This is a genomic window from Bradyrhizobium ontarionense (genome assembly GCF_021088345.1).
Lineage (GTDB): Bacteria > Pseudomonadota > Alphaproteobacteria > Rhizobiales > Xanthobacteraceae > Bradyrhizobium > Bradyrhizobium ontarionense.
In genome coordinates this window covers 1489564-1949494 of sequence record NZ_CP088156.1, presented here as the reverse complement: position 1 = coordinate 1949494, position 459931 = coordinate 1489564, and the positions used below count along the sequence as shown (strand labels likewise).

The following is a 459931-nucleotide window of genomic DNA, read 5'->3' as shown; positions in this document are numbered from 1 at the left end:
GACCGTCTGCAGCTCGCCGCGGCGCTGCATTTCCTTGGCGAAGGCGCTCAGCGCCATCTCGACCGAGACGCCGCCCTTCGAAAGCCGGTAGAGCATGCGGCGGCGATAGAACCCGCTCAACGAGGTGACGCGCGAGTTGTCGGCCTGGCAGTCGAGATTGCCCCACTCGGTCAGCTTGTCGAGGATCGCATCCAGTTCGGACGCGGTCGGCGGCTCGCCCGGCCACTTTGCTTGCGTGAGAATCTCGGAAGGCCGGACGTAAAGCAGCAGTTGACGTTCAGCTGCCGCGCACACATCCAGGACGCACCGGTACAGCGCCGCATTATCGGCGGTGACGTGGCGGAAAAGGTCCTGATGCGTGGCGATCTCGAATTGACCGCTCATGCGTGCCCCATAACCACTTGAAATAACCTCGCAATGGTGGCCCGATGAGCGGCGTCCGTCAAAGCAAATCAGCCGTAGACGACCGCTAAACACAGGAGGGCCGATATCGGTGATGCCATGGTTTGGCACGGAGGTTCTTCAGGCGACGGCTACCCATGGTTGTTTGCGCCGATCCCAGAAAGTCATTTAAGCCGCACCCTTCAGTGGCATTTGGCCACCGCAATCGCGGCCGCTGTTCTTGACCAAAGACGACCAATGCGTATAATGTTCTTGTTTTGTTCTGTCATCACGGAAAGTGGATGTTTCTGCCCACGGTAGACCAACCACGCTCTCTCCAGGGATAGGACCAGAACGCTTAACCAGTCATCGGTAGACTGGTGATCAGGCTCAAACCGTGCCGAAGTCGCCGAATCCTGTGAAATCAGGGCTAGGTCGAATAGATGTGAGCCCTTTTGTCCGATACAGCCCAACGCTTGATCGTTAGTGTCGGTCCCTGGGGAACTTCAGGCTGGGACCGGAAGTAGGGAAGCATGACGACCGCTCGTCACATCGTCGCGTTACTGCGCAGCCATATCGACGGGGATGAGGACCGCTTCTTCTCCGTGGCGACACAGCTTGCTGCGCACGAGGCGAGGCAAGGACACGGCAAACTCGCCCAAGAACTGCGCGCGCTGATCGACGCGGCCAAGGGCAAGACCGCGCACGTCGGCCGGCGCGGCGCCGGTCCCGTTCCTCTAGCGCAGCCAAAAGGCGAACTGAGCAGCCTACTTTCGGCGCGATATTCAGATATTCGCCTCAACAGCATGGTGTTGGGGCCGGCTCTGAAAGAGCGCCTGGCACGCGTTTTGACCGAACAGCGCCAGCAGCAGCGCCTACGCGCTCGAGGCCTGATGCCTCGTCGGAAGCTGTTGCTAATTGGGCCTCCGGGGTCAGGCAAGACAATGACGGCGTCCGCTCTTGCCGGCGAGTTGAAGCTGCCGCTGTTCACAGTTCTCTATGAAGGCTTGATCGGCAAGCTCATGGGCGAAACGGCGACGCGGCTTCGCCTGGTGTTCGATGCTGTCGCGGTTCAGCGCGGCGTATACTTCTTCGACGAATTCGATGCGATCGGTTCACAACGATCATACACAAACGATGTCGGCGAGATCCGGCGCGTGCTCAATTCATTCCTCCAGTTTTTGGAAAATGATGATGGCCAGAGCCTGATCGTTGCCGCGACCAACCACCCGGAGCTGCTGGACAAGGCAGTTTTCCGACGGTTCGACGACGTCATTGTCTATGGATTGCCGGACCCGGAGATCGCTCGCGGCATATTGGAATCGCACCTGACGGGATTTGATGTCTCGGATATCAATTGGTCATCGATTTTAGAAGCCACTGCGGGATTGAGCCAGGCGGAAGTATCGCGGGCTGCCGATGAGGCGGCGAAGATCGCCGTACTCGAGGATAGAAGCGAGATCAGGACGCCAACGCTGCTCTCGACATTGGCGGAACGCAGAGCCGCCACCGGCTGAGGCGCAGACGATAGATGGCACGACCGCCGCGCAATCGGCCGCATTTTCATGTTGAGGGTGGCGGTGAAGCAGAGCCGTACACATCGCCTCGCATTGTCATCACGGGACTGCCTCCCGCCCGGGTAAGAGCGCAGCACGCAGAGAAACTCGGCCACGCGATCGGTGCCGCCGTCCTTCAGGCTCGGCAGAAACTTGGAACCCGCGACCAAACGGTCGCTGAAGGCGAGAAGGGGTTCTATCTCGAATTCGAGATCCCGGCGGCGGAGCGGGACGCTGTCGAAGGTCTTGAAAATAAGCCCGCCGAAATTGAGCTCGTCGCCGTTAGGCCTGCCGCCGACAATCAGGAGATGGTTTCGGCCACCGTGTTCGTGCCTGAACGCTCAGCCGAATTCTTCGCCAAAAAGGTCGAGACGTATCGCGACAAAGACAACAAGAAGTCGGGAAGGCCCAGGAACGAAGCTTTAGTGGCTCGTATCGAGGATGTCCGCCTTGCAGCTGTTCGTTCGCTCTTCACGGACGACATGGTGCTTTTTCCGACGGCAGGTCGTCAGGCGTGGTGGGAGGTATGGGTTCGCGACGGTCGCCTAGAGACACTTCGGCACGTCGCACAACGCCTCAATGTGACCCTGAAAGAGCATGCCATCAGCTTCCCCGAGCGCGACGTGATTCTGGCGCTCGCCAACGAAGAAGCGATGGCGAGGCTCGTCGACAATAGTGACGCCGTAGCCGAACTGCGCATTGCCAAGGACACGCCCACGCTTTTTCTCGAAATGAGACCAGTCGAACAGGCTGACTGGGCGGGTGATCTCGTCGATCGAGTTAACGCACCTGACGCGGTGGCGCCGGCCATCTGTCTGCTCGACAGCGGAGCGACGCGAGCGCACCCCTTGATCGAGCCGGGCTTGAACGCAGTCGACCAGCATGCCTATGACAAAGACTGGGGCGTAGGCGATAGCTCTTATTGGAATGGCCACGGTACGTCGATGTCTGGTGTCGCGCTCTATGGCGATCTCGAGGCGGCGCTTAGTCATGGTGGTCAGGTCGACCTGCGCCATCGATTGGAGACGGTCAAGATCTTGCCGCCCGCTGGCCAGAACGATCCTGAGCTTTATGGTGCAATCACCGAAGCGGGCATCGGCAAGGCTGAGGCACAGGCTCCCCGTCGTCGCCGCGTGTTCTGCATGGCAGTGACGAGCGAAGTCGGTCTCGGTCGCGGTCGCCCATCTTCGTGGTCGGCGGCTATCGACCAGCTTTGCTATGGAGGTGGCGACCGTCGGCGTCTCATGGTGCTCGCCGCAGGGAATTTGCGAGGTGACATTGCCGCTCCGGACTATCCAGATCGTAACGACCTTGAAGAGGTCGAGAGCCCTGCCCAGGCGTGGAATCCGCTAGTTGTTGGTGCGTACACCGACAAGATCGGCATATTTCATCGCGACTTCGACGGCTGGCTGCCTGTGGCGCCAGCTGGCGACTATCGCCGGCGAGCCGAACGTCCGGCATCTGGGATCGCCAGTGGCCGATCCGACCGGACGTCGTGTTCGAAGGTGGCAACTTCGCCCATGACGGTGTCAATCCAGCGTCAGCGATCGATGACCTTCAACTAATAACAACACACTATCGTCCGCAAATGCGTCTCTTCGAGACCTTCGGCGACACCAGCGCAGCCGCGGCACTGGGATCGCATCTTTGCGCCAGCGTTTTGGTTGCTCGGCCCCAGCTTTGGCCAGAAACCGTGCGAGCTCTCGCAGTGCACTCGGCGGAATGGACGTCTGCGATGCGTGCGCGGATCGAAGGGGCTGCTCAGGCACAAAAGGCTGCAATGCTTCACAGGTACGGATGGGGCGTACCTGATATCGGTCGCGCGGTGATGAGCGCGACGGATGATGCGACATTGATGGTCGAAGATGCGCTTCTTCCGTTCCGGAAAGATGGCTCGACGATCAAGACTCGCAGCATGAACCTCCACCGCTTGCCGTGGCCCCGGGACGAGCTGCTCGCGCTGGCGGAGCAGGATGTTGAGCTACGTGTGACCTTGTCCTATTTCGTCGAGCCTAATCCCGGCGAGCGGGGATGGACGAGACGACACCGCTATTCGTCTCATTCGCTGCGTTTTGCGGTGAAGCGGTCATTGGAGAGCCTCCAGCAATTTCGCCAACGTATCAACAAGGCTGCGGAGGCGGAAGAGGAGGGGCAGGCTGGAGCTGCGGCAGGTGGCGACAATTGGGTGCTCGGTACGATTCGCGATAAAGGATCGATCCACTCGGATATTTGGCGCGGAAGTGCGGCAGAACTAGCTGAGCGCGATGCGATTGGGGTGTTTCCCATCAGTGGCTGGTGGAAAGAAAAACCTGCGCTTCAGCGCTGGGATCGCTCGGCGCGGTATGCCCTAGTCGTTTCCGTGAGAGCACCGGGAGCCAACATCGATATCTATACGCCAATCGCAAATCTGCTGGAAATTCCAATACCTGCTTCATGAGCAGTGGCAGCGTGGGATGGCGAGTCCGCCTTCAACGGGTAAGGGCGATCATTTCTTTTCTCGCCGCTTCAACACGGGCACCGAGATATTTTGCGAGATCAACGAGAGCGATTCCCTTTGCGCATTTTTGGCTCGCTTCGATCCTGACCAATGGAATCGCGATTGCTCCGGTCGATATCTTCTGCACCAATTTAAGGGGCTTGAGGTGTGGGAAGTAGTCTCGGCACACATCCTCGATCGGTATAATCGCCTTACTTCCGTATTGGGCTATCAAGAGAAAATGGGTATTCATTGACTGCGCTTGACGCGGTTTCTGTTATTTTTTGCGGTCGGACTTGTTCATGTGCTTCAAAGTTTGAAGAAATCGATAACACAACTCGCGCGTATGACTCATTAGATCGACACACAATCTCTCTTGGCGTTGCTTGACTACGGTCCGCTTGAGGCGCTGAGCCGACGTTTCGGGAGGCGAGTAGTCTCGTTCGGCGAGTCGCGAGATTGTGCCGACCATGTTGCCGAGGGTCTCACTTCGCAGAATGACCGGCTAACCCCGGCGAGCGGGGATAGACAAAGACGACATCGCTATTCGCCTCACGCGCTGCGTTTTGCGGTGAAACGCCGTGTCGGCGATCAGGCGAAGGGCTACAAGGTGCGAGGCACGCGCGATCTGTTTTCTGACCCAGCGGTTACGTCGAACAAATCCACATAAGTCTCGCGCGGATATCTGACGCGGCAGGCGTTGACCTGCCACCGAAGTTTCATCCAGCAGCATTTAGAGTCCGAGTGGGTTGTACGCCAATTGGCGCGGGTGGAGCAACGGGCGATTGGCGGAGCTGGTCGGGGTTGCGCAGCCGATCGCCCGTTGCGGTGAATGTGGCAGCGTAGGCCGCCGGGGTCTGGTATTTCAGCGAGGAGTGCGGCCGCTCGTCGTTGTAGTCGGCAACCCATGCAGCAATCTTGCTTCGTGCCGCGGCGATGCCAAAGAACAGCGTCTCGTTCAGCAACTCGTCGCGCATCCTGCCATTGAAGCTTTCGATGAAGGCGTTCTGGATCGGCTTGCCCTGTGCTATGAAGTGCCAGTCGATGCTGTTGTCCTTGCACCAGGCCAGCATCGCGTTGCAGGTGCACTCGGTGCCGTTGTCGGACACGATCGAGCCCGGGTTGCCGCGCCAGGCGATGATGGTCGATAGCTCTCGTGCCACCCGCGGGCCCGAGATCGAGGTGTCCGGGATCGCGCCCAGACACTCCTTGGTGACATCACCGACGATGTTGAGGATGCGGAAGCGCCGGCCGTTGGCGAGTTGGTCAGAGACGAAGTCCAGCGACCAGCGCGCATTCGGTTTCGCTTCCACCGGGATCGGAGCCCGCATCCCGATGGCCTTACGACGGGCGCGTCGCTTGCGCACCGTAAGTCCTTCTTCCCGGTACAGCCGATGAATCCGGTTGATGCCGGATCGCTCGCCCTCCCGTCGCAGCAGGATGAACAGCCGACGATAGCCGAACCGCCGCCGCTCGTTGGCAAGCTCCCGCAGCCTGACCCGAAGCCCGGCGTCAGAGGGCCGCCGAGACCGGTAACGGACCATCGTCCGATCCGCCCCCACGATCGAGCAGGCCCGCCGTTCCGACAGGCCGAGCCGGGCCTGCAGGTGCGCCGCTGCGGCGCGCTTGGCGGCGGGCCCTACCATTTTTTTGAGAGCAGCTCCCGCAGTGCTGCCGCATCGAGCATCTGCTCGGCCAGCAGCTTCTTCAGCTTGGCATTCTCGTCCTCGAGTGCCTTGAGCCGCTTGGCCTCGGAGACGTCCATACCGCCGAATTTGGCCTTCCAATTGTAGAGCGTCGCCTCCGAGATCCCGTGCTTGCGAGCCAGATCGGCCGTCTTCGCGCCGGCCTCGTGCTCTTTCAAAACCGCGATGATCTGCTCTTCCGTGAACCGCTTCCGCTTCATCCGTCCGTCCTTCGTCAGGGCGGACTCTAAATCCTTCTGGAGGAAATTCTTAGGGGCAGGTCAGCGTCTGCTTCAGATAGTCCTCCCATTCCCATTTCAAATTCGACGAACTGGTGTGGTTGGGCGTGGCCAAAAGCCTTTGGCGTGTAGCGGTACTCCACTGGCATTTTGGTAATACCGTGTAGTACCGGGCATGGTCGAAATAAGCGAAAATAGTTGGGTGATAAGATTAAGCCATTGAAAAGAAAGGAAAATGCTTTAGCTCTAACTGTTCAGATCGTCCCGTCGGAGTAGCTTCCTTCGAGATACTGTTCCACCTGGACGCGACGCAATAGCAATCTGGCATTTCGATCTCCCACAGCGAAAGCGAAACTAGATAGCAGGTCGCACTTTGCGTCCTTCAATGGCACATGGAGCAGCCGTATCTTCGAAGGCTATGCACGGTTGTATTTGGCTGGTGGGGGCGACGAAGGACCGAGATGCGGTTGATCGATCGGGAGCATGGCCCTCAGCTTTCTTTCCCACTTTCCTCACGACTTCTATCCAATCCCTCCTTCGCATTTTGGGCAGCGATACATGGGCTTGCCGCACCTGGGACAATGGGGTGTTGGCATGTTTTCCTCCGAAGTTTCACGGAGTGTTGCTGCGAATGGCAGTGTGTCCTCAGACAATGCAGACCGTGCCGCGGAGCAAGAGGGTATACCAATCTGAACCGATTTTTGTGCGCGCCTGCGCCGCAAAAAACGTACGCGCGGCGCAGGAAATATTACCCGGATCTCTTGCATGGAACGACAGTTTAATGACACCGTTCGAGTATGGCCGCTGACCTGAAAACTGTCGCTGGGCTTGGCTGTTGGACTCTTGCATGCTGTATTTGATTGCCCGGCGTCTCGCACTCGGCCTCTTGGTCGCGTTCACCGTGATGACGCTAGCATTTTTGCTGACGCGGCTGTCAGGCGACCTTGCGATTTCCGTCGCTGGCCCGCAGGCGAGCCAGGCAGACGTCGAGATCATACGCAAGGCGTACGGCCTCGATCGTCCGCTCTACGTCCAGTTCTTCATCTGGGTCGGGCGCGCAATGATCGGCGATTTCGGCCAGAGCTATTTCTTCAAGGACAGCGTGGCCAACCTGATCGGGCGGCGCCTGCCGATAACTCTCACGCTCGGCTTGGTTGGCCTGAGCCTCGCCCTGATCGTCTCGATTCCGCTCGGCATCATGGCGGCGCTCCGCGAGAACAGCTGGATCGACCGCGGCGTTACCATGTTCGCGATGGTGGGGCAGGCGATCCCGAGCTTCTGGCTCGCGCTGATCCTGATGATTGTGCTCGGTCTCAATCTCGGCATTCTGCCGATATCTGGTACCGGCACTTGGCAGCACTTTGTGATGCCGGGCATCGTGCTCGCCTTTACCGCGGTCCCGGCGCTGACACGGCTGACGCGCTCGGGCATGATCGAGGCGATGGCGTCCGACTATATCCGCACCGCGCGCGCCAAGGGCCTGTCGCGCGCTCGTATCGTCCTGAAGCACGCGCTGCGCAACGCCGCGGTCCCGGTGGTTTCGATCGCCGCAGTCCAGCTCGGCTTCATGCTGGGCGGCTCCATCGTCATCGAGACAGTGTTCGCGCTGCACGGCGTCGGTTATCTCGGCTGGGAGAGCATCGCGAAGAACGATTTCCCGGTGGTGCAGGCGGTGGTGCTGCTACTGGCCGCGATCTATATCGGCCTCACGCTGCTGGCCGATATCCTCAACGCGCTGCTCGATCCGAGGCTTCGGACCAGATGAGCGGGCCGATTGCCATTCGTGCGTCGCTGACGTCCCGCGTAGGCGGCGTTGGCTTTGCGATCGGGATCGCGATCGTCGGCCTCATCGTCGTGGTTGCGCTGGTCGGTAATCACTTGGTGCCGCAGGACCCGTTCACCCAGGATCTCGGTAACCGTCTCAAGCCGCCATTCTGGATGGAGGGCAGCCAGCCCGAACACCCGCTCGGCACCGATCAACTCGGCCGCGACTATCTCGCCCGGCTCGTCTATGGCGCGCGCATTTCGCTGCTGATCGGCCTTATGACGGTGATCACGTCGGGCATGATCGGCATCACCCTCGGCGTGCTCGGCGGCTTCTTCGGCGGGTTCGTCGATGATTTCGTGCTGTTCGCCATCACGACACGGCTGTCGATCCCGGTGGTGCTGGTTGCGCTCGCGGTGGTCGGACTGATGGGGGCGGGCCTTGGGCTCGTCGTCGCGACGCTTGGTCTGTTGTTATGGGACCGCTTCGCCGTCGTGGCGCGCGCCACCACCATGCAGATCCGGCATCTCGACTACGTCGACGCCGCCCGCTGCGCCGGCGCCTCGACGTCGCATCTGCTGATCAAGGAGATCCTTCCGAACATCGCCAGCCATCTGGCCGTGGTGGCGACGCTGGAAATGGCGCTGGCGATCCTGCTCGAGGCGGCGTTGTCGTTTCTCGGTCTCGGCGTGCCGCCACCGTTGCCGTCATGGGGCCTGATGATCGCCGAGGGCAAGGACTATATGTTCTTCTCGCCCTGGGTGATCATGATCCCCGGCGTCGCCTTGTTCGTTCTGGTGCTCGGCATCAATCTGGTCGGCGACGGACTGCGCAATTGGCTCGGCGCGGAGCGGTCGCGATGAGCGCGCTGCTGGAGATCGATGGTCTGGAGGTGACGTTCGAGAACCGGATCGCAGCGGTGCGCGGCGCCTCGTTCGAGGTCGCGAAGGGAGAGATCCATTGCCTGGTCGGCGAATCTGGCTGCGGCAAGTCGGTGACTGTCCTGGCGGTCATGAACCTGCTCGCGCGCGGCGGCCGCTTTTCGGCAAAGCGCATGCGCTTTGCCGACGCCGATCTGCTGTCGCTATCGGAGCGCGAGATGGCCCGCCTCCGCGGCAACCGCATGTCGATGATCTTCCAGGAACCGATGACCAGCCTCAACCCGGCCTTTACGGTTGGCTCGCAAATGGCGGAGGTGCTGACGCGTCACAAGGGCGTCTCCCGTGCCGTGGCACTCGACCGGGCGGTCGAACTGATGGACCGCGTCGCCATCACCGCGCCGGGGATGCGGGTCGGCCAGTTTCCGCACCAGCTCTCGGGCGGATTGCGTCAGCGGGTCATGATCGCGATGGCGTTGATGTGCGAGCCCGAATTGCTGATCGCCGACGAACCGACCACCGCGCTGGATGTTACCGTCCAGGCGCAGATCCTGCGGCTGTTGGCCACACTCAAACGCGAACTCGGGCTATCAATCCTGTTGATCACTCACGATCTCGGCATCGTCGCACGTGTCGCCGACCGGGTGTCGGTGATGTATGCCGGCGAGGTGGTCGAGCGTGCTCCGACGGCGGAGTTGTTCGGCGCGCCGCAACACCCCTATACGCGTGGCTTGTTGTCCTGCGTGCCGGTGCCGGGCCGGGTACGGCGCGATCAACCGCTCGGCTCGATCCCGGGCTCGGTATCGGCGATCGTGCCCGGATTTTCCGGTTGTGCGTTTCGTTCGCGCTGCTCCGATGCGGACGATAGCTGCGTGCGCGAGGTGCCGCGCCACCTAGCCGGCAGCGCGCACGACTATCTGTGCCGGCTGGCGCCGGGACTTCGGGAGCGGCAACCGGAATGAGCGCCACGATCGAAGTCCGGAATCTGCGATGCGAATTCCCCTCGCGCTCAGGCCTGCTGTGGGCGACGAAGGGGGTGATCGCGGTTGACGATGTCACCTTCAGTGTACCGGCGGGTAGCGTGCTCGGCGTTGTTGGCGAATCCGGTTGCGGGAAATCGACGCTCGCGCGTCTGATCCTCGGACTGCTCAAGCCGACAGCGGGCACCGCGCTGGTCGACGGCAAGTACCTGTTCGACCTCGACCGCAAGGCGCGTGCCCGGCTGATCCAGCCGGTATTCCAGGATCCGTTCGCTTCGCTCAATCCGCGCCAGCGCATCAAGGATATTGTCGCCCTGCCGCTGACGGCGCAGGGCACCTTCTCGCGCGCCGAGATCGAGCGCCGGGTTGCCGGGATTCTCGAGCGCGTCGGGCTCTCGGCGGCGATGGGCGAGCAGATGCCGTCGCAATTGTCTGGCGGGCAACGCCAACGGGCGGCGATTGCGCGCGCGCTAGTGCTGGAGCCGCGGATCGTGATCTGCGATGAGCCGACCAGCGCGCTCGACGTTTCGGTACAGGCGCAAATCCTCAATCTGCTGGCCGAACTTCGCCGCAATCTCGGTTTGACCTACCTCATCATCAGTCACAATCTGGCGGTGGTCGAGCACGTGTCGAGCGAAGTCGCGGTGATGTATCTCGGCCGCATCGTCGAGCGCAACGAGACCGAGGCGTTGTTTCGCGCGCCCCGGCATCCCTATACGCAGGCCTTGATGCAAAGCGTACTGACGCCGGAGCCGGGCCGCGGCGTGCCGGACATTGGCCTCGGCGATGTCATGCCCGATCCCGCCAACATTCCCGCGGGCTGCCGGTTCAATCCGCGCTGCCGCATGGCGGTCGAACGCTGCCGCACTGCGGCGCCGGTGCCTATGGCCGGGGCTGCGGGGACGATGGTAGAGTGCCATCTGGCATAAGGCATGCCTCATAGGGCCTGGGTCAGGCCGGTCAGCAAGTGAGATGGATGGAACGTGCCATGCGCCTGCATCTGAGGCTCGGTGCCGCGATCCTCGCGGCGATGGTTGTTGGCGCTGTGCCGGCAGCCGGGCAGAAATCCGCCGATACATTGCGGATCGTGATGCGCGACGCACTGCCGAACATCGATCCCTATTACAACAATCTGCGCACCGGCGTGGTGATGCATCACCAAGGCTGGGACACGCTGGTCTACCGCGACCCGATCACCTTCAAGATCGAACCGTTGCTCGCAACCGAATGGAAGCGGCCGGACCCGACCACGATCGAGTTTGCGCTGCGGCCGGGGGTCAAGTTCCACGACGGTAGCCCGTTCACGGCCGACGACGTGGTTTATACGATCAACCTCGTGTCCGATCCGGCGAGCCGGGTGTCGACCCCGTCCAATTACGTCTGGATCGAAAAGGCGGAGAAGACCGGTGAGCTTTCCGTGCGTGTCAAGCTCAAGCGGGCGACCCCCGCTGCGCTTGAATATTTCGCGCTGGTGCTTCCGATCTATCCCAAAGCATATCGCGAGAAGGTCGGTGCGGAAGGTTACGCCAAGGCACCGATCGGCACCGGTCCCTACAAGATCGTCAAGGTCGAACCCGGCATCTCGATCGACTTCGAACGGTTCGAGGATTACTGGGCCGGCAGCCCCAAGGGCCGGCCGGCGATCGCGAAGCTGAGCGTGCGCTTCGTGCCGGATGCTGCGACCGAGATGACGGAATTGCTGGCCGGCCGCGCCGACTGGATCTGGAACCTGAATCCGGACCAGTTCGAGCCCGTGAACCGGATGCCGCATCTCGAGGCGATGCGTAAGGAGTCGATGCGGATCGGCTATCTCTCGCTCGATGCCGGTGGCCGCACCGGTGCCGACAATCCCATGACCAAGCTCAAGGTGCGCCAGGCGATCTTTTACGCCATCGACCGCAAAGCGATTGCCGACAAGCTGGTTACCGGGGGGAGCCGCGTTCCGCTCGCGCCATGTGTCCCGTCGCAGTTTGGCTGCGATGGCGAACTCACGGTCTACGATTACAATCCGGCGAAGGCGAGGGAACTGCTTGCCGAGGCTGGCTACGCCAGCGGCTTTGACGTCGAGCTCGCCAGCTACGTGCTGCCGCAGTGGGGTGCCGCCGTGCAGAACTACCTTCTCGCGGTCGGCATTCGCGCCAAGCTCAACCAGCTCCAGGTCGCAGCCCTGATCCAGCGCGCGAAGGCCGGCGAATTGCGCATGCATCTCGGAAGCTGGGGCAGCTATTCGATCAACGACGTCGCCGCCATTCTTCCCAATTTCTTCGACGGCGGCGCGGACGATTATGCGCGCGACACCGACGTCCAGAAATGGCTGATCGAGGGCGGATCATCGAACGATCCGGAGGTGCGCAAGAAAGCTTATTCGATGGCGCTGCAGCGCATCACCGAACAGGCCTACTGGGTGCCACTGCACACCTATGTGACGACCTATGGTGTCTCCCGGCAGCTCGACTTCACGCCGTATTCCGACGAGCTGCCACGTTTCTACCTCGCGAAGTGGAAATAAGCCTGACTTGCCCGGTCCGCGGTTACTCCGCGGCGTTGGCTGGCGAGAGCGGCTCCGATCTTGGCTTTGCGATCGACTTCGCGAATGCAAGCGCGTCGTCGATGTCCATGTCGGGGTTAGCGCCCAACTGGTTCAGCAACTCAAACGCCGGTGCGTGGTCCGGTGCCTGACCGAGTGCAATGGCGTTGCCGATCGCGGCATGAACCACGCTCTTGGTCGAGATCGCGTTCCACAGGAACTTGCGGCCGAGGCGGCCGCTATCGGCGGCGCATACATGCTTGGCGATCAGCATGGCAGTGATCCACGAGGAGAGGTTGTCGCTCGGATAGTGCACGCCGGCAAAGACCCGTCGGTCGCCGAAATCCACGCAGAGCCGGGTCAGGGCGTCGAACACCCGCGGTTCGCACCCCAGCGCGGTGGCGTGATAGACAGCAGCCATGCCCAGCGTGCACCCCTTGAAGCAGTGACCGCTGATCATGGACGGCGAGACCGACTGCAGCGCCTGGTGATAGGTGAACCAGCTCTTGCCCATCGAATCCGACATCTGATAGGCGCGGGGCCGCTGCAGGAACTGCTTGAGCTGAACCGGAAGCCCTCCGGCCTTGCGGAGCATTCCGGATTCGACCCAGTTTGCGAGGGTATCGGTGGTCAGCTTGTCGGCATGACCTTCGAGATAATATCGCAACGTCAGATCCACGCCGCGATCGACGCCGGCGTCATGGTCGAGCTTGTCCTCGGCGTGATCTTCCATCTGGAACAGCTCGAAATGCTGACGCGGCTTGGCAAGGCCTGGAACATCCTGCCTGTTGTAGGGCCGCAACCCCGTAAAGAGCTCGAAATCCGCCTCGGTCAAACCGAGCATCCGCGTGGTGGCGGGGCCCTGCCAGCTCAGGGTCGAGAAATCGTAGACCGGCCACAACAGCGTCGTGATGATTTCCAACATCTTGTCGCGCCACAACGGCCAGTTGTCGTCGGCGTTCCAGTCGGTTGGCGGCTCGCCCTGTCCGACGCGCTCTTCGAACTCGGCGACCATGCGTCCGTAGGGTGGAAACGTCAGAGACTTGTTCATGTGAGTACTCCCCATTGCAACAGAATCCTGGATCGGAAACCCGTTCGGTCGCTACCGCCGATCATCCATCATACGTCGCGCTCGAACGGTGGCGTGCGACCGGCGCGCCGCAGCCCGTTACCGGGAAGCGCCACCACGTTCGAGGTCTCTCCGGCAGGAACGGCATCGGCATCGTCGATCAGGCCGGCGCGGGCAATCGCAATGGCAAGTTCCAACCGGTCCTGCTCCCGACCGAACGGATATCCGGCGATGAAGCGGCGCCAGGAAAAGTCCGGCTCCTTCAGCACGACGTCGCGGTTGTGCTGTCGCGCCTCCGCAAAGCGGCCGACCTGGCATAGTGCGGCGACCCACAGCTTGTACATGTTGTTGACCCGCACGCCGCGCGCCGAAAACTGTTCGCCAAGCGCGATCGTCCTGGACCAGTCGCGGCTGCAATAGAATATCGGCATGTCGAAGGAATCGAGAAACTGGCCGAACGAGTCCCAGACCATCAGGTCGCGCGCCCGGGCCAGACGGCGCATTGCCTCTTCGGTGTGTCCGAGATATCCGTGGGCGAGTGCGGAGTAGCCCCACGCGAATCCGCAGCTCGGGTTTAGCTGGAGCGCACGCTCGTAGATAGGCATTGCATAGCCGAAGTCCCGCTTCACGCGCAGCCTGGTGTGGGCGCTGACTGCCAGTGCCATCGAGTCGCGGGGATCGCAGGCGATCGCGCGGGTCGCATAGGCATCCAGCGTTTCGATCTCGGCTTCGGTCGGAGCGATCCAGCCCTGCGACAGCGCTGTGCTGCGTGCCACGGCGCTGACCGCATAGGCGCGGCCGAACTGCGGGTCCTTCGCGATCGCCTGTTCGAGCAAGGTACGGGCGAGCTTCCAGTTATCCCGCTCAAAGGAGTAGACGAGATGGATTGCGCGCAGCAGGCACTCGTATGCCGCGCAGTCGATCGACGCCTTGACTCGCGCGCGTTTGAGTTCGATCGACAGGATCTCGGGGTCGACATGCTCGACGACGCGTTCGGCGACATTGCCAAGGAAATCCTGCAGGGTCGTCCGGTCGAGATCGCATTCGTGCACCCAGACCGGCTGCTCGGCGGTCCGGCAGTCGACCAGGCGAAACGCAACCCGGTAGCCCTTCGCGGAAGCCGACACCGAACCATCCAGCCGATAGTCGGCTTGCTTCGCTTCCTCGATGCTTCCGACGCGAACGATGAACCATCGGAAACGTGCGAGCGCGGTGACGATTTCCCGCGTGAACGCCATCGACAGATGCGTGGCACTCGAATCTCTGTCGACGTTGATGAAGGGCGTCACGGCGACCGTCAGCCGCCGGTCCTCTAGCGGGTTCAGGGCGACCGGATCTTCCTCGCAGTCCGGGTCGATGGCGCCGGTGGTCGCCGGCAGGACGGCGAGCAGCGCGGACGGCTCGTCCGGTCGGGACGCGGCGGGCGCATCGTCCTGATGGAACAGGTTGGACGATCGCGCCTCGATCCATTGGTCGAATGCCGGGTCCAGTCCGCGCAACGATTCAAGAAATCTGTCAGCCCGCTGAGAGGCCGGCGGCACCGCGGTCTGACGCGCAGACCGGGCGTCGATCCCGTCGATCCAGACCTTGTCGTTCTGCAGGGAGACGCGATCCTTCTCGATCAGCAGCAGCTTCGGATCGATGGCGCTGACATAGCGCCTCAATTCCATCAGGCTTTGACGTAGGCTAGCCCGCGCCTGCTCGTGCCAGCGCTTGCTCCAGAGCAATTTGATGAGGCGTTGGCGCGGGACGGCGGCATCGTCGGAAAATGCCAGGTAGGCAAGGATCGCCTGCGCCTTGCGCCCGCGTGGCAAAACGCTCTCGCCGGACCAACTCCACGCCTCCATCGCGCCGAATACTCGCAGGCGCAGAAGCGGCCCAACATCCTCGAAACCCTTATCGGGCGGCACCAGACGATCTCCCAACAACTACAGTAAGGCCTTATCAGTATGCCTTATTGTTACCATAAACTGCACGGGATCGAAGGTGCAATCTGGGCTGTTGATCGAATTTCACGCGCATTTCACGGCACACCCTGCCGTCATTCCGCGACAATGTCGCAGGCCTCGGGCATGCAAAGATCCGGGCCCTTGGGCGGTCCGGCCGGTCGATATCCGCGCAATCGCGGGGCGCTGCTGCTCGTTTGTGCGGAGGATAGACGACCCACATGCCCGGGATTCTCCCCGTCCACATGACCGCGATTGGGTCAGCTCGTTCGGCTCGGGAATTGCAGCCGTATCTCCAGGCCGCCCTTGAGCTCAAACTCATCGTCATCCCGCCATACCTGACGGCGTTGTTCTCGCTCTGCGACGGGAAGAACGAGGAGATTCGCGAGATCTTGCGCAGCGCCATTGTTGCCGAGATGCAGCATGTGGCTCTGATCGCCAACATTCAAAATGCGATTGGTTTCTCGCCAATTCTCTCCGCGCAAAACCTTGCGCGCGGTTATCCGGCGCGGCTGCCGCTCTGTGCAAGGAACGACGAGCTGGGATTGAAGAAGTTCTCGCCTGATCTCTTCTCTGATGCCGTCTTAGCTCTTGATGACACCGCCGATCCGGCGCGCCGTCCACCGAACCCGGCCGCGGGCGACAGGCCACACGCGAGGCTGGGAGAGTTTTATCGAGCGATCATTGGAAAATTCGGAGAGCTTGGCGATTCCGCGATCATCGGCGATCCGACGTTGCAGTTCGTCGATGCGGTGTCCTACTCCGAGCGCGAGCTGTTTCGGGTGTACGACGCGCGGTCGGCCATTCGGGCGCTGCAACTGATTTCAGGCGAGGGTGACGTCACGGGCGAGATGCCGATCAACGCCGACGGCTCCGCGCGCCCAGACCGGCTGCTGCAACTCGTGCGGGCACGCGGGACGCACGCGATCCCGTTTGATGCAGCAAGCATTGTCAACATCGTCGAGAACAGCAGGACCTACATGTACGCTTCGGGCTCTTCGGTGCGAGCAGCCGTCGATGCATTTAATGTAGCATACAAGAGCATACTGACTGCGTTGAACGAGACGTTCAACGGAAGGCCCGAGCGATACGAGTTTGCCGTCTCCAGGATGTATCGATTGACGAGCCTCGCACGCCCGATCGTCGCAACTGATCGCGGCGATGGCACGTTCGCTGCGCCATCTTTCGAGTGGAGTGAATAGGCCGAGCGCAAACACACGCTTGTGCCGGCCTCTCGATGCAGAGCGGCGCGGTGGCTTTTTACGACAGTTTCACGCCCACAATTTCCGCGCGTCTGTATCGTGAACGCACGTCGAGGAGAATGACGGAGATCGAATGCAAGTTGTTTGGGGATGGGTTCATGGGAGCTGATCGGCAACTCTTGCAACGCAAGAATGCGGCGGTGAACCGGGTCGGCGTCCCCGCAAACAGGTTTGCCGTTGCTGTGCTGCTGGTCTGTTTTTCGGGGCTAATGCTTTCGTTCGCAACAGCCGCGGATCTTCAGCTGAACCGGGCCACGAGGCACTTGCCGGCCACGAGCACTCGCAATCCGGCCTCCGATCCATGCCAGGTCCCTGTCTGTATCCGCGACTGCCGGAGAAATGGGGGGCCGCTGGTGAGCGTTTGCGAGTCGCTTTGTGTCGAGACTTGCCGGAGCAGATGAATGGCGTGGTCGATGTGTCGTTTCGCAGCAATTGGCGAGGGGTAAGGTGGCTGGCTGGGACGCTGCGACATTCCTGGGGAAGGTTCCGCTGTATCTCGGACGAGGCGATCCGGAGGTAATGATCGCTGTTCTGGACGGCCCGGTGGACCTTACCCATGACTGCTTCCAGGGAACGCGCGTGCGCCGGCTCGAAACGGTCGCAAGCGCAAAGGCCGCGGACGGTGGGGCCACAGCGCACGGCACGCATGTTGCCAGCCTGATTTTCGGTCAGCCGGGCAGCTCGGTTGAGGGCCTGGCGCCGCTGTGCCGTGGCCTGATCATTCCGATTTTCGGTGACGATAGCCTGAGGTGTTCCCAGCTCGACGTGGCGCGCGCCATTCTGCTGGCGGTCGAGAATGGCGCTCACATCATTAATATCAGCGGCGGACAACTAGCCCATTCCAGCGAACCGCATCCGGTGCTGGCGCAGGCTATTGATAGCTGTATCAGACAAAACGTCCTGATCGTGGCGGCGGCCGGCAATGACGGTTGCGATTGTCTACATATTCCCGCGGCCGTCTCCTCGGTGCTGGCGGTCGGCGCGATGGACGAACAAGGTCAGCCGTTGCCCTCGAGCAATTGGGGCTCGGCCTATCGCGAGCAGGGCATACTTGCGCCCGGATCAAATATTCCGGGTGCTGCGCTACAGGGAGGCGTCGCACGAAAGAGCGGGACCAGCTTCGCCGCGCCGTTGGTGTCGGGGGTCGCCGCTCTCCTCCTCAGCGTCCAGATCAAAAGCGGGTCGCAGCCGAACCCGCGAGCCGTCCGTGAGGCGCTGCTGAAAACCGCAACACCCTGCATTCCGTCCGGCGCCGAGGAATGTTCGAGAGTTCTGGCCGGCCGCATCAATATTCAACAGGCAATCAATCAAATCCAGAGGGGAGCCACGAGCATGAGCGAAGCTGAAACTCTTTCATTGAACGAAGCGGGCTTGGATGCATCCGGGATCCGCTGCGACGATGGCGCAGCAATCCGCCGGCAGGACGATTTTGCGCCCGCCGCCGGTATCGCGATGTCCGAAATCGCGATGTCCGACATCGCGCCGTCGGATTGCGGCTGCGGTTGCGGGGGAGCGGAGAAGAAATCGAGCTGCGGTTGCGGAGGAACTGCCGCTCAGAAGGCTCCGTTCGTCTATGCGCTCGGAAAACTCGGATATGATTTTGGATCCGAGGCGCGTCGCGATTCGTTCATTCAGTCGATGCCGGTCGGTGCCAACAATCCGCAGCTCCCCGAGCAACTGCTGGCGTATCTCGCCGACAATATCTATGAAGCCGGATCGGTGATCTGGACCCTGAATGTCGATGTCACGCCGATCTATGCCATTCAGCCGGCCGGCCCGTTTGCTGCAGCAGGCTACGCTCGCATGCTGGACTTGTTGCGCGGGCAACTGAACGACGGCGTCGAACTGGTTTCGATCCCCGCCGTGATCGGCGGCAACATTCGGCTGCAATCGGGACAGGTGGTCCCGGTGATTATACCTTCGATGCGGGGCATGTTCAGTTGGGCGACCCCGGCGCTGGTAAGCCATGTGCTGGGGCCGCGACCAAAGGCGGCAGAAGCCCAGAAGACTTTCGATTCGCTCGCCGGCGGGCTCGGCAATTTCCTGAACCGGATTTACTACGACTTGCGAAATCTCGGCATTACCGGCGAGGACCGGGCGCTGAATTATTCGGCGACCAACGCCGTTCAGATCGCCGACGTCATTCGAGTCTCCACGCAGCAGCAACTGGAACTGGACGATATCCAGGTCAAAAAGAGTCCGATCTGCCGGCTCGACTCCGAATGCTACGACGTCGAATTGTCGTTCTTCAATCCGCACAACACCAACACAGCGAACCGGGTGTTCCGCTTCACGGTCGACGTCAGCGACGTCATTCCGGTTACGGTCGGAACCGTCCGGACCTGGACCAAGCGCGTGTGAGCCGGACTGGGTTTGAGGCCAAGAACTGCATGCCGCTGCGGGGTCGGAAAATAAGTGCAGACATGTAACCGCTGCGCGTCCCGGGCCAGCCGATCAAAGAGGACTTACAGATGAAAATGCCCACTCAAGCCAAAGCCGTACAACGGACGGTGACGCCGACCAAGATTGCCGCCGATGTCGCTCCGTCAGGGGTCTGTGAGGCAATCTGCAACGCAATTGGAGATCCCGTCGCTCGCGCCGCCTGCCTGGCGTTGTGTTGATCGACACGGTCGGTCCGTTGCGTTGACGAACGACCAACCGAGGGCGGATCGGTCTGCGGTCCGCCCTCGGACATGTTTGCTTCGACGACCCTTGGACAAGCCGTTCGAGCAGCGCGTGGGCCGCATCAGTCATCAGCTGGAAATCGTGTTTCGGATCGGTATGTGCGCGCTTTCCTCATGCCGTCGGTTGTAACGACGTCTGGTTGATCGACCAAGCGCTATTCACGCTTATCTCACGCGACGCAGGCTGACGCGTTGATATTGTCGTCTCGAAATACAATCGTAACGGGAGCGGCATCGATGCGCAGGTTTACAATCATCGCTGTATTGTTGTTCGCGTTGCCGTTCACGCCGGCTTTGGGCGAGCAGTGCGAGGATGGCCCGGCGGGCGCCGGCAATGGCCGCGGGTGCGTCTGATGGACTGGAATACGCGAGGGGTGAGCCGAAGACCGTCGAGGTCGAGGACAATGGGCAGATCAAGGTGCTGCCCTATATCAAGTCCGGGACCTACGCCATCGTTGAAGGCGACATCGTAATCGGGGATGCGAGTCAGATCGCGTTCGCGGCGCAGAGCGGGCCGATCAGGCTGACCTACAAGAATGCCGCTGGTGCGTCCGAAATAACGCCGTTCGGTTACGTCGCGCGATCGGTCCTGTCCGGTCAGCAGAAATGGCCGAACAGTGTCGTGCCCTACGTCATTGATCCAAAACTCGCTAGCGGTGCCACGGTGCTGAAGGCAATGGCGGCCTGGTCTGCCGTGACTGCGCTCAAGTTCCAGGAAAGGACTGCCGCAAACGCCGGTCAGTATCCGAACTATGTGTATTTCACCGTCGGTTCGAATCCCCTGGCCTGTCTCTCCATGGGGGTGGGGATGATGGGGGGCGAGCAGAACGTGGAACTGGTGGACGGCTGTGCCTTTGGCCAGATCGTGCACGAGATCGGTCATGTCATCGGCCTGCATCACGAGCAGAACCGGACCGACCGCGCCAGCCATGTCCGCGTGCAGTTTACCAATATCATTCGCGGATATGGCGGCCAGTTCAGGCAATATCCGGCAGACTTCGCCGACGCCGGATCTTATGACCTCGACTCGATCATGCACTACGGGGCGTATGCGTTTTCCTGCAACAACCAGCCGACGATTGTCGCGACGCAGCCGCTTCCGCCGGGGACGCAGATCGGGCAGCGCGACCACATCAGCAAGGGCGACGCGGCCGTCGTCAACTCCATCTACAAGTAGGGGAGGCGATGATGCGGGGCAAGCTTGTTCTCCTCGTTGCCGCATGGCTGCTGGGTATCCCAGGCTTCACGGCACGGGCGACGGAGCCGACCTCGAGCGTGGTCTTCATTGAAGTTGGATACATGGAGAACGGGGTATTCCAGAGCGTCGGGGAAGGCACCGGCTTCATCGTTCATCCGGCGGGTTGGGTGGTGACCGCAAAACACGTATCTGATGCGGAGATACCCGCGGGCAAGATCCGGTTTATCCGTGGTGCGGTGAAATCGCGAACCGCTGCGCCCAACCAGCTGTTCGACGTAGCCACGCCTAGCGTGTCGGCGGACATCGCGCTTCTGAGGTTTTCGCCTAATTTGAAATCGGACTGGCCGTTCCTGAAGGTTAGGGCCAATCACGTCTTCAAGCTGCTCGACGATGTGACCGCCTATGGATTCCCGGAAAAAAAGGACATCGAGGTTCGTCCTGGCGTGGTGTCCAATCTCGCGGGACCGAGGGGTTCGATGGGCGTGAACGTCGGACTAGCGCCGGGCATGAGCGGAGGTCCTGTGCTGCTGGGCTCGGGACGCTGCGTCATCGGCGTCGTTGCAGGCGGTAGCGGTTATCCGAATTTCGACTATTTCATGCCGCTGCAGTTTGCCAAGCCGCTGCTGGAGGTGCCGCCGGCCGAATTCGTCACCGTGGTCACGGCGTCTACGGACGGGGGCGGCGCGGTACAGGCCCCGATCTTCGAACGGCCCTATGCGGTCGACGAGACCTTTGACGAGCACCGGGAAGGCAAGAGCTCAAAGACCTACAGCATCGATTTTCAAGCAGACCCCGGCTCGAAGATTACGGCGGCGCGGCTCGCCGAGGCGTCGGCTGCGGCGGTCTTCGACAAGGTGCTGAACATCCAGGGCGACCGGAGCAAGGTCACGTTCAAGTTTCGGCTGGAGAGCGGTCCGTTCTATGACAGGTGGCGTGGCTGGTGGCATGGACAGGTGGTCCTCACGCAGCAGCGGGATACGCCGCAAGCAAGTACTGCGACATGCGAGTAGTGCGGCGCCGCCGTTCCTCGAATTGCCGCGACGAAACTGCGCGGACGGTTTCGTGCGGCTCGTGCTCGCCGCCTGCGACAGATCAGGTACATCGCAATTCACGCTTATCTCACGCGACACGCCCCGAACCGCCCCATAACTTCGCAGTCGAGGTCAGTCGCTGTGGGTGACCTCCGGGAAGCGTTGCTGTGATGGAGAGAAATGGCGCGATACCCGGGTTGGCATTTTCAGAAATCTCGTTGCGCAAGTTCGGTTCGGCCACTTGCAATTGGATCTTAAAATGACTTCGAAACATCAATTCGTCGAAAACGTATCTCGCCGAGACTTCCTCAAGATTGGCCTTACCACAGCCGGGGGGCTTGCGCTGCAAGGCGGCCTCCTTGGTCCGGGCTTCGCGATGGAACGACTGCCGACGCTCGCGTATCGATTGCTGCGCGACACAGATTTTCTCAATGTCGAGGTGCGCTTTATCAACTTTGAGCGCAAGGACGGCAATCTCCTGCCTCTCGGCCTTGGCCAATCGTCGGTCGCGGTAATTTTCCCGCCGCAGAACCTCGCTGAGGCGATCTTCGACGAGCGTCATGCTCCCAATAGCGGTTTTGAGAACGATCCGCTGAAGGAAGCCGAAAATCACGGCAACAGTCCTGTTCCGCCCGTCTCAAGTTTCATCTCGGGACCGAGTTGGGTGGTCTTCGATGTCCCCGATCACATGGAGCCATTCAAGCTGGATGAGCCGGAAAGCTGGTGGCCGGCGCTGGAGCGGCTGTCCTTGCGCGTTCCGCGGGGCGCGATCCCGCCGACGGTTTCGCAGGCGCCGACAGGGATCCAGCGTTACGTTCCGCAGATGCCGACGTCGACCGAGACCGCGCTGGAAATTCCGTTCCGGCTCTATATCTCGCCTGGGCCGAACACGCGCTTTTCTGCATCCGCCCTGTCCCGCAAGGACAGCACTTCAGCCCGGCGGACGGGCGCCGACAGCTACAACCAGCTCCTCGCCAAGAACCAGAACACCGCCAAATACGGCAAGAAGCCATCGAAGGCCGGCATTCTTCCCCCGAAGGATGCGGGTCCGAAAGTCGGCGCCGGGGCTCCCCCACCGGAGTCCGCGCCGCGGATCGACGAGCCGGTCGAACTCTGGAATGCCTCACTCACCAGCCGTGATCCGGTGAAGCCGGCGGGATTGCCGCCCGGCACGACGAATATTCCGGAGGAACTGGCGCCACCGAAGCGCGTCGTGCTGCAGGCGCGCGCCGTGTACTCGCCCGACTACCAGCGCAAGAGCGAGCCTCGATTTTCGCTCTATTATCCGGCTGAACGGCCGTTGTCGCTGCACGCCCTCACTCGACATCGCCTGGTCAGGCAGATGTCGGAGGGTGACGGCCAGATCGATATCGAACATCTGGTCCTCACCGCTATGGGGGCAGATGCCAACTTCTATTATGCGAGCCAGAAAACCGTCGACGAGATCATCCGCGAACAGATCGCGGAAAAGGGAGATCCCGGCACCGAGCTCAGGATGTGGAAGCACCGCATCGTCATCGGGCGCGACGTGTTCTTCGTGGAAGCGTTTTTCGGATTCCTTTTCCCGTTCTGCCACCCGTCCATTTATGTCGAACTGACACAGCGGAAGTTTGTGAGTTACGCCGAAGGTACGGACGCGGCCGCCCTGTCGGCGCCCGGCGCTTATCTGCTGAAGCGGCGATTCATCCTGGTTCAGGATCCGCTCAAAAACTACGCCGGATCGGACAACCCGGTCGGGCGGATGATGCCGGCCAAGCGCGTGACGCTGCGGACGGTACGCTCACCAGATCTCGCCGATCCCGCCATTGAAACCGACGCGGACGGCGGCAAGGGTTTGTACTTCTGGCCGCGGCTGGAAACGACCGAAGATATCGTCAAGTGGGAAACCGAAGTGGAGGACGAAAGCGGCCAGAAGTCGATCACGCCTGATGCCAGGCTCTGGTTCGCGTCGAATATCGTCAAGGGCCACCGCCAGTATGGCAAGAAGGTCGCTGCCGAGCGCACGATTCCGTTTCCCAGCAGCAAGATCGCCTTCGCACCCGAAAAGGGGCCGTCGACGCAGATCGCGCTCGCCGTCCCGAAGCGGATCCAGGATCTGCGCAAAAATCCTCCGATCTCGCTCGATCAGGCGAAACAGAAGATCAACCAAGCGGCAAAAGATGCGCTGGGCGATCTCGACCTGCAAACCAAGAAGATTGCCGACGTCGGCAAGGATCTCCTCGACAAGCTGGGCAAGGAGCTCGACACGGTCACCGTCGGCGTCGTCGATGACGTGCTCCACGTCGCCGACGGCTACGTCGCAAAACTGAAGAAGCTCAACGAACTCGGCGCGACGCTCGAGACCAAGGCGATCACGTTCACCAGCAACTTCGTCCAGCACGAGGTCGAGATCGTCGATCGCCTGATCTCCGAGTTGGCGAAGATCACAAAGATCGAAGGCGTCGACCAGCTCATCAAGAATCTGCATGACGGGCTGGATGTCTTTGCCGACAAGATCGACGAGGCGGCACGCCACCGCATTGCTGATGCCCTCGGCGCGCTGATCGAAACCAGCAAGGCAATCGAGAAGGACGCCGACAAGGCGCTTGCGGACTTTCGGGCCAAGTCGAAGGAGTATCTCGCCCAGTATCAGAAATTCAGGGACGAGGCCGCCAAATTCGGTTCCGGAATTTTCCACACCGGCATCGAGGCCGCCTCGGTCGTTATTCCCGCTGTCAAGGGCATGCTTCCCGATGTTCCCGAACGCGAGATCAAGCTGGTCGAGGATTACATCACCGGCGGTTTCAGGTCGGCGCAGAACGGCGTCTATGCGAAATTGACCGAGGCGATCGGCAAGGCCGAGGATATCGGTGGCCAGATCAAAAACGGCCTCGCCAAGCCGAGCACAGTGATCAGCGGCATCTCCCGCGAGCTTGGTGCGGTCGCATCGCAGACGGCGGACAAAGTCAAGGAGATCGCCCGAACCGATTTCAACAAATTCACGAACGACCTTTCGGACGCGGTGCCGGACGCGAAAGTCTTCGGCGTCATCCCGCTGCGCAAGATCATTGCAGCGGTCGGACGCGGCCAGATGCCGGATATCAACGTCATCGAGCTTCCCGAAAAGATCGAGCGCAACTGGAGCTGGGCTGTTCCGGTCAAACGGCAGAATTTCGGCATTCTGACCTTCGCTCCGGTGTCGGACATTACCGCCGGCCTCATCATCACATCGAAGACGACGGTCAATATCCCGAAGCCGAAAGACCTCGTCGGTGGCGCAAAGCCGCAGGCGGTTGTGACTCTGGACGCCTTCCTCGGCAAGATTCAGGGCAGCCCAAAACCGACCCAGATAGACCCGGGTCCCGGCCGGCAAAAGACACCGGTCATCGCGATCAACCTGCTCGACCTGCTGGAAGTCCAGGTCGCCGAACTCCGGATTCAAGCGAGCTACACTTCGGGTCAACCAATCCCGACGCCCACTGTCAAACCGATACTGGCGAGCAAGCCGGTCAAATTCCTCGGCCCGCTGGCATTCCTCGGAGCGCTGCAAAACGGCTTGTCGTTCGGAGGTCTCGACCTCGGCATCGACACCGATTTCATCCACGTCAAGAGCAGCACGACGATACCTCCGATCGCATTCGGGGCATTCAGTTGCCGCAACCTGGCGCTGAAGTCAGGGCTGGCCCTGCCGCTTGGCGATCGCACGCTCCGCTATGAATTTGCGTTTTCGAGCTTCGAGAAGCCGTTTGAGCTCAGCGTCATGGGATTCGCCGGCCGCGGCTATTTCAGCGCGGCCTTCGAGAGCAACGGCAACCGCGAGCTGATCGGCGCGCTCGAGTTCGGCGGTGCGCTGTCCTTCGACATCGGGATCGCCAGCGGCGGCCTGTATGTGATGGCGGGCGGATACCTGAAGATCACCAACTCATCGACGGAGCTGGCCGGCTATCTTCGTGCCGGCGGTCAACTCGATGTGCTCGGTCTTGTCCATGTCTGCGTCGAGTTCTTCCTGGCGCTGGCTTATCGCCGCAGCGGCAGCGACTCGCTGCTCTACGGCTATTGCGAAATTACGGTCTCGATCGACGTCACGGTGTACAGCTACGACGTCCATCTGGGAATGGAAAAGACCATCGCTGGTTCGAAGGGCCAATCGGAAAGCAATGGTCAGGACCAGCCACAAGGATTGGTGCTGCTCGACGCGCCAGTCGGTGCGGAAACGCTGAAGTTCGTGCGCGCTTCCAGGGCGACCTTTGTACCTGCGAATGCGCCGGATCCGGATCAGGTTCGCAGCTACTTCCCGACCGCAAAAGACAAAGCCGAGAGGAAGAAGCGCGGCTGGCGCTTCGAGCCCGCGAATTGGGAATCGGACTACTGGGCGAAATTCGATTATTCGAGGACGTAATATGGCTGACGCAAAGATTTCCCTGAGGCCGATCGTCGTTCCCCGTGCTTTCGACGGACAGCGAATTCATTTCGCGGTGGTGTTCAATTTCGATCTGTCCGGCAACGCGCAGGATCAGGAAATTACCTTTCCTGAGATTTTTCGCGAGTGGCCGAAAACGCTGCATAACCTGAAGTGGCGGAACGCGAACTTTGCTGCTGGTAATCCAACGGTCGCGGAGATCGAAGGCGGCGTGTTCGTGGACGTTAAGATCGCAGAGACGCGCAAGTCCAGGCCAGCTTCGCGTACCGATGCCGTCCATCTTGATGCATCGAAAGCGCTGAAAGCGTGGAGCAAGATATTTTCCTTCGAGAACCCGAATGTCGACAGGTCGAAGCACGGGCGAAGCGTAGGACAACTGGCCAGCTTGTTCAGGCAGCCGCAGGCCCCGGCCGACCCGGCCGTGGGCGCCGGACCGGACCAGAGGGTGGTCACCAATCCGAGCGGCGGATCGGATCTCCGGCCAACCCGGCGAATCGAGTCTCTTGAAACGCGGAGCACGCGTGCGTGGCTGGACCAGTCGGCAGCGCACATCCAGACGGTATTGCAGGCAGATCCCCGCCAGTTGGCGATGGTAAAGGCGCACGTTGCGGCGCGGCGCCCCGATTTCGTCCGCGCCGCCAACAAGGTGGGGCCGGGTCAAGCCTTGGAACTGATGGCGGTCAGCAACGCTCTATCGCTCCCGGCTGCCCCCGGCGCGCTCAATCTCGATCCCAATAACGCGCAGGATACCGCGATGCTCAAGCTCGCGGCCGCCGTGTCACTGTCCAACATTGCCGCCGGCGGTGAGGCCGCCCGCGTTCAGCGTAGTGTCAATCTGGCCCGAAACCGGCCTCGGCAAGCTATGGACCCCAAGCATGCGGAACATCCCGGCGTTGCCGAGATATTGGCGCGCTTGAAGCACCATCCTGGCGTAATGGAGCAACTCGGTTTGGTGGTGCATTGCTCCGCTCCGATCGACGCAGTGGGCGATGCGCTGGTTAGCGGTACGATCTCACTGCGAATTCCGGAATTCGGTTCGACCGTCTTGGCGCCGCCGGCCGAGGTAGTGACGCATTTTGAGCTCAACCCGGATACCAAGAACGGATTTTTCCGCGCGCAGGAGAAAGTCGAGAACGAGCTCGATGGCCACTCCACACACTGGAAGCGCTTCAATCTCCTGCCCCGCGACTATTTTTCGCTGCAGCAGGAGGATCACACCCGTACGTTGATGCGTTCGCTGTTGACCGCGGGAAGTCCGTCGACGTCCCCACAAGCCGGGCCAACGGACGAGGCGTTGACGGATGCCATCATCATTCAGTCTGAACGGCCCGACGACCAAAGGGTTGCAGAGGTCATTCTCAACCGGCTCTCGCGTGGGCAGGAGCTGATCGGCGCGCCGACGATTGAGCTGTACGCTGAAGACCTGATGAGCGGATACGCATTCGATGTCGCCTTCGACGAAAACGGCGGCGCGGGGAAGTGGCATTCGCTGTGCCGCAGGAGGGTTCGGGTCTATGGCGATGGCGAGAGCGATCCTCTGATCGACTGCGAGGAGGAGGGCTACGTCTCGACTTCGGTGGGGACATCTGCCGCCCCGATCGTCGGGCCGATCCAGGCAATCGATACGGTCACCGGAGCGGATGACAAGACCACCCTCCAGAAGTTCGTCCTGCGGGTCGACCAACGGGGAGCCTACAATTCGTCGGTCCCCGATCACAGCAATGGCTATTTGGTCACGGCGCAAAAAGCCGCCGGCAGCATCGAGACTTCAAACAGTGATGTCGAGCCGTCGACCCAATTGCGCTCCGTGCTCCGCGACGTCACGGATATTTCCGACCTTCTGGCCAACCAGGGTTCGTTACCTGCCGGTGCGGAGATGGACCGCGTCCAGGTGACGATCGGACCTATGCCGAGTGGGGCACCCGAACTCGATCCTACGCTGGTTCAGGAACTTTTCCTTTCGCCGGTGTTCGCGACCGACGCCTTGAAAGACAGTGAGTTGCCGCAATCGCGCGTGCAGTTCTTCCAGGCGAGAAGCAAATTGCGGAAGGAAGATTTCAATTTCGCCTTCTCCGGCGGAATCAGCTCGTTTCTCAATGCCGATGGTACCGTCCTCGCACACGAAACCTGGCCGCCCAAATTTGAAGCCTTTGAAGCCGAGGGGGAACGAAGAGCCTATCTTCGTTCAGCAACGGATCTGGTGGCGCAGCGGCGGTTGAGCCGCTCGATCGACCCGGGGAAGGGGACCGCGGTCATCAGCGACAGCCTTCCGCAGGCGGTGCTGACGGCAGAGCACGCGGCAAGATCGGGTGGGGACCTGACCTTGCTGACCCTTCCGTTCGTCGCGTCCAAAGACGTGACGCGCGGCGGGCAGAAGTTGCAGATGCCCGCGATCGCTGTTTTTCCCTTGCGCTTGCGTTTCAGCGGTCAGGTGGATGACATTTCGGCAGTCGACACCGGCGACGGTCGCAAATCGTTCAATTTCCGTCTCACCGGCATAGCCGCGGACGTGCCGTTCACGTGCGCGGCGGAAGTAATTGCCGACCGCGCTGGGCATGCCGTCGAGCTTGCCAAAGGAGACGCGGTGTCCGGAGACGGCATTCTGCAAAGCCTCAATGCCCCGCTCAAGATCCTTCAATTGAATTTCCTCGGCACCAAGGACTCGCAATCGCCCGGCGCCAAAGCGGCCATTGCCGCGCCCGTCGTGGCGTGGCTGCCGCGCATCGCGCGGATCGAGACCGAGTTGCAGCGTGTACGCGGGCCTGCCAAGGGGCAAGTGGCATTCGAGATGCGAGGACAGATCACCCCGAGCACCACGTCCTACAAATTTCCAGGGGAAACGAGCGCGCGGAACGGGACGTTGATTAGCTGGCAACCGGCTGGCCAGACGCTGATCAAGACGAAGTTGATTGTTCCGTCCGACGTCGCGACGCCAGCCAAGGACGAGATTGTCGCTGCGAGCGGTAAGGTCGTCACCGTCACCGTGGGCGCCGAATCGGAACAGCAGGTGTTCCTCATCGAGAGGTGGGCAGTGCTCGCTCCGGCTGACAAGGCGAATATCGACGCGGCCATCAGCGACGAGGCGCGAGCCGCGAAGTCCTCGTCGCATCTCGACTGGATCGTGACGATCTCGACAGACCAGGGCGATCAGCCGGTGCGGTTCGACGTTTTGGCGGGTCCGCAAGATACCACCAACAAGCCGTTGCACCAGCCGAGCGACATCAGCACGGCGCTCAACAAGGGCGATCAAATCTGGCTCGAGGCGATCTGCGTCAACGAGATCGGCAAGCTGCGCGGCGTCGGCTGGCCGGGATGGATCGCGGGTTTCATCGCGGCAAAGTCGACTACGCTGACCACATTGGACCTGCGTACGATACAGGTTCCGTCAGCCGATCCGAACGATCGCGCCGGTTACTTCAAACTTGTCAGTTCACTGGGCAAGGTCACACTTGCCGCCGTCGACATGCTGAGCCCGAGAACGTTGCGCATGATGGGCGAGCTGGTTTCGACCGAAATCGTCTCCACTCCGAATCAGCCCGATACGTTGGTGCTGCATCTGGCTTCCCTGACAGGAAAGTCGCAGTGGCAAATGCAATGCAGAAAAGACGCACGGTTCTCCGATGTCGAGTCCGGATTGCCGAATCGCCGCGTCGCCGATCTTTTGCCGGGTGATTGCATCGTCGCAAGTGCGTGGCCGAACGGAGGCGGCCAGTTGCAGATCGATTTGACCGACGGCAGTGATGGGCTGGGCGGCAAGTTGGTCGCCCTCGAGGCGGGGCTGTTCGGGAAATGGACGCCGGCGTCGCAGGCCGACACTTCGGCGAACATCAAAAGACTATCCAGTATTGCGCTTTCGGAAGGATCGATCGACTTCCTGCCTGGCGTGCTGAGGACCCCGCGAGGAATTTCGCGCACGGTCTGGGGTCCGCGGCGATACCAGGATCAGAGCCGCGCCGTTGCGGCGGAGAATGCGCTTGCAAGCCACGATCCGATCGAGGGAGCCGCGCTCAGATATCTGCCGGTGGCGTTCGCGCGGACAATCATCGAGCATGCCGCGCAACCGGCGGCGGCTGCCGCCGCCGGCGTTGCGCCGATCCACGCGGTTGCGAGCGACTGCATCGCGCGCTGGCGGGGCTGGTGGCTTACGGTGCCGCAGCCGGGAAACACCGATCTTCCGGAGGGCAAGAAATCGGACGGCGCTTGGCCGATCACGATCAAATGCACGCCGCCGGCGGCAGGCATGCTGCCGCTGCGCACCAAGCGAGGCTATTGGGTCCGCGGATGGCGGGTCGATCTCGCAGGCAACATGTCGCAACATCTGGATACAGAAACCAGGAAGCATCTGGCCAGCCTGACGCCTGCCTCATACGCGCAAAAGCTTTCTCAGTTCACTCGACCGGATGCGCCGCTCGCGCCGGTCATGGCGCAGCCCGGCAAGACGCTGAACCTGCCGCAATTCTCCTTCGTCGGCTATCATCAGGAAGAGGCTGCGGACCAGGCTCCCGGCACCTCGATGCAAAGCCTGCGGCTGGTGCTTGTCACCGAAAGGAACGGCAAGCCGGTTCCGCCACGCAGCAATGGCAAGGGAGCTCTCTACAATTCGTCCTGCCACTTGTTGCCGCCACCGGTCGACGTCGAAACCGTCATCGGTACGGGATTCCTCGATCCCGATCCGAAAAGGAACGCCGCGGCGCTTCTGGCGCATGGCAAGCAGGTCACCGAGATCATCCGCAAGCACGAGCAGTTCTTTGACGACGGCATACTTGCCCAACGGCCATCGGGGCTGAATTATTTCCCCGATCCGTTTGCGACCCATGCCGTCGCCAGCGTTACCGAAACGCTCAGGGGCGTCGTTCCGGCTTCCGCGGTTTCATCGGGCGCGGGCTGGCCGGGTCAATGGTCAAATCCTGTACAGTTGCAACTCGTGCAGCAGGATAAGTGGCTTGACAAGGTTACGCCGTGGTTCATTCCGCAGGACAAATGGCGGAACGCGGCTGCGCCGCAGCTCGAACTTGCGACAGGACCGGTAGGTGCCAGCGCGTCCAGTCAGAAGCTGGCGTTGCGTGTCCCGCCGGCCCGCACGGCTCAATGTCGCATCGCTGCCATGCATGTTCTGGATTTAGTGCCCGACGCGTTGCGAAAGAATCCGGATGTGATCGCGGCCGTGGAGGCGAACGCGGGCCTGACGATCGATCTGACCCACGCCGTCACCGGGCCGCTGCGCCAGCCGGAATGGATTCAGCTCGTCGACGACCCGAGCCGGGTCCAGAACGACACGGCGCAGAACTTCAAGTCGCTCCTGAACGTCGACGTCCCGAGTTCGGGGGCGATGGCGTTCTCGATGTACTGGAACGATCTCTGGGACGAGACGGTGCCGGCGTTGTTTGGTCCTGCGACCGTGGTGGCCTACGCTCCCACGGGCAAGATCACCAAGGTGGAAATCAAAAATCCCGGTTTCGGATATGGCAGTGTGGCAGTTGTCGGCAAGATCCACGTCGGCGGCGACGGCGCTATCCTGCAGCCAGTCGTCAAGGACGGTAAACTGACGGCGGTTACGATCGAAGACGGCGGCAATAACTATCCTAAGGATCGTGCTTTCGCTATTACCGTCAATCGCCGGCCACCGTTGCACACGCCGGCCGTAGCCGAGGCCAAGGTTGTCGGCGGCAAGGTTGTCGAGGTGCGTCTCAAGCAAGGCGCCGAGGCGAACGGATTCTATGCCAGGCCGCCGTTGGTCGTCTTGCACGACATGAAGGGGACGGGGCGCAAGGCCAACTACAAGGCCGTCATCGATCGCGAGGGGCGGGTGACCGGGTTCCAACCGGTCAAGACACGGTCAGCTTTGGGACAAGAAGATTCGGGACTCGGCGAAGACTATTCAGCCGCCGTCATCGTCGGGATCTACACCGACCAGGCCCAGATCGCCGATCAGCCCATCGCCGACCGCGACAATCTCGACCAGCCGGCTTGGGAAAGCCGACCTTTCGAGTTCTCGCATTCGTTCGGCGATACGCGGGCGCGTCGCCTGTATGTCATCGGTGACGCGAGCACGCGGTTCCCGGATATGGTCGCAGAAATCGATCGACAACCGATGACCACCGAGCCGCGAATTCTGGAGTTGGTCAGTTCGGCCCGGCCGCCCAAGCCCGAGATCGCCTACCTGCTTCCGGCGTATGCCAACCGGCCGCTGCTCAAGGAGCCCGACCGCCTGATCGAACAGCGCGATTCCGTGATTCGCTGTTATATGCACCGGCCATGGAACGCGACCGGTGACGAACGGCTCGGGGTCGTTGTGTACAGCGCGCAGATCAACACCTCCCGTATCGTCGAAGACGTGGCCAACGAGGGACTGATCCCGCAGGGTTTGCGGAAGTACGTCTCGCGGTGGGGGTTCGATCCGGTCTGGGACGAAGCCAAATATTCACCCTTGACCATCGACGATTTTACAAGGGCCGTCGATGTGGCCCGCTACGACGATGTCGTTGAACTGGACGGCACGGAATTGCCGCCGGTGAGCGTTGCGCTGCACGAGGTCAAGTACAGCGCCAAAAAGGACATGTGGTACGCCGACATCGCCGTGCGTGCTCCGGAAGAGGGGATGCCATTCGTCCAGCTCGCGCTGGTTCGCTATCAGCCACACAGCGTTCCTCGGTTGTCGATGTCGGAGGTTGCCCTGGCCGATCCCATCGTTCATCCCGGCCTGCGTCGCCTGACCGTGCGTCGATCGAGCGCCAACGCCGTCAAGGTCGCGCTCGGCGGCAACTTCGACGGGTTGCGTCAGCCGGGCACCAGGTCCTCCAACCTGCCCAAACGGAAGGTTGTCGTCGAACTGCGGCAGCGAATGGAAGGCCTCTCGCTCGCGTTCGAAGGTCCGCTCGCCCACCGGGACGAACAGATCGACCAGCGGTCGGTCGACCGATGGGAACTGGATCGTGCGGCCGACTGGAAGACCTTCGCGGGCAAGGTCACGCTCAGTGCAGCCGTGCTGCGGGCGCCACAAGACTACTATCTTGCCGTGAAGGAGTTCGAGGTCTTTCCGGCGGGAGCGTCGTATCGAGATATGACCGGAAGCGCCGGCAGTGCCTTCAACTCCGGCCCGTCATCCAGCCCGGTGCCGGCCTACGACCGGCTGGTGTTCTATCGCGCGCTTGGCCTGCAGGAGCTGCCAGCCGGGTAGTTCCTTTCCTGGCTAGTCGCTCATCGACGGCACGAAATTTGAGAGGAGGATCGACCATGTATCCACGCCTTGCGGCCTGCGCGGCTTTCGCGCTGATGCTTTTTGTCACGCAGCAACGAGCCAGCGGTCAGGACTGCGCGTGCGGCCCCGACTTCTGCCAGGGCGATCCTCGATACGCGCCCCGGCTGGCAAAGGCCAAGGCGGCAATGCGCAATGAGGGCTATCCGGAGGACCTCATTGCCCTCATGGACAAGGGCGGCGCCTGTTTCGCCCGGATCGATCGCGCGCCCGTCAATTTTCATATTCGTGTCTACACCGCCAACGCGTCGGAGGACGTAGAGTGGAACGAAGATAATGACCGCATTGCGCGGACGAATTTGTTGAACGGCAAGATCAATGGCTACTTCAAGTTCAACACTCTGAGAGCGTTCAAATGTTGCGGAGAGAAAGAATACAACGAGCGCGCGGATTACGATTCAGATCATGACGTCAATCGGAGTATCGCTATCCAGTGTTTGAAATCCGGCGGCAGCGTCGCTTGTCAGTGAGAGGCCTCCGGCCAGGCAACTGCCTGTCGGCCGATCGGGAATGGCAACAGGGTGAGAGGTATATTTCGATGAGATGTTTCGTTGTTATGGTCTTTCTACTCTGGTTCGCGCCGGCGGTTGCGCAACCCGTTCCGTGCAAGGGAAGTGATCTCGCAAGCGCAAAGGCTGCGCAGGTCGACGCGCAAAACACGCTGAAGGCGGCCCTGAACTTCCTCCACGGCAACGACAGCAAGACAAAACAGCTCGTGAAACGGTGGTTTGGAAGGAACGACCAAGCGACTATTGACCAGGTCGTTTCGGTTCTCGCGCGGACCTCGGATTGGGTCGGCAAGGTATCGCTCTATTGCCTGTATGCAAATGACGGTTCTTTGGTTGAGTCCACCACAGCGCCCGATGGCTCCATCGTTCTGCGGGATACGGCAGGAAACACCTTCGCATATGTTGATCCCGGTGATCTTACCAAGATCAATCTCGGCCTTGCGTTCTTCAACGCACCTGCGACGGGGACAGATGGCAAGCTCGGTGCAATCATCCACGAGGTAACTCATTTCTTCCTGACCGGAAATACGGACGACATCCGTTATGGACGCGACGATTGCCTCAGGCTGGCGGGACAGGATCCCGACTCGGCTTTGAAGAATGCCGATAGCTACGAATACTTTATCGAGGATTGGCTTGCCTGAGCAACTGTCGCGTTGAGTTGAGGCGATGTCCGGAGGCGGGATGACGGTCGTGTTCCGTACCTGAAGTCTCGGGGCTGCCTAGTCGCCTGTGAGATACCGCCGTGTCTGCTAGACAATCTGATTTTCACACGCATGCACCAAGGAGCTTCTCGTGCGGCATCTGTCATTTACCGTCTGAAACACCAATTAGTTTAGCACGGCGTCGACGTCCCCGTCCTGAAAATCGATACCGCGGAGGACGCCCGCCATGAAGGCTCGCGCGGTCTCGGCCATGTTGTTGAACACGGTCATCAGATCGTTGCGGCAGAATTAGCAGAGCGTGATGCGATAGGAGTGTTTCCCATCAGTGGCTGGTGGAAAGAAAAACCCTGCGCTTCAGCGCTGGGATCGCTCGGCGCGGTATGCCCTAATCGTTTCCGTGAGAGCACCGGGAACCAACATCGACATCTACACGCCGATCGCTAATCTGCTGGAAATTCCAATACCCGCTTCATGAGCAGTGGCAGCACGGAATAGCGAGTCCCGCCTTCAACGGGTAAGGGCGATCATTCAACGCGGGCATCGAGATACTTTGCGAGATCAACGAGAGCAATTCCCTTTGCGCATTTTGACCCGCTTCGATCCTGACCAATGGAATCGCGATTGCTCCAGTCGATATCTTCTGCACAAATTTAAAAGGTTTGAGGTGTGGGAAGTGGTCTCGGCACACATCCTCGATCGGTATAATCGCTTTGCCTCCGTATTGGGCCATCAAGAGAAAATGGGTATTCATTGACTACGCTTGACGCCGTTCTTGTTTGTTTTTTTGCGGTGGGATTTGTTCATGTGCTTGGACAGTCTGGCGACGTTGCGGATGGAGATCTTCCACTGCGACCGTAGGAGTAATCGTGCCGACGCTGTCGGTGGCAGTTTCGCCTGTTTCGGCGTTGAGGATCCAGATTTTCCGAGTTGGATCGGCGATGGCGACGTGGCGTTCGTCTCCCATATCAAACGGACACATAGGTTTTCCGCACAACTCTGTATAGACCGTGCGGTGCCAACTTGCCAAATGTTGCCCGGTTAGGAGATTAAAGTCGGCGAGCGCAAAAGTTCCATCGGCGAAGTTGTGATTGATCACACGTAGCCTAGCGCCAACCCTGCTGTAAGAAGTCATGCCGTAAAACCCCGGCTCAGGCACCGCTACAGGGTAGGATGCGAGCTCGCGCCAAGATAGTACATCGATGACAGAAGCAATCTTGTCCTCAACGAGGACTATTTTGCTGTCGCCTCCCAAAACTAGTATCGCCCGACGTCCAACCGGATTGCGAATTTCGTCGAATCGCTTGGTTCGTAAGACTTGGCCGGTTGTTATGTCGATCGATCTAACCCCATCTTGATCGATCGCGGAAAGCGCTCGCCGGGTTTGGGCAGGGGATAGTAGTCGAGCCCGGTCGGCATCTCCGGGCGCAATTGCGGCGTCAGCCGCTCCATATCGGCGGCCGCGAAATGGGCCAGCAATGCTTCACCGCCAGAAATGCTATCGAAGTGGGGTAATGACCTCCGCCAAACCTTCCGTACGATTGCGACAGCAGCCGGTGTCTCTGAGGTCGACTCCAAGCTTCTGATGAACCATGCCATTCCCGGCGTAAACGCAGGCTACATAATCTGGAGCATGGGAAACCGCTTTTTCAGTTCCTTAGCACCCGACTTTGCGCCGTCTGGCGAACAAATGGTTCTTGCGACCGAGGGCGACAGGACGGATTGCGCGTTCGACCGGATTGGTGTCGAGCTCGACGCGCCCGTCGTTCAGGAAGCGAGTCAGCCCATGCCAGCGCGAGAGTGCATAGCGGATTGCCTCGGCAAGCGTGCTGCGGCCGGAGACCAGGCGGAGCTGTGCATCGAGCCAGACGTTCAGCGCGCCGACGATTGGCTTGGAGAACATCCTGCGCTCGGCAAGTCGGTAGTCAGGCGATTGGCCGCGGATGCGCGCCTCGATCGCATAGAGCTCGCCGATCCGGCGCAGGGCTTCTGCTGCCACGGGGGACGTCGTGGCTTCGGCCACGTCGTAGAACTTGCGTCGCGAGTGGCTCCAACACGCTGCGAGCGTGATGCCCTCCTTGTCGGCCAGCTGCTCGAAGCCAGCATATCCGTCGACATGCAGGATGCCCTTGAAGGCAGCAAGATGTGCGACCGGTCGCTCCGCCTTGCGATCTGGAGCGAACAGGTAGATGGCCGCCGGAGGTTCAGGTCCGCTCCAGGGCCGTTGCTCGCGGGCGTACACCCAGAGCCGTCCTGTCTTGGTTCGTCCGCGGCCAGGATCGAGCACTGGAATCGGTGTGCCATCGGCAAAAAGATGGTTGGAGGCGAACACACTCTTGCACAGCCGTTCGTGCAAGGCCTCAAGCCACCAGCATGCGCCACCAACCCAGCCCGCGAGCGTCGAGCGGCAGAGATCGACGCCGTGACGGTCGAAGATCTGCGACTGCCGATAGAGCGGAAGATGATCGCAATACTTGCTGATCAACACGTGCGCGAGCAGCGCAGGCGTCGCCAGGCCGCCAGCGATCAATCGCTCTGGCGCTCCGGCTTGCACCACCGTGCTGCAGGCGCGGCAGGCGTATTTCGGACGGGTCGTACGCAGGACGCGAAGCTGCGCCGGGACCCAATCCAGCATCTCGCTGACGCTCTCACCAATCAGATGGAGAGCGCCGCCACAGCAGCTGCAGACTCGATCCTGCACGTCGAGCAGAACGTCTTCGCGTGGCAGATGATCGGGCAGCGGGCGGCGTCGCGGCGAAGAGTTGGCTTCCGGTGTGATCTTCGGTTGCGCTTCCTCGACGCGCCCGATGTCGCTGTCGAGATCCTCCAAACCGAGTGCAAGCTGGTCGGGATCGATGCGCTCGGAACTACGGCCGAACTGCATTCGCTGCAGCTGTTTGATGATGGACTTGAGACGCTGGATCTCAGTATCGCGGTGATCGATGGCGGCCGCGATGTCGCGCACCAGGCGCTGCAGAAGCTCAGGATCGGATGGGAGATTGGTGAGATCGAGCTGCATGTCCGATGGTACTCGAACACACTGATTCGTAGAAGAATCGCAACTCAGTTCAGCACTACATTTTGCAGATCATCCTGCAATGGCAGGCTTCCAGACACGCTCTGGCGCGCGCCAGTCGATGCCTTCGATCAGCATCGCGAGCTGCGCAGGAGAGAGCGTGATCGAGCCATCATAGCCCGCCATCACCGGCCACACGAAGCCGCCCTGGTCGATGCGTTTGGTGAACAGACAAAGGCCGCTTCCGTCCCAGAACAGGACCTTCAGGATCGATGCCTTCTTGCCGCGGAAGGCAAACAGATGACCCGAGAACGGATCCTTCTTGAGCGTGTCCTGCACCAGCATTGCGAGCCCATCCATGCCTTTGCGCATGTCGGTGTAGCCGAGCGCCAGGTGCACCTTCACGCCTGCAGGAACGAACATCATGATGCTGTCTCTCCGCTTTCGATCTGCGCTCGCACCGCATCCGGATCGCTGCCGGCGGGAGCGAAGACGCGCCGTCCATCACGGAGATCGACGACCATCATGCCCTCCGGTGGACGCACGAGATCGCGCAGGGCGCGTGCTGCGGGCAGGTCGTTGGGCAGCACGACACGGGCGAGCTTGGAGCGCTTCTTTTGCGCGATGCCGAACTGCGCGCGCCAGCGGAACAGCAGCCCGGTGACGATCCCATGCTTGCGGGCGACGGCAGAGACCTTGGCGCCTGGTAGCTCGGTTTCCTTGGCGATCGCGAGCTTTTCCTCGTCGCTGAAGAAGCGGCGGGCTGGCATTTTGGGCGCGGTCGGATCGCCGATCTCGGCGGCTGTCAAGCGGCGTTCGGGCTGTGAGTTCCTAGCACTAGTGCTAACGGCGGGACGGGCGGAGGGATGAAGATGGGCACGCCAGTCGATCGTGACCTCGCCGGCGGCCAGTCGGTCGCGCCATTTGCGCAGCGAATGCGGCGACAGCTGCATCGCCGAGGCGTAGGCGCGGAGCTCCATTCCGCTCCAGTTCAGTGCCTCGACATGCATCGCCCAGAATGCCTGGGACGCCCGATTGCGCACATCCGAGGTGACCGTGAACCTGCGCTGCTTCTGCTTTCGGAGCGCCTTTTCTCGCTCTTCCCGGGCGCGCTCGCGGCGCAATTCCGTCTGATATTTCTCGAGTTTGAGCGCAGTCTCGTTGCCGGCCAGCCGCTTCAGCCAACGCCGCAGAGTGTTCTCGGTCAGACGTTGTTGCTGGCAGTATTTGCGGATCCCGAGACCGCTGCGACGCCACGCTTCGATGTGCAGCGACCACCATTCGCGGCGCGCTCTGTTCTCGAAATGTTTGGATCCCACCGGAGATTCTCCACAGCAGCAGAGAACTCGAAATGGAACGACAACACACGAGGGGGAAGGCGTGCAGAGACCGGACGCTTACAAGTCGACGTTCTAGGGCAAGATAAAAGCGGCTCGCCGGTTGAACTGCAAGCCATTGACATGGCTTGCGTTCAGCCGTGCCGGTCGGTCGGTGGGCGTGCCGCTATTAAGATTTTTGCGAACAAAGTCAAAGATCATTTCGGCACTGATCGTGCTGTAGCGAACTCTGGCAAAGACTCGGATCATCCCCGACAAGCCGAGTATTCGCTACTCGGTCTGCGCCGGCAGATGGAGTCTTGGAGACTAGGCTGACGCATTCCGCCCGAGCTGAGGGGAAGGCCGTATTAGCCGATGCCTCGGATTGCGCGTCAGGTGGTGTCGCCGTTGCCGCCTTCGGCCTGCTATGTGGTCGCATCGACCTCCGATCCTCGCCGCTCCAGCCAGAAGCCGGGTGCCTGATACCAGACCCGTTCGGACTCGGCGGATGATGGAATGCCACGGTGGAGTGCTTGGATCGGAGCATTCATGATCGGCGAGTTCTCGAGGGCGCTCTTCAGCCGGCGGCTGGCGTCCTCATCCCGGCCGTTTGTGCAGGGGTAGATGCTGACGCCGCCGATCGATGATGCCTCGAACGAAGCGCCGCGGCGGACCACGCGCAGCAGGAAGCCAGACCAATCCTCTATGGTCAGCGGGAGCAGCAGCCGCCCGTTGTCGGCGAGGCCATCGAGCCATCTCGCTGCGGGATGCGTGCAGCCTGCGAACACGATCGTGACGTCATGGTCGCTCGCGCCGGCATGGAAATCTCGGCCGTCGCCCGAGATCACCTTGACCTGGGGCCAGCTCCTCAGGTTGGTCTCGGCTCGAGCGGCCAGATCTGGGTCGACTTCGATCGCGGTCACCTGCCCGGAGGGCCCGACAATTTCGGCGAGCACGGCTGAATAGTAGCCGCTGCCCGCTCCGATCTGCAGCACCCGTTCACCTCGGGCGATATCGAGGTGCTCGAAATTGCGCGCCCAAAAGCTCGGCATCCCATTGTTGAGCTTCCGGGTCGGGTCGATCGAGACCAGGACGTCGTGATAGAGCCAACTCGGATCGTCGTCCGGGGTGATGAACGGCTCCCGGTAGGGGTATGGTATGATCCACCAAGGACCTGCGCCGACGAACGCCTCTCGCGGGACGGCGCCGAAGGCTTCGATGATGTGTGGGTTGCGCAGGACTGGCGTCTTGCAGCGTAGGTCTTCGGCATACCAGCGGCGTGCATTTGCGATCTGATTCACGGTTTTCTCCTCTCAGCATGGAGAGGATGCGGATCTCGGAACGGTAGTGCGGACACGGCCGAAAATTTTTCCCGAGGCTGTCCGCAACGTATCTGCTCGGCCGCATAATAGGGGTCATGGAACGATCGATTGGCACCCCTGGAGTTGGCTCGAACGCCGGTCGCACCGTCGCCGATGCGGCGGCCGCGATCGAGGCCCTGTCTGAGACCGATCTGGTGCGCCTGAAGGCCCTGGCGCAATTGTGGGGCCGCGGGCTACCCGGAGGGATCGGCTGGGCCGACGTGCTGCATGAGGCCATCCTCCGCGTTCTCGACGGATCGCGGGTCTAGCCGCTGGGTGTGCCGATCCTGGCTTTCCTGTCCGGCGTCATGCGCAGCCTCTGCGACGATTATTGGCGGCGCGTTCGGAGCGAGCAACGGCTACTGGTCAGCCGCGATGATCCCGGCCAGCACGGCGTCCCGAGCGATCCCGTTGACGAATTGGCCGATCCCGAACGCGTGGCTGTGGCGGTCGCAGGGCTCGCCGAGGTGTTCCGGCTGTTTGCAGGAGATCCGGTCGTGTTGCAGATCATCGACGGGCTGGCCAACGGCCTCGCGGCCAGGGACATCTGCCGGGCGTATGGCATCTCGGCTATCGATTACGATACTGCGCGGCGGCGAATGCGGCGCGCGCTGCTCCGCCACCAACGGAATTGGAGCTCGCCATGACACGCTGGCACCCCCGTCTCGAACTCGCGCGCCTGCTCCAGGCGCTCAGCGATGATATCATTGCGGCGACTGACGAGGAGTTCCGGGAGATCCAGGGACGTGCCTTGGCCGGCACGGCGAGGCAGGTCAGGCGTCTCGTCAAAGCGGCGCAAGCTGCCGAGGGCGGCGAGCCCCGCATTGTCAGCTCTAGTGATACAGAACGCGGCCTGGAGTCTGTCCTATCACATCACAATCGGCACTGATTGGGTGGGAGAAGGCCTGGAAGAGTAGGGGAGCCGGTTTCTCTGAGGGACAGTCGGCTGAGCAGGGCGGCCGGTTTGGGGGACAGCATGCGGTCCACGGCAAGGCTCGCACTGGCGACGTTCATCATGGTTGACGCCTCTCGCGTGGCCTAGACCTTCGCGACCTGTCGATCGCATGGCGGCGTAGCACAGCGAAGACTCGGCGATATGCGAGTCCAGAGTTGCTGTGGCACAATCGACATATGTCGCCGTGCGGCCATTGCCCGAGTGAGCTGCGCGCTCCGACCAATGCGAGGTCCTGCAAGCTCCTGAACGGGACGTATCCTCTCGTGAGCTTCGCACTCCGTTTCGGCGGGGTAGGGTGCCGTCGGCCGGCTGAAGTTCGCGCCGATCTGCATGGGCTCACCTGGATGGTCACCCGCCGGTGACCATTGTCCGTCGGGAGCACAAGGCGCAGTTCACCATCGTCCCGAACGCGGTCTTCGCGGATTCCCGCCTCTCGGTCGAGGCCAAGGGCGTCCTCGGCTATCTCTTGTCGCGTCCCCATAAATGGCACGTCCGCCTCGATCATATCGGGCGAACCCTCCTGGTCGGCCGCAAGAAGCTCCAGCGCATCTTCCGAGAGTTGATCGCCGCCGGCTACGTCACCCGCGAAGCGCAACGAATTGTCGACGGACATCGGTTCGGCGAGATCGATTACGTCGTCCGTGACGTGCCGGCGCCTGTGGATAAGTCGGCGCGTCCGCGGGGTCGAAAGGGACCTGCGGCTCCGCGGGTCCAAAAGGGACCTGCGTATAAAGATTCGCCGCAGGGCCCTGAGGGACCTGCCTATAAAGGACTATATAAAAACAAATCTGCATTGCCGGCGGGCCTCCCTCTTGATGGTCGGCCGGAAACCATCGACGTGACGCTCCGTCGGCTCGCCGAACAGCAGGATGACGCTCGCTTTGATCCAGGGATTGTCGCGCTCTTCGACGACGTTGCTGAAGGTTGGGAATTGATCGCCGCGATCCCGGACCCAGCACGGGACGAGTTGCGTCAACGCTACCGGCGGGGTGAGCTCGACCGGTTTGCGATCATGGAGCTTCGGACCCGATACCGACATTTGCTGGGTGGCGGCCGGCCGAAGGGTAGGTAAGCGATCGGGCTGTCGCGGGGCGCCCAGATTGTGCTGGGTGCAGTGACGTGACGAAGCTCCAAACCGCTGGAGGGAGCCGGCGGGGCGGTCCAGGGGGCCGAACCGGAAGCTATGCCGTGTATCATCCGGATCTCTGCCTCCTCGTGAATATGCGCTGCAAGACCCGGAGCGGGCGCAGGAGACTGAAGCGAAAGGATCGGCTATTCCTGGCGCCGATCTCCTTTGGGGCACTCCAAGGACGTCCGGAAGGATTTGGAGAGCCATGGAGCCAAGGGCGCAGCAAAGGGGGCAACAGTCGCCACACTATGTTAACACTGCGGCTGGCCTCTTGACTGGTCTCAGCATCCGCGGAGTGGCTTCGCTGCCAGTCGGTTCAGTCAGGATTCTCAACTATCCCAATTGCACGAAATAGCGTCCGAAACTCCGCCTGGGGACTTCGGGTGTTGCTAAGCATTCGCCTAGCCTCCATCCGTCGCATCTGCGTGCCTTCGATTTCGTCGCGGCGATCAATTCGCGGCGGCAAAGGAAAGATATCGCGGGCGACAAATGAGGCGAGACCACCCCTAGATGCCAAAGCGCGAACCGATGCTTCGAAACGCTGCGGAAAAGCTCGGCCTCACCGTTCCTGAGGCTGCGGTACTGTCTTCGCTGGGCCAAACGTCCCTTTACAAGGCCATCAAAGAAGGGCGGCTGCGAACCCGAAAGTATGGCACGCGGACGATCATCACGCGCGCAGATCTGGCATCCTTCTTGGAAAACCTGCCCGATGGGATCAAGCAGCCTGAGCGGTGACATCCTCGGCGGGGCAGGAGGATACTTGAACTTTCAGGCGACCTTTATCGGAGTCACATTGCTCTTTGGTCGTTGTGTTGCGAAGTCCGCGAATGTCTGCATCACATGCAGTCGCTTCTTCAGGGCCTCGCCGCGCTTATAGGCCTTTTCGGCATCATCGCCCGTGATGTGGTGCAGGCAATGCTCGACGATTTCTTCCTCGAAGTGGGTTTGCTCCTGCGCCCAGGTTCGAAACGTCGTGCGGAAGCCGTGCACAGTCAGGGATTCGTCTCCGGTGAGCTCCTTGAGATACTTGAGCATGGTCATGTTGCTCATCGGTGTCTTTAGACTGCGACCGGGAAACACGAATTCGTCACTCACGCAGCTGTCGTAAGCCTCGCGCAAATAGGTCAGGGTCTGCCGGGGCAACGGCGTGCGCTTCAACCGCTCGTTTTTGGTGCCGAGAAAGCCAAGATCCCAGATTCCGTTATCGAGATCGACTTGCGCCCAGCGCATGTTCTGCACTTCGGCGGTTCGTCCCAAGGTCAGAATAATGACCTCGAGCGCCCGCGCGCTTTGCGTCGAGATGGCGCTGAGCTTGTGCATGAACGCCGGTAGGTCTTGGTAGTCCATCGCCTTGTGGCCGCCCCGTATCGTGCCACGCCGCCGTTGCCTGGGCATGATCGGTTGCAGTCGGCTGGCCCAATCAGCCGGGTTATCTTTCGGTCGCAGGTTTTGAGCGATCGCTGCGTCAAGAATCTTTTTGATGATCTGGCGAGCGGAGCGGGAGGTCTCAGGCTGGGGCCAGATCGGCATGAGCACATTGACGACATGTGCGGTTTCGATCTCGTGGACCCAGTGCTTGCGGAGCGGATGGCAGATGACCTGCACGATGCGCTTCAGCTTTGCTCTTGCGGCCTTGTGCCTCATGCCGGTCTCGTAGGTTCGCCGCCATTCCTCGGCGAATTCGCCGAACTGGCGCGATCCCTGGGTGCGGCGTTTCTCTACGTCACGGTGCTCTCGCGGATCGGTCCCCTTCGCCAGCAGCCGCAGAGCGTCAATCGCCTTATCCCTGGCCTCGGAGAGCTTCAGGCCGCTTTCCTTGGCCGAACCGAAGCCCATCTTCTTGATGATGCCGTTGCGCTGGTATCGGAACGCCCAGCGGCGGCCGCCACTTGGGGTGACGATCAGGTAGAGGTTGTTGCCGCACGGGTATTCGCCGGGCCCGACGGAGAGATAGTTCTTGGCGGTGATCTCGGGCTTTTGAGTTAGAAGCTGCACGGGAGATTCGAACTCCTGTCCCTCGCTGAAAAATGCAGCGTTTCAGGTGAGGGTGATTCTAACTCAGGTCGAGGGATGGCCAAAGGGACGGTCTGGCGGAGCTTGCCGACGATCGCCGATGGTACGCTGCAGTCACCGAAGGCGCGAAAAACCACGATCTCACAAGGTGTTATCGTGCGCTTCGGTGATGATCGGCGATGGCGGGTGAAGGGGGGCGAAGACGGGCCTGGCGCGCTCGGAGAGATTCGAACTCCCGACCCTCGGAATCGAAATCCGATGCTCTATCCAGCTGAGCTACGAGCGCGCGCTGCGGGACCACCCCGCGAAACTCCGGATATCAGACTTGGCCGAGCAAGGCCAGCCTTCAGGGCGGTCGGACGTGACATGCAGCGAACACTCATGCCGCTTTAACGGCGCCGTCCGTGCCGCGTCGTCAGAAGCAGGGATGCCGGTGGCGATCCTGGCCGATATAGGCCGCGGAGCTCTGGTAGCAGTGGTTGGTCGAGGGGCCGTCATAGAACGCGAAAGTGCCGGGCGCCGGCCCGGGGCCATAATTGTGCAGGTAGCTGATCGCGTAGGGTAGCCCGTTGAAGGCGTGGTGGCGGTGGTGCCGATGATGGCCGCGGGCCTCCGACGAGGTCGGAACCAGGGCTGCCGCAGCCACGATCAAGGCGGCAGCGACCATTGCAAGCTTGCTCATGTGTTTTCTCCGGAAATCGCCCTAAGGCCGGACATTTGGCCGGCAATCTAACTCGAAAGGGCCGGAAAGGGTGCGGGAAAGGTGACCGGCTCGCCAAATTTTTGTCCTTTTCCGCATGCTTAACGAATTCATGACAGGGTCCGGCAATTGCGTCGCGCGCACGGTCCTTGTCCCTGCCGCGACTTCGCCGAGACGAGACCGGGTTTTCGTCCATCCATGAACCGCCTGCTTCCATTCGTCGTGCTCGCGCTGGTCGCCGCCGCACCGGCGCGCGCGGACCTGCACATCACGCGCGATCACGGCGGCTACATCGAAGAGTACAAGGCAAAGTACAAGCACATCCGGGACACGCGTCAGCGGGTCATTATCGACGGCATCTGCAACTCCGCCTGTACGCTCGTGTTCGGCATCGTGCCGCTCAACAAGGTTTGCGTCACGCCGAAGGCAAGTCTCGGCTTCCACCAGGCCTACTACGACAAGGCCTTCACCTTCGGCATCAAGGTCACGAGCATCGAGGGGACATCCGAGCTGATGTCCTATTATCCCGACACGGTGAAGGACTGGATCCGGCGCAACGGTGGTCTCACCACCGAGATGAAGCGGATCAAGAACGGCGTCGAGCTCTGGAAGATCGTCGATCCCTGTCCTGACGCCTGGTGACGGTCGCGCCTTTGCCCGCCACAGATTGGACCGTGCGGCCCCCGGGTGTGATGCCGCCACAATCGCCCGATCGGCCCTGACTCCATCAGTATCTCGCAGCATCTCGGCCTCGCCTCTCCCGCAATGCGGCGAGGAGCCAAAGGCCCAGTCAACGTCATGTTCCAGCGAGCTGTCCGAAAACAGCTGCTATCCGCAGTCGGCCGAACAACGACGAACGAAACAATCCAGCGCCAGATTGTCCCCGTGACCGGGCACTGGATTGCTTCGCCGAGACGATCGGTGAAGGCGATTGCTTGCCTTCAGCCAGACCAGGCAGCTCAGCGCTTGGCCTTCTTCGTCTTCTTGGCTGCTTTCTTCGTGGCCTTCTTGGCTGCTTTCTTGGCGGTCTTTTTCGCAGCCTTCTTTGCCGCCTTCTTCACGGTCTTCTTGGCCGACTTCTTGGTCGCAACCTTCTTGGCCTTGGCAGCGGCCCGCTTGGGTGCGGCCTTCTTGGAGGTCTTCTTCGGCGCCCGCTTGGCCTTGGGCGCCGGGGTGGTCACGGGATCCTTCGCGGCCTCGGGCGGCGTGCTCGGTGCTGCGATGGTCGGGTCGGTGAGTGTGGTGTCGTCCATATCGGTCCCCCGATCTGTTGGAAACCTTGCGACGATAGCTGGATTCTCTCTGCTGTCAAAGCGAGCCCAACTAATCACTTGTGCGCAGCGTCGCATAAGCGGCAAGCGCGCGCTCGCGGCCCTGCTTGTGATCGACGATCGGCGCCGGGTAGGACCGGCCGAGCGCGATGCCGGCCTCGGCGAGTTCGAGCGGCTTGGCGGCCCAGGGTTGATGGATCAGAGCGGCCGGCAGGCGCGCCAGTTCGGGAACCCAGCGCCGTACATAGCTCCCCTGGGAATCGAACTTCTCGCCCTGCAGCATAGGATTGAAGACACGGAAGTAGGGTGCGGCATCGGCGCCAGAACCTGCGACCCATTGCCAGCTGGCCGGGTTGCTGCCGGGATCGGCGTCGACCAGCGTGTCCCAGAACCACTGCTCGCCCAGCCGCCAGTCGATCAGCAGATGCTTCACCAGCACCGACGCAGCCACCATGCGGACGCGGTTGTGCATGCTGCCGGTGTGCCAGAGCTCGCGCATACCGGCGTCGACGATCGGATAGCCGGTCCGTCCGCGCTGCCACGCCGCCAGCGCCGCACCATCCTGCGTCCACGGAAACGCGTTGAAGGAGGGCTGCAGGTTGCGCGTGGCGAGGTCCGGATTGTCGTAGAGCAGGTGGCGGCTGAACTCGCGCCAGCCGAGCTCGCTCAGGAACTTGTCGATGCCGGGCGCGAAGGCGGGACGCTCGGCTGCGGCGAAGCGCGCCGCGTGCCAGACCTGACGCGGGCTGATTTCGCCGAATCGCAGATGCGCCGACAGGCGGGAGGTCGACTCGACGTCGGGCCGGTCGCGGTTGGCGGCGTAGGTCCGCACGGGGGCATCGAGGAACCTGGCCAGGCGCCCCTGGGCTGCGCGCTCGCCGACTTGCCAGGTCGCGCGCAGGCCGCCGGCCCAGTCCGGCCTGGTGGGCTCCAGCGCAAGCTCATCGATGGCAAGGCTTGCGACCACCGACACGGAAGACAGCCTTGCCGGCCGCGGCAGTGGCTTCGGCGGATCGCCCAAGGCGAGCACGCGCTTCCAGAACGGCGTGAACACGCGCGGGCCGCGTCCATCCTTGCCGCGCAGCTTGCTTGGATCGATCAGCAGGTCGTCGGGAAACACGCGTGATGCAACGTCAATCTCGCCGAGCGCCGATTCGACGTTCGCCGCCACGGCGCGTGGTCCGCTCTGCGCGACATCGTTCCAGAACACCGCACGGGCCTTCGTCTCGCGCGCCAGCTGGCCGAGCACTTTTGCTGCGGGCCCGCGGCGGACGACGAGGTCGGCGCCGAGCGCCTGCAGATCGGCACCGAGTGCACGCAGCGATTGCGCCAGCCACCAGCGCGTTGCACCGCCGAGGCGCCGCAACTCGGGGCTCTCCTGATCGTAGACGTAACTACAAACGACGGGGGCTACCGACGCTGCTGCTGCATACAACGCGGGGTGGTCAGATAGTCGCAAGCTCTCGCGAAACCATACGATGATAGGGGGCGATGACATTAGCAGGTATCTTATTGCCGCTTCCGAAATGACTTCCGGTATTCTACTCCCCGGAAAATAACTCGTTCGAAACGAAGTACGGGCACTTTGAGAACCAGTTGCACTTCCTGGAAGGTTTATGTCGTTGTCCGTCAAATTGAAGCTCGGCACCAAGGCGCTGATCTGTGCCGCCGTTGTCATCGCGCTGAATACGGCGCTCGTCGTCGGTGCGGCGTATTGGTCGCTCACGTCGGATTTCGCCGATCGCGCCAAACGCGACATCGAAGGCAACCTGCGCACCTTTGCGCTGACGTTCACCGAAACCTTCAAGGACGCGAAAGTCAGCGTGCAGAACGGCGTCGTTACGCGCATCGAGATTCCCGCGATCCCCGAGATCAAGGATCACGCGATCGTCGACCGCGCGGTGTCCTATGTCGGCGGCAGCGCCACGCTGTTCGTCGTCGACGGCAACGGTCAGTTCGTGCGCCGCTCGACCAATGTGAAAAAGGAGAATGGCGACCGCGCGGTGGGCACTCAGCTCGCCGCCGATCATCCGGCGCAGGCGCTGCTGCGTCGCGGCGAGGCCTATAAGGGACCGGCGACGCTGTTCGGCAAGCCGTTCATGACGGCGTATTTCCCGGTCACCGATGCTGCGGGCAAGGTGATCGGCATCCTCTATGTCGGCGTTCCCATGGCCGAGCTCGACGCCATGCTGTCGCAGGCGATGCAGACCATGATCGTTGCAGCCGCAATTGCCGCGCTGCTCGTGCTCGGCCTCACCATGCTGGTCGTCCGGCGCGTCACCAAGCCTTTGACGTCCGTGACGCAGGCGCTGACCGCGATCGCCGAGGGCCGCGAGGACGTCCAGATCAAGTCCGACGATCGTGGCGACGAGATCGGTGAGATTGCCCGCAGCCTGGTTGTGTTCCGCAGCGCCGCGAGCGAGCGGCGTCGGATGCGCGAACAGCAGACCGCCTCCGCGACGGCGGCCGTGGAGGAGCGCAAGGCCGAGTTGCAGCGTTTCGTCGATTCGTTCCAGGCCAGCATCGGCGGCATCATCGAGAACGTGCTGAGCTCGTCGAGCGAATTCGAGCGCGAGGCGCGTCAGCTCACCCAGACGGCGCGCACCACGGCCGACCTGTCCGGGCAGTCGGCGGGCGCCTCGGAAACCGCCTCCGAGCATGTTCGTACGGCGGCTGCGGCGTCCGACGAGTTGTCCGGCTCGATCGCGGAGATCATCCGCCGCGTGCAGGAATCCAACGCCATCGCCGCCGAGGCGGTCAAGCAGGCCACGGCGACCGACCAGCGCATCAAGGAACTCTCCGACGCCGGCAACCGCATCGGCGACGTCGTCAAGCTGATCACCTCGATCGCCGAGCAGACCAACCTCTTGGCCCTGAACGCCACGATCGAGGCCGCCCGTGCCGGCGATGCCGGCCGCGGCTTTGCGGTGGTCGCCCAGGAGGTCAAGACGCTGGCCGGGCAGACCGCCAAGGCGACCGAGGAGATCTCCAGCCAGATCGCCAACATGCAGACCGTGACCCAGGAATCGGTCGACGCCATCAAGGCGATCGGCTCCACCATCGAGCGCATCAACGGCATTGCCGCGTCGATCTCGGCCGCCGTCGAGCAGCAGCGCGCGGCGACCCAGAACATCACCCATAGCGTCCGCTCGGCCGCGACCGGCACCGCCGACGTCGTCAACAACATCCGCAGCGCGGCGCGCGGGGCCGGCGAGACCGGCGAAAGCTCCAACCGGATGTTCGCCTCGGCCCAGGCGCTGTCCGGCGAAAGCCTGCGGCTCAAGGCCGAGGTCGAGAAGTTCCTCGACAACATGCGGGCGGCCTGACACGGCTGCTTATCCGTAGAGCAGCCGGGGCAGGATCGTCACGATGCCCGGGAACAGCGTGAGCAGCAGCACGAACGCGACCATGATGATGAGGTAGGGGGCGGTCACGCGGGCGATGTAGCCCAGGCCGTCCTCCGTCAGGCCCTGGATCACGAACAGGTTGAAGCCGACCGGCGGGGTGATCTGGGCCATCTCGACGGCCAGCACCAGGAAGATCCCGAACCAGACCTCGTCGAAACCCGCCGCCTTCACGATCGGCAGCACGATCGGGAGCGTCATCACGATCATCGAGAAGCCGTCGAGGAAACAGCCGAGGATCAGGTAGAACACGATCAGCACGGCGATCAGCATGAACGGCGACAGGCCGAGCCCCTTCACGAAGGCGGCGACCGCCTGGGGAATGCCGAGGAACGCTGCGGCATTGCCGAGGATCGACGCGCCGAGCACGATCAGCGCGATCATCGAGCAGGTGATCACCGAGCCGATCATCACGTCGCGCACCACCTGCAGCGACATCGATCCCTGAAAATAGGCCACCAGCGCCGCGCCGAGCACGCCGACGGCCGCCGCCTCGGACGGCGTGGCGAGGCCGCCATACATCGAGCCGAGCACGCAGGCGATCAGGAACAGGGCCGGGGCCAGATCCTTCAGCGCGGCGAAGCGCTCCGCCCACGGCACCTGCGACAGCTGCGCTTCCGCCTTTGGCACCATCGCGGGCTTCAGGGTCGTGTGCAGCATCACCCAGCCCATGAAGGTGCCGGCCAGCAGCAGCCCCGGCAGCACGCCGGCAGTGAAGAGCTTTAGAATAGAAACGTCGCCGAGCACGCCATAGATGATCATGATGTTCGACGGCGGGATCAGGAAGCCGAGCGTGCCGGCGCCGGCGAGCGAGCCGATCGCGATGTCGCGCGAATAGCCGCGGCGCAGCAGCTCGTTCAGCGACATCCGGCCGATCACCTGCGTGGTCGCGGCGGATGAGCCGGAGATCGCGGCGAAGATGGTGCAGCCGATGACGTTGACGTGGAGCAGACGGCCCGGCAGCAGGCCGGCCCATGGCGCCAGGCCCTGGAACAGCGAGCGCGACAGCCGGGTGCGGAACAGCAGCTCGCCCATCAGGATGAACAGCGGCAGCGCCAGCAGCTCCTGGGTGGTCAGGATGTTCCAGGCATATTGCGGAAGCAGCTTGTCGAGCGGGATCGAGCGGAACATCGCCAGCAGCAGGGTCGCGGTGAAGGCGAGCGTGAGCCCGATCCACAGGCCGCCGGCCAGCAGCGCGAACAGGATGGCGAACAGGGCGATGACTTCGATGGTCATGGGGAGGTGGAGTCCGCGGTGAGTGGGGCGGTCGGGAAGGGATGGGCGGAGGGCAGGCTTGGTCCGCCCACTCCGTCATTCCGGGGCATTTGCGCGCGAAATGGCGAAGCCATTTCGGAGCAGCGCGAATGAGCCCGGAATCCATAACCACAGGCAGACGTTGTGAGTTGACCTGGTATCCGCGAGCGTGCCTCGCACCGTATCCTGTGGCTATGGGTTCCGGGCTCGCGCTCCGACTTGAGGCCGACATGCGTCGGCCTCAAGCTCCGCGCGCCCCGGAACGACGCGTGGAGAGGGCGGGCGTCCCAGTGAGCATTCGGTCCGCTGGCTCGCCTGCCGGCGCACCAGTGACAGCTGCCGATGCTGGCAGTCGCCTGCAGCGGCCACACGATTGTTTTGAGTCGTCCGCGCCCCCTCATTCGACCGGCGAGGCCTTCATGCGGTGGTCCTCCAGGGGCAGTCCCAGCGCCGCCTGAATCGCGCGGGCCAGGAACTGCAAGGTGAGCAGCAGCATGCCGAAGGTGACGACGGCTTGCGGAAACCACAGCGGCGTGTCGCTCGAGGTCGAGACCTGGCCGCGCATGAACGCGCCGAAGGCGAACTTCGTCATCGACCAGGTCAGGAAGGCCATGAAGGCGAAGCCGGTGGCCGCCGCCAGCACCTCCAGGGCCCGCTGCACCGGCGCGGGAACGTTCTTCAAGAGCAGCACGACGCGGATGTGGCCGCCGACCCGCAACGTCATGGCGGCGCCGAAGGTGAACGAGGCCGCCATCAGATAGGACGAGTATTCCCAGGCGATCGAGATGGTCGGCGGGAAGAACGGCAGCACGTTCGACAGCGCCCGCGTCGTCACCTCCGCGAGCATCAGTAGCGTCAGGGTCAGCAGGCAGCCGCCGCCGATCCAGCCGTCGAGGCGCCCGAGCCGGTCGATGCCGTCGAGCAGCAGCCGCAATGGCGCCGGCGCCGACGCGTTCAGGCTCGCCGGCGTTGCGGGTGAGAGGTTCAGGAGACCCTCAGCCACGTTTCATCTCGGCAAGATAGGCCTTCACCGGCTGTTCGGCCGCGGGCACCCGCTTGACGAAAGCGTCCATCAACGGGGCTGTCTTGGTGCGGATCTCCGTCATCATCGCCTCGGACACCGGCACCACCTCCATGCCGCCGTCCTTGAGCCGGCTGAGGCTGTCGGCGTCGGCCTTGAGCGAATTGGTCCAGAAGGTGGGCTCCATCTTCGCAGCGACGTCAGCAACCGTCTTCTGCTGCTCCGGCGTCAGCGCCTTCCACGAATCCAGGTTCACGTTGAGCATCTGCGACGACCACACATGGTTGGTCGGGTAGATGTATTTGAGGAACTCCCAGAACTTGCCGTCGACGCCTGATACCGCCGAGGTGGATACGCCCGCCACCGCGCCGGAGGCGAGCGCCGGGATGGTCTCGCCCCAGGGGATCATCACGGCGGCCATGCCGACCGCGTTGAGCATGTCGACCGCGTTCTTGTCGGGCACGCGGATCTTGATGTTCTTCAGCCCGGCCACATCAGCAACCTTGGCCTTGAGATGCAGGTACTGCGTCGGCCACGGCACGATGTAGAGGATCTTCTGGTTGTTGCGCGCGGCGATCTTCTCATATTCGGGCCGCACATATTTGTGCAGCACCTTGAGCTCGTCCATCGAGCCGGCGAGGAACGGGATGCTCTCGACGCCCATGAACGGCTCGTCGCCGACCTGCTGGATGTTGAGCACGTCGGCCAGCGGCACCAGGCCATCGCGCACGGCGCGCAGATGTTCGGGCCCCTTGAAGCCGAGCTGACCGCCGGCCTTGACGGTGATGTTGACCGCGCCGCCGGTCTGCTTCTTGACTTCCTCGGCGAACGCCATCGCGTTCTGGGTGTGGAAGTTGCCGTCGGGCCAGACCGTCGACATGTCCCAGTTGGTCGTGGCGGCGCGGGCGCGGGTCGAAATCTGCGTTGCGGCGAGCAGGGAGGCTGCGCCAGCGGTGAATGTGCGTCGTGTAATCATCAGTCTCTCCGGTGATGTGCGTTTGACATGGTCACTGCTGTTTCAGCGAAGACAGTGCACCCTCTCCCCTTGTGGGAGAGGGTGGCTTCGCGTAGCGAAGCCGGGCGAGGGGTCTCTCTCCGCGCGCGCATTTGCCGAGAGAACCCCTCACCCGGCGCCGAGCTGACGCTCGTCGCCACCCTCTCCCACAAGGGGAGAGGGTGCACCGCGCGTGCCGCGAGAGGGGTGCCCCGCGCTGGGCGACGGCTGAGCAGCCGGCTCACACGATCGTCCATCATCGCGCCTGACCGTAGACCGCCGCGGCATTGTCCGCCGACACCAGCCCCGCCTCGACATCGCCTTGCACCAGCTGTGCCGCACGCTCCCGGGGATCACCGATGCCCGCCCCACCTGGCGTCAGCACCACCAGGCGGTCGTCCGGCGGCACGGTCTGAAAACCCTTGCCGCGCAGTTTCTGGCCCGACTTCAACCCGACATAGCCGGCCTGGCCATTGTGGCCGCCGTCGCGGCCGCGCGGCGGGTGATCGATGCGGTCGAAGGCGGCGAGGATGTCGAAGGGAGCGTCGACGCCGCTGCCGACCTCGATGATCTGGCCGAGGCCGCCGCGGGTGCGGCCGGCGCCGCCGGAGTCGGGGCGCAGCTCCTTGCGCCAGAAGATCAGCGGCGTCTGTGTCTCCGCGATCTCGACCGGGGTGCCGCGCACGCCGGAGGGATAGGCGGTCGCCGACAGCCCGTCCTTGTCGAAACGGGCGCCGGTGCCGCCGTTCGACGTGACCGCCATGGAGAACCCGTAATTGCCGCCGGCACCGCTACGGGTCTGGCCGCGGACGTTGAGATTCCACAGGCAGGAGGTGCCTTCTGCAGGCACCCGCTCCGGGATGATCTGCCTGAGACAGCCGAACACGACGTCGGGCAGCATCTGGCCGATGACATGCCGCGAGGCGACCGGGGCGGGCTTCGGCGCATTGAGGATCGCGCCCGAGGGCGCCGAGACCGTGAGCGGCGACAGCGAGCCGGCATTGTTGGGGATATCAGAGGCCACCACGCAGCCGAGCCCGAACACGGTGTAGGCGGTGGTGTAGGACAGCGGCACGTTGATGCCGAACTTCGAGGCGGGCGAGGTGCCGTCGAAGTGGACGTGGATGCCGTCGTCCGAGATCGTCAGCGCGGCCTTCAGCGTCACCGGTGCATCATAGCCGTCGACCACCATCTCGTTGCGCCAGGTGCCCTTCGGCAGCTTGGCGATCTCGGCCAGCACGGCCTCGCGCGAGCGGTCGCAGACGTAGTCGCCGAGCTCATCGAGCGAGGCGATGCCGAACTCGGTCATCATCTCGACCAGGCGCTGGCAGCCGACATCGTTGCAGGCGGCGAGCGAATAGGTGTCGCCCTCGGTGTCGACCGGCAGCCGCGTGTTGGCGCGGATCATCGCCATCAGCGTCTCGTTGACGACGCCCTGGTCGATCAGCTTCAGCATCGGGATGTAGAGGCCCTCCATGAACACGTCGGTGCCGTCAGGGCCGAAGCCGATGCCGCCGATATCCATCAAATGGCTGGTGCAGGAGAACAGCGCTACCGGCTGGCCGTCCTTGAAGCAGGGCGTGGTGACGACGAAATCGTTGAGATGGCCGGTGCCCATCCAGGGATCGTTGGTGATGTAGGCATCGCCCGGCTTCATGGTGGCAATCGGGAAGCGCGCGATGAAGTGCTTCACCGATTCCGCCATCGAGTTGACATGGCCGGGCGTGCCGGTGACCGCCTGCGCCAGCATGCGCCCTTTGAGATCGAACACGCCCGCGGAGAGGTCGCCGCATTCGCGCACGATCGGGCTGAAGGCGGTGCGCAGCAATACCTGTGCCTGTTCCTCGACCACGGCGATCAGCCGGTGCCACATGATCTGCAGATCGATCAGGCTCGTTGCTTGTGATTGGCTCATCTCAGGCCGCCTTCCGTTCCATGACGATGCTGCCGGCACCGTCGATATGCGCATCGAAGCTGTTGGAGATGAAGGTCGAGGTCTCGTCCTCGGCGATAACAGCTGGGCCGGCGATGGTGGCCCCAGGCGCCATCTCCTCGCGGCGATAGAGTGGGATCTCGAGGATGCGCCCAGCGCGGCCGTCGAAGAACTTGCGATGTCCGGCGGCTTTGCCCGCGGGTTTGCGCGTCACCTCGGTGACGATGGGAGGCTGGAGCGGGTCCGTCGTCGCGAGCACCGACCAGCTCAGCACTTCGATCGCCGCCCCCGGAATCGGCCGCTCGAACAAAGCGGCGTAGCCGGCCTCGAAGGACGATCGCAGCGCGGCGAGGTCGTCCGCGGTCAGGGGACGGTTCGGCAGTTCGACCGCGATCTCGTGCCCCTGGCCGACATAGCGCATGAAAGCGGCACGGCGCTCGCGAACGTCAGCGCCGGCCGCACCCGGCTCGACCAGCGCGCGCGCCTCGTCGGCCATCTCCTGCAGCAGGCCGGAGACGAGGGCCGTGTCGAAATCGTCGAGCCGCGCATGGCGGCTGCGCACCAGCTCATAGGAGATCGGCGCAGCAAGGAAGCCGACCGCCGAGCCGACCCCGGCATTGGAGGGAACGACCACGCGCGACACGCCGATCTTTTCCGCGACGCGCGCGGCATGCAGCGGCGCTGCGCCGCCGAATGCGATCAGCGTGTGCTGGCCGATCACGGCGCCGCGCTCGACGGCATGGACGCGCGCCGCGCTCGCCATGTTCTCACAGACCACTTCATGCACCGCATAGGCGGCCATTTCGGCGGTCAGGCCGAGCGGCGCGCCGATGTCGCGGAGCAGGGCCTGTTTCGACAGCTCGGGGTCGAGCTTGATGGTGCCGCCGGCGAACGCGTCGGGATCGATCATGCCGAGCGCGACGTCGGAATCCGTCACCGCGGGACGCTGGCCGCCACGGCCGTAGCAGGCAGGTCCCGGCTCGGAGGAGGCGCTCTCGGGGCCGACGGTGACGCGCTTCATCGCATCGATCCGCGCGATCGAGCCGCCGCCGGCGCCGATCTCAACCATCTCGATGACGGGAATGCGCACGGGCAAGCCGGAGCCTTTCAGGAAGCGCGCGGCGCGATCGACCTCGAACACGCGCGAGCTCTCAGGCTCGAAATCCTCGATCAGGCAGATCTTGGCGGTGGTGCCGCCCATGTCGAACGACAGCACCTTGCGCTCGCCGAGCCGTGCGGCGATCTGGCCGGCGAAGATTGCGCCGCCGGCCGGGCCGGATTCGACCAGCCGCACCGGGAAGCGCCGCGCCGTCGCGATCGAGGTGACGCCGCCGCCTGATGTCACGAGATAGATCGCGCCGCGGAACTGCTCGATCCTGAGCGCCTGCTCCATGCGCGCGAGATAGCTGTCCATCAGCGGCTGCACATAGGCGTTGGCCACCGCAGTCGAGGTCCGCTCATATTCCCGGATTTCGGGACAGACCGCCGACGACAGCGTGATCGACACGCCCGGCATCTCCTCGCCCAGGATCTCCGCCGCGCGGCGCTCGTGCTCCGGATTGGCGTAGGCATGCAGGAAGGCGATGGCGATGCTGGCAACGTTCAGGGCGCACAGCTGCGGCCCCAGCGCACGCACCGCCGCTTCGTCGAGCGGCAGTCTGACTTGTCCATGAGCATCGACGCGCTCGGGCACGGTGAAGCGAAGGCTGCGCGGCACCAGCGGTTTCGGCTTGTCGATCGAGAGATCGTACTGGTCGTAGCGGCTCTCAGTTCCAATATCCAGAACATCGCGGAAGCCGTCAGTGGCGATCAGCGCCGTCTTGGCGCCGCGGCGCTCGATGATGGCGTTGGTCGCGAGCGTGGTGCCGTGGATGAAGACGTCGATGTCGGAGATTCGCGCCTTTGCATCGGCGAGGATGAGGCGCGTGCCGTCGAGCACGGCCTGCTCCGGCTGCGTCGGCGTGGTCAGCAGCTTGCGCGTTCGACGCTGCGCGCCGATGTCGAGAACGATATCGGTGAACGTGCCGCCGATATCGACGGCCAGCCGGACTTCGGCTCCTTCAAGCATTCCAGGTCTCCGCAAGCGACGAATTGATGTGCGAGTTGAGCAAGTCCTATGCCATCGCGCCAGCGCGTTGATGGATTGCAGCTCCGCGTTCCTGCGTTGCGCACTTGAGATCGCGGCGTGGTGGGCGCTCAACCTTGCTGATCGTCCTCCGATTGTTCGCTCGCGATCGTCTCTTCCCGCTCGTGCGTGACTGGTCGTCAATGGTGGGCGCGCGTGAATGCCAGTGCGATCTCGGCACACTCCGCTGTCGTCCCGGCCTGGTGCGCAATTGCGCACGCGGCGCCGGGACCCATAACCCCAGGCCGCGGTTTGAGGCACGGTGTTAGCAGCACTTCGCCCGCCACGTCCGCCGCGGAGTATGGATCCCGGGTCGGCGCCGTGGCGCGCGGTCGCGCGTCACGGCTTGCCCGGGACGACAGCGGTGGATGGATCGGATTCACGGGTCAAACAGCGGTCGGCATGAGAACGTATTCTCGCGGCGTTTCGCGCCCGAGGTCTGCGATCAGTTCGTCCCTCCCTTAAACGAGAGGGCGCAGGGAATGCCGGGTGAAGGCCTCACCCATGGCCCGCCTGCGAAAAGAATGCAGGCGGCAGGTACCACAGGATCAGCCGAACATCCGGCATTCCCTGCGCGATGTCTTCACGCTTATACGCAGTCTCCCTGGTGCGCCGGGCTTGTTGGCCACCATGTCGCGCATGATGCTTGCGCATCAGCGCGAGGACACCAGCATCGGGGTGTCAGGACGCTGCGACTTCACGTCCGCAATCACGCCGGTCGTCTGCGCAAAAGCGCGTCCGACATGGCTGCGGCCACCGCATCCCGCACCCGACGTTCGTGACGACGCGTACGTCCCTCTGCATGAGGCGGGACGACGCGGATCATACACGATTTCCGAAAAAGCGAAAGTAAATTCTTTCGACGCAGGACAGTTTCGACGGGACCGGCGCAATAAGAGTTCCGTTGATCTTGCTCAAGCGCCGCATCCGGTCCGCGCTTAGTTTGCGCAAACTCGTCGATGCCACGTCAAGAGAGTTCCGCCATGCGAGTTGATCCACGCGCGCTGATATTGGCCGCCGCAGTCGTGACGGCCACCGCTGCACCTTCCTTCGCCCAGCCGGGAGCAGGCGGACCGCCGGGGTGGGGCCCCGGCATGATGATGGGGCCGGGGATGATGGGCGGACGGGGGTTCGGCTTCCTCTGCAATCCCCGCATGGGCGGATTTGCCGAATGGCGCCTGTCGCAGATCGAGACCGCCATCAAGCCGAACGAGGCGCAGCGGGCGCGGCTCGGCGATCTCAAGGCGGCATCGGCCAAGGCGGCGGAGCTGATCACCAAGGACTGTCCGGCTACGCCGCCGGTCAAAGCCACCGACCGTCTTGCACTCGTCGAACAACGCCTCGACGCCATGCAGCAGGCGATCAAGACCGTGCGGCCGGCGTTTCAGGCGCTCTATGATTCACTCGATGACAAGCAGAAGGCGGCGCTGGATGCCAGCGGGCCGCGCAATTGGGGGTGGCGTCACTGGCACTGGCCGTGGAGCGACGAATAGCGGCCGAAAACGGCGCGACCTGAGACCGGGAGACGTTCGGGCAAGGTGGCTGATCTTGACGGCAGCGAGTTGTCAGCCCCGCCCCATCGTGTGGATCGGCTTGAAGCAGCCGAGGACCAGGCGCTTGGGATCGAAGGGAATGTCGCCGGGGAGCTCGAAGCGCTTGTCGTTCTGCATGTGGGCTTCGGCGGCCTCGAGCGTTTCCTTGTCGGGCCACACCTGCCAGGCGAAGACGATCTTCTCACCGGCTTTCGCGGCGACGGCGCGCCGAAAATCGGTGGCCGTGCCGTCGGGAACGTTGTCCTCCCAGGACTCGACGATCTCGAGGCAGCCATATTCCCTGAACAGCGCCGCGCCGCGTTCGGCCCACCGGCGGTAGGCCTCCATCTTCTCTTCCGGTACCGGGATCACGAATCCTGCGACATACATGGCTCAGGGCTCCCTGGGATTGTCCCTGCGAGACTAGCACGGGCCGGATCGAGCCGCGCTTCGGGGGCAGGGAAGGGCGCGGAGCAATGCAGCATATTCACGATCGTTCCCCTCGTGTTCCGGCGCGGCATGGCGTAAAGCAGCCCGAATCAAACGAGGTTTTCCGTCAATTGTCATTCCCCGCGACCAATCCCCCGCTCGCCCGCGCTCTCGCCGAGCGCAATTATGAGCAGCCGACGCCCGTTCAGCTTGCCGTGCTCGCCGACGAGGCCGTCGATCGCGACCTCCTCGTGTCCGCCCAGACCGGCTCGGGCAAGACCGTTGCCTATGGGCTGGCGATCGCGAAGAACCTGCTGGGCGAGGGCGACAGGTTCGACCGGGCCGCCGCGCCGCTGGCCCTGATCGTGGCGCCGACGCGCGAGCTCGCCCTGCAGGTCCATCGTGAGCTCGCCTGGCTGTATCAGCACGCGGGCGCGCGCGTCGTCTCCTGCGTCGGCGGCATGGATCCGCGCCGCGAGCAGCGCGAGCTGGAGGCGGGCGCCCACATCGTCGTCGGCACGCCCGGCCGGCTCTGCGATCATCTGCGGCGCGGGCGTCTCGACATCTCGGAATTGAAGGCCGTCGTGCTCGACGAGGCCGACGAGATGCTCAATCTCGGCTTTCGCGAGGACATGGAGTTCATCCTCGAGACCACGCCGGAGACGCGGCGCACCCTGCTGTTCTCGGCGACCTTCCCGCGTGGCATCGTGGCGCTGGCCAAGGAATATCAGGACGACGCGTTCCGGATCGAGGTCGAAGGCGACGAAGGCGGGCACGCCGACATCGAGTACCGCGCCATCCGCATTGCGTCTGGAGATGTCGAGCACGCGGTGGTCAACGTGCTGCGCTTCTACGAGTCGCCGAGCGCGATCGTGTTCTGCAACACGCGCGAGGCCGTCAGGCATCTGCAGGCGGCGCTGCTGGAGCGCGGCTTCTCGGTGGTCGCGCTGTCGGGTGAATTGACGCAGAACGAGCGGACGCAGGCCCTGCAGTCGCTGCGCGATGGCCGGTCGCGCGTCTGCGTGGCCACCGACGTGGCGGCGCGCGGCATCGACCTCGCGAAGCTCGACCTCGTCATTCATGCGGAGCTGCCGAATGATCCCGAGGTCATGCAGCATCGCTCGGGCCGCACCGGCCGCGCGGGGCGCAAGGGTGTCAGCGTCCTCCTGGTGCCGCCGGCCCGGCGGCGACGCGCGGAAGTGCTGTTGAATATGGCCGGCATCGATGCCGTCTGGGGCGCGACGCCGCAGGCCGATGACATCCGCAAGCTCGATCACGAGCGCATGCTGCAGGACGCCATCTTCACCGAGGAGACGACTGCGGACGATGTGGAGATGGCCCGCGCATTGCTCGCCGAGCGATCGGCCGAGGACATCGCCGCAACGCTGGTCCGGCTCTATCGCGCCCGGCTGCCGTCGCCCGAGGACATTCTCGATCCCGGCCAGGACAACGGCCGATCGCGCCAGGATCGCGGTCGCGACACCGCCAGGCCATCGCGGAGCGAGGATCGTGCACCAGCGGCCCCCCGAACGAAAACGGGAAAGCCGTCGGCACGCCACGGCATGGGCGAGCCCAGCGTCTGGTTCCGGGCGGCGATCGGGCGCAAGAAGAATGCGGAGGCGCGCTGGCTGCTGCCGATGATCTGCCGCCGTGGCGGCATCGACAAGCACGACATCGGCGCCATCAAGATCCAGGACACCACGACCGAGTTCGAGATCGCCGAGCGCGTCGCGGACGCCTTCGCCGCCAACATCCGCCGTCCGGACAAGGAAGACAATATCCGGATCGAGCCGCTGTCGGGCGCCCCTTCAGGGCAGGCGTCATCGGAAAGGCCGCGGCAGGACAAGCGGCCGCCGCGGCGCGAGGACGACGAGACCGCCTACCATCCGCTGCGACGTGATGAGCCGCGCGGGGGGAGGGACGCCAAGCCGCGCAGCAAGCCGCACCGTGACGGTCCGTCGAAATCCGGCCACGAACCGGCTTCCGCAAAGAAAAAGCAGCATGGCGGCAAGTCCAGCCACGCCGGACAGACGTTTTCAGAGAGACCCTCGCGGGCAAAGGCGCCGGACGGCAAGAAGGCCAAGAACAAGCGTCGCGGCTGATCTGCGCCTGGTCCGTGCGAGGCAACCCGGGTCGGCCTGAACAAGCGCCGGCCCGCGAACCAGGTCAGCGGAGCAGTGCATGAGTCGAACTGTCGTTCTTTATCTGGCGACCATCGCCGTGCTGCTCGGGTTCGACATCCCCTTTCTCGCCATCGTCGCCAAGGGCTTCTTCCAGTCGCAGGTCGGCGAGATGCTGGGCGAGATCCGGCCCGCGCCGGCGGTGCTGTTCTATCTGGTCTACGTCGCGGGCGTGCTGATCTTCGTCAGCGGCCAGAGTGAGGCGACGTGGCGCTCGACCTTGCTCTATGGCGCGCTGTTCGGGCTGTTCTGCTATGCGACCTTCGAACTGACGTCGCTCACCATGCTCAAGCAGTGGACCTGGGCCGTGGTGCTGGTCGACATCAGCTGGGGCATGTTCGTCACCGCGGTGTCGGCCACCGTGGGCCTGCTGATCGCGGACTGGGCCACGCCGCGCACGTGATGATCGTCGCGCAGGAATTGCCTTGAGGCGCATGGCAACGCCGCGAGATTCGCGGCGCTGACCTCTGACATCGGCAGGCGGATCACCGCTAGGCGGCTCGAACGGTCTGCAGGAACCGGCCGACCTCGGAGCGCAGCCTGTTGCCGTCGTTCGACAGCGCCTTGGCTGCCGACAGCACCTGGGAGGAGGCGGAGCCGGTCTCGCTTGCGCCCTGCTGGACGTCGGCGACGTTGGAGGAGACCAGCTGCGTGCCCAGCGCCGCCTGCTGCACGTTGCGGGAGATTTCCTGGGTGGCCGCGCCTTGCTCCTCGACGGCCGCCGCAATGGCCGAGGCGATCTCCGACAATCGCTCGATGGTCCCGGAGATCTCCCTGATGGCCGCGACGGATTCGTGGGTCGCTCCCTGGATGCTGGAGATCTGCTGCCCGATCTCGCCGGTCGCCTTCGCGGTCTGCTCGGCCAGGGCCTTCACCTCAGAGGCGACGACCGCGAAGCCGCGACCGGCCTCACCGGCGCGTGCCGCCTCGATGGTGGCGTTGAGCGCCAGCAGGTTGGTTTGGCCGGCGATCGTATTGATCAGCTCGACGACGTCGCCGATCCGCGCCGCCGCCTTCGACAATTCGCCGACCCGTTCGTTGGTGCGGTGCGCCTGTCCCACTGCGTCCCTGGCCATGCGTGCGGATTCCTGCACCTGACGGCTGATCTCGTTGACCGAGGAGGAGAGCTCTTCGGTGGCCGATGCCACCGACTGGACATTGGTCGAGGCCTCCTCCGAGGCGGCGGCCACGGTGGTCGCGAGCTGCTGCGAGCGCGAGGCGGTGGAGGTCAGCGAGCCCGCGGATGCTTCGAGCTCGGTCGAAGCGGAGGAGACCGTCCTGATGATCTCGCCGACGGCAGTCTCGAAATTGTCGGCCAGCGTGCGCATGTCGGCCTTGCGTTGCTCGATGGCGCGCCGCTCCATCTCCTTCTGCTCCGCCTCCATGCGGATCTTGGCAAAACCGTTGGCCTTGAAGACTTCGGCGGCCCGGGCGACGTCACCGACCTCGTCCTTGCGGTCCGTCGCATGGACGGCGGCATCATAGTTGCCGCCGGCGAGCTGCTGCAGCAGGGCAACGATGGCGCGGATCGGCTTCGCGATGCCGAACTGGCCGATCAGAAAACCGAGCACGCCGCTGAACACGATGCCGACCGACGCTACGATGACGAGCAGGCGCGACGTCGCCTGGTATTGATCGTGCGCCTCCTTCGCCTTCTCCTCGACCCGGGCATTGAGGCGGTCGGCCACCGCGCGGACCTTGCCCTGCAGGTTTTCGGCGGCGGCGCGGCTCTTCATCGCCGCATCGCGCAGGCGCACGACGCTCTCGCCGATGTTGCTGGACTTCTCCGCGTCGACGACGGCGAGCGTCTTGTCGAGCTGGCTCTTGTAGGCGGTGAAGGCGTCCTTCACCTCGGGCAGCATGGCCTTCGCCTTCTCGTCCACGGTCTCGCTGACCTGGGCGAAGCGTTCGTCATATTGCTTGAGCTGGGTCTGGATCACCTCGCGCGCGGCGAGCCTGTTCTCGTCGCTGGGGTCGAGCGCGCTGCGGAACTCGGCGCGGTTCAAGGCGATCACGTTCTGATTGGCGCGCGCAGCGAAGAGGGCGCGTTTCGCTGCCGCCGACATCACGTCGGCCTTCTCGCTGAGGTCGCCGAGCGCGGAAATGCCGAGCCAGGCCATGGTCGCTGCGACGCCGCTGAGCAGCACGACGATCGAGAGGACCTTGGCGAGGATGCTGAACCGACCCATGAATGACATTATTCGCTCCAGACGAATTTGCGCCCGCGGCGCGCGAGGTACAGCTGCGAGTTGAGAAGCGATAAAGTTCGCCCATCGAAGTTAATTTTCGCGCAACTTCCAACCATCGCCCGTAGGACTACGGCCGCCATGACGGCGCACGAAGACGCTCGACGGCTCCGCGTGCCAGCTACGCGACATCGGTGCTTGTCCCGCGCAGGCACGCTTCCGCGCACTGGATCGCGGCGGGTTCAAGAGGGGTCGTCAGCATGGATGAGCTGCAGGCTGATCCGGGTGGCTTGCCCGAACAGCTCATCGGGCGCGCAGACGATTGACCGCGGCGGATTGCTGCGCCCAGAGCTCGTGAAGACATCATGCCGGGCGTGCACACGCTCCATGTCGCAAGACACGGTCGACCCGGGCGGGCACTTGTCGCTTTATCGTGTCGGCGGTCGGCAGATCATCGAGATCAGTCGCATGCTGCACGACCGGATGGATTTGCACCGGCATTCGCCCTCCTCCGAGAAGAAGGGCGAATGAAGGCGCCAGGCGCGAACCTTTACTTCGGCTGCGGCACGACCCGCAGATACGGCTTCGGCGCCTTCCAGCCGTCCGGATAGATCGTCTTGGCCTCGTCGTCGGACACCGAGCCGGCGATGATCACGTCCTCGCCCTGCTTCCAGTCGGCGGGGGTGGCGACGCGGTGCTTGGCGGTCAGCTGCAGCGAGTCGATGACGCGTAGAATTTCCTGGAAGTTGCGGCCCGTTGTCATCGGGTAGACCAGGATCAGCTTGATCTTCTTGTCCGGGCCGATGATGAAGACGTTGCGGACGGTCAGGTTGTCCGCGGCGGTGCGCTTCGCCGGATCGCCGGAGATCGCCGCCGGCAGCATGTCGTAGAGCTTGGAGACGTTGTAGTCGGTGTCGCCGATCATCGGGTAGTTCGGCGCCGCTCCCTGGGTCTCCTTGATGTCCTCAGACCATTTGGTGTGATTGTCCACGGCGTCGACCGAGAGCCCCATCAGCTTGACGCCGCGCTTGTCGAATTCCGGCTTCAGCCGGGCGAGGGCACCGAGCTCGGTGGTGCAGACCGGGGTGAAATCCTTCGGGTGCGAGAACAAGAGCGCCCAGCTGTCGCCGATCCAGTCGTGGAATTTGATCTTGCCTTCGGTGGTTTGCGCCTCGAAGTCCGGGGCAGTGGAGCCGATTTGGAGAGCCATGGAAGTCCTCAATTCATTGCAGACAGGCGGATAAATTCTTCTAGCCACTATAGGAAATACCGCTCCACAAGGGAACTGGCTGACAAAAAATAGAAAATAATTTCACCGGAACTCACGCGCGCAACAACTTCTTTTGAGTTCCGCAGGTGCGACGAAACATCCATGAGACGACCCGCTGCCCAGATTTCGCCATGTCTCGGTCGCAACACGCCGCCCCCGCCAGCCGTGGCATTGAACCGTGATCGAGGTCACTGCGGCAAATCGGCAACCGATACAAAAACCCACAACGCCGTTTTGAACCGTTAACCACTCGTTCAGACGCGGACCGACAAGGTGGGTCAACACAGCAACTGAGAAGAGAACATGTCTGCCTCTGCCCCAAAAACCATCGGTTCCATCGATGGGCTCGAACCGTCCTCCTGTGAGACCGCTGCCTCAGCGCTTGCCATCGTGCGCGACGGCGTGATCACCGGCGAGGGCCCGACCACCGCGGGACGCGTCCATTTCTCCCGCGTGCTCGATGCCGACGACGTGGCCTGGTGTGCGGCCATCCTGACTGCGGCTGCGATCAATGACGCGCCGGTCAGCCGCGCCGAAGCCGAGGCCCTGTTCGCAATCGACCAGGCCGCGACCGAGCGCAACGATGACGGGCGGTTCGAGGACCTGCTCGCCAAGGCGATTGCGCATCACACCGCCTCCGCATCCGGCCTGCCGGTGCCGCCGCGCAGCGTCGCGCTGGCCGCCGAGACCGACATCGCGAGCTGGGCGCCGGCCAATGCACGCGGCGTCCGCACCGATGTGCTGGAATGGGTCGCCAAGCAGATGCGCGGCAAGCGCCAGGGCAATCGTGCCCTGAGGGCCATGGTCGCGACGCTTGTCGGCGTCACCGTGCTGCCGCTGGCGCAGCTGCCCTCGATGATCGACATCGGGATGTGAGTGCATCGCGCTACGCACGAAGAGCAGAATTCGAAGAGCGCGACGTCCCCGTCGCGCTCTTTTGTTTTGTCGCACCACGTCGTGCGTGACAGGTCGCCATCACAGATTCCCGCTTGACGCAGCGCGCCCTGCGCCTTGAACATTCGTGGCACCGGCGCGCTGGTGCTCATTCAGGTCAGGGTATGTCGTGGATAGTGTGATCCAAAGTCTCGAAGCCGTGCTCGTCGGCTTCGTCTGCGCGCTCCCCTACATCTGGAACGAGCGCTACATTCCGCGCGTGCTTCTCAGCGCGTTCGCGCCGGTCCTGTTTCAATTGCTTTTGTCATGGTCCCTTAGGGGGGCCTGGTTCGCGGTGTTCCGGGATTTCGAGTTTAACGGCGATCTGTTGTTGGCAATCCTAGGCGGACTTTGCGCAGCGCAGGTGAGGCTCGTGTTGGCGCGCTGGGGAGTGCGGACCGAGCGCGATCGAGGCCTCATCGATCGCTTGAGCAGCCTGCCATCGGGGTTGCTCGTGCTGCTGTCCCTGGCGGCGGCTGTGCTTGCGACGTATCTCGCCATCGAGGCGACGTCAGGATTGGAATGGGGATCTTACGCCGCGATCGTGATCGTCATCATGTGCGCAGTCATCTGTCTGGCTTCGCTGTATCGACTCAAAACGATCGCATTTGTCTGGACTGCCGCCGCGGGTGGCTATCTCGGCAGTTTTGCCGCGGCCGTTCATCGCGACTGGGACATCATCACGGCGACCGCCAGCCATCATCACTATGACTATGCGACCGAGATGCTCATGCTTCCGGAATACTTCTATTTCGCATGTGTCGGCGCGCTCGCCGCGGGCCTGATGATCGGCTTCTCGCTGATTACCCTGAAGCTCTGGGATAGACAGGCCGTGGAACCTGCCGCTCCGTCGTGTTGAAGTCGCTGCGAAGTTGGCAGGTTAAATAGATCGACGACGAGATCGCGTCCAAAAGAATGCCCCGCTTGTGCGGGGCATTCTGAGTCGACCAGACCGGCGTCGCTGGGAGGCTACTTCGCCGCCGCCTTCTGCTTCTTCGTTTCCTCGTCGAGCCCCACGGTGCGGCCGGGGAAGCCGGCGACATCGAAATAGCGCTGGGTGCCGACGCGTTGCAGCTTCAGGATCGTGCGCAGGCCGCCGGCGGCCGGGTCGGACCTGACGACATCGGACGAGGCCTTCGGCGTCGCGCCGTTGGGCATCGCCTCCGTCATCACGCGGCCGATCAGCTTGCCCTTCGGCGCGACCTTGAGGTCGAGCAGCTTGGCAGCGGTGGTGCCGACATCGGCGTTGCTGACGGGCAGGGGATCGACGAAGCCCGCCTTGAAGTCCGGACCGATGGCGGCCATGAAGTTGTAGGTGTCGCCGCGGCTGAACGAGCCATGCATGCCCTGGCCCTGGCGCAGCACCGTATCGGAGACCTCGACCGAGCAGTTGGTCGGCGCGTCGCAGCCCGGCGCGACATAGGAGCGGAAGTTGACGACGATCGCGGGATGCGGCGTCACGGCCTTGCCCTGCAGGTTGATCTCCGACAGCGGCAGCGTGCCCGCGATCTCGCCGAGCGTATCATCGACGAAGATGCCGGAGACGTAGTCCTGCGCCAGCAGCGCCTTGACGGTGCGCTGGGCGAGCTTCTTGTCGCGGTTCGGCAGATAGATCAGGTCGGAGCCGCCATTGGTCGCGACGACGAGCTCGGGCTTGGTCGGGTCCTTGCCGAGCACGCCATTGCCGGCCTTGGGATGCTTGCCCTCGGGCACGGCTACGTTCTTGTCGTTGGGATCGAACAGCGGCAGGTCGAGCGCCTTGGCGAGGTCGAGCGCCAGGAAGCCCATCGGCAGGAAGTCCTTCGGCGTGTCGTCATAGCTGACCTTGGCCGAGGGGCTGGTCTTGCTCTCCTTGGAGATGGTCGAGAAGCCATGGTCGGCCTGGACCATGATGTTGGTCGTGGCGGCCAGGCCGAGTTCGTCGAGCGCCTTGCGCAGCTGCGCCAGATTGTCGTCGGCGTTCTTGATGCCGGCCATCGAGGTCGGGCCGTTGATGCCCGGCGTGATGGTGTTGAGGCTGTCGCCGTGATTGTGCTGGCTGCCGTCGGGATCGCGCGACCAGAACACCAGGACGAACGGCTTGTTGCGGGCCTTGAACATCGGCAGCACCGCCTTGGTGGCGACGTCGACCATGTAGGCCTGCTGCGCGACGTTGGCGGTCGTCGTTCCCGGCGTCTTGGCGTCGCCGGCCTTGCCATTGTCGCCGCGCGACGGCGTTGCCAGCGGCAGCCCGGCCTTGGTGATCGCGTCCTTGATCTCGTCGGTGATCGGTACGCCGGCCTTAGCCCCCGTGGAATCGTCGATCACGATCGAGGAGGTCGCGCCGGGCTTGCAGGGGCAGCCGGTATGATCGAACAGGTAGGTCGGGCCGAGCTTGCCGATCGCGGCCGTGGAATAGCCGGCCTTGCGGGCGAGCTTCAGGATCGTGTCCTCGTTGAGATAGTCGCCGTTGAAGTGCTCATCGATGTCGCCGAGCACCGCGTCGTTCTCGATGAAGGGCACGACGGTGTCGCCGGCGGGCGCCGAGGTATAGCCGGTGAAGATCGTGTTCGAGAACGTGCCGGTGTCGCCGAGATAATGGCCGGTCGCCATGGCCGAGCCGTTGGCCATGGTGAAGGTCGGAAACAGCGAATGCGAGTTCTTGAAGTTGACGCCCTTGTCGCGAACGGCGGCCATGGCTGGCGCCGTCTCCGGCGTCACCTTCAGCGCGCGCAGGCCATCAGGAATGAACAGGATGAGGTTATGGGGGGTGGCGTTCTGCGCGAATGCAGCCCCGGACGACAAGAAGGTCAGTCCGGCGCACAGCAGCACGAGCGGGCGGCGCATCAAAAACTCCTGAAAGCCATAAACGGAATCGCGGCGTGGCGCCGCAGGGAGAGGTTTAGTTTTGCCGGGTGACAGTTTTGTTACAAGAGGCGCGCGCGCGAATGCTGCGCGGCGGAATGAATTTTGCCGATGCGGCAGCCCGCGGCAGGAACAAGCGCCCAGCTCCCCGGTTGTCGGCGCGCAGCAACCAGGGAGCACACCATGCCTGCCGACAAGGATCTCAACGAACTCTTCCTCGATACCCTCAAGGACATCTACTACGCCGAGAAGCAGATCCTGAAGACCCTGCCGAAGATGGCCAAGGCCGCGCAGTCCGAAAAGCTGCAGGCCGCCTTCCTCAAGCACCAGGACGAGACCGAGGGCCAGATCGAGCGCCTCGAGCAGATCTTCGAGATGCTCGGCAAGCCCGCCCGCGGCAAGAAGTGCGATGCGATCGAGGGCATCATCGACGAGGGCAAGGAGATCATGGACGAGTACAAGGGCACGCAGGCGCTGGACGCCGGGCTGTTGGCCGCAGCCCAAGCGGTGGAGCACTACGAGATGTCGCGCTATGGCACCCTGAAGGCCTGGGCGCTCAAGCTCAACATCCCGAAGGCCGCCAAACTGCTCGACCAGACGCTGAATGAAGAGCGCAAGACCGACGAGACGCTGACCAAGATCGCTGAGACCGCGGTCAACTACGAAGCCGCGGCCTGATCGTCGGGCTGACCGTGACTACAACGCCGCCGCCAGTGCTGCCACCAGCGCTGGCGGCGTCGTCACGAGTCTCACCGTCAGGCCTGCCAAGGTCCTGATTTCGATATTCTCCCGCCGGTTGCGCATCTCTGCGTTCGGACCAGGGCAGGGGTTGCAAGTCGGTTGCGGCCTATCGGATGGTCCCGATACCGGCCAGGATGAGGTCGATGCCGGCTAGAAACTGCTCGCGGTCGTCGTGCTCGCGCAGTTCCGTCGCCACCCGATGCACGAACGGGTACTCCGCGGGATCGAGCTGCGTCCACCGTGCGGCGACCGATCCGAGGAACGCCGCGCGGTCCGTCTCGCGTGGCAGGAGGCGGGCGTTCGCGGCGTTCTGCCCGGCCACGCCGAGGATGTAGTTCAAGAGCGTAGACGCGGAATCGAACAGGGCACTGTCGGGGACACCGAGCGTCTGGAGCCGTCCGCCGACGCTTTCGACGATCTGCAGCATCGCGGACCGCCACGGTTCACGGAAGAGCTGGGCGCCCACCCAGGGGTGGGCGTCGATTGCGTCGAACACCCCGAGGGCAACGGCACGGATCGCCTCCGGCGGCTGTGCATCGCCGACGACGCCGGTCATGACACGGGTAATGACGTCATCGGTGGCCGCTGCGAGCAGATCGCTCTTGTTGGCGACGTGCCAGTAGATCGCCCCGCTTCCGGTTGCCAGGCGAGCCGCGAGCGCGCGGAAGGTCAGAGCGCTCTCGCCGTCGGCGTCGAGGATCTCGATCGCTGCCTTGACGATTCTCTCCTTCGAGAGCGCGTCCGCGCGCCGCTCGGTCCGCTGAATCCTGGTCGCCATGAATACACCTTGACATGCCTGGAACATTGTTCCAATTGATTTTCATGGAACAACGTTCCAGTCAAATTGAAAGGCAGATGATGACGACTCCGGTCACGATCGTCGGCGCGGGCCTCGGTGGCCTCACGCTCGCACGCGTCCTCCATGTCCACGGTATCCCGGCTACGATCTATGAGGCGGATCCCTCCGCCGAGACCCGGACGCAAGGCGGCCAGCTCGATATTCACGAGCACGACGGGCAACGCGCTCTCGAAGACGCCGGCCTTATCGATGCGTTCCGTGCGATCATCCATGAGGGCGGCGCGGCTTCGCGCGTGCTCGACCAGCATGGCACGGTGCTGCTCGCACAGCCCGATGACGGCCGACGCCCCGAGGTGCTGCGCGGCGACCTGCGGCGGATTCTTCTCGATTCCCTGCCAGCGGAGACGATCCGGTGGAGCAAGAAGCTGACCGGCGTCGTGCCCCTCGGCGATCACAGGCACGAGCTGAGGTTCGCGGACGGCTCGACCCTGATCACGAGCCTCCTGGTCGGCGCCGACGGCGCCTGGTCGAAGGTCCGGCCGCTGCTGTCGGCCGCCAAGCCGGACTATGTCGGCACGACGTTCATTGAGACCTACCTGCATGACGCCGACGAGCGGCACACCGCCGCGGCCGAGGCGGTCGGCGGCGGCGCATTGTTCGCGCTCGCTCCGGGACAGGGGATCTTCGCGCACCGTGAGGCGGGACGCGTTCTTCACGCCTATGTCGCGCTGAACCGCTCCGCCGAGTGGATCGCCGGCATCGACTTCATGGACGCCGCCGTCGCGACTGCCCGAATCGCGGCCGAGTTCAACGGATGGGCGCCTGCGCTCACCGCGCTGATCACTGACGGCGAAATCCCGCCGGTCCCGCGCATGATCCACACGCTTCCGAACGACCATCGATGGGACCGTGTGCCTGGGGTGACGCTTCTCGGTGATGCCGCGCACCTGGCGCCGCCGGCCGGCGAGGGCGCGAACCTGGCGATGTTCGACGGCGCCGAGCTCGGCAAGGCGATCGCCGCCCACCCCGGCGACATCGAAGCGGCACTCACCGTCTACGAAGCGGCGTTATTCCCGCGCAGCGCGTCGGCGGCCGCGGGCGCGCATCTGATCCTCAAACTCTGCCTTGGCGACAGCGCACCATTCGGGCTCGTCGACTTCTTCAACGGTGCCCTGGAGGGGTAGCGCGGGCTCCCACATTCGTCAGCGTTCCCACCGCAAAATCACGCACCAATGTCAGATCGCCGCCGCCAGCGCCGCGATCAGCGCCGGCGGCGTTGCGACGAGTCCGATCTTGAGAAACTGCCAGGCGGACACCTCGATCTTTTCGCGCCGCAAGGCAGTCAGCCACAGGATCGTGGCGAGCGAGCCGGTCACGGAGATGTTGGGGCCGAGATCGACGCCGATCAAAATTGCACGGATGACCTCATGCGGCAGGTGATCGCTGGCGGCGACCGAGCCGGCGACCAGTCCCACGGGAAGATTATTGGCAATGTTGTCGGCCACCGCCGTGATCAGCCCGGCCGCCCAGGCCGTACCGACGGGCGAGCCAGCCACGCCCTGATGCAGCCAGGCGCTGAGCTGGCCGATCGCGCCGGCGCGGTTCAGACCCTCGACCATCACGAACAGGCCGCCGACCAGCGGCAGCACGCCCCAGGACACACCTTTGACCGTTGGCCATGGCGACTGCCGGCTGACGAGCAGGATCGCGGCCGCCGTGACCACGCCACAGACGAAGGTCGGCAGGCCCAGTTGCACGTCGAGCGCCGAGGCGGTCAGCAGCACGGCGGCAATCACCATGATTCCGACTGCGGCGAGCCGGCCCTCGCGGCTCAGATGCGGCTTGTCGACATCGGTGCGCAGCGTCTCCTCGCGTAGCGCACGGCGCTGGGTCAGCCACAGCGCCACAAAGGTGAGGGCGATCGCGGCGATCGACGGCAGGGTGAACTGGCGCAGCCATTCCGTCAGATGCGGCATGCGCCCGCCGAACACGACGAGGTTGGCCGGGTTCGAGATCGGCAGCACGAAGCTCGCGGCATTGGCGATGAAGGCGCAGACGTAGAGATAGGGCAGCGGCGAAGCGCCGGCCGCGCGGGTCGCGGCGAAGACGGCCGGCGTCAGCACGATCGCGGTGGCGTCGTTGGAGAGCAGCACGGTCACCAGCGTTCCGACCGCATAGACCAGCAGGAACAGCATCTGCGGCGAGCCGCGCGCATGCTCGACCGCATAGGCCGCGAGATAGTCGAACAGGCCTTCGCGGCGGCCGAGCTCGGCGATCAGCATCATACCGATCAGGAACAGGTAGACGTCGACGCCTTTGCGGATGCCGGTGAGGGCGTCGGTGACAGGCAACAGGCCGAGCGCGACCAGCAGGATCGCGCCGGCCACCGCCCACACGGCTTCCGGCAACAGGAAGGGGCGGATGATGACGCCGGCGGTGGCGGGGATGATGATGGCGAGAGCGAGCCAGGTATCGTGCGGGGACATGATCAGGGACCGATAGAGGAAATCATTCCGCGGCGATAGCGGGTGAGGGCGCGGCGTTCGAATGCGGCGCTTCGCTTCCGCGGGTCTCGGGCAGCAGCAGCCAGCATACGATCACGGCGAGCGCCGCGATCGCGCCGAGCGCGAGGAATGCGGCGCTGTAACCGCCATGGACCACGATGAAGCCGGCCAACGCCGTCGAGAGCGCGGCACCGATGCTCTGTGCGGTGATGACGGCGCCCTGCGCGACATTGAAGCGGCCGGTGTTGCGCATGAGGTCAGCCACGATCACCGGCATGATGGCGCCGAAGATGCCGGCGCCGACGCCGTCGAGCAGTTGGACGCCGACCAGCCACGCCTTGTCGTCGGACAGTGTGTAGAGCACCGCGCGCAGCGGCAGGATCAGGAGCGCCGCCAGGAAGAAGCGCTTGTGGCCCCAGCGGTCGGCGCGGGCGCCGACCAGCAGCGCCATCGGCACCATCACGAGCTGCGCCGCGGCGATGCAGGCCGACATCAGGCTGGTGCCGAGATTCTTGTCCTGCAGCGCCAGCTTCTGGCCGACCAGCGGCAGCATCGCGGCGTTGGCCAAATGGAACAGCGCGACGCAGATCGCGAAGATCATGAGCGGACGGCAGGTGAGGAGAATGCCGAGGCCCGACGGCTGCTCGCCTCGCTCCGGCGCACCGCCGTCGGCCTGATGCGACAGGCCGCGCGCGACATCATGATCGATGGCGCGCTCCGGGATCGCGAGCACGCTGACGAGGCTGCCCGCCGACATCACCGCCATCAGGTAGAACACTGCCGACGGGCCGAGCGCATAGGCGGCGGCGCCGGCGATGACGGCGCCGATGGCGTTGCCGGCATGGTTGAAGGTTTCGTTGCGGCCGACCCGCGCCGTGAACGCTCTGGCCCCGAAGATCCCAAGCGATACCGCCGCGATGGCCGGCGCGAAGATCACGCCGGCGGCGTTGGCGATGCTTTGCGAGATCGCGACCGGCCAGAAGCTCGTCATCACTGGCAGCAGGAGAGAAGACGCCGTGACGATGATCGCGGCGACGATCATGATCATGCGTTTCGCCCTGGTCGCATCGACCAGGGCGCCGGCCGGGGTCTGCGCGACGATGCCTGCCATCGTCGCCAGCGACATGACGAGGCCGATCGAGGCCTCGTCCCATTTCTGCTCGGTCAGCAGATAGATCGCGAGATAGGGGCCGAGGCCGTCGCGCACGTCAGCCAGGAAGAAGTTGGCAGCGTCGAGCGCATGGCCCGCGCGTGTCGCGTCTGCGCTGTGTCTGGAATCAACCATGCTGCCCCGTTGCGAGCCGACGCTACGCAACTGCGAACAACAGCATCTGGTTCCGGCACATCGCAAGCGCGAGATCGATGGCGGAGATGGGTGGTCAGGTCAGATGATGTCGGCCGGCACTGCGGCAGGGTAGGGGGCTTTGCCTGTCGCCGTACGCGTCACCTACGTCAGCAGCGACTTCTCCGCCATCGCCTTGCGCAGGATGCGCGACAGCGACTCGACCGAATAGGGCTTCTTGATCAGCTCGAAGCCGTGATGGGCATTCTCCGCGAGCACGTGGCTGTAGCCGGAGGTGAGCACCACCGGCAGGCCGGGATAGCGCTCGCGTATGATGCCGGCCAGCTCCAGGCCGTTGATGCCGGGCATGATGACGTCGGAGAACACGAGGTCGACGGCGAACTCATCGTTCGCCAGGATCGCCAGCGCTTCGGCACCGTTGGCGGCGCGGCGCGTGACGTAGCCGAGGTCTTCGAGCAGCTCGGTCGAAAACTGACCGACCTCGTCATTGTCCTCGACCACCAGCACGCGATAGCCGCGGCCGATCGTGGCGGGCTCGATTCGCGTCAGGGCTGCGTCGACGCTCGATTGCGGCGGCGCGGCCTGCGGCAGGTAGATCGTGAAGGTCGCGCCATGGCCGAGCCGGCTTGCGACCGCGATGTCGCCCTCGGACTGTTTGGCGAAACCGAAGGCCTGGCTCAGGCCGAGACCGGTGCCTTTGCCGACTTCCTTGGTCGTGAAGAACGGCTCGAAGATCGCGTTGAGATGCTCGGGCGCAATTCCGGCGCCGGTGTCGGCGACCGAGATCGCGATGAAGGCGCCGGGGCGCGCGGCTTGGCCGCGCAGCGCCGGGATCAGCTCGGTCCTGCGCACGCCGATCGAAAGCCGGCCCTCGCCATTCATCGCGTCCCGCGCATTCACGGCGAGGTTGATCACCGCGGTCTGGAATTGTGCGATGTCGGCGAGCGTGAACAGCCCGGCGTCGGTGCCCGCCAGCTCGATCTGGATGCGGCTGCCGACCAGGGGACGGATGAGCTGCACGACGCTCTCGACCTGCTCGCCGACATTGAACACTTGCGGCATCAGTGGTTGCCGCCGCGCAAAGGCCAAGAGCTGCCCGGTCAGCTTCGAGGCGCGCTCGACGGTCTCGGAGATCGCATCGACATAGCGCCTGCGGCGTTCTTCGGGCAGATCGCGACGGCGCAGGAAGTCGGTGGCCGAGCGGATGATCGTGAGCAGATTGTTGAAGTCGTGCGCGACGCCGCCGGTGAGCTGGCCCACGGCTTCCATCTTCTGCGACTGACGCAGCAGCTCTTCGCCCTGGATGCGCTCGGTGACGTCGACGGCCTCGGCGACCGCGCCGGTGATCGCCTCGTGCTGGTTGAACAAGGGGCGCATCGACAGCTCGAAATGACGCTCACCGCTGGCGAAATCGAGTCGCATCTCGGTGCGAAAGCTTTCCCCGGCGAGCACGCGCGCAAATGCCTGGCGGAGCATCTCGGTCGCGCCGGGCGTGTGCGCGAACCACGGCGCATCCCACAGCGGCTGGCCGATGACGTCGATCTCGCCGGCGCGCATGCCGGCGAGCGCGATGCGGTTGGCATGGGTGACGCGGCCATCGATGTCCAGGATGCCCTGATACTGATTGCTGGTCTCGAAGATCGCGCGCATGCGCGCCTCGTTGGCCTCGAGCTGTGCGGTGCGCTCCTTGATCCGTTCTTCCAGCGTCTCGTTGATCCGGCGCAGCTCGATCTCGGCCTGCTTGGCGGCCGTGACGTCGTGAGCAACGCCGATGAAGCCGACATGTTCGCCGTTCGCATCCCAGCGCGGCTGCGATTCCGAGCGCAGCCAGCGCCATTGCCCGTCGGCGCGGCGATAGCGGGCTTCGAGGAAGAACGGCTTCAGCGAGCACTCTCCGGACTGTTGCTCCCCGAGGATGCGCGCGAGGTCCTCGGGGTGCAGCGCCTTGCGCCAGTCGAAGGCGAGCGCCTCCTCGTGGGGCACGCCGAGAAAATCGACATAGGCGCGATTGATGAACGAGCGGGTGCGGTCGAGCTTGGTCACCCAGATCGGCACCGGCGCGCTGTCGGCGATCAGCCGGAAGCGCTCCTCGCTCTCGCGCAACTTCGCCTGCGCAAGCATCTGGTCGGTGACGTCGATGTGGGCGCCGACCAGCCGGATCGCGCGGCCGCTCCAATCGCGCTCGATACGGGCGATGACGCGGACCCATCGGATCTCGCCGTCATTGGGCCGGATGATGCGGTATTCGGTGGTGTAGTCCTCTTCCTTGCTCTTGACCGCGGCGATGAAGTCCTGCTCGGCCTTGGCCCGATCGTCGGGGTGCACACGCTTGACCCAGTCTTCGTGGGTCTCATGGACGGCCTCGGGCGGCAGGCCGTGAATGATCAGATATTCGGGGGAGCGCCGGTTGCGATAACCTTCGCGCAGGTCAACCTCGACACCGCCGACTCGCGCAATACGCTGAATTCGCGCCAGCTCCGCTTCGCGCTCCTGCAGCGCCAGATAGGCCTGATCGCGATCGCGCGCGATCTCCTCGATGTGCTGCCGCAATTCGGCCGCGGCGGCTGCCTCTGGGAGCACAGCGTCTCGGGGTGCATCCGGGCTGTTCATGCTGACCTGCGCTTGTGGAACGAGCGGTCGCCCGACAATTCCACTGCGGGTGTTCGGAAACGTGGCGGCATTGGGTTCAAGGAAAGCAAACTGGCCAGAGATTGAGGCAGGCAAACGCCTCCACAACGTAAACGTCGGGGCAGATAAAAAGTTCCGTGCCCCCCGGAACGGACTGTTACTGTCGCGCGTCGTCAGGCCCTGAACACCGCAACGCTTAAGGTCACACCGTGAAGCTCTTCGTCTGCCAGGCCTGCAAGAACATTCTGTATTTCGAGAATCGCAGCTGCGGGCGCTGCGGCCATCAGCTTGCCTTCATGCCGGAGCGTCAGACGTTGTCGGCGATCGAGCCGGCTGATGAGGGTGTCCGCACGCTCGCCGACGACCGGACAGGGCGTTTTTTCTGCGCCAATGCCGACCATGACGCCTGCAATTGGTTGCTCGAGATCGGGGAAACCACGGGGTTCTGCCGCGCCTGCCGCCACAACGGCACGATCCCGAACCTCTCGGACCCGGCGCAACTCGCCGGATGGCGCGAGCTTGAGGTGGCCAAGCACCGGCTGTTCTACTCGCTGATTCGGTGGAAGCTCCCGGTGAAAACACGGATCGAGGATCCCGAGCACGGGCTGATCTTCAACTTCCTCGCCGACGATCCTGCCGGCCAGCAGAAGGTCCTGACCGGCCACGACAACGGCCTGGTCACGATCGCGCTGGCCGAGGCCGACGACTTCGAGCGCGAGCGGCGCCGGCTCGAGATGGACGAGCCGTACCGGACCCTGCTCGGCCATTTCCGTCACGAGGTCGGACACTATTTCTGGGACGTGCTGGTGCGCGATGCCGATAAGCTCGAGGCTTGCCGGGCCGTGTTCGGCGACGACGGGCAGGATTATGGCGAGGCGCTGAAGCGGCACTACGATCAGGGTGCCCCTGCGAACTGGCAGGACAACTACGTCTCGGCCTATGCGACCACGCATCCCTGGGAGGATTTTGCGGAGACCTGGGCGCACTACCTCCACATCGTGGATACGTTGGAGATGGCCTCCGAATTCGGCATCGAGGTCAACCCGCCCGCCGACCAGATCGGCGGGCTGACGGCGCGCGTCACCTTCGATCCCTATGTGGCGGATGATTTCGACGTCATCGTCAACGCCTGGCTGCCGTTCACCTTCGCCATGAACAGCGTCGCACGGGCGATGGGCGGGCGCGATCTCTACCCGTTCATCCTGACGCCGCCGGTCATCGGCAAGCTCGACTTCATCCACCGGCTCGTGCGCCACGGCCGGCAGTCGAAGTCCGCAACGGTTGCCGTTGAAAGTGTCGACAGCCGGCAGGCGCGGCAGGAAGAGGTTGGGGCGGCCTGATCCGCCTTGACTCGTTAGAACATAAAGTGAACATGACGGCGTGACCGGAGCGAGGGAGCGCCATCACGCCATGCCGCCCGAACCGCAAGCCAAGACGCCGCAAGCCAGGACACTTGAAGCCAACCCGGATGATCTCGCGCTGGAAGCCGCCGTGGACCAGGCCGTTGCCGCCTGTGGCGGCGATCTGCGTGCGACCATTCGCGCCCTGATCGTTGCGAATGATTATCTGGAGACCGAGGTGGGCGAGCTGATGAAGGCGGTCTCCCACGCCTATGCCCGCGGACGTTTCCACAGCTATTCCGGGTGAAGCGAGCAGCGGGCGCTGGCATGCCTGAGGCACGTGCCCGATTGGACGAGAGGCGGGTTGCGCGCGGGCGATTTTGCTATAGACGAACCGGTCAAGCTCGCGGTCCTTTTGCCTGTGCCGTGAGCGGGGAGCCCGCCCAAAGGTATCAAGAAAAAACATGTTCAAGACCATTCTGATCGCGAACCGCGGCGAGATCGCCTGCCGGGTCATCAAGACCGCTCGCCGCATGGGAATCAGGACCGTTGCGGTCTATTCGGAAGCCGATCGCGATGCGCTGCATGTCGAAATGGCAGACGATGCCGTGCTGATCGGGCCGCCGGCTGCCGCGGAGAGCTATCTCCTGATCGACCGCATCGTAGAGGCCTGCCGTAAGACTGGCGCCGAGGCGGTGCATCCGGGATATGGCTTCCTCTCCGAGCGCGAGGCGTTTCCGCGGGCGCTGCAGGAGGCGGGCGTCGTCTTCATCGGTCCCAATCCGGGCGCGATCGCCGCGATGGGCGACAAGATCGAGTCGAAGAAGGCGGCCGCGAAGGCCAACGTCTCCACCGTGCCCGGCTTCCTCGGCGTCATCGAGGACGACAAGCACGCGGTGCGCATCGCCGACGAGATCGGCTATCCCGTCATGATCAAGGCCTCCGCGGGCGGCGGCGGCAAGGGCATGCGCATCGCGCATTCGACCAGCGAAGTGGCCGAAGGCTTCAATCTGGCGAAGGCCGAGGCCAAGGCCTCGTTCGGCGACGACCGCGTCTTCATCGAGAAGTTCATCACAGATCCCCGCCACATCGAGATCCAGGTGCTCGGCGACAAGCATGGCAACGTGATCTATCTCGGCGAGCGCGAATGCTCGATCCAGCGCCGCAACCAGAAGGTCATCGAGGAAGCGCCGTCGCCGCTGCTCGACGAGGAGACCCGGCGCAAGATGGGCGAGCAGGCCGTGGCGCTCGCCAAGGCCGTGAACTACGACTCCGCCGGCACCGTGGAGTTCGTCGCCGGCCAGGACAAGAGCTTCTACTTCCTGGAGATGAACACCCGCCTGCAGGTCGAGCACCCCGTGACCGAACTCGTCACCGGCGTCGACCTGGTCGAGCAGATGATCCGCGTCGCTGCCGGCGAGAAGCTCGCGCTGACGCAGAAGGACGTCGCGCTGACCGGCTGGGCGGTGGAATCTCGCGTCTATGCCGAGGATCCGTTCCGCAGCTTCCTGCCCTCGATCGGGCGCCTCGTGAAGTACCGCCCGCCGGCGGAGAGCAAGGCGGACGGCATCACCGTGCGCAACGACACCGGCGTGCAGGAGGGCGGCGAGATCTCGATCTACTACGATCCGATGATCGCCAAGCTGGTCACCCATGCGCCGTCCCGGGCAGCTGCGATCGAGGCGCAGTCGACCGCGCTCGACGCCTTCTACGTCGATGGCATCCGCCACAACATCCCGTTCCTGTCGGCACTGATGAATCATCCGCGCTGGCGCGAGGGCCGGCTGTCGACCGGCTTCATCGCCGAGGAGTTTCCGAAGGGCTTTTCCGCCCGCGCGCCGGAAGGCGAGATCGCGCGTCGGCTCGCGGCCGTCGGAGCGGCGATCGATCACGTGCTCGGCGCGCGCAAGCGGCAGATCTCGCAGCAGATGATCGGCCGTCCCGTGACACGGCAGGGCCGCCGCGCCGTGTGGCTCGGCCGTGACGAGATCCTGCTCGACATCGCCAGGGAGGATGGTGCGATCACGGTCCGCTTCGTCGGCGCCGACGGCAAGGTCGGCCCGGCGCATCGGCTGGTGTCGGATTGGAAGCCGGGCGATGCGGTCTGGCACGGCACCATCGATGGCGCTGCGCTCGCGGTGCAGACGCGCGCGATTCCGAACGGCGTGCGGCTCGCGCATCAGGGCGTGGAAGCGCCGGTCTATGTCTATACCGAAGCCGAGGCGACCGCGGCACGGTTGATGCCCGTGGTCACCGCCGGCGACAGCGGCAAGAAGCTGCTCTGCCCGATGCCGGGCCTCGTGGTCTCGATCGCCGTGACCGAAGGGCAGGAGGTCAAGGCCGGCGAAACGCTGGCCGTGGTCGAGGCCATGAAGATGCAGAACGTGCTGCGCGCCGAGCAGGACGGCACCGTGAAGAAGGTCCACGCCGCTGCGGGGGCGACGCTCGCGGTGGACGCGCTGATTCTGGAGTTTGCGTAGATAACGCAGTCATTCCGGGGCGGTCGCGCCAGCGACCGAACCCGGAATCTCGAGGTTCCGGGTTCGATGCTCCGCATCGCCCCGGAACGACATGGGAGACCATCATGACCTTCCGTGCACGCAGAGACAAGCTCCGCGCGATTCTCAGCGGCGATCGCTGCATTCACCCGGGCTCGGTCTACGACGCGATCTCGATCCGTATCGCCGAAGATCTCGGCTTCGAGCTCGGCATGTTCGGCGGCTCGGCCGCTTCGCTCGCCGTGCTCGGCGATCCCGACATCGCGCTGATCACCTTGACCGAGCTTGCCGAGCAGATGCGGCGGATGTCGCGCGCGGCCGCATTGCCGGTGCTGGTCGATGCCGATCATGGCTATGGCAACGCGATGAACGTGCGCCGCACCGTGCGGGAGCTCGAAGCCGCGGGCGCTTCTGGCCTGACCATCGAGGATACGCTGCTGCCGCAGGCCTTTGGTGAAGCCAAGCCGCAGTTGATCCCGCTGGCTGAGGGAGCAGGCAAGGTGAGGGCCGCGTGCGAGGCCCGCGGCGATTCCTCGCTGGTCATCCTGGGGCGGACCGGCGCGGTCTCGATCACCTCGCTCGACGACGCGATTGCGCGCGCGAAGGCCTACGAGGACTGCGGCATCGACGGGCTGTTCTTCACCGGCATCACTGCGCGCGAGCAGCTCGATGCGATCGCCGCGGCGACGCAGTTGCCGATCGTGCTCGGCGGCGCGCCTGAATCGATGTGCGATCTCGGCTATCTCGCGTCGCGCCGCGTTCGTGTCGCACTGCAGGGCCATGCGCCGATCGCAGCGGCGACGCAGGCCGTGTACGAGACGCTGAAAGCGCTGCGCGATGGCGTCTCGCCGAAGCAGCTGAAGGGGCTGCCGTCGTCCGAGCTCACGGCGCGCGTCATGCGCGAGGCCGATGTCAAGAAGCGCCTGCGCGATTATCTCGGGCTCGGATCATGACCGATCGTAGCATCGTTCACGTCACGGTCCGCGGCCGCGTCCAGGGCGTCGGCTATCGCGCCTGGGTCGAGGATCAGGCCATCCTGAACGGCCTCGAAGGCTGGGTCCGCAACCGCACCGACGGCCGCGTCGAAGCGGTGTTCGCTGGTCCGGCTGATGATGTTGCAGCCATGGTTACTGCCTGCCGCAAGGGGGCGCCGGCTGCGCGGGTCGATGACGTGATCGCCGCGCCTGCGACGGCCGATCAGATCGCGCTGTGCCGCCGCGGCGAGGTGTTCTCTGTGTTGCCGACGGTGTAGTTGGCTTCTCCAGATCTCCACGCAATTTGATCAGCGTCAGAGACGGAAACTTCAAGAGTTTGCGATCATTGAACGTCGATCGATCGTGGGCGACGAACGCATATGACGGATCTTCTCCTGGCGGTACTTCGCTTCGTTCTCGAATTCGTCCTTTACGCGCTGCTCTATGCCACCGGGCGGCTGATCCTGCCCTTGATCTCCTTCGGCTGCATCAAGGTCGCGCCGTTGCGCGAACCGATCGGCCGTGTCCGGCTGGTCCCGACCCGCACGACCGGTGACATCGTTGCGGGCGAGGGATGGTGCACATTTGTTGGATTCGTGTTCTGGGCCGCCTTCATCCTGCTTCTGGTTCATTTGACCCGCGGACCATAGCCGCTCGTTGCGCTTTCGCTCACCCCGCTGAGATCACCAACGCCTGAATGCGGCCCTCGATCGGTCCGCTACCGAACCGTCGTTCGAGCGCACCCGCAACCGCCTGCGTCACCGCCGTGAGCCCCGGCGTGCCGCGTGCCTCGATCTCGCTGCGCATCGGGGTGCCCTGGCAGAACGCCATCGCCGGCTCATGCGGCGACGCCGCGCGACTGCAATGTGTGACCGTCTCGATGACGATGTCGGTGAATCCAGCTTCGGTCAGGTCGGCCTTGATCCGCCCGGTGTCGTAGTAGCCGTGCGGAGTCCGCGTGAAGAACCGCGGTGGGTTCTCGGGGAAGATCTCCTGCAGCGTCTCGTGCACCACATGGGGAAACTCGTTGTCCTCGATCCGGTCCCAGACGTTGAAGACGAAACGTCCGCCTCGTCTCAGCACGCGTCGCGCTTCGGCATAGCCCTTGACGCGATCGGGGAAGAACATCACGCCGAACTGACACGCGACAGCGTCGAAGCTCGCATCGGCAAAGGGCAGGGCCAGCGCATCGGCTTGCCGCCACGTCATCCGGCTCTCATCGGCGACATGCGTCTTCGCCTGCATCAGCATCGGCTCGTTGAGGTCGGTCGCCGTAACCCGAACCTGCGGCGGCAGCTGTGCATGCAGTGCCCTCGTGACCACGCCGGTGCCCGCCGCCGTCTCCAGCACGTCGCGCGGCTGCCGAGCCCTGATACGCTGCGCAAGATCCTGCGCATAGGGCTCGAAAATCAGCGGAACCATGAGCTGATCGTAGATCTGCGGGATCGATCCGGTGAAGGCCTTGTCGGATGCCGTCATGGCTTGCTCCTGTTCCAAAGGGGCAGGGGGCGATCAGGCGGTCCGCGCCCGCGGGCGAGGTGTGCGCCTTCACGTCCGTCTTGCCAGTCGGCCGCCCGGTTCACACCCACGGCTCTTGACATTCACTCTCGGCGGTCAGATATTTCTGTTATGACAGAAATAACCGGCAAGAAGAAACTTCCTCCCGCCGTCGAGCGCTTCATCCTCAACTGGGGCGACATGGGCGACCAGTGGGGCGTGAACCGTTCGGTGAGCCAGATCCACGGCTTGTTGTATCTGGCGGAGAAGCCGATGACGGCGGAGGACGTCGCCGACACGCTCGGCATGGCGCGCTCCAACGTGTCCAACTCGCTCAAGGAGCTGCTCGCCTGGGACCTGATCCGGCGCGTGCCGATCCTCGGCGACCGCCGCGATCATTTCGAGGCGGAGACTGACATCTGGGAGGTGGCGCAGCGCATCGCTGCCGGCCGCAAGGAGCGCGAGATCGATCCCGCCATCGCGGCGCTGCGCGCCTGCGTCGCGGAAGCAACCGGTGATCCCGCGATCAGCGCAGTCGCGGCCAAGCGGCTGAAGGACATGCTGGCGTTCACCGAGCTGGTCGACCGCTGGTACGCGCAGATGCTGAAAGTGCCGCGGCCGCGTCTGGTGGCGCTGATCAGGCTCGGCGAGAAGATTGCAAATCTGCTGCCGTCGGGACGGTCCAGGTCGGGCAGCGATTAGGTGAGAGGAGGGCGTCATGGTGAGCCTGCGACATCTCGGACTATCAACGCCCTCCAGCGCCAGACTCCACGACGATCACCGGTTTCGCGCGCTGCTGTCGCCCGAGGACTGGGGACGGCTGCCGGTGTCGATCTGGCGCCGCTTCTCCAAGCGTCTCGCCGATGGCGCGACCGTGGTCTATGTCGGCGAGGTCGATCAGTCCGAGATGAGCCGCGCCGGGTTCTGGTTCGCACAAGCCGCGCGGCTGATCGGCGGGCCGCTGCCGATGAGCGCAAACACCGGCGTGCCGATGATCGTCGCGGTGACGGAAGATGCCGCGAGCGGCGGCCAGATCTGGACCCGCATCTGCGGTCGCCCTCACGGCTTCCCGCAGGTGATCCATTCGGCGAAGCGCTTCGCCGGTCCCACCGGGCTCGAGGAGTATCTCGGCTGGGGGCTGAGCATGAGTCTGCGCGTCTGCGTGGCCGACGGCGCGCTTGCCTTCCACAGCGCCGGCTACACCTTCGCGTTCGCCCGGCGGCGCTGGACGCTGCCATCATGGCTCGCGCCTGGCGAACTCACCGTCACCCATTCGGATCTCGGCGGCAGTGCCTTTCGATTCTCGCTCGAGATCGTCCATCCGCGCTTCGGGCGCATCATCCGCCAGAGCGCCGTGTTCCGGGAGTCCGCACCATGACGCCGCTGCTCTGGTCCCTGATCGCCCTCCAGATCGTGATGGGCGTGTTCGACACCTTCTATCATCACGAGTTCACCGAGCGCCTGGCGTGGCGGCCGTCGCAGCAGCGCGAGCTGAATCTGCACGGTGTCCGCAATCTGCTCTATGCGCTGCTGTTCGCCGTTCTCGGCTGGTGCGAGGTGCACGGGCTGTTTGCAGTTCTCGTGCTCGCAGTGCTGGTCGCCGAGATCGCGATCACCTTGACCGATTTCGTCGAGGAGGACCTGACGCGCAAGCTGCCGCCGAGCGAGCGCATCAATCACACGCTGCTCGCGATCAATTACGGCGCCATCCTGATGCTGTTGGTGCCGCTCCTGATCGGCTGGGCGATGCAGCCCGCCGCGATCGTGCCGGCCTATGTCGGTCTTTTGAGCTGGATTGCCGCGGCGGCCGCGGTCGGCGCTGGTCTGTGCGGCCTGCGCGATTTCACCGCGGCGGCACGCCTTGCGCGCATGGCGGAGCCCGATGCGGCGGAACTGGCGGCGGCGCTGCCGCCGGCGCAGACCGTGCTGGTCACGGGTGCGACCGGCTTCATCGGCGTGCGACTCATTGCGAGCCTCGCTGCTTCAGGCCATCACGTCATCGCCCTGGTCCGTGATCCGGCCAAGGCCGCTGCCTTGCCGCCGCCGCTGACCTTGATCACCGGTCTCGACCAGCTCACGGCCGACACCCGCATCGACGCGATCGTCAATCTCGCCGGCGAGCCGATCGGCAATGCGCCGTGGACCGCAGCGAAGCGTCAGACGATCCTGCAGTCGCGGCTCGCCACGACCGAGGCCGTCGTGGCCCTGATCGCGCGGCTCGACCGCAAGCCGAAGGTGCTGGTCAACGGCTCGGCGATCGGCTGGTACGGCCTGTGGCAGGACCAGCCGCTGACGGAATCCGCCAAGTCGCATGCCTGCTTCAGCCACGATCTCTGCGAGGCCTGGGAGCAGGCGGCGCGCGCCGCCGAGGCGCATGGCGTGCGCGTGGCGCTGTTGCGGATCGGGCTCGTCGTCGGCCGCGACGGCGGTGTCCTGTCGCGCATGCTGACGCCGTTCGAGTTCGGGCTCGGCGGCCCGTTCGGCTCTGGCCTGCAGTGGATGTCCTGGATCGAGCGCGACGATCTCGTCCGGCTCATCGCGCATGTGATCGCAACCGACGCCATCACCGGGCCGGTCAATGCGACGGCACCGCTGCCGGTGCGCAATCTGGCCTTCACGGCCGAGCTCGCGCGCTGCCTGCGACGTCCGGCGCTGCTGCGCGTCCCCGCCGGCCTGCTGCGCCGGATCGGCGGCGACTTTGCCGAGGAGCTCCTGCTCGGCGGCCAGCGGGTGGTGCCGAACAAGGCGCTGTCGAGCGGCTTCGTGTTCCGTCACCAGAGCCTGCGCAGTGCGCTCGAGGCGATTCTGTGATCCCCGGCGGCGAGAGGCGTCACAACCGCTCCGCGCGGGCCATGGTCACCGACGGCAGCTCGCCGAACGTGGCGCGATAGTAGCGCGCGAAGTGTCCCGCATTGCCGAAGTTGCAGGCCGCGGCTGCCGCTGCCACGGTGACCGCCGGATCGCCCGAGCGCAGCATCTCATGGGCCCGGCGCAGACGGACGGATTTTGCGAATGCGATCGGCGAGTAGCCGCGCACGCGCTCGAACACGCGGAAGATCGAGCGGGCGCTGACGCCGCCTTCGCGTGCCAGCCGCTCGATCGTCATCGGCTCGCGCCAATTGGCCTCGATATAGTCTTCGAGCCGCTTGACCAGCCCGAAATCCGGCATCGGCGCGGGGTCGAGCAGCATGTCGCGGAAGCGATGACGGCTGGCGCAGAGAAAAGCGACGTGCACCGCATCCTCGAGTTCGCGGTAGACCGCGGCGGGGAAGGCGGCGTCCTGCTCGTTGAGCTGGGTCGTGAGGAAATCGAGCAGCCGTATCAGGCTGCGGGCCTGCGGATCGTCGGCCGGAATGACGGGATCGATCGCGTAATCGGCGCGTGGCTGCACGCCGACCAGCGCCGCCAGCCGCTGGCGCAGCACCTTTGGATCGAGGCGCAGGGTAAGCCGCCGATGACCGCCCTGGCAGGCCATCTGCCAAGGCACGCCGGCTGGCGCGACCGCGAACTGATGCTCATTGACGTCGGTCGCGTCGCCGCGGGCGCAACTGACCGCGCGTCCTTTCAGGGCGATCTGCACCCTGATGAAATCGGCTGCGCGGTGGTCGGAGACCATGTCGCAGCTGGTGGTGCCGAAGGCGAGGCCGATGGTCTCGAGCTCGATCAGGTTGACGACGGCCTCGAACCGTTCGGCGTGCCTGAAGTCGACGCGCTCGGCGCCGAGCCGGCGCTCGGCGAGGTCGCGCAGCACTTCCGCATTGGAGGTTCGGATCAGCGCGTGTCGGTGCAACGGTTCGAGGCCGATCGTGCCCGTCATCACCGGGCTCGGCTTTGGTGAAGCGCTGACGAGGTCAGCTGCGGCCAAGAGACGGTTCAAGCCGCTGCTCCTGAGCTTCGATCATTAACGTATGCTACATCACGCTCAGTCGCCGTCAATTATTTCGACAGCAACGCGCTTCGGAATGCCGCGGCCAGCGTGCGCAACGCAGTCCGTTTGGCAGCGTCGCTGACCTTGGCATGGAGGATGACCTTCGATCGCCCGAGCTTCGGCAGGCCGAGGCCCGGCCCGATGTCGATCAGGCCGCCTGGTGCAATTCGTCGTGCCAAGGGGGCGATCGCGAGGCCGGCCTGCGCGGCAGCAGCGACAGCCGCGACACCACCGCCGACGAATGCCTCGACGAACGGCAATTTCGATTTGTCGAGGGCGCGGACAGCGATGGCACGCACGCCGCAGGGCGGCGCCAGCGTCGCGAGCGGCAGCGGGCCGCCTGCAGGGATGCGAAACTTCGGGGCCGCGAACCAGGCGAATTCGTCGTCGATCAGGGTTTCGCCACCGCGACGGGACGCCTCCTGCCGCACGATCACCGCATCGAGCTTGCCCGCATCATAGAGGTCGAGCAGGTCGCGCGAGAACCCGATGCCGACCGACAGGACCAGCTCCGTCGCCATTGCCTGAAATTGTTGCAGCATCGGCACCAGTTCGGGGCCGGCGGCATGGTCGCTGATGCCGAGCGACAGTCGGGGACGGGGGCGGGTCGTCCCGGTCAGCGCGAGGTCGTGAGCGGCCACGAGTGCGCGGGCGTTCTCCAGGAAAGCTGCGCCGTCCGCAGTCAACTGCACGGCCCGCGGGGAGCGCTCCAGGAGACGCTTTCCGAGCGCAGCCTCCAGCCGCTGCAGCTTCAGGCTGACGGCCGCCTGCGTCGTGCCCAGCGCTTCGGCTGATCGCGTGAAGCTGTGCATGTCAGCGACGAGAAGGAAGACGCGGACGGCGGAGATGTCGAGCGTGGTCTTCATTACAAATGCTTATCATTGATATCCACAACAATAGCATACAGAAATGATGCCGGCATGGCTAAATCCTGAGGCGTACGCGGCGTCGCCGCCATTCACGGGAATAAATCACCATGCCCCTGATCACCGTCACCTATGCCAGCCAGCGCCGCTCGCCGTCGCTGAAGAAGGACATTGCGGAAACCGTCACCGCGCTGACGGCGCGCATCCTGCGCAAGGATCCCAAGGTCACCGCCGTCATCGTCAGGCAAGCCGATGCGGCGGACTGGTTCGCGGGCGGCGCCTCGCTCGCGGAGCAGGGGCTCGCCAGCTACTGGATCGATGTTCACGTCAGCGAAGGCACCAACACCAAGGACGAGAAGGCCGCCTATCTCGCGGCCGTGTTCGACCGCATGGCCGAGCTGATCGGCCCGCTGCACCACGAAACCTATCTGCATGTCGACGAGGTCAGGGGAGATGCCTACGGCTTCGGCGGATTGACCCAGGAGCACCGTTATGTCGCGGCCAAGCTCGACGTGCCGCCGCAGCGGGGCGCGGTCTGAGCTCATGCCGTCTCCGGCGGCGCCGGAACAGTGGCGCCGAACACGCTCTCGAACGCCTCCCGGAGTGCAATGTCGACGTCGGCCAGCGTCACGGGCAGGCCGAGGTCGACCAGGCTGGTGACGCCGTAGCGCGGGTCGGTCACCCCGCAGGGCACGATCGCCTGGAAGTGCGACAGGTCCGGCTCGACGTTGATGGCGATGCCGTGAAAGGTCACCCAGCGCTTCAGCCGGACGCCGATCGCGGCGATCTTGTCCTCATGGCCATCGCCCTTGTCCGGCCGTTTGACCCAGACGCCGACGCGGTCCTCGCGGCGTTCGCCACGGATGTTGAAGGCGGCGAGCGTGCGGATGATCGTCTCCTCGAGCGCCGCGACATAGGCGCGGACATCCGGCCGACGGCGCTTGAGGTCGAGCATCACGTAAGCGACCCGCTGGCCGGGGCCGTGATAGGTGACCTGGCCGCCGCGGCCGGTCGGCACCAGCGGAAAGCGCGGGTCGCGCAGGTCCTCAGGCTTGCCCGAGGTGCCGGAGGTGTAGACCGGGGGGTGCTCGAGCAGCCAGACCAGCTCCGCGGCCTCATGGGCGGCGATTGCGGCCGCACGGGCCTCCATGAAGGCCGTCGCCGCGGCATAGTCGACGAGCGAATCGGAGATGAGCCAATCCACGGCGGTGCCGGGCGGGCCGGCGAAGGTGGTCAGGTCGAGCGTTTCGCGGCTGTTAACCATTGGCTAACCACAACATGATGATGTCTCGGGTAACGGAATCCAGTCGTGACTTCGGTGGTCCTGCAGTGTCAACCTTCGATAAAGTGACAGTCGACCTGATGGTCGTGCTCGGCACCTGTTCAATGCCCATCCACCAGGTTCTGCGCCTGTCCCGCGGCGCCATCATCGAGCTGGACGCCACCGAGGCCGACGACGTCAAGGTCCTGGCCAACAACATGCCCATCGCCAATGGGGTGGTGCTGGTCGACCGCAACCGGATCGCGGTCGAGGTCAAGGACATGCTGCCTCGATCTCCGACGCCGACCACGCGATAGCGGCACGCCGGTCCAAAAACCTTCCACAAAACCTGGAGATGGGGCAGGGCGGGCCTTGTCCGCCCGACATCGATTTGATACACGGGCGCCATTGATCCGGTGCCTTTCTTCTCCTGGTTCCGGCTTCTCCTTTGCGCTCGTGGCGGAATTGGTAGACGCGCTGCCTTGAGGTGGCAGTGGCGAAAGTCGTGGGGGTTCGAGTCCCTCCGAGCGCACCAAACCTCTCCTTTCATTCCATTCCTGTTTCTGGTTTGTTCGCTGTGGCGTGAAGCTGCGGCCTTGTGATCCCGGTGGCGCCTGCCCATGGCCAGTCGTGCCATCGAGCATCCCTGGAAATGCCCCCGCGCGGTGGTCTTGAACGGCTCCCGCTCACGCCTGCCACGCCAGGCCATTCGATTTTCTCCGACGCCTCGCAGTGATGATCACGAGCCGCTCGTCGGGAGAAGGCCGTTGCGGCGATGCAGCACTGACACCCCGTTTGGTGCAAACCTCCGCTGGTAATGTTAGACGACCGGAGCCTCGGCCTGCCGCCGGTGATGATGGTCGGAGCCTGCTCGCCGCGCTCGCGCGCGTGCATCGCAAGATGGCCGACCATGCGGCGCGTGGCTGACCAGCCGGGACGCGAAGGATCGAGCGAAGTCGGAGACCTGCCATGAACGCGAACGTGAAACTGCCCGCTGCCAAGGGCGTCTTCATCGACAACAAGTGGCAGCCGGCGCAATCGGGCCGCACCATCGCGATGCTGGCGCCGGCGACCGGCCAGGTGATCGCCTCGATCGCGGCGGGTGACGCGCCCGACATCGATCTCGCGGTGGAAGCGGCGCGCCGCGCGCTCGAAGGTCCGTGGGGGCGGCTGACGGCGACCGAGCGCGGCCGCCTGCTGTCCAGGCTGGGCCGCCTTATCGAGGACAATGCGGAGGAGCTGGTGCGGCTCGAAGCGGCCGACACCGGCAAGCCGATGAAGCAGGCCAGGGCCGATGTCGTCGCCGTCGCGCGCTATTTCGAATATTACGGCGGCGCCGCCGACAAGGTGCATGGCGACACCATTCCCTTCCTCGACGGCTTCTTCGTCACGACCGTCTACGAGCCGCTCGGCGTCACCGGCCACATCATTCCCTGGAACTATCCCGGGCAGATGTTCGGACGCACGGTGGCGCCGGCGCTGGCGATGGGCAACGCGACCGTGATCAAGCCGGCCGAGGAGGCCTGCCTGGTGCCGTTGCGGCTGGCCGAGCTCGCCGCCGAAGCCGGTTTCCCGGCGGGCGCGATCAACGTCGTGCCGGGGCTCGGCGAGGAGGCTGGTGCTGCGCTGTCGGCGCATGCCGGCATCGACTTCCTCTCCTTCACCGGCAGCCCGGAGGTCGGCACCCTGGTGCAGACGGCGGCGGCGAAGAACCATATCGGCTGCACGCTCGAGCTCGGCGGCAAGTCGCCGCAGATCGTGTTTGCCGACGCCGATCTCGATGCGGCGCTGACCTCGGTGGCGGCGGCGATCGTGCAGAACGCCGGACAGACCTGCTCGGCCGGCTCGCGCGTGCTGGTCGAGCGCGCGATCTGGGACCGCTTCCTGGCCGAGCTGACGCTGCGCTTCGCGAAGCTCACCGCCGGCACGCCGGAGATGGATCTCGATCTCGGTCCCGTCATCAGCGCCGTGCAGAAGAAGCGCATCGAGGGCATGCTGGCGCGCGCCGAGGCCGGCGGCGCCAGGCGCGTCGCGTCGGGCAGGATCGCCGAGGGCGTGCCCGGCGAAGGTTTCTACGTCGCGCCGGCGCTCTATCAGCACGTCGCGCGCGACTCCGAACTGGCGCGCGACGAGGTGTTCGGTCCGGTTCTGGCGGCAATGCCGTTCGACGACGAGGCCGATGCGATCAGGCTCGCCAACGGCACGGAGTTCGGCCTAGTCGCCGGCGTGTGGTCGGGCGACGGCTCGCGCGCGATGCGCGTCGCGCGCAAGGTCCGGGTCGGCCAGATGTTCGTCAACGGCTACGGCGCCGGCGGCGGCATCGAGCTGCCGTTCGGCGGCATGAAGAAGTCTGGCCACGGCCGCGAGAAGGGCTTTGAGGCGCTCTATGATCTCGCGGCGATGAAGACCCTGATCGTGAAGCACGGCTGAGATGGAACGCAGCGGGCGTTTGCAACGAGGAGTGAGCGGATGAGCGACGAGTTGTTCGAACAGGGCCTGAAGGTGCGGCGCGAGGTGCTGGGCGCGGACTATGTCGACGGCAGCCTGGCCAAGGCCGACGATTTCATGATGGCGTTCCAGCACATCACCACCGAGATGTGCTGGGGCTATGCCTGGACCCGGCCGGGGCTCGACCGCCGCACGCGCAGCATCATCAACCTCGCGATGCTGACGGCGCTGAGCAAGCCGAGCGAGCTCAAGCTGCACGTCAAGGGCGCGCTGACCAACGGCCTGACCGTCGAGGAGATCAAGGAGATCCTGCTGCACGCGACGGTCTATTGCGGCATTCCGGCCGGCCTGGAGGCGTTCAAGGCGGCGCATGAGGTGCTGGTGGCGGAGGGCGCGATCGCGAAGAAGGACGGCGCATGAGCACGCCGCGCAAGGTCCTGTTCGTCGGCATCGGCAACATGGGCTGGCCGATGGCCGCGCGCCTCATCGGGGCCGGCTTCGAGGTCTCGGTCAATGATGCCGTCGCGGGCCGGGCGGCGGATTTCGTCCGCCAGGCCGGCGGCGTCGAGGCGGTGGATCTCGCGGCGGCGGCCGCTGCGGCCGAGGTCGTCATCACGATGCTGCCGACCAGCAGGCATGTCGGCGACGCCGTCGCCGCCCTGCGCGCAGGGCTGCAGCGCGACCACATCGTGATCGACATGAGTTCCGGCGCGCCGGCGGCGACCCAGGCCATCGCCGCCGATCTCGCCCCGCTCGGCGTGGTCGTGCTCGACGCGCCGGTCAGCGGTGGCGTGCCGCGCGCGGTGACCGGCGAGCTCGCGATCATGGCCGGTGGTGAAGCGGCCGCGCTCGACCGTGTCGAGCCGCTGCTGCGCGCGATGGGCACCACCATCCATCGCATCGGTGGCCTCGGCTCCGGCCAGGCGATGAAGGCGCTCAACAACCTCGTCTCCGCCGGCGGCTTCCTGATCGGCATCGAGGCGCTTCTGATCGGCCAGCAGTTCGGCATCGATCCCGGCCTGATGACCGACGTGCTCAACGCCTCGACCGGCATGAACAATTCGACGCAGAAGAAGTTCAGGCAGTTCGTGCTGTCGCGCAAGTTCGACAGCGGCTTCGGGCTCGACCTGATGGTGAAGGACCTGACGATCGCGCTCGACGTCGCCCGCGCCAATGGCGTCGCCGCGCCGTTCGCCAATCTCTGCCGCGAGCTGAGCGCGAGCGCGCAAGGGCTGCTCGGACCGGGCCAGGATCACACCGCGCTGGCGAAGCTGAGCGAGGCTCTGGCCGGCGTCGAACTCGGCGAATGATGGTTGCGGCGACGCCGGGCTCGATCGGCATCGCGCTGGGGTCCACGGATGAACGTTTCAAACAGCTGAATGAGGGTGTGACATCGCGTTCTCGCGGCGCGTAACGCCCGAGTTGTGCCGGTGGTTTCGCCCCCGTCGAGACGAGGGCGCAGGGAATGCCGGGCGCTGGCCGCACCCATGGCCCGCCAGCTGAAAAAAATGCTGGCGGCAGGAACCACAGGTTCAGCCGAGACATCCCGGCATTCCCCGCGCGATGGTTGGGCGGCTTATACGTCCTCTCCCCGGGGACCGGCTTGTTTGCCCCCGTCACCCGCGCAACGCGAACGCGTTGTCGCGAGCTTGGCCTCAGCATCGGGAGGCCAGGACCCTACGATTTCGCCGGCGCAACGGCTCGTTCGTCCGCATGACCAGGTCACGCTGCGAACCGCTACGCCCACCGCATCCCGCACCCGACGTTCCGTGACGACCGCGAAGCGCCCCTCGTGGCGAGGCAGGACGGGGATAGACAACCACAAATTCTGAAAAAAAGAAAGAGAATAATTTTTATCAGGAGAGCAGATTGGGCCTTGATCAGCGGGAAGCTCGTTCCAAACCCAGCGCGCCGGGTGGTTGGCGGCCTACCGGGTTGGCTCGGTCGCCAACGGAAGATCGGGGAAACCTTCGCGCAAATCGTTGAAGTTCCGTCGATAAATCCGCTAGTTGACCTAACGAAGTCGACTCAGCCAAGAGCCGCGGCTGGCGAGCCCGAAAGCCTTGTGGGCATTCCGTCCGCCCGGTGCTCTAAGTGTTGAGTGTGCGCGATTCCCGGCAGGTCGAACGTCACTATGGCAATCAAGAAATCCGATCTCTACTCCTCCCTTTGGGCCTCTTGCGATGCGCTTCGCGGCGGCATGGATGCCAGCCAGTACAAGGACTACGTCCTGTTCATGCTGTTCATCAAATATGTCTCCGACAAATACGGCGACTCCGATGACTTTGCCCCGCCGGTCACGATTCCCAAGGGCGCCAGCTTCAAGGACATGATCGCCCTCAAGGGTAAGAGCGATGTCGGCGACAAGATCAACACCCAGGTGATCCAGCCGCTGGTCGACGCCAATTCACGCCTGGCCCGCACCGACTTTCCGGATTTCAACGATCCGAACAAGCTTGGCGAGGGAAAGGACATGGTGGACACCCTCACCAATCTCATCGGCATCTTCGAGAAGCCGGAGCTGGATTTTTCCAAGAACCGCGCCGATCACGACGACATCCTCGGCGACGCCTACGAATATCTGATGCGGCACTTCGCGACCGAGAGCGGCAAGAGCAAGGGGCAATTCTACACCCCGTCCGAGGTGAGCCGGGTCATCGCCAAGATCATCGGCATCTCGCCCCAGAATACGATTGCTGCGACGACAGCCTACGACCCCACCTGCGGTTCTGGCTCGCTGCTGCTGAAGGTCGCCGCCGAAGCCGGCAAGCACATTACGTTGGAAGGCCAGGAAAAGGACGTGACCACCGCCGGTCTCGCCCGCATGAACATGATCCTGCACGACTTTCCGACCGCCACCGTGCTGTCGGGCAACACGCTGGCCTCGCCGAAATTCAAGGATGGCGAGCAGCTGCGCACCTATGACTATGTCGTCGCCAATCCGCCGTTCTCCGACAAGACCTGGAGCACGGGGCTTACGCCGTCTGCGGACCTCTATCAGCGCTTTCAATGGGGTGAGCCGCCAGCCAAGCAGGGCGACTACGCCTATCTGCTGCACATCATCCGCTCGCTGAAGAGCACCGGGAAGGGCGCCTGCATTCTGCCCCACGGCGTGCTGTTTCGCGGCGGCGCCGAGGCTGTGATCCGCACCCAGCTTGTGAAGTCCGGCTATCTCAAGGGCATCATCGGCCTGCCGGCCAATCTGTTTTACGGCACCGGCATTCCCGCCTGCATTGTCGTGCTCGATAAGAACAACGCCACCGCCCGCAAGGGCGTCTTCATGATCGATGCCAGCAAGGGCTTTATCAAGGACGGCCCCAAGAATCGGCTGCGCGAGCGCGACCTGCACCGGATCGTCGATGTCTTTACCCACGCGGAAACCCGTCCGGGCTATTCCCGCCTGGTGCCGCATGACGAGATAGCGAAGAACGACTTCAATCTCAATCTGCCGCGCTACATCGACACCCAGGACGCTGAGGACATCCAGGACATCGGCGGCCACCTGCATGGCGGCATCCCGGCCCGCGATATCGATGCGCTCAACGACTACTGGACAATCTGCCCGGAGCTGCGCGCTGCGTTGTTCGAACCCAACCGCCCCGGTTATTGCGACCTCCTCGTCGAGGCCGCCGAGATCAAGGCCACCATCCATGGCCATCCGCAATTCGCCGCCTTCATCGCCGGCCTTCAGGCGCATTTTGCAAAATGGCGCGCGGTCGCTGCCGTCAACCTGCGCACGCTCAAGCGCGACTGCCTACCGAAGGAGGTGATCCACGCGCAATCCGAGCAACTGCTCGCGCATGCCGAAGGCCAGCCGCTGATCGACCCTTATGCGGTCTACCAGCACTTGATGGACTACTGGGCCGAGACCATGCAGGACGATTGCTACATCATCGCCGCCGATGGCTGGGTGGCTAAGACCCTGCGCGTCCTGGAGACCGACAAGAAGGGCAAGACCAGGGACAAGGGCTGGGTGTGCGATCTCGTGCCCAAGCCGCTGATCGTCGCGCGCTATTTCGCGAAAGAGCAAGCCGCCATCGAAGCGCAGCAGGCCGCGCTGGAGGCCACCACATCAGCCCTTACCGAGTTGGAGGAGGAACACGGCGGCGAAGACGGTGTCCTCGGCGCCCTGGACAAGATCGCCAAGGCCGAGGTCGGCGCCCGTCTCAAGGAGATCAAGGGAGACAAGGATGCCAAGGAAGAGGCTGCCGTCCTACAGCAATGGCTGAACTTGAACAGCGAGGAAGCCGAGCTGAAGCGCGCCATTCGCGAAGCCGAGGCCGCGCTTGATAAGCTGGCCTATAACAAATACCCGGAACTGACCGAGGTCGAAATTCAGACATTGGTCGTGGACGACAAATGGCTGACGACGATCACCGCCGCCGTGCAGGGCGAGTTGGATCGCGTGTCGCTGACGCTCACCAGTCGCATCCAGCTTCTTGCAGGCCGCTACGCCGCCCCATTGCCGACGATTATCGAAGAAGTTGCCGCTCTGGCTGCCCGCGTGGACGGGCACTTAAAAAAGATAGAGAATAAGCCGCCGCATTCTCCAGCACTCTTGAAGGTTGCCGCCCGATGAAAGCCGGCTTCAAGCAATCTGAAGTGGGCATTATTCCAGAGGATTGGGAAGTGTGTCCAGTCGGGCGAAAAGGCGAAGTTGTTACTGGTAAGGCACTGGCTGTTAACGGCCCCGGACGGCAGCGACCATATTTACGGACAAAGAATGTCTTTGATGGCCGGATTGCCATTGATGATGTGCTAACGATGCCGATGACCGACGAGCAGTTCTCACACTTTAGGGTTCGAAACGGAGATGTGCTGCTCAACGAAGGTCAAAGTTTGGAGCTAGTCGGGCGGTGCGCGATGTATCAGGAGGAATATCCTGAGCCGTGCGCAATTCAGAATCAGCTGATACGTTTTAGAGCAAGAGCCGGCGTCTCAGGTACTTTCGCATCGTACCTTTTCAGGCACTGTCAACAGACGGGTGTGTTCGCGCGAATTGCTTTGCAAACGACATCGATCGCGCATCTTGGTGGTTCGCGTTTCGAGCGGCTTCTTTTAGCTTGGCCCAAGAGTGAAGCTGAACAACGCTCCATCGCGGAGGCGCTGAGCGATGTGGATGCGCTGCTGGGCGCGCTGGATCGGCTCATCGCCAAGAAGCGCGACCTCAAACAGGCCGCCATGCAGCAGCTGCTCACCGGCCAAAAGCGTCTCGCCGGATTCCGAGGCGAGTGGGAAATGAAGCGGCTTGGAGACGTGGTCGAAGCCGATCCAGAAAATCTCGGTGGCGAAACTAAGCCAGACTATGCCTTCAGATATATTTCACTAGAAGACGTTGATCGTGGGACACTCCGAGGCTTCACCGACCAAGTCTTTGCCACAGCTCCATCTCGTGCCCGTCGAAAATTGAGGCCGGGAGATGTGCTAGTTTCAACTGTTCGTCCTAACCTCAAGTCGCACCTGTCTTTTCAAAGAGATGAGCCGAATTGGGTGTGCTCCACCGGTTTTTGCGTTCTGCGTTGCCGCGATGGCGTCACTAACGCCGGATATGTTTTCCAGCATTTGTTTGCATTCGGTGTGAATCAGCAGATTGAAGCATTGCTTACCGGTTCCAATTACCCAGCGGTAAATAGTCGTGACGTTCGAGCATTGGAAATTCCTTATCCGGCGTTTCTCGAGCAAACCGCTATCGCACAGGTATTGAGTGAGATGGACGCCGAACTGACGGCCCTGGAGCAGCGACGCGACAAGACCCGCGCCCTCAAACAGGGCATGATGCAGGAGCTGCTCACCGGCAGGACGCGGCTCGTTGCACCGGAGGCAGCCCATGCCTGAACGCCCCCGCTCCGAACGCCGCACCCAGAACCGCGTCGTCGCATTGTTCACCGACACGGCCCGGCCGAATTGCCTCGGCTATCGATACCTCGGGGACTGGCACAAGCGGGACAACAACCGGCCGATCGAGACCGCGCTGCTGCGCGCGAACCTGACGGCACGCGGCTATGGCGACGCACATATTCGCGCCGCCTTGCAGAGGCTGGAGACGGCCGCCGACGCCACCGGCATCAGCCTCTACCAGGCCAATCTGCGCACCTACCAATTGCTGCGCTATGGCGTGCCGGTACAGATCGCGGTCGGGCAGGCGCATGAGACCGTGCATCTGGTGGACTGGGAGCATCCCGACGCCAACGATTTCGCGCTCGCCGAAGAGGTGACCCTGCGCGGCGGGCACGAGCGGCGGCCCGATATCGTGCTCTATCTCAATGGCATCGCGATCGGGGTCATCGAGCTGAAGCGCAGCTCGGTCGAGGTGGCAGACGGCGTGCGCCAGCTCGTCACCAACCAGGAAGAGATTTTCAACAAGGGCTTCTTCAGCACGGTGCAGCTGGTATTTGCTGGCAGCGATTCCCAGGGACTGCGCTACGGGACCACCGACACACCGGAGCAGTTCTTCGTCGCATGGAAGGTGCAGGATGGCGGCGCGATCTCCGAGCCTGATGACGGTCTCGGCGAGGGACCTCAGACGGGCTTCGTGTATGGCGCGGAGCCCTTCTTGCAGGCATTGCCGGGTTCACCTCGAGATCGGTCGAGGTCCGTGTCGACGGCAGGGCAAGGGCCGCAATCCGGCGCGCTGCTCGACCGGCCTCTGGCGCAGATGTGCGAGAAGGCGCGGCTGCTCGACCTGATCCGCAACTTCGTCATCTTCGACGCCGGCCGCAAGAAGGTGCCGCGCCCGCATCAATTTGCGGGCGTGAAAGCGGCGCAGGAGCGCATCGAGAGGAACGAGGGGGGTGTGATCTGGCACACCCAGGGCAGCGGCAAGAGCATCCTGATGGTGCTGATCGCCAAATGGCTGCTGGAGCACGATCCCGAAGCCCGCATCCTGATCATCACCGATCGCGATGAGCTGGACAAGCAGATCGAGGGCGTGATGCGCAACGCCAATGTCATCGGCGCGGACTCACCGTCGCCCCGCATTACATCGCGGCGAGAATTTGCCGAAAAGCTTGCGGCGCCGACGCCTCGGCTGCTCTGCGCGCTGCTGCATAAATTCCAGCCGGATCTCAAGGCCGCGCCCCCGCCGACGCACGGGCGCTTCTATGTTTTCGTCGATGAGTGTCACCGCACCCAGGGCGGCGACATGAACAAGCAGATGAAGCGCTGGCTGGAGAACGCCATCTTCATTGGCTTCACCGGGACGCCGCTGCTGCGCAAGGACAAGCAGACCACGCGCGATGTCTTCGGCACCTACATCCACACCTATAAATTCCAGGAAGCCGTTGCCGACAAGGTGGTGCTCGACCTCAAATATGAGGCCCGCGATGTCCCGCAGCGGCTCACCTCGCGCAAGGCGATCGACGATTGGTTCGAGCAAAAGACAAAGGCTCTGAACAATTTCCAACGCGCTGCCCTGCGTAAGCGCTGGGCGACGATGGAAGAGTTGATGAGTGCGGGCGAACGCAAGCAGCGCATCATCGCCAGTATCATCCACGATTTCGGTGTCAAGCCGCGGCTCGACAACGACCGCGGCACCGCCATCCTGGTGGCGGCCTCGATCTATGACGCCTGCCATTATTACCGGCTGTTCCAGAATACGCCGTTTGGACAGTATTGCGGCATCATCACGTCGTTCGAGCCGAACCACAACGCGATCTCGCGCGAGCCCAAGGATAGCGACGAGCGCTACAAGTTCGACACCTATACGAAGCATGTGCTCGGGAGCGGCCAGACGACCAAAGGGTATGAGGACGAGACCAAGCGCCGCTTCATCGAGGAGCCGGCGAACTGCAAGCTGCTGATCGTAGTCAGCAAGCTGCTGACCGGATTCGATGCGCCGAGCTGTACCTACATCTATCTCGACAACGAACTGCACGACCACAATCTGTTCCAGGCAATCTGCCGCACCAACCGGCTCGACGGCGACGACAAGGATTTCGGCTATATCGTCGACTTCAAGGAGCTGTTCCAGCACGTCCAGAATTCCATTGCCGTGTACAGCTCGGATGAGCTCGACATTGACGCTGACGGCAAGGATGGCAATGTCATCGTCAAGGATTGGCTGGTGGAGGGCAGGGCGCAGCTCGATGCTGCGCGTGAAGCACTCCGCTATCTGTGCGAGCCGGTCGCTCATCCGCGTGAGATGGAGCAGTATCTGTATTATTTCTGCGGCGACGCCAGCAATGCGAGCGCGCTCGCCGAGACCGAACCGCTTCGCGTGTCCTTCTACAAGGCCACCGCCGCCTTTCTGCGCGCCTATGCGGACATCGCCCAGAATCTCGCTGAGGCCGGCTATTCGGCCGCCGAGGTGACGGCCCTGACGCGAGAGACGGAGTTCTACAGCGACGTCCGGGCGGCCATCAAACGGCATTCCGGTGAGGAACTGGACATCAAGCCGTTCGAGGCGGATATGCGCCACCTCATCAACAGCTATATCCAGGCCGACCCGGCGGATGATCTCGGCAATCTGAACTCCCTGTCGCTTACCGAATTGATCATCGAGACCGGTATTCACGATGCCATCGCGCGCAAGCTGAACGAGAAGGGCAAGCTCTCGAAGAATGCGATTGCCGAGGGCATCATCAACAACGTCCGCAAAACCATCATCCGCGATCAGCTCACCGACCCTAAATTCTATGCGGAGATGTCGCAGTTGCTCGACGACCTGATCCAGCAGAGCCGGGCGGACAGCGCGGCCTACGAGGCGTTCCTCAAAAAGGCCGAGGAGCTGGTGCGGCATTTAGCAAGGAAAGGTCCGACAGGCGCTGTCCCGGCGGTGCTTTATGGCAAGCCCGGCGCGATCGTGCTCTTCAACAATCTGGCCAGTTTGAAGGCGACGACCTTCCAGTGCCCGGCTGACGATGACGGCAAGGCGAAGCTGGCTCTCGAGCTCGACTTGGCGATGCGCGAGCGTGCGCCGGCGGGCTGGAAGGGTGACGACACCAGGGAGAAGCAGGTGCTGAACGCGCTCTATCCGATCATGAGGCGGGACCGCCTCGCGACGGAGAGCATTTTCGAGATCATCAAGAACCAGCCTGGCTACTGATGACGGAAAGCATCGAACTCGGCGATATCTCCATCGCGGTGACCCGGAAGGGCATCAAGAACGTCCATTTGTCCGTGCACCCGCCGCATGGCCGGGTGACGCTGGTCGCCCCGACCGCGACACGGCTGGAGGTGGCGCGGGCCTACGCCATCTCCAAGCTCGGCTGGATCCGCGAGCAGCAACGGAAATTGACCAGTCAGGCGCGGGAGACGCCGCGAAAGTTCGTCAACCGGGAGAGCCACTATCTGTGGGGTCGGCGCCATCTCCTGACGATCGTGCAGAAGGAGGGCAAGCCTTTCGTCGCGCTCGACCACAAACGGATCACGCTGACCGTGCGACCGGGAAGTGACGCTGCCAAGCGCGGCAAGGTTATTCATGAGTGGCACAAGGGGCTGCTCCATGACCAGGTGCAGCTGCTCATTCAGAAGTGGGAGCCGAAGCTCAAGGTTCGGGTTCGCGGGTATTTCCTGCAGCGGATGAAGACCAAGTGGGGCAGCTGCAATCACCGCGCGGGTCACATTCGCCTCAATACGGAGCTGGTGAAGAAGCCGAAGGACCTTCTCGAATACGTGATCGTTCACGAGATGGCTCACTTGATCGAGCCGACGCATTCCGACCGGTTCATCGCGATTCTGGATAAGCACTATCCGAGTTGGCAGGAAGCGCGCGCGGAACTCAACGAGCTGCCGTTGGCGGCAGAGGTATGGGGCGAGTGATCGCTTTCTTCACGCAGTGAGGCGCTCGCCCCCCTCACTCCACCGCATCCTTCTTCGCGATCCGATGCAACTGCTCGAACAGATCCGCCTGCTCGCTCGTGCACAGGCAGACGCCTTGCGCGGACTCCGCGTCGCCGGCGTTGAGGTAGGCGTGGCCCATGGTGCTGTCGAGATAGATGCCGTCGCCCTCGTTGAGGATCTCCGGCGCGTAGAACTCGGTGTGCACGGCGATCGTGCCGCGGGTCACCAGGAAGTATTCTTCGCCGCTGTGGCGGAGCAGGGGGCCGAACTCATCGAGGGTGCGCGCGCGCACCTCGGTGATCATCGGCACCATGCGTTTCCCGATCAGATCGGTGCATTGATAGGTGTAGGTGTAGAAGCGGGTCGCGACCACCTGGCCCTGGCCGGCGCGGCTGATGCTGCGCCTGGCCGTCACCGGCCGGCCCGGCTCGGGCTGCGGCGTGGCGGGGCTGAACAGCTCGGCAATGTCCATCTGCAGCCCCGAGGTGAGCTGCAAGAGCTTGTCGTAGGTCAGTGACATCAGGCCGTTCTCGACCTTGGACAGGGTCGACAGCGCCATCCCGGTCTTCTCTGCCACCTGCTTCAGGGTCAGCCCGCGCGCCTGCCGGGCCGCCTTCAGGCAGTGGCCGAGCTGGGAGTGGGGGCCTTCGGAGGCGGGCGCGCTGACGGTGCTGTCGGTCACGAGGGTCTCCGGAAAATCCGTTAGCGGATCAGGTTTGTCGGCTTGCGTCGCAGTCCCGGGCAATCTCGCCCGAAATGCCAGCGATATCAATCAAGGCGCCAGACACCTGATCCTCATGCATGAAGCGCGGCGGAACAATGCGTTTTCGGACCGTGCATTTCATTTCCTATATGCTAAATAGTTTTCCGAAACGGAAAAGAGAAGTGCCCGTGGAATCGATTTGCGACAACACTGCCGTCGAGCTGGTCAAGCTCTTGAAAACCAAGGCGATCTCGCCGGTCGCGCTGCTCGACGCCTTGATGGCGCGGATCGCGTCGGTCAATCCGGCCGTCAATGCGGTGGTGACCGTGGATGAGGCAGGGGCCCGGACTGCGGCGAGGGCTGCCGAGGCCGAGATCGTCGCGGGCGAGGACAAAGGGCCGCTGCACGGCCTGCCGGTCCTGATCAAGGACACCCAGGATACCGCCGGCCTGCGCTCGACCTATGGCAGCCCGATCCTGGCCGACAACGTTCCCAAGGTTGACCAGGCCTCGGTGGCGCGGCTGCGCGCCGCCGGCGCGATCATCTTCGGCAAGACCAACACGCCGGAATGGGCGGCGGGCGGCAACACCCGTAACCCGGTGTTCGGCGCCACCGGCAACCCGTTCGACCCGATGCGCTCGGCCGCCGGCTCCTCCGGCGGCTCGGCGGTCGCGCTCGCTTGCGGCATGGCGCCGCTTGCTTCCGGCTCCGACACCGGCGGGTCGTTGCGCAATCCGGCCGGGTTCTCCGGCATCGTCGGCATGCGGCCGTCCTACGGCCTCGTCGCCAGCGAGAAGCGCGCCCATGGCTGGTCGTGCCTGTCGACCGACGGGCCGATGGCGCGCAACGTCGCCGACACCGCGCTGATGCTGTCGGTGATGGCGAGCGACGATTCGCGCGATCCGCTCGCCTACACCTTGCCCGGCGAGGCCGTGCGCGGTGCGCCCTCGCGCTGGGCTGTGCCGTCCCGCGTCGAGCTCGGCAAGCTCAAGCTCGCCTTCACTGAGGACTTTGGTTTTGCGCCGACGGAAGCCTTGATCCGCCGTGCCTTCCGCGCCCGCGTGGCGCGCATCGCGCCGCTGTTTGCCGACAGCAAAGAGGCCGCGCCGGATTGCAGCGGCGCCGACGAGACCTTTGCGGTGCTGCGCGCCTCGCTGTTCCTCACGCAGCATGGCAAGAATTTTCGCGAGCGGCCGGAGATGCTGGGCCCGAACGTGCGCGCCAATGTCGAGGAGGGCCTGGGCTACAGCCTCGACGACTTCTCGCGCGCTTCCGCCAACCAGACCCGGATCTATCGCGCCTATCAGAGCTTCTTCGCCAAGCACGACGTGCTGATCAGCCCGACCATCACCTTGAGCCCGCGGCCGTGGTCGGAGCTGTATCCGGCCGAGATCGACGGCGTGCCGACGCGCTCCTATTTCCATTGGCTGGCGCTGGCCTATGCGGTGACGCTCGCCGGCCATCCCGCGCTCAGCCTGCCGCTCGGCGTCGACGAAGCCGGCCTGCCGTTCGGCCTGCAGATCGTCGGGCCGCGCGGTGGCGATGCGCTGGTGCTGGGCGTCGCTGCGGCGCTGGAACAGGCTTTCGCTGATGATGCCGAGCTGCGCCGTCCGCGGCCTGATCTGGCCAAGCTCGCCGCCTTGCCGCCGCTGGCGCAGACGCCCGGCTTCATGGCGTGGGATTGAGGCGCGCCGCCGTGCCCAACAGATTCTGGAGATAGCTATGTCCGATTCATCCTCATGGCCGTTCTCGCTGGTGCGCCGCGCCGGCGGCCTCGTGTTCCTGTCGGGCGAGGTGCCGGTCGCCGATGACGGCACGATCCCGGAAGGGATCGCGGCGCAGACCGACCTGACCTTCAAGCTGATCGCGGAGACGCTGGCGGACGAGGGCCTGTCGCTGGCCGACGTCGTGTCCTGCATGGTCCATCTCGCCGATAAGGCCGACTTCGCCGCCTACAACGAGGCCTATCGCAAGCATTTCAAGGATCCGCTGCCGGTGCGCACCACGGTGCAGGCGCAGATGATCGCGGATGTGAAAATCGAGATCACGGTCGTTGCGGCGGCGCGGACCTGAAGCAGGAGTGATGACGATGCGAAGCGCAATCGTTCTCGGCGGCGGCATGGTGGGCGTCGGCACCGCTCTGCATCTGCAGAGCAGGGGCTGGTCGGTGGCACTCGTGGATCGCAAGGAGCCCGGACGCGAGACCAGCTACGGCAATGCCGGCATCATCCAGAGCGAGGCTGTCAGGCCCTATGCGATGCCCCACGACCTCGGTGGCATCCTCGACATCGCGCTGGCGCGCACCAACGACGTGCACTATCGGCTGGCGGCGCTGCCCTATCATATGCGGCCGCTGCTGCAATATTGGTGGAATTCATTCCCCGAGCGCCATGAGGTCCTCACCAAGACCTATGCGCAGCTGATCGCGCGCGCCGCGCCCGAGCATGAGCCGCTGATCACCGCGGCCGGCGCTGGCAATCTGGTGCGCCGCGATGGCTTTCGCGTGCTGCACCGGAATCAGGCGCAGTTCGACAAGGAGGCCAAGGACGCCGAAGCTGTCGGTCAGGCGTTCGGCGTCAAGTTCAAGGTGCTCAGCGGAGCTGAACTGGCCAAGGCCGAGCCCGGCCTGACCGAGAGCGGCATCGGCGGCCTGCATTGGCAGGAGCCGTGGACGGTGTCGGACCCCGGCAGCCTGGTGACATCCTATGCCGATCTATTCGTGCGCCGGGGCGGCAAGCTCATGCGCGGCGATGCGACCACGCTCGCGCAAGCGGGCAGCGGCTGGGCCGTCACCACCGAGGAGGGGCGCATCGAGGCCGAGGCCGTGGTGGTGTCGCTCGGGCCGTGGTCGCCGACGTTCCTGAAGCGGTTCGGCTACGACATTCCGATGGTGCGCAAGCGCGGCTATCACCGCCATTACACCGGCGGCGCGCCGCTCGACCTGCCGCTGCGCGACGCCGCGTTCGGCTACCTGATGAACCCGATGGCCAAGGGCGTGCGCATCACCACCGGCGCGGAACTATCAGAGCCGGATGCGGAGCTGACGCCGGTGCAGCTCGGCAAGGCGGAGGCCGCCGCCCGGCAGCTGATCGATCTCGGCAAGCCCGTCGAGCCCGAGCCCTGGCTCGGCACGCGGCCCTGCATGCCGGACATGCTGCCGGTGGTCGGACAGGCCGCGCAGCACAGGGGATTGTGGCTGCATTTCGGGCACGGCCACCAGGGCTTCACGCTCGGCCCGGCGACCGGGCGCATCCTCGCCGAGCTGATGAGCGGCGAGGCGCCGAGCGTCGACGTCACCGCCTGCGCGCCTGCACGCTTCGGGGCGTAGCGGCAGCCGGAACCGACATGCGGCGGCCGCGCTGTCTTTGCGGCTGCCGTCGACGCCATCGGTGCGGCTGCCATTGAAAAAGAGCGGCGCGATGGGCCTGCAATTGCAGGCTGAAAATCCGAGCTGGTTGTTTACCACGCGCGCCACCGTGAGGGGGCCGGCGTCGCAGCTTCACGAATTCGCAAGCCGACTCGCCTAAGGCTCATGGCAAGGCCAGGGCGCGGGCGCGCGAAGCGCGGTCCGTGAGTTCTGCTGTCGACCGGTCGTCCAGGGCACCGGGGGGAACCAGATGAATCTCGCCAGTTTGATCTACCGCTTCTTTTCGAATTTCGTTTTTCTAGCGGCGGTTTATCTCAGCCTGAACTACATCGAGAAGTATCAGAACCGCGCCGTCCTCGCGATCGTCATCCTGATCTATGCGGGCATGCGCGCCGTGTCGGTGCTGCGCTCCTTCCACTTCTTCGGGCGCATCGAGAAGCTGGAATCCGATGTAAGGCGGCTGGCCGGCATGCTCGGCGATGGACCGGTCGGGCAGGTCGTCAACAAGCAGACCATGAAGGATGTCGGTCAGCTGCGCCGGGACGGCGAAAAGAAGTCCTACATGGACCTGTTCTTCCTGGCAGCCGTCGTGATCTTCTGCGTCAGCAAGATCGTCACCAACTGATCAGGCCGGCCGGCCAAGGCGCGCAAGTCCGGTCAAGGTGCGCAAGTCACGAGCGCGGACCATCGCGTTCCGTGCAGGCGACCGCCGAGCTTTCGATTCTCAACGCTTCCGCAGGCTTGCGAGCCGGACCGGGCGCGCGGCCTGCTTCGCAGGCGGGCCCTCGGCGCGGGCGACCTGGCGCCGCTGCGCCGACAGCGGCGCGGCCGGCGGCCAGGCGAACAGATCGCCAGATGGCGCCGGCAGCGCGGGAGCCTTGGCGATCGATGAAGCCTTGGCCAGCGAATCCTTGGCGAGCGAAGACGAAGCTTTGGAGCGTGGCGCATTGGCGATCCGCGAGGTGATCGCGGGACGCGGCCATGCCGGCTTCAGCACGGTGCGCGAGGGCGCAGGCGGCACCTCCAGATGACCGAAATCATCCAGCGCGGCACGGGCGTTCGTGTCGGCGCCGGAGAGGTCGGTCGGCGTGATCGCGGGCCACCGCGCGATCGGTGTCTCGTCCGACGGCCGGTGCACCAGCCAATCCTCGGGCTCGGTCGGCGTCGCCGGCCGGTCGGGCGTGGCAGCCACGACGTGCACGATCCGGTAGTTCTTGGCTTTCAGTTCGGCCAGGATCTTCGGCAGGGCTGCGACGGTGCGCGCCTGGATGTCGTGCAGCAGCAGGATGCCCTTGCCGCGCGCCTCCAGCCGCTTGATCGCGAGCTCATGGACCTTGGCTCCGGAAATGCTGCGCCAGTCGTCGGCCAGAAAATCTGCGCTCCAGAGCTGCAGGCCAAGCGAGGCCGCGTAGCTCTCGACGGCGTCGCCGCGCAGCAGGCCGGGCACGCGGAAGAAGGGTGACAGCGCGGACGGATCGGTGAGCGCGGCCGTTGTCCAGGCGATGCCCTGATCGACCTCGGGCTTGACCTGGTCCGGTGTCATCCGGTTGAAGCTCAGCGGGTGGTTCTGGCTGTGCGTGCCGATGGTGTGGCCCGCGGCCGCCAGCTTCCGCACGCCTTCGGGATCGGCCTTGGCCTGGCGGCCAATCGTGAAGAACGTCGCCTTGACGCATTGGTCGGCGAGGATCTTCAGAATCTGGTTGCTGTATTTCGGCAGCGGCCCGTCGTCGAAGGTGAGCACAACCTCGTGATCCCGAAGCGGCAGCGTCTCCTTGTACTGCATCGCGCCGAGACGCGGATGCTCGTGCGGGTCGACGACCAGAGTCCTGGATGTGCCGAGCGCGTTGGGATGGCCGGGACAATCGGCCTCCGCTGCGCGTGATGATCCGACGCTCGACCCGAGGCCTGCGAGGGCGCCCAGCAGCAACACGAGCCATGATGGCCGTCCGACGCAAGCCCACCCGCGATCACGCATCACGCTGCCTACATTTCTCTATCAATGGCCGGGCTCGTTTCGGCCCAGCTGTTCCATGGTCCATGATGTGTCGCCGCCACGCAGCCGGGCAAGCGACCAACAAGGCATAGCAGGGATGTTCGAGCGCTGCGACATGACATCAACCCGCGTTCCGGTTTGCCCACGGCTGTTGCCGGATTGCAAGAGAAGCGATTCGCCGTAGGAGCGACAGTCAAGCTAAACATAGGCCCTGAACGGCCGATTAACCACCTTCGTGCGGCGTCACCGCCGCGCCGGCAGGGCTCTCGCTGTGCTGTTCCGGCTTGGCTGGAACCACATGGACCACGCGGTATCCGTGATCCCTGAGATAGCGCAGGAACGACGGCAACATGGCGACCGTGCGCGGCTGCGGATCGTGCAGCAGGATGATGCCCTTGCGCGCCTGGTTCAGTCGGCTCGTGAGCAGCTTCAGCGTCTGCTGCGGCGACATCGGGTTCCAGTCGCTGGCCCAGAAATCGGTGCCGAACACGGCGATGCCGCGCGACTGCAGCAGATCGAGCTCAGCCGGTGTCGATTCGAAATAGGGGAAGCGGAAGAACGGCGTCGACGGCGTCGTGGTCTCGACGCCGTTGAGCGCCATCTCGTCGGCGGCGATGCCGCGATCGATCTCCTCGACCGCCTGCTCAGGAGTGATGTGCGCGAGATGCGCATGGGTGAAGCTGTGATGGCCGACGGTGTGGCCTTCGGCCGCGATCCGCCGCACCAGCGCCGCACGGCCCGAGGCCGGCTGGCCGACGAGGAAGAAGGTCGCGCGCACGCATTCCCTGGCGAGCGCTGCGAGCACCTTGTTGGTCATCGGCGGCGAGGGACCGTCATCGAAGGTCAGCACCACCTCGCCATCGTGCAGCGGCAGCGTATCGGGAAAGCTCTTGAGGCCGACACGCGGATACTGCTTCGGATCCACGCTCAGGACGCGCGAGGTGCCGAGCGTGCCTTCGCGCGGACAGCCGGCCGGTGCGGCAAATGCGCCGTGCGCAGCGAGCAGCGCGGCCGCGAGGCCGGCTGCGTTTACCCATCCCGTCATCAGCCGGATCAGACGCATCTTTTCCCGTTGCGCTCGCTGTTGCCGATTATGTAATGCGTGAAAGTCCAAATCAGACCAGTTGCTCTGAAATCAGGCTCACGAGGCACGTCATGAACCAGACGTCGGACGTTGCCCATGCCGATCCAACTCTACTCGATCGCGCGGCGATGCGCACGGACTCCGGTGAGATCCGCCCGGAATTCATCGAGACCATCACGGCCGCTATTGCCGCCGAGGATGAGGCGTTCCTGCGCGCCGAGGTCGCCGAGCTGCACGAGGCGGACCTCGGCGACCTGATCGCTGCGCTTGCGCCGGAGGATCGGGTCCGCCTGGTCGAACTGACCGGAACCGACTTCGATTTTTCCGCGTTGAACGAGGTCGACGACGCCGTCCGCGAGGAGATCCTCGAAGAGCTCGAGCCTGCCACCGTCGCCGAGGGCGTCCGCGAGCTGGAGTCCGACGACGCCGTCGAACTCCTGCAAGGCCTGGACGAACAGGACAAGGAGGAGATCCTCGAACGCCTGCCGCCGTCGGAACGCCACGTCCTCGAACGCAGCCTCGATTACCCCGAAGGCTCCGCCGGCCGGCGCATGCAGAGCGAATTCATCGCGGTTCCGCCGGCCTGGACGGTCGGCCAGGCGATCGACTACATGCGCGAGACCGCGGATCTGCCGGAGCGGTTCTACGAGATCTACGCGGTCGATGATTTCAGGCACTGGCAGGGCGCGGTGACGCTCGATGCGCTGTTGCGGTCCCGCCGCCCGGTTCCGCTCACGGACCTGATCGACGAGGACCGCCGCCGCGTCACCGTCGCCGACGATCTTGCCGAGGTGGCGCGGCTGTTCGGCAAGTACAATCTCGTCGCGGCTCCCGTCGTCGATGCCGAGAACCGGCTGGTCGGCGTCATCACGATCGACGACATCGTCGACGTCATCGAGGAGGAGGCGGACGAGGATTTCAAGGCGGTCGGCGGCGTGTCGCGCGACGAGGAACTCTCCGACAGCGTCTGGACCATCGCCAAGGGCCGCTTCAACTGGCTCCTGATCAATCTTGCCACCGCCTTCCTGGCCTCCTCGGTGCTCGGCCTGTTCGAGGGACAGCTCGAGCAGATGGTGGCGCTCGCCGTGCTCGCGCCGATCGTCGCGAGCCAGGGCGGCAACGCTGCGACGCAGACCATGACGGTCGCCGTGCGCGCGCTGGCGACGCGCGAGCTCGGACCGAACAACGCGACGCGCGTGGTGATGCGCGAAGCGCTGGTCGGGCTCGTCAACGGCATCGCCTTCGCGCTCATCACCGGCATCGCCGCGGTGGCCTGGTTCAAGACCCCCGGGCTCGGCGTCGTGATCGGCCTAGCCATCATGTCGAACCTCGTGGCCGGCGCCCTCGGCGGCATCCTGATCCCGATGGTGCTCGAACGGGTGCACGCCGATCCCGCGGTGGCCTCCGGAACCTTTGTGACCACGGTGACCGACGTGGTCGGCTTCTTCTCCTTCCTCGGCATTGCGACGCTCTGGTTCGGCTTGAAATAACCCCGGCGCCTGAACGACTTATATCGTTAATCCGGCCTTAACGCGGTTCGGCCAGAGTGCGTCGCGAGACGGAGTCGGACCATGCAACGCTTGCGGCTGAAGGCAGATGGACGGATCGTTGAGCTGCGTGACGGCCAGGAATTTCCGCTGGCCCCCGCGGCCGGCGCTGCACCGGACCCTCTCGAAGTGCGCGATCTCAGGCGCCGGGCGCACCTGACCCAGCAGGAATTCGCCGCCAAGCTCGGCGTGCCGGTCGAGACCATCCGCAACTGGGAGCAGGGCAAGCGCATGCCGCGCGGCCCGGCGCGCGCCTTGCTGACCGTGATCGCCCACGCACCCGATACCGTGTTTGCGGCCTTAGCTAAGACTTAAGCTAAAAACCGGGCGCGCGTGGCACGGTAAGCGTGCGGCGTGCATAATGTTGCACGCGGTCTGGAGTGCGCGGCCATGCTGATGATCGAGGCCAATGGTGCCAGGATTCCCGCTCTCGGTCTGGGAACCTGGGAATTGCGCGGACGCACCTGCGCCCGGATCGTCGAGCAGGCGCTCACGCTCGGCTACCGGCACATCGACACCGCGCAGGTCTATGAGAACGAGCACGAGGTCGGCGAGGGCCTGCGCGCGTCCCGTGTCAGGCGCAACGAGGTGTTCCTGACCACGAAGGTGTGGACGACGCATTTTGCGCCGCATGACCTCGAACGCTCGACCAAGGAGAGCCTGGTCCGCCTGCGCGTCTCCGAGGTCGATCTCCTGCTGTTGCATTGGCCGAATTCGCACGTGCCGCTGGCCGAGACGCTCGGGGCGCTGGCGCACGCCAAGGCGCTCGGGCTTACGCGCCACATCGGCGTCTCAAATTTCACGGTGGCCCTGCTCGACGAGGCGGTGGCGGCATCGTCCGAGCCGCTGGTGTGCAATCAGGTCGAGTATCATCCCTATCTCGATCAGACCAAGATCCGCGAGGCCTGCGCCCGGCACGGCCTGGCGCTGGTCGCCTACAGTCCGATCGCCAAGGGCAAGATCAAGAACGATCCGACGCTGACGCGGATCGGTCGTGCCCATGGCAAGAGCCTGGCGCAGATCTGCCTGCGTTGGCTGATGCAGCAGAACGTCGTTGCGATTCCGCGCACGTCGCGGATCGAACGGCTGTCCGAGAACCTGGACGTGTTCGACTTCACCCTGTCCGAACAGGACATGGCCGACATCTTCGCGATGCACAGTCCGGAGGGGCGGATGACGAGCTTCGCCTTCGCGCCGAAATGGGATTGAGGGTGGCCCGTGCCGCTATGCTAGAGTGGTCGGAGCGGGCAGGTGGCCCGCGCCCACCCCGTGGCGATGATCGCCGCGACAACGGCCGGGCCGCGCGCGTCAGGCCGCGAGCGGGCGCAATGAAGCAGCATGGAACGTTGGCAGTTCATACGTTGGGGCATCGCCGCATCCGTGCTCGCGCATTTTCTGATCGCCGGCGGGATCGTGGTCTCGACCACGGTGCGCCCTTACGACATCCCGAGACCTGACGAGGTTGCGGTCGACATCGTCGACGCCGACGAGCCCCAGAAGACGCCGGATCCTGTCGCCACGCCGTCCCCGTCGCCCGAGCTGACGCTGCCGCAGCCGGCACCGAGTCCGTCACCGGCAGCCGCTGCGCCGCCGCCGATTCCGCAGCCGTCGCAGGAGGCCAAGGAGACGTCGAAACCGCCGTCCCCGTCTCCTTCACCAGCGCCGGCGCAGCAGCCGTCGCCCGTGCCATCGCCGAAAGCGGCGGCGAAGTCCGCCGCCAAGTCCGACGCCAAGTCAGACGCTAAGTCTGTCGCCAGGGCGGTGCCGACGCCCACCCCGGTTCCAGCACCGAGCTATGTCCCCCCCGAGCCGGACATCACGGTGAAATACGGCGTGCGGCTTGGGCTGCCTGAGCCGCTGGCGCCGCTGCCGACCGGCATCGGTCCAGACGACAAGGAGGTCGGGTCGAACGCGACGAAGGCGTTGGCGGGAGATCTGGACGCTGCGCTCCGTCAGCGCTTCAGGACCTGCGCCCACCTTCCGGCCTCGCTGTCACGTTCAGACGATGTCTTCGTGAAACTCGTCCTCGCAATCAGGCCCGACGGCCGACTTGCGGCGGAGCCGGAGCTGCTCGGCGGACCTTCCGATCCGGAAAAGGCAGAGAAAGCGCTGCAACTCAAGCAAAGCGTGGTCGCCGCGCTGGAGGCCTGCCAACCTTATGCGATGCTGCCGCCGGACCGCTATGGAGAGTGGAAGGTGCTGGAGATGTCGTTCAGACCGCAGGATTTCGGCGGCTGATTGTGCGTATGCCAAGCGGTCCGTCGCATTGTCGCATGGCTGTCGACGCACCGGCCCGTCATCCTGTATGCGTCGCCGACGACATGGGCTGATGGTCGAGATCGAGCGGCCGGCCCACGCCTTGAATACGGAGATGGTCCGACATGACCCTGAAGCTGGTGATCGGCAACAAGAACTATTCCTCCTGGTCGATGCGGCCGTGGCTGGCGCTGCGCGGCTGCGACATCGCCTTCGAGGAGATCGTCGTCCCGCTCTACACGGATGATCCCGCCGACAAGGCGCGCATCGTGAGCCATTCTCCCGCCGGCAAGGTGCCGATCCTGGTCGATGGCGTGATCACCGCGTGGGATTCGCTCGCGATCATCGAATATCTTGCCGAGCGTTTTCCGCAGGCGGGGCTATGGCCCAGCGAGCCGGGCGCGCGCGCCCATGCACGATCGATTTCTGCCGAGATGCACTCCGGCTTCCCCGCCTTGCGCAATGAATGCCCGATGAACCTGCACCGGCCGGTCCGGCCGGTGGAGCTGTCCGCGGATGCCAAGGCCAACATCGCCCGGATCGAGGAGATCTGGCGCGACTGCCGCGTGCGCTACGGCGGTCCGTTCCTGTTCGGCCGCTTCGGTGCGGCGGACGCGATGTTCGCTCCCGTGGTCACGCGGCTCCATACGTTCGCGGTTCCTGTTGCGGCCGAGACGCGGGCCTACATGGACACCATGATGGCGCTGCCGGCCTTTGCCGCCTGGGTGAAGGACGGGCTTGCGGAAGACTGGATCATCGACCGGGTCGAGAAGGTCTGATCGGGATCGCGGTCGCCCCCGCCGCTTGACGCGGTGAACCTCAGACCTTCCTGTTGCAAGCAAGCTCGTCAGCTTCGGAGATCATCCATGGGACTGTTCGATACGTTGCGCAATTCGCCGGCCCTGCGGGGCGCCCTTGGCCAGCTCGAAGCAGCCGTTCTGCCGACGGTGCTGAACGAGGTCTTCGGCCAAGGCGGCCAAGGCGGGTTGAACGCGATCGTTGCCAAGCTCGAGCAGGCTGGTCTCGGCGCCGAGGTCAAATCCTGGCTCGGCAACGGCCAGAATCTCCCGATTTCGGCGGAGCAGCTCCAGCAGGTGCTCGGCAGCGACATGGTCCGGCAGCTCGCGGCGAAGTTCAACGTTCCGATCGATCAGCTGTCCCAGATCCTTGCCGAGCAGCTTCCGCGCGCAATCGACCATGCGAGCCCCGACGGCAAGCTGCCGCACAACGCCTGACGATCGCGGCTGGCGGCGGACCGCCCGGGAAACGATTTTGAGGCCCTATCCTGTTGAACTCTCTTGACGATTGGGCGTTTGCCATGTCGCGAGGCCGCTGGTCAGGGAGGGCGGCGGCATGCTATAGACGTGACATTTATTAAAGACTCGCCGGCCCGGGCAGCGGGACCAGGGGCTCTTGCCGGCATACGAGCAGGAGAGGGCGTTGAAACACAAGTTCCCCATTGGGACGATTGTCTATTTCACCGCGAGCAACGTCTCGCGTCCGGCAGCCAACGGCACCTACGAGATCATCCGCCAGCTTCCGACGGAAGGAGACGATTGCCAATACCGGATCAAAAGCTCGACGGAGGCCTTTGAGCGGGTTGCCAGGGAAAGCCAATTGGCCTTGTCTTGAAGACGGCCTGCCGGGTCGGCGGACGCGGCCGGTCAGATGTCGACGACGGAGACTGCCAGCTGCCACGAGGGCGAGAGCCGTGGCGCAACGGATGAGCGCGAATGCTGCGCGATCCCTCTTGGGGATAGCGGGTAGCTCGGCACCATCCTGTGTCCGCTGGTACATGGAATCGTCTTATTGTCGGGGATGGGGCGGCTATGGATTGGGTGATCATTTGGATTTGACGATCGTTTCACGGACGTCCCATGGCCGGGCGCTCTCATGGTCGTCCTCGTCGGCCCTCGTCGTCAGGAATCAGTGCGCATGAACTCGACCTGGCCCACCTCGTTCGACCAGCTCCTGAACTCACCGGCCTTTCCGATGTGGCTCACCGTCGCGGCTGCGAGCTTTTTTGCGCTGATCGTGCTGATCACGCTCATCAGGGCCGAGAAGTCGGTCGCAAACGGCGCCCTCACCGTGATTACCTTGCTGGGGGTCGGGATTGCGGTCGCGTCGATCTTGCGGAGCCAGGACCCCGGCCAGCGCGGCGCCGGCGGTGATCCCGCGACGACCGCCTCGGTCAGCTTCTCTCCCCCCGCCTTGGCCTGCGTGGATGATCTGGCCGGCGATCTGGTGCTGTCGAACTGCGAGAAGGGCCTGTTCGGCTCGGCGGAGATGACCGCGGCTGCGGTGAGCTATGCCGCGGGCATGCTGAGCCGCCTGTCTCAGGTGGGGGACATCGCGGCCGCCAACAAGGTGATGACTGCGGAGCTGCTGGCGTTGCGCCGCGCCGTGGAGCGCGACCGCTACGGGCTGATGGCCTACGTGTTGCTGACGCGCGACCGCTGTACGCCCACGGATTGCGTGATGTTCCGGGCGGTGGCCGATCGCCAGCAACTGGTCAACAACATGGAAGGCCGGACCTATGAGGGGCTGGTGACGCGCTACGCGTCGCAGTGGAATGCGCCGCCGTCCCAGGCGCAGCCAGCGACCGGAACCTTTGCGGGACTGGCGCCGTCCGCGCCGCCCGGCAAGCCGACCAATGCCGAGTTTCCGAGCTCCGCGAATACCCCGCCCGTGAGCATCATGTCGCCGGAGCCAACGGCCTCGACGCGCTCGGCCGCGCCGAAGCCGGCGACCCAGGCCGCGCCTGCGCCTCCTGCGCCAGCGCCGGCCCCGCCGCCGACGGTCGCCGCCAGCCACGCCCAGGCCCCGGCCAAGAAGGCGGCGGCGCCCAAGCCGAAACCGGCGGCTCCCGCGACGCAGGCGGCGCCTGACGCCGCGGAACCGGCTGCCAACAACGAATAGATCCCGCTGGTCGAACCTTCGTCATGCCTCTGCACCTGATCAAGCTGGCCGTCGGCTGCGAGTCCGTCAAAGACCTCAAGGCGTGGATCGCGGAGCGCATGCTCGCGGCCAAGAAGAAGGGCCTGCCGCAGCAGCACGTCCATGTGACCCGGATGATGCCGAAACGTGTCGAGGACATTCTCGCCGGCGGTTCGCTCTATTGGGTGATTCGCGGCGAGGTCGCTGCGCGCGAGAAGATCACCGGCATCGAGCCGTTCCGCGACGGCGACGGGATCGGGCGGTGTCGCCTGGTCATGCAGCCGAAGGTGATCGCGGTGTCGCCGCGGCCGATGCGCCCGTTCCAGGGCTGGCGCTACCTGACGGCCGAGGACGCCCCGGCCGATCTCGGCAAGGCCAGTGCCGCGAGCGTCGAGGCGATGCCGGAGCCGCTGCGCCGCGAGTTGCGCGATCTCGGGCTGCTGTAGCTGCTCGATGAGACCTTTGGTGATTCGTGGCAGCACGCCTCGTGCCACGGCGGCAGTGAACCCCCTATCGCAAAGGGCAGAGTGCACCGTCTAAACGGCGCCAGTTGCTGCAGCCTCTCCCGCAAGGGGAGAGGGTGCACTGGCGTTATTGGCGAGCGTGTGGTCTCCCGCCGCCTCAGGCGGCGACGTTGTCGATCAGCCGCGTCGTTCCGATCTTTGCGGCGACGAGGATGCGCTTGGGGCCGGGCTCATCCGGGGCGACCGGCGCCAGCGTCTCGGCGTGGCGCACCTCGAGATAGTCCAAGGCGAAGCCGGCTTCGGTGATCGTCGCGGCGCCTTCACGGATCGCAGCCTGGATGTCGCCGCCGGCACGCAGTCGCGTCGCCAGTTCCTTCAGGACACGATGGAGCGTCGGGGCGGCGCGCCGCTGGTCGGCGCTGAGATAGACATTGCGCGACGACATCGCGAGCCCGTCGCGTTCGCGCACCGTACGCGATCCGACGACGCGGACACCGAGATCGAGGTCGCGCGCCATCTGCGCGACCACACGGAGCTGCTGATAGTCCTTCTCGCCGAAGATCGCGATGTCGGGCCGGCATTGCGTGAACAGCTTGGCGACCACGGTCGCAACACCGCCGAAAAAGTGGGGGCGGAAGCGATCTTCGAGCCCGGCCAAGGCCGCGCCTTCCGGCACGATCCGCGTGGCGAAGCCATCCGGATACATGGCCTTCGCGTCGGGATTCCAGATCAGATCGACGCGCTCGGCCGTCAATTTTGCAACGTCCTCCTTCCAGGTACGCGGGTAGGAGCCGAAATCTTCCGTCGGCGCGAATTGAGTCGGATTGACGAAGATCGAGACGACGACCTTGTCGGCACGGCGCTTCGCCAGTCGGACGAGCGACATGTGGCCTTCATGCAGCGCGCCCATGGTGGGCACGAGCGCGACGGTGGCCTTTCTCGCGCGCAAGCTGTCGAGCTCGCGGCGGAGGGCTGGAACGGTTCGGGCTACACGCGGGCTTCGTGACATTTTTGCTCGATCTCACAGCGAAAAATTGCGGTCGTCTTGTTCGGTCTTGACGCTCGGCTCATCGACCTTAACAAGGAAGAGACAAGCCGCTCAGCCTACTCGAATACGTCTGTTAGCACCTCTCCGCATCCGATGTGGAGTTGGTAAACGCGCGCGTCGAGTAGTAGCAGAGGATGCATCCCCCGTGGATTCACGATGATGGTGCATTTCACTTGACCGCAGACGACCGTGACTCGAAGATGATCGTAAGAGGTCGAAAACATGCTGGTGCAGACTAGCCAAGGACAATCGGGCTCGGCCCACGTGGTTGTGCTTGGAAACGAGAAGGGCGGGTCGGGCAAGTCCACCACCGCCCTGCACATTGCCGTGGCGCTTCTGAAGGCCGGCCAGCGCGTCGCCACCATCGACCTCGACTGCCGGCAGCAGAGCTTCACCCACTACATCAGCAACCGCAGTGCCTGGGCGCGCCGAACCGGCCTGCGCCTCGAATTGCCGACTCACTACTGCATCAAGCTCGGCCAGACGCTGCAGATCGACGAGAACGAGAACGCCGAATTCCAGCAGTTCATGGAGGCGGTGAGCGCGGTCGAGCATGCGTTCGATTTCATCGTCGTCGATACGCCGGGCAACGACAGCTACCTGATGCGTCTGGCACACTCGATGGCCGACACGCTGGTCACCCCGATCAACGACAGCTTCCTCGACTTCGACGTGCTGGGAACCGTGGATCCCGCGACCTATGCGGTGACCGGCGAGAGCCACTACGCTGAAATGGTGCGCGACGTGAGGCGCAAACGCCGCCAGATCGACGGTGCCTCGACCGACTGGATCGTGGTCCGCAATCGCCTGTCCATGCTCGGCTCGCGCAACAAGCAACTGGTCGCCGAGGGCCTGAAGGATCTGTCACTGCGGCTCGGCTTCCGCGCCATCGACGGCTTCGCCGAACGGGTTGTCTATCGCGAATTCTTCCCGCGCGGGCTGACGGCGCTTGACGACATCGACGAGGCGACGCTGGGCACGCGGCCCAATCTCGGCCACGTCACGGCGCGGGAGGAAGTCACGAGCCTGCTGCGCCAGCTCAAGCTGCCGCTGGACGAGCGGGGCCGCCGCCGTGCGGCCAACCGCGCCGAATGGTTTGCCCAGGTCGACAAGCCGCTCGACCTCCACGACATCATCAGCGCCTGAATTCCCCGCGACCGGCGCGAGCCCGAGCCGTCCGGGCGGAGCCCCGCGCCTGAGACCCGGGCGGGAGCCCCGCGCCTGAGACATTGTGCGCCTTGGATGGCGCCGACGTATTCAGTAACATACTGATTAGACAGTCTTAGTTGGCGGCACCCCCGCCGACCGCAGTATTTGTGGCAGATCAAGGCGCAGCAAGCGGATGCCGGCTAAATTACCGTCAAATTCGCGACTGATTTGAACCTGATGTTCAGAGGTCAAGTCTCAAAGAGCGGGCCGGGGCAGGCGGATGTTGCACAGCAACTAGGTGCGCCGCACAACGAACGGGCGGCGGATACACAACATTTAGCCTTCCTGTCACAGGGTCGTTACATATATTAAACAGAACGGGCCGCGAGAGTTTTGCAGGTTTCAGGCTGCTTTCGGTTGCAGATCCCGAGGGACGAACATGAAGCGTGGAATAACCGTTCTTCTGTCTGTCAGTGTCCTGGCCGCCGTGGGCTACTTCACGGCGAGCAAGTGGGCGATCCGGCACGAGACTGTGCGGCTCTACGATTCCTCGCGCGACAACCGTCTCGTCGAGGTGGACGTGGCCGTGCGGCGGGACAAGGAGATGCAGGCCGAGGCCGGCATGATCAAGCTCCCGGTCGCTGTCCTCAATCACGGCAACACCGTCAAGTTCACCGAATACTCCTTCCTCGCCAACGTATTCGCGGCACGCGGCTACATGGCGGTCAGCATCCAGCATGACCTTCCGACCGATGCGCCCATGGTGACGAAGGTTGGCGAACCCTATGTCGGCCGGCTGCCGCAGATCCAGCGCGGTGTCGCTAATATCAAGTTCGCGGTCGAGCAGATGCGTGAGCTGAAGCCGAATGCGGACTATGATCACCTGACCGTCGTCGGGCATTCGATGGGCGGCGACATCACGATGTACTTCGCCAAGCAGTACCCGGACGAAGTTCGCAAGGTCGTCACCCTCGACAATCTGCGCGTGCCCTTCGTGACCGAGGGCAAGTTCAAGATCCTGTCGTTCCGTTCCAAGGATCCGCAGTTCAAGGCAGATCCGGGTGTCGTGCCCAGCGACGACATTTGCGAAAAAGAAGGCATTACGGTCGTCAAGACGGACTTCCAGCACAACGACATGCGCGACACCGGACCGGATGATGCCAAGTCGTCGATCCAGGCGATGCTCGACAAGTTCCTGGCCGACAGCGACAGCGCCAGCGACATCGGGCCGGTGAAGGCCAAGACCCCGTTGCTCGATCCGGGCCCGGTCGCGCCTTATGCGCCGACCGGCAAGACCGCCACGTCGGCCAAGCCGCTGACGCACTAGCCATAGCCGGATCGCGACCTGCCGCTTCTCTTGACCGCGCTTTTCTGCGCCTGACGCAGCGTCTGGCGACTTGACGCATTGAAGCCCGGACCTTGCCGACCCACATGATGCACATCCGATCGGGTGTGCGAAGCATGGTCGATGGTCCCGCCAAATCCCGTCCTGGTCCGGTCACGCCGTCCGGCGATCAAGTGCGCGGTGAAGGGCTGCCCGGAGTGGAGCGGTCGAGCGCCGATGCGGTTGCCGCGTTCGTCGCACAGGCTCGTGCGCGGTCGCCTGCGGTTCAGGGATCCAGGGCCCGCCTCCTGTTTGCGCTCGATGCGACCCTGAGCCGGCAGCCGACCTGGGACATGGCGTGCGCACTGCAGGCCGACATGTTTCGCGAGGCGGCCGCGCTCGGCAGTCTCGACATCCGGCTGGTCTACTATCGCGGCTTCAGCGAGTGCCGTACCACCGGCTGGATCTCCGACAGCGCCGAGCTGGCGCGGTTGATGGGCAGGATCGATTGCCGTGGCGGCCAGACCCAGATCGGCAAGGTGCTGGCCGAAGCCCGCCGCCAGGCAGCGGCATCAGGGATTCGCGCTGTCGTCTTCGTGGGCGACGCCATGGAGGAGAATGTCGACGGGCTCTGTGCCAAGGCCGGCGAACTCGGGTTGTTGAAGGTTCCTCTGTTCATGTTCCAGGAGGGCCACGATCCCGTCGCGGAGCAGGCATTTCGGGAAATGGCGCGCCTCTCCGGAGGCGCCTGGTGCCGGTTCGATCCGGGTGCGGCCGCGCAGCTGCGCGACCTCCTGCGCGCCGCCGCGGCCTATGCCGCCGGCGGCCGTGAGGCCCTGCTGCGGCTGGCCGCTTCCGGGGGCGGGGCAGCGCTTCTGCTCGGCCAGATGAGATGAGGGACTGTCGTGGCAGGCGCGATCGACTGGCCCGACGCGCTGGCTGTTGAAGCCTGCGCGCGTCGTGCGGACGATCATGCTTTTTGTCCCGGCACGCCCTATATTCGGCGCATGACATTGATCGCTGGCGTCATCGCCGTCGTCACCCTTTATCTGTTGCTGCAGATGTTCCGGGCCGCGAACCCGGCCGCTCTGGCGCGTGCCATCAAGATCGCCGGCGGCATCGGTTGCCTTGCGGTTGCGGCCTTCACCGGCATCAGGGGCGAACTGGTCGTCGCGCTTCCGATCGGGCTGTTCGGAGCGGGACTGCTGGGCTGGTCGCCGGGCGCCCTCGGCAATATCGGCGGCATGTTCGGGTTGGGGACGCAGCGATCGTCCGGTCAGAACTCCCGAGTGCGGTCGCAATTCATCGAGATGATGCTCGACCACGACAGCGGCCAGCTCCAGGGCCGCTTCGTCGCCGGTGTCCATGCCGGCCGGTCGCTGGACGAGTTCGATCTGCCGCAGCTCGCGGCGATGACCCAGGGCCTCGACTCCGACAGCTTGGCGCTACTTGAAAGTTATCTGGACCGCCGGTTTCCCGGTTGGCGTCAGCACGCGGAGCGCGATGCGGCAGGCGGGCAGCGTCGCGCGGCGCCGAGCTCCAAAATGACGAACGAGGAGGCCTATCAGATCCTTGGCCTGCAGCCGGGCGCGGGGCGCGATGAGATCGGGCGTGCCCACCGTGCGCTCATGAAGAAACTGCATCCCGACCAAGGGGGGTCGACGTACCTCGCCGCCCGGGTGAACGAGGCCAAGGACACTCTGCTTCGTACGCATCACAGCTAACTCCGGCAACGCCAACAACGCCACAACACCGAAACCCGCTTCCATCGCAGCTCTGTCGACACCAAGCCTTCGCCGTCGTCAGTCGCGATCGTTCTTCATGGTGAAGAAGTTCTAGCGGCAAATCCTTGACGAGAGGTTTGCACCCCGCATGGCGAGCGCCCGCTCATGCGGGGCCAAACGAAAAGGCCCGCGCGTGTGTCGCGCGGGCCTCAGCGGCGGAATGTCGGCTCGGCAGTTAGTTGTGCACGGTCATGCAGGAGATGTCGGCGCGCTTCAGCTTCTTGCAGACGGCCTCGGCCTGGTCGCGATCGAGGCCGGCGAAGCGGGCGCGGATCAGCGTCTTGTCGCCTTTCGACACCGTCTCGGTGAACGGATCGGCCTTGCTCAACAGACCCTGCGCCTGGCTGCGCGCGGCCTCGATCCGCTTCTGGGCCTCGGCCTCGTTGTCCAGCGCGCCGACCTGGATGATCCAGCCGCTGCGGGAGATGGCGGCCGATCTGGACGGAGGCTCCGAAGCGGGGCTCACCGAGGCCAGCTGGGCCGGCGGCGATGGCGGCTGGGCAGCGGGCGCGGCATACGCCAAGGCCTGCGACGAGGCCGGAGGCAGGCTGGAGGCCGGCAGCACGCCGAGAATGCCGTTGCCGGTGCCGTGGCCCGGCGGCTGCGGCGGCATATCGGGCCGCACCGCCTCGGCGCGGGCGATGGGCGGCGCGGGTTCGATCGCCTCGACGCGCTGAGCAAACGGCGCCGGAGCAGGTGCCACCGGTTGCGGCGCGGCGGTTGCAAGCTTGACGGTCCCGGCCTTGACCTGAACCGTCTTGATCTTGACGGGCTTCATCGGCTCGGTCGAACCGGGAATGATCGACATCGGCTGGCTCTGGATCACGCCCGAGGTCATCGGCGCCGGCTCGACCACCTTGGCCTCCTTCGGCGCCGGAGGCGGCAGCGCCGCGGTTGCTTCCGACAGCGCCGACATCACCTTGGCGGCGCGGCTCGGCGCTGGTGCATCCGGCGCGGCAGACGCGAGCTGGATCGTGCCCTGGTCGGCGGCATCGCCGCCATCCGATCCGCCGCGCTCGTTGATCGCGGCGACGGTGCGCCGGGTCGCGCCCTTGTCGAGGTTCTCGGCCAGCAGGTTGCGCATGATCGCGTCGCGCGACCCGCCGCTGCGTCCACCCAGGACGACGCCGACCAGATGGCGGCTGCCGCGGCGGAGCGAGGTGACGATGTTGAAGCCGGACGCGCGGGTGTAGCCGGTCTTGATGCCGTCGATGCCCTCGACATTGCCGAGCAGGTGATTGTGGTTGCGGATCGACTGGCCGCGATAATTGAAGACCTCGGTCGCGAAGTAGCGATAGTAGCGCGGGAAGCGGTCCTGGATCGCCCGCCCGAGGATCGACTGGTCGCGCGCGCTCGTGATCTGGGCGTCGTCCGGAAGTCCGGACGCGTTCACATATGTGGTGCGGCTCATGCCGAGCGCACGCGCCTTGCGGGTCATCAGCTTGGCGAACTCGTCCTCGTCACCGCCGATCGCCTCCGCAATCACGACGGCGGCGTCGTTGGCCGACCGCGTCACCAGACCCTTGATCGCATCCTCGACGCGGATGCTTTGTCCGGGACGCAGGCCGAGCTTGGTCGGCGACTGTTCCGAGGCGTGCTCGGAAACCGGCATCTCGGTGTCGAGCTTCATCCGACCAGACTCGAGGCGCTCGAACAGCAGATAGAGCGTCATGATCTTGGTGAGCGAGGCGGGGTGCCGCACGGCGTCGGGGTTGGTCGCCGTCAGCGTCGCGCCGGAATTGCCGTCGACGATGATGGACGCGAACGCCGGGCTGTAGCTGCCCTCGTCATTATGCGGGGAGTGGCGCGCGTGATGGTGCCGATGGTGCCGCCGCGCCTCCGCGCTGTCGACCGTGACCACTGCCGCCGCCGCGAGTGTGACCAGTCCGTAGACGCCGACCCGCACGAGGCGCGAGGAAGCCAGGTTTTTGCGAAGCATGAAATCCCCGTCCAATTTCTGACGTGATCACCGGCTCGTGAGGCGAAATTGTGCCGAACGCCCCCGTGATCTTGCCTGCCGGACCCCCGATCGCTGCGTGTCACGGCCGCGCATCGAAAAGCCCGAACTGAGGTTTTGTTAAGACGCTGTTTTAGAACAGCTTTATGGTCTGGCCGACGCTGGCCACGACCACCGGAGAGGTTAGGACGGGCGAGTTGCCAAAAGATTAAAGAAATCTTGCGCGGACCTGACGGATTTCCATTGATTCGCTTCATATCGCGGCGACGGCGATTGCAATGCCCGTGATGGTGCATTGCACAAGATTATTGATATTTTTGTGCGCCGCACTATATTAGGAGTGCGTCAGGGAGCTGGGGCCTCCCTGAGGGCGCTCAAAGTCAGGGAAAGGAATGCCACATGTTTAAAGTTGAAGATTTTCAGAACTACGGCAAAGAGCAGTTCGAGACGGCCGTGAATTCCGCGACCACCGTCCAGAACGGGTTGCATGCGATCGCGACCGCTTATGGCGACTACACCAAGAAGTCGTTCGAAGACACCAAGTCGTTCGTCGAGAAGCTCTCCGGCGTGAAGTCGCTGGACAAGGTGCTCGAGGTTCAGACCGAATACGCCAAGTCGGCCTACGAAACCTTCGTCGCCGATTCGCAGAAGATCGCGGGACTGTATTCGGATCTCGCCAAGCAGGCCTTCAAGCCGCTCGAAGGCATCGCTGCCAAGTTCACCCCGCCTGCCGCGCACTAATCATTCGCGCCTGCTGGTGACGAAAGCCCGGCTTACGCCGGGCTTTTTTGTTGCCTGAAACGGCCGTGCCGGTGGCAGCCTGGCTGCTGCTACTTGGCGACGCGCAGCTTGGACAGGGCGGTGCCGATCGAGTTGAACGTGGTCACGATCTGGCTGGAGCTCGTCAGCATGTAGAACTTGTCGGGACTGCTGGCACAGTTCTGCAGCACGGTCGAGGTCGCATCAGCGGGCGAGCTGGTGTTCACCTGGATCGTGTAGATCGTGTACATGGAGTTGCCCTTGGCATCCTTCGTGTTCTTCAGGTTCGAGCAGAGCAGGGCCTGGCGGGCGTCGATCGGATTGCCGGAGGCCTGGCTCGAGCCGTTGCCATAGTCCGGCCAGCGGTCCTCGGTGTTCAGGCCGTCCGACAACAGGATGATGACCCGATTGTAGGTCGTGTTCGCGGCCTCCGCCGGCGCGCCCAGCACGCCATTCGGGATCAGCGACTGCACGGCCCAGGCCATTCCGATCGCCTGGTTGGTGCCGCCGGTCGGCTGCATGGCGTTGACGGACGCCTTCAACGAGCTCCAGCTGTAGCTGAGCGGAACGATCGGCCCGAGCTTGGTCGAGGCGGTGCTGCTGCAGTATTGAACGTTGTTCTCCATGTGCTGGTTGGCCGGGAACAGCGTGGTGACGTCCGACGTCGCAGGCGAGACGGCGTTCGCGTCGTTGGGCTGGGTCCGGTCGGCGACGCAGCCGGTCCACGTGCTCTGCGCGTTGGCGGCCCAGGTCTTGGTGTAGGTGTTCACCTTGCAGACGGTGCTGCTGTAGCTGCCCGTGCACGTGCATGTCGAGTTGGCGCCCGAGCAGCTGCAGCCCGATCCGGTGCAGTAGTTCACGACCGTGCTCGTCTTGGCGCTGGTCCAGCAGCCATTATAGTAGCTGTGCGAGGCGGAATCGTAACCCGGGCAGATGTAGCCCGAATAGCTGCCGCTCGACGGGATCGACGAAACGCTCGAGCTGCCGCTGGCTGGCGCGCTGGTGCAGCCGAAATAGGAGAAGCCGTTGCCGGAGGTGAACGGGCAGGATGAGCCTGGCCCGACCATGTCCCACTGGCCCTGCGTGAGCTTGGAGTTCGGAATTGCGGCCTGATAGGAGCCGTTGGCGGGCTGTATCGTGGGCGGATTCTGCCAGTCGGTCCAATCGATCCAGTTCTGGGCGTAGTTGCTGGCGCCGACATTGACGACCTTGGCGAACGGAACCACGGAGATGTAGACGTCACCAGGACTCTTGGCGAGCGCGCTGAGCTGGTCAATGAGGCCGCCGCTGCCGGCCACGGCATTCTGCAGCGCCGTCATCTTGCCGCTGGAGGCCATCGAGCCGGTGTTGTCGAGCGCGAGCGCGACGCGCATCTTGACGTCACCCCAGGTCGTGGTCGCCTTGGTGCTGAAGTCCATGGTCGGGAAGCCCGCAAGCTTCATGAACTGGGTCACGATCTGGCCGGACGCGGTGATCTGAATGTTGGACGGCGTGGAACTGGTCGATGCGGTATAATTGACCGTCACGGAAACGCCCTGGGCGTCGGTGCTGGTATAGAGCGCCTTGAAATAGGCGCTCGCCTTGGCCGCGACATCGGATGCGCTGATCGTGCCCTGCGCCAGGTCGCGCGACAGCATCAGCGCGGTGGAGTCGAGCGCGCCCTGCATCGAGGACCTTGCGGCGTTGGCCCGGCTGTAGTCGACGCCGGCGCCGACAAAGGCCAAAATCGGAACGAGCGCGATGGCGAAGATCACGGCGATGTTGCCACGGCTGTCGCCAGCGAAACGTCGCAGGGCATGGCGGCAGAGGCGGACGAAGGTCACATCGGTCATGTCGCTCACCAGTCAGGGTTTCTGCGGGGCTATTTCGGGGTGCGATCTTCAAGGGCCGGTGAATCGAAAGCCGAAAAATGTAGCGAATACCGCAGCATGGCGTGACTTCCGCAGCCGACGGGGTTCCCTGTAAATGCCCGTTGAATGGGCTTTGTAAAATGCGGTCGGTTTGATTAACGTTGCCGTTCATCGCCGGGGCAGGGAATCGGTCCTGCCGGAGCGTTCGTCCTCGCGGGCGTGCGCTTGCGGCAACCCGGTCGCCGACCCATATTGTTCCGCGTGTCGGTCCTGCTGGACCGGTCGGCTGGGACAGGCGATCTGGAAGGCAGGACCGGGTGGTGCGAGCGGCCCGGCAGGGACAGGGCGAGGCAACCCTTTTTGGGATTCTCGCGACCATATCTAACGCGTGTAAGATGTCGCAGCTAAATTCCAGATTGAACCGATCCGCGCCTCGGATGAGCAACAACGAGAACAGGCCTGGTGGAACCGGCGGGCCGGTCACGTCCGTCATCACCAAGGTCAAGCCGAAGACCAAGCGTCCCAACCTCTATCGCGTCCTGATCCTGAACGACGATTACACGCCGATGGAGTTCGTCGTTCTTGTCCTGGAAAAGTTCTTCCAGAAGGACGTCGAGGCCGCGACCAAGATCATGCTCCACGTGCACCATCACGGCATCGGGGAGTGCGGCGTATTCACCTATGAGATCGCCGAGACCAAGGTGACGCAGGTGATGGACTTCGCCCGCAAGCACCAGCATCCGCTGCAGTGTGTGATGGAAAAGAAATAGAGCGGTTCTTGCTGGGGCAAGAGCTTTGAAATCCTTGAGCTCCGAGGGCCGCGCGCCCGGGACGGCAGCGTCGCGTGGCGCAAATCCGCCCCGACCGTCGCAGAGAATCCGGCTCCTGATCAGGGACCCGCCCTGACGCGGCACGTCGTCGGCATCTGGCGCTCGCTGTCGAGCGCCGAATGCAGCGCTCTCCCGGAGAAATACGGCCGCTGACTGTGTCGGACCGTGGGCGGGTGCCCGGCTTGTGCTGCTCGAACGGCAGTGGCCGGATCTGCCCTAATGGGAACGGGTTTTGCATTGACGATCTGGTGAACGCGTAATCGGGGCGCTCGACCGGTCTTTTGTCGCACTCGGTTATAACTATATTTGACGAAGGTTGTTGTTGCCTGACCGGGCGGCGGCGATCATGATGCCAGGGGGCCACAGAGGACGCGCATGCCGACTTTTTCCCAAAGCCTTGAACAATCCCTGCATCGTGCGCTGGCGATTGCCAACGAGCGTCATCATCAATACGCGACACTGGAACACCTCCTGCTGTCCTTGATCGATGACTCCGATGCGGCGGCCGTGATGCGCGCGTGCAGCGTCGACCTCGACAAGCTGCGCGGCAGTCTTGTGAACTATCTCGAAACCGAGTTCGAAAACCTGGTGACGGACGGCAGCGACGACGCCAAGCCGACTGCAGGGTTCCAGCGCGTGATTCAGCGCGCAGTGATTCACGTCCAGTCGTCGGGCCGCGAAGAGGTGACCGGCGCCAATGTGCTGATCGCAATCTTCGCCGAGCGCGAGAGCCATGCCGCGTATTTCCTGCAGGAGCAGGACATGACGCGCTACGACGCGGTCAACTACATCAGCCACGGCATCGCCAAGCGGCCCGGCGTGTCCGAAGCGCGCCCCGTTCGCGGCGTCGACGAAGAGACCGAGACCAAGGGTAGCGACGACTCAAAGAAAAAGGGCGAGGCGCTGGAAACATATTGCGTCAATCTCAACAAGAAGGCCCGCGACGGCAAGATCGATCCGGTGATCGGCCGTAACTCCGAGATCAACCGCGCCATCCAGGTGCTGTGCCGCCGCCAGAAGAACAACCCGCTGTTCGTCGGCGAGGCCGGCGTCGGCAAGACCGCGATCGCGGAAGGGCTCGCCAAGCGCATCGTCGACAGCGAGGTGCCCGAGGTGCTCGCGGCCGCAACCGTGTTCTCGCTCGACATGGGCACGCTGCTCGCCGGCACGCGCTATCGCGGCGATTTCGAGGAGCGGCTGAAGCAGGTCCTCAAGGAGCTCGAGGCGCATCCGAACGCGATCCTGTTCATCGACGAGATCCACACCGTGATCGGCGCAGGTGCGACCTCGGGCGGCGCTATGGACGCGTCCAACCTGCTGAAGCCGGCGCTCGCGTCCGGTTCCATCCGCTGCATGGGCTCGACGACCTACAAGGAGTATCGTCAGCACTTCGAAAAGGATCGCGCGCTGGTGCGCCGGTTCCAGAAGATCGACGTCAACGAGCCGTCGGTCGAGGATGCGATCGCGATCCTCAAGGGTCTGAAGCCGTATTTCGAGGACTATCATCGGCTGAAATACACCAACGAGGCCATCGAGGCCGCGGTGCAGCTGTCGTCGCGCTACATCCATGACCGTAAGCTTCCGGACAAAGCGATCGACGTGATCGACGAATCCGGCGCGGCGCAGATGCTGCTGGCCGAGAACAAGCGCAAGAAGACGATCGGCATCAAGGAGATCGAGACCACGATCGCCACGATGGCGCGGATTCCCCCGAAGAGCGTGTCGAAGGACGACGCCGAGGTGCTCAAGCATCTCGAGCAGACCCTGAAGCGCGTCGTGTTCGGCCAGGACAAGGCGATCGATTCGCTGTCGGCCTCGATCAAGCTGGCGCGGGCCGGCCTGCGCGAACCGGAGAAGCCGATCGGCTGCTACCTGTTCTCGGGTCCGACCGGCGTCGGCAAGACCGAGGTCGCCAAGCAGCTTGCCGCGTCGCTGGGCGTCGAGCTGCTGCGCTTCGACATGTCGGAGTACATGGAGCGGCACACGGTGTCGCGCCTGATCGGCGCACCTCCAGGCTACGTTGGCTTCGACCAGGGCGGTCTCCTGACCGACGGCGTCGATCAGCATCCGCACTGCGTGGTGCTGCTCGACGAGATCGAGAAGGCGCACCCTGATCTCTACAATGTGCTGCTGCAGATCATGGATCACGGCCGGCTCACCGACCACAATGGCAAGCAGGTCAACTTCCGCAACGTGATCCTGATCATGACCACGAATGCGGGCGCGGCCGACATGGCCAAGCAGGCGTTCGGCTTCCACCGCTCGAAGCGGGAAGGTGACGACCACGAGGCGATCAACCGGCAGTTTGCGCCGGAATTCCGCAACCGGCTCGACTCCATCGTCTCGTTCGCGCACCTCAACGTCGAGGTGATCGGAATGGTCGTCGAGAAGTTCGTGCTGCAGCTCGAGGCTCAGCTGGCCGATCGCGACGTCACGATCGAGCTGTCGGAGCCGGCCAAGGCCTGGCTCATTCAGCACGGCTATGACGAGCAGATGGGGGCACGCCCGATGGGCCGTGTGATCCAGGAGCACATCAAGAAGCCCTTGGCTGACGAGGTGCTGTTCGGCAAGCTCAAGGGCGGCGGCCACGTCCGTGTGGTCCTCGTCAAGGACGAGGCGGGTCCGGAAGCCGAGAAGATCGGCTTCGAGTTCGTCGAAGGCCCAGTCACGCCGAAGCCGGAGAAGCTTCCGGTCGCGCGCAAGCGTAAGTCGAAGCCGGGCGGCCCCGGCGGTGGATCCAAGGGGCCGGCTCCGAAGGGGCCGCTGGTCAAGGCTTGAGCCCTCGACGACACAGGTGAACGCGAAAGGCCGGCCGTTGCGCCGGCCTTTCTCTTTTGGAGAGTGCAGGACCGGCTGGAGATCGGAGGATCGGCGCTCAGGCCGGCTTGATGAAGAAATAGACCGTCAGGCGCGAAGCGCATGCCGAACGCGAACTCCGTCGTCGCAGACAGCAGGAGGGCCGACATCGTCCGTGAGCCGCTACTCGCCCTTCAGCCGCTGTCCCTCGTGAATCCGGACATGCTCGGCGCCGCGCGCGCCTGCGGGCGACAGCCGGAGCATGCTCAGGAACGCGCCCACGAGTGCAAAGCCGACGCCGGTCAGCAGCGACAGCCGGGTGCCGTCGGCTGGATCGAGGGCGAGGAACATCGCAACCAGCGCCGCGCCCGTGGTCTGGCCGAGCAGGCGCGCGGTGCCCAGCATGCCGCTGGCGCCGCCAGCGCGTTCGCGCGGCGCGGCCGCGATCATGGTGCGGTTGTTCGGCGTCTGGAACAGGCCGAAGCCGCAGCCCGCGACGGCCATGCGCCAGACGATGTCGAACGCCGCGGGCTCCCGCGGCAACAGCCCGAGTGCGCCGAGCCCAAGTGCGAAGATCACGAGGCCGATGCCGCCCAGGAGGCCGGCCGGCACGCGTTCGACGAGCCGGCCGGCAATGGGCGCAGTCAGACCGACCGCGATCGGCCAGGGTGTGATCAGGAGGCCCATCTGCACCGGCGAGTAGCCGAAATGACTCTCGAGATAGAAGGGGATGGCGACGAAGGCGAGCATCTGTCCGCAGAACGACGAGATCGAGGTTGCGATCGACAGCGCGAACACCGGGATGCGCAGCAGGTCGAGCGGCAGCAACGGCGAGGCCATGTGAGTCTGGCGGTACACCAGCAGCACGCCGGCAACAACGGCGACAACGAATTCGAAGGCGCAGGTCACCAGCGCTTCGCCATGTCCGACGCTGTCCACGGCGGCAATCAGAAAGCCGAAGGTGACGGCGCTCAAGGCCGCGCTCTGCCAGTCGAACATGTGCGGCGCGCGCGGGGTGTGCGGCAGGAAGCGGAAGCCGAACGCGAAGGTGACGAGGCCGAGCGGCACGTTGATCGCAAATAGCCAGGGCCAGCTGCCGACGGCGAGGATGCCCGCCGCGATGGTCGGGCCGACCGCGGCCGAGACCGCGACCACCATCGCATTGATGCCGATGCCGCGGCCGAGCAGAGCGTGCGGGTAGGTGAAGCGCACCAGCGCCGAGTTCACGCTCAGGATCCCTGCGGCGCCGAAGCCCTGCAGGATGCGCGCGAGCGTCAGCAGCAACAGGCTGTCAGCCAGCGCGCAGAAGGCGGAGGCGACCGTGAACAGCACGAGCCCGGCGAGATAGACGCGGCGGTAGCCGATGATCTCGCCGAGCGAGGCCAGCGGCAGCAGCGAGATCGTCACCGCGAGCTGATAGCCGTTGACGATCCAGATCGAGAACGCCGGACTGGCATTGAGATCCCTGGCGATCGTCGGCAGCGCCACATTGGCAATCGCGCCGTCCACGACCGCCATGACGATCCCGAGTGCGATCGTCACGATAGCCCAGGTCCGTTGCGGGAGCGGCAACCCGTCGACGTGCACGATCGTGGTCGCTGATGTCATCGCGCGGGCTCCGGCGCCCGCTGCGACGCGGACAAGGGGGCGGACCAGCCAACCGCGGCCCGGAAACGATGGTCCAAGCCGGCGCGCCACACCGGCTGGTCATTTCGGCTGGCGGCGGACCTGGATCGCCTTGAGATAATTGACCGCGGCCTCGGCCTCGGTCCGATCGAACCGGAAGCTCGGCATATCCTTGTGGATGGTCGAGAGGCCGGTCTGCAGTCGCTGGGCAAAGTCGTCGTCGTAGAGTTTGCGGTCACCGAAGGTCCTGAACGGCGGCGCGTCCGGATGCGGGCTTGCGCCGGTGAGACCTACGGCATGGCATCTGCTGCAAAGGCTTTGCAAGAGCGCTTTTCCTCGGCTCTGCTCGCTATCCAATGCATGGCTCGGGCCCTGCACGGCCACGGCCAGCAGCAGCGCAAGGCCCGCTCGTCTCATCATGGGAAACCCTTAACTCGTTCCGGCCTACCAGCGGCCGGTCGCCTTGCCATAAGCGTAAAGGCCGACCAAGCCAATCGTTACCACGGTCGAGCCGATCAGAATGATCCGATCCCAGCGGGGAGGATCGTCATCGTCCCGGTTCAGCGTGAGCAGGGTGAACAAGGCTTTCAGAGCAAAACGGCGCATCGCATCATCCGGCCGCGGCCGACCAGCAAGTGAGGCCGCGCGCGCAGTCTAGCGCGTAGGGGGGCTGCGCCGCCACTGGCGCGGCGAGACGCCGAACCGTTCGCGAAATACGCGACCGAAATGCGAGAGGTCGTTGAAACCCCAGCTGAACGCGATCTCGCTGACCTGGCGACGGGCCAACGCCGGCGAGGCGAGGTCGCGCTGACACTGCTTGAGGCGCTCCGACAGCACATGACGCTGGAACGAGGTGTCCTCGTCCGAGAACAGGTCGTTGACGTAGCGGGCGGATAGTCCGAGCTCGCGCGCGACCTCCGACAGCGACAGATCGGGATCGGGCAGTCGTGCGCGGATGTGCGCCTTGAGACGATAGAGCAGCGCCGCGCGATGGGTGGAGGCGGGCAGGTGCTGCGTGCTGAGCCGCTCGCTGAGCGCCATCGCCAGCAGGTCGGCGGCCTGGTCGGTCAGACGGTCCGCATGCTCGTCGCCGATCAGCTCGGCGTTCCTACAGAGTTGGAGGATGAAGTCGTGGGCGAGCTTCGGCAACGGGCTGTCGGCCCCGAAGGTGATCGCCGTCACCACCTCGATCGGTCCGATCCTGCGTTGCAGCATGTCGCGCGGCAGCTTGAACACGACCTGCCTGAATGCTGTGTCGAACTGCAGCTCATAGGGACGGGTCGTATCGTAGATCGCGAACTCGCCGGGCCGGATCACCGTGTCGCGGCCATCCTGGACCACACCGCCGATCCCGTCCTGCCCAAGCGCGACCAGCACGAAGTCCGCATCCGATCGCGAGATGCGCTGACGGGTGCGATGGACCCGCTGCTGGCCGGAGCAGACTTCCGAGCAGACGGCCTGGCCGAGATTGGCATGCGTGACCGAACCCCGAAACGCGCTGCCGAGATCGGACGTGCAATCGAGGCCGACATAGACGTCGCAGACGATGTCCTGCCAGAGCGCCAGGCGGCGATGGCCGGGGCTTCCATCTGTGGTGAACAGGATCGGCATTGCTCCGTCTGCCCTTGCACCTGTTGCGATCGGATAGCCTGCAATGCAGCAAATTCCGGGCCGGCTGGTCCATCCGCCGCCGCCGCAGTCGAGTTTTCGTTCCCTGCAAGACGAGCGCGAATGACGGCCGACGTCAATAGTGGGTCGGGATGCGGCGGGACGCGCCGCAAATCGGCAGCAGGGAGCTCACGCGATGGGAATGGCACATCCGAAATACAAGGTGGCGGTCGTCCAGGCGGCGCCGGCCTGGCTCGACCTGGATGCCTCGATCGCGAAGACGATCGGGCTGATCGAGGAGGCGGCCGACAAGGGCGCCAAGCTGATCGCATTTCCGGAGGTCTTCATCCCCGGCTATCCCTGGCACATCTGGATGGACTCGCCGGCCTGGTGCATCGGCCGCGGCTTCGTGCAGCGGTATTTCGACAATTCGCTGGCCTATGACAGCCCGCAGGCGGATGCGCTGCGGGCCGCGGTGCGCAAGGCGAAGCTTACGGCCGTGCTCGGCGTCTCCGAGCGCGACGGCGGCAGTCTCTACATCGCGCAATGGCTGATCGGCCCCGACGGCGAAACCATCGCCAAGCGTCGCAAGCTGCGACCGACCCACGCCGAGCGCACCGTCTATGGCGAGGGCGACGGCAGCGATCTCGCCGTGCATGATCGGCCCGACATCGGGCGGATCGGCGCGCTGTGCTGCTGGGAGCATCTGCAGCCGCTGTCGAAATACGCGATGTATGCCCAGAACGAACAGGTGCATGTCGCGGCCTGGCCGAGCTTCTCGCTCTACGATCCATTCGCGCCGGCGCTCGGCGCCGAGGTCAACAATGCAGCCTCGCGGGTCTACGCCGTCGAAGGCTCGTGCTTCGTGCTCGCACCGTGTGCCACTGTCTCGCAGGCGATGATCGACGAACTCTGCGACCGGCCCGACAAGCACGCACTGCTGCATGTCGGCGGCGGTCATGCCGCGATCTTTGGCCCCGACGGCAGCTCGCTCGCCGAGAAGCTGCCGCCCGAGCAGGAAGGTCTGCTGATCGCCGAAATCGATCTCGGCATGATCGGCATCGCCAAGAACGCCGCCGATCCGGCCGGGCATTATTCACGCCCCGATGTGACGCGGCTCTTGCTCAACAACAAGCCGTTCAATCGGGTCGAGCATTTTGCGCTGCCGGTCGATGGTGTGGCCTCGACTGGTCCGGCCGCGGAGGTTCCGTCGGCCCGGTCCGGCGAAGTTGCTTGAGAGGAGGGGCATCATGGAATCCGCGATTCCCACTCATCTGGTCACAACGCGCTGCTGCCATCGCCGCGTCGACGACGACTACAGGCCACCTTATCCGTCATTCGTCGCCCGCCACAAGGCGGGCGTTACCCAGGTCGTGATGGCCTATTTCGGCCTGCAATATCGCGATGAGCTTCCGCCGGCTGCGACCTCCTCGAAGTCCGAGTTCGTCGCGCTCGCGTCGGGGGCGCATGGTCCATCGCACTGGGACCGTGCGTCCTATGTCGACCAGGCCGGATTTGCGAACGAGATCTTCGTCGCCTATTGGGACGACGTCGTGCGCTTCGACACCTGGTTCGAGCCCGCGCGCGCCGCCTGGACGGGGGCCGACGTTGTGGGGATCGGCCGCTTCATCGAGGTGCTACGGCCTGCCGTCGAGCGTTACGAAACGTTGTTCTCGTCGTTGGGGCGGCCTGAAGGCGTCGCCGTGATTGCCGACGGCATGAGCGGCGAAGTGTTGGAGCACGCCTATTGGGGCGGCATGCGCGACCGTATTCCTTTGTCTCAGACCCACGATATGAAATCGTCGGGCAAGCCCACGCTGCTGGAGGATGGGACGCGTCTGCGTGTGCTGGCTCAGGACAATCTGTGCATGATCCGCTCGGGCCAGGACTGGAGCGATACGGACGCGGCGGAGCGCCGGATGTATCTGGAGGACGTCGAGCCGGTGCTGCGCGAAGGCATGGAATTCCTGCGCGACGAGGGGATTTCGATCGGCTGCTACGCCAACCGCTACATGCAGTTGCGAGGGCCCGACGGGGCCCTGACCGAGAAGTCCTATGGGCAGAGCTGGTGGCAGAGCCTGTCCGCGCTGGAGCGCTGGGCGGAATCGCATCCGACGCATGTCAGGATTTTTGGCGCCGCGATGAAATATCTGTCGTCGCTCGGCCCCGCCGCCAAGCTTCGGCTCTATCACGAGGTCACGGTCGCCGCCGCAGATGAGCAGTTTTTCGAGTATCTCGGCTGCCACCCCAAGACCGGCATGCTCGCCGCCGTCTGACGTCGCTCCGCGCACGGACTAGGCCTTTGATCCTGGCTGGTCCGCGCGCCGACCGTCCACGGCAATGCTGGGGATGGCTAGGTTCCTGCTTCGGGCTGCGCCGGCGGGGGCGCCGACCGGCGCGGCGGCCGGGCCGCACGCGGGGCGGCGCCGCGCGGCTGCAGCGTCACGATCACGGGGTTCGGCTTGTGGTCGGTCGCCGCGCCGGTCGCTGCGTCGACACCCATGCCGATCAGGCCGCCGGCGAGGACGTTGCCGGCGAAGCCGGCCGCGCCCGCCGCGGGGATATCCTTCGTGAGCGTGATCGTCTGGCTCTCGTAGCCGGGCTTATCGACCGTGACGGCGAGGTCGGCATTGCGCTTGGCGACGAACGAGCATGGCGTCGTACAGGTCATCGGCGCTTCCAGGCCGGCAATCGTGGCTTCGGCGCCTGAGGGAGTAGACGCCACGCTGATCGTCTCGGTTGTGCCTCGCGTCACGGACGCGCAACCACCCAACGCGGCGCACAACGCCACGAACGCTACAACTCTCATCTGGTACTGCCCCCTTGGAACCCGGGGGAACTCAAGCGCAACTGGAGCGGGACGGCAAGCGCAATCATCTTTTTCCGAAGAGTTTCCCGGCCGAGTTTCGCGCGAGTGTGGCTTTTTACACCCGCGTTTCGCGAACACCGCGCGCGATCGCCTTCTGCGCGTCGAACTCGGCACGCCGGCGCGCCAGCTCCTGCGGAGCGAGCAGGGCCGGATTGCTGTAGTCGCGTTTCCAGCCGTGATCGTCGCTCCACTGCAAGGGGGATTGCACGGTCGTTCGTGCGGCTGGTGAACCTTCCAGCACACGCAGGGCGAGCTCCAGCGTGAACGCCTGCGAGTCCACATCGTGCGGCTTGCCGGCGGAGTTGCCGAGCGGGAAATCGGAGAACAGAAAACGCGGCACGGCGGCGTGCTCGACGATGTCCTTGGCGCAGCCCATCACCACGGTCGGAATGCCGTTCGCTTCGAGATGCCGCGCCACCAGGCTCACGGTCTGATGGCAGACCGGACAGTTCGGCACCAGCACGACCGCATCGATCTCATCCGTGCGGCAGCGCGCGAGAATCTCCGGCGCGTCGGTCTCGATGGTGACGCGCTGGCTGCGGTTGGTCGGGGCGCCGAAGAAGCGCGGCCCGACCGCGCCGATGCGCCCCTCGCGGGCAAGGCGGATGAGTTGCGGCAGCGGAAACCAGGTACCGGAATCATCAGCCTTCGTATGTGCGCGGTCATAGGCGATGTGGGAGATCCGCAGATCGTGCCGGGCCGACGTATCGCCGTCATAGACGGTGTAGAACTTGGCGCCGCCATTGTACGGCGCGCCGGGGCCCTGATCGCCCTTGGCCGGATCGTAGGGCGTAGCCGTCGTGACGACGGTGACGCGTGACTGCGCGAGCGGCTTGCGCAGCGGCTGGAACGGCGCCGAATTGTAGTGCGCCCAGCGATACGGCGTCTCGTAGCCGATCGCGCGGTAGTAGTCCCGCGTGCGCGCCATGTAGGGCAGCGGCGCGTCGTCGTCGGGCGCGAAGTCGAGGCTATCGTCGGAAGGTGCGGTCATCCGTCGCGCTCCTGCGGGATCGATGCGAGGATTGCTAGCCGGCTCGTCCGCCGTGTCAAGGCGACGCGCGCGTGGAACCGAGGCGGACCTGAGGCTTTGTCTGTCGGCAGATTGGTCCCGGTATCCTGGCCGGTCGTTTTTCGATGTTTCCATGCGCATTTCGATCGCGGCAGCATTGCGTTCTCTCGGCGTCGGTCTCTGTCTCGCCGGCGCGACGACCTGCATCGTATTGGCGAATGATGGCGAGCATTTCCTGCCTTCCCCGTCGGGCCCGGCCTCACAGCCCGGGCCCACGGAGATCGCCGATCCGGCCCGCGACACGTCTGGGGGCGAAAGCGCTGAGCCCGCCGACACCAAGGCAGACAAGACCACGGCGGACGATACCAAGGACAAGCCGGCTGAGCCGAAGGAGAGCGGCACGCGCGAGTCGATCTGCCTGATGATCGAGTCCGCGGCCAAGGCCAACGATCTGCCGCTGGAATTCTTTGCCCGCGTGATCTGGCAGGAGAGCCGCTTCCAGAGCGACGCCGTCGGGCCGGTGACGCGCAACGGCCAGCGCGCGCAAGGAATCGCGCAGTTCATGCCGGGCACCGCGAACGAACGCGAGCTGCTGGATCCGTTCGATCCGGTCCAGGCGCTGCCGAAATCGGCGCAGTTCTTGGCCGAGCTGCGCGATCAGTTCGGCAATCTCGGCCTGGCCGCGGCCGCCTACAATGCCGGCCCGCGCCGGGTGCAGGACTGGCTCGCCGGCAAGGGCCAGATGCCGTGGGAAACCCGCAACTACGTCTCGGCGATCACCGGCGCGTCGATCGACGATTGGGCGGCGGCCGGAAAGGGCGGCAAGATGCCGCCGAGCCCGCCGCAGACCTCGTGTCATCAACTGATGGCGTTGTTGAAGCGCGCACCCAATCCGTTCGTCACGCAGCTCGAGCAGCACGTCGCTCTGTCGGCCGCGAAGCCGTGGGGCGTGCAGCTCGCCGCCGGCTTCGACCGCAACAGGGCGCTTGCGATGTATGCGCGCGCCATCAAGGGTCTCGGGCCGGTGATCGGTGATCGTGACCCCAGCCTGCTGTCATCGGTGATGCGCTCGCGCGGCAACCGCGCCTTCTACCAGGTCCGGATCGGCGCCGACACGCGCCCCGAGGCCGACGGGCTCTGCAGCCGCATCCGTCGCGCCGGCGGCGCCTGTTTCGTGCTGCGCAACCGGGCCTGACCGCGGGCAACTTGCGCGGGATGCAGACCCGCGCGCGCGTGATGGCGGTTGACGCGGGACGCTTTCGCCAGCCTTATCGCGGTCCGTTCCGCTGGGCCACCTGCTTCCGTGACACTTCCTCCACTCGACTCCCCGCAATGGCATGGCTCGCTCCGCGCCTTCGGCTGGGGGCTGCGCGCGACCGGCGCGACCATCCTGTCGCTGGTGCTGTTCGTCACCTTCATCGGCATCGGCGCGCTGGCGCACGACACCCATTTCAGCATGCTGTGGGCGATCCTGAGCACGGCCCTGGTGTGGGCCGGGCCGGCGCAGATCATATTGGTCTCGACGCTCGGCTCCGGCCAGACCCTGGTGCAGTCGGCCGTTGCAGTCACCATGAGCGCGATCCGGCTGTTTCCGATGGTGGTGGCGGTGCTGCCGCTGATCCGGACACCGCAGACCAAGCGGCGGCAACTGGTGCTGGTGGCGCATTTCACGGCCGTGACCTTGTGGGTCGAATGCTATCGGTTCCTGCCGCATGTCCCGCGCGAGCGCCGCATCGCCTTCGTGCACGGGCTCGGCTCCGGCCTGATGGCGGTCGCGCTGGTGGCGACCGTCATCGGCTACCTGCTGGCGGCCAACCTGTCGCAGACCTTCGGCGCCGCCGTGCTGCTGCTGACGCCGCTGGCCTTCCTGTTCTCGACCCTGCGCAATGCCAGGGAGGTCGCCGACGTGCTGGCGCTCGGGCTCGGGCTCGTGCTCTATCCGGCAGCCGCGCAGCTCAACAGCGGCGTCGATATCCTGGTCAGCGGGGTCGCGGCCGGAACGATCGCGTTCGGTGTCCACAAATGGCGCGAGCGGCAGGGGCTGGCATGACCGACTTCATCGGCGACTGGCACGCGCTGGTCGTGCTCCTCGTGGCCGGCGTCATCCCGAACCAGATCTGGCGGCTGCTCGGGCTGTGGTTCGGCAGCGGGCTCGACGAGGGCTCGGATCTCCTGACCTGGGTCAAGGCGGTGGCGACCGCGATCCTGGCCGGTGTCATCGCCCAGATCCTGGTGCAGCCGCCGGGGGCGCTCGCCAGCGTGCCCTGGGGTCTGCGCTATGGTGCCGTCGTGGCCGGCCTCGCCGCCTTCATGGCTGCGCGGCGTTCGATCTTCGCTGGCGTCGTCTGCGGCGAGGCCGTCATGCTGGCCGGCAAATGGTGGCTCGGCTGACTTGCGCGACCGCAATTGCGGCGGAGCCGGGTTCCGCTAAATTGACCGCCTAACAACGGATTTGCTGATGACCATCGATACCGATCTCCGCCCGGGTGAAGTCACCGTCGACGCGCCGCCGCCACGCGATGCGACCCTGTACTTCATCGGCCGCATCCGCACACCCTGGACGTCGCGGCTGGAAACGCCGCGGCAGGGCAGCCATGAGGGACCGGTGTGCCGGCTCGAGATCTTCGAGCCCTGGGTGCCGGCCCTGAAGGGCGTCGACTTCTACACCCATCTGGAGGTGATCTACTGGCTGCACCGCTCTCGCCGCGACCTCGTGCTGCAGAGCCCGAAACATCACGACGAGAAGACGCGCGGCACATTCTCCCTGCGCTCGCCGGTGCGGCCCAATCCGATCGGCACGTCGACGGTGAAGTTCGTCGCTCTGGAAGGCAACACGGTACTGGTGCGTGGTCTCGATTGTCTCGACGAGACGCCGCTGCTCGACCTCAAGCCCGATCGCTGCGTATTCTCGCCGCTGTCGCAGCAGCAGGTGCCGGCGATCGAGGGGAAATAGCAGGCGGAATACGACCGTCGCGGCGGACACGGCGGTCGACGAGAGGCAGCAAATCGGGATGAGAGCGTGAGCAAGCGGCCGCAGAACACCGTGACGGCGTTGGATGCGATCACGGCGGACCTCGTCGCCGTGCTGGTGGCGGTGACCGAGGGACACCCGAGGATCATGACGATCGGAAACGCCGGTGCGTTGCCGAGCGGTCCGTTTCAGTTCGCCCATCGTTCGCTGCAGACGGGCTTGCGTGCCTGGGTCGAGGCGCAGACCGGCCATCCGCTCGGCTATGTCGAGCAGCTCTATACGTTCGCCGACCTTGGCCGCACCGGAGATCCCGGCGCGGCTCACCGCATCTCGATCAGCTATCTGGGTCTCACCCGTGAGGAGCTGATCCGCGAGGGATCGGAAGCGCAGTGGTCGTCCTGGTACGACTACTTTCCCTGGGAGGATCATCGCGCCGGGACGCCGGCCATGATTGCAAAGATCATCACGCCCAAGCTGCGCGCCTGGGCCAGATCCGCAGACGAGCAGGCGCTGCAGAAGCAACGCTGGCAGCGCGCGGTGATCACGTTCGGACTGGATGGCCGCGACTGGAACGAGGAACTGGCGCTGCAGCGCTATGAGCTGCTGTACGAGGCTTCGCTGATCCCCGAGAGCGTGCGCGGCAAGGGAGGCCGCGATCAGGTCGTAGCCGGCCGCGCCATGACGGCCGACCACCGCCGCATTCTTGCCACCGGCATTGCCCGGCTGCGGGCCAAGATCAAGTACCGCCCGGTGGTTTTCGAGCTGATGCCGGCGGAGTTCACGCTGCTGCAGCTGCAACGCAGTGTCGAGGCGCTGGCAGGGCGGCTGGTTCACAAGCAGAATTTCCGCCGTCTCATCGAGCAGCAGGAACTTGTTGAGGAGACAGGGGCAATCGCCGCCGACACGATCGGCCGCCCGGCTAAGCTGTTCCGTTTCCGCCAGGGACTGCTGGCCGAACGCGCCGTGGTTGGAACCAAGCTTCCGCTCTCGCGGTCTTGATCCCGCGCTCTTGACTTCCCTTATGCTCAGGATAAGTATAAGCCATCTTATGCTCATGGAGAGTATAAATGGCCCAGCTTCCGTCCACTGCGTTCGATCCCTCCGCGCCGCTTCACGAACGCCTCAAGCGCGTGATCCCGCCACCCGAATGGGCGGTGTTTGAAGAGGATGTCGAGGCCATCCTCGCGCTGAAGCGCCGGCGCAATGCCGTGGTGCTGGCGCACAACTACCAGACGCCCGAGATCTTCCATGGCGTGGCCGACATTGTCGGCGACAGCCTGCTGCTGGCGCGCGAGGCGACCAAGGTCGATGCCGAGGTGATCGTGCTCGCCGGCGTCTACTTCATGGCGGAGACCGCCAAGCTGCTCAATCCCGAGAAGACCGTGCTGATCCCGGACCTTGCGGCCGGCTGTTCGCTTGCGCAGTCCATCACGGCAAACGACGTACGGCTGATGCGCGAACGCCATCCCGGTGTGCCGGTGGTCGCCTATGTCAATACATCGGTCGCCGTGAAGGCCGAGTCGGACATCTGCTGCACCTCCGGCAACGCGCGCGCCATCGTCGAGTCGCTCGGTACCGATCACGTGATCATGCTGCCGGACGAGTATCTCGCGCGCAACGTCGCCGCTCAGACCAAAGTGAGGATCACGGCCTGGAAGGGCCATTGCGAGGTGCACGAGCGCTTCAGCGCCGAGGACGTCCGCACGCTTCGCGACAATCATCCCGGTGTCACCGTGCTCGCGCATCCGGAATGCCCGCCCGAGGTGGTGGCGGAAGCCGACTTCGCCGGCTCCACGGCGGCAATGGCCGACTTCGTTGGCCAAGAGCGGCCGCCGCGCGTCGTGCTGCTGACGGAATGCTCGATGAGCGACAATGTCGCGGTGCTGTACCCCGATATCGAGTTCATCCGTCCCTGCAATCTCTGCCCGCACATGAAGCGGATCACGCTGAAGAACATCCGCCACGCGCTCGAGACCAACGCGCACGAGGTCACGATCGATCCGGCGATGGCCGATCGCGCCAGGCGTTCGGTGGAAAGGATGTTGACGCTATGAGCATCGATCTCTCGGAACTCATCGGTCGTCCCGTGATCATCGGCGGCGGCGCCGCCGGCTTGATGGCTGCGCTTCGGCTCGCGCCCGAGCCCGTCGTGCTGCTGTCGAAGTCGCCGCTTGGCGCCGAGGCGTCGAGCATGTGGGCGCAGGGCGGCCTGGCCGCCGCGGTTGGCGACGACGACGATCCCGCGCTGCATCTGAGCGACACGCTCGCGGCGGGCGCCGGGCTGTGCGACGAGGCCGCAGCCAGGCAGATCGTGCAGGCAGCGCCGGCTGCTGTCGATCGTCTCGCTGAACTCGGCGTTGCTTTCGACCGTGGGGTGGGCGGGCACTGGCGTCTGGGCTTGGAGGCCGCGCATGGCCGCAACCGGATCGTTCACGCCACCGGCGACGGCACGGGACGCGAGATCATGCGCGCGCTGATCGCGGCCGTGAGAAGCTGCCCGTCGGTCACGCTGCTCGAAGGCGTCGAGGCGCGCCGGCTGATCGTCGCTGACAATGCGATCCAGGGCGTCGTCGCGGTGCGCGGTGACGAAGCTCTGATCCTCGCCACGACACGCGTCGTGATCGCAACCGGCGGCATCGGCGGCCTGTTCCTCGACAGCACCAATCCGGCCGGTTGTTTCGGCCAGGGGCTGGCGCTGGCCGCGCGCGCCGGTGCCGTGTTGTCCGATCTCGAATTCGTGCAGTTTCATCCCACGGCCTTCGACGGACCGTCGCGGCCGCTGCCGCTTCTCACCGAGGCGATCCGCGGTGACGGCGCTGTTCTGATCGACGAGACCGGTGCGCGCTTCATGGCGGAGGAGCCGGGAGCTGAACTGGCGCCGCGCGACGTCGTGGCGCGCGCGGTATGGCGCCGCCGTGCGCAAGGTCATCGCGTGTTTCTCGATGCCCGGATCAAGCCGGGCAGGGACTTCGCCGCGCGCTATCCGGTGATCAGTGCGTTCTGCGGCATGGCCGGCATCGATCCGGCAGTCGATCCGATCCCGGTGCGACCAGCGGTGCACTATCACATGGGCGGCATCGCGGTTGATCACGCCGGCCGCAGCACGGTCGAAGGCCTCTGGGCATGTGGTGAGGCCAGCCGCACCGGCCTGCACGGGGCCAACCGGCTCGCCAGCAACTCGCTGATGGAGGCGATCGTCTGCGCGCAATGGGTTGCCGAGAGCGTGGCCGGTACGCCGCGCGGCATTGGCAAGCCACGCGAGATCGCGGCGATCCCGCCTGCGCCTGAAGCGTCCGCGGTGCGCCCGCTGCTGTCGGATGCGCTCGGCGTGTTGCGCGAGCGCGGCGCGATCGCAGCCGCCATTTGCAATCTCCTTCCGCTCGCCGAAACGGGCGGTGCGAGCGCCGATCCGGCCCTGGTCGGCCTGATGATCTCAGTCGCGGCCTACGCCCGCGAGGAGAGCCGCGGTGCGCATTTCCGCAGCGATTGTCCGGACACGCTGCCGGTTGCGCAGTCGTCCAGCTTCACCCTGTCCCAGACGATCGTCGCGGCGCGGCACATCGCTGAGACCGCGCAGCCATCGCTCAGGAGCGCACTGCCATGACCCTCAATCCCCTTTCGCCCTTGCTCTATGAGCCGCTGGTCCGCGCGGCGCTGCTGGAGGATCTCGGCCGCGCCGGCGACATCACCACCGATGCGATCGTCCCAGCCGAACAGCGGGCCTCGCTGCAACTGAAGGCGCGCCAGCATGGCGTGATCGCGGGGCTCGACGTCGCGCGCTGCGCCTTCCGGATGGTGTCGCCTGACGTCCGCATCGAGCTCGTGCGGCCCGACGCTAGTGTCGTGACATCCGGCGATAAGATCGCGACCATCAGCGGCCCGGCGCGTGCGCTGCTCACCGGCGAGCGTACAGCGCTCAACTTCCTCTGCCACCTCAGCGGCGTCGCCAGCGCGACGGCGTCATTGGTGTCGGCTGTGAAGGGCACGCGGGCGCAGATCGTCTGCACCCGCAAGACGACGCCGGGGCTGCGTGCCCTGGAGAAATATGCGGTGCGCGCGGGCGGCGGCGGCAATCACCGGTTCGGCCTCGATGACGCGGTCCTGATCAAGGACAATCACATCGCCATCGCTGGCGGCATCAGGCCTGCGATCCTCAGCGCGAAGGCCCATGCCGGCCATCTCGTCAAGATCGAGGTCGAGGTCGACACGCTGGCGCAACTGGAGGACGCGCTGGCGCTCGGTGTCGATGCGGTGCTGCTCGACAACATGACGACCGCGCAACTCGAACAGGCCGTCGCCATGGCGCGCGGCAAGGCGATCACGGAGGCCTCCGGACGCATCACGGTGGCGACCGCGCCCGCCATCGCCGCCACGGGCGTCGACCTGATCTCGGTCGGCTGGATCACGCATTCCTCGGCCGCGCTGGATATCGGGCTCGATGATGGGTGATCGCGACGGCGAAGCCGATCAGCCCTTCAAGGCCGCGATCAGCTTCGCCGCGTTGTCTTCCAGCACCTTCGGGTCCTCCTTGCGGCTCGCCGGTGGCAGCAGGGAATCGCCGTTGTGGCGCGGCATCACGTGGACGTGGAGGTGGAACACCATCTGGCCGCCGGCATGCTCGTTGAACTGCTGCACGGTGATGCCGTCGGCGGCGAAGGCGGTCTTGGCGGCGCGCGAGATCGTCCGCACGGCGCGGCCGACATGGAGATAGTCCTCCTCGGTGATGTCGAGGATGTTGCGGGCAGGGGCCTTCGGGATCACCAGCGTATGTCCGGGCACGCGCGGCATGATGTCGAGGAACGCCAGCACGTGGTCGTTCTCATAGACCTTGGCGCAGGGAAATTCGCCGCGCAGGATCTTTGCGAACGGATTGTTGGGATCGTAGGCGGTCATGGACAGTCCCTCGGCGGTTCCTCTTTGATGGCCTTACTCTCACCGTGACGTGCCGAAGGTCAAGACGGCTCGTCGATGCCCTTTCGGAACGGGCCGGACTCGGCCAGCTCGCGGCTCGCCTCCTCGACATAGGCGCGCTCGCGCTTGAGGTAGTCGTCGATGGCGCGGCGCAGGCCGCGATCGGCGATGTAGTGCGCGGAGTAGGTGGTCTGCGGCAGGTAGCCGCGCGCGATCTTGTGCTCACCCTGGGCGCCGGCCTCGACGACCTTGAGCCGGCGTTGAATCGCGAAGTCGATCGCCTGATAGTAGCAGACCTCGAAATGCAGGAACGGGTGGTGCTCGATCGCCCCCCAGTTGCGGCCGAACAGCGTGTCCGAGCCGATGAAGTTGATGGCGCCCGCGATCCAGCGGCCCTCGCGCCTGGCCATCACCAGCAGGACATCCTCGGGCATGCTCTCGCCAATCAGGGAGAAGAACTTGCGGTTGAGGTATGGCCGGCCCCATTTGCGCGAGCCGGTCTCCATGTAGAAGTCGAAAAAGGCGTCCCAGGCATCCTCGGTGATGTCCTTGCCGGCGAGCTGGTGGATGGTGACGCCCGCGCTGAGCGCGTCGCGCCGCTCGCGCTTGATCGCCTTGCGATGGCGCGAGTTCAAGGTTGCCAGGAAGTCGTCGAAGCTGGAGTAGCCCTGGTTGTGCCAATGGAACTGCTGGTCGGTGCGCTGCAGAAACCCCTGTGCCGCGAGCAGCTGCCATTCGGCTTCCCGGGCAAAGGTGACGTGGACGGACGAGGCCTCGCTGATGCCGCACAGCGCCTTGAGCCCCTGGGCGAGGGCAGTCCCGATGACGGTCCCGTCCTGATCTGCGCGGACCAGCAGCCGTGGTCCGGTCGCCGGCGTGAACGGCACGGAAACCTGGAGCTTGGGGTAGTAGCGCCCGCCGGCGCGCTCATAGGCGTCCGCCCAGCCGCGGTCGAAGACATATTCGCCCTGCGAGTGCGACTTCAGATAGCAGGGCACGACGCCGACGATCTCGTCGCCGGCTTTCGCGATCAGGTGGCGCGGCGCCCAGCCGGTCCGCAGGGTGGCGGAGCCGGAGGCTTCGAGCGCGGAGAAAAAAGCGTGGGAAACGAAAGGGTTGTAGGACGGCCCGGAAAGCTGACATGAGCCGGGAGAGACCGTCACCGTGGGGTTTGCGCAGGCGTCCCAGGCGGCAGCGGGGATTTCGCTGACCCCGGGGACGGCTTCGAGCGTGATCTCAGGTGATGCCATCGAGTCCTTGGAAAACACGCTGGCGGGCGGTTGTGCCGGAGCGTGGCCTGAATGTCCTTTCCGCTCAAGATCGTGCATCGCAGCAGCGAGTTCAAGGCCGGCGTCACGTCTCCGGCGAAAACCCTTCGAAGATCATCTGATCCGCGTGGCGGGCTGCGATCGCGCGCTGCTCTTGTGTCCGGATGGTCCAGCTGAGGAGCGGGCAGCCGAACACGTTGCGCGCGATCCACGGCGCAGGCGCGGGCAGCTGCTGAACCCAATAGGCGACGAAATGCGGCTGGGAGCTGAACCCATGCTTCAGATGCAGCATGCTGTCGCGCTGCGCCTGGGTCAGCTTGGCCCAATAGCCATCCTCATAGGTGCGCTGGGCGACGATGCCGCGCGTCAGGTCCGGCATGGTTTCGCGCAGCGCCAGCATCTGGTCCGGATCGAACGACATGCCGACCACCGGGCCGGAGTAGGAGGCGAGCACCTCGGCCATCCGTTTGACCAGCCGGTGGTCGCCCTGGAACGTGCTCTTGACCTCGACCACCAGCGGCACGCGCCCGGCGATCAGGCTGCAGAGGTCACTGAGCGTCATCATCCGCTCGTCGGTCTGCTTGAACCGGACCGCCTTCAGCTCGGCCGCCGTCTTGTCGATGAGGGCGCCGGAGCCTTCAGTGAGGCGGCCCAGCTCGTAGTCGTGGTGGACCATCGCCTCGCCATCGGCCGACAGCTGGATGTCGCATTCGATGGCGAAATTGCCGGCCACGGCCGCGCGCGCGGCAGCCGGCATGTTTTCGATGATGCCGCTGACGGCATCGTGCAGGCCGCGGTGGGCGACGGGGCGGGCCGTCAGCCAGTCAGGTGCGCGCATTCGCCCCGTCCGTCTGCTGGCGCATGATCTCGTCGGAAAACCGCTTCACACTTTTCCGGATCATGCGTGCGTTTTTATTCAACCTCGAAGACGCCTTCCACTTCCACCGCGGCATCGGACGGAAGCGACGACACGCCGACGGTGGTGCGGGCGTGGCGGCCCTTGTCGCCGAACGCGGCGACCATCAGGTCGGAGGCGCCGTTCATGACCTTCGGTCCGTCGAGGAAGTCGGGCGCCGAATTGATGAAGCCGCCGAGCCGGACCACGCGCACCACCTTGTCGAGATCGCCGACCGCCGCCTTGACCTGGGCGAGCAGGTTGATCGCGCAGCCTTTCGCCGCGGCGTAACCTTGCTCGAGCTCCACGCCGCCACCGAGCTTGCCCGCCGCGATCATCTTGCCATCGGCGCCGAGGCAGACCTGGCCCGATACGAACAGCAGATTGCCGGTGCGCACGAACGGGACATAATTGGCCACCGGCGCCTTGGGCTGCGGCAGAGTGATGCCTTGCGCCGCCAGATTCTGTTCAACCGTACCCACCATGTGAAAATCCCCGTTCTATCGCCTGAAAGCCGGTCCCGTGCCGGACCGCGGCCCTGTTTGGCGCAGTTGCCAGTGACATGCAAGCCGCGGCGGCCGTCGGACGCGAACGGGCCGCGTGCCTCGCTCCGGGCTTTGATCGCACGTTTCCGTGAGGCAGCCGCAGTTGCGACGTAATGCAGCGGTCTTTAATGTGACGGTTTAACGATCCGCCCCTCAAGGAAAACTCATGGCTCATTCGTTTCGACTGTCGATGGGAGCGCTGGCCGTCGCGGCGATCACATTCGGTCCGGTGCAGGCCGAGGCCGGGGTGCCGTTCCTGCCGCATCAGGCGCTCTATGAGCTCAGCCTCGTCAAGTCGCGCGGGTCGAGCCCGGTCAACAGCGCCCGCGGCCGCATCCTCTATAATTTCTCCGGCAGCGCCTGCAACGGCTACACCTCCGAATTCCGCCAGGTCTCGGAGCTCGATCTCGGCGAGGGCAAGGTGACCTTGAGCGATCTGCGCTCGACCGCGTGGGAGGACGGCGCCGGCAAGAGCTATCGCTTCAAGATCGACTCGCGGATGAACGATCAGGCGTCCGGCCCGGTCGACGGCATTGCCGAGCGCACCGGCGATCACATCACCGTCAAGCTCAAGCAGCCCGAGGCGAAGACCTTCACGCTCGACGGGGCGACGGTGTTTCCGACCGAGCAGATCCAGCGCATCATCGCCGCCGCGCGCGAGGGCAAGTCGCTGCTCGAGCTGTCGGTCTATGACGGCTCGGACAATGGCGAGAAGGTCTACAATACGCTCACGGTGATCGGAGCGCGCGTGCCGGCCGAGAAGACCATCGCCAAGCCCGATGCCTCCACGGCCAGTGACGAGATGAAGGCCATGACGCGCTGGCCGGTCACCGTCAGCTACTACGACCGCGATGCCAAGCGGGCGGAGGGCGAGCAGACGCCCGTCTATGCCATGTCGTTCGAGCTTTACGAGAACGGCGTCTCCCGGTCGCTCGTGCTCGACTACAATGATTTCGTCATTGCCGGCGCGCTCGACAAGTTCGACGTCAAAGAGGCGAAGGACGGCAAGCCCTGCGGCAACTGACGGCGTCATCCGGTGTCCTCCGGGCCGTCATAGGCGATGCCGCGGATGACCGCGGCCTGGCCAAACTTCTTGCGCAGCGCATCCATTGCGCGCTCGGCTGAGGCCGAGCGGCGGTCGAGCATGTCGGTGTCGGAGGCCTCCGAGCCCGGCCGCAGCGCGCTGACACCTGTGCCCATCAGGCGGAACGATGTGCCGTCGGTCTCGCGCGCCAGCATCTCGCGGCAGATCGAAAAGATCTTGCCGGCGAGCTGCGTGGGCGCCGCGATCGATTGCGAGCGGGTGCGCTGGCGGAAATCGGCGGTCTTCAGCTTCAGCGTGATGGTCGAACCGGCGAGCTGGCTCGCCTTCAGCCGCGAGGAGACCTTCTCGGACAGCCGCCACAAGGTTTTTTCCAAGGTCGCATAGTCGCGGATGTCGGTGTCGAACGTGGTCTCGCTGGAAATCGTCTTGGCGCCGCGGTCGGCCACGACCTTGCGCTCGTCGATGCCGCGGGCCAGCCGCCACAGCCTGCGGCCGTCGCTCGCAAACTGCTTCATCAGCTCGATCTCGTCGGCGCGCTGCAGGTCGGCGATGGTGCGGAAGCCGCGTTGCGCCAGCCGCTGCTGGGTGGCGGGCCCGACGCCGAAGATGAAGCCGACCGGCTTGTCGGCGAGCATCGCGCGCGCCTCCTCCTGGTCCAGCGTGGCGAAGCCGCGTGGCTTGTCGAGGTCGGAGGCGATCTTGGCCAGGAACTTGTTGCAGGACAGGCCGACCGACACGGTGATGCCGATGTTGTGCTCGACCTCGCGGGCGAACCGCGCCAGCACCTTCGCGGGGATCATGCCGTGGACGCGTTCGGTGCCTGACAGATCCAGGAACGCCTCGTCGATCGACAATGGCTCAACCAGCGGCGTCAGTGCCTGCATGGCCAGCCTCACCTCGCGGCCGACCCGAACATATTTCGCCATGTCGGGGCGAATCACGACCGCAGACGGGCACAGCTCCAGCGCCTTGAACATCGGCATCGCCGAACGCACGCCGTAGGTGCGGGCGATGTAGCAGGCGGCCGACACGACGCCGCGCTTGCCGCCCCCGATGATGACGGGACGGTCGGCCACGTCGGGATTGTCGCGCTTCTCGACCGTTGCATAGAAGGCGTCGCAGTCGATATGCGCCAGTGTCAGCGCGGGCAGCGCGCGATGCCGGACCAGGCGCGGCGAGCCGCAGGCGGTGCAGCGGCGTGTGCCCGCATCCAGGTCCGTCAGACAGTCGCGGCAGAAGCAGGTCGGCCCGGTGACCGCGCGCGGCGCTCCCTCTGGCGCTGAGGTGGTCACGGCACGTCGCGCTCCCACAGGTCGCCCAATACCTGCCTTGCAGCCATGATATTGGTCGGATGTAACTTGGAGCTGGCGGCAAAAGCCTTTACGGTCTCGTCGTCGCGCAGGACGAAATCGAGCACGCTAACCAGGAAATTCGGGTCGGCGGCCGAGGATCGCAGCGTTTCGGGCCCAATTCCGGTCTCGGCCAGGAAACGGCCGAGACGCTCCGGTTCCCCAGCCAGGAAACCGAGTGCCTGAATTGCAACGATTTCAGCGACTTCGCGCGGTTTTTGAGCACGCTTTTTCAACGCCGCATTTGCCTTTCCATTAACTTGTCGTCTCTACTTTGCGCCCATCATGCCCGAGTCGTCGCAGCGGGTTCAAGCAAGTGGAAACCATCTCCGGGGCAAGATGGAATACCGACTTAACGGCTTAGAACGAATCTGGGGCTAGTTTGAATTAGATCAGGTGCGGTGGACAGGTGTCCGCCGGAGGGCAGGCGGGTGTCAGTGATTCGGAGGGACGGATGGGAAAGACCGTCCTGATCGTGGAGGACAATGAGCTCAATATGAAGCTCTTTCGCGATCTGTTGGAAGCGCATGGGTACCAGACGTCCGGTACCTCCAGTGGCGTGGAGGCGCTCGACATCGTGCGCCGCACGCGGCCCGACCTGATCCTGATGGACATCCAGCTGCCCCAGGTGTCGGGCCTGGAGGTCACGCGCTGGATCAAGGACGATCCGGAGTTGCGCGCGATCCCGGTGGTTGCGGTGACGGCATTTGCGATGAAGGGCGATGAGGAGCGCATCCGCGAGGGTGGCTGCGAAGCCTATCTTTCGAAGCCGATCTCGGTCGGAAAATTCATTGAAACGGTAAGACGCTTTATCGGCTAGGAGTTTCGAGTGTCCGCGCGCATTCTTGTCGTCGACGACGTCCCGGCCAACGTCAAGCTGCTGGAGGCGCGGCTGTCGGCGGAGTATTTCGACGTGCTGACCGCCTCGAACGGCGCCGAGGCGCTGCAGATCTGCCAGCGCGCCGAATGCGACATCATCCTGCTCGACGTGATGATGCCGGACATGGACGGCTTCGAGGTCTGCCGCCGGCTGAAGTCGAATCCGGCCACGCATTTCATTCCGGTCGTGATGGTGACGGCGCTCGACAGTCCCTCGGATCGCGTGCGCGGGCTGGAGGCGGGGGCCGACGACTTCCTGACCAAGCCGGTGTCCGACGTCGTGCTGATCGCGCGCGTGCGGTCGCTGACGCGTCTGAAGATGATGACGGACGAGCTGCGCATGCGCGCGCTGACCTCGATCGAGATCGGCGTGCAGGCGCCCGAGCGCAACGCGGTGGCCGACGCCGGCAGGGGCGGGCGGGTTCTGCTGGTCGACGACCGGCCGTCGTCCTACGAGCGGCTCGGGCCGATGCTCGCGACCGAGCATGCCGTCGATGTCGAGCCCAATCCCGCCGAGGCCGTCTTCAATGCGGCCGACGGCAACTACGACCTCGTGATCGTGTCGCTTGATCTCGACGATTTCGACGGCCTGAGGCTGTGCAGCCAGCTGCGCTCGCTGGAGCGCACGCGGCAAGTCCCGATCCTGGCCATTGCCGATGCCGAGAACAATTCGCGGCTGCTGCGCGGGCTCGAGATCGGCGTCAACGACTATCTGTTGCGGCCGGTCGACAAGAACGAGCTCCTGGCGCGCGTGCGCACCCAGATCCGCAAGCGCCGCTATACCGATCACCTGCGTGACAACGTGCAGAACTCGATCGAGATGGCGATCACCGATGCGCTGACCGGCCTGCATAATCGCCGCTACATGGAGACGCATCTGGCGACCTTGGCCGACCAGGCGGCGAGCCGTGGCAAGCCGCTGGCGCTGATGATGCTCGACATCGACTACTTCAAGTCGATCAACGACAATTACGGCCACGATGCCGGCGACGACGTGCTGCGCGAGTTCGCGATGCGCGTGCGCAAGTCGATCCGCGGCATCGATCTCGCCTGCCGCTATGGCGGCGAGGAGTTCGTGATCGTGATGCCCGAGACCGATCTGCACGTCGCCAGCATGGTCGCGGAGCGGCTGCGGCGCTCGGTCGCCAACGAGCCGTTCTCGGTCCACAAGGGCGAGAAGCGGATCGAGGTGACGATATCGATCGGGCTGTCGACGCTCGAGCAGAAGGGCGAGCCGGTCGCCGACGTGATGAAGCGCGCCGACACGGCGCTGTATCGCGCCAAGAACGAAGGCCGCAACCGCGCCGTCGCGATCCCGCCGACGCATCAGCCGTCGCTCCTGCCGCAGGCCGCCGGCCGCGGCCGCTGAGGGGCAGGGCGGCGGGCTCGGGTAACCGCTGCTTACGGGTACGCCGTCGGCGAGGAGCCGCATCTCCCTCCACCTCGTCATTCCGGGGCGCGCGTAGCGCGAGCCCGGAATCCATAACCACGATGGGGAGTATGGATTCCGGGCTCGCCCTCCGGGCGCCCCGGAATGACGGTTTGCTTTTGGTGACGTGCGTCCAGACATGAGAGTTAGCCCTCGCCACGCATCCGCGCCCGAGCTGTGACATTCTCAAAACCCTCTTCAACAACAGAGGGCGCAGGGAAGGCCGGGTGCTGGTCGCACCCATGGTCCGCGTGCAGCAAAAAAGCACGCGGCAGAACCACAGGTACGAAGCCGGACATCCGGCCCTCCCTGCGCAATGGCTTTACGGCGTACTCCGTGCTCTCCCCGGGGACCGGCGTTCTTGCCCCCGTCGTCCGCGAGCTCGTCGCATCACGGACTTGGCCTCAGCATCGGGAGGCCAGGACCACACGGCTTGACCGTGCGCATCAGGTTGTTCGTCGGCGCGGACAAGCCACGCTGCAACCCGACACGCCCACCGCAGCCCACCTCCACGTTCGTGACGATCGCGATACGTCCCTCTTGATGAGGTGGGATGCGCAGAGATAAGCATGATTTCCGAAAAAAAGAAAGAGAAGAATTGCCGTCCGGCAGCCGATGGGAATGATCCGACTGAAAAGATTCGGAAAATTAGTTTTTTGGCGCAGCGGTTTCCGTGACGCGGCAGCAGGCGTGGCTCAATCCACGATCGTCATCCGGCAGATCAAGAGATCACGTCGGGTATCCATTCGGATCCGAAAGGCAACATCGCAGATCAATGTTCAGCGGCGGTATTCCTGGGCTCGGGATCGGGACGCCCGCGGGTCTCTGGTGTTCCGTCCTTCGAGTGACAGGCCACCTTCCCAAGATTGAATATCGTTGTAAGGTGTTGCAGATACACCTTGATCGTGTAGGGCAGCATGATTCAGAAGATCCTACTTTTGGCTTCTAATCCCTCCCATACGGCACGGCTTCGTTTGGACGTCGAAGCGCGTGAGATCAGCGAGGGATTGAAGCGCTCAAAAAGGAGAGAAGAATTTGAGCTCATACAAGTCTTCGCGCCGCGGATCGACGACCTACGCAGAAGCCTGCTCGACCATTCTCCCCAGATTGTACACTTCTGCGGTCATGGTGCAGGCGCCGGTGGAATTCTCCTCGAGAATAACGAGGGAAACGCGTTCTCGATTTCGACCGACGCTCTAGCCGGTTTGTTTGAGCTCTGCGCGGACCACGTCAACGTCGCAATCTTAAACGCGTGCTATTCGGAGGAGCAGGCCGAGGCCCTTTCAAAACATATACGTTATGTCGTTGGTATGAGACAAAGTGTTTCTGATCCCGCCGCTATAAGGTTCGCTGTTGCATTTTACGACGCGCTTGGGTCAGGCAGGGAAATAGAGTCTTCGTTTAAGTTCGGCTGCAACGCAATCGCCATGTACGGGCTGTCCGAAGATAAGACACCGATACTGAAGAAAAAGCACTTTGCCGTGGAGCCTCATAACTCCCAACCTGAGAAGCCGGTCTCAGGTCTCGGTTTGGGTGAGGCGTTTGCGACGAGAATGCGCGCGTTGCAGGTGCGCTCTCGAATCCGCGATAGCATGCGAGCTGTGGCGTCACATCCGGAGTATCCGCTCTGGATGTCGGTTTCGGATACGTTGGTGAAGAACCCCATTTGGGAGAGTATGCCGAAAGGCAATATCAGTCCGGATTACCATCCCGCAGGTCCAACTCTGCCAAAGATCATGCATCTTGATATGCTTCTCATTCGTCGGAATGACGAGCGTGGCCATGGCCAACTGTATACATACTTCAGCCCGGATTGGGGCGCGGATCTCCTGACTTTCCGTCAGAGGTTTTCAGACGAAGAGAAGACCAGACGCCATCAGCTAAGTGCAGAGCAAATTGCAAGACACTGGCAGTTTGCGGCCGACCTTATCGAAGTGAAGCCTTTGAAGGACAAATATGCCATCAGCGTCAAGCCACATCCTAAGTATCGTGATTTGATTTTTTACGTGTTTGAGTTCTGTTCCGTAACGATAAACCCAGCCGCAAATACCCATGTGAATTGGAGCGAATTTCTCGATGGGCCCAATCTCTCCGGAAGGTGGGTCTCTCTCTCTTACTTGAGAAGTAACGAAAAGTCGTGGTCCGTGAATGGTGATGTCATTCGTGCGCTCCATGAGTTGTTCACCTACGATCTGGGCGCTCTTCCCCCTTTTTGCCCCGATGAGTCCGTAGGTCCGTAGGGCGGATCAGCGCAGCGTGATCCGCCGCTCTTGTACAAGGGCGGATTACGCTAACGCTCGTCCGCCCTGCGGGCTCTGGTGGTGACGAGCGATCAGCCGTTCAATGTGCTTTTGGTTGCGCGAAGAATATCGTTCGACAGCTTGGGATCATTCACGGCCCGGGCAAGCACGAGTGCCCCGATCAGGGAGGCTGCGGTCGCGAGCGCCTTGTCGTCGCGCTGACGCTGCTTCAAGCTGGAATCCATCCGAGCGCTCAGCAGCGCGATCATGCTCCGCACTCCGGCCGTGAAGCGTTCTCTCACGCCGCTGCTTTGACGCTGCATTTCACAACACAGGGCTGCGAACGGGCAGCCGCTTCCCGGCTGGTCGCGATGCGCCGCCGAGAGGTATCCTGAAACGTAGTCGCGGAGAGCAAAGACTTCGGGCACCTCCTGCGCTTTCGTGGCGATCGCGTAGGCCACCGCTTCTTCGACGAGCCGTTCCTTGGACCCGAACTGACTGTAAAGGCTGCCATGAGTCATGCCGGCCGCCTCGGTCAGCGCGTCGACACCTACGCCGGAGATGCCGCGCTCCCGCATCAGGCGGGAGGCGGCCTCGAGAATACGCTCGCGATTTTTGGCAGCCTGTTCTTTTGAGACGCGCATGTTCGCAGAATCCTGAATCACGGGGCTTGACAAGTATAATAGCGATCGTCATCTAATTCAATAATTACGATCGTTATCAAAACGGTTGAGGACCGGCGCTGCCGCCAGGAGAACCGCATGGACGGGATGAAAGCCAAGATCGCGCTCGTGACCGGCGCCTCGTCAGGCATCGGAGAAGCCACCGCAGTGCGGCTCACGAGGGCCGGCTACAAGGTCTACGGCACCAGCCGAAGGGGGGCCCAGGCGGGCAACCGGCCTTTCGAGATGCTGTCCCTCGACGTGACCAGCGATAGTTCCGTGGAAGCTGCCGTCGCTGAAGTGATGGGACGCGACGGCCGCGTTGATCTGCTCGTGAACAACGCCGGCTTCGGTGTTGCCCCTGGCGGCGCGGAAGAGAGTTCGATCGAGCAGGCCCGATCGATTTTCGAGACGAATTTTTTCGGACTGGTCCGGATGACGCGTGCCGTCGTGCCTCACATGCGGCGCCAGGGGAACGGCCGCATCATCAACATCAGCTCCGTGCTCGGCTTTCTGCCGATGCCCTTTGGCGCGCTCTATGCTGCAACCAAGCACGCAGTGGAGGGCTATTCGGAATCGCTCGACCATGAACTGCGCACGAGGGGTATCAGGGTCTCGGTCATCGAGCCCGCATATACGAAGACGCCGTTCGACGCGAACTTCATCGAGCCGGATACCAAGCTCGATGCGTATCACGAGGCACGCGAGGGCGTGACCAGACGCGTGAACGAGGTGATGGCAACGGCCGAACAGCCTGGCGTCGTGGCCGACATCGTCCTGATCGCGGCCAACGCGGCGCACCCGAAGATCCGATACGCGGCCGGCAAACTCGCGAACCGCCTGCGATTGCTTCGCCGGTTTGCGCCCGCCGGCCTGGTGGATGCCGGGATTCGAAAGGACCTGCGGCTTGACGCGCTGCCGGTCCGCACGGCCCGGTCATTCTGACGGCGTAAGACGGATCCAAGCGCCGCCTGCGTACGCTGCGGCCAAGCCTTTCGGATGTAGAAAACCATGAGAGCATTCGTTCTAAAACGTTACGCCAAATCAGAGCAGGCCGCGTTCGTCGATGTTCCTCGGCCGGTGCCCAAGCCGGACGAGATTCTTGTTCAGGTCCACGCGGCCGGCTTGAATCCCATCGACAACATGATTCCAAAAGGAATGTTCAAACCCATCCTCCGGTTCAAGCTGCCGGCTACGATGGGGAGCGATCTGGCAGGTGTCGTCGTGGAGGTGGGCGGTCGCGTGACGCGCTTCAAGCCAGGCGATGAAGTCTTTGCCAGCATCTTCGACCTGAGCGGCACCGGCGCTCTCGCGGAATTTGCCGTTGTGCCCGAGACTGCCGCCGCGCTCAAACCGGGAAATCTCGACTTCGTCCAGGCGGCCTCGATCCCGATGGTCGGACTGACGTCGTGGCAAGCGCTCAAGGAGCGCGCACGCCTGAAGTCCGGCCAAAAAGTGTTCATCCCTTCAGGCTCCGGCGGCATCGGCACATTTGCGATCCAACTCGCGAAATCTCTTGGAGCAAGGGTGGGAACGACGACCAGCACCGGAAACGTGGACCTGGTACGGAGCCTCGGCGCCGATGAGATCATCGATTACAAGAAGCAGGAATTTGCGGATCTCCTACGCGACTACGATGTCGTGCTGGGTACGCTCAGGGGCGAGGCGCTCGAAAAATCTCTTCGGATCCTGAAGCCCAACAGCACGGTCGTTTCCCTGATCGGCCCACCGGACGGCGCCTTCGCTCGCGCGCGACGCATGAATTCCTTGATGGTGTTCTTGTTCGGGCTACTGAGCCGCAAGATCATTCGCCGCGCCAAGCAACAGGGGGCCGCTTATTCGTTCCTGTTCGTGCACCCAGACGGTGGTCAACTTGCGGAGATCGGTGAGCTTCTCAAGGCAGAGCGCATTCGGCCGGTGATCGACAGGGTATTTCCGTTCGACCAGGTGAAGGAAGCTCTCGCATATCTCGATCAGGGTCGAGCCAAGGGCAAGGTCGTTGTCCAGATGACGTCGTCGCAGGGCGGATCGGCGAGGGCGTGATCCGCGGCTGTTCTACGATCGTATGAAACGGCGGATTACGCTAACGCTCATAATCCGCCCTACGTGCTCATGGGTAATAAGATCGTCGTCCAGCCCGGACCAAGTGCAATTCCAACTCCCGGTCGGGCGTCGAGGGGATGCTAAGGGGGGGTGTGAGCGCGGCAGGGATTTCGATCTCACAACGATCTCGTCCGTCGCTATAGACGAGGGTCCCTTGCGAAATCCGGAGTGCGATGTTCGAGCCGCGCTGGGCATCGCCGGACCACCGATCCAGAGCGGCTATGCAATCTGGCATCGCAAATCCTTGGAGCGCTCTGATCTCGTCAATGAGCCGTTTGGCCTGCAGGGTTCTGAAGAAAATGGATCTGGAAGCGATCTCGAACCAAAAATCATTCTCGCCTGATTGGACAATGGCGCTCACGCGCTCAAGCTCGATCGTGCGGCTTCGAACCCTGCGACGAACATTCGGGAGCCATGGCGAAAACAGCAGAGATCCGGGGAGCGCGTAGCGCATATTGCCCGTCTTCGTTCGCTGCCACGGCCACGGCCTGTCCTGGCCGCTGTCGGCTGATCCGACGAAAAGCATACCCTTTGTCTTGCGGATGACCGGCCAGAAATTGCGCGCGGGCGAGCAGCGAATGGCGTGGTGAAGCTGCGCAATCGCAAGAGTGACCGGAGCCGCCTGAGCCAGCGCCTCGATGGCCAGGATCACGTGCTGTGCGTTTTGACGGGCGTAGTCCTCCGCAAGGCGGCGGTTCGACCTGCGAAGATGCTCGCGATAGGTCTGCATCTGCGCATCATACGCGTCGGCTGTTCGATCCTGCATCGGTCACCACCTTCAGAAGCGTGCGCAATTGATCGAGCCGGGCTGTTGTCCGACCGCGCAGCCAACACTGGATAGGCTAGTTTCAGTTCGTCAGGGGAAGCTGAAGGTCTTCCGGGGGCGCCCCGCAGGGGCGGATCAGCGAAGGCGTGATCCGCCGCCTTGCTTCGCCGATACGGCGGAATATGCCAACGCTCATTCACCCTCCGAACTGAGCCAAGGGGGACGTCGCGTCAGGTCGAGAGAGATTGCCTCGAGATGCACGCAACGTCGGAACATCCCTTGATCTGGCGCAATTTCCGTGGTAACTACGTAGCATGATCAACGTCGTGCGCAACTCCAACCGCAAACATACGACCCGCTGCAGCCGGGCCGTGGAAGGAGTCGTGCGCTAGGAATTCGACGACACGATCTTTTCACCAGGCCCCGCCGGCATCGGACGGGGCCTTTTGTTTGGCCTTTGCTCCCTGCCGGCACAACAGCAGGAGCATGCGATGCCACCCCACCAGACCAGCCTTACAGCCGAGATCGAGCGCGATGCCGCAGGGCTCGGCCTCGACCGCCCGATTGCGTCGACGAAGAACATCACGGGCGGCGTTCCAGCCGCGCCGCGTCCCGATGCGTCGATCGCAGCGCTGCGAGACGCGTTGTCGGAAAAGGACGCCGCCGGACCGCCGGCCGCAGCGGCGCCGAGCGTGCTCAGCCTGCTCACGCGATATTGGCTTGCATTTCAGGACAGCCGCCGGCGCCGGAGGATGCGCGTGAGCCTGCGTGACCTGAGCGAGAGCCAGTTGATGGATATCGGCCTGACCCCGGGGGACATCGACTACATCGCCGCTCACCGGGCCGTCGAGAGGGTCAGGGACAGCATGACGTATCAACTGATGTGCCGAGGTGTGATGTAGCTGATGGCAAGTCGCCGCCATGCTGCACAAGCAAGCCCATAGGGCCGATCAGCGCAGCGTGATCCGCCACAATTCACGATCGTCGTGACATGGCGGATCACGCTGACGCTGATCCGCCATACGAGCTGCGTTGACTCGAATCGAAATGGACAGGAGAGGACCTGGGCGCAGACGGATGTCTTCGGCTCGCGATGTTTGTTACGGCTGTTGTCGTAGACCCCGTTGGAGAGTGGCGGCGTTTGGTTGCCTTGCGGCCCATTGTACGTTGCGCTCGCCATCGATCTTCATGAAAGCCGTGGCGCTTGGCGCGTCGCTCCCATCCAGTGAGTTGAAGGTGCATGTTGCACTTTCTCGAATGATCGCGCCGGTGGAATCCTGGGCTTGATAGGCGATGAGCGCGATGAACTGAACGGGCGGCAGCCGTGCAGCCTGGATCATGGCTTTTCTGGTCGAGTCCGACACGGACCGCTCGGGCTCGGCAAAGAACTCGTCCCATGAAACCTCTCTTGCGGACGCATCGACGCTCTGCCGCTGATAGGTGGAGGGGACCGCCAGCCGCTCCATGATCGTCTTTTCGCAGGTCTGCACCAGCTGAGAGGTCAGCGACGGGTGATCGCGAAGGTAGGCATAGCCAACAACAAGACCCGACACCACGACTGCTGCGATTGCTGGCTTGATCCGCATCTCTGCCTCCCTGAGGTCTGCCGCCTCGCCGTGATCATGGACAACGCGCTCACATTCCTCCACGCAAATCACAGGCGAAGGTAAATCATTGGATGTCAGTCATGACTAAACTCACGAGCAACGTTGGTATGTGCCAAAGACAGTCCGTAGGGCGGATCAGCGAAGCGTGATCCGTCGCTTTTCTACAACCGTCGTGACGTGGCGGATGAGGCTCACGCTCATCCGATCGACGATCTCAGAGTCGATGGAGACTTGGTGCCAGGTCAGAGGAGATCGCCGCTAGGGTGTGAAAGACAGAAATGCAGCTCTTGATTTCACTTAAAGTCAGTGGTATTTCTAACGGATGATTAGATCAGCGCGCATCGTTTGCCATAACCACATGACCCGCTTCGGCTGGGCCATGGAAGGAGTGGTGCGCTAGGAATTCGATAGCGCGATCTTCTCACCAGGCCCCGCCGGCATCGGACGGGGCCTTTTGTTTGGCCACGTTCCCTGTCGGCACAACAGCAGGAGCATCCGATGCCACCCCAACCGACGAACCTCACATCCGAGACCGGGCGCGATGCCACGGGGCTCGGCTTCGACCTCTCCATCGCATTGGCGAAAGACGCCATGGGCGATGTGCTTGCAGCGGCGCGCCCCGATGCATCCATCGCTCCGCTGAGAAACGTCTTGTCGGAAAAGGATGCTGCGGGACCACCGGGCGCATCAACGCGCAGCGTCTCGAGCTTGCTCGATCGATATTGGCGTGCCTACCAGGAACGGCGCCGACGCCGGAGCTTACGAGCCAGCCTGTACGGCCTCAGTGACAGGGAGCTGACGGATATCGGCGTGACGCGGGCGGAGATCGACTACATCGCCGCCCGCCCGGCTATCGACCGGCTGAGAGACGGCGCGACGGATCCATGGTTGCCGTCCCGCGGTGTCATGTAGTTGCTGGCAAGTCAGCGAAGGCGGCATGGTGCAGGCCGGCCGGCCGCAGGGCGGATCAGCGAAGCGTGATCCGCCGCTTTTCTACCATGTCGTGAAATGGCGGATGACGCTGACGCTTCGTTGGCAAGCGCGTCGAGCTTGCCACCGCGAGCCGTTCAACTCCGTGCCTCACGACCATGCCGGATCCGCAGGATTCGGCCGGAACCGCCTGATGCGGCAGACGTTGGTCCCGCCCAAGGAGGAGTCTCCCCGATGAAGAAACTGTCGTTCGTGCTCGCGGTGTCGCTGTCGACCCTGCCGTCATTCGCCCAGGCCCAGGGACATATGGGCACGCCGCAGGAGCAGAAGGCCTGCTCACGCGACGCCCGGCAGCTGTGCCGGAGTCAGCTCGGCGACGACAATGCGGTCCAGCAATGTCTGATGCAGAACCGCAGCAAGTTGAGCAGGAGCTGTTCGGCAGTGTTCCAGAGTCACGGCATGTAGGTCGCCACGTGGCCGGACTTGTTGTCGTCCGGCGTTGCAGCCGCAGCTTCCACAAAGCGCAAGGTGGCGGTGGTTCCGCCGCCCGGCGTGGAGGTGATGACGAACGCGCCGCCGTGGGCCGCCATGATCTCGTGAACGATCGAGAGGCCGAGGCCGGCGCCGCCTTGCGTGGCGTTGCCGGTCTGGAACGGCTCGATAAAGCTGCGCTCGTAGCCCGGAGAGAATCCGGCGCCGTCATCGCTGATCGAGACGCTGCCGCGGCCGAGCGTTGCCGTGACGCGTTTGGCGCCGCCGGCGTGGATCAACGCATTGCCGACCAGATTGGCGAGGGCGCTGCGGACGGCAGCCTCCACGCCTTGCACGACCGTGCCGTCCTCCTCAGCGTGCTCCAGCGACAATTCGATGTCCGCATCCAGCGCCGATGGGCCGAAATCGGCCAGCGCGTCCCGCGCCAGCTCCGCAAGATCGATCGGCCGCTTTTCGATCGCATGATTTTGCAGCCGTGCGAGGTCCAGCATGGCCGAGACCAGCGAGGTCAGCCGGCGCATGTCGCGCACGAGCGCGCTCCTCAATCGGGGCTCGGCAACATCCTCGATCCTGGCCCGCAGCAGCGTCAGCGGCGTCCGCAACTGATGTGCGGCATTGCCGAGGAAGCGGCGCTGCATCTTGATGTAGGCATTGATCTCGTCGAAGGCGCGGTTCAGCGCCTCGACCAGGGGCTTGAGCTCGATCGGGACCTCATCGAGCGCAATCGATCCTTGCGGCGCCGACGGGTCGATCGCGAGCGCGCGCCGCGTCACGCGATCGATGCCGCGCGCCACGAAACGCCCCGACAACCAGGCGCCGATGATCACCATCAGCGCGAAGGCGAAGGCCCCGAGGGACAGCGGAAAGACATTGCGGCCGACGAACGACCACAACATCTGGCCGAAGTGGACCTGCGCCCCGCCGACCATCATCACCAGATCGGACGGGCCCCAATTGATGACGGCCAGGCAGAACGTCGCGTTCTGATCCAGCGTGTTGAGGACCGAGAAACCGATCGGTCCGCCATAGGGCAGCGAAAACGGCAAGGCCGGCCTGCGGTCGCCCCCGAACTCGGTGATCAGCTTCTCGTAGGACACGACGTACCACAGGTTCGGGCTGAACGATTTCAGCTCCTCGACACGGCGCGTGGGCCGGATGGTCAAGGCGTGGCCGGGATCGACGACGGCTGCGTCGTAGAGAATGCCGGCAGCGACGCGGCAGACGACCGGATCGTATTCGCGCAGCTGGGACTGCCAGACGGTGATCGTGATCGTGGCGAGAAAGATCGCGGTGGCGGCGAGGCCGAGCGACAGCGTGAACGTCCGGGCGATCGACTTCATCGGCCGTGCGCCATCCGCAGCATGTAGCCGATGCCGCGCATGCTGCGGATCTCGACGTTGCCGCCGAGCTCGAACAGCTTCTTGCGCAGCCGCGACACCTGCGCCTCCAGCGTGTTGGATTCGATTTCGTCGTCGAAGCCGTAGATCTCCTCGATCAGGGCCGCGCGGGTGACGACGCGGTCGCGCCGGGTCAACAAGGCGCCCAGGATCAGCGCTTCGCGCCGACGCAACAGGATCCTGTTGTCGGCCACGACGGCCTCGTTGCTGCCGAGGTGCAGCTCGACGTTCCCGAACGACAAGGCCGGCTGGACGAGAAGCCGCGGCCGCCGCAGCACGGCGCGCACGCGGGCGATGAACTCATCCGGCTCGAACGGCTTGCCGAGATAGTCGTCCGCGCCGCCGTTGAGACCTTCGATCACGTCTTCCTTGGTATCCTTGGCGGTCAGCACGATGATGGCCGGCCGTTCAGCCAACTGTCCCAACGCCGTGACGATCACGAGTGCGTCGCCATCAGGCAGCATGCGATCGACGATCGCCAGATCGTATTTGAAGGTTTTCAACGCGTGCTGCGCGTCCGAAACCGATCCGACCGTGTCGACCACACCGTGCAATTGCGCCAGCAAGCGGCTGACATAGGCGCCGATCTGCGGTTCGTCTTCGATCACGAGGGAACGCACAACGATCTTCCTTGCGGCAGGCGAGTAACAAAGCCACGGGGATCGTGACATTCCCTGTTTGGCCTGATTGTGGCGCTTCGGGCCACGCAGACATATTCGTTTACGGCAGCCCGACCGGCGAAGGCAAGCGGCCGGCAGAGGGGACATCTCTGCGCTCCTGCAGAAAGAAAGGCGAGCGGCTCCCGCGCGGGCAATGTTCGGGCAATGTTGGGCTGCGGCGCGATGGTATCTTCGTCGGATGTCGTGGCGGGCAATCTTCGCGCAATGTTGCCCGGCGATTGAGGGACACGAATCCACACAACAGGCCCCGACAACGAGGCCCGCCGTCAAAGGTCCCTGCAATGAAGCATGCCATCGTAGCCGCTCGCCGTCGTCCCGCGAGGCGCGCGCACCGAACTCTGTTCGTCGCGACGCTCGCGGCTCTCAACGTGACGGCAGCCGCCTTCGACCGCGCATCGGCCCAGACTGCATTCACCTTGCCGGCGCCGCCATTCGAGCTGCCGTTGCTGCCGCCGGTGTCCGGCAACTGGACGGTCATGATCGGCGCGGAGGGCCGGTACAAGCCGGACTTCGAAGGCGCAAAGCACAGCCTGTTCAGTCCGATCCCGATCTTCTCGATCCGCCGCGCCGGCGCGATGGATCAGTTCCGCAGTCCGCGCGACAATGCGAGCATCGCCCTGATCGATTTCGGCAATCTGCGCGCAGGCCCAGCGGGCAAGTTCGTGCCGTCGCGCAAGGCAGGCAGCTATGCCGCGCTCAACGGTCTCGGCGACGTCAAGGCTGCGTTCGAGCTCGGCGGCTTCATCGAGTATTTTCCGGTCGACTGGTTTCGCGTGCGCAACGAAACCCGCGGCGGCTTCGGCGGCCATCAGGGCGTCGTCTCCGACTTCTCGGCTGATTTCATCGTGCCGGTGACACGGGCGATCACCGTGTCCGCCGGCCCGCGCTTCACCTGGGAAAGCGCCAAGGCTGTCTCGCCCTATTTCAACGTCGACGCCGTGCAGGCGATGGCGACGGGGCTTCCAATGTACACGGCCAAGGGCGGTGCACATTCGGCCGGCGCGGGCGTGCAGGTGAAGTATCGCATCGATCCGCAATGGGAGGTGCATTCCTACGTCGAATATGACCGGCTGCTCGGCGACGCCGCAAAGAGCCCGATCGTGACGGCGCGCGGCTCGGTGAACCAGGTGACGGTCGGCGTCGGCGCGTCGTACTCCTTCGACTTCAAGATCCGGTAGGGACCATGATGCGCTTCATCAGTCGATACGCCTGGGCTGCAGCGAGCTTCCTCTTCTGGTGTGCGATCGCGATCCTTCTTATCCTGAGCAGCGGCGCTCATGCGTTGTTCGAGACGCGCGACGAGAAGCTCAGATCGGTCAAGACCGTCGGCATCGTTTCTGCGGTCGGTGATCAGTTCATCCTGGCAAGGGCAGGGCTCACCGGTCTCGACAACGGCTCGCGACATGTACCGATCGCGTCCTGGGGGCTCGATGACCTGATCGTGCAGGAGGTGGGGAAGGCGCTGAGCGTCCGCTTCCAGGTGCAGCCGATCACCTATCCGCGCGCCGCGTTCGCGACGATACAGGACTCGGCGGTCGCGGCCGTCAATCTCGTTCGCGACGATCCGTTCAAGAAGCTCGTCCGGACCGAAGTGTCCCCGCAAGGCCTCGACGCCTACATCGTCATCACCAGGGCCAAGGCCAATTTCGGCGGCAGCAACCGGAAGGTCGAAGGTGTGGGCCTGATCACCTACAGCACGGTGCTGGAATCCTTCGGCTTGCTGCACGCGCTGTACGAGATCAGGGTGTTCGACGGCAAAACGTTCGACATCATCGAGAAGCTCGCGGCCGGGCCGTCCGATGACGCATCGAGCGTTCGGCTCGCTGGCCCCAGCCTCGTGCTCGACGGCAATTTCGGCGAGCCGGACGAGAGACTGCGCCGCGCGATCGTCGACCTGCTCAGCCGCAGCCTGCCGAGCACACTGAGCGATCTGCACCTGGTCGATCACACGCGCTAGACCGGGGTGATCGACGAACGCCGCGCCTGTCCATCGGGCACGCGCGTCGAAGTCGCGGTGATGGCGGCCAGGCGGCCATCCAGCGTCACCACGCAGGACAGCCGGCGCGGGAATGTCCGGCCGGTTGCCAATTTGCTGCGATGGATGGCTATGACGCCGCGCGCACGTTGCGCAGGAATTTTTCCAACTCGTCCTTCAGCCGGTCGCTCTCCCGCGACAGCGAGTGCGCCGAGGCGAGCACCTGCGAGGAGGCCGTCCCGGTGGCGTTGGCGCCCTTGCTGACGTCGCCGATATTGCCGGCGACGCGGACGGTGCCGCCGGCGACCTCCTGGACATGGCGCGAGATCTGCCCGGTCGCGGCGCCCTGCTGCTCGACGGCGGCGGCGATGCCGGCGGCGATTTCCGAGATCTGCTGGATGGTGCCGCCGATCTGCTTGATCGAGGCGACCGACGCCTGCGTCGCGTTCTGGATGCCGTCGATCTGCTGGCCGATCTCCTCGGTCGCCTTGGCGGTCTGCGAGGCCAGCGCCTTGACCTCGGAGGCGACCACGGCGAAGCCGCGTCCGGCGTCACCGGCGCGCGCCGCCTCGATGGTCGCGTTCAGCGCCAGCAGGTTGGTCTGGGCGGCGATCGAGGTGATCAGCTTCAAGACGTCGCCGATGCGCTCGGCGGTGCGCGACAGCTCGCTGATGCCGACATCGGTCTGCTCGATCTGGCGGACGGCCTCTTTCGCGATGGTGGTCGATTCCGTGACCTGGCGGCCGATCTCGTGGACGGAGGACGTCATCTCCTCGGCGGCCGAGGCGACCGACTGAACGTTGGCCGAGACCTGGCCGGAGGCAGAGGCCGCGCTGCTCGAGAGCTGCTGGGTCTGCTCCGCGGTCTTGGTCAGGGTATTGGCCGAGACCTCCAGCGTTTGCGCGTCTGCATGCACCTTGTTGATGATCTGGCCGACGGTCGCTTCGAACTCGTCGGCCATGCGCCGCATCGCGACATGCTGCTCGTTCTTGGCCGCGTCGAGATAGACCGAGATCGCCAGATCCATGTCGAGCATCGCCGCCTTGGTGATCGCGGCCTGCAGCACGGCCTTCCTCTCGCGCGCCGCCTGGCCGCCGAACCAGCCGTCCGACAGCTCGGTCTCGATCGCCCTCTGCAGGCCGGTCATGATCAGCGAATAGCCGGCAATGTACCAGCGGGGCTCGAGTCCCATCCGGTTGTGGGCCTCGCCGATCCGGGTCACGGACTTCACATAGGCGTCGTCGAACTTCGCGGTCGCCAGCGACATCCAATGGTCGAGCTGGGCCTGCTTGGCGTGCCGGAGCGCGGCCTGGCTCGAAAACATCTTCGCCAGCTGCGGGTACTTGCCGACATGGGCATAGAACTGGTCGAGCAGGCCGGGCAGCACCTTGCCGATCAGCGGCCGCAGCTCCCGCAGGCTCTCCCGGGTGGCATTGTCGATGCCGATGAAGTCGAGACGGGATTGCAGGGTCTGGGGAGCGGTCATCGTTGGGGCCCGGTAAGCTGGGTGAACACGGAAGAGGCGCACCTCACGCGCGGGTGCATCGCTACCCCAAAATTGCATAGGTTTGGTTGATGGTTCCTTACGGGAGGAACCATCATTTATGGTCGGCGAATGTTGCCGACCAGAGCGGGCAGGCCATCGGGATGGATACCCCAGTCTGGTGGGCGAGGAGTGCCCAATAAAAAGAGGAATGCCCAATAAAAAACGGGGCCGAAACGGCCCCGTTGAAGTCGCAGCAGCCCGCGATCTTACTTGATCTTGGCTTCGCGGAATTCGACGTGCTTGCGCGCCACCGGGTCATACTTCTTCTTGACCATCTTGTCGGTCATGGTGCGCGAGTTCTTCTTGGCAACGTAATAGAAGCCGGTGTCGGCCGACGACACGAGCTTGACCTTGATGGTGACCGCTTTGGCCATGTCTTGAACCTCTAGATAACGGAATCGGTGGGGGTGGGCGCCGGCCAAAGAAGGGGCACCGTTGGCGCGCAACGTACCCAGCCGGCCCCCAAAGTCAAGGTTGCTGGAGGTGTTCCTGAGCGGATTCTGGCACCTTTAGCCCTCGAAGAAGCGGTTTTTGGGCCGGGGCAGGCCCAGATTGTCCCGCAGGGTCGGCCCCTCATACTCCCTCCGGAAGATCCCGCGCCGCTGCAGCTCCGGAATCACCTTGTCGACGAAGTCGTCGAGCCCCGCCGGCAGATAGGGGAACATGATGTTGAAGCCGTCAGAGCCGCGGCTGACCAGCCAATCCTCCATCTGGTCGGCGATGGTCTTGGCCGTGCCGACGAAGGCGAGCCCGCCATAGCCGCCGACGCGCTGCGCCAGCTGCCGCACCGTGAGCTTGTCGCGCGCGGCGACATCGACCAGACGCTGCCGGCCGCTCTTGGAGGCGTTGGTCTCGGGGATATCAGGCAACGGGCCGTCCGGATCGAAGCCGGACGCATCGGTCCCCAAAATGACGGAGAGCGAGGCGATGGCGCTGTCGTAGTGGACCAGGCTGTCGAGCAGGGCACGCTTCTCCTTGGCCTCGTCGACGCTGTCGCCGACCACGACGAACGCGCCCGGCAGGATTTTGAGATGCTCGGGATCGCGGCCGACCTTCTCCATGCGGCCCTTGATGTCGGCATAGAGCTTTTGGCCGTCGGCGAGGCTGCCGCCGCCGGTGAACACGGCCTCCGCCGTCTCGGCCGCGAGCTGCTTGCCGTCCTCGGAGGCGCCGGCCTGAACGATCACCGGCCAGCCCTGGACGGGGCGGGCGATGTTCAGGGGTCCGCGGACCTTCAGATATTTGCCGTTGTGATCGAGCACATGCATCTTGCCGGGGTCGAAGAACAGACCCTGCTCGACATCGCGCAGGAACGCATCGTCGGCGAAGGAATCCCACAGGCCGGTGACGACGTCGTAGAACTCGCGCGCCCGCTTGTAGCGCTCGGCATGCTCCATGTGATCGTCGAGCCCGAAATTTAGCGCCGCGTCCGGATTGGAGGTGGTGACGATGTTCCAGCCGGCACGGCCGCCCGAGATGTGGTCGAGCGAGGCGAAGCGGCGGGCGACATGATAGGGCTCGTCGAAGGTTGTCGATCCCGTCGCAATCAGCCCGATGTGCTCGGTGACCGCCGACAGCGCCGACAGCAAGGTGAACGGCTCGAACGAGGTCACGGTGTGGCTGCGCTTCAGCGCGTTGATCGGCATGTTCAGGACCGCGAGATGGTCGGCCATGAAGAAGGCGTCGAACTTGCCGGCTTCCAGCTTGCGGATCAGCTGCTTCAGATGCGCGAAATTGAAATTGGCGTCCGGCCAGGCGCCGGGATAGCGCCACGCGCCGGTGTGGATCGAGACCGGGCGCATGAACGCGCCGAGCTTGAGTTGACGTGGGGCCATGGAAGGTCGTCCGCGATGGTTTCTGTCTTGGGGAGATAGGAACTCGGCCAATGCCTGTCAGCAACCCGCAGCAGAACACGATTTCGTTTTTGGTGGCCAAAGTAGCATGCGCATTCCAATGAGTGCCGAGCAGGCGATCTAAAAAAACGGTGTTATCCCGGCGAACGCCGGGATCCATACTCCGTGAGGGGCATGTGAGGCACAGTCTCGACCATCCGGGCCGACCGAGAGATTCCGCGGTATGGGTCCCGGCGTTCGCCGGGACGACAGCTTTGTTGTGGTTGGATCGTCCATCTCACCGTGAGCGTCGCGAAGTATTGCGCGACCACACTGCTAACGTCCCCGTGCGCGCTCGTCGAAGGCGGAGAGCACGGCGAGCGTCATTGCGGTGACACCGGTCTCGATGGTCGGCTTGGGCACCGGCGCGAATTGCGGGGAGTGGTTCGGCGGCAGTTGCGGACCGGTGCCGTTGCGCGCGGCGGCCACGCGCTCGGGCTCGTAGACGCCGATGCCAAAAAACATCGAGGGTACGCCGGCGGTGACGAACTCCGAATAGTCCTCGCTCGTCGTGCTCGGCGGCGCCATCGTGACCTTGTCGCCGAATGCGGCCCGGAGCACCTTGGCGCCGGTCGCGACCACCGCCTGGTCATTCATGACCGCCTTCGCACCCTCGCCGATCTCGATCTGTGGCGGCGGCGCATCCGCCATGGCGGCTACCGCCTTGGCCGTCCGCTCGATGCCTGCCAGCATCTTGGCGCGGACCTCGGGCTTGAAGCTTCTGATGGTGCCGAGCACGAGCGCATTGTCAGGAACGATGTTGCCGGCGGTCCCGCCATGAATCGCGCCGATGCTGACGACGCCGAATTCGGTCGGGTCCTTTTCGCGGCTGATCACGCTCTGCACGTCGACGACGAAGCGCGCTGCCATCATCACCGGATCGATGGTCTGCTGTGGTGCTGCGCCGTGGCCGCTGCGGCCGTGGAAACGAATGAACAGGCCGTCCACATTGGAGGAGCCGATTCCCGTGCGATACGTCAGGGAGCCATAGGCAAAGCCGCCATCATGGAGGGCGAAGCCGACATCGGGTTTCGGAAAGCGGGTGAACAGGCCGTCGGCCAGCATCGCTTTTGCGCCCGCGACCTCTTCCTCGGCCGGCTGAGCGATGAACATCAAGGTGCCGTTCCACTTGTCCTTGAGGCCTATCAGCGTCTTGGCCGTGCCGATCCAGCTCGCCATGTGGATGTCGTGGCCGCAACTATGGGCGACGAAGGTCTCGCGCCCGTTCCAACTGGCCTTCTCGTGGCTGGCATAAGGAAGCCCGGTCTTCTCCTCCATCGGCAGCGCATCGAGCTCGGTGCGCACCATGATGGTCGGGCCCTCGCCATTGCGATAGAGCGCGACGAGCCCGGTCTTGCCGACCTTCTCGGTGACCTCGAAGCCGATCGCGCGCATCTCGGCCGCGAGCTTCGCTGCCGTCCTGACCTCCTGGAAGGCGAGCTCGGGGTGGGCGTGGATGTCCTTGTAGAGCGCGTCGAGCGCCGGGTAGTCGCGCTCGAGCGACGCGGTAATCGTGCCCTTCAGCGCGGCGACGTCGAGCTCGGCATGGGCCGCTGGCGAGGCCAGGGTGAACAGCGCGGCGGACGCAAACAGAAGGCCGAGAGACTGCTTCATGGATTGGCTCCACAATGAATGGAGCCAATCTAATACTTTTCAGCGCGCCGCGCCCAGCACGTCCTTGTGTATATAAGGCTGACGCAACGATGGACGGCACCCGCCTTCACGTCGCCGTGGGGATGCGTTGCGACGATGCGCGCTTCGCACTCGGAGCTCAGCCCATGCCGTTTACCAGGGAGCATTCAACATGCCACAACCGCGGCTCAGCGTCTCCTCCGGCTATCCTTTCGAGGACACCTATGGCTATGCGCGCGCAGTTCGTGTCGGCAACCAGGTCTTCGTTTCTGGAACGACCGCGCGTGGTGCTGATTTGGACCGCGATGCGTATGGCCAAGCGACGAGCGCGATTGGCATCGTCGCTGAAGCCCTGCAGAAGGCAGGGGCGGACCCCCGTCACGTGGTGCGGACGGTCGTGTACGTGACCGACATGGCGGATACCGACGGCGTTGCCCGCGCGCGCAGCGAAGCCTTCGGTGCGGTTCGGCCAGCCAGCACGCTCGTGAAAGTCGCAGGTCTCACGCCCGCCATCGCCCGAGTTGAAATCGAGGCGACCGCCATCGTTCACGACTGATGACTGAAGCGGTGCGCCGCCTTGACCTCAGTATCAACCGCCCAGCACGTCCTTCTGCATCTTGCCGCCATAGAAGTGGAAGAACGGGACCGGCGCGTCGTGGCGCAGGGGGCCGGTGGCGAGGCGCTTGTCGAGCTCGTTGAGAACGTTCCTGGTCATCGGATGCAGGTCGGCGAGCGGCTTGGAGCCGAGCTCGACCCAGACCAGCTCGACCAGCTCGGCATCGGCGTGGATGACGCCGTCGACGCGGTGGGTGATGGCGGAGGCGTCGGCGGTGAAGAAGCGGGTGTCGAAGCGCTTGATGCGGCCGGGCGGGGTGATGGCGCGCGCGATCAGGAACAGGCTGGAGGGATCTGGCAGGAGGCTGGCGTCCGCGAACGGCGCCCAGGGACCTTCAAGCCGACCATCAAGATTGGGCGCAGGACCGTCGACCTTGCGTCCGAGGCACAAGCCGGTTTCCTCACAGGCCTCGCGGATGGCGGCAATCGCCAGCGACTTCGCGCGCGAGGCCGATGTCTGCGGCTTGCCCTTGAATAGATTGGCTTCGAGCTCGGCCGGCATGGGCGCTGCGACCGGGATGCGATGATCGGTCTTGTCGACGCGACCGCCGGGAAAGACGAACTTGCCGGGCATGAACACGACCTTGTCGTGGCGCTTGCCGACCAGCACCTTCGGCACCGCGCCGCTGCGGTCGACCAGGATCAGCGTCGCCGCATCCCTGGGCTTGGTGTAGGGATGGTGGTCCGCTTCCTTCTCGGCGGGCTTGCCTGCCGGCGCGCCCGTGGCCTGTGCCGTGTCGCTCATATCCTCCCCGCTTTTTCTTGTTTGTTGGTCGTTCACACCGGCGGGATGCCTTCCACCGGATTGTCGTCGAAGCCGTGCATGCGGAATGCCCATTGCAGCCCGACGACGGCGCCCTTGACCGGCTGCAGCAGCACGAGCGAGGCGATCAGCGTCACCGGCAGATAGATCGCGAGCTGCAGCGCTATCGGCGGCGCGTAGTTGGTCTCGATCGAGAGCACGAGCGGCACGATGATATGGCCGACGATGACGATCACCAGATAGGCCGGCAGGTCGTCGGCGCGGTGGCCGGAAAAGTCCTGGCCGCAGCGGTCGCATTTGTCGGCAACCTTCAGGAAGGCGCGAAACAGCTTGCCTTCGCCGCAGCGCGGGCAGCGGCCGCGGGCGCCCCGCTTCATCGCCGTCCATACGTTGCGCTTCTCGGCCGCGCCCGCGTCACGCGTCCAGGTTTGCGGTGGCAATGCTTGGGGCGTCAAGGCTTGGGGCGTCAAGGCTTGGGGCGTTGAACTCATGGCGTCCATGATCTGCCTTTCTTCGATGTGCCGGGCTTGCGTTTTGTCTCCGCCTTGGGGCTCTTTGTCCCGTGCTTCGGCTGAGCCTCGGATTTGGCGCGCTTCGATGACTTGGCCTTCGCCTTGACGGTCGTCTTGCTCTTGGAGCGGTCGCGGCGCGGGTGGCGCGACACCAGCACGTCGGCCTGGGTCAACAGCTCGAAGCGCAGCGCACCGGCCACCGGTTGAGCTTCTACCAGACGCACGTCGACGACGTCACCCAACCGGTGCATGGCACCACTGCGCTGGCCGATCAGCGCATGCCGGGTCTCGTCGTAGTCGAAATATTCCGTGCCGAGGGTTCGGATCGGAACCAGGCCGTCGGCGCCGGTCTCGTCGAGCTTGATGAACAGGCCGGCCCGGGTGACGCCGGAGATGCGGCCCTGGAAGGTGGCACCGACACGGTCGGCGAGATGATGGGCGATCAGGCGGTCGGCGGTCTCGCGCTCGGCCTTCATCGCGCGCCGCTCGGTGACCGAGATCTGCGCCGCGACCTCGGCGAGATGATCCGGCGTCTCGCTGTCGGGCAGGGCGCCGTCGCCGAGGTTCAACGCGCGCAGCAGGCCACGATGCACGACGAGATCGGCGTAGCGGCGGATCGGCGAGGTGAAATGCGCATAGCGGCGCAGGTTCAGGCCGAAATGTCCGTAGTTGTCCGTCGAATATTCCGCCTGCGCCTGCGAGCGCAGCACGACCTCATTGACGAGATGCTCGTAGTCCTGGCCGGCGACCAGGGTCAGCACGCGGTTGAACAGCGACGGCCTGAGTGCACCGCTCTTGGCGAAGGGCACGTCGAGCGTCTTCAGGAATTCCTGCAGTGCGTGGATCTTCTCCACCGTCGGCTCGTCATGCACGCGGTAGATCAAGGGCAGCGCCTTCTTCTCCAGCAGTTCGGCCGCGGCGACGTTGGCCGAGATCATGAACTCCTCGATCAGCCTGTGGGCGTCGAGGCGCTCCGGCACGACGACGCGATCGACGGTGCCGTCCTTGTTGAGCAGGATCTTGCGTTCGGGGATGTCGAGGTCGAGCGGATCGCGCGCGTCGCGGCCGCGCTTGGCAACCTCATAGGCCGCATAGAGCGGCTTCAGGATCGGCTCGAGCAGCGGACCGGTGACGTCGTCTGGCTTGCCGTCGATGGCGGCCTGCGCCTGCGCGTAGGACAGCTTGGCCGCCGAGCGCATCAGCACGCGATGAAACGAGTGTGACCGCTTGCGGCCGTCGGCGCCGATCACCATGCGCACGGCGAGCGCGCCGCGCGCCTCGCCTGGCACCAGCGAACAGAGATTGTTGGAGATGCGCTCGGGCAGCATCGGCACGACGCGATCGGGGAAGTACACCGAATTGCCCCGGACGAGTGCATCGCGATCGAGCGCCGATCCCGGCCGCACGTAGTAGGCGACGTCGGCGATCGCGACGTGGAGAATGAAGCCGCCCTTGTTGTCGGGATCGGGATCAGGCTCGGCATGAACGGCGTCGTCGTGATCCTTGGCGTCGGGCGGATCGATCGTGACTAGCGGCAGCTCGCGCCAATCCTCGCGGCCCTTCAGGTTCGCCGTCTCAGCGGCTTCGGCCTCCGCCACGGCCGCCGCGGAGAAGTCGAGCGGAATCTCGTGGGCATGGATCGCGATCAGGCTGATCGCCTTCTCGGTCGCGACCGAGCCGTAGCGTTCCTTCACGCGGCCCGCGGGCAGGCCGTAACCACGGCCGCGCAGCAGGTCGACGCTGATGAGATCACCGTCTTTCGCGTCCTTGGTATCGCCAGGGGCGATCGAGAGCTCGCGTCCGGCCTGCTTCTTGTCGACGGGGATCAAGCGCCCACCGCCGGCGGGGGTGCTTTTGAAAATGCCGAGCACGCGATTGCGCGCCTGATCGAGCACCTTGAGGACGCGGCCGCGATAGGCGACGCCTTCGGCATCCTTGATCGGCTCGACACGGAGCAGGGCTCTATCGCCGACGCCTGCAGTCGCGCCGGGCTTGGCGTGACGGGGCGTATGGATGCGGATGCGCGGCGGCTCGGACTGTTCGGCCTCGTCCCACTCGGCGGGCTTGGCGATCAGTTCGCCGTCGCTGTCGCGGCCGGTGATGTCGGCGACCAAGGTCGCCGGCAGCGTCGCGGGCTCGATGATGGTCTTGCGGCCGCCCTTCTTGACGGTGCCGTCCGCGACGAGCTCACGCAGCAACTGCTTGAGCGCGGCGCGATCGGCATTCTTCAGGCCGAATGCGCGGGCAATGTCCTTGGTGCCAACCTTGCCCGGATTGGCACGGATGAAGGCGACGATGGCCTCCCGCGGGGGGAAGCCGATGTCGCTCTCTTTGGTCATTTTCTCATCCGCGGGCCTTGCCGGCGCTTTTCTTGGGCGTCGCCTTCGTCGCAGGCTTGGCCGATGTCTTGGCAGCCTTGGCGACAGGCGCGCGCGCCTTGCTGGTGGACTCTGATTTCGGCTTGGCCGCGGCCTTCTTGGCCACCGCCTTCTTCACGGGCTTCGGCGAGTCGTCGTCGCCGCCGGCCTTCGGCTTGGCCGCCTTGCCGGCGGACTTGGCCGGCTTCGCAGCCTTGCCCTTGGCCTTTGCCTTGCCGCCGCCCTTGGCGGCGCGCTCGTCGAGCAGGGCGATCGCCTCGGCGAGGGTGATCGTATCCTTCTCCTTGTCGCCGGGGATCGTCGCGTTGACGCCGCCCGCGGTGACATAGGCGCCGTAGCGGCCGGCCTTGACGGCGACGGCGCCGAGCGACGGATGGTCGCCGAGCGCCTTGCCCGGATCGGCGCCGAAGCGCTTGCTCGGCCCCTTTGCGATCTTCTCGGCGATCAGGGTGACCGCGCGGTTGAGGCCGATGTCGAACACCTCGTCGCCGGCTTCCAGGCTCGCATAGGTCTTGTCGTGCTTCACGAACGGCCCGAAGCGGCCGAGGCCCGCGGTGATCGGCAGGCCGGTCTCCGGGTGTTTTCCGATCTCACGCGGCAGCGACAGCAGCTTCAGCGCCAGCTCGAGATCGACATCCGAGGGCTGCGTACCCTTCGGAATGCCGGCGCGCTTCGGCTTCTCGCCCTCGGCGTAGTCCTTCTGCTCGCCGAGCTGGATGTAGGGGCCGAAACGGCCGGCCTTGACCGCGACGTCGAGCCCGGTGTCGGGATCCTGGCCGAGGATGCGGTCGGCCGCGGCCTCGCTGTCGGCCGCCAGTGGCCGGGTGTAGCGGCATTCCGGATAGTTGGAGCAGCCGACGAAGGCGCCGAACTTGCCGGCCTTCAGGTTGAGCCGTCCGGTGCCGCAGGTCGGGCACTGCCGGACGTCGCCACCATCCTCGCGCGGCGGATAGATGTGCGGGCCGAGCATCTCGTCGAGCGCGTCGAGCACCTGCGCGACGCGCAGATCCTTGATGTCGTCGACGGCGGCGATGAAGCCGGTCCAGAAATCCTTCAGGACCTGCTGCCAGGCGATCTCGTTGTTGGAGACGCGGTCGAGCTGCTCCTCGAGATCCGCCGTGAAATCGTACTCGACGTAGCGGCGGAAGAAGTTCTCCAGGAACGCGATCACGACGCGGCCCTTGTCCTCGCCGTGCAGCCGCTTCTTCTCGAGCTTCACATAGCCGCGATCCTTGAGCACCTGCAGGATCGAGGCATAGGTCGAGGGCCGACCGATGCCGAGCTCCTCCATGCGCTTGACCAGCGACGCCTCGGAGAAGCGCGGCGGCGGCTCGGTGAAGTGCTGGGTGACGGACAGGTTCTGACGCTTCAGCGGCTCGCCCGCGCTCATCTGCGGCAGGCGGCGGCCGTCCTCGTCCTCCTCGTCGTCGCGGCCTTCCTGGTAGAGCGCGAGGAAGCCGTCGAACTTGATGACCTGGCCGGTGGCGCGCAGCTCCAAGGTGCGTGCACCCGCCTTGGCGATGATGTCGACCGTCGTGCGCTCCAGCTCCGCCGACTCCATCTGGCTCGCAATCGTGCGGGTCCAGATCAGCTCATAGAGCTTGGCCTGGTCGTCATCGAGCCGCTTGCGCAGGTCGGCCGGCTTGCGCGACAGGTCGGTCGGGCGGATCGCTTCGTGCGCTTCCTGGGCGTTCTTGGCCTTGGTCTGGTACTGGCGCGGGCTGTCCGGCACATATTTGTTGCCGTAGATCTCGCCGATCACCTTGCGCGCCTGGGTGATCGCCGAGCCGTCGATCTGCACGCCGTCGGTTCGCATATAGGTGATGAGACCGGTGGTCTCGCCGCCGATGTCGATGCCTTCATAGAGACGCTGCGCGATGCGCATGGTGTGCGCCGGCGCGAAGCCGAGCTTGCGGCTCGCCTCCTGCTGCAGGGTCGACGTCGTGAAGGGGGCCTGCGGATTGCGCCGCGCCGGCTTGGCGTCGACGGAGGTCACCGCGAAGCTGGCCGCGTTCAGCGCCGTCTTGAAGTCTTCCGCTTCCGCGCCGGTGCCGATGTCGAGCCGCTGGATCTTCTTGCCGTCGGCGCCGATGAGGCGGGCCTCGAAGGTGTCGCCGCGCGGCGTCGCCAGGGTTGCGATCAGTGACCAGTATTCGCGCGCGACGAACTTCTCGATCTCAAGCTCGCGATCACAAACCAGGCGCAGCGCCACCGACTGCACGCGGCCGGCGGAGCGGGCGCCCGGCAGCTTGCGCCACAGCACCGGCGACAAGGTGAAGCCCACGAGGTAATCGAGGGCGCGGCGCGCCATATAGGCGTCGACCAGCGCACCGTCGATCTGGCGCGGATGCTTCATCGCCTCCGAGACGGCCTGCTTGGTGATGGCGTTGAACACCACGCGCTCGATCTTCTGATCCTTGAGCGCGCGCTTCTCCTTCAACACCTCCAGCACGTGCCAGGAGATCGCTTCGCCCTCGCGATCAGGGTCGGTGGCGAGAATCAGTCGGTCCGCACCCTTGAGCGACTTCGCAATGTCGTTGAGTCGGCCGGCCGCCTTGGGGTCGATCTCCCAGATCATGCGGAAATTCTCATCCGGATCGACAGAACCGTTCTTGGCCGGGAGGTCGCGGACGTGGCCGAACGACGCCAGAACCTCATAGGAGGAGCCCAGATATTTGTTGATCGTCTTGGCCTTGGCAGGCGACTCCACGATGACGATGTTCATGTATTTCCAATGGCTTAGTGGAAGAATTGAAGCCGGTTTCGCGGGATTCGCGTCGGGGCTCGTTGACCCGAACATGGGTGGTGAGGCGGTTCCTGTCAAATCGAGGGGTGTTGAAAGTCGATTGCGTTGGAGCCGCGAAGTACCTATCAGGTTGTAGGAGCGCCAGGGTCCCGGCTCCGACGTTCGTACCAGTTCGCCGCAGGTTCGCTCACGAACGTCACGGTCAAAAGACACTAGCAGAATCAAGACTCTGGTGTAGCTTTGGTTCTGACATTCGTTTGCAGGACGCGCGGACATACTGAAACGAATGTCAGGTTCCGCCGCACGAAGGAAACCGTGCTCTTTTTAAGTTCGTTTCCGTCAAATACCCAATGTTGGATAGATTTGTTGGCCAAGGCAGCGGACAATCGCGATCTTGACGTTGAGGCGACGGTGGAGGATCCCGACGCCGCGGCGGCTATGATCGCCGAGGTGACGGCAAGCCTCGCACAGTTGGCCCAGCGCCATCACCTGGACATGCTCGACTATCTGCTGCGCATGGCGCACCTCGAGGCGGAGGAGCATCTCAGGCTGCGCAGCCGCCACAGACTCTGCTGACAGGCGCCCGACTCATCGTTGTGCCAGAGTGGTCTGCTCCGGCGCCAGGGCGGTACCGTCCTCCGCACAGAGAAGCAGCTTGCGCACCGGGCGGCCATGCGTGCGGTCGACTAGCATCGTGGCGATCTCGTCCGGGTGCTCGTCGAATTCCTCGCTCCACTGTCGTAGCGCCACCAGGATCGGAAACAGGCCGCGGCCTTTCGGCGTCAGGACGTAGTCGCGATACGAGCTGCCGTCCGCGGCCGGTTCGGTCGCGAGAATCCCGCGCTCGACCAGCGCCCGCAGCCGTACCGTCAGGATGTTCTTGGCCAGCCCGAGGCTGCGCTGGAACGCGCTGAAACGGCGAACGCCGAGAAACGCCTCGCGGATGATGAGAAGCGACCACCAGTCGCCGATTGCGTCCAGCGACCGCGCGATCGGGCAGGCGTTGCCTTCGAGGCTGGTGCGTTTGACCATTCGCCGATCCTCCATTCTTTGATCGAAGCCGAGCCATGGGGCACTCAGCACCGCGTGCGCGATCACGAGTTTGTGTGGTTGCATTATAAAACCAAAACGGTATCTAGGCCATACAGTTTAATAATGCAACCAGATGGAGGCGGGCGTGAGGCTTGCAAACAAGACGGCCCTGATTACCGGCGGCAATAGCGGCATCGGGCTGGCGACCGCCCGCCGCTTCGTCGCGGAAGGCGCCAAGGTGGCGATCACCGGACGCGATACCAAGCGACTGGAGGCTGCGGCCCGGGAACTGGGCTCAAGCGCGCTGGCGCTGGTCGCCGACGCCACGGACATCGCTGCGACCGAGGATGCCGTCGCGCGCGCAGCGGAGCGATTTGGCAAGCTCGATATCCTGTTCGCCAATGCCGGCATTCCCGGCGGGACGCCGGTCGGAGCTACCAAGCCTGAGGTGTTCGAGCAGGTGATCCGCACCAACCTGACCGGCGTGTTCTTCACGGTGCAGGCCGCGCTGCCGTATCTCAACGACGGCGCCTCCATCATCCTCAACGGCTCGGTGATCTCGGTGCTCGGCAACCCCGGCTATTCGGCCTATGCCGCCAGCAAGGCCGGCGTGCGGGCGATGGCGCGGGTGCTGGCGTCAGAACTGTCGCCGCGTGGCATCCGCGTCAACGTGGTTGCACCGGGCGCTATCCGGACACCGATCTGGGGCGCTGCCGTCGCAACACCCGAGGCGGAGAAACAGTTCGAGGCTCGGATCGGCGCGACCACGCCGCTCGGCCATATCGGCGAGCCCGAGAATATCGCCAACACGGTGCTGTTCCTCGCCTCCGACGAAGCTGCGCACATCCAGGGACAGGAGCTGTTCGTCGATGGCGGCGCAACCAGCTCGCCGGCAGGCGCGCCGATCTATCGCGGGTAGCGCGGGTAGCGCGAGCGGATCGTGGTGTGGCCCGCGAGGCCTCACCAGGGACTTGAACGGCGGCTGCCTGAGAACCCCTTCGGCAGCCGCCGGAGAACCTTAGGCGGCGAGATCGCCAGCGGTTTGAAGCGCGTTCGCAAGCGCCTGCGCGCGCTGCTCCGGGCCGGCCATGATGCCGTCGGCCGCGATGAACTCGGGTGCGGTGATGCCGATGAAGCCGAACACGCCCCTCAAATAGGTTTCGAGATGTTCGAGCGCCGTCATCGGCGCTTGCCCGTAAGAGCCGCCGCGCGACACTGCAACGATGACGCGCTTGGCGCCGGCGAGACCCTCGGGACCCTGCGGCCCATATTTGAAGGTCTTGCCGGGGACAAGGATGCGGTCGATCCAGGCCTTCAGCTGGCTCGGGATCGAGAAATTGTACATCGGTGCGCCGATCACGACGATGTCGGCGCGGAGAAACTCCTCCAGCACCGCTTGGCCGGCTGCGACGTCCGCCTTCACGGCCGGATCCTCCACCGGCGCTCCGTGCGCAATGGCGACATGCGCGCCCGACAGATGCGACAGCGGGGTCGTCGCGACGTCCCGATAGGTCACCACGAGCCCGGGCGTGACCTCGCGAAGGCGTGCGACGACCGCGGCCGACACCTGGCGGCTGACGGAATTGGGGCCGAGCACGCTGGAATCGACGTGGAGGAGTTGAGTCATAGGCAGTCACCTCAGTATTGGTTTGTAACTGGCGCACTATGAGTGACTGTGCTGTAACCCCGCAAGAACGCACATTTTTGAAACCCGGTGACATCCGTGACACTTGCGAACAGCGATGATCCTGCCCCGGCGATGCAGCCGGATCACAATGATTGCCGCGGCGTCGCGTCGATTCTGGCGCGCGTCGGCGACAAATGGAGCGTGTTCGTCATCATGATGCTGGGCGGCGGGCCCAAGCGCTTCAACGAGCTCAAGCGTCTCGTGGGAGGCATCTCGCAGCGCATGCTGACGCTGACCCTGCGCGGCCTCGAGCGCGACGGGCTGGTGACGCGGACCGTGTTTCCGACGATCCCGCCGCGCGTCGATTATGAGCTCACCGACCTCGGGCGAGGATTGTCGAGTCCGGTCAAGGCGCTGGGAGAATGGGCGATGGCGCACCAGGACCAGATCGAGGACGCACGGATGCGATTTGACCTGCGCGGTGATCGACAGTGAGCGCGCGATCCTAGATCAGTGCCACCAACCCGCCGCCGTGCCGTTCCAGGCGGCCGGCGAGCTCGAGCTCGAGCAGCACCATCCGCAGCACCGCGGGCGACAGGCCGCTCAGTCGAATGAGGTCGTCGATCGAGACCGGTGTCGGGCCAAGCAGGGCGATGATCTGGTCGCGATCGTGGTTCTCGGGATCGGGCGCGAACAACTCGTCGTCGGCTTCGCGCAGCAGATCCGGCTGCGGGCGATCCATGATCGGCGCCACCGCCTGGATGATGTCGGCGGCCTCGGTGACCAGTGTCGCTCCCTGCTTGATCAGATCGTTGGTGCCGGCCGAGCGCGGATCGAGCGGTGATCCCGGCACGGCGAACACCTCGCGGCCCTGTTCGCCGGCGATGCGGGCGGTGATCAGCGAGCCCGAGCGATGCGCGGCCTCGACGACGACCACGCCCAGCGATGCGCCCGAGATCAACCGGTTGCGGCGGGGAAAATCGCGCGCCCGGGGCTCGTGTCCGAGCGGCATTTCCGAGATCGCAGCCCCATTGCCAGCGACGATGGCGCCGAGCAGGTCGACGTGCTCCGGCGGATAGATCCGGTCGTGGCCGCCGGCGAGGACCGCGACCGTGCCGCTGGCGACGCTCGCGCGATGGGCGGCCTGGTCGATGCCGCGGGCAAGGCCGGAGATGACGACGAAGCCGGCCTGGCCAAGCTCGTGCGCAAGCTGGCCGGCGAATTTGAGCCCGGCGGCCGAGGCGTTGCGCGAGCCGACGATGGCGATCATCGGACGCATCAGGGTATCGCGCCTGCCGTTGGTCACGAGCAGCGGCGGCGCATCTTCGCACGCCGCGAGACGGGGCGGGTAGCCGTCCTCTCCCGGCGCGCGCAGCTGAAGGTCGCGCTGGCGGCAGGCGGCGAGCTCGGCCGCCGCCTCGTCCTTGCTGCAGATGCGGCCGACCCGGGCCGCCCCGCCGCGGCGCGCCATATCCGGCAGGCGGTCCAGGGCGGCGCGCGCGGTGCCGAAATGATCGAGCAGCGAGCGGAAGGTGCGTGGTCCGACATTGTCGGAGCGGATCAGCCGGAGACGGTCGACCCGCTCGGCCTCGCTCAGCTCGATGATGGGATTGATTGCGTCCATGCCGACCCCTGCCGGTCAGCAGCATGAAGCAACCCGACCGCGCAGGGAAGGGGGGAGCGCCACCTGGGCGCTACGCCGGCCGTTCAGGCGGGAACGATTTCGAGCGCGTTCTCCGACGGAAAGACCGGGCGCTTGTCGGGGATCGCCAGCGTGGTCCCGGCGGGAGCGTCCTGCAGCCAGCGATCGGCAGCCGCGCGCCCGCGCTGATGCAGCATCTCGATGAAGCCGCTGCCGAAGTCTGTCGCGCTGTGCTGGGCGAGCGCCTCGATCTCGTCTTCGGCCGCGAGCCGATGGACGCGCGGCGGGTGCAGGCCATCGCTGCGCGCCCATTCCAGGGCCGCGAGTTCGGCGTTGAGCACCGCGTTGGCGGTGATCTGGTCGAGACGACGATCGATCGCAGCCGCGGTCACCGGAATGTCGTCGTCGCGCGCGGGCGTGACCTTGACGACCAGCAGATCGGCCGCGCTGGACTCATGAGCGACGGAGATGATCGGTGGGTTGGCACCGTAGCCGCCGTCCCAATAGGCGTCGCCGTCGATGTCGACCGCGCCGTGGAGCTGGGGAGCGCAGGTCGAAGCCAGCAGCACGTCCGGCGTGATGTCGGCGTTGCGGAAGATCTGCGGCTGGCCGTCGCGCACCCGCGTGGCGGCGATCAGGAGGCGCGGCGCCGCAGCGCTCTGCACTGCGTCGAAGTTGATCGTGCCGACGAGCATGTCGCGCAGCGGATCGAGGTCGAGTGGGTCGGCGCGCCCACTGCGCAGCGCCGAACCGAACGACACCGCGCTGCTGGCGGGCGAGAAGCTTCCGAGCAGCATCAGCGAGCGGAACGAGGCCTCGTCGATCATTCCGTTCCAGAAGCGTGCGAGCAGGGCCCGTGCAGCTTCGCGGCCGCCTTCGGCGAGCCCGCTGGCGAGCAGCGCCGCATGGATGGCGCCTGCGCTGGCCCCGCTGATCGTGTCGAAGTCGCAACCGGGCTCCTCCAGCAGACGCTCGAGCACGCCCCAGGTGAAGGCCGAGAACGTGCCGCCGCCCTGCAGCGCCAGCGATAGCTTGCGCGGCGGCCAGATCCGCGGCGGTGGCGGCAGCGTGACGGTGGCGATGGTCTCCGCGAGCGATCGCTCGGGAGTATCCGAGAGTTTGGGCTCCGAAATGGCGGCTGCAGGGATCGCAACTACGATCGGGTCCGCCACGATCGGGTCCGCTACGGCAGGCGCGATCTCGGCGGGAGCACTCTCGGTCGATGGAACCTCGAGCGCTGGTTCGAGGGCGCATGGGACAGGCTCTGACAGCGCCGCTGGCGTGGGCTCGGCCGCAGGGCTCGTGGAGCCGAACGAACTATCCGTCGACCAGATCTGGGCGGCGGAGAGAAGGGCACTGGCGCTGGAGCGCACCGGGGCAGCTGCTTGCTGCGCCGGCTCCTCATGCGTGCGGTCGTCGCGCGTGGCCGGCGAACCGCTTGAATTGGTCTTGCGTAACCACATGCAGGAATCATGACAGGCAATCATGATTCACGCCAGAGTCTCTCGTTAACTTATTAGCTGATCGCGCGCCGGTGTTGCTGCGCAGCCTCTGCAAATATCAGGGCGCAACACAGATTTTCCGTATTTGTCCGGAGTGACTACTTCTTCGCGCCGATCTTGCTCTCGGTGCCGGCCTGCAATCGCTTGATGTTTTCGCGGTGCATGTAAATGAGCAACAGTGTGAGCAAGGCAAATAAGGCAGCAAGCGCCGTGTGACCGAAAGCCCACAGCACGATCGGCGTCAGCACGCTCGCGGCGAGCGCGGCGAGTGATGAGTAGCGGAGCGCGAACGCGGTCGCGAGCCACACCAAGCAGAAGAAGATGGCGGCAGGCCAGAACAGCCCGAGCAGAATACCGATGTAGACCGCAACGCCCTTGCCGCCGCGGAATTTCAGCCACACCGGGAACAAATGTCCGAGGAAGGCGCCGAGGCCCGCGACCATCTCGGCATTCGGGCCGCCGAGATAGCCGGCGATGATGACGGCCGCGGTGCCCTTGAGTGCATCGCCGAGCAGCGTGGCCGCCGCGAGCCCCTTGCGCCCGGTGCGCAGCACGTTGGTGGCGCCGATGTTGCCGGAGCCGATGCTGCGCAGATCCTGGGTGCCGGCGAGGCGGGTCAGGATCAGGCCGAACGGGATCGATCCCAGGAGATAGCCGATGATGAGAGCGACGGGCAGAAAGGCTTCGGATGCCATCACACAACTCCTTCCGCGCGACGCCGTGCGTCAGACATGTTCGAACACGGTGCGGCCGCCGACGATGGTGCGAACCACGCGGCCGGTGAAGCGGGCCTCGTCGAACGGCGTGTTCTTGCACAGCGATTTGAGGTCGGCCGGATCAAGAATCCAGGGCACGTCCGGATCGATCACGATGATGTCGGCCGGTGCGCCCGCGCGCAAGGTGCCGCCGGGCAGGCCGAGCAGCTCCGCGGGCCGCGTCGACATCGCGCGGATCAGCGTCGTCCAGCTGAGCTCGCCATTGTGTACGAGCCGCAGCGCTGCGGGCAGCATCGTCTCGAGGCCGACCGCGCCGCTCGCAGCCTCCGCGAACGGCAGCCGCTTGACCTCGACGTCCTGCGGCGTGTGGTCCGACATGATGACGTCGATGAGGCCTGACGCCAGCGCCTCGACCAGCGCGCGGCGGTCGGTCTCGGTGCGCAGCGGCGGCGTCAGCTTCAGGAAGGTACGGTAGGGGCCGATGTCGTTCTCGTTCAAGGTCACGTGGTTGATCGAGACCGACGCGCTGACGGCAAGGCCTGCCTCGCGCGCACGCCTGAGCACGTCGAGCGAGTCGACCGAGCTGAGCGCGGCCGCGTGATAACGGCTCTTGCTGAGCGCGACGAGACGCATGTCGCGCTCGAGCACCACGGCCTCCGCGGCAGGCGGAATGCCCTCCAGGCCGAGCCGCGAGGCGAACTCGCCCTCGTTCATGACGCCTTCGCCGACGAGGTCCGGATCCTCGGTGTGGTGCACGATCAGCGCGTCGAAATCCCGGGCATAGGTCAGCGCGCGGCGCATCACCTGCGCGTTCATCACGCTGGTATGACCGTTGGAGAAGGCGACCGCGCCGGCGGCGCGCAGCAGCCCGATCTCGGTCATCTCCTCGCCGCGCAGGCCCTTGGTCAGCGCCGCCATCGGCTGGATGTTGACGATCGCTGTGTCGCGGGCGCGCCGCAGCACGAAGTCGACGGTGGCCGAATTGTCGATGACAGGCTCGGTGCCGGGCTGGCAGATGATGGTGGTGATGCCGCCGGTCGCGGCGGCCTGGCTGGCGCTGGCAAAGGTCTCGCGATGGCCGAGGCCGGGCTCGCCGACGAAGGCGCACATGTCGATCAGGCCGGGGGCGACGATCTTGCCGGCGCAGTTGATGACGTCAGTGCCCTCGGGCACGCCGGCGGCGCCGATGCCGCGCTTGAGGTCGCGGATGACGCCGTCGGCGATGAGCAGGTCACCGGGGCTGTCGAGGTCGCAGGAAGGATCGATGACGCGCGCGTTGGCGAGCAGGATCGGGCGGCGATCGGTCAGCATGGCGTTTCGTCCCGACTTCTGTATCACGCGTTGGGCAGGTTGCGGGCCAGCGCCTCGAGCACGGCCATGCGTACGGCTACACCCATTTCGACCTGTTCCCGGATCAGCGATTGCGCGCCATCCGCAACGATGGACTCGATCTCGACGCCGCGATTCATCGGGCCGGGATGCATCACCAGCGCGTCGGGCTTGGCATAAGCGAGCTTCTTCTGGTCGAGTCCGAAATACTGGAAATATTCCGACGATGACGGCACGAAGGAGCCATTCATGCGCTCGCGCTGCAGCCGCAGCATCATCACGATGTCGGCGCCGTTGAGGCCCTCGCGCATGTCGCGGGCGACTTCGACGCCCATCCGCTCGATGCCGGGCGGCAGCAAGGTGGAGGGCGCGACCACGCGGACGCGCGCGCCCATGGTGTTGAGCAGCAGGATGTTGGACCGCGCCACGCGCGAATGCAGCACGTCGCCGCAGATCGCGATCACCAGCCCCTCGATGCGACCCTTGTTGCGGCGGATCGTGAGCGCGTCGAGCAGCGCCTGGGTCGGATGCTCATGCGCACCGTCGCCGGCATTGATCACGGAGCCGTCGACCTTGCGGGCCAACAGTTCAACGGCACCTGAGGCATGGTGGCGGACCACCAGGATGTCCGGATGCATCGCGTTGAGGGTGACCGCGGTGTCCATCAGGGTCTCGCCCTTGCGCATGGACGAGGACGACACCGACATGTTCATGACGTCGGCGCCGAGCCGCTTGCCCGCGATCTCGAACGAGGACTGGGTCCGCGTCGAGGCCTCGAAGAACAGGTTGACCTGGGTACGGCCGCGCAGCACCGTGCGCTTCTTGTCGACCTGACGATTCAGTTCGACATATTCCTCGGACAGATCGAGGAGACCGGTGATGTCGTGGGCGGAAAGGCCCTCGATTCCCAGCAAATGCCGGTGCCCGAGGACGAAAGTCGATTTCGGAGAGGTTGCCATTAAAGCCAGAGCTATAGGCGCGGTTTCCATAGGGGGCAAGGCCCAATGCCGGTGTTCCGAGTTATCCCCCGTTCCGTCTACCGAGCCTCTCAGGGGGCTCCAAACCGCGGGCTGGCGATCCATCGCCGCGAGAGGTCCGCTCCGATATGCCCTCATCCTGCTGGCAGCCATCGTGCCGGCCTGCGCGGCCGCGTTGCCGGCCGATTTCGTCTATCTCCGCGACATCGATCCGACGATCATCCAGGACATCCGTTATGCCGGCAGCAACAATTTCGTCGGGCGTCCTTTGCCGGGCTACGAGGCGGCCGAATGCATCGTGACGCGTGACGTGGCACTGCGGCTGAAGGCTGCTCAGTCCGGGCTGCGGCCGCGCGGCCTGTCGCTGAAGATGCTCGACTGCTACCGGCCGGTGCGTGCCATTGCGGAGATGCTGGCGTGGTCGCAGGACGGCGTCGAGACCACGGCCGGTCGCCGCTACAACCCGCGCATTGCCAAACAGGACCTGTTCCGTCTTGGCTACATCGCCGTGCGTTCCGGCCATTCGACCGGTGCGGCGCTCGATCTCACGCTGGTCGAGCTCGCGGCCGACAATTCCGCGGTGTTCGATCCGGCCAAGGACTACGCGGACTGCACGGCACCGGTGGCGCTACGTGCGCCGGAGGGCAGCGTCGACATGGGAACCGGCTACGATTGTTCCGACGTGAAGGCTCATACCGCCGCGCAGGACCTGACACCGGAGCAGCGCCGCTGGCGCAACGAGTTGGTCGCGGTGATGGCGCGGCAAGGTTTTGTGAACTATGCCGGGGAGTGGTGGCACTTTTCGCTGCCGGGCACTGGCGCGACCACTTATGTTTTTCCCATTCGGCCGCGCCGATGATCGTTCAGCACAGGGCACGGCCATGACCCAGCCATCGTTCGAGACCCACGAGGTCTTCAACCAGTCGCCGCCATTCGAGGACGTCAACCTGTTCACGGCCGATCGGCCGCTGATTGACGCGGTGAAGGCCAATGGCGGTGCTGGCGCCGAGCAGGCGCTGTCGGAGTTCGGCGCGCTGTGGGGCTCGGCTGCCATGGCGGAGCAGGGCCGGCTTGCCAACGAGAACACGCCGAAGCTGCGCAGCTACGATTCAAAGGGCTTTCGCCGCGATGTCGTCGAGTTTCATCCGGCCTATCATCGGATGATGACGCGCTCCGTCGAGGCCGGCCTGCACAATTCGACCTGGACCGCCGACGGGGCGCCCGTCGGTGGCTGTTCGGAGGTGGTGCGCGCGGCAAAGTTCTATATCGCTTCCCAGGTCGAGGGCGGCCACCTCTGTCCGATCACGATGACGCGGGCCTCGGTGGCGGCGCTCGCCGCGCAGCCGGATCTGCTCGCGAGGACGATGCCGGTGATCGCGACGCGTGACTACGATCCGGCCTTTGCGCCGTGGTGGGGCAAGCGCGGCATGACGCTCGGCATGGGCATGACCGAAAAGCAGGGCGGCACCGACGTGCGTGCCAACATAACGCGCGCGGAGCGAACCAGTGACGGCTATCGCATCACCGGCCACAAATGGTTCATGTCGGCGCCGATGTGCGACGCCTTCCTGGTGCTGGCGCAGGCCGATCAGGGCCTGACCTGCTTCTTCATGCCGCGCTTTGCGCCTGATGGCTCCGTCAACGCGATCCAGTTTCAACGCTTGAAGGACAAGCTCGGCAACCGCTCCAATGCGTCCTCGGAGGTGGAGTTCGCAGGCAGCTATGCCGAGCGGATCGGCGATGAGGGCAGGGGCGTCAGCACCATCATCCAGATGGTGCAGCTGACACGGCAGGATTGCGCGATCTCCTCGGCCGGCCTGATGCGCTCGGGCCTGGCGCATGCGCTCCATCACGCCCGGCATCGCAGCGTGTTCCAGAAGCATCTTGCCGACCAGCCGCTGATGCAGGCGGTGCTCGCCGACATGGCGCTGCATGTCGAGGCCACGGTGGCGCTGGTGATGCGGCTCTGCCGAGCGTTCGACTGCATGCCGGCGGATGCGACGGAAGCCGCCTACATGCGGCTGCTGACGCCCGCGATCAAATACTGGGTCTGCAAGAGCGCGCCACCGTTCCTGTACGAGGCGATGGAGTGCCTCGGCGGCAACGGCTATGTCGAGGACGGCATTCTCGCCCGCCACTTCCGGGAGTCGCCGGTCAACGCGATCTGGGAAGGCTCCGGCAATGTGATGTGCCTGGACGTGCTGCGCGCGCTCGCGCGGGAGGCCGAGGCGGCCACTCACGTTCTAATGCATCTGCGCGCCGAGACGAGCGGGTTGCCCGGTGCGACGGAGGCGCTCGCTTTCCTCGAGAAGACCTTCCGCCGGCCGGATTCCGAGCGCGTCGCCAGGCTCGCCGTCGAGAAGCTGGCGCTGCTCGCAGCCTGCGCCGCGCTCAACTCAGTCACGTCTGACCATGCCGAGCTGTTTGCCGCGACGCGGCTCGCCTCGACCCATCCGAGCATGTATGGCGCAGTCGATCTCGAACCCGCCGATATTCGTGCCTTGCTGGAGCGCGCCCTACCTTGACCGAGTCTCCCGAAACCGCCCTCGTCGATTCCCTCGATCCTGCCAATCCGCCGCAGCAGGTCGCGCCGGTGCAGCGTGAGCCGCGCACGCTCGGGTTCTGGCGAACCTTTCTATGGGGTGTCGTCATCTTCATCGCGATGCTCGCGGGGCAGGCCGCCGTCATCGTGTTTCTCGCAGCCGGGCTGGACCATCCCTTCGACCTCGCTGAGCTTGCCAAGATTTCGGCGCGCGGGCTGACCTTGTCGATGTCGGTGATTATGGGGCTGCCGGCCGTACTGCTCGCGGTCTACTTCGCCGTTCGCCACACCCGCACGCCGTTCGCCGAGTATCTCGGCCTGCGCTGGACGTCGTGGAAGTATGTCGGCATCGGCATCGTCGGCATGATCGTGATCGTCGTTGCGTGGGATCTGATGTCGCGCGCCACGGGACGCGAGATCTCGCCGGGCTTCATGTTGGATGTCTTGAAGACGGCCAAGGACGACGGCACGGTCTGGCTGATGGTGATCGCCTTCGCCGTCGCAGCTCCGCTGTCGGAGGAACTGTTCGCCCGCGGCTTTCTCTATCGCGGCTGGTCGGATTCGTTTTTGCGGGTGCCTGGCGCGATCGTCCTGTCCTCGCTGGTCTGGACCGCGATGCATCTCCAATACGACTGGTACTTCTTCCTCGAGGTGTTCGCGCTCGGCCTGTGGTTCGGCTATCTGCGCTCGGTCAGCCATTCGACCTTGCTGACCATCGTGCTGCACGGCCTGAACAACCTCGCGGCCACGGTGCAGACGATGTGGCTCGCGAGCGGTCACTCCTGAGCCGAGGTCTTCAGCTCACCCAGGCAATCGCGAGCGGCATGGTCAGCGCCGCCAGCACGGTCTGCAGCGAGATGATCTGCGCCAGCAGCGGCGCGTCGCCGCCCATCTGCTTGGCCAGGACATAGGCGCTCGGCGAGGTCGGCACGGCGGCGCAGATGGCCACCACCACGAGGCTCGGGCCGGTGACGCCGAACCAACCCGCGAGCCCGATCGCGAGCAGCGGCATCAGCACCAGCTTGAGCACGACGCCGAGTGCGGCCGCCGGTCCCGCGCGCCGCAGGCCTTCGAAGTGGAGACCTGCGCCGGTCACCAGCAGCCCGATCGGCAGCGACGCCTGCCCGAGCGCATCCGCGGCGTCGTGCCAGAGCTTTGGCGGCTGCACATGCGCAAGGTTGAGGGCGAGCCCGACGACGCAAGCCCAGATCAGGGGATTGCGGACGATCGTGGCGATGATCTCGCCGGTCGAGCGCCGCGTGGGCGAGGCATAATGGGCCAGCACGGCCACGCTGAAGACGTTGACCATCGGGATGATCGCGATCATTCCGACCGAGGCCGCCGCGAGGCCGCTCGGGCCGAACAGGCTGCCCGCGACGCTGAGCGCGACATAGGTCTGCCAGCGCGTCGCACCCTGGAAGATCGACGTGAAGGCGGGGCCATCGACGCCGGAGCGCACGAGCAGCGGCCGCAAGGCGAGGCAGAGCAGGGACATCACGAGCGCAGCGAGGAACAGCGCGCCGCCGACGCCGGCCACCGGCACCTTGCTGAGGTCCGCCTTGACCAGGCTCTGCACCAGGAGAGCAGGGAACAGCACGTAATAGGTCAGACGCTCCAGCCCGTGCCATTGCGTATCGAGCCGCATCAGACTTCGCCGCAGGCCGAAGCCGATCACGATCAGCAGGAACACCGGCGCCAGCGCTGCGAGGACGGCGCCCATGCTATTGGCCCGAGCGGCGCAGCGTCGTCAGCCGGTCGAGCGCGCCCTGCAGGATGAAGATCGCCGCATGGGTGTCGATCACCTCGGCGCGCCGGGCGCGGCTGACATCCAGGCCGATCAGCTCGCGCTCGACCGCCGCCGTCGACAGCCGCTCGTCCCACAGTCCGATCGGCAGCGTCGTCAGGTTCGCGAGATTGCGCGCGAAAGCGCGCGTCGACTGCGCCCGTGGTCCCTCGCTGCCGTCCATGTTGATCGGCAGGCCGAGCACCAGGCCCACCACGTTGCGCTCAGCGCAAATGGCGAGCAGCCTGACAGCATCGGCCTTGAAGGCCTTGCGCTGGATGGTCTCAACGCCGGTGGCGAGCCGCCGGTCGGGATCGGACACGGCGACGCCGATGGTCTTGGTGCCGAGATCAAGGCCCACGAGCGCGCCGCGCTCGGGCCAGTGCGTCGCGGCATCGATGAGGGGCAGAATGGGAGCGGGCATGGCGCGCCGCTTAGCACGAGCACCTCCGCTGGGCCAGCAGGTGTGACCGGCGCATGGGTTGTCGCTGCGCTGCAATCATTCTATATGCTCCACCAACCGTGAAGAGGAGTGGTGCCGTGGATCGCAGGACCGACATAGCCCGCCGCTTTGTGTCCCCTGCCATCACGGTTGCCCATGCCCTCCTTTCTGAGGCTCGACGCGGTCGCCGCCGCGACGCCTGATCACCATCGTCTGTTCGACAATCTCACGCTGTCCATCGGCGCCGAACGCGTCGGTCTGGTCGGCCGCAACGGCTGCGGAAAGTCGACCTTGCTGCGGATCGTGGCCGGCACATCGGAGCTGGCCGCGGGAACGGTGACGCGAAGCGGGACGCTTGGTCTGCTGGCGCAGCAATGGGATCCCGTGCTGCGCGTCGACGAGGCGCTCGGCGTCGCGAACGATCTCGCAATCATCAACCGGATCGTTGCCGGGGACGGTCACGACGACGATCTCGCTTGCGCGGATTGGACCCTGCCGGCTCGGGTCGACGACGCGCTGATCGCGGCGGGGCTGGCCGGAATTGGGCTCGATCGCTCCATGCACTCCCTTAGCGGCGGCGAGCGGACGCGGATCGGCATCGCCCGGCTGCTGATCGAGGCACCGGATCTGCTGCTGCTCGACGAGCCCACCAACAATCTCGATGCCGAGGGCCGCGCCGCGATCGGCCGGCTGATGCAAAGCTGGCGCGGCGGGGTGCTGGTCGCCAGTCACGATCGCGCGCTGCTGGAGACGATGGACCGGATCGTCGAGCTGACTCCGGTCGGAGTCCACATCGTTGGTGGCGGCTGGTCGATGTTCGCGCAGGCGCGGGATGAAGCGCGGGCGCGGGCGGCCGCTGCGCTGGAACGCGCTGATGCCCACTTGCGGGACGTCGGCCGCGCCGCGCAGCGCCAGCGCGAAGCCAAGGCGCGCAAGGACAAGGCCGGGCGCGCCTTTGCGGCGCGTGGCTCGGCGCCAAAGATCCTACTTGGTGCGCGCGCCGAGCGGGCCGAAAATACCGGGGAACGCTCGCAACGGCTCGCCGAGCGGATGATGACCGAGGCCAGCAAGCAGGCCGAAGAGGCGCGGCGGAACGTGGAGGTGTTGACACCTCTGTCGATGGTCTTGCCGCCGACGAAGCTCGGTGCCGGCACTGACCTGCTGGTCATGGAGGATGCGATCGTGGCTGCCGGCGACAGGACACTCGGCCCCTGGACGCTTCATGTCCGGGGCGGTCAGCGGATCGCGGTCGCCGGGCGCAATGGCGCCGGCAAGACGACGCTGCTCAGGGCTGCGATCGGCGCGCTTCCGCTGACGGGCGGGACGATCCGGCGCGCCGAAGGGCGGATTGCGATGCTGGATCAGCACGTCGCGTTGCTCGATCCCAGCGACAGCATCATTGGCAATTTCCGCCGCCTCCATCCGGCGCTCAGCCTCGAGGCGACGCATGCCGCCTGCGCGCGCTTCGCGTTCCGCAATCGCGATGCCGAGCAGACAGTGGAGACGCTGTCCGGTGGCGAGCAGCTGCGCGCCGGCCTGGCCTGCACCTTCGGTGGCGAGCAGCCGCCGTGGCTGTTGTTGCTGGACGAGCCGACCAATCATCTCGACATCTTTGCAATCGAGATGCTGGAGCAGGCGCTGCGCGACTTCGACGGCGCGCTGCTCGTCGTCAGCCATGATCCGTCGTTTCTCGCAGCGATCGGAATCGCGCAGGAGTTCGCCGTGGAGAGCTGAGCGGGCACGGCGCGGCACGCCATGCCCGCAAGGCAAAGTTGAAAGCTAGCGGATCGCGATCGGATTGATCATCCCCTGGACACCGCCGCGCCAGCGTGGCTGGCCCAGCACGAACAGGAACTCGTAGCCCTTGTCGGCGGCGAGCGCCGCGGTGTCCAGGTTCTCCAGGATATAGGTCCCGTTCATGGCGAGCAGGATCTGGTGCACCTCGAACAGGTTGGGCGACTCGAACGGGATCGCCTCGACGGCCCAGTTGTCGGCGCCGACTGCGACGACGCCCTTCGACGTCAGGTATTTGGCGCCTTCGACGCCGAGACCGGGCTCGCCGGCGCTGTAGCGCTTGTCGTCCTTGCCGACCAGGCCGAGCCAACCGGTATGGAACACGACGATGTCGCCCTGGCGGATCTCGACCCCTTGCTTCTTGGCGGCCTCATCGATCTCCTTGACGTTGAAGGCGGTGCCTTCCTTGACCACGTCGGTGTTGTAATAGGCGGCCATGTCGAGCAGTACGCCGCGCGCGACGAGAGGCGGCACCTTCTCGATGCCGAGCTTCTTGAGGCCGGTCGGGTCGGCGAAATCGGCGAGCTTGTTGCCGTTGTAGTAGACGTGCTCGATGCCGAGATGGCCGAGGCCGTCGATCTGGGTGCCGACGCCGACCCAAGTGTCGACGATATCGTCATTATACGTGGCCTTGTTCGGTCCGAGGCCGGGGATGCCGGCCTGGCCTGGCTGCACGATCGTGATCTTGAAGCTGCGCGGCGGATAGGCGGGCGTCTTGGAGTCGACGATCATGCCGAGCGGGTAGGTCTTGCCAGTCTTCACCAGCGAGGCCGCTTTGACCACGAGGTCCGGCGTCATGTAGTTGGCGGCGCCGATTTCGTCCGCCGGCCCCCACTTCGATTTCGTCCAGTCCTGGGCATCCGCCGTCCCGATCGCGCCCATCATGGCAATCGAGCAGCACAACACGAACGCGTTGCGCATCGCATTTCCTCCGACATGTTGACGTTTGTTTGTTGTGTTCAGCGCTGATCAGTGCCGCATCTTAACGTAGTGCGGTATTGCCGGACAGGATCTTTTCTGATGCGTGCGCTGCACAGCGCCCGAAAGTCGCATCGGTCGAAATGGCCGTGTTTGACTGCGCAAAAGCGCGATTTCTCGCGATGGAATGTGCCGTTCGCCGGCAATTTTAAGCACAATCTTTGGGTGAATCGGCTCAGGCCGCAATGTCGTGATCCCGGCCGGCAAGTCCCGCCATGAAGGCCGAGAGCGCGCTGCTGCGATGCGCGGCGCGGCGGTGGATGAAGAGCGTCTCGACCCGTGCATGGGACGGGTCGAGCGTATGCAGGCCGACGCTGCCGATCATCTCGTTCCGCGTCACCACGGCGCGCGGCAGCAATGCGACGCCCATGCCGGCGGCGACGCAGCCGATCATGCCGTCGAGCGTGCCAAGCTCGATGCGCGCTGCCGCGGGCCAGCCGAAATCGTTGAAGACCTGTTCCAGCCGCTGCCGGTAGGTGCAGCCGGCCCTGAACACCAGCGCGGTCGGCCCGGAGGCCGCCGTGGCGGCACGCAGAGCAGACAGGCTTTCGAAGCGCCGGGCCGTCACCAGCACCAGCTCCTCCTCGAAGGCGGTGACTCCCGTGAGTTCGGGATGGTCGATCGGGCCGGCTACGAAGGCGCCGTCGAGCGTTCCGTCGAGCACGGCGGCCACGAGGTCGGCAGTCGGCGCCGTGCGCAGGCTCAGCGTGACAGCCGGGAAGCGGCGGTGGAAATCCGCGAGCCGCGTCGGCAGGCGCACCGCGGCGGTCGTCTCCATCGAGCCGATCATCAGCGGCCCCTTCGGCTCGCCGTCATCGCGCGCCGCGAGCAGGGCTTCGCGCGACAGCGCCGCCATTCGGTCGGCGTAAGGCAAGAGGCGCAATCCTGCGTTGGTCAGGGTCATGCCCCGGCTGTGTCGTTCGAACAATGCGGTGCCGACCTCGGCCTCCAGCGCCTTGATCCGCTGGGTCACATTGGACTGCACCGTGTTGAGGGCTTCAGCAGCGCGCGTGATGCCGCCGGTGCGTGCAACGGCTGCGAAGGTCTGGAGGTCGCTCAGCTCCATGGCTGATCTCCGTTTTGAATCTCTGATGGCAGAGTTCTCAAGTATTCATTTTGAGAGAATGCTAGTCCCGCCTAGGGTCATCGTCCAGAGGCGAGGAGACCTTCATGCCGCTGACAACGCCGCTGACGGACAAGCTCGGCATCAGCCATCCGATCCTGCTGGCGCCGATGGATATGATTGCCGATGCGCGGCTGGTGCGTGCGGTCAGCGAGGCCGGTGGTTTCGGCATTCTCGGTGGCGGCTACGGCAACCGGACGTGGCTCGCACAGGAGACCGCAAAGCTCGACGGCCTGCGTGTGCCGTTCGGCATCGGCTTCATCACCTGGTCGCTGGCCAAGCAGCCGGATCTGCTCGACATCGCGCTCGCTGCCAAGCCTGCGGCGGTCATGCTGTCGTTCGGTGATCCCGCGCGCTTTGCGGCTGCGATCGAGCAAGCCGGTGCGCTGTTGGTCTGCCAGGTGCAGGACGAGGCGATGGCAGAGCAGGCGATCGCGGCCGGTGCCGACATCCTGATCGCGCAAGGAACCGAGGCAGGCGGCCATGGGGCTTCGCGCACCACGCTCGACATCGTGCCGGCGATCGTCGACCTCGCCGCAGGCCGCGTGCCGGTGGCTGCTGCCGGCGGTCTCGCCGACGGCCGCGGCCTTGCCGCGATGCTGTCTCTGGGCGCTGATGGCGTGCTGCTCGGCACGCGCTTCTATGCCAGCGAGGAAGCGAACGGCGCCGAGGAAGCCAAGCGGCGCATCCGTGCCGCGACATCCGGCGAGACCGTGCGCGGCATCATCTTCGACCTGTCGCGCAACAATGTCTGGCCGGCGCCGTTTACGGGGCGCTGCCTGATCAACGATCACGCGCGGCGCTGGATCGGCCGCGAGGTCGACCTGCTGCAGCAGGTCGAGAGCGTCTCGGCCGACTATATGAAGGCGAGAGCCGACGGCAATTTCGACATCGCCGCGGTGATCGCGGGAGAGGCGGTCGGCCTGATCCATGATATCCCGCCGGCCGGCGAGATCGTCGCGCGCATCGTCACCGAGGCCGAGCACATCCTGCAAGGGCGCCGCAACTCGTCCTGGCCGCTGCGGAATGAGATTGAAAGAGTGAGGTAGACCATGTGGCCCGATCGTAAATTTCTCGATCTCGTCAAGACCGAACATCCGATCGTCCTGGCGCCGATGGCTGGCGTGATGGATGCCGATCTCGTCATCGCGGTCGCACAAGGTGGCGGGCTCGGCTCGCTGCCCTGCGCGATGCTGAGCGCAGACAAGGCGCGCGAGCAGGTCAACATCATCCGTCAGCGCGTGTCGGCGCCGATCAACCTGAATTTCTTCTGCCACACGCCGGTCGAGGCCGATGCTATCAGCGAGGCCGGCTGGAAGCAGCGGCTCGCGAGCTATTATCAGGAGTACGGCGTCGATCCAGCGGCTCCGATCACGGCTGCCAACCGCGCGCCGTTCGATGCCGCGATGTGCGCCGTCGTCGAGGAGCTGAAGCCCGAGATCGTCAGCTTCCATTTTGGCCTGCCCGAGCCCGAACTGCTCGCGCGCGTGAAGGCGACGGGCGCGGTCGTGATGGCCTCGGCAACCGTCGTCCGCGAGGCGGTGTGGCTGGAGCAGAACGGCGCCGACGTCATCATCGCGCAAGGAGCGGAGGCCGGTGGCCATCGCGGCATGTTCCTGACCGACAAGCTTGCCGAGCAGGTCGGCACCTTCGCCTTGGTGCCGCAGATAGTGGATGCGGTGAAGCTGCCGGTGATCGCGGCAGGCGGCATCGCCGATGGGCGTGGCATTGCCGCCGCGTTCGCGCTCGGTGCATCCGGCGTGCAGGTCGGCAGCGCCTTTCTGCGCTGCCCCGAATCCAAGGTCAGCGTTCCCGCGCGCGCCGCGCTCGCAGCGGCCGACGACGAATCGACCGTCATCACCAACGTGATGACCGGCCGGCTCGCCCGCGGCGTCGCCAACCGGGTGATGCGCGAGGTCGGGCCGATCTCGCCGGATGCACCGGCGTTTCCGCATGCCGCGACCGCGCTCGGCCCGCTCAAGGCCGCCGCGGAGAAGCAGGGAAGGGTCGATTTCACCAATCTCTGGGCCGGGCAGGCACTGCCGCTGGGCCGTGAGGTGCCGGCCGCCGAGCTGACGCGGACGCTCGCCGAACAGGCTCTGACGCGCCTGCGGTGGATGGCGGGGTGACGGCTCGGCCGGGGCGTTGCCCCAGGAAAGTCCAACGGCTGCCGGTTGCGGCGCGAAAGCGGCCTCTGCTATAGGGCGGGTTCACCTTGTCCTGTGAGGCCCTATATAATGTCGGTCGATGCCGCCACCGTTCGCCGGATCGCGCAATTGGCGCGGATCGCTGTCACTGACGCCGAGGTCCCGCATCTGCAGGGCGAGCTCAATGCGATGCTGGCCTTCGTCGAGCAGCTGTCGGAGGTCAATGTCGAGGGTGTCGAGCCGATGACCTCGGTGACCCCGATGGCGATGAAGAAGCGGCAGGACGTCGTCAATGATGGCGAGATCGCCGACGACATCGTCAAGAACGCGCCGGCGACCGAGCTCCACTTCTTCCTGGTGCCGAAGGTCGTGGAATAGCCCAGGTAGCCGGATGGCGTGCGTCTATCGCGCGTGACCCGCTCCGCAAACCGACAAGCGAGCCAAAGCCATGTGCCTGCTCTGCGACGATGAAGCGGCCTACAAGGCCTATATGGACTATCTCGACGCGATGGAGCGGCAGGGCAAGGCCGCCGATCCGGACAAGGCCGTCAACGAGATTCTCGACCAGCTCGAAGCGGCCAACGCCAACAAGGCCAAGCCTGCGAAGAACAAGTTCTTCGCGGACGACCCGGCCGACGACAAGACGCTTTCCCCGTTCTTCTGCAGCCCGATCAACAAATGACCGATTTGACTTCACTGATGCTCGCCGAGGCCCGCAAGGGTCTGGAGAGCAAGACCTTCACGTCGCTCGAGCTGACCGACGCCCATCTCGAGGCGATCGAGCAGGCGCGGGCGCTCAACGCCTTCGTGATGGAGACGCCGGATCAGGCGCGCGCGATGGCGCGCGACGCCGACGCCAAGATCAGCAAGGGCGAGGGCGGGCCGTTGGCCGGGATTCCACTCGGGATCAAGGACCTGTTCGCAACGAGGGGTGTCCGCACCACGGCCTGCTCGAAGATCCTCGGCAATTTCGTACCGACTTACGAATCGACCGTGACCTCGCAGCTGTGGCGCGACGGAGCGGTCATGCTCGGCAAGCTCAACAATGACGAGTTCGCGATGGGGTCGTCCAACGAGACCTCGTGCTTCGGCCCGGTTGGCAATCCGTGGCGCCGCGAAGGCTCCAACACGACGCTCGTGCCGGGCGGCTCGTCCGGCGGCTCGGCCTCGGCGGTGGCGGCGCTGCTCTGCATGGGCGCGACGGCGACCGACACCGGCGGCTCGATCCGCCAGCCGGCGGCGTTCACGGCGACCGTCGGCATCAAGCCGACCTATGGCCGCTGCTCGCGCTGGGGCGTCGTCGCCTTTGCCTCGTCGCTCGACCAGGCCGGCCCGATCGCGCGCTCGACCCGCGATGCCGCGATCCTGCTGCGCTCGATGGCAGGGCACGACCCGAAGGACACCACCTCGGTCGACATCCCCGTGCCGGACTACGAGGCCGCGATCGGCAAGTCGGTGAAGGGCATGAAGATCGGCATCCCCAAGGAGTACCGGCTCGACGGCATGCCGGCCGAGATCGAGAAGCTCTGGAGCGAAGGCGCGGCCTGGCTGAAGGCGGCCGGCGCCGAGCTCGTCGAGGTGTCGCTGCCGCACACCAAATATGCGCTGCCGGCCTATTACATCGTGGCGCCGGCGGAAGCCTCGTCGAACCTCGCCCGCTACGATGGCGTCCGCTACGGACTGCGCGTGCCCGGGAAGTCCATCGGCGAGCTGTACGAGAACACCCGTGCCGAGGGATTCGGGCCTGAGGTGCGCCGCCGCGTCATGATCGGCACCTATGTGCTGTCGGCCGGCTATTACGACGCCTATTATCTCCGGGCGCAGAAGGTCCGCACCCTGATCAAGAAGGATTTCGAGGACTGCTTCGCCAAGGGCATCTCCGCGATCCTCACCCCCGCGACGCCGTCGGCCGCCTTCGGCATCGGCGAGAAGGGCGGCGCCGATCCGGTCGAGATGTATCTCAACGACATCTTCACCGTGACGGTGAACATGGCGGGCCTGCCGGGCATCGCGGTGCCCGCCGGCAAGGACGCGCAGGGTCTGCCGCTCGGCCTGCAGCTGATCGGCCGCCCCTTCGATGAAGAGACCTTGTTCTCGCTCGGCGAGGTGATCGAGCAGGCGGCGGGACGTTTCACGCCGGTCCGGTGGTGGTGAGCGTCACCACGTTCAAGGCAAGTCTCGCGGGCGACGCGCCCGCGAAGGAACATGCGCCGCCTCTTGCCGGCCTGTGGTGGCTGGCGAAGGGCGACTGGGACCAGGCACATCGCATCGTTCAGGACGAGTCCGGCCGCGATGCAGCCTGGGTGCACGCGCATCTGCACCGGGTCGAGGGCGATCTCGGCAACGCGTCCTATTGGTACCGCCAGGCGGGCCAGCCGGTCGCGACCGATGCGCTGGATATCGAATGGGAGCGGATCGCCTCCGCACTGCTTGGGAGATAGAGGGCCATGACGGCAACCAGCGGCAAGCTGATCAAGGGCGCCACCGGCGATTGGGAAGTCGTGATCGGCATGGAGGTCCATGCCCAGGTGACCTCAAGGTCGAAACTGTTCTCCGGTGCCGCGACCGCGTTCGGCGGCGATCCGAACAGCCATGTCTCGCTGGTCGATGCCGCGATGCCGGGCATGCTGCCCGTGATCAACGAGGAATGCGTCCGTCAGGCGGTGCGCACCGGGCTCGGGCTCAACGCCCAGATCAATCGGCGCTCGGTGTTCGACCGCAAGAACTATTTCTATCCCGACTCGCCGCAGGGCTACCAGATCAGCCAGTACAAGTCGCCGGTGGTTGGCGAGGGCGAGATCACCGTCGAGCTCGAGGGCGGCAGGAGCGCCACCATCGGCATCGAGCGCCTGCATCTGGAGCAGGACGCCGGCAAGCTGCTGCACGACCAGTCGCCCAGCCTATCCCATGTCGACCTCAACCGCTGCGGCGTCGCGCTGATGGAGATCGTCTCCAAGCCCGACATCCGCGATGCCGAGCAGGCCAAGGCCTATGTCACCAAGCTGCGCTCGATCCTGCGCTATCTCGGCACCTGCGACGGCGACATGGAGAAGGGAAGCTTGCGCGCCGACGTCAACGTCTCCGTGCGCAAGCCGGGCGGACCGCTCGGCACCCGCTGCGAGATCAAGAACATGAACTCGATCAACTTCATCGGCCAGGCGATCGAGCACGAGGCGCGGCGCCAGATCGAGATCATCGAGGACGGCGGCGCGATCGAGCAGGAGACGCGGCTGTACGACCCCAACAAGGGCGAGACGCGGTCGATGCGCTCCAAGGAGGAGGCGCATGATTACCGTTATTTCCCGGACCCGGACCTGCTGCCGCTCGAGTTCAGCCAGGCCTTCGTCGACGAGTTGAAGGCCGGGTTGCCGGAGCTTCCAGACCAGAAGAAGGCGCGCTTCATCACCGATTTCGGCCTCTCGCCCTATGATGCCGCGGTGCTGGTGGCCGAGCGCGAGAGCGCGGCGTTCTATGAGAGCGTGCTTGAAGCGCTGTCCGACCGGGCGCGCGACGGCAAGCTCGCCGCCAACTGGGTCATCAACGAGCTGTTCGGGCGGCTGAACAAGGAGGGCCGCGACATCGCGTCCTCGCCGGTGTCGGCAACCCAGCTCGCCGCCATCGTCGCGCTGATCGGCGAGGGCACCATCTCCGGCAAGATCGCCAAGGATCTGTTCGAGATCGTCTGGATCGAGGGCGGCGATCCGCGCGCGCTGGTCGAGAGCCGCGGCATGAAGCAGGTCACCGATCTCGGCGCGATCGAGAAGGTCGTCGACGAGATCATCGCCGCCAATCCGGAGAAGGTCGAACAGGCGAAAGCAAAGCCGCAGCTCGTCGGTTGGTTCGTCGGCCAGGTGATGAAGTCGTCGGGCGGCAAGGCCAATCCGCAGGCCGTCAACGATCTCCTGAAGGGCAAGCTTGGCATCTGAAACGACGATCTCTCGTCTTCGTTCCAACGGCGCGCACATGGTGCGCGCCGTTTCTCGTTGAGAGCGACGATCGCGAATCGCCGCGCGCGATTCGCAAAAAAGCCACCTTTGGCGAGCGGTCGAACGTGCACGACGGTGTGTGCAATGAAAATTTTTTCGTTGCCAAAATTTACGACTCAGAGTCCGCGAGCCATGCTCGCCGTGTGAGTCCGCGCGTCGCAACGCCGACGCCGCCGCTTTCGGCGCGCCTTGCAGCAGTTCATGAAATGCTTGCAGCGTAGGCTTTTCTTGCAATGTCGATGAGTAGCAAGCTCGGCCTTGCGCGCGCGTGCGCTCGCAATTTCGAAGTCGAACGTCGCGCTGCTTCGCATGTTGCGTCAGTCGAGCGCGCGCGCGCCTGTCAACACTTCCTTAAGCCGGAAGCTGTTTTTTTTCACTCGTTGGTGTATCGATGAGGAGTGCATCTCGATTCCCGAGTGCACGCATCGACTAAGCCATCTCACATCGGAGGGCAACATGGCCAAGAAAGCGAAGAAGGCGAAGAAGGCAGTGAAGAAGGTCGCGAAGACCGCGGCGAAGAAGACTGCCAAGAAGACCAAGAAGGTCGCCAAGAAGAAGTAACTCTCGCAGTCCCTGCGAGATGAGTCCGGCAGCTGATGCCGGCACGTCGTTGGAACGTTAGGTCGGCGCAGCTCCTCGAGAGCGAGGCGGATCTCCTGAAGCTCCAATCGACGATAGAGGGTGTCGGCGAGACATCAGGTCAACGGTCGGATCGAACTCCAAGGCGGCTTCGCCGCTGCGGACCGGTCCGGCAGAAGAAACAGGATTTCTTCGTTCGGTGCAGATCGTCATTCGGTCTGCAACCTCACCAGCGGCCTACAGCCAGGGTGAGATCTGATCCTGACGTGTTCGCCGACGCCCTCGATCCCCAGCACCACGCCCCCCGGGCGTTTGCATGCGCGTTACCTCCCTCCATTGAACGCCATATCCGGTCAGCCCGGCGCACGCACGCTTGCTGCAGTCTTCGACCGTAGCGCGGTGTTCTGCCTGCCGTCGCGAGCGACACCGCAGCCGTGTCGGCTCCCGCTGTCTCGGTCCGGCCGCCGTCCCGGCGTGCCGTGCGCTTCCAGCGTGCGGCTTCAGCGTGTTTCGCGGATGGTTATGGGTTTGCCAAACAGAACGGTAAACCGCTCTTTGACGCTTCGAAAATCCAGAGTGGAATCAAGCGAGTATGCCGCAGCCCGGACGATTGGGCGTTCGGTGTTCAGGCTTCCTTCAGCACGATGTTTAAACTGCCTTTCAAACTTGATCGGTCATCCTTCGCCCATAAGCCGCGAGACGGCACGGGGACTAACCAGGCGTTGAACAGTTGGACGGGGGCTGTGCTCGGGTCACGAGCCGCCTCTCTTTGCGAAGGAGAGCGACAATGTTTCAGGGACAACTCAATTTCGATGATGCGACGACCGCGGAGCAGGGCGCCAATGGCGACGTGCTGTTCGATCTCGGCATGCTCCATGCGAGCGGCCGCGACGGTTTGGTCGATCTGATCGCCGCGCACAAATGGTTCAATCTCGCCGCCCTCAGGGGACGCGTCGATGCGGTGGCGATGCGCCGTGAAGTCGCCGAACAGATGTCGGACGCCGACATTGCGATCGCGCAGCGCGAGGCGCGCGCCTGGATGACCGCGCGTTGAGGCCAGCGCCGCTCTTGCATCGGTCGTTGCGGGCGGAGAAGTGAGCCTGCCGAATTTGCCGGGCACCCCATGCGCCCGACAGGAAGGCATCCGGATCGCTGGCCCGCGCATGCGCTCGGTCATCACCGTGGTCGCAGGTGTGTCATGGCTCCGCGTGCAAACGGCCTGCGGATGTGGGGCGTCGCCCACGTCTCTTGTCGACCGCCCGGCGAGCGCTTAAATCGCCCGCGTGAGGCAGACCAAACACCAACATCAGCGGCGAGAGCTCATCAACTGCCACGATTGTGGCGCGGGCGTCTCCTTCACCGCCATCTCCTGTCCGCGTTGCGGCTCGACCGAACCGGCAGGGCCATATGTGCAGAGCCGGCGCGAACTGCGCAGGCTGCGCGCCGAGGCGGTCAACGACCGTCGGCTGATCATCGTGACGCTCGGCTGCTGCGCGCTGGGCGTGCTCTATGGTGCGCTGATCGGGCCGGGCGGGGCGGCGGCGTGGTTGGGCGCGCTGGCCTACGGTTTCGTCGGCGCGGTGATCGGCGTTCCCGCGGCCTTCATCATCAATATGAGCCGTAGCCTGTTCGACTGACGGATCGGCGCGCTGTTCCGAAGCGCAAAGTTGCCGCACGACACCGCTTCCCATATGCCGGCAATGTCTCCGGTCCGTCAGAATGACATCGAGGATGGATGCCCCGCGTTGCCGGCATCGGTCACGCCGGGACTTGGCGGAGACCGTGAACTGGCGGGTCACGAACGGTGGCCGTGAGCAATATCGCTTCAGCATGGCCTTCGGTCCGCTGCGCCGGCCCCTCAAGCGACCCGCACGGTGAATTCGTTGCCGCGACCTTCGTCGAACGGCAAGCGGCTGCGAGAGATAGCCGTTGGCGGGATTGCGGACGTAGTCGAGATAGTCCAGCGCGAACGCATTCTCTCCGAGGATTGCAGCTCCAGACGCCAATCGCGGCTCGATCAGCTTGAGCACCGGCAGGTAAAGCTAGAATGCGCCGTCGATCAGGAGCGCATCAACCTCGCCGCCAACGTCCTTCAGCGTCTCCCGCGCGTCGCCTTCGCGGAGTTCCACCAGATCGGCCAGGTCCGCCGCTTCGAGATGGGTTCGCGCCCGCGCAACCTTCGTGGGCTCGAGCTCGGAGCCGATCAGCTTTCCGCCGCCATTGTCGCGAAGTGCAGCCGCGAGATAGATCGTCGAGATCCCCATCGACGTGCCGAACTCGACAATCCGGGTCGCCCTGCGCGCACGCGCGATGGCGTAGAGGAACCGGCCATAGGCTGGCGATACGGCCAGGAAATGATTGGCGTGACCACGGTACGTCGTCCGGTAGCTCACCCGCTCCTCGGCGACCAGATTGGCGGCCGCATCTTCGATCGTGTCACCGGACGCCCCGAGCTGCGCCGTGACCTCGGCCATGAAGTCGCGATCCGCCGCATCCGCATCCGCGTGAAGTCTGTCGAGCGTCTCGGCGACGCGCCCATTGCTCAGTAACGTCATGAAAGCCCCTTGTCGTAAGGGGTCGAGGCGATGTCGGCCTCGACCGGTCCGTGGGGCTGGGGATAACGGGAGGTCGCCCTGGCGTCATTACGAAGCCTGGACAGATTATTATCCATTTGCGCCAGACGTCTATAAAATCGAACTATGCCTATTCTGACAGACACCTCAGTCGCGTCCGACTGGATCGAGCCGGATGAGGTCGCGCGCCCTGTGGTCACCTACGGTATCGCGTCGAACGGGATCGGCACGATCGAGCTCGACATGCATCGGCATGCCAAGGGCCAGATTCTGCTCGTTCAGCGCGGCGCGCTCAGTTGCCAGGTGGAGGGTGGATTTTGGGTCGTCCCGCCCCAGAGCGCCATTTGGATACCCGGGGGCGCGCTCCACGCCATCAAGGCGACCGGCTCGCTGGAAGGCTATAGCGCGTTCGTCGCTCCCGATGTCGACGCGCGCCTGCCCCGGCGCTGCTGCACCGTCTCGGTGAAGCCGTTACTGCGCGAACTGCTCGTCCGCGCCGCCAGCCTGCCGCTCCTCTACGATGAGGGCAGCGCGAATTCGCGGTTGATAGCGGTGCTGCTCGACGAGATCGCTGCCGCCGAGGTCGAGCATTTGCATCTGCCGGTGCCTGCCGACGCGCGGCTGCGCGCCTTGATCGACCTCATGATGGCCGCACCGTCGCAGCGTGGCTCGCTGGAGGGCTGGGCGAAGCAAACCGGCCTGAGCGGGCGGACGCTCGTGCGGCTGATCAGACGCGAGACAGGGATGAGCTTCGGACGTTGGCGCCAGCAACTCGGCGTCGTGCTTGCTGGACAATGGCTGGCCGGCGGCGCGTCGGTTCAACAGGTGGCCGCCGACCTCGGCTATGAGAGCGTGACGAGCTTCGTGACGATGTTCCGCAAGACGCTCGGCGCCTCTCCGGGCAGGTACATGGCGGAGCGACATGCCGGCCGGCATGCCGGCCCGGAGATCTGACAGCTCGCTTCTCAGATGATTCGTAGACATCGGCTCTGCGCCAAGGAGTGGACATGCGCAAAGGTGGCTCCGGGCACGACACCGAAATCGTGATGCCCGACGAGCGTCGGTTATCGAATGAAGGTCGGGACCGGGACGGGCAGCCCAGATCAGGAACGCGTACCGCGGCACAGCGCTCGCGGTGCCGTCCGTCCTGAGATATGCTGCGCTGGTCAGCCAGTGTTTGCGACGAACGCGCGATGTCGGACGTATCGAAGGCTGCAAGGTGAACCAGGCCGAGCCCGGGCGTCACACCATAAGGCGTCCGCATCCGCAGTTCGAAGCGCAGCCCGCTCGGGCGCTGGCTACGATTTCAAGCGTAAACCGCTCACTGGCGGCGCTCGCAGTTCTGTAGAGGCTGGCGGAGACGGAGGGATTCGAACCCTCGATAGGGCTTTACAACCCTATAACGGTTTAGCAAACCGCCGCCTTCAGCCACTCGGCCACGTCTCCGGCCCGGTCGGTATGCCCGACGTCGCGCGAAGCCGCAAGCGGCAGATTGCAGGCGATTTGAAATCCTCACAGGCGGGAGGGGGCGCCAAGCGGAGGTCATGGGCCTCATTCCGGCGTCTTGCAAGGAAGGAGGGGCGGGATTCGGACTTGAGACGGCAGCTCGGCGAGAGCAAGGCGGTACCCGCCATCCGCGCATATATTGAGAAGGGATGCCGGATTTGGCGGCGGCACCATTGGCTTTGCTGCGTTCTTGCCACAGCGCCTCGAGGGGCCGGGCAGGGGGCCACGACCGTTCCATATCCATCGAAATACCATTGCGTGCTTTTTGCAACAGCGGGAGAGAATTGCCCTCAATGGTTGCATGGCCCGTGTTCTCCCGGTTGTGGGGAGTCGGGGTTCGATGATCATTGTCCCGGCGACGGGGGAAGTCCTCCGTTGTCCCGTCTGTGTCGTGCGCCCGAGTGCCTTGCGTTAGGACGCCGTGTCCGAAAGCGCGAAGCGACTGAGCGACGGGAACGAGCGGGGACCAGGGCCGACCAGAAGCGGAGCCTCCCCCTGACTGACAAACCCGGAGGTTTTACTTCATGAATATCATCAAGAGTCTTGTCCTGGGCTCGGCGGCGGCGCTGGTCGCCATGTCCGGCGCTCAAGCGGCTGATCTGCCCATCAAGGCCAAGGCGGTCGAGTATGTGAAGGTCTGCTCCCTGTATGGTGCGGGTTTCTATTACATCCCCGGCACCGACACCTGCATCAAGCTCGGTGGTTATATGCGGGTTGAAACGGCCTTCAACGCGAACGGCTTCTACAACAACGCCATCAGCGCTCCGTCGGGCCTGCACAACCGCTACAGCAACTACTTCTACACCCGCTCGCGTGAAGACCTGAACATCGACACGCGCACCGCGACCGAGTATGGCGTGGTCCGCACCTACTTCGACGCGGTCTTTACCTGGACCTCGGGCAATTACGCCGGTACCGGCAACGGCGGCACCTTCTACGGCACCGGCGCGGCCAACACCGCCGGCCTGACCTCGGTGAATGCCTTGAGCAACGACGGCATCGCCGGCGGCTCGCTCGGTGTGTACTACGCCTTCATCCAGTTCGCCGGCTTCACGATGGGTAAGGCCGTGTCGCAGTTCGACACGCCCTGGACCAACTATCCCGGCAACAACTTCGACGGTCTGTGGGGCGGCGGCGGCACCGTCACCGGCGTCAACCAGCTGACCTACACCGCCGACTTCGGCTCCGGCATCACGGCTTCGATCTCGGCCCAGGAGCAGGCGCTGTACTACCAGACCAACATCTGGAACACCTCGGGTGCGCTGCAGACCGCCTCCAACGTGTTCGGCGGAACCTACGGCACCAACGCGATCGGCGGCACGGTGGCTCCGGACGTCGTTGGTATGGTCCGCGTCGACCAGGCCTGGGGTCTGTTCCAGGCGTCGTTCGCCGCGCACGACAACCATGCCGGCTACTACGGCGTCGCCGAGACCTCCGGTCATCCGTCCGACAAATGGGGCTGGGCTGGGCAGCTGGCTCTGTCGATCAAGAACATCCCGACCGGCCCCGGTGACGTGATCAACATCCAGGGCGTCTACACCAACGGTGCAACCCGTTACAACGCCCAGAGCCTCGCGCCGATCACCTACCAGCTGTTCGGCGGTTCGGGTCTCGCGGGTGCCTATCAGAGCGTCGGTTTCGCCGGCGCGTCCGACTCGGTGTTCGGCGTCGGCACCGCTCAGGAGCTGACCACCAGCTACGGCTTCCGTGGCGCCTACACCCACAACTGGAATGCCTACTGGAACACGGCGATCTACGGATCGTGGGCTGCTCTGCGCTACAATGGCAACGCCAAGGCTCTGATCTGCAACGGCGCTGGTGTCGCGGGCCTGGGTATCGCAGTCGCGAGCTGCAACCCGGACTTCAACATCTCCTCGCTGGGCCTGATCACCCGCTGGACCCCGGTCAAGAACCTGACCTTCTCGGCGGACGTGGCCTGGACCAACCTCGACCAGAAGTTCACCGGCACAGCCACTCTGCCTGCGGCAGGCGGTTCGTCAGCGAAGCCGGCGGCTGTGTACGAGCTGAAGGACCAGAATGCGGTTTCGCTGCTGATCCGCGCTCAGCGTAACTGGTAAGACCGAGACGTTCGGAACCATCCTGACAGTTATGGGGTCCGGCAGGCGACTGCCGGACCTTTTCTCGTGGATGCCCCGAGGTCGTCGGTCGGATGAAGCGCCGAGAGCGGCTGTGTCGATTCTCGCCGGATGCCGCTCCGGAGCCTGCCAGGATTGGGCGATCCGGCGCCCGAGTTGCGGCGCACTCCTGTCGAGCGTGTCGGCCACACTATCAGCATCTCCGATGCCTGTTGTGGAAAAATATCAAATATAACAGCTGCTTGGGTCGTGTTGGTGCGCCGCACTCCCGTGCCTTTTCTGCAACACCGATCCAAAAAGGCGCCTGCTGGCCGCCGCAATGATGGTTCCTTTGTTGCGTGTGCAAAGGCCTTCAGTAATTCTGCCTCCACGACGAAGGGGGGCATCCCTGCGTCGTCCCGTTTAGGTCGTTCGCTCAAGTCCCTCGCGTTTATGCGGGTGTGTCCGATAGCGCGAAGCGGCTGAGTGACGGGTCGAAGAGGGATCAGGGTACCAACCTCAAGGGTGTCTCGCACCTGGCGGCGTCGGAACCTTCCCTGATTGAGCAACTTGGAGGTTTAACATTATGAACGTGATCAAGAGCCTTGTCCTGGGCTCGGCGGCCGCTCTCGTCGCCGTGTCTGGGGCCCAGGCAGCTGACCTTCCGATCAAGGCCAAGGCGGTCGAGTATGTGAAGGTTTGCTCCCTGTACGGTGCGGGTTTCTACTACATCCCCGGCACCGACACCTGCATCAAGCTCGGTGGTTATCTCCGCGCTGACACGATCTTCAACGGCAACGGCTCCTACAACAACGCCGTGACCGCTCCGTCGAGCCTGCAGAACCGCTACAGCAACTACTTCTACACCCGCGCGCGTCAGGAACTGAACATCGACACGCGCACCGCGACCGAGTACGGTGTGGTCCGCACCTACGCTGATCTGACCTACACCTGGACGTCGGGCAACTATGCCGGCACCGGCAACGGCGGCACCTTCTACGGCACCGGCGCGGCCAACACCGCTGGCCTGACCTCGGTCAACGGCCTGAGCAACGACGGCATCGCCGGCGGTTCGCTCGGTGTGTATTACGCCTTCATCCAGTTCGCCGGCTTCACGATGGGTAAGGCCGTGTCGCAGTTCGACACGCCCTGGACCAACTATCCCGGCAACAACTTCGACGGTCTGTGGGGCGGCGGCGGCAGCGTCACCGGCGTCAATCAGCTGACCTACACCGCCGACTTCGGCTCCGGCATCACGGCTGCGATCTCGGCCCAGGAGCAGGCGCTGTACTACCAGACCAACATCTGGAACACCTCGGGTGCTCTGCAGTCGGCCTCCGGTGTGTTCGGCGGTTCCTACGGCACCAACTCGATCGGTGGCACGGTTGCTCCGGACATCGTCGGCATGGTCCGCGTCGACCAGGCTTGGGGTCTGTTCCAGGCGTCGTTCGCGGCGCATGACAACCACGCCGGCTACTACGGCGTTGCCGAGACCTCCGGTCATCCGTCCGACAAGTGGGGCTGGGCTGGTCAGCTGGCTCTGTCGATCAAGAACATCCCGACCGGCCCCGGCGACACGATCAACATCCAGGGCGTCTACACCAACGGTGCAACCCGTTACAACGCCCAGAGCCTCGTTCCGACCACCTACCAGATCTTCGGTGGTTCCTCGACTGCCTATCAGAGCGTCGGTTTCGCTGGCGTGTCTGACTCGGTGTTCGGCGTCGGCACCGGTCAGGAGCTGACCACGAGCTACGGCTTCCGTGGTGGCTTCACCCACAACTGGAACGCCAACTGGAACACGGCGATCTACGGGTCGTGGGCTGCTCTGCGCTACAACGGCAACGCCAAGGCTCTGATCTGCGGTGGCGCTGGCGTGGCTGGTCTCGGCATCACTGCCGCGAACTGCAACCCGGACTTCAACATCTCTTCGCTGGGCCTGATCACCCGCTGGACCCCGGTCAAGAACCTGACCTTCTCGGGCGACGTGGCCTGGACCAACCTGGACCAGAAGTTCACTGGCACTGCCACTCTCCCGGCAGCGAGCGGTTCGTCGGCGAAGCCGGCGACTGTGTACCAGCTGAAGGACCAGAACTCGGTCTCGATGATGCTGCGCGCCCAGCGCAACTTCTGATCCTGATAGACTGACCAGGATCGACGACCCCCGGCAGGAAACTGCCGGGGGTTTTTGTTTGGGTAAAGCAGACTTGGTCACGAACGGTTCCTGCTTGTTGCCAGCTCAGCGACGCCGGGTGCGCTGGAGCGTGACAGTGCATCGAGAGCCGTCGTCGAATGGAAACACTGGCGGCAGCGGTGTCTCGCGCAGGGCGGTTGGGATGGATGAGCGCCGGACCGGTCACGCCGCTTCCGGTGGCTCCCGAAGTCCCAAGCGGACCGCCGCCGGTGTGCGGAGAAACAGATGGGGAGCCGGCTCACCACCGATAAATCCTGCTTTTTCAATTGCCTGGCAGAATGTTGGTACTTTCTTATAAAAGGTGTTGAAAATAGATGAGTTGATAAGATAATTTTCGAGCGCTGTGGATTTGGCCGATGCTGAAGTGAAGGCACCGACGATCCAGACCTACCGATCTGATGTTAAACCTCCGAAACCTCCGGCGATGCCCCGCTGGAGGTTTCTTCGTTTTGGCCTCGCCTCCCAGTCGCGGACGACGCGGTCGAGCCTGATCCGGCCGCCCCCCTGACGTTCGGACAAGAACCCGCGGCGAACCGATACGAATGTCGGGGAGCGGGACTCGAGCCCAGCCCGGTCGAAACCGGCTCGGCCGGATCAATTATCCTCACACTTCGCTTGACGAAAATTCCAGGGTAGTCACTCTGACAATTCGATGACGGATGCAAAAGCCGTCGCGGGTGAGGAAGCGGAATGATGAAGCCGGAAGGTTCTCTGAGAGCGTTGGGCCCGTGGTCCGAAAGGGAAGACCTGTGCGACGCGTTTGCGCGTCTGCTGGATACCACGCCCGAAGGAGGCGCGGAGTTCGCCGAGTGTCTGGCGGTTGCGCAGCGCATCGACGGTGACGACGAGGAGTCCTGGTACCGGGAATGGATGCGTTGCGCCCAGGCGATGCGGAGCGGCGCTTCCGCAATGGCGGAGGCGGGCGCTCTGGAAGGCGGGCGGGGCAAATGGCTTCGCGCAGTCGATTATTATGATGTCGCAGCATCGCCCTTCGACAGTTGCATCGCGCGGCAGCAAGCTGTCGCCGCCGGCATCCGCGATTGTGCGCTCGACTATCTCAATCATGGCGTCCGGTCGGGAGAGGTGGTCACGATCCCCTGGCGAACCGACTATCCGCTCGAGGCTTACTTCCTGCCGGCGCCCAATCGGCGCGAACCGGCACCGACAGTGATCTGCATTTGCGAGCCCGGCCGGCGGAAGGAGAAGTCCCTGCTCATGCTTGCGGGCCACGCCGCGCAGCGCGGCTTGTCGTTGCTCGTCGTGGATCTGCTGGGTCCGGGTCCGGCCAATCGATTCGACGAGATCGTCGGCCATCATGATCTCGAATCGGCGATCGCCAGTGTGATGGACTATGTTTCGGCCCGCGACGACGTGGATGACGGCAGGATCGCGGTTCTCGCCGACGATTGGAGTTCGTCCTTCGTGGCGCGCGGCATCGTTCTCGACCCGCGTTACGCTGCCGCCGTTTGCGATGCCGGGCTGTGGGACATTCATGAGCGCGTTTGTCTGTCGCGCCGATTGACCCCGAACGAGCGTGCGTGCCTCCCGGGCGCGAGCGATTGCCGCGTCGCGCGCCAGATCATGTGCCCGATTCTGGTTGCGCTTCCGGACCGGGGCTGGCTGCGCGCCGATATCGCAACACGCCTGGTTGCGCAGATGAAGCGCGAGCATCCGGACGTCACCCTCAAGATTTTCGCGGGTTGTCAGGGCGCATCGGACGAAGCGCAGGCGCAGGCCAACGCCTTCATATTCGATTGGATCGCCTCGCGTCTCGCGGGCGCACCGAACCGGCAGAGCTGACGGGCTGCAACGAACCGACGCCTCAGATCCCGAGCGAGACTCGGGCGCTCGCCTTCTCGAAGCGTTCCTTGAGCGCAGCCAGCTTGTCCGTAAAAATGGACAATTCGCTCCCGTCGAATTCTTCGAAGATGAAGCCGAAGATCTGCGCCTGTTGGGCTTCCAGTTCGGCGAACTGCTGCAACGACTGGGCGGTCAGCGACATGCGGACCACGCGCGCGTCTTCAGGTGCCGGCTTGCGGTACATGAAGCCCTTCTTTTCGAGCAGCTTCGATTGCGTCGTCACGAAGGAGGGGTCCACGTGCAGCCGCTTGGCAGCCGCATTGACGGCAACACCTTCGCCCTGATCGAGCTCGGAGATCACCATCAGGATCATCCATTGCGGGCCGCTGATGCCGATTCTCTTGGCCCAGAAGTACCTCAATTCCTCCAGATGGACGTTGATCGTTGCGATTTCCCTGGCGAAGCGGAGGACGGCGTCGCGATTCTTCGGCAGTTGTTCGACGATCTGTGATCGTTCGGCCGCTTCCACAGGTGCGGCAGACGTGTTCTTAGCGGGCGCCATTGCTCAACGGTTCCAATTCCGCGGCCGACCCTAAAGTAAAAAAATCTGCAGCAAAATCACTTATCTAGGAGGTGCTGCGGGAGCGCCCTCGCGGTGCACAAAGAGCCGCCATGGTGTTGCCGTCAAGACACATTTCGGCTTCATTCAATTACCTGACTGCATAAACTATTTTGATTACCGAATGAGCGAAGGCATAGTTCCTCGTGACGGTGGGGGGTTACTCGATCGTCCCGTGACAGGTGGTTCGCTTAAGTCCCTCGCGTGATGCGGGTGTGTCCGATGGCGCGAAGCGGCTGAAGCGGTTTTTCGGGAGCGGAAGAAGCGGATCGTCCTGGGGGATCCTGGTCCGTTTCTTCTCAAAAGAGCAACTTGGAGGTTTAAATGAAGACGGTTAAGAGCCTTATCCTCGGCTCAGCGGCGGCTCTGCTCGCTATGTCCGGGGCTCAGGCGGCCGACCTTCCGATCAAGGCCAAAGCGGTCGAGTATGTGAAGGTTTGCTCCCTGTACGGTGCGGGTTTCTACTACATTCCCGGCACCGACACCTGCATCAAGCTCGGTGGTTATCTGCGTGTTGAAACGGCGTTCGGTGCGAACGGCTCGTACAACAACGCTGTCACGCCTCCGTCGGGCCTGAACAACCGCTACAGCAACTACTTCTACACCCGTTCGCGTGAAGACCTGAACATCGACACGCGCACCGCGACCGAGTACGGCGTGGTCCGCACCTTCGCCGACCTGACCTTCTCGTGGACGTCCAACAACTATGCCGGCACCGGCAACGGCGGTACCTTCTACGGCACCGGCGCAGCCAACACCGCTGGCCTGACCTCGGTCAACGGCCTGAGCAACGACGGCATCGCCGGCGGCTCGCTCGGTGTGTACTACGCCTTCATCCAGTTCGCCGGCTTCACGATGGGTAAGGCCGTGTCGCAGTTCGACACGCCCTGGACCAACTATCCGGGCAACAACTTCGACGGTCTGTGGGGCGGCGGCGGCACCGTCACCGGCGTCAACCAGCTGAGCTACACCGCCGACTTCGGCTCCGGCATCACGGCCACGATCTCGGCCCAGGAACAGGCAGCCTACTACACCACCAACATCTGGAACACCTCGGGTGCCCTGCAGTCCGCTGCCGGTGTGTTCGGTGGCTCCTACGGCACCAACGCGATCGGCGGCCAAGTTGCTCCGGACGTCGTCGGCATGGTCCGCGTCGACCAGGCTTGGGGTCTGTTCCAGGCGTCGTTCGCGGCTCACGACAACCACGCCGGCTACTACGGCGTCGCCGAGACTTCCGGTCATCCGTCCGACAAGTGGGGCTGGGCTGGTCAGCTGGCTCTGTCGATCAAGAACATCCCGACCGGACCTGGCGACACGATCAACATCCAGGGCGTCTACACCAACGGTGCAACCCGTTACAACGCCCAGAGCCTCGTGCCGACCACCTACCAGATCTTCAGCGGATCGGGCAACGGCTCCTACCAGAGCGTCGGCTTCGCTGGCGTGTCTGACTCGGTGTTCGGTGTCGGCACCGCTCAGGAGCTGACCACGAGCTATGGCTTCCGCGGTGGCTACACCCACAACTGGAACGCCTACTGGAACACGGCGATCTACGGGTCGTGGGCTGCTCTGCGCTACAACGGCAACGCCAAGGCTTTGATCTGCAACGGCGCTGGTGTTGCGGGCCTGGGTATCGCAGTCGCAAGCTGCAACCCGGACTTCAACATCTCCTCGCTGGGCCTGATCACCCGCTGGACCCCGGTCAAGAACCTGACCTTCTCGGCGGACGTGGCCTGGACCAACCTCGACCAGAAGTTCACCGGCAACGCCACCCTGGCGGCGGCTGGCGGTGCGTCGGCGAAGCCGGCGGCTGTGTACGAGCTGAAGGACCAGAACTCGGTCTCGGTTCTGATCCGCGCTCAGCGCAACTGGTAATACAGATCGCCTGACGGCGATTTGACGAACCCCCGGCAGGCAACTGCCGGGGGTTTTCGTTTGGCCGCGGAGGTGAGGACGCACCTCGGCAAGGCCACGCCTCTGGACGACATCGCCGTGGTCGCGGGATGCGCCTAACCGGACGCTGATAATCCTGCAACTCCGCGCGCACGTGCCGGCGGCGAACAGTAGCCCTATCGTCCTCGAAATTGAGAGGCGAGGGTCCGGTTGACCACGTGCGATGACGGGCCCGGAGATTCGGGCCGCTCGCCGACGTCCCGCTCCATTCCAGCCATGCTGACGGCGCATTGCCGACGGCGACCCTCATTCTGGGCATATTGATGTCGGACCTCGGGCTGGAGCGTGCGTCGCCCCGGCCTCGCCACAGGCGTGTTTCGTGGCGTCACGAGAATGGTCCGATAAAACACCAAATTCGCCGCGCGATCGTTCCGACTGCAACGCTATGCGCGGGCACTGTAGGGCGGCTGGAGACGAACCGACACCGTGGGGGCGGACGTTCGATCTCGAGTCAGGCCTGTCTGAAGTGAGAAATTTGGAGGTTAGTATGAAGACTGTGAAGAGCCTTGTTCTGGGCTCAGCGGCGGCTTTGCTCGCCATGAGTGGGGCTCAGGCAGCCGACCTTCCGATCAAGGCCAAACCGGTCGAGTATGTGAGGGTGTGCTCCTTGTACGGCGCCGGTTTCTTCTACATCCCCGGTACGGACACCTGTATCAAGCTCGGCGGTTATCTGCGCGTCGAGGCCGGGTTCGGTACGAATACGATCTTTCAAAATGCCGTAAATGGTGTGGCCGGCGCCAACAACCGGTACAGCAACTACTACACCACGCGCTCGCGTGCTGACCTCAGCATCGACACCCGCACCGCGACCGAATACGGCGTGGTCCGCACATTCTTTGATGCGGTGTTCCAATGGACCTCGGGCACTTACGCCGGCGCCGGAAACGGCGGTACGTTCTACAACACCGGCGCTGCCAACACCGCCGGCCTGACCGCCGTGAACGGTCTATCCAATGACGGCATCGGCGGCGGTACCCTCGGCGTCTTCTACGCCTTCATCCAGTTCGCCGGTTTCACCATGGGTAAGGCCGTGTCGCAGTTCGATGCGCCCTGGAGCAACTATCCCGGCAACAATTTCGACGGCCTGACCGGCGGCGGCGGTTCGATCACCGGCGTCAACCAGTTGAGCTACACGTTCGACTTCGGATCGGGCATCACGGCCTCGGTTTCCGCCCAGGAAGCGGCGCTGTACGGGCAATCGAACCTCTGGAACACGTCGCTGCAGACTGCCGGCGGCGTCGTCACCGGCGCCTACGGCGCCAACGCCTTCGGCGGCCAGGTGGCGCCGGACATCGTCGGCAATGTCCGCGTCGATCAGGCCTGGGGCCTGTTCCAGGCCTCGTTCGCGGCCCACGACAATCATGCCGGGTTCTTTGGCCCGACCGAGGTCACCGGCCACCCCGCCGACAAATGGGGCTTCGCCGGCCAGCTCGCTCTGTCGATCAAGAATATTCCGACGGGTGTCGGTGACACGATCAACCTGCAGGGCGTCTACACCAACGGCGCCAGCCGCTACAACTTCCAGAGCCTCGCGCCGATCAACTACGCGATGTATGGCGGCAGCAACATGGCGGGCGCGTATCAGAGCCTCGGCTTTGCCGGAGTGTCCGACTCCGTGTTCGGCGTCGGCACCCAGCAGCAGCTGACGACGACCTACGGCTTCCGCGGCGCCTTCACCCACAACTGGGATCCGTTCTGGAATACGGCGGTCTACGGCTCCTGGAGCGCCGTGAAGTACAACGCGACGGCGAAGGGATTGATCTGCAACGGCGCCGGCGTAGTCGCGCTCGGCATCACGCCGGCGAACTGCAACCCGGACTTCAATATCTCGACTCTCGGCGTGATCACCCGTTGGACGCCGGTCAAGAACCTGACGTTCTCGGCCGATGTCGCCTGGACCCGGCTGGATCAGAAGTTCACGGGCGTGGCGACTGCACCGGCCGTCCCGGCCATCGCCAAGCCCGCGACCACCTACCAGCTGAAGGACCAGGACTCGGTCTCGCTGCTGCTGCGCGCCCAGCGCAACTGGTAACGGATCGGCGAGCGGTGGAATAGGGAGTAGCGAATAGCAGTTGACGGACGAACGAAGGTTCGTCTCGCTACTCGCTACTCGCTACTCGCTACTCGCTACTCGACCACCGCGCCGCGGCGCAGATCGGCCTCGATCTGCAGCCGCGCGCCGCCGCCGAAGCGGGCGCGGTAGACCTGCAGGTTCTCCATCACGCGCTGCACGTAGTTGCGGGTCTCCGCGAAGGGGATCAGCTCGACCCAGTCGACCGCGTCGACCTTGGGATCGCGCGGGTCGCCATAGCGCTCGACCCATTTCCTCACGCTGCCGCGGCCGGCATTGTAGGCCGCGAACGTCATGATGTACGAGCCGCGGTAGTCCTCGAGCAGGCCGCCGAGCTCTGCCGCGCCGAGCTGGGCATTGTAGACGGGGTCAGTCTTCATCCGGTTCAGGTCGAAGCCGACGCCGGCGCGCTTGCAGACGTAGCGTCCCGCATCCGGAGTGACCTGCATCAGTCCATAGGCCTGTGCCGGTGACACCACGGCCTGATTGAAAGCGCTCTCCTGGCGCGCGATCGAGAAGATCACGCTCTGCTCGACCTCGGGCCCGATCGATCGGAACGGCGGAATCCCGGTCACGGGATAGGCGTAGTGGTCGAACGGCAGCCCGCGATTGAGCGCGGCCTTGCCGACCAGCAGCGTGGCCCGGGCGTCGCTGCTCCGCGCCGCGGTCTCGGCGAGCCCGACCAGCACGTCGGAATCGCCATTGTCGCCCATGTCGGCGAACATCGGGATCGCGACCTCGCCCTCGTCGAGATCGTAGAGCAGCTGCGCCGCCCGCACGACCTCCAGCCTGTCGGCACCGCGGCTGCGGCCGCTCGGTGCGGCATTGAGCCCGAGCTGCGGCAGTCCGAGCTTCGCCCGCGCCAGCTGCCCGTAATAGCTCGTCGACTGCTCGGCCGCCGTGGTGTAGGCCGCACGCGCCTCCTGCATGCGGCCCATAGCCTCGGCAGCGCGTCCCTGCCAATAGCCGGCCCGCGCCAACGTGGTCGGATTGACGCTGCCGACACCGATGCGGGCAAAGTGCTGGGCGGCTGTCGACGGGTCGTTGAGGAAGCGCAGCGCGATCCAGCCGGCGGTGAATTCCTGCTCGGTCTTATAGATGTCACGGTTCGGCAGCGCCGCGTCGCGGGCAATCAGATAGGCGTTGCGGTATTCCCCGGTGTCGACCATCTTGCGCGCCAGCAGGCGGCGCTCGATCCACCATTCGTCGAGATTGTGCAGCCGGCCGGGATCCTTGGGCGCGTTCAGCATCAGCTGAGCCGCCTCGGCGAAGTTCTCGTCGCGCCGCAGCAGCTGGATGCGGCTGAAGATGTAGCCGGCGTCGCCGTGCAGCTCGTGCGGGACGGCGTCGAGCAGGGCGCGGCTGTTGGCGGCCTTGCGGTAGGTCGCGATCCGCGCCTTGGCGAGCGCCACATGGCCCGAGCCGAGCCGCTTCGCAGCGCGCAGCGCCGCCTCATGCTCGCTGCCGTACAGCAGCGTGTCCATCCGCGCCTTGTGATCGCCGCCGGACAGCAGCGCTCCGAACTGGTCGAGGATGGTGTTCTCGGTGTCCTCGGACATGGCGTCGTTGCGCCAGGCCTCCCGCACCAGGCGCTCGGCATTGGCGCGGTCGCCACGGTTGAGCATGACCCGGGCCAGCGCAAACCGGCCCTTGGCCGACAGCGGCGATTCGTTCTCGAACCAGGACCACACAACGGCGTCGTCGCGCTTGTCGTCCCACAGCGCCGCCTCCAGGCGGCGGCGCAGGAAGGTTTGCGACGGCCAGCTCGGATTGGCCGTGATGAAGGCGCGGTAGCGTTCGACCGTCGCATTGTTGTTGTCGCTGCGCAGAATCACCCATTCGGCGAGCTTGCGTGCCACCGGATCCGAGATCGCCTGCTCGACCTGGGTGGCGTCGTCCGGCTTGTGCTTGCGCACCAGCTCGATCACGTTTTCCAGCGCATCCTTGTCCGATTGCGAGGTTGAAGCCGTGGCGGCGACGGCGGCGGGAGCGATCGGCTTGCGGGAGGCCGGCAGGGCGGCGTGCTGGCGTGGCGGCAGGTTCGTCGCCGGACCCGGCGTGATATCCCTCGGGGCCGGTCGTGGCGGTTCGCCGGAGCCCTTGGTTCCACTCTTGATGTCGGCTTTGGCCTCGGCCCGGGCGTCGACCTTGTTCCGGGACTCGCCCGGTGCCTCGCTGGCGGTGGTCTTCGGAACCACGCTGCGCGCGATCGGACGTGCTTTCGGCAGCGGAACCTTGTCCTTGGCAAGAGCGATGTCTGCGCCCAGAGCCAATCCGAGCGTCAGGCTGGCGGCCAGGGACACCAAGAGGGACGTCGGCAGGGCGGTCGATCGCAATGCGGCGGCGCGAGCAGGAAAGGGCACGGCGTTCCTTTGCGGCAGATGACTTCGATCCCTGACGAACTTGGTCTATCGAAAAGGTGAACAAATACTAAATGTACCGCGATGAGTTGCAACCTGCGCCAACACCGCGGCAAAATCACGACCGAAGGGCGGCACCGTGTTCCTGCGGGACGAACGGAACCGGTCCGGAAGCGGCTTTCAATTGGGACGGCCACCGGCGCGGGGCGGCGAATCGGGGACCGTCAGCGCAGACCCGCCGGTTCGGGGCGCCGGTGTGTCTGTTGAGAAGGCAGCCGACCTCAGTGCGGGCCTTCCGCCTTGTGTCCGGACCCGGTATGAAGTGCGCTCCGCACAGGGGCCAACGTGCGTTTGGGAGGGAGTTTCATGGCAGCCAAGACGAATTTCCGAGGCTCTTTCACCGCCTTGGTCACTCCTTTCAAGAACGGTTCCGTGGATGAGGCGGCATTCCGCAGCCTGGTGAACTGGCAGATCGACGAGGGCACCCATGGCCTGGTGCCGGTCGGCACCACCGGCGAGAGCCCGACGCTCAGCCATGACGAGCACAAGCGGGTGGTCGAATGGTGCATCGCCGAGGCCAAGGGGCGCGTGCCCGTCATCGCGGGCGCCGGCTCCAACTCCACCAAGGAAGCGGTCGAGCTCGCCGAGCACGCCGAGAAGGCGGGAGCGGACGCGGTGCTGGTGGTGACGCCCTATTACAACAAGCCGACGCAGGAGGGCCTGTATCAGCACTTCAAGGCGATCAACGATGCGATCGGCATTCCGATCATCATCTACAACATCCCGCCGCGCTCGGTGATCGACATGTCCGTCGACACCATGAAGCGGCTGTTCGAGCTGAAGAACATCGCCGGCGTGAAGGACGCCACCGCGAGCATGGTGCGGGTGTCGCAGCAGCGCGCGGCGATGGGCGAGGACTTCAACCAGCTCTCGGGCGAGGACGCCACCGTGATCGGCTACATGGCGCATGGCGGCCATGGCTGCATCTCCGTGACCTCGAACGTCGCGCCGCGGCTGTGTTCGGAGTTCCACACCGCCTGGCAGAAGGGCGATGTGGCCACCGCTCTGAAGATCCACGACAAGCTGATGCCGCTGCATACGAACCTGTTCATCGAGTCCAATCCGGCGCCGGTGAAATATGCGCTGTCGCTGCTCGGCAAGATCGAGGAGAAACTGCGGCTGCCGATGGTGCCGGTCTCGGAGCCGACTCGCGTCGCGGTCCGTGACGCCATGGTCCATGCCGGCCTGATCAACTGAGATCCCAGAGAAGTTCGAATACCGGGGAAAGTCGCGAGGTTTCCTCGCAAAGCCGAGGGGGGATGCGAGCATGTTGAAGGAATTTCGCGAGTTCGCGATGAAGGGCAATGTCGTCGACCTCGCGGTCGGCGTCATCATCGGCGCGGCCTTCGGCGCCATCGTCACCTCGCTCGTCGCCGACGTCATCATGCCGATCGTCGGCGCGATCACCGGCGGCCTCGATTTCTCGAACTACTTCCTGGCACTTTCCAGCAAGGTCACGGAGACCAATCTCGTCGACGCCAAGAAGCAGGGCGCCGTGCTAGCTTATGGCAGCTTCCTGACACTCACCCTGAATTTCTTCATCATCGCCTTCGTGCTGTTCATGATCATCCGCCTGATGAACAAGTTGAAGCGCAACGAAGCCGCCGCGCCCGCGGCGCCGGCGAAGCCTTCACCCGAGGTCGTATTGTTGACCGAGATCCGTGATCTCCTGAAAAAAACCTGATGGCCGATAAGCACGAACCCAAGATCACAGTCGCTGCCGAGAACCGCAAGGCGCGGTTCAACTACGCGATCGAGGACACCATCGAGGCCGGCATCGCGCTGACCGGCACCGAGGTGAAGTCGGTCCGCGGCGGCAAGTCGACCATCGCGGAATCCTATGCCGATTCGCGCAATGGCGAGATCTGGCTGATCAACGCCAACATTCCCGAATATCTGCAGGCCAACCGCTTCAACCACGAGCCGAAACGGCCGCGCAAGCTGCTCCTCCATCGCAAGCAGATCAACAAGCTGATGGGGGCGGTCGAGCGCGAGGGCATGACGCTCATTCCGCTGAAGCTCTATTTCAACGAGCGTGGCCGTGCCAAGCTGCTGCTCGCCGTGGCCAAGGGCAAGAAGCTGCACGACAAGCGCGAGAGCGAGAAGAAGCGCGATTGGGGCCGCGAGAAGGGGCGTCTGTTGCGGGCAAGAGGATAGCGGCCGCTGGAGCGGAACGACGCCCAAGCCTGGGAAAGCGATCCGATGAATCAGAAGAACCTGTTGGACGTCGACTGGAGCCGGATTCCGGCACCGACCGACGACGGCGCAGCCGATCATCTTTCGGGAATGACGATTCCGCCGATCGGACTGCGCGCGACCGACGATACGCTGGTGACGCTGTCCGGCCTGCCGGGACGCAGCGTCGTGTTCGCCTACCCGCGGACGGGCCAACCCGGCAAGGTCGCGCTGGTCGAGGACTGGGACATGATCCCGGGTGCGCGCGGCTGCACGCCCCACGCCTGCAGCTTTCGCGACCTGTTCGGCGAGCTGAAGGCTGCGGGCGCGTCGCATGTGTTCGGCCTGTCGACGCAGAGCAACGCCTACCAGACCGAGATGGCCTCCCGCCTGCATCTGCCGTTTCCGGTACTGTCCGACGAGAGGCTCGACCTGACGAATGCGCTGCGCCTGCCGACCATGGAGATCGCGGGCCTGGTCATGATCAAGCGGCTGGCGATGATCGTGGACGACGCGCGCATCACCCACGTGTTCTATCCGGTGTTTCCGCCGGACAAGAACGCAGGCGACGTGCTGGCCTGGCTGAAAGAGAACAAGGCTTAAGGAAGCGGGTAGGGAGCCTACCCCAGGTCCGCCTTCACGCGCGCGAACACGGCATGAAACATCTCGGTCGTGAGCACGCGGGTGTTCGTGTTGTAGCGCGAGCAGTGATAGCTGTCGTACAGCTTGATCCCGCCGGCCTGATGCACGGCACCATGGGCGAAGGGCGCTGCGGCGGCGCGCAGGCCGAGCAGCTTCAGCAGCGTGTCATGTGAGATGCGGCCCAGCGCGACAATGCCGCGCAGGCGCGGCATCGCGGCAATCGTGGCGCCGAGGAACGCCCGGCATTGGTTGATCTCGGCGGGCAGCGGCTTGTTTTGCGGCGGCACGCAGCGCACCGCGTTGCTGATTCGGCAATCGACCAGTGTCAGTCCGTCATCGGGGCGCGCTTCGAACCGGCCTTTGGCAAAGCCATAATGCAGCAGCGTCCCATAGAGCAGGTCGCCGGCATAGTCGCCCGTGAACGGCCGGCCCGTGCGGTTGGCGCCCTGGAGCCCCGGCGCCAGCCCGACGATCAGCAGGCGGGCGTTGGCATCGCCGAACGAAGGGACGGGGGCGTTGTACCATGACGGTTCGCGCGCCCGCTGCGCCTCGCGGAAATCCACGAGGCGAGGGCACAGCGGACAATCTCGATCGGCCTCGGTCGGAGCAGCCGCAGCGCGGGGTGGGACCGAATCAACCTTGGCGGCGCTCCGCCTAGTCGTCGAAATCGTCATCGGTGGTGGTGGCCGTGGTGGGGGTGCGTGCGGCCGGCGTGGTCGAGCGCTGCAGGAATTGCGGAGAATGGTGGCGCGGCTCGCGCGGGGCGGGGCGCTCGGACGGATCACGGCCGAGCTTTGACTGCAGTTCGACGAGGTCGGTGAAGACGTCGGCCTGGCGGCGAAGCTCGTCGGCGATCATCGGCGGCTGGCTCGAAATGGTCGAGATCACGGTGACGCGAACGCCACGGCGCTGCATCGCTTCGACCAGCGAGCGGAAGTCGCCGTCGCCCGAAAACAGCACCATCTGGTCGATGTGCTCGGCGAGCTCCATGGCATCGACGGCGAGCTCGATGTCCATATTGCCTTTGACCTTGCGGCGCCCGCTGGCGTCGATGAATTCCTTGGTCGCCTTGGTGACGACCGTATAGCCGTTGTAATCGAGCCAGTCGATCAAGGGACGAATCGAGGAGTATTCCTGATCCTCGATGATCGCCGTGTAATAGAACGCACGGAGCAGAGTGCCGCGGCTCTGAAATTCCTTGAGCAGGCGCTTATAGTCGATATCGAAGCCGAGAGTCTTGGCCGTCGCGTATAGGTTGGCGCCGTCAATGAAGAGCGCAATTTTATCGGTCGAAGATGACATTCAGTGTCTCGCGTTCAGTTAGATTCTATTTTGGCGCAACTCCAGTCGGTCGCGCATTCCATTTTAAGATACTGCCAAGGCTCGTGCGGTCCGTCAGGTGTGAGGTTACCGCAAACAGGATTGATCGGGGCAACAAAGGCGCACTTGTGACGACGTAATGAAGCGTTTTCTTGTCCAAAGCCCGAATTCTGCGGATCCGGACCGATCGCCAGTCAAGGTTGCCGAATTCGCTACTCCTTGCTCCTTACCGAAGCCTGACGCCAGATTGGCCTTGCGAAAACCGGTCAGGCTCTATAACTACCCCAGCATAATCAGCATATTAAGCACACAAACGACCGGAGCGACAATCGATGGCGCGCGTCACCGTGGAAGATTGTATCGATAAAGTGGACAACCGGTTTGACCTGGTCCTCCTGGCGGCGCATCGCGCTCGTATGATCTCGTCGGGATCACAACTTACGATTGATAGAGATAACGACAAGAATCCCGTTGTGGCACTCCGGGAAATTGCGGATTCGACCATTTCTCCTGAGGATCTGAAGGAAGAATTGGTGCATTCGCTGCAGAAGTTCGTCGAGGTGGACGAGCCGGAGCCCGACACGGTGCCGCTGATCGGTTCGGCTGGCGCCAGCGTCGACGCCGACGACACCGAGGTTGCGGTCGAGCGGATGACCGAAGAAGAACTGTTGAAGGGGCTCGAAGGCCTTGCTCCGCCGGAGGAGCAGCCGGAAGAGGACGAGTGATCGTTCTTCGCGACCTGCACGAATTGAAGTTAACTTGTGAGATTGTGAAGGCCCGGACCCCGTCCGGGCCTTTGCATTTGATCGTGATTTCATGATTACCATAGGGACACGCAGGCGGCGTGTCCGTCGCCGGATTTGGTCCCGAAGATAAAGGTTTAGGCGCTTTTCATGGTGGTCACGCGCCACACGCCTCCGCAGATGCAGGCTGCGACCGAGCAGGTCGCGGTGGCGCCGCCTGCGGCCGAGCGGCCGCGCTCGCAAAAGCCGCGCTCCCGCATGATGCGGCAGTACGACCTGGTCGAGCGGGTCCGCTCCTACAATCCAGATACGAACGAGGATCTGCTCAACCGCGCCTATGTCTATGCGATGAAGGCGCATGGGTCGCAGACCCGCGCTTCAGGCGACCCGTATTTCACCCATCCGCTCGAGGTGGCAGCGATCCTCACCGACCTGAAGCTCGACGATGCCACCATCGTTGCGGCCCTGCTTCACGACACCATCGAGGATACCGAGGCGACCCGCGCCGAGATCGACCGCTTTTTCGGGCCCGAGATCGGCGCTCTGGTCGAAGGATTGACCAAGCTGAAGCGGCTGGAGCTCGTCTCGCGCGAGGCCAAGCAGGCCGAAAACCTGCGCAAGCTGCTGCTGGCGATTGCCGACGACGTGCGTGTGCTGCTGGTGAAGCTCGCCGACCGGCTGCATAACATGCGCACGCTTGAATTCGTGCCTGAGGCCTCGCGGCGGCGAATCGCCGAGGAGACGCTCGACATCTACGCGCCCCTGGCCGGTCGCATGGGCATGCAGGAGATGCGCCAGGAGCTCGAGGATCTCTCGTTCCGGACGCTCGATCCGCAGGCCTACAGCGTCGTGATGCAGCGGCTCGACGCGCTGGCGGAGCGCAACCGCAATCTGATCGGCGAGATCGAGAGCCAGCTCGCGCGCAAGTTTCGCGACCATGGCTTGACCGCACGGGTGTCCGGCCGCCGCAAGCGGCCGTTCTCGATCTGGACCAAGATGGAGCGCAAATCGATCGGCTTCGAGCAGCTGTCCGACATCTTCGGCTTCCGGGTCATCATGCCGGACGTCGAGTCGTGCTACCGCGCGCTCGGCATCGTGCACACCACCTGGCCGGTCGTGCCGGGCCGCTTCAAAGACTACATCTCGACGCCCAAGCAGAACGATTATCGCTCGATCCACACCACCGTGATCGGCCCGGGAAAGCAGCGCGTCGAGCTGCAGATCCGCACCGAGGAGATGGACCAGATCGCTGAGCTCGGCATCGCCGCCCACGCCTTCTACAAGGACGGCATCGGCTCGCCGACCGAGCTGCTGAAGCGTGAGTCGAACGCCTTTGCCTGGCTGCGCCACACCATCGGGATACTGTCCGAAAGCGCCAATCCCGAGGAGTTCCTCGAACACACCAAGCTCGAGCTGTTTCACGACCAGGTGTTCTGTTTCACCCCGAAGGGGAAGCTGATCGCGTTGCCGCGCCATGCAAATGTGATCGACTTCGCCTATGCCGTGCACACCGACGTCGGCACCAGCGCCGTCGGATGCAAGATCAACGGCAAGTTCGCGGCGCTGTCGTCGGAGCTGCAGAACGGCGATGAGGTCGAGGTCTTGACCTCCGATGCCCAGTCCGCCCCGCCGTCGGCCTGGGAGACGCTGGCCGTCACCGGCAAGGCACGCGCGGCGATCCGACGCGCCACCCGGACGGCCGTGCGCGATCAATATGCCGGTCTCGGCCGCCGCATCGTCGAGCGATTGTTCGAACGCACCAAGCTCGAATATGCCGACGACAAGCTCAAGGGTGCCTTGCCCCGCCTGGCGCGGGCCTCGATCGAGGACGTGATGGCCGCGGTCGGCCGTGGCGAAATCAAGGCCTCCGACGTCGCCCGCGCGATGTATCCGGACTACAAGGAAGAGCGCGTCGTGCGCTACGGCGCCAAGAAGGCGGCCGTGCCGGCCGCCGCGACCAAGTCGGCCTCGACGCCGACCGCCGAGCCTCACCGCGGTCCGTTCGCGATCCCGATCAGCGGCTTGAATTCCGGCCTGCCGGTCAAGTTCGCGCCCAACGGCGGTGCCGTTCCGGGCGACCGCATCGTCGGAATCGTGACGCCGGGCGAGGGGATCACGATCTATCCGATCCAGTCGCCGGCGCTGAAGGACTTCGAGGACGAGCCGGAGCGCTGGCTCGACGTGCGTTGGGACGTCGACGAGACGACGCCGCAGCGTTTCCCGGCCCGCATCCGGGTCGAGAACGTCAACGAGCCCGGCAGTCTCGCCCAGGTCGCGACCGTGATCGCCGAGCATGACGGCAACATCGACAACATCAGCATGAGCCGCCGCTCACCGGATTTCACCGAGCTCACGATCGATCTCGAGGTCTATGACCTCAAGCATCTCTCGGCCATCATCAACCAGCTTCGCGCCAAGACCATCGTGGCGAAGGTCGACCGCGTGAATGGCTAGTCTGCTAGTTTGGCGGCGGTGTTCTGTCTCATGATGCGCTAAACCAGCCCGTATCCCTTTCGAGAATCCTGCGAGCCGGCCCATGTCCGATCCTGCAACGCCCCACCCTCCGAAGCTGCGCCTCGGCGTCAATGTCGACCACATCGCGACGTTGCGGAATGCCCGTGGCGGCCGCAACCCGGATCCGGTACGCGCCGCACTGGTCGCGATCGAGGCGGGGGCCGACGGCATCACCGCCCATCTGCGCGAGGACCGGCGGCACATCCGCGACGCCGACATGGCGCGCCTGAAAGGCGAGATATCCAAGCCGCTCAATTTCGAGATGGCGGCCACCGCGGAGATGGTGCGTCTTGCGCTTGCGACGCGGCCGCATGCCTGCTGCCTCGTGCCGGAACGGCGCGAGGAACTGACCACGGAAGGCGGCCTCGACGTGGTCGGCCAGCACAATGCGCTGGCGCCCGCGATCGCCCGGCTCAACGACGCCGGCATCCGGGTTTCGCTGTTCATCGCCGCCGACCCCGCCCAGATCGAGATGGCGGCGCGCCTGCGCGCGCCCGTGATCGAAATCCACACCGGCGGCTGGTGCGATGCCGTCGCCGATGGCCACCAGGACAAGGCGGCCGGAGAGTGGGAGCGGATCGTGGCAGGCGCCCGGTTGGCCGATTCGGCGGGGCTCGAGGTCCATGCCGGACACGGGCTGGATTATGCGACCGCCGAGCAGATCGCGGCCCTGCCGGAGATCGTCGAGCTCAACATCGGCTACTTCATGGTGGGCGAGGCGCTGTTCGTCGGCCTGCCCGAATCGGTGCGGACCATGCGCGCGGCGATGGATCGGGGCCGGAGCCGGGCGGCTGCCTAGGAGCACGAGCGCATGATCATCGGCATCGGTTCCGACCTGATCGACATCCGCCGCGTGGCCAAGGTGATCGAGCGCCACGGTGAGCGATTCCTCAATCGCATCTTCACCGACGCCGAGCGCGCCAAGGCGGAGCGGCGCGCCAAGAACGAGACCATGGTGGTCGCGACCTATGCCAAGCGATTCGCGGCCAAGGAGGCCTGCTCCAAGGCGCTTGGCACCGGCATCCGCCGCGGCGTGTGGTGGCGCGACATGGGCGTGGTCAACCTGCCGGGCGGCCGGCCGACCATGCAACTCACGGGTGGCGCGGCCGAGCGGCTGGGGGCGCTGACGCCGGAGGGCTGGGAGGCCCGCATCGATCTTTCGATCACCGATGACTGGCCGCTGGCGCAGGCCTTCGTCATAATTTCGGCCGTGCGCCGCGAGACATCCTGAGGGGCCCGCGCCGTTTCCAGCGGAAAAACAAAAATGCGATCGATTCCAGCGAGTTATATAGTTTTGATGCGGCCCTTGATTGCGCGGGTCGGAACAGTCGTCTAAAACCCGCTGAGATCGAACCGGCTGCATCAGGGGCGGATTCTGGGTGATACCGGAGTTGGCCTTAACCACCAGAATCAGGACAGACTCCTTTAAGCCGCGGAACGCTACGTTGTTCGCGGGGGGACGGGTGTTCTGCAAAGGCTGGGCGAATCTTCGGACCATTCGCCAAAGGACATTGGAAGAGCGATGAGCGTGACCTCCGGAACCAAGACTGACAGCGGCCTCGGCGAAACCGTTCGTGTCGTCGTCCATGCCCTGCTCATCGCGCTCGTGATCCGCACCTTCCTGTTCCAGCCCTTCAACATTCCTTCGGGATCGATGAAGGCCACGCTGCTGGTCGGCGACTACCTGTTCGTGTCGAAATATTCTTATGGCTACAGCCATTATTCGATCCCGCTGTCGCCGCCTCTGTTCTCGGGCCGCGTCTTCGGCTCGGAACCGAACCGTGGCGACATCGTCGTATTCCGTCTCCCGAAGGACGACACCACCGACTACATCAAGCGCGTGATCGGCCTGCCCGGCGACCGGATCCAGGTCCGCGAGGGGCTGCTCTACATCAATGATCGCCCGGTGCAGCGCGAGCGGCTCTCCGACTTCATCGGCGAGGATCCGTGCGGCTCGGATGCGACCGCGCGGGTCAAGCGCTGGAAGGAGACGCTGCCGAATGGTGTCAGCTATGAGTCGCTGGACTGCGTCGACAACGGCTTCTACGACAACACCGCCGTGTACACGGTGCCGCCCGGCCACTTCTTCATGATGGGCGACAACCGTGACAATTCGACCGACAGCCGCGTGCTGTCCGCGGTGGGCTACGTGCCGTTCGAGAACGTCGTCGGCCGGGCCCAGTTGATCTTTTTCTCCATTGCCGAGGGCGAGCATGCCTGGGCTTTCTGGCGCTGGCCGGTCTCGGTGCGCTGGAATCGTATCTTTAAAATCGTGCGATGATCGACGACTCACCCGAGATCCAGGCGACACAGGCTACCGCATCGGGCCTGCAACCCGGCGGCGCGGGCGCGCTCGAGACGGCGCCCAAGGCCGCGTCGCGTCCCAGACCTGAAACAAGGCCTGAAACGAAGGGCGAGGCCAAGATCGACTCAAAGACCGAGGCAAAGACGGACATCAAGGCGGAAGCCAAGTCAGAATCGACCGCCGAATCGACTGCCGAGGCCGAGACGGAGAGCCGGCCGGACGTCCCGGCCGAAGGCGCCGCGGACGGCAAGCCGCGCAGCAAGGCCAAGGGCAGTCGTGGCACCAAGAGCGCCGGTACTGGCGCCGCGAAGGGCGCCAAGGCCGCGGAGAAGGCCGCCAATGCCGCGATCGAGGCGCGCGTCGGCCACCACTTCTCTGATCCGTCGCTGCTCAGCACCGCCTTCACCCATGTCTCGGCGCTGAAATCCGCCAAGAAGCGCGGCGATAGCTATCAGCGGCTCGAATTCCTCGGCGACCACGTGCTCGGCCTGATCGTCTCCGACATGCTCTATCGCGCGTTTCCGAGCGCGGACGAGGGCGAATTGTCGAAGCGGCTGGCCGACCTCGTGCGCAAGGAGAGCTGCGCCGACGTCGCCAAGTCGCTCGGCCTGCTCGATGACATCAAGCTGGGCGCGGTCGGGGCCGGGGCGGGCGCGCGGCTGCGCAAGTCGGTGCTGGGCGACGTCTGCGAGGCCGTGATCGGCGCGATCTTCCTCGACGGCGGCTACACGGCCGCTGCAGGCTTCGTCGAGCGCAACTGGACCGAGCGCATGCACAAGCCGCGGCGGCCGCTGCGTGACCCGAAGACCGTGCTGCAGGAATGGGCGCAGGGCAAGGGCCTGCCCACCCCGGTCTATCGCGAGGTCGAGCGCACCGGCCCGCACCACGATCCGCAGTTCCGCGTGGCCGTCGATCTGCCGGGCCTCGAGCCGGCCGAAGGCGTCGGCGGCTCGAAGCGGGCAGCGGAGAAGGTTGCGGCATCAGTCATGATCGAACGTGAAGGCGTCAGCGGCGGCAGCAATGATGGATGAGGCGCAGGCTGGACGGGGGGCCGACACCCGTTGCGGTTTCGTTGCGCTGATCGGCGCGCCGAATGTGGGGAAGTCGACGCTCGTCAACGCGCTGGTCGGCTCCAAGGTGACGATCGTCTCGCGCAAGGTGCAGACCACGCGGGCGCTGATCCGCGGCATCGTCATCGAAGGCGCTTCGCAGATCATCCTGGTCGACACGCCCGGCATCTTCGCGCCGAAGCGCAGGCTCGACCGCGCGATGGTCACCACCGCCTGGAGCGGGGCGCATGATGCCGATCTCGTCTGCGTGCTGCTCGACGCCAAGAAGGGCCTCGACGACGAGGCCGAGGCGATCCTGGCCAAGGCTGCGACGGTCGCGCATCAGAAGATCCTGGTGGTCAACAAGGTCGACCTGGTGCCGCGCGATAAGCTGCTGGCGCTGGTTGCGGCTGCCAACGAGAAGCTCACTTTCGCACGCACGTTCCTGATCTCGGCGCTGTCGGGCGACGGCGTCGACGATGTCAGGCGGGCGCTGGCGGAGATGGTGCCGGCGGGGCCGTTCCACTATCCGGAAGACCAGATGTCGGATGCGCCGATGCGGCACCTCGCGGCCGAGATCACCCGCGAGAAGATCTATTCGCATCTGCACCAGGAGCTGCCGTATCAATCCACGGTCGAGACCGACAGCTGGACCGAGCGCAAGGACGGCTCGATCCGCATCGAGCAGACGATCTTCGTGGAGCGCGACAGCCAGCGCAAGATCGTGCTCGGCAAGGCCGGCGCCACGATCAAGTCGATCGGCGCGCAGTCGCGCAAGGAAATCGCCGAGATCACCGGCGTGCCGGTGCACCTGTTCCTGTTCGTGAAGGTGCGTGAGAACTGGGGCGACGATCCCGATCGCTATCGGGAAATGGGGCTCGAGTTCCCCAGGGAATGATGATGAGCGTGCCGCGCAACGTGTTGTGGTTCGAAGTCCTGCTCTACATCTCGCTGATGCTGGATGCGCTGTCCGTCGCCGTCTCGGATCGCACCCCGACCTTCGAGATGACCGAGGACATGATCACGGCCCAGACGGTGCTCAACGGCGTCGTCATCCTGTTGCTGTTCTATTTCGTCTATCTGGCGGCGCAACGGCGCAAGAACTGGCCGCGCTGGGTGCTGCTGGCGGCGCTGGTGCTGTCGGACATCTCGCTGGTGCAGGTCATCGCTCAGAAGGGGATGACGCTCGATGCCGGCATCGAGGTGATCTCCTGTGCGCTGACGACGGTCGGGCTGTATTACTCGTTCACGGGCGACGCGCGCGGCTGGTTCACCGCATGAGCTGCCTGCGCGCAGCCCGGACTGGGCTGAAACGGGCGGCACAGTGGCGATCAGTGGAGCGTGACCTCGTCGTCACGCCATTGCGAGCGAAGCGATCCAGACTTCCTTCCCGGCACTGGATTGCTTCGCTGCGCTCGCAATGACCGTGTTTGCGGAGGCATCGAGCGCAAGCTACGATGTTGGGCGAAGCATGCGTGACGTTGGCTGGTACAGCACACGCGAGATCCGTGGAGACCGCTCGTCCAATGGAATGGACCGATGACGGCATCGTGTTGGGCGTGCGGCGGCACGGCGAATCCTCGGCCGTCCTCGAGCTGTTGACGCGTGAGCACGGCCGTCATCTCGGCCTGGTGCGCGGCGCCAGCGGCGCGCGCATGCGCCCCGTCCTGCAGCCCGGCAACACGGTGCGCGCGGTGTGGCGCGCAAGGCTCGACGAGCATCTCGGCATGTACGCCATCGACGGGCTGACCTTGCGCGCGGCCGGGCTGATGGCGGCCTCGCACGGCGCCTATGGCACGACGCATCTGGCGGCGCTGGCCCGGCTGCTGCCGGAGCGCGATCCGCACCAGGAGATCTATCTGCGCGTCGAACATGCGCTGGATGATTTCGAGGATGCCGGCGTTGCCGCAGTCCACATCGTCCGCTTCGAGCTCGCGATCCTGGCCGAGCTCGGCTTCGGGCTCGATCTCGACTCCTGCGCCGCCACCGGCGAAACCACCGACCTCATCTACGTCTCGCCGAAATCGGGCGGCGCGGTATCGCGCAACGCAGGCGCGCCGTGGGCCGACCGGCTGCTGCCGCTGCCGCCGTTCCTGCGCGAAAGCGAGGAGGACCATGGCTGGTCCGACCAGGATCTGCTCGATGGCTTTCGTCTGACCGGCCTGTTCCTGCTGCGCCACGTGCTGGAACCGCGCGGGCAGGGCCATTCGGATGCGCGCGAGGGCTTCATCAACGCGGTGACGCGGGCGAGGGCGCGGCTGGCGCGGCCGGCGGAGTGACCCTCTGCTGCGTCTCGCAGCCGCAATCAAACACGCTGCGCGCGTGATCTCGTTCACAGACCCGTCTGGAGAGGCATGTAAGCTGGTGCAGGGGCGGACCGCCCCGGCTCTGGCGCGTGAGCGCCGTCACCCGAACCACCAACGAGAAAAGGGGAGGCACCGATGCCATTGAAGGATTATTCGCTGCTGAAGGGACGGCCGATCAACAATCGTCTCGCGACAGGTGGCAGTCCGCACTACCAGGTGCTCGTGTCGGCTGACGGCGAACTCTATCGCATCGCTATCAACGTCCGCTCCCAGGACGGCAGCGAGGTCGAATTCCTGGTCCGCTCGCGCTTCGAACATCCGATCGTCGATGGTCTGAAGGCGTTTTCGGAAGGGCTGCACCCGCTGGAAAGCAAGCCCGGCGGTGTGGCGCTCGATTTCATCCGGAGCAATCTGATGCAACCCTGGGAGCTGAAGCCGTTGCCGCTGTCGGCCGCCGGTCCCGACAACGATCTCAACGAGAAGATCGACTCCTATGTCCAGCGCGCGATGTCGGACGAGCTGGCCTTCGTCTACGCTTTCGGCATCTCGTGGGGACCGGAAGACAAGGCCGACCGCTATTTCGGCTTCAAGCCTGGCCGCGGCATCCACGACATCCATTTCAATCAGGGCAACCCACCCGGACAGTACGCGAAGGACAACGGTCCCTGGCAGGACGGCGGACTGATCTTCGAGTTTCCCGACCAGCAGCAATGGGTCGCCATCTTCCTGAAATTCCAGACCCAGGCCTGGCATTCGGACGATACCAGCGGAGAGGTCATCCTTCCGCCTGATCCCGATCACCCGGATGCGCCGCATACACCTCCGGACCGTGACCACATTCCTCCGCTCGACGTGCCCGACGGGCTGGTGCGCATCGTCGCGGCCTATGTCAACGACGTGCGCACACCGGAGCACGAGACCGTGACCCTGCTCAATACAGCCGATATCGACGTGGATCTCGACGGTTGGCAGATTAAGGACAAGCAGAAGAACATGATGTTGCTGAAAGGCACGATCGCGCGCGGCGCCACCATGGTGGTCCCGATCGCGGCACCCGTGGCGTTGTCGAACAAGGGCGGTATCATCACATTGTTGAACGCATCCGGCGTGAAGGTGCACGGCGTGTCCTACACCCGCGAGCAGGCGGCGCAGCCCGGCCGTACCATTCCGTTCCAGTCCTGATCCATGTCCCGCTGAGCCCGCGCCTTGAAAGAGGCGCTGGCGCCTGCGCTGGCGCAGTGGCCGGACGACGTGTACTCCTCTCATACGGTTCGCCTGAGGAGACGGAGCAGCCCACCTGCTGTGCCCCTCAGGCGTGATGGCGAGGAGAGCGTGATGGGACTTCTGGTCGACGGCCAATGGCACGACGTCTGGTACGACACGGCCGCCTCCGGCGGCCGTTTTGTCCGCAAGGATTCCGCCTTCCGCAGCTTCGTCACCGCGGACGGCAGCCCGGGCCCGACCGGCGCCGGCGGCTTCAAGGCGGAAGCCGGGCGCTATCACCTGTATGTCAGCCTGGCCTGCCCATGGGCGCATCGCACCCTGATCATGCGTGCCCTGAAGGGGCTCACCGACATGATCTCGGTTTCCGTCGTGCATTGGCTGATGCGCGAGCAGGGCTGGACCTTCGCCGGAGGTCCCGGCGTCGTACAGGACGGCGTCAACCACGCGCAATTCCTGCATCAGGTCTACACCGCCGCCGACCCGAACTACTCCGGCCGCGTCACCGTGCCCGTGCTGTGGGATAAGGAGCGGCGCGCGATCGTCAACAACGAGTCGTCCGAGATCATCCGGATGCTGAACTCGGCCTTCGACGGCATCGGCGCGATCCCCAGCGACTACTATCCGCGAGCGCTGCGCGACGAGATCGACGCGATCAATGCCCGCGTCTACGACACGCTCAACAACGGCGTCTACAGATGCGGCTTCGCCACCACGCAAGCCGCTTATGAGGAGGCGATCGGGCCGCTGTTCGCGACGCTCGACTGGCTGGACGACAGGCTGTCGACGCGCCGCTTCCTGCTCGGTGACGCCATGACCGAAGCCGACATCCGGCTGTTCACGACCTTGATCCGCTTCGACGCTGTCTATGTCGGCCACTTCAAGTGCAACATCCGCCGCATCGCCGACTATCCGCATCTTTCGGCCTACACGCGCGATCTCTATCAATGGCCCGGCATCGCCGCGACGGTCAATTTCGAGCACATCAAGCGGCACTACTACGAGAGCCACCGCACCATCAATCCGACCGGCATCGTCCCGGTCGGGCCGCGGCAGGATTTTACGGCGCCGCATGGCCGGGATCGCCTCGTATCGTCCTGAGGCGGCCCATGGCAGGCGAGCGCAATCTGGACAATTTGCTGCGGACGATGCAGCCTGAGCTGCAGGACGGCGTGTTCGTGTTCTGCACTGCCAGCTCGGACGCCGGCCTTGCCGCCACGCCCGCGCCGCTGCTGTTGTTTCGTGAGCGCGAAGGTCTCACGTTCGTTGTTCGCCGCGAGGACGCCGAACGGGAAGAGCTGCCGTATCAGTTCGCGTCACGCCTGATCACGCTGACGGTCCATTCCGCGCTCGATGCCGTCGGCTTCCTCGCCGCGGTCACGGCGCGGCTCGCCGCTGCCGGCATCAGCGTCAACGCGGTGTCGGCCTTTCATCACGATCACCTGTTCGTGCCCGAGGACAGGGCCGAGGAGACGTTGCGACTGCTGCAGGAGATGTCCCGGACATCGCTCTCGCGCTGATTGCTGGATGCTCACACCGTTTGGGGACGGTGACATCAGATGCGTCCCTTGGCGGTGGGATGAGAGCGGCGAGGCCTTGCCGTGGCCGGCTTGCCGCGCGAGGAGGGCTGCTTGCCGCGGCGCGGCGGGCTTGCGGCAGCGGGGAGCCGCGGCGTGATCAGTATCCTCTCTGCTTCTGCACGCACCATGTCCATGAGCATCATGGCTGCAGGCGACAGCGTGCGCCCCTTCAGCCGCAACATTCCGAACTGCGCCATCAGCAGCCCCGACGCGCGCGGCTCCTGCAACTCGGTGACGTTGAGCCGGACCAACTGGCCGGAGGCCAGCTCCTGGGCGAGCACCGCATCGCCGGCCAGGAGCACGACGTCCGATTTGATCGCGACCTGCGCCAGCAGGCTGACATTCTCGGATTCCAGCGTGACGGCGAAGCCGTCGTCGTCGGGGGACGCGATCAGCGCATGCAGTCGCTCTCTGAGATCCTGCGGGATGATCACGGAGGCGAAGCGTTGGCCGGCGAGATCCCGTGCGGCGATCTCCAGCCTGCGCGCCAGCGGATGGCCCCGCCGGCAATAGAAGTGGCCGGGCAGGCCGCCGAGGGTCTCCACCTCGAGGCTCTCGTCGGCACGGATATCCGAAATGTGCGCCAGGAAGAAGTCGAGCTTGCCCTGCTGCAGGACGTCCATCAGGACGCGCCAATTGTCCTGCACGAGGGTGACGCGGACGGACGGATGTCTGGCATAGAGCCGGGCCACCGCTTCGGGGAGCAGCGTCAGCCCGGTGAAGGCGCCGACGCCCACGGCCACTTCGCCGGCATCCCCGGAGCGCAACAGGCGCATCTCGCGGCCGAGGTCGTCGGCGCTGGACAGGATCGACCTGGCACGCGTCACCAGCCGCTCGCCGACCGGTGTGATCTCCACGGAACGGGAGCTGCGGTCGAACAGCCGCATGCCCGCGGCGTCCTCCAGCGTCTGCAGGCTGCGGCTCAACGCCGACTGCGTGACATGGGCGCGCTTGGCGGCTCTGGCGAAATGCCGCTCTTCCGCAAGATAGACCAGCTGCTGCAGCTGGCGCAGAGTCGGCGTTTCCATTGATGATCTCAATTCATTGATCGAGCCATAACAATTCATTGGATTTCTGAGACGGTCAATCCCACAATGGCGCAAACAAATTGGGGGAGCGCCACAGCGCGGCCGATCGGGCCGCGCCCACGGTCTGTCGCCCCCCCGCGGCAACAGGCCCTGTCATGTCCTCTCTCGTGCAAAACGGCGCACAAGCTCTGATACGGACCCTGGTCAACGCCGGCGTGCGGGTCTGCTTCACCAATCCCGGCACCTCCGAGATGCACTTCGTCGCGGCGCTGGATTCGGCGCCGGAGATGCGCGCCGTGCTTTGCCTGTTCGAGGGCGTCGCCACGGGTGCCGCCGACGGCTATGCCCGTATGGCCGAGATGCCGGCGGCGACGTTGCTGCATCTCGGCTGCGGCCTCGGCAATGGGCTTGCGAACCTGCACAATGCCCGCAAGGGCAAGGTGCCCGTCGTCAACATCGTCGGCGACCACGCCACCTACCACGTCAAATATGATGCTCAGTTGCAGTCCGACATCGAGACCGTTGCGCGCAACGTGTCGCCGGGATTCGTGCGGACGTCGCAGACGACTGAGCAACTCTGCCGCGACGCCGTCGAAGCCGTGAAGGTGGCGCGCTCGCGTCCGGGGCAGGTGGCGACCTTGATCCTGCCGGCCGATGTCTCGTGGGGCCAAGGCGGGGTGGCGGAGCCGGCGCCTGCGATCGCGCCGCCGGCTGCAGCCGATGACACCACCGTGCAGGCTGTTGCCGCGGCCATCAAGGCGGGCGGCCGCAGCGCCGTTCTGCTCGGCGGCATGGCGCTGCATGAGGCGGCGCTGCTGGCTGCGGCGCGTGTCGCCGCGAGCGCCAACGTCAAGATTTACGCCGAGACCTTTCCGACGCGCATGCAGCGCGGCGCCGGCCTGCCCACGGTCGACCGCATCGCCTATCTCGCCGAGATGGCATCGATTCAGCTCAAGGAAATCGACACGCTGATCCTCGTCGACGCCAAGGCGCCGGTGTCGTTCTTCGCCTATCCCGGCAAGAAGAGCTATCTCCCGCACGATGGCTGCAACGTGCTCACGCTGTCGACGCCGGCGCAGGACGCTGCAGGCAGCCTGACCAAGCTTGCCGTCGCGCTGGGGGCCGAGCGCAGTACGCCGGCGTTGGCTCAGGCATCGCGGCCCGGGCGTCCGCGCGGCAAGAAGCTCACCGCCGAGAAGGTCTGCAAGGCCGTCGGCCATCTGCTGCCCGACAACGCCATCCTGGTCGACGAGGCCATCAGCTCCGGCCTGATGCTATCGAAGTTCACGTCCGGTGCGCCGCGCCATGATCTGATCACGCTGACCGGCGGCGCCATCGGGCAGGGCCTGCCGAACGCGATCGGCGCTGCGATCGCCTGTCCGGACCGACCGGTGCTAGCGCTGATCGGCGACGGCAGCTCGATGTACACGATCCAGTCGCTGTGGACGATCGCGCGCGAGCAGCTCAACGTCACCGCTGTGATCTTCAACAACGCCTCCTATTCGGTGCTCAACGTTGAGCTGGAGCGGGTCGGCGCCGACGAGATCGGCCCGAAGGCGCGGGCGCAGCTCGACCTGCACGGGCCGGTGTTGAAGTTCGCGCAGATTGCCGACGGCATGGGGGTGCGATCGACCCGGGCGACGACGCCGGACGAGTTCACGACTGCGCTCGAGCGCGCGCTGGCGACGCCGGGGCCGCATCTGATCGAGGCCGTGGTGCCGCCCGCACTGACGGGCCTCAAGCTGAAGCTGTTGCCGCATCTGTTGGGCTCACTCGATCGCATGCCGCTGTCTGTGGCGCGCATGCTCAAGCGCAAGATCGCACCGTGACATGAGCACGACGCTCCAATCCGATGTCGTCATTGCCGGCGGCGGTCTTGCCGGCATTGTCACCGCACTCGAGGCGCTACGCGCCGGCAAGTCGGTCACTTTGGTGGACAGGGACACGCCGGAGCGGTTCGGCGGGCTGGCGCTGTGGGCGTTCGGTGGCATGGCGCTGGTCGGCACGCCGCTGCAGGCGCGCATAAAGATCCCGGATACGCCGGAGATCGCGCTGCGCGACTGGCTGCGCTTCGGCGAGCTCGATGAAGCCGATCATTGGCCGCTGCAATGGGCGCGCTACTACGTCGAGCATTCGCGAGCGGAAGTCTACGACTGGCTGCTCTCGCACGGCGTGACCTTCATGCCGGCGGTCAACTGGGCCGAGCGCGGCCTGCAGGGCGACGGCAATTCGCTGCCGCGCTATCACATCGTCTGGGGCACCTCGCACCGGCTGACCCGCGTGATGATCGAAGCGATGCGCGCCGCCGATGGTGGCGGCAAGCTCAACGTGCTGCACCGTCACCGCGTCATCAGTCTCGATCGCGCCGCCGGGGCTGTGTCGGGTGTCGTTGCCGTCAACGAGGAAACCGGCGCCGAGATCCGCATCGCGGCGCCGCTGACGGTGCTGGCGATGGGCGGCATCAATGGCGGCCATGAGGAGACGCGTGCCAACTGGGTCAAGGGCCGGCCGCTACCGCAGACGATGCTCAACGGCGCCCATCCGTTCGCCGACGGCGAGCTGCACCACCATGCCGCTGACGCGGTGGGCGCACAGATCACGCATGCCGGCGAGATGTGGAACTACGCCGCCGGCATTCCGCATCCTCATCCGCATTTCGAGGGCCACGGCCTGTCGCTGGTGCCGTGCAAATCGGCACTGTGGCTCAACCACAGAGGCGAGCGTATCGGCCCCGAGCCGCTGGTCACCGGTTTCGACACCCACGTCCTGTGCCAGCGCGTGGCCGCGCAGGACAAGCCCTACACATGGCATCTGCTCAACTGGCGCATCGCCGCCAAGGAGTTCGCCATATCCGGCGCCGAGCACAATGCGCGCATCCGCGACCGGCAGATGCCGATGTTCCTGAAGGAGACGCTGCTCGGCAATCATCGGCTGGTGCGGCAGATGCAGCGCGAGAGCCGGCACTTCCTGGTCGACGACACGCTGGCCGGTCTTGCCGCCAAGATGAATGCACTGACGGGCACGGACGATGTGAGGCCTGAAGTGCTGCAGGCAACCGCTGACGCGTTCGACGCCAATTTCAGGAACGGTGACAAGCTCCACAATGACGATCAGCTGCGCCGCATCCTGCATGCGCGCCAATGGGGGCCCGACAAGCTGCGCACCTGCAAGCCGGCACCGTTGCAGATGAGCGGGGCAGGGCCGTACATCGCCATTCACATGCAGCTCATTACCCGCAAGAGTCTCGGTGGTCTCAAGACCGATCTGCAGAGCAGCGTGCTCGATGCGGTGGGCGCGCCGATCAGCGGCCTCTATGCGGTGGGCGAGGCCGCCGGCTTCGGCGGCGGGGGCGCCTCGGGCAAGCGGTCGCTGGAAGGCACCTTCCTGCCCGGCTGCATTCTCACCGCGCGAGCGGCGGTGCGGGCGATGTGAGGGGCGGCCCCGTCTTCGCGCGATAAGTCGTGCAACGAACTCATCGCATGTGCAGGCCACAACCTCTCAGCACGTCATTCCGGGGCGCCCGCAGGGCGAGCCCGGAATCCATACTCACAGGCCGTCATTGTGGCGCGAGATCGCCGTGGCCGCGCACTCGTTTTCTCACCCACAGTCGTGGTTATGGATTCCGGGCTCGCCCTGCGGGCGCCCCGGAATGACGGCGGTGAGACAGCGAGTCTCCGACATTGCCGCCCGCATCACGCCGCGTTCGGCCGGGCCACCACCAGCGCCGATACTGCATCGGCCGTCGCGGTCGCCAATGTCCAGCCGAGATGGCCGTGGCCGGTGTTGTAGAACACCCGCGGATTTTTGCCGCGGCCGACCCGCGGCAGCATGTCCGGCATCATCGGCCGCAGGCCGGTCCACGGCACCGACTGCCGCGTCGACAGCCCCGGAAAATGCGCCCGGCACCAGTTGATCAGGGGCGAGATGCGCTCAGCCCTGATGTCGCGATTGTAGCCGTTGTATTCCGCGGTGCCGGCGACGCGCAGCCGCGTCGGCCCGAGCCGGCTGGAGACGATCTTGGCGGCGTCGTCGAGCAGGCTGACCCAGGGCGCGGCCTCCTGGTCGGATTTTTCCGAGAGCTGCAGCGTGATCGAATAGCCCTTCACGGGGTAGATGTTGACGCGGTCTCCGAGCGCACGGGCGAACTGGCGCGACAGCACGCCGGCGCAGACCACGATGCGGTCGAACTGATGAACTTCGGTCGGCGGCGCGGTCTTCTCCAGCTGCGGCTCGGTCGACTGGCTGATCACGGTGACGCCGCGATCGCTGGCCGAGACCGACAGCACCTCGTCCGACAGTCGCATCGCGACGCCGAGCCGCTCGCAGGCCTTGGCGAGCCCGATGGTGAATTTGTGGATGTCGCCGGTGAAGTCGCTCGGCGTGTAGAAGCCGCCGTAGTAGTTGCCGCGCAGCGCCGGTTCGATCGCCTTCATTTCCGACGGCGTCACGGTGCGGCGCTCCAGCCCGCCCTTGGCGAGCAGCGCCGAGACGCCTGCGGCCGAGTCGAACTCCTTCTTGGTCTCGTAGAAGTGCAGGATGCCGCGATCCTCGCAGTCGAAGTCGATGCCCTCGTCGGCCGCGATCTTGCGGAGATGCGCGCGCGCCTCGAGCGCCATGCGCACGGTGGTGACGGTGTTCTCCTCGTAGCGCGGGATGTTGGCGATGAACTCCATCATCCAGCTGATCTTGTGCCAGGTCGGGGTCGGATTGACGAGCAGCGGAGCGCCCGGCGTCGTCATCCATTTGATGCCCTTCCAGACCGTGGCCCAGCTGTTCCAGACCTCGGCATTGGAGACCGATAATTGCCCGCCATTGGCGAACGAGGTCTCCATGGCCGCGTAAGGGTGGCGGTCGAAGATGGTGACGCGGCAGCCGCGTTTGGCGAGATTGTAGGCAGTGGTGATGCCGGTGATGCCGGCGCCGATGACGGCGACATGGGTGTTTTCAGGGGTAGACATGCGTATGCTCCAGGCCCGCGTGCTTGCTGCGCGGGATTGCATGCCCCCTCTGTCATTGGCCTGAGAGCTTCACCTGGCGCCGTGAATCGGCTCCAGACTTACACCGTCGGCGGGAGCGAGAGCGCTCCGCTTTCCAGAGTGTCGAAACAGGTTGCGGTCCCTTTGCCTGAGAGTTTCCGGGGCGGTTGCTCCTTCGGCGCCGGATGGCTTTCGCCACCCGGTCTCTTCCGCTCCCGCACTGCAGCAATATCCGTGCCATGCGGGCAGGAAACGACCGCTGCTTTTTTTGCGGCCTGCTGTCGATCTGGTGCTGATGCGTTCGTCTTCAAGGTAACAGGCAAGGAGACCCGTCATGAAGATCTACTGGATCAAGGCCCAGGCCCCGCGGCGCGTGCTGGCGCTGGTCAAGCATCTCGGCGTGCCGGCCGAGTTCATCGACATCAGCCGCGGGCTGAAGACGCCGGAGTTCGCCGCGCTCAATCCCAACATGAAGGCACCTGTGCTGGTCGATGGCGACACCGTGCTGTGGGAGTCCAACGCCATCATGGCCCATCTCTGCGTCAGTGAGAGCTGCGACATGTGGCCGGCGCGCCAGCCGCAGGAGCAGGTCGAGGTGCTGCGCTGGCTGGCGTGGAACGATTGTCACTGGGCACCGGCGGTGGGGCCGTTCTATTTCGAGCACATCGTGCGCAAGACTTTCGGGCTGGGTACGCCGGATCGCGCAGCGCTGGTCGCGAAGGCGCCGAGCCTGAAGACGTTCGCGGCCGTGCTCGATGGTCACTTGCGGTCGCACGACCATATCGCCTGCGACCGCCTCACCATCGCGGATTTCGCGGCGGCCTCGATGGCGACCGACTGGCGCGAGGCCGAGATGCCGCTGGAGTCGTTTCCCAACATCGTGCGCTGGCTCGACGGGCTGATGCGGCTGCCGGCCTGGGCGGAGCCGTGGCCGGAGAAGCGCTCGGCGGCGGCCTGAGCCTCACGGCTGTACAGTGCCGTGACCGAGCTGCTTGGAGATCTCGGCCGCGCAGGCGCGTAAGCGCGTCGCGAGCGGTGATTGCCAGCCGGCGTCGAAGGTGCCGGCCGGCCCCATCGCGGTGATCACCAGCGCGACATGGCCGGCGTGATCGAACACCGGTGCTGCGAACGCATTGACGCCGGGCAGGGGATCGCCGACGGCGCGCGCCAGCCCCTGGGCGCGCACCTCGGCCAGCATCTCCGCGACCTCACGGCTTTTCGGCGCGCGTTTCGGATTGTAGCCCACGCCGAGACGATCGAGGCCGGCGTCGAGCGCGGCCCTCACCGTCTTGGGCGGCAAGAAGGCTGCGAAGGCGCGGCCCGTCGCGGTCTCCAGCAGCGCCATGATCGAGCCGACGCGCATCACGATGTGGACCGGATGGCTCGGCTCCTCCAGCCGCACGACAGTTGGGCCGTTGGTCCCCCACACCGCGAGCGACACCGCATGATCGATGGCGCTTGCGAGCGCCGCGATCTTGGGCGTCGCGATCCGCACCGCTGAGAGCCGGCGCAGGCTGATCAGGCCGAGCTCGAGCGCGAGCGGGCCGATCTCGTAGCGGCCGGTGGTTTGGTCCTGCTCGATCAGGCCGATGCGCGAGAAGCTGACGAGATAGGGATGCGCCTTGGCCGGCGACAGCCCGGCCTCGCGGGCGAGGTCGCGCAGCATCATCGGCTCGCCGCTGCGCGCCAGCGCCTGCAGCAAGGTGCCGCCCACCTCGATCGACTGGATGCCGCGGCTCTCTCTGCCCATGCTTTGCGTCGTCCCTGGTCCGGCGCCGTGCCTACACCGCGAGGAAGCCGCCGTCGACCGGCAGCGTGACGCCGTTGACGTAGGACGCCATGTCGGAGACCAGAAACGCCACCGGGCCGACCAACTCCTCCGGCTGTCCGACCCGGCCGAGCGGCGTGCGGGTCATGAAGCCCGCGAGACGTTCCGGATCGTTGCGCGTCGATTCCGTCATCGCGGTCGCGATCACGCCGGGCGCGATGGCGTTGACGCGGATGCCGTCGGCGGCGAGCTCGCGCGCCAGCGCCTGGGTCAGCGACTTCACGCCGCCCTTGGACGGCGAATAGCCGAGCGTCTTGCTGATGCCGATGAAGGAGGCGACGGAGGCGATGTTGACGATCGTGCCGCGGGTCTCGCGCAACGCGGCGAGAAACGCGTAGGTGACGTTGAAGACGCCGTTGAGATTGACGTCGAGCACGCGCTGCCAGTTCTGTGGTGCGCGCGGCGAGTCGATGCCCTCGCGGATGATGATGCCGGCATTGTTGACGAGGATAGAGATGTCACCGACCTCGGCGCGCAGCTGGGTCGCCAACGCGATGCAGCCGGCGGCGTCGGTGACGTCGAGTCGATGCGCCCAGGCCTTGCGGCCGTGGCCGCGGATCTCGGCTGCGCAGCGCTCGGCATCATCCGTGTCGATGTCGGTGATGATGACATCAGAGCCGCGGTCCGCGAGCCCCAGCGCGATGGCGCGGCCATTGCCATGCGCCGCTCCCGTGACCAGCGCGAGCCGGCCGGCGAGCATCTGACCGTCGTCGCTCATGCGGCGCTCCTTTGCCTGGCGCGATCGGCGAGATGCCGGCCGGCAATGTAGCCGAAGGTCAGCGCCGGCCCCAGCGTGATGCCGGCGCCGGGATAGTTGCCGCCCATGATGCTCGCCATGTCGTTGCCGGCGGCATAGAGCCCCTCGATCGGCTGCCCCTGCGCATCGAGCGCGCGGGCGTGCTCGTCGGTGCGGATGCCGGCATAGGTGCCGAGATCGCCGATCACCATCTTGATGGCATAGAACGGCCCGTCCTGGATCGGCGCGACGCACGGGTTCGGCCCGTGCAGCGCATCGCCCTGATAACGGTTATAGGCGCGCGAGCCCTTGCCGAAGGTCGGATCCTGCCCGAGCGCAGCGTCAGCGTTGAACGCTGCGACCGTCGCGTCCAACGCCTTCGCATCGATGCCGGTGGCGCTCGCAAGCTCGGCGAGTGTCGCGCCGCGCTTGAGATAGCCGGTGCTGAGATGGTGGCCGAGCGGCATCGGGAACGGCGGCACGCAGCCGAGGCCGTAGCGGCGCAAGGATCGGTGGTCGGTGATCAGCCACGCCGCGATCTCGCGGCCGGGCTTCGCCGCCTTGATCATCGCCTGCACGAAGTCGTGGTAGGAATTGCCTTCGTTGGCGAAGCGCACGCCGTCGGCGGTCACCGCGATCACGCCGGGCTTGGCGCGGTCGATGAAGTGCGGCATCACGCCCTTGCTGCCATCCTTGCGCGTGGTGACGGAGACCGGCACCCAGGCCGCGGCATGCGGCAGGCCGTCCTCGACACGGCCGCCGACGGCTTCCGCCAGCCGAAGGCCGTCGCCGGTGTTGCCGACGGGGCCGGGCGACACATGCTCCTGGCCGGTCGGCGCATGCGGAAACATCGCCTTGCGTCGTGCAACGTCATGCGGGAACCCGCCGCAGGCCAGCACGACGCCGAGCCGCGCATTGACTCGGATACGCCGGCCCTGACGGGTCACGACGGCGCCGCGCACGGCGTCGCCGTCGCGGATCAGCTCAGCCACCGGAGACGACAGCCACAGGGGAATGCCAAGGTCGAACGCCGACTTCGCAAGCCGGCCGGCTAGCGCATTGCCGTTGGTGAGCGTCATGCCGCGGCCATGGCGCAGCACGTCCAGCGCATGCTTCGACAGTCGCTTCGCGACATAGAAGGCCGAGGTCAGTGACTTGGTCGCGCGCATGAAATGGATGATCTCCTTGCCCGAGCCCAGCATCATGCCGAACACCGTGAGCTCGGGCAGGGGCTGGCCGAGATCCTTGATGTGCTGGCCGAGCTCACGGGCGTCGAACGGCCGCGTCACCATCGAGCGGCCGCCCTGCGTGCCGCCCGGTGCCTCCGCGTGATAGTCCGGGAAGGTCAGCGGCATGTCGAACTTCAGCGCGGTCTTGCCGGTGAAGAAGTCGACCGCCTCCGGGCCCTTGGTCAGGAACGCATCGACCCGCGCCGCGTCGAAGGAATTGCCGGCCTCATGGCGCAGATAGGTGCGCGCCAGCTCGGGCGGCTCGTCGATGCCCCAGGCCTTGGCCAGCGACGTGCCGGGAATCCACAGCCAGCCGCCGGAGCGCGCGGTGGTGCCGCCGAAGCGCGGCTCCTTCTCGGTGACGACGACCTTCAGCCCGGCATGGGCGGCGGTGACCGCCGCCGACAGCCCGGCCGCGCCGGAGCCGACCACCAGCACGTCGCAATCAAAGGTGTCGCCGTCCTTGGGCTCAGCTCCGGCCATGCGTGCGCTCCTACTTCTTCAACAGCGGGCACTTGGATTCGGAGACCGGACGGAACGCATCCTCGCCCTTCACGGTCTTGACGATCTCCAGATAGTCCCACGGCTCCTTCGACTCCGACGGCGTCTTGACGCGGGCGAGATACATGTCGCGGATGACGCGGCCGTCCTCGCGCAAGCGACCGCCATGGACGAAGGTGTCCTCGATTGGCAGCTCGCGCATCTTGGCCATCACAGCCTTGGGATCGTCGGTGCCCGCGGCCTTGATCGCCTTCAGATAGTGCAGCACCGCGCCGTAGACGCCGCTCTGGATCATCGTCGGCATGACCTTGGTGCGGGCGAAGAACCTCTTCGACCAGGCGCGGGTGGCGTCGTCCATGGCCCAATAGGAGGCCGTGGTCATGTAGGTGCCTTGTGCGGCCTCGAGACCGATCGCATGCACGTCGGTGTCGAACATCAGCAGGCCGACCAGCTTCTGGCCGCCCTTGACCAGGCCGAACTCGCCGGACTGCTTGATCGCGTTGTCGGTGTCCTGGCCGGCATTGGCGAAGGCGACGACGTCGGCCTTGGAGCTCTGCGCCTGCAGCGCGAATGAGGAGAAGTCCGCGGTGTTGGTCGGATGCTTGACGCCGCCGAGGATGGTGCCGCCGAGCTCCTTGATGAAGCGCGTCGCGTCCTTCTCCAGCTGCTGGCCGAACGCGTAGTCCGCGGTGATGAAGTACCAGGACTTGCCGCCCTGGCTGATCACGGCCGAGGTGGTCACCTTGGACAGCGCATAGGTGTCGTAGGTGAAGTGCACGGTGTTGGGGCTACACAGCTCGTCGGTCAGCGAGCTCGCGCCGGGCCCCGACAGCAGCGCGATCTTGTTGCGCTCGCGCACCATGTTGTGCACGGCGATCGCGATGCCGGAATTGGGGATGTCGACGACGGCATCGACCTTGCCGTTGTCGAACCAGTCGCGCACGACCGTGGTGCCGACGTCGGTCTTCATCTGGTGATCGGCGCTGATGATCTCGATCGGCTTGCCGAGCACGGTCGGGCCGAACTCCTCCACCGCCATCTTCGCCGCCTCGACCGAGCCGGGCCCGCTGTTGTCGCGCCCCCAGCTCGACAGGTCGGTCAGCACCCCGATCCGCACCACGTCGTCGGAGACCTGAGCTGAGGCGTTGGTCGCAATGAATGACGTCGTTGCCAGGAACGCGCAGGCCAGCAGCTGCCGTCGCATGAAGATCCTCCCCGTTGGTCCGCTCTGTCGGCGGTCAGTGGGCGAGAGTTAGTCAGTGACGAATAGATTTGTCAATAACGAATGAGTGCAGTGCGGCGCCCAGGGGGGGGCCCGTCGACAGGCACGGAGAGATCGTCAAGCTCGCGCCCGGTTTGCGAAGTTCGCATCCCCTGCAGAGGTACGACGAACCGCGAAGAGAGGGCGATCGGCCTACACGCGTGGCATGATTTGCAACTCGAGCAGCGCTAAGCGTTGCATCGCAACGGGATCTCGCTCACCTGTCTTGGCCGTGCGCAGCACCGCTTCGGCAAGAAGCGTGACATGGGTTGAACTGACCGGCTCGGGCAAGGCGGCAACGGCCGCATCGAGCGCTTCCGTCATCAGCGCGATGAGCTCGGGTGAAAAGGAAGCGTCGGAAAAGTTCTTCATCTGTGAAGTCCGCATGCAGCATGGACCGCCTTCGGACCCTGCTGGCACGAACTTGGCTCGTGTGAGACAGCAATGGCCGCCGTCTCAGCCCGCCAACGGCGCTAACGCAATACGACCTCGCCTGTGCAAACCCACAAGCGCGACTTAGGTTCCGTCCGTGCTTTTGCGGTCCGCGCGCGGAGATATTTCGCTTCGTCTTTCGGAAATCCTGGAGGGTCGGCGCGATGCGCGCGACGGCCCACGAGGCGGGCCTATGCCGCCTCAGGGGGCGGACGCAGTGGAAATCTGAGCTCGACCACGAGGCCCGGAGCATTGTCGAGCAGCGCGATGTCGGCACCATGCAGATGCGCCACGGCGGCGGCAAGGCTCAAGCCCAGTCCATTGCCCGGCGTGTAACGGCTCCGCTCGAGCCGGTAGAAACGCTTGAACACTTGGTCGTGCTGGTCCGCAGGGATGCCAGGGCCGTTGTCGGCGATCGCGATCATTGCTGCTCCATCTCTGGTGGCGCAGGTCACGGTCACCTGGCCGCGTGCGCGGCCGTGCTTGACGGCGTTGTCGACGAGATTGGCGATGGCATCGAACAGGAGGTCGCGGTCACCCGTGACCTTCACCTCGCCGTCGCCGGCAAGAGAGAGACGGGTCGTAACCTGCTCGGCCGCGGCGTCGTAGAGTTCGACGACTTCGCCTGCGATGTCGACCAGGTTCAGCTCGCGGAATGCGCCCTTGCGCGCCCTGGTCTCGATCTCGGAAATGCGCGTGATGGAGGTGAACATGCCGAGCACCGCGTCGAGATCGGCAATAGTGTCCCCGATCAGCGCCGCGTCGGTCTCGCTGTTGCGTGGACCATGATAGGCCTTCTCGAGCCGTCCGCGCACGCGCGTGAGCGGCGTGCGCAAATCGTGGGCCACGTTGTCGCCGACCTGCTTGACCTCGCCCATCAGCGTCTCGATGCGATCCAGCATCTGGTTCAGGTTCTCGGCAACGCGGTCCCATTCGTCGTGGCTGCCGCGGAGCGGAATTCGCTGGTCGAGACCGGAAAGCATGATGGCACGGCTGGTGGCGTTGATCTGCTCGATTCGCCCGACCGTCCGCCGCGTCACCAGCACTGCGGCGACGGCAGCCAGCACGAGGAGCAGCACGGCGGCCGCGATCATCGCGAGGGCGATCGTCCTCGTGAAGCTGTCGTGATCGCCGACATCGCCGACCCGGCTGCGCACATAGGCCAGCGTTCCAAAATAGACATAGGCGATCATCGCTCCGACGATCACGCCGAAAATCCCGATCGCGATCAGCGCCAGGCGGAACGTCGATGAGCTGAGCGTCTTAGCCAGGAGCACGGAGGCAGTACCCGATGCCGCGGATGGTATGGATCAGCGGATAGGCCTGGCTGTCGTCGACCTTGCGGCGGACGCGCCCGACATAGACGTCGATGATGTTGGTGGAGGGATCGAAATGCAGGTCCCAGACGTGCTGCAGCAGCATCGCGCGGGAGACGACGCGGCCCTCGTTGCGGACGAGATATTCAAGCAACTGGAATTCGCGCGGCAGCAGCGGAATGTTCCTGCCGCGCCGGCTGGCGCTGCGCAAGATCAGGTCGACGGCGAGATCGCCGACGCGCAGGATCGTCTCCTTGGCGATCGTTTCGCTGCGGCGGCCGAGCGCCTCCAGGCGCGCCAGCAGTTCGACGAAGGAGAACGGTTTGACCAGATAGTCGTCGCCGCCGGCGCGCAAGCCCCGCACGCGCTCGTCGACCTCGCCGAGTGCGGAGATGATCAGGAAGGGGGCGGCAATGCCATCGTGACGCAGCTGCCGCATCACCGCGATGCCGTCGATATCGGGCAGCATGCGGTCGATGGTAATGACGGCATAGTCGCGTTCGCCGCCCCGGCTGAGCGCCTCGCGGCCCGTTGCGGCAAGATCGACCTCGTAGCCGGAGGTCGTGAGCTCTTCGGCGAGCTGCCCTGCAGTCTCCGGATCGTCCTCGACGACGAGAATGCGACGGTGACTTCTGGTCATGCTCGCCTCCGCGCGACTGTCACTGCTGGTGGTCCGATCCCAACATCCGCATCCTATCCGGCGGAGGTTTGCGAATGTTGGGTCAAAGGACCACCAGCCAACTCATTGGTGCCAGGGAAGCTTCGGATCTGACGTTCGCCTCTCATTGGTTCGGTGGTCAGGATAGCGAAGATCAAACTGCTCCACCAGACGATCCGGCTCCGCGGCAGGGCAGACCTGTTCGGTGGCGACCACGAAAAGGTGCCGTCATCATGCGCTAGTACCAGGTGTCTCCGCACGCATTGACCCATTGCCAGCCCCAGGGCGTCAAGCTGCGCCGCCAGCAGCCGTCGTCATAGCCATAGCCGGTATAGAGGAATGGTGCGCCGAAGACGGCAAAGCGGCGATGGTGGTGGAAGAAGGCGTGGCGTCCGATAAACGGCCTGCCATGCCAGCCGGGGCCGGCGAAGCGCGGGCCGAACGCGGCATGCGCTCCCATCGGCCCGCCAGCAAAGCGGGCGCCACCAAAATGCGCTCCGCCAAAATGTGCACCACCCATGCCGCCCATATGCATCCCGCCGCCACCGAAATGACCGCCGCCAAAGCCGCCATGTCCGCCACCGCCGAAGCCGCCGCCACGCGCGAGGACGGGCGAAGCAACTGCCAACGTAGCGGCGATCGTGGCCGCGACGAGACCGGTGAGAAGTCTGTTGATCATCGGAAGATCCTCCATGCCATGCGGCGGTTCTCGCCGCGCAAGGAAGACCAGATGAGGTGATAGCGGCCTCTGCTTCAACTTACAAATGCGCCAGATTCTGACACGGAAGTCAGGAAGCGCTCCGCTGGCTGACAGCTCGCCGCCCTACGCCCGAGCAGGTGGTCCTGCTCCCAAGGCCGGCCGAGGTAGTACGTCGTCCCCCGGCCAAGCCGGGGAACGACGTTGTGTGTGTCGTTTACGCCCTGATGAACGCGAGCAGGTCGGCGTTGATCATTTCGGCATGGGTGGTGGCCATCCCATGCGGGAAGCCGGGATAGGTCTTCAAGGTGCCGTGCTTCAGGAGCTTGATGCCGATGCGGGCGGAATCGTCGATCGGCACGATCTGGTCGTCCTCGCCATGCATCAGCAGCACCGGCACGTCGATCGACTTGAGATCCTCGGTGAAGTCGGTCTCCGAGAACGCCTTGATGCAATCGTAGTGCGCTTTGGTGCCGCCCATCATGCCCTGGCGCCACCAGTTGCGGATCACGCCTTCGGAGATCGTCGCGCCCGGCCGGTTGAAGCTGTAGAAGGGCCCGCTGGCGATATCGAGATAGAACTGCGCGCGGTTGGCGGCGAGAGAGGCGCGGAAGCCGTCGAACACCTCGATCGGCAGGCCGCCCGGATTCTTATCCGACTTCACCATGACCGGCGGGATCGCGCCGATCAGCACAGCCTTGGCGACGCGGCCCTTGCCGGCGCGTGCGACGTAATGAGCGGCCTCGCCGCCGCCGGTGGAATGGCCGACATGGATCGCGTCCTTGAGGTCGAGCTTTTCGACCAAGGCCGCCACGTCGGCGGCATAGGTGTCCATCTCGTTGCCGTTCTCGGTCTGGCTCGAGCGGCCGTGGCCGCGCCGGTCATGCGCGATGACGCGAAAACCCTTGTCGAGGAAGAACAGCATCTGCGTGTCCCAGTCGTCGGACGACAGCGGCCAGCCATGATGAAAGACGATGGGCTGGCCCGAGCCCCAATCCTTGTAGAAGATCTGCGTGCCGTCCGATGTCGTCACGAATCCTGAGCTCATGGGGGGATTGCCTTTCTCACAGGGGAGGACTGACCGCTGTCAAGGAGCGGCCTGATACGACGATCGCGCGCGATTCCGTCACGGAGACGCCGGCGATCGCGCGCGGGGGCGAGACTAACCGACGTCGATGACATCATCAGCAGCCGAGATGTCGGTGCCACATCATCGCGCGACGATCAGGGCGAGGAGCAACTCACATGGTGGTCATCATGCACGACGCTCATGGCTGGACACCAACATCCGCCGCGGCGGCCGTGTGTGCCTCTTTGGAATGCAGACCGCTCTGGGCTCGCGCCGGCCGCTGCAAGTTCCAACCCGTGCGGCGGGCTGCCCGGGGGCATGGCGACGTTGCGCCCCGGCCCACGATCGCATAAAGCGTGTTCGCAAATGTTCCCAAAATAGCTCATCCGACGAGCTAACCCGTTGAAAGCGCATAGCAAATGGGAAAAGCCCTGATTCCGCCGGAACCGGCCGAGATTCACGAGGTCGCACTGCGCGAGGCGCTGGAAGAGCGCTATCTCGCCTATGCGCTCTCGACCATCATGCACCGCGCGCTGCCCGACGCGCGCGACGGCCTCAAACCCGTGCACCGGCGCATCCTTTATGGCATGCGGCTGCTGCGGCTCGATCCCGGTACGGCATTCAAGAAGTCCGCCAAGATCGTCGGTGACGTGATGGGCTCGTTCCATCCGCATGGCGACCAGGCGATCTACGACGCGATGGTGCGCCTCGCGCAGGATTTCTCCTCGCGCTATCCGCTGGTCGACGGCCAGGGCAATTTCGGCAACATCGACGGCGATAACGCCGCCGCCTACCGTTACACCGAAGCGCGCATGACTGACGTCGCGCGGCTGCTGCTCGAAGGCATCGACGAGGACGGCGTCGAGTTCCGGCCGAACTATGACGGCCAGTCCAAGGAGCCGGTGGTGCTGCCCGGCGGGTTCCCGAACCTGCTCGCCAACGGTGCCCAGGGCATCGCCGTGGGCATGGCGACCTCGATCCCGCCGCACAACGCCGCCGAGCTATGCGACGCCGCGCTGCATCTCATCGAGAAGCCCGACGCCAAGTCGCGCGCGCTGCTGCGCTGGGTGAAGGGACCGGACTTCCCGACCGGCGGCACTGTGATCGATTCCAAGGAGTCGATCATCGAGGCCTACACCACCGGCCGCGGCTCGTTCCGTGTCCGCGCCAAGTGGAAGCAGGAGGAGGGCAACCGCGGCACCTGGATCGTCGTCATCACCGAGATTCCCTATCTCGTGCAGAAGTCGCGCCTGGTCGAGAAGATCGCCGAGCTGCTCAACGAGAAGAAGCTGCCGCTGGTCGGCGACGTCCGCGACGAATCCGCCGAGGACGTGCGCCTCGTGATCGAGCCGAAGTCGAAGAACGTCGATCCGGCGCTGATGATGGAATCGCTGTTCCGGCTCACCGATCTCGAGAGCAAGATTCCGCTGAACCTCAACGTGCTGATCAAAGGCCGCATCCCCAAGGTGGTGGGCCTTGCCGAGTGCCTGCGCGAATGGCTCGACCATCTCCGCGACGTGCTGCTGCGCCGCTCGAACTACCGCAAGAAGCAGATCGAGAATCGGCTGGAGATCCTCGGCGGCTATCTGATCGCCTATCTGAACATCGACGAGGTGATCAGGATCATCCGCACCGAGGATGAGCCCAAGCCGGTCCTGATGAAGACCTTCAAGCTCTCCGAGGTGCAGGCGGAAGCCATCCTCAACATGCGCCTGCGCTCTCTGCGCAAGCTCGAGGAGATGGAGATCCGCACCGAGGAAAAGAACCTGCGCGGCGAGCTGAAGGGCATCAACGCGCTGCTGGGTTCCGAGGAACTGCAATGGGCCAAGGTCGGCGAGCAGGTCAAGACCGTGCGCGACCTGTTCGGGCCGAAGACGCCGCTAGGCCGACGCCGCACCAATTTCGCCGACGCGCCCGAGCATGACCTTGCCGCCATTGAAGAAGCCTTCATCGAGCGCGAGCCGGTCACGGTCGTCGTCTCCGACAAGGGCTGGGTGCGCACCTTGAAGGGTCACGTCGCCGACCTGTCGAACCTGCAGTTCAAGACCGACGACCAGCTCGGCCAGACGTTCTTTGCCGAGAACACCTCGAAGGTGCTGCTGTTCGCCAGCAATGGCAAGTTCTACTCGCTCGATGTCGGCAAGCTGCCCGGCGGACGCGGCCATGGCGAGCCGATCCGCATGTTCATCGACCTCGATCAGGATGCCTCGATCGTGTCGATGTTCGTCAGCAAGGGCGAGCGCAAATTCCTGGTGGCGGCCTCGGACGGCCAGGGCTTCGTGGTCAAGGAGGAGGATTGCGTCAGCAACACCCGCAAGGGCAAGCAGGTGCTGAACGTGACGGCGCCGGCCGAAGCGCGCGCGATCACGACCGTCTCGGGCGATCAGGTCGCGGTCATCGGCACCAACCACAAGATGGTGGTGTTCGGACTCGACCAGGTGCCGGAGATGGCGCGCGGCCGCGGCGTGCGCCTGCAGAAATACACCAGCGCGCAGCTGTCCGACGTCACCACCTTCGAGCAGAAGCAGGGGCTGGCCTGGAAGGATTCCGCCGGCCGCGACCAGGGCCTGAGCTGGAAGGACCTGGCCGACTACCGCGGCAATCGCGCCGATGCCGGCCGCATCGCGCAGGGCCTGCCGAAGTCGAACAAGTTCAACCGGCCGATCGAGTAGCAAGGTAAGACCGCGGGAGCCGGTCTGGTGGGTGTGACGCGTCGGGGTTATCACCGTTGAAGCCGAACGTGGCGCCGCCGGCCGGCGGTGCGCTGTTCGTCGGACGGCCCTGAACGGGCCGCAAAACAGGGAGCGAACCAGATGAGGCACCTCGCGTGCGCCGTTGCGGCGATGATCTTGGCAGCACTGCCGGCGGCGAGTCATGCACAGTCCGGCGGCGTCGAGCGGCTCTACATCCTCAATTGTGGTGAGGGTAAAGCCGGTGACATTTCCCGCTGGTCGCCTGGGGTCAACGAGGGCCAGTCGATGGATTTCGTCGACAACTGCTATCTGATCAAACATGCGCAGGGCTGGATGCTGTGGGACACGGGCATCGCCGATGCCGTGGCATCGATGCCGAACGGGCTTCCGCCGTCCGACCCGAAGGCCGTCACCTGGCATCGTCCCAAGACGCTGATCGGGCAACTCGAGCAGGTCGGCGTCAAGCCGTCCGACATCAAGGTGCTCGCCGTCTCGCATACCCATCCTGATCACATCGGCAATGTCGAACTGTTGCCGGATGCGATGCTCTATGTTCAGCGGGCCGAATATGACTGGCCGGGTGCCGATGGCCGGCCCCGCTTCAAGAAGGATCATCCGGTCACATTGCTGGACGGGGATCGCGACGTCTTCAGCGATGGCAGCGTGATCATCCTGGCCACGCCCGGCCACACCCCGGGCCATCAATCGCTGCTGGTCAAGCTGCCGAAGACTGGCGAGATCGTGCTGTCAGGCGATGCGGTCCATTTTCGCAGCAATTGGGACAGCCGCCGCGTGCCCGCGATGAATGCCAGCAAGGAGCAGACTCTGGCCTCGATGGAGAAGATCGCCGGCGTACTGACCAAGGACAAGGCGCAGCTCTGGATCAACCACGACAAGGCGCAGCGCGACGGCCTCAAGCTCGCACCGGAGTTCTATGATTGAGGTCGCTGCGGGTCGGCGGCCGGGGAGCGCAAGTCGCAACGTAATAGTATCCGTCCGGCGCCTCTTTATATGGGACAGCGGGCGATCGCGGCACGCGCGATCGCCGGGGACGAGGTCGGATGGCGCACCCGCATTCTCATCATCGGGGCCATGATCATTCCCATGATCATGGCCCCTCTCATTCCCAGCCCCATGCGCATGGCCATGTCGGCCACAGCCATGCGCCGGCGAGTTTCGGTACGGCGTTCGCGGTCGGCGTCTCGCTCAACACCGCCTTCGTCATCGCCGAGTTCGTGTTCGGCTACGCCGCCCATTCGCTTGCCCTGATCTCGGACGCGGTTCACAACCTCTCCGACGTGATGTCGCTACTGCTGGCCTGGGGCGCACTGTGGCTGTCGGGCCGCAGGCCGACCGACCGCCACACCTACGGCTATCGTCGCGCCTCGATCCTGGCGGCGCTGATCAATGCCGGGCTGCTGCTGCTCGTGGTCGGCGGCATCGCGGTGGAGGCCTTCGACCGGTTGCGCAGTCCGGGCGAGGTGGCAGGCACCACCGTGCTGTGGGTCGCAGCGCTCGGCATCGTCATCAACGGCGCGACCGCGCTGCTGTTCATGCGCGGCCGCGACACCGACCTCAACATCCGCGGCGCCTATCTGCACATGGCGGCCGATGCCGCCGTGTCGTTCGGCGTTGTTCTTGCGGCCCTGCTCACGATCTGGACGGGCTGGCTGTGGATCGATCCCGCGGTCAGCCTCGTCATCGCCGCCGTGGTGTTGCTCAGCGGCTGGGAGCTGGCGCGCGACAGCGTCAATCTGGCGCTCGACGCCGTGCCGCGCGACATTCAGCTGCCGGCGGTGCGCGATTATCTCGCCGCCCTCGACGGCGTCAGCGAGGTGCACGATCTTCACATCTGGCCGATGAGCACCAACGAGACCGCGCTGACGGCGCATCTGGTCCGGCCCGGTGGGACCGACGATGCCTTTCTGCATCGGGTCTGCGCCGAGCTGTCGCATCGTTTCAACATCCAGCATCCGACCCTGCAGATCGAGGCCGACGGCTGCGCCTGCAAGCTCGCCCCGGCCGACGTGGTGTGAGCCGCGATGCCGTCAGCTCCATCCTGCGAGCCTGAGCAGCACGCCTGCGGCGCAGGACGCCGCGAGCACCGTCAGCATGCCCTGCTTGAAGCGGATGATGGCCACCGCCGCGGCGAGCGCGAGCACCAACGCCGGGCCATCGACGCTCGAAAGCACCGGCGCGTCGAAATCCAGACCGAAGCCTCGCACCGGAAAGGTCTGGTGAAACAGCGTATGCAGCGCGAACCAGATCGACAGGTTGAGGATCACGCCCACCACGGCCGCCGTGATGGCGCCGAGGGCGCCGGCAAGAGCCTTGTTGCCGCGCAGCCGTTCGATGTACGGCGCGCCGACGAAGATCCACAGGAAGCAGGGCGTGAAGGTGACCCAGGTCGCGAGCAGGCCGCCGAGCGTGCCCGCGATCAGCGGCGGCAGGCCGCCGGGATCGCGTGCCGCCGCGATGAAGCCGACGAATTGCAGCACCATGATCAGCGGTCCCGGCGTGGTCTCGGCCATGCCGAGCCCGTCCAGCATCTCGGCGGGCGTGAGCCAATGATAGTGCTCGACCGCCTGCTGTCCGACATAGGCCAGCACCGCATAGGCGCCGCCGAATGTCACCATCGCCATCTTGCTGAAGAACAGCGCGATCTGGCTGAACGTGCTGCCAGTGCCCTGTGTCGCCACCAGCGCGGCGACCGGCACGAGCCACAGCGCGAGCCAGACCAGCGCCGTGATCAGCGTTCGTCGCGCATTCGGCTTGGCGTGGTCAGGCAGCACCTCGCCGAGCGCGCTGTCACCATCGCCATTGCCGCTGGAGCCATGGCCGGCCGCGGCGAACTCGGAGCGTCCGGCGCGCGCGCCGAGATAGCCGATCAGGCCCGCACCCATGATGATCAGTGGGAACGGCACCGCGAAAAAGAAGATCGCGACGAACGCGGCCGCGGCGATGCCGATCATGACATTGTTGCGCAGAGCGCGGCTGCCGACGCGCACCACGGCCTGGATCACGATTGCGAGCACCGCCGCCTTCAGCCCGAAGAACAGCGCCTCGACGAACCAGACATGGCCGAACGCGACGTAGATCCAGCTCAACGCCATGATCGCGATGATGCCCGGCAGCACGAACAGGCCGCCGGCCATGATGCCGCCGGCCGTCCGATGCATCAGCCAGCCGATATAGGTCGCAAGCTGCTGCGCCTCGGGGCCGGGCAGCAGCATGCAGTAGTTGAGCGCGTGCAGGAACCGGCTCTCGGAGACCCAGCGCTTTTCGTCGACGATGATGCGATGCATGACCGCGATCTGCCCGGCCGGACCGCCGAACGACAGCAGCGCCACCCGCAGCCACACCCGGAATGCATCAGTGAAGCTGACGCCGTGGCCGGCGTCAGCTTCGGTGGAGCTCGTCGGTGATGCGAGTTCAGTCACTGCTTGACCCTGTTCGTCGGCCAGTTGTGCGATTCGCCGGTGGCGTCGCGGCACCAGCGATAGAACGCATCATAGAGTGCAAGGCCAGCGTCGAGTTGGGCAAGATCGTCATCGTAGATGCGGGACAACCCCAAGGAGGCGGCGAGCAGGCCCGGCGCCTCCGGGCTGAGATCGAGCCGCGCGGTATCGGCCGCGCGCACGATGCTGGCGAGCCGCAGCAAGGCCGGCGTCGCCAGCGCGAACTCCTCGATCATCACGTCGAAGGTGCAGCGGTCGCCACGGTGGCTCCAGAACGTGTCCTCGATGTCGAAGGGCGCTGCCTTGAAGCGCTCACTGACTCTCACGACCTCGGGTGGCGCGACGTAGAGAAACACGGCCTTCGGGTCGACGAAGCGCCGGATCAGCCAGGGGCAGGCGATGCGGTCGATCTTCGGCCGGGCGCGGGTCACCCAGACCGTTCGGCCCTCGGCATCGCGCGGCGGCAGCCTGGCCACGGGGACCAGCGGCAGGTCCGCGGCCTTCCAGGCCTCGAAGCCGCCCTCCAGCGTTTCAGCCGCCGCCTTGGCGACGCGCAGCCAGGCCGCGGCGCCTTGCGACAGCTTGGCGTCGCGCTGGCAGATCACGATCACGGAGCGTCCGGCGAATTCCTGGCCCCATTGGGGAGCGTCCTCGGCGCCGCGCCGGATCGCGCCAGGCACGAGTCGTGGATCGGCGGCGAAGTCTTCTTCAGTCCGTACGTCGATCACGACCGGGCACTGTGGCGTTCCGATCAGTCGGCTGAGCTTGTCGGGAGAAATCGATGCGAAGGATGACATGATGCGTCCTCGTGTCAAAATGACGGGACGCGATACTTGGGCATGTCGCCTCGTGGGGAGATCGCGAAGTCCCCATGTGCGATATTACAGCGGAACCGGTTCCTCATGTCAACTGCCGCGAGGCGCGCGCGGGCCTGTGGTAACGTAGGTCTTGCGCTGCTTGACGGCCCGACCGAAGCGGACGCAGCTGAATTGCGAGGAGAACGATCGATGCCATCACAAGCCGATCATTGGGCGCACGATCACATATTTCTGGGAGCCCAGCACGAGCGGAACGAGCGCCGCACCTGGTTCGTGGTCGGCCTGACGTTGGTGATGATGGCCGGCGAGATTGCCGCCGGCTCGCTGTTCGGGTCGATGGCGCTGCTCGCCGACGGCTGGCACATGGGCACGCACGCGGCGGCGCTCGGCATCGCCGGGCTCGCTTACCTGTTTGCCCGCCGCCACGCCCGCAATCCGTCGTTCACCTTCGGCACCGGCAAGTTCGGCGAGTTGGCCGCCTTCTCCAGCGCCATCATCCTGCTGATCATCGCCATCCAGGTTGCGTATGAAAGCGCGATTCGGCTTTTGAACCCGATGCCGATCGCCTATGGCGAGGCGATCGCGGTCGCCACGCTCGGTCTCCTCGTCAATCTCGTCAGCGCCTGGCTGCTGGCCGACTCGCACCAGCATCATCATCACGGCCATCACCACCACGCCGAGCATCATCACGACGGTCATGATCATCACGACGATCACGATCGTCACCACCATCACGATCATCACGACAACAACCTGCGCGCGGCCTATCTGCACGTGCTGGCGGATGCGGCGACCTCGCTGCTGGCGATCGGCGCACTTCTGATCGGCATGTATCTGGGCTGGAGCTGGGCCGACGCCGCCGTGGGCCTGATCGGCAGCGCCGTCATTGCAAGCTGGGCCTATGGTCTGATCCGCGACGCCGGTGCGGTGCTGCTCGACGTCAATGGCGATCGGCGGCTGGAGGCCACCATCCGGGCGCGGCTGGAGGCGGGAGGAGACCGCGTCACCGACCTGCATCTCTGGCAGGTCGGGCCCGGCCATCGGGCCGCGGTTATTTCGATCGTCTCTAACGCGCCTCTGGCTCCGGCGATGTACAAGCAGCGCCTGAGAGACTTGCGCGGACTGAGCCATGTCACGGTCGAGGTGGAGCACGGCCTGCATGTCTGATAGCTGCTTTCCGCTTCACATTGATGGACTGCTCCGATGCCTGTGACGATCTACCACAATCCGGCCTGCGGCACCTCGCGCAATACGCTGGCAATGATCCGCGCCTCGGGCGAGGAGCCTGAGGTCATCGAGTATCTGAAGACGCCGCCCAGCCGCGAGCAGCTGATCGCGCTGATCAATGCGATGGGGGTCAAGGTGCGCGACCTGCTGCGTGAGAAAGGGACGCCCTATGCGGAGCTTGGACTCGGCGATCCCAAATGGACGGACGACCAACTGATGGGAGCGATGCTCGCGCATCCGATCCTGATCAACCGACCGATCGTGGTGACCGGCAAGGGCGCGCGGCTCTGCCGTCCGTCCGAGCTCGTGCTCGAGCTGCTCGACCATCCTGTCGCCTCCTTCGCCAAGGAAGACGGCGAGGTGGTGAGCTGGCCCACATAGCGGTTGGTGAGTTGGAAGCATGGACACTGCGACCCGCCTGGAGCTGATCAACTGGCTCGTGGCTCAGAGCCTGACCGGCATGCCGGAAAACGAGATCCTGCGCGGCTTCTGCGAGCGCTGCTGCGCGGCCGGGCTGGAATTGTCGCGCAGCCTTGCGATCATCGATACGCTGCATCCGATTTTCGAGGGACGCGGCTTCCGCTGGAACGATTTCGCCACGAACGAAGCCGACAGCTTTGAATATGGCTCCAGCAATGAGGGAGAGGCGGCGCAGAATTGGCGGCGCTCGGTCTTCCATCACATGCTGGAGAACGGCGATGATGAGTTCAGCATCGACCTGATGAATTGCGGGCATCTCGATTTTCCGATCATCGATGATCTTTCGGCACAGGGGCATCGGCACTATCTCGCCTTCGTGCACCGGTTCGGTGAAGCCGGCACGCTCGGCCAGATGGACTGCTTCTATTCGAACTGGCTGACGCGACGTGATGGCGGCTTCACCGACACGCAGATCGGCGCATTGCGGGACCTGGTCCCGCTGCTCGCGCTGACGATCAAGTCCGCCCAGCAGGTCGACATCGTGCGAACCCTGGGCCGCGTCTATCTCGGTCGCGATGCGTCGGAGCAGGTGCTGCGCGGCCGCATCTCCCGCGGTGTCACCGAGCGCATCAATGCCGTGTTGTGGTTCTCCGACCTGCGCAGCTCGACGGCGATCTCCGAGAGCATCTCGCCGGATGAGATCATCCCGCTGCTCAACGACTATGCGGAAGCCTCGATCGACGCGATCTACGAGGCTGGCGGCGACGTGCTGAAGCTGATCGGCGACGGTGTGCTGGCGATCTTCACCGGCGGCGACATGGGCGTAGCCCGGCACGCTGCGCTACGCGCCGAGCATCGGTTCCGCCTCAACATCCGCAAGCTCAATGCGCGGCGCGCCGATGAGGGCCGGCCGGTGACGTCGGCCTATGTGGGCCTGCATGTCGGCGAGGTGTTCTACGGCAACATCGGCAGCGAGGACCGACTCGACTTCACGGTGGTGGGGCCGGCCGTCAACGAGGTCAGCCGCATCGCCTCGATGTGCCGCTCGGTTGATCGGGAACTCCTGGCCTCCTCGGAGTTCTGCGAGGGGCTTGATGACGAAGGACGCCGCTATCTCGTCTCGACCGGCCGCTACGCGTTGCGCGGCATCGGCCGCGCACAGGATCTGTTCACGCTCGATCCGGAGATCGCAGCGAGTCCGTCAGCGACGAAGGCTTACGAGAATTACCTGGCGGACGAGATGTCGCAGCCTTGACCCACGTCAATGCCTGGACGGAGCTATTCTGCCCAGCATCATCAGCCGGGGAGATGATGCTCATGTACACGCATATTCTGTTGCCGACCGACGGGTCGGACCTGTCCAAGGCCGCGATCAGGCATGGTGTCGCGCTGGCGAAGGCGACTGGCGCCAAGGTCACCGCGCTGGTGGTCTCGACACCGCTGCATTCGCTGGTCGTCGATCCCCTCGCCGCCACCAAGGCGCTGGAGCAATACAAGATGCTCGTGGCCGATCAGACCGCGAAATACCTCGATCATGTGAAGCACGACGCGGAACGTGCCGGCGTCGCCTGCGACACGCTGTGCGTCGAGCACGACAAGCCCTATGAGGCGATCGTCGAAACCGCGCGGGACAAGGACTGCGATCTGGTGCTGATGGCCTCGCACGGCCTGAGCGGGGTTTCGGCGATCCTGGGCAGCGAGACGCTGAAGGTGTTGACGCATTCGACCGTGCCGATCCTTGTGTATCGCTAGGCCGGCTGTGGCTGCGGTTGGCGCGCGATCGTGACGACGGGGGATGTCAGGATCACCAGCGCCTGCAGGCCGAAGACGAGCGCGGCGAGATAGAGACAGGCGTCGGCGCCGTAGCGACTGCCAACGATGGCGCCGAGCAGTGAGCCCAGCGGCCGGGCGCCGTAGCTCAGGATGTTGATGGCCGAGACGCGCCCGAGCAGCGCGGCCGGCGTCACCGACTGCCGCAGGGTGGTGGTCGAGATCACCCAGAGGATCGGGCCCGCGCCGAGCAGGAAGAAGCTGAGGGCCGCGAGGGCGGGGGAGGGGACCAGGGTCGTGAGCGCCATCACCAGCGCCGCGGCAAAGCCGGTGACGGGGCCGAGCCCGATCACGCTGCCGAACGGCAGGCGCCCCATGATGCGCGTGGCAAGCAATGCGCCGCTGACCATGCCGACGCCGAACATCGACAGCACCGTGCCGACGCCGCTGGCGGACAGGCCGAGCCGGTGGACGGCATAGGGCACGAAGGCCGCGAGCAGCAGGAAGTGCGCGGTGTTGAAGATGAACTGCGTGATGAACACCGGGCGCAGCAGCGGATGGTGCCGCACGAACGCCAAACCTTCCCGGAGGTCCGCCAGCGGATGGCGGCGCGGCACCGGCGCGCGGGCGGGTTCAGCGATGCCGGTGAGGCAGAGCGCGGCGACCAGCGACAGCGCCGCGGCGCAGCCGAAGGCCGGCGCGCCGCCGATCCAGCCGACCAGCATTCCGCCCACCGCCGGGCCGCACGCGAAGGCGATGGTGCGGGCAAGCTCGATCCGCGCATTTGCGGGCGCCAACTGGGTCGGGGCGACCAGGCTCGGCACCAAGGCCGGTGCCGCGACGCTGAACACCACCGTGCCGCAGACGGCTGCAAATCCGAGCGCCCCCAGCAGTGGCAGCGTGAGCACGCCGCCCGCCAAGGCGACGAGGATCGCGAGCAGCGCCAGCGCGCGCATCGCCTCGGCCGCGGCCATCAGCAGCCGTCGCGGCATGCGGTCGGCGAGCAGCCCCGCAGGGATCGCGAACAGCACGAAGGGGGCGGTCAATGCCGTCTGCAGCAACCCGGTCTCGCCTTCGCCGACGCCGAGCGTGAGCACGGCGACGATCGGCGCGGCGGCCAGCGCGATCTGCTCGGCCGATTGCGCGGTGAGGTTCGACCAGGCGAGACGGTGGAAGCTGGTGGGCAGGGCGGGCGGAGGAGGCATGATGGGCAACCTGATGTGATGATGCGGCCATCATCTGCGCGAGGCCTCCTCGCGCCCACCCGCTTCCTGATCTCCCGCAGCCCTCGCGCTGCTGACGTCCTATGCTGCGGTCGGTGCCTCGGCCAAGCCCCACTCCGGAGGCAGGGTGCGGAACGCCAGATGCGTGCCGGAATTCAGCGGCGCCGTCTTGAAGCCGAACCGGTGCCAGGCCAGCGCCAGCGCCTGCTTGGTATAGATCGAGATGTGGCCGTTGCGCGGCGCGACATACCACCAGGACATGCCCTGGCTTTCGAAGTCGTCGGGCTGCGTCAATGTCGAGTAGAACACGGCGCCCGGCTCGGCAACGCACGCCGCGATCGCTCCGATCGTGGCGAGCGGATCCGGCACATGCTCGAGCGTCTCGAAGCAGGTCACGAGGTCGAATTTGCCGTCAGGTCCGGCGGCGTGTTCGGGTACCATCGGATCGTGCGTGACGGCCTCGGCGAAACCGCTGGCCCGCAGGCTGGTGCAGAACACGTCGTTGCCGCCGCCGAAGTCGAGCACCCGCATCGTCGCTTTGTGGGGCGCCCAGAAGCGGGCGACCGCCGCGGCGTTGTCGGTGGGCCGCTTGACCCGGTAGTCGGGATCCACGGCCTCATAGCCATCATTGTAAATATGCGTCTTGAACTGGTCGATGCTCCAGTCGTCGAACGCATCCGTGAACAGGAAGCCGCAGGCTGTGCAACGCCGATAATAGATCGGCACGCCCGCCAGCGGCGCGCGATGCGCGTGCGACGTCTGGCAAGGGCGGTTGATGTCGACGACGCCGTAGAGGTCGGCAGAACCGTCACAGATCTTGCAAGGTGCAGGAATGGTCGAAATCGGCCGGAGGCCGAATTGTGCAGACAGCATGAGGATCCCATCAGGGCAGGCGGACCCGGTCCGGTCCACTGGCTGTCTCGAACCGGGCTCGCGAATCGCGGGGCGACCCGGGAGATCATGGAGCGGTATCCGAATAATTCCAGCGTCCGATGACGGACCGCCTCAAAATGGCCTGCAGTTGCAAATAAGTTGCATTAAAGGTGGGTTTCGTTCAGGATAGCACCATGGACGCAAAACCGTCAGATCTTTCGCAACTGCACGCCATGGTTCCGCCGAGCGACCGCCGGGTGCATGGTGGCTGGCGCGGCGAGCGCGGCGATCCGTCGCTCGGCAACATGTTCGCTTCGGTGCGAACCTCCGCCAAGGCCTCGCTCTGGCGAAAGCTGCTCGCCTTTCTCGGCCCGGGCTATCTCGTCGCGGTTGGCTACATGGACCCCGGCAATTGGGCGACCTCGCTCGCCGGCGGCTCCAAGTTCGGCTACGTGCTGCTCTCGGTCGCGCTGCTCTCCAACCTGATGGCGATCGTGCTGCAGTCGCTATGCACGCGGCTGGGCGTCGCCACCGGCCGCGACCTCGCCCAGGCGTGCCGCGATTCGACCCCGCGCTGGGTTTCGGTGCCGTTGTGGTTGTCGGCGGAGATCGCCATCACGGCCACCGATCTGGCCGAGGTGATCGGCACCGCAATCGGTCTCAGCCTCCTGTTCGGTCTGCCGCTGTCGATCGGCGTCTGCGTCACGGCGCTCGACGTCTTCCTGATCCTGGCCCTGCAGGCCTTCGGCTTCCGCTGGATCGAGGCGTTTGTGGTCGCGCTGCTCGGTATCATCGCACTTTGCTTCGCGATCCAAATTGCCATGGCGCAGCCGGACTGGGGCGAGGTGGTCAAGGGCTTCGTGCCGAGCGGCCAGCTGATCGCCAATCCCGAGATGCTCTATCTGGCGCTCGGCATTCTCGGCGCGACCGTGATGCCGCACAATCTCTATCTCCACTCCGGGCTGGTGCAGACCCGCGGCTATGGCGACAGCCCTGAGGACAAGCGCGAGGCCATCACGCTGTCCACGATCGATTCCACCATCGCGCTGTGTCTGGCGCTCACCATCAACGCTTCGATCCTGATCCTGGCGGCGGCGACGTTCCACAAGACCGGGCAACTCGACGTTGCCGAGCTCGATCAGGCGCATTCGTTCCTGGCGCCGCTCCTGGGATCGACGCTGGCGCCGACGCTGTTTGCGATCGCGCTTCTGTGCTGCGGTCTGAACTCCACGATCACCGCCACTTTGTCCGGGCAGATCGTGATGGAAGGATTTCTCCAGTGGCGGATCGCGCCCTGGCTGCGCCGCCTGATCACCCGCATGATCGCGATCGTGCCGGCCGTCGTCGTGACGATCTGGGCCGGCGAGAAGGCAACCGGCCAGCTTCTGATTCTCAGTCAGGTCGTGCTCAGCCTGCAGCTGCCCTTCGCGATCGTGCCGCTGGTCCTGATCACGGCCAGTCGCGCCAAGATGGGGCAGTTCGTGGCGCCGCGCTGGCTGACGGCGACTGCCGGCCTGATCGCGATCGCGATCATCGCGCTCAATGCCAAGCTGGTATGGGATCTCGCGACTGGATAAAGGCGAATAGCGAACAGGGAGTAGCGAATAGGGAATTTCGAAGTGCTCTATTCGCTACTGGCTACTGGCTACTGGCTACTCGCCGCTCCTTATTCCTGCGGCTCCGCGGCGGTTTGCCCCTCGGCATCCACCCGCAGCCACCCGGCGGCCGCGAGCCGCTGTTGCGGCAGATAGCGGCTCTTGTAGTCCATCTTTTTCGAGCCTTCGATCCAGTAGCCGAGATAGACGTAGGGCAGTCCCTGGCGCCGGGCACGGGCGAGATGATCGAGGATCATGAAGGTGCCGAGCGAGCGCGTGGTTTCGGCGGGGTCGAAGAAGGAATAGACCATCGACAGCCCGTCGCTGAGCACGTCCGTCAGGGCAACCGCGACCAGCTCGCCGCCACGGGCATTCGGCCCGTTGCTCAGGTTGCGGCGGCGATACTCGATGATTCGGGTCTCGACATGGCTGTCCTCGACCATCATGGCGTAGTCCAGTACCGTCATGTCGGCCATGCCGCCGTGACGGTGGCGGTGATCGAGATAGCCGCGGAAGATGGAGTACTGCTCGGAGGTCGGCACCGCGCTGCGCTGTTCACCGACCAGATCGGAGTTGCGCGCGAGCACCTTGCGGAAGTTGCGCGACGGCCTGAATTCGTTGGCGATCACGCGGACCGAAACGCAGGCGCGGCATTGGTCGCAGGCGGGGCGATAGGCGATCGACTGGCTGCGGCGGAAGCCGCCATGGGTCAGCAGGTCGTTGAGGTCTGTCGCCTTGTCGCCAACCAGATGCGTGAACACCTTGCGCTCCTGGCGCCCGGGCAGATACGGGCAGGGCGAGGGTGCGGTCAGGTAGAACTGGGGGGTGTCACGCGAGTGCTGGGTCAAGGAACGTCGTGAGCCTCCGAGGCGGTCATGAACAGAATTGCGCCCCGAAGGCGGCCGGTCAATCGCTTTTGATGTGCTGCCTGATGCATCACCACGTGCGGGCCGGTTCGACCAGCTGCGAGCGCACCGACGTGTTGATCACGACGGTTCCGAGCACGAAATCGTGCAGCAGCCGCCGGCGACCGTTGAACAGGCCGACCAGCAGGACGAAAGGCGACAGCACCGACACCGAGATCCAGAAGCAGACCGCATGCACGGCACCGAGCACAAAGTACGCCGGTGCGCCGTACCAGGTCCGTACCTCCAGATCCATCAGCCGCATGCCGATCGTGGCCGACTGCGGTCCGCCGATGGTCGCGCCATAATAGACGATCGCCCAGATCACCGACGCCGGTGAGACCAGCCAGAACAGCGCCCAGCCAAGGCCGAGCGTGATCAGGCCGAAGACGGCAATGAAGATCACGGCCAGGATTACCGGAACTGCGAGAATGAGCAGATCGATCAGAAACGCAATCATGCGCCGCATCAGCACGCCGCGAAACAGCTCCGGCTGCAGCTGGGGATCGTAGGCATGCGGTCGCAGCTCGGCCCCGCCGCTGGACCCGCCGCTATTGCCGGAGCCCGTATATGCCATGGATGTACCCTCCCGAATTCGCAATCAGGACATGGGAACCGCACCCGCGCTTGCAAGAGGATGCTTGCACCGCGCGCGGCAAATTTCCCGCGATTTGATGCGCGGAGGGGCCCTTTGGCGCAGACGCGCCAAGCCATGGCGCTGATCTGCGCCAACGGCCGTTGCGGCGATGGGACGTCGGTTCAGCCCCGACGGCGCAGCCGTTCGGCGGCCTGCGGCGCGAAATAGGTGAGAACGCCGTCGGCGCCGGCGCGCTTGAAGCCGAGCAGGCTCTCCATCATCGCCCGATCGCCGTCGATCCAGCCATTGTTGGCGGCCGCCGCGATCATCGCGTATTCGCCCGACACCTGGTAGGCGAATGTCGGCATGCCGAACGTGTCCTTCACGCGCCTGACGACGTCCAGATAGGGCATGCCCGGCTTGATCATCACCATGTCGGCGCCCTCGGCGATGTCGAGTTCGACCTCGCGCAGCGCCTCGTCCGAATTGGCGTTGTCCATCTGATAGGTGCGCTTGTCGCCGGTCAGCGTCTTGGCCGAGCCGATCGCGTCGCGGAACGGGCCGTAGAAGGCCGAGGCATATTTGGCCGCGTAGGCCATGATCTGGACGTCGAGGAACCCCGCCTCGTCCAGCGCCTGGCGGATGGCGCCGACCCGGCCGTCCATCATGTCGGAGGGCGCGATGATATCGCAGCCGGCTTCCGCCTGGACCAGGGCCTGGCGAACCAGAACCGCGACGGTCTCATCGTTGAGGATGCGGCCGTCCCGGATCAGGCCGTCGTGGCCGTGGCTCGTGAACGGATCGAGCGCGACATCGCAGAGCACGCCGATCTCCGGGAACTCCTTCTTGATCGCGCGCACGGCCCGGCAGACCAGATTGTCCGGGTTGCACGCCTCGGAGCCTTGTTCGTCGCGCAGCGACGGTTCGGTATAAGGGAATAATGCGATGCAGGGGATGTCGAGCTTGGCCGCACGTTCGGCATCGCGCACGATCTCGTCGACGCTGAGCCGTTCGACGCCCGGCATCGAGGCGACGGTGCTGCGGGTCCTGTCGCCTTCGACAACGAACAGGGGCCAAATCAGGTCATCGGTGGTAAGGACGTTCTCGCGCACCAGGCGGCGAGCCCATTCGGCCTTGCGGTTGCGGCGGGGCCGGACGGTAAGGTCGAGAGCTGGCGGCGTTCCCGTGGTCGTGCCGCGCGCGACATCGCGCATTTCGATCGGGCGGCCGAATTTGATCGCCATGGGGTGCTGGCTCCTTGAGCTGGCCGGCGAGCCGGAGGATTTGATTTGTTGTAATTCCAACAATCTGTAGCACTTTGGCCATGCGGCGTCACTTGACCTGACGCAAGCTGCCCAGTTGATTTCGCCGCGCCGCCCGGCCAAGAATCGCCATCCTCCTGGTCCTTGAGAAGCCTGCCATGATGACCTGTCCGATCCGCCTGAGCCGCCATGCCTGAAATCCCTTCGGCGCGAGATCTCGCGCGCGACAACGCCGCCATGTCGGTCGCGGCCCTGTCGGCGGAACGGCAGGAGAGCGACGAGAATGTCTGGACGCGGCGGCTTGTGCTGTTCCTGCGGGTCATGGCCATGCTGTCGATCGTCAAGGGGCTCTACCACTGGGCCCAGGTGACCGGCTTCATCGGCGGCGAGGATGATGCGTTCGAGAACCAGGCGATGGCCTGGCAGGCCGCCACGGTCTATTTCGCGGTGATCGAGCTCGTCGCGGCCGTGGGCCTGTGGCTGGCGACGCCGTGGGGCGCCGTGGTGTGGCTGACCACGGTGGTGTCGATGGCGGTGATCGAGCTGATGTTTCCCGGCATCTATGGCGGCAACCTGCTGGTGGTCGGGGGCGAGGCGATCATGCTGGCCGCATATCTCGTGCTGGCCTGGATGGCCGCGCGCGAGCGGCCACCGTAGGTGGTGGTGGGCATTCGTTGCTCGGCGTAAATCCTTTCAGCGCAATGCGGGTAATGTTTCGAACACCTTAAGAGCGCTCGCCACAGCTGTTACAGAGACCTTAGCAACTCGAGGGTCACGTGTTTTGGAATGCGACAGCGGGTGAAACAGAGCGGGAACATCGCCCTCCGACCGTCAACGGACTCTTGCAAAAGCCCCTGTAATTACAGGCTTAAAAGAGGATTCACTCTCCGCGATTCATTCTCTCTTTATGCTCTTATTTAAGGCGATCTTCAAAGCACGCCCCTTAAGCTCGTTTTATCAGACGAGACAAAAGTTTCGTCGAATAAGTCGACAAAAACGACGACAGGGGAAGTGTCATGATGAAAGCCGTTGCAACGGCCGTGGAGACTGCTGCGCCGGGCCAAGGCGGCACCGTGCAGTCACTCTATCTGGAAGCACTGACGCTGGTGGAGCGGCTGCATCGCCGCCTGCTCGACGTCATCAAGGACGAGTTCGATCGTCGCGGTCGTTCCGACATCAATTCGGTCCAGGCGCTGCTGCTCTATAACATCGGCGACAAGGAGCTGACCGCGGGCGAGCTGCGCACGCGCGGCTATTATCTCGGCTCCAACGTGTCCTACAACCTGAAGAAGCTGGTCGAGCTCGGCTTCCTCGACCACCAGCGCTCGCGTGTCGACCGCCGTTCGGTCCGCATCCGCCTGACGCCGCAGGGCCAGGAGATCCGCCGGATCGTCGACGCGCTGTATCAGAAGCACGTCAAGACCGTCGAGCAGGTCGGCGGCATTTCGAGCGAGGAGTTCTCGACCCTCAACAAGTCGCTGCATCGCCTCGAGCGGTTCTGGACCGACCAGATCCTGTATCGCCTCTGATGCGGTCTCAATCTTTCGGCTGAACCGGCCTCCGACTCTCGGAGCAAGACCGGTGAGCTGCCCATCGTCTGAGTTCGACCTTGCGCCGGCCCCCTTCGGGTCGGCGCCGTTCTTTGTTTCGCGCCCGCAAAACCATTCGCTCCGAATTGGAACCAAATCACGCCTCTGAGGCTTATCCCCGCCGGAGGTCGGATCATGCTGCACGACCGCGGAATGCAGGTCCTGAACGTGGAGATGGTCGGCGATGCCTATGCCATCGCCGCCGACTATCTGCGCCGCTCGGGCGCGATGCCTGACGCCGTCACGCCGAACGACAGGCTCGTCGACATCATCGTGCAGCTGGTTCACCGCGGAGAATTCAACAAGCTCAGGCTGGCCAACAAAGCGATTTCGATATTCGAATCTGTCTGACGGCCTGACGTTCAAGAGGGGATGACATGGAAGCCGCAATCGATCGTATCATGCACACCTACGACCTGCTTGCGAACCGCTCCGCTGCCGCGAGCGAGGAGGCGCGCCGGAAGGTGAGCGCCTACATTCACACGCTGTTTGAAGCGGGCGAGCGTGATCCGCATCGCCTGACGGTGTGCGGCCTGACCTATCTGCGCCAGCTCGATGGCCGCGTAGATCCGGTGAAGGCGGGCTACACCGGCTTGTGAGATCGGCGCGAGATTTTTCGCGCTGTGCGCTTGCCGCCCGATCCAGACAACCTGTATGAGACCGCCCGGTTTCATGCAGGTTTTCTTTTTGGGGCGATATCAATGCATCCGGCGTCTCGATTCATCGTTACAGCGGTGACCTTGGTTTTCGTCTGCGCACAGTCGAGCCGGTCCACGAGCACAGCCGAGACGGCTGCTTCCCCGAAAGTACCGAGAGGCCGCGAGGCCTTGGCCCGAATTGGGGCCTGCGCAGAGACGACGATCACGAAAATCGCCGATGCGTCCGAGAAGCCGTTGTCACCTTCTCCGTTCAAGCTCGGTGAAAAGCTCGACGAGGACGGCCTGCCTGTCATGGATCAGGGGACCTACGTTCAGTATCAAAACGGCGCCGAGCAGATCGATGCGGAGTGGAACGCCGGTGCGGCCCATTCCAAACTGGGCGATGCCGTGCGGCTTTGCACCGTCTGGAAGCCGAAGAAATGCCCGCCGGGCGATGACCGGGGACGGATTTACAAGGCGACCAATCTTCGGACCAAGGAAACGTGGCAGATGTCGGAGAGCTGGCACACCTGCGGCGGGGCTTGAAGACAGGGGCTTGCTCCGGCGGCCGTCCACCATATCTGGCGCAAATATTTGGTTTGACCCGCAACCGCTTGACCTGTCCCTTGGCCTGCCGCCGCCCGTATGGTAAGGGCAGGGGTCTTTTCCGACCGCCTTCACTGAACCGACCGCAAGCCGCTTAAGGCTTTGCGGACGTGGAGATATTCCGCCGATGACCGCTTCCAGTGCCAAGCCCGCCTCGTCAGTCGATTCCTTCTTTTCCGCCACCCTGGCCGAGGCCGATCCCGAAATCGCCGCCGCCATCAAGGGTGAGCTCGGTCGGCAACGGCACGAAATCGAGCTGATCGCCTCGGAGAACATCGTCAGCCGGGCCGTGCTGGAGGCCCAGGGCTCGGTGATGACCAACAAATACGCCGAGGGCTATCCGGGCGCGCGCTATTACGGCGGCTGCGAGTGGGTCGACGTCGCCGAGAACCTCGCGATCGACCGCGCCAAGAAGCTGTTCGGCGCCAATTTCGCCAACGTCCAGCCGAACTCGGGCAGCCAGATGAACCAGGCCGTGTTCCTGGCGCTGCTGCAGCCGGGCGACACCTTCATGGGCCTCGATCTCGCCGCGGGCGGCCATCTGACCCATGGCTCGCCGGTCAACATGTCCGGCAAGTGGTTCAAGGCCTCGCACTACACGGTGCGGCGCGAGGACCAGCTGATCGACATGGATGCGGTCGCCAGCCAGGCAGAGCAGGTGAAGCCCAAGCTGATCATCGCCGGCGGCAGCGCCTATTCGCGCCCTTGGGACTTCAAGCGCTTCCGTGAGATCGCCGACCACGTTGGCGCTTACTTCCTGGTCGACATGGCGCATTTCGCCGGCCTCGTCGCAGGCGGCGTCCATGCCTCGCCGCTGCCTCATGCCCACGTCGTCACCACCACGACGCACAAGTCGCTGCGCGGCCCGCGCGGCGGCCTGATTCTGTGGAACGACGAGCAGTTCACCAAGAAGCTGAACTCGGCGATCTTCCCGGGCCTGCAGGGCGGCCCGCTGATGCACGTGATCGCGGCCAAGGCGGTCGCCTTTGCCGAGGCGCTGCGGCCGGAGTTCAAGACTTACGCGAAGAACATCGTCGAGAACGCGAAGGCGCTGGCGGAATCGCTGCGTGCCCAAGGCTTCGACATCGTCTCCGGCGGCACCGACAACCATTTGATGCTGGTTGACCTCAGGCCCAAGGCGCTGAAGGGCAACGTCTCGGAGAAGGCGCTGGTCCGCGCCGGCATCACCTGCAACAAGAACGGCATTCCGTTCGACCCCGAGAAGCCGTTCGTCACCTCGGGCCTGCGGCTCGGCACGCCGGCGGCGACGACCCGCGGCTTTGGCGTCGCCGAATTCCAGCAGGTCGGCGGCCTGATCGCCGAGGTGCTGAACGCGATCGCCCAGGCGCCGGACGGCAGCGCGCCGCTGGTCGAAGCCGCGGTGAAGGAGAAGGTGAAGGCGCTGACCGACCGGTTCCCGATCTATCAGTAAGGCTTGAAGCCACAATGCGCTGCCCGAGTTGCAACAGCCTCGATACGCAGGTGAAGGACTCCCGCCCCACCGAGGATTCCTCGGTGATCCGGCGGCGGCGGGTCTGCGTCACCTGCAATTTCCGCTTCACGACCTTCGAGCGGGTGCAGCTGCGCGAACTGACCGTCATCAAGCGCAACGGCCGCCGCGTGCCGTTCGATCGCGACAAGCTGATGCGCTCGGTGCAGATCTCGCTGCGCAAGCGCTCGGTCGATCCGGAGCGGGTCGAGAAGATGGTCTCGGCGATCGTGCGCGAGCTCGAGAGCGGCGGCGAGTCGGAGGTGTCCTCGGAGGCGATCGGCGAGATCGTGATGGAGCATCTGCGCGATCTCGATGACGTCGCCTATGTCCGCTTCGCCTCGGTCTACCGCAATTTCCGCGAGGCCAAGGATTTCGAGGCCGTGCTCGGCGAGCTCTCGGCCGAGGACGAGGCGCCGCGGCTGGCGCCGGTCCGCAAATGATCTTCCGGATCCTGGTCGATCAGGTCGGCGAAAAGCTGAAGGCACAGAAGGACGCCGATCGCCGCTTCATGCAGCTGGCGCTGACGCTCGGTCGGCGCGGGCAGGGCAGGACCTGGCCCAATCCCGCCGTCGGCGCCGTGGTGGTCAAGGACGGCATCATCGTCGGCCGCGGCTGGACCCAGCCGGGTGGCCGCCCGCATGCCGAGCCGGAGGCGCTCAGGCGTGCCGGCGCGGCCGCGAAGGGCGCGACCCTCTACGTGACGCTCGAGCCGTGCTCGCATTTCGGCAAGTCGCCGCCCTGCGTGGATGCGGTCATCGCAGCCGGCATCAGCCGTGTCGTCTCGGCCATCGAGGATCCCAATCCGGAAGTCGCAGGGCAGGGGCATGCCAGGCTCCGTGCCGCCGGAATTCAGGTCGAGGTCGGCCTGTGCTCCGCCGACGCCGCCCGCGATCATGCCGGCCATTTCCGCCGCATCCGTGACGGCCGGCCGCATGTGATCCTGAAGCTCGCGGTCTCGGCCGATGACAAGATCGCAGCCGCCGGCAGCAAGCCGGTCACGATCACGGGCGAGGCGGCGCGGACGCGCGTGCATCTGTTGCGTGCCCAGAGCGATGCGATCCTGATCGGGGTCCGCACGGCGATTGCTGACGATCCGCTGCTGACCTGCCGGCTGCCGGGCATGGCGGCGCGCTCGCCGGTCCGCGTCGTGCTGGACCCGATTCTGCGGCTGCCGGCAGCCAGTCGTCTGGTGCAGACGGCGCGCACCACGCCGCTCTGGCTCGTCGGGTCGGAGATCGCAGAGCCGGCGGCCGCCACCAGATTCGGGGCGGTCGGCGCGCAGGTGATCCGGGTGCCGCCGCAGGCAGCTCCGTCGGCGCTGGAGCCGCCTGCGGTGCTGCGCGCGCTGGCGGAGCGCGGCATCACCCGCTTGATGATCGAGGGCGGCAGCCGCGTCGCATCATCTTTCATGGCAAGCGGCCTGGTCGATGAAATCTGGCTCCTGCGCGGACCAGGCGAAATCGGAGCCGATGGGATCGCTGCGCTGGACGCATTGCCGTTGACCGCAATCACGCAGTCGCCGGCCTATCGCGTTCGTGCTAGCGAGGCGCTCGATCACGATACCCTTACGATTTACGAGCGCGTGTAATGTTTACCGGCATCGTCACAGACATCGGCGAGATCGTCAGCCTGACGCCGCGGACCGAAGGCAAGCTGCACCGCCTGCGCATCGCCTGCAGCTATGACCAGGCCACGATCGCGGATGGCGCTTCGATCGCCAACAACGGCGTCTGCCTCACTGTTGTGCAGTCCGGCACGGCCGACGGGAAAACCTGGTTCGAGGTCGATGCTGCGGCAGAGACACTGGCGCTGACGACCGCAAAGCACTGGCGGGTCGGCACGCAGCTGAATCTGGAGCGGGCGCTGAAGATCGGCGACGAGCTCGGCGGCCACATCGTCGCGGGCCATGTCGACGGCATCGCGACCATTGTCAGCCGCGACGACCTGCCGGACATGGCGCGCTTCGTGCTGAAGACGACGCGGGAGCTCGCGCGCTTCATCGCCACCAAGGGCTCGGTGACGCTCGATGGCGTCTCGCTCACCGTCAACACCGTGGACGAACTGACCTTCTCGGTGCTCATCATTCCGCATACGCTGTCGGTCACCACGCTGTCGTCCTGGCAGGCCGGCAGCGAGGTGAATATCGAGGTCGACCTGATGGCACGCTACGCCGCGCGCCTCACTGAACTGAAGTAACGTCCCCAGCAGGGGCCTTACAGTCTTGGCTTTGCGGGCTGTCGCGCCTACAAGGCGAGCCCTCAAGGCGAGGCGGCGCACAGCACCGTCTCGAACATGAGACCGATTTCATCTCACCCTTCGAGACGTGGCCAGAGGGCCGCTCCCCAGGGTGTGGCACCTGTGACAATGGAAGCAGAACCATGGCAGACGCACGGCGCGCGCCGCTCAAAGACCAGACCGACATCTCCGGAGCTCGGGCGCTGATCGTCGAAGCCCGCTTCTACGACGACCTCCAGGACGCGATGCTCGAAGGCGCCGTCGCCGAGCTGAAGGCCGCCGGTGTGACCTATGACGTGCTCACCGTCACCGGCTCTCTGGAAATTCCCGCGACCATCGCCATTGCGCTCGATGCCGCCGCTGATAACGGCAAGCCCTACGATGCGGCGATCGCGCTCGGCTGCGTGATCCGCGGCGACACCATCCATTTCGAGATCGTCTCCCACGAGTCCTCGCGGGCGCTGATGGACCTGTCGGTGGCGCGCGGCCTGCCGCTCGGCAACGGCATCCTGACGGTCAACAACGAGGACCAGGCCTGGGCGCGGGCGCGCGTTTCCGAGATGAACAAGGGCGGCGATGCCGCGCGGGCCGCGCTCGCCGTGCTGCGCATCAAACGCCGTCTGGCGCGAGGCTGACATGGCCGACAGCAGCAACAAGCCCGCCAAGGGACCGGTCAGAGCGAACGACCGGAAGGCCAACCGCCGTGGCGCCGCGCGGCTCGCCGCCGTGCAGGCGCTCTACCAGATGGACATTGCCGGCGCCGGCATCAACGACGTCCTGGCCGAGTTCGAGAGCCATTGGCTCGGCAACGAGGTCGAGGGCGAGCAATACCTGCCGGCAGAGGCCGCCTTCTTCCGCGACATCGTCTCCGGCGTGGTGCGCGACCAGACCAGGATCGATCCGGTGCTGGACACGGCGCTGGAGCGCGGCTGGCCGCTGAAGCGGATCGAGGCGATCCTGCGTGCGGTGCTGCGCGCCGGCGCCTACGAGCTGGAACGGCGCAAGGACATTCCGGCCCGCGTCGTGGTGTCCGAATATGTCGACATCGCCCATGCCTTCGTCGAGCGCGACGAGACGGGCATGGTGAATGCGGTGCTGGAACAGCTTGCGCGGCAGTACCGCGCCGACGAGATGGGACAGAAGTAGGGCAATGCGTCGGACCGGACGATCTGCCTGGCACATCGGTTCGGATCGGATGGTCGCTCGTTTGCCCCGCTGTCATGCCCCGCCACCGGGTCTCGCCTTGGGCGAGCCCGATGACAGGCCCCAGCGGGGCATCCAGTACGCCGCGGCCTCTCGGAGTTTCACTGACGTCTCTGGAATACTGGATCACCCGCCTTCGCGGGTGATGACGGCGGAGGGTGGGAGAGCCCGCCAATGACCCCCAATCCCTCCGGTGAAGACTCCCTGATCGCCCGCTACTTCAAGCCGCTGGCGACCGATCCCGGGGCCTTCGGTCTCGTCGATGACGCCGCAATCATTCCGGCCGACGGCGACGACATCGTCGTCAAGACCGATGCGATCGTCGAAGGCGTCCACTATTTGCCGGATGACCCGCCCGACACCATCGCGCGCAAGGCGCTGCGGGTGAACCTGTCCGACCTCGCCGCCAAGGGCGCCGTGCCCGCCGGCTTCGTCCTGACACTTGCGCTGCGGCAGGCGGATGACGCCTGGCTGTCCGCCTTCGCGCGCGGCCTCGGCGAGGACGCGGCCGCGTTCGGCTGCCCGCTGCTCGGCGGCGACACCGTGTCGACGCCCGGACCGGTGATGGTCTCGATCACGGCCTGGGGCCGCGTGCCGCGGGGGCGGATGGTGCACCGCTTCGGAGCGCACCCCGGCGACCGGGTCATGGTCAGCGGAACGATCGGGGACGCGGCGCTCGGCCTAGGCGTCCTCGCCGGCCGCGCAGAGGCCGCAGCGCTCGCCGACGATCCCGCCGCGCGGGATATGCTGATCGGCCGCTATCGCGTGCCGCAGCCACGCAATGCCCTGGCGGCGGCGGTGAGAGACTTCGCGACCGCATCCATGGACGTTTCGGATGGGCTCGCGGGCGACCTTTCCAAGCTGTGCGTCGCGTCTGGCGTGAGCGCCGACATCGCGCTGCCACACATTCCGCGATCGCCGGCAGCGGCCAAGCTGCTCGCTCTCGGGGCCGCGCAGTTGGAAAGCATGATCTCCGGCGGCGACGACTACGAAATCCTCTGCACTGTTCCCGCAGCGCAATGCGCAGCGTTCCGCGCCGCCGCCGAGAGGGCGGGCGTTGCCGTCACCGACATCGGCGCCATCGTCGAAGGGGCGGACGTCCCGCGCTTCCTGGACGGGCAGGGCCGTCCCATCACGCTGACGCGCATGTCGTTTAGTCACTTCTGACTCGTTTAGTCACTTCTGACACCCATTTGCAGCGCACAATGCGACCAAAGAAGCGTCCGAATTTGGAGCGGTTCAGGCGTCGCGGCGTTGCGTCAACATGGCGATTTTGGCAAGGTCCATGACGTTCGAGGCGGCTCCGCCCGGGGCTGCCTGACAGGGGGCGTGCGCTGCACAAGCGCGGCGCGACGTAGTTAGAAAAAGCAAAGAGCCGAGGAAACTAAATGTCAGCTTTATGGGTGATCGTGCTCTGCGGAGCGCTGTCGATCGTCTACGCGATCTGGGCCACACAATCTGTGCTCAGCGCGGACGCCGGCAATGCGCGGATGCAGGAAATTGCGGCGGCCGTGCGTGAGGGCGCGCAGGCCTATCTTCGCCGCCAGTACGCGACGATCGGAATCGTCGGTGTCGTGATCTTCGTGCTCCTTGCGTATTTCCTCGGAACCCTGGTTGCGATCGGCTTCGCGATCGGCGCGATCCTGTCCGGCGCGGCCGGCTTCATCGGCATGAACGTATCGGTGCGCGCCAACGTCCGCACCGCGCAGGCAGCCACGGTCTCGCTGGCAGGCGGCCTCGAGCTCGCCTTCAAGGCCGGCGCCATCACCGGTATGCTGGTGGCCGGCCTCGCGCTGCTCGGCGTCACCATCTATTTCGGCATCCTCACCGGGTTCATGAAGCTGGCACCCGACAGCCGCACCGTGATCGATGCGCTGGTCGCGCTCGGCTTCGGCGCCTCGCTGATCTCGATCTTCGCCCGTCTCGGCGGCGGCATCTTCACCAAGGGCGCCGACGTCGGTGGTGACCTCGTCGGCAAGGTCGAAGCCGGCATTCCCGAAGACGATCCACGCAATCCCGCGACCATCGCCGACAACGTCGGCGACAACGTCGGTGACTGCGCCGGCATGGCGGCCGACCTGTTCGAGACCTACGCGGTGACCGCGGTCGCCACCATGGTGCTGGCGGCCATCTTCTTCGCCAAGTCGTCGCTTTTGACCAACATGATGACCCTGCCGCTCGCCATTGGCGGCATCTGCATCATCACCTCGATCGCCGGCACCTTCTTCGTCAAGCTCGGTGCCAGCCAGTCGATCATGGGCGCGCTCTACAAGGGCCTGATCGCGACCGGCGTCCTTTCGCTCGGCGGCGTGGCGCTGGCGATCGCCTGGCTGATCGGCTTCGGCAAGCTCGACGGCGTCGACTACACCGGCACGGCGCTGTTCATGTGCGGCGTGGTCGGCCTCGTCGTCACCGGCCTCATCATCTGGATCACCGAGTACTACACCGGCACCGACTTCCGCCCGGTGAAGTCGATCGCGGCGGCCTCGGTGACCGGCCATGGCACCAACGTGATCCAGGGCCTCGCCATCTCGATGGAATCGACCGCGCTGCCTGCGATCGTCATCATCGCCGGCATCCTGGTCACCTACAGCCTGGCCGGCCTGTTCGGCATCGCGATCGCGACCACGACCATGCTCGCTCTGGCCGGCATGATCGTCGCGCTCGACGCGTTCGGCCCCGTCACCGACAATGCCGGCGGCATCGCCGAAATGGCCGGTCTGCCGAAGGAGGTGCGCAAGTCGACCGATGCGCTCGACGCGGTCGGCAACACCACCAAGGCTGTCACCAAGGGCTATGCGATCGGCTCCGCCGGCCTCGGCGCGCTGGTGCTGTTCGCGGCGTATAACCAGGATCTGCAGTTCTTCATCGCCGATTCCGCGCACCATCCCTACTTCGCGGGGATCAAGCCGGACTTCTCGCTGAACAACCCCTACGTCGTGGTTGGCCTGCTGTTCGGCGGCCTGCTGCCGTATCTGTTCGGCGCGATGGGCATGACCGCGGTCGGCCGTGCGGCCGGCGCGATCGTCGAGGAGGTGCGTCGGCAGTTCCGCGAGAAGCCGGGCATCATGCAGGGCACCGACAAGCCCGACTACGGCAAGGCCGTCGACCTGCTGACCAAGGCTGCGATCAAGGAGATGATCATCCCCTCGCTGCTGCCGGTGCTGTCGCCGATCGTCGTCTACTTCCTGATCTATGCGATCGCCGGCGGCGGCGCGGCCGGCAAGTCGGCGGCGTTCTCGGCCGTCGGTGCCATGCTGCTCGGCGTCATCGTCACCGGCCTGTTCGTCGCGATCTCGATGACCTCAGGTGGTGGCGCCTGGGACAATGCCAAGAAGTACATCGAGGACGGCCACTACGGCGGCAAGGGCTCGGATGCCCACAAGGCCGCCGTCACCGGTGACACCGTCGGCGACCCCTACAAGGACACGGCCGGCCCTGCGGTGAATCCGATGATCAAGATCACGAACATCGTGGCGCTGCTGCTGCTCGCGGTGCTCGCGCACTGAGCAGTCGAACCGTCCTGCTGAAGCAAACACCCCGCGGGTTGCGATCCGCGGGGTTTTTCATGGGACGGGCATTTCCTATTGCAGTCCGCTATTCGGCCGCGCGCCGCCGGGTCAGATAGGACTGCAAGGTGCTCTGGGCGGCTCTCGGCTGTAGCTGTGAGAAGCTCGCCAGATGCTGATCGAGCTGCGGGCGTGCGCTGCCGCTGGCGCTCGCCTGCATGAACAGCAGTGTGGTCGTCGTCACCCAGGACAGGTCGAGCGCCTTGGCGAGCACCAGAAGCTGGTCCGGCTGGTTACGGACGAAGGCGCGCTCGACGACGTCGAGCGGCAGCTTGGACATCAAGGACAGCGCCAGCGTGACCTTGTCGAAGCTGCCTTCCTTGGCGAAGCCGTGCAAATGGGCTTCGTTCAGCTGACCGGATGCCTGCAGCAGTTCGACGTAGGCCTTCGCGTTGGCAAAATCGGCGGAGCGCGTCCGCGCACTGGCTTGCAGACGATCCGAGGCCTGCGCCACTGCGATCTCGAGGATCTCGGCCCGCGTCGAATCGGCTGTCGCGAGCTGGTTGCGCACCGCGTCCGAGGCCTCGACGAACAGCCTGACCAGAACCTCGCGCGGACTGTCGGGCCGCCCCCACAGGCTCAGCGCCAGACCGGCGTCATCGGATGCCTTCGTCACCAGGCCGGAGAAGCCCATATCCGAGAAGCGGGCGCCGCCGTTGTTGGCGGTGTTCGAGACCACCGCCTGATCGCCGCGATCGACCAGAACATCGGTCACGGCTTCGGTCAGGATCCTGCGGCCGGAGATGGCCAGCAGATGATCCTGGCTCCGGCTCTGTGCGGTCGCGACCAGTGTCTGCTCGTCGAGTCGTTCGCTCTGGCGCAGCACGGGACCGGCGACCGCGATCGTCTCGTCGCTGGCCAGATGCCGGATCAGGTGGGGCGGGGCGTCGGGCAGCACCGCGAGCCGGCTGCCCAGCTCGGCGCGCGCGGCGGCGGCGACGTTGTCGAGCAGCTTGAACAGCACGTGGTCGAACAGATCGACATGTTCTTCGGTGAACTTGCCCGACCCCACGACGAACAGGTCGGTCACGCGCTCCAGGATTTCGGCGCGCCGTGAGACGTACCGGCTGGCGAGAATGTCTTCGAGCTGGTGGAGGACGCTGCTTGGCAAGGCACGGCTCATGCGATTGACATCGCCGCGGTCTGCCCTTCGGACGGTGATGGTCCGCAACCTTGGAAGGCTGTCGGCCCGACATCCGCTGACGGTATCTCATAACCGGATCAAAGACACGCGGCGGCCATCTATCGCACCGTCTCACTTAAGGTGCCGTTACACCTCAGATGCCCTTCGGTACGGCGCCTCGAAAACGGCGGCGGCCGGCTCGCACGAGCCGATCACTGCACGTCCATCTGCAGGCCTTCCTTCTGGATGATCGATGCGAATTTGGTCGTCTCCGCCTCGACGAAGCCGGCAAACTGCTGCGGCGTGCCGTAATCGCCCCGCGCGCCCATGGTCGCAATGGTCTTCCGGATGTCCTCGCGTTCCAGCATCGCCCTGACCTGCAGGTTGAGCGCGCTGACGATCTCCGGGGGACACGCCTTGGGCAGGAACACGCCGAACCAGGACGAGACGTCGAACTTGGCGAGCTCCGGCGCGGTCTCGCGCATGGTCGGCAGGTCAGGCGCACTGGCGCTGCGCTCCGGCGTCGTCACACAGAGGCCGGTCAGCTTGCCGTCCTGGACCTGCGGCAGCGACGGAAACAGGTTGTCGAACAGGATCTGGATGTCGCCGGCAAGCGCGCCCTGCAGCGCAGGCCCGGCGCCGCGGAACGGGATGTGGGTCATCTTCAGGCCGGTGAGTTGCAGGAACCAGGCGCCGGTCAGATGCGGGCTCTGGCCGACGCCGGAGGAGCCGTAGTTCAGCTTGTCCGGATTGGCCTTGAGGTAGGCGATCAGCTCCGCGATCGACTTGATGCCGGTCGAAGGATGCGCCGAGACGATGTTCGGGATGCGGATCATGTTCGACACCGCCTGCAGCTGATCCGGCTTGTAGGCGAGGTTGCGGAAGATCGAATAGGCGATCGCGTTGGGGCCGGGATTGCCGATCAGGACCGTGGTGCCGTCGCCCCTGGTGCTGCGCGCGACCTCCGCGGCGCCGATCGTCCCGCCGCCGCCGGAGCGGTTCTCGACCACGGCCGATTGTCCCCAGCCGGTCTGCAGATGCGCCGCCAGCAGCCGGCCCATCACGTCAGTGCTGCCGCCGGGCGCCGCCGGGACGATCAGCCGCACGGTCTCGGTCGGACGCCAGTCGGCCAGGCTCGTGCGCGGCACAATGGCTGCGGTGGACAGAGCCGCGGCTCCGGACAGCAGCCTGCGGCGCGACAGCGCGGTGCGTTCAGCCAATGATTCCTCCCTGCTTTTGTTTTGCGGGAGGGTAGGGAAGGTTGCACCGCCAGAGCAAGCACGTGGATGGCGCGAGAGCTGCGCCAATCAGCGCAGCCGATACCGCGTTCCGCGGCCCGCAAAATCAGGGCCGGCGAGGTCGATCAGTTGAAGCTGAGCAGCTTGAACAGCGGCGTCAGGTAGCTGAGCTCCTGGCCGGAGGTCGCCGTGGTGCGGCTGATGAAGTCGAAGATCTTGCCGTCCTTCATGCCGTAATTGGCCAGCCGGCGGACCTGCCGGTTCTTGTCGAAATAGACCGCGATGACGCGCTGATCGACGAGCTTCTGGTTCATGAAGGCGACCGGGCGCTCGGCACGCTGCGAGATGTAATAAAATACCTCGCCGTCCAAGGTCGCGACCGTCGACGGGGTGCCCATCACGATCAGCACCTGGTCCTGGCTCGCGCCGATCGGGATCTGCTCGAGCGCGCCGGGCGGCAGGATGTAGCCCTTCTGGAACTGCTCGCCGGTACAGGCGGCGAGCGCGAGGCAGGTCAGCGCGATCACACCGGCGGTGCGCAGACGGGTGCTCAGGCCACGGGAGAGCGTGCGGGCAGTCTTTCGCATTGTCTGGGTCATCTTCTTCAGATCGGATCCCCGTCCCCTTGCGTCGGGCAGGGCGTTGACGTACCGGGCAAACTTGCGGATTGCAACATGCTCCCGAACAGGGTCGGGAAACTTAAGCCGCGGAAGCTCCATGCTCTGGCCATTCAACCAATTCAAGAAGCCTCACTTTTCCCCGCGCGGGACCATCGAGCCGATCTATGGCATGATCGTGGCGCAGACCCGAGAACCGTTGTTCTATAGACACTTAAATGTCCCGGATACGGTCGAGGGGCGGTTCGATCTGCTGATTCTGCACCTTTGGCTGGTGCTGCGGCGGCTGCGCGGAGTGGGATCGGAACTGTCGCAGGCGCTGTTCGACCGCTTCTGCGACGACATGGACGACAATCTGCGCGAGATGGGTGTCGGCGATCTCGCCGTGCCCAAGCGCATGCAGGCGTTCGGCGAGGCCTTTTATGGCCGTACGGCGGCCTACGATCTTGCCTGGTCGGAGAGCGACGACCGGCTGGCGGAGGCGCTGCGGAAGAATATCTTGAACGGAGCGCATCCGGACAGCGCCGCAGGCTTGGCCGCCTATGCGGGCCGGGTTGCGGCGAGCCTCGCCGCCCTCGACGACAAGAGGCTGCTCGGTGCGGCCTGGACCTTCCCGCCGCCGGTTCAGCAGGGATTAGCGACATGAGCAGCAAAGACAAAGATAAAGACAGAGACCCTTCGCACACCCCGGCCCGGGATTCATCGAAGGATCCATGGCGCACGGCCCCGGTGATCGTGGCGCAGATTCCCGAAGCCGGGCTGCATCGGGAGATCGAGGCCGATCAGGCCGCGCGCGCGGCGATGGCCACGCTCGCCGATCTGCGCGAGGTGGTCTCGGCCCATGCCTGGTTCGACGTGGTTCAGCAGCGCGACGGCAAGGTGCATGTCGAGGGGCGGGTGCGGGCCAGGATCGGCCAGACCTGCGTGGTGACGCTCGATCCGATCGAGACCGAGATCGACGAGCCGATCGACCAGCTGTTTGCGCCGCCGGAGCAGATTCCCGAGCTTGCCGAGCTCGTCGAGGACAATCCCGACATCGAGGCCGAGACGGCCGATCCGCCGGAGCCGATCGTGGGCGGCCAGATCGACCTCGGCCGGCTCGCCGCCGACGCGCTGTTTCTGGGGATCGATCCCTATCCGCGCAAGCCGGGAGCGGTGTTCGAGCAGCCCGGCGAGGCCGCAGACCCGGACGCCCATCCCTTTGCCGCGCTCAAGGTGTTCAAATCCGGTGGTGGCGAGGCTCCGAATGTGGTCCGGCCGAAGAAATCTGGCGGGGATTGAGTGCGTCCTGGGCTGAGCGGGATACGGCCAATCCTGGCAGGAAGTCTCGTAATTTCCCCGCAGGCTACTGTTTTTGCTATGAAAAATGCGCCCCCGTTGGAGTGCCGTGGCAACCGCGGTTGAAAAATCGGGTGAGGCCGGGAGGTTGTTTCGACACGGAGAGACGCTATTGTCGCGCCCGGTCGGGGGCAACGACAAGGCTCGGCTGGCCTCTGGCCTGTCCACGGGCCGCGCAGTGCCTCTCAACGACCGCCACACCACGGCCGTGCAAGACACGGCCAAGACGAGATCAGGTTTCCGGGACGTCATGCCTCAAAAGGTTCGAATCGCGCTGGACGCCATGGGCGGGGATTTCGGCGCGGCCGTCGTCATTCCCGGTGCCGCCGCTGCACTAAGCCGCCATCCGGATGCGGAGTTTCTGCTGTTCGGCGACAGTGCCCGGATCGGCGCAGAGCTCGACCGGCATCCGCGTTTGAAGGCAGTCTCGCGCGTGATTCACACCGACGTCGCCGTCAGCAACGAGGACAAGCCCAGCCAGGCGCTGCGGCGGGGACGCAAGACGTCGTCGATGTGGCTGGCCATCGAGGCGGTGAAGAAGGGCGAGGCCGATGTCGCGATCTCCGCGGGCAACACGGGCGCGCTGGTGGCGATGGCGCGCTTCTGCCTGCGCACGCTCGACGGCATCGACCGGCCGGCGCTGGCCGCGATCTGGCCGACCACGCGTGGCGAATCGGTCGTGCTCGACCTCGGTGCCACGATCGGCGGCGATGCCCGCCACCTGGTGGCGCTCTCGGTGATGGGCAGCGCGCTGGCGAGCGTGCTGTTCAACAAGCCGCGCCCGACGGTGGGTCTTCTCAACATCGGCGTCGAGGAGATGAAGGGCCACGAGGAGATCCGCGAAGCGGCCGAGCAGTTGCGCGCGATGAACCTGCCGCAGCTCGACTATATCGGCTTCGTCGAGGGCGACGGCATCGGCAAGGGCGCGGCCGACGTGGTCGTCACTGAAGGCTTCAGCGGCAACATCGCGCTGAAGACGGCCGAGGGAACGGTGCGCCAGGTCACGGAATTCCTGCGGGGTGCGATCCAGGCAAGCTGGCTCGCCCGGATCGGCTATTTGTTCGCGCGTGGCGCCTTTGCCGCCCTCCGCGCCCGGCTCGACCCGCGCAAATCCAACGGCAGCGTGGTGCTCGGCCTCAAGGGCATCGTGGTCAAGAGTCACGGCGGAACCGACGCCGAGGGCTTTGCCTCGGCTGTCAGGGTTGGCTATGAGATGGCCCGCTACGATCTCCTGACCAAGATCAATCAAACACTCAATCGCGACGGCGGCGCACTGGCGTCCGTACCCGTCGCCCAGGAGGCTGTCTCGTGACAATACGTTCGGTCGTGCTCGGCTGTGGCTCCTACCTCCCGCAGCGGGTCGTGACCAATGCTGAACTGGCAAGCCGCATCGAGACGTCAGACGAATGGATTGTTCAGCGCACCGGGATTCGTGAGCGTCATGTCGCAGCCGACGGCGAGTTCACCTCGCATCTCGCGATCAATGCCGCGCGCGCAGCGCTTGCCGCAGCCGATGTCGATCCGCAATCGATCGACCTGATCGTGCTGGGCACCTCGACGCCGGACAACACCTTCCCTGCGACCGCGGTCGCGGTGCAGAACGGGCTCGGCATCACCCATGGCGCGGCCTTCGACGTGCAGGCGGTCTGCTCGGGCTTCGTGTTTGCGCTCGCCACCGCCGACAACTTCCTGCGCAGCCGCGCCTTCAAGCGCGCGCTGGTGATCGGCGCCGAGACCTTCTCGCGCATCCTCGACTGGAACGACCGCACCACCTGCGTGCTGTTCGGCGACGGCGCCGGTGCGCTGGTGCTGGAGGCCCAGGAGCAGCCGGGCACAGTGGCGGATCGCGGCGTGCTGACCACGCATCTGCGCTCGGACGGCCGCCACAAGGCCAAGCTCTATGTCGACGGCGGTCCGTCGTCGACGCAGACCGTCGGCCATCTCCGGATGGAAGGGCGCGAGGTGTTCAAGCACGCGGTCGGCATGATCACCGACGTGATCGTCGACGCCTTCGAGGCGACCGGTCTGTCCGCGGAGACGATCGACTGGTTCGTGCCGCATCAGGCCAACAAGCGAATCATCGATGCGTCGGCGCACAAGCTGCACATCGCGCCCGACAAGGTCGTGTTGACGGTCGATCGGCACGGAAATACCTCTGCAGCCTCGATTCCGCTGGCGCTCGACGTCGCCGTCAAGGACGGCCGTATCAGGAAGGGCGACGTCGTGCTGCTGGAGGCGATGGGCGGCGGCTTCACCTGGGGCTCGGCGCTGCTGCGCTGGTGAGCCCCACGCGCGCCGTCGATCGGGCGGGAGATCTTCGATACGGCCTGCAGTTCGGTTCACGCTGCTGTTGACCGTCGCCGCTTAACCTCTTAATTTCCGGAGCGAATTATTCGCCGTGAGTGTGGGGCAGGCGATGGCGGGAACCGGAAAAACAGTGACACGCGTCGATCTCTGCGAGGCGGTCTACCAGAAGGTGGGACTGTCGCGGACAGAGTCCTCGGCGTTCGTCGAGTTGGTCTTGAAGGAAATCACCGACTGCCTCGAGCGGGGCGAGACGGTCAAATTGTCGTCGTTTGGATCGTTCATGGTGCGCAAGAAGGGTCAGCGCATCGGACGTAATCCCAAGACGGGCACGGAGGTGCCGATCTCGCCGCGGCGGGTGATGGTGTTCAAGCCGTCGGCGATTCTCAAGCAGCGCATCAACGGGCAGGCCGTTCAGGGCATGAATGGCGAGGCCAGCGCCGAATTCGGCGCCGAGCCGGATTAGCGGGGCCGCCGCGCGGCTTCGCCGCGATGCGGCGTCGATTTTGCTTAAGTCGATTTGGTCAAGTCGTCCAATGGCGTTCAGCGTAATCTCCTAATCTCTTGTCAGCACGATCGAAGGGGAACGGGCATTTGGACAAGGCGCCGGATGCGTTTCGGACGATCAGCGAGGTCGCGCAGGAGCTCGACATTCCGCAGCACGTGCTGCGGTTTTGGGAGACCCGGTTCGCCCAGATCAAGCCGATGAAGCGGAGCGGGGGCCGGCGCTATTACCGGCCCGACGACGTCGACCTGCTCAAGGGCATTCGCCGCCTGCTCTATGGCGAAGGCTACACGATCAAGGGCGTGCAGCGGATCCTCAAGGAGCACGGCGTCAAGTCGGTCCAGGGGCTCGCCGACAGCTCCGCCGCCGTCTCGTTCGGCGCGCTGGAGGAGACGCTCGGCCAGGCCCTGATGGAAGAGGAGCCCGTCGGGGAGGCTGAGGTCGAATCCGAGGACGAGGAAGAGGAGGCCTCCGACGAGGAGGGCATCGATTTCCGTTTCGTCGACACCGAGGACGATATCCTCGATACCTTCCGGGTCGGCCCGCCCGCCCGCGCCGGCATCAAGCCGGAGGAGCGCGACAAGCTCGAAGGCGTGCTCAAGGCCCTGCTCGACTGCCGCGCGCTGCTGGACCGGGCGATGAAAGAAGTTTGAGGGAGCAGGCTCGGCAGACCGCAAGCGTCCCTCAACGCCGTCCCCCACGAAACCCTGCCGCCGTGCCTTGCATCCCGCCCCGATCACGGCTAGAGGATCGGCCATCGGAGCGTGGCGCAGCCCGGTTAGCGCACTAGTCTGGGGGACTAGGGGTCGTGGGTTCGAATCCCGCCGCTCCGACCATTTTTAACCGGTCCAGGTAATCTGGATCCGGCGGTGAAATTTCCTCAGAGTTCACAGGACATTTGCAGGTGGTCGATGGCTGCAAAGCGGTCAACGGGGCCGATACACCAATCCAAGACTTTGACTGTCGCGGAACAGCGGGCCGCAATCGAGCGCCTTCAGGCCAGAATAAGGGAGTTGAACGATCTGGATGTCTCCACGATTTCCAGTGGAACTGACCTGCTCGTCATCCAGATTGAAAAAAGGATCGCGTCGACCCTGGCCAACGTCTTCGGCGAGCGCAGCGAGCAATACGCCCGCCTGATATCGGCCGCTCACCTTGATCACACCTCATACACGTTAGATTTTGGTTTTGGTGAACTCATATCTACGCCAGCTCATGAGATTCAGAAAGGAATTGATAGTGGCCGCCAAATAGCGGTCGCTACGTTGCAAGGCGAAGTAGATTCTTTGAAGGAGCACCTTGAGTTTGCTTCCATCGACCAGACCAGTTCGATCAGCGGTTTGGTTACTCCTGGGAATCCCAACAAAGAAGTGTTTATCGTGCATGGTCGCGATGAGGCCGCCAAAGAGGCGGTGGCGCGTGTTGTCGAGCGTGCGGGCCTGAAGCCAATTATCCTGCATGAGCAACCGAATAACGGTAAGACGGTTATCGAGAAGTTCGAGAAGCACGGTGCCGCTGCAGGCTTCGCCGTAGTGATTGCGACGCCCGATGATGTCGGTGGCTTGGCAGTCGCGCCGCCAACTGAACCTCGTCTGTTTCCAAGAGCGCGTCAAAATGTGATCGGTGAGATGTTTTGGTTTGCGGGCCGGCTAGGACGCGAAAAAGTGTGCGCCTTGGTCAAAGGTGATGTTGATATGCCATCGGACTTTGCAGGTCTGATCTACACATCAATGGATGACCATGGCGGCTGGAAATCAAAGCTCCTGCAGGAACTTAACGCGGCAGGCTATAGTGATTTGAATTGGGCTGCCGCTCTTGCCTAAGTCAGCGGGAAAGCTTTTCTTCCAGGTTTCCATTATGCCTTGCAAAGGCAACGCTGCTCGGCTGCCTCACCGCGTCTACGACCCGCCAAGCCGTTCGGTCAGCCAATAGCGCCGTCAGCGCAGCGTGGTTCAACTTGTGGCCACCGCGCACAGAGCGATATGTGCCGAGCAAAGGCAGTCCTGCAAGAGCCAGATCTCCGATTGTGCTTAGCACCTTGTTGCGCGCGCATTCGTCAGAGTAGCGCAGCCCTTCTGGGTTCAATAGTCGATCCTCATCGAAGACCAACGAATTCTCAAAGGAAGAACCCAATGCAAAGCCGTTGCTCCACAGCCTCGCTACGTCGTTCATGAATCCGAAGGTTCGGGCGCGCGCGATGTCACGCCGGAAGCTCTGCGGCGTAAGATCGAAATGATAGGTCTGGCGACCTACTGCGGGGTTGGGGAAATCGATCTCAACCTCAACACGTAAGCCGGTCGAGTTGGGCTGGAACTCTGCACGGGAGTTGCCGATAGCCACGTGTACAGGCTTCAACACCTCAATGAAGCGACGGAGGGCCTTCTGCGGTACAATGCCGGCGGTATCGATCGCTGCGACGAAGGCAGCCGCGCTCCCGTCCATTATCGGAACTTCGGGGCCGTCGACTTCGATAGTGGCGTTATCGACTCCCATCCCAAGGAGCGCTGCCAATACATGCTCTGCGGTTGAGACTAGGGGGCCGGTTCGGTCGCCAACAACGGTGGCAAACTCGGTAGCGATCACGGACTTCGCAGAGGCTCGCACCCGTCGATCGCCGCCGTCGAGACCGGTCCGAACAAAAAGGAAACCCGTATTGATCGGAGCGGGGCCGATAGTCAGGCTGACGGGCGCACCAGAATGAACGCCTACGCCGGTGACAGAGGTTTGAGAACCCAGTGTCGTCTGACGGTTCGATTTGAGATTGCGAAGTGGCTTTTGATTTCGCTTCTGCTGACTGCGAGAGAATCCAATCGCCCCCTCCATCAGAGCGCCGTTGACGATCGTTGTGCTATCATACTGGGCACCCACCCAATTGGTCCAACTGAGATCAGCACCGGTGAAATCGAACCCTTTTAGATCCGACCCTTGAAAATCGACGTGGGAAAGGTTTATGCAGCGAAAATCTGTCGATCTATCGAGTCCCGCCAACGCTGCCAGGCTTGAGAAGCTGCTCAATTTCGAACTCATGACTGCGCGAATGGTCGTCCGAGATTTCTCTGTAAGACTCATTGATTGCCCCTATCTGACTCGTGTGGCTATCAATCTCTGCTGACAGAGTAGAACGAAACGTTCGCCCTGCGAATCGTCTGACGTTCTCAGAGATTTCGCTAGGACGGCAGCGCAAATTGCTTGTTTCGTTCTTAGCCCGCTTTCGGAGCCATTCAATTTGGCTGCTCCAGCCTGTTCGTCGATCCATAGGCCAAAAAGATCACCAAAATAGCTTACCGTGACCCTTACCTCATCGGCGTCATCGTTTGGTTCGACAAAGAAGAGGGGGTCATCTCCGATGATCTTGTGCTCTAGAACATTTTCAGCATTGAGGCCGTCTCCAAAGACTTTCCAGGTGTTGTGGCCAGCGTCCGCAACGCGCCACACCACCCTGAAAAACTCGCCGCGCTTCTCTTCGTAGACTTGTGATCCTCGAGATATTTGATCTTGTTTGAGCGAGGCACTAAGCGTTCGTCGCGAAGGACCCCCACGGGCCGCAATGCGGCTGGCGGTTTGATCTATCTTTTCCCTGCAGAACTCCAGCTTGAACCGACCTTGGGGCGAGATGAATCCCCCCTTCACATCCACCCTTATTTCTCCGATGCGAAATCCATACGATAGCCACTCGCCGCTATTTGTCGACAAGTCGAACATGTCGCGGCCGCACCAAAGCGCTACGAAAATTCCAATTGTTTCTGGCGAATGAGCGTTGCTTGGCGACGCCGCCTGCAAGGAAGCAAGCCGGGGTGCAGCGAACTTCGGTTGGCCGAGCCTTACTTTCCATTCTGCCAACATCGCCCAAAGCCCGCGGTTTCGCAAAATCTACCGTTCAACCTTCCAATGTTTCAACCGAAACGACAAGTGCCGCTCTTCGGCCTCCTGCGCCGCCGCTGGGCGCCATTGTCGGCGGTTGAGGCCCGTGGTCTGCGCGGCATGGCCGCTGGATTGAAGGGTATCTTCAGGGCGACCGGCTTTCCAAGTTGGTAACCGCCCCCTAAACTGTGCTCCCGGGCTGCCGGCGCTCGTTTGCGCCGGCGCTCGTTTTTCATTTCATAATGCCCGCAGAGTTCGCCATGGATGCCGCCGTCACCGACACCTCGTTCGGCCATTTCGAGAACGCCGAGCAGATCGCCTTCTGGAACGGCCCGGGTGGCGCGCGCTGGGTCGAGCGGCGCGAGGCGCTGGATGCGATGCTGGCGCCGGTGCAGGAGGCGCTGTTGGAACGCGCCGCGATCCGCCAGGGCGAGCGGGTGCTCGACATCGGCTGTGGCTGCGGTGCGACTCTGATCGCGGCGGCCGAGAAGGTGGGTGCTGGCGGCAGCGTGCTCGGCCTCGACGTCTCGGCGTCCATGCTGACCTGCGCCCATGAGACCGCGCCGGCCGATGCGCCGGTCAGCTTCGTCCAGGGCGACGCGATGGTCCATCACTTCAAGGCCGCGAGCGCCGATGTCGTGATCTCGCGCCTCGGCGTCATGTACTTCGCCAATCCCGTGCGTGCCGTCCTCAACATCCGCAACGCGTTGCGCTCGGAGGGCCGCACGGCCTTCGCCTGCTGGGGCGAGCTGCGCGACAATCCCTGGGCGCTGGAGCCGCTCCAGGCCGCCTATGAGCATGTGCCGAAGCTGCCGGGGTTGCGGCCGCATGCGCCCGACGATTTTGCGTTTGGTGCGGGCGAGTGGATCGAGAAGGTCATGACCGACGCCGGGCTGCGGCGCGTCCGATTGGAGCGCTGCGATATCAACCTGGATCTCGCCGCAGGTGGCGGTCTCGATGGCGCGGTGCAAACCGCGCTCGCCATTGGTCCCGCCGGCCGTGCCGTGGCCGGGCAGCCAGCCGAGGCTGTCGAAGCGGCCACCGCTGCAGTGAAGAAGGTCCTCGGGCGTTATGCCAGGGGCCAGGGCGTCATGGTTCCGGCTTCATTCTGGGTGGTTACGGCCGTCGATCCATAGCCGGCGCTGCAACAGCACACGCATTCGTCATGCCTCCGGCCAATCTGAGAGCGTTCCATCCGGGAACCGCGGCCGGACCATGACCGTTGACACCGTGCATGAGCCAGCGCGGTCCACCACACCCTTGCATTGAACCTTTCCGCGCGCACGCGCACCAACCTGACATTCGGCTCGATGCGGAGTCGGTTCTCAGGAAATTTCAGGTCGACATCGGGGTTATCCCGAGGTGCTGCTTTTATCGTTGAAGGAGGCGCGTATGGTCCTCAAGACTTTGATAGTCTCACTGTCCGTTTTTGCCGCTGCAACGTCGGTCGTTTCGCTGTTCGCGGTCAGTTGGGTTGGTCTGGCGCTGCTTGGCTACTGATCAATTCACGCAATGGTGCATAGAGACGCCATTCCACCTTATGAGATGCGACGGACGCCCGGATCGAACTGATCCGGGCGTAGTTGTTTGCTGGCGCGGGCCGGACCTTCCCGCTCACGCGAACGCCTTCTCCACCGTCTCGATCAGCACGCGGAACGATTTGTCGTGGCGCGTGATCGCCGGGATGGCTCTGTCGATGCCGAGCAGCTGGTAGACCGCCATCTGTGCCGCGCGCACCGAGTATTCCACCGTGAACACGACGTCGTCGGGGATCTCGACGAACTGGCTGACGAAGGCGAGGTTCTTGGCGTTCGCCGGCACCGGCAGCGGACGGTCGCTTCGGCTGCGCGGCATGAACATGCTGGTGATGTAGGGCAGGCGGCACGGCACGCAGGTCGCCTCGGAGAACACCGAGAGATCGAAGTTGAGGTGGCCGCACAGTTCCTTGAGGATGTCGGCGCCGCCGCAATCGGCCATCGCCTTGCCAACGAAATTGCCGATGCGGTCGGGATGCAGCGCGTAGCCCCAGAACACCTGCACGTCCTTGGGCTGGTCGGTGAAATGCGGCTGGTTATACAGCACGACCGACATCAGCCAGTTGGACTCGGTGAAGGTGACGAGCCCGCCGGTGCCGGCGGCATTGCCGGTGAAGGTTTCCATCGCGTCGAAGAAGCGCGGGTTCCGGCAGGTGACGGTGAAGGACTCCCAGCAGGATTCCGGGATCGATGAGTTGAACGCGGCGGGATTGCCGAACTCGGGGCGGCCGCGCGCGATCTTCTCCCACAGTGTCCAGCCCTGGCTGTCCTGCTTGGTGAGCCGCGGCGGCGGCGCATCCTGCGTGCCGAGGCTGGTCGCATCGGTCATCGAGCCGTTCTGCAGGAAGACGAGATCGTCGCTCGAAAGCGCGATCGTCTCCGGCTTGCCATTGCGCGCGAGCGTCAGCCGCTTGACCACGTGCTTGCCGGCTTCGGTCGCGATCTCCATGTCGGTGACATCGACGCCGCCGGCGAAATTGACGCCATGGCCCTGCAGCCATTTCACCAGTGGCACCACGATCGCGTCGTACTGATTGAGCACGGTGCGCTTGACGCCGGCGAGCGTCTCGATGCGCGGAAACTCGTTCATGAAGCGGTGCAGATAGCGCTTGAACTCGACCGCGCTGTGCCACGGCTGAAACGCGAAGGTGGTCTGCCACATGAACCAGAAATTGGTCGAAAAGAACGGTGGCGACAGCCAGTCGGTGATGCGGGAGTTGCCGAGCTTGTCCTCGGACGCTTCGGTCAGCTTCACCAGCTCGAGCCGGTCCTGCATCGAGAAGCCCATGCTGGAGACGTCGACCGTGTGCCGGTTGCGGTCGACGAGACGCGCCTGCGAATGCGCGACATGGGCCTTGTTGAAGGCGAGCGTCTCGTCGCGCACGGTCTTGCCGGGATCGCCGCCGCCAGGGATGGTCGAGAGCAGATCCCAGGTGCACTCGTAGTGATCGGTGGTCAGCATGCGCCCGCCGCGCAGCGAATAGGAGCCGTCCGGCAACCGCGCGCCATCGAGGCTGCCGCCATAGGGCAGGTGCTTCTCGAAGATCGTGATGTCGCCTCCCGCGACGCCGCCGTCACGGATCAGGAATGCCGCGCCGGCGAGAGCGCCGATGCCGCTGCCGATGAAATACGCCTTCATACTGGTTCACCCGGATCGATTGTTACGATCCTGGGCTTAGCGTCCGCGTTCCCTGGCGGAACTGATTCAGATCAAGTGCAGAACGTCGGACGATCACGATCTCGCGCGTGTGGTCAAGCGAAGGATTTCACCACCGACTGCAGCAGGACCTTCAGCGATTTGTCATAAGGCGTCACCGGCGGAATGGCGCGGTCGATCTTCAGCAACTGATAGACTGCGTGCATCGCCGCGCGCACCGAATATTCGATTGTGAACACGGCATCCTCCGGCAGTTCGACGAACTGCCCGATGAAGGCAAGATTGCGCGAGGTGAGCGGTACCGGTAGCGGCCGGTCGCCGTAGCTGCGCGGCATGAACATGCTCATGATGTAGGGCATCCAGCACGGCACGCAGGTGGCATCCTCGAACATCGTGAGTGGGAAGCGCAGGTGTCCGCACAGCTCCTTCAGGATCTCGGCGCCGTTGCATTCGGACATCGGCTTGCCGACGAAATTGCCGATGCGGTCGGGATAGAGTCCGTAGCCCCAGAAGATCTTGATGGTGTCGGGCTGGTTGGGGAAGTAAGGCTGGGTGTAGAGCACGATCGACATCCGCCAGTTCGAATCCTTGAACGTCACGAGCCCGCCGGTGCCGGCGACGTTACCGCTGAAACTCTGCATCGCATCGAAGAAGCGCGCGTTGCGGCAGGTCACCGTGAACGACTCGAAGCTCGATTCCGGAATGCAGGAGTTGAAGATGGCGGGGTTGCCGAATTCGGGCCGGCCTGCGGCGAGCTTCTCCCACAGGGTCCAGCCGTGGCTGTCGTCCTTGGTGAGCTGCTTGGGCGGGGTGTCATGGCTGCCGAGGCTGGTCGCATCGGTCATCGAGCCGGCCGTGTAGAACACGAGGTCGTCGGCGGCGAGGTCGATCGTGCGTTGCGCACCGTCCTGCGTCAAAGCGAGGCGCGTGGCGCGGTGCCGGCCGTCGGTAGTGGCGATCTCGATGTCCTCGACAGTGGCGCCGCCGACGAAATTGACGCCGTGGCCTTCGAGCCAGCGCACCAGCGGCATCACGATCGAATCGTGCTGATTGTAGACGGTGCGCTTGACGCCGCCGAGCGTGTCCATCATCGGGAATTCGTTCATGAAGCGGCGCAGGTAGCGCCTGAACTCGACCGCGCTGTGCCAGGTCTGGAACGCGAAGGTCGTCTGCCACATGTACCAGAAATTGGTCGTGAAGAACGGTGGCGACAGCCAGTCTGAGATCAGCGAGTTGCCGAGCTTCTCCTCGGAGGCCTCGGTGAGCCTGGTCATCTCGATGCGATCCTGCATCGAGAAGCCCATGGTGGAGACGTCGACCTTGTGCCGGTTGATGTCGACCAGCCGCGCCTGCGCATGGGTGACGTGAAGCTCGTTGAAGGCGACGGTCTCCGCGAGGATGTTCTCCTCCGGCCTGGAATCGCTCGGAATGGTCGACAGCAGGTCCCAGGTGCATTCGTATTGCTCGGTCGTCAGCATGCGGCCGCCGCGCATCGAGTAGGAGCCGTCCGCAAGGCGGGCGCCGTCCAGGCTGCCGCCATAGGGAAGGCGTTTCTCGAAGATGGTGATGTCGCGCCCGGACACGCCGCCGTCGCGGATCATGAATGCTGCGCCTGAGAGCGAGCCGATGCCGCCGCCGATGAAATAGGCCTTCATGAGATCGACCTGTCGATTAAAGGATTGAAACAAAAAAGCAAAAATAGCCGGGCGAAATCGCCAGCGGCGACCGCGCACGATCGACTGAGGCAGATGATACCTCAGAGTGGTGAATTTGTCTTGAACCCGTTGAGGTGGCTCGCGCCGATGCGGCTCAATGCCCCGCCATGTGGCGGCCGATTTCGGTCAGGTCGGCGTCGCTGGCGCGGGTCTCGTAGACCAGCTGGCCGTGAAACATCACGACCAGGCGGTCGGACAATTCGAGCAGCTCGTCGAGATCCTCGCTGACCAGCAGCACGGCGGCACCGCGGTTGCGGGCGGCCATGATCTCGGCATGGATCTGCGCCACCGCCGCGAAGTCCAGGCCGAAGCAGGGATTGGCGGCGATCAGCACCTCGACGTCGTGACCGAGCTCGCGCGCCAGCACCGCGCGCTGCACGTTGCCGCCCGACAGCGACGCGATCGGCGTGTCCGGCGTGCGGGTCTTGATCTTGTAGCGGCCGATCTTGGTGGTGGCGTCCTGGCGGAAGGCGGATTTGTTCAGCCACCAACCGCCGCGGGCGAACGGGGCACGATCAAATTCGCGCAACGCGATGTTGTCGGCGACGCTCATGCCGCCGACGCAGGCGTTCTTCAGCGGCTCCTCGGGCAGCAGCGACATCTTGTGGCGGCGCATCTCCTCGCGGCTGGCGGAATAGGCCTCGCCGGAGACACGGACAGCACCGCTCTCGGCCTCACGCTGCCCGGCGAGCACCTCGACCAGCTGGCGCTGACCGTTGCCGGAGACGCCGGCGATGCCGACGATCTCGCCGGCGCGCACGGTGAGCGACAGATCATGCACGGCGAGGCCGCCGGCATCGTCGCGTGCCACAAGTTTGTTCACCTCGAGCCTGACGGTGCCGGCCTCGCCGGTGCGCGCCGGCTGCACGGTGAGCTGCTCGGCGCCGATCATCATCCGCGCCATGTCGTCTGGCGTGAGCTCCGAGACCTTGCCGCGGCCGGCGAGCTTGCCGCGGCGGAGGATGGTGACCTCGTCGGCGAACGCCATGACCTCCCGGAATTTGTGGGTGATCATCAGGATGGTCAACTCGCCGGACTCCACCATCTGGCGCAGCATGCCCAGCACCTCGTCGGCCTCGCCCGGCGTCAGCACCGAGGTCGGCTCGTCCAGGATCAGGAAGCGCCGCTTCAGATAGAGCTGCTTGAGGATCTCGCATTTCTGCCGCTCGCCGGCGGAGATGTCCGACACTTTTGCATCGAGCGGCACGCGGAACGGCATGCGCGACAGGAAGGCTTCGAGGTCATGCTTCTCCTTGCTCCAGTTGACCACGGGCGGAACGTCGTCGCGCGCCAGCACCAGGTTCTCGGCCACCGTCATCGCCGGCACCAGCGTGAAGTGCTGATAGACCATGCCGAGCCCGAGCGCGTGCGCGTCCCTGGGGTTGTTGATCTCGCGCTCGCGCTCGCCGATCAGCACGTCGCCCTCGGTCGGGCGGTAATAGCCCATGATGCATTTGACCAAGGTCGACTTGCCGGCGCCGTTCTCGCCGAGCAGCGCGTGGAACGAGCCGGGCTTGACCTTCAGCTCGACATTGTCGAGCGCGGTGAACGCGCCGAAGCGCATCGTCATCGCGATGGCCTCGACGCCGAATGCATCCGCTGGCGTTGGACTGTCCCCGATCACGACAGCGCCTCGATCAAGGCGGTGGAGGTCGCGACCGCGCCGAACACACCGCCCTGCATCTTGATCATCTTCAGTGCGTGATCGTGGTTGCTTTTATCGGTCGCGCCGCAGCAGTCCGACAGCAGCACGCATTCGAAGCCGCGGTCATTGGCCTCGCGCATCGTGGTGTGGACGCAGACATCGGTGGTGATGCCTGTGAGAACGATATTGTCGATGCCGCGCAGGCGCAGGATCAGCTCCAGATCGGTGGCGCAGAACGAGCCCTTGCCGGGCTTGTCGATCACGATCTCGCCCGGAGCCGGCGCCAGCTCGGGGATGATCTCCCAGCCCGGCTCGCCGCGCACCAGGATGCGGCCGCACGGGCCGGGATCGCCGATCCCGGCGCCGATCTGCTGCGAGCGCCAGCGCTTGTTGGCGGGCAGGTCGGAGAGGTCGGTGCGGTGGCCCTCGCGGGTGTGGATGATGGTGAAGCCTTGCGCGCGCATCACCGTCAGGAGTTTTTTGATCGGCTCGATCGGCGCGCGCGTCAAAGAGAGATCGTAGCCCATCTTGTCGACATAGCCGCCGACGCCGCAGAAATCGGTCTGCATGTCGATCACGATCAGCGCGGTGTTCTCGGGGCGCAGATCGCCGTTATAGGGCCAGGCATAGGGCTCGGAGCGGATGGTGCGCGCGGTCATGTGTGGTCTCCCTTAAGGTCCAAAGCTATCGGCAGTGCTTTGCGTCGCCGCGCCATCTCCGGCCTCATGGTTCGAGACGCGTCGCAAGTGCGACGCTCCTCACCATGAGGGTGAGCATGTTGCCGCGCAAAGACTCCTCATCCTGAGGAGGCCGCCGAAGGCGGCCGTCTCGAAGGATGGCCGGGAAGGAGGTGCCCGCTCCAGTTTCTTTCCTCATGAGCAACTGCCTATCACCGCGTGATGGACAGTTCGGCCGGTGCGCCGCTCAAGGTGCGCTTCGGCGAGCAGGTGATGATCATGATGAGAAGCGTCAGGATGTAGGGCGCGGCGTTGAACAGATGATAGCCGGAGGTGACGCCGACTGATTGCAGCGCCGGTCCCAGCGCCGCGGCGCCGCCGAAGGCGAGCGAGGCCCACAGGCACAGCATCGGGTCCCAGCGCGCGAAGATCACCAGCGCCACCGCGGTGATGCCCTGGCCGGAGGACAGGCCCTCGTTCCAGCTGCCGGGATAGAACAGCGACAGGAACGAGCCGCCGATGCCGGCGAGGAAGCCGCCGGCCATAGTGGCGCGCAGCCGGATCATCAGCACCGAGTGGCCCATCGCGCGCGCGGCGTCGGCGCTTTCGCCGGCGGTGCGGATCAGCAGACCCCAGCGCGTGGTTTTGAACGCCCATAGCAACAGCGGCGCGAGCACGACGCCGAGCAGGAACAGCACGTTGATGCGCAGCGCCGCGCGCAGCTGCGGAATGTCGCTCCACCAGCCGAAATCGATCGCGGGCAGCCGTGCTGCCGTCGGCTCGATCAGCGGCTTGCCGAGGAAGAAGGCGAGGCCGGTGCCGAACAGCATCAGCGAGATTCCCACCGCGACGTCGTTGACGCGCGGCAGCGAGCAGATGCCGGCATGCAGGGCTCCTAACAGCGCGCCGGTGAGGCCGGCGGCGAGCACGCCCAGCCACGGTGATCCCGAGAGATAGGAGATGCCATAGGCGCTCATCGCGCCCATCACCAGCGTGCCCTCGAGGCCGAGATTGATGCGGCCCGAGCGCTCGGTGATGCACTCGCCGAGGCTCACGAACAGGAACGGCGTGGAGACGCGGATGGCGCCGCCGAGCACCGCGAGCGGCACGGTCCAGAGTCCGATGTTGCCGTCAGCCATGTCTCACGACTTTCCCCGGAGAAAACCGATGCGGCCGTAGAGCGCGTCGCTCGCCAGCACCGAGATGAAGATGATGCCCTGCAGCACCTGCACCGAGGCGTCGGGCAGGCCGAGCCGGCGCTGCAACAGGCCGCCGGAGGCATTGATGCCGCCGAGCAGGATCGCCACCGGGATGATGGCGAGCGGATTCTGCCGGGCGAGAAACGCCACGAGGATGCCGGTGAAGCCGTAGCCGACGGCGAGGTTGGCGTTGGTGCGGCCCTGCACGGCGGCGACCTCGACCATGCCGGCAAGGCCGGCACAGGCGCCGGCGAGGAAGCAGACGGTCAGGATCAGCTTGCCGACGGAGAGGCCGACGATCTTGGCGGCGCGGATGTTGCCCCCCGCGACGCGCGCAGCGAAGCCGAAGGTGGTGTGATAGATCAGCACATAGGCCGCGACCGCCATGATCAGGCCGAACACCAGGCCCCAATGCACGTCGGTGCCGGGAATGCTGCCGATCATGTTGGCGGCGCCGATCTCGCGCGTCGACGGCTTGTTGAGGCTGGCCGGATCGCGCATCGCGCCTTCGACCAGATGGTTGAGGATCGCGAGCGCGATGTAGACCAGCAGCAGGCTGGAGATGGTCTCGTTGACCCCGCGATATTGGCGGAGGCCCCCGGACAGCAGGATCCACAATCCGCCGCCGGTCATGCCGGCGATCACCATCGCGATCTGCACCATGAGCGGCGGCAGGCCCTGCAGCGCCAGCGCTGCCGAGGTCGCCGACAGCGCGCCGATCAGTAGCGCGCCTTCGCCGCCGATGATCACCATGCCCAATTGCGCGGGCAGGGCGGTGCACAGCGCGGTCAGGATCAGCGGCGCCGCGCGCGTCAGCGTGTTCTGCCACGAGAACCAGGTGCCGAACGCGCCGTAATACATGTACCAATAGAGGTCGAGCGGGTTCTTGCCGAACAGCGCGACGAAGATGCCGAAGATCGCGAGCGCGGCGGATAGCGCCGCGCCCGGGATCAGGATGTATTCAATGCTCGCGCCATAGCGTTGCAGGAAGCCTGGATCGGCGGCCGGCGCGATGGCGGCCGCATCAACCGGATCGGCCGCCTCCGTTGTCATGACGTCGCTCCGATCACGCCCTCGACCAGGTAGTCCATCTTCTCCAGCTCTGGATCCTTCTGGCCGCGCTCGGTGCCGGCGGTGATCACGGTGTTGCCCTTGTTGTCCTTGATCGGGCCCTTGAAGATCGTGTAGCCGTCGCCGAGGAATTTGGCCTTGATCTCGTCGGCGTGCTTGCGCGCAGCTTCCGGCACCGCCTCGCCATAGGGCGAGATCTTGACCACCTCTTCCTTGAGGCCGCCGCGATAGAAGTTCGGGATGCTCTCGCCGGCGGCCAGCATCTTGACGAACTTCGGATACAGTGCCTCCCAATTCCATTCGGCACCGGTCAGATAGGCCTTGGGCGCGAGCGGCGACTGGTTGACGTGATAGCCGGTGACGAAGGCGCCGCGGCGCGCGGCGTTCTCGACCATCGTCTTGGGGCCGTCGACATGGCAGGTCAGCACGTCGACACCCTGGTCGATCAGGCTGTTGGTGGCCTCGGCCTCCTTGACCGGCATCGACCAGTCGCCGGTGAAGATCACCTGCGTGGTGGCCTTCGGATTGGCGAGCTGCGCGCCGAGCGTGAAGGCGTTGATGTTGCGCAGCACCTGCGGGATCGGTTTCGCCGCGACGAAGCCGAGCTTGCCGCTCTTGCTGGTATAGCCCGCGACGATGCCGGCGATGTACTGCGCCTCGTCGATATAGCCGAAATAGGAGCCGGCGTTCTTCGGGTCCTTGTCGCTCCACAGGCCGCCGCAATGCTCGAAGCGCAGCTTCGGGTACTTCGCCGCCATCTTGATCATGTGCGGATTGTAGTAGCCGAACGAGGTCGGGAACAGCAGCGTGGCGCCGTCGAGATTGATCATCGACTCGATCGTCTTCTCGACCGCGTCGGTCTCCGGCACCTTCTCTTCCTCGATGACCTTCAGTCCGGGCAGCTTCTTCAGCGCCGCAGCACCTTGCGCATGCGCCTGGTTGTAGCCGTAGTCGTCGCGCGAGCCGACATAGATGAAGCCGATCGTGGTGTCGGCCGCGAAGGCGGGCCGCAGGCCCGCGGCTGCGCCGAGCGTCAGCGCCGCGCCACCCTGCAACAGATGCCGTCGTGAAATCCTGCCAAAGTCCATTGGTGAGCTCCCTCGGCGGGCCGTCTGCCCGCGCCCTGTGATCTCGGCTTCGCCGGCACGGCGGAGCCTCCGAGGAATTATCGCAAGCTTTGTGCCAGGGCCGCGTTGCTGGGCATAAATCGGTAAGCCGCTGATTTATCGGGATCTCTGCGCTGTCTTGGGATTGGACAGAGGCCGTTCTGGGGACGGGGTAGCCTATGTTTTGACCAATCGACTTCAATTGTATGCAACGAGTTCAGCCACGCGAGACCTCAAGGCTCCGCCCGCCTGGCAGCGCCGGTGAGCCCGGCGGCGGGGCGCACCCAGCCCTGCGTCCGGCTCAGGGCAGTTCCAGGAACGTGAGCTGGCTCAAGGGCTTGTCCCCGTGTCTTTGACAGGAGGACGACATCATGAAGCTGATCACAGTGGGTTTGGCGGCCGCGCTGGCCTTTTCCGGGGGCGCCGCGATGGCCCAGAGCACGGGCAGCGGTTCGACGGTCGGCGGCACGACCACGTCGGGCGCGACGACCGGCAGCACGACCACGCCGGGCACCACCACGGGTCTGGGCGCTGGCAACCCCAACTACAACGCCGGCGGCATCGCGGCGGGCGCGAACAGCAGCGTCAATCCGTCCGGCAACAGCCTGATCAACCCGTCGCCGAGCGGCTCGACCCTGACCCCGACCGGGCCGTCGGGTACGGGCACCGGACGCTGAGCCCTCGACCGCGGAGCGCAACGCCCCAATGGCCCTCGTGCCGGCAGGCACGGGGGTGCATTTCGTTCGCGCATATCTCCGGCACGGGTCAGATCCCGAGCAGCCAGACCGCAACGATGGTGGCGATCACGGCGAGCCCGCTGATCGTCCAGCCCGTCACATAGGCGCCGTCGTCCGCTGCCGCCGGATCGACCATCTGGTCGTGCCAGTGTTGATCTTGCCAGTGCCCCTGTTGGTACGCCATGCGAACCTCCTCGAGCCTGCCTCCCCACGGAGTAAGTCGGACGCCCGCCCGCAAGGTTCAACCCCTGGATGAAAACTTCAGGCCGTGCGCTGCAACGCGGACCCCCGACATCTCCTCTGGTCAGGCCCGCGAAACGCCCTAAGCTCGGACTGCGTTCCGCGAAGAGAACGAGGAAGTGGCCGGGGCGGCGTTGGCCGTCCCGCAGCAGGGAAGGAAATGCGTCCGATGAAGGATTTTGCCGGCAGGATCGCCGTGATCACCGGAGGCGGTACGGGCATGGGCCGCGAGCTCGCGCGCCAGCTCGTGGCCGAGGGCTGCAACGTCGCGATGTGCGACGTCTCAGTCGAAGCGATGGCCGAGACCAAGCGGCTGTGCGAGGCCGAGAAGCTGCCGCAAGGCCTGCGCGTCACCACTCACGTCGCCGACGTGTCGATCGAGGGGCAGTTGCAGCGCTTTCGCGACGAGCTCGCCGAGCAGCAGGCCACCGACAGGATCCATCTGCTGTTCAACAATGCCGGGATCGGCGGCGGCGGCAGCCTGTTCACCAATTCGCGCGAGCAGTGGGAGCGCACCTTCAACATCTGCTGGGGCGGGGTCTATCTCGGCGTCCGCACCTTCCTGCCGATGCTGCTGAAGGCCGACGAGGCGCACATCGTCAATACGTCTAGCGTCAACGGCTTCTGGGCCTCGGTCGGCCCGGGCGTCTCGCATACCGCCTACAGCGCGGCGAAGTTTGCGGTGAAGGGTTTTACGGAGGCGCTGATCAACGACCTCCGCCTCAATGCGCCGCACGTCAAATGCTCGGTGGTGATGCCCGGCCATATCGGCACCTCGATCGTGTCGAACTCGCGCAAGGTGCAGAGCGGAACGGAGTCCGACCAGTTGAGCGAGACCGAGATCGGCCAGGCGCGCCAGCGCATGAAGGGCATGGGCATCGACGTCTCTGCCATGAGCGACGACGACATCCAGAACGCTGCCCGCGAGCGCGCCCGCAGCTTCCTCGAGGACGCGCCGACGACGGCGGCGCAGGCGGCGAAGATCATCCTCGACGGCGTGAAGGCGGAGCAATGGCGCATCCTCGTCGGCGAGGATGCCAAGCTGCTCGATCAGCGCGTTCGCCAGTCGCCCGAGCAGGCCTACGAGCCGGAATTCTTCCAGCGCTTCGCGCAGGAGGCAGGGTGGAAGCTAGGGTAGGGCGGCTAATAGTTGGGACGGCTCTCGTGCTGCGCCCCGCAAGCGGCAGCGGGAGGCGCTGTCACCTCGGCGCCCATGATTACGCCCTCTCCCCTTGTGGGAGAGGGCTACACTGAAGCCAGCGTCATCCTCGCTCAGGTGAGGGGTTTGTCTCCACGCGACGACTGCCCGTGCGGAGAGAGACCCCTCACCCGGAATGATCGAGCCTTGCTCGATCATTCCACCCTCTCCCACAAGGGGAGAGGGTGCAGCGTCTGTGCGGCGCGATTCGATTTACATTTACAACTAATTAGTCCACAAATTCGCTTCACCGCGACGACGCCACCCGATACGCCATCCGCGTATGGCTGGGGCAATAGGGCAGGCCGTCGATCGGCTTGGAGCCGCAGAAGCAGAAATCATCGGCGCCGGGCGTCGAGATTGGCCAGCGGCAGCGCTCCTTGGAGAGCTCGAACAGCGAGCAGCCGTTCACGACCGTGCCGACGGGCTCCTCGACGATAACAGGCGGCGGGTCGTTCTGCACCGCGCGCAGGATGCGGCGGCGCAGCTTCGGCACCGGGCGGCCGCGTGCGCCGTCCCTGGTGGTTTCGGCGCGGACCACGCGCCTGGAATCGCCGCCATTGTCGCGTGTCAGCGAAAGGCGGGAGATCTTGCCGATCACGGCGTTGCGGCTGACGCCGAGCTCGGCGGCGATCTCGCGGCAGGTCAGCCCGGCCTCAAAGTGCTGCTTCAGGGCCTGGAGCCGTTCCTCGGTCCAGGTGGGTAAAGTCTGTCGTTCGGCGGGCATTGTTGTCGCTTCCAAGTTTGATCCGTCCTGGATCGTCCTGGCCGACGGCTGTCCGAAACTATTCCGCTTGAAGTGTCCCTGTTTACGCCCGTCCGTTGTCGCGGATCGACAGCAGCCCGTCCTTGATGGCGAGCCGGATGCCTTCTTCGATCAACGTTCTGCAGACACCCGGAACGCTGGTGCCATGGGTTCCCTGTTTCACGAGCTTTTCGAGATAGCCGATGGTTGCCAGGGCTAGGGTTACGGGGATGCGGTCAGTCTCGGCTTTTTCCGTCGCCATGCCTAAAAGCTAGTCCGTAACCGATGTACAGAAAAGTAACTTTTTAGACTCTATTAGGAATCTGATTGGTTGTACAGCGGGTTGGGGATAACTAGTTAACATATTGAATTTTAATGGAATTTATCGATTTTGGCAGGTCGCGCCGGTGACTCTCCGCCCGCCCGGCGAGTCCCGGGTCCGGAATGGTACGGAGGTGCTGGGCGGCGAGGATTCGCCAAGCCGTGCCTGAGGGGTGCTGCAACCGTCGTGCCCACAGGGGAGCCTCGCCGGGGGAACCCAGTTTTGGTTCCGTGGCTTGAGCGGAGGCCCTCCAAGAAGGCCGGACGAGATCGCGGCATGCGCTCGGATGTGTTGCTTCGTTATTTCAGAAATAACACTTTCGCTTTTCCGGAAATCGTGCTCTACTGCCCGCATCCCGCCTCGGCACGGAGGGGCGTTGCGCGCGATCGTCACGACACGCGGGGCGGGGAGCGATGGCCGCGTTATTGCCGCAGCGTGTCTTTGATGCGCCGACGAACGGCATGATGCGGACGTGAAGTCGCAGGGTCCTGACACCCCGATGCTGGTGTTACGTTCGCGACGGCGCTAGCGCGCCGCGCGGATCATGGTGGCCAACAAGCCCGGCGCACCAGGGAGACTGCGTATAAGCGTGAAGACCGTCGCGCAGGGAATGCCGGTTGATCGGCTTTGCCTGTGGTACCTGCCGCCTGCATTTTTTTGAGCAGGCGGGCCATGGGTGGGGCCTTCACCCGGCATTCCCTGCGCCCTCCGACTTTCAGAGGGCGAGATGCTGCAGCAGAACTCGGGCAGGTCCTGCCGCGGGGATGCGGACGTGTGTCCTGAGACGCTCCGCTCTCGACCCAACCTCCACTGTCGTCCCGGACAAGCCGCGACGCCGCGCAAGCGGCGGCGTGGCGCCGACCCGGGAGACCCATAACCCCGGAGAGTAGTTGGCTTGTGCAAGCCTTTCCACCTCGCGTCACGACTTGGTTCGGTGGTTATGGATCCCGGCGTTCGCCGGGACGACAGCTGTGTGGGTCGCAGCAGCGTGTGGACCTTCAAGCACTCACCCGTGCACGACAGCCTTCGCGATCATGCAATGAATGCCCTTGGAGCCGTTGACGGTCTGGGTCACGCGCAAATCGGCCGCGAGGCTGCACAGTGTGTAGGCGTCCTCGCGCGACAGATTGCGTTTCTCGCCCAGCAGCACGATCATGTCGCGCAGCGCCCGCACCACGCATTGGTCGAGGTCGGGGTCCATCGCCATCGTCATGTAGTGGGTGGGCGTCTCGCCGCGCGGGTAGTCGAGCTTGATGTCCTTGCGCAAGGTCAGGCGGAAGCGGCCCTGCAGCGCGGTCTCGATCGCGGTGACGCAGACCTCGCCGTCGCCCTGCACGCCGTGGCCGTCGCCGCAGGAGAACAGCGCCCCCGGCACGAACACCGGCAAATAGAGCTTGGCGCCGGGCCCAAGCTCCTTGTTGTCGAGATTACCGCCCATCGCGCGCGGGATCAGCGAGGTGATGCGGCCCCAGGCCGGCGGCGGCGCCACGCCCATCACGCCGAAGAACGGCGCCAGCGGCAGCTCGAGGCCCCACGGCATCTTGCCGACCATGCGCGCCTTGTCGAGCGGGATGTTCATCAGCCGCGTCTCGTGGAAGTCGTCGGGCAGCGTGCCCGCGAGCGGCCGGATGAAATTGTAGCCCCAGTCCTGCCGCAGCTGCACGTCGAGAATGTCGACCTCCAGGACGTCGCCGACCTCGGCGCCGTTGACCGCGATCGGCCCGGTCAGGATGTGGCCGGGGACCATGCGCTCGCTCTTGGCGTGAACCTCGAACAATTCCGGTGGGACGAAGAACCTGCTGGTATCCGGCACCACGTCGGGGCCGCCGCTGATCGTGTCGATCGTGACCTCGTCACCGCTGTCGATCGTAAGCACCGGCTTCAGCCGGGATTCGAAGAAGCCCCAATGGCAGGTCTCAGGGCTCGCGTGCAGATGGTGGTGGGTCATGATGCTCTCATTCGTGCCGGTGCGGCCGCGACCATAGCGTATCCGCCGGCCACCGCGGAGAGATGGCAACGCATGGCGGCTGTCGTGTATGAGGGCGGCCGGGGGGATTCATCCCGCGCCGGAGTGAGGTATGTTTTTCGTCCTGTCGAAGACGCTCGGCTTGCTGGCGTTGCCGACCAATTTCATGATCGTTCTGGGACTGCTCGGGGTCGTCCTGATGCTGACCCGGTTTGCACGGCTCGGCCGCAGGCTCCTTGTCTTTGCGATGCTGCTGCTCGCCGTCGTCGGCTTCACGCCGCTCGGCAGCCTGATGCTCCATCCTCTGGAGAGCCGCTTTCCGCAATGGGACCCCGCCAAGGGGGCGCCGGACGGCATCATCGTGCTGGGTGGGCCGGTCGATTCGGATCTGTCCGTCATGTACGGCATGCCGGTGACGGTCGCGGGCGCCGATCGGGTGATCCAGGCGGCCGCGCTGGCGCGGCGTTATCCGAATGCGCGCATCCTGTTCACCGGCGGCAGTGCCAATCTCGTCGCGACGGAAGCCAAGGAGGCCGATGTCGGGGCGGAGATTCTGCTCAGCCTCGGTGTCGCCAAGGAGCGGCTGATCCTGGAGCGGCAATCGCGCAACACCTACGAGAATGCGGTGTTCTCCAAGGCGATGGTCGCGCCGAAGCCGGGCGAGCGGTGGCTGCTCGTGACCTCGGCCTATCACATGCCGCGCTCGGTCGGGCTGTTCCGCAAAGCCGGCTTTCCGGTCGAGCCGTATCCGGTGGACTGGCGGGTCGGCCGTGTCCTCGACGTCGACGGCGTGTCGCTGCTCGGCCTGCGGCGCGCCGACATTGCCGTGCGCGAATGGGTCGGGCTCGTGGCCTACCGCCTGCGTGGCCGCATCGACGATCTTTTTCCAGGACCGACTTAGAGGGGGCGCGGAGGGGCTGGCCGCGCGGCGCGCTACGGTCTAACAAGCGGTTTCGGGAGAGGGCCGGCCAGTGCGCAGAACGTCGCGCCAGGGGAGTGACTATCATGCAACAGCCGATTGCACCTGAACCGCTTGACCTCGCCGCCATGGTCACCGATCTCAACAGCCTGCTGCGGTTGAAGACGACCGTGATCGGCATCAAGATGTTCGCCCGCGTGGAGGACATGCAGGCCGTGGAGAAGATCCGCCGTCCCAGCGCCGTGCACACGACGGACCAGATCGTCAGCATGGCCTCGCGGCTCGGCTGGACCGTCGGCGTCACCGGTGACGATCTGGTCGGCGCGCAATGCCGGGCGGTGATCGGGCTTGGTCCGCAGGACGAGAGCTGGCTCAAGGGCGAGAACTATGTCGGCGTCTGGCACGGCACCGCCGAGGATGCGCGCAAGCGGCAGGAGGCGCTCGACGTGGTGCCGTTCGGCCGCTACCAGGCGATGGCGGTGAGCCCGCTCACGAGCGGCCGGCTCGATCCGCCGGACATCTGCCTCGTCTATGCGACGCCGGGACAGATGATCATCCTGATCAACGGCCTCCAATATGTCGGCTACAAGAAGTTCGAATGGGGCGTCGTCGGCGAGACGGCGTGCGCCGATTCCTGGGGGCGGGCGCTGAAGACCGGTGAGCCGAGCCTGTCGCTGCCATGCTTCGCCGAGCGCCGCTATGGCGGCGTGCCGGACGAGGAAATGTTGATGGCGCTGAAGCCCGCCGATCTTGCCAAGGCGATCGCCGGCATGAAACAGCTGGCCAAGAACGGCCTGCGCTATCCGATCGCGCCCTACGGCATCCAGAACGACGTGCGCGCCGGCATGAGCGTGTCGTATGGGAAGAAATAGAGCCACATGCTTCGTCATTGCGAGCGCAGCGACGCAATCCAGAGTCTCTCCGCGGAGACGGTCTGGATTGCTTCGTCGCAAGTGCTCCTCGCAAAGACGGCGCAACTGATCCGCATTGATCTCTAGGGAACAAGAATGACGTCACCCAAATTCGACATCATCGTGTATGGCGCCACCGGATTCACCGGTCAGCTCGTCACCGAATATCTCGCCACGCAATATCGCGGCGACGACGCGCTGCGCTGGGCGATGGCCGGACGCAGCCTCGACAAGCTTGCCGCAGTGCGCGACGCGATCGGCGCGCCCGCCGATACGCCGCTGATCGCGGCCGATGCCTCTGATCCTGCGTCGCTCAAAGCGATGGTGGCGCAGACCAGGCTGGTGCTCACCACCGTCGGTCCCTATCAGCTCTATGGCAACGAGCTCGTCGCGGCCTGCGCCGAAACCGGCACCGACTATGTCGATCTGTGCGGCGAGCCGGTGTGGATGCGGCAGATGATCGATGCGCATCAGGCGACCGCCGAGAAGAGCGGCGCGCGCATCGTGTTCTCCTGCGGCTTCGATTCCGTGCCGTTCGAGCTCGGCGTCTACTTCGTGCAGCAGCAGGCGAGACGCGTGCTCGGCGCGCCGGCCGCCCGCGTGAAGGGGCGCGTCCGCGGCATGAGCGGGACGCTGTCGGGCGGCACCGCGGCGAGCGCCAAGGCGACGTTCGATGCGGTCGCCAAGGATCTCAGCCTGGTTGCGATCCTCAAGGATTCGTTCGCGCTGACGCCGGGCTTCAAGGGCCCGAAGCAGCCGCCCGGCAACAAGCCGGCCTATGAGGAGGATCTGCAGTCATGGACGGCGCCGTTCATGATGGCGCTGATCAACACGCGCAACGTCCATCGCTCCAACATGCTGATGGGTTTTCCGTACGGCCAGGACTTCGTCTACGACGAGATGGTGCTGACCGGGCCCGGCGAGAAGGGCGAGGCCAACGCCAAGAAGGTGATGGCCGTGAATGCCGAGAAGACCGGGCCGAATGCGCCGAAGCCGGGTGAGGGGCCGTCGAAAGAGGAGCGCGAGAACGGCTATTACAATGTTCTCTTCGTCGCGATCGCGCCGGACGGGCGCCAGGTCCGCGTCACGGTGAAGGGCGATCGCGATCCCGGCTACGGTTCGACCTCGAAGATGATCAGTGAATGCGCCGTCGGCCTGCTGCGCGATGGTGCCGGCGTGAAGGGCGGGGTCTGGACGCCGGGCGCAGCACTGGGTGACAGCCTGATCAAGCGGCTGGTCGACCATGCCGGTTTGACGTTCACGGCGGAGGACTAGTCGGGGCGGGGCGTCCTGGGCCGATCGCTGCGGATCGGCCCACCTCAGACTGGTGGGATCGGACGGCGGCGAACATGCCCCACATCGTGCCGAGCATCAGGAAGAAGTGCCGCCAGTGGTCGGTGTCGATGATGAAGCTCTCACCGACCGTGCCGAGGAAGGCCGAGAACACCGCGATGTAGGTGCGCTGCCAGGGCACGCGCACGAACAGATAGCGGAAGCCGAGAACGACGGTGGTGAACACCAGGGCGGGATAGCAGATGCCGGACAGCCAGCCGCCCGACATGAAGGCGTTCAGATAGGAGTTGTGGGTGTCTTCGGGGAAGTAGTTGTGGAACTGCAGCGGCCCGATGCCGAACGGCAGATCGAGCGCCATGTCGGCGCCGAGGATGTGGCGACCGAAGCGGCCGAAGCGGCCTTCGTCGTAGCTCTGGTCGAAACTCGCCCGCTGCTTGAACATGTCGGCGATGGAATCGATGGAGAGCAGGACGCCGATCAGCAGCATGCCGGCGACCGCGGCCGCCAGCGTCATCACGACGATGCGCGAGCGTTCGCTGCGCGATCGACTGGTGAGGACCATCAGCGCCAGCATGAAGGCGGCGGTCAGGACCAGGCCGCCCCAGGCCGCGCGCGAGAACGCGAGCAGGATCGCGAGCGACATCATGCCCAGCGCAAAGCTGGCACGCAGCGCCTTGGCCAGGCGGGCGGTCACGATGGTCTGCAGCGCGAGCAGCGCCGGCAGGATCAGAAACGCGCCGAGCACATTCGGGTCCTTGAACGTGCCACGGGCGCGGCCATACAGCGTCAGGAGATCGTATCCGCCGGGCACCAGATGAAAGTAGCCGGCAACACCTGCAAGCGCTGCGATGGCGCCGCCCATGACGAGGCCTCGCCTGAGCATGTCGAGGCGGGCGTCGGTATCCTCGGAGGTGACGATGGCGAACACCACCGCGGTGACGGCCATGTACCAGGAGGTGGCGATCCAGGTCGAGATTCTGGAATCGTCCAGCAACGGGATCGCGCTGATGGTGTAGCCGAGATTGACCAGGAACAGGAGCAGCAGAAGCGGCACGAGAACGAGGCGCAGCCGCGCCCCGGTGGCTATGAAGACCGCCGCGGCGGCGAGCGTCGTGATCTCGTAGGGACTGGGCTCGATGAAGACGATGGCGCCGGAGGCGCCGGCCAGCCAGACGAGCGCGCGCTGCAAGGCGACGACGCCCGGAGGGGCTATCGGCCTCGAGCGAAACTCTTCGGCTGCCGCCGTCATGGCCATCGCCAACTCACACACTCATACACAACGCGTGGCGGGATCAGCCTCGTTTCCGAAGCGGGCATCCGCCCGCTCCGTATCCCAAGCTCAGTAGGCGTTCTCGCTCTTGGTCATCAGCGCAAGCGGTGTCTTGAGCAGGATGTAGAGGTCGAACAGCACGGACCAGTTCTCGATGTAGTACAGATCGAATTCGACGCGCTTCTGGATCTTTTCCTGATTGTCGATCTCGCCACGCCAGCCGTTGATCTGGGCCCATCCGGTGATGCCGGGCTTGACGCGGTGGCGCGCGAAGTAGCCGTCGACGGCCTCGTCGAACATCCGGTTCTGCAGCTTGCCCTGCACCGCGTGCGGCCGCGGACCGACCAGCGAGAGGTTGCCCTTGAACACGACGTTGAACAGCTGCGGCAGCTCGTCGAGGCTCGTCTTGCGGATGAAGCGGCCGACGCGGGTGACGCGCGGATCGTTCTTGGTGACCACCTTGGCGGCCGTAGGATCGGCCTGGTGGTGATAGAGCGAGCGGAACTTGAAGACGTCGATGCGCTCGTTGTTGAAGCCGAAGCGCTTCTGCCGGAACAGCACCGGGCCCGGGCTGTCGAGCTTGATCGCGAGCGCGACCAGCGCCATCACCGGCATCGCAAGAAGCAGGATCAGGCCGCCGACCAGCCGATCGAACAACCACTTCATGACAAGGTCCCAATCGGTGATCGGAGCCTCGAACATGTCGAGCGTGGGGACCGCGCCAAGATAGGAATAGGAGCGTGGACGGAAGCGCAGCTTGTTCGTGTGCGCCGAGAGTCGAATGTCGACCGGCAGCACCCACAGCTTCTTCAGCATGTCCAGGATGCGGGTTTCCGCCGAGATCGGCAATGCGAACAGGACGAGGTCGATGCGCGTACGGCGCGCGAATTCGACGATGTCGTCAACCCTGCCGAGCTTCGGAGCGCCTGCGCAGGTGTCGAGCGATCGGGAGTCGTTGCGATCGTCGAACACGCCGAGGATTTCGATCTCGGAGTCATCCTGCGCCTTCAGCGCGCGCACCAGATCCTCGCCGCTCTGGTCGGCGCCGACGATGATCGTCCGGCGATCGAGACGCCCTTGCCTCGCCCAGCTGCGGATCAGGCTGCGCAGAACGACGCGGCTCGTGATCAGTGCGGCAAGGCCGATGAAGAAGAAGGCCGCCAACCACAAGCGGGAGACCTCGTTGCCGAGCTTGGCAAAGAACGACAGTCCGATGAACAGCAGGAACACGAAGCAATAGGAGGAGATCATCCGGGTCATCTGCCGCACCTGGGCGCGGAAGACCTGGACCTGATAGATGTCGGCTGCCTGGAAGCAGACCACCGCACTCACCGCCATGCCGACGATTGCGGCGAGATACTCCCAATGGAAGCCGCTGAGCGGAACCACATAACCGAAATAGAGAACACTGCCGACGAGGCTCAGCAGAACGAAGTCGGCGATCCGCACGATGCCCGCCAGGACGATGGGGGAGTAGGCGCGGAGGACCTTCTGATTGGCGACGGTGAGCGCGGCCGGCGAGAGGCGGCGACGCCGTTCGACAGCCGGCCGCCCGGCCGCAGCAGTCGACGCGGCGGCTGCCGCAGCATCCAACATCGAGCGAGCGTTGATCGGTTCCACAGTCGTACAAGCCCGGATTATGTTTGTTAGTATTCGTGGTCATGTAAGCGCTGATAGCGCCGGGGGAAATTCCCCACCGGCGGGATTAAAGGGCAAATCGGAAGAAACGGTTAGCAATGGTAAATGACGTCAGGTCTTGGTAAATGCTTCACGGTAGCTGTCGAGGATGCCCTCGACCATCGTCTTCTGGGAAAAATGCTGGAAGATGCGCTCGCGCAGCGCCTTGGCGCGAAGCTGCGTGGTGGTGGGATCGTCGAGCGCGGCTGCGATCGCGTCCGCCAGCGCGGCTGTGTTGCTCGGCGTGAACAGCGCGTCGCTGTGCGGACCGAAGATCTCCGGAATGCCGCCGATCTTGGCCGCGATCATCGGAACCCCGGCCGCGCCGGCTTCGATCACGACATAGGGCATGGAATCGCCGCGCGAGGGAACGACGAGCAGGCGGCCCTTGGAAAATCCGTCGCGGGCCCTGACATGACCGATGAAGCGCACGAAGGTCGTCAGGCCGAGACGCTCGACCTGCGCCCTCAGTCGATCCATTTCTTCGCCGTCGCCGCCCAGTGTGAGCGTCAGCGGCCTGCCATTGGCGTGCAGTCGCGCCAGGGCATCGATCAGGAGGTCGGCACCCTTGATGTGCCGGAATTCGCCGACATAAGCGAGGTCGGTCGGGTCTTCAGCCGGCGCGACAGGGTCGAATTCGCCGGCGGCGACGCCGTTGAAGACGCAATGCACCAACCCCTGGGGATGGCCGATCATGCGCTCATAGGTATCGCGGGCGAAGGCGCTTTCGAACAAGAAGAGTTCGGTCCTGTTCATCAGCGCGCGTTCGAGGCGTCCGTACAGGGCACCTTTGAGGGTGTTGCGCGGATAGTGTAGCGAGCCGCCGTGGGGCGTGTAGATCCGGATCGTGCCCGGACGGTGCGGAATCATGCGGACGAACGCGCCGGCCTTGGCGCCATGGCCGTGCAGAACGTCTGGATTGAGCTTGCGGGAAAGCCGATGGAATTGCTGGAGTGCCAGAATGTCGGTCGGCCAGGGTTCCCGATGAATGGCGACCCGATGAACGCCGAGTGTCAGTCGGGGCGCCATCTGTGCCAGCGCCGTATCGGCCCGTTCGCCGCCGGTGAGACTGTCTGCGATGATGCCGACATCATGCCCACGATCGATTTGGCCGTTGGCGAGGTCGAGGATGTGCCGAAAGATTCCGCCCACGGGCGCTCGTACCGCGTGGAGAATTCTCATGGGCCTGTCCGGCGATGCCGCCATGTCAGGCCCGGCCGCATCGTCGGTCCGCGCGTGATCCTGCCAACCGTCGTTGTGCGTGCGGATCTGACGACTGGCGGATAGAGGAAGCACGGGGGCCTCTCGTCACGAAATTCTCTTGATGGCTCTAATCTCGATAAATCGTTGATGGTTAACAAAGCTTCACTGATTTCGCCGGGGAGCCAACTAACATGACGCTGTGACGATCAGGCACAATATCCATCCCACGCAAGAGACGATCAGTGACTATGTATGTCTGCGTGAGCGGCGTTGCACCTGGTTCGGGTTAACCCGTCAGCAACCTTAATGGAGTGTAATTGTACCAGGTACGGTAGCAGCGTGGCGTATGTCTCGCGGGAGTGGACGATGCGGTTGGCGTTCTGGCGTGTCGACAGGAAGACGACGGCGACTGATGAGGCGCCCGTCCGACCTGTGACAAGTCTGCCTCCTACGGCGGAGCCCGTTGTTCCGTCCGGCGATCTCGATGTACGGCTGGTCGGCCGCGCGCTGGCGCGCAAACGCGGATTCATTCTTCTTCCAACCCTGCTCGCATTGGCTCTGGCGGTCACTGCGGTCAACATGATCACGCCGCGCTACAAGTCCGAAGCGCGCATCCTGATCGATGGGCGCGAGAATGTGTTTCTGCGTCCGAGCAGCGAGCGCAACGAGGAACGCACCGCACTCGACCCGGAGGCGGTCGCGAGCCAGGTGCAGCTGGTTCTGTCGCGTGATCTTGCCCGGGATATCATCAACAAGAACAAGCTCGGCGAGCTACCCGAGTTCGATCCCGTCCTGCGCGGCGTGTCGCCCATGAAATCGATCGCCGCCATGATCGGGCTGGTAAAGGATCCGCTCTCGATGACGCCGGACGAGCGCATCATGGACGCCTATTACGAGCGTCTGACGGTCTACGCCGTCGACAAATCGCGCGTCCTCGTGGTCGAGTTCCAGTCGCAGGATCCGGCGCTTGCGGCCCAGGTCGCCAACTCCATCGCGGATGGCTATCTGGTCCTGCAGCAGAATGCCCGTCAGGCGCAGGCGAAATCCGCCAGCCAATGGCTGGCTGGGGAGATCCAGAGCCTGCGCAAGAAGGTCGAGGAGGCGGAATCGAGGGTCGAAGACTTCCGTTCCAAGTCGAATTCGTTCATGGGCACCAACAACACCTCGCTGTCCAACCAGCAGATGGGTGAGGTCAACACCCAGCTCAACAACGCGCGCGCCTTGAAGTCGGATGCGGAGACGAAGGCGCGGCTGATCCGAGAGATGCTGCAGGGCGGCCAGCCGATCGAGGCTTCCGAGGTGCTCAATTCCGAGCCGATGCGGCGGCTGTCCGAGCAGCGCATAAACCTGCGTGCCCAGTTGGCGGAGCAATCGTCGACGCTGCTCGACAACCATCCGCGCATCAAGGAGCTGAAAGCGCAACTCGCCGACGTCGACCGCCAGATCCGCGATGAAGCTGGCAAGATCTCGCGCTCGCTGGACAGCGACGCGCGGATCGCCGAGGGGCGGGTCCAGATGCTGAGCCAGAGCCTGGACCAGGCCAAGAAGCAGGCCACGTCCACCAATGGTCAGGACGTGCAGCTGCGGGCGCTGGAGCGGGATGCCAAGTCACAGCGTGACCTCTTGGAATCGTATCTCGCCAAATACCGTGAGGCCAACACCCGTGAGACGCTCGATACGCCGCCGGCGGAGGGGAGGATCATCTCGCGGGCGGTGGTGTCGAACACGCCAGCGTACCCGAAAAAGCTGCCGATCGTCCTGATCGCGACGCTCGCGACCCTGATGCTGACCTCGGGCGTGGTCATCACCGGCGAACTGCTGCGCCTGACCGCGCCGCGGTCGGCGAGCCCGGTGCCAGCCGGTGCCGCCACGGCCGACGTCACGGTGCTCGCGGCCCGGGTCGAACCGGTCATCGCCGCTCCCGCGGCCCCCGTGCCCGCACCGCCGGCCGTTGCCGCAGCCCCCGTTGCAGCGCGTCCTGCGCCGGTGCCGCCGCCACCGGTCGCCGTGTCGGTGCCCGCTGCGCCAACGCCCGAGCCGTCGAAGCCTGCGCCGCCCCTGAGCGAGCTCGACCAGCTTGCGGCCGATCTGCTCGCCGCGGGCGAGGGCGCCCGCAAGGTTACGATCCTCGGTACCGCCGGCGGTGGCGCCGTCACGGCCACTGCGCTCTCCGTCGCCCGTACCCTGGCGCGTCAGGCTCGGGTGGTGCTCGTCGATCTCGCCGGGAGCCCGCAGATGCTTGCCGCCGCCTCGGTCGATCCGGCAGCGCCCGGCCTGATCGAGCTGATGCTGGGCGAGGCGTCGTTCTCGGCCATCATCACCAAGGACCAGGCCACGCGGCTGCATCTCGTCAACGCCGGCCGGCCCGGCGCCGATCGCGCGCAGCTGCAGTCACCCCGGCTAGCGCTCGCAATCGACGCGCTGCTGCGCGTCTACGACCACGTGTTGCTCGACGCCGGCAATGCCTCCGACCTGCCGGCCGAGCTCTTGACCGCGGGAGCGCGCGCCGTCGTCGTGCCCGATCCCAACATGCCCGCCGAGGCGCGTAGCCAGATGAGCGAGCAGCTGCGCGAGGTCGGCTTCGGCACGGTCACCATGCTGAAGACACCGGTCGAAGGCGCCAATCGCAATCAGCCTGGACCGCGCGGCGTCGCCGCCTAATCGTCCGTCCGGTTATCAGTCTTGGCCGCGCCGGCCTGCGGCTGCAGCGTGCTGCGCAGGTGCTGGGCCAGCCGAAACAGGGCAGGGCTGTGCTTGACGGCATGCTTGGCGCGGCCGACTGCAGCCATCGCCGTCGCGGCGACGCGGCCGCGCCCGGTGAGCGGCACGAAGCTGTCGAAGATCAATTCGTCGTCCTTGCAGAACATCCGCTTGTAGTCGTCCGAGCCGATGCCGAGATCGAGCGCGCGGAAGGCCTTCTGCGCGTAATGATCGATGATCGAGCGCATCAGGATCAGTCCGGGACTCCAGCGGGCATTTTCCGACAGCGTATAGGTGTTGAACATCATCGAGAAACGCTCGCCGTCGGCAACGCCTGCAAACAAGGCGATGATCTCCGCATCACAACGGAGCGCGTGGATCTCGATGACGCGGTGGCCGCAGGCGAGCTGCGCCATGCAGGCGTGCCGGACGAACGCCTCGACGCCGGGCTCGGCAAACACATTCGGCAGCTTCTGCTCCGCCATCCGCACCGGCTTGGTCCGGAAGAACCAGTCGAGCAGCTCTTTGATCTCGCCGTCGCTGCCCGCGACCATGTAGCGATAGCCGGGCAGCGCCTGCAGCTTCTTCTCCTTGCTCTTCAGCCGCTTGCGGAACGAGTTCGACAACAGCGCCGTCGGCGCGGCACCCGGCGGCATCAACAACACCGGGCAGTCGTTCACGGACGGCTGGTGCGGCCATTGCGCCAGCGGATTAGCGATCTCACGCCAACGCTTCGGCTGCTGCGTGAGGGCGAGGACGTCGACGCTGCGATGGCCGCGCAATCCTGCGAGCAGCGCGTCGAAATCGCCAGCGCTCGCGCGCGCGGCGAAGTCGCGATCCATCAGCGGCATGTTGAAGGTCGTATGCTTGCCGCCCATGAAGGTCGCGACGCGGACGCCGAAGGTGTGCCGCAGCGTCAACGGCAGCAGTAGAAGCGGGCGCTGCTCGGCATCACGGGCGACGACGATGAACGGCGTCGCATGCTCCCGCGTTCCGACGTCACGCTGCCACGCGCCCAGCAGGTCGAAGCGCTGGTAGGGTGTCGAGACATGTTCGCGGGCTTCGAGCGCGCGCCAGATCGATTCGGCCGCAGCGAGGTCCGACACGATGTCGACGCGTGCGAGCCCGGACGGCAGCCGCCGCGCAGGCGCCTGCGCCGTCCGACTCTCGATCACGGCGGCCATGGTCATCGCGCAACCTGCGTTGTCTTGGATGTTGTCTTGGATGTTGTTTTGGAATTTTGTTGCTTTGAGTCAGTCGACCCTCGCAAAGAAGTCTCAACAAAAGGTAATGGCAATGACGTCGTCCCAAAACGGGAAAGATACGAACAAAGACCTGTTCAAATCAGCATCGGCCACGCGATCTTAAGAGCGGATGATCGTTATGATCGGACGGCGGCGACGATGACGTGATCGCGCCATGGTCAGCCCCCATCAGGTGGGCGCGGGCGGCTTCGTTTCAAGTGGGATGTTTCGGAAGGGGCGCGGGATTTGTCGTCGGACAACAGGTGGCTGAGGAGCGCCCGGCTCGAACTGGCCTATTTCAGCGGCGGCACGCTGCTGGCCTCGCGGGCGACCCGTGGCGCCGGCGCCATCCTGCGTTTCGAGCGGGTGCGGCCGCGGCGCAAGGGCGCGTTCCAGCCGCTCGCGCGCGCCGAGATCACGCCGGTCTTCCTCGACAGGGTGATCCGCGCGCTGAAGCGCTGGGGCTATGACATCGTCTCGCTCGACGAGGCCTGCGACCGGGCGGTGCGGCTGGCCCAGAACAGCCGCTTCGCCTGCCTGACCTTCGACGGAGCCTGGAAAGACCTGATCACGCACGGCTATCCCGTGCTGGCCCGCCATGGCGTGCCGTTCACGGTTTACGTGCCCACGGCATTTCCGGACGGGCTGGGCGAAGCCTGGTGGCTCGCCCTGGAGGCCGTGATCGCGGGCGAGGCGCGCATCAGCCTCGTGATCGACCATCGCGAACAGCGCTTCAACGTGTTCACCCCGGCTGAGAAAGTCGAGCTGTTCGCCTATCTCTCGGGCTGGCTGCGCAAGCTGCCGCCGGCCGAGCTGTCGGTCGCGATCCGCGACCTCTGCTCGCGCCACTCGGTCGACCTGGCCGCACTGACGCGCGAGACGTCGATGGACTGGGCCGACATTACGCGCCTCGCCGCCGATCCGAACGTCACGGTCGGCAGTGCCACCGTGCATCATCACGTGCTGGCCAATCTCAAGGACGCCGACGCCGCCCGCGAGATCGCGATGGGCAAGGCGGTGCTGGAGACGGCGCTGCACCGGCCGGTCCGGCACATGGCGTACCCGTTCGGCGATCCCAGCGCCTTCCGCCGCAGCGACGTCGTGCTCGCGGAGCAGGCGGGCTTCGTCAGCGCGGCCTCGGCCATTGGCGGGGTGGTGCAGAGCGAGGGCCGCACCAATCTGCACATGCTGCCGCGGATCGCCTGGGACGGCCGCTCGCGCTCGCTGCGCGCCTTGCGCGTGCTGATGGCCGGCGTGACCCTCCCGAGAGCGAAAGCCGTACCGCAGGCGAAGCTCGATCTCAGCTGATCAGCCCGCCTGCTGCCGCTCCGGATCGGGGCGCAGCATCCAGCTCACGATCGGCATCGCCGGCAGCACCCAGCCGATGCCGACGACGACGTAATAGACCGCCTGCAGCCAGCCGGAGTTGGCGATGACGGGGAATTGCGCCATCACCATGCCCATCATCGACCAGACGAAGGCGAGCAGGAGCAGCGCGACGGCGCCGATGAATTTGCGGGTGCGGATCGTCATGACGGGATTGTCAGCTTTGGCTCGGGGCGGCGCGGCTTGCGCGTGATTTCGCCGGGATTATAAGGGCCTGTCAGCCCCGGTTCAATCGAGCGTTCAACGTCCATGACCACGGTTCCCCGCACCACAGATATCGCCGCGATCCGCATCTGGCTGCTCGTCGTGGCCGGCCTGATCGCGCTCATGGTGCTGGTCGGCGGCGCCACGCGGCTGACCGAATCCGGGCTGTCGATCGTGGAATGGAAGCCGGTCACCGGCACCCTGCCGCCGCTGTCGGAGCAGGCCTGGACCGACGCGTTCGAGGCCTACAAGACCATTCCGCAGTACCGGCAGATGAACTCCGGCATGACCCTGCACGCGTTCAAGACCATCTTCTGGTGGGAGTGGAGCCACCGGCTGCTCGGCCGCGTCATCGGCATGGTCTATCTGGTCCCGTTCCTGTGGTTCTTGTGGCGCGGCGCCGTATCCGGGCCGCTCGGCCGCCGTCTCTGGCTGATCTTCGGCCTCGGCGCGCTGCAGGGCGCGGTCGGCTGGTGGATGGTGGCCTCCGGCCTTACCGAGCGCACCGAGGTGTCGCAGGTCCGGCTGGCGACGCATCTCGCGCTGGCGCTCTTGATCTATGCGTCGATCGTGTGGACCCTGCGGCGGCTCGCGCCGCGCGATGAGGCCGAGGTGCCGGTGCGGCTGCGGCTGACGGCCTGGGTGCTGGTCGGAATCACCTTCGTGCAGCTCTATCTCGGCGCGCTGGTCGCAGGCCTGCGCGCCGGCCTCGTCTACAACACCTGGCCTGATATCGACGGCAGCCTGATCCCGAAGTCGGCCAATCTGTGGATCCAGTCGCCGTGGTGGATCAACCTGTTCGAGAACGACCTGACGGTGCAGTTCATGCATCGCATGACCGCGTACACGCTGCTGGCGTTGGCGGCGTGGCACGCCTTCGACGTGATGCGCACCGGCGCCGGACGGGCCGTCGTGCGCGGCGCCCACCGGCTGCTCGCCGCTATCCTGGTGCAGGCCATCATCGGCATCCTGACCTTACTCGCGCTGGTGCCGATCTCGCTGGCGCTGCTGCATCAGGGCACCGCCATCATCGTGCTGACGCTCGCCGTGCTGCAGGCCGAACGGCTGTCGCCGCGGCGCGTGGCTGCCGTCGCCGTGCCGCAGGCGGCTGTGGCCGCGGGGTAAGCTCTCTCGTTCGTCATTGCGAGGAGCGAAGCGACGAAGCAATCCAGAGTCACGCGTGAGACTCTGGACTGCTTCGGCCTTCGCTCTTCGAGCTTCGGCGGACAAGTCGCTTCGCTCGCAATGACGTGGAAACATCGATTTTCTTCCTCGTGCACCGTGATGCTGAGCTCGTCCGCCAATCTCCGCCGTCATTCCGGGGCGTGCGAAGCACGAGCCTGGAATCCATGTCGCAGCGAGGCCAGTCGAACGATGGATTCCGGGCTCGCCCTGCGGGCGCCCCGGAATGACGACGGGGAATTTTGCGCAAGTCACCGAACTCGCTCGCGCGCGGCTCGCAGTATTCTGAAGACGAGCATTCTCGTCCTCGCGCGCCGTCGCGCCGAGCTATGCCAATCGTTCCGCCCTCGAAAACACGCGAGGGCGCAGGGAAGGCCGGATGCCTGGCCGGCACCCATGGCCCGCGTGCAACAAGAAAAGCACGCGGCGGTCACCACAGGTACGGCCGAAAACACCCGGCCTTCCCCGCGCGATGGTTTTAACGCTTATACGCGATCTCCCCGGGGACCGGGCTCTCTTGCCCCCGTCACCTCGCGCGATGCGTGAGCACCGACACGAGACTTAGCGCCAGCATCGGGGCGCCAGGACCACGCGATTTCGCCGTCCGCGACACGCCGCTCGTCCGCGCGAACTTTCGTCCACGCACGGCCCGCCACGTCCACCGCATTCCCATCCCACGCAACTGGACGACCCGGAAGCGCCCCTCGGCTGGACAGGAACAAAAAGGGAACATAAATTGATTTGCGCCGTTTGGCAAGCGTGGCGATGTCGCGCACATCGCCGGGTGGGGGCGGACCGTGCAATTCGAGTTCGATTGGGACCCGGCCAAGGCAGAGAGCAATTTGCGCAAGCAGGGCGTTGCGTTTGAGCGGGCGATGAGCATCTTCAGCGACCCTCTGGCGCTTTCGCTGCTGGACGACGACTCTGGCGCTGGCGAGGAACGATGGGTTGCCATGGGACGTAATGCTGCTCATGAGCTGTTGTTGGCCGTTCATACCTATATGGAGCTGACGGCAGATCGCGTAGCGATCCGTATCATTTCTGTTCGTCGGCCGACCCGGCGCGAAATCCGCTCCTATGAGAATGGATGACACGATGAAGAACGAATACGACTTCTCGAACGCTGAGCGCGGCAAGTTCTTCCGCAAGGGCGCGCGCATCGTGCCGCCGGTGCACCTGGAGCCAGACGTGCTGGATCACCTGGCGGGGCTTGCCAGCGCGCGCGGCGTGTCGCTCAACGAACTGGTCAACACGCTTCTCAAGGAGGATATCGCGCGGATCGAGGCTGCGAAATAGGGCGGCGCAAGGCAGGATTGGAGTTGCCATCATCAAGAGAACTACCGATAGCTCGGTATCTCGATGCGGGACTAACGTTAGCCATCAAGGGCAGTGCAGCCTACTTTCGGATGTCGCTGGCTGCACCCCGGCACATATCCGGCTCTGCTCACGCGGCGGAATTCAGCGGCTTGGCTCGCTCGATCCGCTTACGCTCGCGGGGCGAATGCATCGCTTCCCAGAGGTCGCTGCGCCGCTGCACGTTGAGCCAGAACTCGGGACCATTGCCAAAAACGCGCGCGAGGATCAGCGCAGTTGCCGCCGTGACGTTGCGGCGGCCGTTGCAGAGCTCGTTGACGTGCTTGCGCTGTACCCCCATCGCCGCGGCCAACGCGGTTTGCGTCAGGCCCATCGGCGCCATGAATTCTTCGACCAGGATTTCAGCCACTGTCACTGGCTTGCGTTTGGTCATCAGCATGCGAAGCCTCACTCGTAGCTGTGGTCGTCAAGATAGAGTTCACTCGCTTCCCCGCGGCCACTGTGCCAACGGAACACCAACCGCCAGCGCTTGTTGACGCGGATCGAATGAAAGCCGTCGAGATGGCCACGCAGCTTCTCGAAATGATTGCTGGGCGGCGATCTTAGGTCTCGATCCATCGTCGCGTCGTCGATCATCTGGAGCCTGCGGAACAGGCGGTCCTCAAGGTCGGCTGGAATCTTTTTCGATCTGACGTCGTCGACGAAGAAATGACGCAGCCAATCATCACGGAAGCTGACAATCATGGTGCGCCCCAACTGGGCTAATGTACCACCCGATGGGACAGCCTGCAAGGGCGGCGTTGTCCGTTGTGGCGGTACGGGGCCAGCGGGCGGCAAGCTTTGCTGCGTATGATGCTTCGCGATCAGCGGGCTCGTGTGCCCCGCTCAGCAATACCCCGTCACGCCGCAGGCGTAGGGCAGGCGGAACATGTAGTTGGTGTAGCCTTCGCCGCCGTAATAAGCGCCCTGATAGTCGTAGGAGAAGGCGCGGCCGTAATAGCCCGGCAGCTCCTGGCGGCCGAGCAGCAGCGGTGTCGACGGCAGCATCGGCGAGATCAGCGAGTCGTCGTCCTTGACGACGACAGCCGCCGGCGGCGGCGCTTTCACCGCGCGGCGCGCCTTGTAGTGCACGACCTTGTCGTGAACTCCCGGCAGGTCGGCTGCGAGCACGACGCTGTTCGCCGCGATGGCCGCCAGCAGCATCATGATCACGATCGTTCGCATCCTGCTCTCCTTGTCTTCGGTTGGGCGGCTCGCGTGCGGCCGTTCGACGACGGCACTGACGACGGCATCCGGCCGCCGCGCGATTCCATGGGCGGCAGGATGGCCGCAGTATGGTTAACGAAAGCTTCCATTCGCCTAAAGTCGACTGCAATCACCCGTAGAAGGACGGGTTTTTTCAGCTTTCGTTAAGTTCTGCTGGCGCAAGCTTGCGGCCGCCGGCGATTTTGAAGGCTGGCCGGATGCGAGCCGCAAAGCTGCGTCCGACAGGAAAATCTCTGCTGCATTTCATCAGAGTCTCAGACCAGAAGGGTTCGAGCATGTCGGTCATCGTGTTTTCGGCGCGCGCCCGCCAAACGCTGCTGTCACGAATCGGCTCAACGACCTCTGCACTTGCCACCATCGATGAGGATGCCGCCCGTCGCCAGGCGCTATCGGCGCGCCGGCTGATTGCGAAGTCCGAGCTTCCGCTCGCCAGCCACGCCTATGAGAGCCTGCTGGTGCTGCTGAGATAGATCAGGAGTCAACGAGGGCGCGGTCCGAGAAGCCGGAAACGGCCCGGCCGTGGGACGAAAGAGAGCGCGGAAGGCTGGGGGGCCGCCCGCGCTCTCTTTGTTTTCTTGAGGCGTTGATTGTCGTCTTCGGGTCTCAGTGACTTCGTCATGCGCGGGCTTGTCCCGCCTGCGGGGCAGAAGCCCCTTCGGCGCGGAAGGCCCGCGCATCCACGTCGTCCTTCCAAGGCAAAGACGTGGGTGGCCGGGTCAAGCCCGGCCATGACGTTGATAGAGACGAGCTCGCATAGTTGCGGACCCGACTCGCTGCACGATCAGCGGGGCTGATCTCGCCTTACGCGCCCAGCGCCTGCTCGAGGTCGGCGATCAGGTCTTCCTTGTCCTCGATGCCGACCGAGATGCGGACGATGTCGGGACCGGCGCCGGCCTTGATCTTCGCGGCATCGTCGAGCTGGCTGTGCGTGGTCGAGGCCGGGTGGATCACCAGCGAGCGGGTGTCGCCGACATTGGCCAGATGCGAGAACAGCTTCAGGTTCGACACCAGCTTGACGCCGGCGTCGTAGCCGCCCTTCAGCGAGAAGGTGAACACGGCGCCGGCGCCCTTCGGGCAGTATTTGCGGGCGAGCGTGTAGTACTTGTCCTCCGGCAGGCCGGCATAGCTCACCGCGGCGACCGCGGGATGGCGGCTGAGATAGTCGGCGACGGCCTTGGCATTGTCGCTGTGCTTCTGCACGCGCAGCGGCAAGGTCTCGATGCCCGTCAGGATCAGGAACGCATTGAACGGCGACAGCGCAGGTCCGAGATCGCGCAAGCCCAGCACGCGGCAGGCGATCGCGAAGGCGAAGTTGCCGAACGTCTCCTGGAGCTTGATGCCGTGATATTCCGGGCGCGGCGCCGTCAGCATCGGATATTTGTCGCCGCTGCCGGCCCAGTCGAAGGTGCCGGCATCGACAATGATGCCGCCGATCGAGTTGCCGTGGCCGCCCAAGAACTTGGTCAGCGAGTGCAGCACGATGTCGGCGCCGTGATCGATCGGGCGGATCAGATAGGGCGTCGCCAGCGTGTTGTCGACGATCAGGGGCACACCGGCCTTACGCGCCACCTGCGCGATCGCCTCGATGTCGGTGACGGAGCCACTGGGATTGGCGAGCGATTCGATGAAGATCGCCTTGGTGCGCGGCGTCACCGCGGCTTCGAAGGTGGAGACGTCATCGGTGTCGGCCCACACCACGTTCCAGCCGAAGCTCTTGAAGGCGTGCGTGAACTGGTTGATCGAGCCGCCGTAGAGTTTTCGCGCGGCGATGAACTCGTCGCCGGGCGACAGCAGCTGCTGCAGCGCCACCACCTGCGCGGCATGGCCCGAGGCGACCGCGAGTGCGGCGGTGCCGCCCTCGAGGGCTGCGACGCGTTCCTCCAGCACCGCATTGGTCGGATTGCCGATGCGGGTGTAGATGTTGCCGAACGCCTGCAGCCCGAACAACGAGGCGGCGTGGTCGGCATCGTTGAAGACGAACGATGTCGTCTGATAGATCGGCGTCGCGCGCGCGCCGGTGGTCGGGTCGGGCTGCGCGCCGGCGTGAATGGCGAGGGTGGCGAAACCCGGGGCACGATCGGTCATGATGTTTCCTCTTGTCTTGATCGGTTGCGCAGCGGCGCCGGCTGACGCAGGGATCGATGATGGGAGACGGTGTCGATAGCGCGCCGTTGTGCGCCTCCGCGTCATCCCGGCGGAGGACATTTGCCACCGGCCATGATGCCGTCAAGGCACCCGGCGACAATCGCTCGGATTTGAAATGCGTTGCTGTGTCGGGCCACTGTGGCGACACGATCCTTTCGCAGATGCGTCAGGACGGGTCGCTTCTGTCCTTCGCGGCGCGGTCGGCGGCCGCCGTGGCGCCGCCACCAACGGTGGTGCGGTTGAGAGACAATCGCATGCCCTGGGTCGGGATCGGCGCGCGCTTGGCGCTGATGGTGCGCGAATTGACGCCCATCCAGGAGATCTCCGACGACAGCCGGCCATATTCGATCTTGGGGCAGCGGTTCATGACCACCTTCAGCCCGGCGGCCTCGGCCTTTTCAGCCGCAGCATCGTCGCGCGCGCCGAGCTGCATCCAGATCACCTTCGGCAGCGGCGACAGCCCCAGGGCCTCGTCGACGACGGGCATGATGTGCTGCGAACTCCGGAAAATGTCGACCATGTCGATCGGGCGGCAGATGTCGGCGAGCGAGGCCACGAAGGGCCGGCCCATCAGGCTCTTGCCGACATGGCCGGGGTTGACCGGGATCATGTCGTAGCCGCGCTGCACCAGATATTTGAAGGCGAAGAAGCTCGGCCGCACTTCCGAGGGCGAGGCGCCGACCATCGCGATCACCTTCACGCCGTTGAGGATGCCGCGGATGTAGTCGTCGGGATAGCTGTCGTGATTCATTGGCGGACGTTTCTATTAGTTGTTGTCATTCCGGGGCGTGCGCAGCACGAGCCCGGAATCCATAACCACGATCGGGAGTATGGATTCCGGGCTCGCCCTGCGGGCGCCCCGGAATGACGGAGCCAATTTTAGTCATTGCGAGGAGCGATAGCTCCGAAGCAATCCAGAGTTTCTTGGGTTGCTCTGGATTGCTTCGCTTCGCTCGCAATGACGGGAGCGGGACGGGCGTCACTCATCCCGCCAATTCGGTGCGCGCTTCTCGATGAAGGCCTTGATGCCTTCTTCCGCGTCGCGGGCCATCATGTTCTCGGTCATCACCTCTGCCGCATAACGATAGGCGTCGGCAAGGCTCATCTCGGCTTGGCGGTAGAACGCCTCCTTGCCGAGCTTGATCGTATGGGCGGATTTGCGCGCGACTCGTTGTGCCAGCGCAATCGCCGCGTCATGTTCGGTTCCATGGGCCACGACCTGATTGACCAGCCCCATGTCACGGGCGCGCGCGGCCGGAACCGGTTCGCCGGTCAGCAGCATCTCCATCGCCTGCTTGCGGGGCACGTTGCGCGACAGCGCCACCATCGGCGTCGAGCAGAACAGGCCGATGTCGACGCCGGGCGTGGCGAAGGCTGCCGCCTCGGAGGCAACGGCGAGATCGCAGCTCGCGACCAGCTGGCAGCCGGCCGCGGTGGCGACGCCCTGCACGGAGGCGACGACCGGCTTCGGCAGATGCACGATGGCCTGCATCATCGCGCTGCAGGCGTTCATCAGTTTGGCGAAGAAGGCGCGGCCGCGATCGGCATCGCTGCGACGTGCGGTGAGTTCCTTCAGATCATGGCCGGCACAGAAGGCCGGCCCACTGGCGGCGATGACGACGGCGCGCACCGATGCGTCGGCGCCGATCTCGGCCAGCGCCTGGTGCAGCTCGGCGATCAGTGCCTCCGACAGGCTGTTGCGCTGCGCCGGGCGATTGAGCGTCAGCACGGCGACGGGGCCCGCCATCTCGCGCAGCAGGATCGGCGCGTCGGCAGCATTGGCGAGGGCAGAAGCAGGCATTGCGATTTCCGTATGGGCGCGTCGTTGCGGCTAATGTAACAGATGCTGATAGCCGAGAGCAGGGGGAGACATGACGGCGAAGATGACCATCGCGGAACTCGAAGCGTTCCTGCACGCGGAATTTCCGCAGGCGTTCCGCACCGACGGTGACATCTCGATCGAGAGCGCCGACGGCAAGAGCTGCCGGATGCGCCAGCGCTTCGACGAGCGCATGCTGCGTCCGGGCGGTACGGTGTCCGGGCCGACGCTGATGGCGCTGGCGGATTTCGCGATGTACGTGGTGCTGCTGTCGGCGATCGGCCCGGTCGGGCTCGCCGTGACCACCAATCTCAACATCAACTTCCTGCGCAAGGGTGCTGCCGGTGCCGACGTGCTCGCCGAGGCGCGGCTGCTCAAGCTCGGCAAGCGGCTGGCGGTCGGGGAAGTCACGCTGCTGTCAGGGGAATCGCCCGATCCGATCGCCCATGTGACGGCGACCTATTCCATTCCGAACACGTGAGGATTTTGAGGGTAATATAGCACCATATTTATAAGCCTATGTTTTAATTTATATAATTTTGCATTGATGGCGTTGACGAACGCGGGCGGCTTCTCTAGAAGCTGCGTCCAGTTCGGTGCGTCTTGCGCGCTGCAATCTCCCTTTCACGGATATCTCTCATGAAAACCTTTTCGGCAAAGCCCGCCGAGGTCCAGAAGAAGTGGGTCGTGATCGACGCCAAGGGTCTGGTGGTCGGCCGTCTCGCCTCGCTGGTCGCCATGCGCCTGCGCGGCAAGCACCTCCCGATCTTCACGCCCCACGTCGACTGCGGCGACAACGTCATCATCGTCAACGCGGCACATGCCGTGCTGACCGGCCGCAAGCGCGAGCAGAAGGTCTATCACAAGCACACCGGCTATGTCGGTCATGTGAAGAGCCACACCGCGCGCCAGATCCTCGAAGGCCGTTTCCCCGAGCGCGTGCTCGAGAAGGCTGTCGAGCGCATGATCCCGCGCGGGCCGCTCGGCCGGGTGCAGATGGGCAATCTGCGTGTCTATGGCGGCCCCGATCATCCGCACGAGGCGCAGAGCCCCGAGAAGCTCGACATTGCCAAGTTGAACCGCAAGAACACGAGGGCTGCATAAGATGGCCGAAAGCATCCAGTCTCTCGACCAGCTGTCGCAGCTCAAGGGCGCCGTCACCGCTCCGGACGCTCCGAAGTATGAGAAGAAGGTCGACAAGTTCGGTCGCGCCTATGCCACCGGCAAGCGCAAGGACGCGGTCGCCCGCGTCTGGATCAAGCCGGGCTCCGGCAAGGTCACCGTCAACACCCGCGACATCGAGGTCTACTTCGCCCGTCCGGTGCTGCGCATGATGATCCAGCAGCCGATCGTCGCCGCTGCCCGCAACGGCCAGTACGACGTGATCTGCACGGTCGCCGGCGGCGGCCTGTCCGGCCAGGCCGGCGCGGTGCGCCACGGCATCTCCAAGGCGCTGACGAATTTCGAGCCGGAGCTGCGCGGCGTCCTCAAGAAGGGCGGCTTCCTGACCCGCGACTCGCGCGTCGTCGAGCGTAAGAAGTACGGCAAGGCCAAGGCCCGCCGCTCCTTCCAGTTCTCGAAGCGCTGATCTCCTGGGTTCGGCTGCGGCCGTACTCATTGGTCTTCAATACGAACGGGCGCCCTCACGGGCGCCCGTTTTGTTTGGGGGCGTTTTGTGGATCAGGCGCTGGCGCGGCGGGCCGTCAGCCATTTGTCCGGCGAAAGCGGCTTCGACACGACGCGGACCTCGCCGACGCTGCCGATGAAGCCGTCCGACGGCGAACGATCCCACCAGCCGCAGCCGAGCGCCCAAGGCTGGCTCGCCGCCGTCGATGCGATGCCATTGCCGCCGATCACGCTGCGCACCACCGGCGCGCCTTCGATGTAGAGCACGGTCGAATTGTCGCTGGGATCATTGACGATGGCGAGGTGATACCAGGTGTCGAGCATGATCTCGCCGGACCAGTCGGTCTGCGGCTGCGCGGTCGAACTCGCCGGCACGATCTCCCACTGCACCTCGCGCAGGTTCGAGATCGCGAACAGGATCGGCGGCGATTCCGGATCGCCGCCGGCATAGCCGGGCAGCCAGCCGCGGTTGCCGAAGCGGGTGAGGATGTTGCACCAGGCGTGATCGGCCGCCTTCCAGTTCGGATCGATCTTGATGAAGGCTTCGACCGTATAACCCGCCGCGAAGGTCGCCGCGTTGATCGGCGCGTTGGCCGCAGTGGTGAACCAGCTGAAACGGCCGGCGCCCTGCTTGGTCGTGTTGAGGAACTGCACGCTGCCCGGTGCCGAGGACAGGCGATGCTTGTCGGCGGTGAAGACGACGTCGGCGACCTGAGCTGCGCCGGCGAGCGAGGCGCGCTGCATCGGGTTCGCCGTGGTGAGATCCGACAGCGCCGTGCCGGCGGCAACGGCCTTGCCGATCGCGTTGGTGTCGATCCGCCAATGTGCGACGGTCTCGGCCACCAGCGGATAGTCCTGCGCGTTCGCGGGCGGCACCACCACCGGCTCGGGCGCTTCAGTGTAGTTGGCGTAGAGATCCTGCTTCACCCGCGGCAGGATCGGCGTGCCGGCGAAAGCCGGGAGGTGGCAGAAGTGGGTGAAGCGCGAGAACCGGCGCTGGAAGTCGATATCGATGGTGAATTCGTGGTTGTCCTCGGTCAGCCAGGCGCGGTCGAACTGCTTCAGGCTGTCCTTCGGCTTCTCCACCACCCAGGGCGAGAACGAGGCGACGTCGATCTTGTTGCGGGTGAAGTCGAACTCATAGAGCCGCATCAGGCCGTTGCCGCCCTGATAGGCCATCTGGTAGTCGACGACCATCTCGAAGACCGGGTTGTGGAAGTCGTTGATCTTCGTCAGCAGCGCGCCACCGTGGTAGTGGCCGTTCAGGGTCATGAAGATCTGGTCGTTGCTGCGGATCAGCTTGTCCCAGAGATACTGGCCGTAGGCGACCTCGAGCGGGCTGACGCCGTCATTGGCGATGTTCAGAAGCTGATGATTGGCCAGGATCACCGGCAGCATCGGGTGGCGCGCGATCATGCTGTGCGCCCAGGCGATGGCGTCGTCGGAGGCGCGCCACGACAGCGATAGCACCATGAAGCTGACGCCGCAGGCCTGGAACACATGCGCCTCGTGCCAGCCGCTCGGATGACGCTCCAGGAAGGTCCGCTGCTTGGCGGCACGGCTCGCCGGAAACCACGTGAGATAAGGCTCGGACGTGCCGCGCTGGGCATCGGTGCCCGCGCTCTGGCTCGCCGCGCTTTCGAACTCCAGCGCCGACAGCACGTCGTGATTGCCGGCCAGCACCGAATACGGCCTGCCGGCGTTCTCCAGCAGCTTCATCGCGGCATCGGCGACGGCCCATTGCTGCGGATGCTTGGACTGGTCCACCACGTCGCCGAGATGGATGGTGAACGGGATGTGGTATTTCGCGGCGTTGTCGACGATGAACTGTGTCTGCGCCGGGTAGGGCGTGCTGCCATATTGGCGCTGATAGGCTTGACCTTCCTCCGACGTCGCATAACGCGAATAGAACTGCGTGTCCGGCAGGACGGCGAGCGCGAAGCTGGTCGTGACGTGGTGATGGTGATGATGCATGCGCCAGTGCGCGTGCGCCGCCTGGCCGGGCAGCAGGCTGGCGCCGAGGCCTAGCGCGGACACCCCCATCGCGTTGCGCAGCAGCGTGCGGCGATCCACGCCCTGCATCGGCTCCGGACCGCGCGACGGATGATGGCCTGAAGCCGGCTTGTTGTTCGAAGAATCGTCGTCGAAAGACATCTCGTTCCCACCTCGAGCGGCCGATGGCCGCGGTGGGGACGTGTTAGGGAGAGATGATCTCAAATTTGAGAAGGTTTCTTATCGTTTCGATAAGTGTTCGCAGCGGAAGCGGAAACCATTGATTCCGAACGCTTCGATCCGCAACTATCAAAGAGCGGTGGCATCTCATGCAATCAGCGCGAGTATTGCTCGGCGCCTGCCGATCTTTTTGAATCCTGTTTGCAGCATTTTGCGCAGCAATTTGCCGACGAGTTGCGCCGAGCTTTTCGAGAAAACTTGGCATCCCAGGCAAACCACTTTCCAACAGACCGCCAGCTAGGTTGACCTCGATAAGGCAGCGCTAACCTAAGTTCCCGCGCCGCCGCAGCAGAAGAGGTGACGAATGGTGCTCGACAGCATGACGCTCGACATCGTGGCCACGATGGTCGCGGCGCTGCTTGGCGCCATGTTGCTCTACTTCGGCAGGCAGGAAAATACGCCGGCGCTGCGCTGGTGGGGAGCGGCCTACATCCTCGGCGCGGTCGCGATCGCGCTGTGGACCCTGGTCGGCGAGCTCTATGGCGAGCTGGTCTCGCTGTTCCTCAGCGCCATCGGCCTGATCGCGACCGCCATGGTGTGGAGCGCCGCGCGCGTCTTCCACGGCAAGCCGCCCAGCGTGCCGGGCCTCGTGCTCGGTCCGATCGTCTGGATCGTGAGCGGCATGCTGTTCGATCCGGCAGCCCAGGCGCTGCGGCTGACGGTCGGAGCCGGCCTCGTCGTGGTCTATGCGACGCTCACGGCGGCCGAACTCTGGCAGGAGCGGCGCCGGACCCTGCAGAAGCGCTGGCTGGCGCTGATCGTCCCGGCGATGCACGGCTTCGTCCTGATGTTGCCGATCCTGCTCGGCAACGTGTTGCGCGATTCCAACGGGGCATTCGCCAAAGCCTGGGTCACGATCTTCTCGATCGAGCTCGTGCTCTACGCCGTCGGCACCGTGTTCGTGATCTTCATGCTGGCATCCGAGCGCATCGTCAGCGCCCACAAGCGCGCGGCGACAACCGATCCGCTGACCGGGCTGCTCAATCGCCGCGGCTTTGCCGAGGCCTGTGGGCAGCTGATCGAGCGCGAGGCGCGGGCGCAGCGGCCGGTCAGCGCCATGATCTTCGACATCGATCATTTCAAGTCGATCAACGACCGCTTCGGCCATGCGGAGGGTGACGAGGTCCTGAAGCTGTTCGCAAGTGTCGTGGTCAACCATCTGCGCCTGACCGATCTCTCGGGGCGGATCGGCGGCGAGGAGTTCGCAGCACTTTTGCCCTGTTCTCTCGAGGAGGCGATGGTCGCGGCCGAGCGCGTCCGCGGCGCCTTCGCCGCGTCCGGCGTGGTATGCGACGACAAACCCGTCGACACCACCGTCAGCATCGGTGTCGCCGGCGGGCCGGCCGGCACCGATCTCGACGTGATGCTCGCGGCCGCCGACACCGCGCTCTACAAGGCCAAGCGTTCGGGGCGCAACCGCGTCGAGGCATCGGCCGAGCTGCCGCTGTCGCTGGACCGGTTTCGCCGCCAGCGCGCGGCCGCAGCAGTCGTTGTTCCGCAGCCGGAGGCCGCGATCTCCGGCTGATCCGTTCGCATCCGAGGCGCGACTTTCTCTCGACGTCCGTCTGGGCTAGACACGGGCTCCAACAGACCACAGGGGAGGCCGACGGCCCATGATCACGGAAATCGCCCAGATCGACGTCAAGCCGGGCACGGAGAAGGATTTCGAGGCCGCGGTCGCCAAGGCGCGTGCCGCGTTCGGCCGCTCGAAGGGGTTTCACGGCTTCGAGCTGCACAAGTCGATCGAGAAGCCGCAGCGCTACCGGCTGATGGTGAAGTGGGAGACGCTGGAGAACCACACGGTGGATTTCCGCGGCTCGGAGAATTTCACCGAGTGGCGCGGTCTCGTCGGGCAGTATTTCGCAAGCGCCCCGGACGTCGAGCATACCGAGACGGTGCTGACCTCAGCGGGCTGAGGCACCGCGGAGAACGCCGCTGTCGAACGGAGCGCGTTCATGACCCATGACGATCTGGTCGCGGCCTACTCTGCGACGGGGCGGCACTACCACGATCTGCGCCACATCGAGGACTGCCTGGCTTGGCTCGATCGCGTCGCGGGCCTCGGCGCCCGCGACCGCGAGATCCTGACGCTGGCAATCTGGTGGCACGATGTCGTCTATGATCCCACACAGTCCGACAACGAGGAGCAGAGCGCTGTCCTCGCCGAGCGCGATGTCGCGCCCGAGCTGCGTGGCGAGGTCGGACGCCTGATCCGGCTGACCCGGACGCATGACGTCGCGCCTGGCGACCGGCTCGGCGCGCTGCTCGTCTCGATCGATCTCGCCATTCTCGGCGCCGACGATGTCACCTACGATGCGTATGCGAACGCGATCCGGCGCGAATATGCCCACGTGCCGGATGACGCCTATCGCGCTGGGCGCGCGGCCGTGCTGGAGCGGTTCGCAAACCGGCGGGTGATCTATCCGGATGCCGACTTTGCGGCCGCGCTCGACCAGACGGCGCGGGCCAATCTCGCGCGCGAGTTGCGCGCGCTCCGATCGGTGCGGGGCTGAGCTGACGCGTTTCGCACAGGCGCCTGTCCCGCAGCTGGAATGCAGCGCGCGCAGCATCGCATGTGCGAATGTGTCTTGTCTTTTGCTACTGCTCGACATGCAATGAGATGAAATGCGCGTCGCCCATGGCGTGCTCCTCATTATGTGGGATCCCGTCATGCCGATCATCAACCGTGCCGCTGAGCTCGCCGAGGACGCCAAGGTCTGGCGCCGTGATTTCCACCAGCATCCCGAGCTGCTCTACGAGGTGCATCGGACGGCGGCGCGCGTGGCTGAGCTGCTGACGTCGTTCGGTGTCGACGAGGTCGTGACCGGCATAGGCCGTACCGGCGTTGTCGGCGTCATCCACGGTCGCGAGCCGTCGAAGCGCGTCATCGGCCTGCGTGCCGACATGGATGCCTTGCCCCTGCAGGAGACACGCGACGTTCCGCACAAATCGATCATTCCTGGCAAGATGCACGCCTGCGGTCATGACGGCCACACGGCGATGCTGCTCGGCGCGGCGCGCTATCTCGCCGAGACGCGCAACTTCGCCGGCACGGCGGTCGTCATCTTCCAGCCGGCCGAAGAGGGCGGGGCGGGTGGACGCGCCATGGTCGAGGACGGCATGATGGATCGCTTCGGCATCGAGGAGGTGTACGGCCTGCACAATGCGCCGGGCCTGCCGCTCGGAACGGTCGCGACACGCGCCGGCGCTGTGATGGCGGCCAGCGACACCTTCGAGGTGCGTTTGAAAGGCCTTGGCGGCCACGCCGCGCGGCCGAACAAGTGTGTCGATCCGATCGTTGCCGGCGCGCAGATCGTGACGGCGCTGCAGTCGATCGTGGCGCGCAATGTCGATCCCGTCGAGAGCGCGGTGTTGTCGATCACGCGCTTCCACGCGGGCACGTCGGCGGACAACATCATTCCGCAGACGGCCGTCATCGGCGGCACGGTGCGGACGCTCGACGAGGAGATCCGTCGCCTGATGGACGAGCGATTCAAGGCCGTCGTGACCGGGCTCGCCGGCGGCATGGGCGTCGAGGCCGAGATCGACTACGAATGGGGTTACCCGGTGGTCGTCAACCACGCGGAGCAGACGGCGTTCGCCGCCGACGTGGCGCGCGGCGTGGTGGGGCCAGACCAGGTGACCACCGACATGCCGCCCAGGCTCGGCGGCGAAGACTTCGCCTATATGCTGCAGGCGCGGCCGGGCGCCTTCGTGTTCATGGGCATCGGTGATGGGGCGGGCGTGCATCACCCCGAATATGATTTCAACGACGACGTGATCCCGCACGGGATCAGCTATTGGGCCAAGCTCGTCGAGACGGCAATGCCGGTCGGTTGAATGGCCTCCAGCCGGACGCTCAGATCACCGCTGCCGCGTCCTCGGTGCTGCGGTCCGCCTTGAAGTAGTCGATCATGACCTTGGCGATCGCCATCAGCGGCAGCGCCAGGGTCAGGCCCCAGATGCCGAACACGATGCCGAGCAGGATCTGGAACGCAAACAGCGTGGCCGGCGGAATGTCGAGCGCCTGGCGCTGAATCAGTGGCGTCAGCACGTAGCTCTCCATCGCGTGCACCCCGAGGAACAGCACTGAGGCGCTGGCGGCCGCGACCCAGCCCGAGGCGAGGCTCGCCAGCACCACGATGACGCCGGCAATGATGGCGCCCACCGTGGGGATGAAGGCGAGCAGGCCGGCCTGGATGCCGAGGATGAACGAGCTCTGGATGCCGATGATCGAGAGTCCGATCCAGGTCACCAGGAATACGGCGGCCATCGTGGTGATCTGGGCGATCAGCCAGCGCTCGAGCGTATCGCTGATGCGGTCGACGATCACGGTGGCCTGGTCGCGAAACTTCGCCGGCGCCAGGAACAGCAGCCCGTTGCGGTAGACCGCGGGCTGCGCCGCAAAGGCCAACCCCAAGAACAGTACGATGAAGAAGTTGCCGACGGCGCTCACGGTGCCGAGCAGCAGCTTGAAGGTCTGGCTCACGATGGCGCCGCCGGAGGAGGCGAGCGCGCTCGGCGACGGCAGCCCGCTCGGCAGGCTATGGGACGGCGCCTGCGTCGGGGTGGTCGATCCGCCATCCGGCGCGGCGGTGGCGCTCGCCGTGTTGAAGTCGAAGAAGCTGGTGTCGATGCCGTTGCGGTCGAGGAGGGATTTCACGTTGCCGAGCTGCGACTTGATCGTGTCGCTCAGCACCTTGGCCTGGTCGGTGATGGTGGCGCCGAACAGGAAGATGACGCCGGCGAGCAGGAGCGCGAGGGTCAGGCAGACGATGATCAGCCGGACCGGATGTGGCCAGTCGATGACGCGTCCAAGCCGGTTGGTCATCGCGTTGAGCGCGACCCCGAGCAGCATGCCGGAAAACAGCAGGAAAATCGCCGCAGCGTAATACCAGGCGAAGGCCAGCGCCGCCACGAACAGGATCACCCCGATGCCGCCGACGGCAATCGCCCAGGCCAGGTCGCTGCGGGCCTGGAGGCGCGGGTCTGCGGGGGCGGTCATGGGATGTCCTTTGTGCTGATCGGCCCGCACACATTGGCGAAAACCGCTGGCGGATCAAGCGCGACGCGAACGGCTACGGCGTCGCACCATAAGGCCCTCAGTGGTCCGGAAACGACATTGGGGTCGTGCATGTTCCACGGTTGATCGCTGCCCGCGACGCAGGCATGATTTGTGCCTTCGATCGAAGATCTTGCGGTAAGAGTACGTGCGGCAAGAGAACTTGCGGCAAAAGGGTGGACGAGAGGGCAATGAAACGTCCCGTGGTCGGCGTGATCGGCAACACCCATCGCGTCGAGAACAGGTTCACCGTGCAGATGGTGGGCGAGCGAAACCTGAGCGCCGTGGCCGAGGTCGCGGGCGCGCTGCCGCTGATGTTTGCCGGCGTTCCCGAGATCACCGATATCAGCGCGCTGCTCGAAATCGTCGATGGTATCGTGCTGACCGGCGCCCGCGCCAACGTGCACCCGACCCGTTTCAGGACCGAGCCCAGCCTCAAGCACGAGCCCTACGACATCCATCGCGACGAGGTCGCCCTCCAGCTGTCGGAAGCCTGCGTCTCCAGAGGCATTCCGCTGTTCGGCATCTGCCGCGGCCTGCAGGAGATGAACGTCGCCTTCGGCGGCTCGCTGCATCCGGAGATCCGCGAGCTGCCGGGCCGCATCAACCATCGCATGCCGCGCCTCGCGAACGGCGAGATCCATCCTGATCCCACCGTCGTGTTCGCCGACCGCCATGAGGTGAAGCTGACGCCCGGCGGCGCCTTCGCTGGAATCCTCGGCTGCGATACGATCAAGGTCAATTCGCTGCACGGGCAGGGCATCCTCGATCCCGGCGCGCGCGTCGTGATCGAAGGCATCGCCGAGGACGGCACCATCGAGGCGATCCGGATCGCCGATGCGCCGACCTTTGCGCTCGGCGTGCAATGGCACGCCGAATATGACCCGCAGAAGAACCCGATCAATCGCAAGCTGTTCGAGGCGTTCGGGGAGGCGGTGAGGAAACGACATCTGTCGTCCTGACGTCGAGCTGAACCTGCGCCCCGTCGCGGCAGACCAAGCTGCTGAGAGACGTCTCACGATGTGCCCGTCAAGGGGTCCCGATGCGCAATTGCCTGATCGCAGCCGCTCTGATCCTCGCCGCTCCGGCATTGGCCCAGACCGTCGCGCCGCCGATCGACGGACCGATCTCCTGCACGTCTCCGGTCGCGGCCACAGACACTGCGAAGAGCCTGAAGCAGCGCTTTGGCGACGAAGCCGTGCTTCAGGACCTGCCGGGCGCCGAAGGCGAAACCAACAAGGGCCTCGTGCTGTTTCCGCGGGCCGTGGACCGCCGCATCGAGGTGGCGTTCATCGACGACAAGCTGAATTCCGTCTCAGGCCTGACGCTGCGTGACACGGCCAAGGCCAGCCGCTGGAGCGTTGCCGGCGTCACGATCGGCGCAAGCCTCGCTGCGGTCCAGAAGGCCAATGGCAAGCCGTTCGTCGTCTCAGGGTTCGGCTGGGACTATGGCGGCTTCGTCACCGATTTCAAGAACGGCACGCTGGGACGCATGCTGCCGGGCGGCTGCTCGGTCACTCTACGCTTCGGCAAGGACGGCACTGCGCCGAAGGCGCTCTCAGGCGATGGCGTAAAGGTCGCCTCCGACAATGCGGCGCTGCTGAAATTCGCGCCTGTCGTCACCGAGATCAGCGTGAATTTTGCCGCCAAGTGATTGCAGCCGCTCGTCCATGGCGGCGGGAGGCATCATCGACCATCGGGAGGGTTGGCAATGAGTCTGAACCTCAAGTCCCGCAATGTCATCTTTGTTCACGGCATCTTTGGTTGGGGCGAGAACGAACTGCCGTTTTCCTATTGGGGAGATGCGCTCGCGCAGTTCGCAGGATCGCGGTTTGACGTGCACGAAGTCAAATGTGGACCGATCAGCTCGTTTCATGATCGCGCTTGCGAAGTGTTCGCCCAGATCAAGGGGGGTGACTTCCGCTACGGGAAGGACGCTGGAGGCACCGTTGCCGGCAAGCGTTCCGTGGTGGCGCGCAGTCAGCGGAAACACGTTCCGCCTCGGCCTGTGCTGCCCGACTGGTCGAAGGAGAATCCAGTCATTCTGATCGGCCACAGCGCCGGCGCCCATACCTGCCTCGCGCTGCAACGGCTGCTGGCAGAGGACTTCTTCGGAGAAGGATCGAATGCCGATTGGATCGAAGCGGTGATCTGCATCTCGGGGGTGCTGAACGGATCGACGCTGACCTACATGTTCGGCTGCAACCCCGTTACCGGCACTCTGGATCAGAATCCCCGACGACTGATCGACGCGGCGGTCACGATTGCCAAGGGCGTGCCGGCGCTGCCGCTGGCCGGACTGGACCTGTGGCTGGATCAATGGGCGGACACGAGCGCCTTTGTCAGCGGTCAGGACAATCTCGCTTGCGATCTGACCTTGTCTGGCTGCCTTGCCGCGAATGCCAGGTTTTCCAGCAATCCCAATACCTACTATCTCTCGCTCGTCACCAGCATGCCGGCGCGGCGCACGGTGCTCGGCATTCCGCTGCCGTTTCGCTTCGTTGGGATCAACCCTCTCCTGCACGGGACAGCGATCTATCAGGCAGACAGGGCCGACTTCGTCGTGGGAGCCCTTCCGCTGCCGAACTGGACTACGACCTTACAGCTTCAGATCGAGGCGTGGCGCGACAACGACGGCGCGGTGAGCACGATCTCGCAGCGTTTTCCCTTCACCCATCATCAGGAGCCGATCGGCGGCGAAGGATTTCTGTCCGGCGTATCGGTGGAGAAGGGCAGATGGTATTTCGAGCGGATCGAAAATGTGGTCGGCAGGTCATTCGATCACCTCGACCCGGCGTTCGGCGCAAACATGAAGCCGGGGGCTGCGGCGGCCCAGCGTGATCTCTATCAGAAGCTTGCCGCGCTTCTCTAGCCTCGACGACGCGGCGTTCGTCGACGGGCGCCGAACGAGCCGGGGCCGGTGGGGTTTCCGAAAGTGGGCGTCTCCTCCACAAACGAGAAAGGCGCCCCGCGCGGGGCGCCTTCGACGTTGTCATTCACCGATCGTGCAGGCGTCAGCCCGGTGGAGATGACTCACAAGCTCCATACGACGTGGACAGGTGCCGCCAAAGCCATCGATCGCGTTTTTTCGACTGAAGGCTGCATGAGACAAGGCGCGCTGCTCAGATGCGTTCGGCGCTGCGCTTCGAACGCATTCGAGGAGGGCGGGTTAGACGCGGCCATGAGCCGCCATTGCTGGCACCTGATGCTTCAATGGCAGGCTCGTGCTCGGACCAGGTGCCTTGCGATCTATGAGCTGGTCCGACGATGGGCTGTCACGGCTTCGCCAAATGCCAGGCGCCGTTGAGGAAGCCGTCGCCGGTGACGTCGCCGGCCTTCTGGTCCTTGGCGAACGTGTAGAGCGGCTTGCCCTTGTAGGCCCATTGCTTGGAACCGTCGTCGCGCGTGATGATCGTATAGCCGCCGCTCGGTTCGTCGCCTGCGCCGGCTTTCAAGACCGGCCAGTTGGTGGCACAGGGTCCGTTGCATGCCGACTTGCCGTCGCTGTCCTTGTCGAAGGTATAGAGCGACATGCCGCCGGCATCCGTCAGGACCTCGCCCTTTGCGCTGCTGCTTGTCTTGGTCGGAGGCGCCGCGTTCGCGCTCGCAACCGCCGCAAGCGATATGATGGCAATGAAAAGATTGGCTATCGAAATCTTGGTCATCTCAACTCCCCTTATGAAGGTGGATCGCAGAGATAAAGACGCCCGGCGCGGGCTTCTATTCCGTTGCAGCTCGTTTCTTTTCCCGCGGTGAAGGCGGCACAGGTTGCCGCGCCTCTGACGCGCAAGGGTGCCGCCGAGAAGCGGGCCGCGCGTATGAATTGCCTGGGCGATGTATTACGTTTCGCAATGCGTTCAAATGCGTTCAGAAGTCGAGAAGGTTCCTATGCGTCATGTCGTGCTCGCCGCTGTTCTGTCGGTGTCTCCCGCGCTGGCCCAGACTGCCGTATCACAGGGACCGATCACCTGTTCCTCGCCCGTTGCAGCCGACGACTCGGCCAAGAGCCTCATGCTGCGCCATGGTAACGAGGCGGTGATCCAGGATGGTTTGTTCTCCGGGGTAGAGGATATCACCTACAAGGGTCTCGTTTTGCATCCGCACTCTCCAGAGTGGCGAATCGAGGTGTTTTTTGCCGATGAAACAATGAGCCGCGCGGCGCGCTTGACCTTGCACGATACCAAGAGCGGTCATTGGAACGTAGCCGGCGTGACCCTCGGCGCAACATTGGCCGAGGTTCAGAAGATCAACGGCAAGCCGTTTCTGGTCAGCGAGTTCGACTCGGACTTCAGCGGCTTTGTCGTGGACTGGAAGGGAGGCGTGCTCGGACGTCCTCTGCCTGGCGGTTGCATGCTCGTGGTACGCTTTGGTCGCAACAGCGATGGGGGCGCTCCCGGAGGGAATCCGATCTCATCCAACAATGCCAAGCTGCTCAAATGGGGGCCGGTCGTCGAGCAGATCGAGGTGAGATTCCCCGACAAGTGATCGTCTCTGCTTCCCGTATCGCTTCGCATCGAGCAACGGCAGCAGCAGGCGATCGAGCAGCAACTTCACCGCACGAGCGCGATTGCGGACCGCAATGCCGAATCCAGCGCCTGATCTGCGGCCGCGCCGTCGGGCATGGCGCGTGAGATCGCGATTGCGCCGACCATCATGGCAATGATGCTCCACGCACGCTGCTCGCGTTCGGCTGCTTCGCCGGACAGGACATTTGCCATCTTACGGACCAGCGCCAGCATCTTGCGCTCGTAGGCGGTACGTATCTGCGGGTTTGCACGCCCGACGTCCGCGCTCAAAGTGGGCATGACGCAGCCGGATGCCGGATCTGTGCGGTGCGCGGCGCTGATATACATCGCCAGCCATTCGCGGAGGCGGTCCTGCCGTTCGGCGAGGCTGCCGCTCTCCGAATCGATGAACGGTTCGCCCACGCAGGTCTCGATGACCTGTTCCAGCAGGGCTTCCTTGTTGGCGAAGTTCGAATAGAAGGCGCCGGAGGTGACGCCGGCCGATGCGGCCAGGCCGTCGACCCCGATCCCATTGAAACCGTTGGTTCTCAGGGCCCTGGCGCCGGACTGCAGGATGGCAGCCTTGGCCCTCGCTTTCTGGTCGGACGGATATCTCATCACGGGCTCCTGACGATCTCTTGATAGCGCTTCGCGCTTGCTCATAGAATAGCGATCGATATATAACGATCGTTATTCTAATCGGCAACCCCTTCGCGACCCTTGTCTAAACCCACGATAAATCGAGAGAAAAGCGATGAGCACGAGCTTTGAAAATGCAGCCACCAAGTCTGTCGATGTGAACGGCACGACGTTCGTTTATCGGGAGGCCGGCAAGAAGGGCGGCACTTCCGTGGTGTTCCTCCATCATCTGACGGCGGTGTTGGACGACTGGGATCCGCGGGTCGTGGACGGCTTGGCGGCCGCGCGCCACGTCATTGCGTTCGACAATCGCGGAGTCGGTGGATCCGGCGGCTCGACCCCAAAGACGGTCGAGGCGATGGCTCAGGATGCGGTTGCCTTCATCCGTGCACTCGACCTTGGCAAAGTCGATCTGTTGGGTTTCTCGCTTGGCGGCTTCGTCGCTCAGGTCATCGCCCAGCAGCATCCGGGTCTGGTGCGCAAGATCATCCTCGCGGGCACCGGGCCGGCCGGCGGCGAGGGCATCGCGAATATCGGCGCCGTCCTGCAGGACGCGTTCGCCAAGGCGGCCGCCAGCAACAAGCATCCGAAACAGTTTCTGTTCTTTACGCAGACCGGCAACGGCCAGGCGGCAGCCGAGGACTTCCTGCAGCGTCTGAAAGAACGCACCAAGGACCTCGACGCGCCCGTCAGCAACGATACCATTCAGGCCCAGATTGCGGCGATCCAGGCCTGGGGGCAGGATGATGCCGCTGCGCTCGGGACGGTTCAGCATCCGGTCCTGGTCGCCAATGGGGATCATGATGTGATGGTGCCGTCGGTCAACTCATTCGAGTTGGTGCGCAGGCTGCCGAACGCGCAATTGAGCATTTTCCCCGACGCCGGACACGGCGGCATCTTCCAGTATCACGCCGACTTCGTCGAGCAGGCACGCGCCTTCCTCTGGCAATAAGCGGCCCTCATCTCACCGCCCGGCGCAGGACTGCGGCGCCGGGCCGTGATCAGAATGGCATCCGACCACGTCGTCTCGGCTTCAACCGTAACGGGATCGGTCGATCACGCAATACAAACGCAACACGGTCATTGAATGATGATCGTAATTCTTCGGCGGCACCGCAAGCCTGCTGCCGGAAGATCCGGCGATCGAACATCATCAGCATTCAGTCCGTCTGGAGAAACATCATGCCGCTATGGAAGGTCTATCATCCCGTCGGTGCCTACTCGGCTCGGGACAAGAAGGAGTTCGCCGAAAGGGTCACCGAGATGTATTCACGGATCCCGATTCCGAAATTCTACGTCGTGATGATCTTCGAGGAGGTCGCCCCGGACCAGGTCTATGTCGGTGGCGTGCCGCACGGCAAATTCGTTCGTTTCAAGCTCGACCACATGGCCAGGACCTTGCCGGGTCCCATCCTGAGGGAATGGTGGGTCAAGGCCGTCGACGAACTGATCGCACCCTATGTCAGGGATCGAGGATACGATTGGGAGGTCACCATCGACGAGTTGCCGGCCGATCTCTGGTCGCTGCAGGGTGAAATTCCTCCGCCTTTCGAATCCCACGCGGAGAAACGATGGGTGAAGGAGAATCGGGTGAGTTCATACGGCCTGCAGGAAAAGTTGCCGGTCGAACTCCGCTTTACGCCCGGAGTGACCGGGGAGTAGGGCCGTCGATCGATCCAAGGCGCCGCTTCGATCATCGAGCGGCGCGGGAATCGGGAATGACCGCCATCCCATCCTCGGCGCATTGTGGGCGCGGAGCGCTGCCACGAATGACACTTCGTCTCGATGAGTTTTCGCAACTACGGAGTTTGATATGAACCGCCGCGACATGATGAAACTTGCCTCTCTGGCGGTGTTTCCAGGAATGCCGGGGCCCGCAATGGCAGCTTCAAAGAGCAGGACTTCCCGCTTGAACTACAAGGTCTTTACCGTCACGCGTCCCGGCCTCAACCGTGATGTGCCGGCCGGCAAGGAATCCCTGATGTGGGTGGCCAATTCGTCGACGCTGATCTACGGAGAGCGCGATGCAGTCCTGGTCGATACCTTCCTTACGATGGATCAATCCAAGGGCTTGGCAGACTCCATTGCCGCGAGCGGGAAGACGTTGAAGGCAATCTACGTCACTCACGCGCATGGAGATCATTTCTTCGGGATAAGGATTTTGCAGGACCGGTTCCCGGACGCTAAGGCGCTGGCGACGCCCGAAGTCGTGGCGCGGATGAAGCTTCAGATCACGCCGGAGAAATTGAACGGTCGATGGCGCAAGCTGTTCCCAAACCAGATTCCTGACGTGATTTCGGTCGCCGATCCGATGGACGGCAATGAGATCGATCTCGAGGGAAGCAAATTGGTCGTTGTGAGGGTCGGACATACGGATACCGATGAGACGACCTGCCTTCACGTCCCATCCATCGGCCTGGTCCTGGCCGGCGACGCCGTCTACAACGGCATTCATCCATTCCTCAACGAATCGAACCGGACAACGCGGCTGGAATGGATCGCCGCGCTCGACAAGATCGACGCCCTGAAACCTTCAGCCGTGGTCGCCGGACACAAGATTCCCGGGAATGACGACAGTCCGCGAAACGTGGATGAGACGCGCTGGTACATCCAGGATTTCATCCGGGTGAATGATGCGACGAAAACCGCCCGCGAACTCTATGACCAGATGCTGGCGCTGTATCCTGATCGAGCCAATCCTGGTTCGCTGTGGAGTGCTGCCGCTGCGGCCAAGGCCGAGACCTGACGAGGCTGAAGAGAGTGCAGGGGCGTATCTGGTCCGGACGCTTCCCATCCTGAGGGGGCATGGACAGCTCAAATGAAAAGGCGCCCCGTGAAGGGCGCCTTTAATGTTGCAATCCGCCGATCTTGTGAGAGCGATCAGCCCGAATAGTACATGTCGAACTCGACCGGGTGCGGCGTCATTTCGAAGCGCTCGACCTCGGTCATCTTCAGCGCGATGTAGCTGTCGATGAAGTCGTCGTCGAACACGCCGCCGGCCTTCAGGAAGGCGCGGTCCTTGTCGAGATTCTCGAGCGCCTCACGGAGCGAGCCGCAGACGGTCGGGATCTGCTTCAGCTCTTCCTTCGGCAGGTCGTAGAGGTCCTTGTCCATCGCCGGGCCCGGATCGAGCTTGTTCTTCACGCCGTCGAGGCCGGCCATCAGCATCGCGGCGAAGCCGAGATAGGGGTTGGCGAGCGGATCGGGGAAGCGAACCTCGACACGCTTGGCCTTCGGCGACGACGTGTAGGGGATGCGGCAGGAGGCCGAGCGGTTGCGCGCGGAGTAGGCGAGCAGCACCGGCGCCTCATAGCCCGGGACCAGACGCTTGTAGGAGTTGGTCGACGGGTTGGTGAAGGCGTTGATGGCCTTGGCGTGCTTGATGATGCCGGCGATGTAGGACAGGCAGGTCTCCGACAGGTCGGAATACTTGTTGCCAGCGAACACCGGCTTGCCGTCCTTCCAGATCGACTGGTGGACGTGCATGCCCGAGCCGTTGTCGCCAAAGACCGGCTTCGGCATGAAGGTGGCGGTCTTGCCGTAGATGTGCGCGACCTGGTGGATGCAGTATTTGTAGATCTGCATCTGGTCGGCCATCAAGGTCAGCGTGTCGAACTTCATGCCGAGCTCGTGCTGGGCCGACGCCACCTCGTGATGGTGCTTCTCGACCTTGACGCCCATGCGCGACATCGCGCCGAGCATCTCCGAGCGCATGTCCTGCACCGAGTCCTGCGGCGGCACCGGGAAGTAGCCGGCCTTGGTGCGGATGCGGTGGCCGAGATTGCCGCCCTCATACTCGGTGTCGGAATTGGTCGGCAGCTCCGAGGAGTCGAGGCGGAAGCCCGTGTTGTAGGGCGCGGAGCTGTAGCGCACGTCGTCGAACACGAAGAACTCGGCTTCGGGACCGACGAAGACGGTGTCGCCCACGCCCATCGACTTCACCATCGCCTCGGCCTTCTTGGCGATGCCGCGGGGGTCGCGGTTGTACGGCTCGCCGGTGGTCGGCTCGAGCACGTCGCAGGTGATGATCATGGTCGTTTCCGCGAAGAACGGATCGATCGTCGCCGTGACCGGGTCGGGCATCAGGCACATGTCGGATTCGTTGATCGCCTTCCAGCCGGCGATCGAGGAACCGTCGAACATCGTGCCTTCGGCGAAAATGTCTTCGTCGATCATGCTGACGTCGAAGGTGACGTGCTGCCACTTGCCCCGCGGATCGGTGAAGCGGAGGTCGACGTATTTGACGTCGTTGTCTTTGATTGATTTCAAGACGTCCTTGGCGGTCTTCATGAATACCCCTCTTGGCTTATAACGTCACGGCCCGGCGCGGGACGGCGTCCGCGGGTGATGCTCATTAGCCTCGCGCGGGGGCCAAGACAATATCGGAAACGGCAAAAGGGCCGCGTGCAAGCGCCTCGCAGAGGACACCTGAGCTGCCGTTGCGGCTGCTGGCGCAGCAAAAATTCTGTGCAGGAGGCTTGGTCCGGCAGGGCCGTTCCAAGCCTCTCGCCGTCAGGCTAGATCGCGTCCAGCCCGGATTCACCGGTTCTGATGCGGATGGCTTCCTCGATGTTGGACACGAAGATCTTGCCGTCGCCGATGCGGCCGGTCTGGGCGGCGCGGCGGATCGCCTCGATCGCGCGCTCGACCAGGTCGTCGCCGATCACGATCTCGATCTTCACCTTGGGCAGGAAGTCGACGATGTATTCGGCGCCGCGATAGAGCTCCGCATGTCCCTTCTGGCGGCCGAAGCCCTTGGCCTCGGTCACGGTAATGCCCTGAAGCCCCACCTCCTGAAGCGCCTCCTTCACCTCGTCGAGCTTGAACGGCTTGATGATGGCTTCGATCTTCTTCACTGAGCGCCTCCCGGGCATTCCGCTATAAAAAACAGGTGGGTCATCGTCAGGCTGCGCCGGCGCGCAGGTCGTTCGATCATTCGTTACCGGGCCTGACACTCTCCGGCGGAGGCCCGGTGATTGACAGCCCGTCTTACCCCGTGCCGAAGTGGCTCCTCAAAAGCAGGGTCTATGCCAAGTCGTTAACGGGTCTGAATCGAGCTGATAATCGGGCATTTCGCGGTAGCCTGACGATTCCCTGAGGGAGTGCCCAGAATACCGGAGCCTGTCGATTAGGCAAACAGATCAAACGTTGTGCAGACGCAGGTGCGCCGTCCGAACGCCCGGCCAAATGCCTCAGGAAAAGGCGATCATGGGGTCGAGTCCAGCGCGCCTCTAGCCGGTGCTCTCTCTGTGCTCTTGGAAGTTGCCAGCTGGCGCGGCAATAGGAGTTACGGGAGTCGGCGAGGCTCGCTTTGGCTGGGGACAGGGCGTACGGCAGCGATGACGGGTATCGAGCAGCTTGCAGACAGCAGCTGCGGGGGACATGAGCGGCCATGGAAGTTTTGACCACGAGCGAAATGGAGCGGGCCGATCGGTTGACGATCGCAGCCGGCACGCCGGGTTTTTCGCTGATGTTGAGCGCCGGCCAGGCCGTGGCGGCGGCCGCCATGGACCTGGTCGAGGAGGGGCCGATCCTAGTCGTCTGCGGACCCGGCAACAATGGTGGCGACGGCTTTGTCGCGGCCGCCGAACTGGCCGCGCAGGGCCGCGAGGTGTCGGTCATCCTGATGTGCGAGCGCGACGCGCTGCAGGGGGACGCCGCCTCCGCCGCCAGGGGCTGGAAGTTTCCGGTGCTGCCGTTCACGCCGCAGGCGATCGGTCGGCCGGCTCTGATCATCGACGCGCTGTTCGGCGCCGGCCTCAGCCGGCCGATCACCGGCGAGCCCCATGACGTCATCGCCGCGGTCAACGCCAATGGCGCGCCGGTGCTCGCGGTCGACCTGCCGAGCGGGATCAACGGCACCACGGCGGCGGTGATGGGCATCGCGGTGCGCGCGACCGAGACTGTGACCTTCTTCCGCAAGAAGCCGGCGCATCTCCTGCTGCCCGGCCGGCAGCATTGCGGCCGGGTTGTTCTCGCCGACATCGGCATCGATCCGCAGGTGCTCGGCGAGATCAGGCCGCACGTGTTCGAGAACGAACCCGAGCTGTGGCACGGCCGCTTTCCGGTGCCCGTTATCGACGGCCACAAATACGCGCGGGGCCATGTGCTCACGGTGTCGGGTGACATGACCGCCACCGGTGCGGCGCGCATGGCCGCCCGTGCCGCGCTGCGCGCTGGCGCGGGCCTCGTGACGCTGGCCTCGCCGCGCGATGCGCTGGTGGTCAACGCGGCGGCGCTGACGGCCGTGATGCTGCGCCCCACGGATACGGCGATCGAGTTCGGCGAGCTGCTCGGCGACCACCGCTACAACACCTGCATCATCGGACCCGGCGCCGGCGTCGGCGAGCGGACGCGCGACTTCGTCTTCACCGCGCTGTCGGCGCAGCGCCATCTGGTGCTGGACGCGGATGCGCTGACGAGCTTTGCGGATGCGCCCGAGCGATTGTTCGAGCAGATCAGGGCGACGCCCGAGGCCCAGATCGTGCTGACGCCGCACGAGGGTGAATTCCCGCGGCTGTTCTCGGATCTCAGCAACAAGCATCCCGGCCGCTCCAAGCTGGAGCGCGTGCGCGATGCCGCGGCGCGTTGCGGCGCGGTCGTGCTGCTGAAGGGCGCCGACACCACGGTCGCGGCGCCCGATGGCCGTGCCGCCATCGCCGCAAATGCGCCGCCTTGGCTCGCCACCGCCGGTGCCGGCGACGTGCTCGCCGGCATCATCGCAGGGCTGCTGGCGCAGGGCGTGCCGGCATTCGAAGCCGCCTGCATCGGCGTCTGGATGCATGGCGAAGCAGGCGCTGAGGCGGGGCCGGGCCTGATCGCGGAGGATCTTACGGAGACGATGCCTGCGGTGTTCAGGCGTCTCTACGATCGGCTCGGGATCGAGTATTGAGGCGCCGCGGCGCTATCGGAAGCCTTTGGTCCCTGGACTTCGTCTCCACGCAACCGCTGTCATGCCCGCCCCCGGGTCTCGCCTTACGCGAGCCCGAGGACAGGCTCCGGCGGGCATCCAGTACGCTGCGGCCTATCGACTCAATGGCAAGCGTCTCGGAGTACTGGATCGCCCGGTCAAGCCGGGCGATGACGGCGGAATTTGAGGCCGCTGCGCGCGTCCAGTGACCTTTCGCTGGTCCTGGTCAGCGCACCAGATATTTCGCCACCGCGCTCTCGTTCCAGGCGAGCCCGAGACCGGGGCCGCGCGCGGTGACCTTGCCGTCGATGATATCAAGCGGTTCGGCGAGGATGGCGCCGGCGAAATCCAGCACCTCGAGCCAATGCGCCGTCGGCGTCACCGCGAGCACATGCGCGCTCGCCTCGGGCAGGATGTGGCTCGACATCGGGATCGAGGCGGCGTCTGCTTGCCCTGCGACGTTGAGCCAGCCGGTGATGCCGCCGACCTTCATCAGGTCCGGCATGATGAAGTCGGAGGCGCCGGCCGCGATCGCCTCGGCAAAGCCGCGCGGAAACCACCAGTTCTCGCCGGCCTGGATCGGGATCTCCGAGCGCTTGCGCACCTGTGCATGTCCCGAGAGATTCTCCTGCGGCACCGGCTCCTCGATCCAGGTCAGGTCGTAAACGGCAAGACGGCTGATTCTGCGCGTGGCCTCAGCGGGGTCGAGCGACTGGTTGAAGTCGAGCATTAGCGCCATGTCCGGGCCGAGCAGGGTGCGCAGGCTCTCGATCATCGCTTCATCAGTCGCGAGGTCGCCGTGGCCGCCCTTGGTCTTGATGGCACGGAAGCCGTGCTCGTCGCGCGCGCTGCGCAAGGTGCGCTCGTCGGCCGCGGCATCGAGCACGCCGTAGCTGTCATAGGCGGGGATGGGCCGCGCGCTGCCACCGAGCAGCTCGACGACGGGCTTGCCCGCGATCTGCCCCTGCGCATCCCAGAACGCCATGTCGAGGCCGGAGACGGCCATGCCGACCAGCCCCTGCCAGCCGAGCAGGCGGAATTTGGCGTCCATGATCTTCATCAGCTCGAACGGGACCAGCGCCTTACCCGTGAGCTCGCGGCCGATCTCCTCGACCAGCAGCACTAGCGGCTTCAGCGCGAGCTTCGTGTAGGCGAAGAGGTAGGAATGGCCGGTAACCCCCTGATCGGTCTTGACGTCGATCAGCACCAGCGGGCCGGCATCGATGACGCCGAAGGCGTTGCGAAGCGGACGCTTCATGGGCGTGACGACGGCGCGCGCGGTGACGCCGGTGATGGCGGCTGTGGTCATGGGAGTTCTCCCTGGTTCGTTTCCTCATTTGATCTCATACCACCGCAACAGGCGCGGCGCCGCCCAGCTCGTGGCCATGCTCTCGATCAGGAATCGGCCGGTGGCCTCGGTTGGGAATGCGATGCGTTGGGTCTGTCCGGTTTCCAGCGCCAGCGTGTCGAGCCAATAGGGCTTCCAGCCGTCATCGAGCCGGTCGAGCAGCCGGAACGGCTGGCCATGCAGGTGCACCACAGTGGTGCCGGCCGCCTTGTTGGCCAACGCCAGCACGACGACACGGCCGGCCTTGGCCTGGAAGGCGGGACTGCTGGATGCGCTGAACTGGGTAGGCGGGCGCCAGTCGGGGCCGTCGAGAACGAGCTCGGCGCGAACGGCGGTCCTGAGGTCGAGCTTGTCCGGCAATCCATTGGAGGGCAAAGCCGGTGCCTGCGGCAGCGGGGCGGCGCGGAGCGGCGGCTCGTTCGACGCCACGAGGCGGGCAATGGGTCGCGCGGCAGTGCCGTCGTGCAGCAGCACCGGCAAGGGCGCCTTGGCGACGGGCATGTCGATGAAGACGTCGCTGCGGCCGCCCGGTGGCAGCACCACCGCGCCGTTGCGGGCGAGAAATGGTTCGGCCGGCTGGCTGTCGATCGCCATCACCCGGACCGCGTCGAGCTCGGCGATTTTGATCGCGATCACAGCGCGGTGGCACCCATTGATGAACCGCAGCCTGACCCGCGCATGGCCGCGGAGCGGAATATCCGGTTGGGCCTGTCCGTTGACGGTGTAGAGGAGCTCGGCGTCCTTGGCCTCAACCCCGGGCGCGACGGCGACGCCGTCGGCATTGATCCTGAAGTCTTCGACCAGGAAAACCTCATCATTGTCGACGTTTAGCGCATCGGTTTCATCGACGATGAGAGGCAGCGGCCGGCTCGGGGCGGGAGCGCCGTCGGCGAGCAGACGCAGGTCGAGCAGCCCGGTGCCGGCCCACGACGCGGCCGCCGCAAGGCTGGCGCGGCTGCCCGGCCCGACCGGCGCCTGCACGAGCAGCGGCGGCGGCGTGATCAGGCCGCGGCCGGTCAGCGCCATCGGCTTGGCAAGGCGATTGGCCAGAGCCAGATCGAGCGCTGCGCCGCGCCGCAGCCGCAGGACCGGCGCGGGCGCAGCAAGCCGCCATACCTGGGAGGGCGAGCGGCCGGGGCCCAGCGTCAGAGATTCGGCCCGCGCCTCCAGCGGAACCGGCGTCCGTGCGGCGGCCGAAGCGAAATGTGGAAACGAAGCCGTGCAGGCTGCGGCAAGGCCGCCGAGCAGGGTGCGGCGGCTGACCCCCTCCACAGGACGCGTCATGCGACAAAACATTGTGCGTTGAGGGGGATGCGGATCATCTTCTTTTCCTTTATCTGTGCGGCGAGCTTGGCCGATCGGCTGGCCGCGGGTGCTGTCGAAAGCCCATTTTTTTGCTGCGGACGGTTTCGCGCGTGGTATAAGCCGCGCCGCCCGCGGCACCGCGGCCGGGCTATCGATGCAGTTCACGCGGGCGTGGCGGAACTGGTAGACGCGCTGGATTTAGGTTCCAGTGACGAAAGTTGTGGGGGTTCGAGTCCCTCCGCCCGCACCAAGCGCTTCCTCAGCGTTTGCCCAAGTTTTTACCGGCGACCCCGTTCTCTCGCAAAGAGAAAGCGGGGGCGCCGACCCACCCGGCGCAAGGCCCGTTGCCGCGCGTCGTCCACAATTGAGTCAGGTGTGTTCGGATCGCAAGGGTTCGAACCGAAGCGGAAGAAGATTGACGCCATGCAGGTCACAGAAACCTTGTCGGAAGGCTTGAAGCACGAGTTCCAGATCAGCGTTCCCGCGGCCGATCTCGACGCCAAGGCGGACGCCAAGCTGGTCGATCTCAAGGATAAGGTCCGTATCAACGGCTTTCGCCCCGGCAAGGTGCCGGTCGCGCATCTGAAGAAGATCTACGGCAAGTCGGTCATGGCCGAGACCATCGACCAGACCATCCGCGACACCAACACGCAGATCTTCACCGAGCGCGGCTTCCGCCTCGCGACCGAGCCGAAGGTCACGATGCCGACCGAGGAGGCCGAGGTCGAAAAGATCCTCACCGGCCAGTCGGACCTGACCTACACCGTGGCCGTCGAGGTCGTCCCGGCGATCGCGCTCGCCGATTTCAAGACGTTCTCGGTCGAGAAGCCGGTCGCCGACATCACCGACGCCGACGTCGACGAGGCGATCAAGCGGCTGGCCGACGCCAACCGCGGCTATGCGGCGAAGGCCGACGGCGCCAAGGCCGAGAGCGGTGACCGCGTGAAGGTCAGCTTCAAGGGCACGATCGACGGCGTTGCCTTCGAGGGCGGCACCGGCGAAGGCATCGATGTCGTGATCGGCTCGAACACCTTCATCCCCGGCTTCGAGGATCAGCTGATCGGGATCGGCGTCGGCGAGACCCGCACGCTCAAGGTCACGTTCCCCACCAACTACCTGAACAACGAGCTCGCCGGGAAGGCGGCCGAGTTCGAGACCACCGCGACCGCGATCGAGGCGCCGGAGGACAAGGTGATCGACGACGAGTTCGCCAAGACGCTCGGCCTCGAATCGCTCGACAAGCTCAAGCAGCTGATGCGCGACCGTCTCGCCGGCGAGTTCAACCAGGCCACCCGCCAGCGCGTGAAGCGCACGCTGCTCGACCGTCTCGACGAGACGCACAAGTTCGATGCGCCGCCGTCGCTGATCGACGAGGAGTTCAACCTGATGTGGAACTCGGTGAAGGCCGAGATGGACTCCAGCGGCAAGACCTTCGCCGACGAGAACACGACCGAGGACAAGGCGAAGGAGGAGTACCGCACCATCGCCGACCGCCGCGTGCGCCTCGGCCTCGTGCTGTCGGAGATCGGCGAGAAGAACAAGATCACCGTGACCGACGACGAGGTCAGCCGCGCCGTGATCGAGCGTGCGCGCTCGATGCCCGGTCGCGAGAAGGAGGTCTGGGACTTCTATCGCAGCAACGCGCAGGCGCTCGCCCAGCTGCGCGCGCCGATCTACGAGGACAAGGTCGTCGACTTCATCCTCGAGCTCGCCAACGTCACCGAGAAGAAGGTGTCGAAGGATGAGCTGTTCAAGGACGACGATAGCGACAAGGCGGCCTGATCGGGCCGCCTCTGTGGCGTTCGCGACAGGAGCGTCTGATTAAGGTTGACCGGCGAAAGCGCCGGTCAGGATGGTTCCGGACGCTGGTCGCCGCGATGGGAATCAGCTTGAACAGGGGAAAGACCTCGCCCGCGGTCGGTCACGCTCCCCGGTCTTGTCACCGGGAAAATGGTCCATATCTGTGGGCTCGGTCTTGAAGTTCTGCATCACGGGGCCACTGTCCGTCGCCGCTCTTGAGAAGAGCCTCATCTGCGGCGGCCGGTCGTCTCAACTGCTGGTCCAACCCTTGGGTGATTCATGCGCGATCCCGTCGAAACCTATATGAACCTTGTGCCCATGGTGGTCGAACAGACCAACCGCGGTGAGCGCGCCTACGACATTTTCTCGCGGCTCCTGAAGGAGCGCATCATCTTCTTGACCGGTCCGGTCGAGGACGGAATGGCGACCTTGGTTGTCGCACAGCTGCTGTTCCTCGAGGCCGAGAACCCGAAGAAGGAAATCGCGATGTACATCAACTCGCCGGGCGGGGTGGTGACGTCGGGTCTCGCGATCTACGACACGATGCAGTTCATCCGTCCGGCCGTGTCGACGCTGTGCACGGGACAGGCGGCCTCGATGGGCTCGCTGCTGCTCTGCGCCGGCCACAAGGACATGCGTTTCTCGCTGCCGAACTCGCGCATCATGGTTCACCAGCCGTCCGGCGGCTTCCAGGGCCAGGCGACCGACATCATGCTGCACGCTCAGGAGATCCTGAACCTCAAGAAGCGGCTCAACGAGATCTACGTCAAGCACACCGGCCAGTCCTACAAGGCGATCGAGGATGCGTTGGAACGCGACAAATTCCTCACGGCGGAAGCTGCGGCGGAATTTGGCCTGATCGACAAGGTGATCGACAAGCGGCCGGAAGAGCCGGCTTCAATGGCCAAGTCTTGAGGCGTCGGGTCCTGAGGCTTCAAGTCTCGAGGTTCTACATCTCGAGGCGTCAGGCTTCAGGGGCCGTTCTTTCAAGCGGCGTGGTCCGGCAGGAGCCGGCTCAATGCTGCCAAAGGTATCAAGGTGCGGTCTGAACAGGGCCGCAACCCTGCCGTGAAACCGGCGAACAGGCGTGGCAAACACGCAACGTTCCGTTGATTTCGCGTATCCTTACCGTGTCAAGCCCCAAAATCACGGTAATGTCACGGTCTATGGTGAGTCCTCCGATTAGCGAATTCTTGATAGTCGGATGACAGCATGATTGGCTAGACTGTCCAGTTATGGATCGTGGGGGATTCGCGCAGGTCGTGGGTGCACGGCGGGTGAAGAACAAGGTGTTAATTTTGGTACGAAATTTGCTCTTTCACCAGTCTGGTCCGGCCTATACCGGATCGGAACAAAACGGGCGGACAAGAGCGAACCGCGGACGGAGACAGGAATGAGTAAGGTCGGCACGGGCGACTCCAAGAACACGCTGTATTGCTCGTTCTGCGGCAAGAGCCAGCACGAAGTCCGCAAACTGATCGCAGGTCCAACCGTCTTCATCTGCGACGAATGCGTCGAACTCTGCATGGACATCATCCGCGAGGAGAACAAGTCCTCGCTGGTCAAGTCGCGCGACGGCATTCCGACCCCGAAGGAGATCTGCAAGGTTCTCGACGATTACGTGATCGGCCAGAGCCATGCGAAGAAGGTGCTCTCGGTCGCGGTTCATAACCACTACAAGCGGCTGAACCACCAGACCAAGCACTCCGACGTCGAGCTCGCGAAGTCGAACATCCTGCTGATCGGTCCGACCGGTTCGGGCAAGACGCTGCTTGCGCAGACGCTGGCCCGCATCCTGGACGTGCCGTTCACGATGGCTGACGCGACCACGCTGACCGAGGCCGGCTATGTCGGTGAGGATGTCGAGAACATCATCCTGAAGCTGCTGCAGGCCGCCGACTACAATGTCGAGCGGGCGCAGCGTGGCATTGTCTACATCGACGAGATCGACAAGATCAGTCGCAAGTCGGACAATCCCTCGATCACCCGCGACGTGTCGGGCGAGGGCGTCCAGCAGGCGCTGCTCAAGATCATGGAAGGCACGGTCGCGTCGGTTCCGCCGCAGGGCGGCCGCAAGCATCCGCAGCAGGAGTTCCTGCAGGTCGACACCACCAATATCCTGTTCATCTGCGGTGGTGCGTTCTCAGGTCTCGAGAAGATCATCTCAGCGCGCGGCCGGTCGACCTCGATCGGCTTCGCTGCCCAGGTGCTGGCGCCGGAAGATCGCCGCACCGGCGAGATCTTCCGTCACGTCGAGCCTGAGGATCTCCTGAAGTACGGCCTGATCCCCGAATTCGTCGGCCGTCTGCCGGTGGTCGCGACGCTCGAGGATCTCGACGAGACCTCGCTGAAGAAGATCCTGACCGACCCGAAGAACGCGCTGGTCAAGCAGTATCAGCGGCTGTTCGAGATGGAGAACATCGAGCTGACCTTCGCCGACGAGGCGCTGGGGGCTGTGGCCCGCAAGGCCATCGAGCGCAAGACCGGCGCGCGCGGTCTGCGGTCGATCCTTGAGAGCATCCTGCTCGAGACGATGTTCGACCTGCCGGGCCTCGAAGGTGTCGAGGAAGTGGTCATCTCGCGCGAGGTGGTCGAAGGTACGGCGCGTCCGCTCTACATCTACGCCGATCGTTCCGATCGTGCCGTGGAAAGCAGCGCCAGCGCGTGATCCGCGCTGGTACGATAGACAGAAGACCTCGATTTTTCAGATCGGCGATCGCCGCGGACGTGCTGTCCGCGGCATCGCAGCTTTTCATCATCCCGCCGCGTAAAGCCTTATTTGGTGGGCGTTTTCCGACACTTGACACCCCCCGGGTCGATAGCCACCTAATGTCTCGTGGCGGCACAAATCTCGAATCCGGGATTCGCCTCAACAACGATCCGACGCAAGCGGGCGATATCGACGCGTCAGTGAAGTCCGGATCAGATCGCACCTTGTGGCGGTTGCGCACGATGGCGGGCTGCGTGCAAGGGGGCAAAACAGAAGGAACAGGCCATGACTACCCCTAAACCCCGGCCGACCATCGTTTACGGCGAGAGCCACGCTTATCCGGTTCTGCCGCTCCGCGACATCGTCGTCTTCCCGCACAACATCGTTCCGCTGTTCGTCGGCCGCGAAAAATCCATCCGCGCCCTCGAAGAGGTGATGAAGAACGACGCGCTGGTGATGCTGGCGACGCAGAAGAACGCGTCCGATGATGATCCTGCTCCGGACTCGATCTACGAGACCGGCACGCTGGCGAGCGTGCTGCAGCTCCTGAAGCTGCCCGACGGCACCGTGAAGGTGCTGGTCGAGGGCCTGGAGCGCGCGCGCGTCGAGAAGTACACCGATCGGGCAGACTATTACGAAGCCACCGCCGTCGCCCTCGAAGACACCGATGCGAAGTCGGTCGAGGCGGAAGCGCTCGGGCGCTCCGTCGTGTCGGACTTCGAGAGCTATGTGAAGCTGAACAAGAAGATCTCGGCTGAGGTCGTCGGCGTCGTTCAGTCGATCACCGATTTCGGCAAGCTGGCCGATACGGTCGCCTCGCATCTCGCCGTCAAGATCGCCGATCGCCAGGGCATCCTGGAGACGCTGTCCGTCACCACGCGCCTGGAGAAGGTGCTGGGCCTGATGGAGAGCGAGATCTCGGTGCTGCAGGTCGAGAAGCGCATCCGTTCGCGTGTCAAACGACAAATGGAGAAGACCCAGCGCGAGTATTATCTGAATGAGCAGATGAAGGCCATTCAGAAGGAGCTGGGTGACGAGGACGGGCGCGACGAGCTCGCCGATCTGGAAGAGCGCATCAACAAGACCAAGCTCTCCAAGGAAGCGCGTGAGAAGGCCCAGCACGAGTTGAAGAAGCTGCGCCAGATGTCGCCGATGTCCGCGGAAGCGACTGTCGTGCGCAACTACCTGGATTGGCTGCTGTCGATTCCGTGGAACAAGAAGTCCAAGGTGAAGAAGGATCTGGAGGCCGCGCAGGCGGTTCTGGATGCGGATCACTATGGACTCGAGAAGGTCAAGGACCGCATCGTCGAGTACCTGGCGGTGCAGTCGCGCGCCAACAAGCTGACCGGCCCGATCCTGTGCCTGGTCGGTCCTCCCGGCGTCGGCAAGACGTCGCTCGGCAAGTCGATCGCGAAGGCCACGGGCCGCGAATTCGTTCGCGTGTCGCTGGGCGGCGTGCGCGACGAGGCCGAGATCCGCGGTCATCGCCGGACCTATATCGGTTCGATGCCCGGTAAGATCATCCAGTCGATGCGCAAGGCCAAGACCTCGAATCCGCTGTTCCTCTTGGACGAGATCGACAAGATGGGCTCGGACTTCCGCGGTGACCCGTCGTCGGCGCTGTTGGAGGTCCTGGACCCCGAGCAGAACACGACGTTCAACGATCACTATCTGGAAGTCGACTACGACCTGTCGAACGTGATGTTCATCACGACCGCGAATACGCTGAATATTCCCGGACCGCTGATGGACCGCATGGAGATCATCCGCATCGCGGGCTACACCGAGAACGAAAAGCTCGAGATCGCCCGCAAGCACCTGATTCCGTCCGCGCTGTCGAAGCACGGTCTGGATTCGAAGGAGTGGTCGATCGACGACGATGCGTTGCTGCTCGTGATCCGGCGCTACACCCGCGAAGCGGGCGTGCGCAACCTGGAGCGTGAGATTTCGACACTGGCCCGCAAGGCCGTGAAGGAGCTCATGATGTCCAAGAAGAAGTCGGTGAAGGTCACCGAGAAGGCCGTCGAGGAATTCTTGGGTGTTCCGAAGTATCGCTTCGGTGAGATCGAGCAGGACGATCAGGTCGGTATCGTCACGGGTCTGGCGTGGACCGATGTTGGCGGCGAGCTGTTGACCATCGAAGGCGTCATGATGCCCGGCAAGGGCAAGATGACGGTGACGGGCAATCTGCGCGACGTCATGAAGGAGTCGATCTCGGCTGCGGCGTCTTACGTCCGCTCGCGGGCGATCATCTACGGCATCGAGCCGCCGATGTTCGACCGCCGCGACATCCACGTCCACGTGCCGGAGGGGGCGACCCCGAAGGACGGTCCGTCCGCGGGTGTTGCGATGGCGACTGCGATCATCTCGGTCATGACGGGTATTCCGGTCCGTCACGACGTCGCGATGACCGGCGAGATCACCTTGCGTGGTCGTGTGCTGCCGATTGGTGGTCTGAAGGAGAAGCTGTTGGCTGCGGCCCGTGGCGGCATCAAGACGGTGCTGATCCCGGAGGACAACGCCAAGGATCTCACGGAGATCTCCGATGCGATCAAGGGCGGCATGGACATCATCCCGGTGTCCCGTCTCGACGACGTCGTCGCCCGGGCCCTGGTCCGCAAGCCGGTGCCGATCGTCTGGGAAGAGGACACCAAGGTCCCGGTCAAGGCGGCCGACGGCGACGAAGCCGCCGGCGGCCTGACCGCCCACTAGACCGGAAAGACTTTGCGGAACGGCGCCTTCGGGCGCCGTTTTCGTTTGAGGGAGAGGGCGATGCAGATTGATGGCAGCTGCCACTGCGGCCGTATCACCTATCAGGCGGAGGTCGATCCCGAACGGGTTTCGATCTGCCACTGCACCGATTGCCAGACGCTGACCGGCTCTCCGTTCCGGGTGACCGTGATCTGCACTGCGGACGATGTGCGGCTGACAGCCGGCTCACCCAGGCGCTATACCAAGCTCGGCGACAACGGCCGGCCACGCCACCAGCATTTCTGTAGCGACTGCGGGACACCGCTGTTTTCCAGCGGTGAGGGGGATGGTGGCGATTGGGGCATTCGCTGGGGCAGCATCCGTCAGCGCGATCGGCTGCCGCCACGCCGGCAGATCTGGTGCGGCTCCGCTGTCGGCTGGCTCGACCAGATAACGCGTCTGCCCGGACGTCCGGGTGATTGATCCGGAGCCGGGCAGGAGGTAAAGAAGCCTCGCGCATAGGCGGGCGGTTAGCTCAGCTGGTTAGAGCATCTCGTTTACACCGAGAGGGTCGGGAGTTCGAATCTCTCACCGCCTACCATTCGCATCCACCGGGACGCACCCTCGAAATGGTCGCGCTGCTATTGCGGCGTGCGTCGATTTTCCAGGCTGATGGCGATCCTTTCCAGAAGCACGTTCGTGCGTTTGGTTTCATCGATCTGCTGCTCGTACAGCTGAACCACGTTTGTGCGGGGACCGAGCGAGCCTCGACGGCCGAGCGAAACCCCCACCCCGATCAGGATGATGAATGGAAGCCAGGAGACGATCAGCTCCACCAGCCATTTTTGCATGACGACCTATCCCCGCAATCCCAAGCTCGGTCTCAGGTTGTGTGAGCGTGTAGCGCAGCCTCGTATAGACGCGTAGGCGCGCCGGGTGGCCTCATTCGGACAAGGTTTAAAATCCTTTTTCGGCAGCCGGTGCGAAGCGTCTGGACGATTTCGCGTGGCGATCGGCTGTTCCTTCCGCTAGGCTCGCGCGTGGTGAACATCGCGGACGACCGATGACCGACTTCCTGCGTCACTGCACCGGCGGACAAGAGCGGACCATTGCTGCAGGCGTTGATCTGCTGGAGGAGGGCCACAGCACCGGGCATCTCTACGTCCTGCTCGACGGGCGGCTCGAGGTGATCAAGGCTGGCGCGACGGTCGCGCTCGTGTCCGAGCCGGGTGCGATGTTCGGCGAGATGTCGCTGCTGCTGGAGCAGCCGCACACGGCGACCGTGCGCGCAGTGACGGACTGCCGGATCTGCGAGATCCGCGACGCGCGGCGCTTTCTGGCTGAAAATCCCGAGGCGACGCTGTCGATCGCGCGCATGCTGGCGCAGCGCCTCAACGTCGCCAACACCTATCTCGCCGACCTGAAGCGGCAATATGCCGGCCACGGCGCGCATCTGGCGATGGTCGGCGACGTGCTGCAGAGCATGATCAACCTGCCGCCGCAGCAGGTCTCGCCAGGAACGGATCTGGAATCCGACCCACGGCTCTGAGCCAGTCCGGCGGCTCGGTCACCGGCTGCGCCGGTCGCTGCAGCGGCGACGCGAGATCGATCCATTCCGCCTGGCCTGCAGCGAGCCAGAACGCGTGAGCCTCATCGGTGTCGATCACGATCGAGGTCGGCGGCCGCCCGGGCTGTCGGCCGGTGTTGAACACCCAGGTCGCGCCGAGCCGATCGAACCACGAGCCATCGGTGATGAACGGCGATTGGTGGACGTGGCCGGAGATCACCATGGCCGGCTGATGGCGTTCGATCCAGCCGACCAGCTCGGCATCGCCGAAGAAGCGCTTGCCGCCCCAACTCACCGGCGAGCTGGCGGGTGGCGCATGATGCACCCAGATCCAGCGCGCGGCCTTGCGTGCAGCGGCAGCTTCGAGCTGACGTTCGATCGCGGCCCTAACCCGCGGGCCGTCCCACCACGGGCAGATCGAGAACAGCGTATCGCCGACCATGAGGTCGTCGCCGTCGGCCGCGATGCCGAGCGCGCGGACGGTGCCGATCCATGCCGCAATTTTCTCCCCCTCTGCGCTCCGGTCCTCCAGGTCGTGATTGCCGGAGCAGATCATGACGCGCGTCTTGGCTGCGAGGAGCCCAAGGTATTTCCTGACGACGACGATCTGCGCGCGGATGTCGACGATCGATCCGAGATCGAGCGCGTCGCCAGCGAACACCACCGCGTCGAAATGATCGGCAGCCGCCACCAGCCAGTCGAACTGCGGCAATGCGTAATGAAGGTCGGCGACGACGAGACAGCGCATGAGGGCTCCGATGGCCTGCAATGCAAATCAGAGACCATCGCGGCTTTCAAGCGCGCGGGAATGCCGTCTCGCCGGGCAGGGGCGCGATCCTAGCGCGACTGCTGCCGGCTCGGATAGCGCGGCTGTGTCGGTCTGATCTGGTACGACGGATAGGAAGGACTGTAGGGCTGGATCAGCGGCCGTGACGACGTGATCGGCAGATTGAGCGGATCCGAGAACACGGGATTCTGCTGGGTCGGTACAGGGGCGCCGTTTCGTCCGCCGGCGGCATCTGCGTTGCCGGCTGTCGCGCACGACAGAGTAGCCACCAGCAGGAGCAGGGGAGCATGTCGACCCATCACCATCATTTCCCTCGCGGTTGCGATCGCTGGCCGCGCAAAGCTCTGCGATGGCCTGCAACGAGAATGCCTGATCCCGAACCGGGTTCCAGATCGTCATCTGGGAAACACCGCGGCAGCTTGCAACGCGCGATTTGTGGCGCGCCTCCAAAGACCGTAAGCTGGTATGGATCATCCGGCTCAATCGAGCGCGAAGCCCCGCCATGGCCCGTCAGGCTCACACCTCCATGATCGTGTCCTTCCTCCGCGCTGGCAACCGCCGCTACGCGGTGCGCGCGTCCCTGCGCGACGGGCGCATCCTCGAGATGGATCCCGCGCCGGGCTTCGATCCCTGGATGCCGCATGATCTGCAGCATTTCCTCGTCGAGAAACATTTGGGCATCGCGGGCGCCGTGTTCGGGCGGCTGGCTGCGGGCGGCACCGCCGGGACCTTTCATGCCGTCGCGCAGGGGAGCTCGCCACGTGACGCCTCGCGCCTGCGCCGCAGGCATGCGGCCAAGGACGCGCGCCTGATGCCGGAGCTGGGCGAGGATTATGCCCGCTCCGAACGGGCGACCTACGTGTGCTGGCAGGACTGGCTGCAGCACGCTGATGATCCGGCGCTGCAGGCGCGCGGGGCCGAGATGGCGCAGGCGGCGCGGAGCCTTCTGAACGGCATGTCGTCCGCCGAGCGTGCGATCTACACGCCGGCGCGCTGCGCCGCGATCCGACAGGAGTTCGCGCGGCTGAGCGAGCGCTGGGTCGCTCTCGCGGTCGGCGAGAGTCTCTCCGAACCTTGGTAACGGCCGCATCGAGCACGCGTGCCTTGACAGGCGAGCCATGTCCATGCGCGATGGAGGCTCTCTCGATGAACTCTCGGACAGGGCCATCATGCAGGTGCCTTCAGGTCACGACCGCAATGCCGATCAGATCGCCTATTGGAACGGGCCCGGCGGCCAGCGCTGGTCCGATCGCCAGGAGGCGCAGGACATCCTGCTCAGGCCGGTCTCGCGGATCCTGATCGAGCGCATCGCGGCGCGCCCGGGCGAGCGCATCCTCGACGTCGGCTGCGGCTGCGGCGGGTTGTCGATTGCCCTGGCTGGGCAGGTCGCTCCGAGCGGACACGTGCTTGGGGTCGACATCTCCACGCCGATGCTGGAGCGGGCGCGCGCGGTGGCGCCAGCCGGACTTCCCGCGGAGTTCGTGCTGGCGGATGCCACCGTGCATCCGTTCCCGCCGGCGAGCTTCGACCTGCTCGTGTCGCGGTTCGGCGTCATGTTCTTTGCGGACCCCGTGGTGTCGTTCGCCAACCTCCGCCGCGCGCTGAAGCCCGGCGGCCGCGTCGTGTTCGCCTGCTGGCGCGAGCCGAAAACCAATCCGTGGATGATGGCGCCGCTGCAGGCGGTCTATCGCCACGTGCCCAAGCTGCCTGAGATGGCGCCGGACGATCCCGGTCCATTTGCCTTCGCATCGGACGCGCGGGTGCGCCGCATCCTCGGTGACGCCGGCTTCAGCGACGTCGCGCTCGAGGCCTGCGCGCTGTCGCTCGATATCGCCATCGGGAATGGGCTCGATGCCGCCGTGCAGTCGGCCTTCGAGATCGGTCCGGCCAGCCGTGCGCTCGAGGGCCATCCGCCGGAAACGCGCGAGGCGGCGCGGCAGTCCGTCCGCGACCTGCTTGCGCAGCATCTCGCCGGCGAAAGTGTCACGCTGTCCGGCTCGATCTGGCTGGTGACGGCGCGCGCCTGAGGCTGCTGCGCCAGCTCATCCGCCTCGCGTGGTCGTTGGAAGGCGCGGTAGGGTTCGCTCGCACGTCGCCCCAGTGCAGGCCGGGGCGTCGGCGTCACGTATTCAGTCTCACCGCTCCAATCCGTGGAACTTTTCCAATTCTGCCAGCGCCAATTTCGAGGCCGGTCCAGAACTCGGGTCCTTTGCGGATCTATTGGACGCCAAATCCTGCGCTTCTTTCCATCGTGACGGCATGCCTGCCGCCGGTGACGACGATTGCGTCGATGGCTGGCTTGTCCGGGTCGAGAAAATGCGCACAGACCGACTGTTGTTCACGACCTTCCGAAGTAGTCGGGAGTCTCCGCCGCGGGCCGGCAGCGTTGCGTCTCGATAAGCACATTATCGAGCGCGCGATCGGTCTGCTCGGTGGCCGTGGCATCGGCCAGCTCGGCGAGTGCGGCCTCTTCAAGCGTCGCCGCCGCATCGCTGAGACCAGCGAAACCATAGATGCCGCCGGCGCCGGTGAGGCTATGTGCTCTTTGCCTTATCGCCTCGAGCGTCGCGTTGGTACGGAGACCCTGTTGCAGCGCGAGGCGATTTTTCTCGAGCGCCACAGCGTCCTTTTCGACCCGCACCAGAAACGCGCTTCGTAGTTCGTCCAGGGGGGCGTTCGTCGGCTTCGTGACGAACGTCCTTACTGACGCCGCGAGCGTCATCGGGTCGAATGGTTTCGCGATCACTCCGACTGCCCCGAGCGCTCGAAGGCGCTCGGTCTCGCGGCTTTGGGCGCGCGCCGTCATGAATACCACGGGAATGCGTGCGGTCTGTGGACCGGTGCGAAGTCGTGCCAATGTGGCGGGGCCATCCATCACCGGCATCATCACGTCGAGCAAGATCATGTCGGGTCGCCACGCCGCGGCAACTGCAAGTCCCTCGGTGCCGGACTCGCAGCTCCGCAATTCGAAGACCGGGTCGAGTGCGATGGCCAATTCCACGACCTCGCGGATATCAGGCTCATCCTCAATATGGAGCAGGCGAATACGTGTCATGCAATCCCTCTGCAAAATGGGCCGGTGGAAGCGCCAAGCGATCCCGGACGGCATCGGCCAGCTTTTCGAGCGACAAGGTCTGATCTGAAGATATTGGTTCGAATTGATTGTCCTGTAGTTCGATATTCCGTCGTTTGGCGAAGATGATCACCGGAATGATGTTGCCGTCGCTGCTGCGGAGCTGCGGCAGCAGGTCGAGGCCCGATCCCTCCCCCAGAGCGATGTCCAGGATCGCCAGATCGATCCGCTCAATCGGCAGGATACGGCGTGCTTCTTTGATGGAAGCAACCGAGATCACGTCGACCATCGGACGTAGCTTCGCCTCGACGGCCGCGAGGATATCTTCGTCGTCATCGATGTGGAGCACGCGGGGCCGAGCGCGCGGTACGATACCCGTCTCGGTCCTGAGAATCTCGACCAGCGGCTTGAAGCTGACAGGTTTCTCGAGCCAATGGAGCACATGGAGAGCGGCCGCTCTGGGGTCTCTCTTGCCTCTCTCAGGATCTCCGGAGACCACAATGATCGGGGTCCGCCGGTTGGCCGACTGAGCGCGCAGCCGCACGATCAGGCCGATGCCGTCGCCGTCCGGGAGCTTCAGATCCACGATGATGGCCACGTAGCGGGTGGCTTCGGATCGCGTAATTCCGGCGTTGAGCGTGTGCGCGAAATCGACCGCGAATCCTTCCCGTCGCAAATATTCGCGAACGCCGATCGCTTCCTCACGTCGGTCTTCGCAAAACAGCAGGCGTGGAGCGGCCGGATCTGCATCGAGGTCGATCTCGCCGCCGACTTCGCTATTCCAAGCCGGAAGATCGACAAAGAAGATCGTGCCGCCGCCCGGAGCGTCCGCGAAGCCCACCTGACCTCCAAGCCGCTCGACGATTTGCTTGACGATGCTGAGGCCGAGACCCGTACCTCCCTTCTTGCGGGCATTCGTCGCGTCGGCCTGCGCGAACTTCTCGAAGATGTGCGACTTGAAATCCGCCGGTATCCCTGCGCCGTGATCACGAACGGAGACGCGGACGTTTGGCAGACGTTCCTCGATCGCAATCACGACCTCTTCACCCGGCGGCGAGAACTTGATTGCGTTTGAAAGGAGGTTGGTGATCACCTGGGACAGGCGGTCGGGATCGGCGTTCACATCGAGTTTGACGGAAGCATCGTCGAGCCGGAGTCTCACGCGGAAATTGGCGGCGAAGCCGCGATTGTCTTCGATGGCACTCTCGATCAGTGCATGCAAATCGATCCTGTCCATGTTGAAGACGATCTGACCTGCCTCCATCTTCTCGATGTCGAGAATGTCGTTGACCAGCCGTACCAGCCGCTGGCTGTTGGCATGCGCTATCTGGAGCAGCCGGGCTGCTGATTCCGGCAGTTTGCTCGCCCATTGCCCGGCCAGAAGGCCGAGCGAAGCGGAAATCGAAGTCAATGGCGTGCGCAACTCGTGGCTCACGGTCGCCACGAATTCGTCCTTCAGCCGTTCAGCCCGCTTGCGCTGACTGATGTCGACGATGACGGCCAAGACCATCAACTTGTCGCCGGCCCGGATGGGATTGAGTCCGACTTCGATGGGAAACTCGCTGCCATCCTTTCGACGGCCGAACAAGTCGCGACCCGCGCCCATCCGTCGACACTCCGGTGCCGCCATGAAGCGGGCTCGGCTTCCAACGTGTTTCGTCCGCAATGGTTCTGGAATGAGCAGATCGACGCTTTGTCCGACAAGCTCGTCGCGGGTATAGCCGAAGAGCTGTTCCGTCTCGGTGTTGATCATGACGATCATTCCGTCGCCGTCGGTCATCACCATCCCGCTCGGGCAGGCTTCGACAGCAAGTCGGAGTATTTCGTCCGCAAACGATCTTTCGGTCATCTTGCTCACGGCCCTATCGCGTTCGAGTTTTCGTTGTTCCAGCAAGAGATACGCGGGCGCGATGGCTCTCGAAGGTGCGCGGGCCGGTTGTCGTTCGGAGAGCTCGCTCCTTCTTCGTCAATCCCCGGCTCACGAGACGCAGCACTTCGCGCTCGGATGGCGTCAGGGAAAGATGGCTGGTGCTTATCTTCGAGACTTCCGTATCGGGGCCGTTTTCGTCGCCGCGACGGCCTGCGCTTTCCGCCTTGCGAGACCACCAAGCTATTAATCCACGTCGATGCGCGATCGCGACCTGGTCGGGGAGCTCTTCAACGCAGGTGTCACTGATCCGCCGGACCAGAGTGCAGACATGCTCGACTTCCCGAAGCGCACTTTCGGCGATCCGCCTGAGTGGCACGTCATTGGCCTGACGCGCCGCAAATGGCTCAATGTGCCGGTGGAGCTCGACCATATCCATCGATCGACCCTCGATCGCACTATCCGTGCTTCAGCCGCAGTCCTTTGTCACAAATAATGTCGATGATTGCGTGTCGGCGTGAATCTAATAGGCCACATACTGCGCGTGTATTAACGTGTGAATCCGTACAAACACTCAAGCCAACCCTGAAGGCGCAAGGGTCACGCGGCCTTGCGCACATCGTTAGACATTGCTGTGCGGACCTTGACCTGAAGTGGCTGTCCAGGTCGTCGCGCTGCACCCTGGCAATTGGTCAGGTCGGACGACTGCGAGAATCACGCCGAGCGCCCGCAAGGACCCTTTTCGGATCGTCTCGGATCGTCGCTCTGACCACGGGACGGCTGGCGGACCGCGGGCCGCGCGGCGGTCATTGGTAGAGGGGGGAGCCCTCAAGATTATAGGAAAAGCCACAGAGCCGTTGCAGGACGTCGAACAACTCTCCGACATCAGCAGATTTCCGGAGCACGCGTGCGGCGCCGGGGTAGCCGGATATGCTGCCTTCCAGCCGTCGCCTGACGGTGTTGCTCAGGCTTCGTGCGCTCTGTACGATGACAGGAATTGTGCTGGTTTCCGGCGTGCTTCGCAGCTTGGTAAGCAGGTATTCCGCGTCGCCGTTGGGCATCGCGTAGTCGGCGATGATGACGGTCGGCTCCTGCCGGCGGGCCATCCAGTATCCGCTCGCTCCGTCCGCGGCGCAAAGCAGATCGACTCCCAGATTGGCGAGCTTGCTCGCATAGAATCGTCTGACGTGCATATCATCGTCGATCAGCAGAACCCGCGCACGCTCGGTCAGACGTTGGGGGGTACGCTCGCTCCGCGCCCATCTGATATCGGCGGCCTTCTCAGGATAGAACTCAATCAGACGTTTCTCGAAGTCGCTCCAGAACGCGGAGCCTTTGCGGATGCAGGTCGCGTTGATATGGGAGCAGAACTCGGTGATTTCCTGCCCGACCTGTCCGGTGATGACGATCACGTGTTCCGATCTCTGGGTGCTTTCGGTTAGCAGCGTTAGCACTGAGAGACCGTCCACCTCGGGCATATGGACGTCGATGACCATGATGTCCGGCCGTATTTCACAAGCCTTGATCAGTGCCTGCAGCCCGCCATTGGCGGTCTCGACTTCAAAGCCCATCAGGCTGCAGCGCTCGGCGAGCACCCGTACGACGCAAGGATCGTCGTCGGCGATGAGCAGCTTGGGAAGCAGATTCGGCGAATGACGTTGAGGCATGAACCTGCTCCGTGAGTGCGGCGGAGTGAAATCCTGGCGCAAATGTCCGCTCAGTAGATCGCAGGGTCCGTTAAAGCCTCATTGAGAGCCGGAATTGCATTTTCGGGTGATGCAACTTCATGTGATTTTGCGGTAACATTTTCCTGCATTGAAACCACAGGCAGGAAGCTCTGGTCGGAATCTGCAAGCGAGTGCGCTGCGGAACGGAGCGTGCGTCAGGCACGCTCCTCCCAGATCATGGCCAGATGCACGATGGTCTGGACCGCCTTCTCCATGTCGCGGATGCTCACCCATTCGAGGCGCGAGTGGAAGGCATGCTCGCCGGCAAAGATGTTGGGGCAGGGCAGTCCCATGAAGGACAAGCGCGAGCCATCGGTGCCGCCGCGGATGGACGACCTGACCGGCGTCAGTCCGGCGCGGCGGATCGCATCCTCGGCATAGATCACGATCTCCGGATGGAGATCGATGACTTCCTTCATGTTGCGGTATTGCGCCTTGACCTCCATCCGGTAGCTGGAGTGCGGATAGTCCTTCATCACGTCCCTGACGGTGTCCTCGAGCAGCGCCTCCTTCTGGCGCAATCCCTGCTCGCTGAAATCGCGCACGATGAAGTCGAGCCGCGCCTGTTCGAGCCCGCCCGAGATGGCGACCGGATGCAGGAAGCCCTCCTTGCCCTCGGTCGTCTCCGGCGAGCAGGTGTCCTTGGGCAGCCGCTCGACGATGGCGGATGCGATCTTGATCGCGTGCTCCATCTTGCCCTTGGCAAAGCCGGGATGGGCGCTGACACCGGTGATGATGATCGTGGCGCCGTCGGCGGAGAAGGTCTCGTCCTCGATATTGCCGGCGGTCTCGCCGTCCATCGTGTAGCCGTACTCGGCGCCGAGTTTCTTCAGGTCGACCCGGTCGACGCCGCGGCCGATTTCCTCGTCCGGCGTGAACAGGATCTTGATCGTGCCGTGTTTGATGTGCGGATTGCTGATCAGGAATAATGCTGCGTCCATGATCTCGGCGATCCCGGCCTTGTTGTCGGCCCCGAGCAGCGTCGTGCCGTCTGACGTGACGATGTCGTTGCCGATCTGATCCTTCAGAGCAGGATGCTCGGCCGCGCGAATCACCTGGCTCGGATCGCCCGGCAGCACGAGGTCGCCGCCCTGATAGCTGCGCACGATCTGCGGCTTCACGTCGGCGCCGGAGCAGTCGGGCGATGTGTCCATGTGTGAGCAGAAGCAGATCACCGGCACGCGCTTGTCGGTGTTGGCCGGGATCGTCGCATAGACGTAGCCGTGCTCGTCGAGATGGGCGTCCGACAGGCCCATCGCCTGCAGTTCGGCCGCGAGCAGGCGGCCGAGGTTCTTCTGTTTCATGGTGGAGGGGCAGGTCGGGGACGTCGGGTCTGACTGAGTGTCGATCACGACGTAGCGAAGAAAGCGCTCGGTGACGGTATGGGTGAAGCTGAGAAGCTGGTCGGACATAGGCACCACGAGGTAAGAGGGATCATATTACCGTCAAGTAACATATATTAATATATCAAATGCCTGGAGTTGGAACCGAGATGACCTCAAGTTCCACATCAAATGGCGTCCGCCAGCTCCTTGGCGGCCCGGAATCCCACCTTTCGGGTCGCCTTGATCGGTACGGCCTCGCCCGTGGCGGGGTTGCGACCGGTGCGGGCGGCGCGCCTGCGGACCTGCAGGATGCCGAGACCGACGATTCGGACCTTGTCTCCCTTGCGCAGATGGCGCGCGATACGCGCGACGGTCCCGGTGAGGATCTCCTCGACCTGCTTTTTCGTCAGCCCATGCTCCTCGGCGGCGGCCGCGGCCAGATGCTTCAATGTGACGGTGATCGGACGTGCCGCACGTTTTGCCATGCCCGGCTTCCTTCGTGTCTTCCTGCCGACGCTCGGCGGCGCGCCGCCCGAGCGTCGGGCTGGCAATGGGACCGGAGCCTGAAAGATACGGTCGAAACCGCGCCTTGGCTCATCAAAACCTGGCAGTAAGATCTGGCAGTCCTCATCAATTGGTCGGTGAGAGGCATCTGTGCCGCCTGGGAGGCGGTCGTGCGTGGCGATTGACGTCTCATCAAGGACTTCCCACAGGCGTGGGTTCATTGTCCTTGACTTCGAAACATCGCCCCTTTAAGTCGCAGGCCTCCGCGGATTTCGCGATCACGCGGGAGTAGCTCAGTTGGTTAGAGCGCCGGCCTGTCACGCCGGAGGTCGCGGGTTCGAGCCCCGTCTCTCGCGCCATTTTCAATGGCTTAGCACCCTCACACGCCTTATCTGCATCTATCCTCGGCGCCGCCAGCGCGCGCCCCGGAATAGCGCATGGCCAACGCAAAAGGCCGCCAACCGGCGGCCTGGAGGGCATCTCGGAGAGAGGTGAGCGATCCCGCTCAGCGGACCATCGAATCGGCGGAACTGGTCACGACAACCGGCTTGCCGGCCTTGACGACGTGCGCGGCCGTCTGGCTGCCATCAGCGTTCGTGCGGGCCGCGATCCCGAAAGCCATCACGGCGATGCCGGCAACCAGAGCCACCACCACGATCTTCAGGTGGGTGGAGCGATCGGCGGAATGGAGCGAGTGGTTCATGTCAGCCTCCCGGCGTCTCAGAGCGCCACTTTGTTGCCAGGACATCTACCGCCTCTTTGTTTCGATCCCGTTTCTTCGTTTCCTCAAAATGGTTTCATCGGTTGCAGGACCCGTCTCGGCAATCGAGAGTAAGTGGCGCGCCCTCCGACCCATCGCGATCACGCCCGCGCTGCGGCGTCGCCCAGCTGCGGATCGGCACGGCTGCATGTACGCCCGAGCCTTTCCGATGAGCTTGATCCGACAGCGCTTAATCACCACTTGGTTGAATGCCGGGAGCGCACCGCCAGGGTCCACAGGTCGCTTCCCAAGCTGATCGCCGATTCGCACTCCATCTCCGACCGGCTCTGCCCTGCGCACAACGCTGTGCGTGCTCGCGATCGCACCGCCATGCTCGGCTCGATCGATGTCTGTCCGACACCGTAGTGGTGCGGGTCTGCGATGCGCAGCGCGAATGCATCTTCGAGCGGGCGGCCGTCCGCTGTGTGTCCGGATTTCCGCAATGTGGGGAGGGATGGCGGCGGCGAGACGGCTCGTCTTGCGCGGCTTGGTGCGCTGCGCTAAGGCTCAGAACAATTCCAATGCAACGAGTCTGCGGTCCGCACCGAAACCGCAGAGGAAAGTGGCGCCGATGACCGGCATCCTCCAGAATTATCTCCCCCTCGTCGTGTTCATAGGTGTCGCAGCCATCATCGGGGTGGTGCTGCTGATCGCGCCCTTCCTGGTCGCCTACCAGCAGCCCGATCCCGAGAAGCTCTCCGCGTACGAATGCGGGTTCAACGCGTTTGATGACGCGCGCATGAAGTTCGACGTCCGCTTCTATCTGGTTGCCATCCTTTTCATCATCTTCGACCTCGAAGTCGCCTTCCTGTTCCCCTGGGCAGTGGCATTCGGCAAGCTCGGCGCGGCCGGCTTCTGGTCGATGCTGGTGTTCCTGGCCGTGCTGACGGTCGGGTTTGCCTACGAATGGAAGAAAGGCGCGCTTGAATGGGATTGAGCCCGACCACGTCCTCGACCGGGCCGGCTATCGCTCCGGCCCCGAAGGGCATTCTCGATCCCGCGACCGGCAGGCCGATCGGTGCCAACGACCCATATTTCCTCGAGGTCAGGCACGAACTGTCGGACAAGGGATTCTTCGTCGCCACCGCCGACGATCTGATCACGTGGGCTCGCACCGGGTCCCTGATGTGGATGACGTTCGGCCTCGCCTGTTGCGCGGTCGAGATGATGCAGGTCTCGATGCCGCGCTACGACGTCGAGCGTTTCGGCTTCGCGCCGCGTGCTTCGCCGCGCCAGTCGGACGTGATGATCGTGGCAGGCACCCTGACCAATAAAATGGCGCCGGCGCTGCGCAAGGTCTACGACCAGATGCCCGAGCCGCGCTACGTCATCTCGATGGGCTCGTGCGCCAACGGCGGCGGCTACTATCACTATTCCTATTCGGTGGTCCGCGGCTGCGACCGCATCGTTCCCATTGATATCTATGTCCCCGGCTGTCCGCCCACCGCGGAAGCGCTGCTGTACGGTGTTCTGCTGTTGCAGAAGAAGATCCGGCGCACCGGCACGATCGAACGCTGAAGGTTTTTCGCATGGACGACGGCAGGCTCGACGCCCTTGGGCAGACGATCGTGAGCGCGCTTCCGGGCGCGGCGATCGGGTATTCGATCGCGTTCAATCAGCTCACGGTGAACGTGGAGCCGGGCCGGATCGTCGATGTCGTCAAACATTTGCGTGATGATGCGGCCTGCCGTTTCATCAACTTCACCGACATTACGGCGGTCGACTACCCGGAGCGCGCGAAGCGCTTCGATGTCGTCTACCACCTGCTGTCGCCGACGCTGAACACCCGGATTCGTCTCAAGGCCGAGGCCGACGAGACCACGCAGGTGCCCTCGATCATCGAGGTGTTTCCCGGTGCCGACTGGTTCGAGCGCGAGACGTATGACCTCTATGGCGTGATCTTCGTCGGCCATCCCGACATGCGCCGGCTCTTGACGGACTACGGCTTCGACGGCCATCCGCTGCGCAAGGACTTCCCGACCACCGGCTTCGTCGAGGTGCGCTACGACGATCAGGAGAAGCGCGTGGTGTACGAGCCGGTGCGGCTCAACCAGGAATTCCGCAAGTTCGATTTCCTCTCGCCCTGGGAGGGCGCGGACTATCCGCTGCCGGGCGACGAGAAAGTCACGAAGTGAGTGGGAGCGCGAGCATGAACGAGCAGAGCCCGGCACTCCGCAACTTCACCATCAACTTCGGTCCGCAGCATCCGGCGGCGCACGGCGTGCTGCGCCTGGTGCTGGAACTCGATGGCGAGGTCGTCGAGCGGGTCGATCCGCACATCGGTCTCCTGCATCGCGGTACCGAGAAGCTGATCGAGACCAAGACCTACCTGCAGGCGATTCCCTATTTCGATCGGCTCGACTATGTCGCGCCGATGAACCAGGAGCACGCGTTCTGCCTTGCGGCGGAGAAGCTGCTCGGCATCGAGGTGCCGCGCCGCGGCCAGCTGATCCGCGTGCTCTATTGCGAGATCGGTCGCATCCTGTCGCACCTCCTCAACGTCACCACGCAGGCGATGGATGTCGGCGCGCTGACCCCGCCGCTGTGGGGCTTCGAGGAGCGCGAGAAGCTGATGGTGTTCTATGAGCGCGCCTCGGGCTCCCGCATGCATGCGGCCTATTTCCGCATCGGCGGCGTGCATCAGGACCTGCCGACGAAGCTGATCGACGACATCGATGCCTGGTGCGATCCGTTCCTCAAGGTGGTGGACGATCTCGACCGGCTGCTGACCGGCAACCGCATCTTCAAGCAGCGCAACGTCGATATCGGCGTCATCACGCTGAAGCAGGCCTGGGAGTGGGGCTTCTCCGGCGTCATGGTACGCGGCTCGGGCGCAGCCTGGGATCTGCGCAAGGCGCAGCCTTATGAGTGCTACGCCGAGATGGATTTCGATATTCCGATCGGCAAGAACGGCGACTGCTACGATCGCTACCTGATCCGCATGGAAGAGATGCGCCAGTCCGTGCGCATCATGAAGCAGTGCATCGCCAAGCTGCGCGCGCCCGACGGGCAGGGGCCGGTCGTCATTGCCGATAACAAGATCACGCCGCCGCGCCGTGGCGAGATGAAGCGCTCGATGGAAGCGCTGATCCACCACTTCAAGCTCTACACCGAAGGCGTGCACGTGCCGGCCGGCGAGGTCTATGCCGCGGTCGAGGCGCCGAAGGGGGAGTTCGGCGTCTATCTCGTCGCCGACGGCAGCAACAAGCCTTACAAGTGTAAGATCCGTGCGCCGGGCTTCGCGCATCTGCAGGCGATGGATTTCATCTGCCGCGGCCATCTGCTCGCCGACGTCTCCGCCATTCTCGGCTCGCTCGACATCGTGTTCGGAGAGGTCGACCGCTGATGGGCCAGGCGCCGATCCAGTTTGATCGTGCTTCCGGGGCGCTCGAAGGAGCGAATCTCTGGGAGCGCACGGCTGCATTGGCGCTGGCAACCGGCTCGAAGATCTCGTCGCACTTTGCACATCGCGGCTACAATCGCTGCGCCAATCTGCTGCGGATGACGTTGCCGGAGCGCGACATTGCGATCAAGCTCAACTCGGATGCCGTGTTCGAGTTTCCCTACGGCGATGGCTACTGGAGCAAGCTGCTCAACCGCGCCTACCACTACGAGGACGAACTCGAGCTCCTGTTCCTCGGCACGATCGATGTCGACTACACCTTCATCGATGGCGGCGCCAATTACGGCTACTGGTCGGTGCTGGTGTCGAGCGCGCCCTATGGTTCGCACAAGGCGATCGCGATCGAGCCGTCCGCGGCGAACTTCGCCAAGCTCGCCAACAACGCCAAGATCAATGCCGGCCGCTTCGAGGTGATGAAGTGCGCGATCGGCGCTGCCCGCGGAACGGCGCATCTGACCGGGACCAAGCACGAGGCGTTCAGCATTGCGGGCGGCGGCGCGGGCGGCGAGCAGGTGCCCGTCATGGCGCTCGATGATCTGATCGAAGACGGCAGGGTGCAGGGTACCGGCAAATATCTCGTCAAGCTCGACGTCGAGGGCGTCGAGATCGAGGCGATCAGGGGCGGTACGCGGCTGCTTGCGACCGACAGCATGATTCTGTGCGAGGAGCACGGCCAGGACCGCAATCATACGGTGTCGCGCTATATCCTCGATCAGACGCCGATGCAGCTGATGGTCTACGATCCCTCGAGCCGCCGCTTCGAGACCGTGACCGAACTGTCGATCCTCGACCGCATCAAGGTGTCCGCTCACGTCGGCTATAATGTGTTCGGTACCGCAAGTGCCTTCTGGCAGAATCGCGTCGCAGCGCTCAATGCAGACGCCGCGCGCCGCATGCAATGAAAGACTGAAGAGCCATGTCCGTCCGCCGTCTTGCCCCGAAGGAAGTCCAGCCCGCGAGCTTTGCGTTCACGGATGAAAATCTTGCCTTCGCCAAGGCCCAGATCGCGAAATATCCCGACGGACGCCAGGCCTCGGCGGTGATCGCGATCCTGTGGCGCGCGCAGGAGCAGAGCGATGGCTGGGTGTCCGAGGCCGCGATCCGCGTGGTCGCCGACATGCTCGGCATGCCCTACATCCGCGTGCTCGAGGTGGCGACCTTCTACACGATGTTCCAGCTGCAGCCGGTCGGCAAGAAGGCGCATGTGCAGGTCTGCGGCACGACGCCGTGCCGGTTGCGCGGCGCCGAGGAACTGATCGAGGTCTGCAAGCATCGCATTCATCACGACCCCTTCCATCTGTCGAAGGACGGCGAGTTCAGCTGGGAAGAGGTCGAGTGCCTGGGCGCCTGCGTGAATGCGCCGATGGTGCAGATCTGGAAGGATACCTATGAGGACCTGACGCCGGAAAGCTTCGGCAAGGTGCTCGACGGATTCGCGACCGGCAATCTGCCGACGCCCGGCCCGCAGAACGGCCGCCAGTTCTCGGCGCCGGCCGGCGGTCCGACCACGCTGAAGGAGAAGACATGAGCCGCAATCGCATCCGCGTTGCGGCCCTGACCCAAGAGGGCGCCGCGATGAAGAACTGGCGCTACGTGGCACTGCATACGACCGCAGCCGCCGCTTTCATCTTCGTGCTGCAGCGTTTCGCGCTCAACGCGACGCTGGAGTCCAGTCTGCTGTGGGCGCTGGTATTCGGCGGCTGTGCCGCCTTCATCGCCACCATGCAGTCGAACCGTTGACATCCGAGGAAGCCGTCTGATCATGCTCGACGACAAGGACCGCATCTTCACCAACCTGTACGGCCTCCACGATTGGGGCCTCGAAGGCGCACGCCGCCGCGGCAGCTGGGACGGCACCAAGGGGCTGATCGAGCAGGGCCGCGACTGGATCATCAGCGAGATGAAGGCCTCGGGCCTGCGTGGCCGCGGCGGCGCCGGATTTCCGACCGGCCTGAAATGGTCGTTCATGCCGAAGGAATCGACCGACGGCCGGCCGAGCTACCTGGTGGTCAACGCCGACGAGTCCGAGCCTGGCACCTGCAAGGATCGCGAGATCATGCGGCACGATCCGCATCATCTGGTCGAAGGCTGCCTGCTCGCCAGCTTCGCGATGAATGCGCATGCCTGCTACATCTATGTGCGCGGCGAGTTCATCCGTGAGCGGGAGCATCTGCAGGCGGCGATCGACCAGGCCTATGAGGCCAAGCTGGTCGGCAAGGACAATATCCACGGCTGGCCGTTCGACATCTACGTCGCCCACGGCGCCGGCGCCTATATCTGCGGCGAGGAGACCGCGCTGCTCGAGAGCCTCGAAGGCAAGAAGGGCCAGCCGCGGCTGAAGCCGCCGTTCCCGGCCAATGTCGGCCTTTATGGTTGCCCGACCACGGTCAACAATGTCGAATCGATCGCGGTCGCGCCGACCATCCTGCGCCGCGGTGCCTCCTGGTTCGCCGGCATCGGTCGTCCGAACAATGTCGGTACCAAGCTGTTCTGCATCTCCGGTCACGTCGAGCGGCCCTGCAACGTCGAAGAGGCGATGGGCATTCCGTTCCGCGAGCTGATCGAGAAGCATTGCGGCGGCATCCGCGGCGGTTGGGACAATCTCAAGGCCGTCATCCCCGGCGGTTCGTCGGTGCGCATGGTGCCGGCCGACCAGATCATCGACACGCCGATGGATTTCGACAGCCTGTCCAAGCTGCGTTCGGGCCTCGGCACCGCGGCCGTGATCGTGATGGACAAGTCGACCGACCTGATCCGGGCGATCGCGCGCATCTCCTATTTCTACAAGCACGAGAGCTGCGGCCAGTGCACGCCGTGCCGCGAGGGCACCGGCTGGATGTGGCGCGTGCTGACCCGCATGGCCGAGGGCCGCGCGCACAAGCGCGAGATCGACATGCTGCTGGAGGTCACCAAGCAGATCGAAGGGCATACGATCTGCGCGCTGGGTGACGCCGCGGCTTGGCCGATCCAGGGCCTGATCACGCATTTCCGGCACGAGATCGAGGCGCGGATCGACCAATATTCGCACAAGGCTGATATCGACGACGTCGGCGTGCGCGATCCCGAGCACATGGTGGCGGCGGAGTAGGCGATGGCGGTCGTCGCGGCCAGCAAGATTTCCCTCGCACCTGTCGCGCCCCTCGGGCGCGCGACGGTGCGGTGGTCCGTGGTTTGAGAGAGATGTGAGGCAATGACCAAGATCATCATCGATGGCAAAGAGATCGATGTGCCGCCGGAGTACACGCTGCTGCAGGCGTGCGAGGCGGCCGGCGCCGAGATTCCGCGCTTCTGCTATCATGAGCGGCTGTCGATCGCCGGCAACTGCCGGATGTGTCTGGTCGAGGTGAAGGGCGGACCGAAGCCGGTCGCGAGCTGCGCCTGGGGCGTGCGTGACTGCCGGCCGGGCCCGAAGGGCGAGCCGCCGGAGATCTCGACGCGGTCGCCGATGGTCAAGAAGGCGCGCGAAGGCGTGATGGAATTCCTTCTGATCAACCATCCGCTGGACTGCCCGATCTGCGACCAGGGCGGCGAATGCGACCTGCAGGACCAGGCGATGGGCTATGGTGTCGACACCAGCCGCTTCGCCGAGAACAAGCGCGCGGTCGAGGACAAATATCTCGGCGCGCTGGTCAAGACCTCGATGAACCGCTGCATCCAGTGCACCCGCTGCGTGCGCTTCTCGGCGGAAGTCTGCGGCGTGCCGGAAATGGGCGCGACCGGCCGCGGCGAGGACATGGAGATCACCACCTATCTCGAGCAGGCGCTGAGCTCGGAGCTGCAGGGCAATCTGGTCGACATCTGCCCGGTGGGCGCGCTGACCTCCAAGCCCTATGCCTTCGCGGCACGTCCCTGGGAGCTCGGCAAGACGCAGTCCATTGACGTGATGGATGGCGTCGGCTCCGCGATCCGGGTCGACACCCGCGGCCGTGAGGTGATGCGCATCCTGCCGCGCATCAATGACAGCGTGAACGAGGAGTGGATCTCGGACAAGACCCGGCACGTCGTCGACGGCCTGCGCACTCAGCGCCTCGACCGTCCCTATGTCCGCGAGGACGGCAAGCTGCGCGCGGCGTCGTGGCCTGAGGCGTTCAAGGCGATCGCCACGAAGCTTGCGCGCATCGACGGCAAGCGCATCGGCGCCATTGCCGGCGATCTTGCGGCAGTCGAGGAGATGTTCGCGCTCAAGGATCTGCTCGCCAAGCTCGGCTCGACTAACGTCGCGGTGCAGGGCGGCGACAGCTTCGACGCCAAGGCCGGCCGCGCGTCCTACATCTTCAACCCGACCATTGCCGGGATCGAACAGGCCGATGCGATCCTGATCGTCGGTGCCAATCCGCGCAGGGAAGCGGCCGTGCTCAACGCCCGCATCCGTAAGCGCTGGCGGTCGGGTCAGCTCAAGGTTGGCCTGGTCGGACCGAAGGTCGACCTGACCTATGCTTACGAGCACATCGGCGCCGGCACCGACTCCTTGAGCGACGTGGCCGCGGGCAAGCATTCCTTCGCGACCACGTTCCGCAACGCCAAGAACCCGATCGTGCTGGTTGGCTCCGGCGCAGCCTCGCGCCATGACGGTGCGGCGATCCTGTCGCTCGCGGCCAAGATCGCGATGGACGTCAACGCCGTGCGCGAGGACTGGAACGGTTTCGCCGTGCTGCACGACACCGCATCGCGGGTCGGCGCGCTCGACATCGGCTTCAACGGCACCGGTCTGACCGCGGCGCAGATGACGACCTTCGGCACGATGGACGTCATGTTCCTGCTGGGCGCCGACGAGGTCGAGGTGCCCGAGGGCGTTTTCGTCGTCTACATCGGCACCCATGGCGACCGCGGCGCGCATCGCGCCGACGTCATTCTTCCGGGCGCTGCCTATACCGAGAAGTCCGGCATCTACGTCAACACCGAGGGCAGGGCGCAGACGACGGGCCGCGCCTCGTTCCCGCCGGGAGAGGCGCGCGAGGACTGGGCGATCATCCGTGCTCTGTCGGACGTGCTGAGCAAGAAGCTGCCCTATGACTCGCTGGCCGCACTGCGCGCGGCGGTCGTCACGGCCGCGCCGCATCTCGGCCGGCTCGATCAGATCGAGGCCGGCAAGCTCGCCGACATCAAGACGCTCGCGGCCAAGGGCGGCAGCCTGGAGAAGGCACCGTTCAAGTCCCTGATCGAAGACTTCTATCTCACCAACCCGATCGCGCGCGCCTCGGCGGTCATGGCGGAATGTTCCCGTCTTGCCTCCGGGCAGATGCTGACGGCAGCGGAGTGAGCGTGACCTGATGGCTGATTTCTTCGCAAGCTCGTTCTGGACCGGCTTTCTCTGGCCGCTGATCATCATGGTCGCGGAGAGCGTCCTGCTGCTCGTCCTCCTTCTGGTCGCGATCGCCTACATCCTGCTGGCCGACCGCAAGATCTGGGCAGCCGTGCAGATCCGGCGCGGTCCCAACGTGGTCGGCCCCTGGGGCCTGTTCCAGTCCTTCGCCGACCTGCTCAAATTCGTGCTCAAGGAGCCGATCATTCCGGCGGGCGCCAACAAGGGCGTGTTCCTGCTGGCACCGCTGGTGTCGTGCGTGCTGGCGCTGGCAGCCTGGGCGGTGATCCCGACCAATCTCGGCTGGGCGATCGCCGACATCAATGTCGGCGTCCTCTTCATCTTCGCGATCTCGTCGCTGTCGATCTACGGCATCATCATGGCCGGCTGGTCGTCGAACTCGAAATACCCGTTCCTGGCCGCGCTGCGCTCGGCGGCGCAGATGGTGTCCTACGAGGTCTCGATCGGTTTCGTCATCATTACCGTGCTGCTGTGTGCCGGCACGCTGAACCTGTCGGCCGTGGTCGAGGCGCAGCATGCCCGGGGTCTCGCCAGCCTGATCGGCCTGCCGCAGCTGACGATCCTGAACTGGTACGTCTGGCCGCTGTTTCCGATGTTCGTGGTGTTCTACGTCTCCGCGCTGGCCGAGACCAATCGCCCGCCGTTCGATCTCGTCGAGGCGGAGTCCGAGCTCGTCGCCGGCTTCATGGTCGAGTACGGCTCGACGCCGTACCTGCTGTTCATGCTCGGCGAGTACGTCGCGATCACCACGATGTGCGCCCTGGCCACCATCCTGTTCCTGGGCGGCTGGCTGCCGCCGATCGACCTGCCGCCGTTCAACTGGGTGCCGGGCGTCATCTGGTTCGCGCTCAAGCTGTTCTTCATGTTCTTCCTGATCGCGATGGCGAAAGCGATCGTGCCGCGCTACCGCTACGACCAGTTGATGCGCCTGGGCTGGAAAGTGTTCCTGCCGCTGTCACTGGTCATGGTGGTGATCGTCGCGGGCGTGCTGCACTTCGCCGGCATCGCGCCGAAATGAGGCTGTCATGAACATCACCGCCATTGGCCGGTCCTTGCTGCTGCAGGAATTCGTATCCGCATTCTTCCTCGCGATGCGCTATTTCTTCCAGCCCAAGCCGACGCTGAACTATCCGTTCGAGAAGGGGCCGATCTCGCCGCGCTTCCGCGGCGAGCACGCACTGCGCCGCTACCCGAATGGCGAGGAGCGCTGCATCGCCTGCAAGCTGTGCGAAGCCGTCTGCCCGGCGCAGGCGATCACGATCGAGGCCGGTCCGCGCCGCAACGATGGTACCCGCCGCACGGTGCGCTACGACATCGACATGGTGAAGTGCATCTATTGCGGCCTGTGCCAGGAAGCCTGTCCGGTGGACGCGATCGTCGAGGGACCGAACTTCGAGTTCGCGACCGAGACCCGCGAGGAGCTCTACTATGACAAGGCCAAGCTGCTCGCGAACGGCGACCGCTGGGAGCGCGAGATCTCCAAAGCCATCGCGCTTGACGCGCCGTACCGCTGAGGCCGTCCGATGATCCCCTCTGAATCCCACGCGTCATTCCGGGATGGTCCGAAGGACCAGACCCGGAATCTCGAGATTCCGGGTTCGCGCTTCGCGCGCCCCGGAATGACGGAGCATTGACGATGATCCTTCCAGCGCTCTTCTTCTACCTTTTTGCGGCGGTCTGCGTGGCTTCGGCCGTGATGGTGATCGTCTCGAAGAACCCCGTTCATTCCGTGCTCTTTTTGATCCTCGCCTTCGTCAACGCCTCCGGCCTGTTCGTGCTGATGGGGGCTGAATTCCTGGCGATGATCCTGGTCGTCGTCTATGTCGGCGCGGTCGCGGTGCTCTTCCTGTTCGTGATCATGATGCTCGATGTCGACTTCACCGAGCTCCGCGAGGGCTTCCTGCAGTACATGCCGATCGGCCTCGTCATCGGCGGCATCTTCCTGTTCGAGCTGCTGCTCACCGTGTCGTACTGGGTCATCAATCCGACGGCGCCGAAGGCGATCACGGCGGCGATCCCGACCAACGTCACCAACACCGAGGCGCTCGGCCTCGTGCTCTACACGAAGTACATCCATTACTTCCAGCTGTCGGGCATGATCCTGCTGGTGGCGATGATCGGCGCGATCGTGCTGACGCTGCGTCACAAGGCCAACGTGAAGCGCCAGGACATCAACGTCCAGAACGCGCGCACACCCGAGATGGCGATGGCGATGCGCAAGGTCGCGGTCGGCCAGGGCCTGCAGGATGCGGACGCGGCGGAGTGGGTGAAATGACCATCGGACTCGGACATTATCTCTCGGTCGCCGCAATGCTGTTCACGCTCGGCATCCTCGGCATCTTCCTGAACCGCAAGAACATCATCGTCATCCTGATGTCGATCGAGCTGATCCTGCTCGCCGTCAACATCAACCTGGTGGCGTTCTCGACCTTCCTCGGCGACATCGTCGGGCAGGTGTTCGCGCTGTTGGTGCTGACGGTCGCGGCGGCGGAGGCCGCGATCGGCCTTGCCGTGCTGGTGGTCTACTTCCGCAACCGCGGCTCGATCGCGGTCGAAGACGTCAATCTGATGAAGGGCTAAGGGCGCATGATCCGCACAAGTGGGGGCCGGCTCGCCGGCAAGGTCATGCGTAGGGGAACGGGCGAATGATCCAGGCCATTGTCTTTCTGCCGCTGCTCGGCGCCATCCTCGCCGGCCTGATCGCGCTTTTCGGGGCGCATGCGCGTCACCCGAGCGGCGACACGGTCGAGCATCATCACGACGACGGTCATCACCACGGCGCCGCCGACGCGCACGCACATGACGATCACGGTCATGGCCACGACGATCACCATGTCGCAGAGCCGCCGGCGGCCGGCACCTGGGCCGCGCAGGCGATCACGACGGGGCTGCTGTTCGTGTCCGCTGCGCTGTCCTGGGCCATGCTGGTCAGCGTCGGCTTCATGCACCACGAGGTCGGGGTGAAGGAGCTGCTGCCGTGGATCAATTCCGGCGAGCTCCAGGTTTCCTGGGCGCTGCGCGTCGACACGCTGACGGCAGTGATGCTGGTCGTGGTGACGAGCGTGTCCTCGCTCGTGCACCTCTATTCGATCGGCTACATGGACGAGGATCCGAACCGTCCGCGCTTCTTTTCCTATCTCTCGCTGTTCACCTTCGCGATGCTGATGCTGGTGACCGCGAACAACCTCGTGCAGCTGTTCTTCGGCTGGGAGGGGGTGGGTCTTGCGAGCTACCTGCTGATCGGGTTCTGGTTCCAGAAGCCGTCGGCGAACGCGGCCGCCATCAAGGCCTTCGTCGTCAACCGTGTCGGCGATTTCGGCTTCGCGCTCGGTATCTTCGCCGTGTTCCTGCTGGCGAAGTCGACCGACTTCGAGACCATCTTCCATGCCGCGCCGAGCTTTGCCGGCAAGACCATCAACTTCCTCGGCTGGAATGCCGATGCGCTGACGCTGACCTGTCTTCTCCTGTTCATGGGCGCGATGGGCAAGTCGGCGCAGTTCCTGCTGCACACCTGGCTGCCGGACGCGATGGAAGGTCCGACCCCGGTCTCGGCGCTGATCCACGCCGCGACCATGGTCACCGCCGGCGTGTTCATGGTGGCGCGTCTCTCGCCGCTGTTCGAGCTCGCGCCGAACGCGCAGGCCGTCGTGATGTTCTTCGGTGCAACCACGGCGTTCTTCGCCGCGACCGTCGGCCTCGTGCAGAACGACATCAAGCGCATCGTTGCCTATTCGACGTGTTCGCAACTCGGCTACATGTTCGTGGCAATGGGGGCAGGCGCCTATTCGGTCGGCATGTTCCATCTGTTCACGCATGCCTTCTTCAAGGCGCTGCTGTTCTTGGGCTCCGGCTCGGTGATCTACGCGATGCATCACGAGCAGGACATCCGCAACATGGGCGGCCTGTGGCGCAAGATCCCGTACACGTTCGCGGTGATGACGGTCGGCACCCTGGCGCTGACGGGCTTCCCGGGATTTGCCGGCTTCTTCTCCAAGGATGCCATCATCGAAGCGGCCTACGCCGCGCACAATCCGTTCGCGACCTACGCCTATTTCCTTACGGTCGTGGCTGCCGGGCTGACCTCGTTCTACTCCTGGCGCCTGGTGTGGAAAACGTTCTTCGGCACGCCGCACGACCAGCATCACTACGATGCCGCACATGAGAGCCCGATCTGGATGCTGATCCCGATCGGCGTGCTCGCGGCCGGCTCCATTCTGGCGGGCTTTCCGTTCAAGGCGCTGTTCACCGATCCCCATGGCGCCGAGGCCTTCTTCGGCGAGTCGCTGAAGATGAACCCGCACATCCTTGAGGACATGGAGCACATGCCGTTCTGGCTCGGCCAGCTGCCCTTCATCATGATGGTGCTCGGCTTCGCCGTGTCCTACATCTTCTACGTCAGCCGTCCGTACATCCCGGAAGAGCTGGCGACCCAGCAGCCGCTGCTCTACAAGTTCCTGCTCAACAAGTGGTACTTCGACGAGCTCTATGACGTGATCTTCGTTCGTCCGGCGAAGTGGCTCGGCCGCTTCCTCTGGAAGAAGGGCGACGGCTTCGTCATCGACGGCTTCGGTCCGGATGGCGTCTCGGCGCGGGTGCTCGACATCACGCGCAACGTCGTGAAGATCCAGACCGGTTATCTCTATCATTATGCCTTTGCCATGCTGATCGGCGTCGCCGGCCTGATCACCTGGTTCATGTTCATGGGAGGCCAGCAATGACCACCTGGCCAATTCTGTCGGTCGTCACCTTCCTTCCCGTCGTCGGCGCGTTGCTGATCTATCTGGTGCGCGGCGACGACGAGGCGGCCCGGCGCAATGCGCGCTGGATCGCGCTGTGGACCACGCTGATCACCTTCGCGGTGTCGGTGATCCTGGTGCTGCGCTTCGATCCCGCGCAGACGGACTTCCAGTTCGTCGAGAAGTCGAACTGGCTCGCGGCCGGCATCAGCTATCACATGGGCGTGGACGGCATCTCGCTGCCGTTCGTGATCCTGACCACCGCGCTGATGCCGTTCTGCATCATCGCGAGCTGGAAGTCGGTCACCAACCGGCTGCGCGAATACATGATGGCGTTCCTGATCCTGGAAACGCTGATGGTCGGTACGTTCTCCGCGCTCGATCTCGTGCTGTTCTATCTGTTCTTCGAGGGCGGCCTGATCCCGATGTTCCTGATCATCGGCGTCTGGGGCGGTCCGCGCCGGGTCTACGCCTCGTTCAAGTTCTTCCTCTACACGTTGCTCGGTTCGGTCCTGATGCTGCTCGCCATCATGGCGCTGTACTGGAACGCCGGTACGACCGACATTCCGACCTTGATGCATACGGCGGTGCCGCGGTCCTTGCAGACCTGGGCGTGGCTGGCCTTCTTCGCCTCCTTCGCGGTGAAGATGCCGATGTGGCCGGTTCACACCTGGCTGCCGGATGCGCACGTCGAGGCGCCCACCGCGGGCTCGGTGATTCTGGCCGCGATCCTGCTGAAGATGGGCGGCTACGGCTTCCTGCGCTTCTCGCTGCCGATGTTCCCGCTGGCGTCGCACGATTTCGCGCCGCTGGTCTTTACGCTCTCCGCGATCGCGATCATCTATACCTCGCTGGTCGCGCTGATGCAGGAGGACATCAAGAAGCTGATTGCCTACTCGTCGGTAGCGCATATGGGCTTCGTGACGATGGGCATCTTCGCCGGCACCATGCAGGGCGTGGCCGGCGGCGTGTTCCAGATGATCTCCCACGGCATTGTCTCGGGCGCGCTGTTTCTCTGCGTCGGCATCGTCTACGACCGCATGCACACCCGCGAGATCACAGCCTATGGCGGCCTCGTCAACCGGATGCCGGTCTATGCGCTGGTGTTCATGGTGTTCACCATGGCCAATGTCGGTCTGCCCGGCACCTCCGGCTTCGTCGGCGAGTTCATGACCTTGCTCGGAACCTTCAAGGTGTCGATCCCGACCGCGTTCTTCGCGACCTTCGGTGTCATCCTCTCGGCCTGCTATGCGCTGTGGCTCTACCGCAAGGTCGTGTTCGGCGCGCTGACCAAGCCGTCGCTCGCCAGCATCAAGGACCTGACCTTCCGTGAAGGCGTCATCCTGTTTCCGCTGGTGGCGCTGACCATCCTGTTCGGCGTCTATCCGAAGCCGATCCTCGACATGTCGGCGGCCTCGGTGCAGCAGCTCGTGACCAACTACAATACAGCCGTGACGGCCGTTAAGGCCGCTGCGCTGCTCCAATGAGACCCCAGAGGTCGGGACAAAGACGATGATCGAGAATCTTGGGGCTCAGCTTTGGGTGGTGTTGCCGGAGCTGCTGCTGGCCTTGGGGGCCATGGCGCTGTTGATGCTGGGGGCGTTCCGCGGGCAGGGGGCGACGGGGATCGTCACCGGCCTTGCGATCGTTCTGCTGATCGTGGTCGGCATCCTGGTGCTGCGCCAGCCGGCGGGCCAAGCCTTCGGCGGCAGCTTCATCGCCGACAGCTATGCGAGGTTCCTGAAGATCCTCGCTCTGATCGGCTCGATCGCGACGCTGGTGATGTCGGTGGAGTTCCTGTCGGCGCCGGACCGCCGCATCTTCGAATATGCGATCCTGGTGCTGCTTTCGACGCTCGGCATGCTGGTGCTGATCTCGGCCGGGGATCTGATTACGCTCTATCTCGGCCTCGAGCTGATGTCGCTCGCGCTCTATGTCGTCGCGGCGAGCCATCGCGACAATGCCAAGTCGACGGAAGCCGGCCTGAAGTATTTCGTGCTCGGCGCGCTGTCCTCCGGCATGCTGCTGTACGGTGCATCGCTCATCTACGGCTTTACCGGAACGGTGAGCTTTGCCGGGATCGCGGCGGCCACGAAGACCGGCAGCGTCGGTATCATCTTCGGCCTCGTCTTCCTGTTCGCCGGCCTGTGCTTCAAGGTGTCTGCGGTGCCGTTCCACATGTGGACGCCGGACGTCTATGAAGGCGCGCCGACCCCGGTGACGGCGTTCTTCGCCTCGGCGCCTAAGGTCGCCGCTCTCGCCGTGTTCGCGCGCGTCGCGCTCACCGCGTTCCCCGGCATCACCTTCCAGTGGCAGCAGATCATCGTGTTCGTCTCGATCGCCTCGATGGCGCTGGGCTCGTTCGCGGCGATCGGCCAGACCAACATCAAGCGCCTGATGGCCTATTCCTCGATCGGCCACATGGGCTTCGCTCTGGTCGGCCTCGCCGCCGGCACGGTCGAGGGCGCGCAGGGCGTGCTGACCTACATCGCGATCTACGTCGCGATGACGCTCGGCTCCTTTGCCGTGATCATGGCGATCAGGCGCGACGGCCAGTCGTTCGAGAAGATCAGCGATTTTGCAGGGCTCTCACGCACCAACCCGCTGCTCGCCTTCTTCTTCGCGATGCTGCTGTTCTCGCTGGCCGGCGTTCCGCCACTCGCGGGCTTCTTCGCCAAATGGTATGTGTTCGTTGCCGCGATCAAGGGCGGGCTATTCACACTGTCGGTGATCGGCGTGCTGACCAGCGTCGTCGGCGCCTACTACTATCTGCTGATCGTCAAGACGATGTATTTCGACGAGCCGCTGCCGACGCTCGATCCTGTTAGAATCGAGCTGCGCACGGTGCTCGCGATCTCCGGCGTCTTCAACATCCTGTTCTTCGCCTATCCGGGCCCGCTGGTCAGCGCGGCCGCGGCCGCGGCGAAGTCGCTGTTCTAGATGACGTTTGTTCTCGGGGCGCGTGCTGCCAAGGCTGATTACGGGCTCGTCGCGTTCGATCAGGCCGGGTCGACCAATGTGGAGGCCCTTGCGCATGCGCGCCGTGGCGACACCAAGAGGTCGTGGTTCGTCACCTCGGAGCAGACGGCGGGGCGCGGGCGGCGCCAGCGGCCCTGGATCGCCCCGCGTGGCAATCTGGCCTCGAGCGTGCTGGAAGTGCTGAACGTGGCTCCTGCGATCGCAGCCACGCTCGGCTTCGCCGCAGGCCTTGCGATCGAGAGCGCGCTGCGCCAGGTGAGCCTTGAGGCGGCGCTGCGGTCGCGAGGCCGCGCATCTTTCGCGCTGAAATGGCCCAACGACGTGCTGGCCGATGGGCGCAAGATCGTTGGCATGCTGCTCGAAGCGGAGCAGGTGGCTGGCGGGCTCGCGGTGGTTGCCGGCATCGGAACCAACGTGGTGGCGGCGCCGACGGATACCCCGACACCGGCGGTGTCGTTGGCGGATCTCGGCGTTCAGGTGACGGCCGAGGATCTGTTCTCGGTGCTATCCGACAGCTGGGTCGAGTTTTTCGGCATCTGGAACGAGGGGCGGGGCTTCGGTGACATCCGCCGGCTGTGGCTGGACCGGGCCGCGGGTCTCGGTCAGCCCGTCGCCATCAGGTCCGGACATGCTATTGTCGAGGGGATTTTCGACACGATCGATGAGCAAGGGTGCATGGTGGTGCGGACCGCGGAGGGACGATTGGAGCCGATCACGGCAGGCGATGTTCATTTCGGCTCCGTCGCATCCAAAGGAGCGGTTTAGATGGCACGTCCCGACGAACTGACATTTGCTCCGCTCGGCGGAGTCGGCGAGATTGGCATGAACCTGTCGATCTATGGCCTGGGCAACCGCCACCAGCGGTCCTGGCTCGCGATCGATCTCGGCGTCTCTTTCGGTGACGAGGAGCATCTGCCGGGGATCGACCTGATCATGCCCGACGTCGCCTTCCTGGAGAAGGAGCGCAACAATCTCGTCGGCCTCGTGCTGACTCATGCGCATGAGGATCATTTCGGCGCGATCATCGATCTGTGGCCGCGGCTGAAATGCCCGATCTACGCGACCAAGTTCAGCGCCGCGTTGTTCGAGGCCAAGTGCGAGGCCGAGCGTCTGCCGGCGAAGATCCCGGTCACGGTGATCCCCTCCGGCGGCAGGGTCGACATCGGGCCGTTCAACGTCGAGTTCATTCCAGTCGCGCATTCGATCCCTGAATCGCATGCGCTCGCGATCCATACCGAGGTCGGCACCGTCCTGCACACCGGCGACTGGAAGATCGATCCGACGCCGGTGATCGGCGTACCCACCGACGAGAAGCGGCTGCGCGAGCTCGGCGACGCCGGCTTGCTGGCGCTGATCGGCGACTCCACCAATGCCGTACGCGAGGGCCGCTCGCCGTCGGAGGCCGAGGTTGCCAAGACCATTACCCAACTGGTGAAGGAGGCGCGGGGCCGCGTCGCCGTCACCACCTTCGCGTCCAACGTCGCGCGCCTCCGCGCCGTAGCCGAAGCGGCGCGCGAGGCGGAGCGGGAGGTCGTCATCGTCGGCCGCGCCATGGAACGGGTGGTTCAGGTCGCGCGTGAGACCGGCTATCTCGATGGTGTGCAGAATTTCCGTGGCATGGACCTCTACGGCCACTTCCCGGCGGACAAGGTGCTGGCGTTGTGCACCGGCAGCCAGGGCGAAGCGCGCGCCGCGCTGGCGCGCATCGCCAATGACGATCATCCGCTGGTCACGTTGAACAAGGGCGATACCGTCATCTTCTCGTCGCGCACGATTCCCGGCAACGAGAAGGCGGTCGGCGCTGTCATCAACGGCCTCGTGCAGCAGGGCATCGAGATCATCACCGATCGCAACCACCTGGTTCATGTCTCGGGCCATCCGCGCCGCGACGAGCTGCGCGACATGATCGCATGGACGCGGCCGCAGCTCCTGATCCCTGTGCACGGCGAGGCGCTGCATCTCCACGAGCACGCGCAGCTGGCGCGGGCCTGCGGCGTGCCGAAGGTGATCACCTGCCGCAACGGTGATCTCATCAAGCTCGGCCCTGGGGAACCCGGGATCATCGACCAGCTGCCGGCAGGACGTCTCTACAAGGACGGCACCATCGTCGAGGATTCGAAGTCGCGCGCCGTCGTCGAGCGCCGCAAGATGGCCTTTGCGGGCTGCATCTTCGTGGCCCTTGCCATCACCGACAAGGGCGAGCTGGCTGACGAGCCCGAAGTGGACATGGTCGGCATCCCGGAGAAGAATGCAGCAGGCGAAGAGATCGACGACATCGTGTTTGACGCTGTCATGTCGACCTTCGAAGGCCTGCCGCGCGCGCGCCGGCGCGACCCCGATGCCGCGGCGGAATCGGTGCGGCGGGCGGTGCGCTCTGCCGTGAACGAACAGTGGGGCAAGAAGCCGATCTGCCTCGTCCACGTCTTGGAAGTCTGACGCAGGCCGATCGAACGGCCGTGCAAAAGAAAAAGTGGAGGATGCAATGCTGGGCCGGCTCAATCATGTGGCCATCGCCGTGAAGGACGCGGAGAAGGCGGCAAAGATCTACGGCGCGGCGTTCGGAGCCGAGATTTCCTCAGCGCTGCCGCTGCCGGAGCACGGCGTCATCACCGTGTTCGTCACCCTGCCGAACACCAAGATCGAATTCATCCAGCCGCTCGGTGACACCTCGCCGATCGCCAAGTTTCTCGAGCGCAATGCCGATGGCGGCATCCACCATGTCTGCTACGAAGTTGCTGACATCATCGCCTCGCGCGACACCCTGATCAAGGAGGGCGCCCGCGTGCTCGGCGACGGCCAGCCGAAGATCGGCGCCCACGGCAAACCGGTGCTCTTCTTGCATCCCAAGGATTTTTCCGGTGCGCTCGTCGAGATCGAGCAGGCCTGAGGCGCCGAGGCAGCGATGGCCTATACAATCTCCACCTGGTTCGCGATCTACTTCGTGCTGTGGTGGGTCACGCTGTTCGTGACCCTGCCGTTCGGTATCCGCAGCCAGCATGAGACGGGCGGTGGCACGCCGGGCACGGATCCCGGTGCGCCGACCATCAGCCGGATGGGGCGACGGCTGATCTGGACCACGCTGCTGTCGGCCGTGATCTTCGCCCTGGCGCTGGCGGCCTATCAGGCCGGTTATCTCAGCATCGAGCGGCTGTCGAAGCTGATGGGCGTGCCGTTCTAGTTCAACTGCAATGCACAAACGGATTCTGAAGCCGATGCACGGACCTGCATCGGCTTTTTTTGCTATAGGAGGTCAACAAGATCGACAGGGAGGTCGCGCGTGACGACATCGGCCGAGGCTCGGCAGAGCACGCCATCGGACTATCGCATTCTGAATGAAACGGATCTTCGCAACTATCTGGCGGAGACACCGGCGGTCACTGCGCAACTCGGCGGATCGGCCGATCACTGGTCGATCACCGAGGTCGGCGACGGCAACCTCAACCTCGTCTTCATCGTCAAGGGGCCGTCTGGCGGACTTGCGGTGAAGCAGGCACTGCCTTATGTGCGCCTGGTCGGCGAGAGCTGGCCGCTGCCGCTGTCACGCGCGCACTATGAGCATCTGGCACTGACCCATCAGGGTCGGCTGGCGCCCGCACTGGTGCCGGCCATCGTCCATCATGATCCGGCGCTGGCGCTGACCGCGATGGAGCTGCTCGAGCCGCATATCATCATGCGCAAGGGTCTGGTCGCCGGCTCCATCTATCCAGCCTTCACTGATCACATCACGACCTTCATGGCGCGGACCTTGTTCTTCTCGTCGGACCTCGCGCTGTCAGCCGCGGCGAAGAAGGACGCGATCGCGAGCTTTGCCGGCAACCATGCGCTGTGCAAGATCACCGAGGACCTGATCTTCACCGATCCCTACCGCGTTGCCGAGCAGAACCGCTGGACCGCGCCATGGCTCGATAGGACTGCCGCCGAGATCCGTGAGGACCTTGATCTCCATGTCGCGGTCTCCAGGCTCAAGCTGAAGTTCCTGTCCAGTGCCGAGGCGCTGATCCATGGCGACCTGCACACCGGCTCGATCATGGTTACGGACACCGAGACGAAGGTGATCGATCCCGAATTTGCCTTCTACGGTCCGATGGGCTTCGACGTCGGCGCTCTCCTGGCCAATCTGTTGATGGCTTATTTTGCGTCTGCCGGACACGAGCAGACGCCGGGGAATCGGGAGGTCTTCGAGACGTGGGTGCTGGCGACGGTCGACCAGGTCTGGAGCGCCTTCGCGGATGAATTCCTGTCGCTGTGGCGCAAGGAGGCGACCGGCGATGCCTATCCGCCGTCGCTGTTTCCTGGCGAGGCCGGCGCAGCCCGGTTGGAGGTGGAACGTCAGGCCTACATGGCAAGATTGTTTCAGGACGCGGTAGGTTTCACGGCGGCCAAGATCATCCGCCGTATTCTCGGCCTGGCGCACAACATCGACTTCGAGCAGATCGAGGACACGAAACGCCGCGCCACCTGCGAGGCGCGGGCGCTGCGGCTGGCGCGAACGCTGATGGTGGAGACGGCGTCGTTCACGTCGATCGAGGCGGTGACACGTGCAGCGCGCGAGTCGCGCTATTGGCGGCCAGGGTTTTGATCTGCTGTCCTTGTTAGTCTAGAGGATTGCACTGCCTCGACACACGCAGGTGCACCCTCTCCCCTTGCGGGAGAGGGTGGATCGGACGAGCGAAGCGAGTTCGAGCCGGGTGAGGGGTCTCTCACCGCGAGTGAGCAAGCGGATGGAAACCCCTCACCCGCCTGCGATGCTTCGCATCTCCGGCACCCTCTCCCGCAAGGGGAGAGGGTGCACCGCCGATGACGCGCGATCGAGTTTGGCCACCAGGAAAAATTAATCCGCCGCCTTCGCCCGCAGCCTCTGCGCATAGACGTTGATCACGAGCGCGGCGAGCAGGATCAGGCCGCGGATCAGGATCTTCAGGAAGCTGTCGATGTTGACGTGGTCGAGGCCGTTGTTGAGCACGCCGAGCACGAACAGGCCGACAATGGTGTTGCCGATGCCGCCGCGGCCGCCGAACAGGCTGGTGCCGCCGACCACGACGGCGGCGATCGAATCGAGCAGGTAGGTGTCGAACTCGTTCTGCTGCGCGCTGCCGAAATGCGCCACGCCGAGCATGCCGCCGATGCCGGAGCAGACGGCGGAGATCACCATGACACTGCCGAGGATCAGCTTCACGTTCAGGCCGGAATATTCGGCGGCCTCGCGGTTGCCGCCGACCATGTAGACGTAGCGGCCGAACCGCGTGTAGGTCAGCACGAGGTGGCCGAGTAGCAGCATGATGGCCGCGACGATCACGATCCATGGCACGCCGGCGATCGTGCTCGAGCCGAGCGTCGTGATCAAGGGCGGCACCTTGTAGGCGATCTGGCCACGCACCAGCATGGCCGAGATGCCGGCCGCGATCTGCATCATCGCGAGCGTCATGATGAAGGAGGGAATGCCGATCACGGTCAGGCCGAAGGCGTTGACCGCGCCCAGCAGGGCGCACAGGGCGAGCGCGAGCAGGAGGGCGGCCCAGCCCGGCATCGGCACGTTGGCGATGTTGACGTAGGAATCCTGCAGCGTGAAGAACGCGACCGCGATTCCCGTGACGTTGGCGATGGCGGCGATCGACAGGTCGATCTCGGCGCACAGGATCACGAAGGTGAGGCCGACTGCGATGATGCCGGTCACCGAGACCTGGGTCAGGATGTTGCCGACGTTGTCGATCGTCGCGAAAGAAGGACTGGCGATTGCGAAGAACGCGCTGAGGAAGATCAGCGTCAGGAAAGGCGCGATGTTGCGCATCTGCGAGCGCAGCACCGAGGCAATACCTGTCCGCCGCGAGTGCACCTCCGGCATCGGAACGGTCTCCCCATGCGCCATGAATGTCTCCTATGCCGCCTCGAGCAGGCGGTCTTTGCTGATGGTCTCGCCGGCGAATTCGCGCACGACCTCGCCGCGCTTGAGGACGATGACGCGATCGGCCAGCGACAGCACGGTTTCCGGCTCGGTCGAGAGCACGATCACGGCGATGCCCTGGTCGCGCAGCTGCCTGATGATCTGGATCACGTCGCTCTTGGCGCCGACGTCCATGCCGCGGGTCGGCTCGCACAGCACCAGCAGCCGCGGTGGATGGCTGAGCCATTTGGCCAGTGCGACCTTCTGCTGGTTGCCGCCCGAGAGCAGTCCGAGATCGATGTCGACATCCGCAGGCCGGATCTGCAGCTGCTCGACCTGGCGTCTTGCGAGCGCGCGCTCGCGCGCCGGCTTCAGCAGCACCGCATTGATGCGGTCGAGGATGCTGATCGAGATGTTCTTGTAGACCGGCTCCTGCAGGAACAGCATGTCGCGCCGGCTCTCGGGTACGAAGGCGATGCCGGCGCGGCGCGCGTCGGCCGTGCTCTTGAACCGCTTGCGCCGGCCCGAGACGCGCAGCTCGCCGGCGTCGGGTGCGAGCTTGCCGAACAGGATGCGTGCCAGCTCGAGCTGGCCGCAGCCCATGAAGCCGTAGATTCCCAGCACCTCGCCGGCACGCACCGCAAACGACACGCGCTTCAGGTTGCGCGCCAGCGACAAACCATCGGCTTCGACGACCACGGGCTTGTCAGCCGGCGGCGCGGGCAGGGTGATGTCGTGGCTGTAGCTGTCCTCCAGCGCATCACGGCCCTTGCCGATCATGGCCTCGATCAGCGCCGCCTTGCTTGTCGCGGCCGCCCGCGACTCCATCACCTTGCGGCCGTTGCGGAACACGGTGACCTCGTCGGAGATCAGCAGGATGTCCTCGATGAAGTGGGAGATGAAGACGATGCCGGTGCCCTGGTCGCGCAGCTTGCGCAAGGTCGCAAACAGCCGTTCGACCTCGGGCGGCGACAGCGCCGAGGTCGGCTCGTCCAGGATGATGATGCGGGCGCCGGAGAACAGCACGCGTGCGATCTCGATCAGCTGCTGCAATCCGATCGGCAGGTCGCCGAGCCGGCTCATCGGATCGGCGTCGATGCCGAGCTTCTTGAGCTGCTCGGCCGCTTCGCCGGCCATGCGCCGCCATTGCACGAGGCCCAGGGCGTTGGTGGGCTGATTGCCGAGGAATACGTTCTCGGCCACGGTGAGATCAGGGGCAACGCTGAGCTCCTGATGCACCATGGCAATGCCGGCCGCGCGGGCATCCCGCACGGAGCGGAAATGAACCTCGCGACCGTCGAGCAGGAAACGGCCGGAGAAGCCGGTGTGCACGCCGGCGATGATCTTCATCAGCGTGCTCTTGCCGGCGCCGTTTTCCCCGACGAGACCATGGATCTCGCCGGGGCGAAGCGTGAAGTCGACGCCGCGCAATGCGGCGACGCCGCCGAACGATTTGGTGATGTCCTGCAGGTCGATAAGAGGACGGCGGCTGTCCGACATGGGAGGGGACTTTAGATCAGGAAGTGATCCTCCATCCATTGCATGCCGGCTGCGTTCGCCTTGGTGACGACAGGACCGTCGGTGATGACGTGCTTCGGAATGCCCTGACCGCTCTTCTCCCCGGCCGTGACGGCCGCGACGCCGGCCACGATGGCGCCGCCATGGATCCGGCAGGACGGATTGCGCACGGTCGCGAACATGCGGCCCTCGCTCACGGCCTGGATCGCCGGTGGCATGGCATCGACGCCGCCGATCAGGATGCTGGTGCGGTTGTGCGCCTTCATGATGTTGTAGGCGGCAAGCGCCATGTCGTCATTGTGGAAGAACGCCGCATCGATCTGCGGATATTTGGTGAGATAGGTCTCCCACAGACGCGCCGCCTTCGACACGTCCCAATCGGCCGGCTGCGTGTCGAGCACCTCGATGTTCGGAAATTGCTTGATCACCGAATTGAAGCCCTTGGCGCGGCCCTGCGCGCCGGTGTGGCCGAGCGCGCCCTGCGTCATGATGATCTTGCCCTTGCCGCCGATCGCGTTCGCCAAGGCCTGTGTCACCGAGGCGCCCATGAACTCGTTGTCGGGCGCCAGGAACGAATGCACGTTGATCTGGTCGAGCGGCGCGATCAGCGTGTCCATGTCGATCACCGGAATGCCGGCATCGATCATCTTCTGCACTGGCTGGGTCAGGGTTCCGATGCCGAACGCCTGGATGGCGACGAAATCCCATTTCTGTGACGCCATATTGTCGATGGCCGCGCGCTGCTTCACCGCATCGAGCTGGCCGTCGAACCAGGTCACTTCGACATTGAGCAACTTGCCCCACCATTCGGCCGCCTGCTTTCCTTGCGCGCACCAGGTGGCCTGAAGGCCGGCGTTGGAGAACGCAGCCTTCAGCGGCTTTTCCGAGCGTCCCATCTCGGCGGCCAGCGCCGGATTGATGCCGAAGCCGGCGAGCAGGGCCGCCGCCGAGCCCGCGGCTGTCGCCGCCTGGAGAAGATCGCGCCTTGTCGTGGAGGTCTTTTCAGTGCCGGACATCCCGTGCTCCCTGTCCCATCGTTGTCCGGCGGCGTCATTGATCGCGCCGCCAAGATGCGCAGTGTTTCACAACCCCATTGATCACGCTACAGGCGGATGTTGTGCGCTGCATACTGGCAACTTTCGCGCTGCACGCACGATGTCAGAAAACGGTGATGCGCCCGTGGTACGCGGCAGCGCAACGTGCGTCGGGCAGCGCATCTATCGGAGACGAGCCTTGACAACGACACGCATCGCCGTGATCGCCGACATCCATCATGGCCAGGATACGCTGACGAAGCGGGGATCGGTGGCGCTGCCGTTGCTCGAGCGCTTCGTCGCGGAGGTCAACGCCGGAAGCTTCGATGCGGTCATCGATCTCGGCGACCGGATTTCGGATGAAGCTCCCGAGCGAGATCGCCTGTTGGAGAGCGATGTCGCGATGTGTTTCGCGAAGCTCGCGGCGACACATCATCACGTCAGTGGCAATCATGATGTCGCGTTCCTCGGTCTCGCGGACAACGAAGCGATTTTCGATCGCCCGAGCGGGTCGCGCTCTCTGATCATCGGCGATGTCAGATGCGTGTTCTGGCAACCCGACGTGAGTCTCACGCGGACGCGTGGCCTTCGCCTGTCCGCGGGCGATCTCGACGTGCTGGTCCAACTGCTCGCGCAGGATGATCGTCCGACCCTGCTCGTCAGCCATGTGCCGTTGTCGGGCCATTCTCAGACCGGCAATTACTACTTCGAAGCCAATCCGGGACGCGCGGCCTATGCAGAGACCGACGCGATCCGCGCTGCGATCGTGGACGCGCCGTGCCCGATCGTTGCGCTCGCAGGCCATGTTCATTGGAATACGCTGACGACGGTCGACGGCACGTCGCATCTGAGCTTGCAGTCTCTGACCGAGACGTTCATCTCGGGCGATCCGGCCGAAGCGGCCGGCATTCTCGATATCGAAGATGGTGTGCTGCGCTGGACCGTGACGGGCCGCGAACCGCTGTCGGTCACGTTGCCATGGCCGGGGACCAAATCGCGGTGGCGTGCTCCGTTGACGAGCTTCGCGGCGTCGGCAGTGGCCTGAGGTGACCGGCGCGTGTTCAGGCAGCGTTCATGCAGGCAACGATACTATTCAGTATGAACAGCGCTGGCGTTGCGGGGAGCTGGCAAAAAAACAAAAAAATAGAGCAGGGCAGCGGGCCCTGCTCGGAAATTGTGTCGACCCTTTAGATATCCCGCAAGTTCAGATTTGATCTTGTTAAGCGGGGTGACGCTGCTTGTTGCGCGCCAGGGTTCCTCCCGAGACTTGGACCACCAGACTTCCGCGAGCGTTAGCCTGAGGCCGAATTCGTAGACGATCTTTTTGCGTTTGTCATCCTTTTCGGCAACGATTGTTCAAATTTCACGCAATCCATGAAATGATCGGTAAGTGCCTGCATCTGATGGTTTTTATTTGCCGATTTTCCCGATATGGGTGCCAAATTACCTCTTGACAGTGCGATGCGAGATTGCCCGCTCGGCACGACAGCGCGCACATCAGTCATCGGGCGCTGCCGAAATGTGCTGACTGTGTTCCCGGCGATCTCGACTCGGGGCACGGGCTGAGGCAGAGAAGCTTCGGTCATTTGGCGAGCTTTCATGCGGCAGCGGCTGCAAGTATTTCTTCCGATCGTGCTGATCGCACTGATGGTGCAGATCATGGCGCCGATCGGTGCAGCATGGGCGGCGGCTACCGCTGCGTCCGACCCGCTGCGCGGGATCGAGATCTGCCACAGCCAGCCCGGTGCACCGTCCTCGGATGAACAGCGCGACCGGCACGTGCGGGAGTCCTGCGCGCTGTGCTGCGCGGCGCAGCCGGATGCGCTGGCCGGGCCGCTTCTGCCCGTCTCCGGTGTTTCCCCGCGCTATGCGAGCGACGTCGTCTGGCGCGCCGCGATTCCAGCGGCATGTGGTGCGCGGGCCTGTTCGGGCGCGCAAGCGCGGGCACCGCCCGCAGTGTGACGTGCGCTGGTCGATAGCGGCCATTTTCTTCCAGAACTGCCATCTGATTCGTCTGCCTGGCCCGACACGGCCGGCGGATATGCGCCAATGTAGGACTTCGGCGCATCGCGATGAACATCGAAAAGGATACTGAACATGACGTTCTTCGGACGCTCTCTGCTTGCTTTTGCTTTCCTGCTCGCCGGCTCCCCCGGTGTCCTCGCCGCGGACGTGACGGCGGGTGATCTCGTGATCGCGCAGCCGTGGAGCCGCGCCACGCCCGGCGGAGCCAAGACCGGCGCCGGCTATCTGACGATCGAGAACAAGGGCAGCGCGCCGGATCGCCTGATCGCAGTGTCCGGCGACGTCGCCGGCAGGATCGAAGTCCACGAGATGGCGGTCACCAACGGCGTCATGACGATGCGGCCGCTCGAGAAGGGGCTCACGATCGAGCCGGGCAAGACCGTGGCGCTGGCGCCCGGCGGCTATCATCTGATGCTGATGGATCTGAAGGCTCCGCTGAAGCAAGGCGACAAGCTGCCGCTCACGCTGGAGTTCGAGAAGGCGGGCAAGGTTGCCGTGACGCTCGAGGTGCAGGCCGTCGGCGCGAAGGGACCGGGTGGCGAGGGCGGCAGCATGATGAAGCAGCATGATCATTCGGGCATGAAGATGTAGTTCGAGCGTTCGCGACGCCGAACGAGGGGCGGCCCCGATGAAACGACGGGCGACCGATGCTGCGCTGATGCCGGGCTTGCTTGCGAGCCGTCCGGCAGCGGCTGGCCGTGTCCGGCGTCCTGCCATCACTCTGCGACAGAGGCTCGGCCGCTATCTGCCGGTCGCGCTGCTTGCATTGCTGCTGCAGGTGCTGGCGCCGGTGGCAGCGTCGGCCTTGACGGCAGCCGCGATCGCGTCCTTCGATCCGTTCGGCGGTGCTGTGATCTGTCACGCCGAGACGGATGCTGCGCCGTCCAATCGCGACGCCGACCGCACGGCTTGCGGTCTCGACTGCGTCATGTGCTGCGTACTCCACGCCGCAGCGGCCCTTGATGCGTCACCCGCTCCGGCCCATGCGGCTCCACAGCTGCGCATGCAGCGCATCGACTGGACGGCGCGCGAGCTCCGGCTCGTCCATCTCCTCGCCTGGTCGCAGGCGCAACCAAGAGGACCTCCCTTTTTCTCCTGAGCACGGGCGTCGTCGTCGGCACCGCACAGCGTGCGCCGATCCGTTTTGGACCAGGAGACCGGCCATGGGAGCCGGCATTGGGAAAGTCAAACATGTTCCGTCGTCATGCCCTCGGTGGCGTGAGCGTGATCGCCATCGAGCTCGTGCTGTTGCAGCCGGCTACGATCGCGCACGCCCAGACCGAGAGAGAGCTGCCGTCCGTCACGGTCGACGCGCCGCGCGCCACATCGCAACGCGGCGCGCGCAAGCCGGCCCAGCAGGTGCGCCAGGCGGGGACTGCCCGCGCACCGAAACCGGCGGCCACGTCGCAGCCGGCGCCGGCCTCGACCGCCAACATCGATGGCGGCGCGGTGAAGGGATCGTTCGAGACTCCCGCAGCCAAGCAGCGTTTCGCGCTGCCGCAGGAAAGCTTCAGCATCACCGCCAAGCAGATCGATGAGACCATCAACCTCAAGGATCCCGAGGATGCCGTCAAATACATGCCGAGCCTGTTCGTGCGCAAGCGCAACGATGGCGACAACATGTCGGTGCTGGCCACGCGCACTTGGGGGGTGAATTCCAGCGCAAGGACTCTGATCTATTACGATGATCTTCTGATCTCGGCGCTGCTCGGCAACAACAACACCAACGCCGCGCCGAAATGGAATCTGATCTCGCCCGAGGCGATCGCGCGGATCGATTATCTCAACGGGCCGTTCGCCGCGGCCTATCCCGGCAATTCGATCGGCGGCGTGCTGCTGATCACCTCGAAGATGCCGGACAAGCCGTTCGCGGTGGCCAAGGAGACGGTGTCGGTGATGCCGTGGAACCAGTACGGCACCAAGGACACCTATGTGACGAGCCAGACCAGCGCGTCGGCCGGCAATCGCGACGGCCGGCTGTCGTGGCTGGTGACGGCGAATTATCTCGACAGCTATCAGCAGCCGCTGACCTATACGACGACTCCATCGATGCCAACGACTGCAACCGGCGCCTTCTTTGCCAGGAACAAGACCGGGACCGAAACCGACGTGGTCGGCACCGGCATCCTGGCTCATTCGCAGCAGACCTCAGGCAATCTGCGGCTCGCCTATGATCTCAGTCCGCTGGTACAGGCGACCTATTCGCTCGGGATCTGGAACAATCACCAGGTGTCGACGCCGCAGACCTATCTGCGCGACGCCACCGGTCGGCCGACCTTCAACAACATCAGTACTTTCGCCAGTGGCCGCTACATCTGGGATCAGACCCAGCTGTCGAACGCCATCGCGCTCAAGAGCGACACCAAGGGCATCTTCGATTTCGATCTCTCGGCGTCGAGCTATAGCTATCTGCAGGACACCCAGCTCAATCCGTTCACCGTGACCGCCACCGGCGTCGGCTATTCGCAGAACGGCAAGATTTCGCGCATGGACGGCACCAATTGGCAGAATGCGGATGCCAAGGGGATCTGGCGGCCATTCGGCTATGATGGTCCGCAGGAAGTCTCGTTCGGCGTGCACGGCGACCGCTACCGTCTGGAGAACCCGACCTACGCATCAGCGGTCTGGAATCAGGCGACGTCGACCGGCACCGGCCAGCTGTATGCGACCGGCGTCGGCGAGACCCGCACCAGCGCCCTCTGGCTACAGGACGCCTGGAAGATCCTGCCCAATCTGAAATTGACGCTCGGCGGACGGCTCGAAACCTGGCGCGCGCTCGACGGTTTCAACGTGAACACATTGACCAGCTCCGCCGGCGCCATCACGCAGTCGGTGGCGACGGCTCAGCCGCAGCTCAGTGCGACGAAGTTCTCGCCGAAGGCATCGCTCTCCTATGACCTCAATCGGGACTGGAACGTCACCGCCAATTTCGGCGAGGCGTACCGTTTCCCAACGGTCGGGGAGCTGTATCAGAATGTCTCGTCGGGCAACGTGATCTATCTCGCCAACCCACTGCTGAAGCCAGAGCACGATTACACCGGAGAGCTGAACATCGAGCGTCACTGGATTGACGGCCGTGTTCGTCTGACGCTGTTCGAGGAAAAGACCTTCGACGCGTTGATATCGCAGTCGACGACTGTGACCCGCAATACGGACGGCGCGCAGATCGTCCAGACCGCCGTCAGCAACGTCGATGCCGTCCGCATGCGCGGCGTCGAACTCTCAGCCGACAAGGACAACGTCCTCATCGACGGACTCCAGCTGTTCGGCAGCGTGACCTATGTCGACTCCAAGATCCTGGCTGATGCGAGCTGGAAGGGGGCAACCACCGTCGTCGGCAAGCGCGTGCCCTATGTGCCGGATTGGCGCGCCAAGTTCGGCGCCACCTACCGGCCGAACGAGAGCTGGGCCTATACGGTCGCGGCGCGCTATAGCGGCAAGCAATATTCGACGCTCGACAACACGGACGTCGTTTCGCATGTCTACGGTGCGTTCGACAGCTTCTTCGTCGTCGACATGAAGGTCCACTACAACGCGACCAAGACTTTCTCCTTCGATTTCGGCATCGATAACGTCTTCAACGAGCAGTACACGCTGTTCCATCCCTTCCCGGGGCGGACCTACGTGCTCGCCGCCAAATATACGTTCTGAGGTGTGACGATGAGCATTCAAGTTGAGACCGGCAGATTGCCGGTGCTCGGACTGCCGGTGTCGTGAGGCGCAGCCTCTCCGCTCTTTTCTTCGCCCTGGCTCTGGTCGTGGCCTTCACGGCCAGCGCTGTTGCGCACGCCGTCCTGCTGTCGGCAGAGCCTGCCGATGGCAGCGTTCTCGCTGCCGTCCCACCGGCGGTCACATTGCGCTTCAACGAGGCGGTCGGGATTGGCGCGCTCACCCTGGTCGACGCGCTGGGCCGCAAGCGCGACGATGTTCGCGTCGATGCGGCCGAGGCGACGGTGGTCATGAGGCTGCCCTCCGATCTGCCGCGGGGCAGCCAGCTCGTCAGTTATCGGGTGATCTCCGCGGATGGCCATCCCGTCGCGGGCGCTGTCACCTTTGCCGTGGGCGCGCCGAGCAGGACTGCAGCGTCGGTCACGCGCGATCGATGGCGTGACGGACTGATCTGGCTGGCCCGGTTGGGCGTGTATGTGGGGCTGTTTTTCGGCGTCGGGGGAGCGTTCTTCCTGACCTGGGTTGGACCGGTGCCATCGGCGCATGGCATCGTGTTCTCGGCACTTGGCGTCGGGCTGGCAGCGGCGGGTCCTTCCATCGGCTTGCAGGGCCTGGACCTGCAGGATCTGCCGCTCGCGAGCCTCGCCACGCCGGAGCCCTGGATCGCCGGGGCGGCGACCACCTTGATGCGCACGGTGCTGGTCTCCGTCGCGGCCATGCTCGCGGCCGTCGGCGCCATGCGGGCCGGCGGGGCCTGGCGCATAATGCTCGCCGCGTTGGCGCTGGCCGGGGTCGGCGTTGCCCTCGTGCTCAGCGGCCATGCCGCGACCGCGCCGCCCGTCGTGTTGAGCCGGGCGGCGCTCGTCGTTCATGGTACGGCCGTGGCGTTCTGGCTCGGTGCGCTGGGTCCGCTCGCCGCTCTCGTCTGCACATCGGATGAAAACGCGGCGTCGGCGCTGAACCGGTTTTCCGCCGTCGCGGTGCCGGTTGTCGGGCTGCTTGCGTTGAGCGGAACTGGGCTTGCCATCCTCGAGCTCAGTTCGTTCCGCGCCCTCGTCGAGACCAGCTATGGGCTGGTGCTGTCGGCGAAGCTCGCCCTCGTGATCCTGCTGCTGTGTCTTGCGGCGCTCAACCGCTATCGGTTCGTGGCCGCCTTCGCGGCCGATCCGCAGTCGCGCGCGCTCGGCCGCTCCATCCTGCTCGAATGTATGCTCGGCGCGGTCATTCTCGGGGTCGTGGCCGGCTGGCGTTTTACGCCGCCGCCGCGCAGCCTAGTGCCGGACACGCCGCTTGGTGTTCACATCCATGGCGACCGTGCCATGTTTCAGGTGCTGGTCTCTCCGGGGCGCGTCGGTCCCGACAGCTTCCTGCTCCAATTGATGAACGCGGATGGCACGCGGCTGCAGGCGAAGGAAGCGACGCTGACGTTGGAGATGCGCGAGGGCGGCATCGGGCCGCTCGAGCGCAAGGCCGTTCTCGGTGCCGACGGCGATTGGCACGTTGGCGACGTGCCGATGCTGTTGCCCGGGCGTTGGCACCTCCGGATCGACGCTCTGGTGAGCGATTTCGACCAGATCAGCCTGGAGGATGAATTCGACCTCAGGCCGCGTTGAGGCCCACGGAACGTTCGCGATGGAGTGGCGATCGGGCCGCCGGCCTGCGTTGAACCTGCGCTTCAGCCAAACCAGTAAAATCATCGACAATCCGGTGGCTTAGCCGCCTTTTTTCAACGTCAGCCTTGTGTTTTGCCGCCCGATCCGGTTTGACTGCGCCAGCCCGAACCGAATCTCGAAGGCCTCTCCCATGCGTCTGACGCGGTTTTTCCTGCCCATCCTGAAAGAAAATCCGAAGGAAGCCGAGATCGTCTCGCACCGGTTGATGCTGCGTGCCGGCATGCTGCGGCAGGAGGCGGCCGGCATCTATGCGTGGCTGCCGCTGGGCTTCAAGGTTCTGAAGAAGATCGAGCAGATCGTGCGCGAGGAGCAGAACCGCGCCGGTGCGCTGGAACTGTTGATGCCGACCCTGCAGCTTGCCGACCTCTGGCGCGAGAGCGGGCGCTACGACGCCTATGGCCCGGAGATGCTGCGTATCAGCGATCGCCACAAGCGCGAGCTGCTGTATGGGCCCACCAACGAGGAAATGATCACGGAAATCTTCCGTGCCTACGTGAAGTCCTACCGCAACCTGCCGCTCAATCTCTATCATATCCAATGGAAATTCCGCGACGAGCAGCGTCCGCGCTTCGGCGTGATGCGCGGCCGCGAATTCCTGATGAAGGACGCCTATTCGTTCGATCTCGACGAGGCCGGTGCGCGGCGCGCCTACAACAAGATGTTCGTGGCCTATTTGCGCACCTTCGCGCGGATGGGGCTGAAGGGCATCCCGATGCGGGCCGAGACCGGTCCGATCGGCGGCGATCTCAGCCATGAGTTCATCGTGCTCGCCGAGACCGGCGAGTCCGGGGTCTATTGCGACCGCGATGTCCTCGACCTGCCGATCCCTCAGGCGTCCGTCGACTATGACGGCGACCTGACGCCGATCATCAAGGAGTGGACCTCACTCTACGCCGCGACCGAGGACGTCCACGATGCGGCCCGCTTCGAGGCCGAGGTGCCGGCGGACCGTCGCGTTCACACTCGCGGCATCGAGGTCGGCCAGATCTTCTATTTCGGAACGAAGTATTCCGAGCCGATGAAGGCGCTCGTCGCCGGACCCGATGGGGCCGAAGTCACCGTCCATGGCGGCTCCTACGGCGTCGGCGTCTCACGGCTGGCCGGCGCCATCATCGAGGCCTGCCATGACGACGCCGGCATCAAATGGCCGGAGGAGGTGGCGCCGTTCCGGGCCGTGATCCTCAACCTGAAGCAGGGCGGCCCGGATACGGATGCCGCCTGCGAGCAGCTGTATCGTGATCTCCTGGCGAAGGGCGTGGATGTGCTCTACGACGACACCGAGCAGCGCGCCGGCGCGAAGTTTGCCACGGCCGACCTCATCGGCATCCCCTGGCAGATCATGGTCGGTCCCAAGAGCCTTGCCGAGGGCAAGGTCGAGGTGAAGACCCGCAGCGACGGCGCGCGGCAGATGATGTCGCCGGCCGACGTCGTCGCCCAGCTTGGCGCCGGACCACGCGCGGGCTGAGACACGCGTTCGATCCTCGGATTATCCACCGGGGCTGCCTGCCCCTCGAGGCCAATCCGGCCACAATCGGCCCGAATCATGGGATTATCGCGCAATGGATGAAACCATGACCGAACCCCTGCAGACCGTGCCTTTCGCCCCCTTCGAGTGGATGCTGTCGGGACGCTATTTGCGCGCCCGCCGCCGCGAGGGCTTCATCTCTGTCATCGCCGGATTCTCCTTCCTCGGCATCATGCTGGGTGTCGCCACGCTGATCATCGTGATGGCCGTCATGAACGGCTTCCGCAAGGAGCTGCTCGACAAGATCCTCGGTCTCAACGGCCACCTGCTGGTGCAGCCGTTGGAATCGCCGTTGACCGATTGGAAGGACGTCTCCGACCGGATCGCCCAGGTGCAGGGTATCCGGCTCGCCGCTCCCGTGGTCGATGGCCAGGGCCTCGGCTCGTCACCTTTCAACGCCTCGGGCGTATTCATCCGCGGCATCCGCTCGCAGGACCTGACGAACCTGACGTCGATCGCCAGGAACATCAAGCAGGGCTCGCTCGAAGGGTTCGACGATGGGCAGGGCGTCGCCATCGGCCGCCGGCTCGCGGATCTCTTGTCGCTGCACGCCGGCGACAGCATCACGCTGGTCGCGCCCAAGGGGGCGGTGACTCCGATGGGCACGACGCCGCGCATCAAGCCCTACAAGGTCGCGGCGGTGTTCGAGATCGGCATGTCGGAATACGACTCCAGCTTCGTGTTCATGCCGCTCGCCGAAGCCCAGGCCTATTTCAACCGCAACAACGACGTCACCGCGATCGAGATCTTCACCAGCAATCCCGACAAGGTGGAGCAGTTCCGCAAGACGGTCACGGAGGCGGCGGGACGTCCGATCTTCCTGGTCGACTGGCGCCAGCGCAACTCGACCTTCTTCAACGCGCTGCAGGTCGAGCGCAACGTGATGTTCCTGATCCTGACCCTGATCGTGCTGGTCGCGGCGCTCAACATCGTCTCGGGGCTGATCATGCTGGTCAAGGACAAGGGCCAGGACATCGCCGTGCTCAGAACGATGGGCGCGTCGCAGGGCGCGATCATGCGGATCTTCCTGATCACCGGCGCCTCGATCGGCGTGGTCGGCACCCTCACCGGGTTCGTCGTCGGATTGCTGATCTGCATGAATATCGAGACCATCAGGCTGTTCCTGTCGTGGTTGACCAACACGGAGCTGTTCGATCCGACGCTCTATTTTCTGTCGAAGCTGCCGGCCGAGATCGATGCCGGTGAGACGAGCGCGGTCGTCATCATGGCTCTGACCCTGTCTTTTCTGGCTACGCTCTACCCCTCCTGGCGCGCCGCCCGATTAGACCCGGTCGAAGCGCTTCGCTACGAGTGAGGCGCTGATGGACGAGCAGGGGGCGGAGGATGTACCGGTCGTTTATCTCCACGAGATCAAGCGACGGTACATGCAGGGCGAGCAGCAGCTGACCATCCTGGACGGCGCCAAGCTCGCGCTGTGGGCCGGGCAGTCGGTGGCCTTGGTGGCGCCGTCGGGCTCGGGCAAGTCGACCTTGCTCCACATCGCAGGTCTCCTGGAGAGCCCGGACGAGGGCGAGGTCTATGTCGGGGGCGTGCCGACCTCGCAGCTGACCGACATCGAGCGCACCCAGATGCGCCGCACCGACATCGGCTTCGTGTACCAGTCGCATCGGCTGCTGCCGGAATTCACGGCGCTGGAGAACGTGATGCTGCCGCAGATGATCCGAGGCTTGAAGCGTTCGGAGACGGTGAAGCGGGCGACCGAGATCCTGGCCTATCTCGGCCTCGGCGAGCGCATCAAGCACCGGCCGGCCGAGCTCTCCGGCGGCGAGCAGCAGCGCGTTGCGATCGCGCGTGCCGTCGCCAACGCCCCGCGTGCGCTACTGGCGGACGAGCCGACCGGCAATCTCGATCCTGGGACCGCCGATCACGTTTTTCACGCCCTGATGCAGCTCGTCAAGGCGACGCGGGTGGCGATGCTGATCGCGACCCACAATATGGAGCTGGCCGGCCGCATGGACCGGCGGGTCTCGATTGTCGGCGGCAAGGTCGTCGAGCTGGACTGAGCCCGGACGTTCAGGGCCTGATCACCGTTATCTTGAACGGCCGGCCATGCGTGGCAGCATGCGCCACCGCGTCGTTGATGTGGTCCAGATCGAAGCAGGTCGGCTCGAACTGCCCGAGATCCAGCAGTCCGGCCTTGATCAACCCTACGAGTTTCGTCGCTGCATTGGGCGGACACATCCAGACGCCGTGGATGGTGATGCAGTTGCGCATGATCCAGGGATAGGGCAGCTCGAGCCCGGCGCCGCCCAGCATCCCGACCCCGCCCATCAACACCACGCGCCCGTAGGGCCGGACGGTCATCAAGGCCGCCCGAACCACGTTGGTCGCGACCGACGGCGGCATGATGTCGAAGACGCAGTCGATCGGGGCCGGCGATGCGCTGATCATACGCTCGCGATCCTCAGTCTCGTTGCCCGAAAGCCTGACCGGGTGCACGCGAGGTCCGAATCTGGCGCGGAGTTCGGCCAGCATGGCCTCGTTGCGGCCGGGTGCGACGACCGCTGCCGCACCCATGGCGAGGGCCACCGCGACCGCCGCGCCGCCAAACCTGCCGGTGGCGCGCTGATCAGCACGGTCTCGCCCGCCTGCAGATTTGCCGCGAGAAAGCCGCCATAGGGCACCAGCAACGTGCCGAGTGCACACCACCGGGGTGCGTCGCGTTCGTCGATGAGGCCGATCGGCTTGGCGTTTTCGGTCGGCACACGCATGCGCTGGGCGAACGCGCCGTCCCGGAAATGCTGCTGCAGCTTCAGCCCGCCAGGCCCGCGCGCGCTCCAGCCCTGCAGCGTGATATCCGGGGAGAGATCGCTATCCCGTGAGCGCACGATCGGATCGCAGAACACCCAGTCGCCGATCGCGAGATGCGTGGCATCCGGACCGATCGCGCTGACCCGGCCGATGCCGCCCGGTCCGGGGATGACGGGCAGCTCGAGCATGTACTTTCGTTCACCGCTGAAAACCTCGTTGGCGTAGGACAGCACGCCGGCCGCTGCGATATCGACGATGACCTCTCCGGTGCCGATCACCGGATCTGCGACCTGCTCCGTCTCGAGCGCTGATCCAAAACGTTTCAGCACGGCGGCTTTCATGATCTTCCTCCATCCGGGATCGCGGTCGCCCAGCCTGCCGGTCTATGCTGCGTCCGGGAAGGCCTGGTATTATCCTAGGATTGAGTGGGCCCAGCGTCTGATCCGGGAAATCATCAGGAACGAACCATGACGGATCCAAGACATGACTGATCCGAGGCACGCCGAGTTCGGAAACTTCCTGCGCTCCCGGCGAGAGAAGCTCACGCCGGAAGCGGTCGGGCTCGCGGCCGGGCGGCGGCGCCGGACGGCCGGGCTGCGCCGCGAGGAAGTGGCCGAGCTCGCCGGCATCGGGGTCGACTGGTACATCCGCCTCGAGCAGGGCCGCACCGTGAAGCCGTCGTCGTCGACCATCGACGCGTTGGCGCGCGCCTTGCGCCTCAGCAAGACCGAGCATGCGCATCTCAAGGCATTGGCGCGTGATCCTGCGCGCAAGCCATTCGTGCGCGAGCAGGTCCCGATTGGACTACGCGACCTGGTGCAGAGTCTGAACCAGCCCGCCTACATCACGGGGCGGAGATGGGATGTGCTGGCATGGAACGCAGCCGCAGACGAGATCTTCGGCTTCTCACGCCTTGCCGATGATGAGCGCAACACCTTGCTGCTTGCGCTGTGCACGCCAGGTGCGCGCCAGCTGTTCGGCCCGCAATGGAAGGAGCAGGCCAGGCGCATGGTCGCGCAGTTCCGCGTGACGCATGATCTCTGGGCCGGTGATCCCGCCTTTGTTGATCTGCTCGCGCGGCTGCGGCGTGGCAGCCGCGAGTTTCGGCAATGGTGGGCGGTCCACGACATCGCCGGCCTCGCTGCTGGCGAGAAGCTGCTCGATCATCCGAAAAAGGGACGTTTGACGCTGAAATACGCGACGTTCCAAGCCAACGATGATCCTGCGCTGAAGCTGGCGATCTACTACACGTGAGCGTCGCCGCCGGCACGTGGAGATGAGCGATGAGTTGCGCAAGCAATGATTGCAGGCGGAGCAGCGACCATACATTCGTCAGTTTTGCGCATGATGATGCTACGCATTCGCAAGGAGCTCCGTGATGCCTTGAAGAATTCACGACTGAGACCTGAAGGCGACGTTGACGTGACGCGGAATGCCGACGCGTCGTTGCGGAACCCGCATCCTATTGTGGCGCGCAACGGACGTTGGTCACGACTCTTCCACATATCTTATTAGTTGTTTGTTCATATCGCAGCCAAACCCTGCAAAAATAGGTATTTGCGCACAATCGCATAAAAGCCGGAAAGAACCTTTCTAATCTACCTAGTGAGTTGACGTCGGCGGCGTGTGGGGCATGAGCACGTCGTCGTGCTGTATGTTTTTCGTACGGAGTAGAGGGTTTGGGGACCTTGGGACAAAAGCTACGGAGTTCGATGATGAAAACGCTTGTCGGCGCAACGGTGGGGCTCGGCGCAATGGCCGTCGCGACGTCTGCTTTCGCGGCTGATCTTCCAATGAAGAAGGGTCCCTACACCAAGGCTCCGCCGGCGGTCATGGCCACGGTGTATGATTGGAGCGGCTTCTATGTCGGCTTCAACGCCGGCGGGGGATCCAGCCGGGACTGCTGGAACCTGATTTCGAACGCCGGGGTGGCGGTGAACCCGGCGGCGAACCGCGAGGGATGCTCCGGCGGCGGTGGTGCTGCGGTCGGTGGCCAGGTCGGCTATCGCTATCAGATGGCGAACTGGGTGTTCGGCGTCGAGGCGCAGGGCGACTGGGCGAACTTCAAGGGCACGAATCGCAACCTGATTCTTCCCAATGTCAGCGATCGCTCGCAAACCAACGGCTTTGGTCTGTTCACCGGCCAGGTCGGGTACGCCTTCGACAACATTCTAGGCTACGTCAAGGGCGGTGCTGCGGTCGTCGGCGATCGCTATGACACCTTCAACACCAACACCAACGTGATGCTCGACCGGGCCAACACGACGCGTTGGGGCGCGACGGTCGGCGCGGGTATCGAATACGGCTTTGCACCGAACTGGTCGGTCGGCGTCGAATACGACCACATCTTCCTCGGCAACAAGAACCTGAACTTCGTTGCCGCCGCGGGCGCGCCCGCGATGACCCATCGCATCAACCAGAATGTCGACATCGGGCTCGTGAAGCTGAACTACAAGTTCGGTCCGGGCTTCGGGATGATGCGTTGATCATGCTTCGCTGCTGATTGCGAGAGTTCGTCGAAGTCATGGCTTCGACGAGCTCTCGGCTCAGTGATTCGGCCACATGAAACACGCGGCGGAGGAGGCGCGCATTTGGGGCGCCTCCGGGCTCAATCCTCTTCGAACACGAACGGGTTGGGCAGCGGAGCGAACGGATTCGGCGCGGGCGGCCGTGGCTTGATCCGCTGTCTGTGAGGATAGGGATAGGGCGTCGCCCGTGGGTCATTGCTGACGCCGGCGAAGTAGGGATTCGCGACGCAATACAGCAGGCGTCCCGACGCCGTGGCCTGGCACTGCGCATAAGTGTCGAAGGTGCAGTTGCTCAAGCCCGGAAACTGGTCGCCCTGCAGGCAGAACGCATGCCTGATGCCGACGGCCTGCGCCGGGGCATGGACTGCGACCACGAGGCCGGCTGCAGCCAGGGCCGCAAAGAACACGTCACGCATCAGCAATCTCTCCCCTTCATCCCTTGATGACCAGAACTCGCGCGCGATACGGCGAAGCGATGACGCGAAAGCCTGATCGTGTGTGTAGTCGGTCAGTCCCTGATTTCATATCGAAAAGTTCCATCAACACACTGTGATTGCAGATTAATTTCCAGTCATGTCTCGCGCTGTTTCAGAAGCGATCTGTGACCTCTCCGCTACAGCAATTGTGGCACAGATCAGTAAGACATGCGGCTGGCCTGGGGGCCAATTGAGACGAGACTGGACCTGTGATGAAGAAACTTCTGTTGATGACGACGGCGCTCGTGGTGCTGGCCTCGCCGGCGCTGGCCGCGGACCTTGCCGCGCGTCCCTACACGAAGGCGCCGCCGCCGGTGATGGCTGCGATCTATGACTGGAGCGGCTTCTACATCGGTGTGAACGGTGGCGGCGGCTGGAGCAAGAATACCTGGGACCTGGTCGGCGGCGGACGTGAGGGCTCGCACGATGCGTCCGGCGGCACCGTCGGTGGTCAGGTGGGCTATCGGTGGCAGATGAATCAGTTCGTGTTCGGCGTCGAGGCGCAGGGCAACTGGGCCGACCTCTCCGGTGACAATGTGAGCGCGGTGTTCGCGACCCGCAACCGCACCAAGACCGATGCGTTCGGGCTGTTCACCGGCCAAGTCGGCTACGCCTTCAATAACGTGCTGCTGTACGCCAAGGGCGGTGCTGCGGTGACCAGCAACAAGTACACGATCACCAACGCGGCGACCGGCGGGTTCCTCGCCTCCAACGACAATACGCGCTGGGGCGGCGTCATCGGTGCCGGCCTCGAATACGGCTTCGCGCCGAACTGGTCGCTGGGCGTCGAATACGACCATCTGTTCATGGATCGTCAGACCGTCAGCTTCGGCGCGTTCGGTTCCGACAGCATCAAGCAGGACGTCGACCTGTTCACCGCCCGCCTGAACTACCGATTCGGCGGCCCGGTCGTCTCCAGGTACTGAGGCACGACGGCCTCAGATCGGCGGATCTGAAAACCCCGGCGCGATCTCGTGCCGGGGTTTTTCGTGCGTGCGATCCGGATTAACCACGCGCCGCGAGCAGTGCGGGCGGGATCTGTCGAGACGCTTGACCTGAGAACAAAAAAGGAACAATGTTCCTTGTATGTTCTAGCTCAGGGAGGTCCCCATGCTGAAGGTTTTCGTCGAAGAAGCCGCCGCACTGGCGTCGATCACGCTGTTCGTCGGGATGATCGCGCTCTGGGCGCAAATCATTCCCCAGCTTTGAGTTTTCCAGGGCTGCCACTGGGGAAAAGCGGGACAAAGCGAGCCGCCGACGGACTCGCCTGCAGCTGATCCGATATCATGGCTGGGCGAGTCGGTGATGGGCCGGGATCGGGTGATCCAGCCGCTGCCGGCCAACGCCACGCCGTAGTCTCGGAAAGTCCCAAGGGAAGTTGCAAGGCGAGCATGTCCAGCGCCGGATTCGTCCATCTCCACGTCCATTCCGCCTATTCGCTGCTGAAGGGCTCGATCAAGATCGCCAAGCTGGGCGAGCTCGCCAAGGCTGACCGCCAGCCGGCGCTGGCGCTGACCGACACCGACAACATGTTCGGCGGGCTCGAATTCTCCGACAAGATGGCGGGCTACGGCATCCAGCCGATCGTGGGCTGCGAGCTCGCGATCGACTTCGGCGACATGGACCCCAATGCCCGCAACGCCGCCGCGGTGGCGCAGCCGTCGCGAATCGTCCTGCTGGCGGCGCGCGAGGAAGGCTACCGCCACCTGATGCGGCTGAACTCGCGCGCGTTTCTGGACACGCCGACGCACCAGGCGCCGCACATCAAGTTCGACTGGCTGAAGGAGGGCGTCGATGGCGTGATCGCGCTGACCGGCGGTCCGGACGGCCCGATCTCGCTTGCGATCCAGCACGACATGGCCGCCTTGGCGACGCAACGCTGCGAGCGGCTGGCAAGCCTGTTCGGCGACCGCCTGTACATCGAGCTGCAGCGCCATGGCGTCGATCGTGAACGCCGCGTCGAGAGTGGTTTGATCGACATTGCCTTCGGCAAGGGGCTGCCGCTGGTGGCGACCAACGAACCCTATTTCGCGACGACCGACGACTACGAGGCGCATGATGCGCTGCTGTGCATCGCCGGCGGCCACCTCATCGCCGATACCGAGCGCGTGCAGCTGACGCCGGAGCATCGGTTCAAGACGCGCGCCGAAATGGCGGTGCTGTTTGCCGACATTCCGGAGGCCTTGGCCTCGACGGTCGAGATCGCCGAGCGCTGCTCGTATCGGCCGCGCACGCGCAAGCCCATCCTGCCGCTGTTCACGGTCGGCGCCGGCACCGGCACCGATGCCGTGGACGCCGCGAGCGCCGAGGCGGCCGAGCTGAAGCGACAGGCCGAGGAGGGCTTGGAGCGGCGCCTCAAGGTGCACGGCATGGCGCCGGGCATGACCGAGGAGGACTATCAGAAGCGGCTGGCGTTCGAGCTCGACGTCATCATGCGCATGAAATATGCGGGCTACTTCCTGATCGTGTCCGACTTCATCAAATGGGCGAAGGCGCACGGCATTCCGGTCGGCCCGGGCCGCGGCTCCGGCGCCGGCTCACTGGTGGCCTGGGTGCTGACCATCACCGACCTCGACCCGATGCGCTTCGCGCTGCTGTTCGAGCGCTTCCTCAATCCCGAGCGCGTGTCGATGCCGGACTTCGACATCGACTTCTGCCAGGACCGTCGCGGCGAGGTGATCTCCTACGTTCAGCAGCGTTACGGCCGCGACCAGGTGGCGCAGATCATCACTTTCGGCACGCTGCAGGCGCGCGGTGTGCTGCGCGACGTCGGCCGCGTGCTGCAGATGCCCTATGGCCAGGTCGACAAGCTCACCAAATTGGTGCCGCAGAATCCGGCCGCGCCGGTGACGCTTGCCGCGGCCATCGAGGGCGAGCCGAAGCTGCAGGCGTTCCGTGACGAGGACCCGGTGGTGGCGCGCGCCTTCGACATCGCGATGCGCCTCGAGGGTCTGACGCGGCACGCCTCGACCCACGCTGCAGGCATCGTGATCGGCGACCGCCCGCTCAGCGAGCTGGTGCCGATGTATCGCGATCCGAAATCGGACATGCCGGTCACCCAGTTCAACATGAAGTGGGTGGAGCCGGCCGGCCTCGTCAAGTTCGACTTCCTCGGCCTGAAGACGCTGACCGTGCTCGATGTCGCGGTCAAGCTCTTGAAGCAGCGCGACGTCCATGTCGATCTCGCGACCTTGCCGATCGACGATGCGCCGAGCTATCAGATGCTGGCGCGCGGCGATGTGGTCGGCGTGTTCCAGGTTGAAAGCCAGGGCATGCGGCGGGCGCTGATCGACATGCGTCCCGACCGTTTCGAGGACATCATCGCGCTGGTCGCGTTGTACCGGCCGGGCCCGATGGCGAACATCCCGACCTATTGCGCGCGCAAGCACGGCGAGGAGGAGCCGGAATATCTGCACCCGATCCTGGAGCCGATCCTCAAGGAGACCTTCGGCGTCATCATCTACCAGGAGCAGGTGATGCAGGTCGCGCAGCAGATGTCCGGCTATTCGCTCGGCGAAGCCGACCTGCTGCGCCGCGCCATGGGCAAGAAGATCCGCGCCGAGATGGACAAGCAGCGTGTCCGCTTCGTCGAAGGCGCGACCCAGAACGGCGTGCCCAAGGACCAGGCCGACACCATCTTCGACCTGCTCGCGAAGTTCGCCGACTACGGCTTCAACAAGTCGCACGCGGCCGCCTATGCGCTGGTGTCGTATCACACCGCCTATATGAAGGCGCACTATCCGGTCGAGTTCATCGCCGCATCGATGACGCTCGATCTCAACAACACCGACAAGCTGTCGGAATTCCGCGCCGAGGCGCAGCGTCTGAGCATCAAGGTCGAGCCGCCGTCGATCAACCGGTCGGGTCCGACCTTCGAGGTCAGCGGCAACACGATCTTCTATGCGCTGGCAGCGCTCAAGGGCGTCGGACCGCAGGCGATCGAAATGATCGTGGAGGCCCGCAACAAGGGGGGCCCGTTCACCTCGCTCGCCGACTTCGCCGCCCGCGTCAATCCGCGCGCGATCAACAAGCGCATCATCGAGACGCTGGCCGCGGCCGGCGCCTTCGATGGGCTCGACAAGAACCGCGCGCGCGTGTTTGCCGGCGCCGACGCCATCGTCGCGGCCTGCCAGCGTGCCAATGAGGCCGCCACATCGGGCCAGAACGACATGTTCGGCAACGCCGCCGATGCGCCCGCGATCATCCTGCCGAACATCGAGAACTGGCTGCCAGCCGAGCGGCTGCGGCGCGAATATGACGCGATCGGCTTCTTCCTGTCGGGGCATCCGCTCGACGATTACGCCGCGGCGCTGAAGCGCCTGCGCGTGCAGAGCTGGGCCGAGTTCTCGCGCGCGGTGAAGACCGGCGCGACCGCCGGCAAGGTCGCCGCCACCGTGGTGTCACGCATGGAGCGCCGTACCAAGACCGGCAACAAGATGGGCATCATGGGCCTGTCCGATCCGACCGGCCATTTCGAGGCCGTGCTGTTTTCCGAAGGTCTCGCGCAATATCGCGACGTGCTCGAGCCTGGGGCTGCGGTGCTGCTGCAACTCGGCGCCGAGCTGCAGGGTGACGACGTCCGCGCCCGCGTGCTTCATGCCGAGCCGCTCGACGATGCTGCCGCCAAGACGCAGCGCGGCCTGCGCATCTTCCTGCGCGACACCAAGCCGCTCGATTCAATCGTCAGGCGGCTGCAGGGGCCGGAAGCAGCGCCGGCCAACGGCCATGGTGCCGCGGCCAAGGCGGCCGCGCCACCGCTGGCGCCGCGGGCCGCCGCCGGCGAGGGCGAGGTGTCGCTGGTCATGATGCTCGACCTCGAGACCGAGGTGGAGATGAAGCTGCCCGGGCGCTTCAAGGTTTCGCCACAAATCGCTGGCGCCATCAAGGCGGTGACCGGCGTGGTCGACGTGCAGCAGCTTTGATCGTCCGCGGTCGTTTCCGATGAGGCGGCCTTGGCTTGGCCGCCGCGCCGGTGAAACCGGGGACACGGAACGAAAAAGCTGCGCGTCGGCTGTACGGAGACGCCTCCGTTCAACCGCGGTTCAGCCATCCTCCTGCTGAATCCGGGCGGGATGCCTTGAAGGGGCTCGAATCGTCATGCGCTTGCCCAGGATCTTTTGCTGTGTCTCGCTCTGCCTGCTCGCGCTGGCAGCTCCGGTCTGGCCTGCCGCAGCGCAGCAGCCCGCGCCGGAGAAGCGCATCGCGCTCGTCATCGGGAACGGCGCCTATGCCAAGGGGCCGCTGGCCACGGCGGCCAACGACGCCGGCCTGATTGCGCAGACGCTGCAGGCGGCGGGCTTCGACGTGGTCGGCGCCCGCGACCTCGATGCCGACACGCTGCGCAAGAGCTTTCGCGATTTCATTCACAAGGCCCAGTCGTCCGACGGCGACACCGTCGCGATGGTCTATCTTGCCGGCTACGGCATGCAGCTCGCCGGCGAGAACTATTTTCTTCCCGTCGATGCCAACGTCGGCAGCGACGTCGACATTCCGACCGAGGGCCTGCGCCTCAGCGACTACATCCGCCAGCTTGCGGCGACGCCGGTGAAGGCCAGCGTCGTCGTGCTCGATGCGGCGCGTCAGCAGCCTTTCATCGCAAGCGGTCCGACGATCGCCGGCGGGCTGGCGCTGGTCGAGCCCGACAACAACATGCTGATCGCCTTCAACGCGGCTCCGGGGACCATCGCTCCGACCGAAACCGGTTCCTACGGCATGTACGCCCAGTCGCTTGCGGAAATGATCCGCACCGGCGGCTTGTTGTTGCCCGAGCTATTCGATCGCCTTCGGCTGCGTGTCAACGAAGCGACCAAGGGCGCCCAGGTGCCCTGGGATGCGCAGAAGGTCCAGACGACCTTCACGTTCTTCGAGCGGGCGCCGGATGCGCCCGCCACGCAGGCTTCGGCCGAGCAGGCGGCGGCGCTGCGCGCGCGGCCGATCCGCGACCTGCCGGTGCAGGAGGCCTATGCGGCGGCGCTGGAGCGCGACAATCTGCAAGGCTACGAGGACTTCATCGCCGCCTATCCGAACGATCCGCTCGCCCGGCGCGTGCGGGCCATCGTTGCCGCCCGCCGCGAGGCGCTGACCTGGCGGCGGACCTATCGCACCGACAGCCCTGAGGCCTACTGGTCCTATCTGAAGCGCTATCCCTATGGCGCGCATGCCGCGGACGCCCGGCGTCGGCTGGCGATCTTGGCTGCCGCATCGGAGCCGCCGCCAACCTTCGCAATGATCGAGTATGACGTGCCGCCGCCGCCGCTCGATGAGGTCATCTATGTCGAACGTCCGGTGCTGCTGTTTTCGGATCCCGAGTTCGGCTTCGTGCCGCCGCCACCGCCGCCGATCTACGTGCTGCCGCCGCCACCGCCTGATTTCGTCGATCTGGCGCCGCCATTCGCGCCGGTCGGCGTGTTCATCCTGCCCCAGCCGGTCTTTATTCCGATCCCGCTCTATGTCCGGCCACCGGCCTTCGTCGCGCCGCCGCCGAACAACATCATCTACCAGAACATCCACAACACGACCGTCATCGCCACCGTGATCAACCGTCCGGCGCCCGCCGGGCCGATCGCGACCGGCCCGGCGGCGGCGGCGACGTCGCCGCCGGTTGCCGTGACGCCGGCCTTGCCGCCGGCGGTGGTGCAGCGAGCAGCGCTGATCCAGCAAGGCAAGGCGCCGTTGCCTGGCGCGCCCGCCGGTCCCGCAGGGCATGGACCGGCAATCAACGTCGCGCCCGGTGGGCCTCTGACGCCGGCAGGCCGGCCAGGCCAGGCGGCGCCCGCCGCGAACGCCCTTCCAGTGCCCGGCCGCGGTGCGCCCGCGATCCCGCCATCCGCCACCGCTCCGAATGCGCGCCCGTCGGCGCTGACCGCACCCGCGCCGGGCCCGGCTCAAGCGGCGCAACCGACCGGCACGCCGCCGTCGCGACAGCCGATCTCCGGCCTGCATGCGAACCGCACGCCGCCCGGCGCGCCCGCTGCCCCCCCGACGAGGCCAGCGACCACGACCTCTCGCCCGGTGCTGCCGGCTGCGGTTCCGCGCGGACCGGAGCCGCGAGCACGGATCCAACAGGCCGCGCCGCCGCCGATCCAACGGCACGCGCCGCCGGTCGCTCGGCTGAGTCCGCCGCCGTCACCGCCACGACCGCCGGTCGCGCCCATGGTCCGAGCGGCCCCGGTCCGGCCGCCGCCACCGCCTATGATGCGTCCAGCTCCCCCGCCGGCGGTGGCCCGACCCAGTCCGCCACCTATCGCACGTCCCAGCCCGCCGCCGGTGGCCGCCATGGCACGGCCGGCGCCACCGCCTCAGATGGCAAGGCCTGCGGCGCCACCGCCGCGGCCGGCTCCTGCTGCCGGCAAGAGGTGTCCGCCGAACGTCCCGCATTGTTGAGCCGTCGCGCGTCGGTTTGGCGGCGCAGCGGTTGCAACGTCGGCCTGTTTTCGATATCTGCCGGACCGCCGGACTGATCGATCGTGGGCGCAGGACGTCGGCAGCCGACGACGTGTTGCGGGGGCATCATTGATTTCAGCGTTTATTGGTATCGTGCGCGCGCTGTTCTGGCGAAGCGCCATCATGGCCGCCCTTTGCAGTGCTGGCGTCGCAGGCCTCCCGTCGCGGGCCGAATCGCAGCCGTTGCCTGGCGCCGAAACCGTCTATGCCTCGGCGCCGCCGCGCCTGCTTCAGATCCGCACGCTCGTCGCCGATGCCGGCCGCCAGACCTCGACCGGGTCTGGCTTCCTGGTCTCGGCCGACGGACTTGCGATCACGAACTATCACGTGGTCTCCGATGCCGCGCTCGAGCCCAAGACCTATCGGCTCGAATATACCGGAGCCGATGGCACGCAGGGTGCGGTGGCGCTGCTCGCCGTCGACCTGCCGAACGATCTTGCGCTCGTTCGGGTCGAGAAGCAGAACGCGCCGTTCTTCGGCTTCGACAAGGCCGCGCTCGATGGCAGCCTGCCGAAGGGCGAGCGGCTGTATTCGCTCGGCAACCCGCTCGATCTCGGCTTCACCATCATTGAAGGCACGTATAACGGCCTCGTCGAGCACAGTTACAACGATCACATCCACTTCACCGGCGCGCTCAATCCCGGCATGAGCGGCGGTCCGGCGGTCAATGCGCAAGGGCAGGTGGTCGGCGTCAACGTCGCGACCCGGCGCGGCGGGCAGTTGATCAGCTTCCTGGTGCCGGCGCGCTTCGCTGCTGCGCTGGTGGCACGAGGACAGGATGCGAAGCCTGCGCCGGCGGATCTGCGCAAGGACGTGATCGCGCAGCTCGTCAGCTGGCGCGGGGCGCTCTACAAATCCTTGGGCGAGGAGGGCTTCCGCGACCGCGTATTTGGGTCCTATCAGGCGCCGGAAACGCGCGCGGCGTGGTTCGAATGCTGGGCCAGCACCAACGCCAGCGCCTCGCCGAAGCCGCGCGCCAGCATCAATTCGACGAGCTGCAAAGCCGAGGCGAGCGTGTATGTCGCGTCCGACCTGAACACGGGCGCCGTCGAGGTCAGTCACGCCTATGCGAAATCGATCGATCTCAACCAATTCCAGTTCGCGACCGTGCTGACTCAGTTGGCGCAGCCCCGGCTCACGCTGGGCGGCTCATTCCGCAAATGGTACACGCCGCAGCACTGCAATGAGGATTTCGTGGGCATGGCGCCGGCCGCAGCCGAGCATCCGCCGCTGCGGGTCATCTGGTGCGCGCAAGGTTATCGCGAGTTCGACGGCCTCTACGACGTGGCGATGGTCGCCGTGACACAGGACCACGCCGACGAAGCGCTGGTCTCACGCCTCAGCCTGCAGGCGATCGCCTATGACGACGCGTTACAGCTTGGCAAGAGCTTCCTCGAGCGTTTGCAGGCCGTGCGATGATCTGGGTCGAGATCCTCTCCAGGCATCGCGACGTTGCCGGGCGCTTCCGCCTCGATGCCGCCGAGATCAGCATCGGCCGCGGCTACGACAACCACGTCATTGTCGATGATCCCTACGTGGCTGTGCGTCACGTCCGCATCTTCCGTGACGGCGAGGGACAACTCGTCGCGGAAGATCTCGGCAGCGCCAACGGCATGTATCTCGACCGCAGCAGGAGCCGAAAGCAGCAGCTCGTTCTCGACGGCATCAAGCCGATCCGGATCGGACAGACCCTGCTTCGGGTGCGGGAGGCGGGGCATGCCGTCGAGCCCGAACGGCTGGCGGGATCCGAGCGTGGCGCGCTCCCGATCGTCGCCGCAATTGCGCTCGGCGCCGTGCTGCTCGCCCTCAACGCGATGATGGTCTGGTTTGCGCAGACCTCGGAGGCGCATCTGTCCGACTATCTCGTGCCGACCCTCACGATGATCGGGGTCGTCACGGCGTGGGTCGGCGTCTGGGCGCTGCTGGCACGCCTGTTTTCCGGACGCTCGCACTTTGTGCGCCATCTCCTGATCGCAGAGGCCGGGCTGGTCGCCTTCTGGATCTATAGCGAGTTTGCGCAGGTTGCCTCGTTTGCCCTGACCTGGACCGCCGTGTTCACCTATGGCTACGTCGCATCATGGATCGTTCTTGCGGCGATATGCTTCCTGCATCTGCGGGAGGTCGGACGCACGCATCTGCTGGCCAAAGGCCTTGTGGTCGGTTTGCTGCTGGTCGTGGCGATCGCTGTCCAGACCCTGCAGCGGTCGGAGGCGTTCGCGAATTCGGGCCGGCCCAACGTCACCCACGTCGTCCTGCCCCCGTCATTGCGCCTGGTTCCGCTGCGCGACGAGCGCGCCTTTCTCGATGACGTCGCGAAGCTGAAGGGCGAGCTCGATGCGGCCCGCACCGAGGCGAGAGGCACGGGTGTGGAGCGCTGAGCACAGTTCCACTCTCTTTGCCGCCAGAGGTTGAAAGTTTGCGGGTTCCCGTCATAGCCTCGGTTCCGGGGTTTTACGGGGGACTTCAGGATGAACCGACGCGCGTTCTTGGGGCTGGGATCGGCCTTCTTGGTATCAGGGTGCCTTACCGGCAAGGAGGGGACCGAATACGCGGTGGTATCGCAGAAGATCGGATCGCCGCGACCCGGCCACTCCCGCATCGTCATCATGAGCTTGAAGGACTCCTGGCTGGACAGGACCAGCTGCGACGCCAAGGTCGACGGCGTTGCGTTGAGTCGGCTCCTGCCCGGCACCTACGTCTATCTCGACCGACCGGCGGGACCGCACCATCTCGTGGCGACCCAGACGCTGTTCCCGGGCGATTCCATCCTCGATTTCAATACCGAGCCCGGGCGAACCTATTTCTTCTCGATCAGGCCCAGCGATCGATCCAGGGCCATGCAGGGCGGGGGAATGGCGTTCGGTCTGGTCGGCATGGGCGTGATGGCTGCGGCCTCGTCGGGGGCGGACAATAAGGGGCCAGTCGATTTCGTTCCGCTTCAGGAATCGCAGGCGAAGACGGTCCTCACGGAGCTTCTGCAGGCCGAATAGGCCCATTTTCCTTGCGTTGCGCGAAAATCCGGCTATATAGCGCGCCATCTCACACGGAAACTTGGCTCTCAAAGAGGGCGTCCGGTGGCAAGCCGGGCCTTAACGGCCCGTTTTTGCTCACGCGTTTCCGGAGGAACAACCGGAGTATCATCCTATGGCGCTGCCCGACTTCACTATGCGCCAGCTGCTCGAAGCTGGCGTTCACTTTGGTCACCAGTCTCACCGCTGGAACCCGAAAATGGCCGATTTCATTTTCGGAAGCCGCAACAACATCCACATCATCGACCTCGCCCAGACCGTGCCGCTGCTGCACACGGCACTGCAGGCGGTCAGCGACACCGTCGCCAAGGGCGGCCGTATCCTGTTCGTCGGCACCAAGCGCCAGGCCCAGGACAACGTGGCTGACGCGGCCAAGCGCTGCGCCCAGTATTTCGTCAATTCGCGCTGGCTCGGCGGCACGCTGACCAACTGGAAGACGATCTCGGCGTCGATCAAGCGCCTGCGTCACCTCGACGAGGTGCTGTCCTCGGGCGAAGCCAGCTCCTACACCAAGAAGGAGCGGCTGACCTTGCAGCGCGAGCGCGACAAGCTCGACCGCTCGCTCGGCGGCATCAAGGACATGGGCGGTCTGCCCGACATGATCTTCGTGATCGACACGAACAAGGAAGACATCGCGATCCAGGAGGCCCAGCGCCTCAACATCCCGGTCGCCGCGATCGTCGACACCAATTGCGATCCGAAGGGCATCACCTATGTCGTTCCCGGCAATGACGACGCCGGTCGGGCCATTACGCTGTATTGCGACCTGATTGCGCGCGCCGCCATCGACGGCATCTCGCGTGCGCAGGGCGAGCTCGGCATCGATGTCGGCGCCTCTTCCGCGCCGCTCGAGGAAGAGCTTCCGGCAGCGACGGCGGCCGCGACGTTCCAGGGGCTGCCCGGTCCGCGCGGCACCGCCGACGACCTCAAGAAGCTCACCGGCGTGTCGGGGGCGATCGAGAAGAAGCTCAACGACCTCGGCGTCTTCCACTACTGGCAGCTCGCCGAGCTGAACCACGACACCGCTCACAAGATCGGCGAAGAAGTCGGTCTGCCGAGCCGTGCCGATGCCTGGGTCGCCCAGGCCAAGTCGCTCGCCGACGCGTAAGACGACGCAAGACTATCTGGCCGGCGTCGGACGCCGGCCATCGCGACTGATCGAGGTATTTCCTGGCAGCGGATGGCGAGACGTCGTCCGCTGCGTCGCGCTTTGGACAGGCAAAAGGACGTTCAACGATGGCTAATATCACCGCAGCGATGGTGAAGGACCTGCGCGAGTCGACCGGCGCGGGCATGATGGACTGCAAGGCTGCGCTCACCGAGACCGGCGGCGACATGCAGGCCGCGCAGGATTGGCTGCGCAAGAAGGGCTTGTCGAAAGCTGCAAAGAAGGCCGGACGCGTTGCGGCCGAGGGTCTGATCGGCGCGCTCACCTCGGGCAAGAAGGGCGTCGTCGTCGAGGTCAACTCCGAGACCGACTTCGTCGCGCGCAACGAGCACTTCCAGGGTCTGGTCAAGATGATCGCCCAGGTCGCGCTCGACGTCGGCTCCGACGTGGAGAAGATCAAGGCCGCGAAAGTCGGCAGCATCACCGTCGAGGCCGCGATCGCCGATTCGATCGCGACCATCGGTGAGAACCAGACGCTGCGCCGCGCGGCTTCGCTCGAAGTGAGCGAAGGTGTGGTGTCGAGCTACGTCCATGGCGCCGTGATCGAAGGCGCGGGCAAGCTCGGCGTGATCGTGGCGCTGGAATCGCCTGGCAAGACCGACGAACTCGCAGTGCTCGGGCGTCAGCTCGCGATGCATGTCGCGGCGGCCAACCCGCAGGCGATCGATGCCGCCGGCCTCGATCCGGAACTCGTCAAGCGCGAGAAAGACGTGCTCGCCGACAAGTATCGGCAGCAGGGCAAGCCGGAAAACGTGATCGAGAAGATCGTCGAGTCCGGCCTGAAGACCTACTACAAGGAAGTCACTCTGCTGGAGCAGGCCTTCATCCACGACAGCGGCAAGTCGGTCGCGCAGGCGCTGAAGGAAGCCGAAGGCAAGGTTGGCGGTCCGATCAAGGTTGCCGGTTTCGTCCGCTATGCGCTCGGCGAGGGCATCGAGAAGGAAGAGACCGACTTCGCCGCCGAAGTGGCGGCGGCCAGCGGCAAGAAGTAACGACTGGATGTCGTCTCGATCCGGCGCGGCCGTCGCGCCGGATCTCAACGCGCGGGACAGGGAAGCATTGGCGAATGGCTGAGCCGCTCTATCGTCGCGTCGTCATCAAGCTGTCGGGCGAGTATCTCGCCGGTAGCCACGCCTTCGGCATCGACCAGGCGACCGTCGATCGCATCGCCGACGACCTGATTGCGGCCCAGAAGCTCGGCGTCGAGATCGCCGTCGTGGTCGGCGGCGGCAACATGGTGCGCGGCGTGGAAGTTTCGTCGAAGGGCGTGTCGCGCCCGACCGGCGATACGATGGGCATGCTTGCGACCGTCATGAATTGCCTGGCCTTGGAAGCCGCGATCCAGCGCAAAGGCACTCCGGCGCAGGCGCTCTCGGCGTTCGTGATGCCGGAAGTGTGCGAGCTCTTCACCCGTGCCGCGGCGCACAAATTGCTGGCCGAAGGCCGCATCGTGCTGCTCGGCGGCGGCACCGGCAATCCCTTCTTCACGACCGACACCACCGCCGTGCTGCGGGCCGCCGAGATCGGCGCCCAGGCGGTGCTCAAGGCCACCAATGTCGATGGCGTCTACAGTGCCGATCCCAAGAAGGATCCAACCGCGAAGCGATTCGACCGGCTGACCCATTCGCAGGCGATCGAGGGCGGCTACAAGGTCATGGATGCGACTGCATTCGCGCTTGCCCGCGAGACGTCGCTGCCTATCATTGTTTTCTCAATTGCCGAACCCGGCTCGATCGGTGCGATGTTGCAGGGCAGCGGGCGCGGTACCATCGTCGCGGGTTGAACCGCGGCACCGTCGGTTTGCCGGTGTTGGACCGATCCCGGGCCTGCGGTAGAAGCGAAGGCGAGACAGAGATTTGCCCGGCATGCGTCGAGTCCGGCCGGCAGCCTCCCTCAAGGAGGCGCGCGAAACGGACCTGAGAGTCCCGGGTTGCAGAAAGGAAAGCGTGATGTCCACGGACAAGTTCGATCTCAACGAATTGAAGCGCCGCATGCAGGGCGCGACCCAGGCGCTGAAGCACGAGCTCGGCGGACTGCGCACCGGCCGGGCCTCGGCGTCGATGGTGGAGCCGGTCCAGGTCGAGGCGTATGGCTCGCACATGCCGCTCAACCAGCTCGCCACCGTCTCCGTGCCCGAGCCGCGCCTGCTCTCGGTGCAGGTGTGGGACCGCACGATGGTGAAGGCGGTCGAGAAGGCGATCGTCGATTCCAACCTCGGCCTGTCGCCGGCGACCGAAGGGCAGGTGATCCGGCTGCGGATTCCCGAGCTCAACCAGGAGCGCCGCAAGGAGCTGGTCAAGGTCGCGCACAAATATGCGGAAGCCGCGCGCGTCGCCGTCCGCCACGTCCGCCGCGACGGTCTCGATGCGGCCAAGAAGCTCGAAAAGAATCACGAGATTTCCGAGGATGATCAGGAGCGCATCGCCGCCGACGTGCAGAAGGCGACCGACAGCGTGATCTCGGAGATCGATCAGTTGCTGACGGCGAAGGAAAAGGAAATCCTCACCGTCTGAAGGATGCTTTTCATGTCCAAAGCCGCGGCCCCCGTGACGGAGGCGCCGGATTGCTCCGACGGCCCGGCCCATGTTGCCATCATCATGGACGGCAACGGCCGCTGGGCCGCGGCGCGCGGGCTGCCGCGCGCGGAAGGTCATCGCCGCGGCGTCGACGCGCTGCGCCGCGTGGTCCGCGCCTCGCACGAGCTCGGCATCCGTTATCTCACGATCTTCTCGTTCTCGTCCGAAAACTGGTCGCGTCCGGCGACCGAGATCGGCGACCTGTTCGGGCTGTTGCGCCGTTTCATCCGCAATGATCTCGCCACCCTGCATCGCGACGGCGTGCGGGTCCGGGTGATCGGTGAGCGCGCCGGGCTCGAGCCCGACATCTGCGCGCTGCTGAGCGAAGCCGAGGAACTGACATCGGGCAATACCAAGCTCACGCTCGTTGTCGCTTTCAATTACGGTTCGCGCCAGGAGATCGCGCGCGCAGCGCAGCGGCTTGCGCGCGAGGTCGCCGAAGGCCGCCGCGATCCGGCCTCGATCGATGCTGACGCCATCGGCAGTCATCTCGATGCGCCCGATATTCCCGATCCTGATCTGATCATTCGCACCAGCGGCGAGCAGCGGCTGTCGAACTTCCTGATGTGGCAGGCCGCCTATAGCGAGCTCGTCTTCGTTTCGGTCCATTGGCCCGACTTCGACAAGACCACGCTCGAAGGCGCGATTGCCGAGTTCGGCCGGCGTGAACGCCGCTTCGGCGGCCTCGTGGCGAAAACCGCCTCGTGAGCAAGCCCGACACCGCAGCCGTCGCAGACGCCGCAAGAGCCGGGCAGCACAATCTCCTGCTGCGGGTCGCGGCTGCGCTCGTGCTGGTGCCGCTGGCGCTCGGGGCAGCCTATGCCGGCGGGGTGTTCTGGACCGTGCTGGTCACGGTGGTCGCGGCCGGCCTCTATCTCGAATGGCTGATGGTGGTCGGCGAGGGCCGGGCCGTCAGCGTCGGCACGGCCGGCGCCCTGGCCATCGCGGTCGCCGGCATCTGCTGCGCCTTTGGTCTGGTCGACTTCGCCGTCGTTGTGCTCGGCCTCGGGCTCCTGCTCGTCACGGCTCTCGCTGCCGGGCGTCGCGCCTGGGTCGCGACCGGCTTCGTCTATGCCTCAGCCGCCGAGCTCGCCTCCGTGCTGGTGCGGTTCGACGCCGCGCACGGATGGCAGGCGTTGGTGCTGGTCTTCCTGGTCGTGTGGGCGAGCGACATCGGCGGTTATGTCGCAGGACGCGGCATCGGCGGGCCGAAGCTCGCGCCGCGGATCAGCCCGAACAAGACCTGGGCCGGGGCGATCGGCGGCTTCGCCGCCAGCCTCGTGGTCTCCGCCGGCTGGTCGCTTGCCGATGCCGGCGGGCTGGTGGCAATGGTCGTGGTGGCGGCGGTGCTGTCGGTGGTGTCTCAGCTCGGCGACCTGCTCGAATCCGCCGTCAAGCGACGCTTCGGGGTCAAGGACTCCAGTCACATCATTCCGGGCCATGGCGGCCTATTGGACCGCCTGGACGGCTATGTCGCGGCGATCGTCTTTGCGGCGATCGTGGGTTTGCTGCGGGGCGGCCTCGATGGTGTCGGCCGCGGTCTTCTGGTTTGGTGACCGGCCCTCCTGACCGGTCGAGATTTTTGGTGAGAACATGAGCGCAGTGCCATTGCGGAACAACACGGCCGGCCTCGCGGAGGTGCGCAGCATCACCGTGCTCGGCGCCACCGGCTCGATCGGCGATTCGACCATGGACCTGTTGCGCGGCGCGCCCGAGCGCTACCGGGTCGAGGCGCTGACCGGTAACAGCAACGTCCAGGGGCTGGCCAAGCTCGCTCGGGAGTTCAGCCCGCGATTCGTGGCGGTCGCCGATCCCGCAGGGCTCGACGAGCTGCGCGATGCGCTGGCCGGCACCGGGATCGAATGCGGAGCAGGGGAGAGCGCCATCATTGAGGCCGCCGCCCGTCCCGCCGACTGGGTCATGGCGGCGGTGTCCGGCGCGGCCGGCCTGAAGCCGGCGCTGGCTGCGGTCGACCGCGGCGCCACCGTTGCGCTCGCCAACAAGGAATGCCTGGTCTGTGCCGGCGATTTCTTCATGCAGCGCGCGGCGCAGGCCGGGGCCTGCATCCTGCCGGCCGATTCGGAGCACAATGCGCTGTTCCAGGCGCTGTCCTCCGGCAATCGCGAGGAACTGGTGCGCGTGATCATCACCGCCTCCGGCGGACCGTTCCGGACCTGGGCCGCTGCCGACATCGAGCAGGCGACGCTCGCCCAGGCGCTCAAGCATCCGAACTGGAGCATGGGCCAGAAGATCACGATCGATTCGGCCTCGATGATGAACAAGGGCCTCGAGGTGATCGAGGCGTCCTACCTGTTCGCGCTGTCACCTGATGAGATCGACGTGCTGGTGCATCCGCAGTCGATCGTCCACGGCATGGTCGAGTTCTCGGACCGGTCGGTCGTGGCCCAGCTCGGCGCCCCCGACATGCGGATCCCGATCGCCCATTGCCTGGGGTGGCCGGAACGCATCAAGGGCCCCTCGGATCGGCTGGACCTCGCCAAGATCGGCACATTGACGTTCGAGGCGCCGGATTTCGAGCGCTTCCCCGGCCTGCGGCTGGCCTACGATTCGCTGCGCGCCGGCCACGGCGCGACGACTGTCTTCAATGCCGCGAATGAGGTGGCGGTGGCCGCCTTCATTGCTGGGCAGATCCGTTTCGGCGCCATTGCCCGGCTGGTCGAGGCCACCCTCGAGAATTGGACCCGTTCAGGTAATTTGGCACCGCTGACGTCGGCGGACGACGCGATCGCCATTGACCATGATGCGCGAAAAAGGGCCGCGGGCCTCTTGCCTCAAATCGCCGCAAAAGCATCTTAGAGGGTTGGATGAGCCCTCGGGCTCGCGGGAAGGGAATCGGATGTCCGAATTTTTCCACCATATTTTCAATACGTTGAGCAACGGCCTTCTCGGCTACATCATCCCGTTCCTGTTTGTGCTGACGATCGTGGTCTTCTTCCACGAGCTCGGCCATTTCCTGATCGCGCGCTGGGCCGGCGTGAAGGTCTTAACGTTTTCGCTCGGATTTGGTCCTGAATTGATCGGTTTCAACGACCGCCACAACACCCGCTGGAAGATCTCCGCGATCCCGCTCGGCGGCTATGTGAAGTTCTTCGGCGACGAATCCGAGGCCTCGACCCCGTCGGCCGACGCGCTTGCCAAGATGACGGCCGAAGAGCGCGCCGACAGCTTCCACCACAAGACGGTCGGACAGCGCGCTGCGATCGTCGCGGCCGGCCCGATCGCCAATTTCATCCTCGCGGTCATCATCTTTGCCGGCATGGCCCTCTATTTCGGCAAGCCGAACACCACGCCGCGGGTCGACGCGGTCCAGCCCGACAGCGTCGCGGCGGCCGCCGGCTTCAAGGACGGCGACGTCATTGCGGCGATCGATGGCCGCGCGATCGAGACGTTTGCCGACATGCAGCGCGTGGTCTCGGTCAGCGCCGGCTCGGAATTGAACTTCCTGATCAAGCGCGACGGGGCGGAACTCACCCTCAAGGCGACGCCGGCGCTGAAGGAGGTCAAGGACCTGTTCGGCAACAGCCACCGGATCGGCGTGCTGGGCATCCAGTACAACGCCAAGCCGGACGAATCACGGTCGGTCCCGGTCGGGTTCCTCGAATCGATCAAGATCGGCTTCGAGCAGGTCTGGTTCATCATCGCCACGACCTTCAAGTTCATTGCCTCGCTGGTCGCGGGCGCCGGGAGCGCCGGCGACGTCGGCGGTCCCATCCGAATCGCACAACTTTCGGGACAGGCTGCGAGCCTTGGATTCCAGTTCGTTGTGCAGCTGTGTGCGACGCTGTCGGTCTCGATCGGGCTGTTGAACCTGTTCCCGGTTCCACTGCTCGACGGCGGACACCTGCTGTTTTACGGGGTCGAGGCGGCCCGGGGGCGCCCGCTGTCGGAGCGCGCCCAGGAAATGGGGTTCCGAATCGGCCTGGGGCTGGTTCTGATGCTGATGGTCTTTGCAACGTACAACGACATCCTGCATCTCGCCGGTTCCTAAACGCGGCCTTTTTACGACGTGGCCGTTAGGCAACGTTTTGAAACGAATTTGAAAATTCAGAGACATCCGGCGTTTGCCGTCGGGTCCAAATTGGCTACAAGCGAACGACAAATGGGAATCTGTCGGGTTCGTAGGGGTACGGAACCGGCATCGGAATATAAGGGCGCGTAGCGCATGAAGTTCGGATTGCGGGTGCGGGGGGGGTTGCTGGCCACCCTAATCATGTTCGCCGTTCCGGTGGCTCTGCCGCTGGCGAACGTGGTTTTGTCGTCTCCAGCCGCTGCACAGTCGGTCAACTCGATCGAAGTGGTCGGTAACCGGCGCGTGGAAGTGGAAACCATCCGCTCCTACTTCAAGCCGGGCCCCGGTGGGACCCTGGATGCCGGTCGGGTCGACGACGGCCTCAAGGCGCTGATCGAGACCGGTCTGTTCTCGGACGTGAAGATCGCCCGCCAAGGTGGTCGGCTGGTCGTGACCGTCGTCGAGAACCCGGTCATCGGCCGCGTCGCCTTCGAGGGCAACAAGAAGGTCAAGGACGAGCAGCTCACCGCGGAAGTGCAGTCGAAGCCGCGCGGTACCCTGTCGAAGCCGATGGTGCAGGCCGACGCGCAGCGCATCGCCGAGATCTACCGCCGGTCGGGTCGCTATGACATCCGCGTCACGCCGGAGATGATCGAGCAGCCGAACAACCGGGTCGACCTGATCTTCACGGTCGAGGAAGGTGCGAAGACCGGCGTGAAGTCGATCGAGTTCGTCGGCAACAACGCCTTCTCGTCCTATCGCCTGAAGGACATCATCAAGACCCATGAGTCCAACCTGCTGAGCTTCCTCGGCTCCGGCGACGTCTACGACCCGGACCGCGTCGAGGCCGATCGCGACCTCATTCGGCGCTTCTACCTGAAGAACGGCTATGCCGACGTCCAGGTCGTGGCCGCGCTGACCGAGTATGATCCTGAGCGCAAGGGCTTCCTGGTCACCTTCAAGATCGAGGAAGGCCAGCAGTACCGGGTCGGTTCGGTCGACTTCCAGTCGTCCATCGCGACGCTCGATGCCACCTCGCTGCGCGGTTACTCGCGCGTCAGTGTCGGCTCGCTCTACAACGTCGAGAACATCGAGAAGTCGGTGGAGGAGATGCAGATCGAGGCGTCGCGTCGCGGCTACGCCTTCGCTGTGGTCCGCCCGCGCGGCGATCGCAACTTCGAGGCCCACACCGTTTCGGTGGTGTTTGCGGTCGACGAGGGTCCGCGCACCTACATCGAGCGCATCAACATCCGCGGCAACACCCGGACCCGCGATTACGTCATTCGCCGCGAGTTCGATATCTCTGAAGGCGATGCCTATAACCGCGCGCTGGTCGATCGTGCCGAGCGCCGGCTGAAGAACCTCGACTTCTTCAAGGACGTGAAGATCACCACCGAGCCGGGCTCGTCGAGCGACCGGGTCGTGCTGGTCGTCGCTCTCGAGGAGAAGTCGACCGGCGACTTCTCGATCTCCGGCGGCTATTCGACCACGGACGGCGCGCTGGCCGAGGTGTCGATCTCCGAACGCAACTTCCTTGGTCGCGGCCTGTTCGCCAAGGCGTCCGTCACCTACGGCCAGTTCGCGCGGGGCTATTCGCTGTCCTTCGTCGAGCCCTATCTGCTCGACTACCGTGTCGCGCTCGGCCTCGATTTCTATCAGCGCCAGCAGCTCGCCAACAACTTCATCTCCTATGGCACCAAGACGCTCGGCTTCAGCCCGCGGCTCGGCTTCCAGTTGCGTGAAGACCTGTCGCTGCAGCTGCGCTACTCGATCTACCGCCAGGAGATCACGCTGCCGGCGACGCTGTCGGACTGTAACAACCTCGCCGCCGGCAGCCTGATCGGCAACCGCCTGGTGCCGTTCAACCCGACGCCCGCGTTCATCAACGCGAACGGTGGCGTTGATCCGACCGGCAACAACGGCCTGGGCTGCTTTGCCAATGGCGAGGCCTCGCTGCCGGTCCGCCAGGAGCTGGCGAAGGGTGCGACGCTGACCTCGGCGCTCGGCTACACGCTGAACTACAACACGCTCGACAACAACAAGAACCCCACCGACGGCCTGCTGGTCGACTTCAAGCAGGACTTCGCGGGTGTCGGCGGCGACGTGTCGTACCTGAAGACTGCCTTCGACGCGAAGTACTTCACGCCGCTGGTGTCGGACATCGTCAGCATCGTCCATCTGCAGGGCGGTATCCTGAACAAGATCGGCAACACCCAGCTGCGCATGCTGGATCACTTCCAGATGGGTCCGAACCTGGTTCGCGGCTTCGCTCCGAACGGCATTGGTCCGCGTGACATCAATCCGTTCGGCACGCAGGACGCGCTGGGCGGCACCAAGTACTGGGGCGCTTCGCTCGAACTGCAGATGCCGTTCTGGTTCCTGCCGCGTGAAGTGGGCCTGAAGGGTGCGGTTTACGCCGACGCCGGTGGTCTGTCGGGCTACCAGGGACCGACCTCCTGGGCGCTGACGGGCGAAGTCAACCAGCCGGGCTGTATCCGGCCGACCGCTGCCACTGCGACCAAGGCTGCCAATGCCGGCACCTGTCTCGGCCTGCAGTTCGACGACCAGAACAAGGTCCGCAGCTCGGTCGGTGTGGGTCTGGTGTGGGCGTCGCCGTTCGGTCCGCTGCGCTTCGACTACGCGATCCCGCTCACCAAGGGTCAGTTCGACCGGACGCAGGAATTCCGGTTCGGTGGCGGCACGACGTTCTAAGGCGGCTGCTTCGGCCGATTCCGGATTGGCCTAGGCCGGCCCGGACGGTGTAAGAGAATGGAGCTCGGTTCCGGAATGCCGGGGCCGGGCTCTGATTTTTTGTTCCCGGGGCGGCACCACGGAATGGCACAACCGATCTTCTTCCAGGCTTCACCTCCCGCGACGCTGGCGGCGATCGCCGCGGCCACCAAGGCCACGCTGGTCGATGCCACCCGCGGCGAGCAGGTGATCAAGGGACTGGCCTCGCTCGACGAAGCCGGCCCGATGCATCTGGCGTTCTTCGACAATCTCAAATATGCCGACGATCTGGCGGCGACCAAGGCGGGCGCCTGCCTGGTCAGCCCGCGCTTCGAATCGCGTGTGCCTCCGCATGTCGCGGTGCTCCGGGCCAATCAGCCGTTCCGGGCCTTCGTTCAGCTTGCGCGCGAGAGACACGCGGACGCGCTGCGCCCGCAACCCTGGTTTGGCGATGACGGCATCTCGCCGCAGGCGATCGTCGACCCCACGGCGCGGCTGGAGGATGGCGTCATCGTCGAGCCGCTCGCCGTCATCGGCGCCCATGTCGAAATCGGGGCTGGGACCGTCGTCGGCGCCGGCGCCGTGATCGGTCCTCACGTCAAGATCGGGCGCGACTGCAACGTCGGCGCCCGCACCGTCATTCAATGCGCGCTGATCGGCAACGACGTGCTGATCCATCCCGGCTGCAGCATTGGCCAGGACGGCTATGGCTTCATCTTCTTCGGTCCGGACGGTCACCTCAAGGTGCCGCAGACCGGACGGGTGCTGATCCAGAACAATGTCGAGGTCGGCGCCGGGACGACCATCGATCGCGGCAGCCTGCGCGATACGGTGATCGGCGAGGGCACCAAAATCGACAATCAGGTTCAGATCGGCCACAATGTCACAATCGGTCGGCATTGCCTGCTGGCGGCCCAGATCGGACTGGCAGGAAGCCTCACGATCGGCGACAACGTCGCGCTTGGGGCGAAGGTCGGGATCAACAACCATCTCACGATCGGCGATGGTGCGCAGGTGACCGCGATGAGCGGCGTCAAGGACGACATTCCGCCGAACGGTCGGTGGGGCGGATTCTTCGCCAAGCCGACCAAGCAGTGGTTCCGCGAGATCGTCGCGGTGGAACGGCTGGTGCGCGATTCTGCGGCGACGAACAGGGACGAAGGACGGGAGTGATGGAGGAGTCACCCATCAGGTTTGCGGACGTCGACATCAACGAGATTCTCAAGACGCTTCCGCACCGCTATCCGTTTCTCCTGATCGATCGCGTGAAGAACATCCGGGCCGACTACAGCGGCATCGGCGTCAAGCTCGTTTCGATCGGCGAGCCCTGCTTCCAGGGGCACTTCCCGGAGCGGCCGGTCTATCCGGGCGTGCTGATGATCGAGGGCATGGCGCAGACCGCCGGCGTGATCGGCATCAAGTCGGTCGAGGGCACGGAAAAGCCGCGCGCGGTGTATTTCCTCACCATCGACAAATGCAAGTTCCGCAAGCCGGTGCTGCCGGGCCAGACCATCGAATACCACATGCGCTCGATCGGCCGGCGCAAGACGATGTGGTGGTTTCACGGTGACGCCAAGGTCGACGGCGTCGTCGTCGCCGAGGCCGATGTTGGCGCGATGCTGACCGACTGACCTGCTGGGTAGAGAGTTGATTGCGTCGAGATGAGTAAGATCGATCCCACCGCGCGCGTCGAGGACGGCGCCGTCATCGGTGAGGGCACCGTCATCGGCCCTTACTGCATCATTGGCCCCAATGTCGTGATCGGGGCCAACTGCCGGCTGATCAGTCACGTCCAGATCATGGGACATACGACGCTCGGCGACGACAATGTGATCTCGCCCTTCGTCGTGCTCGGCGGCGCGCCGCAGGATCTGAGCTACCGCGGCGAGCCGCACCGGCTGGAGATCGGCTCCGGCGGCACCTTCCGCGAGGGCGTGACGATGAACATCGGCACCACCAAGGGCGGCGGCCTGACGAAGGTTGGCAACAGCGGGTTCTTCATGAACAACGCCCACGTCGCCCATGATTGCGTGGTCGGCGACAACGCGATCTTCGCGACGTCGGCGACGCTCGGCGGCCATGTCGAGGTCGGCGATGCCGTCTACATCGGCGGCCTCTCTGCGGTGCATCAGTTCACCCGCATCGGCCACGGCGTGATGGTCGGCGGCGTTTGCGGCGTGCGCGGCGACATCATTCCCTATGGCCTCGTCAACGGCCAGTACGCCGCGCTCGAAGGCCTCAACGTCATCGGCATGAAGCGCCGCAAGTTCACCCGAGAGCGTCTCGCCACTGTCCGCGCCTTCTATCAGAAGCTGTTCCACGGTCCCGGCGTGTTCGCCGATCGTCTTGCGGCCGTGCGTCCGCTGGCCGGAGAGGATCCGGCCATTGCCGAGATCCTGGCCTTCATCGAGGGGGGCCGCCATCGCGCCTTGTGCCTGCCGGAGATCGGCAGGCCGGCAACCGAGCATTGAGCGCCATGGGTGCGCAGGCCGCCGAGACCGCTCCGCCGATCGGTATGATCGCCGCGGGTGGGGTGCTGCCGTTCGCGGTCGCCGACGCGATCGTCGCACGCGGCCAGACGCCCGTGCTGTTCGCGCTGAAGGGCATCTGCGATCCGAAGCCGCTGGCGCGCTTTCGTCATCACTGGATCGGACTCGGCCAGCTCGGCAATGCCCTCAAGCTGCTCAAGGCCGAGGGCTGTCACGACCTGATGTTCATCGGCAATCTCGTTCGTCCCGCGGTGTCGGAGATCCGGATCGATTGGGGAACGCTGCGCGAGCTGCCCTATATCTGGTCGGCGTTTCGTGGCGGCGATGATCATCTCCTGTCGGGCGTCGGCCGCATCTTCGAGCGCCACGGCTTCCATATGATCGGCGTCAAGGACGTCGCCCCCAATCTGCTCGTTCCCGACGGGCGGCTGACGCGGAGCGGGCCGACCGACCTGGTGAGCGGGGACATTGCGAAGGGGCTTGCGGTGCTGCGGGCCATGGCGCCGTTCGATGTCGGGCAGGCGGTGGTCGTGATCGATGGCCACGTCGTGGCGCTCGAGGATATCGAGGGCACCGATGGGCTGCTGACGCGCGTGGCGCGCTTGCGCGCCGATCGCCGCATTCGCGCCGCTGCCGGGCGCGGCGTGCTGGTCAAGGCGCCGAAGGCCGGTCAGGATCTGCGCTACGATCTGCCGACCATCGGCCCGCGCACCGTCGAGGGCCTTGCAGCTGCGGGCCTCGCTGGGGTCGCCGTTGCCGCCGGCCATACGCTGCTTGCCGATCCGCAGGAAACGGTTTCGACAGCCGATCGCGCCGGGGTGTTCATCATGGGCGTCGCTGCGTGACGGCGCGGCCTCCGGCTGGTCCGGCCATCCGCAGGATCTGCCTTGTCGCGACCGAAGAGTCCGGTGACCGCCTCGGCGCCAGCCTGATGAAGGTGCTGCGGCAGCGGCTGGGCGATGGGGTCGAGTTCTCCGGCGTCGGCGGTCGCGGCATGGCGCGCGAGGGGCTCGTTTCGCTGTTCCCGATCGAGGAGCTCTCGATCGTCGGCTTCACCGGCGTGCTGAAGCAACTGCCGAAGATCCTGCGCCTGATCCGCGGCACGGTCGACGCGATCGTTGCGGCCCAGCCCGACGTGCTCGTCATCATCGACAGTCCCGACTTCACCCAGCGCGTGGCGAAGCGAGTTCGTGCTCGCGATCCCGCAATTCCGATCGTCAACTACGTCGCGCCGACGGTGTGGGCCTGGCGCCCCGGCCGCGCGCGGGCGATGCACTCCTATGTCGACCACGTGCTGGGCCTGCTGCCGTTCGAGCCGGAGGCGTTTCGCAAGCTCGGCGGCCCGCCCTGCACCTATGTTGGCCATCCCCTGATCGAGCAGCTTGCGAGCCTGCGTCCCAACGCGGCGGAGCAGGCGCGCCGTGATGCCGGGCCGCCGATGCTGCTGGTGCTGCCGGGCAGCCGCCGCAGCGAGGTGGCACGGCACATTGGCGTGTTCGGCGAGACCTTGGCGCGGCTGCGCGCGCAAGGCGTCGCGTTCGAGGCGGTGCTGCCGACCATGCCGCATCTGGAAGCCGCGGTCAGGGCAGGCGTCGCGGACTGGCCGGTCCCGCCGCAAATCATCATGGGCGAGGCCGAGAAACGCGCTGCGTTCAGGAGCGCCCGCGCAGCGCTCGCCAAGTCGGGCACCGTGACCCTGGAGCTTGCGCTTTCGGGCGTGCCGATGGTCACCGCCTATCGCGTCGGCGATGTCGAAGCCTTCATTCTGCGGCGGATCGTCAACGTGCAGTCGGTCATTCTCGCCAATCTCGTGATCGGCGAGAACGTGATCCCGGAATTCCTTCAGGAAGCCTGCACCGCCGACAATCTCGCGCCCGTGCTGGTCGATCTCTTGAGCGACGGCCCGGTGCGCGCGCGGCAGGTCGACGCGTTCGATCGCCTCGACACGATCATGTCGACGGGCACGGCCTCACCGAGCGTGCGCGCCGCCGACATCGTGCTGGCGACGATGCGTGGGGGACGACGACCGGGCTGATGAGTTGGCCGCTCGAGGGCTGTCACCACGAGGCGTTTCGTTGTTCCCGATCGTGCTCCGACACCGGACGCCAGGCGATCGTTCCTTCGGTGCGTGCGCGCACCTCTGGCGCGGCGAGGCAGGTGGCGAGCGCCTCGTAGCCGGGAGCGCTTGGATGAGGCACGACCTGAATCGGTGGACTGTGGTTGGCCGGGCAAAGGATGATCGTTTCATCCGGCCCGACTGCGGACAGGTCGAGCATCGCCGATGAGCGCGTCAGCAGGACCAGCGCGCGCGGTCCTGCAGTGCCCGCCAGCTGCCGGAGGTGCGCGCCGACGGACTTCTGCGTCACCGCATCGAGCCCTTGCTCCACCAGGTCGATCACCAGAACGGCCGGGCGTTCGCATTGCAGGGCGACAACCAGGGCGAGGAGGGCATCCGACTCCGTGGCGCCGTCGGCGATAAGCGAGGCCATCGCCGCATCGACACGCAACCTGAGAGCTGGGTCTGAATCGCGGCGTGTGTGCGCCGCTGCGGCGTTGTCCGATGATCGGTCAAGACCCAGAAAAGCAGCATCGGGCAAGGTCTCGGCCAGGCGCAGCGCCAGCCGCGTCTTGCCGCTGCCGAGCGGACCGGTGATGTAGGTCAGCGGTCGAACGTCGAGCGTGAACGGCTCGCCGCCCCAGGGCCAGGGTAATTCGAGGGTGACTTGGAAGGTGGTCGCGGGCGCTGCACGTCGCCGCGCCTCTTGCATGGTGGCCGCCTGACCGCGCTGGAAGCGGCGGACCTTTTCGAGCGTCTGCGCCAGTACGGCAATTCGGTCTTCGAGGGCAGCCTGATGCGCCGTCAGCACCGGCCCGAGTCCCTTCGATTGTCCCTTCAACAGTTGTTCGATCTGGGAAAGGCTGAGCCCGAACCCGCGTAATGCGACGATGTCGGTGACCCGGTCGATCTGGGCGGGATCGTAGGCGCGCCACCCGGCGGGCGTTCGGCCCGGTGCGACCAGGCCGCGCTGCTCATAGAGGCGAAGGGCCTTGGCGGAAATCCCGAGCTGTCGTGCCAGCTCGGATGGACGCAGATGCCGGACGCGAGGGCTCACGATTCATCTCCTGGGCGCGATGTTCGTAACCTCTTATCGGGGCTGCCCCTGGGGACGGGTCAATGGGCTTTGCGGTTGATGTAGACGAAATGGCGCACGGCTCAATGAGGGTACGACGAAAAAGACCCGCCCAGGCGACTGGGCGGGTCTGATGCAGGTTTGCAGTGACGTCCGACTCAGCCGCGCTTGTCCATGTCGACGTAATCGCGGGTCGCGACGCCGGTGTAGAGCTGGCGCGGACGGCCGATCTTCTGCTGCGGATCCTCGATCATCTCGCTCCACTGGCTGATCCAGCCGACGGTGCGGGCGACAGCGAACAGCACGGTGAACATCGACATCGGGAAGCCCATCGCCTTCAAGGTGATGCCCGAGTAGAAGTCGACGTTCGGATAGAGCTTGCGATCGATGAAGTACTGATCGCTGAGCGCGATCTTCTCCAGCTCCAGCGCGACCTTCAGCATCTGATCGTCGGCGTGGCCGGTCTCCTTCAGCACCGCGTGACACATCTTCTGCATGATCTTGGCGCGCGGATCGTAGTTCTTGTAGACGCGATGGCCGAAGCCCATCAGGCGCACGTCGCTGTTCTTGTCCTTCACCTTGGCGATGAAGTCCGGGATCTTGTCGACGGTGCCGATCTGGGCCAGCATGTTGAGCGCGGCCTCGTTGGCGCCGCCATGCGCCGGACCCCACAGGCAAGCGATGCCGGCTGCGATGCAGGCGAACGGGTTGGCGCCCGACGAGCCCGCGATGCGCACCGTCGAGGTCGAGGCGTTCTGCTCGTGGTCGGCGTGCAGGATGAAGATCTTGTCGAGCGCGTCGGCGAGCACCGGGTTCGGCTTATACTCCTCGCACGGCACCGCGAAGCACATGTGCAGGAAGTTCTCGGTGAACGACAGCGAGTTCTTCGGATACACGAAGGGCTGGCCGATCGTGTACTTGTAGGCCATCGCCGCCAAGGTCGGGATCTTGGCGATCATCCGCATCGACGCGATCATGCGCTGCTTCGGATCGTTGATGTCGGTGGAGTCGTGGTAGAAGGCGGCGAGCGCGCCGACCGAGGCGACCATGACCGCCATCGGGTGGGCGTCACGGCGGAAGCCCTGGAAGAACCGGGCCATCTGCTCGTGCACCATCGTGTGATGGGTCACGCGATAGTCGAAATCCTGCTTCTGGGCCTTGGTGGGGAGCTCTCCGTAGAGCAGGAGATAGCAGGTCTCGAGGAAGTCACCCTTCTCGGCGAGCTGCTCGATCGGGTAGCCGCGGTATTCCAGGATGCCGGCGTCACCGTCGATATAGGTGATCTTGGACTGGCAGCTGCCGGTGGAGGTGAAACCGGGGTCATAGGTGAACATCCCGGCCTGGGCGTAGAGCTTGCCGATGTCGATGACGTCGGGGCCCACCGTGCCGCTCAGGATCGGAAGATCGAAATTCTTGTTGCCGACGGTGAGGGTCGCGGTCTTGCTTGTGGAGTTTGCGTCCATCGTTTGTCCCCGATGCGATCGTTAGGCTTGGCCCTTGTTCTTTTTGAGAGATGGCAGGGCGGGTGTACTTTATCCAGGAGGTGCCGCACGAATGCGTATCGTATTGCCCTGTGCGCTGCAAGATGGGGTAAATGCGACCTTATGAGGTGGCCTGGTCCTTCAGACGGCCTAAAGATTCATCACGTCCCAAGATCGCCAAAACGTCGAAAATGCCGGGCGAGGTGGTCCGGCCGGTCAGTGCCGCGCGCAGCGGCTGCGCCACCGCCCCCAGCTTGAGATTGCCGGCTTCGGCAAACGCGCGCAGCGCGGCTTCCGTCGCCGGTCCGCTCCACGGCTCGACCGCGGCGAGCGCCTCATGCAGCCGGCCGATCAGGGCGCGACTGTCCGGCGTCAACAAGGCGGCGGCCTTGGCGTCAATGGGAAGCGGCCGATCGGCGAAGATGAAGGCGGCGCCGTCGATCAGCTCCAGCAGCGTCTTGGCGCGCTCCTTCAGGCTCGGCATCGCCTGCGTCAGCTGCGCGCGCGTGGTGTCGTTGAGCTTGGCTTTCAATGCCGCCCCGTTCGGCACGTAATTCAGCACGTCCTCGAACTGGCGAACCAGCGCCGCATCGTCGGTGTGGCGGATGGTGTGGCCGTTCAAATTCTCGAGCTTGGCGAAGTCGAAGCGTGCGGCCGAGCGGCCGATCGCCGGCAGATCGAACGCCTTGATCATCTCCTCGGTCGAGAAGATTTCCTGGTCGCCATGGCTCCAGCCGAGCCGCACCAGGTAGTTGCGCAGCGCCGACGGCAGATATCCCATCGCGCGGTAGGCGTCGACACCGAGCGCGCCGTGGCGCTTCGACAGTTTCGAGCCGTCGGGGCCGTGAATCAGCGGGATATGCGACATGGACGGCACCGACCAGCCGAGCGCGTCGTAGATCTGCTTCTGACGCGCGGCGTTGATCAGGTGGTCGTCGCCACGGATGACGTGGGTGACGCCCATGTCGTGGTCGTCGACGACGACCGCCAGCATGTAGGTGGGGTTGCCATCGCCTCGCAGCAGCACGAGGTCGTCGAGGTTCTCGTTCTGCCAGACCACGCGGCCCTGGACTTGGTCCTCGATCACGGTCTCGCCGGTCAGCGGCGCGCGCAGGCGGATCGTCGGCTTGACGCCGGCGGCGGCCTCTTTCGTATCACGGTCGCGCCACATGCCGTCATAGAGCCGGGTGCGCCCTTCGGCGCGCGCCTTCTCGCGCATGGCGGTCAATTCTTCCGCCGTGGCATAGCAGCGATAGGCCATGCCGCTGGCGAGCAGCTGCTCGGCGATCTCGCGATGGCGCGCGGCGCGGCTATATTGGTAGATGACGTCGCCGTCCCAATCGAGCTCGAGCCATTTCAGCCCATCAAGGATGGCGTCGATCGCCGCCTCGGTGGAGCGCTCGCGGTCGGTGTCTTCGATCCTGAGCAGCATCTTGCCGCCGCGGCCGCGCGCATAGAGCCAGTTGAACAGCGCCGTCCGGGCGCCTCCGATGTGGAGAAAACCGGTCGGGGAGGGGGCAAAGCGCGTGACGATGGGGGAGGTCATGGGCGGCAGCAACGAAATCCAGGCGGGGGGTGAAGGGCGGGGGGTGTATAGCAGGCCTATCGCATAACTAAAGCCTTCCTTGGGGGATGCGGATTTGGCAGATAGGCTGGCAGATTCCGGAGCAGGACACTCGTAATGACCACGACAGACACGGCGGCGACGGCAGAGGCAGGGCGCGACTTCATCCGCGACATCGTCCAGGCCGATCTCGACAGCGGCAGGCACACGACGGTCGTCACCCGGTTCCCTCCGGAGCCGAACGGCTACCTGCATATCGGCCATGCCAAGTCGATCGGTCTCAACTTCGGCATCGCCCAGGAGTTCGGCGGCCGCTGCAATCTTCGTTTCGACGACACCAATCCGACCAGGGAAGAGCAGGAATACATCGATTCCATCCAGGCCGATGTGCGCTGGCTCGGCTACGACTGGGGCGACAACCTGTTCTTCGCCTCGGACTATTTCGAGCGGCTCTACGACTGGGCGGAGGGCCTGATCAAGGCCGGGCTCGCCTATGTCGACGACCAGACGCAGGAGGAGATTCGTCTCTCGCGCGGCACGCTCACCGAGCCCGGCAAGAACAGCCCGTTCCGCGACCGCACGGTCGAGGAGAATCTCGACCTGTTCCGGCGCATGAAGGCCGGCGAATTCCCGAACGGCGCGCGCGTGCTGCGCGCCAGGATCGACATGACCGCCGGCAACATCAACCTGCGCGATCCCGTGCTGTACCGGATCATGCACGCCCATCACCCGCGCACCGGCGACACCTGGAAGATCTATCCGAGCTATGATTATGCCCACGGCCAGTCCGACGCGATCGAAGGCATCACGCATTCGATCTGCACGCTGGAGTTCGAGGATCACCGGCCGCTCTATGACTGGTTCCTGGACAAGCTGCCGGTGCCGTCGCATCCGCACCAGTATGAGTTTGCGCGGCTCAACCTGACCTACACGCTGCTGTCCAAGCGCGTGCTGACGCGGCTGGTGCAGGACGGCCACGTCTCCGGCTGGAACGATCCGCGGATGCCGACCGTCGCCGGATTGAAGCGGCGCGGCGTGCCGCCGGCGGCGGTGCGCGAATTCATCAAGCGCATCGGCATCGCCAAGGCCAACAGCATCGTCGATGTCGGCATGCTCGAATTCTGCATTCGGGAAGAGCTGAATCGCACGGCGCTGCGCCGCATGGCGGTGCTGCGGCCGCTGAAGGTCGTGATCGAGAACTATCCGGAAGGCCAGGTCGAGGAGCTCGAGGCGATCAACCATCCCGACGATCCCGCAGCCGGCACGCGCAAGATCGCCTTCGGCCGCGAGCTCTATATCGAGCAGGACGACTTCATGGAGACCCCGCCGAAGAAGTTCTTCCGCCTGTCGCCCGGCAACGAGGTACGGCTGCGTTATGCCTACTTCATCAAGTGCCGCGACGTCGTCAAGAACGATGCCGGCGAGATCGTCGAGCTGCGTTGTACCTATGATCCCGCGACGAGGGGCGGCAACGCGCCCGATGGCCGCAAGGTCAAGGCGACGATGCATTGGCTGCCGGCGGCGCAGTCGCGTACCGCAGAGATCCGCATCTACAATCAGCTGTTCGCCAATCCGAGCCCGAACGCGGCCGACTTCACCGCCGACCTCAATCCGAACTCGCTCGAAGTATTGACGGACGCGCGCATCGAGCCGGCGATCGCCGAGAGCGATTCGGATGCGCCGATGCAGTTCGAGCGGCAGGGCTACTTCGTGCGCGATGCCGACTCGACGCCCGACAGCCTGGTGTTCAACCGCACCATCGGCCTGCGCGATACCTTCGCCAAGGAAGTCGCCAAAGGCTGACGGCGAACTGAGACGGCGGTGCGATCACGTCTCAGTTGATCGCATCGAGCCCGGCCTCGGTCAGTGTCGGCACGCCGTCGCTGACATCGACGAGGCCGCGCTCGGTCAGCAGGGCGAGGTCCTCGTCGTCGACCGGCGACATCGCCAGCCGGTGAGCCTTGATGTCGCGCAGTGTCCAGCGCAGGTGGATCGCCTTCTCGAGCGCGAGATCGGCGAACGGGTCATCATCGGTGTGATCGTCCATTCCCCGACAAGCGACGGCCGGCGTGAAAGTTCCTATGCCCGGCGGCAGGGACAGGCCCGGGATTCCCGTTCCGTTCCGCTAGCCGGGATCTCGCAGCTTCCGGTAGCCTTCGGGTCCGGTTGGGTAGCGGGTGGTGTGGTCGGATGGCGGAGCCGGTCAGGCCGCCGGGGCGAAGGCGCGGGATCGCGGGCGCGATGGCGGATGTCTGGCCGCCGCGCGGCGCGTCGGGCGGCGCGCTCGTGGCCGGCCCTGCGCTGTGGCCCTCATTTGCGACGCGGCTGCAGGACTGGGTTCGCGCCGAGGCCGGGGCGGGGCGGCTGCTGCCCTGGGTGCCCGTCGCCTTCGGCGCCGGCATCGCGCTGTATTTCTCTGCTGATCACGAACCCGTGCTGTGGGCGAGCGCCGCGGTGGCCGTGGTGCTCTGCGCCGTCGCCGTGCTGATGCGGCGGCATCCGCTGTTTCCGGCCGCGGTGATGATCGCTGCCGCGGCGTCCGGCTTTGCCGCGGCGACCGTCAGGACCGCGCACGTGGCGCATCCGGTGCTGGCGCGACCGCTCTATGGCGTGTCCCTGTCAGGCTTCGTCGAGGCGCGCGACATCCGCGAACGCAGCGACCGCATCGTGCTGCGCGTGGCGTCGATGGAAAGCCAGCGCAATGCGATCACGCTCGCGCGCGTCCGGCTTGCCGTGCGCAAGGGGGCGGCGCCGGAGGTCGGCAGCTTCGTGCAGCTGAAGGCGCGGCTGCTGCCGCCGCTCGCGCCGGTGCGTCCCGGCTCCTACGATTTCGCCCGCGACATCTTCTTCCAGGGCATCGGTGCCTCCGGCTTCGTGACCGGGGCGATCACCACGGTGGCGCCGCCGCAGGCCGCGGGGCCCGGCCTGCGCTATGCCGCGATCATGCAGGGTTTGCGCGATACGATCGATGCGCGCATCCGCGCGCGTCTCGGTGGCGATGAGCGCGCGATCGCGACCGCGCTCCTGACCGGGCGGCGCGATGCCATCACACCGGACGTGAACGACGCGATGTTCATCTCCGGCCTCGGCCACGTGCTGTCGATCTCCGGCTATCACATGGCGGTGGTCGCCGGCGTGGTGTTCTTCGCGATGCGGGCGCTGCTCGCGCTGATTCCGGGCCTGACGGTGAGCCACCCGATCAAGAAATGGGCGGCTGCGGCGGCGCTGGTCGCGGCCGCCTTCTATCTGCTGCTGTCGGGCGCGGAGGTCGCGACCCAGAGGTCGTTCTTCATGACGGCGGTGGTGCTGATCGCGGTCATGGTCGATCGCCGCGCCATCACCTTTCGCACGCTCGCGGTGGCCGCGATGATCGTGCTGGTCGCGGCACCGGAGGCGCTGGTGCATCCGAGTTTCCAGATGTCCTTTGCGGCCACGCTCGGCCTCGTCGCGCTGGTGCAGTTCGGGCTGCCGCGGCTGCTGGCGACACCCGACAGTTCGGCGACGCAGCGCATCGCGCTGTGGGGCGGGCGCGAGATCGCGATGCTGCTGATGGCCTCGCTGGTGGCGGGACTGGCGACCACGCCCTATGCCGCGTTCCACTTCCACCGCATCACGCCCTATGGCGTGCTGGCCAATCTCGCAGCGATGCCGGTGGTCTCGGCGCTGGTGATGCCGGCAGGCCTGCTCGGCCTGCTGGCGGCGCCGTTCGGCCTCGACGGCCCGTTCTGGTCGCTGATGGGCTGGGGCATCGACTGGATGATCGCGGTGACGCGGTGGGTTGCGGCCTTGCCCGGCGCGGTTGGGCGCATCACGGCGTTCGGCATCGGGCCGATGGTCCTGGCCAGTCTCGGGCTCATTCTGTTCGGGCTGCTGCGCACGCCATTGCGCTGGTCGGGCGCCGTCGTGCTGGCGGTGGCGACGGTCTGGGCGGGCGCAACGCCGCTGCCGGATATCCTGATCTCGGGTGACGGGCGCGCCGTCGCGGTGCGCGGCGGCGACGGACGGCTGCATGTGATGCGCACCGGCAAGGACGTCTTCGTCGTCAAGGAATGGCTCGCCGCCGATGCCGATGCGCGCGCACCGGCCGATTCATCGCTCGGCGACGGCGTGTCCTGCGATGAGGCCGGCTGCGTCGCAGCGTCGGCGGACGGCCGCTTCGTCGCGATGGCGCTGCGCCCCGACGCAGTCGCGGACGATTGCGCGCGCGCCGCGCTGGTCGTGACCGCGCGTCCGGCGCCAGTCTCCTGCGCGGCCGCCGTGGTCGATCGCCAGCGCCTGCAGCAGCAGGGCACGCTGATGCTGACGCGGCACGGCAACGACTTTGTTGTCACCCCCGCGCGCGCCGTTGGCACCGACCGCCCATGGTGGCCGGCGCCGTCGGAGGCGGTCGAATTCGAACCGACGCTGGCGCCGCGAGCGCCATCGGCACGCGTGCAGGACGCCACGCCGCCGGAGCTGGAGCAGGGCGTGGAGGATTAGTTCATCCCGCAGACGCGATCAGCTCACGTGATGCTGATGCGGCGTATCGGCGTGGTCGGATTCGAACCGGTCCCCTCGACGACATCGGGGCGGCGCTCGGCCGGCTGCCTGGTGACCGGCAGTTGCAGCACGGTGACGCGCTGGCCTTCGCAGAGCTGCGTCACCAGCACATGGCGGCCGTCGGCGAACTCGATGGCATCGTGGTGGCGATCCGGAATGTGCTTCTCGATCGCGTTGAACTTGGCGACGCGCTCGCGGATCGTCCGGGTCCACAGCCAGCGGCTGTCGTAGCGGACATCCTCGGCAAAGGCGAGCTCGGTGCCGGGCAGCATGCAGACCGCGACGTTCGGCTCGCTTTCCGAGGCGAAGCCGCGGGTCGCGGTGCCGCGGAACATCGTCGACACCAGCGTCTCGCCCACTTTGGCGGGGCGGGACGCAACGGCATGGAGGCTGTAGTCACACATCGGATCGCTCCTCGTTGAGAGATAGCCGACCCACGCTTCCCCCCGGACAGGCGCAGGCCTCTATCAGAGTGGACATCGATGGTGATGTTAGCGCGTGCTTCGCGGCAATTCTGCGCTGATCTGCGCGGCGTGCCGTCGCGCACGATCACAAGCGTTTGAGTATGCCGCGTTGCACATCCTTCGGTGCATTTCGCAGAGCGATGATCGCTTCCAGACGCAGGAGTCCGCGCCGCGATCGCAGATCGCGTGCGCGACGTTGCGATGCGCGTCAGTATTTGCGGTAGAGTCCGACCAGCTTGCCCTGGATCTTCACCCGGTTGGGCGGCAGGATGCGCACCTCATAGGCGGTATTGGCAGGCTCCAGCGCGATCGAAGCACCGCGGCGGCGGAAGCGCTTCAACGTCGCCTCCTCGTCGTCGATCAGCGCCACCACGATGTCGCCGGTGTCGGCGGTCTCGTTGCGCTGGATCAGCGCCATGTCACCGTCGAGGATGCCGGCATCGACCATCGAATCACCGCGCACCTCGAGCGCATAGTGATCACCATTGCCGAGCATGTCGGCAGGCACGCTGATCGTGTGGCTGCGGGTCTGCAGCGCCTCGATCGGCGTACCTGCGGCGATGCGGCCCATCACCGGCACCGCCACGGGGCGTTCGCCATCGTCGAGCGCAGGTGTCGAGGTTCGCACCTTGCCGAGATTGCCTTCGATCACCGACGGCGTGAAGCCGCGGCGGTTGTTGGCGGCCTGCGACAGCTCGGGCAGCTTGATCACCTCGATGGCGCGAGCGCGATTAGGCAGCCGCCGAATGAAGCCGCGCTCTTCCAGCGCGGTGATCAGGCGGTGGATGCCGGACTTCGAGCGCAGGTCGAGCGCATCCTTCATCTCGTCGAAGGACGGCGGCACGCCGGCTTCCTTGAGCCGTTCGTTGATGAACCGCAGAAGTTCGTACTGTTTGCGCGTCAGCATCTCGACTTGGTCCCCAGTTTGATGTCGTCTGAAATCCGTAGGCTCTGAATCTTGGCGAAGAGTCCGTGAGCGCATGGATGTCGGACGATCCGTAATTCGCGGCGCCCGCAACATACTAAAAACAAATCATGAACGGACACTATATGTTCGATGTGTGTTCCGCAATCCTTAAATTATGATGAACAGGCCGGGCTTTGCCGGGGGGACCGCGGGCTCAGTCCGGCAGGCGCATGATCTCGCAACGGCTGCCAGCCGCAGCCTTGGGCGCAAACGCCGGACGGATCACAAGCGCCTGGGACAGCGCGAGATTCCCCAGCAACGAGGAGTCCTGCTGGGTCACGGGGGTCGCGATCAGGGTGCCGTCGGGACGCTCCTCGAGGCGCGCCCGCAGATAGTCCTCGCGCACGTCGTTGGCGCCGAGCTCGCGGCCGAGCAGCGCGGTCTCGCGCGGCAGATGAAGCTGCGCGCGGCCGAGCAGGCGGCGAATCAGCGGCACCAGGAACAGCATGGCGCAGACATAGGACGAGACCGGATTGCCCGGCAGTCCGATCACCCTGACGCCGCCGAGCCGGCCGTGCATCATCGGCTTGCCCGGCCGCATCGCGATCTTCCAGAACGCCATGTCGACGCCCTCGGCGTCGAGCGCCTGCTTGACCAGGTCGTGGTCGCCGACCGAGGCGCCGCCGGTGGTGATCAGGATGTCGGCCTCGGCCTCGCGGGCGCGGCGGATGCCAGCGACGGTGGCGGCAAGCGTATCCGCGGCAATGCCGAGATCGACTGCTATCGCACCCTCGCTGCGCACCAGCGCGCGCAGGGCATAACCGTTGGAATAGACGATCTGGCCCGGGCCCGGCGTCGAGCCCGGCATCACCAGCTCGTCGCCGGTGGCGAGCAGCGCCACCTTCGGCCGGCGCCGGACCGGCAGGGCCGGGTGGTTCATGCTGGCGGCCAGCGACAGGTCGCGGTCGCTGAGCCGGCGGCCGCCCTCGAGCAGCACCATGCCTTGCTTGAAGTCGACGCCGGCCGGGCGGATGTGGCGGCCCTTGATCGCGGCTTCCGTGATCACGACGTGGTCGCCGTCGGCGACCGTGTCCTCCTGGATCACGACGGCGTCGGCGCCGTCGGGCACGACGCCGCCGGTGAAGATGCGGGCGGCCTCGCCGGGGCCGAGGGCGCGATCGAACGGCCGGCCGGCAGCGACCTCGCCGATCACCTTCAGCCGCGCCTTGACGCGATCGGCATCGGCCGTCCGCACCGCATAGCCGTCCATCGCCGACATCGCCTCGGGCGGCTGCGTCCGCAGCGCCGCCAGGTCGCGCGCCAGCACCCGGTGATGGGCCTCATCCAGGGCCACCAGTTCCTCAGGCAGCGGCGCGGCGCCCGCGAGCACCGCGGCCAACGCATCGGACACCGGCATCAGGGCCATGGGAGTTCCTTCGGACGGAGACGAACGAGTCGAAAGACCAGCCTTCTAACCGAATGCGCGCGGTGCGGCCAAGCCGTAACGGTCTGCCGCCAGTTCATCGACGCCTGCCGGATCCGCCGTACCTGCGCGACTCCGCCAGTTGGGGCTGCCGGGGGCTCGCCGTTGCGGCACGGGTCTCACGATCCGGCGAGAAACCCTGCGATCAGCTCGGTCACCTCGTGCGGCCGCTCCAGGCTCGGCAGGTGCGCCGTTCCGGTCAGCTCGTGACCCGATCCGTTCGGCATCTCTGCTGCGATCAGGCGGCTTCGCTCCTGAATATGAGGAAAGTCCAGGTCGCCCCAGATCACGCGTGACGGCGCGGCGATGTCGCCGAGCTGCGCGAAGGCGGCTGTCACGTCGAGGTTCGCACCCGCCGCGGGCGCACGCAGCGCAGCTGCGTTCTTCTCCAGAAACATCTGCCGGAGCCCGCCCGAGACACGGCCCTCGCGCTGCAGCGGGCCGTCGACCCAGAGATGCGCCTTGATGCTGCTCACCCGATCCCAATCGCGGGCCGACTCGGCGGCGGCGAGCGCAGCCATCAACGCCTCGATCGCAGGCGGGTACACCGGCTCCGGTGCGCCGCTGATGGAGGGCGCGATCAGCACGAGCGCGTTGACTCGAGACGGATAGCGAAGCGCGAAATCGAACGCGATGCGGCCGCCCTGCGAGCAGGCGACCAGCGTTGCCGGCCCGCCCTCGGCGAGCGCATCGATGACGGCAAGCAGATCAGCCACCGGGGAATGATCTTTCCCATCGGCGACCGTCTCGCCGAAGCCGCGCCGATCATAGGCGATGGCCGTGTGGGTCTTCGCTATGCCCACCATCTGCGCCCGCCACATGCTGCGGTCGAACACGGCGGCATGCAGGAACACGACGGGATCACCGCGGCCCGCCACCTCGGCTGCGAGCCGCGCGCGGCCGGACATGATGTGATGGAGAGAGCTCATCTCGAAGCGCTATCCTGCAGTGGCGCGACAGGCGGCGCGCTCGGTCGTGTGCAGGATATCCGCGACCGCGTTTCTCAGCCAGACCGAGGCTGCGTCACGATCGAGCTGCAGCGGCCAGACCATCGAGACCGCCGGCAGCCGCAGCTTCAACGGCGTGGGACAGAGCGTCAGCCCGAAGCGCGGCCCGTAGAGCCTTGCCATCCGGGTCGGTATCGTCGTGATCACGGGTGAGGCGGCCACCGTCGCCAGCACGCTCAGGAATTCCGAGGAGGCCGAGACCACGTTGAGCTCGGTCTCGATCTCATCGAGCGCTGCCTCCAGGCAGCCCTGCAGGCTGTTGGTCAGCGTCACCAGCGCGTGCGGGAGTGACAGATAGTCGGCAAGGCCGATCGGCGTTTTCACCGCGATGTGCTTTGGATTGTAGACGCAGCTCAGCGCCTGCTCGAACAGCAATTGAGATCTGTGCCGCTGCGCGACGGCCTCGAAGCAGCCGACCGCGACATCCAGGGCTCCCTCGTCGAGCAGTCGGTGCGCCTCGTTGCGCTCCGTCGGTCGGCTGAGAAGCCTCAATCCTGGTGCCGATCGACGCAGCACCGCCGTGAGCTCGGGGATCAGCAGCAGCTCCACCTCGCTGGAAAAGCCGAAGCGGATGGTGCGCTGCTCGGTCGCCGGGTCGAACTCGGGTGTGGCGTGCAACGCGGTCTGCATCTGCCCCAACGCAGCTCGAACCGGCCCTGCGAGCACCGCAGCCCGCGGTGTCGGCTGCATCACGGTGCCGACGCGGACGAACAGCTCGTCCTGCAGCAGCACGCGAAGCGTCGATAGCGAATGGCTCATCGCCGGCTGCCCGACCTTGAGACGCGCGGCTGCGCGCGTGACGCTGCGTTCCTGCATCAGCGCGTCGAACGCGACCAGCAGGTTCAGGTCGAAGGAACGAAGATCGAAGTGGTCGATGGACTGCATGAGTTGGATCGATTTGAGGAATGTAAGACCTAGTCGTAGATCTCGGCCGAGACAAGATCATCGTTCGGATCGAGGCCGCCAGACATGCAGGACATCACGACCCATCGCGTCGGGGACGCCACCGTCACCAAGATCTTCGAAATCGGCCTTGATGCGGTCGACGGTGAATTTCTCTTTCCGGGCATCGACCCCGACAGCATCGCCCGGGAACGCGGCGGGTTTGGGCCGGGATCGGTCGATCCGCGGACGGGATCGTTGCGCCTCAGCATCCACAGCTGGCTGGTGCGGACGCCGGGGCGGGTGATCCTGATCGACACGGCCACCGGCAACGACAAGGAGCGGCCCGGTGCTGCCGTCCTGCACCACTTGAACGAGCCTTTTCTTGATCGGCTGCGGGCCGCGGGCGTCGGCCCCGGCGATGTCGACCTCGTCCTGATGACGCACTTGCACGCCGATCATGTGGGCTGGAATACGCACCTCGTGGATGGCCATTGGGTGCCGGCGTTTCCGAACGCACGGTACGTTTTTTCCGGCCGCGAGCGCGCCTATCTGGCGGCATTATCGGCCGGCGACGGCTCGGATGCCGCGATCAGAGATGCCGCCAGGCTCGGCCCGATGCTGCATCCACCGCTGGCCGGGGTCTACGAAGACAGCGTGTTGCCGATCGTCGAGGCGGGCCTCGTGCGGGAGATCGTGATCGACGGCTCGGAGGTCGTCGACGGCTTTCGCTTCGTGCGTAGTCCCGGTCACAGCATCGATCACGCCTGCATCAGTCTCACCTCGCGCGGCGAGCGCGCGCTGTTCTGGGGTGACGTGATGCATCATCCGCTGCAGGTCGCGCGTCCGGACTGGAACTCGGTCTATTGCGAATTCCCGGAGGCGGCGCGGCGCTCGCGCCGATGGGCGATGGACCACGCCGCGGAGACCGGATCCCTCGTGTTCACCACCCACTTCGCCGAGTCCTCGGCCGGGCGCATCAGCCGCGACGGCGACCGGTTCGCGTGGCACTTCGTTTGAGCTGACATGACCATGATCAAAAACGTCTCGTCCTCACCGCGCATCGTGTCCGAGAGCCGGCTGATTGCCGGCCCCGAGTCCGATGTGAAGATTCATCTCATCAACAAGCGCCTCGCCGATCTGCCACGCTTCTCGGCCGAGCGCACGCTCGTGATGATGCACGGCGCGACCTTCTCGTCCGCAAGCCTGTTCGATGTTGCCGTGGCCGGCGCGTCCTTCATGGATGTGCTGGCGCAGGCCGGCTACGACGTCTGGGCCGTCGACGCGCGCGGCTATGGCGGCTCCAGCCGGCCGCCGGACATGTCGCGGGCGCCTGAGGAGGGCGCGCCAGTGGTGACGGCGCGAACCGCCGTCCAGGATTTCGCCGCTGCTGTCGACTTCATCTGCCGGGACCGCGAGATTGTCAGCGTCAACGTGCTCGGCATGTCCTGGGGCGCCACCATTGCGGGCGCGTTTGCGAGCGCCGCGAGCGCAAAGATCGAGAAGCTGATCCTGGTGACGCCGCTTTGGCTGTCCAAAGAGCCGCTGCGCATCGATGCCGGCGGACCGCTCGGCGCGTACCGGATCGTCAGCCCGCGCGCGTTCGAGGCCGCATGGCGCGGCGCGGCCCCGGAGCATGCCCGACACGACCTGATCCCTGACGGCTGGTTTGAGATCTGGGAGAAGGCGGCCTTGGCGACCGATCCGGACTCGCCGCACCCTGACACGATCCGCGCGCCGTCCGGTGCGGTGCAGGACGTGCGCGTGCATTGGACCGCGGACAATCCGTTCTATGATCCCGGCGCGATTGCCTGTCCGGTTCTCGTGCTCGCTGCGGAGTGGGACGTCGATGTCCGTTTCGACATGGCGCACGACCTGTTCGTGCGCCTGGCGAGCGCGCCGTACAAGCGACTGGTCGAGATCGGGCAGGGCACCCACATGGTTCTCATGGAACGGAATCGGCAGCAGGCGTTCGATGCGGTGATCGGGTTTCTGAATGAACGCGTCGCTCCGGCGAGCTGATAGCAGCTTTGCCCTTTCAACCTGCCGCGCAAATCTGCGGGCGCCACACGGTGCGGCCACACACGGCGGCATGCCGGAAGACGACGGGATCAACTCGGCTCGCCACCGCGGTTGCGAGCCGCGCTCGGCCGACGATGATGTGATTGGACTAAGCTGATGGTCCAGACGGCCGGTCGTGCCGTCCCCTAGACCGGATGTCGAATCCATACATTGGGTTCGACATAGGCTGCATGGTCGTGCTCGATCGAAGCGAGCAGCGGCACCAGGGCGCCAGGGATCTCGATCTCGCCCGAGCGATCGAGCGTCACGTCCGTCCGTTCTGACCACTCGGCGCAGGTGCCGACGATCGTCATCGAGCACGGCGCGATCTTGACGATCTCGCCGCCGATGCCGAGATGCGTCCGCAGCCAGGAATCTGAAAGCGTCCCGTCGGCGCGCCGCTGACCGAGATAGGCATGCATCGGCATCCGCGGCTGCAGATGCTTCTGGTTAGGGCGCACCGGCGCGTAAAGCTCGGCAAAGCCTTTCGCTCGCGCACATCCCTTCAGCGCGGCGAGCATCACGAGCGAGCTGCCCGGCACGCGCGCCCTCGGCAGCAGTGCGATCTCCAGCGCGCTCATCGTTGTCGGCCGCCGCCCCAGCATGCGATCCTCGTGCCCCCAGCGGATCACCTCGTCCCAGCCCGAGTCCGGCAGCTCCACACGGCCTTCGATGCCGAACGCGAACGGAATGGCGAACGCGCGCCCGACCACCTCGTCGCCGGCGAGCGCCGCGAACGCGCAGTCCGCGTAGTGATCGAACACCGGCTGGTCATAATACAACATCGCCGTCCGGTCCTGCCGCATGAACTCGGGCCAGACGTTGTTCAGCTCGGCCGAGAACACGCGCCGTATGAGGTCGGGCCGGTCGCGCAGGGAGATGATGTCGAGGTTCATAGGTCTCCCACCGTTGCAGCACGCCGCAGGCCGGCTCAGCCTTGCGGCAGGACATTCAACCTTTCGCCGACCGCCCGATACAGGCGCGGAGCGATCACCATCGGGACCAGTATCACGGCAGGACCTCTGCGACGAGCAGGCCGACGCCAGCCAGCGTGCGTGTGTATCAGGGGGAGCCAACCAAGGAGAGCACCGACGGGCCTATCATGATCAACCCCGCGATCGGGACGAGCGCCAGAGACGTCACCGCAACGATATGCCAAGCGTGTCGGTCGCGGTCGTGGACTGCGTTTTGCCGCGCGCTGGGAGCATCGACCGGCGCGGCCGGAAACAGCATGAACAGACGCACCATCAGCATCCATGCGACGAGACGTGCCAACACCGGCGACAGTCAGGGGCGCAGGCGATACAGCCGCAAACTGCTGCCGTAGATGGTCGAGGTCATGAGCCAGCGGCCGTCATCGGACATCTGCAGCGGACGCTGGGCGATCGATGCGATGCGCTGCCGCTCACGTCCGGTCGCTTCGTCGCGCACGACCAGCTCGCCGCCTTTGCTGGTGATTTGCCAAAGTGCTTCGATGCGCAGCCCATGGCCGGAGATCACGCGTTTCAGCCGCACGTTTGCCGGGTCCAGTGCCAGATTGTTCGGCTCGTCTTCGTGTCCGATGAGGGCGCCAGTCCTGGTGTCGACGATGAGTATCCGACAGATCCAGGACAAAGGTCCCGTGCTGACCGGAGCGGTGGCCGGTACGCCACAGTATTTCAATCTGGCCGTATCGTCGCGATCGATGTCGGCAAATTGGGCCGTCAGACCTCTGGTCAGTTCCGGTGGAGGTGAGACGGCAACGACCTCGCGCCGCCTCGTCAGATCGTGGATGCGGAAGGGCAGGTGAGGCTCCGGAAGCTGCCAGGCCCACACGGTGCTTTCAACGCGCTTCAACCCGCGCAGTACGCCGCTGTCGGCGGCTGCGCCGAAATACGCGATATCTCCGACCCGCAGTGTCGGCACCTCGAGCCGCAGCGCCATGACGTCGCCCGGCTGAGGCGTCGTGGGGGGATCGCACGCCAGCCAGACGCTCTTGCCGTCGGCAGAGAACAACAACGGATCTTTGACGAAGGATTCGCTGCAGCGGGGCTGCTGGTCCGAAAACTCTCCGGCCGAGCTCAGGTCCGGCCACGTATAGAGCCGAATGCGGCTCAGGCGCGTCTCATAGCGGGTATCGGGAATGGCCAGTGTCGCGCCATTGCTGCGTAAGGCCAGGTAATGTCCATCGGGACTCCACGCCAGATGATGGCGTTCCGATGGTTGGAGCGCATCAGCGAGCTGTCGGGTGGGGCGCCCCGTCGCGAGATCGACCAGTCGCAACGCGTGATCGGCATCGCGCACGATTGCCGTCTGTCCGTCAGGCGCAATCGCTGCATCAGGCCAAGGTCCCAGCAGCAGCGCAACGTCGTGGGAATAGCTGATGATCGGCTCGCCCTGCGAGCGGTCGTGCGACGGCGCAATCGACAACGCCCTGCGGAGCTCGGGAGCGCCGGCCATGATGCCGTTTCGGCCTGCGAGGTATCCGACGAACGGTGCCAGCATCGCGATCAGAAGCGGAGCCGTCAGCAGCAACACCAGACCTCCGGCGCGATGCAAGGCAAAGATGGTTCCGGGCCCATTTGCCCGTCGGTTGCTCATCGCGACGACGGGGATCGCAGTCGTTGCGCCCCAGACGGCGCCGAGACCCGCACGGACCGTCAGCTTGTCGAGACGCTCAGGCCATGACAGGCCGTTCAAGGCCCAGTCGTCGATAGCGTAACGATGGGCGTGCAACGTCGTCAGCTGCTCGGCGATTGACGCCACGCACGCCCCGAGGACCGAGGCGAACAGCACGAGCCGCGTGGCGCCGCGCAGCCCTGATGCCTCACCGATGATCCAGGAAGGAACAAATGATGTCATAGCGCCGGCCACTGCCGTCCAGAGCAGGAGCGGTCCCCAAGGCAGCCCCACGATCTGCATCATCGTGAGCGGTCCATCCGAATGCAGGGACATCGCCGCGAGTTTCAGCTGAACGCTCGGCGCGAGGCGTGATCCGAAAAGGACTGGTCCGTAGCTTTCGCGACCATATTCGAGCATCAGCCACAACAGGATGGAGATCAGGAGGCCGAAAAGCCAAAGCACGATGCTGAACCGCGGCAGCACGCTCTTCAAGACGAGTGCTTGCAGCACGGGCGGGGTCAACAGTGCGACGCCTGCGAGGATCAGGAGGCCCCTCATGATCAGCTCGCGATACGCTGCGTCGCGCGCGACGATCTTCAAGAGAGCCGTGGCCGCCACGGTGCTGCAGACCGGAACGAGCGCCGCCACGGCAATCCAGGCGAACCAGGTCGACCAGGTGATGGGCCGCAGACCTTGGTTGCTGCGCCCTGCAGGCGAAAGGTCGCGCACTGGAAGATCATCGCGGTTGATCATCACGAAACTCGCGGCTGAGATCGTGGTCATTGCCACGCCGTCCGACATCAGCGGTCGGCACCGCCATCGGACAAGCGGCATGTTCGACAAACCAGCGCATTCGGCCACAACTCATCGGCTGATCTGTCCGGCCATGTGCGGCATTGTCCGCGGATTTGAGCGTTCGTGCGGATCGCGGGCGACGCACTTGGGGACGCACTTGGGGAGGGTCTGCAAGTCACTCAACAGGTGCCACGTCGAAACGTCGGACCGCATGATCGATATTTTTCACTTTCTAATTTTCAGAAACGGTGCTATGTTGATTTGGTCCCGTGCTCGATAGGAGGGGCGCTTCGCGATCGTCACGAACGTGGAGCGCGGGACGCGGTGGGCGCAGCCGGTCGCAGCATGATCCGATCATGCCGACGAACGACCGGTCGCGCACGGCGAAGTCGTATGGTCCTGGCATCCCGACGCTGATGCCAAGCCGGCGGTGATGATCCGCTGGTGACGGGGGCAAAAAAGCCCGGTCCCCGGGGAGAGTACGTATAAGTCGTAAAGCCATCGCGCAGGGAATGCCGGATGTTCGGCTGAACCTGTGGTGACTGCCGCCTGCTTTCTTGTTGCAGGCGGGCCATGGGTGAGGCCTTCACCCGGCATTCCCTGCGCCCTCCGACTGGAGGAGGGTGAACGAGATCAGCACAACTCGGGCAGATCGAGCCGCGAGAACAATTTTGCATGATTGGGCGTCGCCATTGCGAGCGCCGCGAAGCAGTCCAGAGTCACACGAGAAAGATGCTCATCTGGCAACTCTTGTCCTTTGCGATTGGCGGAGCACGATGTCGCGCAACCGTCATTGCGAGGAGCCGAAGGCGACGAAGCAATCCAGAATCGTATCGCGGAGGGATTCTGGATTGTTGCGCAGGGACAATGCGGAGCTTGTGGACGGGTCCCGTCCCCGACCAGTAATGATCCGAGTCTGTCAGCCATGACGCGTCCTTTTGAGACGCGATCAGACGTCCAGCGCCTCCAGCGCCGCAGCGACGTCATCCGTCGAGCGCACCAGGACCGCCTTCAACCCGCAGGCGCGCGCGCCGTCGACGTTCTCGGCGAGATCGTCGAAGAACACGATGCGCTCCGCCGGCACGCCGATCGCCTGGACGACGTGAGCGTAGGCCTCGGCATCGGGCTTGCGCAGCCCGATCGACGACGACAGGAAAATCTCGCGGAAGTGACCGAGCAGATCGGCATAGCGCGGCGAGAAGTGATCGATGTGCGGCTGGTTGGTGTTGGAGAACGCGTAGAGCGGCAGTTTGTCAGCCGCGCGGGCGAGCAACGGGGCGATGCCCGGCATCGGGCCGACGAAGATCGCGTTCCAGCCGTCGAGAAACTGCGCGTCGGTGATATCGATGCCGAGTTGGGTGCGCAGGTTGGCGAAGAACGCGGCGTCGGAGACGGCGCCGCGCTCGTGCTGATGATAGATCTCGTCTCGCACGAAGCGCGCGGCGATATCGTCCGTCGTGCCGCCGGCGTGCGCGGCCCAGCGCGACGCGACCTTGACGAAATCGATGTCGATGACGACGCGGCCGAGATCGAACAGCAGCGCATCGGCCATGCCGGGGCGGAGGTCGGGCGGAAGCATGTGACGGAGCGTCGTCCTCTGGTCTTGAACCGCGAAAACGACCTTTCAATAGCGATAGGGCTCGATGTCCACCAGCGGAAACGCGCTGACCACGCTCGGCATGACGGTCGCGGCCGCCGGATGCAGATAGGACGCATTCAGCTCGGCGAAGGAGGTGACGCCGAGCAGGCCGAGCGTGCGGGTGACCTCGTCCTCCAGGAGCTCCAGCATGCGCAGGATGCCGTCCTCGCCGGCGGCAGCCAGCGCCCAGCATTGCAGCCGGCCGATCCCGACCAGGTCGGCCCCGGAGGCCATCGCCTTGACGATGTCGGTGCCGCGGCAGAAGCCGCCGTCGACCATGATCCTGGCGCGGCCCTTCACGGCCTTGACGATCTCGGGCAGCACGTGCATCGCGCCGCGGCCGTGGTCGAGTTGGCGGCCGCCATGGTTGGACACGTAGATCCAGTCGACGCCGTGATCGACCGCGATCTCCGCGTCTTCGGCGGTCGCGATGCCCTTGATGATCAGCGGCAGCTTGAACTTGGTCTTGATGAGCTCGACGGTGTGCCAGCTCAGCGCCTTCTGGTGGTCGCCGCCGGTCGCGCGCAGCCGGCTCTCGCGTACATAGCGCTTGGCGATGTCGCGCTCACGCCGGCTGTAATGGGCGGTGTCGACGGTGAGGCAGAACGCTGTATAGTTGTTGGCGACGGCGCGGCTGACATAGTCCTCGACGAAGGCGTCGTCGCCGCGCACATAGAGCTGGAAGATGCGCAGCGCATCGGGCGCGGCTTCGGCGGTCTTCTCCAGGCCCGGTTCCGACACCGAGCTCAGCATGTGCGCGGCCCCGAAGCGGCCGGCTCCGCGGGCGACGCTGGCGGCGCCGTCGGAATCGAAGATCTCGAGCGCGCCGACCGGCGCCAGCACGACCGGCAGGCGCAGCCTGCGCCCGAACGTCTCGACCGAGGCGTCGACCCTGGAGACGTCGCGCAGCACGCGCGGACGGAACGCGATCTCGTCGAGCGCCATCCGGTTCCGGCGCAAGGTGGTCTCGGTCTCGGCGCCGCCGATGATGTAGTCCCAGGCGTTCTGGTTGAGCTGGGCGCGCGCCTTGCGGATGAATTCGTGCAGGTTCTGGAACTTCTCGTCGCTGGCGCCGAGCTCCATATTCCGCCACCCGGCCTCGATCGGGGTCTGTTGATTCATGCCTGCCTCCCAGCCTCCGTTATCATTTGTGGCCAACATCGCCCATCGGGCTGGCCGTGCGCAAGCCATTCCGAAGTGCCCGCAGGCGGCCGGAGGCTGCCCCGGTCCGCAGGCCCGGCATGTTGATTCGCACCGCCGGACACCGCTCCTTGAGTTGTGATTACCGGGTGACCGTGAAAGACCGGATAATTGCAACCAGGTGCGGCGGAGGCGCAGTCCCGATCTTGACTTCGGTCCGTGAACGTCCATTTCGGCTGATAACGCTGCGCCGCCCGGGTGGGACTGGACCCGGGCATGCCGGGTTGAATATCGGCCTTGAAGAAACCGGAAATGTGGTGTGAGTTCGTGGTCCAATCACGCCGCCGGCGCGTTCGGAACGTGTGATCGGTCGGCCACCAAACAAGCTCGGGAAAAATGCAATGCGGAAAAACTGGCTGTTCTTGGCGGGCACGGCGACCGGCGTTGGTCTCACTCTGCTGGTCAACGGGTCCGATGGCGGGCAACTCGTTGCCCGGGCCAAGGCGGCGGCCGGCATGGCCGACACCTATTCGCAGCTCAACCTGTTTGGCGCGGTGTTCGAGCGCGTCCGTGCCGACTACGTCGAGAAGCCCAATGATCCCGCGCTGATCGAAGGCGCCATCAATGGCATGGTGTCGTCGCTCGATCCGCATTCCCGCTACATGAACGACAAGTCCTGGCGCGACATGCAGGAGACCACGTCCGGCGAATTCGGCGGACTGGGAATCGAGGTCACCATGGAGGAGGGCCTCGTCAAGGTGGTCGCGCCGATCGACGACACCCCCGCCTCGAAGGCCGGCATTCTCTCGGGCGATCTCATCGCCAAGATCGATGGCGACGCCGTGCAGGGCCTGACGCTCGAGCAGGCCGTCGCCAGGATGAAGGGCGGGGTCGACACCAAGACCAAGCTCACCATCCTTCGCAAGGGCAAGGAGGCGCCGCTCGACCTCACGCTGACGCGCGAGATCATCCGGGTGCGGCCGGTGCGCTATCACACCGAGGGCGGCGACATCGGTTATATCCGGATCACCTCGTTCAACGAGCAGACCACCGAGAGCCTGCGCAAGGCCATCGCCGGCATCTCCAAGGACATCCCGCAGGAGAAGCTCGCCGGCTACGTGGTCGACCTGCGCAACAACCCCGGCGGCCTGCTCGACCAGGCGGTCTCCGTCTCCAGCACGTTCCTGCAGCGTGGCGAGGTCGTCTCCACCCGTGGCCGCAATCCGGACGAGACGCAGCGTTTCACCGCCCGCGGCGGCGATCTCATCAAGGGCAAGCCGCTCGTGGTTCTGATCAATGGCGGCTCGGCGTCGGCCTCCGAGATCGTGGCGGGCGCGCTGCATGACCACAAGCGCGCGACGCTGATCGGCACCCGTTCGTTCGGCAAGGGGTCGGTGCAGACGATCATCCCGCTCGGCGCCGGCAATGGCGCGCTGGCGCTGACCACGGCGCGCTACTACACGCCCTCGGGCCGCTCGATCCAGGCCCAGGGCATCGCGCCTGACGTCGAGGTCAAGCAGGACGTGCCCGACGAGCTGAAGGATCGCACCGACATCAAGGGCGAAGCGGGGATGCGCGGCCATCTGTCGGCGGCCGAAGGCTCCGAGCAGACCGGCTCGCAATCCTACGTTCCGCCGGATGAGAAGGATGACAAGGCGCTGCACGCGGCCTTCAATGTCCTGCGCGGCGTCACCGTGAATGCCGACGTTCGTGCCAAGGCGGCGGTGCCGAACTGAATTCCGCGGCGCTGAGTGGCGGCGGCGACGCCGTCACGCTGAAACCCGGCACGCTGAAACCCGACGGGGCGGCCTGGAAGCCGTCCCGTCGTGGTTCTCGACCAGCGTGTACAGGCGGACATGGAGTGTGTCCGTCTGTTGCTGGTAGATCATGCGGCTGAGGTGGACTTCAAGCGGCGAACGGTACGATCGGAAGATACGGTTTGAAATTGGCTTGCGGAAACGCATCAAATTGCAACGGTGTTTAACGTTCCGGGAGCCGACCGGAGGCTGCGCGGCCGTCAGGCCGCGTCGGACCGCGGGGGCCGGCCGGATGCGGCCTCGCTGCTGCGGCCCTCGGCGCGATGGGCGGCGAACAGCTTCCTGACCTCGGCGGCCGGCTTGGGAGGGCTGAACAGATAGCCCTGCATCTCCGAGCAGCCGAGCCGCTTGAGGACCTGGCGCTGCGCCTCGGTCTCGACGCCCTCGGCGGTCGTGGACATCTTGCGGATCGCGGCGATGTTGACGACGGCCTGGACGATGCTGGCGGAGCCTTCGGATTCCGTGATGTCCTTGACGAAGCAGCGGTCGATCTTGATCTTGTCGAACGGAATGCGTTGCAGATAGCTCAGGCTCGAATAGCCGGTGCCGAAATCGTCGAGCGCGATGCTGACGCCGAGCGCGCGCAGCTGGTGCAGGGTGTCGAGCGCATCGTCGTCGCGGATCAGCACGGCCTCGGTGATCTCCAGCTCCAGCCGGCGCGCCGACAGGCCTGAGGTGGCGAGTGCATTGGCGACCTTGAGCGCGAGCGTGCCGCTCTTGAACTGCACCGGCGACACGTTGACGGCGAGGCGGATGTCGTCCGGCCATGTCGCCGCCTCGGAGCAGGCGGCGTGGAGAACCTGATCGCCGAGCTCGTTGATGAGACCGGTGTCCTCGGCGATCGGAATGAACTCGGCCGGCGAGACGTTGCCGCGCGTGGGATGTTTCCACCGCACCAGCGCCTCGCAGCCGACGATGCGGTCGTCCTGCAGGCTGACGCAGGGCTGGTAGTAGACCTCGAGCTGATTGTCGGTGATCGCCTGGCGCAGATCCACCTCGAGCTGATGGCGGGCCTTGACCTGGGCATCCATCTCCGGCTCGAAAAAGCGCCAGGTCCGGCGTCCCGCGGCCTTCGCGGCGTACATCGCCAGATCGGCGTTCTTCATGATCTGGTCGAGATCGGTGCCGTGCTCCGGGATCAGCGCAACCCCGATCGATGCGTCGGCCGTGAGCTGATGACCGAGGCAGTCGCGCGGGGCGCGGATCGCGGCGAGGATGTCCTCGATCAGCTGCTCGACGTCCTCATGGTTCCGGACGGCGGTCTGGACGACCGCGAATTCGTCACCGCCGAGGCGCGCGACGAAGCCGGCAGCACCGACGCAGGCGCTCAGGCTGGTGGCCACGGATTTCAGGAGCTCGTCGCCGATCAGGTGGCCGAGCGAATCGTTGACGCCCTTGAACTCGTCGATGTCGATGTAGTGCAGCGCAAGCCGCTGGCCATGGGAGACGCCCGCCAGCTCCTGCTTCAGCCGCTCATGGAACAGGGTCCGGTTCGGCAGGTCCGTCAGTGCATCGTAGTGCGCCAGATGGGTGATCTGCTGCTCGGAGCGCCGGCGCTCGGTGATGTCCTCGTGGGTGGCGAGCCAGCCGCCGCCCGCGATCGGCTCGTTGACGATCTGGATCGAGCGGCCGTCCGGCGTCTCGATGATCTGGGATGTCTTGCGGCCGATGTCGCGCAGGACCGCCTCGGCATATTCACGATCGTTGCCGGTAAGCGAGCCCGAGGCCTTGCGGTGAGCGATCAGTTCCCGGAAGGTGCAGCCTGGCTTCACGACGTCGGCGGAGAGACCGTACATGTCGACGTAGCGCTGATTTCCGATGACCAGGCGCTCCGATGCGTCGAACATCAGAAGACCCTGGGTCATGTTGTTGACGGCCTTGTCGAGCCGCTCCTTCTCCAGCGTCAGACGCAGATTCGACGCCTCGTGATCGCTCAGCAGCCTGCGTACGACGACATAGAGCATCGCGGCAATCAGCACGACCGATCCGATGCCGACGCCGATCAGGAAGCGCATCTGCTCGCGCCAATCGGCGAGTGCCGCCGATACCGTCGTCGTCGCGGTCACGATGAGCGGATAGCTCGTCAGACGATGCGACGCTCCGATGCGGTGCTCGCCATCCACGGGGCTGCTGAAGATGCCGGTCGTGTTGCCGTCGCCGGCCAGGATCTGCCGGAAGATCGGCGCACCCTGATAGTTCTGGCCGATCATGCCCTGATGGCGTGGATAACGCGCCAACAGGGTGCCGTCGCGATGCATCATGGAAATTGCGGCATCGGGGCCGAGAGCGACGGATGCAAAGAACCGCTCGACGTTGACAGGTTCGAGACTTCGGTTGATGACGCCGAGGAACTCGCCATTGGCACCGGTCAGCTTCAAGGCGATGACGGCAACGAGCGTACCGGTGACCCGGCTTACGACCGGTTCGATCAGCATCTGGGGCGATGTCGGATCAGTCTTCAATCGTTTGAAGTAGGAGCGGTCCGCCACGTTGACGGGCGGCACCGGCCATGACGAGGCGGAATTGATGAGGTTGCCGTCGGAATCGAAAATGCTTACCCCGCCGACGTAGGTCAGAGCGCTCAGCTTGCCCTTCAGCATCGCGTTGACGGTCGCGGTTGCCATTTGCTCCCGAAAGCGCGCGCTCGTGTTGATCTGGCTTTGCCGGACGTGGTTGGCGAGATCGCGCTGGATTGCGCTGAGGTCTTCCATCTGCTGGTCGAAATGGCGCGCCAACAGGAGAACGGTATTTTCCAGCTCCCGTGTCGCACTGTCGAGCGCGCGCTGGCGGAAGCTGTCGGCCATGATCGTTGCGCCAATCGCAATGGCAAAGATCAGCGTGAGGCCGCCACCGACCAGCCAGCGGATCGGACTGCCGTGGTCGGTCGTTGCTGTGATGGTACTCCCTGGACTGGCGTTTGTCGTCATCGGTCCTGAATACGCTTGCATCTGGCGCTTCGGGACGGATCGTCTCTCACGTCCCTCCCACAACCATGGCTATAGGGTCGCCGTGGAAGTGAGGTTAGGAAGTTGAGTTAGCGAACGATTAATTTGAAGTTGTATTCGGCATCCAGATGCCTTCAGGCGCGATAATGGCCGGACTTGCCGCCGATCTTCTCGGTCAGGTGAATGCCTTCGATGCGCACGCCGCGCTCGGCCGCCTTGATCATGTCGTAGATGGTCAGGCAGGCGACGGACACGGCCGTGAGCGCTTCCATCTCCACGCCGGTCGGCCCGGTGACCTTGACGGTCGCGCTCACGACGCAGCCGGGCAGGGTGGCATCAGGCGTGATGTCGACGGTGACCTTGGAGAGCGCCAGCGGGTGGCACAAGGGAATGAGCTCCGACGTCCGCTTCGCCGCCATGATGCCGGCGATGCGGGCCGTGCCGAGCACGTCGCCCTTCTTGGCGTTGCCGGAGAGGATAAGTTCGAGGGTCGCCGGGCTCATCACGACACGGCCCTCGGCCGTGGCGGTCCGCTCCGTCGCCGCCTTGTCCGACACGTCGACCATGCGGGCTTCGCCGCGGGCATCGATGTGGGTCAGGGAGGGCGTGCCGGGCGATTTGTCGGTCATGATCAACCGGCAAGTTTCGCAGAGGCGTCGCGTGCGAGCAGGACGCGCGTCGCTGCCGTCACATCGGCCTGCCGCATCAGGCTCTCTCCGACGAGGAAGGTGTGGATCCCGACCCGGGCCAGACGCGCGAGATCGGCTGGCGTGAAGATGCCGCTCTCGCCGACCAGGAGGCGATCCTTCGGCACCAGCGGCGCCAGAGCTTCGGAGGTCGCCAGCGTTGTCTCGAAGGTGCGCAGGTTACGATTGTTGATGCCGATCATCGGCGAGCGCAGCTTCAGCGCGCGGTCAAGCTCGGCGCGGTCGTGGATCTCGATCAGCACGTCCATGCCCTGGGCGAGCGCAGCTGCCTCGATGTCTTCCGCAGCCGCGTCATCGAGCGCCGCCATGATGATGAGAATGCAGTCGGCGCCGTGCGCGCGCGCCTCGACCACCTGATAGGTCTCGAACATGAAATCCTTGCGCAGCACGGGGAGGGCGGTCGCGGCCCGTGCCGCCACCATGAACTCCAGATGCCCCTGGAACGAGGGCGTATCGGTCAGCACGGAAAGACAGGCGGCCCCGCCGGCTTCATAGGCCTTCGCCAGTTGCGGCGGGTCGAAATCGGCGCGGATCAGGCCCTTCGACGGCGACGCCTTCTTCACCTCCGCGATCAGCGCGTAGTCGCCGCTCGCATGTCTGCGGCGGAGCGCGGCAACGAAGCCGCGCGGCGGCGAGGCCTCGCGGGCGCGCGCTTCGAGGTCCGACAATGGGCACGCACGCTTGGCGGCCGCGATCTCGTCGCGCTTATAGGCTTCGAT

Annotated in this window: 412 protein-coding genes, 7 tRNA genes, 9 pseudogenes and 1 riboswitch (2 of these 429 running past the window's edge); of the genes and pseudogenes, 258 read left to right on the top strand and 170 right to left on the bottom strand. The window is 64.8% G+C overall.

Going from position 1 to position 459931, the window contains the following annotated elements; translation table 11 throughout:
- A protein-coding gene (locus tag LQG66_RS08765) for a TIGR02677 family protein (protein WP_231325468.1) crosses the window boundary here: on the bottom strand, positions 1-384 show its start. Its footprint begins 507 nt before the window's first position; 384 of the gene's 891 nt are visible here — the first part of the coding sequence; it begins with the start codon at positions 382-384; the stop codon falls past the left edge of the window.
- Between the two features lie 530 nt (positions 385-914).
- On the opposite strand from LQG66_RS08765, the gene LQG66_RS08760 reads away from it, so the two are divergent.
- Together LQG66_RS08760 and LQG66_RS08755 are read left to right on the top strand one after the other, a co-directional pair.
- A complete protein-coding gene (locus LQG66_RS08760) occupies positions 915-1898 on the top strand; it encodes an AAA family ATPase (RefSeq protein WP_231325466.1) in 984 nt (327 codons plus the stop codon).
- 14 nt (positions 1899-1912) lie between these two features.
- Positions 1913-4374, top strand: a pseudogene (locus LQG66_RS08755) (S8 family peptidase).
- Between the two features lie 31 nt (positions 4375-4405).
- On the opposite strand, the gene LQG66_RS08750 reads toward LQG66_RS08755, so the two are convergent.
- The 3 genes and pseudogenes from LQG66_RS08750 to LQG66_RS08740 form a co-directional block, all read right to left on the bottom strand.
- Complete coding sequence (locus LQG66_RS08750; protein ID WP_231325464.1) at positions 4406-4666, bottom strand: pyocin activator PrtN family protein; 261 nt, start codon at positions 4664-4666, stop codon at positions 4406-4408.
- Between the two features lie 466 nt (positions 4667-5132).
- On the bottom strand, positions 5133-6200 hold the full coding sequence (locus tag LQG66_RS08745; protein WP_231325461.1) for an IS3 family transposase: 1068 nt from the start codon (positions 6198-6200) through the stop codon (positions 5133-5135).
- Positions 6167-6319: pseudogene (locus LQG66_RS08740) on the bottom strand (transposase); the annotation flags it as partial. The gene LQG66_RS08745 and the pseudogene LQG66_RS08740, both read right to left, overlap by 34 nt.
- An 865-nt stretch (positions 6320-7184) precedes the next feature.
- Between LQG66_RS08740 and LQG66_RS08735 the strand changes: the two are divergent.
- From LQG66_RS08735 to LQG66_RS08715, 5 genes are read left to right on the top strand one after another with little or no spacing between them, the layout of a single operon-like run.
- Positions 7185-8102, top strand: a complete 918-nt coding sequence (locus tag LQG66_RS08735) for an ABC transporter permease (protein WP_231325458.1) — start codon at positions 7185-7187, stop codon at positions 8100-8102.
- Positions 8099-8965: an ABC transporter permease gene (locus tag LQG66_RS08730; RefSeq protein ID WP_231325456.1), complete on the top strand. Its 867-nt coding sequence runs from the start codon at positions 8099-8101 to the stop codon at positions 8963-8965. Before LQG66_RS08735 ends, LQG66_RS08730 begins: the two co-directional genes overlap by 4 nt.
- A complete protein-coding gene (locus LQG66_RS08725; protein ID WP_231325454.1) occupies positions 8962-9942 on the top strand; it encodes an ABC transporter ATP-binding protein in 981 nt (326 codons plus the stop codon). The genes LQG66_RS08730 and LQG66_RS08725 overlap by 4 nt, the downstream gene beginning before the upstream one ends.
- Positions 9939-10889 carry an ABC transporter ATP-binding protein gene (locus LQG66_RS08720; protein WP_231325452.1) on the top strand — a complete coding sequence of 317 codons (951 nt, stop codon included), beginning with the start codon at positions 9939-9941 and terminating at the stop codon, positions 10887-10889. Before LQG66_RS08725 ends, LQG66_RS08720 begins: the two co-directional genes overlap by 4 nt.
- Before the next feature lie 59 nt (positions 10890-10948).
- Positions 10949-12469, top strand: a complete 1521-nt coding sequence (locus LQG66_RS08715) for an ABC transporter substrate-binding protein (protein WP_231325450.1) — start codon at positions 10949-10951, stop codon at positions 12467-12469.
- 22 nt (positions 12470-12491) lie between these two features.
- Here LQG66_RS08715 and LQG66_RS08710 read toward each other — a convergent pair whose 3' ends face one another.
- Complete coding sequence (locus LQG66_RS08710) at positions 12492-13538, bottom strand: phosphatase PAP2 family protein (RefSeq protein WP_231325448.1); 1047 nt, start codon at positions 13536-13538, stop codon at positions 12492-12494.
- A 68-nt stretch (positions 13539-13606) separates the two neighbouring features.
- Entirely contained in the window at positions 13607-15466 is a 1860-nt protein-coding gene (locus LQG66_RS08705; RefSeq protein ID WP_231325446.1) for a hypothetical protein, read from the bottom strand.
- Positions 15467-15723: 257 nt separating this feature from the next.
- Between LQG66_RS08705 and LQG66_RS08700 the strand changes: the two genes are divergently transcribed.
- The 8 genes from LQG66_RS08700 to LQG66_RS08665 all read left to right on the top strand — a co-directional run bounded on the left by LQG66_RS08700 (position 15724) and on the right by LQG66_RS08665 (position 34484).
- Positions 15724-16704 (top strand): ferritin-like protein, encoded by a 981-nt coding sequence (locus LQG66_RS08700; protein ID WP_231325444.1) that lies wholly within the window; start codon positions 15724-15726, stop codon positions 16702-16704.
- 507 nt (positions 16705-17211) lie between these two features.
- Positions 17212-19125, top strand: a complete 1914-nt coding sequence (locus tag LQG66_RS08695) for a PatA/PatG family cyanobactin maturation protease (protein WP_231325442.1) — start codon at positions 17212-17214, stop codon at positions 19123-19125.
- A gap of 657 nt (positions 19126-19782) precedes the next feature.
- Entirely contained in the window at positions 19783-20625 is an 843-nt protein-coding gene (locus LQG66_RS08690; RefSeq protein WP_231325440.1) for a M12 family metallopeptidase, read from the top strand.
- A gap of 11 nt (positions 20626-20636) precedes the next feature.
- Entirely contained in the window at positions 20637-21656 is a 1020-nt protein-coding gene (locus tag LQG66_RS08685; protein WP_231325438.1) for a S1 family peptidase, read from the top strand.
- A 262-nt stretch (positions 21657-21918) separates the two neighbouring features.
- Positions 21919-26055 (top strand): hypothetical protein, encoded by a 4137-nt coding sequence (locus LQG66_RS08680; RefSeq protein WP_231325436.1) that lies wholly within the window; start codon positions 21919-21921, stop codon positions 26053-26055.
- Position 26056: 1 nt separating this feature from the next.
- Positions 26057-33253 (top strand): hypothetical protein, encoded by a 7197-nt coding sequence (locus tag LQG66_RS08675; protein WP_231325434.1) that lies wholly within the window; start codon positions 26057-26059, stop codon positions 33251-33253.
- 56 nt (positions 33254-33309) lie between these two features.
- Positions 33310-33801 carry a hypothetical protein gene (locus LQG66_RS08670; RefSeq protein ID WP_231325431.1) on the top strand — a complete coding sequence of 164 codons (492 nt, stop codon included), beginning with the start codon at positions 33310-33312 and terminating at the stop codon, positions 33799-33801.
- An 86-nt stretch (positions 33802-33887) separates the two neighbouring features.
- The gene (locus tag LQG66_RS08665) at positions 33888-34484 is read left to right on the top strand and encodes a M35 family metalloendopeptidase (protein ID WP_231325429.1); all 597 of its coding nucleotides are present in this window, start codon (positions 33888-33890) and stop codon (positions 34482-34484) included.
- Positions 34485-35029: 545 nt separating this feature from the next.
- Here LQG66_RS08665 and LQG66_RS08660 read toward each other — a convergent pair.
- From LQG66_RS08660 to LQG66_RS08650, 3 genes and pseudogenes are all read right to left on the bottom strand, one after another.
- Positions 35030-35256, bottom strand: a pseudogene (locus tag LQG66_RS08660) (pyocin activator PrtN family protein).
- A 3-nt stretch (positions 35257-35259) separates the two neighbouring features.
- A complete protein-coding gene (locus LQG66_RS08655; protein WP_231325427.1) occupies positions 35260-35757 on the bottom strand; it encodes a hypothetical protein in 498 nt (165 codons plus the stop codon).
- A gap of 110 nt (positions 35758-35867) precedes the next feature.
- Positions 35868-36002, bottom strand: a pseudogene (locus tag LQG66_RS08650) (carbohydrate kinase); the annotation flags it as partial.
- Here LQG66_RS08650 and LQG66_RS08645 point away from each other — a divergent pair.
- Positions 35998-36126: pseudogene (locus tag LQG66_RS08645) on the top strand (integrase); the annotation flags it as partial. The pseudogenes LQG66_RS08650 and LQG66_RS08645 overlap by 5 nt on opposite strands.
- Positions 36127-36183: 57 nt before the next feature.
- On the opposite strand, the pseudogene tnpC reads toward LQG66_RS08645, so the two are convergent.
- The 4 genes and pseudogenes from tnpC to LQG66_RS08625 form a co-directional block, all read right to left on the bottom strand.
- Positions 36184-37521, bottom strand: a pseudogene (tnpC, locus tag LQG66_RS08640) (IS66 family transposase); the annotation flags it as partial.
- 69 nt (positions 37522-37590) lie between these two features.
- On the bottom strand, positions 37591-37944 hold the full coding sequence (gene tnpB, locus LQG66_RS08635; RefSeq protein ID WP_231325425.1) for an IS66 family insertion sequence element accessory protein TnpB: 354 nt from the start codon (positions 37942-37944) through the stop codon (positions 37591-37593).
- Entirely contained in the window at positions 37941-38837 is an 897-nt protein-coding gene (tnpA, locus tag LQG66_RS08630) for an IS66-like element accessory protein TnpA (RefSeq protein WP_231325423.1), read from the bottom strand. The genes tnpB and tnpA overlap by 4 nt, the downstream gene beginning before the upstream one ends.
- A gap of 422 nt (positions 38838-39259) precedes the next feature.
- Positions 39260-40135 carry a protein-L-isoaspartate O-methyltransferase family protein gene (locus LQG66_RS08625; protein ID WP_231325420.1) on the bottom strand — a complete coding sequence of 292 codons (876 nt, stop codon included), beginning with the start codon at positions 40133-40135 and terminating at the stop codon, positions 39260-39262.
- 116 nt (positions 40136-40251) lie between these two features.
- On the opposite strand from LQG66_RS08625, the gene LQG66_RS08620 reads away from it, so the two are divergent.
- The 5 genes from LQG66_RS08620 to LQG66_RS08600 all read left to right on the top strand — a co-directional run bounded on the left by LQG66_RS08620 (position 40252) and on the right by LQG66_RS08600 (position 43014).
- Positions 40252-40464, top strand: coding sequence for a hypothetical protein (locus tag LQG66_RS08620; RefSeq protein WP_231325418.1), 213 nt, complete (start codon positions 40252-40254; stop codon positions 40462-40464).
- Between the two features lie 9 nt (positions 40465-40473).
- Positions 40474-40842 carry an RNA polymerase sigma factor gene (locus LQG66_RS08615; RefSeq protein WP_231325416.1) on the top strand — a complete coding sequence of 123 codons (369 nt, stop codon included), beginning with the start codon at positions 40474-40476 and terminating at the stop codon, positions 40840-40842.
- A complete protein-coding gene (locus LQG66_RS08610; protein WP_231325414.1) occupies positions 40839-41084 on the top strand; it encodes a hypothetical protein in 246 nt (81 codons plus the stop codon). Before LQG66_RS08615 ends, LQG66_RS08610 begins: the two co-directional genes overlap by 4 nt.
- Positions 41085-41508: 424 nt before the next feature.
- The gene (locus tag LQG66_RS08605; protein WP_231325412.1) at positions 41509-42222 is read left to right on the top strand and encodes a helix-turn-helix domain-containing protein; all 714 of its coding nucleotides are present in this window, start codon (positions 41509-41511) and stop codon (positions 42220-42222) included.
- A 567-nt stretch (positions 42223-42789) separates the two neighbouring features.
- The gene (locus tag LQG66_RS08600) at positions 42790-43014 is read left to right on the top strand and encodes a helix-turn-helix domain-containing protein (RefSeq protein ID WP_231325410.1); all 225 of its coding nucleotides are present in this window, start codon (positions 42790-42792) and stop codon (positions 43012-43014) included.
- Between the two features lie 33 nt (positions 43015-43047).
- Here LQG66_RS08600 and LQG66_RS08595 read toward each other — a convergent pair whose 3' ends face one another.
- The 3 genes from LQG66_RS08595 to LQG66_RS08585 all read right to left on the bottom strand — a co-directional run bounded on the left by LQG66_RS08595 (position 43048) and on the right by LQG66_RS08585 (position 44974).
- Positions 43048-44274 carry a tyrosine-type recombinase/integrase gene (locus LQG66_RS08595; protein ID WP_231325408.1) on the bottom strand — a complete coding sequence of 409 codons (1227 nt, stop codon included), beginning with the start codon at positions 44272-44274 and terminating at the stop codon, positions 43048-43050.
- 227 nt (positions 44275-44501) lie between these two features.
- Positions 44502-44578 (bottom strand) — tRNA-Arg (locus LQG66_RS08590).
- A 129-nt stretch (positions 44579-44707) separates the two neighbouring features.
- Positions 44708-44974 carry a hypothetical protein gene (locus LQG66_RS08585; protein ID WP_231325406.1) on the bottom strand — a complete coding sequence of 89 codons (267 nt, stop codon included), beginning with the start codon at positions 44972-44974 and terminating at the stop codon, positions 44708-44710.
- Positions 44975-45190: 216 nt separating this feature from the next.
- On the opposite strand from LQG66_RS08585, the gene LQG66_RS08580 reads away from it, so the two are divergent.
- Positions 45191-45634: a hypothetical protein gene (locus tag LQG66_RS08580; protein ID WP_231325404.1), complete on the top strand. Its 444-nt coding sequence runs from the start codon at positions 45191-45193 to the stop codon at positions 45632-45634.
- A 317-nt stretch (positions 45635-45951) separates the two neighbouring features.
- On the opposite strand, the gene LQG66_RS08575 is transcribed toward LQG66_RS08580, so the two are convergent.
- Together LQG66_RS08575 and LQG66_RS08570 are read right to left on the bottom strand one after the other, a co-directional pair.
- Positions 45952-46245: a histone gene (locus LQG66_RS08575; protein WP_231325402.1), complete on the bottom strand. Its 294-nt coding sequence runs from the start codon at positions 46243-46245 to the stop codon at positions 45952-45954.
- Positions 46246-46315: 70 nt separating this feature from the next.
- A complete protein-coding gene (locus tag LQG66_RS08570; RefSeq protein WP_231327727.1) occupies positions 46316-47761 on the bottom strand; it encodes a cryptochrome/photolyase family protein in 1446 nt (481 codons plus the stop codon).
- Between the two features lie 118 nt (positions 47762-47879).
- On the opposite strand from LQG66_RS08570, the gene LQG66_RS08565 reads away from it, so the two are divergent.
- The gene (locus tag LQG66_RS08565) at positions 47880-49589 is read left to right on the top strand and encodes a methyl-accepting chemotaxis protein (protein ID WP_231325400.1); all 1710 of its coding nucleotides are present in this window, start codon (positions 47880-47882) and stop codon (positions 49587-49589) included.
- Between the two features lie 9 nt (positions 49590-49598).
- On the opposite strand, the gene LQG66_RS08560 is transcribed toward LQG66_RS08565, so the two are convergent.
- The 5 genes from LQG66_RS08560 to LQG66_RS08540 all read right to left on the bottom strand — a co-directional run bounded on the left by LQG66_RS08560 (position 49599) and on the right by LQG66_RS08540 (position 56937).
- A complete protein-coding gene (locus tag LQG66_RS08560) occupies positions 49599-50903 on the bottom strand; it encodes a TRAP transporter large permease (RefSeq protein ID WP_231325381.1) in 1305 nt (434 codons plus the stop codon).
- Between the two features lie 415 nt (positions 50904-51318).
- Positions 51319-51924, bottom strand: a complete 606-nt coding sequence (locus tag LQG66_RS08555; RefSeq protein WP_231325379.1) for a TRAP transporter small permease subunit — start codon at positions 51922-51924, stop codon at positions 51319-51321.
- On the bottom strand, positions 51917-52918 hold the full coding sequence (locus LQG66_RS08550) for a TRAP transporter substrate-binding protein (protein WP_231325377.1): 1002 nt from the start codon (positions 52916-52918) through the stop codon (positions 51917-51919). Before LQG66_RS08550 ends, LQG66_RS08555 begins: the two co-directional genes overlap by 8 nt.
- A 274-nt stretch (positions 52919-53192) precedes the next feature.
- The gene (locus tag LQG66_RS08545; RefSeq protein WP_231325375.1) at positions 53193-54851 is read right to left on the bottom strand and encodes a hydantoinase B/oxoprolinase family protein; all 1659 of its coding nucleotides are present in this window, start codon (positions 54849-54851) and stop codon (positions 53193-53195) included.
- 1 nt (position 54852) lies between these two features.
- Positions 54853-56937 (bottom strand): hydantoinase/oxoprolinase family protein, encoded by a 2085-nt coding sequence (locus tag LQG66_RS08540; protein ID WP_231325373.1) that lies wholly within the window; start codon positions 56935-56937, stop codon positions 54853-54855.
- Positions 56938-57977: 1040 nt separating this feature from the next.
- On the opposite strand from LQG66_RS08540, the gene LQG66_RS08535 reads away from it, so the two are divergent.
- Positions 57978-58487 (top strand): Spy/CpxP family protein refolding chaperone, encoded by a 510-nt coding sequence (locus LQG66_RS08535; protein ID WP_231325371.1) that lies wholly within the window; start codon positions 57978-57980, stop codon positions 58485-58487.
- Positions 58488-58559: 72 nt separating this feature from the next.
- Here LQG66_RS08535 and LQG66_RS08530 read toward each other — a convergent pair whose 3' ends face one another.
- A complete protein-coding gene (locus LQG66_RS08530; RefSeq protein WP_231325370.1) occupies positions 58560-58916 on the bottom strand; it encodes a DUF1428 domain-containing protein in 357 nt (118 codons plus the stop codon).
- 170 nt (positions 58917-59086) lie between these two features.
- Here LQG66_RS08530 and LQG66_RS08525 point away from each other — a divergent pair, with 170 nt between their 5' ends.
- The gene (locus LQG66_RS08525; protein ID WP_231325368.1) at positions 59087-61057 is read left to right on the top strand and encodes a DEAD/DEAH box helicase; all 1971 of its coding nucleotides are present in this window, start codon (positions 59087-59089) and stop codon (positions 61055-61057) included.
- A gap of 79 nt (positions 61058-61136) precedes the next feature.
- Entirely contained in the window at positions 61137-61538 is a 402-nt protein-coding gene (locus tag LQG66_RS08520) for a DUF2177 family protein (RefSeq protein ID WP_231325366.1), read from the top strand.
- A gap of 88 nt (positions 61539-61626) precedes the next feature.
- On the opposite strand, the gene LQG66_RS08515 is transcribed toward LQG66_RS08520, so the two are convergent.
- Entirely contained in the window at positions 61627-63333 is a 1707-nt protein-coding gene (locus LQG66_RS08515) for a methyl-accepting chemotaxis protein (RefSeq protein ID WP_231325364.1), read from the bottom strand.
- 252 nt (positions 63334-63585) lie between these two features.
- On the opposite strand from LQG66_RS08515, the gene LQG66_RS08510 reads away from it, so the two are divergent.
- Positions 63586-63852: a hypothetical protein gene (locus LQG66_RS08510; protein ID WP_231325362.1), complete on the top strand. Its 267-nt coding sequence runs from the start codon at positions 63586-63588 to the stop codon at positions 63850-63852.
- Between the two features lie 19 nt (positions 63853-63871).
- Here LQG66_RS08510 and LQG66_RS08505 read toward each other — a convergent pair whose 3' ends face one another.
- A complete protein-coding gene (locus LQG66_RS08505) occupies positions 63872-64531 on the bottom strand; it encodes a peroxiredoxin (RefSeq protein WP_231325361.1) in 660 nt (219 codons plus the stop codon).
- 363 nt (positions 64532-64894) lie between these two features.
- Between LQG66_RS08505 and LQG66_RS08500 the strand changes: the two genes are divergently transcribed.
- Together LQG66_RS08500 and LQG66_RS08495 are read left to right on the top strand one after the other, a co-directional pair.
- Complete coding sequence (locus LQG66_RS08500) at positions 64895-65467, top strand: hypothetical protein (RefSeq protein WP_231325358.1); 573 nt, start codon at positions 64895-64897, stop codon at positions 65465-65467.
- A 187-nt stretch (positions 65468-65654) separates the two neighbouring features.
- Complete coding sequence (locus LQG66_RS08495; RefSeq protein ID WP_231325356.1) at positions 65655-66383, top strand: hypothetical protein; 729 nt, start codon at positions 65655-65657, stop codon at positions 66381-66383.
- 110 nt (positions 66384-66493) lie between these two features.
- Here the strand turns inward: LQG66_RS08495 and LQG66_RS08490 are convergent, their stop codons facing one another.
- The gene (locus LQG66_RS08490) at positions 66494-68350 is read right to left on the bottom strand and encodes an alkaline phosphatase family protein (RefSeq protein ID WP_231325354.1); all 1857 of its coding nucleotides are present in this window, start codon (positions 68348-68350) and stop codon (positions 66494-66496) included.
- A gap of 201 nt (positions 68351-68551) precedes the next feature.
- Between LQG66_RS08490 and LQG66_RS08485 the strand changes: the two genes are divergently transcribed.
- Positions 68552-69046 (top strand): YciE/YciF ferroxidase family protein, encoded by a 495-nt coding sequence (locus tag LQG66_RS08485; RefSeq protein ID WP_231325352.1) that lies wholly within the window; start codon positions 68552-68554, stop codon positions 69044-69046.
- A gap of 169 nt (positions 69047-69215) precedes the next feature.
- Here LQG66_RS08485 and LQG66_RS08480 read toward each other — a convergent pair whose 3' ends face one another.
- Positions 69216-69887, bottom strand: a complete 672-nt coding sequence (locus LQG66_RS08480) for a TetR/AcrR family transcriptional regulator (protein ID WP_231325349.1) — start codon at positions 69885-69887, stop codon at positions 69216-69218.
- Positions 69888-69967: 80 nt separating this feature from the next.
- Between LQG66_RS08480 and LQG66_RS08475 the strand changes: the two genes are divergently transcribed.
- Positions 69968-71092: an FAD-dependent oxidoreductase gene (locus LQG66_RS08475; RefSeq protein ID WP_231327726.1), complete on the top strand. Its 1125-nt coding sequence runs from the start codon at positions 69968-69970 to the stop codon at positions 71090-71092.
- 51 nt (positions 71093-71143) lie between these two features.
- Here the strand turns inward: LQG66_RS08475 and LQG66_RS08470 are convergent, their stop codons facing one another.
- From LQG66_RS08470 to LQG66_RS08460, 3 genes are all read right to left on the bottom strand, one after another.
- The gene (locus LQG66_RS08470) at positions 71144-72394 is read right to left on the bottom strand and encodes an arsenic transporter (RefSeq protein WP_231325347.1); all 1251 of its coding nucleotides are present in this window, start codon (positions 72392-72394) and stop codon (positions 71144-71146) included.
- A 22-nt stretch (positions 72395-72416) separates the two neighbouring features.
- Positions 72417-73697: an MFS transporter gene (locus LQG66_RS08465; protein ID WP_231325345.1), complete on the bottom strand. Its 1281-nt coding sequence runs from the start codon at positions 73695-73697 to the stop codon at positions 72417-72419.
- 162 nt (positions 73698-73859) lie between these two features.
- Positions 73860-76325 carry a PAS domain-containing hybrid sensor histidine kinase/response regulator gene (locus LQG66_RS08460; RefSeq protein WP_231325343.1) on the bottom strand — a complete coding sequence of 822 codons (2466 nt, stop codon included), beginning with the start codon at positions 76323-76325 and terminating at the stop codon, positions 73860-73862.
- Between the two features lie 227 nt (positions 76326-76552).
- On the opposite strand from LQG66_RS08460, the gene LQG66_RS08455 reads away from it, so the two are divergent.
- From LQG66_RS08455 to LQG66_RS08430, 6 genes are all read left to right on the top strand, one after another.
- Positions 76553-77683 carry a zinc-binding metallopeptidase family protein gene (locus LQG66_RS08455; protein ID WP_231325341.1) on the top strand — a complete coding sequence of 377 codons (1131 nt, stop codon included), beginning with the start codon at positions 76553-76555 and terminating at the stop codon, positions 77681-77683.
- A gap of 70 nt (positions 77684-77753) precedes the next feature.
- Positions 77754-77990 (top strand): hypothetical protein, encoded by a 237-nt coding sequence (locus LQG66_RS08450; protein ID WP_231325339.1) that lies wholly within the window; start codon positions 77754-77756, stop codon positions 77988-77990.
- Positions 77991-78147: 157 nt separating this feature from the next.
- A complete protein-coding gene (locus LQG66_RS08445) occupies positions 78148-80163 on the top strand; it encodes an acetyl-CoA carboxylase biotin carboxylase subunit (RefSeq protein ID WP_231325337.1) in 2016 nt (671 codons plus the stop codon).
- Between the two features lie 104 nt (positions 80164-80267).
- A complete protein-coding gene (locus LQG66_RS08440; protein WP_231325335.1) occupies positions 80268-81134 on the top strand; it encodes an isocitrate lyase/PEP mutase family protein in 867 nt (288 codons plus the stop codon).
- Positions 81131-81433 (top strand): acylphosphatase, encoded by a 303-nt coding sequence (locus LQG66_RS08435; RefSeq protein WP_231325333.1) that lies wholly within the window; start codon positions 81131-81133, stop codon positions 81431-81433. Before LQG66_RS08440 ends, LQG66_RS08435 begins: the two co-directional genes overlap by 4 nt.
- Positions 81434-81535: 102 nt before the next feature.
- Entirely contained in the window at positions 81536-81805 is a 270-nt protein-coding gene (locus LQG66_RS08430) for a hypothetical protein (RefSeq protein WP_231325331.1), read from the top strand.
- Positions 81806-81824: 19 nt separating this feature from the next.
- On the opposite strand, the gene LQG66_RS08425 is transcribed toward LQG66_RS08430, so the two are convergent.
- Positions 81825-82634 carry a class I SAM-dependent methyltransferase gene (locus LQG66_RS08425; protein WP_231325328.1) on the bottom strand — a complete coding sequence of 270 codons (810 nt, stop codon included), beginning with the start codon at positions 82632-82634 and terminating at the stop codon, positions 81825-81827.
- A 150-nt stretch (positions 82635-82784) separates the two neighbouring features.
- Between LQG66_RS08425 and LQG66_RS08420 the strand changes: the two genes are divergently transcribed.
- Genes LQG66_RS08420 through LQG66_RS08410 form a run of 3 tightly spaced genes read left to right on the top strand, consistent with a single transcriptional unit; the run spans position 82785 to position 85463 of the window.
- A complete protein-coding gene (locus LQG66_RS08420) occupies positions 82785-83354 on the top strand; it encodes a GbsR/MarR family transcriptional regulator (protein WP_231325326.1) in 570 nt (189 codons plus the stop codon).
- 16 nt (positions 83355-83370) lie between these two features.
- The gene (locus tag LQG66_RS08415) at positions 83371-84030 is read left to right on the top strand and encodes a DUF4166 domain-containing protein (RefSeq protein WP_231325324.1); all 660 of its coding nucleotides are present in this window, start codon (positions 83371-83373) and stop codon (positions 84028-84030) included.
- Positions 84027-85463 carry a TIGR01777 family oxidoreductase gene (locus LQG66_RS08410; protein WP_231325322.1) on the top strand — a complete coding sequence of 479 codons (1437 nt, stop codon included), beginning with the start codon at positions 84027-84029 and terminating at the stop codon, positions 85461-85463. The genes LQG66_RS08415 and LQG66_RS08410 overlap by 4 nt, the downstream gene beginning before the upstream one ends.
- 19 nt (positions 85464-85482) lie before the next feature.
- Here the strand turns inward: LQG66_RS08410 and LQG66_RS08405 are convergent, their stop codons facing one another.
- Positions 85483-86529: an AraC family transcriptional regulator gene (locus LQG66_RS08405; RefSeq protein ID WP_231325320.1), complete on the bottom strand. Its 1047-nt coding sequence runs from the start codon at positions 86527-86529 to the stop codon at positions 85483-85485.
- 59 nt (positions 86530-86588) lie between these two features.
- Positions 86589-87446 carry a LysR family transcriptional regulator gene (locus LQG66_RS08400; protein ID WP_231325318.1) on the bottom strand — a complete coding sequence of 286 codons (858 nt, stop codon included), beginning with the start codon at positions 87444-87446 and terminating at the stop codon, positions 86589-86591.
- A 110-nt stretch (positions 87447-87556) separates the two neighbouring features.
- On the opposite strand from LQG66_RS08400, the gene LQG66_RS08395 reads away from it, so the two are divergent.
- Complete coding sequence (locus LQG66_RS08395; RefSeq protein WP_231325316.1) at positions 87557-87985, top strand: tautomerase family protein; 429 nt, start codon at positions 87557-87559, stop codon at positions 87983-87985.
- Positions 87986-87987: 2 nt separating this feature from the next.
- On the opposite strand, the gene lipB is transcribed toward LQG66_RS08395, so the two are convergent.
- Positions 87988-88710, bottom strand: coding sequence for a lipoyl(octanoyl) transferase LipB (gene lipB / locus LQG66_RS08390; RefSeq protein ID WP_231325314.1), 723 nt, complete (start codon positions 88708-88710; stop codon positions 87988-87990).
- A 20-nt stretch (positions 88711-88730) separates the two neighbouring features.
- Between lipB and LQG66_RS08385 the strand changes: the two genes are divergently transcribed.
- From LQG66_RS08385 to LQG66_RS08345, 9 genes are all read left to right on the top strand, one after another.
- The gene (locus LQG66_RS08385) at positions 88731-89024 is read left to right on the top strand and encodes a FliM/FliN family flagellar motor switch protein (RefSeq protein ID WP_425601333.1); all 294 of its coding nucleotides are present in this window, start codon (positions 88731-88733) and stop codon (positions 89022-89024) included.
- A 133-nt stretch (positions 89025-89157) separates the two neighbouring features.
- Positions 89158-89242: transfer RNA gene (locus tag LQG66_RS08380), tRNA-Leu, on the top strand.
- 434 nt (positions 89243-89676) lie between these two features.
- Positions 89677-91137: an aldehyde dehydrogenase family protein gene (locus LQG66_RS08375; RefSeq protein WP_231325309.1), complete on the top strand. Its 1461-nt coding sequence runs from the start codon at positions 89677-89679 to the stop codon at positions 91135-91137.
- 39 nt (positions 91138-91176) lie between these two features.
- Positions 91177-91575, top strand: coding sequence for a carboxymuconolactone decarboxylase family protein (locus tag LQG66_RS08370; RefSeq protein WP_231325307.1), 399 nt, complete (start codon positions 91177-91179; stop codon positions 91573-91575).
- Positions 91572-92465 (top strand): NAD(P)-dependent oxidoreductase, encoded by an 894-nt coding sequence (locus LQG66_RS08365; RefSeq protein WP_231325305.1) that lies wholly within the window; start codon positions 91572-91574, stop codon positions 92463-92465. The genes LQG66_RS08370 and LQG66_RS08365 overlap by 4 nt, the downstream gene beginning before the upstream one ends.
- Before the next feature lie 824 nt (positions 92466-93289).
- Entirely contained in the window at positions 93290-95734 is a 2445-nt protein-coding gene (locus LQG66_RS08360; RefSeq protein WP_231325302.1) for a type I restriction-modification system subunit M, read from the top strand.
- Positions 95731-96990 carry a restriction endonuclease subunit S gene (locus tag LQG66_RS08355; RefSeq protein ID WP_231325300.1) on the top strand — a complete coding sequence of 420 codons (1260 nt, stop codon included), beginning with the start codon at positions 95731-95733 and terminating at the stop codon, positions 96988-96990. The genes LQG66_RS08360 and LQG66_RS08355 overlap by 4 nt, the downstream gene beginning before the upstream one ends.
- Positions 96983-100198: a type I restriction endonuclease subunit R gene (locus tag LQG66_RS08350; protein WP_231325298.1), complete on the top strand. Its 3216-nt coding sequence runs from the start codon at positions 96983-96985 to the stop codon at positions 100196-100198. The genes LQG66_RS08355 and LQG66_RS08350 overlap by 8 nt, the downstream gene beginning before the upstream one ends.
- Positions 100198-100914, top strand: coding sequence for a M48 family metallopeptidase (locus LQG66_RS08345; RefSeq protein ID WP_256460608.1), 717 nt, complete (start codon positions 100198-100200; stop codon positions 100912-100914). Before LQG66_RS08350 ends, LQG66_RS08345 begins: the two co-directional genes overlap by 1 nt.
- A 34-nt stretch (positions 100915-100948) precedes the next feature.
- Here LQG66_RS08345 and LQG66_RS08340 read toward each other — a convergent pair whose 3' ends face one another.
- The gene (locus LQG66_RS08340) at positions 100949-101617 is read right to left on the bottom strand and encodes a helix-turn-helix domain-containing protein (protein WP_231325294.1); all 669 of its coding nucleotides are present in this window, start codon (positions 101615-101617) and stop codon (positions 100949-100951) included.
- A 209-nt stretch (positions 101618-101826) separates the two neighbouring features.
- Here LQG66_RS08340 and LQG66_RS08335 point away from each other — a divergent pair, with 209 nt between their 5' ends.
- From LQG66_RS08335 to LQG66_RS08320, 4 genes are all read left to right on the top strand, one after another.
- A complete protein-coding gene (locus LQG66_RS08335) occupies positions 101827-103323 on the top strand; it encodes an amidase (protein ID WP_231325291.1) in 1497 nt (498 codons plus the stop codon).
- 37 nt (positions 103324-103360) lie between these two features.
- Positions 103361-103711: a RidA family protein gene (locus LQG66_RS08330; RefSeq protein ID WP_231325289.1), complete on the top strand. Its 351-nt coding sequence runs from the start codon at positions 103361-103363 to the stop codon at positions 103709-103711.
- A 16-nt stretch (positions 103712-103727) separates the two neighbouring features.
- On the top strand, positions 103728-104966 hold the full coding sequence (locus LQG66_RS08325) for an NAD(P)/FAD-dependent oxidoreductase (RefSeq protein WP_231325287.1): 1239 nt from the start codon (positions 103728-103730) through the stop codon (positions 104964-104966).
- Between the two features lie 289 nt (positions 104967-105255).
- Positions 105256-105630: a hypothetical protein gene (locus LQG66_RS08320; RefSeq protein WP_231325285.1), complete on the top strand. Its 375-nt coding sequence runs from the start codon at positions 105256-105258 to the stop codon at positions 105628-105630.
- Between the two features lie 99 nt (positions 105631-105729).
- Here LQG66_RS08320 and LQG66_RS08315 read toward each other — a convergent pair whose 3' ends face one another.
- Both LQG66_RS08315 and LQG66_RS08310 read right to left on the bottom strand, forming a co-directional pair.
- Positions 105730-106980, bottom strand: a complete 1251-nt coding sequence (locus tag LQG66_RS08315) for a polysaccharide deacetylase family protein (protein ID WP_231325282.1) — start codon at positions 106978-106980, stop codon at positions 105730-105732.
- A gap of 241 nt (positions 106981-107221) precedes the next feature.
- A complete protein-coding gene (locus tag LQG66_RS08310) occupies positions 107222-108043 on the bottom strand; it encodes a polysaccharide deacetylase family protein (RefSeq protein WP_231325280.1) in 822 nt (273 codons plus the stop codon).
- Positions 108044-108153: 110 nt separating this feature from the next.
- Here LQG66_RS08310 and mgtE point away from each other — a divergent pair, with 110 nt between their 5' ends.
- The 9 genes from mgtE (at position 108154) to LQG66_RS08265 (ending at position 115268) form a co-directional block, all read left to right on the top strand.
- Positions 108154-109572 (top strand): magnesium transporter, encoded by a 1419-nt coding sequence (gene mgtE, locus LQG66_RS08305; protein ID WP_231325278.1) that lies wholly within the window; start codon positions 108154-108156, stop codon positions 109570-109572.
- An 81-nt stretch (positions 109573-109653) separates the two neighbouring features.
- The gene (locus LQG66_RS08300) at positions 109654-109944 is read left to right on the top strand and encodes a helix-turn-helix domain-containing protein (RefSeq protein ID WP_231325276.1); all 291 of its coding nucleotides are present in this window, start codon (positions 109654-109656) and stop codon (positions 109942-109944) included.
- A gap of 75 nt (positions 109945-110019) precedes the next feature.
- Positions 110020-110838 (top strand): aldo/keto reductase, encoded by an 819-nt coding sequence (locus LQG66_RS08295; RefSeq protein WP_231325274.1) that lies wholly within the window; start codon positions 110020-110022, stop codon positions 110836-110838.
- 129 nt (positions 110839-110967) lie between these two features.
- Positions 110968-111867, top strand: a complete 900-nt coding sequence (locus LQG66_RS08290) for a hypothetical protein (RefSeq protein ID WP_231325272.1) — start codon at positions 110968-110970, stop codon at positions 111865-111867.
- Between the two features lie 143 nt (positions 111868-112010).
- Entirely contained in the window at positions 112011-112664 is a 654-nt protein-coding gene (locus LQG66_RS08285) for a glutathione S-transferase family protein (protein ID WP_231325270.1), read from the top strand.
- An 87-nt stretch (positions 112665-112751) separates the two neighbouring features.
- The gene (locus LQG66_RS08280; RefSeq protein ID WP_231325267.1) at positions 112752-113120 is read left to right on the top strand and encodes a YidB family protein; all 369 of its coding nucleotides are present in this window, start codon (positions 112752-112754) and stop codon (positions 113118-113120) included.
- Between the two features lie 205 nt (positions 113121-113325).
- On the top strand, positions 113326-113517 hold the full coding sequence (locus LQG66_RS08275; protein ID WP_231325265.1) for a hypothetical protein: 192 nt from the start codon (positions 113326-113328) through the stop codon (positions 113515-113517).
- Between the two features lie 303 nt (positions 113518-113820).
- On the top strand, positions 113821-114804 hold the full coding sequence (locus tag LQG66_RS08270; RefSeq protein ID WP_231325263.1) for a hypothetical protein: 984 nt from the start codon (positions 113821-113823) through the stop codon (positions 114802-114804).
- 23 nt (positions 114805-114827) lie between these two features.
- The gene (locus LQG66_RS08265) at positions 114828-115268 is read left to right on the top strand and encodes a DUF1489 family protein (RefSeq protein WP_231325261.1); all 441 of its coding nucleotides are present in this window, start codon (positions 114828-114830) and stop codon (positions 115266-115268) included.
- Between the two features lie 175 nt (positions 115269-115443).
- Here LQG66_RS08265 and panC read toward each other — a convergent pair whose 3' ends face one another.
- On the bottom strand, positions 115444-116295 hold the full coding sequence (gene panC, locus LQG66_RS08260) for a pantoate--beta-alanine ligase (protein WP_231325259.1): 852 nt from the start codon (positions 116293-116295) through the stop codon (positions 115444-115446).
- A gap of 261 nt (positions 116296-116556) precedes the next feature.
- Here panC and LQG66_RS08255 point away from each other — a divergent pair, with 261 nt between their 5' ends.
- From LQG66_RS08255 to LQG66_RS08240, 4 genes are all read left to right on the top strand, one after another.
- Positions 116557-117480, top strand: coding sequence for a division plane positioning ATPase MipZ (locus LQG66_RS08255; RefSeq protein WP_231325257.1), 924 nt, complete (start codon positions 116557-116559; stop codon positions 117478-117480).
- 442 nt (positions 117481-117922) lie between these two features.
- Positions 117923-118810, top strand: a complete 888-nt coding sequence (locus LQG66_RS08250) for an alpha/beta fold hydrolase (protein ID WP_231325255.1) — start codon at positions 117923-117925, stop codon at positions 118808-118810.
- A gap of 134 nt (positions 118811-118944) precedes the next feature.
- Positions 118945-119703, top strand: coding sequence for a VWA domain-containing protein (locus LQG66_RS08245; protein ID WP_231325253.1), 759 nt, complete (start codon positions 118945-118947; stop codon positions 119701-119703).
- A gap of 111 nt (positions 119704-119814) precedes the next feature.
- The gene (locus LQG66_RS08240; protein WP_231327725.1) at positions 119815-120531 is read left to right on the top strand and encodes a DnaJ domain-containing protein; all 717 of its coding nucleotides are present in this window, start codon (positions 119815-119817) and stop codon (positions 120529-120531) included.
- Positions 120532-120766: 235 nt separating this feature from the next.
- Here LQG66_RS08240 and LQG66_RS08235 read toward each other — a convergent pair whose 3' ends face one another.
- On the bottom strand, positions 120767-122530 hold the full coding sequence (locus tag LQG66_RS08235; protein WP_231325251.1) for a D-alanyl-D-alanine carboxypeptidase: 1764 nt from the start codon (positions 122528-122530) through the stop codon (positions 120767-120769).
- Positions 122531-122947: 417 nt separating this feature from the next.
- On the opposite strand from LQG66_RS08235, the gene LQG66_RS08230 reads away from it, so the two are divergent.
- Positions 122948-123289: a phasin family protein gene (locus LQG66_RS08230; RefSeq protein WP_231325248.1), complete on the top strand. Its 342-nt coding sequence runs from the start codon at positions 122948-122950 to the stop codon at positions 123287-123289.
- An 89-nt stretch (positions 123290-123378) separates the two neighbouring features.
- On the opposite strand, the gene LQG66_RS08225 is transcribed toward LQG66_RS08230, so the two are convergent.
- A complete protein-coding gene (locus tag LQG66_RS08225) occupies positions 123379-125139 on the bottom strand; it encodes a TadE/TadG family type IV pilus assembly protein (protein ID WP_231325246.1) in 1761 nt (586 codons plus the stop codon).
- Positions 125140-125594: 455 nt separating this feature from the next.
- Here LQG66_RS08225 and clpS point away from each other — a divergent pair, with 455 nt between their 5' ends.
- A complete protein-coding gene (gene clpS, locus LQG66_RS08220) occupies positions 125595-125927 on the top strand; it encodes an ATP-dependent Clp protease adapter ClpS (protein ID WP_231325244.1) in 333 nt (110 codons plus the stop codon).
- Positions 125928-126362: 435 nt separating this feature from the next.
- Entirely contained in the window at positions 126363-128765 is a 2403-nt protein-coding gene (gene clpA, locus LQG66_RS08215; RefSeq protein WP_231325242.1) for an ATP-dependent Clp protease ATP-binding subunit ClpA, read from the top strand.
- 201 nt (positions 128766-128966) lie between these two features.
- Here clpA and LQG66_RS08210 read toward each other — a convergent pair whose 3' ends face one another.
- From LQG66_RS08210 to LQG66_RS08195, 4 genes are all read right to left on the bottom strand, one after another.
- Positions 128967-130391: an MFS transporter gene (locus LQG66_RS08210; protein ID WP_231325240.1), complete on the bottom strand. Its 1425-nt coding sequence runs from the start codon at positions 130389-130391 to the stop codon at positions 128967-128969.
- A gap of 99 nt (positions 130392-130490) precedes the next feature.
- A complete protein-coding gene (locus LQG66_RS08205; protein ID WP_231325238.1) occupies positions 130491-130829 on the bottom strand; it encodes a c-type cytochrome in 339 nt (112 codons plus the stop codon).
- 24 nt (positions 130830-130853) lie between these two features.
- Complete coding sequence (locus LQG66_RS08200) at positions 130854-131015, bottom strand: hypothetical protein (RefSeq protein ID WP_231325235.1); 162 nt, start codon at positions 131013-131015, stop codon at positions 130854-130856.
- A gap of 48 nt (positions 131016-131063) precedes the next feature.
- Entirely contained in the window at positions 131064-132020 is a 957-nt protein-coding gene (locus tag LQG66_RS08195) for an AraC-like ligand-binding domain-containing protein (protein ID WP_231325233.1), read from the bottom strand.
- Between the two features lie 193 nt (positions 132021-132213).
- Between LQG66_RS08195 and LQG66_RS08190 the strand changes: the two genes are divergently transcribed.
- Positions 132214-133254, top strand: coding sequence for a carbon-nitrogen hydrolase family protein (locus LQG66_RS08190; protein WP_231325231.1), 1041 nt, complete (start codon positions 132214-132216; stop codon positions 133252-133254).
- Positions 133255-133267: 13 nt separating this feature from the next.
- Positions 133268-134293: a phenylacetaldoxime dehydratase family protein gene (locus LQG66_RS08185; RefSeq protein WP_231325228.1), complete on the top strand. Its 1026-nt coding sequence runs from the start codon at positions 133268-133270 to the stop codon at positions 134291-134293.
- A gap of 77 nt (positions 134294-134370) precedes the next feature.
- On the opposite strand, the gene LQG66_RS08180 is transcribed toward LQG66_RS08185, so the two are convergent.
- Together LQG66_RS08180 and LQG66_RS08175 are read right to left on the bottom strand one after the other, a co-directional pair.
- Positions 134371-134826, bottom strand: coding sequence for a PEGA domain-containing protein (locus LQG66_RS08180; RefSeq protein WP_231325226.1), 456 nt, complete (start codon positions 134824-134826; stop codon positions 134371-134373).
- Positions 134827-134941: 115 nt separating this feature from the next.
- Complete coding sequence (locus LQG66_RS08175; RefSeq protein WP_231325224.1) at positions 134942-135877, bottom strand: glycine reductase; 936 nt, start codon at positions 135875-135877, stop codon at positions 134942-134944.
- 151 nt (positions 135878-136028) lie between these two features.
- On the opposite strand from LQG66_RS08175, the gene LQG66_RS08170 reads away from it, so the two are divergent.
- From LQG66_RS08170 to nadC, 8 genes are all read left to right on the top strand, one after another.
- Positions 136029-137090, top strand: a complete 1062-nt coding sequence (locus LQG66_RS08170; RefSeq protein WP_231325222.1) for a lytic transglycosylase domain-containing protein — start codon at positions 136029-136031, stop codon at positions 137088-137090.
- A 108-nt stretch (positions 137091-137198) separates the two neighbouring features.
- Complete coding sequence (locus tag LQG66_RS08165) at positions 137199-137945, top strand: AzlC family ABC transporter permease (RefSeq protein ID WP_231325220.1); 747 nt, start codon at positions 137199-137201, stop codon at positions 137943-137945.
- On the top strand, positions 137942-138286 hold the full coding sequence (locus tag LQG66_RS08160) for an AzlD domain-containing protein (protein ID WP_231325218.1): 345 nt from the start codon (positions 137942-137944) through the stop codon (positions 138284-138286). The genes LQG66_RS08165 and LQG66_RS08160 overlap by 4 nt, the downstream gene beginning before the upstream one ends.
- Positions 138287-138353: 67 nt before the next feature.
- The gene (tsaA, locus tag LQG66_RS08155; protein WP_231325215.1) at positions 138354-138848 is read left to right on the top strand and encodes a tRNA (N6-threonylcarbamoyladenosine(37)-N6)-methyltransferase TrmO; all 495 of its coding nucleotides are present in this window, start codon (positions 138354-138356) and stop codon (positions 138846-138848) included.
- A 66-nt stretch (positions 138849-138914) separates the two neighbouring features.
- Positions 138915-139865, top strand: coding sequence for an NUDIX hydrolase (locus LQG66_RS08150; RefSeq protein ID WP_231325213.1), 951 nt, complete (start codon positions 138915-138917; stop codon positions 139863-139865).
- Between the two features lie 68 nt (positions 139866-139933).
- Complete coding sequence (nadA, locus tag LQG66_RS08145) at positions 139934-140920, top strand: quinolinate synthase NadA (RefSeq protein ID WP_231325211.1); 987 nt, start codon at positions 139934-139936, stop codon at positions 140918-140920.
- Positions 140917-142470, top strand: coding sequence for an L-aspartate oxidase (locus LQG66_RS08140; RefSeq protein ID WP_231325209.1), 1554 nt, complete (start codon positions 140917-140919; stop codon positions 142468-142470). Before nadA ends, LQG66_RS08140 begins: the two co-directional genes overlap by 4 nt.
- Entirely contained in the window at positions 142467-143315 is an 849-nt protein-coding gene (nadC, locus tag LQG66_RS08135; RefSeq protein ID WP_231325206.1) for a carboxylating nicotinate-nucleotide diphosphorylase, read from the top strand. Before LQG66_RS08140 ends, nadC begins: the two co-directional genes overlap by 4 nt.
- A gap of 18 nt (positions 143316-143333) precedes the next feature.
- Here nadC and LQG66_RS08130 read toward each other — a convergent pair whose 3' ends face one another.
- The 4 genes from LQG66_RS08130 to LQG66_RS08115 form a co-directional block, all read right to left on the bottom strand.
- The gene (locus LQG66_RS08130) at positions 143334-143759 is read right to left on the bottom strand and encodes an HIT family protein (protein ID WP_231325204.1); all 426 of its coding nucleotides are present in this window, start codon (positions 143757-143759) and stop codon (positions 143334-143336) included.
- 59 nt (positions 143760-143818) lie between these two features.
- Positions 143819-145027 (bottom strand): GNAT family N-acetyltransferase, encoded by a 1209-nt coding sequence (locus tag LQG66_RS08125; RefSeq protein ID WP_231325202.1) that lies wholly within the window; start codon positions 145025-145027, stop codon positions 143819-143821.
- A 103-nt stretch (positions 145028-145130) separates the two neighbouring features.
- Positions 145131-145883, bottom strand: coding sequence for a glycerophosphodiester phosphodiesterase family protein (locus LQG66_RS08120; protein WP_231325200.1), 753 nt, complete (start codon positions 145881-145883; stop codon positions 145131-145133).
- A gap of 74 nt (positions 145884-145957) precedes the next feature.
- The gene (locus LQG66_RS08115; protein WP_231325198.1) at positions 145958-146425 is read right to left on the bottom strand and encodes a RidA family protein; all 468 of its coding nucleotides are present in this window, start codon (positions 146423-146425) and stop codon (positions 145958-145960) included.
- Between the two features lie 226 nt (positions 146426-146651).
- Here LQG66_RS08115 and LQG66_RS08110 point away from each other — a divergent pair, with 226 nt between their 5' ends.
- Positions 146652-147509: a cell envelope integrity EipB family protein gene (locus LQG66_RS08110; RefSeq protein ID WP_231325196.1), complete on the top strand. Its 858-nt coding sequence runs from the start codon at positions 146652-146654 to the stop codon at positions 147507-147509.
- A 5-nt stretch (positions 147510-147514) separates the two neighbouring features.
- Here LQG66_RS08110 and LQG66_RS08105 read toward each other — a convergent pair whose 3' ends face one another.
- Positions 147515-148822, bottom strand: a complete 1308-nt coding sequence (locus LQG66_RS08105) for a DNA polymerase IV (RefSeq protein WP_231325194.1) — start codon at positions 148820-148822, stop codon at positions 147515-147517.
- The gene (locus LQG66_RS08100; protein WP_231325192.1) at positions 148819-149115 is read right to left on the bottom strand and encodes a DUF3572 domain-containing protein; all 297 of its coding nucleotides are present in this window, start codon (positions 149113-149115) and stop codon (positions 148819-148821) included. The genes LQG66_RS08105 and LQG66_RS08100 overlap by 4 nt, the downstream gene beginning before the upstream one ends.
- 218 nt (positions 149116-149333) lie before the next feature.
- Here LQG66_RS08100 and LQG66_RS08095 point away from each other — a divergent pair, with 218 nt between their 5' ends.
- From LQG66_RS08095 to LQG66_RS08085, 3 genes are all read left to right on the top strand, one after another.
- Positions 149334-149699, top strand: a complete 366-nt coding sequence (locus tag LQG66_RS08095) for a response regulator (RefSeq protein ID WP_015666329.1) — start codon at positions 149334-149336, stop codon at positions 149697-149699.
- 9 nt (positions 149700-149708) lie between these two features.
- Complete coding sequence (locus LQG66_RS08090) at positions 149709-151127, top strand: PleD family two-component system response regulator (protein ID WP_231325190.1); 1419 nt, start codon at positions 149709-149711, stop codon at positions 151125-151127.
- A 977-nt stretch (positions 151128-152104) separates the two neighbouring features.
- The gene (locus LQG66_RS08085) at positions 152105-153427 is read left to right on the top strand and encodes a CHAT domain-containing protein (protein ID WP_231325188.1); all 1323 of its coding nucleotides are present in this window, start codon (positions 152105-152107) and stop codon (positions 153425-153427) included.
- 92 nt (positions 153428-153519) lie between these two features.
- Here the strand turns inward: LQG66_RS08085 and LQG66_RS08080 are convergent, their stop codons facing one another.
- Positions 153520-154071 carry a TetR/AcrR family transcriptional regulator gene (locus LQG66_RS08080; RefSeq protein WP_231325185.1) on the bottom strand — a complete coding sequence of 184 codons (552 nt, stop codon included), beginning with the start codon at positions 154069-154071 and terminating at the stop codon, positions 153520-153522.
- 117 nt (positions 154072-154188) lie between these two features.
- Between LQG66_RS08080 and LQG66_RS08075 the strand changes: the two genes are divergently transcribed.
- On the top strand, positions 154189-155034 hold the full coding sequence (locus LQG66_RS08075; RefSeq protein WP_231325183.1) for an oxidoreductase: 846 nt from the start codon (positions 154189-154191) through the stop codon (positions 155032-155034).
- Positions 155035-155100: 66 nt separating this feature from the next.
- Positions 155101-156132, top strand: a complete 1032-nt coding sequence (locus tag LQG66_RS08070) for an NADP-dependent oxidoreductase (RefSeq protein WP_231325181.1) — start codon at positions 155101-155103, stop codon at positions 156130-156132.
- A gap of 67 nt (positions 156133-156199) precedes the next feature.
- Here the strand turns inward: LQG66_RS08070 and LQG66_RS08065 are convergent, their stop codons facing one another.
- Positions 156200-156958, bottom strand: a complete 759-nt coding sequence (locus tag LQG66_RS08065; protein WP_231325178.1) for a hypothetical protein — start codon at positions 156956-156958, stop codon at positions 156200-156202.
- Between the two features lie 491 nt (positions 156959-157449).
- Here LQG66_RS08065 and LQG66_RS08060 point away from each other — a divergent pair, with 491 nt between their 5' ends.
- Positions 157450-157860: a YjiS-like domain-containing protein gene (locus tag LQG66_RS08060; RefSeq protein WP_231325176.1), complete on the top strand. Its 411-nt coding sequence runs from the start codon at positions 157450-157452 to the stop codon at positions 157858-157860.
- A 198-nt stretch (positions 157861-158058) separates the two neighbouring features.
- Here the strand turns inward: LQG66_RS08060 and LQG66_RS08055 are convergent, their stop codons facing one another.
- Positions 158059-158544 carry a hypothetical protein gene (locus LQG66_RS08055; protein ID WP_231325174.1) on the bottom strand — a complete coding sequence of 162 codons (486 nt, stop codon included), beginning with the start codon at positions 158542-158544 and terminating at the stop codon, positions 158059-158061.
- Positions 158545-159063: 519 nt separating this feature from the next.
- On the opposite strand from LQG66_RS08055, the gene LQG66_RS08050 reads away from it, so the two are divergent.
- Both LQG66_RS08050 and LQG66_RS08045 read left to right on the top strand, forming a co-directional pair.
- Positions 159064-159477, top strand: coding sequence for a DUF1127 domain-containing protein (locus LQG66_RS08050; protein ID WP_231325172.1), 414 nt, complete (start codon positions 159064-159066; stop codon positions 159475-159477).
- Between the two features lie 252 nt (positions 159478-159729).
- Positions 159730-159960, top strand: coding sequence for a hypothetical protein (locus LQG66_RS08045; protein ID WP_231325170.1), 231 nt, complete (start codon positions 159730-159732; stop codon positions 159958-159960).
- Here the strand turns inward: LQG66_RS08045 and LQG66_RS08040 are convergent.
- A complete protein-coding gene (locus LQG66_RS08040; RefSeq protein ID WP_231325168.1) occupies positions 159948-161327 on the bottom strand; it encodes a sensor histidine kinase in 1380 nt (459 codons plus the stop codon). The genes LQG66_RS08045 and LQG66_RS08040 overlap by 13 nt on opposite strands.
- Positions 161324-162334: a response regulator transcription factor gene (locus LQG66_RS08035; RefSeq protein WP_231325166.1), complete on the bottom strand. Its 1011-nt coding sequence runs from the start codon at positions 162332-162334 to the stop codon at positions 161324-161326. Before LQG66_RS08035 ends, LQG66_RS08040 begins: the two co-directional genes overlap by 4 nt.
- A gap of 11 nt (positions 162335-162345) precedes the next feature.
- Here LQG66_RS08035 and LQG66_RS08030 point away from each other — a divergent pair, with 11 nt between their 5' ends.
- Together LQG66_RS08030 and LQG66_RS08025 are read left to right on the top strand one after the other, a co-directional pair.
- Positions 162346-163242: a MipA/OmpV family protein gene (locus LQG66_RS08030; protein ID WP_231325163.1), complete on the top strand. Its 897-nt coding sequence runs from the start codon at positions 162346-162348 to the stop codon at positions 163240-163242.
- 5 nt (positions 163243-163247) lie between these two features.
- Entirely contained in the window at positions 163248-164021 is a 774-nt protein-coding gene (locus tag LQG66_RS08025; protein ID WP_345778938.1) for a hypothetical protein, read from the top strand.
- A gap of 148 nt (positions 164022-164169) precedes the next feature.
- Here LQG66_RS08025 and LQG66_RS08020 read toward each other — a convergent pair whose 3' ends face one another.
- The 4 genes from LQG66_RS08020 to LQG66_RS08005 form a co-directional block, all read right to left on the bottom strand.
- Entirely contained in the window at positions 164170-165525 is a 1356-nt protein-coding gene (locus tag LQG66_RS08020; RefSeq protein ID WP_231325160.1) for a globin-coupled sensor protein, read from the bottom strand.
- Positions 165526-165791: 266 nt separating this feature from the next.
- Entirely contained in the window at positions 165792-165959 is a 168-nt protein-coding gene (gene rpmG / locus LQG66_RS08015) for a 50S ribosomal protein L33 (protein ID WP_006611239.1), read from the bottom strand.
- Between the two features lie 135 nt (positions 165960-166094).
- On the bottom strand, positions 166095-167420 hold the full coding sequence (locus LQG66_RS08010) for an LLM class flavin-dependent oxidoreductase (RefSeq protein ID WP_231325158.1): 1326 nt from the start codon (positions 167418-167420) through the stop codon (positions 166095-166097).
- Positions 167421-167753: 333 nt separating this feature from the next.
- Positions 167754-169091, bottom strand: a complete 1338-nt coding sequence (locus tag LQG66_RS08005; protein ID WP_231325156.1) for an amidohydrolase — start codon at positions 169089-169091, stop codon at positions 167754-167756.
- Between the two features lie 190 nt (positions 169092-169281).
- Between LQG66_RS08005 and LQG66_RS08000 the strand changes: the two genes are divergently transcribed.
- Positions 169282-169665 (top strand): Rid family hydrolase, encoded by a 384-nt coding sequence (locus LQG66_RS08000; protein ID WP_231325154.1) that lies wholly within the window; start codon positions 169282-169284, stop codon positions 169663-169665.
- 33 nt (positions 169666-169698) lie between these two features.
- Here the strand turns inward: LQG66_RS08000 and LQG66_RS07995 are convergent, their stop codons facing one another.
- From LQG66_RS07995 to topA, 4 genes are read right to left on the bottom strand one after another with little or no spacing between them, the layout of a single operon-like run.
- Complete coding sequence (locus LQG66_RS07995) at positions 169699-170469, bottom strand: NUDIX hydrolase (RefSeq protein WP_231325152.1); 771 nt, start codon at positions 170467-170469, stop codon at positions 169699-169701.
- Positions 170470-170501: 32 nt separating this feature from the next.
- Positions 170502-170978 (bottom strand): DUF983 domain-containing protein, encoded by a 477-nt coding sequence (locus LQG66_RS07990; RefSeq protein ID WP_231325150.1) that lies wholly within the window; start codon positions 170976-170978, stop codon positions 170502-170504.
- Positions 170975-173338 carry a ribonuclease R gene (gene rnr, locus LQG66_RS07985; protein WP_231325147.1) on the bottom strand — a complete coding sequence of 788 codons (2364 nt, stop codon included), beginning with the start codon at positions 173336-173338 and terminating at the stop codon, positions 170975-170977. Before rnr ends, LQG66_RS07990 begins: the two co-directional genes overlap by 4 nt.
- Positions 173339-173342: 4 nt before the next feature.
- Complete coding sequence (gene topA / locus LQG66_RS07980) at positions 173343-176102, bottom strand: type I DNA topoisomerase (protein ID WP_231325145.1); 2760 nt, start codon at positions 176100-176102, stop codon at positions 173343-173345.
- Positions 176103-176489: 387 nt separating this feature from the next.
- On the opposite strand from topA, the gene LQG66_RS07975 reads away from it, so the two are divergent.
- Positions 176490-176699 (top strand): hypothetical protein, encoded by a 210-nt coding sequence (locus LQG66_RS07975; protein ID WP_231328095.1) that lies wholly within the window; start codon positions 176490-176492, stop codon positions 176697-176699.
- A 12-nt stretch (positions 176700-176711) separates the two neighbouring features.
- Here the strand turns inward: LQG66_RS07975 and LQG66_RS07970 are convergent, their stop codons facing one another.
- Complete coding sequence (locus tag LQG66_RS07970; protein WP_231325143.1) at positions 176712-177155, bottom strand: winged helix-turn-helix transcriptional regulator; 444 nt, start codon at positions 177153-177155, stop codon at positions 176712-176714.
- Between the two features lie 145 nt (positions 177156-177300).
- On the opposite strand from LQG66_RS07970, the gene LQG66_RS07965 reads away from it, so the two are divergent.
- Positions 177301-178074: an SDR family oxidoreductase gene (locus tag LQG66_RS07965; protein WP_231325140.1), complete on the top strand. Its 774-nt coding sequence runs from the start codon at positions 177301-177303 to the stop codon at positions 178072-178074.
- A gap of 99 nt (positions 178075-178173) precedes the next feature.
- Here LQG66_RS07965 and LQG66_RS07960 read toward each other — a convergent pair whose 3' ends face one another.
- Positions 178174-178782, bottom strand: coding sequence for an FMN-dependent NADH-azoreductase (locus tag LQG66_RS07960; RefSeq protein ID WP_231325138.1), 609 nt, complete (start codon positions 178780-178782; stop codon positions 178174-178176).
- A gap of 132 nt (positions 178783-178914) precedes the next feature.
- On the opposite strand from LQG66_RS07960, the gene LQG66_RS07955 reads away from it, so the two are divergent.
- Positions 178915-179277: a winged helix-turn-helix transcriptional regulator gene (locus LQG66_RS07955; protein ID WP_231327723.1), complete on the top strand. Its 363-nt coding sequence runs from the start codon at positions 178915-178917 to the stop codon at positions 179275-179277.
- 10 nt (positions 179278-179287) lie between these two features.
- On the opposite strand, the gene dprA is transcribed toward LQG66_RS07955, so the two are convergent.
- The 5 genes from dprA to LQG66_RS07930 all read right to left on the bottom strand — a co-directional run bounded on the left by dprA (position 179288) and on the right by LQG66_RS07930 (position 184930).
- Positions 179288-180406: a DNA-processing protein DprA gene (gene dprA, locus LQG66_RS07950; protein ID WP_231325135.1), complete on the bottom strand. Its 1119-nt coding sequence runs from the start codon at positions 180404-180406 to the stop codon at positions 179288-179290.
- Positions 180407-180489: 83 nt separating this feature from the next.
- Positions 180490-181887: a patatin-like phospholipase family protein gene (locus LQG66_RS07945; protein ID WP_231325133.1), complete on the bottom strand. Its 1398-nt coding sequence runs from the start codon at positions 181885-181887 to the stop codon at positions 180490-180492.
- A 137-nt stretch (positions 181888-182024) separates the two neighbouring features.
- Positions 182025-182621 carry a glycerol-3-phosphate 1-O-acyltransferase PlsY gene (gene plsY, locus LQG66_RS07940; RefSeq protein WP_231325131.1) on the bottom strand — a complete coding sequence of 199 codons (597 nt, stop codon included), beginning with the start codon at positions 182619-182621 and terminating at the stop codon, positions 182025-182027.
- Between the two features lie 30 nt (positions 182622-182651).
- On the bottom strand, positions 182652-183953 hold the full coding sequence (locus tag LQG66_RS07935) for a dihydroorotase (protein ID WP_231325130.1): 1302 nt from the start codon (positions 183951-183953) through the stop codon (positions 182652-182654).
- 23 nt (positions 183954-183976) lie between these two features.
- A complete protein-coding gene (locus LQG66_RS07930; RefSeq protein ID WP_231325127.1) occupies positions 183977-184930 on the bottom strand; it encodes an aspartate carbamoyltransferase catalytic subunit in 954 nt (317 codons plus the stop codon).
- A gap of 154 nt (positions 184931-185084) precedes the next feature.
- Here LQG66_RS07930 and LQG66_RS07925 point away from each other — a divergent pair, with 154 nt between their 5' ends.
- The 3 genes from LQG66_RS07925 to LQG66_RS07915 are packed head-to-tail and all read left to right on the top strand — an operon-like array spanning position 185085 to position 188276.
- Positions 185085-185807, top strand: a complete 723-nt coding sequence (locus tag LQG66_RS07925) for a M15 family metallopeptidase (protein ID WP_425601332.1) — start codon at positions 185085-185087, stop codon at positions 185805-185807.
- Positions 185808-185829: 22 nt separating this feature from the next.
- Positions 185830-187473, top strand: a complete 1644-nt coding sequence (locus LQG66_RS07920) for an acyl-CoA dehydrogenase family protein (RefSeq protein ID WP_231325125.1) — start codon at positions 185830-185832, stop codon at positions 187471-187473.
- Positions 187470-188276: a CPBP family intramembrane glutamic endopeptidase gene (locus LQG66_RS07915; RefSeq protein ID WP_231325122.1), complete on the top strand. Its 807-nt coding sequence runs from the start codon at positions 187470-187472 to the stop codon at positions 188274-188276. The genes LQG66_RS07920 and LQG66_RS07915 overlap by 4 nt, the downstream gene beginning before the upstream one ends.
- A 10-nt stretch (positions 188277-188286) precedes the next feature.
- On the opposite strand, the gene LQG66_RS07910 is transcribed toward LQG66_RS07915, so the two are convergent.
- Positions 188287-189210: an AEC family transporter gene (locus LQG66_RS07910; protein WP_231325119.1), complete on the bottom strand. Its 924-nt coding sequence runs from the start codon at positions 189208-189210 to the stop codon at positions 188287-188289.
- Between the two features lies 1 nt (position 189211).
- Positions 189212-189697 carry a Holliday junction resolvase RuvX gene (ruvX, locus tag LQG66_RS07905; RefSeq protein ID WP_231325117.1) on the bottom strand — a complete coding sequence of 162 codons (486 nt, stop codon included), beginning with the start codon at positions 189695-189697 and terminating at the stop codon, positions 189212-189214.
- Between the two features lie 174 nt (positions 189698-189871).
- On the opposite strand from ruvX, the gene LQG66_RS07900 reads away from it, so the two are divergent.
- Positions 189872-191449, top strand: coding sequence for an ABC-F family ATP-binding cassette domain-containing protein (locus LQG66_RS07900; protein WP_231325115.1), 1578 nt, complete (start codon positions 189872-189874; stop codon positions 191447-191449).
- Positions 191450-191494: 45 nt separating this feature from the next.
- On the opposite strand, the gene LQG66_RS07895 is transcribed toward LQG66_RS07900, so the two are convergent.
- On the bottom strand, positions 191495-192430 hold the full coding sequence (locus LQG66_RS07895; RefSeq protein ID WP_231325112.1) for a cyclase family protein: 936 nt from the start codon (positions 192428-192430) through the stop codon (positions 191495-191497).
- Positions 192431-192662: 232 nt separating this feature from the next.
- Positions 192663-193553, bottom strand: a complete 891-nt coding sequence (locus tag LQG66_RS07890; RefSeq protein WP_231325110.1) for a LysR family transcriptional regulator — start codon at positions 193551-193553, stop codon at positions 192663-192665.
- A gap of 104 nt (positions 193554-193657) precedes the next feature.
- On the opposite strand from LQG66_RS07890, the gene LQG66_RS07885 reads away from it, so the two are divergent.
- The 9 genes from LQG66_RS07885 to LQG66_RS07845 all read left to right on the top strand — a co-directional run bounded on the left by LQG66_RS07885 (position 193658) and on the right by LQG66_RS07845 (position 201959).
- Complete coding sequence (locus LQG66_RS07885) at positions 193658-194659, top strand: NAD(P)H-dependent flavin oxidoreductase (RefSeq protein WP_231325108.1); 1002 nt, start codon at positions 193658-193660, stop codon at positions 194657-194659.
- A 3-nt stretch (positions 194660-194662) separates the two neighbouring features.
- On the top strand, positions 194663-195739 hold the full coding sequence (locus tag LQG66_RS07880; protein WP_231325105.1) for an NAD(P)H-dependent flavin oxidoreductase: 1077 nt from the start codon (positions 194663-194665) through the stop codon (positions 195737-195739).
- Between the two features lie 108 nt (positions 195740-195847).
- Complete coding sequence (gatC, locus tag LQG66_RS07875) at positions 195848-196135, top strand: Asp-tRNA(Asn)/Glu-tRNA(Gln) amidotransferase subunit GatC (protein ID WP_231325103.1); 288 nt, start codon at positions 195848-195850, stop codon at positions 196133-196135.
- 70 nt (positions 196136-196205) lie between these two features.
- On the top strand, positions 196206-196439 hold the full coding sequence (locus LQG66_RS07870; protein ID WP_231325101.1) for a hypothetical protein: 234 nt from the start codon (positions 196206-196208) through the stop codon (positions 196437-196439).
- Entirely contained in the window at positions 196436-197911 is a 1476-nt protein-coding gene (gene gatA, locus LQG66_RS07865) for an Asp-tRNA(Asn)/Glu-tRNA(Gln) amidotransferase subunit GatA (protein WP_231325098.1), read from the top strand. The genes LQG66_RS07870 and gatA overlap by 4 nt, the downstream gene beginning before the upstream one ends.
- Positions 197902-198198, top strand: a complete 297-nt coding sequence (locus LQG66_RS07860) for a hypothetical protein (RefSeq protein ID WP_231325096.1) — start codon at positions 197902-197904, stop codon at positions 198196-198198. The genes gatA and LQG66_RS07860 overlap by 10 nt, the downstream gene beginning before the upstream one ends.
- 6 nt (positions 198199-198204) lie before the next feature.
- The gene (gatB, locus tag LQG66_RS07855) at positions 198205-199683 is read left to right on the top strand and encodes an Asp-tRNA(Asn)/Glu-tRNA(Gln) amidotransferase subunit GatB (protein ID WP_231325094.1); all 1479 of its coding nucleotides are present in this window, start codon (positions 198205-198207) and stop codon (positions 199681-199683) included.
- 1426 nt (positions 199684-201109) lie between these two features.
- Positions 201110-201376 (top strand): hypothetical protein, encoded by a 267-nt coding sequence (locus LQG66_RS07850; protein ID WP_231325092.1) that lies wholly within the window; start codon positions 201110-201112, stop codon positions 201374-201376.
- Positions 201377-201731: 355 nt separating this feature from the next.
- Positions 201732-201959, top strand: coding sequence for a hypothetical protein (locus tag LQG66_RS07845; RefSeq protein ID WP_231325090.1), 228 nt, complete (start codon positions 201732-201734; stop codon positions 201957-201959).
- Positions 201960-202180: 221 nt separating this feature from the next.
- Here the strand turns inward: LQG66_RS07845 and LQG66_RS07840 are convergent.
- Positions 202181-202877: pseudogene (locus LQG66_RS07840) on the bottom strand (O-methyltransferase).
- Positions 202878-203021: 144 nt separating this feature from the next.
- Between LQG66_RS07840 and LQG66_RS07835 the strand changes: the two are divergent.
- Positions 203022-203849, top strand: coding sequence for an AraC family transcriptional regulator (locus LQG66_RS07835; protein WP_425601297.1), 828 nt, complete (start codon positions 203022-203024; stop codon positions 203847-203849).
- A gap of 398 nt (positions 203850-204247) precedes the next feature.
- Here the strand turns inward: LQG66_RS07835 and LQG66_RS07830 are convergent.
- Positions 204248-204341, bottom strand: a tRNA-Ser gene (locus LQG66_RS07830).
- Between the two features lie 584 nt (positions 204342-204925).
- Between LQG66_RS07830 and LQG66_RS07825 the strand changes: the two genes are divergently transcribed.
- The 3 genes from LQG66_RS07825 to LQG66_RS07815 all read left to right on the top strand — a co-directional run bounded on the left by LQG66_RS07825 (position 204926) and on the right by LQG66_RS07815 (position 210470).
- A complete protein-coding gene (locus LQG66_RS07825; protein WP_231325086.1) occupies positions 204926-206479 on the top strand; it encodes a porin in 1554 nt (517 codons plus the stop codon).
- A 583-nt stretch (positions 206480-207062) separates the two neighbouring features.
- Positions 207063-208610, top strand: coding sequence for a porin (locus LQG66_RS07820; RefSeq protein ID WP_231325083.1), 1548 nt, complete (start codon positions 207063-207065; stop codon positions 208608-208610).
- Positions 208611-209360: 750 nt separating this feature from the next.
- Positions 209361-210470, top strand: coding sequence for an alpha/beta hydrolase family protein (locus LQG66_RS07815; RefSeq protein WP_231325081.1), 1110 nt, complete (start codon positions 209361-209363; stop codon positions 210468-210470).
- 22 nt (positions 210471-210492) lie between these two features.
- Here LQG66_RS07815 and LQG66_RS07810 read toward each other — a convergent pair whose 3' ends face one another.
- Positions 210493-211032 (bottom strand): MarR family winged helix-turn-helix transcriptional regulator, encoded by a 540-nt coding sequence (locus tag LQG66_RS07810; RefSeq protein ID WP_231325079.1) that lies wholly within the window; start codon positions 211030-211032, stop codon positions 210493-210495.
- 381 nt (positions 211033-211413) lie between these two features.
- Here LQG66_RS07810 and LQG66_RS07805 point away from each other — a divergent pair, with 381 nt between their 5' ends.
- Together LQG66_RS07805 and LQG66_RS07800 are read left to right on the top strand one after the other, a co-directional pair.
- Positions 211414-212964 (top strand): porin, encoded by a 1551-nt coding sequence (locus tag LQG66_RS07805; RefSeq protein ID WP_231325077.1) that lies wholly within the window; start codon positions 211414-211416, stop codon positions 212962-212964.
- Positions 212965-213529: 565 nt separating this feature from the next.
- Positions 213530-215074: a porin gene (locus LQG66_RS07800; RefSeq protein WP_231325074.1), complete on the top strand. Its 1545-nt coding sequence runs from the start codon at positions 213530-213532 to the stop codon at positions 215072-215074.
- Positions 215075-215169: 95 nt separating this feature from the next.
- On the opposite strand, the gene LQG66_RS07795 is transcribed toward LQG66_RS07800, so the two are convergent.
- Positions 215170-217476: a lytic transglycosylase domain-containing protein gene (locus LQG66_RS07795; RefSeq protein WP_231325071.1), complete on the bottom strand. Its 2307-nt coding sequence runs from the start codon at positions 217474-217476 to the stop codon at positions 215170-215172.
- 363 nt (positions 217477-217839) lie between these two features.
- Between LQG66_RS07795 and dapA the strand changes: the two genes are divergently transcribed.
- The 4 genes from dapA to LQG66_RS07775 all read left to right on the top strand — a co-directional run bounded on the left by dapA (position 217840) and on the right by LQG66_RS07775 (position 220311).
- The gene (gene dapA / locus LQG66_RS07790) at positions 217840-218730 is read left to right on the top strand and encodes a 4-hydroxy-tetrahydrodipicolinate synthase (RefSeq protein WP_231325068.1); all 891 of its coding nucleotides are present in this window, start codon (positions 217840-217842) and stop codon (positions 218728-218730) included.
- A gap of 70 nt (positions 218731-218800) precedes the next feature.
- Positions 218801-219217 (top strand): large conductance mechanosensitive channel protein MscL, encoded by a 417-nt coding sequence (gene mscL / locus LQG66_RS07785; protein ID WP_231325066.1) that lies wholly within the window; start codon positions 218801-218803, stop codon positions 219215-219217.
- Positions 219217-219690, top strand: a complete 474-nt coding sequence (smpB, locus tag LQG66_RS07780; protein WP_231325064.1) for an SsrA-binding protein SmpB — start codon at positions 219217-219219, stop codon at positions 219688-219690. The genes mscL and smpB overlap by 1 nt, the downstream gene beginning before the upstream one ends.
- A 45-nt stretch (positions 219691-219735) precedes the next feature.
- Entirely contained in the window at positions 219736-220311 is a 576-nt protein-coding gene (locus LQG66_RS07775) for a peroxiredoxin (RefSeq protein WP_231325062.1), read from the top strand.
- A gap of 17 nt (positions 220312-220328) precedes the next feature.
- On the opposite strand, the gene LQG66_RS07770 is transcribed toward LQG66_RS07775, so the two are convergent.
- Together LQG66_RS07770 and LQG66_RS07765 are read right to left on the bottom strand one after the other, a co-directional pair.
- Positions 220329-221024, bottom strand: coding sequence for a uracil-DNA glycosylase (locus LQG66_RS07770; RefSeq protein ID WP_231325060.1), 696 nt, complete (start codon positions 221022-221024; stop codon positions 220329-220331).
- Entirely contained in the window at positions 221005-221652 is a 648-nt protein-coding gene (locus tag LQG66_RS07765) for a LabA-like NYN domain-containing protein (protein WP_231325058.1), read from the bottom strand. Before LQG66_RS07765 ends, LQG66_RS07770 begins: the two co-directional genes overlap by 20 nt.
- Positions 221653-222002: 350 nt before the next feature.
- Between LQG66_RS07765 and rpoZ the strand changes: the two genes are divergently transcribed.
- The 12 genes from rpoZ (at position 222003) to LQG66_RS07705 (ending at position 233328) form a co-directional block, all read left to right on the top strand.
- Positions 222003-222395, top strand: a complete 393-nt coding sequence (rpoZ, locus tag LQG66_RS07760) for a DNA-directed RNA polymerase subunit omega (protein WP_006612728.1) — start codon at positions 222003-222005, stop codon at positions 222393-222395.
- A gap of 168 nt (positions 222396-222563) precedes the next feature.
- Complete coding sequence (locus LQG66_RS07755; protein ID WP_231325056.1) at positions 222564-224867, top strand: RelA/SpoT family protein; 2304 nt, start codon at positions 222564-222566, stop codon at positions 224865-224867.
- An 82-nt stretch (positions 224868-224949) separates the two neighbouring features.
- Positions 224950-225726 (top strand): pyridoxine 5'-phosphate synthase, encoded by a 777-nt coding sequence (locus LQG66_RS07750; protein WP_231325054.1) that lies wholly within the window; start codon positions 224950-224952, stop codon positions 225724-225726.
- 12 nt (positions 225727-225738) lie between these two features.
- A complete protein-coding gene (acpS, locus tag LQG66_RS07745) occupies positions 225739-226158 on the top strand; it encodes a holo-ACP synthase (RefSeq protein ID WP_231325051.1) in 420 nt (139 codons plus the stop codon).
- A 291-nt stretch (positions 226159-226449) separates the two neighbouring features.
- Entirely contained in the window at positions 226450-227208 is a 759-nt protein-coding gene (gene lepB, locus LQG66_RS07740) for a signal peptidase I (RefSeq protein ID WP_231325049.1), read from the top strand.
- Complete coding sequence (rnc, locus tag LQG66_RS07735) at positions 227205-228263, top strand: ribonuclease III (protein ID WP_231325046.1); 1059 nt, start codon at positions 227205-227207, stop codon at positions 228261-228263. Before lepB ends, rnc begins: the two co-directional genes overlap by 4 nt.
- Positions 228253-229179 carry a GTPase Era gene (era, locus tag LQG66_RS07730; protein ID WP_231325043.1) on the top strand — a complete coding sequence of 309 codons (927 nt, stop codon included), beginning with the start codon at positions 228253-228255 and terminating at the stop codon, positions 229177-229179. Before rnc ends, era begins: the two co-directional genes overlap by 11 nt.
- A gap of 2 nt (positions 229180-229181) precedes the next feature.
- A complete protein-coding gene (locus tag LQG66_RS07725) occupies positions 229182-229562 on the top strand; it encodes a hypothetical protein (protein WP_231325041.1) in 381 nt (126 codons plus the stop codon).
- Between the two features lie 245 nt (positions 229563-229807).
- Positions 229808-230560 carry a DNA repair protein RecO gene (recO, locus tag LQG66_RS07720; protein ID WP_231325039.1) on the top strand — a complete coding sequence of 251 codons (753 nt, stop codon included), beginning with the start codon at positions 229808-229810 and terminating at the stop codon, positions 230558-230560.
- A 162-nt stretch (positions 230561-230722) separates the two neighbouring features.
- Positions 230723-231769 (top strand): DUF2278 family protein, encoded by a 1047-nt coding sequence (locus LQG66_RS07715; protein WP_231325036.1) that lies wholly within the window; start codon positions 230723-230725, stop codon positions 231767-231769.
- Between the two features lie 153 nt (positions 231770-231922).
- On the top strand, positions 231923-232909 hold the full coding sequence (locus LQG66_RS07710; protein WP_231325034.1) for a glutathione S-transferase family protein: 987 nt from the start codon (positions 231923-231925) through the stop codon (positions 232907-232909).
- 8 nt (positions 232910-232917) lie between these two features.
- Complete coding sequence (locus LQG66_RS07705) at positions 232918-233328, top strand: ACT domain-containing protein (protein ID WP_231325031.1); 411 nt, start codon at positions 232918-232920, stop codon at positions 233326-233328.
- Between the two features lie 35 nt (positions 233329-233363).
- On the opposite strand, the gene LQG66_RS07700 is transcribed toward LQG66_RS07705, so the two are convergent.
- Positions 233364-234416 (bottom strand): LysR family transcriptional regulator, encoded by a 1053-nt coding sequence (locus LQG66_RS07700; protein WP_231325029.1) that lies wholly within the window; start codon positions 234414-234416, stop codon positions 233364-233366.
- A gap of 167 nt (positions 234417-234583) precedes the next feature.
- On the opposite strand from LQG66_RS07700, the gene LQG66_RS07695 reads away from it, so the two are divergent.
- Positions 234584-236245 carry an acetolactate synthase large subunit gene (locus tag LQG66_RS07695; protein WP_231327721.1) on the top strand — a complete coding sequence of 554 codons (1662 nt, stop codon included), beginning with the start codon at positions 234584-234586 and terminating at the stop codon, positions 236243-236245.
- Position 236246: 1 nt separating this feature from the next.
- Positions 236247-237848 carry an FAD-binding protein gene (locus tag LQG66_RS07690; protein ID WP_231325026.1) on the top strand — a complete coding sequence of 534 codons (1602 nt, stop codon included), beginning with the start codon at positions 236247-236249 and terminating at the stop codon, positions 237846-237848.
- Between the two features lie 260 nt (positions 237849-238108).
- On the opposite strand, the gene LQG66_RS07685 is transcribed toward LQG66_RS07690, so the two are convergent.
- The gene (locus tag LQG66_RS07685) at positions 238109-239374 is read right to left on the bottom strand and encodes a D-amino acid dehydrogenase (RefSeq protein ID WP_231325023.1); all 1266 of its coding nucleotides are present in this window, start codon (positions 239372-239374) and stop codon (positions 238109-238111) included.
- A gap of 144 nt (positions 239375-239518) precedes the next feature.
- Positions 239519-239614: riboswitch (glycine riboswitch) on the bottom strand.
- Between the two features lie 112 nt (positions 239615-239726).
- On the opposite strand from LQG66_RS07685, the gene LQG66_RS07680 reads away from it, so the two are divergent.
- Entirely contained in the window at positions 239727-240350 is a 624-nt protein-coding gene (locus LQG66_RS07680) for a glutathione S-transferase family protein (RefSeq protein WP_231325021.1), read from the top strand.
- A gap of 3 nt (positions 240351-240353) precedes the next feature.
- Here LQG66_RS07680 and LQG66_RS07675 read toward each other — a convergent pair whose 3' ends face one another.
- The 9 genes from LQG66_RS07675 to LQG66_RS07635 all read right to left on the bottom strand — a co-directional run bounded on the left by LQG66_RS07675 (position 240354) and on the right by LQG66_RS07635 (position 249098).
- Positions 240354-241142 carry an IclR family transcriptional regulator gene (locus LQG66_RS07675; protein ID WP_231325019.1) on the bottom strand — a complete coding sequence of 263 codons (789 nt, stop codon included), beginning with the start codon at positions 241140-241142 and terminating at the stop codon, positions 240354-240356.
- A 31-nt stretch (positions 241143-241173) separates the two neighbouring features.
- Positions 241174-241938, bottom strand: coding sequence for an SDR family NAD(P)-dependent oxidoreductase (locus LQG66_RS07670; protein WP_231325017.1), 765 nt, complete (start codon positions 241936-241938; stop codon positions 241174-241176).
- On the bottom strand, positions 241935-243668 hold the full coding sequence (locus LQG66_RS07665; protein WP_231325015.1) for an FAD-dependent oxidoreductase: 1734 nt from the start codon (positions 243666-243668) through the stop codon (positions 241935-241937). The genes LQG66_RS07670 and LQG66_RS07665 overlap by 4 nt, the downstream gene beginning before the upstream one ends.
- Before the next feature lie 10 nt (positions 243669-243678).
- Positions 243679-244890 carry an ABC transporter substrate-binding protein gene (locus LQG66_RS07660; RefSeq protein WP_231325013.1) on the bottom strand — a complete coding sequence of 404 codons (1212 nt, stop codon included), beginning with the start codon at positions 244888-244890 and terminating at the stop codon, positions 243679-243681.
- Between the two features lie 210 nt (positions 244891-245100).
- Positions 245101-245319, bottom strand: coding sequence for a hypothetical protein (locus LQG66_RS07655; RefSeq protein WP_231325010.1), 219 nt, complete (start codon positions 245317-245319; stop codon positions 245101-245103).
- 251 nt (positions 245320-245570) lie between these two features.
- Positions 245571-246656, bottom strand: coding sequence for a sensor histidine kinase (locus LQG66_RS07650; RefSeq protein ID WP_231325008.1), 1086 nt, complete (start codon positions 246654-246656; stop codon positions 245571-245573).
- A complete protein-coding gene (locus LQG66_RS07645; protein ID WP_231325006.1) occupies positions 246643-247335 on the bottom strand; it encodes a response regulator transcription factor in 693 nt (230 codons plus the stop codon). Before LQG66_RS07645 ends, LQG66_RS07650 begins: the two co-directional genes overlap by 14 nt.
- A gap of 256 nt (positions 247336-247591) precedes the next feature.
- Positions 247592-248032, bottom strand: coding sequence for a hypothetical protein (locus LQG66_RS07640; protein WP_231325004.1), 441 nt, complete (start codon positions 248030-248032; stop codon positions 247592-247594).
- Positions 248033-248267: 235 nt separating this feature from the next.
- Complete coding sequence (locus tag LQG66_RS07635) at positions 248268-249098, bottom strand: alpha/beta fold hydrolase (RefSeq protein WP_231325001.1); 831 nt, start codon at positions 249096-249098, stop codon at positions 248268-248270.
- A 440-nt stretch (positions 249099-249538) separates the two neighbouring features.
- Here LQG66_RS07635 and parC point away from each other — a divergent pair, with 440 nt between their 5' ends.
- The 3 genes from parC (at position 249539) to LQG66_RS07620 (ending at position 253848) form a co-directional block, all read left to right on the top strand.
- On the top strand, positions 249539-251791 hold the full coding sequence (parC, locus tag LQG66_RS07630) for a DNA topoisomerase IV subunit A (protein WP_231324999.1): 2253 nt from the start codon (positions 249539-249541) through the stop codon (positions 251789-251791).
- A 141-nt stretch (positions 251792-251932) separates the two neighbouring features.
- Entirely contained in the window at positions 251933-252754 is an 822-nt protein-coding gene (locus LQG66_RS07625; RefSeq protein ID WP_231324996.1) for an N-acyl homoserine lactonase family protein, read from the top strand.
- Between the two features lie 119 nt (positions 252755-252873).
- Positions 252874-253848 carry a cation diffusion facilitator family transporter gene (locus LQG66_RS07620; protein WP_231324994.1) on the top strand — a complete coding sequence of 325 codons (975 nt, stop codon included), beginning with the start codon at positions 252874-252876 and terminating at the stop codon, positions 253846-253848.
- A gap of 12 nt (positions 253849-253860) precedes the next feature.
- On the opposite strand, the gene chrA is transcribed toward LQG66_RS07620, so the two are convergent.
- Both chrA and LQG66_RS07610 read right to left on the bottom strand, forming a co-directional pair.
- Positions 253861-255252 (bottom strand): chromate efflux transporter, encoded by a 1392-nt coding sequence (gene chrA / locus LQG66_RS07615; RefSeq protein WP_231324993.1) that lies wholly within the window; start codon positions 255250-255252, stop codon positions 253861-253863.
- Complete coding sequence (locus LQG66_RS07610; RefSeq protein WP_231324991.1) at positions 255249-256067, bottom strand: chromate resistance protein ChrB domain-containing protein; 819 nt, start codon at positions 256065-256067, stop codon at positions 255249-255251. Before LQG66_RS07610 ends, chrA begins: the two co-directional genes overlap by 4 nt.
- 210 nt (positions 256068-256277) lie before the next feature.
- On the opposite strand from LQG66_RS07610, the gene dmeF reads away from it, so the two are divergent.
- From dmeF to LQG66_RS07590, 4 genes are all read left to right on the top strand, one after another.
- A complete protein-coding gene (gene dmeF, locus LQG66_RS07605; RefSeq protein ID WP_231327720.1) occupies positions 256278-257255 on the top strand; it encodes a CDF family Co(II)/Ni(II) efflux transporter DmeF in 978 nt (325 codons plus the stop codon).
- Between the two features lie 36 nt (positions 257256-257291).
- Positions 257292-257696: an arsenate reductase (glutaredoxin) gene (gene arsC / locus LQG66_RS07600; protein WP_231324989.1), complete on the top strand. Its 405-nt coding sequence runs from the start codon at positions 257292-257294 to the stop codon at positions 257694-257696.
- A 19-nt stretch (positions 257697-257715) separates the two neighbouring features.
- Positions 257716-258990 (top strand): adenylate/guanylate cyclase domain-containing protein, encoded by a 1275-nt coding sequence (locus tag LQG66_RS07595; RefSeq protein ID WP_231324987.1) that lies wholly within the window; start codon positions 257716-257718, stop codon positions 258988-258990.
- A 62-nt stretch (positions 258991-259052) separates the two neighbouring features.
- The gene (locus LQG66_RS07590) at positions 259053-259487 is read left to right on the top strand and encodes a universal stress protein (RefSeq protein WP_231324985.1); all 435 of its coding nucleotides are present in this window, start codon (positions 259053-259055) and stop codon (positions 259485-259487) included.
- On the opposite strand, the gene LQG66_RS07585 is transcribed toward LQG66_RS07590, so the two are convergent.
- Positions 259484-260710: an MFS transporter gene (locus LQG66_RS07585; protein ID WP_231324983.1), complete on the bottom strand. Its 1227-nt coding sequence runs from the start codon at positions 260708-260710 to the stop codon at positions 259484-259486. The two genes, LQG66_RS07590 and LQG66_RS07585, sit on opposite strands and share 4 nt — an antisense overlap.
- A gap of 99 nt (positions 260711-260809) precedes the next feature.
- Positions 260810-261601 carry a class I SAM-dependent methyltransferase gene (locus LQG66_RS07580; protein ID WP_231324981.1) on the bottom strand — a complete coding sequence of 264 codons (792 nt, stop codon included), beginning with the start codon at positions 261599-261601 and terminating at the stop codon, positions 260810-260812.
- 194 nt (positions 261602-261795) lie between these two features.
- Here LQG66_RS07580 and LQG66_RS07575 point away from each other — a divergent pair, with 194 nt between their 5' ends.
- The gene (locus tag LQG66_RS07575) at positions 261796-263178 is read left to right on the top strand and encodes an Nramp family divalent metal transporter (RefSeq protein ID WP_231324979.1); all 1383 of its coding nucleotides are present in this window, start codon (positions 261796-261798) and stop codon (positions 263176-263178) included.
- Between the two features lie 89 nt (positions 263179-263267).
- Here LQG66_RS07575 and LQG66_RS07570 read toward each other — a convergent pair whose 3' ends face one another.
- The 3 genes from LQG66_RS07570 to hemB all read right to left on the bottom strand — a co-directional run bounded on the left by LQG66_RS07570 (position 263268) and on the right by hemB (position 265922).
- Positions 263268-264044: an arginyltransferase gene (locus LQG66_RS07570; RefSeq protein ID WP_231324977.1), complete on the bottom strand. Its 777-nt coding sequence runs from the start codon at positions 264042-264044 to the stop codon at positions 263268-263270.
- Between the two features lie 88 nt (positions 264045-264132).
- The gene (locus tag LQG66_RS07565; RefSeq protein WP_231324975.1) at positions 264133-264678 is read right to left on the bottom strand and encodes an RDD family protein; all 546 of its coding nucleotides are present in this window, start codon (positions 264676-264678) and stop codon (positions 264133-264135) included.
- 182 nt (positions 264679-264860) lie between these two features.
- The gene (gene hemB, locus LQG66_RS07560; RefSeq protein ID WP_231324973.1) at positions 264861-265922 is read right to left on the bottom strand and encodes a porphobilinogen synthase; all 1062 of its coding nucleotides are present in this window, start codon (positions 265920-265922) and stop codon (positions 264861-264863) included.
- A 207-nt stretch (positions 265923-266129) separates the two neighbouring features.
- Here hemB and LQG66_RS07555 point away from each other — a divergent pair, with 207 nt between their 5' ends.
- The 13 genes from LQG66_RS07555 (at position 266130) to LQG66_RS07495 (ending at position 277212) form a co-directional block, all read left to right on the top strand.
- Positions 266130-266597 carry a DUF6163 family protein gene (locus tag LQG66_RS07555; RefSeq protein ID WP_231324971.1) on the top strand — a complete coding sequence of 156 codons (468 nt, stop codon included), beginning with the start codon at positions 266130-266132 and terminating at the stop codon, positions 266595-266597.
- Positions 266598-266956: 359 nt separating this feature from the next.
- The gene (ldtR, locus tag LQG66_RS07550) at positions 266957-267469 is read left to right on the top strand and encodes a transcriptional regulator LdtR (RefSeq protein ID WP_006612768.1); all 513 of its coding nucleotides are present in this window, start codon (positions 266957-266959) and stop codon (positions 267467-267469) included.
- A gap of 195 nt (positions 267470-267664) precedes the next feature.
- Positions 267665-267880: a hypothetical protein gene (locus LQG66_RS07545; RefSeq protein ID WP_231324969.1), complete on the top strand. Its 216-nt coding sequence runs from the start codon at positions 267665-267667 to the stop codon at positions 267878-267880.
- Positions 267881-267906: 26 nt separating this feature from the next.
- Entirely contained in the window at positions 267907-268128 is a 222-nt protein-coding gene (locus LQG66_RS07540) for a hypothetical protein (RefSeq protein ID WP_231324967.1), read from the top strand.
- A gap of 30 nt (positions 268129-268158) precedes the next feature.
- Positions 268159-268713 (top strand): hypothetical protein, encoded by a 555-nt coding sequence (locus LQG66_RS07535; protein WP_231324965.1) that lies wholly within the window; start codon positions 268159-268161, stop codon positions 268711-268713.
- A 187-nt stretch (positions 268714-268900) separates the two neighbouring features.
- Positions 268901-270205 carry a serine hydroxymethyltransferase gene (gene glyA, locus LQG66_RS07530; protein WP_231324963.1) on the top strand — a complete coding sequence of 435 codons (1305 nt, stop codon included), beginning with the start codon at positions 268901-268903 and terminating at the stop codon, positions 270203-270205.
- Positions 270206-270219: 14 nt separating this feature from the next.
- Positions 270220-270705, top strand: coding sequence for a transcriptional regulator NrdR (nrdR, locus tag LQG66_RS07525; protein ID WP_006612773.1), 486 nt, complete (start codon positions 270220-270222; stop codon positions 270703-270705).
- Positions 270702-271853, top strand: a complete 1152-nt coding sequence (gene ribD, locus LQG66_RS07520; protein ID WP_231324961.1) for a bifunctional diaminohydroxyphosphoribosylaminopyrimidine deaminase/5-amino-6-(5-phosphoribosylamino)uracil reductase RibD — start codon at positions 270702-270704, stop codon at positions 271851-271853. The genes nrdR and ribD overlap by 4 nt, the downstream gene beginning before the upstream one ends.
- Entirely contained in the window at positions 271853-272461 is a 609-nt protein-coding gene (locus LQG66_RS07515; RefSeq protein ID WP_231324960.1) for a riboflavin synthase, read from the top strand. The genes ribD and LQG66_RS07515 overlap by 1 nt, the downstream gene beginning before the upstream one ends.
- 182 nt (positions 272462-272643) lie before the next feature.
- Entirely contained in the window at positions 272644-273135 is a 492-nt protein-coding gene (gene ribH, locus LQG66_RS07510; protein WP_231324958.1) for a 6,7-dimethyl-8-ribityllumazine synthase, read from the top strand.
- 1 nt (position 273136) lies between these two features.
- Positions 273137-273646, top strand: a complete 510-nt coding sequence (gene nusB / locus LQG66_RS07505) for a transcription antitermination factor NusB (protein WP_231324956.1) — start codon at positions 273137-273139, stop codon at positions 273644-273646.
- A gap of 231 nt (positions 273647-273877) precedes the next feature.
- The gene (gene thiL / locus LQG66_RS07500) at positions 273878-274870 is read left to right on the top strand and encodes a thiamine-phosphate kinase (RefSeq protein WP_231324954.1); all 993 of its coding nucleotides are present in this window, start codon (positions 273878-273880) and stop codon (positions 274868-274870) included.
- 221 nt (positions 274871-275091) lie between these two features.
- Entirely contained in the window at positions 275092-277212 is a 2121-nt protein-coding gene (locus tag LQG66_RS07495) for a sodium-translocating pyrophosphatase (protein WP_231324952.1), read from the top strand.
- A gap of 88 nt (positions 277213-277300) precedes the next feature.
- On the opposite strand, the gene LQG66_RS07490 is transcribed toward LQG66_RS07495, so the two are convergent.
- The 3 genes from LQG66_RS07490 to LQG66_RS07480 all read right to left on the bottom strand — a co-directional run bounded on the left by LQG66_RS07490 (position 277301) and on the right by LQG66_RS07480 (position 280220).
- The gene (locus LQG66_RS07490) at positions 277301-278383 is read right to left on the bottom strand and encodes a DUF2336 domain-containing protein (RefSeq protein ID WP_231324950.1); all 1083 of its coding nucleotides are present in this window, start codon (positions 278381-278383) and stop codon (positions 277301-277303) included.
- Positions 278384-278607: 224 nt separating this feature from the next.
- Positions 278608-279615: a Bug family tripartite tricarboxylate transporter substrate binding protein gene (locus LQG66_RS07485; protein WP_231324948.1), complete on the bottom strand. Its 1008-nt coding sequence runs from the start codon at positions 279613-279615 to the stop codon at positions 278608-278610.
- A gap of 143 nt (positions 279616-279758) precedes the next feature.
- Positions 279759-280220, bottom strand: coding sequence for an outer membrane protein assembly factor BamE (locus LQG66_RS07480; RefSeq protein ID WP_231324946.1), 462 nt, complete (start codon positions 280218-280220; stop codon positions 279759-279761).
- Between the two features lie 130 nt (positions 280221-280350).
- On the opposite strand from LQG66_RS07480, the gene LQG66_RS07475 reads away from it, so the two are divergent.
- The 8 genes from LQG66_RS07475 (at position 280351) to LQG66_RS07440 (ending at position 286220) form a co-directional block, all read left to right on the top strand.
- Positions 280351-280896 (top strand): ubiquinol-cytochrome C chaperone family protein, encoded by a 546-nt coding sequence (locus tag LQG66_RS07475; RefSeq protein WP_231324944.1) that lies wholly within the window; start codon positions 280351-280353, stop codon positions 280894-280896.
- Positions 280893-281531: a YceD family protein gene (locus LQG66_RS07470; protein WP_231324942.1), complete on the top strand. Its 639-nt coding sequence runs from the start codon at positions 280893-280895 to the stop codon at positions 281529-281531. The genes LQG66_RS07475 and LQG66_RS07470 overlap by 4 nt, the downstream gene beginning before the upstream one ends.
- A 307-nt stretch (positions 281532-281838) precedes the next feature.
- The gene (gene plsX, locus LQG66_RS07465; protein WP_231324940.1) at positions 281839-282900 is read left to right on the top strand and encodes a phosphate acyltransferase PlsX; all 1062 of its coding nucleotides are present in this window, start codon (positions 281839-281841) and stop codon (positions 282898-282900) included.
- Positions 282897-283871: a beta-ketoacyl-ACP synthase III gene (locus LQG66_RS07460; protein WP_231324938.1), complete on the top strand. Its 975-nt coding sequence runs from the start codon at positions 282897-282899 to the stop codon at positions 283869-283871. The genes plsX and LQG66_RS07460 overlap by 4 nt, the downstream gene beginning before the upstream one ends.
- 133 nt (positions 283872-284004) lie before the next feature.
- Positions 284005-284358 (top strand): integration host factor subunit alpha, encoded by a 354-nt coding sequence (locus tag LQG66_RS07455; protein ID WP_231327719.1) that lies wholly within the window; start codon positions 284005-284007, stop codon positions 284356-284358.
- A 128-nt stretch (positions 284359-284486) separates the two neighbouring features.
- Positions 284487-285050 (top strand): MerR family transcriptional regulator, encoded by a 564-nt coding sequence (locus LQG66_RS07450; RefSeq protein ID WP_231324936.1) that lies wholly within the window; start codon positions 284487-284489, stop codon positions 285048-285050.
- Between the two features lie 105 nt (positions 285051-285155).
- A tRNA-Pro gene (locus LQG66_RS07445) sits at positions 285156-285233 on the top strand.
- Between the two features lie 177 nt (positions 285234-285410).
- Positions 285411-286220, top strand: a complete 810-nt coding sequence (locus tag LQG66_RS07440; protein ID WP_231324934.1) for a TIR domain-containing protein — start codon at positions 285411-285413, stop codon at positions 286218-286220.
- A 1-nt stretch (position 286221) separates the two neighbouring features.
- Here LQG66_RS07440 and lpxC read toward each other — a convergent pair whose 3' ends face one another.
- The 3 genes and pseudogenes from lpxC to LQG66_RS07425 form a co-directional block, all read right to left on the bottom strand.
- A complete protein-coding gene (lpxC, locus tag LQG66_RS07435) occupies positions 286222-287208 on the bottom strand; it encodes a UDP-3-O-acyl-N-acetylglucosamine deacetylase (protein ID WP_425601331.1) in 987 nt (328 codons plus the stop codon).
- 72 nt (positions 287209-287280) lie between these two features.
- Positions 287281-287424: pseudogene (locus LQG66_RS07430) on the bottom strand (pentapeptide repeat-containing protein); the annotation flags it as partial.
- 51 nt (positions 287425-287475) lie between these two features.
- Positions 287476-288240, bottom strand: coding sequence for a hypothetical protein (locus LQG66_RS07425; protein ID WP_231324932.1), 765 nt, complete (start codon positions 288238-288240; stop codon positions 287476-287478).
- 278 nt (positions 288241-288518) lie between these two features.
- On the opposite strand from LQG66_RS07425, the gene LQG66_RS07420 reads away from it, so the two are divergent.
- A complete protein-coding gene (locus LQG66_RS07420) occupies positions 288519-289394 on the top strand; it encodes a class I SAM-dependent methyltransferase (protein WP_231324930.1) in 876 nt (291 codons plus the stop codon).
- 478 nt (positions 289395-289872) lie between these two features.
- On the opposite strand, the gene LQG66_RS07415 is transcribed toward LQG66_RS07420, so the two are convergent.
- The 7 genes from LQG66_RS07415 to LQG66_RS07385 all read right to left on the bottom strand — a co-directional run bounded on the left by LQG66_RS07415 (position 289873) and on the right by LQG66_RS07385 (position 298845).
- Positions 289873-291432 (bottom strand): oleate hydratase, encoded by a 1560-nt coding sequence (locus LQG66_RS07415; protein ID WP_231324928.1) that lies wholly within the window; start codon positions 291430-291432, stop codon positions 289873-289875.
- Positions 291433-291545: 113 nt separating this feature from the next.
- Positions 291546-293138 (bottom strand): oleate hydratase, encoded by a 1593-nt coding sequence (locus tag LQG66_RS07410; RefSeq protein WP_256460607.1) that lies wholly within the window; start codon positions 293136-293138, stop codon positions 291546-291548.
- A gap of 121 nt (positions 293139-293259) precedes the next feature.
- Positions 293260-294735 (bottom strand): ABC transporter ATP-binding protein, encoded by a 1476-nt coding sequence (locus LQG66_RS07405; RefSeq protein ID WP_231324924.1) that lies wholly within the window; start codon positions 294733-294735, stop codon positions 293260-293262.
- Positions 294736-294785: 50 nt separating this feature from the next.
- Entirely contained in the window at positions 294786-295469 is a 684-nt protein-coding gene (gene biuH / locus LQG66_RS07400; protein ID WP_231324922.1) for a biuret amidohydrolase, read from the bottom strand.
- A gap of 230 nt (positions 295470-295699) precedes the next feature.
- Positions 295700-296626 carry an ABC transporter permease gene (locus LQG66_RS07395; protein WP_231324920.1) on the bottom strand — a complete coding sequence of 309 codons (927 nt, stop codon included), beginning with the start codon at positions 296624-296626 and terminating at the stop codon, positions 295700-295702.
- Between the two features lie 3 nt (positions 296627-296629).
- Positions 296630-297739 (bottom strand): ABC transporter permease, encoded by a 1110-nt coding sequence (locus LQG66_RS07390; RefSeq protein ID WP_231324918.1) that lies wholly within the window; start codon positions 297737-297739, stop codon positions 296630-296632.
- Positions 297736-298845, bottom strand: a complete 1110-nt coding sequence (locus LQG66_RS07385) for a BMP family ABC transporter substrate-binding protein (protein ID WP_231324916.1) — start codon at positions 298843-298845, stop codon at positions 297736-297738. Before LQG66_RS07385 ends, LQG66_RS07390 begins: the two co-directional genes overlap by 4 nt.
- A 389-nt stretch (positions 298846-299234) precedes the next feature.
- Between LQG66_RS07385 and LQG66_RS07380 the strand changes: the two genes are divergently transcribed.
- Positions 299235-299540 (top strand): hypothetical protein, encoded by a 306-nt coding sequence (locus LQG66_RS07380; protein ID WP_231324914.1) that lies wholly within the window; start codon positions 299235-299237, stop codon positions 299538-299540.
- Positions 299541-299628: 88 nt separating this feature from the next.
- Here LQG66_RS07380 and LQG66_RS07375 read toward each other — a convergent pair whose 3' ends face one another.
- Positions 299629-299784 (bottom strand): hypothetical protein, encoded by a 156-nt coding sequence (locus LQG66_RS07375; protein WP_231324912.1) that lies wholly within the window; start codon positions 299782-299784, stop codon positions 299629-299631.
- Between the two features lie 225 nt (positions 299785-300009).
- Between LQG66_RS07375 and LQG66_RS07370 the strand changes: the two genes are divergently transcribed.
- On the top strand, positions 300010-300978 hold the full coding sequence (locus LQG66_RS07370; protein ID WP_231324910.1) for an SDR family NAD(P)-dependent oxidoreductase: 969 nt from the start codon (positions 300010-300012) through the stop codon (positions 300976-300978).
- Positions 300979-301285: 307 nt separating this feature from the next.
- On the opposite strand, the gene LQG66_RS07365 is transcribed toward LQG66_RS07370, so the two are convergent.
- The 3 genes from LQG66_RS07365 to LQG66_RS07355 all read right to left on the bottom strand — a co-directional run bounded on the left by LQG66_RS07365 (position 301286) and on the right by LQG66_RS07355 (position 304053).
- Positions 301286-301765 (bottom strand): GcrA family cell cycle regulator, encoded by a 480-nt coding sequence (locus LQG66_RS07365; protein ID WP_231324908.1) that lies wholly within the window; start codon positions 301763-301765, stop codon positions 301286-301288.
- 82 nt (positions 301766-301847) lie between these two features.
- The gene (locus LQG66_RS07360) at positions 301848-302045 is read right to left on the bottom strand and encodes a hypothetical protein (protein WP_006614936.1); all 198 of its coding nucleotides are present in this window, start codon (positions 302043-302045) and stop codon (positions 301848-301850) included.
- A gap of 1066 nt (positions 302046-303111) precedes the next feature.
- Positions 303112-304053: an acetamidase/formamidase family protein gene (locus LQG66_RS07355; RefSeq protein WP_231324906.1), complete on the bottom strand. Its 942-nt coding sequence runs from the start codon at positions 304051-304053 to the stop codon at positions 303112-303114.
- Between the two features lie 130 nt (positions 304054-304183).
- Here LQG66_RS07355 and LQG66_RS07350 point away from each other — a divergent pair, with 130 nt between their 5' ends.
- The 3 genes from LQG66_RS07350 to LQG66_RS07340 all read left to right on the top strand — a co-directional run bounded on the left by LQG66_RS07350 (position 304184) and on the right by LQG66_RS07340 (position 307176).
- Entirely contained in the window at positions 304184-304972 is a 789-nt protein-coding gene (locus tag LQG66_RS07350; protein ID WP_231324904.1) for a YdcF family protein, read from the top strand.
- A gap of 104 nt (positions 304973-305076) precedes the next feature.
- Entirely contained in the window at positions 305077-305862 is a 786-nt protein-coding gene (locus LQG66_RS07345) for a DUF169 domain-containing protein (protein WP_231324902.1), read from the top strand.
- A 135-nt stretch (positions 305863-305997) separates the two neighbouring features.
- Entirely contained in the window at positions 305998-307176 is a 1179-nt protein-coding gene (locus LQG66_RS07340) for a saccharopine dehydrogenase family protein (RefSeq protein ID WP_231324900.1), read from the top strand.
- Here the strand turns inward: LQG66_RS07340 and LQG66_RS07335 are convergent.
- The 3 genes from LQG66_RS07335 to LQG66_RS07325 all read right to left on the bottom strand — a co-directional run bounded on the left by LQG66_RS07335 (position 307160) and on the right by LQG66_RS07325 (position 311347).
- On the bottom strand, positions 307160-308449 hold the full coding sequence (locus tag LQG66_RS07335) for an O-antigen ligase family protein (protein WP_231324898.1): 1290 nt from the start codon (positions 308447-308449) through the stop codon (positions 307160-307162). The two genes, LQG66_RS07340 and LQG66_RS07335, sit on opposite strands and share 17 nt — an antisense overlap.
- An 84-nt stretch (positions 308450-308533) precedes the next feature.
- On the bottom strand, positions 308534-310060 hold the full coding sequence (locus LQG66_RS07330; protein ID WP_231324896.1) for an undecaprenyl-phosphate glucose phosphotransferase: 1527 nt from the start codon (positions 310058-310060) through the stop codon (positions 308534-308536).
- A 153-nt stretch (positions 310061-310213) separates the two neighbouring features.
- A complete protein-coding gene (locus LQG66_RS07325; RefSeq protein WP_231327718.1) occupies positions 310214-311347 on the bottom strand; it encodes a glycosyltransferase family 4 protein in 1134 nt (377 codons plus the stop codon).
- Positions 311348-311710: 363 nt separating this feature from the next.
- On the opposite strand from LQG66_RS07325, the gene LQG66_RS07320 reads away from it, so the two are divergent.
- A complete protein-coding gene (locus tag LQG66_RS07320; protein ID WP_231324894.1) occupies positions 311711-314005 on the top strand; it encodes a GumC family protein in 2295 nt (764 codons plus the stop codon).
- On the opposite strand, the gene LQG66_RS07315 is transcribed toward LQG66_RS07320, so the two are convergent.
- On the bottom strand, positions 314002-315234 hold the full coding sequence (locus LQG66_RS07315) for a GNAT family N-acetyltransferase (protein ID WP_231324892.1): 1233 nt from the start codon (positions 315232-315234) through the stop codon (positions 314002-314004). The two genes, LQG66_RS07320 and LQG66_RS07315, sit on opposite strands and share 4 nt — an antisense overlap.
- Before the next feature lie 300 nt (positions 315235-315534).
- Between LQG66_RS07315 and LQG66_RS07310 the strand changes: the two genes are divergently transcribed.
- Positions 315535-316596 carry a polysaccharide deacetylase family protein gene (locus LQG66_RS07310; protein ID WP_231324890.1) on the top strand — a complete coding sequence of 354 codons (1062 nt, stop codon included), beginning with the start codon at positions 315535-315537 and terminating at the stop codon, positions 316594-316596.
- On the opposite strand, the gene LQG66_RS07305 is transcribed toward LQG66_RS07310, so the two are convergent.
- On the bottom strand, positions 316597-316821 hold the full coding sequence (locus LQG66_RS07305) for a DUF2842 domain-containing protein (protein WP_231324888.1): 225 nt from the start codon (positions 316819-316821) through the stop codon (positions 316597-316599).
- A gap of 102 nt (positions 316822-316923) precedes the next feature.
- On the opposite strand from LQG66_RS07305, the gene LQG66_RS07300 reads away from it, so the two are divergent.
- The 3 genes from LQG66_RS07300 (at position 316924) to LQG66_RS07290 (ending at position 319356) form a co-directional block, all read left to right on the top strand.
- Positions 316924-318003 carry a COX15/CtaA family protein gene (locus LQG66_RS07300; protein ID WP_231324886.1) on the top strand — a complete coding sequence of 360 codons (1080 nt, stop codon included), beginning with the start codon at positions 316924-316926 and terminating at the stop codon, positions 318001-318003.
- Between the two features lie 854 nt (positions 318004-318857).
- A complete protein-coding gene (locus tag LQG66_RS07295; RefSeq protein WP_231324884.1) occupies positions 318858-319151 on the top strand; it encodes a BrnT family toxin in 294 nt (97 codons plus the stop codon).
- A 4-nt stretch (positions 319152-319155) separates the two neighbouring features.
- Entirely contained in the window at positions 319156-319356 is a 201-nt protein-coding gene (locus LQG66_RS07290) for a hypothetical protein (protein WP_231324883.1), read from the top strand.
- A 148-nt stretch (positions 319357-319504) separates the two neighbouring features.
- On the opposite strand, the gene LQG66_RS07285 is transcribed toward LQG66_RS07290, so the two are convergent.
- From LQG66_RS07285 to LQG66_RS07270, 4 genes are all read right to left on the bottom strand, one after another.
- Entirely contained in the window at positions 319505-319813 is a 309-nt protein-coding gene (locus LQG66_RS07285) for a HigA family addiction module antitoxin (RefSeq protein WP_231324881.1), read from the bottom strand.
- 8 nt (positions 319814-319821) lie between these two features.
- Entirely contained in the window at positions 319822-320118 is a 297-nt protein-coding gene (locus LQG66_RS07280) for a type II toxin-antitoxin system RelE/ParE family toxin (RefSeq protein WP_231327717.1), read from the bottom strand.
- Between the two features lie 141 nt (positions 320119-320259).
- Positions 320260-320598, bottom strand: a complete 339-nt coding sequence (locus tag LQG66_RS07275) for a hypothetical protein (RefSeq protein WP_231324879.1) — start codon at positions 320596-320598, stop codon at positions 320260-320262.
- A gap of 175 nt (positions 320599-320773) precedes the next feature.
- On the bottom strand, positions 320774-320926 hold the full coding sequence (locus tag LQG66_RS07270) for a hypothetical protein (RefSeq protein ID WP_231324877.1): 153 nt from the start codon (positions 320924-320926) through the stop codon (positions 320774-320776).
- On the opposite strand from LQG66_RS07270, the gene LQG66_RS07265 reads away from it, so the two are divergent.
- Positions 320916-321110 (top strand): hypothetical protein, encoded by a 195-nt coding sequence (locus tag LQG66_RS07265; protein WP_231324875.1) that lies wholly within the window; start codon positions 320916-320918, stop codon positions 321108-321110. The genes LQG66_RS07270 and LQG66_RS07265 overlap by 11 nt on opposite strands.
- A 331-nt stretch (positions 321111-321441) precedes the next feature.
- Here LQG66_RS07265 and LQG66_RS07260 read toward each other — a convergent pair whose 3' ends face one another.
- From LQG66_RS07260 to LQG66_RS07250, 3 genes are all read right to left on the bottom strand, one after another.
- Entirely contained in the window at positions 321442-322725 is a 1284-nt protein-coding gene (locus tag LQG66_RS07260) for an O-acetylhomoserine aminocarboxypropyltransferase (protein ID WP_231324872.1), read from the bottom strand.
- A gap of 226 nt (positions 322726-322951) precedes the next feature.
- Entirely contained in the window at positions 322952-323536 is a 585-nt protein-coding gene (locus LQG66_RS07255) for a CoA-binding protein (protein ID WP_231324870.1), read from the bottom strand.
- A 228-nt stretch (positions 323537-323764) separates the two neighbouring features.
- The gene (locus LQG66_RS07250) at positions 323765-324586 is read right to left on the bottom strand and encodes an enoyl-CoA hydratase (protein ID WP_231324868.1); all 822 of its coding nucleotides are present in this window, start codon (positions 324584-324586) and stop codon (positions 323765-323767) included.
- Between the two features lie 70 nt (positions 324587-324656).
- On the opposite strand from LQG66_RS07250, the gene LQG66_RS07245 reads away from it, so the two are divergent.
- The 3 genes from LQG66_RS07245 to rpsI all read left to right on the top strand — a co-directional run bounded on the left by LQG66_RS07245 (position 324657) and on the right by rpsI (position 326192).
- Entirely contained in the window at positions 324657-325085 is a 429-nt protein-coding gene (locus LQG66_RS07245; protein ID WP_231324865.1) for a PaaI family thioesterase, read from the top strand.
- Between the two features lie 158 nt (positions 325086-325243).
- Positions 325244-325708 (top strand): 50S ribosomal protein L13, encoded by a 465-nt coding sequence (rplM, locus tag LQG66_RS07240; RefSeq protein WP_231324863.1) that lies wholly within the window; start codon positions 325244-325246, stop codon positions 325706-325708.
- A 1-nt stretch (position 325709) separates the two neighbouring features.
- Positions 325710-326192, top strand: coding sequence for a 30S ribosomal protein S9 (gene rpsI, locus LQG66_RS07235; protein WP_231324860.1), 483 nt, complete (start codon positions 325710-325712; stop codon positions 326190-326192).
- 92 nt (positions 326193-326284) lie between these two features.
- Here the strand turns inward: rpsI and LQG66_RS07230 are convergent, their stop codons facing one another.
- Entirely contained in the window at positions 326285-328384 is a 2100-nt protein-coding gene (locus tag LQG66_RS07230) for a LamG-like jellyroll fold domain-containing protein (RefSeq protein WP_231324858.1), read from the bottom strand.
- A 93-nt stretch (positions 328385-328477) separates the two neighbouring features.
- On the opposite strand from LQG66_RS07230, the gene LQG66_RS07225 reads away from it, so the two are divergent.
- The 5 genes from LQG66_RS07225 (at position 328478) to LQG66_RS07205 (ending at position 332302) form a co-directional block, all read left to right on the top strand.
- Positions 328478-328708, top strand: a complete 231-nt coding sequence (locus LQG66_RS07225) for a hypothetical protein (protein ID WP_231324856.1) — start codon at positions 328478-328480, stop codon at positions 328706-328708.
- A gap of 58 nt (positions 328709-328766) precedes the next feature.
- Positions 328767-329987, top strand: a complete 1221-nt coding sequence (locus LQG66_RS07220; protein ID WP_231324853.1) for a GGDEF domain-containing protein — start codon at positions 328767-328769, stop codon at positions 329985-329987.
- A gap of 88 nt (positions 329988-330075) precedes the next feature.
- Positions 330076-330378, top strand: a complete 303-nt coding sequence (locus tag LQG66_RS07215) for an antibiotic biosynthesis monooxygenase family protein (RefSeq protein WP_231324851.1) — start codon at positions 330076-330078, stop codon at positions 330376-330378.
- A 39-nt stretch (positions 330379-330417) separates the two neighbouring features.
- Complete coding sequence (locus LQG66_RS07210) at positions 330418-330975, top strand: HD domain-containing protein (protein WP_231324849.1); 558 nt, start codon at positions 330418-330420, stop codon at positions 330973-330975.
- 157 nt (positions 330976-331132) lie between these two features.
- Positions 331133-332302, top strand: a complete 1170-nt coding sequence (locus LQG66_RS07205; protein ID WP_231324846.1) for a M20 aminoacylase family protein — start codon at positions 331133-331135, stop codon at positions 332300-332302.
- 19 nt (positions 332303-332321) lie between these two features.
- On the opposite strand, the gene LQG66_RS07200 is transcribed toward LQG66_RS07205, so the two are convergent.
- The gene (locus LQG66_RS07200) at positions 332322-333467 is read right to left on the bottom strand and encodes an AI-2E family transporter (protein ID WP_231324844.1); all 1146 of its coding nucleotides are present in this window, start codon (positions 333465-333467) and stop codon (positions 332322-332324) included.
- 248 nt (positions 333468-333715) lie between these two features.
- Between LQG66_RS07200 and LQG66_RS07195 the strand changes: the two genes are divergently transcribed.
- From LQG66_RS07195 to LQG66_RS07185, 3 genes are all read left to right on the top strand, one after another.
- Entirely contained in the window at positions 333716-334486 is a 771-nt protein-coding gene (locus LQG66_RS07195; RefSeq protein WP_231324842.1) for a gamma-glutamyl-gamma-aminobutyrate hydrolase family protein, read from the top strand.
- A gap of 80 nt (positions 334487-334566) precedes the next feature.
- Entirely contained in the window at positions 334567-335178 is a 612-nt protein-coding gene (locus LQG66_RS07190) for a hypothetical protein (RefSeq protein WP_231324840.1), read from the top strand.
- A gap of 57 nt (positions 335179-335235) precedes the next feature.
- Positions 335236-336396: a lipase-like domain-containing protein gene (locus LQG66_RS07185; RefSeq protein WP_231324838.1), complete on the top strand. Its 1161-nt coding sequence runs from the start codon at positions 335236-335238 to the stop codon at positions 336394-336396.
- Between the two features lie 403 nt (positions 336397-336799).
- Here the strand turns inward: LQG66_RS07185 and LQG66_RS07180 are convergent, their stop codons facing one another.
- Entirely contained in the window at positions 336800-337189 is a 390-nt protein-coding gene (locus tag LQG66_RS07180; protein ID WP_231324836.1) for a COG4315 family predicted lipoprotein, read from the bottom strand.
- 223 nt (positions 337190-337412) lie between these two features.
- On the opposite strand from LQG66_RS07180, the gene LQG66_RS07175 reads away from it, so the two are divergent.
- Positions 337413-338009, top strand: a complete 597-nt coding sequence (locus tag LQG66_RS07175) for a hypothetical protein (protein ID WP_231324834.1) — start codon at positions 337413-337415, stop codon at positions 338007-338009.
- Positions 338010-338074: 65 nt separating this feature from the next.
- Here the strand turns inward: LQG66_RS07175 and LQG66_RS07170 are convergent, their stop codons facing one another.
- A complete protein-coding gene (locus LQG66_RS07170) occupies positions 338075-338647 on the bottom strand; it encodes a TetR/AcrR family transcriptional regulator (RefSeq protein WP_231324832.1) in 573 nt (190 codons plus the stop codon).
- A 136-nt stretch (positions 338648-338783) separates the two neighbouring features.
- Between LQG66_RS07170 and LQG66_RS07165 the strand changes: the two genes are divergently transcribed.
- The 3 genes from LQG66_RS07165 (at position 338784) to LQG66_RS07155 (ending at position 341414) form a co-directional block, all read left to right on the top strand.
- Positions 338784-339620 (top strand): alpha/beta fold hydrolase, encoded by an 837-nt coding sequence (locus LQG66_RS07165; RefSeq protein WP_425601296.1) that lies wholly within the window; start codon positions 338784-338786, stop codon positions 339618-339620.
- 230 nt (positions 339621-339850) lie between these two features.
- On the top strand, positions 339851-340330 hold the full coding sequence (locus LQG66_RS07160; RefSeq protein WP_231324828.1) for a tautomerase family protein: 480 nt from the start codon (positions 339851-339853) through the stop codon (positions 340328-340330).
- Positions 340331-340481: 151 nt separating this feature from the next.
- The gene (locus tag LQG66_RS07155) at positions 340482-341414 is read left to right on the top strand and encodes an MBL fold metallo-hydrolase (protein WP_345778937.1); all 933 of its coding nucleotides are present in this window, start codon (positions 340482-340484) and stop codon (positions 341412-341414) included.
- 134 nt (positions 341415-341548) lie between these two features.
- Here LQG66_RS07155 and glnA read toward each other — a convergent pair whose 3' ends face one another.
- A complete protein-coding gene (gene glnA / locus LQG66_RS07150; protein ID WP_231324825.1) occupies positions 341549-342958 on the bottom strand; it encodes a type I glutamate--ammonia ligase in 1410 nt (469 codons plus the stop codon).
- 227 nt (positions 342959-343185) lie between these two features.
- Positions 343186-343524, bottom strand: a complete 339-nt coding sequence (locus tag LQG66_RS07145) for a P-II family nitrogen regulator (RefSeq protein ID WP_009027873.1) — start codon at positions 343522-343524, stop codon at positions 343186-343188.
- Between the two features lie 536 nt (positions 343525-344060).
- Between LQG66_RS07145 and LQG66_RS07140 the strand changes: the two genes are divergently transcribed.
- Positions 344061-345560, top strand: coding sequence for an NAD(P)H-hydrate dehydratase (locus LQG66_RS07140; RefSeq protein ID WP_231324823.1), 1500 nt, complete (start codon positions 344061-344063; stop codon positions 345558-345560).
- A gap of 244 nt (positions 345561-345804) precedes the next feature.
- Here the strand turns inward: LQG66_RS07140 and LQG66_RS07135 are convergent, their stop codons facing one another.
- Positions 345805-346887 carry an enolase C-terminal domain-like protein gene (locus LQG66_RS07135; protein ID WP_231324821.1) on the bottom strand — a complete coding sequence of 361 codons (1083 nt, stop codon included), beginning with the start codon at positions 346885-346887 and terminating at the stop codon, positions 345805-345807.
- A gap of 24 nt (positions 346888-346911) precedes the next feature.
- On the bottom strand, positions 346912-348222 hold the full coding sequence (locus LQG66_RS07130) for a multicopper oxidase family protein (protein ID WP_231327715.1): 1311 nt from the start codon (positions 348220-348222) through the stop codon (positions 346912-346914).
- A gap of 174 nt (positions 348223-348396) precedes the next feature.
- On the opposite strand from LQG66_RS07130, the gene LQG66_RS07125 reads away from it, so the two are divergent.
- The 7 genes from LQG66_RS07125 to LQG66_RS07095 all read left to right on the top strand — a co-directional run bounded on the left by LQG66_RS07125 (position 348397) and on the right by LQG66_RS07095 (position 356033).
- A tRNA-Leu gene (locus LQG66_RS07125) sits at positions 348397-348481 on the top strand.
- 173 nt (positions 348482-348654) lie between these two features.
- Entirely contained in the window at positions 348655-350013 is a 1359-nt protein-coding gene (gene tig, locus LQG66_RS07120) for a trigger factor (protein WP_231324819.1), read from the top strand.
- A 297-nt stretch (positions 350014-350310) separates the two neighbouring features.
- The gene (locus tag LQG66_RS07115; RefSeq protein WP_231324816.1) at positions 350311-350946 is read left to right on the top strand and encodes an ATP-dependent Clp protease proteolytic subunit; all 636 of its coding nucleotides are present in this window, start codon (positions 350311-350313) and stop codon (positions 350944-350946) included.
- A 478-nt stretch (positions 350947-351424) separates the two neighbouring features.
- Positions 351425-352699: an ATP-dependent Clp protease ATP-binding subunit ClpX gene (clpX, locus tag LQG66_RS07110; protein ID WP_231324814.1), complete on the top strand. Its 1275-nt coding sequence runs from the start codon at positions 351425-351427 to the stop codon at positions 352697-352699.
- Between the two features lie 327 nt (positions 352700-353026).
- The gene (gene lon, locus LQG66_RS07105) at positions 353027-355453 is read left to right on the top strand and encodes an endopeptidase La (RefSeq protein ID WP_231324812.1); all 2427 of its coding nucleotides are present in this window, start codon (positions 353027-353029) and stop codon (positions 355451-355453) included.
- A gap of 60 nt (positions 355454-355513) precedes the next feature.
- A complete protein-coding gene (locus LQG66_RS07100) occupies positions 355514-355915 on the top strand; it encodes a GFA family protein (protein WP_231324809.1) in 402 nt (133 codons plus the stop codon).
- Positions 355916-355956: 41 nt separating this feature from the next.
- Positions 355957-356033, top strand: a tRNA-Val gene (locus LQG66_RS07095).
- Between the two features lie 40 nt (positions 356034-356073).
- Here the strand turns inward: LQG66_RS07095 and LQG66_RS07090 are convergent.
- The gene (locus tag LQG66_RS07090) at positions 356074-356283 is read right to left on the bottom strand and encodes a hypothetical protein (RefSeq protein ID WP_231324807.1); all 210 of its coding nucleotides are present in this window, start codon (positions 356281-356283) and stop codon (positions 356074-356076) included.
- A 212-nt stretch (positions 356284-356495) separates the two neighbouring features.
- Between LQG66_RS07090 and LQG66_RS07085 the strand changes: the two genes are divergently transcribed.
- Positions 356496-356981: a Crp/Fnr family transcriptional regulator gene (locus LQG66_RS07085; RefSeq protein WP_231324804.1), complete on the top strand. Its 486-nt coding sequence runs from the start codon at positions 356496-356498 to the stop codon at positions 356979-356981.
- Here the strand turns inward: LQG66_RS07085 and LQG66_RS07080 are convergent.
- Positions 356920-357747, bottom strand: a complete 828-nt coding sequence (locus LQG66_RS07080) for a metallophosphoesterase family protein (RefSeq protein WP_231324802.1) — start codon at positions 357745-357747, stop codon at positions 356920-356922. The genes LQG66_RS07085 and LQG66_RS07080 overlap by 62 nt on opposite strands.
- Before the next feature lie 89 nt (positions 357748-357836).
- Positions 357837-358085, bottom strand: coding sequence for a hypothetical protein (locus tag LQG66_RS07075; protein ID WP_231324800.1), 249 nt, complete (start codon positions 358083-358085; stop codon positions 357837-357839).
- Between the two features lie 203 nt (positions 358086-358288).
- On the opposite strand from LQG66_RS07075, the gene LQG66_RS07070 reads away from it, so the two are divergent.
- Entirely contained in the window at positions 358289-358867 is a 579-nt protein-coding gene (locus LQG66_RS07070; RefSeq protein ID WP_231324797.1) for a hypothetical protein, read from the top strand.
- A gap of 88 nt (positions 358868-358955) precedes the next feature.
- The gene (locus tag LQG66_RS07065) at positions 358956-359813 is read left to right on the top strand and encodes a class I SAM-dependent methyltransferase (protein ID WP_231324795.1); all 858 of its coding nucleotides are present in this window, start codon (positions 358956-358958) and stop codon (positions 359811-359813) included.
- 311 nt (positions 359814-360124) lie between these two features.
- On the opposite strand, the gene LQG66_RS37325 is transcribed toward LQG66_RS07065, so the two are convergent.
- The 6 genes from LQG66_RS37325 to LQG66_RS07030 all read right to left on the bottom strand — a co-directional run bounded on the left by LQG66_RS37325 (position 360125) and on the right by LQG66_RS07030 (position 366263).
- Positions 360125-360841 (bottom strand): response regulator, encoded by a 717-nt coding sequence (locus tag LQG66_RS37325; RefSeq protein WP_345778936.1) that lies wholly within the window; start codon positions 360839-360841, stop codon positions 360125-360127.
- Positions 360813-362708 (bottom strand): hybrid sensor histidine kinase/response regulator, encoded by a 1896-nt coding sequence (locus tag LQG66_RS07050; RefSeq protein ID WP_231327713.1) that lies wholly within the window; start codon positions 362706-362708, stop codon positions 360813-360815. The genes LQG66_RS37325 and LQG66_RS07050 overlap by 29 nt, the downstream gene beginning before the upstream one ends.
- A 13-nt stretch (positions 362709-362721) precedes the next feature.
- Complete coding sequence (locus LQG66_RS07045) at positions 362722-363165, bottom strand: helix-turn-helix domain-containing protein (protein ID WP_231324793.1); 444 nt, start codon at positions 363163-363165, stop codon at positions 362722-362724.
- A 367-nt stretch (positions 363166-363532) separates the two neighbouring features.
- Entirely contained in the window at positions 363533-364393 is an 861-nt protein-coding gene (locus tag LQG66_RS07040; protein WP_231324791.1) for a response regulator, read from the bottom strand.
- A gap of 215 nt (positions 364394-364608) precedes the next feature.
- Positions 364609-365865: a peptidase T gene (gene pepT / locus LQG66_RS07035; RefSeq protein ID WP_231324789.1), complete on the bottom strand. Its 1257-nt coding sequence runs from the start codon at positions 365863-365865 to the stop codon at positions 364609-364611.
- Positions 365866-365963: 98 nt separating this feature from the next.
- A complete protein-coding gene (locus LQG66_RS07030; protein WP_231324786.1) occupies positions 365964-366263 on the bottom strand; it encodes an HU family DNA-binding protein in 300 nt (99 codons plus the stop codon).
- Between the two features lie 301 nt (positions 366264-366564).
- Here LQG66_RS07030 and LQG66_RS07025 point away from each other — a divergent pair.
- A tRNA-Asp gene (locus tag LQG66_RS07025) sits at positions 366565-366641 on the top strand.
- A gap of 146 nt (positions 366642-366787) precedes the next feature.
- Here the strand turns inward: LQG66_RS07025 and LQG66_RS07020 are convergent.
- Positions 366788-366985, bottom strand: coding sequence for a hypothetical protein (locus tag LQG66_RS07020; protein ID WP_231324783.1), 198 nt, complete (start codon positions 366983-366985; stop codon positions 366788-366790).
- A gap of 628 nt (positions 366986-367613) precedes the next feature.
- On the opposite strand from LQG66_RS07020, the gene LQG66_RS07015 reads away from it, so the two are divergent.
- The 21 genes from LQG66_RS07015 to mtnK all read left to right on the top strand — a co-directional run bounded on the left by LQG66_RS07015 (position 367614) and on the right by mtnK (position 388062).
- Entirely contained in the window at positions 367614-367979 is a 366-nt protein-coding gene (locus LQG66_RS07015) for an NADH-quinone oxidoreductase subunit A (RefSeq protein WP_008964559.1), read from the top strand.
- The gene (locus LQG66_RS07010; RefSeq protein ID WP_173424458.1) at positions 367976-368560 is read left to right on the top strand and encodes a NuoB/complex I 20 kDa subunit family protein; all 585 of its coding nucleotides are present in this window, start codon (positions 367976-367978) and stop codon (positions 368558-368560) included. The genes LQG66_RS07015 and LQG66_RS07010 overlap by 4 nt, the downstream gene beginning before the upstream one ends.
- A gap of 11 nt (positions 368561-368571) precedes the next feature.
- Positions 368572-369177: an NADH-quinone oxidoreductase subunit C gene (locus LQG66_RS07005; RefSeq protein WP_231324780.1), complete on the top strand. Its 606-nt coding sequence runs from the start codon at positions 368572-368574 to the stop codon at positions 369175-369177.
- Positions 369178-369191: 14 nt separating this feature from the next.
- Entirely contained in the window at positions 369192-370388 is a 1197-nt protein-coding gene (locus LQG66_RS07000) for an NADH-quinone oxidoreductase subunit D (RefSeq protein ID WP_231324778.1), read from the top strand.
- Positions 370388-371347, top strand: coding sequence for an FkbM family methyltransferase (locus tag LQG66_RS06995; RefSeq protein WP_231324775.1), 960 nt, complete (start codon positions 370388-370390; stop codon positions 371345-371347). The genes LQG66_RS07000 and LQG66_RS06995 overlap by 1 nt, the downstream gene beginning before the upstream one ends.
- A gap of 14 nt (positions 371348-371361) precedes the next feature.
- Positions 371362-371973, top strand: coding sequence for an NADH-quinone oxidoreductase subunit NuoE (nuoE, locus tag LQG66_RS06990; RefSeq protein WP_231324773.1), 612 nt, complete (start codon positions 371362-371364; stop codon positions 371971-371973).
- Positions 371970-372185, top strand: coding sequence for a hypothetical protein (locus LQG66_RS06985; RefSeq protein ID WP_231324770.1), 216 nt, complete (start codon positions 371970-371972; stop codon positions 372183-372185). Before nuoE ends, LQG66_RS06985 begins: the two co-directional genes overlap by 4 nt.
- Positions 372186-372207: 22 nt before the next feature.
- Complete coding sequence (gene nuoF / locus LQG66_RS06980) at positions 372208-373533, top strand: NADH-quinone oxidoreductase subunit NuoF (protein ID WP_231324768.1); 1326 nt, start codon at positions 372208-372210, stop codon at positions 373531-373533.
- A 102-nt stretch (positions 373534-373635) separates the two neighbouring features.
- The gene (nuoG, locus tag LQG66_RS06975; RefSeq protein WP_231324766.1) at positions 373636-375705 is read left to right on the top strand and encodes an NADH-quinone oxidoreductase subunit NuoG; all 2070 of its coding nucleotides are present in this window, start codon (positions 373636-373638) and stop codon (positions 375703-375705) included.
- Positions 375706-375715: 10 nt separating this feature from the next.
- Entirely contained in the window at positions 375716-376786 is a 1071-nt protein-coding gene (gene nuoH / locus LQG66_RS06970) for an NADH-quinone oxidoreductase subunit NuoH (RefSeq protein ID WP_231324764.1), read from the top strand.
- 7 nt (positions 376787-376793) lie between these two features.
- Positions 376794-377282 carry an NADH-quinone oxidoreductase subunit NuoI gene (gene nuoI / locus LQG66_RS06965; RefSeq protein WP_231324762.1) on the top strand — a complete coding sequence of 163 codons (489 nt, stop codon included), beginning with the start codon at positions 376794-376796 and terminating at the stop codon, positions 377280-377282.
- A 122-nt stretch (positions 377283-377404) separates the two neighbouring features.
- A complete protein-coding gene (locus LQG66_RS06960; protein WP_231324760.1) occupies positions 377405-378043 on the top strand; it encodes an NADH-quinone oxidoreductase subunit J in 639 nt (212 codons plus the stop codon).
- Positions 378040-378348, top strand: a complete 309-nt coding sequence (nuoK, locus tag LQG66_RS06955) for an NADH-quinone oxidoreductase subunit NuoK (RefSeq protein ID WP_231324758.1) — start codon at positions 378040-378042, stop codon at positions 378346-378348. The genes LQG66_RS06960 and nuoK overlap by 4 nt, the downstream gene beginning before the upstream one ends.
- Before the next feature lie 65 nt (positions 378349-378413).
- A complete protein-coding gene (gene nuoL, locus LQG66_RS06950) occupies positions 378414-380486 on the top strand; it encodes an NADH-quinone oxidoreductase subunit L (protein WP_231324756.1) in 2073 nt (690 codons plus the stop codon).
- Positions 380483-381991, top strand: coding sequence for an NADH-quinone oxidoreductase subunit M (locus LQG66_RS06945; protein ID WP_231324753.1), 1509 nt, complete (start codon positions 380483-380485; stop codon positions 381989-381991). The genes nuoL and LQG66_RS06945 overlap by 4 nt, the downstream gene beginning before the upstream one ends.
- 25 nt (positions 381992-382016) lie before the next feature.
- Positions 382017-383444 carry an NADH-quinone oxidoreductase subunit NuoN gene (nuoN, locus tag LQG66_RS06940; protein WP_231324751.1) on the top strand — a complete coding sequence of 476 codons (1428 nt, stop codon included), beginning with the start codon at positions 382017-382019 and terminating at the stop codon, positions 383442-383444.
- Positions 383445-384248, top strand: a complete 804-nt coding sequence (locus LQG66_RS06935) for a biotin--[acetyl-CoA-carboxylase] ligase (protein WP_231324749.1) — start codon at positions 383445-383447, stop codon at positions 384246-384248.
- The gene (locus LQG66_RS06930) at positions 384249-385919 is read left to right on the top strand and encodes a ribonuclease J (protein WP_231324747.1); all 1671 of its coding nucleotides are present in this window, start codon (positions 384249-384251) and stop codon (positions 385917-385919) included.
- Positions 385920-385965: 46 nt separating this feature from the next.
- A complete protein-coding gene (gene mce / locus LQG66_RS06925; protein WP_231324745.1) occupies positions 385966-386370 on the top strand; it encodes a methylmalonyl-CoA epimerase in 405 nt (134 codons plus the stop codon).
- A 15-nt stretch (positions 386371-386385) separates the two neighbouring features.
- Positions 386386-386661, top strand: coding sequence for a DUF1467 family protein (locus tag LQG66_RS06920; RefSeq protein WP_231324743.1), 276 nt, complete (start codon positions 386386-386388; stop codon positions 386659-386661).
- Positions 386662-386760: 99 nt separating this feature from the next.
- Complete coding sequence (gene mtnK, locus LQG66_RS06915) at positions 386761-388062, top strand: S-methyl-5-thioribose kinase (protein WP_231324741.1); 1302 nt, start codon at positions 386761-386763, stop codon at positions 388060-388062.
- A gap of 252 nt (positions 388063-388314) precedes the next feature.
- On the opposite strand, the gene LQG66_RS06910 is transcribed toward mtnK, so the two are convergent.
- The 3 genes from LQG66_RS06910 to LQG66_RS06900 are packed head-to-tail and all read right to left on the bottom strand — an operon-like array spanning position 388315 to position 391898.
- Positions 388315-389349, bottom strand: a complete 1035-nt coding sequence (locus LQG66_RS06910; RefSeq protein WP_231324739.1) for an ABC transporter permease — start codon at positions 389347-389349, stop codon at positions 388315-388317.
- 9 nt (positions 389350-389358) lie between these two features.
- Complete coding sequence (locus LQG66_RS06905) at positions 389359-390864, bottom strand: sugar ABC transporter ATP-binding protein (protein ID WP_231324737.1); 1506 nt, start codon at positions 390862-390864, stop codon at positions 389359-389361.
- A gap of 11 nt (positions 390865-390875) precedes the next feature.
- Positions 390876-391898, bottom strand: coding sequence for a sugar ABC transporter substrate-binding protein (locus tag LQG66_RS06900; protein ID WP_231324735.1), 1023 nt, complete (start codon positions 391896-391898; stop codon positions 390876-390878).
- Between the two features lie 217 nt (positions 391899-392115).
- On the opposite strand from LQG66_RS06900, the gene LQG66_RS06895 reads away from it, so the two are divergent.
- From LQG66_RS06895 to LQG66_RS06855, 9 genes are all read left to right on the top strand, one after another.
- Entirely contained in the window at positions 392116-392961 is an 846-nt protein-coding gene (locus tag LQG66_RS06895; protein WP_231324733.1) for a metallophosphoesterase family protein, read from the top strand.
- A gap of 554 nt (positions 392962-393515) precedes the next feature.
- The gene (locus LQG66_RS06890; protein ID WP_231324731.1) at positions 393516-393878 is read left to right on the top strand and encodes a DUF2946 family protein; all 363 of its coding nucleotides are present in this window, start codon (positions 393516-393518) and stop codon (positions 393876-393878) included.
- A gap of 135 nt (positions 393879-394013) precedes the next feature.
- The gene (locus LQG66_RS06885; RefSeq protein ID WP_231324729.1) at positions 394014-394532 is read left to right on the top strand and encodes a copper chaperone PCu(A)C; all 519 of its coding nucleotides are present in this window, start codon (positions 394014-394016) and stop codon (positions 394530-394532) included.
- A gap of 37 nt (positions 394533-394569) precedes the next feature.
- Positions 394570-395040 carry a DUF2946 family protein gene (locus LQG66_RS06880; RefSeq protein WP_231324727.1) on the top strand — a complete coding sequence of 157 codons (471 nt, stop codon included), beginning with the start codon at positions 394570-394572 and terminating at the stop codon, positions 395038-395040.
- Positions 395041-395132: 92 nt separating this feature from the next.
- Positions 395133-397592, top strand: coding sequence for a TonB-dependent receptor (locus LQG66_RS06875; protein ID WP_231324725.1), 2460 nt, complete (start codon positions 395133-395135; stop codon positions 397590-397592).
- 62 nt (positions 397593-397654) lie between these two features.
- Entirely contained in the window at positions 397655-399223 is a 1569-nt protein-coding gene (locus tag LQG66_RS06870; protein WP_231324723.1) for a copper resistance CopC/CopD family protein, read from the top strand.
- Positions 399224-399413: 190 nt separating this feature from the next.
- Complete coding sequence (proS, locus tag LQG66_RS06865) at positions 399414-400748, top strand: proline--tRNA ligase (protein ID WP_231324721.1); 1335 nt, start codon at positions 399414-399416, stop codon at positions 400746-400748.
- A 94-nt stretch (positions 400749-400842) separates the two neighbouring features.
- The gene (locus LQG66_RS06860) at positions 400843-402123 is read left to right on the top strand and encodes a lipoprotein-releasing ABC transporter permease subunit (protein WP_231324719.1); all 1281 of its coding nucleotides are present in this window, start codon (positions 400843-400845) and stop codon (positions 402121-402123) included.
- Between the two features lie 7 nt (positions 402124-402130).
- A complete protein-coding gene (locus LQG66_RS06855; RefSeq protein WP_231324716.1) occupies positions 402131-402832 on the top strand; it encodes an ABC transporter ATP-binding protein in 702 nt (233 codons plus the stop codon).
- A 10-nt stretch (positions 402833-402842) separates the two neighbouring features.
- Here LQG66_RS06855 and LQG66_RS37320 read toward each other — a convergent pair.
- Positions 402843-403921, bottom strand: a pseudogene (locus tag LQG66_RS37320) (alcohol dehydrogenase catalytic domain-containing protein).
- Between the two features lie 142 nt (positions 403922-404063).
- On the opposite strand from LQG66_RS37320, the gene LQG66_RS06840 reads away from it, so the two are divergent.
- Both LQG66_RS06840 and LQG66_RS06835 read left to right on the top strand, forming a co-directional pair.
- Positions 404064-404834 carry a helix-turn-helix transcriptional regulator gene (locus LQG66_RS06840; protein WP_231324712.1) on the top strand — a complete coding sequence of 257 codons (771 nt, stop codon included), beginning with the start codon at positions 404064-404066 and terminating at the stop codon, positions 404832-404834.
- Between the two features lie 458 nt (positions 404835-405292).
- Positions 405293-406066, top strand: coding sequence for an outer membrane protein (locus LQG66_RS06835; protein WP_231324710.1), 774 nt, complete (start codon positions 405293-405295; stop codon positions 406064-406066).
- Between the two features lie 122 nt (positions 406067-406188).
- Here the strand turns inward: LQG66_RS06835 and LQG66_RS06830 are convergent, their stop codons facing one another.
- Complete coding sequence (locus tag LQG66_RS06830; RefSeq protein ID WP_231324708.1) at positions 406189-406524, bottom strand: DUF3551 domain-containing protein; 336 nt, start codon at positions 406522-406524, stop codon at positions 406189-406191.
- A gap of 272 nt (positions 406525-406796) precedes the next feature.
- On the opposite strand from LQG66_RS06830, the gene LQG66_RS06825 reads away from it, so the two are divergent.
- The 20 genes from LQG66_RS06825 to lpxB all read left to right on the top strand — a co-directional run bounded on the left by LQG66_RS06825 (position 406797) and on the right by lpxB (position 432084).
- The gene (locus LQG66_RS06825; RefSeq protein WP_231324706.1) at positions 406797-407510 is read left to right on the top strand and encodes an outer membrane protein; all 714 of its coding nucleotides are present in this window, start codon (positions 406797-406799) and stop codon (positions 407508-407510) included.
- A gap of 465 nt (positions 407511-407975) precedes the next feature.
- On the top strand, positions 407976-411506 hold the full coding sequence (gene dnaE, locus LQG66_RS06820; protein WP_231324704.1) for a DNA polymerase III subunit alpha: 3531 nt from the start codon (positions 407976-407978) through the stop codon (positions 411504-411506).
- A gap of 181 nt (positions 411507-411687) precedes the next feature.
- Complete coding sequence (locus LQG66_RS06815; RefSeq protein ID WP_425601295.1) at positions 411688-413967, top strand: caspase family protein; 2280 nt, start codon at positions 411688-411690, stop codon at positions 413965-413967.
- A 183-nt stretch (positions 413968-414150) separates the two neighbouring features.
- The gene (locus tag LQG66_RS06810) at positions 414151-415446 is read left to right on the top strand and encodes a S1C family serine protease (RefSeq protein WP_425601294.1); all 1296 of its coding nucleotides are present in this window, start codon (positions 414151-414153) and stop codon (positions 415444-415446) included.
- Positions 415443-416405, top strand: a complete 963-nt coding sequence (locus LQG66_RS06805; RefSeq protein WP_231324696.1) for an FHA domain-containing protein — start codon at positions 415443-415445, stop codon at positions 416403-416405. Before LQG66_RS06810 ends, LQG66_RS06805 begins: the two co-directional genes overlap by 4 nt.
- A gap of 90 nt (positions 416406-416495) precedes the next feature.
- Complete coding sequence (locus LQG66_RS06800) at positions 416496-417017, top strand: DUF2846 domain-containing protein (RefSeq protein ID WP_231324694.1); 522 nt, start codon at positions 416496-416498, stop codon at positions 417015-417017.
- A 154-nt stretch (positions 417018-417171) separates the two neighbouring features.
- Complete coding sequence (locus LQG66_RS06795; RefSeq protein ID WP_231324692.1) at positions 417172-418164, top strand: 30S ribosomal protein S2; 993 nt, start codon at positions 417172-417174, stop codon at positions 418162-418164.
- A gap of 128 nt (positions 418165-418292) precedes the next feature.
- Positions 418293-419216: a translation elongation factor Ts gene (gene tsf, locus LQG66_RS06790; RefSeq protein WP_231324690.1), complete on the top strand. Its 924-nt coding sequence runs from the start codon at positions 418293-418295 to the stop codon at positions 419214-419216.
- Between the two features lie 74 nt (positions 419217-419290).
- Positions 419291-420007, top strand: coding sequence for a UMP kinase (gene pyrH, locus LQG66_RS06785; RefSeq protein WP_231324688.1), 717 nt, complete (start codon positions 419291-419293; stop codon positions 420005-420007).
- A gap of 166 nt (positions 420008-420173) precedes the next feature.
- Positions 420174-420737: a ribosome recycling factor gene (gene frr, locus LQG66_RS06780; RefSeq protein WP_231324686.1), complete on the top strand. Its 564-nt coding sequence runs from the start codon at positions 420174-420176 to the stop codon at positions 420735-420737.
- A gap of 12 nt (positions 420738-420749) precedes the next feature.
- Positions 420750-421508 carry an isoprenyl transferase gene (locus LQG66_RS06775; protein ID WP_231324684.1) on the top strand — a complete coding sequence of 253 codons (759 nt, stop codon included), beginning with the start codon at positions 420750-420752 and terminating at the stop codon, positions 421506-421508.
- Positions 421505-422356, top strand: coding sequence for a phosphatidate cytidylyltransferase (locus LQG66_RS06770; RefSeq protein ID WP_231324682.1), 852 nt, complete (start codon positions 421505-421507; stop codon positions 422354-422356). The genes LQG66_RS06775 and LQG66_RS06770 overlap by 4 nt, the downstream gene beginning before the upstream one ends.
- Before the next feature lie 37 nt (positions 422357-422393).
- The gene (dxr, locus tag LQG66_RS06765; protein ID WP_231324680.1) at positions 422394-423617 is read left to right on the top strand and encodes a 1-deoxy-D-xylulose-5-phosphate reductoisomerase; all 1224 of its coding nucleotides are present in this window, start codon (positions 422394-422396) and stop codon (positions 423615-423617) included.
- A 40-nt stretch (positions 423618-423657) separates the two neighbouring features.
- Complete coding sequence (gene rseP / locus LQG66_RS06760) at positions 423658-424809, top strand: RIP metalloprotease RseP (RefSeq protein ID WP_231324678.1); 1152 nt, start codon at positions 423658-423660, stop codon at positions 424807-424809.
- A 174-nt stretch (positions 424810-424983) separates the two neighbouring features.
- Positions 424984-427542, top strand: a complete 2559-nt coding sequence (gene bamA / locus LQG66_RS06755) for an outer membrane protein assembly factor BamA (RefSeq protein ID WP_231324676.1) — start codon at positions 424984-424986, stop codon at positions 427540-427542.
- 123 nt (positions 427543-427665) lie between these two features.
- Entirely contained in the window at positions 427666-428733 is a 1068-nt protein-coding gene (lpxD, locus tag LQG66_RS06750) for a UDP-3-O-(3-hydroxymyristoyl)glucosamine N-acyltransferase (protein ID WP_231324674.1), read from the top strand.
- Positions 428733-429191 carry a 3-hydroxyacyl-ACP dehydratase FabZ gene (gene fabZ / locus LQG66_RS06745; protein WP_231324671.1) on the top strand — a complete coding sequence of 153 codons (459 nt, stop codon included), beginning with the start codon at positions 428733-428735 and terminating at the stop codon, positions 429189-429191. The genes lpxD and fabZ overlap by 1 nt, the downstream gene beginning before the upstream one ends.
- 30 nt (positions 429192-429221) lie before the next feature.
- A complete protein-coding gene (gene lpxA / locus LQG66_RS06740; RefSeq protein WP_231324669.1) occupies positions 429222-430031 on the top strand; it encodes an acyl-ACP--UDP-N-acetylglucosamine O-acyltransferase in 810 nt (269 codons plus the stop codon).
- Positions 430032-430036: 5 nt separating this feature from the next.
- The gene (locus LQG66_RS06735) at positions 430037-430894 is read left to right on the top strand and encodes an LpxI family protein (RefSeq protein ID WP_231324667.1); all 858 of its coding nucleotides are present in this window, start codon (positions 430037-430039) and stop codon (positions 430892-430894) included.
- Positions 430891-432084: a lipid-A-disaccharide synthase gene (gene lpxB, locus LQG66_RS06730; protein ID WP_231324664.1), complete on the top strand. Its 1194-nt coding sequence runs from the start codon at positions 430891-430893 to the stop codon at positions 432082-432084. Before LQG66_RS06735 ends, lpxB begins: the two co-directional genes overlap by 4 nt.
- Before the next feature lie 22 nt (positions 432085-432106).
- On the opposite strand, the gene LQG66_RS06725 is transcribed toward lpxB, so the two are convergent.
- The 3 genes from LQG66_RS06725 to gltX form a co-directional block, all read right to left on the bottom strand.
- The gene (locus LQG66_RS06725) at positions 432107-433162 is read right to left on the bottom strand and encodes a MerR family transcriptional regulator (protein ID WP_231324662.1); all 1056 of its coding nucleotides are present in this window, start codon (positions 433160-433162) and stop codon (positions 432107-432109) included.
- A gap of 176 nt (positions 433163-433338) precedes the next feature.
- Complete coding sequence (gene gltA / locus LQG66_RS06720) at positions 433339-434643, bottom strand: citrate synthase (RefSeq protein ID WP_231324660.1); 1305 nt, start codon at positions 434641-434643, stop codon at positions 433339-433341.
- A 139-nt stretch (positions 434644-434782) separates the two neighbouring features.
- Positions 434783-436207: a glutamate--tRNA ligase gene (gltX, locus tag LQG66_RS06715; protein WP_231324658.1), complete on the bottom strand. Its 1425-nt coding sequence runs from the start codon at positions 436205-436207 to the stop codon at positions 434783-434785.
- 135 nt (positions 436208-436342) lie between these two features.
- On the opposite strand from gltX, the gene LQG66_RS06710 reads away from it, so the two are divergent.
- The gene (locus LQG66_RS06710; protein WP_231324656.1) at positions 436343-438028 is read left to right on the top strand and encodes a glutamine--tRNA ligase/YqeY domain fusion protein; all 1686 of its coding nucleotides are present in this window, start codon (positions 436343-436345) and stop codon (positions 438026-438028) included.
- A gap of 31 nt (positions 438029-438059) precedes the next feature.
- Here the strand turns inward: LQG66_RS06710 and LQG66_RS06705 are convergent, their stop codons facing one another.
- On the bottom strand, positions 438060-438272 hold the full coding sequence (locus LQG66_RS06705) for a hypothetical protein (protein WP_231324654.1): 213 nt from the start codon (positions 438270-438272) through the stop codon (positions 438060-438062).
- Between the two features lie 143 nt (positions 438273-438415).
- Between LQG66_RS06705 and LQG66_RS06700 the strand changes: the two genes are divergently transcribed.
- Positions 438416-440704 carry a ComEC/Rec2 family competence protein gene (locus LQG66_RS06700; protein WP_231324652.1) on the top strand — a complete coding sequence of 763 codons (2289 nt, stop codon included), beginning with the start codon at positions 438416-438418 and terminating at the stop codon, positions 440702-440704.
- Positions 440705-440727: 23 nt separating this feature from the next.
- Here LQG66_RS06700 and LQG66_RS06695 read toward each other — a convergent pair whose 3' ends face one another.
- The 5 genes from LQG66_RS06695 to LQG66_RS06675 form a co-directional block, all read right to left on the bottom strand.
- The gene (locus LQG66_RS06695; protein WP_231324650.1) at positions 440728-441168 is read right to left on the bottom strand and encodes a hypothetical protein; all 441 of its coding nucleotides are present in this window, start codon (positions 441166-441168) and stop codon (positions 440728-440730) included.
- 268 nt (positions 441169-441436) lie between these two features.
- Complete coding sequence (gene lexA, locus LQG66_RS06690) at positions 441437-442135, bottom strand: transcriptional repressor LexA (RefSeq protein WP_172109545.1); 699 nt, start codon at positions 442133-442135, stop codon at positions 441437-441439.
- 214 nt (positions 442136-442349) lie between these two features.
- Complete coding sequence (locus LQG66_RS06685) at positions 442350-443561, bottom strand: molybdopterin molybdotransferase MoeA (protein ID WP_231324647.1); 1212 nt, start codon at positions 443559-443561, stop codon at positions 442350-442352.
- Between the two features lie 176 nt (positions 443562-443737).
- Entirely contained in the window at positions 443738-444547 is an 810-nt protein-coding gene (locus LQG66_RS06680; RefSeq protein ID WP_231324645.1) for an alpha/beta fold hydrolase, read from the bottom strand.
- Positions 444548-444556: 9 nt separating this feature from the next.
- The gene (locus LQG66_RS06675) at positions 444557-445510 is read right to left on the bottom strand and encodes a LysR family transcriptional regulator (RefSeq protein WP_231324643.1); all 954 of its coding nucleotides are present in this window, start codon (positions 445508-445510) and stop codon (positions 444557-444559) included.
- Positions 445511-445594: 84 nt separating this feature from the next.
- Here LQG66_RS06675 and LQG66_RS06670 point away from each other — a divergent pair, with 84 nt between their 5' ends.
- Together LQG66_RS06670 and LQG66_RS06665 are read left to right on the top strand one after the other, a co-directional pair.
- On the top strand, positions 445595-446527 hold the full coding sequence (locus LQG66_RS06670) for an MBL fold metallo-hydrolase (protein ID WP_231324641.1): 933 nt from the start codon (positions 445595-445597) through the stop codon (positions 446525-446527).
- Positions 446528-446533: 6 nt separating this feature from the next.
- Positions 446534-447529: an alpha/beta hydrolase gene (locus LQG66_RS06665; protein WP_231324640.1), complete on the top strand. Its 996-nt coding sequence runs from the start codon at positions 446534-446536 to the stop codon at positions 447527-447529.
- A gap of 185 nt (positions 447530-447714) precedes the next feature.
- Here LQG66_RS06665 and LQG66_RS06660 read toward each other — a convergent pair whose 3' ends face one another.
- From LQG66_RS06660 to LQG66_RS06640, 5 genes are all read right to left on the bottom strand, one after another.
- Positions 447715-448374 (bottom strand): hypothetical protein, encoded by a 660-nt coding sequence (locus tag LQG66_RS06660; protein ID WP_231327712.1) that lies wholly within the window; start codon positions 448372-448374, stop codon positions 447715-447717.
- A 256-nt stretch (positions 448375-448630) separates the two neighbouring features.
- A complete protein-coding gene (locus LQG66_RS06655; protein WP_231324638.1) occupies positions 448631-448816 on the bottom strand; it encodes a hypothetical protein in 186 nt (61 codons plus the stop codon).
- A 39-nt stretch (positions 448817-448855) separates the two neighbouring features.
- Entirely contained in the window at positions 448856-450952 is a 2097-nt protein-coding gene (locus tag LQG66_RS06650; RefSeq protein WP_231324635.1) for a YncE family protein, read from the bottom strand.
- Positions 450953-451913: 961 nt separating this feature from the next.
- Complete coding sequence (locus tag LQG66_RS06645; protein WP_231324633.1) at positions 451914-452543, bottom strand: HAD-IA family hydrolase; 630 nt, start codon at positions 452541-452543, stop codon at positions 451914-451916.
- 45 nt (positions 452544-452588) lie between these two features.
- Positions 452589-453725 (bottom strand): alpha-hydroxy acid oxidase, encoded by a 1137-nt coding sequence (locus LQG66_RS06640; RefSeq protein ID WP_231324630.1) that lies wholly within the window; start codon positions 453723-453725, stop codon positions 452589-452591.
- A 419-nt stretch (positions 453726-454144) separates the two neighbouring features.
- On the opposite strand from LQG66_RS06640, the gene LQG66_RS06635 reads away from it, so the two are divergent.
- Positions 454145-455479 (top strand): S41 family peptidase, encoded by a 1335-nt coding sequence (locus LQG66_RS06635; protein ID WP_231324628.1) that lies wholly within the window; start codon positions 454145-454147, stop codon positions 455477-455479.
- 281 nt (positions 455480-455760) lie between these two features.
- Here the strand turns inward: LQG66_RS06635 and LQG66_RS06630 are convergent, their stop codons facing one another.
- From LQG66_RS06630 to trpC, 3 genes are all read right to left on the bottom strand, one after another.
- The gene (locus LQG66_RS06630) at positions 455761-458487 is read right to left on the bottom strand and encodes a bifunctional diguanylate cyclase/phosphodiesterase (RefSeq protein WP_231327711.1); all 2727 of its coding nucleotides are present in this window, start codon (positions 458485-458487) and stop codon (positions 455761-455763) included.
- Positions 458488-458639: 152 nt separating this feature from the next.
- Positions 458640-459134, bottom strand: a complete 495-nt coding sequence (gene moaC, locus LQG66_RS06625) for a cyclic pyranopterin monophosphate synthase MoaC (RefSeq protein WP_231324626.1) — start codon at positions 459132-459134, stop codon at positions 458640-458642.
- A gap of 2 nt (positions 459135-459136) precedes the next feature.
- Positions 459137-459931, bottom strand: the 3' portion of a protein-coding gene (gene trpC, locus LQG66_RS06620; RefSeq protein ID WP_231324624.1) for an indole-3-glycerol phosphate synthase TrpC. The gene runs 21 nt beyond the window's last position; the window shows 795 of its 816 coding nt (coding positions 22-816); its start codon lies beyond the right edge, outside the window — the gene reads right to left on this strand; it ends in the stop codon at positions 459137-459139.

Coding starts and splice junctions, on each gene's coding strand:
- LQG66_RS08020 (WP_231325160.1), bottom strand. CDS start 165,525: ATGACCGCTCCCCAGACCCTGCAATCCCGTCTCGACTTCATCGGCATC.
- LQG66_RS07040 (WP_231324791.1), bottom strand. CDS start 364,393: ATGCCTCAACGTCATTCGCCGAATCTGCTTCCCAAGCTGCTCATCGCC.
- rplM (WP_231324863.1), top strand. CDS start 325,244: ATGAAAACCTTTTCGGCAAAGCCCGCCGAGGTCCAGAAGAAGTGGGTC.
- LQG66_RS08750 (WP_231325464.1), bottom strand. CDS start 4,666: ATGAATACCCATTTTCTCTTGATAGCCCAATACGGAAGTAAGGCGATT.
- clpS (WP_231325244.1), top strand. CDS start 125,595: ATGAGCAACAACGAGAACAGGCCTGGTGGAACCGGCGGGCCGGTCACG.
- smpB (WP_231325064.1), top strand. CDS start 219,217: ATGGCCGATAAGCACGAACCCAAGATCACAGTCGCTGCCGAGAACCGC.
- LQG66_RS07265 (WP_231324875.1), top strand. CDS start 320,916: ATGTCGGTCATCGTGTTTTCGGCGCGCGCCCGCCAAACGCTGCTGTCA.
- era (WP_231325043.1), top strand. CDS start 228,253: ATGATGGATGAGGCGCAGGCTGGACGGGGGGCCGACACCCGTTGCGGT.
- glyA (WP_231324963.1), top strand. CDS start 268,901: ATGACCGCTTCCAGTGCCAAGCCCGCCTCGTCAGTCGATTCCTTCTTT.
- biuH (WP_231324922.1), bottom strand. CDS start 295,469: ATGACCGCGCGCACCATCCGCTCCGAGCCCTATGCCTGGCCCTATAAC.
- LQG66_RS07625 (WP_231324996.1), top strand. CDS start 251,933: ATGAGGCACCTCGCGTGCGCCGTTGCGGCGATGATCTTGGCAGCACTG.
- nuoK (WP_231324758.1), top strand. CDS start 378,040: ATGACCATCGGACTCGGACATTATCTCTCGGTCGCCGCAATGCTGTTC.
- LQG66_RS07170 (WP_231324832.1), bottom strand. CDS start 338,647: ATGAGATATCCGTCCGACCAGAAAGCGAGGGCCAAGGCTGCCATCCTG.
- LQG66_RS07220 (WP_231324853.1), top strand. CDS start 328,767: ATGGTGCTCGACAGCATGACGCTCGACATCGTGGCCACGATGGTCGCG.
- LQG66_RS08575 (WP_231325402.1), bottom strand. CDS start 46,245: ATGGACGACACCACACTCACCGACCCGACCATCGCAGCACCGAGCACG.
- mce (WP_231324745.1), top strand. CDS start 385,966: ATGCTGGGCCGGCTCAATCATGTGGCCATCGCCGTGAAGGACGCGGAG.
- lexA (WP_172109545.1), bottom strand. CDS start 442,135: ATGCTGACGCGCAAACAGTACGAACTTCTGCGGTTCATCAACGAACGG.
- LQG66_RS37325 (WP_345778936.1), bottom strand. CDS start 360,841: ATGACACGTATTCGCCTGCTCCATATTGAGGATGAGCCTGATATCCGC.
- LQG66_RS07635 (WP_231325001.1), bottom strand. CDS start 249,098: ATGAGCTCAGGATTCGTGACGACATCGGACGGCACGCAGATCTTCTAC.
- LQG66_RS07380 (WP_231324914.1), top strand. CDS start 299,235: ATGAAGCTGATCACAGTGGGTTTGGCGGCCGCGCTGGCCTTTTCCGGG.
- LQG66_RS07835 (WP_425601297.1), top strand. CDS start 203,022: ATGCCTATTCTGACAGACACCTCAGTCGCGTCCGACTGGATCGAGCCG.
- LQG66_RS07660 (WP_231325013.1), bottom strand. CDS start 244,890: ATGCGACGGCAGCTGCTGGCCTGCGCGTTCCTGGCAACGACGTCATTC.
- LQG66_RS08290 (WP_231325272.1), top strand. CDS start 110,968: ATGGAACGTTGGCAGTTCATACGTTGGGGCATCGCCGCATCCGTGCTC.
- LQG66_RS07280 (WP_231327717.1), bottom strand. CDS start 320,118: ATGATTGTCAGCTTCCGTGATGATTGGCTGCGTCATTTCTTCGTCGAC.
- clpX (WP_231324814.1), top strand. CDS start 351,425: ATGAGTAAGGTCGGCACGGGCGACTCCAAGAACACGCTGTATTGCTCG.
- LQG66_RS07470 (WP_231324942.1), top strand. CDS start 280,893: ATGAGCAGCAAAGACAAAGATAAAGACAGAGACCCTTCGCACACCCCG.
- pyrH (WP_231324688.1), top strand. CDS start 419,291: ATGGCTGAGCCGCTCTATCGTCGCGTCGTCATCAAGCTGTCGGGCGAG.
- LQG66_RS07455 (WP_231327719.1), top strand. CDS start 284,005: ATGGCGGGAACCGGAAAAACAGTGACACGCGTCGATCTCTGCGAGGCG.
- LQG66_RS06795 (WP_231324692.1), top strand. CDS start 417,172: ATGGCGCTGCCCGACTTCACTATGCGCCAGCTGCTCGAAGCTGGCGTT.
- LQG66_RS07305 (WP_231324888.1), bottom strand. CDS start 316,821: ATGACGATCCGCACCCGCAAATTCATCGGCGCCGTCGCGCTGCTCCTG.
- LQG66_RS06825 (WP_231324706.1), top strand. CDS start 406,797: ATGAAGAAACTTCTGTTGATGACGACGGCGCTCGTGGTGCTGGCCTCG.
- LQG66_RS07360 (WP_006614936.1), bottom strand. CDS start 302,045: ATGGCGACGGAAAAAGCCGAGACTGACCGCATCCCCGTAACCCTAGCC.
- LQG66_RS08200 (WP_231325235.1), bottom strand. CDS start 131,015: ATGCGCCGTTTTGCTCTGAAAGCCTTGTTCACCCTGCTCACGCTGAAC.
- dmeF (WP_231327720.1), top strand. CDS start 256,278: ATGCCATCACAAGCCGATCATTGGGCGCACGATCACATATTTCTGGGA.
- LQG66_RS08080 (WP_231325185.1), bottom strand. CDS start 154,071: ATGCGCGTCTCAAAAGAACAGGCTGCCAAAAATCGCGAGCGTATTCTC.
- LQG66_RS07820 (WP_231325083.1), top strand. CDS start 207,063: ATGAACGTGATCAAGAGCCTTGTCCTGGGCTCGGCGGCCGCTCTCGTC.
- LQG66_RS08250 (WP_231325255.1), top strand. CDS start 117,923: ATGAAGCGTGGAATAACCGTTCTTCTGTCTGTCAGTGTCCTGGCCGCC.
- LQG66_RS07000 (WP_231324778.1), top strand. CDS start 369,192: ATGAACGAGCAGAGCCCGGCACTCCGCAACTTCACCATCAACTTCGGT.
- LQG66_RS07575 (WP_231324979.1), top strand. CDS start 261,796: ATGGACGCAAAACCGTCAGATCTTTCGCAACTGCACGCCATGGTTCCG.
- panC (WP_231325259.1), bottom strand. CDS start 116,295: ATGTCACGAAGCCCGCGTGTAGCCCGAACCGTTCCAGCCCTCCGCCGC.
- LQG66_RS06875 (WP_231324725.1), top strand. CDS start 395,133: ATGTTCCGTCGTCATGCCCTCGGTGGCGTGAGCGTGATCGCCATCGAG.
- LQG66_RS08420 (WP_231325326.1), top strand. CDS start 82,785: ATGACAGAAATAACCGGCAAGAAGAAACTTCCTCCCGCCGTCGAGCGC.
- LQG66_RS08175 (WP_231325224.1), bottom strand. CDS start 135,877: ATGACCGCACCTTCCGACGATAGCCTCGACTTCGCGCCCGACGACGAC.
- LQG66_RS08520 (WP_231325366.1), top strand. CDS start 61,137: ATGAGTCGAACTGTCGTTCTTTATCTGGCGACCATCGCCGTGCTGCTC.
- LQG66_RS07345 (WP_231324902.1), top strand. CDS start 305,077: ATGCAACAGCCGATTGCACCTGAACCGCTTGACCTCGCCGCCATGGTC.
- LQG66_RS07725 (WP_231325041.1), top strand. CDS start 229,182: ATGAGCGTGCCGCGCAACGTGTTGTGGTTCGAAGTCCTGCTCTACATC.
- LQG66_RS08060 (WP_231325176.1), top strand. CDS start 157,450: ATGCCACCCCACCAGACCAGCCTTACAGCCGAGATCGAGCGCGATGCC.
- LQG66_RS07920 (WP_231325125.1), top strand. CDS start 185,830: ATGACCCAGCCATCGTTCGAGACCCACGAGGTCTTCAACCAGTCGCCG.
- LQG66_RS07375 (WP_231324912.1), bottom strand. CDS start 299,784: ATGGCGTACCAACAGGGGCACTGGCAAGATCAACACTGGCACGACCAG.
- LQG66_RS07655 (WP_231325010.1), bottom strand. CDS start 245,319: ATGAAGAACTTTTCCGACGCTTCCTTTTCACCCGAGCTCATCGCGCTG.
- LQG66_RS08350 (WP_231325298.1), top strand. CDS start 96,983: ATGCCTGAACGCCCCCGCTCCGAACGCCGCACCCAGAACCGCGTCGTC.
- LQG66_RS06705 (WP_231324654.1), bottom strand. CDS start 438,272: ATGGACGATCACACCGATGATGACCCGTTCGCCGATCTCGCGCTCGAG.
- LQG66_RS07335 (WP_231324898.1), bottom strand. CDS start 308,449: ATGGCCATGACGGCGGCAGCCGAAGAGTTTCGCTCGAGGCCGATAGCC.
- LQG66_RS08025 (WP_345778938.1), top strand. CDS start 163,248: ATGATGCGCTTCATCAGTCGATACGCCTGGGCTGCAGCGAGCTTCCTC.
- LQG66_RS08190 (WP_231325231.1), top strand. CDS start 132,214: ATGGGAATGGCACATCCGAAATACAAGGTGGCGGTCGTCCAGGCGGCG.
- LQG66_RS08315 (WP_231325282.1), bottom strand. CDS start 106,980: ATGCGTGATCGCGGGTGGGCTTGCGTCGGACGGCCATCATGGCTCGTG.
- LQG66_RS07765 (WP_231325058.1), bottom strand. CDS start 221,652: ATGTCATCTTCGACCGATAAAATTGCGCTCTTCATTGACGGCGCCAAC.
- LQG66_RS07395 (WP_231324920.1), bottom strand. CDS start 296,626: ATGGCTGACGGCAACATCGGACTCTGGACCGTGCCGCTCGCGGTGCTC.
- LQG66_RS07085 (WP_231324804.1), top strand. CDS start 356,496: ATGACCGACTTCCTGCGTCACTGCACCGGCGGACAAGAGCGGACCATT.
- ribD (WP_231324961.1), top strand. CDS start 270,702: ATGATCTTCCGGATCCTGGTCGATCAGGTCGGCGAAAAGCTGAAGGCA.
- LQG66_RS08180 (WP_231325226.1), bottom strand. CDS start 134,826: ATGAGAGTTGTAGCGTTCGTGGCGTTGTGCGCCGCGTTGGGTGGTTGC.
- hemB (WP_231324973.1), bottom strand. CDS start 265,922: ATGGCGATCAAATTCGGCCGCCCGATCGAAATGCGCGATGTCGCGCGC.
- LQG66_RS08400 (WP_231325318.1), bottom strand. CDS start 87,446: ATGAAGACCACGCTCGACATCTCCGCCGTCCGCGTCTTCCTTCTCGTC.
- LQG66_RS07990 (WP_231325150.1), bottom strand. CDS start 170,978: ATGAGTTCAACGCCCCAAGCCTTGACGCCCCAAGCCTTGACGCCCCAA.
- LQG66_RS08670 (WP_231325431.1), top strand. CDS start 33,310: ATGTATCCACGCCTTGCGGCCTGCGCGGCTTTCGCGCTGATGCTTTTT.
- LQG66_RS08355 (WP_231325300.1), top strand. CDS start 95,731: ATGAAAGCCGGCTTCAAGCAATCTGAAGTGGGCATTATTCCAGAGGAT.
- LQG66_RS07065 (WP_231324795.1), top strand. CDS start 358,956: ATGCAGGTGCCTTCAGGTCACGACCGCAATGCCGATCAGATCGCCTAT.
- LQG66_RS07800 (WP_231325074.1), top strand. CDS start 213,530: ATGAAGACTGTGAAGAGCCTTGTTCTGGGCTCAGCGGCGGCTTTGCTC.
- ldtR (WP_006612768.1), top strand. CDS start 266,957: ATGATGAAAGCCGTTGCAACGGCCGTGGAGACTGCTGCGCCGGGCCAA.
- LQG66_RS07685 (WP_231325023.1), bottom strand. CDS start 239,374: ATGTCTACCCCTGAAAACACCCATGTCGCCGTCATCGGCGCCGGCATC.
- LQG66_RS08435 (WP_231325333.1), top strand. CDS start 81,131: ATGACCGATCGTAGCATCGTTCACGTCACGGTCCGCGGCCGCGTCCAG.
- LQG66_RS07700 (WP_231325029.1), bottom strand. CDS start 234,416: ATGGAAACGCCGACTCTGCGCCAGCTGCAGCAGCTGGTCTATCTTGCG.
- LQG66_RS06680 (WP_231324645.1), bottom strand. CDS start 444,547: ATGAGCTCTCTCCATCACATCATGTCCGGCCGCGCGCGGCTCGCAGCC.
- LQG66_RS07515 (WP_231324960.1), top strand. CDS start 271,853: ATGTTTACCGGCATCGTCACAGACATCGGCGAGATCGTCAGCCTGACG.
- LQG66_RS07350 (WP_231324904.1), top strand. CDS start 304,184: ATGTTTTTCGTCCTGTCGAAGACGCTCGGCTTGCTGGCGTTGCCGACC.
- LQG66_RS08535 (WP_231325371.1), top strand. CDS start 57,978: ATGCGAGTTGATCCACGCGCGCTGATATTGGCCGCCGCAGTCGTGACG.
- LQG66_RS08385 (WP_425601333.1), top strand. CDS start 88,731: ATGTCTCGGGTAACGGAATCCAGTCGTGACTTCGGTGGTCCTGCAGTG.
- LQG66_RS08460 (WP_231325343.1), bottom strand. CDS start 76,325: ATGAACAGCCCGGATGCACCCCGAGACGCTGTGCTCCCAGAGGCAGCC.
- LQG66_RS08425 (WP_231325328.1), bottom strand. CDS start 82,634: ATGACGGCATCCGACAAGGCCTTCACCGGATCGATCCCGCAGATCTAC.
- LQG66_RS08265 (WP_231325261.1), top strand. CDS start 114,828: ATGCCTCTGCACCTGATCAAGCTGGCCGTCGGCTGCGAGTCCGTCAAA.
- LQG66_RS07420 (WP_231324930.1), top strand. CDS start 288,519: ATGGATGCCGCCGTCACCGACACCTCGTTCGGCCATTTCGAGAACGCC.
- LQG66_RS06995 (WP_231324775.1), top strand. CDS start 370,388: ATGGGCCAGGCGCCGATCCAGTTTGATCGTGCTTCCGGGGCGCTCGAA.
- LQG66_RS08450 (WP_231325339.1), top strand. CDS start 77,754: ATGCCGCCCGAACCGCAAGCCAAGACGCCGCAAGCCAGGACACTTGAA.
- LQG66_RS08170 (WP_231325222.1), top strand. CDS start 136,029: ATGCGCATTTCGATCGCGGCAGCATTGCGTTCTCTCGGCGTCGGTCTC.
- LQG66_RS08365 (WP_231325305.1), top strand. CDS start 91,572: ATGAGCACGCCGCGCAAGGTCCTGTTCGTCGGCATCGGCAACATGGGC.
- LQG66_RS07340 (WP_231324900.1), top strand. CDS start 305,998: ATGACGTCACCCAAATTCGACATCATCGTGTATGGCGCCACCGGATTC.
- LQG66_RS08125 (WP_231325202.1), bottom strand. CDS start 145,027: ATGGCATCACCTGAGATCACGCTCGAAGCCGTCCCCGGGGTCAGCGAA.
- LQG66_RS08465 (WP_231325345.1), bottom strand. CDS start 73,697: ATGGTTGATTCCAGACACAGCGCAGACGCGACACGCGCGGGCCATGCG.
- topA (WP_231325145.1), bottom strand. CDS start 176,102: ATGAACATCGTCATCGTGGAGTCGCCTGCCAAGGCCAAGACGATCAAC.
- LQG66_RS06800 (WP_231324694.1), top strand. CDS start 416,496: ATGAACCGACGCGCGTTCTTGGGGCTGGGATCGGCCTTCTTGGTATCA.
- LQG66_RS08280 (WP_231325267.1), top strand. CDS start 112,752: ATGGGACTGTTCGATACGTTGCGCAATTCGCCGGCCCTGCGGGGCGCC.
- LQG66_RS07030 (WP_231324786.1), bottom strand. CDS start 366,263: ATGGCAAAACGTGCGGCACGTCCGATCACCGTCACATTGAAGCATCTG.
- LQG66_RS08120 (WP_231325200.1), bottom strand. CDS start 145,883: ATGCGCGCACCTGACTGGCTGACGGCCCGCCCCGTCGCCCACCGCGGC.
- LQG66_RS07770 (WP_231325060.1), bottom strand. CDS start 221,024: ATGACGATTTCGACGACTAGGCGGAGCGCCGCCAAGGTTGATTCGGTC.
- plsY (WP_231325131.1), bottom strand. CDS start 182,621: ATGGCATCCGAAGCCTTTCTGCCCGTCGCTCTCATCATCGGCTATCTC.
- tig (WP_231324819.1), top strand. CDS start 348,655: ATGCAGGTCACAGAAACCTTGTCGGAAGGCTTGAAGCACGAGTTCCAG.
- LQG66_RS08285 (WP_231325270.1), top strand. CDS start 112,011: ATGACCCTGAAGCTGGTGATCGGCAACAAGAACTATTCCTCCTGGTCG.
- LQG66_RS08475 (WP_231327726.1), top strand. CDS start 69,968: ATGACGACTCCGGTCACGATCGTCGGCGCGGGCCTCGGTGGCCTCACG.
- gatC (WP_231325103.1), top strand. CDS start 195,848: ATGTCGGTCGATGCCGCCACCGTTCGCCGGATCGCGCAATTGGCGCGG.
- tnpB (WP_231325425.1), bottom strand. CDS start 37,944: ATGATGTTCGTTCCTGCAGGCGTGAAGGTGCACCTGGCGCTCGGCTAC.
- gltA (WP_231324660.1), bottom strand. CDS start 434,643: ATGGACGCAAACTCCACAAGCAAGACCGCGACCCTCACCGTCGGCAAC.
- LQG66_RS07015 (WP_008964559.1), top strand. CDS start 367,614: ATGACCGGCATCCTCCAGAATTATCTCCCCCTCGTCGTGTTCATAGGT.
- LQG66_RS06630 (WP_231327711.1), bottom strand. CDS start 458,487: ATGACGACAAACGCCAGTCCAGGGAGTACCATCACAGCAACGACCGAC.
- LQG66_RS08375 (WP_231325309.1), top strand. CDS start 89,677: ATGAACGCGAACGTGAAACTGCCCGCTGCCAAGGGCGTCTTCATCGAC.
- nrdR (WP_006612773.1), top strand. CDS start 270,220: ATGCGCTGCCCGAGTTGCAACAGCCTCGATACGCAGGTGAAGGACTCC.
- LQG66_RS08095 (WP_015666329.1), top strand. CDS start 149,334: ATGGGAAAGACCGTCCTGATCGTGGAGGACAATGAGCTCAATATGAAG.
- LQG66_RS08230 (WP_231325248.1), top strand. CDS start 122,948: ATGTTTAAAGTTGAAGATTTTCAGAACTACGGCAAAGAGCAGTTCGAG.
- LQG66_RS07890 (WP_231325110.1), bottom strand. CDS start 193,553: ATGGAGCTGAGCGACCTCCAGACCTTCGCAGCCGTTGCACGCACCGGC.
- LQG66_RS08325 (WP_231325287.1), top strand. CDS start 103,728: ATGCGAAGCGCAATCGTTCTCGGCGGCGGCATGGTGGGCGTCGGCACC.
- LQG66_RS08270 (WP_231325263.1), top strand. CDS start 113,821: ATGAACTCGACCTGGCCCACCTCGTTCGACCAGCTCCTGAACTCACCG.
- LQG66_RS06775 (WP_231324684.1), top strand. CDS start 420,750: ATGTCCAAAGCCGCGGCCCCCGTGACGGAGGCGCCGGATTGCTCCGAC.
- LQG66_RS06735 (WP_231324667.1), top strand. CDS start 430,037: ATGGGTGCGCAGGCCGCCGAGACCGCTCCGCCGATCGGTATGATCGCC.
- mscL (WP_231325066.1), top strand. CDS start 218,801: ATGTTGAAGGAATTTCGCGAGTTCGCGATGAAGGGCAATGTCGTCGAC.
- LQG66_RS07080 (WP_231324802.1), bottom strand. CDS start 357,747: ATGCGCTGTCTCGTCGTCGCCGACCTTCATTACGCATTGCCGCAGTTC.
- LQG66_RS08715 (WP_231325450.1), top strand. CDS start 10,949: ATGCGCCTGCATCTGAGGCTCGGTGCCGCGATCCTCGCGGCGATGGTT.
- LQG66_RS08560 (WP_231325381.1), bottom strand. CDS start 50,903: ATGACCATCGAAGTCATCGCCCTGTTCGCCATCCTGTTCGCGCTGCTG.
- LQG66_RS07665 (WP_231325015.1), bottom strand. CDS start 243,668: ATGGCCGGAGCTGAGCCCAAGGACGGCGACACCTTTGATTGCGACGTG.
- LQG66_RS06655 (WP_231324638.1), bottom strand. CDS start 448,816: ATGGTGCGTCTGTTCATGCTGTTTCCGGCCGCGCCGGTCGATGCTCCC.
- LQG66_RS06700 (WP_231324652.1), top strand. CDS start 438,416: ATGGCGGAGCCGGTCAGGCCGCCGGGGCGAAGGCGCGGGATCGCGGGC.
- LQG66_RS07195 (WP_231324842.1), top strand. CDS start 333,716: ATGAAACGTCCCGTGGTCGGCGTGATCGGCAACACCCATCGCGTCGAG.
- LQG66_RS08610 (WP_231325414.1), top strand. CDS start 40,839: ATGACACGCTGGCACCCCCGTCTCGAACTCGCGCGCCTGCTCCAGGCG.
- LQG66_RS08730 (WP_231325456.1), top strand. CDS start 8,099: ATGAGCGGGCCGATTGCCATTCGTGCGTCGCTGACGTCCCGCGTAGGC.
- proS (WP_231324721.1), top strand. CDS start 399,414: ATGCGTCTGACGCGGTTTTTCCTGCCCATCCTGAAAGAAAATCCGAAG.
- LQG66_RS08500 (WP_231325358.1), top strand. CDS start 64,895: ATGTCTGCCTCTGCCCCAAAAACCATCGGTTCCATCGATGGGCTCGAA.
- LQG66_RS07075 (WP_231324800.1), bottom strand. CDS start 358,085: ATGGGTCGACATGCTCCCCTGCTCCTGCTGGTGGCTACTCTGTCGTGC.
- LQG66_RS07115 (WP_231324816.1), top strand. CDS start 350,311: ATGCGCGATCCCGTCGAAACCTATATGAACCTTGTGCCCATGGTGGTC.
- LQG66_RS07895 (WP_231325112.1), bottom strand. CDS start 192,430: ATGCGCAACGCGTTCGTGTTGTGCTGCTCGATTGCCATGATGGGCGCG.
- LQG66_RS06640 (WP_231324630.1), bottom strand. CDS start 453,725: ATGAATCAACAGACCCCGATCGAGGCCGGGTGGCGGAATATGGAGCTC.
- LQG66_RS08045 (WP_231325170.1), top strand. CDS start 159,730: ATGAAGAAACTGTCGTTCGTGCTCGCGGTGTCGCTGTCGACCCTGCCG.
- LQG66_RS07070 (WP_231324797.1), top strand. CDS start 358,289: ATGGCCCGTCAGGCTCACACCTCCATGATCGTGTCCTTCCTCCGCGCT.
- LQG66_RS08665 (WP_231325429.1), top strand. CDS start 33,888: ATGGTCTTTCTACTCTGGTTCGCGCCGGCGGTTGCGCAACCCGTTCCG.
- nuoE (WP_231324773.1), top strand. CDS start 371,362: ATGTCCGTCCGCCGTCTTGCCCCGAAGGAAGTCCAGCCCGCGAGCTTT.
- LQG66_RS07045 (WP_231324793.1), bottom strand. CDS start 363,165: ATGGATATGGTCGAGCTCCACCGGCACATTGAGCCATTTGCGGCGCGT.
- LQG66_RS08235 (WP_231325251.1), bottom strand. CDS start 122,530: ATGCTTCGCAAAAACCTGGCTTCCTCGCGCCTCGTGCGGGTCGGCGTC.
- LQG66_RS08440 (WP_231325335.1), top strand. CDS start 80,268: ATGACCTTCCGTGCACGCAGAGACAAGCTCCGCGCGATTCTCAGCGGC.
- LQG66_RS07955 (WP_231327723.1), top strand. CDS start 178,915: ATGCAGCCGGATCACAATGATTGCCGCGGCGTCGCGTCGATTCTGGCG.
- LQG66_RS08725 (WP_231325454.1), top strand. CDS start 8,962: ATGAGCGCGCTGCTGGAGATCGATGGTCTGGAGGTGACGTTCGAGAAC.
- LQG66_RS06665 (WP_231324640.1), top strand. CDS start 446,534: ATGACCATGATCAAAAACGTCTCGTCCTCACCGCGCATCGTGTCCGAG.
- LQG66_RS07545 (WP_231324969.1), top strand. CDS start 267,665: ATGCTGCACGACCGCGGAATGCAGGTCCTGAACGTGGAGATGGTCGGC.
- LQG66_RS07425 (WP_231324932.1), bottom strand. CDS start 288,240: ATGTTGGCAGAATGGAAAGTAAGGCTCGGCCAACCGAAGTTCGCTGCA.
- LQG66_RS07945 (WP_231325133.1), bottom strand. CDS start 181,887: ATGTGGTTACGCAAGACCAATTCAAGCGGTTCGCCGGCCACGCGCGAC.
- LQG66_RS08505 (WP_231325361.1), bottom strand. CDS start 64,531: ATGGCTCTCCAAATCGGCTCCACTGCCCCGGACTTCGAGGCGCAAACC.
- lipB (WP_231325314.1), bottom strand. CDS start 88,710: ATGGTTAACAGCCGCGAAACGCTCGACCTGACCACCTTCGCCGGCCCG.
- LQG66_RS07205 (WP_231324846.1), top strand. CDS start 331,133: ATGCCGATCATCAACCGTGCCGCTGAGCTCGCCGAGGACGCCAAGGTC.
- LQG66_RS06945 (WP_231324753.1), top strand. CDS start 380,483: ATGACCACCTGGCCAATTCTGTCGGTCGTCACCTTCCTTCCCGTCGTC.
- LQG66_RS07900 (WP_231325115.1), top strand. CDS start 189,872: ATGCCCTCCTTTCTGAGGCTCGACGCGGTCGCCGCCGCGACGCCTGAT.
- LQG66_RS07870 (WP_231325101.1), top strand. CDS start 196,206: ATGTGCCTGCTCTGCGACGATGAAGCGGCCTACAAGGCCTATATGGAC.
- LQG66_RS07140 (WP_231324823.1), top strand. CDS start 344,061: ATGGAAGTTTTGACCACGAGCGAAATGGAGCGGGCCGATCGGTTGACG.
- LQG66_RS08140 (WP_231325209.1), top strand. CDS start 140,917: ATGAGCATCGATCTCTCGGAACTCATCGGTCGTCCCGTGATCATCGGC.
- LQG66_RS07705 (WP_231325031.1), top strand. CDS start 232,918: ATGGCAGGCGAGCGCAATCTGGACAATTTGCTGCGGACGATGCAGCCT.
- LQG66_RS08085 (WP_231325188.1), top strand. CDS start 152,105: ATGATTCAGAAGATCCTACTTTTGGCTTCTAATCCCTCCCATACGGCA.
- LQG66_RS07475 (WP_231324944.1), top strand. CDS start 280,351: ATGCTCTGGCCATTCAACCAATTCAAGAAGCCTCACTTTTCCCCGCGC.
- LQG66_RS07185 (WP_231324838.1), top strand. CDS start 335,236: ATGAGTCTGAACCTCAAGTCCCGCAATGTCATCTTTGTTCACGGCATC.
- LQG66_RS07640 (WP_231325004.1), bottom strand. CDS start 248,032: ATGATCAACAGACTTCTCACCGGTCTCGTCGCGGCCACGATCGCCGCT.
- LQG66_RS08255 (WP_231325257.1), top strand. CDS start 116,557: ATGCTGGTGCAGACTAGCCAAGGACAATCGGGCTCGGCCCACGTGGTT.
- LQG66_RS06840 (WP_231324712.1), top strand. CDS start 404,064: ATGACTGATCCGAGGCACGCCGAGTTCGGAAACTTCCTGCGCTCCCGG.
- LQG66_RS08115 (WP_231325198.1), bottom strand. CDS start 146,425: ATGGTGGGTACGGTTGAACAGAATCTGGCGGCGCAAGGCATCACTCTG.
- LQG66_RS07230 (WP_231324858.1), bottom strand. CDS start 328,384: ATGTCTTTCGACGACGATTCTTCGAACAACAAGCCGGCTTCAGGCCAT.
- LQG66_RS06860 (WP_231324719.1), top strand. CDS start 400,843: ATGGATGAAACCATGACCGAACCCCTGCAGACCGTGCCTTTCGCCCCC.
- LQG66_RS07565 (WP_231324975.1), bottom strand. CDS start 264,678: ATGGCATATACGGGCTCCGGCAATAGCGGCGGGTCCAGCGGCGGGGCC.
- LQG66_RS07245 (WP_231324865.1), top strand. CDS start 324,657: ATGACGGCGAAGATGACCATCGCGGAACTCGAAGCGTTCCTGCACGCG.
- LQG66_RS07155 (WP_345778937.1), top strand. CDS start 340,482: ATGAACCGCCGCGACATGATGAAACTTGCCTCTCTGGCGGTGTTTCCA.
- LQG66_RS08300 (WP_231325276.1), top strand. CDS start 109,654: ATGCAACGCTTGCGGCTGAAGGCAGATGGACGGATCGTTGAGCTGCGT.
- LQG66_RS06885 (WP_231324729.1), top strand. CDS start 394,014: ATGACGTTCTTCGGACGCTCTCTGCTTGCTTTTGCTTTCCTGCTCGCC.
- tsaA (WP_231325215.1), top strand. CDS start 138,354: ATGACCATCGATACCGATCTCCGCCCGGGTGAAGTCACCGTCGACGCG.
- LQG66_RS07675 (WP_231325019.1), bottom strand. CDS start 241,142: ATGGGCAGAGAGAGCCGCGGCATCCAGTCGATCGAGGTGGGCGGCACC.
- nuoG (WP_231324766.1), top strand. CDS start 373,636: ATGACCAAGATCATCATCGATGGCAAAGAGATCGATGTGCCGCCGGAG.
- LQG66_RS08585 (WP_231325406.1), bottom strand. CDS start 44,974: ATGAGCAAGCTTGCAATGGTCGCTGCCGCCTTGATCGTGGCTGCGGCA.
- nusB (WP_231324956.1), top strand. CDS start 273,137: ATGGCCGACAGCAGCAACAAGCCCGCCAAGGGACCGGTCAGAGCGAAC.
- LQG66_RS08055 (WP_231325174.1), bottom strand. CDS start 158,544: ATGCGGATCAAGCCAGCAATCGCAGCAGTCGTGGTGTCGGGTCTTGTT.
- LQG66_RS06905 (WP_231324737.1), bottom strand. CDS start 390,864: ATGTCGGACAGCCGCCGTCCTCTTATCGACCTGCAGGACATCACCAAA.
- LQG66_RS07090 (WP_231324807.1), bottom strand. CDS start 356,283: ATGCAAAAATGGCTGGTGGAGCTGATCGTCTCCTGGCTTCCATTCATC.
- LQG66_RS06910 (WP_231324739.1), bottom strand. CDS start 389,349: ATGGCGCATGGGGAGACCGTTCCGATGCCGGAGGTGCACTCGCGGCGG.
- LQG66_RS07930 (WP_231325127.1), bottom strand. CDS start 184,930: ATGGCAACCTCTCCGAAATCGACTTTCGTCCTCGGGCACCGGCATTTG.
- LQG66_RS08160 (WP_231325218.1), top strand. CDS start 137,942: ATGACCGACTTCATCGGCGACTGGCACGCGCTGGTCGTGCTCCTCGTG.
- LQG66_RS08360 (WP_231325302.1), top strand. CDS start 93,290: ATGGCAATCAAGAAATCCGATCTCTACTCCTCCCTTTGGGCCTCTTGC.
- LQG66_RS08040 (WP_231325168.1), bottom strand. CDS start 161,327: ATGAAGTCGATCGCCCGGACGTTCACGCTGTCGCTCGGCCTCGCCGCC.
- LQG66_RS06985 (WP_231324770.1), top strand. CDS start 371,970: ATGAGCCGCAATCGCATCCGCGTTGCGGCCCTGACCCAAGAGGGCGCC.
- LQG66_RS08510 (WP_231325362.1), top strand. CDS start 63,586: ATGAGCTGCAGGCTGATCCGGGTGGCTTGCCCGAACAGCTCATCGGGC.
- LQG66_RS08410 (WP_231325322.1), top strand. CDS start 84,027: ATGACGCCGCTGCTCTGGTCCCTGATCGCCCTCCAGATCGTGATGGGC.
- LQG66_RS07825 (WP_231325086.1), top strand. CDS start 204,926: ATGAATATCATCAAGAGTCTTGTCCTGGGCTCGGCGGCGGCGCTGGTC.
- nuoI (WP_231324762.1), top strand. CDS start 376,794: ATGAACATCACCGCCATTGGCCGGTCCTTGCTGCTGCAGGAATTCGTA.
- LQG66_RS07130 (WP_231327715.1), bottom strand. CDS start 348,222: ATGTTTTGTCGCATGACGCGTCCTGTGGAGGGGGTCAGCCGCCGCACC.
- LQG66_RS07270 (WP_231324877.1), bottom strand. CDS start 320,926: ATGACCGACATGCTCGAACCCTTCTGGTCTGAGACTCTGATGAAATGC.
- LQG66_RS08205 (WP_231325238.1), bottom strand. CDS start 130,829: ATGATGAGACGAGCGGGCCTTGCGCTGCTGCTGGCCGTGGCCGTGCAG.
- LQG66_RS08010 (WP_231325158.1), bottom strand. CDS start 167,420: ATGGCCCCACGTCAACTCAAGCTCGGCGCGTTCATGCGCCCGGTCTCG.
- LQG66_RS06810 (WP_425601294.1), top strand. CDS start 414,151: ATGGCCGCCCTTTGCAGTGCTGGCGTCGCAGGCCTCCCGTCGCGGGCC.
- LQG66_RS08470 (WP_231325347.1), bottom strand. CDS start 72,394: ATGTCCCCGCACGATACCTGGCTCGCTCTCGCCATCATCATCCCCGCC.
- LQG66_RS07190 (WP_231324840.1), top strand. CDS start 334,567: ATGCGCAATTGCCTGATCGCAGCCGCTCTGATCCTCGCCGCTCCGGCA.
- LQG66_RS07355 (WP_231324906.1), bottom strand. CDS start 304,053: ATGACCCACCACCATCTGCACGCGAGCCCTGAGACCTGCCATTGGGGC.
- plsX (WP_231324940.1), top strand. CDS start 281,839: ATGCCTCAAAAGGTTCGAATCGCGCTGGACGCCATGGGCGGGGATTTC.
- mgtE (WP_231325278.1), top strand. CDS start 108,154: ATGAACCAGACGTCGGACGTTGCCCATGCCGATCCAACTCTACTCGAT.
- LQG66_RS07970 (WP_231325143.1), bottom strand. CDS start 177,155: ATGGTCAAACGCACCAGCCTCGAAGGCAACGCCTGCCCGATCGCGCGG.
- LQG66_RS07710 (WP_231325034.1), top strand. CDS start 231,923: ATGGGACTTCTGGTCGACGGCCAATGGCACGACGTCTGGTACGACACG.
- LQG66_RS07620 (WP_231324994.1), top strand. CDS start 252,874: ATGGCGCACCCGCATTCTCATCATCGGGGCCATGATCATTCCCATGAT.
- LQG66_RS08760 (WP_231325466.1), top strand. CDS start 915: ATGACGACCGCTCGTCACATCGTCGCGTTACTGCGCAGCCATATCGAC.
- LQG66_RS07275 (WP_231324879.1), bottom strand. CDS start 320,598: ATGCGAACGATCGTGATCATGATGCTGCTGGCGGCCATCGCGGCGAAC.
- LQG66_RS07020 (WP_231324783.1), bottom strand. CDS start 366,985: ATGAACCACTCGCTCCATTCCGCCGATCGCTCCACCCACCTGAAGATC.
- bamA (WP_231324676.1), top strand. CDS start 424,984: ATGAAGTTCGGATTGCGGGTGCGGGGGGGGTTGCTGGCCACCCTAATC.
- LQG66_RS07315 (WP_231324892.1), bottom strand. CDS start 315,234: ATGACCATGGCCGCCGTGATCGAGAGTCGGACGGCGCAGGCGCCTGCG.
- LQG66_RS07005 (WP_231324780.1), top strand. CDS start 368,572: ATGGACGACGGCAGGCTCGACGCCCTTGGGCAGACGATCGTGAGCGCG.
- LQG66_RS06960 (WP_231324760.1), top strand. CDS start 377,405: ATGATCCTTCCAGCGCTCTTCTTCTACCTTTTTGCGGCGGTCTGCGTG.
- LQG66_RS07755 (WP_231325056.1), top strand. CDS start 222,564: ATGGTGGTCACGCGCCACACGCCTCCGCAGATGCAGGCTGCGACCGAG.
- dnaE (WP_231324704.1), top strand. CDS start 407,976: ATGTCCAGCGCCGGATTCGTCCATCTCCACGTCCATTCCGCCTATTCG.
- LQG66_RS08050 (WP_231325172.1), top strand. CDS start 159,064: ATGCCACCCCAACCGACGAACCTCACATCCGAGACCGGGCGCGATGCC.
- LQG66_RS08210 (WP_231325240.1), bottom strand. CDS start 130,391: ATGACATCAGCGACCACGATCGTGCACGTCGACGGGTTGCCGCTCCCG.
- LQG66_RS08295 (WP_231325274.1), top strand. CDS start 110,020: ATGCTGATGATCGAGGCCAATGGTGCCAGGATTCCCGCTCTCGGTCTG.
- thiL (WP_231324954.1), top strand. CDS start 273,878: ATGACCCCCAATCCCTCCGGTGAAGACTCCCTGATCGCCCGCTACTTC.
- rpsI (WP_231324860.1), top strand. CDS start 325,710: ATGGCCGAAAGCATCCAGTCTCTCGACCAGCTGTCGCAGCTCAAGGGC.
- LQG66_RS08005 (WP_231325156.1), bottom strand. CDS start 169,091: ATGAAGCAGTCTCTCGGCCTTCTGTTTGCGTCCGCCGCGCTGTTCACC.
- LQG66_RS08075 (WP_231325183.1), top strand. CDS start 154,189: ATGGACGGGATGAAAGCCAAGATCGCGCTCGTGACCGGCGCCTCGTCA.
- LQG66_RS08245 (WP_231325253.1), top strand. CDS start 118,945: ATGGTCGATGGTCCCGCCAAATCCCGTCCTGGTCCGGTCACGCCGTCC.
- tsf (WP_231324690.1), top strand. CDS start 418,293: ATGGCTAATATCACCGCAGCGATGGTGAAGGACCTGCGCGAGTCGACC.
- LQG66_RS07370 (WP_231324910.1), top strand. CDS start 300,010: ATGAAGGATTTTGCCGGCAGGATCGCCGTGATCACCGGAGGCGGTACG.
- glnA (WP_231324825.1), bottom strand. CDS start 342,958: ATGAAGACCGCCAAGGACGTCTTGAAATCAATCAAAGACAACGACGTC.
- fabZ (WP_231324671.1), top strand. CDS start 428,733: ATGGAGGAGTCACCCATCAGGTTTGCGGACGTCGACATCAACGAGATT.
- LQG66_RS07595 (WP_231324987.1), top strand. CDS start 257,716: ATGGACACTGCGACCCGCCTGGAGCTGATCAACTGGCTCGTGGCTCAG.
- LQG66_RS06880 (WP_231324727.1), top strand. CDS start 394,570: ATGAAACGACGGGCGACCGATGCTGCGCTGATGCCGGGCTTGCTTGCG.
- LQG66_RS07100 (WP_231324809.1), top strand. CDS start 355,514: ATGCAGATTGATGGCAGCTGCCACTGCGGCCGTATCACCTATCAGGCG.
- LQG66_RS08735 (WP_231325458.1), top strand. CDS start 7,185: ATGCTGTATTTGATTGCCCGGCGTCTCGCACTCGGCCTCTTGGTCGCG.
- LQG66_RS07330 (WP_231324896.1), bottom strand. CDS start 310,060: ATGTTGGATGCTGCGGCAGCCGCCGCGTCGACTGCTGCGGCCGGGCGG.
- LQG66_RS08225 (WP_231325246.1), bottom strand. CDS start 125,139: ATGACCGATGTGACCTTCGTCCGCCTCTGCCGCCATGCCCTGCGACGT.
- LQG66_RS07805 (WP_231325077.1), top strand. CDS start 211,414: ATGAAGACGGTTAAGAGCCTTATCCTCGGCTCAGCGGCGGCTCTGCTC.
- lon (WP_231324812.1), top strand. CDS start 353,027: ATGACTACCCCTAAACCCCGGCCGACCATCGTTTACGGCGAGAGCCAC.
- LQG66_RS08185 (WP_231325228.1), top strand. CDS start 133,268: ATGGAATCCGCGATTCCCACTCATCTGGTCACAACGCGCTGCTGCCAT.
- LQG66_RS08485 (WP_231325352.1), top strand. CDS start 68,552: ATGCCTGCCGACAAGGATCTCAACGAACTCTTCCTCGATACCCTCAAG.
- lepB (WP_231325049.1), top strand. CDS start 226,450: ATGAGCGTGACCTCCGGAACCAAGACTGACAGCGGCCTCGGCGAAACC.
- pepT (WP_231324789.1), bottom strand. CDS start 365,865: ATGTCCGACCAGCTTCTCAGCTTCACCCATACCGTCACCGAGCGCTTT.
- LQG66_RS07495 (WP_231324952.1), top strand. CDS start 275,092: ATGTCAGCTTTATGGGTGATCGTGCTCTGCGGAGCGCTGTCGATCGTC.
- LQG66_RS08480 (WP_231325349.1), bottom strand. CDS start 69,887: ATGGCGACCAGGATTCAGCGGACCGAGCGGCGCGCGGACGCGCTCTCG.
- LQG66_RS07880 (WP_231325105.1), top strand. CDS start 194,663: ATGTGGCCCGATCGTAAATTTCTCGATCTCGTCAAGACCGAACATCCG.
- acpS (WP_231325051.1), top strand. CDS start 225,739: ATGATCATCGGCATCGGTTCCGACCTGATCGACATCCGCCGCGTGGCC.
- LQG66_RS07165 (WP_425601296.1), top strand. CDS start 338,784: ATGAGCACGAGCTTTGAAAATGCAGCCACCAAGTCTGTCGATGTGAAC.
- dxr (WP_231324680.1), top strand. CDS start 422,394: ATGAGCGCAGTGCCATTGCGGAACAACACGGCCGGCCTCGCGGAGGTG.
- LQG66_RS07775 (WP_231325062.1), top strand. CDS start 219,736: ATGAATCAGAAGAACCTGTTGGACGTCGACTGGAGCCGGATTCCGGCA.
- dapA (WP_231325068.1), top strand. CDS start 217,840: ATGGCAGCCAAGACGAATTTCCGAGGCTCTTTCACCGCCTTGGTCACT.
- LQG66_RS07200 (WP_231324844.1), bottom strand. CDS start 333,467: ATGACCGCCCCCGCAGACCCGCGCCTCCAGGCCCGCAGCGACCTGGCC.
- LQG66_RS07585 (WP_231324983.1), bottom strand. CDS start 260,710: ATGCCTCCTCCGCCCGCCCTGCCCACCAGCTTCCACCGTCTCGCCTGG.
- LQG66_RS08685 (WP_231325438.1), top strand. CDS start 20,637: ATGCGGGGCAAGCTTGTTCTCCTCGTTGCCGCATGGCTGCTGGGTATC.
- LQG66_RS06645 (WP_231324633.1), bottom strand. CDS start 452,543: ATGCTTCCGCCCGACCTCCGCCCCGGCATGGCCGATGCGCTGCTGTTC.
- LQG66_RS08320 (WP_231325285.1), top strand. CDS start 105,256: ATGAATCTCGCCAGTTTGATCTACCGCTTCTTTTCGAATTTCGTTTTT.
- LQG66_RS07555 (WP_231324971.1), top strand. CDS start 266,130: ATGCCTGAAATCCCTTCGGCGCGAGATCTCGCGCGCGACAACGCCGCC.
- LQG66_RS06900 (WP_231324735.1), bottom strand. CDS start 391,898: ATGTCCGGCACTGAAAAGACCTCCACGACAAGGCGCGATCTTCTCCAG.
- LQG66_RS08000 (WP_231325154.1), top strand. CDS start 169,282: ATGCCACAACCGCGGCTCAGCGTCTCCTCCGGCTATCCTTTCGAGGAC.
- LQG66_RS08345 (WP_256460608.1), top strand. CDS start 100,198: ATGACGGAAAGCATCGAACTCGGCGATATCTCCATCGCGGTGACCCGG.
- LQG66_RS08070 (WP_231325181.1), top strand. CDS start 155,101: ATGAGAGCATTCGTTCTAAAACGTTACGCCAAATCAGAGCAGGCCGCG.
- LQG66_RS08110 (WP_231325196.1), top strand. CDS start 146,652: ATGGCTCATTCGTTTCGACTGTCGATGGGAGCGCTGGCCGTCGCGGCG.
- LQG66_RS06920 (WP_231324743.1), top strand. CDS start 386,386: ATGGCCTATACAATCTCCACCTGGTTCGCGATCTACTTCGTGCTGTGG.
- LQG66_RS08600 (WP_231325410.1), top strand. CDS start 42,790: ATGCCAAAGCGCGAACCGATGCTTCGAAACGCTGCGGAAAAGCTCGGC.
- arsC (WP_231324989.1), top strand. CDS start 257,292: ATGCCTGTGACGATCTACCACAATCCGGCCTGCGGCACCTCGCGCAAT.
- rnc (WP_231325046.1), top strand. CDS start 227,205: ATGATCGACGACTCACCCGAGATCCAGGCGACACAGGCTACCGCATCG.
- LQG66_RS06805 (WP_231324696.1), top strand. CDS start 415,443: ATGATCTGGGTCGAGATCCTCTCCAGGCATCGCGACGTTGCCGGGCGC.
- nadA (WP_231325211.1), top strand. CDS start 139,934: ATGGCCCAGCTTCCGTCCACTGCGTTCGATCCCTCCGCGCCGCTTCAC.
- LQG66_RS08195 (WP_231325233.1), bottom strand. CDS start 132,020: ATGCCGATCCTGTTCACCACAGATGGAAGCCCCGGCCATCGCCGCCTG.
- LQG66_RS08515 (WP_231325364.1), bottom strand. CDS start 63,333: ATGTCATTCATGGGTCGGTTCAGCATCCTCGCCAAGGTCCTCTCGATC.
- dprA (WP_231325135.1), bottom strand. CDS start 180,406: ATGGACGCAATCAATCCCATCATCGAGCTGAGCGAGGCCGAGCGGGTC.
- LQG66_RS06835 (WP_231324710.1), top strand. CDS start 405,293: ATGATGAAAACGCTTGTCGGCGCAACGGTGGGGCTCGGCGCAATGGCC.
- LQG66_RS08545 (WP_231325375.1), bottom strand. CDS start 54,851: ATGAGCCAATCACAAGCAACGAGCCTGATCGATCTGCAGATCATGTGG.
- LQG66_RS07210 (WP_231324849.1), top strand. CDS start 330,418: ATGACCCATGACGATCTGGTCGCGGCCTACTCTGCGACGGGGCGGCAC.
- LQG66_RS07850 (WP_231325092.1), top strand. CDS start 201,110: ATGTTTCAGGGACAACTCAATTTCGATGATGCGACGACCGCGGAGCAG.
- LQG66_RS08570 (WP_231327727.1), bottom strand. CDS start 47,761: ATGTCATCGCCCCCTATCATCGTATGGTTTCGCGAGAGCTTGCGACTA.
- LQG66_RS07885 (WP_231325108.1), top strand. CDS start 193,658: ATGCCGCTGACAACGCCGCTGACGGACAAGCTCGGCATCAGCCATCCG.
- LQG66_RS07320 (WP_231324894.1), top strand. CDS start 311,711: ATGCGGTTGGCGTTCTGGCGTGTCGACAGGAAGACGACGGCGACTGAT.
- LQG66_RS07290 (WP_231324883.1), top strand. CDS start 319,156: ATGAAGAACGAATACGACTTCTCGAACGCTGAGCGCGGCAAGTTCTTC.
- LQG66_RS07300 (WP_231324886.1), top strand. CDS start 316,924: ATGACCACGGTTCCCCGCACCACAGATATCGCCGCGATCCGCATCTGG.
- LQG66_RS08370 (WP_231325307.1), top strand. CDS start 91,177: ATGAGCGACGAGTTGTTCGAACAGGGCCTGAAGGTGCGGCGCGAGGTG.
- LQG66_RS07285 (WP_231324881.1), bottom strand. CDS start 319,813: ATGCTGATGACCAAACGCAAGCCAGTGACAGTGGCTGAAATCCTGGTC.
- nuoN (WP_231324751.1), top strand. CDS start 382,017: ATGATCGAGAATCTTGGGGCTCAGCTTTGGGTGGTGTTGCCGGAGCTG.
- LQG66_RS07255 (WP_231324870.1), bottom strand. CDS start 323,536: ATGAATCACGACAGCTATCCCGACGACTACATCCGCGGCATCCTCAAC.
- LQG66_RS06930 (WP_231324747.1), top strand. CDS start 384,249: ATGGCACGTCCCGACGAACTGACATTTGCTCCGCTCGGCGGAGTCGGC.
- LQG66_RS07935 (WP_231325130.1), bottom strand. CDS start 183,953: ATGCTGACCGATCGCCGCCCGATCCTGCTCGCCAACGCGCGCGTCATC.
- LQG66_RS07645 (WP_231325006.1), bottom strand. CDS start 247,335: ATGACCAGAAGTCACCGTCGCATTCTCGTCGTCGAGGACGATCCGGAG.
- LQG66_RS07590 (WP_231324985.1), top strand. CDS start 259,053: ATGTACACGCATATTCTGTTGCCGACCGACGGGTCGGACCTGTCCAAG.
- LQG66_RS06685 (WP_231324647.1), bottom strand. CDS start 443,561: ATGGCCCTGATGCCGGTGTCCGATGCGTTGGCCGCGGTGCTCGCGGGC.
- LQG66_RS06890 (WP_231324731.1), top strand. CDS start 393,516: ATGCGGCAGCGGCTGCAAGTATTTCTTCCGATCGTGCTGATCGCACTG.
- LQG66_RS08065 (WP_231325178.1), bottom strand. CDS start 156,958: ATGCAGGATCGAACAGCCGACGCGTATGATGCGCAGATGCAGACCTAT.
- nuoF (WP_231324768.1), top strand. CDS start 372,208: ATGCTCGACGACAAGGACCGCATCTTCACCAACCTGTACGGCCTCCAC.
- nuoL (WP_231324756.1), top strand. CDS start 378,414: ATGATCCAGGCCATTGTCTTTCTGCCGCTGCTCGGCGCCATCCTCGCC.
- LQG66_RS08550 (WP_231325377.1), bottom strand. CDS start 52,918: ATGATTACACGACGCACATTCACCGCTGGCGCAGCCTCCCTGCTCGCC.
- LQG66_RS07405 (WP_231324924.1), bottom strand. CDS start 294,735: ATGACGATGCGCTTCGGCGCGTTCACCGCGCTCGACAATGTCGAGCTG.
- nuoH (WP_231324764.1), top strand. CDS start 375,716: ATGGCTGATTTCTTCGCAAGCTCGTTCTGGACCGGCTTTCTCTGGCCG.
- LQG66_RS07680 (WP_231325021.1), top strand. CDS start 239,727: ATGAAGATCTACTGGATCAAGGCCCAGGCCCCGCGGCGCGTGCTGGCG.
- LQG66_RS08445 (WP_231325337.1), top strand. CDS start 78,148: ATGTTCAAGACCATTCTGATCGCGAACCGCGGCGAGATCGCCTGCCGG.
- gltX (WP_231324658.1), bottom strand. CDS start 436,207: ATGACCTCCCCCATCGTCACGCGCTTTGCCCCCTCCCCGACCGGTTTT.
- rnr (WP_231325147.1), bottom strand. CDS start 173,338: ATGACCAAAGAGAGCGACATCGGCTTCCCCCCGCGGGAGGCCATCGTC.
- LQG66_RS06710 (WP_231324656.1), top strand. CDS start 436,343: ATGACCACGACAGACACGGCGGCGACGGCAGAGGCAGGGCGCGACTTC.
- parC (WP_231324999.1), top strand. CDS start 249,539: ATGGGAAAAGCCCTGATTCCGCCGGAACCGGCCGAGATTCACGAGGTC.
- LQG66_RS06695 (WP_231324650.1), bottom strand. CDS start 441,168: ATGTGTGACTACAGCCTCCATGCCGTTGCGTCCCGCCCCGCCAAAGTG.
- lpxA (WP_231324669.1), top strand. CDS start 429,222: ATGAGTAAGATCGATCCCACCGCGCGCGTCGAGGACGGCGCCGTCATC.
- LQG66_RS08620 (WP_231325418.1), top strand. CDS start 40,252: ATGGAACGATCGATTGGCACCCCTGGAGTTGGCTCGAACGCCGGTCGC.
- LQG66_RS06675 (WP_231324643.1), bottom strand. CDS start 445,510: ATGCAGTCCATCGACCACTTCGATCTTCGTTCCTTCGACCTGAACCTG.
- LQG66_RS07175 (WP_231324834.1), top strand. CDS start 337,413: ATGCGTCATGTCGTGCTCGCCGCTGTTCTGTCGGTGTCTCCCGCGCTG.
- LQG66_RS07390 (WP_231324918.1), bottom strand. CDS start 297,739: ATGACAACGGAGGCGGCCGATCCGGTTGATGCGGCCGCCATCGCGCCG.
- LQG66_RS07750 (WP_231325054.1), top strand. CDS start 224,950: ATGTCCGATCCTGCAACGCCCCACCCTCCGAAGCTGCGCCTCGGCGTC.
- LQG66_RS07540 (WP_231324967.1), top strand. CDS start 267,907: ATGGAAGCCGCAATCGATCGTATCATGCACACCTACGACCTGCTTGCG.
- nadC (WP_231325206.1), top strand. CDS start 142,467: ATGACCCTCAATCCCCTTTCGCCCTTGCTCTATGAGCCGCTGGTCCGC.
- LQG66_RS08690 (WP_231325440.1), top strand. CDS start 19,783: ATGGCCGCGGGTGCGTCTGATGGACTGGAATACGCGAGGGGTGAGCCG.
- frr (WP_231324686.1), top strand. CDS start 420,174: ATGTCCACGGACAAGTTCGATCTCAACGAATTGAAGCGCCGCATGCAG.
- LQG66_RS07690 (WP_231325026.1), top strand. CDS start 236,247: ATGAGCACGACGCTCCAATCCGATGTCGTCATTGCCGGCGGCGGTCTT.
- LQG66_RS06660 (WP_231327712.1), bottom strand. CDS start 448,374: ATGCGGCAGGACCGGACGGCGATGTTGTATTATGACCAGCCGGTGTTC.
- LQG66_RS08395 (WP_231325316.1), top strand. CDS start 87,557: ATGCCCCTGATCACCGTCACCTATGCCAGCCAGCGCCGCTCGCCGTCG.
- LQG66_RS08415 (WP_231325324.1), top strand. CDS start 83,371: ATGGTGAGCCTGCGACATCTCGGACTATCAACGCCCTCCAGCGCCAGA.
- LQG66_RS06830 (WP_231324708.1), bottom strand. CDS start 406,524: ATGCGTGACGTGTTCTTTGCGGCCCTGGCTGCAGCCGGCCTCGTGGTC.
- LQG66_RS08700 (WP_231325444.1), top strand. CDS start 15,724: ATGCCCGGGATTCTCCCCGTCCACATGACCGCGATTGGGTCAGCTCGT.
- LQG66_RS07815 (WP_231325081.1), top strand. CDS start 209,361: ATGATGAAGCCGGAAGGTTCTCTGAGAGCGTTGGGCCCGTGGTCCGAA.
- LQG66_RS07580 (WP_231324981.1), bottom strand. CDS start 261,601: ATGCTGTCTGCACAATTCGGCCTCCGGCCGATTTCGACCATTCCTGCA.
- LQG66_RS07415 (WP_231324928.1), bottom strand. CDS start 291,432: ATGAAGGCGTATTTCATCGGCAGCGGCATCGGCGCTCTCGCCGGCGCG.
- LQG66_RS06650 (WP_231324635.1), bottom strand. CDS start 450,952: ATGACCACGATCTCAGCCGCGAGTTTCGTGATGATCAACCGCGATGAT.
- LQG66_RS08430 (WP_231325331.1), top strand. CDS start 81,536: ATGACGGATCTTCTCCTGGCGGTACTTCGCTTCGTTCTCGAATTCGTC.
- LQG66_RS08540 (WP_231325373.1), bottom strand. CDS start 56,937: ATGCTTGAAGGAGCCGAAGTCCGGCTGGCCGTCGATATCGGCGGCACG.
- LQG66_RS07160 (WP_231324828.1), top strand. CDS start 339,851: ATGCCGCTATGGAAGGTCTATCATCCCGTCGGTGCCTACTCGGCTCGG.
- LQG66_RS07670 (WP_231325017.1), bottom strand. CDS start 241,938: ATGAGCGACGACGGTCAGATGCTCGCCGGCCGGCTCGCGCTGGTCACG.
- ribH (WP_231324958.1), top strand. CDS start 272,644: ATGGCAGACGCACGGCGCGCGCCGCTCAAAGACCAGACCGACATCTCC.
- LQG66_RS07810 (WP_231325079.1), bottom strand. CDS start 211,032: ATGGCGCCCGCTAAGAACACGTCTGCCGCACCTGTGGAAGCGGCCGAA.
- LQG66_RS07715 (WP_231325036.1), top strand. CDS start 230,723: ATGCCATTGAAGGATTATTCGCTGCTGAAGGGACGGCCGATCAACAAT.
- LQG66_RS08310 (WP_231325280.1), bottom strand. CDS start 108,043: ATGACGGGATGGGTAAACGCAGCCGGCCTCGCGGCCGCGCTGCTCGCT.
- LQG66_RS07180 (WP_231324836.1), bottom strand. CDS start 337,189: ATGACCAAGATTTCGATAGCCAATCTTTTCATTGCCATCATATCGCTT.
- LQG66_RS07480 (WP_231324946.1), bottom strand. CDS start 280,220: ATGCGAAAGACTGCCCGCACGCTCTCCCGTGGCCTGAGCACCCGTCTG.
- LQG66_RS06670 (WP_231324641.1), top strand. CDS start 445,595: ATGCAGGACATCACGACCCATCGCGTCGGGGACGCCACCGTCACCAAG.
- rseP (WP_231324678.1), top strand. CDS start 423,658: ATGTCCGAATTTTTCCACCATATTTTCAATACGTTGAGCAACGGCCTT.
- LQG66_RS07050 (WP_231327713.1), bottom strand. CDS start 362,708: ATGACCGAAAGATCGTTTGCGGACGAAATACTCCGACTTGCTGTCGAA.
- LQG66_RS08130 (WP_231325204.1), bottom strand. CDS start 143,759: ATGACCGCCTACGATCCCAACAATCCGTTCGCAAAGATCCTGCGCGGC.
- recO (WP_231325039.1), top strand. CDS start 229,808: ATGGAATGGACCGATGACGGCATCGTGTTGGGCGTGCGGCGGCACGGC.
- LQG66_RS06855 (WP_231324716.1), top strand. CDS start 402,131: ATGGACGAGCAGGGGGCGGAGGATGTACCGGTCGTTTATCTCCACGAG.
- LQG66_RS08330 (WP_231325289.1), top strand. CDS start 103,361: ATGTCCGATTCATCCTCATGGCCGTTCTCGCTGGTGCGCCGCGCCGGC.
- LQG66_RS07215 (WP_231324851.1), top strand. CDS start 330,076: ATGATCACGGAAATCGCCCAGATCGACGTCAAGCCGGGCACGGAGAAG.
- LQG66_RS08030 (WP_231325163.1), top strand. CDS start 162,346: ATGAAGCATGCCATCGTAGCCGCTCGCCGTCGTCCCGCGAGGCGCGCG.
- LQG66_RS07250 (WP_231324868.1), bottom strand. CDS start 324,586: ATGCCTGCTTCTGCCCTCGCCAATGCTGCCGACGCGCCGATCCTGCTG.
- moaC (WP_231324626.1), bottom strand. CDS start 459,134: ATGACCGACAAATCGCCCGGCACGCCCTCCCTGACCCACATCGATGCC.
- LQG66_RS07135 (WP_231324821.1), bottom strand. CDS start 346,887: ATGACCACAGCCGCCATCACCGGCGTCACCGCGCGCGCCGTCGTCACG.
- gatB (WP_231325094.1), top strand. CDS start 198,205: ATGACGGCAACCAGCGGCAAGCTGATCAAGGGCGCCACCGGCGATTGG.
- gatA (WP_231325098.1), top strand. CDS start 196,436: ATGACCGATTTGACTTCACTGATGCTCGCCGAGGCCCGCAAGGGTCTG.
- LQG66_RS06935 (WP_231324749.1), top strand. CDS start 383,445: ATGACGTTTGTTCTCGGGGCGCGTGCTGCCAAGGCTGATTACGGGCTC.
- LQG66_RS08565 (WP_231325400.1), top strand. CDS start 47,880: ATGTCGTTGTCCGTCAAATTGAAGCTCGGCACCAAGGCGCTGATCTGT.
- LQG66_RS08240 (WP_231327725.1), top strand. CDS start 119,815: ATGACATTGATCGCTGGCGTCATCGCCGTCGTCACCCTTTATCTGTTG.
- clpA (WP_231325242.1), top strand. CDS start 126,363: ATGCCGACTTTTTCCCAAAGCCTTGAACAATCCCTGCATCGTGCGCTG.
- rpmG (WP_006611239.1), bottom strand. CDS start 165,959: ATGGCCAAAGCGGTCACCATCAAGGTCAAGCTCGTGTCGTCGGCCGAC.
- rpoZ (WP_006612728.1), top strand. CDS start 222,003: ATGGCGCGCGTCACCGTGGAAGATTGTATCGATAAAGTGGACAACCGG.
- LQG66_RS08580 (WP_231325404.1), top strand. CDS start 45,191: ATGAACCGCCTGCTTCCATTCGTCGTGCTCGCGCTGGTCGCCGCCGCA.
- LQG66_RS08490 (WP_231325354.1), bottom strand. CDS start 68,350: ATGCGCCGCCCGCTCGTGCTGCTGTGCGCCGGACTGACCTTCTTGTCG.
- LQG66_RS07995 (WP_231325152.1), bottom strand. CDS start 170,469: ATGAGCGACACGGCACAGGCCACGGGCGCGCCGGCAGGCAAGCCCGCC.
- lpxD (WP_231324674.1), top strand. CDS start 427,666: ATGGCACAACCGATCTTCTTCCAGGCTTCACCTCCCGCGACGCTGGCG.
- LQG66_RS07365 (WP_231324908.1), bottom strand. CDS start 301,765: ATGCCCGCCGAACGACAGACTTTACCCACCTGGACCGAGGAACGGCTC.
- LQG66_RS07610 (WP_231324991.1), bottom strand. CDS start 256,067: ATGTCATCCTTCGCATCGATTTCTCCCGACAAGCTCAGCCGACTGATC.
- LQG66_RS08720 (WP_231325452.1), top strand. CDS start 9,939: ATGAGCGCCACGATCGAAGTCCGGAATCTGCGATGCGAATTCCCCTCG.
- LQG66_RS07385 (WP_231324916.1), bottom strand. CDS start 298,845: ATGGACTTTGGCAGGATTTCACGACGGCATCTGTTGCAGGGTGGCGCG.
- LQG66_RS08675 (WP_231325434.1), top strand. CDS start 26,057: ATGGCTGACGCAAAGATTTCCCTGAGGCCGATCGTCGTTCCCCGTGCT.
- LQG66_RS07910 (WP_231325119.1), bottom strand. CDS start 189,210: ATGGGCGCCGTCCTCGCAGCGCTGGCGCCGGTGTTCCTGCTGATCGTG.
- LQG66_RS07260 (WP_231324872.1), bottom strand. CDS start 322,725: ATGACCGATCGTGCCCCGGGTTTCGCCACCCTCGCCATTCACGCCGGC.
- LQG66_RS06635 (WP_231324628.1), top strand. CDS start 454,145: ATGCGGAAAAACTGGCTGTTCTTGGCGGGCACGGCGACCGGCGTTGGT.
- LQG66_RS08530 (WP_231325370.1), bottom strand. CDS start 58,916: ATGTATGTCGCAGGATTCGTGATCCCGGTACCGGAAGAGAAGATGGAG.
- LQG66_RS07960 (WP_231325138.1), bottom strand. CDS start 178,782: ATGACTCAACTCCTCCACGTCGATTCCAGCGTGCTCGGCCCCAATTCC.
- LQG66_RS07325 (WP_231327718.1), bottom strand. CDS start 311,347: ATGGCGGCATCGCCGGACAGGCCCATGAGAATTCTCCACGCGGTACGA.
- LQG66_RS08710 (WP_231325448.1), bottom strand. CDS start 13,538: ATGAACAAGTCTCTGACGTTTCCACCCTACGGACGCATGGTCGCCGAG.
- ruvX (WP_231325117.1), bottom strand. CDS start 189,697: ATGCCCGCTCCCATTCTGCCCCTCATCGATGCCGCGACGCACTGGCCC.